Annotated in this window: 353 protein-coding genes and 5 tRNA genes (2 of these 358 only partly in view); 166 read left to right on the top strand and 192 right to left on the bottom strand. The window is 35.4% G+C overall.

What is annotated here, in order from left to right; all coding sequences use genetic code 11:
• The 5 genes in view from CLV90_RS04880 to CLV90_RS04860 are tightly spaced (at most 30 nt apart) and all read right to left on the bottom strand, a layout consistent with a single transcriptional unit that may run on beyond the window.
• Nucleotides 1-2,092: the 5' portion of an AAA domain-containing protein gene (locus CLV90_RS04880; RefSeq protein WP_133686376.1), read on the bottom strand. Its footprint begins 881 nt before the window's first position; 2,092 of the gene's 2,973 nt are visible here — the first part of the coding sequence; its start codon is at nucleotides 2,090-2,092; the stop codon falls past the left edge of the window.
• 30 nt (nucleotides 2,093-2,122) lie between these two features.
• Nucleotides 2,123-5,248, bottom strand: coding sequence for a type I restriction endonuclease subunit R (locus tag CLV90_RS04875; RefSeq protein ID WP_133686375.1), 3,126 nt, complete (start codon nucleotides 5,246-5,248; stop codon nucleotides 2,123-2,125).
• Between the two features lie 29 nt (nucleotides 5,249-5,277).
• Nucleotides 5,278-6,507 carry a restriction endonuclease subunit S gene (locus CLV90_RS04870; RefSeq protein WP_133686374.1) on the bottom strand — a complete coding sequence of 410 codons (1,230 nt, stop codon included), beginning with the start codon at nucleotides 6,505-6,507 and terminating at the stop codon, nucleotides 5,278-5,280.
• Nucleotide 6,508: 1 nt separating this feature from the next.
• Nucleotides 6,509-9,271, bottom strand: a complete 2,763-nt coding sequence (locus CLV90_RS04865) for a type I restriction-modification system subunit M (protein WP_133686373.1) — start codon at nucleotides 9,269-9,271, stop codon at nucleotides 6,509-6,511.
• 26 nt (nucleotides 9,272-9,297) lie between these two features.
• Nucleotides 9,298-10,053: a PDDEXK family nuclease gene (locus CLV90_RS04860; RefSeq protein ID WP_133686372.1), complete on the bottom strand. Its 756-nt coding sequence runs from the start codon at nucleotides 10,051-10,053 to the stop codon at nucleotides 9,298-9,300.
• Between the two features lie 232 nt (nucleotides 10,054-10,285).
• Here CLV90_RS04860 and CLV90_RS04855 point away from each other — a divergent pair, with 232 nt between their 5' ends.
• The 7 genes from CLV90_RS04855 to CLV90_RS04825 all read left to right on the top strand — a co-directional run bounded on the left by CLV90_RS04855 (nucleotide 10,286) and on the right by CLV90_RS04825 (nucleotide 16,692).
• The gene (locus tag CLV90_RS04855; RefSeq protein ID WP_133686371.1) at nucleotides 10,286-10,588 is read left to right on the top strand and encodes a helix-turn-helix domain-containing protein; all 303 of its coding nucleotides are present in this window, start codon (nucleotides 10,286-10,288) and stop codon (nucleotides 10,586-10,588) included.
• 6 nt (nucleotides 10,589-10,594) lie between these two features.
• A complete protein-coding gene (locus tag CLV90_RS04850; protein ID WP_133686370.1) occupies nucleotides 10,595-11,806 on the top strand; it encodes a primase-helicase family protein in 1,212 nt (403 codons plus the stop codon).
• Between the two features lie 195 nt (nucleotides 11,807-12,001).
• The gene (locus tag CLV90_RS04845) at nucleotides 12,002-12,859 is read left to right on the top strand and encodes a toprim domain-containing protein (protein WP_133686369.1); all 858 of its coding nucleotides are present in this window, start codon (nucleotides 12,002-12,004) and stop codon (nucleotides 12,857-12,859) included.
• Nucleotides 12,860-13,025: 166 nt separating this feature from the next.
• On the top strand, nucleotides 13,026-13,478 hold the full coding sequence (locus CLV90_RS04840; protein WP_133686368.1) for a BfmA/BtgA family mobilization protein: 453 nt from the start codon (nucleotides 13,026-13,028) through the stop codon (nucleotides 13,476-13,478).
• A 2-nt stretch (nucleotides 13,479-13,480) separates the two neighbouring features.
• The gene (locus tag CLV90_RS04835) at nucleotides 13,481-14,371 is read left to right on the top strand and encodes a DUF5712 family protein (RefSeq protein WP_133686367.1); all 891 of its coding nucleotides are present in this window, start codon (nucleotides 13,481-13,483) and stop codon (nucleotides 14,369-14,371) included.
• Between the two features lie 11 nt (nucleotides 14,372-14,382).
• Entirely contained in the window at nucleotides 14,383-16,236 is a 1,854-nt protein-coding gene (locus tag CLV90_RS04830; RefSeq protein WP_133686366.1) for a type IV secretory system conjugative DNA transfer family protein, read from the top strand.
• A gap of 210 nt (nucleotides 16,237-16,446) precedes the next feature.
• The gene (locus CLV90_RS04825; RefSeq protein WP_133686365.1) at nucleotides 16,447-16,692 is read left to right on the top strand and encodes a hypothetical protein; all 246 of its coding nucleotides are present in this window, start codon (nucleotides 16,447-16,449) and stop codon (nucleotides 16,690-16,692) included.
• 366 nt (nucleotides 16,693-17,058) lie between these two features.
• On the opposite strand, the gene CLV90_RS04820 is transcribed toward CLV90_RS04825, so the two are convergent.
• Nucleotides 17,059-17,712 (bottom strand): hypothetical protein, encoded by a 654-nt coding sequence (locus CLV90_RS04820; RefSeq protein WP_133686364.1) that lies wholly within the window; start codon nucleotides 17,710-17,712, stop codon nucleotides 17,059-17,061.
• Nucleotides 17,713-18,016: 304 nt separating this feature from the next.
• Between CLV90_RS04820 and CLV90_RS04815 the strand changes: the two genes are divergently transcribed.
• Entirely contained in the window at nucleotides 18,017-18,472 is a 456-nt protein-coding gene (locus tag CLV90_RS04815) for a JAB domain-containing protein (RefSeq protein WP_133686363.1), read from the top strand.
• A 78-nt stretch (nucleotides 18,473-18,550) separates the two neighbouring features.
• On the opposite strand, the gene CLV90_RS04810 is transcribed toward CLV90_RS04815, so the two are convergent.
• From CLV90_RS04810 to CLV90_RS04785, 6 genes are all read right to left on the bottom strand, one after another.
• On the bottom strand, nucleotides 18,551-19,783 hold the full coding sequence (locus CLV90_RS04810; RefSeq protein ID WP_133686362.1) for an enolase C-terminal domain-like protein: 1,233 nt from the start codon (nucleotides 19,781-19,783) through the stop codon (nucleotides 18,551-18,553).
• 33 nt (nucleotides 19,784-19,816) lie between these two features.
• Nucleotides 19,817-21,808 (bottom strand): beta-glucuronidase LacZ4, encoded by a 1,992-nt coding sequence (gene lacZ4 / locus CLV90_RS04805; RefSeq protein WP_208295095.1) that lies wholly within the window; start codon nucleotides 21,806-21,808, stop codon nucleotides 19,817-19,819.
• A gap of 59 nt (nucleotides 21,809-21,867) precedes the next feature.
• On the bottom strand, nucleotides 21,868-23,322 hold the full coding sequence (locus CLV90_RS04800) for a sulfatase family protein (RefSeq protein WP_133686360.1): 1,455 nt from the start codon (nucleotides 23,320-23,322) through the stop codon (nucleotides 21,868-21,870).
• A gap of 335 nt (nucleotides 23,323-23,657) precedes the next feature.
• Nucleotides 23,658-25,334: a RagB/SusD family nutrient uptake outer membrane protein gene (locus CLV90_RS04795; RefSeq protein WP_166638537.1), complete on the bottom strand. Its 1,677-nt coding sequence runs from the start codon at nucleotides 25,332-25,334 to the stop codon at nucleotides 23,658-23,660.
• A 40-nt stretch (nucleotides 25,335-25,374) separates the two neighbouring features.
• On the bottom strand, nucleotides 25,375-28,692 hold the full coding sequence (locus CLV90_RS04790) for a SusC/RagA family TonB-linked outer membrane protein (RefSeq protein WP_166638536.1): 3,318 nt from the start codon (nucleotides 28,690-28,692) through the stop codon (nucleotides 25,375-25,377).
• 218 nt (nucleotides 28,693-28,910) lie between these two features.
• Nucleotides 28,911-29,999, bottom strand: coding sequence for a FecR family protein (locus CLV90_RS04785; RefSeq protein ID WP_208295094.1), 1,089 nt, complete (start codon nucleotides 29,997-29,999; stop codon nucleotides 28,911-28,913).
• 188 nt (nucleotides 30,000-30,187) lie between these two features.
• Here CLV90_RS04785 and CLV90_RS04780 point away from each other — a divergent pair, with 188 nt between their 5' ends.
• Nucleotides 30,188-30,787 (top strand): RNA polymerase sigma factor, encoded by a 600-nt coding sequence (locus CLV90_RS04780; RefSeq protein ID WP_133686356.1) that lies wholly within the window; start codon nucleotides 30,188-30,190, stop codon nucleotides 30,785-30,787.
• 433 nt (nucleotides 30,788-31,220) lie between these two features.
• On the opposite strand, the gene CLV90_RS04775 is transcribed toward CLV90_RS04780, so the two are convergent.
• From CLV90_RS04775 to CLV90_RS04755, 5 genes are all read right to left on the bottom strand, one after another.
• The gene (locus CLV90_RS04775; RefSeq protein ID WP_133686355.1) at nucleotides 31,221-31,457 is read right to left on the bottom strand and encodes a hypothetical protein; all 237 of its coding nucleotides are present in this window, start codon (nucleotides 31,455-31,457) and stop codon (nucleotides 31,221-31,223) included.
• Nucleotides 31,458-31,533: 76 nt separating this feature from the next.
• Nucleotides 31,534-32,121: a hypothetical protein gene (locus CLV90_RS04770; RefSeq protein ID WP_133686354.1), complete on the bottom strand. Its 588-nt coding sequence runs from the start codon at nucleotides 32,119-32,121 to the stop codon at nucleotides 31,534-31,536.
• 45 nt (nucleotides 32,122-32,166) lie between these two features.
• Nucleotides 32,167-32,442 carry a hypothetical protein gene (locus tag CLV90_RS04765; RefSeq protein ID WP_133686353.1) on the bottom strand — a complete coding sequence of 92 codons (276 nt, stop codon included), beginning with the start codon at nucleotides 32,440-32,442 and terminating at the stop codon, nucleotides 32,167-32,169.
• A 69-nt stretch (nucleotides 32,443-32,511) separates the two neighbouring features.
• Nucleotides 32,512-33,639 (bottom strand): hypothetical protein, encoded by a 1,128-nt coding sequence (locus CLV90_RS04760; protein ID WP_133686352.1) that lies wholly within the window; start codon nucleotides 33,637-33,639, stop codon nucleotides 32,512-32,514.
• A 19-nt stretch (nucleotides 33,640-33,658) separates the two neighbouring features.
• Complete coding sequence (locus CLV90_RS04755) at nucleotides 33,659-34,894, bottom strand: site-specific integrase (RefSeq protein ID WP_133686351.1); 1,236 nt, start codon at nucleotides 34,892-34,894, stop codon at nucleotides 33,659-33,661.
• A gap of 280 nt (nucleotides 34,895-35,174) precedes the next feature.
• On the opposite strand from CLV90_RS04755, the gene CLV90_RS04750 reads away from it, so the two are divergent.
• Nucleotides 35,175-35,810, top strand: a complete 636-nt coding sequence (locus CLV90_RS04750) for a SanA/YdcF family protein (protein WP_133686350.1) — start codon at nucleotides 35,175-35,177, stop codon at nucleotides 35,808-35,810.
• A 64-nt stretch (nucleotides 35,811-35,874) separates the two neighbouring features.
• On the top strand, nucleotides 35,875-37,116 hold the full coding sequence (locus tag CLV90_RS04745) for an NRAMP family divalent metal transporter (RefSeq protein WP_133686349.1): 1,242 nt from the start codon (nucleotides 35,875-35,877) through the stop codon (nucleotides 37,114-37,116).
• 21 nt (nucleotides 37,117-37,137) lie between these two features.
• Here CLV90_RS04745 and CLV90_RS04740 read toward each other — a convergent pair whose 3' ends face one another.
• The 7 genes from CLV90_RS04740 to CLV90_RS04710 all read right to left on the bottom strand — a co-directional run bounded on the left by CLV90_RS04740 (nucleotide 37,138) and on the right by CLV90_RS04710 (nucleotide 49,054).
• Complete coding sequence (locus tag CLV90_RS04740; RefSeq protein ID WP_133686348.1) at nucleotides 37,138-39,048, bottom strand: OmpA family protein; 1,911 nt, start codon at nucleotides 39,046-39,048, stop codon at nucleotides 37,138-37,140.
• A gap of 11 nt (nucleotides 39,049-39,059) precedes the next feature.
• A complete protein-coding gene (locus CLV90_RS04735) occupies nucleotides 39,060-40,040 on the bottom strand; it encodes a PorP/SprF family type IX secretion system membrane protein (protein WP_133686347.1) in 981 nt (326 codons plus the stop codon).
• Between the two features lie 8 nt (nucleotides 40,041-40,048).
• A complete protein-coding gene (locus tag CLV90_RS04730) occupies nucleotides 40,049-44,407 on the bottom strand; it encodes a Calx-beta domain-containing protein (protein ID WP_166638534.1) in 4,359 nt (1,452 codons plus the stop codon).
• 230 nt (nucleotides 44,408-44,637) lie between these two features.
• Nucleotides 44,638-45,525: an ACP S-malonyltransferase gene (gene fabD / locus CLV90_RS04725; protein ID WP_133686345.1), complete on the bottom strand. Its 888-nt coding sequence runs from the start codon at nucleotides 45,523-45,525 to the stop codon at nucleotides 44,638-44,640.
• A 76-nt stretch (nucleotides 45,526-45,601) separates the two neighbouring features.
• Nucleotides 45,602-46,111, bottom strand: coding sequence for a gamma carbonic anhydrase family protein (locus tag CLV90_RS04720; RefSeq protein WP_133686344.1), 510 nt, complete (start codon nucleotides 46,109-46,111; stop codon nucleotides 45,602-45,604).
• Nucleotides 46,112-46,121: 10 nt separating this feature from the next.
• A complete protein-coding gene (locus CLV90_RS04715) occupies nucleotides 46,122-46,853 on the bottom strand; it encodes a LytR/AlgR family response regulator transcription factor (protein WP_133686343.1) in 732 nt (243 codons plus the stop codon).
• On the bottom strand, nucleotides 46,850-49,054 hold the full coding sequence (locus tag CLV90_RS04710; RefSeq protein WP_133686342.1) for a histidine kinase: 2,205 nt from the start codon (nucleotides 49,052-49,054) through the stop codon (nucleotides 46,850-46,852). Before CLV90_RS04710 ends, CLV90_RS04715 begins: the two co-directional genes overlap by 4 nt.
• A gap of 203 nt (nucleotides 49,055-49,257) precedes the next feature.
• Here CLV90_RS04710 and CLV90_RS04705 point away from each other — a divergent pair, with 203 nt between their 5' ends.
• Entirely contained in the window at nucleotides 49,258-50,442 is a 1,185-nt protein-coding gene (locus CLV90_RS04705) for a vWA domain-containing protein (protein WP_133686341.1), read from the top strand.
• 37 nt (nucleotides 50,443-50,479) lie between these two features.
• On the opposite strand, the gene CLV90_RS04700 is transcribed toward CLV90_RS04705, so the two are convergent.
• Nucleotides 50,480-51,502: a PorP/SprF family type IX secretion system membrane protein gene (locus CLV90_RS04700; RefSeq protein ID WP_133686340.1), complete on the bottom strand. Its 1,023-nt coding sequence runs from the start codon at nucleotides 51,500-51,502 to the stop codon at nucleotides 50,480-50,482.
• Between the two features lie 123 nt (nucleotides 51,503-51,625).
• On the opposite strand from CLV90_RS04700, the gene CLV90_RS04695 reads away from it, so the two are divergent.
• From CLV90_RS04695 to CLV90_RS04680, 4 genes are all read left to right on the top strand, one after another.
• The gene (locus CLV90_RS04695) at nucleotides 51,626-52,537 is read left to right on the top strand and encodes a NifU family protein (RefSeq protein WP_133686339.1); all 912 of its coding nucleotides are present in this window, start codon (nucleotides 51,626-51,628) and stop codon (nucleotides 52,535-52,537) included.
• Between the two features lie 71 nt (nucleotides 52,538-52,608).
• A complete protein-coding gene (locus tag CLV90_RS04690) occupies nucleotides 52,609-52,809 on the top strand; it encodes a dodecin family protein (protein ID WP_027064938.1) in 201 nt (66 codons plus the stop codon).
• A 66-nt stretch (nucleotides 52,810-52,875) separates the two neighbouring features.
• A complete protein-coding gene (locus CLV90_RS04685; protein ID WP_133686338.1) occupies nucleotides 52,876-54,927 on the top strand; it encodes a thioredoxin domain-containing protein in 2,052 nt (683 codons plus the stop codon).
• A 72-nt stretch (nucleotides 54,928-54,999) separates the two neighbouring features.
• The gene (locus tag CLV90_RS04680; protein ID WP_133686337.1) at nucleotides 55,000-55,827 is read left to right on the top strand and encodes a mechanosensitive ion channel family protein; all 828 of its coding nucleotides are present in this window, start codon (nucleotides 55,000-55,002) and stop codon (nucleotides 55,825-55,827) included.
• Between the two features lie 64 nt (nucleotides 55,828-55,891).
• Here the strand turns inward: CLV90_RS04680 and tsaB are convergent, their stop codons facing one another.
• From tsaB to ruvB, 31 genes are all read right to left on the bottom strand, one after another.
• Nucleotides 55,892-56,572, bottom strand: a complete 681-nt coding sequence (gene tsaB, locus CLV90_RS04675; protein WP_133686336.1) for a tRNA (adenosine(37)-N6)-threonylcarbamoyltransferase complex dimerization subunit type 1 TsaB — start codon at nucleotides 56,570-56,572, stop codon at nucleotides 55,892-55,894.
• An 81-nt stretch (nucleotides 56,573-56,653) separates the two neighbouring features.
• Entirely contained in the window at nucleotides 56,654-58,003 is a 1,350-nt protein-coding gene (locus CLV90_RS04670; protein ID WP_133686335.1) for a TolC family protein, read from the bottom strand.
• 35 nt (nucleotides 58,004-58,038) lie between these two features.
• Entirely contained in the window at nucleotides 58,039-59,187 is a 1,149-nt protein-coding gene (locus CLV90_RS04665) for an efflux RND transporter periplasmic adaptor subunit (protein WP_133686334.1), read from the bottom strand.
• A gap of 43 nt (nucleotides 59,188-59,230) precedes the next feature.
• A complete protein-coding gene (locus CLV90_RS04660) occupies nucleotides 59,231-60,493 on the bottom strand; it encodes an ABC transporter permease (RefSeq protein WP_133686333.1) in 1,263 nt (420 codons plus the stop codon).
• 1 nt (nucleotide 60,494) lies between these two features.
• Complete coding sequence (locus CLV90_RS04655; RefSeq protein ID WP_133686332.1) at nucleotides 60,495-61,724, bottom strand: ABC transporter permease; 1,230 nt, start codon at nucleotides 61,722-61,724, stop codon at nucleotides 60,495-60,497.
• Nucleotides 61,717-62,418 carry an ABC transporter ATP-binding protein gene (locus CLV90_RS04650; protein ID WP_133686331.1) on the bottom strand — a complete coding sequence of 234 codons (702 nt, stop codon included), beginning with the start codon at nucleotides 62,416-62,418 and terminating at the stop codon, nucleotides 61,717-61,719. The genes CLV90_RS04655 and CLV90_RS04650 overlap by 8 nt, the downstream gene beginning before the upstream one ends.
• A gap of 92 nt (nucleotides 62,419-62,510) precedes the next feature.
• The gene (locus CLV90_RS04645; RefSeq protein WP_133686330.1) at nucleotides 62,511-63,629 is read right to left on the bottom strand and encodes an efflux RND transporter periplasmic adaptor subunit; all 1,119 of its coding nucleotides are present in this window, start codon (nucleotides 63,627-63,629) and stop codon (nucleotides 62,511-62,513) included.
• 30 nt (nucleotides 63,630-63,659) lie between these two features.
• Nucleotides 63,660-64,916: an ABC transporter permease gene (locus CLV90_RS04640; protein ID WP_133686329.1), complete on the bottom strand. Its 1,257-nt coding sequence runs from the start codon at nucleotides 64,914-64,916 to the stop codon at nucleotides 63,660-63,662.
• Between the two features lie 38 nt (nucleotides 64,917-64,954).
• Nucleotides 64,955-66,202, bottom strand: a complete 1,248-nt coding sequence (locus CLV90_RS04635; RefSeq protein ID WP_133686328.1) for an ABC transporter permease — start codon at nucleotides 66,200-66,202, stop codon at nucleotides 64,955-64,957.
• 102 nt (nucleotides 66,203-66,304) lie between these two features.
• Nucleotides 66,305-66,523 (bottom strand): hypothetical protein, encoded by a 219-nt coding sequence (locus tag CLV90_RS04630; RefSeq protein WP_133686327.1) that lies wholly within the window; start codon nucleotides 66,521-66,523, stop codon nucleotides 66,305-66,307.
• Entirely contained in the window at nucleotides 66,513-67,046 is a 534-nt protein-coding gene (locus CLV90_RS04625) for a DUF420 domain-containing protein (protein WP_133686326.1), read from the bottom strand. The genes CLV90_RS04630 and CLV90_RS04625 overlap by 11 nt, the downstream gene beginning before the upstream one ends.
• Before the next feature lie 9 nt (nucleotides 67,047-67,055).
• On the bottom strand, nucleotides 67,056-67,787 hold the full coding sequence (locus tag CLV90_RS04620) for an SCO family protein (RefSeq protein ID WP_133686325.1): 732 nt from the start codon (nucleotides 67,785-67,787) through the stop codon (nucleotides 67,056-67,058).
• Nucleotides 67,787-68,416, bottom strand: coding sequence for a thioredoxin domain-containing protein (locus CLV90_RS04615; protein WP_133686324.1), 630 nt, complete (start codon nucleotides 68,414-68,416; stop codon nucleotides 67,787-67,789). The genes CLV90_RS04620 and CLV90_RS04615 overlap by 1 nt, the downstream gene beginning before the upstream one ends.
• Before the next feature lie 125 nt (nucleotides 68,417-68,541).
• Nucleotides 68,542-68,925, bottom strand: coding sequence for a cytochrome C oxidase subunit IV family protein (locus tag CLV90_RS04610; RefSeq protein WP_133686323.1), 384 nt, complete (start codon nucleotides 68,923-68,925; stop codon nucleotides 68,542-68,544).
• A gap of 51 nt (nucleotides 68,926-68,976) precedes the next feature.
• Nucleotides 68,977-69,951 carry a cytochrome c oxidase subunit 3 gene (locus CLV90_RS04605; protein WP_133686322.1) on the bottom strand — a complete coding sequence of 325 codons (975 nt, stop codon included), beginning with the start codon at nucleotides 69,949-69,951 and terminating at the stop codon, nucleotides 68,977-68,979.
• A gap of 96 nt (nucleotides 69,952-70,047) precedes the next feature.
• Complete coding sequence (locus CLV90_RS04600) at nucleotides 70,048-70,629, bottom strand: cytochrome c oxidase subunit 3 (RefSeq protein ID WP_133686321.1); 582 nt, start codon at nucleotides 70,627-70,629, stop codon at nucleotides 70,048-70,050.
• Between the two features lie 2 nt (nucleotides 70,630-70,631).
• Nucleotides 70,632-71,534 (bottom strand): heme o synthase, encoded by a 903-nt coding sequence (cyoE, locus tag CLV90_RS04595; RefSeq protein WP_133686320.1) that lies wholly within the window; start codon nucleotides 71,532-71,534, stop codon nucleotides 70,632-70,634.
• Nucleotides 71,535-71,815: 281 nt separating this feature from the next.
• The gene (locus CLV90_RS04590) at nucleotides 71,816-72,520 is read right to left on the bottom strand and encodes an energy transducer TonB (protein WP_133686319.1); all 705 of its coding nucleotides are present in this window, start codon (nucleotides 72,518-72,520) and stop codon (nucleotides 71,816-71,818) included.
• Nucleotides 72,521-72,582: 62 nt separating this feature from the next.
• Nucleotides 72,583-72,930, bottom strand: a complete 348-nt coding sequence (locus tag CLV90_RS04585; protein ID WP_208295093.1) for a VanZ family protein — start codon at nucleotides 72,928-72,930, stop codon at nucleotides 72,583-72,585.
• A 37-nt stretch (nucleotides 72,931-72,967) separates the two neighbouring features.
• Entirely contained in the window at nucleotides 72,968-73,348 is a 381-nt protein-coding gene (gene gcvH / locus CLV90_RS04580) for a glycine cleavage system protein GcvH (RefSeq protein WP_133686317.1), read from the bottom strand.
• Between the two features lie 132 nt (nucleotides 73,349-73,480).
• Nucleotides 73,481-80,659, bottom strand: a complete 7,179-nt coding sequence (gene sov, locus CLV90_RS04575) for a T9SS outer membrane translocon Sov/SprA (protein ID WP_407943371.1) — start codon at nucleotides 80,657-80,659, stop codon at nucleotides 73,481-73,483.
• Nucleotides 80,660-80,664: 5 nt separating this feature from the next.
• Nucleotides 80,665-81,246 (bottom strand): Holliday junction branch migration protein RuvA, encoded by a 582-nt coding sequence (gene ruvA, locus CLV90_RS04570; RefSeq protein WP_133686315.1) that lies wholly within the window; start codon nucleotides 81,244-81,246, stop codon nucleotides 80,665-80,667.
• A 73-nt stretch (nucleotides 81,247-81,319) separates the two neighbouring features.
• The gene (locus CLV90_RS04565; protein ID WP_133686314.1) at nucleotides 81,320-83,614 is read right to left on the bottom strand and encodes an NADP-dependent malic enzyme; all 2,295 of its coding nucleotides are present in this window, start codon (nucleotides 83,612-83,614) and stop codon (nucleotides 81,320-81,322) included.
• Between the two features lie 119 nt (nucleotides 83,615-83,733).
• On the bottom strand, nucleotides 83,734-85,053 hold the full coding sequence (locus tag CLV90_RS04560; protein ID WP_133686313.1) for an MFS transporter: 1,320 nt from the start codon (nucleotides 85,051-85,053) through the stop codon (nucleotides 83,734-83,736).
• A gap of 169 nt (nucleotides 85,054-85,222) precedes the next feature.
• A complete protein-coding gene (queG, locus tag CLV90_RS04555) occupies nucleotides 85,223-86,143 on the bottom strand; it encodes a tRNA epoxyqueuosine(34) reductase QueG (RefSeq protein ID WP_133687018.1) in 921 nt (306 codons plus the stop codon).
• A gap of 168 nt (nucleotides 86,144-86,311) precedes the next feature.
• Nucleotides 86,312-87,130, bottom strand: a complete 819-nt coding sequence (locus tag CLV90_RS04550) for a sulfite exporter TauE/SafE family protein (RefSeq protein ID WP_133686312.1) — start codon at nucleotides 87,128-87,130, stop codon at nucleotides 86,312-86,314.
• A gap of 21 nt (nucleotides 87,131-87,151) precedes the next feature.
• Nucleotides 87,152-87,565, bottom strand: a complete 414-nt coding sequence (locus CLV90_RS04545) for a DsrE family protein (RefSeq protein WP_133686311.1) — start codon at nucleotides 87,563-87,565, stop codon at nucleotides 87,152-87,154.
• 22 nt (nucleotides 87,566-87,587) lie between these two features.
• Complete coding sequence (locus CLV90_RS04540; protein WP_133686310.1) at nucleotides 87,588-88,268, bottom strand: Tat (twin-arginine translocation) pathway signal sequence containing protein; 681 nt, start codon at nucleotides 88,266-88,268, stop codon at nucleotides 87,588-87,590.
• 219 nt (nucleotides 88,269-88,487) lie between these two features.
• Entirely contained in the window at nucleotides 88,488-89,321 is an 834-nt protein-coding gene (locus CLV90_RS04535) for a c-type cytochrome (protein ID WP_243835260.1), read from the bottom strand.
• A 194-nt stretch (nucleotides 89,322-89,515) separates the two neighbouring features.
• Complete coding sequence (locus CLV90_RS04530) at nucleotides 89,516-93,607, bottom strand: hybrid sensor histidine kinase/response regulator transcription factor (protein ID WP_208295092.1); 4,092 nt, start codon at nucleotides 93,605-93,607, stop codon at nucleotides 89,516-89,518.
• Between the two features lie 394 nt (nucleotides 93,608-94,001).
• Nucleotides 94,002-95,024, bottom strand: coding sequence for a Holliday junction branch migration DNA helicase RuvB (gene ruvB, locus CLV90_RS04525; protein WP_133686308.1), 1,023 nt, complete (start codon nucleotides 95,022-95,024; stop codon nucleotides 94,002-94,004).
• Nucleotides 95,025-95,154: 130 nt separating this feature from the next.
• On the opposite strand from ruvB, the gene CLV90_RS04520 reads away from it, so the two are divergent.
• Nucleotides 95,155-97,419 carry an acyl-CoA dehydrogenase family protein gene (locus tag CLV90_RS04520; RefSeq protein WP_133686307.1) on the top strand — a complete coding sequence of 755 codons (2,265 nt, stop codon included), beginning with the start codon at nucleotides 95,155-95,157 and terminating at the stop codon, nucleotides 97,417-97,419.
• On the opposite strand, the gene CLV90_RS04515 is transcribed toward CLV90_RS04520, so the two are convergent.
• The 9 genes from CLV90_RS04515 to CLV90_RS04475 all read right to left on the bottom strand — a co-directional run bounded on the left by CLV90_RS04515 (nucleotide 97,416) and on the right by CLV90_RS04475 (nucleotide 110,154).
• Nucleotides 97,416-98,243, bottom strand: coding sequence for a GIN domain-containing protein (locus CLV90_RS04515; protein ID WP_133686306.1), 828 nt, complete (start codon nucleotides 98,241-98,243; stop codon nucleotides 97,416-97,418). The two genes, CLV90_RS04520 and CLV90_RS04515, sit on opposite strands and share 4 nt — an antisense overlap.
• A gap of 133 nt (nucleotides 98,244-98,376) precedes the next feature.
• Entirely contained in the window at nucleotides 98,377-100,206 is a 1,830-nt protein-coding gene (locus CLV90_RS04510; protein WP_133686305.1) for a cytochrome c oxidase subunit I, read from the bottom strand.
• Between the two features lie 59 nt (nucleotides 100,207-100,265).
• On the bottom strand, nucleotides 100,266-101,369 hold the full coding sequence (locus CLV90_RS04505; protein ID WP_133686304.1) for a cytochrome c oxidase subunit II: 1,104 nt from the start codon (nucleotides 101,367-101,369) through the stop codon (nucleotides 100,266-100,268).
• A gap of 32 nt (nucleotides 101,370-101,401) precedes the next feature.
• The gene (locus CLV90_RS04500) at nucleotides 101,402-102,736 is read right to left on the bottom strand and encodes a quinol:cytochrome C oxidoreductase (protein ID WP_133686303.1); all 1,335 of its coding nucleotides are present in this window, start codon (nucleotides 102,734-102,736) and stop codon (nucleotides 101,402-101,404) included.
• Between the two features lie 15 nt (nucleotides 102,737-102,751).
• A complete protein-coding gene (locus CLV90_RS04495; protein ID WP_133686302.1) occupies nucleotides 102,752-103,312 on the bottom strand; it encodes a c-type cytochrome in 561 nt (186 codons plus the stop codon).
• A 2-nt stretch (nucleotides 103,313-103,314) separates the two neighbouring features.
• Nucleotides 103,315-103,845, bottom strand: coding sequence for a DUF3341 domain-containing protein (locus CLV90_RS04490; protein WP_133686301.1), 531 nt, complete (start codon nucleotides 103,843-103,845; stop codon nucleotides 103,315-103,317).
• A gap of 2 nt (nucleotides 103,846-103,847) precedes the next feature.
• Nucleotides 103,848-105,593: an NrfD/PsrC family molybdoenzyme membrane anchor subunit gene (gene nrfD / locus CLV90_RS04485; protein ID WP_133686300.1), complete on the bottom strand. Its 1,746-nt coding sequence runs from the start codon at nucleotides 105,591-105,593 to the stop codon at nucleotides 103,848-103,850.
• 32 nt (nucleotides 105,594-105,625) lie between these two features.
• On the bottom strand, nucleotides 105,626-108,748 hold the full coding sequence (locus CLV90_RS04480; RefSeq protein ID WP_133686299.1) for a TAT-variant-translocated molybdopterin oxidoreductase: 3,123 nt from the start codon (nucleotides 108,746-108,748) through the stop codon (nucleotides 105,626-105,628).
• A 35-nt stretch (nucleotides 108,749-108,783) separates the two neighbouring features.
• On the bottom strand, nucleotides 108,784-110,154 hold the full coding sequence (locus CLV90_RS04475) for a c-type cytochrome (protein ID WP_133686298.1): 1,371 nt from the start codon (nucleotides 110,152-110,154) through the stop codon (nucleotides 108,784-108,786).
• A gap of 231 nt (nucleotides 110,155-110,385) precedes the next feature.
• Here CLV90_RS04475 and CLV90_RS04470 point away from each other — a divergent pair, with 231 nt between their 5' ends.
• Nucleotides 110,386-110,757, top strand: a complete 372-nt coding sequence (locus CLV90_RS04470; protein ID WP_133686297.1) for an SPOR domain-containing protein — start codon at nucleotides 110,386-110,388, stop codon at nucleotides 110,755-110,757.
• Nucleotides 110,758-110,812: 55 nt separating this feature from the next.
• Here the strand turns inward: CLV90_RS04470 and infB are convergent, their stop codons facing one another.
• From infB to rimP, 3 genes are read right to left on the bottom strand one after another with little or no spacing between them, the layout of a single operon-like run.
• The gene (infB, locus tag CLV90_RS04465) at nucleotides 110,813-113,680 is read right to left on the bottom strand and encodes a translation initiation factor IF-2 (RefSeq protein WP_133686296.1); all 2,868 of its coding nucleotides are present in this window, start codon (nucleotides 113,678-113,680) and stop codon (nucleotides 110,813-110,815) included.
• 42 nt (nucleotides 113,681-113,722) lie between these two features.
• Nucleotides 113,723-114,955, bottom strand: coding sequence for a transcription termination factor NusA (gene nusA, locus CLV90_RS04460; protein WP_133686295.1), 1,233 nt, complete (start codon nucleotides 114,953-114,955; stop codon nucleotides 113,723-113,725).
• A gap of 12 nt (nucleotides 114,956-114,967) precedes the next feature.
• Nucleotides 114,968-115,429 (bottom strand): ribosome assembly cofactor RimP, encoded by a 462-nt coding sequence (gene rimP, locus CLV90_RS04455; protein WP_133686294.1) that lies wholly within the window; start codon nucleotides 115,427-115,429, stop codon nucleotides 114,968-114,970.
• 219 nt (nucleotides 115,430-115,648) lie between these two features.
• Here rimP and CLV90_RS04450 point away from each other — a divergent pair, with 219 nt between their 5' ends.
• On the top strand, nucleotides 115,649-116,974 hold the full coding sequence (locus CLV90_RS04450; protein ID WP_133686293.1) for a cation:proton antiporter domain-containing protein: 1,326 nt from the start codon (nucleotides 115,649-115,651) through the stop codon (nucleotides 116,972-116,974).
• Nucleotides 116,975-117,017: 43 nt separating this feature from the next.
• Here CLV90_RS04450 and CLV90_RS04445 read toward each other — a convergent pair whose 3' ends face one another.
• Nucleotides 117,018-117,350: a hypothetical protein gene (locus CLV90_RS04445; RefSeq protein ID WP_133686292.1), complete on the bottom strand. Its 333-nt coding sequence runs from the start codon at nucleotides 117,348-117,350 to the stop codon at nucleotides 117,018-117,020.
• A 252-nt stretch (nucleotides 117,351-117,602) separates the two neighbouring features.
• Nucleotides 117,603-117,673: transfer RNA gene (locus CLV90_RS04440), tRNA-Gln, on the bottom strand.
• Nucleotides 117,674-117,840: 167 nt separating this feature from the next.
• Here CLV90_RS04440 and CLV90_RS04435 point away from each other — a divergent pair.
• Nucleotides 117,841-121,164 (top strand): glycosyltransferase family 117 protein, encoded by a 3,324-nt coding sequence (locus CLV90_RS04435; protein WP_133686291.1) that lies wholly within the window; start codon nucleotides 117,841-117,843, stop codon nucleotides 121,162-121,164.
• Between the two features lie 82 nt (nucleotides 121,165-121,246).
• Here CLV90_RS04435 and CLV90_RS04430 read toward each other — a convergent pair whose 3' ends face one another.
• From CLV90_RS04430 to CLV90_RS04420, 3 genes are all read right to left on the bottom strand, one after another.
• Nucleotides 121,247-121,543 carry a thioredoxin family protein gene (locus tag CLV90_RS04430; RefSeq protein WP_133686290.1) on the bottom strand — a complete coding sequence of 99 codons (297 nt, stop codon included), beginning with the start codon at nucleotides 121,541-121,543 and terminating at the stop codon, nucleotides 121,247-121,249.
• Between the two features lie 92 nt (nucleotides 121,544-121,635).
• The gene (locus tag CLV90_RS04425; RefSeq protein ID WP_133686289.1) at nucleotides 121,636-122,865 is read right to left on the bottom strand and encodes a metallophosphoesterase; all 1,230 of its coding nucleotides are present in this window, start codon (nucleotides 122,863-122,865) and stop codon (nucleotides 121,636-121,638) included.
• 57 nt (nucleotides 122,866-122,922) lie between these two features.
• A complete protein-coding gene (locus tag CLV90_RS04420; RefSeq protein ID WP_133686288.1) occupies nucleotides 122,923-123,645 on the bottom strand; it encodes a copper homeostasis protein CutC in 723 nt (240 codons plus the stop codon).
• Nucleotides 123,646-123,686: 41 nt separating this feature from the next.
• Here CLV90_RS04420 and CLV90_RS04415 point away from each other — a divergent pair, with 41 nt between their 5' ends.
• The 5 genes from CLV90_RS04415 to CLV90_RS04395 all read left to right on the top strand — a co-directional run bounded on the left by CLV90_RS04415 (nucleotide 123,687) and on the right by CLV90_RS04395 (nucleotide 134,187).
• Entirely contained in the window at nucleotides 123,687-124,673 is a 987-nt protein-coding gene (locus CLV90_RS04415) for an isoaspartyl peptidase/L-asparaginase family protein (RefSeq protein WP_133686287.1), read from the top strand.
• 102 nt (nucleotides 124,674-124,775) lie between these two features.
• Nucleotides 124,776-127,610 (top strand): DNA polymerase I, encoded by a 2,835-nt coding sequence (gene polA / locus CLV90_RS04410; RefSeq protein ID WP_133686286.1) that lies wholly within the window; start codon nucleotides 124,776-124,778, stop codon nucleotides 127,608-127,610.
• A 120-nt stretch (nucleotides 127,611-127,730) separates the two neighbouring features.
• Nucleotides 127,731-133,115: a thrombospondin type 3 repeat-containing protein gene (locus CLV90_RS04405; protein WP_133686285.1), complete on the top strand. Its 5,385-nt coding sequence runs from the start codon at nucleotides 127,731-127,733 to the stop codon at nucleotides 133,113-133,115.
• Nucleotides 133,112-133,786, top strand: a complete 675-nt coding sequence (locus tag CLV90_RS04400) for a hypothetical protein (RefSeq protein ID WP_133686284.1) — start codon at nucleotides 133,112-133,114, stop codon at nucleotides 133,784-133,786. The genes CLV90_RS04405 and CLV90_RS04400 overlap by 4 nt, the downstream gene beginning before the upstream one ends.
• An 89-nt stretch (nucleotides 133,787-133,875) precedes the next feature.
• Nucleotides 133,876-134,187: a T9SS type A sorting domain-containing protein gene (locus tag CLV90_RS04395; protein WP_133686283.1), complete on the top strand. Its 312-nt coding sequence runs from the start codon at nucleotides 133,876-133,878 to the stop codon at nucleotides 134,185-134,187.
• A gap of 54 nt (nucleotides 134,188-134,241) precedes the next feature.
• On the opposite strand, the gene CLV90_RS04390 is transcribed toward CLV90_RS04395, so the two are convergent.
• A complete protein-coding gene (locus CLV90_RS04390; RefSeq protein WP_133686282.1) occupies nucleotides 134,242-134,748 on the bottom strand; it encodes a hypothetical protein in 507 nt (168 codons plus the stop codon).
• A gap of 93 nt (nucleotides 134,749-134,841) precedes the next feature.
• On the bottom strand, nucleotides 134,842-137,472 hold the full coding sequence (locus CLV90_RS04385; protein WP_133686281.1) for a DUF5916 domain-containing protein: 2,631 nt from the start codon (nucleotides 137,470-137,472) through the stop codon (nucleotides 134,842-134,844).
• Between the two features lie 246 nt (nucleotides 137,473-137,718).
• On the opposite strand from CLV90_RS04385, the gene rplM reads away from it, so the two are divergent.
• The 4 genes from rplM (at nucleotide 137,719) to tsf (ending at nucleotide 140,821) form a co-directional block, all read left to right on the top strand.
• Nucleotides 137,719-138,174: a 50S ribosomal protein L13 gene (rplM, locus tag CLV90_RS04380; RefSeq protein ID WP_133686280.1), complete on the top strand. Its 456-nt coding sequence runs from the start codon at nucleotides 137,719-137,721 to the stop codon at nucleotides 138,172-138,174.
• 1 nt (nucleotide 138,175) lies between these two features.
• Nucleotides 138,176-138,562: a 30S ribosomal protein S9 gene (gene rpsI, locus CLV90_RS04375; RefSeq protein WP_133686279.1), complete on the top strand. Its 387-nt coding sequence runs from the start codon at nucleotides 138,176-138,178 to the stop codon at nucleotides 138,560-138,562.
• Between the two features lie 236 nt (nucleotides 138,563-138,798).
• Nucleotides 138,799-139,929, top strand: coding sequence for a 30S ribosomal protein S2 (gene rpsB / locus CLV90_RS04370; RefSeq protein ID WP_133686278.1), 1,131 nt, complete (start codon nucleotides 138,799-138,801; stop codon nucleotides 139,927-139,929).
• 67 nt (nucleotides 139,930-139,996) lie between these two features.
• Complete coding sequence (gene tsf / locus CLV90_RS04365) at nucleotides 139,997-140,821, top strand: translation elongation factor Ts (RefSeq protein ID WP_133686277.1); 825 nt, start codon at nucleotides 139,997-139,999, stop codon at nucleotides 140,819-140,821.
• An 83-nt stretch (nucleotides 140,822-140,904) separates the two neighbouring features.
• Here the strand turns inward: tsf and CLV90_RS04360 are convergent, their stop codons facing one another.
• A complete protein-coding gene (locus tag CLV90_RS04360) occupies nucleotides 140,905-142,776 on the bottom strand; it encodes a M61 family metallopeptidase (protein ID WP_133687017.1) in 1,872 nt (623 codons plus the stop codon).
• A gap of 153 nt (nucleotides 142,777-142,929) precedes the next feature.
• Here CLV90_RS04360 and pyrH point away from each other — a divergent pair, with 153 nt between their 5' ends.
• From pyrH to CLV90_RS04330, 6 genes are all read left to right on the top strand, one after another.
• Nucleotides 142,930-143,637 (top strand): UMP kinase, encoded by a 708-nt coding sequence (pyrH, locus tag CLV90_RS04355; protein WP_133686276.1) that lies wholly within the window; start codon nucleotides 142,930-142,932, stop codon nucleotides 143,635-143,637.
• Between the two features lie 45 nt (nucleotides 143,638-143,682).
• Complete coding sequence (gene frr, locus CLV90_RS04350; RefSeq protein ID WP_133686275.1) at nucleotides 143,683-144,237, top strand: ribosome recycling factor; 555 nt, start codon at nucleotides 143,683-143,685, stop codon at nucleotides 144,235-144,237.
• A gap of 131 nt (nucleotides 144,238-144,368) precedes the next feature.
• Nucleotides 144,369-146,756 carry an efflux RND transporter permease subunit gene (locus CLV90_RS04345; protein ID WP_133686274.1) on the top strand — a complete coding sequence of 796 codons (2,388 nt, stop codon included), beginning with the start codon at nucleotides 144,369-144,371 and terminating at the stop codon, nucleotides 146,754-146,756.
• A gap of 93 nt (nucleotides 146,757-146,849) precedes the next feature.
• Nucleotides 146,850-148,283: an asparagine--tRNA ligase gene (gene asnS, locus CLV90_RS04340; RefSeq protein ID WP_133686273.1), complete on the top strand. Its 1,434-nt coding sequence runs from the start codon at nucleotides 146,850-146,852 to the stop codon at nucleotides 148,281-148,283.
• A gap of 38 nt (nucleotides 148,284-148,321) precedes the next feature.
• A complete protein-coding gene (gene rpoN / locus CLV90_RS04335; RefSeq protein ID WP_133686272.1) occupies nucleotides 148,322-149,779 on the top strand; it encodes an RNA polymerase factor sigma-54 in 1,458 nt (485 codons plus the stop codon).
• Nucleotides 149,779-150,384 carry a hypothetical protein gene (locus CLV90_RS04330; RefSeq protein ID WP_133686271.1) on the top strand — a complete coding sequence of 202 codons (606 nt, stop codon included), beginning with the start codon at nucleotides 149,779-149,781 and terminating at the stop codon, nucleotides 150,382-150,384. The genes rpoN and CLV90_RS04330 overlap by 1 nt, the downstream gene beginning before the upstream one ends.
• On the opposite strand, the gene CLV90_RS04325 is transcribed toward CLV90_RS04330, so the two are convergent.
• The 8 genes from CLV90_RS04325 to CLV90_RS04290 form a co-directional block, all read right to left on the bottom strand.
• Entirely contained in the window at nucleotides 150,379-151,047 is a 669-nt protein-coding gene (locus tag CLV90_RS04325; RefSeq protein WP_133686270.1) for a porin family protein, read from the bottom strand. The genes CLV90_RS04330 and CLV90_RS04325 overlap by 6 nt on opposite strands.
• A 77-nt stretch (nucleotides 151,048-151,124) precedes the next feature.
• Entirely contained in the window at nucleotides 151,125-151,607 is a 483-nt protein-coding gene (locus tag CLV90_RS04320; RefSeq protein WP_133686269.1) for an ExbD/TolR family protein, read from the bottom strand.
• A 22-nt stretch (nucleotides 151,608-151,629) separates the two neighbouring features.
• The gene (locus CLV90_RS04315; protein WP_133686268.1) at nucleotides 151,630-152,253 is read right to left on the bottom strand and encodes an ExbD/TolR family protein; all 624 of its coding nucleotides are present in this window, start codon (nucleotides 152,251-152,253) and stop codon (nucleotides 151,630-151,632) included.
• 13 nt (nucleotides 152,254-152,266) lie between these two features.
• On the bottom strand, nucleotides 152,267-152,698 hold the full coding sequence (locus CLV90_RS04310) for a hypothetical protein (protein ID WP_133686267.1): 432 nt from the start codon (nucleotides 152,696-152,698) through the stop codon (nucleotides 152,267-152,269).
• A gap of 25 nt (nucleotides 152,699-152,723) precedes the next feature.
• Nucleotides 152,724-153,473, bottom strand: coding sequence for a MotA/TolQ/ExbB proton channel family protein (locus tag CLV90_RS04305; protein ID WP_036151807.1), 750 nt, complete (start codon nucleotides 153,471-153,473; stop codon nucleotides 152,724-152,726).
• Between the two features lie 77 nt (nucleotides 153,474-153,550).
• Nucleotides 153,551-153,638, bottom strand: a tRNA-Ser gene (locus tag CLV90_RS04300).
• 71 nt (nucleotides 153,639-153,709) lie between these two features.
• The gene (locus CLV90_RS04295; protein WP_133686266.1) at nucleotides 153,710-154,735 is read right to left on the bottom strand and encodes an asparaginase; all 1,026 of its coding nucleotides are present in this window, start codon (nucleotides 154,733-154,735) and stop codon (nucleotides 153,710-153,712) included.
• A 28-nt stretch (nucleotides 154,736-154,763) separates the two neighbouring features.
• Nucleotides 154,764-155,531: a TatD family hydrolase gene (locus CLV90_RS04290; protein ID WP_133686265.1), complete on the bottom strand. Its 768-nt coding sequence runs from the start codon at nucleotides 155,529-155,531 to the stop codon at nucleotides 154,764-154,766.
• Between the two features lie 37 nt (nucleotides 155,532-155,568).
• On the opposite strand from CLV90_RS04290, the gene CLV90_RS04285 reads away from it, so the two are divergent.
• Complete coding sequence (locus CLV90_RS04285; RefSeq protein ID WP_133686264.1) at nucleotides 155,569-156,018, top strand: retropepsin-like aspartic protease; 450 nt, start codon at nucleotides 155,569-155,571, stop codon at nucleotides 156,016-156,018.
• Nucleotides 156,019-156,059: 41 nt separating this feature from the next.
• Here the strand turns inward: CLV90_RS04285 and odhB are convergent, their stop codons facing one another.
• Nucleotides 156,060-157,289 carry a 2-oxoglutarate dehydrogenase complex dihydrolipoyllysine-residue succinyltransferase gene (gene odhB, locus CLV90_RS04280; RefSeq protein WP_133686263.1) on the bottom strand — a complete coding sequence of 410 codons (1,230 nt, stop codon included), beginning with the start codon at nucleotides 157,287-157,289 and terminating at the stop codon, nucleotides 156,060-156,062.
• 24 nt (nucleotides 157,290-157,313) lie between these two features.
• Nucleotides 157,314-160,109 carry a 2-oxoglutarate dehydrogenase E1 component gene (locus CLV90_RS04275; protein WP_133686262.1) on the bottom strand — a complete coding sequence of 932 codons (2,796 nt, stop codon included), beginning with the start codon at nucleotides 160,107-160,109 and terminating at the stop codon, nucleotides 157,314-157,316.
• Nucleotides 160,110-160,226: 117 nt separating this feature from the next.
• Here CLV90_RS04275 and CLV90_RS04270 point away from each other — a divergent pair, with 117 nt between their 5' ends.
• Together CLV90_RS04270 and CLV90_RS04265 are read left to right on the top strand one after the other, a co-directional pair.
• Entirely contained in the window at nucleotides 160,227-160,742 is a 516-nt protein-coding gene (locus CLV90_RS04270; protein ID WP_133686261.1) for an alpha-ketoglutarate decarboxylase, read from the top strand.
• 35 nt (nucleotides 160,743-160,777) lie between these two features.
• Nucleotides 160,778-161,881 (top strand): acyltransferase family protein, encoded by a 1,104-nt coding sequence (locus CLV90_RS04265; RefSeq protein ID WP_133686260.1) that lies wholly within the window; start codon nucleotides 160,778-160,780, stop codon nucleotides 161,879-161,881.
• Between the two features lie 7 nt (nucleotides 161,882-161,888).
• Here the strand turns inward: CLV90_RS04265 and CLV90_RS04260 are convergent, their stop codons facing one another.
• The 4 genes from CLV90_RS04260 to CLV90_RS04245 all read right to left on the bottom strand — a co-directional run bounded on the left by CLV90_RS04260 (nucleotide 161,889) and on the right by CLV90_RS04245 (nucleotide 165,854).
• Complete coding sequence (locus CLV90_RS04260) at nucleotides 161,889-162,242, bottom strand: hypothetical protein (RefSeq protein ID WP_133686259.1); 354 nt, start codon at nucleotides 162,240-162,242, stop codon at nucleotides 161,889-161,891.
• Nucleotides 162,243-162,290: 48 nt separating this feature from the next.
• On the bottom strand, nucleotides 162,291-163,562 hold the full coding sequence (locus tag CLV90_RS04255; RefSeq protein WP_133686258.1) for a metal-dependent hydrolase family protein: 1,272 nt from the start codon (nucleotides 163,560-163,562) through the stop codon (nucleotides 162,291-162,293).
• Nucleotides 163,563-163,638: 76 nt separating this feature from the next.
• Nucleotides 163,639-164,655, bottom strand: a complete 1,017-nt coding sequence (galE, locus tag CLV90_RS04250; protein WP_133686257.1) for a UDP-glucose 4-epimerase GalE — start codon at nucleotides 164,653-164,655, stop codon at nucleotides 163,639-163,641.
• 44 nt (nucleotides 164,656-164,699) lie between these two features.
• Complete coding sequence (locus CLV90_RS04245) at nucleotides 164,700-165,854, bottom strand: DegT/DnrJ/EryC1/StrS family aminotransferase (RefSeq protein ID WP_133686256.1); 1,155 nt, start codon at nucleotides 165,852-165,854, stop codon at nucleotides 164,700-164,702.
• Nucleotides 165,855-165,943: 89 nt separating this feature from the next.
• On the opposite strand from CLV90_RS04245, the gene CLV90_RS04240 reads away from it, so the two are divergent.
• On the top strand, nucleotides 165,944-167,182 hold the full coding sequence (locus tag CLV90_RS04240; RefSeq protein ID WP_133686255.1) for a 3-deoxy-D-manno-octulosonic acid transferase: 1,239 nt from the start codon (nucleotides 165,944-165,946) through the stop codon (nucleotides 167,180-167,182).
• Nucleotides 167,183-167,738: 556 nt separating this feature from the next.
• Nucleotides 167,739-167,861, top strand: coding sequence for a hypothetical protein (locus CLV90_RS19520; protein WP_279586542.1), 123 nt, complete (start codon nucleotides 167,739-167,741; stop codon nucleotides 167,859-167,861).
• Nucleotides 167,862-168,300: 439 nt separating this feature from the next.
• On the opposite strand, the gene CLV90_RS19415 is transcribed toward CLV90_RS19520, so the two are convergent.
• From CLV90_RS19415 to CLV90_RS04215, 5 genes are all read right to left on the bottom strand, one after another.
• On the bottom strand, nucleotides 168,301-170,394 hold the full coding sequence (locus tag CLV90_RS19415; RefSeq protein ID WP_243835258.1) for a glycoside hydrolase family 16 protein: 2,094 nt from the start codon (nucleotides 170,392-170,394) through the stop codon (nucleotides 168,301-168,303).
• A gap of 305 nt (nucleotides 170,395-170,699) precedes the next feature.
• On the bottom strand, nucleotides 170,700-173,504 hold the full coding sequence (locus tag CLV90_RS04230) for a triple tyrosine motif-containing protein (RefSeq protein ID WP_133686254.1): 2,805 nt from the start codon (nucleotides 173,502-173,504) through the stop codon (nucleotides 170,700-170,702).
• Nucleotides 173,505-173,690: 186 nt separating this feature from the next.
• Complete coding sequence (locus tag CLV90_RS04225) at nucleotides 173,691-173,972, bottom strand: DUF427 domain-containing protein (RefSeq protein ID WP_133686253.1); 282 nt, start codon at nucleotides 173,970-173,972, stop codon at nucleotides 173,691-173,693.
• Nucleotides 173,973-173,993: 21 nt separating this feature from the next.
• The gene (locus CLV90_RS04220) at nucleotides 173,994-175,202 is read right to left on the bottom strand and encodes a bifunctional alpha/beta hydrolase/OsmC family protein (RefSeq protein ID WP_133686252.1); all 1,209 of its coding nucleotides are present in this window, start codon (nucleotides 175,200-175,202) and stop codon (nucleotides 173,994-173,996) included.
• A gap of 269 nt (nucleotides 175,203-175,471) precedes the next feature.
• Nucleotides 175,472-175,553: transfer RNA gene (locus CLV90_RS04215), tRNA-Leu, on the bottom strand.
• 129 nt (nucleotides 175,554-175,682) lie between these two features.
• On the opposite strand from CLV90_RS04215, the gene CLV90_RS04210 reads away from it, so the two are divergent.
• Nucleotides 175,683-177,074, top strand: a complete 1,392-nt coding sequence (locus tag CLV90_RS04210) for a dipeptidase (RefSeq protein WP_133686251.1) — start codon at nucleotides 175,683-175,685, stop codon at nucleotides 177,072-177,074.
• Between the two features lie 178 nt (nucleotides 177,075-177,252).
• Here the strand turns inward: CLV90_RS04210 and CLV90_RS04205 are convergent, their stop codons facing one another.
• Nucleotides 177,253-177,831 (bottom strand): PhnA domain-containing protein, encoded by a 579-nt coding sequence (locus CLV90_RS04205; RefSeq protein ID WP_133686250.1) that lies wholly within the window; start codon nucleotides 177,829-177,831, stop codon nucleotides 177,253-177,255.
• Nucleotides 177,832-178,044: 213 nt separating this feature from the next.
• Here CLV90_RS04205 and CLV90_RS04200 point away from each other — a divergent pair, with 213 nt between their 5' ends.
• The 5 genes from CLV90_RS04200 to tamL all read left to right on the top strand — a co-directional run bounded on the left by CLV90_RS04200 (nucleotide 178,045) and on the right by tamL (nucleotide 190,106).
• Nucleotides 178,045-178,410 (top strand): BlaI/MecI/CopY family transcriptional regulator, encoded by a 366-nt coding sequence (locus CLV90_RS04200; protein WP_073242260.1) that lies wholly within the window; start codon nucleotides 178,045-178,047, stop codon nucleotides 178,408-178,410.
• Between the two features lie 68 nt (nucleotides 178,411-178,478).
• Nucleotides 178,479-180,935 carry a M56 family metallopeptidase gene (locus CLV90_RS04195; RefSeq protein WP_166638533.1) on the top strand — a complete coding sequence of 819 codons (2,457 nt, stop codon included), beginning with the start codon at nucleotides 178,479-178,481 and terminating at the stop codon, nucleotides 180,933-180,935.
• A 136-nt stretch (nucleotides 180,936-181,071) separates the two neighbouring features.
• Nucleotides 181,072-182,175, top strand: a complete 1,104-nt coding sequence (locus CLV90_RS04190) for a DUF4407 domain-containing protein (RefSeq protein WP_133686248.1) — start codon at nucleotides 181,072-181,074, stop codon at nucleotides 182,173-182,175.
• A 610-nt stretch (nucleotides 182,176-182,785) separates the two neighbouring features.
• Nucleotides 182,786-187,777: a translocation/assembly module TamB domain-containing protein gene (locus tag CLV90_RS04185; protein WP_133686247.1), complete on the top strand. Its 4,992-nt coding sequence runs from the start codon at nucleotides 182,786-182,788 to the stop codon at nucleotides 187,775-187,777.
• A 4-nt stretch (nucleotides 187,778-187,781) separates the two neighbouring features.
• Complete coding sequence (tamL, locus tag CLV90_RS04180) at nucleotides 187,782-190,106, top strand: translocation and assembly module lipoprotein TamL (RefSeq protein WP_133686246.1); 2,325 nt, start codon at nucleotides 187,782-187,784, stop codon at nucleotides 190,104-190,106.
• Between the two features lie 93 nt (nucleotides 190,107-190,199).
• Here tamL and CLV90_RS04175 read toward each other — a convergent pair whose 3' ends face one another.
• The 17 genes from CLV90_RS04175 to CLV90_RS04095 form a co-directional block, all read right to left on the bottom strand.
• Nucleotides 190,200-191,201: a metal-dependent hydrolase gene (locus tag CLV90_RS04175; protein ID WP_133686245.1), complete on the bottom strand. Its 1,002-nt coding sequence runs from the start codon at nucleotides 191,199-191,201 to the stop codon at nucleotides 190,200-190,202.
• 65 nt (nucleotides 191,202-191,266) lie between these two features.
• Nucleotides 191,267-193,618 carry a hypothetical protein gene (locus CLV90_RS04170; protein ID WP_208295091.1) on the bottom strand — a complete coding sequence of 784 codons (2,352 nt, stop codon included), beginning with the start codon at nucleotides 193,616-193,618 and terminating at the stop codon, nucleotides 191,267-191,269.
• Between the two features lie 97 nt (nucleotides 193,619-193,715).
• Entirely contained in the window at nucleotides 193,716-195,488 is a 1,773-nt protein-coding gene (locus CLV90_RS04165; RefSeq protein ID WP_133686243.1) for a MutS-related protein, read from the bottom strand.
• Between the two features lie 88 nt (nucleotides 195,489-195,576).
• Nucleotides 195,577-196,059, bottom strand: coding sequence for an ExbD/TolR family protein (locus CLV90_RS04160; RefSeq protein WP_133686242.1), 483 nt, complete (start codon nucleotides 196,057-196,059; stop codon nucleotides 195,577-195,579).
• A gap of 4 nt (nucleotides 196,060-196,063) precedes the next feature.
• Nucleotides 196,064-196,681, bottom strand: coding sequence for an ExbD/TolR family protein (locus CLV90_RS04155; RefSeq protein WP_133686241.1), 618 nt, complete (start codon nucleotides 196,679-196,681; stop codon nucleotides 196,064-196,066).
• Between the two features lie 463 nt (nucleotides 196,682-197,144).
• Nucleotides 197,145-197,498, bottom strand: a complete 354-nt coding sequence (locus CLV90_RS04150) for an MmcQ/YjbR family DNA-binding protein (RefSeq protein ID WP_133686240.1) — start codon at nucleotides 197,496-197,498, stop codon at nucleotides 197,145-197,147.
• Nucleotides 197,495-198,043, bottom strand: a complete 549-nt coding sequence (locus tag CLV90_RS04145; RefSeq protein ID WP_133686239.1) for a GNAT family N-acetyltransferase — start codon at nucleotides 198,041-198,043, stop codon at nucleotides 197,495-197,497. Before CLV90_RS04145 ends, CLV90_RS04150 begins: the two co-directional genes overlap by 4 nt.
• 9 nt (nucleotides 198,044-198,052) lie before the next feature.
• Complete coding sequence (locus CLV90_RS04140; RefSeq protein WP_133686238.1) at nucleotides 198,053-198,448, bottom strand: Dabb family protein; 396 nt, start codon at nucleotides 198,446-198,448, stop codon at nucleotides 198,053-198,055.
• A gap of 23 nt (nucleotides 198,449-198,471) precedes the next feature.
• Nucleotides 198,472-199,092, bottom strand: coding sequence for a DUF4230 domain-containing protein (locus CLV90_RS04135; RefSeq protein WP_133686237.1), 621 nt, complete (start codon nucleotides 199,090-199,092; stop codon nucleotides 198,472-198,474).
• On the bottom strand, nucleotides 199,085-199,444 hold the full coding sequence (locus tag CLV90_RS04130) for a DUF4260 domain-containing protein (protein WP_133686236.1): 360 nt from the start codon (nucleotides 199,442-199,444) through the stop codon (nucleotides 199,085-199,087). Before CLV90_RS04130 ends, CLV90_RS04135 begins: the two co-directional genes overlap by 8 nt.
• Nucleotides 199,441-200,193: a cyclase family protein gene (locus tag CLV90_RS04125; RefSeq protein WP_133686235.1), complete on the bottom strand. Its 753-nt coding sequence runs from the start codon at nucleotides 200,191-200,193 to the stop codon at nucleotides 199,441-199,443. Before CLV90_RS04125 ends, CLV90_RS04130 begins: the two co-directional genes overlap by 4 nt.
• A 253-nt stretch (nucleotides 200,194-200,446) precedes the next feature.
• Nucleotides 200,447-201,580, bottom strand: coding sequence for a radical SAM family heme chaperone HemW (gene hemW, locus CLV90_RS04120; RefSeq protein WP_133686234.1), 1,134 nt, complete (start codon nucleotides 201,578-201,580; stop codon nucleotides 200,447-200,449).
• Between the two features lie 93 nt (nucleotides 201,581-201,673).
• The gene (locus CLV90_RS04115) at nucleotides 201,674-201,979 is read right to left on the bottom strand and encodes a four helix bundle protein (protein ID WP_133686233.1); all 306 of its coding nucleotides are present in this window, start codon (nucleotides 201,977-201,979) and stop codon (nucleotides 201,674-201,676) included.
• Between the two features lie 48 nt (nucleotides 201,980-202,027).
• Nucleotides 202,028-202,585 (bottom strand): crossover junction endodeoxyribonuclease RuvC, encoded by a 558-nt coding sequence (gene ruvC, locus CLV90_RS04110; RefSeq protein ID WP_133686232.1) that lies wholly within the window; start codon nucleotides 202,583-202,585, stop codon nucleotides 202,028-202,030.
• A gap of 5 nt (nucleotides 202,586-202,590) precedes the next feature.
• On the bottom strand, nucleotides 202,591-203,067 hold the full coding sequence (locus CLV90_RS04105) for a hypothetical protein (RefSeq protein WP_076547151.1): 477 nt from the start codon (nucleotides 203,065-203,067) through the stop codon (nucleotides 202,591-202,593).
• A 225-nt stretch (nucleotides 203,068-203,292) separates the two neighbouring features.
• Complete coding sequence (locus CLV90_RS04100) at nucleotides 203,293-205,737, bottom strand: energy transducer TonB (protein ID WP_133686231.1); 2,445 nt, start codon at nucleotides 205,735-205,737, stop codon at nucleotides 203,293-203,295.
• Nucleotides 205,734-206,096, bottom strand: coding sequence for a BlaI/MecI/CopY family transcriptional regulator (locus CLV90_RS04095; protein WP_071341198.1), 363 nt, complete (start codon nucleotides 206,094-206,096; stop codon nucleotides 205,734-205,736). The genes CLV90_RS04100 and CLV90_RS04095 overlap by 4 nt, the downstream gene beginning before the upstream one ends.
• 144 nt (nucleotides 206,097-206,240) lie before the next feature.
• Between CLV90_RS04095 and CLV90_RS04090 the strand changes: the two genes are divergently transcribed.
• Nucleotides 206,241-206,756: a DUF456 domain-containing protein gene (locus CLV90_RS04090; protein ID WP_133686230.1), complete on the top strand. Its 516-nt coding sequence runs from the start codon at nucleotides 206,241-206,243 to the stop codon at nucleotides 206,754-206,756.
• A gap of 8 nt (nucleotides 206,757-206,764) precedes the next feature.
• On the opposite strand, the gene CLV90_RS04085 is transcribed toward CLV90_RS04090, so the two are convergent.
• The gene (locus CLV90_RS04085) at nucleotides 206,765-207,322 is read right to left on the bottom strand and encodes a nitroreductase family protein (protein WP_133686229.1); all 558 of its coding nucleotides are present in this window, start codon (nucleotides 207,320-207,322) and stop codon (nucleotides 206,765-206,767) included.
• Nucleotides 207,323-207,462: 140 nt separating this feature from the next.
• Nucleotides 207,463-208,356, bottom strand: coding sequence for a LysR family transcriptional regulator (locus CLV90_RS04080; protein WP_133686228.1), 894 nt, complete (start codon nucleotides 208,354-208,356; stop codon nucleotides 207,463-207,465).
• Between the two features lie 84 nt (nucleotides 208,357-208,440).
• On the opposite strand from CLV90_RS04080, the gene hutH reads away from it, so the two are divergent.
• The 4 genes from hutH to hutG all read left to right on the top strand — a co-directional run bounded on the left by hutH (nucleotide 208,441) and on the right by hutG (nucleotide 214,365).
• Complete coding sequence (hutH, locus tag CLV90_RS04075) at nucleotides 208,441-210,015, top strand: histidine ammonia-lyase (RefSeq protein ID WP_133686227.1); 1,575 nt, start codon at nucleotides 208,441-208,443, stop codon at nucleotides 210,013-210,015.
• 4 nt (nucleotides 210,016-210,019) lie between these two features.
• Nucleotides 210,020-211,273 carry an imidazolonepropionase gene (gene hutI, locus CLV90_RS04070; RefSeq protein WP_133686226.1) on the top strand — a complete coding sequence of 418 codons (1,254 nt, stop codon included), beginning with the start codon at nucleotides 210,020-210,022 and terminating at the stop codon, nucleotides 211,271-211,273.
• 55 nt (nucleotides 211,274-211,328) lie between these two features.
• Nucleotides 211,329-213,329 (top strand): urocanate hydratase, encoded by a 2,001-nt coding sequence (locus tag CLV90_RS04065; RefSeq protein ID WP_133686225.1) that lies wholly within the window; start codon nucleotides 211,329-211,331, stop codon nucleotides 213,327-213,329.
• A gap of 79 nt (nucleotides 213,330-213,408) precedes the next feature.
• On the top strand, nucleotides 213,409-214,365 hold the full coding sequence (gene hutG / locus CLV90_RS04060) for a formimidoylglutamase (protein WP_133686224.1): 957 nt from the start codon (nucleotides 213,409-213,411) through the stop codon (nucleotides 214,363-214,365).
• Nucleotides 214,366-214,548: 183 nt separating this feature from the next.
• Here hutG and CLV90_RS04055 read toward each other — a convergent pair whose 3' ends face one another.
• Nucleotides 214,549-214,902 carry a pyruvate kinase gene (locus CLV90_RS04055; RefSeq protein ID WP_133686223.1) on the bottom strand — a complete coding sequence of 118 codons (354 nt, stop codon included), beginning with the start codon at nucleotides 214,900-214,902 and terminating at the stop codon, nucleotides 214,549-214,551.
• A gap of 105 nt (nucleotides 214,903-215,007) precedes the next feature.
• Nucleotides 215,008-215,466 carry a COG2426 family protein gene (locus tag CLV90_RS04050; protein WP_133686222.1) on the bottom strand — a complete coding sequence of 153 codons (459 nt, stop codon included), beginning with the start codon at nucleotides 215,464-215,466 and terminating at the stop codon, nucleotides 215,008-215,010.
• 230 nt (nucleotides 215,467-215,696) lie between these two features.
• Between CLV90_RS04050 and CLV90_RS04045 the strand changes: the two genes are divergently transcribed.
• Entirely contained in the window at nucleotides 215,697-217,088 is a 1,392-nt protein-coding gene (locus tag CLV90_RS04045) for a Gfo/Idh/MocA family protein (protein WP_133686221.1), read from the top strand.
• Here the strand turns inward: CLV90_RS04045 and CLV90_RS04040 are convergent, their stop codons facing one another.
• Nucleotides 217,089-217,562: an Lrp/AsnC family transcriptional regulator gene (locus tag CLV90_RS04040; protein WP_133686220.1), complete on the bottom strand. Its 474-nt coding sequence runs from the start codon at nucleotides 217,560-217,562 to the stop codon at nucleotides 217,089-217,091.
• Between the two features lie 534 nt (nucleotides 217,563-218,096).
• On the opposite strand from CLV90_RS04040, the gene CLV90_RS04035 reads away from it, so the two are divergent.
• The 4 genes from CLV90_RS04035 to CLV90_RS04020 all read left to right on the top strand — a co-directional run bounded on the left by CLV90_RS04035 (nucleotide 218,097) and on the right by CLV90_RS04020 (nucleotide 224,117).
• Nucleotides 218,097-221,060, top strand: coding sequence for a TonB-dependent receptor (locus tag CLV90_RS04035; protein ID WP_166638532.1), 2,964 nt, complete (start codon nucleotides 218,097-218,099; stop codon nucleotides 221,058-221,060).
• A 28-nt stretch (nucleotides 221,061-221,088) separates the two neighbouring features.
• Nucleotides 221,089-221,592, top strand: coding sequence for a hypothetical protein (locus CLV90_RS04030; RefSeq protein ID WP_133686218.1), 504 nt, complete (start codon nucleotides 221,089-221,091; stop codon nucleotides 221,590-221,592).
• 28 nt (nucleotides 221,593-221,620) lie between these two features.
• Nucleotides 221,621-222,811, top strand: a complete 1,191-nt coding sequence (locus CLV90_RS04025; protein ID WP_133686217.1) for a pyridoxal phosphate-dependent aminotransferase — start codon at nucleotides 221,621-221,623, stop codon at nucleotides 222,809-222,811.
• 118 nt (nucleotides 222,812-222,929) lie between these two features.
• Nucleotides 222,930-224,117, top strand: a complete 1,188-nt coding sequence (locus CLV90_RS04020) for an AEC family transporter (RefSeq protein WP_208295090.1) — start codon at nucleotides 222,930-222,932, stop codon at nucleotides 224,115-224,117.
• 3 nt (nucleotides 224,118-224,120) lie between these two features.
• On the opposite strand, the gene CLV90_RS04015 is transcribed toward CLV90_RS04020, so the two are convergent.
• Nucleotides 224,121-225,473, bottom strand: coding sequence for a Gfo/Idh/MocA family protein (locus CLV90_RS04015; RefSeq protein ID WP_133686216.1), 1,353 nt, complete (start codon nucleotides 225,471-225,473; stop codon nucleotides 224,121-224,123).
• Nucleotides 225,474-225,616: 143 nt separating this feature from the next.
• Between CLV90_RS04015 and CLV90_RS04010 the strand changes: the two genes are divergently transcribed.
• The 6 genes from CLV90_RS04010 (at nucleotide 225,617) to CLV90_RS03985 (ending at nucleotide 232,974) form a co-directional block, all read left to right on the top strand.
• Nucleotides 225,617-226,495 (top strand): nucleotidyltransferase family protein, encoded by an 879-nt coding sequence (locus tag CLV90_RS04010; RefSeq protein WP_243835257.1) that lies wholly within the window; start codon nucleotides 225,617-225,619, stop codon nucleotides 226,493-226,495.
• Nucleotides 226,496-226,759: 264 nt separating this feature from the next.
• Complete coding sequence (locus tag CLV90_RS04005; protein ID WP_133686215.1) at nucleotides 226,760-227,125, top strand: DUF7009 family protein; 366 nt, start codon at nucleotides 226,760-226,762, stop codon at nucleotides 227,123-227,125.
• A gap of 83 nt (nucleotides 227,126-227,208) precedes the next feature.
• On the top strand, nucleotides 227,209-229,506 hold the full coding sequence (locus CLV90_RS04000; protein WP_133686214.1) for an FdhF/YdeP family oxidoreductase: 2,298 nt from the start codon (nucleotides 227,209-227,211) through the stop codon (nucleotides 229,504-229,506).
• Nucleotides 229,507-229,744: 238 nt separating this feature from the next.
• Entirely contained in the window at nucleotides 229,745-230,608 is an 864-nt protein-coding gene (locus tag CLV90_RS03995; protein WP_133686213.1) for a UDP-2,3-diacylglucosamine diphosphatase, read from the top strand.
• A complete protein-coding gene (locus tag CLV90_RS03990) occupies nucleotides 230,605-231,603 on the top strand; it encodes a glycosyltransferase family protein (RefSeq protein WP_133686212.1) in 999 nt (332 codons plus the stop codon). The genes CLV90_RS03995 and CLV90_RS03990 overlap by 4 nt, the downstream gene beginning before the upstream one ends.
• A gap of 15 nt (nucleotides 231,604-231,618) precedes the next feature.
• Nucleotides 231,619-232,974: a GH1 family beta-glucosidase gene (locus tag CLV90_RS03985; protein WP_208295089.1), complete on the top strand. Its 1,356-nt coding sequence runs from the start codon at nucleotides 231,619-231,621 to the stop codon at nucleotides 232,972-232,974.
• Nucleotides 232,975-233,112: 138 nt separating this feature from the next.
• On the opposite strand, the gene CLV90_RS03980 is transcribed toward CLV90_RS03985, so the two are convergent.
• The 4 genes from CLV90_RS03980 to CLV90_RS03965 all read right to left on the bottom strand — a co-directional run bounded on the left by CLV90_RS03980 (nucleotide 233,113) and on the right by CLV90_RS03965 (nucleotide 236,836).
• Nucleotides 233,113-234,291 carry an acyl-CoA dehydrogenase family protein gene (locus CLV90_RS03980; protein ID WP_133686211.1) on the bottom strand — a complete coding sequence of 393 codons (1,179 nt, stop codon included), beginning with the start codon at nucleotides 234,289-234,291 and terminating at the stop codon, nucleotides 233,113-233,115.
• Between the two features lie 55 nt (nucleotides 234,292-234,346).
• On the bottom strand, nucleotides 234,347-235,006 hold the full coding sequence (locus tag CLV90_RS03975) for a tRNA1(Val) (adenine(37)-N6)-methyltransferase (RefSeq protein WP_243835256.1): 660 nt from the start codon (nucleotides 235,004-235,006) through the stop codon (nucleotides 234,347-234,349).
• A gap of 64 nt (nucleotides 235,007-235,070) precedes the next feature.
• Nucleotides 235,071-235,784, bottom strand: a complete 714-nt coding sequence (locus tag CLV90_RS03970; RefSeq protein WP_133686209.1) for a LytR/AlgR family response regulator transcription factor — start codon at nucleotides 235,782-235,784, stop codon at nucleotides 235,071-235,073.
• Nucleotides 235,781-236,836: a sensor histidine kinase gene (locus tag CLV90_RS03965; protein ID WP_166638531.1), complete on the bottom strand. Its 1,056-nt coding sequence runs from the start codon at nucleotides 236,834-236,836 to the stop codon at nucleotides 235,781-235,783. The genes CLV90_RS03970 and CLV90_RS03965 overlap by 4 nt, the downstream gene beginning before the upstream one ends.
• A gap of 408 nt (nucleotides 236,837-237,244) precedes the next feature.
• Between CLV90_RS03965 and CLV90_RS03960 the strand changes: the two genes are divergently transcribed.
• From CLV90_RS03960 to CLV90_RS03940, 5 genes are all read left to right on the top strand, one after another.
• Entirely contained in the window at nucleotides 237,245-238,312 is a 1,068-nt protein-coding gene (locus CLV90_RS03960; RefSeq protein ID WP_133686207.1) for a carbohydrate-binding family 9-like protein, read from the top strand.
• The gene (locus CLV90_RS03955; RefSeq protein ID WP_133686206.1) at nucleotides 238,296-239,417 is read left to right on the top strand and encodes a family 10 glycosylhydrolase; all 1,122 of its coding nucleotides are present in this window, start codon (nucleotides 238,296-238,298) and stop codon (nucleotides 239,415-239,417) included. Before CLV90_RS03960 ends, CLV90_RS03955 begins: the two co-directional genes overlap by 17 nt.
• Before the next feature lie 146 nt (nucleotides 239,418-239,563).
• A complete protein-coding gene (locus CLV90_RS03950; RefSeq protein ID WP_133686205.1) occupies nucleotides 239,564-242,668 on the top strand; it encodes a SusC/RagA family TonB-linked outer membrane protein in 3,105 nt (1,034 codons plus the stop codon).
• A gap of 12 nt (nucleotides 242,669-242,680) precedes the next feature.
• Nucleotides 242,681-244,159, top strand: coding sequence for a SusD/RagB family nutrient-binding outer membrane lipoprotein (locus tag CLV90_RS03945; RefSeq protein WP_133686204.1), 1,479 nt, complete (start codon nucleotides 242,681-242,683; stop codon nucleotides 244,157-244,159).
• A 117-nt stretch (nucleotides 244,160-244,276) separates the two neighbouring features.
• Nucleotides 244,277-247,615, top strand: a complete 3,339-nt coding sequence (locus CLV90_RS03940) for a VCBS repeat-containing protein (protein WP_133686203.1) — start codon at nucleotides 244,277-244,279, stop codon at nucleotides 247,613-247,615.
• A gap of 48 nt (nucleotides 247,616-247,663) precedes the next feature.
• Here CLV90_RS03940 and CLV90_RS03935 read toward each other — a convergent pair whose 3' ends face one another.
• From CLV90_RS03935 to CLV90_RS03905, 7 genes are all read right to left on the bottom strand, one after another.
• Nucleotides 247,664-249,721: a chitobiase/beta-hexosaminidase C-terminal domain-containing protein gene (locus CLV90_RS03935; protein WP_133686202.1), complete on the bottom strand. Its 2,058-nt coding sequence runs from the start codon at nucleotides 249,719-249,721 to the stop codon at nucleotides 247,664-247,666.
• Between the two features lies 1 nt (nucleotide 249,722).
• On the bottom strand, nucleotides 249,723-250,517 hold the full coding sequence (locus CLV90_RS03930; RefSeq protein WP_133686201.1) for a chitobiase/beta-hexosaminidase C-terminal domain-containing protein: 795 nt from the start codon (nucleotides 250,515-250,517) through the stop codon (nucleotides 249,723-249,725).
• Nucleotides 250,514-251,548 (bottom strand): NHL repeat-containing protein, encoded by a 1,035-nt coding sequence (locus tag CLV90_RS03925; protein ID WP_133686200.1) that lies wholly within the window; start codon nucleotides 251,546-251,548, stop codon nucleotides 250,514-250,516. Before CLV90_RS03925 ends, CLV90_RS03930 begins: the two co-directional genes overlap by 4 nt.
• Nucleotides 251,548-253,041, bottom strand: coding sequence for a DUF1501 domain-containing protein (locus CLV90_RS03920; protein ID WP_133686199.1), 1,494 nt, complete (start codon nucleotides 253,039-253,041; stop codon nucleotides 251,548-251,550). Before CLV90_RS03920 ends, CLV90_RS03925 begins: the two co-directional genes overlap by 1 nt.
• A 2-nt stretch (nucleotides 253,042-253,043) precedes the next feature.
• Complete coding sequence (locus CLV90_RS03915; RefSeq protein WP_243835255.1) at nucleotides 253,044-255,374, bottom strand: PSD1 and planctomycete cytochrome C domain-containing protein; 2,331 nt, start codon at nucleotides 255,372-255,374, stop codon at nucleotides 253,044-253,046.
• 204 nt (nucleotides 255,375-255,578) lie between these two features.
• On the bottom strand, nucleotides 255,579-256,106 hold the full coding sequence (rimM, locus tag CLV90_RS03910) for a ribosome maturation factor RimM (RefSeq protein WP_133686198.1): 528 nt from the start codon (nucleotides 256,104-256,106) through the stop codon (nucleotides 255,579-255,581).
• A 13-nt stretch (nucleotides 256,107-256,119) separates the two neighbouring features.
• Nucleotides 256,120-256,695, bottom strand: a complete 576-nt coding sequence (locus CLV90_RS03905; protein WP_133686197.1) for a 30S ribosomal protein S16 — start codon at nucleotides 256,693-256,695, stop codon at nucleotides 256,120-256,122.
• Nucleotides 256,696-257,082: 387 nt separating this feature from the next.
• Between CLV90_RS03905 and dnaE the strand changes: the two genes are divergently transcribed.
• The 5 genes from dnaE to CLV90_RS03880 all read left to right on the top strand — a co-directional run bounded on the left by dnaE (nucleotide 257,083) and on the right by CLV90_RS03880 (nucleotide 263,563).
• Entirely contained in the window at nucleotides 257,083-261,519 is a 4,437-nt protein-coding gene (gene dnaE / locus CLV90_RS03900; RefSeq protein WP_133686196.1) for a DNA polymerase III subunit alpha, read from the top strand.
• A 211-nt stretch (nucleotides 261,520-261,730) separates the two neighbouring features.
• The gene (gene trxA / locus CLV90_RS03895) at nucleotides 261,731-262,048 is read left to right on the top strand and encodes a thioredoxin (protein WP_013550701.1); all 318 of its coding nucleotides are present in this window, start codon (nucleotides 261,731-261,733) and stop codon (nucleotides 262,046-262,048) included.
• Nucleotides 262,049-262,177: 129 nt separating this feature from the next.
• Complete coding sequence (locus CLV90_RS03890) at nucleotides 262,178-263,107, top strand: DUF58 domain-containing protein (protein ID WP_133686195.1); 930 nt, start codon at nucleotides 262,178-262,180, stop codon at nucleotides 263,105-263,107.
• A 73-nt stretch (nucleotides 263,108-263,180) separates the two neighbouring features.
• Nucleotides 263,181-263,254, top strand: a tRNA-Asp gene (locus tag CLV90_RS03885).
• Between the two features lie 69 nt (nucleotides 263,255-263,323).
• The gene (locus CLV90_RS03880; RefSeq protein WP_133686194.1) at nucleotides 263,324-263,563 is read left to right on the top strand and encodes a GIY-YIG nuclease family protein; all 240 of its coding nucleotides are present in this window, start codon (nucleotides 263,324-263,326) and stop codon (nucleotides 263,561-263,563) included.
• 132 nt (nucleotides 263,564-263,695) lie between these two features.
• Here the strand turns inward: CLV90_RS03880 and CLV90_RS03875 are convergent, their stop codons facing one another.
• The 3 genes from CLV90_RS03875 to CLV90_RS03865 form a co-directional block, all read right to left on the bottom strand.
• Nucleotides 263,696-264,619, bottom strand: coding sequence for a PorP/SprF family type IX secretion system membrane protein (locus CLV90_RS03875; protein ID WP_133686193.1), 924 nt, complete (start codon nucleotides 264,617-264,619; stop codon nucleotides 263,696-263,698).
• A gap of 15 nt (nucleotides 264,620-264,634) precedes the next feature.
• Entirely contained in the window at nucleotides 264,635-274,528 is a 9,894-nt protein-coding gene (locus CLV90_RS03870; protein ID WP_166638530.1) for an Ig-like domain-containing protein, read from the bottom strand.
• Between the two features lie 386 nt (nucleotides 274,529-274,914).
• Nucleotides 274,915-275,184: a hypothetical protein gene (locus CLV90_RS03865; RefSeq protein ID WP_133686191.1), complete on the bottom strand. Its 270-nt coding sequence runs from the start codon at nucleotides 275,182-275,184 to the stop codon at nucleotides 274,915-274,917.
• Nucleotides 275,185-275,425: 241 nt separating this feature from the next.
• On the opposite strand from CLV90_RS03865, the gene CLV90_RS03860 reads away from it, so the two are divergent.
• From CLV90_RS03860 to CLV90_RS03785, 16 genes are all read left to right on the top strand, one after another.
• A complete protein-coding gene (locus CLV90_RS03860) occupies nucleotides 275,426-275,905 on the top strand; it encodes a UpxY family transcription antiterminator (RefSeq protein ID WP_133686190.1) in 480 nt (159 codons plus the stop codon).
• Between the two features lie 575 nt (nucleotides 275,906-276,480).
• A complete protein-coding gene (locus tag CLV90_RS03855; protein WP_133686189.1) occupies nucleotides 276,481-277,827 on the top strand; it encodes an undecaprenyl-phosphate glucose phosphotransferase in 1,347 nt (448 codons plus the stop codon).
• A 127-nt stretch (nucleotides 277,828-277,954) separates the two neighbouring features.
• A complete protein-coding gene (locus tag CLV90_RS03850) occupies nucleotides 277,955-280,249 on the top strand; it encodes a GumC family protein (protein ID WP_133686188.1) in 2,295 nt (764 codons plus the stop codon).
• Nucleotides 280,250-280,279: 30 nt separating this feature from the next.
• Nucleotides 280,280-281,638 carry a lipopolysaccharide biosynthesis protein gene (locus CLV90_RS03845; RefSeq protein WP_133686187.1) on the top strand — a complete coding sequence of 453 codons (1,359 nt, stop codon included), beginning with the start codon at nucleotides 280,280-280,282 and terminating at the stop codon, nucleotides 281,636-281,638.
• 16 nt (nucleotides 281,639-281,654) lie between these two features.
• Nucleotides 281,655-282,692, top strand: a complete 1,038-nt coding sequence (locus CLV90_RS03840; protein ID WP_133686186.1) for a CgeB family protein — start codon at nucleotides 281,655-281,657, stop codon at nucleotides 282,690-282,692.
• Nucleotides 282,685-284,235, top strand: coding sequence for a hypothetical protein (locus CLV90_RS03835; RefSeq protein ID WP_133686185.1), 1,551 nt, complete (start codon nucleotides 282,685-282,687; stop codon nucleotides 284,233-284,235). The genes CLV90_RS03840 and CLV90_RS03835 overlap by 8 nt, the downstream gene beginning before the upstream one ends.
• Before the next feature lie 123 nt (nucleotides 284,236-284,358).
• On the top strand, nucleotides 284,359-285,303 hold the full coding sequence (locus tag CLV90_RS03830) for an acyltransferase family protein (protein ID WP_133686184.1): 945 nt from the start codon (nucleotides 284,359-284,361) through the stop codon (nucleotides 285,301-285,303).
• Between the two features lie 13 nt (nucleotides 285,304-285,316).
• Nucleotides 285,317-286,474: a glycosyltransferase family 4 protein gene (locus CLV90_RS03825; RefSeq protein WP_133686183.1), complete on the top strand. Its 1,158-nt coding sequence runs from the start codon at nucleotides 285,317-285,319 to the stop codon at nucleotides 286,472-286,474.
• Between the two features lie 114 nt (nucleotides 286,475-286,588).
• A complete protein-coding gene (locus CLV90_RS03820; RefSeq protein ID WP_133686182.1) occupies nucleotides 286,589-287,845 on the top strand; it encodes a WcaI family glycosyltransferase in 1,257 nt (418 codons plus the stop codon).
• Between the two features lie 267 nt (nucleotides 287,846-288,112).
• Entirely contained in the window at nucleotides 288,113-289,369 is a 1,257-nt protein-coding gene (locus CLV90_RS03815) for a phenylacetate--CoA ligase family protein (protein WP_208295088.1), read from the top strand.
• A 14-nt stretch (nucleotides 289,370-289,383) separates the two neighbouring features.
• A complete protein-coding gene (locus CLV90_RS03810) occupies nucleotides 289,384-290,493 on the top strand; it encodes a sugar-transfer associated ATP-grasp domain-containing protein (protein WP_133686180.1) in 1,110 nt (369 codons plus the stop codon).
• Between the two features lie 25 nt (nucleotides 290,494-290,518).
• On the top strand, nucleotides 290,519-291,508 hold the full coding sequence (locus tag CLV90_RS03805) for a glycosyltransferase family 4 protein (protein ID WP_133686179.1): 990 nt from the start codon (nucleotides 290,519-290,521) through the stop codon (nucleotides 291,506-291,508).
• Complete coding sequence (locus CLV90_RS03800) at nucleotides 291,505-292,668, top strand: glycosyltransferase (protein WP_133686178.1); 1,164 nt, start codon at nucleotides 291,505-291,507, stop codon at nucleotides 292,666-292,668. Before CLV90_RS03805 ends, CLV90_RS03800 begins: the two co-directional genes overlap by 4 nt.
• Nucleotides 292,661-293,206: an LbetaH domain-containing protein gene (locus CLV90_RS19515; protein ID WP_133686177.1), complete on the top strand. Its 546-nt coding sequence runs from the start codon at nucleotides 292,661-292,663 to the stop codon at nucleotides 293,204-293,206. Before CLV90_RS03800 ends, CLV90_RS19515 begins: the two co-directional genes overlap by 8 nt.
• A complete protein-coding gene (locus tag CLV90_RS03790; protein WP_133686176.1) occupies nucleotides 293,206-294,111 on the top strand; it encodes a glycosyltransferase family 2 protein in 906 nt (301 codons plus the stop codon). Before CLV90_RS19515 ends, CLV90_RS03790 begins: the two co-directional genes overlap by 1 nt.
• Nucleotides 294,112-294,137: 26 nt before the next feature.
• Entirely contained in the window at nucleotides 294,138-295,058 is a 921-nt protein-coding gene (locus tag CLV90_RS03785) for a hypothetical protein (protein ID WP_133686175.1), read from the top strand.
• A gap of 9 nt (nucleotides 295,059-295,067) precedes the next feature.
• On the opposite strand, the gene CLV90_RS03780 is transcribed toward CLV90_RS03785, so the two are convergent.
• The gene (locus CLV90_RS03780) at nucleotides 295,068-297,320 is read right to left on the bottom strand and encodes a hypothetical protein (protein ID WP_133686174.1); all 2,253 of its coding nucleotides are present in this window, start codon (nucleotides 297,318-297,320) and stop codon (nucleotides 295,068-295,070) included.
• Between the two features lie 301 nt (nucleotides 297,321-297,621).
• Nucleotides 297,622-298,383: a WecB/TagA/CpsF family glycosyltransferase gene (locus CLV90_RS03775; protein WP_133686173.1), complete on the bottom strand. Its 762-nt coding sequence runs from the start codon at nucleotides 298,381-298,383 to the stop codon at nucleotides 297,622-297,624.
• 491 nt (nucleotides 298,384-298,874) lie between these two features.
• Here CLV90_RS03775 and CLV90_RS03770 point away from each other — a divergent pair, with 491 nt between their 5' ends.
• A complete protein-coding gene (locus CLV90_RS03770; RefSeq protein WP_133686172.1) occupies nucleotides 298,875-300,287 on the top strand; it encodes a right-handed parallel beta-helix repeat-containing protein in 1,413 nt (470 codons plus the stop codon).
• A 41-nt stretch (nucleotides 300,288-300,328) separates the two neighbouring features.
• On the opposite strand, the gene CLV90_RS03765 is transcribed toward CLV90_RS03770, so the two are convergent.
• The 8 genes from CLV90_RS03765 to CLV90_RS03730 all read right to left on the bottom strand — a co-directional run bounded on the left by CLV90_RS03765 (nucleotide 300,329) and on the right by CLV90_RS03730 (nucleotide 316,386).
• Nucleotides 300,329-301,270, bottom strand: a complete 942-nt coding sequence (locus tag CLV90_RS03765) for a nucleotide-diphospho-sugar transferase (RefSeq protein WP_133686171.1) — start codon at nucleotides 301,268-301,270, stop codon at nucleotides 300,329-300,331.
• The gene (locus CLV90_RS03760) at nucleotides 301,267-302,151 is read right to left on the bottom strand and encodes a glycosyltransferase family 2 protein (RefSeq protein ID WP_279586545.1); all 885 of its coding nucleotides are present in this window, start codon (nucleotides 302,149-302,151) and stop codon (nucleotides 301,267-301,269) included. Before CLV90_RS03760 ends, CLV90_RS03765 begins: the two co-directional genes overlap by 4 nt.
• A gap of 23 nt (nucleotides 302,152-302,174) precedes the next feature.
• A complete protein-coding gene (locus tag CLV90_RS03755) occupies nucleotides 302,175-303,542 on the bottom strand; it encodes a lipopolysaccharide biosynthesis protein (protein ID WP_133686169.1) in 1,368 nt (455 codons plus the stop codon).
• On the bottom strand, nucleotides 303,542-304,804 hold the full coding sequence (locus CLV90_RS03750; RefSeq protein WP_133686168.1) for a hypothetical protein: 1,263 nt from the start codon (nucleotides 304,802-304,804) through the stop codon (nucleotides 303,542-303,544). The genes CLV90_RS03755 and CLV90_RS03750 overlap by 1 nt, the downstream gene beginning before the upstream one ends.
• A 43-nt stretch (nucleotides 304,805-304,847) precedes the next feature.
• The gene (locus CLV90_RS03745; RefSeq protein ID WP_133686167.1) at nucleotides 304,848-307,166 is read right to left on the bottom strand and encodes a GumC family protein; all 2,319 of its coding nucleotides are present in this window, start codon (nucleotides 307,164-307,166) and stop codon (nucleotides 304,848-304,850) included.
• Between the two features lie 111 nt (nucleotides 307,167-307,277).
• Nucleotides 307,278-308,069 carry a polysaccharide biosynthesis/export family protein gene (locus tag CLV90_RS03740; protein WP_166638528.1) on the bottom strand — a complete coding sequence of 264 codons (792 nt, stop codon included), beginning with the start codon at nucleotides 308,067-308,069 and terminating at the stop codon, nucleotides 307,278-307,280.
• Between the two features lie 202 nt (nucleotides 308,070-308,271).
• Nucleotides 308,272-308,964 (bottom strand): 4'-phosphopantetheinyl transferase family protein, encoded by a 693-nt coding sequence (locus CLV90_RS03735; protein ID WP_133686165.1) that lies wholly within the window; start codon nucleotides 308,962-308,964, stop codon nucleotides 308,272-308,274.
• Nucleotides 308,965-309,000: 36 nt separating this feature from the next.
• Nucleotides 309,001-316,386 carry a non-ribosomal peptide synthetase/type I polyketide synthase gene (locus CLV90_RS03730; RefSeq protein WP_133686164.1) on the bottom strand — a complete coding sequence of 2,462 codons (7,386 nt, stop codon included), beginning with the start codon at nucleotides 316,384-316,386 and terminating at the stop codon, nucleotides 309,001-309,003.
• A gap of 528 nt (nucleotides 316,387-316,914) precedes the next feature.
• On the opposite strand from CLV90_RS03730, the gene CLV90_RS03725 reads away from it, so the two are divergent.
• Nucleotides 316,915-317,775, top strand: a complete 861-nt coding sequence (locus CLV90_RS03725) for a class I SAM-dependent methyltransferase (RefSeq protein ID WP_133686163.1) — start codon at nucleotides 316,915-316,917, stop codon at nucleotides 317,773-317,775.
• Nucleotides 317,776-317,795: 20 nt separating this feature from the next.
• On the opposite strand, the gene CLV90_RS03720 is transcribed toward CLV90_RS03725, so the two are convergent.
• Both CLV90_RS03720 and CLV90_RS03715 read right to left on the bottom strand, forming a co-directional pair.
• A complete protein-coding gene (locus CLV90_RS03720; protein WP_133686162.1) occupies nucleotides 317,796-321,749 on the bottom strand; it encodes a non-ribosomal peptide synthetase in 3,954 nt (1,317 codons plus the stop codon).
• Between the two features lie 489 nt (nucleotides 321,750-322,238).
• Nucleotides 322,239-322,490 carry a hypothetical protein gene (locus tag CLV90_RS03715; protein WP_133686161.1) on the bottom strand — a complete coding sequence of 84 codons (252 nt, stop codon included), beginning with the start codon at nucleotides 322,488-322,490 and terminating at the stop codon, nucleotides 322,239-322,241.
• 874 nt (nucleotides 322,491-323,364) lie between these two features.
• On the opposite strand from CLV90_RS03715, the gene gmd reads away from it, so the two are divergent.
• The 3 genes from gmd to CLV90_RS03700 all read left to right on the top strand — a co-directional run bounded on the left by gmd (nucleotide 323,365) and on the right by CLV90_RS03700 (nucleotide 327,084).
• Nucleotides 323,365-324,477, top strand: a complete 1,113-nt coding sequence (gmd, locus tag CLV90_RS03710; protein WP_133686160.1) for a GDP-mannose 4,6-dehydratase — start codon at nucleotides 323,365-323,367, stop codon at nucleotides 324,475-324,477.
• Between the two features lie 47 nt (nucleotides 324,478-324,524).
• Nucleotides 324,525-325,616: a GDP-L-fucose synthase family protein gene (locus CLV90_RS03705; protein ID WP_133686159.1), complete on the top strand. Its 1,092-nt coding sequence runs from the start codon at nucleotides 324,525-324,527 to the stop codon at nucleotides 325,614-325,616.
• 121 nt (nucleotides 325,617-325,737) lie between these two features.
• Nucleotides 325,738-327,084, top strand: a complete 1,347-nt coding sequence (locus CLV90_RS03700) for an exopolysaccharide biosynthesis polyprenyl glycosylphosphotransferase (protein WP_133686158.1) — start codon at nucleotides 325,738-325,740, stop codon at nucleotides 327,082-327,084.
• Here CLV90_RS03700 and CLV90_RS03695 read toward each other — a convergent pair whose 3' ends face one another.
• Nucleotides 327,085-327,954 carry a DUF808 domain-containing protein gene (locus CLV90_RS03695; RefSeq protein ID WP_133686157.1) on the bottom strand — a complete coding sequence of 290 codons (870 nt, stop codon included), beginning with the start codon at nucleotides 327,952-327,954 and terminating at the stop codon, nucleotides 327,085-327,087.
• A 406-nt stretch (nucleotides 327,955-328,360) separates the two neighbouring features.
• The gene (locus CLV90_RS03690) at nucleotides 328,361-329,713 is read right to left on the bottom strand and encodes an exopolysaccharide biosynthesis polyprenyl glycosylphosphotransferase (protein ID WP_133686156.1); all 1,353 of its coding nucleotides are present in this window, start codon (nucleotides 329,711-329,713) and stop codon (nucleotides 328,361-328,363) included.
• 418 nt (nucleotides 329,714-330,131) lie between these two features.
• Between CLV90_RS03690 and CLV90_RS19190 the strand changes: the two genes are divergently transcribed.
• Nucleotides 330,132-330,269: a hypothetical protein gene (locus tag CLV90_RS19190; RefSeq protein WP_027065147.1), complete on the top strand. Its 138-nt coding sequence runs from the start codon at nucleotides 330,132-330,134 to the stop codon at nucleotides 330,267-330,269.
• 366 nt (nucleotides 330,270-330,635) lie between these two features.
• Here the strand turns inward: CLV90_RS19190 and CLV90_RS03685 are convergent, their stop codons facing one another.
• Both CLV90_RS03685 and dinB read right to left on the bottom strand, forming a co-directional pair.
• Nucleotides 330,636-333,656, bottom strand: coding sequence for a DNA polymerase III subunit alpha (locus CLV90_RS03685; protein WP_133687012.1), 3,021 nt, complete (start codon nucleotides 333,654-333,656; stop codon nucleotides 330,636-330,638).
• A 756-nt stretch (nucleotides 333,657-334,412) separates the two neighbouring features.
• A complete protein-coding gene (dinB, locus tag CLV90_RS03680; RefSeq protein WP_133686155.1) occupies nucleotides 334,413-335,627 on the bottom strand; it encodes a DNA polymerase IV in 1,215 nt (404 codons plus the stop codon).
• 277 nt (nucleotides 335,628-335,904) lie between these two features.
• On the opposite strand from dinB, the gene CLV90_RS03675 reads away from it, so the two are divergent.
• Entirely contained in the window at nucleotides 335,905-336,783 is an 879-nt protein-coding gene (locus tag CLV90_RS03675) for a hypothetical protein (protein WP_133686154.1), read from the top strand.
• Between the two features lies 1 nt (nucleotide 336,784).
• On the opposite strand, the gene CLV90_RS03670 is transcribed toward CLV90_RS03675, so the two are convergent.
• Nucleotides 336,785-337,738, bottom strand: a complete 954-nt coding sequence (locus CLV90_RS03670; RefSeq protein WP_133686153.1) for a hypothetical protein — start codon at nucleotides 337,736-337,738, stop codon at nucleotides 336,785-336,787.
• Nucleotides 337,739-338,009: 271 nt separating this feature from the next.
• On the opposite strand from CLV90_RS03670, the gene CLV90_RS03665 reads away from it, so the two are divergent.
• Both CLV90_RS03665 and CLV90_RS03660 read left to right on the top strand, forming a co-directional pair.
• Nucleotides 338,010-339,344, top strand: a complete 1,335-nt coding sequence (locus CLV90_RS03665) for a hypothetical protein (protein WP_133686152.1) — start codon at nucleotides 338,010-338,012, stop codon at nucleotides 339,342-339,344.
• A 152-nt stretch (nucleotides 339,345-339,496) separates the two neighbouring features.
• Nucleotides 339,497-340,537, top strand: a complete 1,041-nt coding sequence (locus tag CLV90_RS03660; protein ID WP_133686151.1) for a DNA cytosine methyltransferase — start codon at nucleotides 339,497-339,499, stop codon at nucleotides 340,535-340,537.
• A gap of 17 nt (nucleotides 340,538-340,554) precedes the next feature.
• On the opposite strand, the gene CLV90_RS03655 is transcribed toward CLV90_RS03660, so the two are convergent.
• The gene (locus CLV90_RS03655; RefSeq protein WP_133686150.1) at nucleotides 340,555-341,271 is read right to left on the bottom strand and encodes a CPBP family glutamic-type intramembrane protease; all 717 of its coding nucleotides are present in this window, start codon (nucleotides 341,269-341,271) and stop codon (nucleotides 340,555-340,557) included.
• Between the two features lie 401 nt (nucleotides 341,272-341,672).
• Here CLV90_RS03655 and CLV90_RS03650 point away from each other — a divergent pair, with 401 nt between their 5' ends.
• The 6 genes from CLV90_RS03650 (at nucleotide 341,673) to CLV90_RS03625 (ending at nucleotide 348,206) form a co-directional block, all read left to right on the top strand.
• Nucleotides 341,673-342,734, top strand: a complete 1,062-nt coding sequence (locus CLV90_RS03650; protein ID WP_133686149.1) for a site-specific integrase — start codon at nucleotides 341,673-341,675, stop codon at nucleotides 342,732-342,734.
• A gap of 540 nt (nucleotides 342,735-343,274) precedes the next feature.
• Nucleotides 343,275-344,006, top strand: a complete 732-nt coding sequence (locus tag CLV90_RS03645; RefSeq protein ID WP_133686148.1) for a DUF6088 family protein — start codon at nucleotides 343,275-343,277, stop codon at nucleotides 344,004-344,006.
• Nucleotides 344,003-344,980: a nucleotidyl transferase AbiEii/AbiGii toxin family protein gene (locus tag CLV90_RS03640; RefSeq protein ID WP_133686147.1), complete on the top strand. Its 978-nt coding sequence runs from the start codon at nucleotides 344,003-344,005 to the stop codon at nucleotides 344,978-344,980. The genes CLV90_RS03645 and CLV90_RS03640 overlap by 4 nt, the downstream gene beginning before the upstream one ends.
• A 900-nt stretch (nucleotides 344,981-345,880) precedes the next feature.
• On the top strand, nucleotides 345,881-346,480 hold the full coding sequence (locus CLV90_RS03635) for an outer membrane beta-barrel protein (RefSeq protein WP_133686146.1): 600 nt from the start codon (nucleotides 345,881-345,883) through the stop codon (nucleotides 346,478-346,480).
• Nucleotides 346,481-346,492: 12 nt separating this feature from the next.
• Nucleotides 346,493-347,002, top strand: a complete 510-nt coding sequence (locus tag CLV90_RS03630) for a hypothetical protein (protein WP_133686145.1) — start codon at nucleotides 346,493-346,495, stop codon at nucleotides 347,000-347,002.
• A complete protein-coding gene (locus CLV90_RS03625) occupies nucleotides 346,968-348,206 on the top strand; it encodes a T9SS type A sorting domain-containing protein (RefSeq protein ID WP_208295087.1) in 1,239 nt (412 codons plus the stop codon). Before CLV90_RS03630 ends, CLV90_RS03625 begins: the two co-directional genes overlap by 35 nt.
• A gap of 1,059 nt (nucleotides 348,207-349,265) precedes the next feature.
• Here the strand turns inward: CLV90_RS03625 and CLV90_RS03620 are convergent.
• The 5 genes from CLV90_RS03620 to CLV90_RS03600 form a co-directional block, all read right to left on the bottom strand.
• On the bottom strand, nucleotides 349,266-349,721 hold the full coding sequence (locus CLV90_RS03620) for a DUF6730 family protein (protein WP_133686143.1): 456 nt from the start codon (nucleotides 349,719-349,721) through the stop codon (nucleotides 349,266-349,268).
• A gap of 4 nt (nucleotides 349,722-349,725) precedes the next feature.
• On the bottom strand, nucleotides 349,726-350,586 hold the full coding sequence (locus tag CLV90_RS03615) for a relaxase/mobilization nuclease domain-containing protein (protein WP_341777677.1): 861 nt from the start codon (nucleotides 350,584-350,586) through the stop codon (nucleotides 349,726-349,728).
• 5 nt (nucleotides 350,587-350,591) lie between these two features.
• Nucleotides 350,592-350,888: a mobilization protein MbpA gene (mbpA, locus tag CLV90_RS19365; protein ID WP_133686141.1), complete on the bottom strand. Its 297-nt coding sequence runs from the start codon at nucleotides 350,886-350,888 to the stop codon at nucleotides 350,592-350,594.
• Nucleotides 350,889-351,049: 161 nt separating this feature from the next.
• Nucleotides 351,050-351,907: a toprim domain-containing protein gene (locus CLV90_RS03605; RefSeq protein WP_133686140.1), complete on the bottom strand. Its 858-nt coding sequence runs from the start codon at nucleotides 351,905-351,907 to the stop codon at nucleotides 351,050-351,052.
• Complete coding sequence (locus tag CLV90_RS03600; RefSeq protein WP_133686139.1) at nucleotides 351,904-352,191, bottom strand: helix-turn-helix domain-containing protein; 288 nt, start codon at nucleotides 352,189-352,191, stop codon at nucleotides 351,904-351,906. Before CLV90_RS03600 ends, CLV90_RS03605 begins: the two co-directional genes overlap by 4 nt.
• Before the next feature lie 543 nt (nucleotides 352,192-352,734).
• Between CLV90_RS03600 and CLV90_RS03595 the strand changes: the two genes are divergently transcribed.
• Nucleotides 352,735-355,458, top strand: coding sequence for a PGAP1-like alpha/beta domain-containing protein (locus tag CLV90_RS03595; protein WP_133686138.1), 2,724 nt, complete (start codon nucleotides 352,735-352,737; stop codon nucleotides 355,456-355,458).
• Between the two features lies 1 nt (nucleotide 355,459).
• Nucleotides 355,460-355,930, top strand: coding sequence for a hypothetical protein (locus CLV90_RS03590; RefSeq protein ID WP_133686137.1), 471 nt, complete (start codon nucleotides 355,460-355,462; stop codon nucleotides 355,928-355,930).
• Nucleotides 355,931-356,638: 708 nt separating this feature from the next.
• Here CLV90_RS03590 and CLV90_RS03585 read toward each other — a convergent pair.
• Nucleotides 356,639-356,718: transfer RNA gene (locus CLV90_RS03585), tRNA-Leu, on the bottom strand.
• A gap of 191 nt (nucleotides 356,719-356,909) precedes the next feature.
• Between CLV90_RS03585 and CLV90_RS03580 the strand changes: the two genes are divergently transcribed.
• From CLV90_RS03580 to pth, 3 genes are all read left to right on the top strand, one after another.
• The gene (locus tag CLV90_RS03580) at nucleotides 356,910-357,851 is read left to right on the top strand and encodes a ribose-phosphate pyrophosphokinase (RefSeq protein ID WP_133687011.1); all 942 of its coding nucleotides are present in this window, start codon (nucleotides 356,910-356,912) and stop codon (nucleotides 357,849-357,851) included.
• 41 nt (nucleotides 357,852-357,892) lie between these two features.
• Entirely contained in the window at nucleotides 357,893-358,516 is a 624-nt protein-coding gene (locus CLV90_RS03575; protein ID WP_133686136.1) for a 50S ribosomal protein L25/general stress protein Ctc, read from the top strand.
• A gap of 86 nt (nucleotides 358,517-358,602) precedes the next feature.
• Entirely contained in the window at nucleotides 358,603-359,232 is a 630-nt protein-coding gene (pth, locus tag CLV90_RS03570) for an aminoacyl-tRNA hydrolase (RefSeq protein ID WP_133686135.1), read from the top strand.
• On the opposite strand, the gene CLV90_RS03565 is transcribed toward pth, so the two are convergent.
• Together CLV90_RS03565 and CLV90_RS03560 are read right to left on the bottom strand one after the other, a co-directional pair.
• Nucleotides 359,229-359,915: a hypothetical protein gene (locus tag CLV90_RS03565; RefSeq protein WP_243835254.1), complete on the bottom strand. Its 687-nt coding sequence runs from the start codon at nucleotides 359,913-359,915 to the stop codon at nucleotides 359,229-359,231. The genes pth and CLV90_RS03565 overlap by 4 nt on opposite strands.
• A complete protein-coding gene (locus CLV90_RS03560; RefSeq protein WP_133686134.1) occupies nucleotides 359,912-363,676 on the bottom strand; it encodes a zinc-dependent metalloprotease in 3,765 nt (1,254 codons plus the stop codon). Before CLV90_RS03560 ends, CLV90_RS03565 begins: the two co-directional genes overlap by 4 nt.
• Nucleotides 363,677-363,729: 53 nt before the next feature.
• On the opposite strand from CLV90_RS03560, the gene CLV90_RS03555 reads away from it, so the two are divergent.
• The 16 genes from CLV90_RS03555 to CLV90_RS03480 all read left to right on the top strand — a co-directional run bounded on the left by CLV90_RS03555 (nucleotide 363,730) and on the right by CLV90_RS03480 (nucleotide 376,970).
• Nucleotides 363,730-364,656 (top strand): bifunctional riboflavin kinase/FAD synthetase, encoded by a 927-nt coding sequence (locus CLV90_RS03555; RefSeq protein WP_133686133.1) that lies wholly within the window; start codon nucleotides 363,730-363,732, stop codon nucleotides 364,654-364,656.
• Between the two features lie 2 nt (nucleotides 364,657-364,658).
• On the top strand, nucleotides 364,659-365,987 hold the full coding sequence (locus CLV90_RS03550) for an HTTM domain-containing protein (protein WP_133686132.1): 1,329 nt from the start codon (nucleotides 364,659-364,661) through the stop codon (nucleotides 365,985-365,987).
• An 80-nt stretch (nucleotides 365,988-366,067) separates the two neighbouring features.
• A complete protein-coding gene (gene serS, locus CLV90_RS03545; RefSeq protein WP_133686131.1) occupies nucleotides 366,068-367,339 on the top strand; it encodes a serine--tRNA ligase in 1,272 nt (423 codons plus the stop codon).
• 132 nt (nucleotides 367,340-367,471) lie between these two features.
• Nucleotides 367,472-367,798, top strand: a complete 327-nt coding sequence (locus CLV90_RS03540) for a DMT family transporter (protein WP_133686130.1) — start codon at nucleotides 367,472-367,474, stop codon at nucleotides 367,796-367,798.
• 25 nt (nucleotides 367,799-367,823) lie between these two features.
• Complete coding sequence (locus CLV90_RS03535; protein WP_133686129.1) at nucleotides 367,824-368,468, top strand: DUF1801 domain-containing protein; 645 nt, start codon at nucleotides 367,824-367,826, stop codon at nucleotides 368,466-368,468.
• A gap of 68 nt (nucleotides 368,469-368,536) precedes the next feature.
• On the top strand, nucleotides 368,537-370,324 hold the full coding sequence (locus CLV90_RS03530) for a tetratricopeptide repeat protein (protein ID WP_133686128.1): 1,788 nt from the start codon (nucleotides 368,537-368,539) through the stop codon (nucleotides 370,322-370,324).
• A gap of 76 nt (nucleotides 370,325-370,400) precedes the next feature.
• A complete protein-coding gene (locus CLV90_RS19575) occupies nucleotides 370,401-371,033 on the top strand; it encodes a DUF4286 family protein (RefSeq protein ID WP_133686127.1) in 633 nt (210 codons plus the stop codon).
• Between the two features lie 20 nt (nucleotides 371,034-371,053).
• On the top strand, nucleotides 371,054-371,920 hold the full coding sequence (rsmA, locus tag CLV90_RS03520; protein WP_133686126.1) for a 16S rRNA (adenine(1518)-N(6)/adenine(1519)-N(6))-dimethyltransferase RsmA: 867 nt from the start codon (nucleotides 371,054-371,056) through the stop codon (nucleotides 371,918-371,920).
• On the top strand, nucleotides 371,907-373,262 hold the full coding sequence (gene mgtE, locus CLV90_RS03515) for a magnesium transporter (RefSeq protein WP_133686125.1): 1,356 nt from the start codon (nucleotides 371,907-371,909) through the stop codon (nucleotides 373,260-373,262). The genes rsmA and mgtE overlap by 14 nt, the downstream gene beginning before the upstream one ends.
• A 116-nt stretch (nucleotides 373,263-373,378) precedes the next feature.
• Nucleotides 373,379-373,744, top strand: a complete 366-nt coding sequence (locus tag CLV90_RS03510; RefSeq protein ID WP_133686124.1) for a cupin domain-containing protein — start codon at nucleotides 373,379-373,381, stop codon at nucleotides 373,742-373,744.
• A 10-nt stretch (nucleotides 373,745-373,754) separates the two neighbouring features.
• On the top strand, nucleotides 373,755-374,699 hold the full coding sequence (locus tag CLV90_RS03505; RefSeq protein WP_133686123.1) for a 2-hydroxyacid dehydrogenase: 945 nt from the start codon (nucleotides 373,755-373,757) through the stop codon (nucleotides 374,697-374,699).
• A gap of 1 nt (nucleotide 374,700) precedes the next feature.
• The gene (locus CLV90_RS03500; protein ID WP_133686122.1) at nucleotides 374,701-375,156 is read left to right on the top strand and encodes a DUF1801 domain-containing protein; all 456 of its coding nucleotides are present in this window, start codon (nucleotides 374,701-374,703) and stop codon (nucleotides 375,154-375,156) included.
• A 6-nt stretch (nucleotides 375,157-375,162) separates the two neighbouring features.
• The gene (locus CLV90_RS03495) at nucleotides 375,163-375,549 is read left to right on the top strand and encodes a VOC family protein (RefSeq protein WP_133686121.1); all 387 of its coding nucleotides are present in this window, start codon (nucleotides 375,163-375,165) and stop codon (nucleotides 375,547-375,549) included.
• 55 nt (nucleotides 375,550-375,604) lie between these two features.
• Entirely contained in the window at nucleotides 375,605-376,054 is a 450-nt protein-coding gene (locus tag CLV90_RS03490) for an NINE protein (RefSeq protein ID WP_133686120.1), read from the top strand.
• A 79-nt stretch (nucleotides 376,055-376,133) separates the two neighbouring features.
• On the top strand, nucleotides 376,134-376,457 hold the full coding sequence (locus CLV90_RS03485; protein WP_133686119.1) for an ArsR/SmtB family transcription factor: 324 nt from the start codon (nucleotides 376,134-376,136) through the stop codon (nucleotides 376,455-376,457).
• Nucleotides 376,458-376,469: 12 nt separating this feature from the next.
• The gene (locus CLV90_RS03480; RefSeq protein ID WP_133686118.1) at nucleotides 376,470-376,970 is read left to right on the top strand and encodes a GNAT family N-acetyltransferase; all 501 of its coding nucleotides are present in this window, start codon (nucleotides 376,470-376,472) and stop codon (nucleotides 376,968-376,970) included.
• A 1-nt stretch (nucleotide 376,971) separates the two neighbouring features.
• Here CLV90_RS03480 and CLV90_RS03475 read toward each other — a convergent pair whose 3' ends face one another.
• The 3 genes from CLV90_RS03475 to CLV90_RS03465 all read right to left on the bottom strand — a co-directional run bounded on the left by CLV90_RS03475 (nucleotide 376,972) and on the right by CLV90_RS03465 (nucleotide 380,641).
• A complete protein-coding gene (locus tag CLV90_RS03475; protein ID WP_133686117.1) occupies nucleotides 376,972-378,792 on the bottom strand; it encodes a GNAT family N-acyltransferase in 1,821 nt (606 codons plus the stop codon).
• Between the two features lie 81 nt (nucleotides 378,793-378,873).
• Entirely contained in the window at nucleotides 378,874-380,121 is a 1,248-nt protein-coding gene (locus tag CLV90_RS03470; RefSeq protein ID WP_133686116.1) for an aspartate kinase, read from the bottom strand.
• A 37-nt stretch (nucleotides 380,122-380,158) separates the two neighbouring features.
• On the bottom strand, nucleotides 380,159-380,641 hold the full coding sequence (locus CLV90_RS03465; protein WP_133686115.1) for a GNAT family N-acetyltransferase: 483 nt from the start codon (nucleotides 380,639-380,641) through the stop codon (nucleotides 380,159-380,161).
• A 107-nt stretch (nucleotides 380,642-380,748) separates the two neighbouring features.
• Between CLV90_RS03465 and fbp the strand changes: the two genes are divergently transcribed.
• The gene (fbp, locus tag CLV90_RS03460; RefSeq protein WP_133686114.1) at nucleotides 380,749-381,759 is read left to right on the top strand and encodes a class 1 fructose-bisphosphatase; all 1,011 of its coding nucleotides are present in this window, start codon (nucleotides 380,749-380,751) and stop codon (nucleotides 381,757-381,759) included.
• A gap of 53 nt (nucleotides 381,760-381,812) precedes the next feature.
• Here fbp and CLV90_RS03455 read toward each other — a convergent pair whose 3' ends face one another.
• Nucleotides 381,813-382,235, bottom strand: a complete 423-nt coding sequence (locus tag CLV90_RS03455; protein ID WP_133686113.1) for a tellurite resistance TerB family protein — start codon at nucleotides 382,233-382,235, stop codon at nucleotides 381,813-381,815.
• A gap of 102 nt (nucleotides 382,236-382,337) precedes the next feature.
• Here CLV90_RS03455 and CLV90_RS03450 point away from each other — a divergent pair, with 102 nt between their 5' ends.
• The 6 genes from CLV90_RS03450 (at nucleotide 382,338) to CLV90_RS03425 (ending at nucleotide 389,547) form a co-directional block, all read left to right on the top strand.
• On the top strand, nucleotides 382,338-383,363 hold the full coding sequence (locus CLV90_RS03450) for a ligase-associated DNA damage response exonuclease (RefSeq protein WP_133686112.1): 1,026 nt from the start codon (nucleotides 382,338-382,340) through the stop codon (nucleotides 383,361-383,363).
• The gene (locus CLV90_RS03445; protein ID WP_133686111.1) at nucleotides 383,360-385,042 is read left to right on the top strand and encodes an ATP-dependent DNA ligase; all 1,683 of its coding nucleotides are present in this window, start codon (nucleotides 383,360-383,362) and stop codon (nucleotides 385,040-385,042) included. The genes CLV90_RS03450 and CLV90_RS03445 overlap by 4 nt, the downstream gene beginning before the upstream one ends.
• A gap of 48 nt (nucleotides 385,043-385,090) precedes the next feature.
• On the top strand, nucleotides 385,091-385,351 hold the full coding sequence (locus tag CLV90_RS03440; protein WP_133686110.1) for a GIY-YIG nuclease family protein: 261 nt from the start codon (nucleotides 385,091-385,093) through the stop codon (nucleotides 385,349-385,351).
• 99 nt (nucleotides 385,352-385,450) lie between these two features.
• Nucleotides 385,451-387,922 (top strand): ligase-associated DNA damage response DEXH box helicase, encoded by a 2,472-nt coding sequence (locus CLV90_RS03435; RefSeq protein ID WP_133686109.1) that lies wholly within the window; start codon nucleotides 385,451-385,453, stop codon nucleotides 387,920-387,922.
• A gap of 52 nt (nucleotides 387,923-387,974) precedes the next feature.
• A complete protein-coding gene (gene pdeM, locus CLV90_RS03430; RefSeq protein WP_341777676.1) occupies nucleotides 387,975-388,685 on the top strand; it encodes a ligase-associated DNA damage response endonuclease PdeM in 711 nt (236 codons plus the stop codon).
• 58 nt (nucleotides 388,686-388,743) lie between these two features.
• On the top strand, nucleotides 388,744-389,547 hold the full coding sequence (locus tag CLV90_RS03425) for a tryptophan-rich sensory protein (RefSeq protein ID WP_133686108.1): 804 nt from the start codon (nucleotides 388,744-388,746) through the stop codon (nucleotides 389,545-389,547).
• On the opposite strand, the gene CLV90_RS03420 is transcribed toward CLV90_RS03425, so the two are convergent.
• Complete coding sequence (locus tag CLV90_RS03420) at nucleotides 389,544-390,893, bottom strand: dihydrolipoyl dehydrogenase family protein (protein WP_133686107.1); 1,350 nt, start codon at nucleotides 390,891-390,893, stop codon at nucleotides 389,544-389,546. The genes CLV90_RS03425 and CLV90_RS03420 overlap by 4 nt on opposite strands.
• A gap of 126 nt (nucleotides 390,894-391,019) precedes the next feature.
• Between CLV90_RS03420 and mfd the strand changes: the two genes are divergently transcribed.
• The 5 genes from mfd to CLV90_RS03395 all read left to right on the top strand — a co-directional run bounded on the left by mfd (nucleotide 391,020) and on the right by CLV90_RS03395 (nucleotide 397,021).
• Nucleotides 391,020-394,388 carry a transcription-repair coupling factor gene (mfd, locus tag CLV90_RS03415; RefSeq protein WP_133686106.1) on the top strand — a complete coding sequence of 1,123 codons (3,369 nt, stop codon included), beginning with the start codon at nucleotides 391,020-391,022 and terminating at the stop codon, nucleotides 394,386-394,388.
• Nucleotide 394,389: 1 nt separating this feature from the next.
• Nucleotides 394,390-394,716, top strand: a complete 327-nt coding sequence (locus CLV90_RS03410; protein WP_133686105.1) for a TerB family tellurite resistance protein — start codon at nucleotides 394,390-394,392, stop codon at nucleotides 394,714-394,716.
• Nucleotides 394,717-394,866: 150 nt separating this feature from the next.
• On the top strand, nucleotides 394,867-395,196 hold the full coding sequence (locus CLV90_RS03405) for a hypothetical protein (RefSeq protein WP_133686104.1): 330 nt from the start codon (nucleotides 394,867-394,869) through the stop codon (nucleotides 395,194-395,196).
• Nucleotides 395,197-395,204: 8 nt separating this feature from the next.
• A complete protein-coding gene (locus tag CLV90_RS03400) occupies nucleotides 395,205-395,537 on the top strand; it encodes a tellurite resistance TerB family protein (protein ID WP_133686103.1) in 333 nt (110 codons plus the stop codon).
• A gap of 164 nt (nucleotides 395,538-395,701) precedes the next feature.
• The gene (locus CLV90_RS03395) at nucleotides 395,702-397,021 is read left to right on the top strand and encodes a TlpA family protein disulfide reductase (RefSeq protein WP_133686102.1); all 1,320 of its coding nucleotides are present in this window, start codon (nucleotides 395,702-395,704) and stop codon (nucleotides 397,019-397,021) included.
• Here the strand turns inward: CLV90_RS03395 and CLV90_RS03390 are convergent.
• The gene (locus CLV90_RS03390) at nucleotides 397,018-397,677 is read right to left on the bottom strand and encodes an aspartate kinase (protein ID WP_133686101.1); all 660 of its coding nucleotides are present in this window, start codon (nucleotides 397,675-397,677) and stop codon (nucleotides 397,018-397,020) included. The two genes, CLV90_RS03395 and CLV90_RS03390, sit on opposite strands and share 4 nt — an antisense overlap.
• An 88-nt stretch (nucleotides 397,678-397,765) precedes the next feature.
• A complete protein-coding gene (locus CLV90_RS03385; protein WP_133686100.1) occupies nucleotides 397,766-398,125 on the bottom strand; it encodes a YraN family protein in 360 nt (119 codons plus the stop codon).
• Nucleotides 398,126-398,311: 186 nt separating this feature from the next.
• On the opposite strand from CLV90_RS03385, the gene CLV90_RS03380 reads away from it, so the two are divergent.
• Complete coding sequence (locus tag CLV90_RS03380) at nucleotides 398,312-399,805, top strand: DUF1800 domain-containing protein (protein WP_133686099.1); 1,494 nt, start codon at nucleotides 398,312-398,314, stop codon at nucleotides 399,803-399,805.
• An 11-nt stretch (nucleotides 399,806-399,816) separates the two neighbouring features.
• Entirely contained in the window at nucleotides 399,817-401,520 is a 1,704-nt protein-coding gene (locus CLV90_RS03375) for a DUF1501 domain-containing protein (RefSeq protein WP_133686098.1), read from the top strand.
• A 54-nt stretch (nucleotides 401,521-401,574) separates the two neighbouring features.
• Here the strand turns inward: CLV90_RS03375 and CLV90_RS03370 are convergent, their stop codons facing one another.
• Complete coding sequence (locus CLV90_RS03370) at nucleotides 401,575-401,754, bottom strand: hypothetical protein (RefSeq protein WP_133686097.1); 180 nt, start codon at nucleotides 401,752-401,754, stop codon at nucleotides 401,575-401,577.
• Between the two features lie 211 nt (nucleotides 401,755-401,965).
• Between CLV90_RS03370 and metG the strand changes: the two genes are divergently transcribed.
• The 4 genes from metG to CLV90_RS03350 all read left to right on the top strand — a co-directional run bounded on the left by metG (nucleotide 401,966) and on the right by CLV90_RS03350 (nucleotide 408,215).
• Nucleotides 401,966-404,044 (top strand): methionine--tRNA ligase, encoded by a 2,079-nt coding sequence (metG, locus tag CLV90_RS03365; RefSeq protein WP_133686096.1) that lies wholly within the window; start codon nucleotides 401,966-401,968, stop codon nucleotides 404,042-404,044.
• A gap of 224 nt (nucleotides 404,045-404,268) precedes the next feature.
• Nucleotides 404,269-406,392, top strand: a complete 2,124-nt coding sequence (locus CLV90_RS03360; RefSeq protein ID WP_133686095.1) for a Tex family protein — start codon at nucleotides 404,269-404,271, stop codon at nucleotides 406,390-406,392.
• A gap of 8 nt (nucleotides 406,393-406,400) precedes the next feature.
• Nucleotides 406,401-407,303 (top strand): histone deacetylase family protein, encoded by a 903-nt coding sequence (locus CLV90_RS03355; RefSeq protein ID WP_133686094.1) that lies wholly within the window; start codon nucleotides 406,401-406,403, stop codon nucleotides 407,301-407,303.
• Between the two features lie 78 nt (nucleotides 407,304-407,381).
• Nucleotides 407,382-408,215, top strand: coding sequence for a phosphatase PAP2 family protein (locus tag CLV90_RS03350; protein ID WP_133686093.1), 834 nt, complete (start codon nucleotides 407,382-407,384; stop codon nucleotides 408,213-408,215).
• Nucleotides 408,216-408,236: 21 nt separating this feature from the next.
• Here CLV90_RS03350 and recQ read toward each other — a convergent pair whose 3' ends face one another.
• From recQ to CLV90_RS03330, 4 genes are all read right to left on the bottom strand, one after another.
• Nucleotides 408,237-410,321, bottom strand: coding sequence for a DNA helicase RecQ (gene recQ, locus CLV90_RS03345; RefSeq protein ID WP_133686092.1), 2,085 nt, complete (start codon nucleotides 410,319-410,321; stop codon nucleotides 408,237-408,239).
• A 489-nt stretch (nucleotides 410,322-410,810) separates the two neighbouring features.
• Nucleotides 410,811-410,906 (bottom strand): GIY-YIG nuclease family protein, encoded by a 96-nt coding sequence (locus CLV90_RS19570; protein WP_341777674.1) that lies wholly within the window; start codon nucleotides 410,904-410,906, stop codon nucleotides 410,811-410,813.
• A 211-nt stretch (nucleotides 410,907-411,117) separates the two neighbouring features.
• Nucleotides 411,118-411,450, bottom strand: coding sequence for a single-stranded DNA-binding protein (locus CLV90_RS03335; RefSeq protein ID WP_133686091.1), 333 nt, complete (start codon nucleotides 411,448-411,450; stop codon nucleotides 411,118-411,120).
• Nucleotides 411,451-411,715: 265 nt separating this feature from the next.
• On the bottom strand, nucleotides 411,716-412,402 hold the full coding sequence (locus tag CLV90_RS03330) for a GNAT family N-acetyltransferase (protein WP_133686090.1): 687 nt from the start codon (nucleotides 412,400-412,402) through the stop codon (nucleotides 411,716-411,718).
• 218 nt (nucleotides 412,403-412,620) lie between these two features.
• Here CLV90_RS03330 and CLV90_RS03325 point away from each other — a divergent pair, with 218 nt between their 5' ends.
• Complete coding sequence (locus CLV90_RS03325) at nucleotides 412,621-414,123, top strand: sensor histidine kinase (protein WP_133686089.1); 1,503 nt, start codon at nucleotides 412,621-412,623, stop codon at nucleotides 414,121-414,123.
• 26 nt (nucleotides 414,124-414,149) lie between these two features.
• Here CLV90_RS03325 and CLV90_RS03320 read toward each other — a convergent pair whose 3' ends face one another.
• A complete protein-coding gene (locus tag CLV90_RS03320) occupies nucleotides 414,150-414,785 on the bottom strand; it encodes a chloramphenicol acetyltransferase (RefSeq protein ID WP_133686088.1) in 636 nt (211 codons plus the stop codon).
• Between the two features lie 431 nt (nucleotides 414,786-415,216).
• Here CLV90_RS03320 and CLV90_RS03315 point away from each other — a divergent pair, with 431 nt between their 5' ends.
• Genes CLV90_RS03315 through CLV90_RS03305 form a run of 3 tightly spaced genes read left to right on the top strand, consistent with a single transcriptional unit; the run spans nucleotide 415,217 to nucleotide 418,566 of the window.
• Nucleotides 415,217-416,509, top strand: coding sequence for a Zn-dependent hydrolase (locus tag CLV90_RS03315; RefSeq protein ID WP_133686087.1), 1,293 nt, complete (start codon nucleotides 415,217-415,219; stop codon nucleotides 416,507-416,509).
• A gap of 5 nt (nucleotides 416,510-416,514) precedes the next feature.
• Nucleotides 416,515-416,958, top strand: a complete 444-nt coding sequence (locus tag CLV90_RS03310) for an SRPBCC family protein (protein WP_133686086.1) — start codon at nucleotides 416,515-416,517, stop codon at nucleotides 416,956-416,958.
• Nucleotides 416,959-417,015: 57 nt separating this feature from the next.
• Complete coding sequence (locus tag CLV90_RS03305; RefSeq protein WP_133686085.1) at nucleotides 417,016-418,566, top strand: M20/M25/M40 family metallo-hydrolase; 1,551 nt, start codon at nucleotides 417,016-417,018, stop codon at nucleotides 418,564-418,566.
• Nucleotides 418,567-418,570: 4 nt separating this feature from the next.
• Here CLV90_RS03305 and CLV90_RS03300 read toward each other — a convergent pair whose 3' ends face one another.
• Nucleotides 418,571-421,159 carry a cyclic nucleotide-binding domain-containing protein gene (locus CLV90_RS03300; protein ID WP_133686084.1) on the bottom strand — a complete coding sequence of 863 codons (2,589 nt, stop codon included), beginning with the start codon at nucleotides 421,157-421,159 and terminating at the stop codon, nucleotides 418,571-418,573.
• A 202-nt stretch (nucleotides 421,160-421,361) separates the two neighbouring features.
• On the opposite strand from CLV90_RS03300, the gene CLV90_RS03295 reads away from it, so the two are divergent.
• The 13 genes from CLV90_RS03295 (at nucleotide 421,362) to CLV90_RS03235 (ending at nucleotide 431,878) form a co-directional block, all read left to right on the top strand.
• The gene (locus CLV90_RS03295; protein ID WP_133686083.1) at nucleotides 421,362-424,517 is read left to right on the top strand and encodes a WD40/YVTN/BNR-like repeat-containing protein; all 3,156 of its coding nucleotides are present in this window, start codon (nucleotides 421,362-421,364) and stop codon (nucleotides 424,515-424,517) included.
• 7 nt (nucleotides 424,518-424,524) lie between these two features.
• Nucleotides 424,525-425,097: a pentapeptide repeat-containing protein gene (locus CLV90_RS03290; RefSeq protein ID WP_133686082.1), complete on the top strand. Its 573-nt coding sequence runs from the start codon at nucleotides 424,525-424,527 to the stop codon at nucleotides 425,095-425,097.
• Nucleotides 425,098-425,109: 12 nt separating this feature from the next.
• The gene (locus CLV90_RS03285) at nucleotides 425,110-425,301 is read left to right on the top strand and encodes a DUF4177 domain-containing protein (protein WP_133686081.1); all 192 of its coding nucleotides are present in this window, start codon (nucleotides 425,110-425,112) and stop codon (nucleotides 425,299-425,301) included.
• A 2-nt stretch (nucleotides 425,302-425,303) separates the two neighbouring features.
• Nucleotides 425,304-425,519, top strand: coding sequence for a DUF6500 family protein (locus tag CLV90_RS03280; protein WP_133686080.1), 216 nt, complete (start codon nucleotides 425,304-425,306; stop codon nucleotides 425,517-425,519).
• A 10-nt stretch (nucleotides 425,520-425,529) separates the two neighbouring features.
• The gene (locus CLV90_RS03275) at nucleotides 425,530-426,108 is read left to right on the top strand and encodes a hypothetical protein (RefSeq protein WP_133686079.1); all 579 of its coding nucleotides are present in this window, start codon (nucleotides 425,530-425,532) and stop codon (nucleotides 426,106-426,108) included.
• Nucleotides 426,105-426,656: a hypothetical protein gene (locus CLV90_RS03270; RefSeq protein WP_133686078.1), complete on the top strand. Its 552-nt coding sequence runs from the start codon at nucleotides 426,105-426,107 to the stop codon at nucleotides 426,654-426,656. The genes CLV90_RS03275 and CLV90_RS03270 overlap by 4 nt, the downstream gene beginning before the upstream one ends.
• A 195-nt stretch (nucleotides 426,657-426,851) precedes the next feature.
• Nucleotides 426,852-427,361: an outer membrane beta-barrel protein gene (locus CLV90_RS03265; protein ID WP_133686077.1), complete on the top strand. Its 510-nt coding sequence runs from the start codon at nucleotides 426,852-426,854 to the stop codon at nucleotides 427,359-427,361.
• A 208-nt stretch (nucleotides 427,362-427,569) separates the two neighbouring features.
• Complete coding sequence (locus CLV90_RS03260; protein ID WP_133686076.1) at nucleotides 427,570-428,142, top strand: Crp/Fnr family transcriptional regulator; 573 nt, start codon at nucleotides 427,570-427,572, stop codon at nucleotides 428,140-428,142.
• A 118-nt stretch (nucleotides 428,143-428,260) separates the two neighbouring features.
• The gene (locus tag CLV90_RS03255) at nucleotides 428,261-429,469 is read left to right on the top strand and encodes an MFS transporter (protein WP_133686075.1); all 1,209 of its coding nucleotides are present in this window, start codon (nucleotides 428,261-428,263) and stop codon (nucleotides 429,467-429,469) included.
• A 92-nt stretch (nucleotides 429,470-429,561) separates the two neighbouring features.
• A complete protein-coding gene (locus CLV90_RS03250; RefSeq protein WP_133686074.1) occupies nucleotides 429,562-430,548 on the top strand; it encodes a TIGR03571 family LLM class oxidoreductase in 987 nt (328 codons plus the stop codon).
• Between the two features lie 55 nt (nucleotides 430,549-430,603).
• The gene (gene gloA2 / locus CLV90_RS03245) at nucleotides 430,604-430,984 is read left to right on the top strand and encodes an SMU1112c/YaeR family gloxylase I-like metalloprotein (protein WP_133686073.1); all 381 of its coding nucleotides are present in this window, start codon (nucleotides 430,604-430,606) and stop codon (nucleotides 430,982-430,984) included.
• A 51-nt stretch (nucleotides 430,985-431,035) separates the two neighbouring features.
• On the top strand, nucleotides 431,036-431,527 hold the full coding sequence (locus CLV90_RS03240; RefSeq protein ID WP_133686072.1) for a DUF6265 family protein: 492 nt from the start codon (nucleotides 431,036-431,038) through the stop codon (nucleotides 431,525-431,527).
• Nucleotides 431,528-431,878, top strand: coding sequence for a hypothetical protein (locus tag CLV90_RS03235; RefSeq protein WP_073241936.1), 351 nt, complete (start codon nucleotides 431,528-431,530; stop codon nucleotides 431,876-431,878). It begins immediately after the preceding gene.
• Nucleotides 431,879-432,047: 169 nt separating this feature from the next.
• Here CLV90_RS03235 and CLV90_RS03230 read toward each other — a convergent pair whose 3' ends face one another.
• Nucleotides 432,048-432,512: a CBS domain-containing protein gene (locus tag CLV90_RS03230; RefSeq protein ID WP_036151428.1), complete on the bottom strand. Its 465-nt coding sequence runs from the start codon at nucleotides 432,510-432,512 to the stop codon at nucleotides 432,048-432,050.
• Between the two features lie 120 nt (nucleotides 432,513-432,632).
• Here CLV90_RS03230 and CLV90_RS03225 point away from each other — a divergent pair, with 120 nt between their 5' ends.
• From CLV90_RS03225 to CLV90_RS03210, 4 genes are all read left to right on the top strand, one after another.
• The gene (locus tag CLV90_RS03225) at nucleotides 432,633-434,915 is read left to right on the top strand and encodes a M28 family peptidase (protein WP_133686071.1); all 2,283 of its coding nucleotides are present in this window, start codon (nucleotides 432,633-432,635) and stop codon (nucleotides 434,913-434,915) included.
• Nucleotides 434,908-435,714, top strand: a complete 807-nt coding sequence (locus CLV90_RS03220; protein ID WP_133686070.1) for an SDR family oxidoreductase — start codon at nucleotides 434,908-434,910, stop codon at nucleotides 435,712-435,714. Before CLV90_RS03225 ends, CLV90_RS03220 begins: the two co-directional genes overlap by 8 nt.
• A 125-nt stretch (nucleotides 435,715-435,839) precedes the next feature.
• On the top strand, nucleotides 435,840-436,214 hold the full coding sequence (locus CLV90_RS03215) for a hypothetical protein (RefSeq protein ID WP_073241934.1): 375 nt from the start codon (nucleotides 435,840-435,842) through the stop codon (nucleotides 436,212-436,214).
• Nucleotides 436,215-436,348: 134 nt separating this feature from the next.
• Entirely contained in the window at nucleotides 436,349-437,053 is a 705-nt protein-coding gene (locus tag CLV90_RS03210; RefSeq protein ID WP_133686069.1) for a tetratricopeptide repeat protein, read from the top strand.
• Between the two features lie 153 nt (nucleotides 437,054-437,206).
• On the opposite strand, the gene CLV90_RS03205 is transcribed toward CLV90_RS03210, so the two are convergent.
• Nucleotides 437,207-437,707: a hypothetical protein gene (locus CLV90_RS03205; RefSeq protein ID WP_133686068.1), complete on the bottom strand. Its 501-nt coding sequence runs from the start codon at nucleotides 437,705-437,707 to the stop codon at nucleotides 437,207-437,209.
• A 63-nt stretch (nucleotides 437,708-437,770) separates the two neighbouring features.
• Here CLV90_RS03205 and CLV90_RS03200 point away from each other — a divergent pair, with 63 nt between their 5' ends.
• Nucleotides 437,771-438,718: an NAD-dependent epimerase/dehydratase family protein gene (locus tag CLV90_RS03200; RefSeq protein WP_133686067.1), complete on the top strand. Its 948-nt coding sequence runs from the start codon at nucleotides 437,771-437,773 to the stop codon at nucleotides 438,716-438,718.
• Nucleotides 438,719-438,737: 19 nt separating this feature from the next.
• On the opposite strand, the gene rimK is transcribed toward CLV90_RS03200, so the two are convergent.
• The 6 genes from rimK to CLV90_RS03170 all read right to left on the bottom strand — a co-directional run bounded on the left by rimK (nucleotide 438,738) and on the right by CLV90_RS03170 (nucleotide 445,523).
• Nucleotides 438,738-440,111 (bottom strand): 30S ribosomal protein S6--L-glutamate ligase, encoded by a 1,374-nt coding sequence (rimK, locus tag CLV90_RS03195; protein WP_133686066.1) that lies wholly within the window; start codon nucleotides 440,109-440,111, stop codon nucleotides 438,738-438,740.
• 35 nt (nucleotides 440,112-440,146) lie between these two features.
• The gene (locus tag CLV90_RS03190; protein WP_133686065.1) at nucleotides 440,147-441,673 is read right to left on the bottom strand and encodes a bifunctional GNAT family N-acetyltransferase/carbon-nitrogen hydrolase family protein; all 1,527 of its coding nucleotides are present in this window, start codon (nucleotides 441,671-441,673) and stop codon (nucleotides 440,147-440,149) included.
• 115 nt (nucleotides 441,674-441,788) lie between these two features.
• Complete coding sequence (locus tag CLV90_RS03185; RefSeq protein WP_133686064.1) at nucleotides 441,789-442,112, bottom strand: hypothetical protein; 324 nt, start codon at nucleotides 442,110-442,112, stop codon at nucleotides 441,789-441,791.
• A 2-nt stretch (nucleotides 442,113-442,114) separates the two neighbouring features.
• Entirely contained in the window at nucleotides 442,115-443,092 is a 978-nt protein-coding gene (locus CLV90_RS03180) for a deoxyhypusine synthase family protein (RefSeq protein WP_133686063.1), read from the bottom strand.
• Entirely contained in the window at nucleotides 443,079-444,017 is a 939-nt protein-coding gene (gene speB / locus CLV90_RS03175; RefSeq protein WP_133686062.1) for an agmatinase, read from the bottom strand. The genes CLV90_RS03180 and speB overlap by 14 nt, the downstream gene beginning before the upstream one ends.
• A 93-nt stretch (nucleotides 444,018-444,110) precedes the next feature.
• The gene (locus CLV90_RS03170) at nucleotides 444,111-445,523 is read right to left on the bottom strand and encodes a type III PLP-dependent enzyme domain-containing protein (protein ID WP_133686061.1); all 1,413 of its coding nucleotides are present in this window, start codon (nucleotides 445,521-445,523) and stop codon (nucleotides 444,111-444,113) included.
• 475 nt (nucleotides 445,524-445,998) lie between these two features.
• On the opposite strand from CLV90_RS03170, the gene CLV90_RS03165 reads away from it, so the two are divergent.
• Nucleotides 445,999-446,748 carry a hypothetical protein gene (locus CLV90_RS03165; protein ID WP_243835253.1) on the top strand — a complete coding sequence of 250 codons (750 nt, stop codon included), beginning with the start codon at nucleotides 445,999-446,001 and terminating at the stop codon, nucleotides 446,746-446,748.
• A gap of 481 nt (nucleotides 446,749-447,229) precedes the next feature.
• On the opposite strand, the gene CLV90_RS03160 is transcribed toward CLV90_RS03165, so the two are convergent.
• Entirely contained in the window at nucleotides 447,230-447,802 is a 573-nt protein-coding gene (locus CLV90_RS03160) for a RidA family protein (RefSeq protein WP_208295086.1), read from the bottom strand.
• Between the two features lie 239 nt (nucleotides 447,803-448,041).
• Between CLV90_RS03160 and CLV90_RS03155 the strand changes: the two genes are divergently transcribed.
• Nucleotides 448,042-449,286, top strand: a complete 1,245-nt coding sequence (locus CLV90_RS03155) for an MFS transporter (RefSeq protein ID WP_133686060.1) — start codon at nucleotides 448,042-448,044, stop codon at nucleotides 449,284-449,286.
• A 74-nt stretch (nucleotides 449,287-449,360) separates the two neighbouring features.
• On the opposite strand, the gene scpA is transcribed toward CLV90_RS03155, so the two are convergent.
• The 10 genes from scpA to CLV90_RS03105 form a co-directional block, all read right to left on the bottom strand.
• Nucleotides 449,361-451,523, bottom strand: coding sequence for a methylmalonyl-CoA mutase (gene scpA / locus CLV90_RS03150; RefSeq protein ID WP_133686059.1), 2,163 nt, complete (start codon nucleotides 451,521-451,523; stop codon nucleotides 449,361-449,363).
• Entirely contained in the window at nucleotides 451,516-452,889 is a 1,374-nt protein-coding gene (locus tag CLV90_RS03145) for a methylmalonyl-CoA mutase subunit beta (RefSeq protein ID WP_133686058.1), read from the bottom strand. Before CLV90_RS03145 ends, scpA begins: the two co-directional genes overlap by 8 nt.
• 106 nt (nucleotides 452,890-452,995) lie before the next feature.
• Nucleotides 452,996-453,802, bottom strand: coding sequence for a DUF6503 family protein (locus CLV90_RS03140; protein ID WP_133686057.1), 807 nt, complete (start codon nucleotides 453,800-453,802; stop codon nucleotides 452,996-452,998).
• Nucleotides 453,803-454,079: 277 nt separating this feature from the next.
• Nucleotides 454,080-454,235, bottom strand: coding sequence for a YqaE/Pmp3 family membrane protein (locus CLV90_RS03135; protein WP_133671524.1), 156 nt, complete (start codon nucleotides 454,233-454,235; stop codon nucleotides 454,080-454,082).
• 107 nt (nucleotides 454,236-454,342) lie between these two features.
• Nucleotides 454,343-454,759 (bottom strand): response regulator, encoded by a 417-nt coding sequence (locus CLV90_RS03130; RefSeq protein ID WP_133686056.1) that lies wholly within the window; start codon nucleotides 454,757-454,759, stop codon nucleotides 454,343-454,345.
• Between the two features lie 11 nt (nucleotides 454,760-454,770).
• Nucleotides 454,771-457,035 (bottom strand): PAS domain S-box protein, encoded by a 2,265-nt coding sequence (locus CLV90_RS03125; RefSeq protein ID WP_133686055.1) that lies wholly within the window; start codon nucleotides 457,033-457,035, stop codon nucleotides 454,771-454,773.
• Between the two features lie 350 nt (nucleotides 457,036-457,385).
• Nucleotides 457,386-458,510 carry a glycerate kinase gene (locus CLV90_RS03120; RefSeq protein ID WP_133686054.1) on the bottom strand — a complete coding sequence of 375 codons (1,125 nt, stop codon included), beginning with the start codon at nucleotides 458,508-458,510 and terminating at the stop codon, nucleotides 457,386-457,388.
• Between the two features lie 10 nt (nucleotides 458,511-458,520).
• Complete coding sequence (locus CLV90_RS03115; RefSeq protein WP_133686053.1) at nucleotides 458,521-460,125, bottom strand: sodium:solute symporter; 1,605 nt, start codon at nucleotides 460,123-460,125, stop codon at nucleotides 458,521-458,523.
• An 86-nt stretch (nucleotides 460,126-460,211) separates the two neighbouring features.
• The gene (locus tag CLV90_RS03110; RefSeq protein ID WP_133686052.1) at nucleotides 460,212-460,805 is read right to left on the bottom strand and encodes a GNAT family N-acetyltransferase; all 594 of its coding nucleotides are present in this window, start codon (nucleotides 460,803-460,805) and stop codon (nucleotides 460,212-460,214) included.
• A 17-nt stretch (nucleotides 460,806-460,822) separates the two neighbouring features.
• Nucleotides 460,823-461,373, bottom strand: the 3' end of a protein-coding gene (locus CLV90_RS03105; protein ID WP_133686051.1) for an amylo-alpha-1,6-glucosidase. It continues 763 nt past the right edge of the window; only the last 551 of its 1,314 coding nucleotides appear in the window; its start codon lies beyond the right edge, outside the window; its stop codon occupies nucleotides 460,823-460,825.

Below are 461,373 nucleotides of genomic sequence, written 5' to 3'. Positions count from 1 at the left end.
ATTCATCAACTAGTAGTAAATCCACAAAATTGAATAGAGCAGGATTGTCAAAAACAGCTTTTCCATTATTATCTTTTTGTAAAAACTTGTAATAACTAAAAAATTTCGGAGCCATATAAAAGGTACTAACAAAACATGGGGTCAGCATAGCATGTCTTTGCCATCTACTGATTACTGTAGATTTACCTTTTTTTGTGAAGTTGGGATCTCTTAAATCACTTTCTAATCGTTGAAGATATCTTCCTTCCCAGTAATGAATAGCCAATTGAAATGCTTTATGCCGTATACTAACATCTAACTCGTCATAAAAACAATTTGGAGCTACCTTATTTCTAATTTTGAGCATTTCTAAATCCCAATACTCCTCCTTATTTCTAGGTGGGTTTCCCGTTAAATCATTTCTCTCCTTAAAACTTTCCCAATCAGTAGTTAGCTTAGTAATTTTTCTAACCGTTTTAATAGTGGCATTACATTGTTCTAATAGCGAGTTTTTAGAATAATCTTTGATTCTATTTTCAAGAATAGAATCTCTCAAAATAATATTTAATTCATTCTGCCGACTTCTTAATGATGATTTAATTCCAAGAATACAGAACAACTTTCTAAATATAGATTCAGAATTGAAATAACTTAAAATAGCATGTTCTGATTTTTGCAATGACCTTGCCAAGTCTCGTAACTGATCTGCCGATAAAAAATTATCAGAAAAGAATTTCTGCTCTTCATCTACTTTTAGCGACTTAAAAAGAGATTCACCTTTTAAGTAGTTTTCCCACTTTTCCTTCGAATGAATTAAAGTGTACTTTATTTCCTTTATTTCAGATTGAAGTTTTAAAAGGGTATCTGGTATATTTAGATTTTCACCAAAATAAGTCTCACTCTTTACTAAATAGAAATCTAAAGCTCTTCCAACAAATTCCTCATTCTCAATATCACCAAACAAACCACCACCAACTAATTTCTTATAGTTAATACCTCTTAGTTGATCTTCGTTTTTACCACTAGCAGGTAAATAGGTTGCATAGCCATCAACGTCTGGAAGCCACCTTCCTCGCAAAGGACCATCTTTGGTATTTGATTTGGAGAAGCTCTCTATAATATTTGTTACCGCCTGATTGTTAGTTGAACAAGCTAAAATAACCGCAGGATTTCCGCCTTCAATAGCTGTCTCTACTATTTTATTGGCTACAATACTTTGTAACAAGGTTGTTTTTCCTGTTCCTGGTGGCCCATTAATTGCAAAAACATTATCATCAGAATTTAATAGCGTATATAAACTTTTCCTCTGCGAAATAGAAATGGGAAACTCATACCCCATTTGCCCAATGTGTAAGTGATTAGCACTGGTGAACTCTTCAACCTGAAGTGGCTTTATTGCTCGGTTGTTTTCGATATTAATAAACGCCTTTAATAGTTCAGGCTGTTCTTTATTTTTTAATATTTTATCATATAAATCTACAATACTTTGAGCTGCTCCAATTTGAATATCCGAAAGGATTACCACTGCATCATTCAGTTTCTTATGATTATAACACCGATAATCTGATATATTATAATCAGCAACTTTCTTAAAATTTGTTTTTATATAATCAATGTAACGTTGGTAAGTATCTAAATCTTCTCTTTTTACATTATTCTGCTGATTAATTTTGTCAACTGAAGAAAAAATAAACTCTGTACTTTCGTCTGCCTGAGGCTCTAAATACTTTCTTTGATAAAAGGGAGCAATTTCTTCTGGCACCCAAAGTACGCCTTGTCTATTGACATTTGCATAATACCAAAAGGGAAATTTATTTCTATTGTTCGCTCGATATTGTTCGATTTGAATAAGTTTAAAAGGAGCAATTAAAACTAGAATATTGTCTAGTTTAATCCAATTATCAATATCATCTTTTAAGACACCATTTCGTGTGTTCAATAAATACTCCTCGTAATTAATAAGCTCATTAATTCTTTCTATGTCATAAATTGACGAATTATTAATATCAAAATTTTTAATTTCAAAATGCTTCTGCTCCGTAATTTTAATATCATTTTTAAGCGAATCAATTAAGCATTTTCTCCAATATTTTAGCCATTTTTCGTTATCCATTATTAATATTTACTATTCTATTATAGAGCTCTAAATTTCAAATCCGCCTTCCAAAATAAAACTCTGCAGTAAACTATCAACACGGATATTAACTTTGAACTGAGGTAGCTTTTTACCCTCCAATGTTTCAAAATAATTTTTAGCTTTTTCTTTGTCTACAGTATCCTTTAATTCTGTGAATCTACCGTACTCGTTGATGTTTTTTGCGGTAAGACCTGCATCCATCATACCACGTAGGCGAGTTTCGTCTAAACCTAATACTGTAGCTATTTTTCGTATTTGATCATTTTTTGCATTGTACTGGTATAGTGTAATGTAGTCTTTAAGTGTTTTACCTGCTTCAAGCTTTACACTACCACGCTGTACATCGTGCAGGAATAAATTAGCATACTTCTGTTGTTCTTGGGTAAGGCTAGCAAAAGATTTGTGCAACTCGTTAAGTGTTTGTTGTACCTCTTCTTTGCTCACGTCTTCATCTTGCAGTTTTTTTAGGTATTTTGCAAAACGAGAGTTCATATAATCGGCATCAATTTTACCCGTGTCTATTTCTGTTATATGTCCTTCAATCTCATAAGGAATGCCAGAACCCATTCCTCCATCACCAGACCCTGAAAGCTCTTTATAACGTAAAACTAAGATATCATAGGTATGTTTATCTAAAGCTAGCTTAATAGTTTCTTTCTTTTTACCTTCTCCGAAAGTATATTCTAGTTTTTCCCACACAAAGCGTTGTACTTTAGCTGCTTCTAAGTACATATTGAAGGTGTTAAATAACTTGGCAAAGCGACCACGTTCCGTAAGGTCGTCTGGTAATTTTTCAAAATTAGCAACTCCCGCTAGCTCAAATAGTTGTGCAATCTCATCATACACTGCATTCATTGCTTTTAAATTGTGCGGTAAACGCTCCACAAACAAGCCGGTTACTCTATCACCAGAATATAATTTTATGGCTGCATTAATATTGCGCTCCATTGTATGTGGCTTACGGTAATAACGAATGGTGCCATGGGGTTTTTCATCACGTTTAAAAAGACGGTTGGTACGTGAAAATGCTTGTATGATGTTTTCATACTCCATTTTCTTGTCCATATACAAAGTGTTTACCCACTTACTATCAAAACCTGTAAGCATTTGGTCTACTACAATTAAAATATCCAATTGCTTCTCGGGTTCTTTCTCTATTCTTAGGTATGGTGTTTTATGAGACATTCTAGAAGCAATGTCCTTTTTCATTTTAGCGTAATTTGCTAATTTGAAATCTTGGTCATATTGCGCATTGTAGTCTTCTATAATTTCTATAAGCGCATCTTCCTTGTATTCAGAATTGCCATTATTGTCTATAGTAGGGTCAAATAGAGCTGTGGTCTTTAAATCTGGCTTAACACGCTTCAACGTTCTGTAATAACGTACTGCCATAGGAATACTACTGGTAGCAAATATGGCATGGAATTTTCCGTTCTGACTTAATATGAGCCAATTGTCCAAAATGTCTTCTACTACTTTTGAAATGTGCTGTTCACGGTCATACTGGGCATTAGACAAATGGTCTTCTATACCTGTTTCATAGATACCTGCATCGTTATAAGAACCTGCCATGGGCACATCGTTCATATACTTTAGAAATATCGTCTTCTTTTTTGTATCGCCCAATGCATCTTCAACACTAGATGCTTTAGATTTTTCTAATGCTACTGCTCTACGCAGGTCTTTATCTTTATAGGTAAGAACCTTGTATGGGTCAAAACCTAAGACGTTGCCATCCCGTATTCCGTCTGCAATACTGTAACGGTGTAACTCGTCTCCAAAAACGGTGGAGGTTGTGTTAAGCTTCTTTTGATTTTCATCTTGTATAGGCGTGCCTGTAAAGCCGAAAAATATAGCCCATGGAAAGGTCTTTTTTATAGTGATCAACATGTCGCCAAAAGTGCTACGGTGTGCTTCATCTACAATGAAGACAATTCGCTTACTATTCATTATGGCTATGTCCGCACCTTTAGTTCCTTCCTCCTCGGTAATAAGGCTCATTTTTTGGATAGAGGTAACTATCAAAGTGTTTGCGGGGTCGTCACTTTTAAGTTTCGTTACCAAAACACCAGTGTTCTCCGTTGCTTGTACATCTTCGTTATCATCACTAAAGCCACGATATTCTTTTAAAGATTGTGTGCCAAGCTCTATTCTATCCATTAAGAAGACAACTTTGTCAGCATCTTTTGAATTGGCTATAAGCTGTGCACTTTTAAAACTGGTCATTGTTTTACCAGAACCCGTAGTGTGCCATATAAAGCCGCCTAATGCCTGTCTACTCTTCCAATCATTTTTTGCTACTTTATCACTTATGGCACTTGCTGCATAGTACTGGTAACTGCGCATTACTTTAAGCACACCATCACTAGTATCTGGTACGGTGTAAAACCCTATTAGCTGATGCGCCATAGGTATAGAGAGTAATTCTCTAGCTATGTCACTCCATAAATTTATGGGTTCGTTGTTGAAATCTGCCCATTGAAAATAATAGTCTTTGTTGAATTTGCCATCTGGACCAGGGTTTGCAAAGTACCGGGTTTCGTTTGGCTCCATAGCTACAAAAACTTGAACCAATGAAAACAAGCCTGTAAAGACCCCTGCACGTGCGTATTTTTCTATTTGGTGGTATGCCTGACTTACCGGCACGTTACTTTTTTTAAGCTCTATATGTATAAGTGGCATACCGTTTATTAGCAATATCAAATCGCCACGGCGGTCTCCTAGTATGTTAGACTTACTTTTGTATTGTGGTTGTTGCGCTATTTGATACCTACTTTGCCCAGCAGCAATTTCGTGGCGGTCATAAATTTTAAGACTTACCTCTTTACCAAAATGCAAATTGTCCTTTTCATTATCTCTAGTAATTGCTACCGTTTTACCATTTATAAAACCATTAAGCTTAAGCGGTGTACGTAGCGTGTTTACCTGCTCTAGTATCTGCTGCATCTCTCCCTCTGTAAGCGGGTGGTCATTAAGACGGTCTATATCGCGGTTATTATCAAACAGAATGTTTGCCCAATTGTCTAACAGGTCTTTTTCTGTGGGATTTTTAATAACACCACCTTTCCAACTTTGGTTTAATAAATGCGTTATTAAAGCTTCTTCAAAATCACTTTCTTTATTAAAAATCATAATTATAAACGGTACTAGTTGGGTTGGTTTTAAGCTACAAACATTTTAGTAAGGCAGGCTTTTTTAATGTTGTTGAGTTTTTTGAGTTGTACTTCATGTCCAATAATAATCTTATCAAGATTTGTGAAATACTTACCTACTTTTGTTTGTTCTGTCTCTTCAGGTAGTAAAATATCTATCTCCATAACTTTAGTTTTAGATATATTAAATCTTGATATACCCTGAGCTAAAATTTTCATATTTTCCCTAAAATATTGAGAGCGCATATAATAAGCTATAAAATAATTATCTACCTTTTCTTTAAATCGATATCCGAAACAGAAACTGTTTAAATAAACGTTTTCATCTTTCTCCAACCATACGGAAGACATACCAACCTCTTCTGGTGTTTCTGAAGAAGTCGTAAATAGCACATCACCATAATGAACAGTACTCTGTGATTCATCAATTTCAATTTTTTCTAATTGATTTCTGTCAGTAACCTCATTGTTGAAAACGTTTGTGTAAGGAATATAACGTGCTTCTCCTTTTCCGAAGTCCTCTTTGGTTTTTCCTGAGAGACCTGTAAACGTGTTACCGATATTACCAAGTTGATAACTCTCCCACTCCCCATCAAAGCCTTTAAAACGTATCTCTGGGACGGTAGCGCCCTCTTGAGGAAACATTTTAACTAGCATTGCTTTTTTTAGGTTTTTGAGTTTGGTGAGTTGGGTTTGGTGGTTTTTTATCGATGAATCAAGATTGGATATTAGGCTGCTAATTTTGTTTTGTTCATTAATCTCTGGCGCATAAAAAGTATAGTTTTCTACATTTGGTTTAGAAATGTTTTGAACTTTGGTGCCAGCTCCTCGCTTTCCAAAATACTGCTGGTTTCTATTAATGACCATAGATAGAAATGAACTGTTTATCCCTGCGTTTGGTCTTATTTCTGCAACTCTTTGATTAAGTACGTATTTATTAGGTGCAGGTATTTGAGCTGTAACACCAAGTAAACCGGGTGATTGTTCGCTTAAAATCATTACTAAAGTATCTTTTGGTAATGTAGGGGCATCGATGTCAATAAATTTCTGTGAGGAGACTAAATTTCCATTTACATCAACAGATTTCAATGTAATCAATTCATATTTACCTATTTTTTTTACGTGTTCTTCAAAACTTCCGCCATTCGCATAAGTTGAAACATCTTTGAGCTGGGTTAATTGCCAATCCTCCGTATAACTATTAAACCGCACTTCTGGGCTTTTCTTTAGTTCTCCCATATTACGCATCGGTTTTTAAAAGGTTCTTAAACTCGCTCAACGCTTTAATATCGTGCTCGTTTCCTGTAAGATCATCTAATAGTCCTGCAAGTTCATTTTCGGCTTGTTTAATGTCTTTGGCAACATCACTATATGTAGTGGCGTATTTATCTGCAAGTTGCTGCAGCTTTCTCAAAAGCGTATCTATAATCGCATCTGGCATATTATCTAGTGACTTTACTAATGGTTTTACCCATTTATGTTCTAATAAGTTGTTTACCTGTGCAGCAGTTAAGTTTTCAATGGTTTCTTTGGTAAGCATATGGAGTGCAGCAGCTTCTTTTTTAATTTTTGCTTTTATGTCCTTTTGTTCTATAAGTAACTGGCTTGCCTTTACTAATTGGAACTCAAAAGTGTCTTCTTTGAACGTAAAAACGCTCTGTAATTGAGACAAGTATTTGTTTACGGTAGTTTTACTATAAGTTCCATCTTTATTGGCATCCATAGCCTTCCATTGTACAACTTTATTGGCTTTGATAAATGCTTCTTTCTCGGGCTTACGTGCTTTTTTATCTAATAAGTCTTGGCAGGCTTTAAGTGCATTAATCTCAGGAGTTTCTACATCTGCATAGGCTTCTTTTACCACCTCGTTTAATTCTTTAGCAACAAAGGCATCACTTTTGTCATTGAGCAGGCTACTATCTTTTTCTTCTTCTGGTAAGGCCTCAATAAGTTCCTCTATCTCTGTAGCAATAGCCGTAAGTCGGTTTTCTTTTATAGTGAGTGCTTCAAGTTCTTTACTTAAATACTCTTCTTGAACTAATTTAAAAGGCATAATACGACCCTTCCAACCTTCTTGTACTTCGGTATCTTTACCGTTTTTCTTTTTTATAACCATATTAGGATCTACTACACCTGTAGCAGCAAAGCCCTCGGTCTGTATAATCTCTAAGTCCACTTTTATGGTTTCCCACTTATCGTCTAACAGTTGGTAGGCTTCATACTTATCAATAAGTGGTATGGTCTCTAATCGTTTAAAAATATCGTTGCTTAGTATGGTTTTCTCTTTGTTAACCTTAACGGTTGCAGTATTACTAACTAAATGTTGGGTAAGGTATTGGTCAAAATTTTGAAATGCTAGCGTATACGCTTTCGTAAAAGCTTCAACATTAGGGTGATTTGCGATGCTTTCTTTTAAATCGTTTACTTTAAGCTTGGCATTTACGGCTGTGGTTCTTTCAAACAATGTTTCACGTAAGTCTGGGAACGCATTCCAATACTTTTGAAGTTCATCTATTTCGTTTACCGGAATGCCACCGAACATAGATGCATAGATATCCCATTTTTCAGCAGGCTCTGAAGAGTCTACATAGCGTGGTATGTTTAAGTTATATTCGTTATTACGTATTTCATCACGTTCTACAGTTCTAGAAAATTTAGGTATAGTAGCTCTGTCACGTACGGCATCTGCAATACGCCTAATATCACTAGCACGCAGCTTGTTGTTTTTGCCATCTTTTACAAAGCCTTTTGAGGCATCTATAATTAACGTATCGGTATTTGCTCGTTTTTGTTTTAAAACTATAATAATAGTGGGGATGCCTGTGCCAAAAAAGATACCTGACGGTAAACCAATAATGGCATCAATATGGTTTTTTTCAATAAGTTGTTCACGTATTCTACCTTCTTCACCACCACGAAAAAGTACGCCATGTGGTAGTACTATATTCATAATTCCATCTGGTTTCAAATGATAAAGGTCGTGTAATAGAAATGCAAAATCCGCCTTCGTTTTTGGAGCTAGACCAAAACGAGCATAACGTGGGTCTGCTTCTTTATTTGTAGGTGTCCATTTTTGAGAGTATGGCGGGTTAGACACTACTGCATCAAGATATAAAGCATTATACGTATGCACAGGGTCGTTCTCATCAAAGAACGGCCAGTCATCTTCTAAAGTATCGCCGTTTCTGGTTTGAATATTCGTTGGTAAAATACCACGCATTACCAAGTTCATTCTGGTAAGGTTATAGGTGTTCTGCTTTAGTTCTTGTGCATAGTATTTGATGTTGTTTTCATCATCCATATACTTTGCAATACTGTTACCTATGTTAATAAGCAACGAACCGGAGCCACTGCAAGAATCATAAATCTCAATTTGCTTTCGGTCTTTTAAATGGTCCGATATAATTTCTGACATCAATACAGATACCTCATGTGGTGTATAAAACTCACCTGCTTTTTTACCAGCGTTGGCTGCAAATTTTTCAATAAGGTATTCGTAGATAAATCCAAGAACATCATAGTCTTGTTTGCCATCCATAGGGATGCCCTTAATTAAATGGAGCAAGTCTGCAATTGCCTTAGTCTGCTTCGCTGCGGTATCTCCAAGTTTACTTAAACCAGTCTCCAACGTATTAAAAATACCGTCAAAAAGCTTTTTGTGCTTTGGGCTAATTAATCGGCTAAAGGCAGAGAGCGCTTCGCGTACATTGGAAACATCAAAATCTTTACCCGCACTAATCCAAGTGCTGAACAAATCATCATAAGCTATAAAGTAGCCTATGCTCTTTTTTATAAATTCTACCGTTTCTGTATCTTCTTCGTTCAGGGCTTCAATATCATCTTGGGTGAAATCTTGATTTTTAGCGAACTGTATTTGTTTCTCAGATAGGTATTTGTAAAAGATGAATCCAAGTATGTAATCCTTGTATTCATTTGCTTCAATTTTAGAACGCATTTGGTTTGCAGATTCCCATATTTTAGCAGCTAGTTGTTGTTTGTTCATTATTTTTATACGATTTAATAGAAATTTTAATTGTTTAAAAGTTCTAATCTCATTTTATAAGTTTTCAAAGTAATTAGTTGAGAAATACGTGCCGCATTTTTTAAAGAGCTATCTATTTCACCTGCTATAATACAACCTGATATTGATTTATTTGGAAATTTATCCATTAGCAACCCTAAATACATTGATATTTGCCCAAAGGCTTTAAAAGTAGCTACACCTGATTTTAATTCAATTGCAAGTAAACTACTATCTTTTTTTTCTAATAGTAAATCTATTCTTTTGCCTTCTATTAAGTACTCTATTCCCTCATTGTTTTCACCATATATTTTATACTCAGGAAATAATTCATCAACTTGAGTTACCATTGAATTTTTTAAATCTTTCTCATAACTAAAATTGGTTATATTATTTATAGGGTCATTATCGTCGTCTTCAGAAAAATCATTTTCGATATTTGACAAAGAACTAAACTCTAAAAAATCTGAACCTTTATCTTTTTTGAAAGCCATATAAAGATTGGTAGCCTGTTTTAAAGTTGCAGAGCCATTTCTAATATTTCCTTGAATTGGAATATTGTGCGTCGAAGGAGCATTATTTCTCTCATCTTCTGCCGAATAAGAAAGTTTAGCTAGTAAAGACAGACCATAATCCTTTCTAAAATGTTCATCTAAATCACCTTCATAATTTTCAACATTTCTACAATTCGATATTCTATTTTGTATAGTAACTTTTGGCTTACCATTGAATTCTAGCCATTTTTTGAAATTTTCAGCATCCATTAATCAAATAGTTAGTTTAAATTATCATATACACCATTTAGTGTAAACGACTAAGTTAATTAAATGGTCACTTAAGAAATTACGGAAAACCGTATATTTCACAATATATACAAGAATCTTATCAGATGAAAATAATATAATTCCCCCAATCCCCCACCCTCATTGAGTTGGGTTTTAATAACTCTAGATAGATTGAACCTTTGTAAAGTATAACACTAAAACAAGTTCAATTATGTCAAACTCTATTCTATTTGGTTTCAACAAAAAAGATTTAGAACGAACTGTTCGTCTCGTTATAGATGAAGTTCGTAAAACAGAAATCATTGAAAGTAATTCTAACTTACCCAAAGAAGACCGCCTATCGCAAAAAGAAGCTGCACAGTTTCTAGGTATCTCTGTAACCTCATTAATAGCCTGGAAGAAAAAAGGGCATGTACCCTACTTTCAAATAGGCAGATCAATCTTCTTTTCTAAAAGTGAATTACTTGCTTTAGCAAGAAAGAATAACAGTTTAATTAAGTCTGCAAGAAAATAGAGTGCTATGAAAAAGAAAGCACCCTATTTAAGAATTGGAACTGTTTATCACAAACACATTGAGAGACCCTTAATATCTGGTGACACCGTACCCGTCATGGTTCGATGGAACAAGGATACTATTATTGCCGATCACGGTAAGGTATTTTTATCTGATATACCCAAGCTAGATGGTTTTTGCTGTATACCCGATCATTTAAACTATCAGCAAATACTAGGTACTTTTTACAATACCTATCATGAGTTGCCACAAAAACCAAAAAAAGGTAGTGTTGAGAAATCTATAGATTTTGTGAAGCACATCTTTGGCGAGCAGCAAGAACTAGGTTTGGACTATTTGAAGCTCATTTTCATGAAGCCCACTCAAATACTACCTATACTTTGCTTAGTAAGTAAAGAACGAGGTACTGGAAAAAGCACATTTATTAAATGGCTTAAAGCTATATTCGGTGAGAACATGACCTATATAAAAGGTGATAGTTTCTCCAGTCAATTCAATGCCGATTGGGCAAGTAAAACCATAATAGCTGTTGATGAAGTCTTCTTTGATAAAAAGGAAATTACCGAAAGGCTTAAATACCTCTCTACTACAGATAAGGATAAAGTTGAAGCTAAAGGTAAGGACAGGGAAGAAATTGAATTCTTTGGCAAATTCATTTTATGCAGTAACAATGAAGACACCTTTATTCTTATAGATAGTGACGAGATACGGTTTTGGGTTCGTAAGGTTATTCCGTTTGAAACGGAAGACACAGAGTATCTAAACAAACTATACAAAGAAATACCTGCCTTTCTTCAATACTTAATCGATAGACCCTTTAGTACACCTAAAACCACCCGAATGTGGTTTACACCTAAGCAACTAAAAACAGAAGCATTACAAAAACTGGTATGGCTTAATAATAACGAAATAGAACGTGAAATGATATTCTTGTTCTACGAGCTGTTTGACTCATTTGCCGAAGATCAATTAAAAGCAACACCTAGAGAAGTTGTTTCGAATTTAGGCAAGTCACGCAAAAAGCATTTTGCGATGAATGATATTCGAAAGATTCTAAAAAAGAAATGGAACCTAATACCTTCTGATAATGCTAATTCTTATCAAGGTTTTGAATATACAAGTTATGGTGAATTTGTTCAGATAGATCGTAAAGGGAGATACTTCACAATTAAGAAAGACTATATACTTAAGATTTATGATGAAATGATGATAGAGTGATTGTAGTCATTGAAAATCAAATAACTACATCGTCATCATTTTATCATCAAACTATCATCAAAAAAATACTGATGAAGAAAAAAGGGCTTTTTGATGATTGATGAAATAATGATGAATTGAGCAAAGCCCATTCATACTGCTAATATCAACAATTATCATCAAAACCTCAATTTTAATTTTAAAACACTATTAATCATGAAAAATGAAAAACATCATAACCTAGACTGTAAAACAGCTAGAGATATATCTATTATAGATACACTACAAAGGCTTGGTTTTTATCCTAAAAAAACAAAAGAAAAAGAATGTTGGTTTCTTAGTCCGTTCAGATCTGAGAAAACGCCATCGTTTAAAGTGGACTTAAAACTTAACCGGTGGTATGATCATGGCGAAGCTGTCGGTGGAAATGTAATTGATTTAGTTATTAAAATTTCTGGTTACACTATAAAAGAAACTTTAGAATTTCTAAGCAATTCAAATAGTTTTTCTTTTCAAAAGCCGACCGTTTCCGCACAAGATTTGACACCAAATTACACTATTGAAAAGGTCATTGATTTGGAAAATGATGTCTTACTATGGTATTTGATTATGAGACGTATTACTGCGAGAGTTGCGTTGACCTATTGCCAAGAAATTCATTACACCATTAATGGCAAAACCTATTTTGCAATAGCTTTTAAAAACGATGTAGGTGGCTATGAAATACGCAATAAATATTTTAAAGGATGTCTAGGCAACAAGGGAGTAACACATTTTAATAATGGAAATCAAAAGCTACTTCTCTTCGAAGGCTTTTTAGATTTCTTATCCTACAAAGAGCTTTTTTCAAGAAATACAGATGAAGATTATTTGATTTTAAATTCCATTTCACAACTGAAAAATTGCTGGACAATTTTATCTAAATATAGCCATATAGATTGCTACTTAGATAACGATGATGCCGGTAAAAGAACAACCAATCTAGTAAAGGAAAAATATTCTTTTGCCCAAGATTGCTCTTCTAAATATGAACCCTTCAAAGATGTGAATGACTACTTAGTGGAGGTTTCTTAAAAAGAAAGCAAGTCGGACAGGGGCGATACCCCTGTCTCCGACTTGCTCTGCGAGGCTAAACAACTCATATTCAGGTATTTAATTCTACTAGTTCATATAGCCATTTATAGAATATTTATAAAATAGCATCTATACAATTGATAATAAGCACTTTAAAATATAAACCATGTCTAAAAAAAGCATCTTAGTTAATGAAATCGCCCATAAAGACCTTTCTAAATTGGTAGTTCAATTCAATTCTAATTTCGGACAATTAGTAGGTTCTATGATTCAGTTTTTTAAGAAAACTGGTATCAATCCTAATGAACCATTAAAGGATAATCCGTCCATATTGGTTAAAAAGTTAGACAATAGAATTGTCTCTTTTTTAAAGGTTCAAGAACGAGATATTTTGAAACCTATGCGTGCCGACATTTACCAATATCATAAATCTAATGATGACCGTGTACATGCAGAAAGAGATTTTTTAACCTCTAAACTCAACGAAACGAATGACAAGCTCGATAACATTCTAATGGAGATTAGAAAGCAAAGACAGGTGCATTTAGAGGTAGTTCTGTTTTTAGATTCTAAAAATAAAACTGGCTTACTGAACAGAGTACAATCGATACTTAAATAGTGATGCCAATATCTAAAGTACATAGCTCATCTGGAGGAAATAATACGGGTTCTTGTTCAAGTTTAGCCAACTATTTAGAAAAGGAAAATATGGAATTGGATAAGATGTCGGACCAGGAAAAAGACCAGGACAAGAAAATGAATATTGAATCGATGAAACAACAGTTTTTTACTCATGAAAAATCTGATGTCAGTCATACAGAAGTCATCTCAAGTATTGATAATAATAAAAAGAAGTTAGGAAAAGAAGACGCTAAATTTTTCGCTCCAACAATCAATTTCAGTGAAAAAGAACAGCAGCAAATAGCTAAGATGGTAACGGGCAGAAATATCGAGAACATCAAAGACTTGAATGTAAAAGAATTCAAAGCCTATAATAAAGCTATACAGGACTATGCAAGAAAGGTTATGGACAATTATGCGAAAAATTTTAACCGTAAGGACAAAGGCTTAGAAACAGGAAAAGATTTGGTCTACTATGGTAAGGTTGAGCACATGAGAAAATATAAGGGTACAGATAAAGAAGTACAGCAGGGTAAAGTTAAGTCTGGTGAATATAAAAAAGGTTTACAAAGCCATGTTCACCTTATAGTTTCAAGAAAAGATAAAACTCAAAAACTAAAGCTTTCGCCTATGGCTAACGAACGTAATAAGACTAGAAAAATAGGAGGCAATGAATATAAAGTTGGATTTGACAGAAAAGAATGGATTCAAGCCAATGAAAAAGCATTTGACCAACAATTTCAATATAAGCGACAGGAAATAGAAAAATTTCAAAATCAAAATATTTTGAAAAATGGCAGTCCTTCAGAAAAAGCCAAAGTCATAAAAACAATCGAGAAGGATAATGAAATAGCCAAAACAAAAAACTCACAAAACGAATTAGGAATTTAAAACAAAATAATATGTCACTTTCAGAAGCAAACAGAGAAAGCTCAGGCTTAGGTAAAACCGCGGCAGCTGTAATATTAATAATACTATTAATTGCATTATTCAATTTCATAAAAAACTCATTTCTCTATATAATTCATATGGATGTAGCATATGAATTATGCAGGCTAAATGAGTTTATTTCAACTCCATTCGGTAAAATAACGTCTTACCTAGTATTCTCTTATATCATAAGCATATTGTTAACATTCAGGCTATTTAAGAATTGGAAAACTAAATGGTTGTACAAACTATACCTTGTACTCTGTATTGCATCTATACCCTCTACTTTAGATTTAGGCTTACTATTCAACATAGATTTAGATTGGTATACGTTTTTCGCAATAACTATAAGTATCGTAAAGCTTTCATTACTTTTTTACAGACCTAAAGTATTTAGCTTTTTACGCTCTAAATTTATAAGAAGGAAGCAATCACAAGAATTATCAAATATCATTTTAGCAACTAAAAAGAGAAATGTAGAAATTAAAAATCCTTTTGCCGGAATTTATATTCAGGGTGGTGCCGGAAGCGGTAAAACAGAAAGTTTATTAAAACCCATGATGAAGCAATGTATCGAAAACAATTTTGCTTTTATCATCTATGATTTCAAAGGGGAACTTACTCCATTTGCTAATGAAGTGATGGAAACTCAAAATATAAATCAATTCAATACCTTAAATTTTAAAGAACCCTTATTAAGTGATCGGTTCAATCCATTAAACCCATCGCATATTAGAAATACTGCAGAAGTAGTTGAATTGACTAAAACCTTGTTTTATAATCTTAATCCTGCTTCAATTAAAAAAACGACTAATAATTACTTCTTAGATGAAGCTATTAACCTCTTTACTTCAATTGTAATTTTTCTGAAAAATAATAAACCTGATTATTGTACCATCCCCCATATAATAGCAGGACTTTCAAATAATAGTATAGATAAAGTAATATTAAAAATAAGTACAGAATTTGAAGCATTACCTTATATATCTTCTCTTAAAAATGTAATTGAATTAAAAGCGGAGAAACAAGTAGCAGGTGTAATAGGCTCTCTACAGGGTAGCCTTGCAAAATTCACTTCAAAGGAGTTGTTCTATATTTTATCGAAGAGTGATTTCTCACCTGAATTAAACGACCCAGAAAAACCAAATCGATTGTGTATAGTTAACGATTCAAGTCTTCCAAGCTTTTACGCACCACTTATATCAATGATAATCAACAATTGTCTTAAAAAGATGAATGTAGCAGACAAGCACAAAAGTGCCATTTTCCTTGACGAAGCACCAACCTTGTTCATTCCAGAATTTGAACAAATACCGGCAACAGCAAGGAGTAATAAAATTGCCACTGTGTTTACTACTCAAGATTACACACAAATACTTGATAAATACGGTAAAGAAAAAGCCCAAACTATCATCAGTAATCTTGGTTCTCAATTTTACGGTAGAACTACCAATGTAGAAAGTATGAAACAGATTTCAGAACTATTTGGAAAATATGATAAGGTGTTCAAAACAAAGAGTAAAGGAAAGTCTTCTGAATTATTAAATACAGGCAATATGCAAGTGAATAACGGACAATCTGAAAGTATACAACAAAGGTACACTGTAACTAGTAATGAACTGTTAAAACTTAAGCCCGGTGAATTCTATTCCATAATAGGTGATAAAAAATCTCACAATCAACATATTCAATTAAAAAAAGAAAAGGCACATAAAGAAAACTATAACGCACAGAATATTAGAAAACTATCAACTTCAATATCTCAGTTTGATTTGGATAATAATTATTTAGAAATTAACAATATAGCTAAAACATTGTTCGATTAATTTTTAATAACTTAAAGTTCAAAGACATGACTTTAAATACAGCGATAGTACGCAGAGCATTATTTATGCTTTGGATAATTTCACCATTAGTAATAAGGCTTTCATCTGAACCAAGCATCTTTTGGCTAATTTCATATTTCATAAGTCTGCCTCTTTACTGCTATTTTCAAATAACTAAAAAATAAACATTAACACCATAGAAACGAGAACATGAGCTACATAGATAAATTTGAATTTGAAGATTTTGATTACTTAGACCAACATGAAGAAGGATTTAAATGTTGGCAAACAGATTATAGATTGCTAAGAGAACGAGATGAAGAAGCAGCCAGATTAGCTTTTGAAGGTGGACTAAGAGACTTTAAAGAAAGCTGTATGCAAAGAGAGAAAGAGAAGCAACTTCCAAGACAGCAACCTTTGTTTAGTGAAGAACAATTAGCCAATTGGGGCAATTAATCATTAAGTCCTAATTCCTTATTTATCACAAAAAAGCTTATCAAAATGGAAGAAATAAAGAATGAAATTAAAGTCTTTAGAAATGAATTTACCAAGGAGTTAGATAACTTTCATAAATCCATGATAAAAAAAATGAACCAACAAGCCATTATTATATTTATAGGTTTAATCATAATAGGTATTATATCATTTTTATAAGTTACACTAAAATCTAATTAACTAGAAAATTATATCTAAATGAACAAAGAGATAAAAACATTCAAGAGTGATAATCACTCATCCACCTGTTTAATTTGTGAAACGACCTATAGCATTGACAAACAAATTAATCCTCATCCAAGTTACGATGGCGGAAATACAGCTTCATTACAAATTATTTGCTGTTAATGTAAAGTTCACATTGTAAAGACCATCACCTCCAAAAATATTAAGAAATCTTTTTCTATAATTGAAAGTGTGTCCATCGCTTGCTAAGCCAGAATCATGAAATTGATTACCTAAATCACTAAAGATGTTAACCGATGTTAGTCCAATAATATCATCTCTATCTCTAATTAACCAATGCCTTTGCAACTGATTACTGCATGATTCTCGAATTGATTGCAATACTTCTAGCTGTCTTTCAGAATAACTGTTTCCTATTTCTGTATTTATTCTAGGTATACCACCCGGTTGCTGATGAAGTGAAGTGAAAACTTCTTGTACGCTTTCACGGAAACTGTTTAAATGATTTACTCTGTGACTGCCCCGAGATTTATCGTTGTCTATTGCCATTACAATTAACCCGACAAAAGGAGCATCTATAGTAGGTGCATTTGTTGAAGTCACCATCCCTCGAACATTATCCTCATCATCCATTCCAGAACCCAGTTTATCAGTATTTATAACATCAACTTGGACATCACCAGGACCATTAACATCTAGAGTTACGAAAGCAATTAACAACCTTGGTTCATCACCTGAAAAATCTTCTGCCTCACGAACGGTTAAATTAAAGTATGCAAATATATTGGTAGCCATAATAATAGGTTATTTCTGTTTATAGATAAAAGATATCCACTACGACTATCGATTGATAATAAATTTGTGCTAATTGCATCCTAAAATGTATAATATGCAGATTTTCAATACATTAAAAACAAAATAAGAGAAGAATATCATAACAACATCTACACAAAATTAAGCACGTAAAATATTCCCATCAAAAGACTACGGCATAAACCAGGCTCATGATTCGCTCTTATTTATTCCGTTTCCTTTAGAGCTGAAATTTTACTACCACTTGTGATTGCGCAAATATTGTTCAATCTAAAAATCATTTAAAATGAAAAAAGTGACCATTTACAAGAATTTGGTAGGAGAGTTAACCGTAAACTACAAACGAACTAAACAACAAGCACAGAAAATCTCCAGTTCAGAAGACGCAGCAGATTTTATTAGACCCTATTTCGACCATGTTATGGACGACCATGAAGTTGTCAAGGTAATTCATCTGAATCACGAAAACAGAGTTATAAATGTACATCATGCAAGCTCTGGTACAGACATAGCCTGTTTAATACCAATAAAAGCCATTGTCAGAGATGCTATAATGCTACCTACTACAGGTATAATACTGGTTCATAATCACCCTAGCGGTCAAACAAAATTTTCAAAAGCAGATATTGCCGTTAGTAAAAAATTAGAAATAGCCTGTAATTACTTTGATATAAGATTTGTCGATAGCATAGTAATCACTAGAGAGAAACATAGCTCAATGAAAGATGAAGGGGTCATATGACCCCCTTTTTTTTTCGCCCCATATATGCTAATCTCTAAGATAAAATGTTTGAATTAAATAGTAAATTTCCCCCATAATCTAGACTGTAATATATTTGGCAGATACTTTCCTCAAGCCTTCTGTATCTATATTTAAACCAAAACCTGGTTCTAGCTTTAATGAATAGAAACCGTTAGCTTCTTTTTTAGTTGGAGAACTGATCAAACAATCCATATAATTTTTTGAATCTTCCTTTTTCTCGATGGCTTCTACCCACACCGCACCAGTACCAATGGCTATTTGTTGCCATGCCGAACATGCCGGTCCTGCTAAACTATCATCACCTATCATTACCTTAGCTTTTATCTCTTGAACTTTTTTAGCCAAAAGAGCTGTGTGTGTAAAACTACCCATGGTAGACGGGTGTAAGTTGACAATTCTACCCATTCCTTCTTGCAGTTTTTTTATACCTTTCCATGCCGGGCGCATTGGTGCATCAGGAATAAGGTCTAAATTTCCAATCATTTTTTGTAGTTCTATCCATTCGCCAGTAGTCAATGGTGCAGGGTCCTCAATCGCGTTTAGTCCATTATCTTTGAAGGTGTTCATAATGTCAGCCAAAGCTTCAAGTGATCCCACATTTTTATAGCCCTTATTCACATCAGAAATAATTATTGCCTCTTTACCCAAAATCTCACGTATAATGCTCAATAACCTTAGGTCAATTTCCTTGTTCCCATACATTTTAAATTTTACATGGTGACCTAAGTTCTGCTCCAAACTTTTTTGAGCTTCCTCTCGTACTTTTCCCTCATCTTTATGCAATATGCAATATAAACCCGGTACAGGCTCACGGTGATTTAAGCCTAAAAGCTCAATAGCAGGTTTTTGCTGTAATCTTCCGATTAAATCTAACAAACCCATATCCATTAATTCCATTTCTTTCAAAGAAGTTTTCGAACCCTCTACTTGCTGTTGCTGCAATAGACTTTGAGCTTGTTCAATAGTAAGTCCTTTATATTGTTTAACATAATTTACCCAAGAACTTAGGTCTTCATTTGGATTGTTTTTTGAAGCCGGTATTTCAGACCAACCATAATGTGCCCCTGAGGAAATTTTCATGAATAAGTGTTGACGATTGAGCCAAGTACCAAATGAAAAATACCTAGGAATATTGATGTCATATCGGAATAATTCAATTTTATTTATTTTTTCATTCAGATAATTAGCACCACTATTTTTGTTGATACAGGATAAAAATGTTGGGTAAAATGCAGTGGATAGTCCCAACGCCGAAATATCTTTTATAAAACCTCTTCTACATTTATTCATTTTCAAATTTCATCAAATTAATACTAAAACTATTTATTGTAGAACCCAAATACATTGATCAGAGTATTCCTTATTTTTGATTTTTGCACGGACTTCAACAGTATTTTTCCCGTGATAAAGATTTACATTGTTCCATTCAAAAATCCCGTAACTGCCATAAGCCTTTCCAAAAGTTTTTCCGTTGATAAAAAGCTCAACTTCCGGGCAATTGGAATACACCCGTACTTTTATTTTTGATTGTTCACGCACCACAAAACGACGTTCAGTGATGTAAACGAATTTATCTTCTAGATTCCAATTCGCTTTATAGAAATAGAAAGCATCTTTTTTAATCTTTCGATCAAATGTTAACAAACCTTTATCGTTCTTTCCAATGTCCTCTCCTTCTGAACGATGCGCAGCTCCAAAATCAAACATATTCCAAATGTAAGAACCCCAAATATATGGGCGGTCTTTTATTGCTTTCCAATACTCTTCATGATAATGCGATTGCCATTTTTCAGGGTGCCACCGGTCAGGCGCTTTGGGTTTTTTCAATTCATTCTCATGGTGAAATGCACTGGCGCCCGCTCCGTATTCACTTAGTCCAATTTTAAAAGATGCTTGTTCTTTATGTAATTCATCCATCCATGTACCAATATCAGACGGAGCACCACGATACCAACCAAAATACCTATTCCAAGCAATAAGATCTGTAATCTCATGTAACTGATTGTCCTCGCTGTTACTCGCAGCGGTAGTTATTCGTCCTGGATCTTCTTTATGTGCCAAAGCATGAAGCTCCTTCACGTACTCTATTGGGGAATCCCCTGTCGTTTTCAGTTCATTGTATAAGCCCCAAAAACAAATTGACGGATGATTGTATTGTTGACGAATCATTTCAATTAGCTGTTGTTTCCCGTTATCTTTAAAAGATTCTTGGTCCACAAAACCTTTATCCCTATAACCTCCAGGACCTACAAACGGTATTTCGGACCAAGTAACAAAACCTGCCTCATCGAGTATGTCATAAACATACGGATCGTTGGGGTAATGCGACAGACGTATTGAATTAGCCCCCATTTCCTGCATTATAATCAAATCCTCATCATGATGTTCCTTACGAAGGGCATTCCCGATTAAAGCTCTATCCTGGTGACGACATACTCCCTGAAGGTCCAAATGTTGTCCATTAAGAAAAAAACCATTGTTTTCATCCACATGATAATACCTTAAGCCCAGAGGTTGCGCTACTTCATCAATAACTACATTACTATCATATAAACTCACCTCTACTTGGTACATATATGGATCTACAACCCCGTTCCATAAATGTGGTTTGTTAATTGTAAAGGGAATCTTTACTTCTTCTTGGTTCGAATTCACATCCAAAATTCTCTCCAATACCGTTTTATTGCCATCTTTTACTCTTAAGGCTAGTTGAAGCCCAGATTGATTATCGAGATTTGATATTTTTACTAATGCCTCTACTTCTGCCTTTTCTTTTGTAACCTTTTTCTGACTGAGATAGACCCCGGACGAAGCATAATCTAAAGGACTGATAACAGCTTTTTCGGTTATCAGAAGTTCTACATCACGATAAATTCCGCCATAAAAATTAAAATCCCCTAAAAGTGGCATTATATCTAATTGTGGTGCATTATTTACCCGTACCAAAATAGTATTGATTTTTCCATATTGCACAAAATTCGTCAATTCAAAAATAAAGGCAGTATACCCACCTCGGTGCTCCCCAATGTGTTTTCCATTAACAAACACATTTGCAATGGAATTGACACCATAAAATTTGAGAAATAAACGTTTCCCTTTCCATGCACTATCAATTAATATATCCCTTTCATAGTTTCCCAGTCCCCGGTAATAGCTAGGATTACCAGAATTGGCATCAATTTTATTCCATGTATGTGGAATATCAATTCTTTCGTAAACATTCTTTTTAACCTCGTAACCATATGTAAAATTCCAATCTTGGTTTAAAAGCTTAATTTTTCGCTGCGCACTTAATGTAAATGTGACAAGAAGCAAGAAACTGGTAATTTTTACTTTTCTAAATAGCATTCTTATATTTATTTAAATTGATATTCTTACCAAGGATCATTCATGGATTTTAACAATGCGGCCAACTCCTCTTCCATTTTTTGATCTAATGCAGGATTTTCACCCCAGCAATTTTTTAACTGGTAAGGATCCTCTCTATCGTTAAATAGGTAGTAAAACTTATCCCCGTTATCATCTTTAAAAACACTGAACGTGTAGTTGTAATTCCTAAAACCCCTTGCGCCTTTATCGGGATTTGATGGTTTTGTTCCAAAATATAGTTGTTTGGTTGGCCGTTCGACCGGTTTATCAAAAAACACATCTGAATAATTTTTACCTTCAACATCGTCAGGTATTTTATCTCCCAATCCCAATAATCCTAATATAGTTGGCATATAATCAGGAACACTAAGCAATAAATCATCGGTTTTTGCAATAATACTCTTTGGATAATGAACAATAAGAGGAATGTCCATAGCTTCGCGGAACCAAACATTTTTATGCATTAGTCCATGACTACCTAACATTTCACCATGATCAGCAGAGAAAACGATTATCGTATTTTCATACAATCCCTCTTCTTTTAAATGCTCTATTACTCTTCCTATCTGGTCGTCAACACCATCAACACAAGCAAAATATTCGGGTGCCTGATCCAGCCTGGCAGCAACTCCTTTATCCCCTTTTTTCCAGCTATAATTATCTGTAAATTCTACATTTGGTCGATTGAGTAAAGTTTTATAATCCATTCCCTTGTACCTTTTACTATATTTCTCGGGAACTTGACCAAAAGGAGTATGCGGTGGATTTATAGACCAAAACAGGGCAAAAGGTTTATCGTTCTCTCTTTGCGTTTTAGCATTATCAATATACTTCATTATCACATCTGCCTCATGCTCTGATGACCACTGGTTCACAAATATGGTATCCTTAGCACTTCCATTTGTATCCCAATAATAAGGGGTATTATGCCGGTTGTGAGTTCCATAAGCATACCAAAATGAAAAACCATGGCGATTCTCTGGAGGGCACCAAGTATCCCAAACCCTCTTAGTGCCGGGTGGTGTTGCGGGCGGTCCGTCCAAATGCCATTTCCCCACATAACCTGCGCTATATCCACTAGATACAAGAACATCAGAGAAACAGACTTCTTCTTTACTTAGAAAGTTGCCGTAAGGAGTATTTGCCGAATTACAATTCTCTACAACCCCATTTGACAATGGATACTTTCCGGTCATCAACATTGCCCGATAAGGACTGCACAATGGATGATTGGATACCGCACGATTGAAAAACACACCTTCTTTTGCCAATTTATCAATATTAGGCGTATGAACAGGATCTTCGTTTAAAAAACCTAATGATGCTTTACGATATTGATCTGCAAAGATAAATAACAGGTTTGGTCGCTCAGGTTCTTCTATTTTCTTAGAGGCTTCACTTTTACAAGAAAGTAAACCTAAAAAGGCGATTAGCAATATGACAAATCTTTTTATTATCATAATAAGTTTAGTTTATTCATTGGTTTGGATTCTTTATTTAATGCTGATTAACGCGTGAACTCTATAATCTTCTACATTTCATTTATTAACTTCTTTATCATGACAGAGTGTTCCTGCTGATATGATTTTCCACTTATTTACCTTTCTTATATGCAAAGATTCTCTGACCCTACAGTTCTAGTAATAGAGTTGCGAGTATAAGTGAATAGGCTAAATAAATTTTGTATTAAATTCTCAATTGAATTGACGTACCCTTTTTAATACGAAGAAGTTGTTATAAACCAGGACAGAAAAAATCTGCCCCGGTTTAAACTAACACAACTATTGAAATATATCTATTGCGGGTAACCTGGATTTTGAACCAAGGCATTACTACTCTTCTGAATTTCATCTGAAGGTATAGGCCATACATAATGAACCGAAGGATTAAATATTCTTACATTGCCAATTCCATCGGGATTAAATTCAACGGTTTCATTTGCTATAACTTTTAATCCCTGAACTTGGTAACCATTATTAATCTCAATCATACCACTTCGTTTCATATCAAAGTAAGTCCATCCTTCAAAACCAAGTTCACAAATACGCTCACGATAAATATCATTCATTGTAATATTTCCTGCTGTGTATTTGGGCAATAGTTCAGAAGCTCTGCCTCTTACTTTATTAATAGTTTTGTCCAAGACCTCTTGAGAAACATTAGCAACACCATCACGCATAGCAACTGCTTCTGCATGACAAAGTAAAATATCTGCATACCTAAAAATGATATAATCTAATGGACTATCCCAGTCTACTGATTTCCCTGAACCAGGAACTACATATTTTCTCATGTGCAAACCAGTAAAAGAGTGGTTTGGCCCATTTAACTCATGTGGATAAACTATATCGTTATCATTTAAATCAATAAAATGTGACCCCGGACGCAAAATAGTATAGTCCATTCTTGGATCTCTTCCTTCAAAATATTCATAAATTTCGTTAGAAATTTTAGGTTCACCACTACTGTTTAATCCTCCTTCGTTAACATAGTCAATTCCCTCCTGAGGGTTTTGAATAATTCTTTCAAACTGATCAACAAACCAAAGGGTTGGTTGAATAAATGACCATCCACTACTCGCAGACGATGCGTTGGCATATAACTTTTCAACATAACTGCCCGGTTCTGCATCGTTCAAAAAAACATGTTGCACACTGAAGATCACCTCTTCATTATTTTCATTTTCTAAACTAATGACATCCCCATAGTCAGATACAAGGTTGTAATCACCTAGCTCCATAATAGCTTCCGAAACGATTGCCGCTGTATCCCAATCAGTTTCATATAAAGCAGTTTTTACCTGTAAAGCCATTGCAGCTCCTTTTGTCGCCCTTCCTGTTTCAGCATTGGCACGTCGAGGCAAATTAGCAACGGCAAATGCCAAATCTTCTTTAATCAAGTTTAAAACCTCAGACTTGGGCGATCTTGGAGTAGCAGCATCATCAACTGTCGGCACGTGAGTGAATAAAGGAACGTCACCAAACAATTCTACCAACCAATAATAATTCATAGCTCGAAGAAACATAGCTTCGCCTTTCATAGCATTTTTAACCTGATCTGAATTTGAACCGGAAAATTCGATGTCATCTATATGTGTAAGAAAATCGTTTGCTCTAACTACACCTCTATATCCTAAAGTCCATGCAGTAGATAGATAGATGTTCGAACCTGAGTGTACACCGTCACCTACGGGTCTAAGTCTATGTGATTGACGTTCAAAACCAATAGGTGTTATATCTGCCAATACTCCCAGAGAGGCCCATGAAGCACAACCTCGATAAGGATTCTGGTCAGTAGGTGGCTGCAATGCATCATAAACAGAGACTAAGCTTGCCTTGGCATCATTTTCATCTTTCCAAAATGTGGCTGATGAAAGTTGGTCTTCCGGATATTTATCCAAAAAGTCATCTTCACATGAGAATCCAATTACCGAAAGCATCAGAAGTGTCAGTAAATATTTTATATTTTTCATAATTATTGTTTTTATTTTTTTCAAAATCTTGACTATTAAATTAAAATGCAACATTTAAACCAAGTGTAATCGTACGAACGTTAGGAACAGATCTTACATCATCTGTTTCAGGGTCAAAGCCCCATTCTTCGTTCGTAAATGTGAACAAGTTATCAGCACTTACATAAACCCTCAACTTGGACAAGGTATCTGTAAGTAAAGCAGAATGGGTTAAGTCATATCCTAATTGTACATTTTTAACTCTCAGGTATGAAACATCCTTCACCCAAAAGTCCGATTCCTCGATAATAAAGCTCTGGGATTCATTTGCCATTCGTGGCAGAATAGCATCAGGATTACCTGGTGTCCACTCATTATCAACCCAACGTTGAGGAATTACCCCTTTGTCTACCCAGTTCATTGGTGTAATCATATAATCCCAGGTATTCCTATCTCGCTTGGCCACACCTTGAAAAAGCATGCTAAAATCTAGTCCTTTATAATTAAAACCAATATTACCACCAAAACTATATTTAGGAATTCTATTACCGATAATAACACGATCCTCTGTTCCAATTACACCATTTCCTTCATCTGGAACACCATCACCATTGGTATCTACGGTTAGTTGATCCTTAAATTCAAGATCACCCAATTTTGTAAATGGTCTATGCTCTGCCGCATTTGCGAGCTGTTCTTCTGTTCTAAAGATATCTACAACTTCATATCCGAAAAATGAATTGAAAGCGTATCCTATTTGCGTTCCTCCCGTAACTATATCAGAAAAGTAGTCGGTAACCTCATTGTGCAGTTTAGTAACATTAGCAGATACGTTGTAGCTTACCTCCCCGATTTGACCACGGTGTCCTACCGACAACTCAACACCTTTATTTTCCATTGATGCCAGATTCACGACAGGCTCTGTTTTTCCACCTAGAAACTGAGGAATCGGTAGTGCAGTCAATATGCCATCTGTTTTACGAACAAAATAATCTGCATTTACACTTAATTTACCATTAAAAAATCTCGCATCCACACCAAAATCTGTAGTTGTTGTTTCTTCCCATTTAATATCTTCGTTAGTCAATGCGGTCTGTGCAATACCCGAGTACACCTCACCATTGAAAGAATAGTTTTGATTTAAAGCATAAGTTGATTGGTATGGATAATTCCCAATACGATTGTTACCCAATTTCCCCCATGAGGCTCTTATCTTTAAATAATCTAGACCTTTAACATCTTTCATAAAATCCTCTTCGCTTATGTTCCATCCTGCGGAGAAAGAGGGGAAATATCCATAACGGTTGCCATCTTTAAAACGCGATGAGCCATCAGCCCTTATGTTTGCTTCAAATAAATACTTGTCTTTAAAATTGTAGTTTACCCTACCAAAATATGATTGCATTGACCATTCTGCTATTGTTCCACCACCGCCAATAAGTTCCAATCCAGCATTTACACCTTGTACCTCGTTATTTGGAAATTGTTGTCTAGTAACATTTATGCCATCCGCTCTATACTGAAGTGTTTCGTAACCTCCTAAAATTTTTATATTATGATCACCAATATTCTTGTTATATTCCAGCAATAGGTTAGCATTGACCTGGTAATTTTGATATTGAGCAATAGTAGCACTTCTTCCGGAATTTTGCTCTATTTGACCAATTATCTGTTCTGTTCTAAAATTCCATATATCATACCTCTTATTAAATTCACTTGATATACCTTGATTAAAATCCAATGCCACTTTTGCTGTAGCCTTAAAGTCATCAAAAATTTCCCATTCTGTAAAAACATTACCCATAATTCTTCGGTTATTTTGCTCTCTTATACGGTTGGCAATTTCCGCATAAGGAGCACTTATGCTCTGGACCGACCCACTTTGAGCTCCTCCCCATCTACCATCAGGGTGCCTTAAATTTGTAATTGATGGTGACCACTCAGTTGATGTTGTTGATAAGGTTAGAGCGTTCGGAGAAAGATTTGTCCATCTGAAAAATACATTTCCACCAAGTTTAACCCCATTAAGGACTTCAGATGAAAGGTTGGTTCTAACACCGTAGCGCTGAATGTTATTTCCTCTAGTAATACCATCTTGATCAAGGTAACTCATTGACATCCGATAAGTTGTCTTTTCATTTCCACCACTATAACCCAATGAATGGTTCATAATTGGAGCGGAACCTCCAAAAAGTTCTTCATTCCAGTTAACGTTTGGATGATATAAAGGATCGTTCGGATTATCTCTCCATTCCTGAATATCAGATTGTGAAAAATTTTGTTGATTTGGTCTGATTCTATTAGCTATTTCCATATAATCGGCAAAATCGCTAACATATTCAATCAATTTTGGAATACTTTGAATACCATAGTAAGTATTGTAAGTTAGTCGAGATTTACCCGACTTACCACGCTTTGTAGTGATAAGAACAACACCATTGGCGCCTCTAGACCCATAAATTGAAGCAGAAGCAGCATCTTTTAAAATCGATATATTTTCAATATCGTTTGGATCAATATCATTCATTATATCCGTTCCTTCAGAAGGTACACCATCAACAACAACTAAAGGATTTGAGTTATTCATTGTACCAACACCACGAATACGAATTGTAGCTCCGTCGCCACCGGCAGTACCTCCACTATTTTGCACGACACTCACTCCTGCCGCCAACCCAGATAAACCCGAACTTATGTTAGTGACAGGTCGTGTTGTAAGATCATCGGTGTCTATGGAACTTACTGACCCAGTAAGGTTAATCTTCTTTTGAGTGCCATAGCCAACTACCACAATTTCGTCTAGTGCCGCAGCACTTTCCTCTAATGATACATTAATAGATGTTTGACCATTTACCGGAACTTCTTTGGAGGCAAATCCGATATAGCTTACCACAATAATTGCATCTTTGGCAACTTCAATTGAAAAATTACCATCAAAATCTGTGGTAACACCATTAGTAGTACCTTTCTCTACAATATTTGCACCTGGCAATGGTTGCCCCGCCATATCGGTTACAACACCAGTTATAACAAACTCTTGCTTAACATCAATTTCATTTTTTTCAATCTTAGAGATACTCCTTTCTTTAAGAAAAATCTGTTTATCTACTACTTTGTGAGTAGTTCTTGTATGAGCAAACATCCTTGTTAAAATCTTTGATACAGCTTCTCTCTGAGCATTTACACTAATTTTTCTCTTTAAATCAACATCTTTGATTTGATACACGAAATGAAATTGGGTTTGACTTTCAATTTCATCTATTATTCTTTCTACTGATACGTTATTCAGTTCCAATGAGATTTTGGTACCTTGAGAATACGATGTTTTTGCCTGCATGGTAAATAATACCATAAACATAAACAATATACTGATTTTCATTTTCAAATTGAGTTTAAGAGATGGGAGCCCCCTTCTTGTTTGATCAAGATATTTTTTCATACTTTTATAATGTTTGATTGTGGTTATACAATTTGGTTAATCACTTTTACGAATCGGGAAATGGTGACACATTTTCCGATTTTTTTCACACTGGTGAAGAATAAGTAAAAGGTGAAATTTTATTTAAATCAATTCTTCATATACATTTTATTTTTAATTTATTTTACAATTACAATGTCGTTCTCAATTACATAGTCTATATCGTATTGACTTTTGAAATAATCCAATATTTTCTCAATAGGCATATCTTCAAAACTGGCATTAAAAGTTTCAGAAGACAATAGTGAATTTTGATTAACAATCTCAATATCATAATGTCGCTCCAACTTTTTAAGAATATCTTCAAAACTCATATTTCTAAATACCAATACACCTTGTACCCAAGATGTATATATACTCGTTACAACTGTTTCTTTTGAAATATCCCCAATTAAATTATCATATTTACCTTTTGTTCCAGGAGTCAACAATGTTTCTTTTCCGGATTGAAGTTCATTCGTTGTTGCGTACATACCAACCGAACCTTCAACTAAGACCACTTCCTTAATCTTATCCTCAGGATAAGCTGAAATATTAAAACGCGTACCATATACTTTTACATTCAAACCTGATGCGTGAACTATAAATGCTCTATTCTTATCCTTTGCTACATCTAAAAAAGCTTCACCTGATAAAAAGATTTTACGCTCCATTCCCTTTTGAAAATTAACAGGATATTTTAAAGATGATCCCGAATTTAAATATGCTACGGAACCATCCTCCAATTTAAGTTCAAATTGTTTACCATATGGAACATTTAGCGTGTTGTAAACGGGTAAACTTTCTTCGGAATCATTACTATGTTTATACACCAGTTGGTTACCTACTTGAGAACCAACAACATTTCCCTTTTTATCAAAAACCTGTGTCGTTCCTTCTTCTGAAATAACCTGAATATTTCCATCTTCACGTTCTAAAGTGATAAAATTTTCATTTGGTGAAAACTGGGGCTCTATCTTTTCCGAAAAAGAAAATTCTTTAACTAAATATCCTAAAGTCATAGATAAAACTATAAGAGCGGCATATTTTAAATATCTGTTTATTTTCAGCTTTCTAGGACCTTTATTATCATTTCTCATTTTAGCCAGTAATAACCGCTTTGACTTTTCCGTATCGTAAATTTTCATTTTACTGTCAATTCTGTAGTTTAATTTCACATATTCATTAAGAAGTCGATTGGTCGACGGGTGATTGAGTTCACTTTCCAATTTGTCCAGTTCGATTTTGGAAATCGAATCTGTTACAAATTTCACAATTAGTTTATGTATTCTTTTGGGCTTCATTCATTATACAATTCACATTTAAACGAACCCAAAATAAGAAACCCCTACTTTTTTCACATTTTTTTTTCATATTTGCTAAATATTGTATCCAGCACCATAACCGTTTTGATAACATGAAAGAGTATTTTTATAATCAAAATTCATTGATTGAAGATTTAAAAATTGGCAATGAAAAGGCATATGTTCATCTAGTAGAAAGGTATCATAATAAATTGTGCAATTATGCTAATAGCTTGATCAAAGATGATTTGATAGCCGAAGATATTGTTCAAAACGTATTTGTACAGATTTGGGAAAAACGTAACAAACTTAAATATGAGCTTTCCTTGGAAAACTATCTTTACAGGTCAGTTTACAACAAGTTTATTGATGAGTATAGAAAAGGAAAAGCTGTTACAGCCTTAGAAAAGAAATACATGACAGCATTAGAGCTTGCTATCGATGAAAAAGACGAGATACAAGAAGAGAAGATACTTTCTATACTTTTTGAGGCCATTCACGAGTTACCACCAAAATGCAAACAAATTTTTCTGATGAGTAAAAAAGAAGGTCTAACCAATGTTGAGATTTCAAAATACCTAAACCTTTCAAATAAAACGGTTGAAAATCAAATAACTAAAGCTTTTCGTATTCTAAGAAACAAGATGGGAGAAAAATATGAAACAATTTTATTAATAGTTTTTGGAAATGAACTTAAATCAGTTTTAAGGTAAATTTGCAGATTTTATTTATGTGTGTACAGGAAAAGTAAAAAGGTAAATTTTGAGATTTCTTTCGAGAAATAAATAATTAAAATAAAATCATTTATTGTCTACATTACATAGAACAACATACAAATAGATGTTTTCAAATAGAATTGGAAATTTATAAAATGATTATAAATATTTAATAATTAAATATTGGTTTGGCAAGATAACTAATAGCTACATAGAATCGAAAGTAATATGTTTATCCAATAGAGGTTTTACGGGTATCTTGGAAAATTAAATAGAGCAATAAGATTGAAAAAACTAGCATTCTTTCTTAATCAAAAAAACCTACCTTATCCTATGTAGTGATTTATGAATCACTTTCGGATTGCTAGAATTCGTAGAGAGCAAATTATATGTACATGACCCTAGCATTATTATATAAATAATTTATTACCTAATCTTTCGGCTTTAAAAGATTATAGTTTCCTGTAATACTAACCAAGAATTTAATTTCTGACTCATCAGTTCCAGGAACTACCAATTCGCATTTACTGCAAAGTGCAAAATCGGGATGGACATCTTCAACTGCATAACACTCACAATAATTGATATCCAAACGTGCTATATCGTCAAAAAGTTTAAGATTTTCTCTAGAAAATTTATTGCGGTTACCATTAAATTTTTCTTCCATAGCAATGTTTTAATTATTTATTTAACAACCTGAATTTACAAAATACCTGATATCGTAGCAGGTTTTTATCGTTATCTCATTTTAATTTTTTTCTAACAACACTAGGTTGCCTTCTCAACAACTCAGCAACTTTATAAATATTCTTAAACTTTACAAATGCCCTATTCATAATATCATATTCTCTTTCTGTCCACTTCTCGTAAGCTCTAGGGTAATTTTTCCTTAACTCTAATATTTGCGGCGGTAAAATAGAGGTATCAATTTTAGGTAATTTATCAATATGAGATTTTGTCTTTAAAATTAAATCATCTATTTCAGCCTCTGTTATATCTGGAACAATAGGATTGTCAACATTTACCGACTCCACATTAGATATTATCTTACTGTCAGGCACACTGTAAAATCGCCACTCATATGATTTCGACTTGTTTTTATTTGCTTTACATTGAGGTATTAGATTTAACATTCCACTTTTGTGAAGACGCTTTAAATAGTTTCTAAAATGAACACCATTATGTCTATCTTTTTGAATTAACCCTTTTCTTGCAAGAAGTGGATATACATCAGTGCTTCTAACACCATGTGAGCCAGTTTGCTCTAGATATTCTTGAATAGCTCTGCTAATTCTCCTAGCTTTTTGAAACTCCTCATGGCTTATTATCATAATTTTTGATTAAGTGGTTTCTAAAATAATCAGTTAAGAAGAATCCTATAACTTCTTACGATATAATTCCCATCCAAAAGTTGGAACCGCCCAATACCCTAAAACTGGCATTATGAACAAGGTTATTCTTGAAGGATATCTATAGTATAAATTCACATCCTTAGTATTAACCTCAAACTCTACGAAAAAACCTTTCATTACCAATGGTTTTTGAGTAATTGAACGATTAAGTAAAGCCGCTTCATAACGTTCTTTCCCAATTTCTTTCAGCAATTTTTTAATTGCTGTGATATCATAATTTCGAAAAACAATTTCGGACATTTTCCAAAAATATGGAAATAATCCATTTAATGACACAAATAATTACTCACAATTAAGATTATTTCAATTTTAAAGTAATGAATTTAAAAACTCTTCTTTTGAAGAATAACCAATTGCCTTTGCTAAATCATTAGGAGACATCGACATCCATTCAGAAATATATTTTCTTAAATCATCACTAAGCCAAACTCTAGTATTTTTCTTTTGTTTTTTAAGAGCCTTTATTAAAACTCGTTTTATAAATGATGCACCTTCGGGTTGAATATAGTTAAGCGAAGTAAGAAGTAGAATTGTTTTACAAATTACGATGGTATCCTCTTTACTTTTTAAAGCTAAAACTTCTTTAGTTATATCTTTTTGAAATGAGTATTTCTTAAAATTGAAATTAAAACTATGTGCAACAAAATTTCGAATTAAGATTGTTTTATCTCTTTTAAGAATTTGGCTAAATAATTTCACCAAAACCTCTGGATGCAAACCAATTAAAACTAGTTTCTCTTCTTCTTTATTTTCGTTGAAAGTATAGGAAATTTTATTTAGTGGTGTTTCAGCAAGTTCCTTTAAAAATGAAGTGAGATGGTTCAAATTGATAACACTTCGCTCCGGAAAAACTATCTCATCTACAATCGTAGCTCTGTTGTCCTCTAAACTTGCATCCCAAACATAATCAGATTTCAATCTATACTTAATTTCAGCGATTGCAGCCTCATATTTTTTAATTAAGTATTTTCTATCCTCTACTTCGCTTATTGCAAGCTCATGAATATAAGCAGACTCAAGACTAGATTGATCATAGAAAAATGGAGATAAAACTAAAAACTCAGGATTACCTGATAAATAATAATCTTTAGAATGGTTTTTAGTATATAAATAAGATATTTCAAAAGCAAACCTCTGTTTAAAAATAGGTATTAACAATTTAATCTCTGATAGTATAAATGATTTAATTTCTTCATCACCATAATCCTGTAAAAATCCATACCATATAGCCAGCTCGCGAATAGTTATTGTATCTAATTCAATTTCCTCCCATTTATCATCTAATTCAAAAGATTCCCACTCCATAATAGGATTCACGATATCCAACTTTCTGAAATATTCAAGATATAACTCATTAACTAAATAGAAAAATCGGTCTACCAACCCCATTTTAGGTAACTCATTTTTAATTAATTTAATTTTTGAATTGGAATCCATTTTTGTTAAATATTATTAGTTACTTCTTATCCCAGGTACTATCCATTTCACTTCGCTTTAAACTTTCAGAAATATTCACATATCTTCTAAAGCTTTGTTCTTTTTTATGCCCTGTAATAGACTTAAGGACCGGTATTTTCATCCCTAGAATCAAACTATTGGTTACAAATGTTTTTCTAGCGGTGTGGCTCGTAATTAACTTCCATTTAGGAAGGGTATGCTCAACCTTTCTACTACCTACAAACCTAGTAGTCGTAGTTGGTGTATTAATCTTCACTTTCTCACATACCTTTTTAATTTTTTTATTGAATCCCTGTGAACTAATTACAGGTAACGGTTCATAAAGTGTGTCTTTATATTTAGCCAAAATAGCTTTAGCAAAACTATTTAAAGGTATTGTGTGATCTACGGTCTTAGTTTTTTGAATATTTATTTTAATCTCATTTTCATATACATTAGAAGCCTTTAAGTTTCTTATATCAGAAAACCTTAGCCCAGTAAAACAAGCAAAGCAGTACATATCACGAATTCTACTGAAAGATTCATTGTCAAATTCAAAATTATATAGAGACATTAATTCCTCGTATGTTAAATAAATAACCTCTATTTCTTCTTCAGGAGCTTTAAATTTTAAAAATGAGATATTACTGTGATAATCTCTCTCCAAAGACCATTTCATAAATGTTTTTAGAGTTGTGACCAATCTAGCGAAATAATTATTTTTTGTGTTTTTAACAGTAAAACAATACTCTTGAAATTTTTCAAAAAATTCATTGGTGATACTTTCAAATCTTAGAGAATATCCAGTAGATTTTTCAAAATTTTCAAAGAAATTTTTGGCTGTAGTATATGACTTAACCGTTCTTTCTGCTTTTGTAAGTTTACCCAATTCTATAAATTCATTAAAAGAGGGAATGAACGAATGGGTCAATTCCATCTTCGAATCAGAATTAAGCTTATCTAAAATATATGCTTTGTCTGGAACAATTTCATTTAAAAGAATATATCTATTCAATGTTTTTAGCTTAGACTCTAAGTCATCTATAATCTTATTATACTCAATATGATTATTATAAGCCTCATTTGCCTTCGGACTTCTTAAACGCTCTTTTTTTTTATCCCAAGAGCTAACAGATGATTTAACATTCTTTACAGCTTTAAAAATTTTAAAACCATTTGATGCCACCACCATACGTATAGGCGCCAAACCTCCTTTTCCTATTTTGTCTTTCCTTAAATGAAATGTAACTTGCATTAGTAATGTACTTGATTAAAATTGATAAAATAGGGCTACAAAAGGGGCAACCAAATGATATTTTAATCGGTTAAATTTAATTGAAACTAAATTTAACTATAATATATATAACAATACCTAGGGATTTAAAAAGATTTAAGGACGTTTAAAAATAATGGTACTCCCGCCTCGAGTACCACAAACCCCTGAAATCAATTGATTTCAGGGGTTTTTTTATTTTATATACTTTTCAAATTAAAGTCTTCAGTTATTCATTAACTTTAGTTATCATTACAAATGCATGCTGAAAAAAATACTAAAAATATCGGGTTTATTAATAATAGCGTTAATTCTAATCATATTTGCCTGTAATAGTATTATTTCAGGTACTGCAGAAGACAAAACGTATTCAGACGTAGCATTAGTACCTGCTAATAGAGTCGGTCTCGTTTTAGGTACTTCTAATAGATTAACCAATGGTTCTCCTAATCCATATTACACCTATCGAATAAACGCCACCAAGGAACTTTATAATGCCGGAAAGATAAAATTTATTTTAGTTAGCGGCGATAATGGTAGTATTTATTATAATGAGCCAAATACCTTTAAAAAAGATCTTATCAAAGCCGGCATACCAGAAGAAGTTGTTTTCTTAGATTATGCAGGGTTCAGAACTTTAGATAGTATGTTCAGGGCAAAGTTTATTTTCGGACTAGATAACGTAACGGTAATTTCTCAAAAATTCCATAATGAACGGGCTATCTATATTGCAGAACAAAAAGGGTTAAAAGCCATAGGCTTTAATGCTGAAGACGTTTCTACAAGTCAAGGCCTAAAAGTTCAGACAAGAGAGTATTTAGCACGTGTAAAAGTATTCATAGATATGGTATTGAATACTCAACCAAAATTTTATGGCGCATCTATTGAAATAAAATAGGCGTATTTCAGCGCTGTATTTAAATAGAGTACATTTTAGACAATCAACCGAACCAAAACGCTGCATGAAAACAATACTAAAAAACTTAGGTCCAGGTCTTTTGTTTGCGAGTATGGCCATTGGCACATCTCATCTTGTTTTATCTACAAAAGCAGGAGCCCAATATGGATGGTTAATGGTTATTCCTATAATTTTAGCGAACGTTCTAAAGTACCCGTTCTTCGAATTTGGAGTGCGGTATACTAATGTTACAAATAAGACCTTAATAGAGGGTTATTTAAACCGTGGTAAGGGCTATTTATGGTTTTATGCTATAATTAGTTTTGTCACAACTTTCACTATACTCGCAGCTCTATACACCGTTACAGCCGGTCTATTCATTAATTTATTTGGCATCGGGCATAGTTCTATCGCAATGGTAGCACTAAGTTTATTTTTAATTATAAGTGCATTACTCATTTTCGGAAAATACAAGTTTTTGGAAATTAGTTTAAAATTCGTTGTTACCATATTATTTCTTGCATTATTAGTGACTACAATTTTAGTATTAGTAAAAGGACCAGTGAGCCATACGCCAGACTTTAAACCCTTACCCATTTTTAACGAAGTTGGAATTCTGTTTTTAATTGGATTAATTGGATGGATGCCCACCAGCGTAGAAGCATCTAGCTGGATCAGCTTATGGAGTATTGAAAAATGGAAAACTCAAGATAAGCCCAGCTTAAAAGAATCTTTACAAGAGTTTAATATTGGCTATACCATTACAGCCATATTAGCAGTCTTTTTTATGATTATAGGATGGTATACGTTATACGGAACAAACATACAACTCAGTAACAATGCGGTAAGTTTCGCTGATCAAGTAGTTCAGTTATTTACACAACATATTGGCTCATGGGCATATCTGTTTATAGCCATTTCTGCATTTGCCACAATGTTCAGTACCTGTATGACCGCACATGATGCTTTAGCAAGAGTAAGTTTAGATATCATTTCACTGTTAAAACCAAAAACTATATGGTATAGCACAAAAACAGCATACGCAGTAGGCGTATTCGTTTTGACTCTAATTAATTTTGTAGTTATAGCAGCGTTTAGTGCAAATATGGGAAATTTGGTTGCTTTGGCTACATTCGTCTCTTTCGTAGTCGCGCCGATTGTAGGCTATATGAATTTAAAAAATGTAACCAGCGATGACCTAGACCCAAAATTTCGACCAGGCAAGAAATTAAAACTACTGACCTATGCAGGAATTTTATTCTTGTCTGGTTTCGCCCTCTATTATTTCTATATCATTATTTTTTAAAACTATTGAAATAGGCGATAATTACTCTACAACAAATAAAGTACGTTCGTTTTGTTTATGAAGAAAATCTAGACAATAAGCACCATTTACGCAATTGTTTACAATGTTTTCTTCACCATAACCAATTGCTTCAATAATGTTATTTGAAGTTAACCCGTTCGTTAAAAGGTAGTTTTTAATAACGTCAGCTCTTTCTTGTGATAACTTTTTATTGCTAGAATTACTACCTCTACTATCGGTATGCGATTGAATTCTGATTCTCATTTGAGGAAAACGAACTACAGCATCTACCACCTTTTTCAATTCAGTCTCCACTTGGGCGTTCATAACAGCTTTACCTTTGTCGAAATAAAACTTTTCTAGTTTTAATACATTCTTATCTTCACGTATGGTAATTAAATCCTCCATTCGTGCCAATCCCATATTAAAAGCAGAGTTTTGAATTTCTTCCATACCTTTTTCTGAGTATGCCGTTGAAAATATAGAATACCCATCGCTCATAGCCTGTATGGTTACTTGAGACATCCATGGTATTTCAATTCTAAAGCTACCATCATCTCCAGACCTGACTTCTTTTACAACATCACCTTGCTGATTCAACAACCTAACTTGTGCTCCTTTTAAACCAGCCTTTGTTTTCAAATTAACTACTTTACCCCCTACAGCAAATGTCTTTAAGCCCGGTGCATTTTTTAGTTCGAAACCATAAAGATCATCGCCGCCTTTGCCCCCTTTTCTGTTTGAAGCAAAATAGCCAGACAAACCTTTATTCTCAGCATTCTTAATTATGAATCCGAAGTCATCTGCTGTCGAATTTATGACATCACCAAGATTTACCGGTATGGTGAAAGTATCATTAGACAACATATTAGATTTGTAAATATCCATCCCTCCAAGACCATAAAAAATATCCGAAGAAAAATATAAACTACCATCAAAAACGTATGGAGCAATCTCGTTCCCTGGTGAATTTATTCTAGGTCCTAAATTAATAGGTGCAGACATTATCTGTCCGTTATTCGTGTATACATAATACAAATCGGTACCACCATAGCTATCGTCGAAATTAGCTGCAAAATATAATCGTTCAGTTTTATCATCGAAATAAGGATAGTAAAAAGATGTACTTAAATCTTTTAATATAAATCTAAACCTGTCATTTTTAGTAAGCGTACCTATTGCCAATGCATTTTTACCATTCTTATTATACCTTAACTCACCATCTTCTTCGTTAGATAGAATATAAAAAAACGTTTCAAGTTTTTCAGAATAATATGGTGTAGATTTATGAAAGTCGGTTGCATGAATTTCTTTAAAAGTCTCTACATCAACTAAATTATTATCAGAACTTAATCTTGCAAAGTATATATCTAAATAAGATTCGCCAGTAGGTTCGTATATATTTTTAGTATTTCGACCTCTACTACTACTAAACAATATTCCGTTCTTATAAAATGCCGGCGAGAAATCGCCTTGCGCGCTATTAACACCCAAATCACGTATAACACTGTTATCCGTAATAGAAGGAATTTCCAGTAAACTATAATTAAACTCCGCATTTTCTAAAAGTTCAGGAGATAATTTATCCGCTTTTGACTTCAAGAACATTTTCACCCTATCTCTCTCGGAGTTTTTAGAAAGGCTCTGCAACATTTTATTGAATCTGTTAACAGACATTATGGTATCGTTCTTATTCACCTCTAAATAAAGCTCAGATGCCCTATCATAGCTACCCGTACTAAAATAAGAATCTGCAAGATTCAATAACTGATGATTAGTTAACGAATCTTTTTGCATTTCACTTTTATACGCTTCTATCGCCTTTTCGTATTGATAGCCATAGAAAAGGTTATCGGCTTTTGATTTTTTGTCTTGGGCCGCACCTAAGAATGGCACAAAAGCTAGTAATACTATGATTAATTTAAATCTCATTTTCGTTCACTTTAAAAGAATCTGGGCGAATCTACTTGTTTAGGTTTACCTTTTGCATTCTTATCACTACTACCTTTAGATTTTGAAGGTCCTTTTCTACCTAAGTAAAACTTAAGTATAATCTCATGTGATCCGTTATTGAATTCGCCGAGAAGGTTTGTATTGTAATCATACGAATACCCTGCAAACAATGTATTAGAAATCTGAAAACCTGCCAAACCGCTAAAAGCATTATCTAAACGATAAGAAACCCCTGCTGTAACCACATCAGAAATTAAAAAATTACTAGATAAGTTCACATTTACCGGCGAACCAGAAATCGTGTTCACTAAAAATGCTGGTTTAAATTTTAAATTATCTGAAAGTTCAAATACATAGCCCCCAATAAAGTTAAATTGAATCTTATCTTCTACTACAGAGGCTATCTCATCATTATAAATACCTTCTGTCAGAAAATTAGGAACCGAAGCACCTAAATACCAATCTTCTGAGTAAAGGAATGCACCAGCACCAACAGTTGGGTAAAATTTAGAAAGCATTTCATCACTAAGATTTTCGCCAGGATTCTCAAAAGTACCTTTAGAAAAATCAACATTTAAGAAAGAACCACCGGCATCAATACCAAAAGACAATTTCGTTTCGTCGGTGACCATTATTTGATACGAATAAGAAATATCAGCGTAAGTCTGTGTAGCAGGACCTAATTCATCATTTACGATATTAATACCTAAACCCACTTTTTCATTTTGAAAAGGTAGATTGGCACCAAAACGAAATGTTCTAGGAGCACCGGGAATATCTATCCATTGGGCTCTGTACAACCCAGAAAACTCTGGGTTCTCTACCGTACCAACATAAGCCGGGTTAAAACTACCAATATTGTACATGTACTGCGTGTACTGCGGTTCTTTCTGTGCAAATGCGTTAAAGCCTAACAGAGAAAATAGTAGCAAAGCAATAGTATAACTCGATTTATTAAAGTTATAATCCATAATTTATTTTATCTAATAAGCTGTATCCAACCTTTATCCAATACTGTAGGTTGATTATTAACACTATAGTTCATGATATAAAAATAAGTTCCTTTTGGCGATTCTTTTCCTTCATAAGTACCATCCCAAACATCACCATCATTTACCTTTTCGGTTTCAAAAACAAGATTTCCGTAACGATCGTAAATTTTTATTTTGTATTGTAAATTAACTTCTATCTGTGCACCTGTATCTGGATTAGTCATGGTTCTATTAATACGAAGAACTTCATTCTGATTATTACCGTTTGGCGAGAATTGATTAAAAAGGAATCCTGGATCAGCCGGACTTTTCTGAATCACTTCAACCTCTACAGTCGCTTCATTGTTTTCAGTATTACCATCTCTTGGTGTAGACCTTACAATATTTGCAGTATTCGTATATGTACCCATTGCAGGAACTCTAGCTCTAATTCTCAGCGTAGCCGTTTCTTCCCTATTTAGAGAGGGGATATTCCAATTACCAGAAGCTTCATCATAAGTACCACCAAAATCTGACTCCGCAGAAACAAATTCAAATCCGTTTTCAATTGATATCAAATCATTGACAACAATATCTGTAACCGAATCAGAATCAGAAATATTGGTAACACGGATAATAAATTCTACTTCATCACCTACCAATGCCTTATCTGGGCGAGCTTCTTTCTCAATTTTAAGATCGACACCTTCTGGAGCTTCTGTACTTAATTCTACAGTAGCTTCATCATTCTCAGGGTTACTATCCGAAGGAATTGATTCTAGTAATACGGCAGTATTCGTATAAGGACCTTGCTCTGCCACCACTACTGTAATAGATAGTTCCAAAGAAATACCTGCTGCAAGTTCTGCAACAGTCCAGTTACCGGATACCTCATCATAATCAGTACCCTCAGGAGCGTCTGCAGAAACAAAATCAAAACCTAATTCTAAAAGATCGCCAACAACAATTGCTCTTGCTGTTCTATCGGATAAATTGGTAACTAATATTTTAAATATAATAGTATCACCAATTAATGCATCAATATTATCTACGGATTTCAACACCTCTAAATCTATAGGGTCATCGCAATTAGGTGCAGCCACAGGATCACAAGGATCATCAGGGTCAGAACCATTTGTTTGCTCGTCTAAATCTGAAATTCCGTCACCATCGGTATCACAATTACCATTAAATCTATTAGGTATACATGGATTATTATTAGCAGAATCTTGCTGATCATTTACTCCGTCATTATCGGCATCTGCAGTATTAGAATCAAGCGCATCTATAATTCCGTCACCATCCTCATCTAAAGGGTTAGCGATATCATCACCAACCTCAACACCGTCATCAATACCATCACCATCTGTATCGGGGTTATTAGAATCTGTACCCAAAGCCACCTCTTGACCACCTAGAAGACCATCATTATCATCATCGGTTTCACAATCACTTACGTTTATAGTTACTTCTACCGTAGGGTTTTCGCATGGTGCCGTAGAATTTGTTGTCGTAAACCTAAAAATATAAGCACCAGAAGTAAAATCTTCGAATTCCACAACATTTGTAGAGCTAATAGACACATCGTTTTGCGGACCTGAAACAAAAATCCAAACTCCGGGATCTGCACCAGAAAGTCTCGAATCTAAATCAATGGTTGTAAGTCCGTTCGCGGCTACATTACAGATAGAACCGTTCGTTGCGGTACCAGTAGAGGCTTGAAAGCCTATTCTTGCCACAACAGGTTGTCTTTCTGTAGTACATTCATTTTCGGTGGCTTCTACATAATACGTAGCTGTAGCGTTTAAAGAAGGAGTGGTATATGTTTCACCCATTGCTATAGGTGTTACCGCGTCTAAAGAATCATACCAATTAATAGAAGCACCATCAGTTGGCACAACACTTAAAAGCAACGTACCGGGACCACAGCGTTCATTATCATTGATAGCAACCAATTGCGGCAGTACATTTCTAACTATTTGCACTTCTATGGTACCACTTGCGCAATTATTGGCTGCATCATAGAAAAAACCATAATATGAAGCGGGAAGACTTACATCTTGAGCTTCGGCAACTGTTAAGTGAGAATTTGTATTTAAAGGATTAGAAACCCTACTCCATGTTAAAACAGTTCCCGCAGGAGCCGTACTACTTGTAAAATCGAATAGGTTTGCAGAAAAATCATCTCCGGCTGTTTCTACACAATAAATATTTGAAACTGTTGTATCTAAGGTCGGTGCAGCAACACAATTATCATCATCTTGAATTGTTCCAGTTGCCGTACCACCACCAGCCCTTTGTACATTATTGGTTGGTAAACCCAATTGAACAGTAAAAGTTTCGGTATTTTCTAAAACAGCATCATTGATAATAGGCACAGTAATAGTCCTTGTTTCGTTAGCTGTACCATTAAAAGTCAATGAACCATTCGTACCGGTATAATCAGTACCATTTATTGCAGTATCATTGAGAAAAGAATAGGTAACTGTTGTACCACCCACAACTGCCAAATCAAGAACTACATCAAATATCATTTGACCAACCGCATCATCTTCATTCAATGATTCGCTAGAAATTGTTAATGTTGCCTGGTCATTATCATTAATTTGAACGGTTGCAGTACGTGTAGGTCCAGAACCTAAAATATAACCTGTTCCTGTAGCTAATGTGAGTATAACTGTTTCAGCACCCTCTTGAATTGCATCATTAATTGGCAGAATATCAATTTCAACTTGTTGTACGCCAACAGGAATACTAACAGCGTTAGCATTTATAGCTGTATAATCAACACCATTTCCCGCAGTTCCACTAACTTCATAGTTTACTATAATTGGACCTGTTGTATTATTTGGAGCACTTAAACTAACCGTAAATTCCCCAGGAGAAACCGCTCCATTACTTTCCGCGGCCGTACCATCAGATGCTGTAATTTGGGCAACATTGGCATCTTCACTAACAATAACTACTGTTGCACTAATTGGAGTGCCAACAGTGTAACCAGTACCTGCAGCAAGAGTGAGTATTACCGTTTCATTACTTTCTATATCAGAATCGTTAACAGGAGTTATCGTTACAAGACCAGTTCTCTGACCATTTGGAATAGAAACTGAGCCAGTTAATGCTGTAAAATCAGCTCCCGATGTTGCGGTACCAGTTCTTGTATAATTTACGACTATTGGTGAACCCGTGTTATTTGTCGCTCCCAAATCAATAGTAAATACACCATTACCAAGTGGACTTTCGTTTGCGGTAGCATCTGTTGAAGCTATGGAGGCTATAAAAACAACATCATCGTCTACAATTGTTACTGTATCTGTATTAGGACTACCTATTTCATATTGAACGCTGTTCACACTATTTAGAGTAATAACTACAGTTTCATCACCTTCAACATCAGCATCGTTCACAGGAATAATATTGATATTGGTAAAGTCTGAACCATCAGGAATAATAGCATTTCCACTAATAGTAAAATCATCCCCTTCTGTAGCACTACCAGAAAAAGTATAGCCTACTATTATATCTCCTCCAGTATCGTTTTCCTCACTTAAGTCTATTCTAAAACGCCCATTATTACCTGTGCCATTTTCATTAGTATTTGGTCTATTTGCTACAACGGTAACTTGTGCAAAATCATCATTTAATATTGTACCAATTCCTGTATCACCCGCAGTTACACTGGCATTGGTATCACTCGTTAGAGTTACAATAAAGGTTTCGTCGTCCTCAACAGTTGTATCATTACCCGTTACTACTGCCATTTGTTTGGTAACTTCTCCAGGTAAAAATGTAACCGTTCGCTGATCACCATTATAATCATCAGGGTCAACAAAACCAGAAGATCCTTTCGTTGCAGTGCCTCCTGAAAAATTAACTGTTACTTCATGTTCATATTCAACTGGTTTATCTGACCTTATATTGAATACTAAATTATTACCTTCTGTACTTTGAACATTACCTATATCTAAAAGAGCAAAATCATTATCTACAACAGTTATAGATTGTGTTCTACCTGATAAAAAAGGACTTTGTGTATAGTTATCTCCAGGCTCGATGCTTAAAAACAAAATCTCATCCCCTTCAACTAAAGAATCATCTATAATATCTAAATCTATAAAACCTGTTGTTTCTCCAGATGGAATTATCAAAGTACCAGAAATCGGTTCTCTATCAACATTTGCCAATGCAGTTGTTGTTGCTGTTTCCACAATAACATTAATGGTACGTTCCATATCTGGTACGCCAAATAAACTACTTAGTGTCACCTGAAATTGACCCGGATTCGGAACGCCGTTACTTTCAGAAGCGTCAGCATCTGAAACAGATAATGTGGCCGTCTGTGAAAACCCTAATATTGAAAAAAACATAAAGAATATCAGAATCCGATGTCTACTGAATATATATTTCAAACTCAATTCAATTTTTGTTATAATTTTCATAGCATTCTTTATCATTCCCAACAATAAGGCTGGAGGATGTTCTAAATCCGTAACCAAAAATGAGGGTCTCAATATTACAAAAAAATCAAGGTAAACCCCTCACAAACAGTTGAAAAAAGGATTTATAGGTTAAATGGTAATATTAAGGAAACAATAGTTTAGTCTGTTAACTCTGGAGACTGAGTGGTAACCGATGGCTCAATTTTTCTTACTAACCCTTGCAATACCTTACCAGGACCTATTTCAGTAAAAACCGTAGCACCATCTTTTACCATTTGCTGAACACTTTGCGTCCATTTTACTGGCGCAGTCAATTGCAGCATTAAGTTCTTTTTAATTTCATCTGCACTATTTACCGCAGTGGTAGGCACATTTTGGTATATAGGGCAACTAGGCGTAGAAAATATAGTATTAGCTATGGCCGCAGCCAATTCTTCTCTGGCAGGCTCCATTAACGGCGAGTGGAAAGCTCCACCCACAGGTAACATTAATGCTCGTTTTGCACCTGCTTCTTTCAATTTTTCACAAGCTTCTTCTACTGCAGATATTTCACCGGAAATTACTAATTGACCGGGACAGTTATAATTTGCTGCAACTACAATGCCTGAAATTTCTGAACAAACTTTTTCCACAACGGCGTCTTCCAAACCTAACACTGCTGCCATTGTAGAAGGTTTAAGTTCACAGGCTTTTTGCATTGCCAAAGCTCGTTTTGAAACTAATTTTAATCCGTCTTCAAAACTTAAGGTGTTATTCGCCACCAATGCAGAAAACTCTCCTAAAGAATGACCTGCAACCATATCTGGCTTAAACGAATCTCCCATTACTTTACTTAGAATAACAGAATGTAGGAAAATAGCAGGTTGGGTAACCTTGGTTTCTTTCAAACCTTCGGCAGTACCTCTGAACATTACCTCTGTAATCTCAAAGCCTAGTATATCGTTTGCCTTAAGAAACAACTCTTTTGCAATAGGGTATTTTTCATATAGATCTAAACCCATTCCGACAAATTGAGCACCTTGCCCAGGAAAAACATACGCGTTCATAACTTTTAGTTTTGGTGGTTCAAAAGTACATAATTTAGATAGATCGAAACAAGCTATTGGTTTTTTGAGTCAACCTTTATTCCTTAAACCAACCCGAATACATGGTATAAGCTTCTGCAATTCTATTGATTTCCCCAGAACTCAATTCGGGACTAATATCTTTTATTTTCTTTGCGGGCATACCCGCAAAAATACTTCCTGATGGCACATGCGTCCCTTTTGTTAGCACTGCTCCGGCTGCAATAATACTATTACTTTCTACAACACAATCATCCATAATAATACTACCCATACCAATTAACACATTATCATGTATGGTACACCCATGTACAAGAGCATTATGCCCAATAGAAACATTATTACCAATTGTGGTAGGAGATTTTAAATAGGTACAATGAACTACGGCACCATCTTGCACATTAACCTTATCGCCCATTTTAATGAAATGAACATCGCCACGTAATACGGCATTAAACCACACACTACATTGCTTTCCCATACTCACTTCACCTACTATAGTTGCATTTTCTGCAATAAAACAATCTTCACCTATAACGGGTTCTTTACCTCTAACAGTTTTTATCATTGTAATTCTTTTAATTAAAATAGGATAGAAAATCTTTCTTTTTTGATGCGGAAACCATCACTTCTTTTCCGTTGGACATTACCACGCTACCTCCTTTACCTTTTCTATACTTTACGACCTCATTTACATTTACCAAAAAAGATTTATGTACTCGAGCAAACGGATAGTCGGTTAATGCATCTTCAAAATACTTCAATGTTTTACTGACCAAAATCTTCTTATTTAATAAGTAGATTTCGGTATAATTATCATCTGCCTTGCAATACAATATTTCGGCAATATTTAATACTTGAAATCCGTCTTGCTGCGGCAATGTCAACTTCCCTTCTACTCCGTTCGATTTTGTGCTTAAAACCTCACCCTCTAAACTTGCCTCTTTTTCACGAACACCATCTACATATTCCACTGCATTTACCAACTCATCTATATTGATAGGTTTTGTCAAATAATATGCAGCGTGATTGTTTAAAGCATCTTTTGCATAATGATCATAGGCAGTAACAAAAACGGTTTCAAAAGTTCTGTCTGGTAATTGATCCAATAAATCAAAAGCATTACCAAAAGGCATCTCTACATCTAAAAATACCAGATCTAAGTCGTTAGCCTCAATTAAGACCAAGGCTTCTTTAATTGATGAAGCCTCACCTAACAAGTTTACACTTGGGCAATATTTAGCTATATAATTTCTAAGAATTTCTCTACTATTTGCCTCATCTTCTACTAAAATTGCGTTTAAGCTCATTTTTCTCTTTTTAAAATGAATAGGACTTTAGTTCCTGAACCATCTGACTGTAAATCTGAAATTTTGATATCAACCTTATCAGTGTACATATCGTTTAAAATAGCAACACGTTTTTTAATGATGCCCATTCCTTTCGATTTTTGTTTTCGCTGATTTTGTGTTTTAATTTCTGCAGATTTCTTTCGACCGATACCATTATCAGTAATACAGATTATAATAGAATCTGCACTATTCTCTTTAACAGTCACCAACAATTCTCCCTTTTCTTCCCTATATCGCAATCCGTGCCAAATAGCATTTTCAATATAAGGTTGCAATAGCATTGGTGGAATTTGAAACTTGTTAACCTGTACATTCTCATCAACAGCTATCTGGTAATCAAATTTATCTTCAAATCTAGAATGCTCTAGTTTTATATAAAGCTCTAACTGCTGCAATTCTTTTTCCAACGGAATAAAATCTTCCTCAGAATTTTCTAATACAGAGCGCATCAACTTTGAGAAATCGCTTAAATATCTATTAGCACTTCGTTCATCGCTTTTTGAAATAAAATTATTTACCGAATTCAACGCATTAAAAATAAAATGCGGATTCATCTGCGAACGCAACGATTTCAATGCCAATAAGTTATTTGCCAGTTTTTGTTGTTGATTGCTTCGATAAAAGAAAAAAGCCGCCAATAGGGTTAATAGGAGTCCGAATATGAGGGAATAAATTACTAATTGCTGCCGCTTATTACTTTCTTTCACCAATTCCTGCTCTGTAAGCGCAAGATCATATTTACTTTGCGAAAGTTCTCTTTCTTGCTCTAAACCAGTAAGTCGATTTTCTGCATTTGCAATTTCGCGATTAAAACGAGTAGCTCTAGAAATCTCTTGTTCTTTACGTACATATAACGAATCTACTAAAGCCACATACGTCTGATAAGTATCTAAAGCCTTGGTAAAATCACCTTTCACCTTATACACTTCAGACAATTTTCTAGTAGCATCTTTCTGAACCAATAAATCATCATCTGAATCTGCTTCAACAATACTTTTCTCTAAAAAAGGTATGGCCTCATTATACCTGTCTTGAGAAATATATGCATTAGCGATTTTGTAATTAATACGTTGTGATGTAATAGTGTCGCCTAATTCTAATTTCTTAACACCTGTGTTGGGCGAATTAAGCTTTTTTAATTCTTGAAGACTGCTTTTTCGCATAGTAATCTCTTCGTTGAACCTATTTTTTGTATTGTAGAAATCTGCAACCTTTTCTTTTTCTTGCAAAGCTCTTTTAGGTGCAGATTGAGTTGCAAGCTCTAACGAACTATCATAATAAGCCTCAGCCTCCATATTCTGATTTTCTAAAGAATAGGTATCGCCTATTTTAGAATTTAGGTCAATCATTTTTGATGTAATCTGATTCTTATCAGCAATCAACAACCCTCTATTATACAAGTCTAAAGCTTCTTGTGTTCTACCATTTCCTTTTTTAGCATCACCTAACAATTCATAAAGTACTACACTTTGGTGCGGTGGCATAGATTTAATTTCTAATAACGGATTCAATAACCCTAAGCTTTCGTCAAATCTATTCGTTAAGTTATATGCCTTAGCTAGTAACAAAGAAGTAGAAATCGTTTTATTGTTTTCTAAAGCATCTTCGTAATTATCAATAGCCAGATCTAATTGTTTATGATATTGATAGATTTCACCGAGTTTAGAAAGTGACCTTGCCAGCTCTTTCTTTCGCCCTCGTTTACCTAAAATTGAAATTGATTGTGCTACCAAGTCAATACTTCTTTCAATATCCTGAGCTTTATACTCTTCGGCCGAATCTAATAATTGCTGATGTTTGACAGCTATATCTGGCAATGATTTTGATCGACTACTAATTGGCGAAGATTCAAAATCTTCAACTAAAATTAAAACATCATCATTCTTCTGTACATCATACCGTAGGGTTTCTATATCATCATGTTCTATAACTAGCTGATCACCAATTCTAGTTCTAATCTCAAACTCCCCTAAGGCATTAGTAATCACAAAGTCTCCCATATCATTAGAAATGGAAACACCAGATATTGGTTTTCCAGTATTTCTAACTTCTACCCTACCCTCTAAAGTAAATCTTAGGGCATCGTTTGGCCTTTGAGAATGAAGTGCGCTCCATCCTAAAAGAAAACATATTACAATATAGACACTATAATTTTTCATCTGTTATTACTACGGTAAACTTAGCTGATTATTGTGGCACTAAAAAATGCGTATTACTTAAAACACCCTAATCTAAACAACCATTTCACGGGTTTACAAACTCCCAATGCCACTTTACTAAGTGAAACGGACAGTTCGCTCATTCTCGTTATTCAGAGAAATACTTTGCCTTTAGTTTAGCATTGAATTTAAAACATAAAATTATGAAAACGATTAAGCAACTTGGATCATTCGGCATAGCACTTCTTACTTTAACTACCGTATTCGCATGTAATACTAATGATAAGAAAAAACCTATTGAATTGATTGCCCAAGCTACAGAAACAATTGAACCAAATGAACCTAAGGAAACGAACACGGTTCAAATAGCCCTGTTATTAGATACTAGCAATAGTATGGACGGATTGATAAATCAAGCAAAATCTCAGCTTTGGGATATTGTAAACGAGTTTAGTTATGCCAAATGTGGTAATGACACCAGACCAAATTTACAAATTGCATTATACCAATATGGCAATGATAACCTTTCTGCTAACGAAGGATACATTCAGCAAGTATTAGGTTTTAGTAGTGATTTAGACGAGATTTCAGAAAAACTATTTTCTTTGACTACCAATGGTGGTGAAGAATACTGTGGTAAAGTACTGCAAACCTCTTTACACCAATTACCATGGAACAAGAATCCCGATTTACTGCGAATGATTTTCATAGCCGGTAACGAACCATTTACTCAAGGTAGATATAACTACAGAACTGCATTAGCAAATGCCAATGAGAAAGATGTAGTGGTAAATACTATTTTCTGCGGAAATTATGAATTGGGAATAAATACCGATTGGAAAAACGGTGCTTCATTAACAGGCGGAGAATACATGGCTATTGATCATAACAAGAAAGTTGTTCATATCAATACCCCTTATGACGATATCATTATTAAACTGAATTCAAGATTAAATACCACATATGTTTCTTACGGATCTATGGGTAAATCAAAAATTATCGCACAAGAAGTACAAGACAGTAATGCATTAGAAATGGAAGAAGCCGTTGCTGTAAAAAGAGCGGTGAGCAAAAGTTCTAGACTTTACAATAATAAAAAATGGGATTTGGTTGATGCCTACGATGATGCCGAATTCGAAATAAGTTCTGTGGAAAACGATGAGTTACCAGAAGAGCTACAAGGCAAAAATGAAAAAGAGATAAAAAAGTATGTAGATGACAAAAAGAGTGAAAGAGAAGAGATACAAAAAGAGATACAAGAATATAACAAGAAAAGATTAGCCTATATTTCTGCACATCAAAAAGATGAAAAATCAGGAGAGCTTGAAAATGCTATGATCAAAGCAATTAAAAAACAAGCTAAGACAAAAGATTACAGTTGGGAATAATAAAATGCCAGGTCTGCCCAATTACGGGCAGACCTTTTTAATTTGCTGCTGGGCAATAACAATCGTACTTACGTTCTTTTTGACCGAAATCATAACCTAAGGTAATTTGATGAAATCCCCCGTTATCAAAACGGATATCTCCCATTTGATAAGAATAATTATAAGAAACCATAAAATTATTGAAGTTCGCACCAACAATCGGCGTAACTAATTGTAAACGTTGTTCCCCGAAAGAAGCTCCATCTTGAAACTGTGCTCCGTCAAAACTTCTTCTATACGAGAGTCCGCCCCAAATACGACCAAAATCTACATCTTTATAAACCTTAGCATTAATATCTAAACTTTTCTCTTTGGTAAATTCAGTCATTTGAAATAAAACGGAAGGCTCAAACTGCCATTCACTTCTTCCAAAAACATAACCTGTAGAAACTAAAAAACGTCTAATAATATCAATAACCAACTCTTCAGGATTATCTTGTCTATCTCTGTAATATAAATTTCTTTTACTGCCTGTTAGTGCATTGGTCACGGCAAAATGCGTGTAAAATTCTTGATAGTTATATGAAATCCCGATATCAACATTAGTGTAAGAAGAACTTAATTTAATACCAGATACTGCTGGATCTGGTGTAACAGACCTAAATTCAGTTTCATCTAAACTGCTTTGTAATATGGTTGCGCTTAATCCGAAAGAAAGTTGATTTAACTGCCTAACATCATCGCCACCCATTCTTAAATGGTGGGCATATGTTAATTTTAATCCTGTTTGAGAATGGTAACCATTTGCATCATTAAATATGATTGCACCAATACCACTCGGGGAATCTCCCAATCTAAAATGAGCGTTTATCGTCTGTAAACTTGGCGCATCATCGACATCGAACCATTGTTTTCTTGCCGTAGCCCTAATCTTACCACCTTCACCGATACCGGCCATTGAAGGAAAAACTAAATAATAGTTATCAGATAAATAATCGAAATAAACAGGAATACCTTCTTGTGCAGTAGATTTTAAACCAATCATAAGCACGGTAAACAATAGAAGTATATGGTATTTCATATTGGGACTTTAAAACTAGGGTTTAGTTTCACTAATATAAAGTTTATAACGAGTTAACCTCAACATTATTATGTAGGTACAAACTAAGATTTCCTTTGTATTTTTGCTTAAAATTTTTGAGAGATGAAAGAGTATTCAATTACGGTCGTTAAGACCAATAACCCAAATATATTAAAGTTCGAAACTAATCACATTTTAGTTCAACGAAAAAATTATGAATTCAAGAATATTGACGATGCTAAAAATTCACCTTTAGCTCAGCAATTATTTCATTTGCCTTTTATAAAAACAGTCTATATTTCTGGTGATTTTATCGGATTGGAACGTTATGATATTGTTCAATGGGAAGATGTGAAAGATGAAGTAGCACAACAGTTAGTTGAGTATTTAAATGCTGGCGAACCTATTGTTATTGAAGAAGACATGGATAAACCAGTGCCGGTAACTGTTTATGCCGAGGTTACACCTAACCCATCTACGATGAAGTTTGTGGTAAGCAAGAAAATTGTAGCATCGGCATTCGAATTCAAGAATATTGATGAAGCTAGAGATTCCAAGTTGGCTATGGAGCTATTTCAGTTTCCGTTCGTAAAACAAGTATTTATAGATGAGAACTACGTTTCTGTTTCCAAATATGAAGTTGCAGAATGGGACGATATTAACATCGAACTACGCGAAGTAATTAGAAATTTCATCGCTGACGGTAAAGAAATTGTTGCTGATAACGCAAAAGCAATTGGTGCAGAAGCGCAAGTATCTGAAACTATATCGGCAGAAAGCACAATAGCGCTTGATGAAACCTCTCAAGAAATAGTTGACATCTTAGAAGAATACGTAAAACCAGCCGTAGCAAGTGATGGTGGCAATATCATGTTTCAATCATACGATGTAGAAAGCAAAACAGTTAATGTTATTTTGCAAGGAGCTTGTAGCGGTTGCCCATCATCAACTTTCACGTTGAAAAACGGTATCGAGACAATGCTAAAAAATATGATGGGAGACAAAGTAAATGAGGTAGTTGCGCTTAACGGTTAATTATCCATTGAAATGAATTAAATATTGCCTTCAATTTTTGTAACTTTAAATAAATCTAAAAATCATTATTTATGGCAGTTTTAAAAGTAATTGAAATATTAGCAAATTCTGACAACGGATGGGAAGACGCAGCGAAAAAAGCAGTTTCTGAAGCATCTAAATCAGTAAAGAATATTAAGTCGGTTTACATCAACGAGCAAAGTGCTACTGTTGAAGATGGAAAAATCAAAAATTATAGAGTAAATGTGAAAATCACTTTTGAAGTGAAATAACAATTACCTCAAAGGATTAAAAGCGCCAAATGGCGCTTTTCTTGTTTTAAAACTAAAATACACCCAATGCCTACCCCACAAAAGCATACTAACAATCTAATTAAAGAAAGTAGTCCATATTTACTGCAACACGCCCATAACCCGGTTAATTGGGAAGCGTGGAATGATGATGTTTTAAAACAAGCCAAAGAAGAACAAAAACTAATACTTATTAGCATTGGTTACGCAGCTTGTCATTGGTGCCATGTTATGGAACATGAATGTTTTGAAGATGAAGAAGTTGCCAAAACAATGAATGCCCATTTTATTAATATTAAAGTTGACAGGGAAGAAAGACCAGATATCGACCATATTTATATGGATGCATTACAAATGATGACAGGTAGTGGTGGTTGGCCTTTAAACATTCTTGCACTACCCGACGGCAGACCTTTCTGGGGCGCAACATTCGTCAAAAAAAAAGAATGGATACAAGTATTGAATCAACTTCAACAACTTTATCTTGATGATCCTAATAAGATTATTGGGTATGCCGAAAACATGGCAACAGGACTAAAAGAAATCAATGCGATAACCACAGGTGACAATCAAGATTTAATTGAAGATTCTGAAATTGATACAATGGTTAATGATTGGACCAAATATTTCGACACCTTTTTAGGAGGATACAAACGGGCACCAAAATTTATGATGCCTACCAATCTCAACTTTTTACAATACTATTCTCACGCAAAACAAGATAGCACTGTAAATGAATATGTAAACACTACCCTAACAAGAATGGCCTGGGGCGGTATATTTGACCATGTTGGCGGCGGCTTCTCTAGATATTCCGTAGACACGAAATGGCATGTACCCCATTTCGAAAAAATGCTATATGATAACGGGTTGTTAATTAGTCTTTACGCAAATGCATATGCTAATACCAAGAATGACCTCTATAAAAGTGTCGTTGAAAAAAGCATCACTTTCTTAGAAGAAGAACTATTAGATAAAAGCAACGGATTTTACTCTTCTTTAGATGCCGATAGCTTTACTGATAACAACAAATTAGTAGAAGGTGCATTTTATGTTTGGCAAGAAAATCAACTTAAAGAACTACTAAAAAACGATTACCCTATTTTTGCCGATTACTTCAGCATTAACTCTTATGGATACTGGGAAGATGATAACTATGTATTGATTAGAGATTCAGAAGCATTAGCTATTGCAATGAACCATTCTATCACCAAAGTAGAATTGCAAGAAATAATTACCAAGTCTCTTGCACTATTGAAAGTAGAAAGAGAAAAAAGAAACAAACCAAGATTAGATGATAAAATTTTAACCTCTTGGAATGGCTTGACCTTAAAAGGACTTACAGATGCTTACAGATATTTAGAAGACGATAAGTATTTAAGTCTTGCTATTAAAAATGCTAATTTTATTCTAAAACATATGACCACCGAAGATGGTGGCTTATACCGCAACTTCAAAAATGGAAAAAGTACTATTCATGGTTTTCTAGAAGACTATGCCTCCATTATAGATGCTTTCATAGGGTTATATGAAGTTTCATTTGATGACAAATGGCTTGATCATAGTTTGGAGTTAACAAAATATGTAATTAAAAATTTCTCAGATGCTGACACAGGATTATTCTTTTTTACATCTAAAAACGAACACAGTCTTATTAGAAAGACTCTGGAAGTTGCAGATAACGTAATTCCTTCTTCTAATTCAATGATGGCACATAATTTACATAAACTGTCAAAATATTTCCCTGAAGATAATTTTGATATTCGTTTGCATCAAATGATGAAAACTATGAAATCATCTATCACCGAGAATCCTCAAAATCATGCCAATTGGCTTCACTTAGCACAGCTAATGAGTGAGAATTTCTATGAATTGGTCGTTATCGGTGAAAACTTTGAACTCATATGCCAAACCCTCATGAAGAACTATCTGCCAAACGCTATATTTGCTGCTTCAAATGCTAAAAATAGCAACTTACCTTTGTTAATGAATAGGTATGTAATGAACAAGACGCTCATCTACGTTTGTAATCACGGTAGCTGTCAAATGCCGGTAGAAGAACCTAGCAGAGCTTTAAATCTCGTTTCATCTATCACTTAACAATTATTCGCCTCATATCAATTATAGGTTACAAGTTACTGGTCGATTTAGCAGTTTAAACAAATAAAAGTTATGTTAGATAAAATAATGAATCTGCAAGAACATGCGGATAATGCGATAGCTTGGCTATGGGAAGTACTACCTAGTATATTATGGGCAATATTTCTATTAATTGCAGGTACTTATGTCATACGTTTCATAAATAAAATGATACGTAAATTTTTTGCAAATAAAGATTATGATTTAGCGCTAGAAACATTCTTACAAAGCTTCATAAGCATTGCTCTAAAAATAATACTTTTCATATTAGTGATTACCCAGTTAGGGGTTCAAACAAGTTCACTAGTTGCCATTTTAGCATCTGCAGGTTTGGCTATAGGTTTAGCCTTGCAAGGTTCTTTGGCAAATTTCGCTGGCGGAGTGCTAATCTTATTATTCAAACCCTTTAAAATAGGAGATTTTATTTCTGCCCAAGGAGTTGATGGAACAGTAAAAGAGATATCGATTTTCACCACCAAGGTGAGCACATTCGGTAATCAGATAGCTATTATACCAAATGGTCAACTTTCTAACAACACCATCACCAATTTCAACGCACAAAATACAAGAAGAGATAAAATTGATGTAGGTATTGGATATACATCCAACATTAAAGAAGCCAAAGAAATTCTTTTAGCCATATGTAATGATTATGAAACCATACACAAGACTCCCGCACCAGAAGTATATGTAGGTGAACTAGGAGATAGCTCGGTAAATCTGACCTTACGTTTTTGGGCAAATAACGCAGATTTTTGGGCTGCACATTTTTATGTGTTAGAAGAAATAAAATATCGTTTTGACGCTGCAGGTATTGAAATACCATTCCCACAGAGAGTGGTTACGCAGATGAAAAGTTAATTTATAATTCACAAAAAATAAGAAAGCCCTTGATTACTCAAGGGCTTTCTTATTATATATCACTTTAAGCTTTCGCTTTTTTGGTCTGTATCATAAAATTTTTCAAATAATATGGCTCAAAATAAGCGACATCTTCAAAGTCAGCTATTTTATATTTATCAGATGAAATAGTTACCATTTCTTTTGCTGATGGCACAACTTCGCAGTGGTAGGTAATCATTTCTAAAGGAAATAATTCTTTTATCTTCTCTGCTCCACTACCTAAAAAGTGAACATGCTTTTTATTGATATAGTCTTGAAAAGAATGCTCATCGATTATTTCAGCTTTAGTTTCTCTTATTTCATTAAGCTCATTATCAAAAACTGACGAATATACTTCCATACGTCTGGCATCTAAAACCGGTATTAATACTTCATCATTCTTAATTTTAACTTGGGATGCCATACTTTTCAATGTAGAAATCGAAATCAACGGGATACCTAATGCATAACACAAGCCTTTTGCCGCCGAAACACCAATTCGCAGACCCGTATAAGAACCCGGACCTTTACTGACTGCCACAGCTTCTAAATCTTCCATTTTTAAAGAAGCCTCTTTCATTACCTCTTCTATGAAAATATGTAGTTTCTCTGCATGTGAATAATTTACAGAATTCAACTCTTTCATTGAAAGGATAACTCCGTCTTTAGCAACACACACCGAACAATTAGTTGATGAAGTCTCTAGATTTAATATTACGCCCATGTTGCAAAGGTATTACTTACTGTAAAATGAAAAAGCCTGTACACATGAAAATGTTACAGGCTTTTATAATTGTATGTTTCTTTAGTTTAAAGAAAGAGGAATACCAAAATAGAATTCCAATACCTTTATTCTAAAAATATAATCATATTTAGTCCGAATTACATCAGCTTCAGCATTATCTACTCTTGACTGTGTTTGACTAAATTCAAAAGCATTTAATAATCCTACTTCATATCTTTCTTTTGAATAATCGTATGCTAATCTTGTTGCTTCCAAATTTTTCTGTGCAGCTTCATAGGCTTTAGCAAAACTTTTTACATCAACATAAGATTGATTGATATCAGTTTCTAACTGTAACTTAGTCTGCTCTAGTTGCAATTCTGATCTTAAAATATTAATCTCAGAACGTTCAATATTATTCTTATTTGCAAAGCGATTAAAAATTGGCACATTTAATTGAACACCATATGAAATTCCGTCATTTTGCCATAACTGATTTGAGAAACTTTCTCGTTCCAAAACACCTGTAATATTATTAAACCGCTCTTGATCAGAATACCTGGTGTTGTAATTAAAAAACCCGACAAGTGTAGGTAATAAAGCTCCTTTTGAAATTTTCAAATCCTGTTCGGCTAGTTCAACATTAGTTTCAGAGAATTTAATATCATTTCTAAACGATAATGCCTTTGAGAAAATGTCTTTTGGAGTTTGAATTAAAATTTCTGATTGTGGCACATCTATATCAATTTCTGCAATATCAAAATTACTGTAATCAGTTATTTGAAGTAACTGAGCTAAGCTAATTTTAGAAATAATCACTTGATTTTCAGTTAGTACAATTTGCTGTTCTTGACCTGCAGCCGTAGCTTCAATTTCCAATAAATCTCCCCTCGGTAAAACACCCGCATCTACAAGCTCAGTAGTTCTCTTGATATCTTGTTCAGTGACCGCGTATTGCGCTTTCTGTGTAACCAATGTTTCTTTAGCAGAAATAATATTTAAATAAGCAAAGGCTACATTTAATCTAATATCATCTTTTAAATCATCTAAACGATATTGACTTGCTAACGAATTCATCTTCGCCCTTCTAAGATTATTAATATTTCTTAATCCATTGAACAAATTAACATTAGAGCTTAAACCACCATTTGCAGTTAAAATTGTAGTAGTTACTGGTTCTTGCGTTGTGGGGTCAAATGATAAACCTGTATTAGCAGATGTAGTAATTGTACCATTCGCATTAGGCAAAAAATTACCAAAAGCATCTGACTCACCAATTTTAGCTTCTTCAAAATCCAGCTCAGATAGCGCAATACTTAAATTGTTTTCTTCAGCATGTACAATACACTCCTCTAGAGTCCACTTTTTTTGCTGTGCCATGGTTATTGCCATGCCGAACAAAAACGCAAAGACGGTTATTTTAAATTTCATTTTTTGATTGTTTTGATTTGTATTTTGATTGACTTTTACTCTTCTGATTCATCTTCCTTACTGTCCTCTTCTCCTTTTTTAATAGGCTCGGTCTTATTCCATTGTTTTACCTTATCTTCTTCTGTTAATCCAGAAATAATTTCAACATTAATTCCGTCAGAAATACCTATTTCAATATCCTTGCGCTCGAATTTCTGATCTTCTACAGAACCTACTGCTACTTCAACATAAGGCTTATCGGTTTGTTTATCAAACTGCAACAAAGCTTCTGAGATAACAAGAACACTATCTTTCTTTTCTAAAACTAAAGATGCATTGGCACTATAACCTGCACGAATAAAAATATCTTCGCTATTCTCTACATCACCTTCAATTTTGAATTGAACAGCACCAGTCTCTTCAACACCTTTAGGTGCTATAAATCTTAATTTTGCATTTAATTCTTTGCCTTCAATGGCGCCTAAATTTATTTTCAAAGGTGCGCCTACTTTTAATTTTCCTACTTCGCCCTCGTCTACTTTACCTTCAAATATCATTTTACTCAAATCTGCAATAGTAGCAATTGTAGTACCATCATTAAAGGTGTTACTTTGAATTACCTGATCACCTACTTCTACAGGAATTTCAAGAATAGTTCCATCAACTGTAGCCCTAATGTTAGTATTTGCACTTGTAGAACCACCTGCAGAACCTACTCTAACAATTTGATAATCTGCTTGTGCATTTTGTAGCTCTTGCTGTGCCTGATCAAAACGTAATTTTAAATCATTAAAGTTTTGACTAGAAATAACACCTTTATCAAAAAGGGTCTTGTTTCTATCGTATTCTATTTTAACATTACTAAGAGATATATTGGCACTATTCACCCTACCTTTTGCCTGATTTAATGTTTGCTCGTTCGGAACAACTTTGATCACTGCAATTAAATCTCCAGCTTTAACTTCTACACCTTCTTCAAGATATATTTTTTCAATAATTCCTGATATTTGCGGTTTAATCTCAATTTCATCTTCTGGTATTAACTTACCAGTAGCAACAGTCTTCTTCTCAATATTAGAAATGAAAGGGTTAGATGTTTCATAGGTAATTGATGATTTGCTGTTACTTTTAATAAAAAATACTGCAGCCCACAAAGCCCCAAGAACTACTAGAGCTATTAATGCATATTTTACAAATTTGTTCATTTTAATAGTTGTTTATGGTTTAATATTTGGTTACTGTTCTTAATTATTCTTCTCTTAAAGCTTCAATAGGTCGTATACTAACTGCCCTTTGTGCAGGAATCAATCCGATTAAAGTACCCAAAACCACCATTATTACTAATGCCCCTATTACATAAGGTATTGGTACGGTAGGGTTAGTATATGGGAAGTCTATATCTTTCGTAAATGAATTTATGAGTGCTAAAACTCCTGCGCCTAATATAATACCAAGAATACCAGCAATCAGCGTCAAAAAAACTGACTCCATTACAATCTGGTTTCTAACTTCAGCCGGTGTTGCACCAAGAGCTCGTCTAACACCTAATTCTTTGGTACGTTCTTTTACTGATATAAGTAATATATTACCTATACCGATTACGCCCGCTAATATTGTAGCTATACCCACAACAAGAGACATAAATGTAAGTCCGTCGGCAAAGCCCATGGTCTTAGAAAACACTTCACCTAAATTAAATGAACCAAATGCGCGTTCATCTTCGGGATCAACTCTATGTATATTTTTAAGCAATGTTTTAATATCTTTTTCTACTTGTACTACATCTACATTATCATACGCAGCAATACACATGTACCCAATATTATCACCAGAATTATATAATTTTTGATAAGTTGTAAAGGGTATAAACATTGCCGTATCAGAATCAAAACTCACCCCTTGCGCAAGTTTATGAACACCGATCACCTGAAAATAAACACTACCAACTCTGATCCAAGTGCCCACAGGATCTTCGTCTTTCGTATACAGTTCTTGCTCCACACGTTCACCAATTACAATTACTTTTCTAGATTGCTCAATATCTTCTTGGTTAATAAACCTACCACCATCATATATTTTTTTGGTAGATATTTTGGTGTATATCGGATAATCGCCGTTCAAAACATAACTACCATATTTTTGCCCTCGAACAGTATATACAGGTTCTGAGCCAAAATTACCTTGTGTAATTCTTGGTGCTATATATTGAACTTCAGGAATTCTATTTTGTATAGTTTGTACATCCTCTAATTTTAGTTGAAGAGGTCTACCCGTTTTAAAACCATCATAAGGCATGCTCGTACTTTGAGCCCAAACAAACATACTATTAATAGCTACAGTTTTAAAAACTTTATCAAACCCATTATCTAACCCTTTGGCAGCACCAGATAGTGCTATGTATATAAATATTCCCCAAAGAACACCAATTATAGTAATGATTGTTCTAGTTCTATTCTTACTAATAGAACCAAAAATTTCTTGCCATGTATTTCTATCAAATAAAAATCCCATATTATTCGTCTCTTAGTGCTACAATAGGTTTAATACGTGCTGCTCTCTTTGCAGGAATATAACCTGCCACACCACCAAAAATTATCAGTACAACGGTTGCAAAGATTGCAACCGGCATATCTATATATGGATTGGTAATAAAAAAGTCTTCTAGAGTTTTATCTAAGGATCCCAAAATTGCGATACCAATCAACATTCCTAAAACACCAGAGATGGTAGTTATAAATATAGATTCTAAAAGTATGGTACTAATGACAGATTTTGGTGTAGCCCCAAGTGCTTTTCTAATTCCCAATTCTTTGGTTCGTTCTTTTACCACAAAAACCATAATGTTACTAATACCAATAATACCGGCTATAATAGTCCCAAATGCAACAAATGCAACTATCAATTGTAGAACCCTTGCCAATTGTTGGGTCTGCTTTAAGCCTTCAGCAACGTTTCGTATAAAAATACCGTTTTGATCATTTGGGTTTATATATTTCTTTTCTTTAAAAAACGTAGAAAGACTTTTTTCTAATGCCATTGCACCCGAATAGCCCAATTCTGGTTTAAAAGCTACAATTATCTGATCTACTTTATCATTATTTTTCTCGATCAATTGTAGTGTGGTATAGGGTACATAAATTCTTCGTTCCTCATCATCACCACCATCATCTTGATAAACCCCGACAACTTTGAACACACTACCCCCAACATCTATATAATTACCAATTGCATCTTCTTGACCAAATAAATCTTTTTCAACTAACCTACCTATTACGGCAGTTTTAGTTTTTTTTAGAATATCTAATTTGTCTAGATACCTACCTTTCATGATTATGGTTTTCTCAGCAAACTGATGAGAAGGTGCAACACCCCGTGTGGAGTAATTGTTAGATTCATTTTTAAATTTGGTAAGGTATGTTCGCCCTATTCTTGGCGTTACGTATTCCAAAAACATTGGAAAGTTTTTTTCAATATCAGCTAAATCTGATCTATCAAATTCTATCTGCCGACCAGATTTATACCCTTTATAAGGTTTAGTGGTTTGACCTGGAAAAAAGGTAATTATATTTTGTGCATCATCTTCAAAAAATAATTGAAACGTATTGATTAGACCATTTCCAAATCCAAATAAGACCACAAAAATTAAAATCCCCAGCGCTACCGTAAAACCAGATAAGAATGTTCTTAACTTATTCTTTTGAATAGTCTGAAAAATTTCTCTCCAATTATCTCTACTAAACATATTTTGAAGCTCTTACTTGTTCAATTTTCTTATCCTCTATAATAACTCCATCTTTTAAATGCACAATACGTTTACACATATCTGCAATATCAGGTTCATGAGTAACTATTAAAATAGTATTGCCTTGGTCATTGATTTTTTGAATAAGGTCCATTACCTCATAAGATGTTTTACTATCTAGTGCTCCTGTTGGTTCATCTGCTAATAACACTTTTGGTTCTGCTGCCATTGCCCTAGCGATTGCAACCCTTTGTTTTTGACCACCGGATAGTTCACTAGGCAAATGCCCTGCCCATTCTTTAAGACCTACTTGTGTTAAATATTTTAAAGCCTTTTCTTGACGTTCTTTTCTTGCTACTTTTTGATAATAAAGTGGAAGCGCTACATTCTCTGCGGCACTTTTGTAATTAATTAAATTAAATGATTGAAAAATAAATCCTAAAAACTTATTACGATACTGTGCAGCCTTAGTTTCATTTAAATTCTTGATAGCCACTCCGTCTAATGTATAAGAACCTTCATCTAACTCATCTAACATACCTAAAATATTCAGTAAGGTAGATTTACCCGAACCAGAAGAGCCCATAATGGCTACCAATTCGCCTTCTTCAACATTAAAATTTATTCCTTTAAGAACGTGAAGGGAATTTTTGCCCATTTTATAGGACTTATGAAGATCTTTAATTTCAATCATGTTGGTTGTTATTTTGAACAATTTTTACACTGTCTATCCATTAGACTAAACCGTGTATAATTTGTTACATGAATTTTATTATTTATTTTACTTTATTCGTTATCGGCAAGCTCGTCTGGTTTTACCTCGTTCCAAACCTTAATTTTTTCGCCCTCTTTTATACCAGAAGTTACTTGAACATAAATACCATCGCTAATACCTAACTCAATATCTCTTCTTTCAAATTGTTGATCGCCAGTAGCAATTTCTACAAATGGCTTTTTAGTTTTATCATCGAATTGTACCAATGCTTCTTTTACTGCCAAAACACTATCTGCACGTGCTAAAATAATGGATGCATTGGCACTTAAACCTGCTCTAATAAATACCGAATCTTGTTTTTTAAGTGTCCCTTTAATTTCAAACTGTATAGCGCCATTTTCTTCATTCCCTTTCGGAGCAATATAATCCAGAACAGCATCGAACACTTTATCTTCAATGGCACCGACGGTAATTTCTAACGGAAGATTCTCTTTAATTTTTCCTACTTCAGACTCATCTACCTTACCTTCAAAAATCATTTTATCTACATCTGCAATAGCTGCTATGGTAGTACCTTCATTAAAGTTATTACTCTCAATAACCTGATTACCCACTTCTACGGGTACTTCGAGTACCATACCACTAACCGTTGCTCTAATTTGTGTATTTGCGGCATTACCAAAACCAGAAGTAGTACCCGTTTTTACAATATCATATCTTTTATTAGCAGCTGCGTAAGATTGTTTCGATTGGTCATAACTTAACTGAGCTCGCTCTAAATCTACTTTAGAAATTACCCCTTTAGCAAACAATCCTTTTTGACGTTCTAAATTACGCAATTGATCGTCTAAGTTTATTTTTGCTTCGTTAATATTATTTCTGGCATCATTTAAGGCACTTAGATTTGGTACCACTTTTATAGTACAGAGCAGATCGCCAGACTTCACATAGTCGCCACCTTCCACGAAAATCTTCTCAATTACTCCCGATATATTAGGTTTAATAAGCACTTCTTCTAACGGAAGAATACTACCCGTAGCCATCGTTTTTTTAATAATGGTCTGCTTAGAAGGTTCTTCTGTTTCGTATACCACTGGGTCTTCTGCATTTTTTGAATACAAATAGAACATAGACCCGCCAAAGGCTAGTACTATAGTTAGCAGGATGATAATTGTTGTTGACTTTTTCATTTTTTGATTGGTTATATTTTGATGATACTATTATTCTGTTCTTAAAGCTTCAATTGGTCGTATTTTGATAGCACTTTGTGCAGGTATGAATCCCGCTAACAATCCGGAAAATATTAAAATGACCAGTGCACTGACTACCACACCCAAACTTACACTAGGGTTTACAAACATGTCTACAGGCCCAACGGAGTCTAGCACCGCATTGACGCCATATATAAAAGCTGCACCGAAAACAATGCCTATCATGCCCGATATGATCGTTAGGAAAATCGACTCCATTAAGATTTGTTTTTTAATAGACCATGGCGCTTCGCCCAAAGCCCTACGAATTCCGATTTCTTTTGTTCGTTCTTTTATGACAATCAGCATAATATTACTGACTCCAATTATACCGGATAGTAGCACCAGCACACCTACAAAATAAGCTACCCATCGTAATGCACCGAACAAACTTTCTACACGATTATACTGTTCATACAAATCAAAATACCCAACAGCGCGTTTATCATCGGGGTGAATTTTTCTATTCTCCTTAACGACATTTACAATTTTCTCTTTGAGATTAGAAATGGAACTGCCATCTAGTGCGGTAATGGCCATCCACCCAACATCATTACCCATATTAAAAGCTTGTGAGAATGCTGTAAATGGTACATAAATTTCTTTTTGACCTTCTTCCCCACCGCCACTATCTTTCTTTTGGTATGTACCTACCACCATAAAATTGACTCCCTGAATTTTAATATAGGTTCCTAGTACTTTTTCTCCTCTATCATAAAGTTCGTTTCGTACACCCACACCGATAACTGCAATTTTTCTTTTATCCTGAATATCATTATGATTTACAAACCTACCAGAAGTAATGGTCATGGGTTCTTGCCGTATGATTTCTGGATAATCTCCGTAGACATTGAAAGCTCCAGTTTTTAATCCGCGAACCACATTATTACCACCACCAAATCCGCCTAATTGATTTCGGGGAGAGATGAATCTTAAATTGGGAATATTATCTTTTATAGATTGTACATCTTCTATCTTAAAACTAAAGCGCCTTCCTTTTGGCAACCCTTTATATGGTATGGTCGTATTTCGTGACCACATGAACATGGTATTGGTAGCGATATCGCCAAAATCTGCACGAATGCCATTTTCCAAGCCTTTACCTGCAGCAAGTAGTATAATTAGAATAAAAATACCCCAGCCCACACCAAAAGAAGTAGCCAATGTTCTAAATACATTGCTAGATAATACTTCTAAGATTTCTTTCCAACGGTCTCTATTGAACATGGTACTATCTTAATTAGTTACACTTTTTCATTCGTTTACTATTCGTCTTTTAACGCCTCTATTACATGAATTTTAGCCGCTCGCCATGCCGGGAAAAATCCCGCAACAGCTCCTGCGAAAATCAATACAAACACAGTAGTTAAGGCAACATTGAAATTTACAGAGGGATTTAATACATAATCTACCTCTACATGCGGACCCACAATTTCCAACAGTCCCATGCTTAAAATGAGTCCCGTGAAACCTGCAATTGCGGTTATAAAAATTGCTTCGTGAAGAATCATACCAACTATTGACCATGACTTGGCACCAAGAGCTTTTCGTATTCCAATTTCTCTCGTGCGTTCTTTAACCACAATCAACATAATATTACTTACGCCAACTATACCTGCAATGATGGTACAAACCCCAACAAACCAAAAGAAAAATTTGATACCTCCCATTAAAGAATAGAAGCGTTTAGCCTCTTCCATGGGGTTATATACTTGTATGGCGCTAGTATCTTCTGGAGCTACCGTATGTGCTTTTTGTAAATAAGATTGAAGTTCACGTTTAAATTTGATGGATTGCGCCACGGCAGTTTCGAAGTCTTCTACTGCAGGTAATGTATAGGATAAATTATTTAAGTGATCTGCGCCATTAAAAACCTGTTGCGCTGTACTTACAGGAATATAAATACGGTCTTCTTCGCGTTCGCCGCCAATATCACCATATACACCAACAATTTTAAAGGGAATTCCAGATAGATCTAAAAACTCCCCAATGGGGCTCTCTAGTTCTGAAAATACTTCTCGATTAATCTTATTACTGATGATTGCCACTTTAGCCTTAGAAGCTACATCTTGCTGATTTAGAAAACGACCCAAGGTCATAAACTCATTTTCGATAAATTGAAATTGATTAGAAACCCCTTGAACGTTATAGGCTAAAGACTCACTACCGTAGTTTACGAATACGCCACGAACAAATAACCTTGGCGATTTATTTTCTATTTGATCCTCAAACAACACACCCGCCATGTCGTAATTCTCATTACGAAATTGAATAGGTCTACCCGGGTTCATACCTTTATATTCTATTGTAGTAACACCAGGCCAGACCCAAACACTGGTAGCAGCATCTTGTTCAAATTCTTTGGCAATACCATTTTGCATGCCCTGACCAAAACCCAATAAAATAACTAGAATGAATATACCTGAAGCAACGGAAAGTCCGGTTAGAAATGTGCGTAGCTTATTCTTGCGAATAGTATCGAAAATTTCTTGCCAACGTTCTAAGTCGAACATAAGATTGATTGATTAGTTTGATTGATTGATGAGCGCGATACAAGTATCACACAATCATAAGACTAACCAAATGACAGAATGTTACACTATTTGATAAAAAAACTAAGCCCTCATCTTTTTGTAGATAAAATAAAAGAGACCTGCAACCAATACATATGGTACTGCCATTAGGTAAACAATACCATTATTAATGCCTTCTGCGGCTTTACCAGAAGATTCACTTTCTAAAACCGCCCTACACATTGCGCATTGCGCTTCAACATCTATTGGAATCAACAGAAAGAAAACTACTACCAATAATAATATTTGTTTAGTATACATAGTACGGAGATATCATTAAATACACTACAACACCTGTAACGGCAACGTATAACCATACAGGAAAAGTATACTTTGCCAATGCTCTATGATCTTCAAATTTCTTTAAATATGCCATAGCATATGTTCTAAGCACCAAAGGAATCAATGCAATAGACAATACGATATGAGTAATTAAAATAAAATAATAGACATATCTTATTGCACCCTCACCACCATAACTCGTAGAATCTGATGTCATGTGATAGGCTATATACATGATTAGAAATAATAATGACAACGCTATGTTTGTAGTCATTACATTCTGATGCAACTTTTGATTGCCATTTTTAATAGCCCAAACAGCCACCAACAATAGCACTGCCGTAATTCCATTTATTGTAGCATAAATAGGAGGCAGAAATGAAAGAGGGGCTACATTAGGTAATTTAACCCCAAAAAGAATTGCCACTACTATTGGTATAATAATAGAAACAACCGCAATTAATTTATTAAACTTTTTCTCGTCTTTTACACTCCCCTGCATACTAATATATTATTCTTCTAACAATTTCTGAATATCAATTTTCAGAATCCCTATTTCTTCCGTTTCACCGTGGTCATTGACGCCATCCTTTTCTAAAATTTGTCCTCTATAATAGACAATAGGATTCCCAAACTCGTCTTTTCTAGACCTTAAATACCCTTGCTTATCTACCAAAGCAAATAAACCAGAATGCTCAAAACCACCAGGGACATCTGGCATTTCTGCTGCAAAAATATTGAAACCTGCATTTGCCAATTCATATACACCTGCATGATCACCTGTCATTAAATTCCAGTTTTCATCTTGAATCTCATATTTCTCTTTATAGCTTCTTAGCACTTGAGGTGTATCAAAATCTGGGGTAATACTAAAAGATGCTATGGCAAAGTCATCAGCATCTTTAAAATGCTTTTGTACGTCAACAAGGTTCGTTGTCATTACCGGACAGATACTTGGGCATCTGGTGAAAAAGAAATCTACCACATACACCTTACCTAAATAATCTTTATCAGATACAACGACACTATCTTGATTTATAAATTCAAAAGCAGGTACTTTTCTTCGCTTGCCATCTAATAAAATATACCCAAGTTTATCATCGACTTTTTTTCCTGAAACATTTAAACGGTCATTTTCAACCACTGATCCTGAAGACAATCTTTCTACTATTCTTGGCACTACAATAATGCCAAAAATTAGAACGATTAACGAAACCCAAACGTATGTATATTTTTTATTCATTATTCAGGTTGATCAATATTATTCTTTTTTAAAGCGAGCCGGTATTCTGCCAATACGATTTTTGTATCATCTATCATTTTATTATTCAAATCGGAAATAGAATTAGAATTGAAACCATATTTAGTACCATCATCTTCATCATCTGACCTACCTCTAAGTGTTCTATCTTTATCTATAATAAAAACATAGGGAGTGCTGTTATTCTCATCTAATACAAGATCAGTTTTTAAGCTATTAAAAAGGTCCTTAATTTGAGTATCGTTAGCAGACACGAAATTCCATTTATCGTTATCTGCTAGTGTAGCCAGTTCTGCTTTAAGTGCATCAACCTCACCTTCAGTATCGTTAGCAACAACCATTACAAATTGAAAGTCTTTAAACTCGTAGAAACGTTTATATATTTTTTGATTTAAATTAAACGCATTACCTTTTCTACCTGCCACATCAGAACCTAAGAAACCTAATACGGTAATATTACCTTTAAACTTCGTTTGATCAGAAAAATCTAATTCTTGAACATTTTTAGTTAGTTCAGACAACTTACCAAAATTTGTAACCCCAGAAGCAAAGAATAAATATGCCACAATAGGTAACACAAATAAAACAACAAGTACGAAGGTCTTTTTCATAAATCAGGTAGACTAGTTATTGAAGCATTTTTAAAAATCTGAACAGAAATACCAATTAAAATACAAACTATACAAAAATAAAAAAGACGGTTATAAAACCGTCTTTTAATACTGTTAATTATAACTTAGAAATTCCAGCTTATGAAGCCATCTTTATAAACGTTATAAATATAATCTGCTTCTACAAGAAGAATAAATACTAAATAGATAACCAAGAATATCGGTGTCCATACTATAGCTCTTCTCAATGCAGACTTCTCATCACGTAAATGCATAAAATCCCAAGCAATATAATACGCTTTAACCAAAGTTAAAATAATGAAAATCCAGTTGATTAATTTCATTCCCAATACATAAGTATCGGTCAAAGATGCTGGCTTAATAATACCTAAAACTACTTCTACTGCAGTTATAAGGGTTAAAAAAGCTAATACTCCCCAGATTTTCTGTGTGTTAGATTTGAACTTTACAAGTCCTCTAAAAATTTCTAATTTATGTCCGTCTGCCATTTTACTATAATCTAAAATTCTATTTTCAGTACTACTTTTTTCTTAATTGGTTTATACTAAGTAGAAGAAGGTAAATACGAATACCCAAACTAAATCTACAAAGTGCCAGTACAATCCGACTTTCTCAACCATTTCATAATGACCTCTTCTCTCATAAGTACCAATAACAACATTAAAGAAGATGATAATATTGATTACTACACCCGAGAATACGTGGAAACCGTGAAAACCTGTAATAAAGAAAAAGAAGTCAGCGAAAAGTCTGCTTCCATATTCATTATGAATCAAATTAGCACCTTCAACAACCTGTGTCGCTTCTCCTATTTTTGCCAATGAAGCTTTTCTATCTAAAAGTGTTTTCTCACCTTCTTCATTGATTTGTTCAGTTCTGATCAAAATATTAGAATCAGCTTTAAACCCTTCAACAACCTCTGTTAGTGAAACGCTAGTTAATGTCGGCTCTTGAAAAAACCAAAGTCCGTTCTTTCTTTCGTGGACAACTCTATCATCTGGTATAGAAGCCGCAAAATCTGCTAACGAAGCTCTCTCACCTGTATCAGCTTTTACGAATTGTAATATTCTACCACCTTTAGTTTCTAAAGCACCATGGTCACCTTTAATAAAAGTACCCCATTCCCAAGCTTGAGAACCAACGAAGATTATACCACCAATTACAGTAGCGAACATATACCATGCTACCGCATTCTGTTTCATTTTATGACCAGCATCAACCGCTAAAACCATAGTTACAGATGACATAATTAAAATAAAGGTCATAAGTGCAACATAAATCATGGGGTAATTACCATGAAAGAAAGGAACGTGTGTAAACACTTCGTCCGCTATTGGCCATGTTTCAATAAATTTAAATCTTGAAAAGCCGTATGCTGCTAAAAATCCAGAGAAAGTTAACGCATCCGATACAAGGAAAAACCACATCATTAATTTGCCGTAGCTTGCTCCTAGAGGCTGATTGCCACCACCCCATACGCTTGTTTCCGTTCCCGTAGTCACCGTAGAATTCATATACTAATTATCGTTTTAATAAAACTTTAGCAAATTTACATTTTTTTGAACTATTTAAAAACGCAATTTGACTCAAAACTAATTTTGATACACTTTTTATTTCACAAAGAACATAAATAACACCAAATAGACCCATAATAAATCTAAGAAATGCCAAAATGTTGCCCCTAAGGTAACACCTAAATAGTTCTCTTTACTATATTTTCCTTTGTATTGATTGTACAACACCACCAATAAAGATATCATACCCGCAACAACATGCACCACATGCACCATTGCAATCAAAAAAACATAAGATACTTTTATACTACTCGTTGGTCCAGTAAAGTAATACCCTTCGGCAACCAATTGAGAAAAACCTGAAAATTGCAGAAATATAAAAAGTACTCCTAAACCTAACGTTACCAACAGCCATTTAGTACCATTAAAATTTTCTCCTTCTCTAATTGCCTTTTTTGCCATCATGTAGCTAAGACTACTAATAATGATAACGATAGTGCTATACAAAAAGGAATTTGGTAGCGTAATGTCACTAGACCAGTCTTCTCTTGAGCTACTTACAATGTAAGCGCTTGTCCACCCTGCAAAACCCATCAATAAGCTAATAATACCAAACCAAAGCATCATCTTTTTTGCCCTGGCATTTTTCTCTTGATCCGTACCTTGTGTTAAATCCATAATTAAGCTAAAAATTTATCTATTACGTAAACTATTTGCATAAGTGTAATATAAGTAACACTTGCCAACATTAACTTTCTTGCCGAAACATTATCTCTTTTTCTATATAACTGAAAAGCAAAACCAAGCATAAAAGCCCCAATCAAAAAGATAATTACTGCAGCAACTATAGAAAGTTGTAATCTACCCGTTATACCAAAAACAGGAATTACAGATACTGCCATCATCCAAATAGTATACATTATTATCTGTAGCACGGTTGCCCCGTCTTTTTTACCAGTTGGCAGCATTTTAAACCCGCCGGCGGTATAGTCATCATCTAACATCCACCCTAGTGCCCAAAAATGTGGAAACTGCCAAAAAAATTGAATCATAAACAAGGTGCCAGGCTCAATACCAAAATCATCAGTAGCAGCGACCCATCCTAACATAAAAGGTATAGCGCCGGGTATGGCACCAACAAATACCGCTAATGGAGTAATTGTTTTTAAAGGGGTATACACACTTGTGTAAAGAAATATAGAAATTGCCCCAAACATTGCTGTTTTAGGGTTTAAAAGATATAGAGAAAATATACCGATCAATGTTAGTACAATGGCAAGAATCATTGCTGTATTTACAGACATACGACCAGTAGGAATAGGTCTATTCTTAGTCCGCTTCATTAAAGCGTCTAAATCTTTTTCTATAACCTGATTATATGCATTACTAGCACCTACCATACAGTACCCACCAAAAGCCAATAGCAATACTTGAAACCATTGTATTTCGTAAGCACCTAAAAAATAACCTGCAATGGAAGAAAAAACGACACTAATAGCCAATCTAGCTTTGGTAATCTCCTTAAAATCGGCAAATAGTAAAGCAAGAGCATTACTTTTTGTCGAACCAACAGCCGTTTTCATAATTTTTTAAATAGGTCTACAAAGATAACCCCCCTACCATATTTCTGCAACCTTAAAGCTTTATTTCTAATAGAATGAAAAAAGAATATTTTAAGTATTAACAATGCGAACTAAATGACTTGAAAGAAATAGCAGACAATCAAAAGACTGATAACTAAAACAGATATTTTCAAAGATTTAAACAAAAGATTAAGGGTCAATGAGCTTGTTGGTTTAAAGCAAAAAAAATCCCGAGCTGATGCTCAGGATTTTTTCTATATAATTTAAACAGTAAATAAATACTATTGTAATTTAAAGTTAATTGGAATACTAAAAGGAACACGTACCGCTCTACCTCTCTGCTTACCAGGGGTCATTTTCGGCAACTTATTGATAATTCTAGCAGCTTCAGCTTCTAAGTTCTTATCTGGTCCACGCATTCTAACGTTACCGATACTACCATCTTTCTGAATAACGAACATAACACTTACCCTACCTTGAACACCCATTTCCTGAGCAATTTCTGGGTAACGGAAGTTTTTACCGATATGCTTCTGAATCATTGAATTGAAACATGCTCTTTTATCGCTTTCGTTCTCACAACCTGGAAAAACCGGTACATCTTCAATAACTGCGAAAGGTACATCTACATCTTCTTCAATTTCATCAACAGCGATATCTTCAACCTCAACGATTTCTTCTTCTTGACTAGTTTCAGTAGACTCGATTACAGTTTCTTCAACCTCTTCTTCATCTTCAACAACTTCAATAATTTCAGGTGCAGCTGGTGGTGGTGGAGGTGGTGGAGTTTTTATTTGTTCGGTCATTGGAACCTCTTCATCTAAAAGATCATCCACATTCATAGAAATATCATAATCATTTGCTTCATCATACGTTTTCCACTCAAATGCTACATAAGTAAATAGCATTACTGCGAACAAACCGATAACGAAATAAAGACTGCTGTTCTTTGTTAAATCCGCCTTTGGATTCTTTTTAGGTTCCATATATATTCAATTTAGTGATTGCTAATTTAACTAATTAATCCATAAAAATGCAACTAAAATTTTCATTTTAACGAGGGCACCCGAAAAAATATAAATCTAACAGCCAACATTCCAACAATCGCTCCGGTAGAATTTGCAAGCGCATCTAGCGGATCTCCATGTCTATCAGCGGTAGCTACATGTTGTACTACTTCAATAATTATGCCGTACAGTACAGCAAATAAAACAATGTACCACAATAACTTAGACCTACCAACCACTTGCTCTTTGCTTTTAGGCATTGCCAAATAACCTAGCACTACCATTACCGAGTAAAAGGTAAAATGTACAGCCTTATCCATATGCGGAATATTGAACCTTGAGGTGCCAATTCCTGAAAAAGAAAATAAGCTGGAAAATGTTACAAACATCATCCAGCTTATGAAAAGTACTTTATAAATAGTGTTTTTAACCACCTATTATCTCTTTATATGCAGTATCACTAAGCAAATCTTCTAATTCACTAGCATCGTTAAATTTTATTTTTACCATCCAACCGTCTCCATAAGGATCAGAATTTACTTTTTCTGGCTCATCTTCTAGCGCTTCATTGAACTCAACTATTTCGCCAGATAAAGGAGAGAATAAATCAGAAACAGTTTTTACCGCCTCTACCGTACCAAAAATAGCTTCACGATCCAAAGTTTCATCTAGGGTATCTACTTCAACGTAAACAATATCACCTAATTCACCTTGTGCGAAATCTGTAATACCTACGATAGCAATATCACCGTCAATCTTAACCCATTCGTGGTCTTTTGTATATTTTAATTCAGCTGGTATATTCATTATGATCGTTTATTAATTTTTACTTCGGCAAATGTAAAGTTTTCAGCTTAGGTTATCAAAATATTTACCAATGTTATGTTTTGTTTAAATCTGTGCAGAAAGTAGCAATCTAATCCTAAGTAAATGACCTATTTAATTACCGAAATTGTAACGTATAGTAAACCCAGCATTAATAGTTGTTTGCGGAAATGCCGTAGAAACAGCAAACTGAGAGAATGAATGATCGTAAAAGAACAGCGCATTTAAGCTCTTGCTCAACGCATAATCTGCCGTAAACTTCAATGACATTAAATTCTGACCAGATGTTATTTGGTTGTTATTAATATCTAGATTTCTAATTATAGTAATATTATCTCGTAAGGTAACATCGGCTTTTAAGTTTAAATCACCTTTTAACCTTGTTTTATTACCACCTATATTGGTCACAAATTTTACATCTTTAAAACGGTACCCTAAACCAACAGTATATTCCTTACCATTAATTTCGGTCATTAAATCATTATCAAAACTTAAAGATAATGCTCTATCTGTTCTAACCTCTGCCAATACACTTACCGAATTGATCATTTCAAAATCTACACGTATAAGCGGATTGAACTGATCCGTCAACACCACATTGTTTAAAATTAAATCTGGTAAAATATCAAGATTTTCAGCATTAATAGGAGCTTGACCATCATTGATTAATTGTACCTTCTCTAAATTCGTTTGGTATGAGTTAATACTATATGATGCACGATACCCGTGACTTAAAGAAAAACGTTTGAATTTCTTTTTAAACCACTTACTCTTCATAAGACCGGTATACTTAATACTCCAGTTAGGTATTGGAATATCTCTAAACGTGTCTAAGTTTACACGTTCGGCATCTTGACCAGTATACGCTGAAAAGAACGCAGGCAACAAGACACTTTGTTGTGTTTTCCCATATCCTTCAGGAAACTCTCCATTTGCATCTACAGGTATACCTTGTTCTACCGCTATTCTATTCGCAATCGTAATTCTATTGTCTTTAAACTCTTGAAAAGTACTAGAATCGAATTCATCGCTCTTACCAAAAGCGGTACCGATCATCATAGTAGAAATACTAAAGCTACCATAATTGTTACCCAACTGTAAGTTGTACTCTTGATCAACCACATTAAAATTTTCTTGATAACTATCAGAATATTGCCTATCTGCCACCAAATCAATAGTAATATCTTTTGTAGGTTGCGCCGTAGCGGTAATATTCAATTGTTTATTTGTTCTTTGGATGAATTGTTCATTAAACTGCTCAAAACCTGTAAGCCAACCATTTCTAGCCGCTTCGAAACGCACATCTGCCTGACTACCGAACAAGAACCCGACCGTAGGTTTTGTGGTACCTATAAAACCAACAGATTGCGTATATCCTGGTAATACAGTACCATTATTCTCGCTATAGTTCAAGTTTAATCTCTTTACCATAGTAACGATATCTACAACAGTATTGAACAAGTCGCTGGTCTTCGCTTTTATTTTTTCTTCATCTTCAGTTGGCACACCTGCTTTATCCCTTCTAATTGGTCCTGAGCTTTTTGCTTTTGGCGCCTCTCTCTTTTTAAGTCCGATTAAATCATAGAACTTTTGCATGGTCAAAGACGACGTTATCGTATGCGTATTTGCGTTCTGCACGGTATTGATATATTCACCTGCTACTTCAAACAATGCATCACCACCTCTCTGCCAATCGAAATTACTAGTATACGAATACTGTGTACTAATAAAATCTAAAGCAGGTATTTTAGAAAAAGGCACTTCATAATTCAACTGCATTTGCTGTGAATGTCTATTAGGCTCACCAACATCAAAGAAGCCGTCCCACATGCCTAGTTCATTTCTTATTCTATCTATGGACTCTAAAGGCTCATCTTCGTTTAGGTAATTTCGAACAATATTATTATTAGAACCTGTAAGATTTAATCGAAGCGATTTTGTCAAATTATAGTTTACCGCATATTGCCAGTTGAATAAATAATTACGTTGCTGAAGTTCTGGCAAGTCGATTCTTTGTATGTCTTCTGTGTACACATCCCTAAAGCGCTGTGCATTAAACTGTCTATTAATATTAGAGGTAACGCCGATATTAGATGGTAATAAGTTTAAGTTAAGATCTTTTAGCCATTTCCAATACTTGCCTGTTAAGAGGGAATCTTTTTTAGCAAAAGGAGCGAACTCGACAGGGTCGAAACTATGGTTATACACAAAACCTGTATTTACACTCTGTTCTTTTAACTCTGCAATCTCAAAATCTCGATGATCGGTTTCGTTGTAGCTATAGTTAAATGTAAAGTTTTCTATATCATAAAAATTAGCATCTGCCTCTTCGCCACGATCTTTACGAACACCAATTAAGTTAATACTGGTACGTTTTGTATAATCTTCAGCTTGCTCCAAGACCTCATCTTTACCTCCCTGAGTATCTTCGGCCGCTATTCTATCCTCTAATTTTAAATCATCATATACGGGATCAAACTCGGGAGTAATCATTTGTTCTGATATACCGTAATTGACAGGCAACTGAATACCCCATTTTTTAGGAAGCAATTGACCAACATTAACATTGGTAACTACGTCGTAAGAAATAGCATCTTCACGAGCACGCTCATTTGGCATTTGATCTATAGACCCAAAACCAGATGTACTTTTGCTACCAGTTGCACTAAAATTCGCAAAATCTGCAATATTACCATCAATAGCGGCAATTGCCGCCCAGCCACCATTATTATCTAAACCTGCAAGACGAAGCTCATTGAACCATACCTCACCACGTGCCGGTAATATATCTTGGTTTTTTATACCCACCATCATAGTACGTATACTACCTAAAGAAGGGTTACCCTTAATACCAATACGTATTCTACCAGGAGAACGAACATCGAACTCACCAACCGGAATCACTTCTCCGTTATCAATTTCAAAGAAACGCACATCGCTTAAGTCGCCATCGGCGATCCATTGCGATTTAACCTTGGTCAAATCGCTAAGCGCAATATTCATCTCGTTATTTTCCGGCCATATCTCTTCTTCAGTTACAGCGGTAAAAGGTGTAAACTCTAATGGCAATTCTATTTGATAGTAGTTTTGGGTAAAATCTGTACCCATACGCAAGAAACCTACTAATGGTGTAGAGGTATCGGCATAGTCGCTATCTAAAATCTTTTCGGCATGTATGAACATTTTCAATTTCTCATACTGACGAATATCTACGTTTAAATTTTTGAATACTCCACGCGAATCTTCAGACTCCAAATTAGACACTGTTAAAGAAAGAGATTGCTCGTTTTGGCGAATGATCGTATTATTATTATTCAATTGTTCTCTTAAAACACCAGGAGGCAATACATAAGGTATTGGAGTTCTACTACTGTTTTCTTCAATGTTTACCGTATTTACATCTAAGGTAGTGCCATCATCAGAAGGGTCACTATCGATATTTTTATCTTGTAAGGTATTTGTATACGTACGCCAATCTCCCCTTACCAAATCTAACGTTGCAAAACGTAGAATAGTTGGGCTATTGAAACCTGTCATATACATTCTCATAAAGCTTATAGACCTAAAATCTGTAATACCACCAATGGCATCGGTAAAATCACTTAACGGAATTTTATATTGTATCCAACGGTAATTTACATCATCACCATTAGGAATTCTTATATCACCTGTTGCAGTACCTTCAATAATATCGGTTACATACTGATCATTAATTGTTGTATTCGGTTTAATAGAAATGCGGTACTCGTAATAGCTATTCACCGTATTCATCGTTAAATCCCTATCTACATCTTCTACATCTGGTAATGTTGTAGAACCTCTATCTGTATTGGTAACAGAAACAGGTGAGTTACCTTGAGGGTTATTAAAGTCTATATATCGCTCTAGAATACTACCTTCTCTATTTAGGTAATAACTATAGTTATCTAACGCAGGATCACTACCACCGTTATTGGTATACACATCAGCTTCACGAATATCATCTAACCCATCAAAACCAATATCTTGTAAACCCCTATTATTTTCGTCAGCATCAAAAGCATATACCAATGATTGTGTTGCGGGTACTTCTCCCCAAGAAGTTGGAGCAACGAAATCGTTACTATTTACCCCTGGCAATCCGTTTTCATATTGTTTTTTACCATCGCGCAAAATATCTTCAGATATATTACCAAGATTCAGCACCAATTCACCGGCACCATTTGCAATACCGTCAACATAAGGATCCATTACCCAAAACTGAACGAATTCAACATTACTCTGTTCAAAATCTGTACTGCTCAAAGAACGCATCATACCACCCCACTTTTCAGTAGGCGCTTGAGTTTCAAAATCAGGATTGTTGTTATACGGACCTTTAGTCGTTGGATAATACACCATGTCTAAAGTTGACTGCACCTGTGTTTGCCCTTGAGCAACATCGGTCTCAGGAAATACTTCATCAATATATACCCTACGTGTTGCATTGGTAGAAAGATCATCATCACTAACGGTAGATGGTCTTTGATTGGTATAAAAAATTGGATCAATAGTATACCAAGATAGTTTTGCTCTACCATAACCATTTAATAGATTATTCAAATCTTCTGGCGAACTACCAAAAGGCTGATTACTATTTCCAAACTCTAAAGGCATACTAGCAAGAGACCACCCTAAGGATGCTCTAATATCTATTAACGCCTGTGCTCCTTCAAAATCATCTAAATATGTCGTCGTCTCGCCTTCAAAATCAGCATTTTTAGGTGAACTAGGTATTAAAGCAGCCATTTCTGCCCTTATAGAAATATTAGAAGGTACGTCGGTATCAATATTTGGCAACTTGTTTACCATGCGAGTTAAGAAAGGTACCTCGGTAGAAAAGTTCGTATTTAACCCGAAGATCGTATTGTTCACAGATTCTACTCCGTAAGTAGATTTTTGGGTTAACGGTCTTTCGTTCAGGTTTAACAATGTACCACCTAAAACAAATTTCTCGTTAAATTGATGTTCTACATTCACCCCTGTAAAACGACGTGTTTGTTGTCCGAATACCGCATTGTTTTCTACCGATATATTGATAGGCACATTTGAAGCTTCTAAACTAGGATCTAATATTTGCACCGTACCCGACTGATAGTTTACCGTATAATCGATACCCTCTTGCAATGTTCTACCATTTGCAGTAACCGTTACAGAACCTTGGGGCACATTAAAAGCACCAATAGAAATACCATTACTACCTTCAGATTTATAAGAACCTTTTAATATAAATTTATTTTTTTCGGGATCTTGCAGTGCTGCAGTTTTGGTCAAAGAATACATATCTCTGAACACATACTGTTCTTGGTTGGCATTATAACCAGAAGGAACATTATACTGACCGCTGTTACCATTTTGTAGTTTTTCATATAAAAACTCACCAAAAGGCTCTACTTTGGTAAAGATGATACGCCCATTCTGTACATCTATTGTTTGACCACTAATAAAATCAAAAAAGCCGTCACCACCAGGTTGTATATCATTATAGACATTTAATCTATCGAGATTAAAGACATTCAGAAGAATACTTTCTTCTAAACCTTCGGGCCAACCAGACCCAGGACCTTCAACTATAGGTGTAATATAGTTTCTAGGTGTAGGATCAGAATATAGAATATTCATTTTAAAATCCTCTTGACTTAAACTATAGGCACCCGTTGCATAAATATTCTTCATCATCAGATCCCAAATAGGATCCGTAATATTGGTAATATTACTTTTAAGAAGTTTAAGAATAAGGGTGTTATTTTCGATTACGGTATTTGCAGTCTGCGTAACCGTGGTAGCCTCTATACCGCCATTGGCAAATTCACCAACTTGGTATACCTGACCTTGAAATGTATACTGGTAAGCAACACCTAAAACCTCATCATTACTTAAACGTTGGTTTAAAGAGATATACCCTAATTGTGTATTGAAATCGAAATCTCTACCCTGCTCTAATTTTCTTGCATTTTCTAAATAGGCATAATCAAAACCTTGATTAGGAGAATACCCACCTGCGAAACTACCAGCATTGAATCCGCTTTCTACAGTGGCGATTTCTCTAATATTGTCATTTAACGCACCATTATTGGTCAGTATTAATGCCGGGTCATAATCATTGGCATTGTTTCTAGGTCTTACATCTGCAGGACCATTAAAGAATCCGCCACCGCTACCATTATTTTGACCAACCCTAGTCTTCGTGATATCTGATTCACCTAAATCTTGAATAGCCACAACGTTACGTACATTCAATGTTTGTTGCGATCTGTTCGTAATCCAAACTTCTATACGTGTAATTTGTACCTGACTCTGTATATAAGGATAAGAAGAAAGTGCTGCGTCGTAGTTATCCCTAAAATATTGTGCTAAGAAAAAGTGTCTATTTTCATCATAATCCAAAGCAGTTAACGAGAACTCATTTAACGTGCCACCACCCTGTGCAACTACTGTATTATTTTGCGAGCGTTGCTCAGAAAAAACAGCCGTTACAGAAGTTTTACCAAATTGTAATTTCGTTTTAACACCGAATAAGCTCTGTGCACCTTGAATCAAAGAACTATTAAGAGGCATATTTACATTACCTACTTCAATAGATTGAATAATATCATCTTCGGTAGGTGTGTAATCTAACTTAACAATATTCTGAAAATCGAAAGTTGCTTCGGTATCATAATTGGCAGTTACCTGCAAACGCTCCCCTATTTGACCTAACATACTAAGACTAATACGTTGATCAAAATCAAAAGAAAGATTGGTTCTGTTTCTTGGTGATAAAGATGGGTTATCATTCTTCTGCCAAATAACACCAAGATCCATTGCAACAGATCCTTGCGGAATTATCTCAATAGTATTACCACCAAAAATGGTAGAAAAGAAATCATTATTGACATAGAAATTTGGAAGTAAGTTTTTACGAGCTTCTTCACTACCTTCTTTTTTACCCGAATAAGCATCAGATTTTTCTTTGAAATAAGATTTTATACCTTCTTCCCTAACCAATTTAAAATATTGGTCTGGTGTAAGAATTACAGGATAACCGATATTAAAATCGCCCACACTCTCATTATAGATATAACGATCAAGTTTAGGGTCGTAAATGTACTTTGAAACAATACTTTCCGGATTCTTAATTAGAATCCTTCCCAGATCGAAACCTGTTTTTACAGAATCAATTTCCTGCTCTTCTGTGTCTTGTGCCACAACAAAAGTTATGGAACCAAAAAACATACAGAATAGAAGTATGTGCTTTAAAAAAAAATTAAGAAATTTAGTTGCCCCGTTTTTCAAACTTATTACAAATTTTTGAGCGCGAGTTTAATTATATTCTCGACACTTAAGGAAGCCTCTTGACTAAGCACTTTATCGACAACCCTCTCTGATTGTTTACGTGCGAAGCCTAGAACTTCTAAAGCAGATAACGCTTCATCTTTATTTGTATTGTTTATACTTAGTGAAAGTTCGTCTATATCGTAAACTTTTAAGACCTTGTCTCTAAGATCCAAAATTACACGTTGTGCTGTTTTCGCCCCGATACCTTTTACGGCTTGTATTGTTGCCACATCTCCGTTAGCAATAGCATCTCTTACTTGAGACGGAGACATGGAAGAAAGCATGGTTCTGGCTATACTTGAACCAATGCCCGAAACAGATAGCAATAATCGGAATATTTCACGTTCAGATTTTTCAACAAAACCGAACAATGTGTGCGAATCTTCTTTCACTTGTAGGTGCGTAAAAACAGAAATATTTTCTTGTTCTGGCAGCTTCGAAAAAGTATTCAAAGAAATATTTACAAAATAGCCCACACCACCACATTCGATAATAACATGAGTTGGGTTTTTCTCTACTAGTTTGCCTCTTAAGTGATGTATCATGATTTTTTAAAATTAAAAAGGGAAAGAAGTATGTCTACCAATTTCCCTAATTGAGTTATTATTTAATTAAATTTTATATCGAACCTTTTGCCTTTTTACGTTTTTCACGCTCTTGGGCATCAATTACAGCTACAGCTGCCATGTTTACTATTTCGTCAACACTAGCACCCAATTGCATAATATGAACAGCCTTTCTTAACCCTACCATAATAGGACCTATAGAATCTGCTTTGTTCAGTTCTTTAAGCAATTTATAGGTAATGTTGGCAGATTCTAAATTAGGGAAAATCAATGTGTTTACCGTTTTTCCTGCAAGTTTTGAAAACGGGAATTTACTCTGATGCAATTCTTTGTTCAAAGCAAAATCTGTTTGTATTTCACCATCGACCACTAAATCGGGCTTTGTTTCATGCAAAATACGAACAGCTTCTCTTACCTTTCTTGCATTAGGATGCGTTGATGAACCAAAGTTTGCATAGCTCAACATCGCTAATACTGGATTAAACCCAAAGTTCGAAGCAACATTTGCAGTCATTTGGGCAATATCCGCCAACTCTTCTGCATTTGGCTCAATGTTTATTGAAGTATCCGCTAAAAACAAAGGACCTCTATCGGTAATCATAATATTTACGGTTGCTACTTTTTTCACGCCTGACGCTCTACCAATAACTTCTAAAATTGGTTTTACGACAGTTGGGTAAGCTCTTGAGTAACCAGAGATCATTCCGTCTGCATCACCTTCAAGAACCATCATGGCACCAAAATAATTACGCTCGCGCATTTTTATTTTTGAACTGTAAAAAGTTACGCCGCTTCTCTTACGACTTTCCCAATATTTAGTAGCGTAACGAATATGGCGTTCATCGAACTCCTCAGATATAGGATCGATGATAACAAGATCAGCATCGAATTCCAGTTCTTTTTTTAATTCAAGAATAATATCTTTTCTACCCAAAAGAATAGGAATCGCAATACCTTCTTCATGAACTATTTGTGCCGCTTTTAAAACATCTAAATGATCGGCCTCGGCAAATACTATTCTCTTTGCATTACTTCGTGCTCTACTATGTAATAATCGAACAACTTTGTTATCGTTACCTGAACGAAGCATAAGCTCTTCTCTATATTTATCCCAATCTTCAATTGGCATCTTCGCAACACCACTATCCATTGCAGCTTTAGCCACAGCAGGTGGTATTTCGTATATTAATCGCTGATCAAAAGGTTTTGGTATAATATAATCTTTACCAAAAGTCAATCTTGTTTCGCCATAAGCAATATTCACTTGCTCAGGTACAGGCTGTCTTGTTAAATCTGCCAAAGCTTTTACAGCTGCCATTTTCATAGGCTCATTAATTGCTGTAGCCCTAACATCTAAAGCACCTCTAAATATAAATGGAAAACCAAGTACATTATTTACTTGGTTAGGATGATCAGATCTTCCCGTTGCCATTATAATATCTTTTCTGGTAGCTACCGCTAAATCGTATGCTATCTCTGGATCAGGATTTGCCATTGCAAAAACAATAGGATTTTCAGCCATTGAAAGTAACATACTCGGAGTTACCACATTTGCGATAGATAAACCAACGAATACATCGGCATCGACCATAGCTTCATCTAGCGTATCGATTTTTCTATCTGTAGCAAATTCTATTTTGGAAGACGATAAGTTATCGGCATCTTTTCTAATAACACCTTTACTATCGAGCATGACTATATTTTCTGCCTTTGCCCCAAATGCTTTATACAATTTAGTACATGAAACCGCTGCAGCGCCCGCACCACTAATAACGATACGTACATCTTCCATTTTTTTGTTAGAAATCTCTAATGCATTTAACAAAGCAGCGGCAGAAATTATCGCCGTACCGTGTTGATCATCATGCATTACAGGAATGTCTAATTCCTCTTTTAATCTACGCTCGATCTCAAAAGCTTCAGGAGCCTTTATATCTTCAAGATTAATACCGCCAAATGTTGGCGCAATCATCTTTACAGTTTCAACAAACTTATCTACATCTTCCGTATCGATTTCAATATCAATACCATCAATATCGGCAAAAATCTTAAAAAGAAGGCCTTTACCTTCCATAACAGGTTTTGATGCTTCCGGACCGATGTTTCCCAAGCCTAATACTGCCGTACCATTGGAAATAATGGCCACTAAATTACCTTTAGAGGTGTATTTGTATACGTTTTCTTTATCCTTCGCTATTTCTAAACATGGCTCTGCTACACCAGGCGAGTAAGCCAAAGCAAGATCACGTTGTGTACTATATGGTTTAGTGGGTACAATTTTTATCTTACCAGGCTGTGGTTTTGCATGATAAATAAGTGCTTCTCTTCTTAGCTTTTCATTGCTCATACTGTTCTATTTTAAAAAACAAATTTAAAGGTAATCTATAAGAAAGCGTTAAGAGGAACACTATTTATATAAATAAAAAAAATTCCTCTGTTACAACCAGCTCAAAGAAGCTTATGCCCTTATAAATCAGCTACATCATCGTTATTAGAAACATTCAAGCGCATCGCAAAAAATGCGGCGATAGCAAAGAATGCACCAGCAAATAACATTGCATTAATGGCGTTACCGCCAAGCAGATATTTATAGATAGGTCCAAATGTTAGTGTTTCGATACCCATTGGAATCACAATCATCATATTCAAAATACCCATATATACACCACGTCTATCTTGCGGCACTACTTTAGACACCATTGTGTATGGAATACCCATCATTGCAGCCCACCCAATACCAAAGAGAACCATAGGTATTAAAACCATTATAGGATCAGAAATAAAAGGTATAACAAACAGTGATACTGCAGTACCCAGCAAACTTAGCGCATATATTTTTTTACCACCATACTTTAGTGATAGTGGCACCAATGCCAAAGCTACCACCATAGTAACAATATTATAGGTCAAACTCATTTGAGCAGATTGTGAAGCTGCCTCGCCGGTTGAATAACCCATTGTCAATTTAAACAAAGGCGTCGTATACTGCCAATAGATAAATAATGCATACCATTGAAACAAGTAAACCGCACCCAGCTTCCATAAAAATTTGGGCATTTTACTTATCGCTTCTGCTATTTCTTTAAATGGTAAAGCAATACGTTCTGCTAGTGGTTTGGCCTTAGCTGCATTAATACCAACAAGCTCTTGAGAACTAGGTGGTATTTCTGGTGTTTTTAATACAGACCATAGGATGGTAGTTATCGAAAGAATTGCACCAATATAAAATGAATAGTACAACCAAGTAGGTATAGTACCTGCAACTTCTACCGATTCTCCTCCAAATAAATATTGAAATAATACTATTGAACCATTCGCTAAAAGTATACCTGCACCTACGAACAAGCTTTGCATTTGGTAACCTAAACTCAATTGTTTCTCTGGAAGCTTATCACCAACAAATGCCCTATAAGGCTCCATTGCCATGTTATTACCCACATCAAGAATCCAAAGTAAACCAACTGCAAACCATAAAAACGGACTGGTTGGGAAAGCGAACAGACATAAACTGCCCAAAATCGCCCCAATTAAGAAAAAAGGTTTTCTTCTACCCCAACGTTCTGACCATGTTTTATCTGAAATAGCTCCAATTATTGGCTGAACAATTAACCCAGTTATAGGCCCAGCGATATTTAAAATAGGAAGCATATCTTCAGGTGCACCTAGATACAAAAAAATTGGGTTAATAGCGGTTTGCTGCAATCCAAAACTATATTGGATTCCTAAAAAACCAACATTCATATTAAATATCTGCCAGAAACTAAGATTAGGTTTATTGAACTTCATGTACGAGATCTGTTATTTAATTGGTGATACACTTTAATACATTCTCACAAAACACATGTTATTATTTCGAAAAACATAATATTGAGCGACTACCAATATAATATATTTAAGGCTGTTCTAAGACAATACCATTCAGAAAAAGTAAACGAAAACGATTGAGAAGATTCAATTATTTCAGAAATTTAATATTTCTTACTAGTCCGTCGAACTTAGTACGCTTTACAGCAGATTTCTTGAACACTTTTTGAAAGACATCTACCGTTATTTCTTCCCAGTCTTTTTTGGTCATGCTGAGCAAGTCTGGGTCTGGATTGAACAAGGGTTCATTATGAGGTTTCGAAAAGCGATTCCAAGGGCACACATCTTGGCAAACATCACAGCCGAACATCCAATCATCAAAAGAACCTTTCAACTCATTGGGGAGTTCATTTTTCAACTCAATTGTAAAATAAGAAATGCATTTACTACCATCAACCACGTACGGATCAACAATTGCCTGAGTTGGGCAGGCATCTATACAAGCGGTACAAGTACCACAATGATCAGTTACTGCATGGTCATATTCAAGTTCTAAATCAACTATTAACTCAGCTATAAAGTAAAAAGAGCCCACTTGTTGTGTCAGTAGATTACTGTTTTTACCAATCCATCCTAAGCCACTTTTTGCAGCCCATGCCTTATCTAAAACCGGGGCAGAATCTACAAAAGCACGACCATCGACTTCGCCAATTTCTTCGGTAATAAATTCTTGTAACTGTCTTAGTTTTGCTTTAATGATATGATGATAATCTTGTCCGTAGGCGTATTTAGAAATCTTGTAAGAATCATCTGTTTGAGTTTCCTCCGGATAATAATTTAATAGCAGAGAAATTACCGATTTTGAACCTTCGACCAATAATCTCGGGTCTAATCTTTTATCGAAATGATTCGCCATATAGCTCATTTCGCCATTCATATTATTATTCAACCACTTTTCTAAACGAGGAGCTTCTACCTCTAAAAAATCTGCTTTGGATATACCGCATGATAAAAAACCGAGGCGTTTGGCTTCGGTTTTTATAAGGTCGCTATTCTTTTGTTTTAAGTTCAGGGTCAAATAATTTAAAACTAAATTACGATTATCATTCTAATTCAATTTATCATTGTTATATTAATTATAGTAACCCACTATACCTACATAAATACGGAGAAAAACATCCTTTTACACAGTTTACAATTATTTCATCTTTCATCAAACTTAAATAAATCATAATTGATTTCAAATAAACTCTGTTTCGCCAAAAAATAATTCTTTAACCATTATACATAAAACAATACATATTAAGAACCAACCAAAATATTTCTTCAACTTTTCGCCCTTTACAAATGTTGAGAAATAGCTTCCTAAGAGAATACCTAAAACAGAAACCAACGTAAAGCCAAATAGAAAAGACCAGTTAATTTCAACATTGAGAATATCACCCAAGAAACCAATGAGGGACTTTAAAGCTATAATGAACATTGAAGTGACCACTGCATTTTTCATTGGTAGTCGCAAACAGATTACAAGTGATGGAACTATAAGAAAACCACCACCTATACCGATAACACCTGTTAAAACACCTATCAGCACCCCTGCTATTATCATTATTGGATAGTTATAATACAACTGATCAAAAGGGTTATGATAGACCTTATTATTATGTATCATAGAATAACCAGATACCAACATCAAAATAGCCAGTAAAAATAGTATCGCAAAATGTTGTGTTACAACATAACCGAAAAGACTAAATAGTTCCTCTGGAATAATAGGAATGAGAAATTTACGAACCAGAAACACTGAAATAAAAGTTGGAATACCAAAAAATATAACAATCCTAAAATTTACAAGTTTCTTCTTTAAATTACCTAAAGCCCCTATTGTAGCCGAAGTGCCAACAACAAACAAAGAGTAAGCTGTGGTCGTTACCGGACCAATGTGGAAAAAATAAGTAAATATGGGAATTGCCATTAATGAACCTCCACTACCAATCAGTCCCAAAACTACCCCTATAGCCAACGCACCAAAATATCCTAATATTTGGGTAATTTCCACTTCTGTTAATGATTTTGTTTTTTACTTACCTTCTTTTATATAGCCCCAGCCTTGCTTTTGCTTAGAAATAATTTCATATATACCATCAGGAACTGTTCCTACGCCCGGTATTAAATCTTTCTCCGTTTTTTTATTTCGCTTCATCGTGTTTTGACAAACCACGATAGACACATTATCGTTGTTAATGATTTCGCGAAGAGTTTCACCTGCAACTGACGAATTTTTATCCACCATTGAATAAGCACTACTATAAACAACCAACTCAAATTCTGAAGTTGGATATGATTCAGACATCAATCTTAAATGCCGCGCTGTAGAGCGTTGTACATCGGGACTTCCACTAGTAAGGTCAAACACAGCTTTAATAGGTTCCTTTTGGGAAAATAAGCTTAAAGACAGGAAAAAAAATGCTATAATTATTATTATATTTCTCATGTTATTATATTTTTTTTATTAATTAATTTCCGGCAAAAATATAGCCACATCCGTTCTGCTGCGCTCTACCCAAAGCCCAGACACCAGATGGAACAATCTGTATTTCTGCGTGAACCGCATCTACCCATTCTTGATATACCTTCTTAGCATCCAAACCCATTTTTTCTGCGACAGCACCACTGTAAACTGATAGTGCCAAATTACAGACACAGAACATGGCACCACGCTCTTGCATTTCTTTAATACCTTGAATTACTGGCATTGGAAAATCACCGTTTTGAGGCTCATAATAAGGATTACGCAAAGCAGCAGCATTGGTAGTATTATCATTTACCCCGAATACTTCACCTAACTTATATTTTTTCCACACTTCTGATTTCAATGCAAAAGGAATAGCATTATGGCGCAATACTGTCATGGCCGTTATATCATCATCTTTTGATCCCGTTTCATTATTACTTAGATAAAAAGCCCAATTCCAAATAATTGGAAATCCGTCATGAGGCGTAGACCCATCATAAACAATGCGATGGGTACCCTTAATCTTATTGAACCAATCATCCGCTTCCGCCATTTTTTTATCATCGTAATTTGGCATTGCTGCATATACTGGTCCGGTAATTAATGACAAGGTACTTGCAGTGGTCCCCATTAGCACCGCACCCATAAACTTTCTTCTAGAACTCTCGTTTTGTGTTTTCATACTTACTTATTTAGATTTAACTATATTGTATTCACTTTTGTAATATTCCATTATCGGTAAAAAAGGTCCTATTTGATGCTGCCGTATTGAAAATGTATCGGCATACGGGGGGTATGGAGTTGATACCGGCTTTTTTTTGAGATCGGGAAAATCTCTTTCGCGATTTTTTTTGGATGGTCTATCTTGCACATTGATATATCCGGCAACGTCATAAGCCTCTTAATCGGTCAAAATTGGATTCTCGTAGGTAGCGCCATATGGCATGTTTGCTTTAATAAATCTTGCTGCCGTAATTACTCTGGTCATACCTGCTCCATTATTATAAGAATCCTTACCCCAAAGCGGTGGGTATTGATATCCATACCCAACTTTCGCTTTTAAGCCTTGACCATTTTCAGCATGACATAAAACACATTTTACCTTAAAAACCGCTTTACCTTGTTTAATATCAACCGCCCTGTCGGGAATATCTATTTTCACAAATCCTTGTCCTGAAATTTTTCCATCTACAGGGGCATACCTGCTAAGCCAACTCATATAAGCCAATAACCCCTTCATTTCTTTACTTTCTTTAGGCATAGGTTTTCCGTTCAAACTGCGCTCCATGCATCCATTTATACGCTCTTCTATTGTACCTATTTTATTCTCCCTTCCCCTATATTGAGGAAAACGATTTATTATTCCAACTAGTGGAGCGGCGTATGATTTTGTACCCGACCAGAGATGACAATTATTACAAGACAATTTATTTCCTGCATACACACTGCCTTTACCTTTGCTACCATTTCCGATATACTTGGATGTGTTTTGAAAAAAATCATAACCAAATCGTATCAAGTCATTATCTTTTGAATCATCCAATTGAGAAATATCATAACTCATATCGTAATCTTTGCTCAATGAATTTTCAACTCTTTTTTCAATTGTTGGCTTATCTAAACAACTACAGAGAAGAAAAATAGAAATGAAGCTCAGACTGAAAAAAAGCTTCAAATAGAATGGAGTCTGTACTTGTGCCGAACCGCTAAGTTTAGAATTAACAATATCTATCATCTAGTTTTATTTAACTGCCATATTGCCCTAAGGGATAATAATTACTTCTGGATACATGCAATTTTAAAACATGAAGTAGTGAAGGGCTTTCAGTATACCAGCAAAGTCTGGTAGTATTTATGAAAAGAGAATTTAGTATAGCACTATTTGTGCATAAGAAAAGTTTAAACTAAACGTAAAGCACTTATTATCAATTATTTATTAATTGCGCTTGGTGCATAACCAAATTCATTCTTAAAAGCGCGGCTAAACCAAGAAGGATCATTGAAACCTACGCTATATGCAATTTCCGAAACAGTCATATCAGAATCGTAAAGCATTTCCTTTGCTCTATTCAAACGGACCGAGCGTATAAAGACCGCAGTAGATTTATCAGTGATAGTTTTTAGTTTTCTATACGTTTGAGATTCGCTCAATTCCAATTTAAATGCCAATTGTTTTGGACCGAAGTTAGAATTAGCCATCTCTTGTTGTATAATTTCAATAACTTTTTGAAGGAATTGAACTCTTGGGTTCTTAGTTTGAGTTTTTAAAAAAACAGCTAAACCATCGCTTTCAAACTTATTGACCATTTTCTTACGTTGTGCAATAAGTTGATCTAACCTTATAAACAACTCAGCTTTTTCAAAAGGCTTTACCAAATATGCATCAGCACCATGTGATAGACCTACAATACGGTCTTTTTGAGTAGACTTCGCCGTTAACATTATAATTGGTATATGATCTGTACGCTTATCTGATTTTAAAGTTTTACAAACTTCATAACCATCCATTACCGGCATCATGACATCGCAAATTATTATGTCTGGAATTTCACTTAGAGCTTTCTCAACACCAATCTTACCATTATCTGCACAAACTGTTTGATATTTGGTTTCAAGCGAATTCTTCAAAAAATAAACTACATCTACATTATCTTCTATAATCAATGCAATTGGCAAATTACTTTCTTTAAGATATTGTGGCTTTGCATCTTCTTTTAACCCATCGATTTCAAATACCGGCATTTCAATATCTTTAAATGCTAAGTCCTGTCTTTTAGCTGTGGTGAATATGGGCAAATAAACAGTAAATTCCGTTCCTTTACCCAATTCACTTTTCACTGTAATGTTTCCACCCATCAACTCTATAAAATTTTTGGTTAACGACAGCCCTATACCAGTGCCTTCACTCGACCTAATAATGGATGCATCTGCTTGATAAAATCTATTAAAAATATGAGGTAGGTCATCTTTTGAAATACCCATACCATTATCTTTAACTTTTATCAGAAATTGACTAGAGCCATTTTTCGCAGTACTGTTAAGATGTACAATTATTTTATCCCCGTCACCTAAAAATTTGATTGCATTTGATAACAGATTATAAATAATGGTCTGTAATTTGTTTTCATCTACATCCATTATTAAGCTGTCTACTTCTGAGTATACTACTAAATTGACTTTTTTTTCATAGGCATACGATTGAAAACTTTCACAGATGTATTTAATAAATGAGATTACATCGGTTTTCACGAGTTGCAATTCTATATTTCCGCTTTCCAACTTAGCAAGCTCTAGCATTTCATTAACTAAATGCAATAGGCTTTTGCCATTACGCGCAATTATCTCAAGAGGTTTATTTATCCTTACAAATTCTTTTTCACCAAGATTTTCCTTTATAGTTTCGGCCATACCCAATATTACTGTCAAAGGAGTTCTAAACTCATGCGTTATATTCGTATAAAGACTATTCTTTAGTTGGTCTATTTCTTTAAGCCTGTTACTTTCAGCAAATGCCAACTTTCTTGAAACCTGAAACTTATAGAAAAAATATGCTAATACTACCACTAAAATGACGTATAGCATGTAAGCCCACCAGGTTGACCACCATGGAGGAATTACATGCAACTTCATTTTAAGAGGCTCTTGATCCCATTCTACACCCCTTGAAAAACCATTTACCAGCAACGTATGATTACCCGATGGAAGATTCAAAAATTGAATCTCCGGATCTTTAAGCATATTCCATTCTTTATTATTGGGCAATAACTTATACCCATATTCAATCTGTTTGTTTAAACGGAAATCAACAGAAGAAAACTGAAGATAAAATGGGAATTGATTATTATTGAATTTTAACTCTTTAGTCTTTAACAATGATTCCTTTAGGGCACTATTCGGTGAGCTGTTTGCTTTTATTACTTGATCCTTAATCCGAAATTCAGAAAAATAAAGTGGTTGTGGTGCATCAATACTGGTTAAATCTCGAGGATGAAAATAGGTGAGACCATCAATACCGCCCAAATAAATAAATCCCTGATCATCCCTAAATCTAGCATGAATATCAAACTCGTTACTCTGAATACCGTCTTGAACCCCATATTGTTTAAACTGGTTGCTTCTTGGGTTAAAATTAACAATGCCAGCAGTAGTACCCAGCCAAAGATTTCCATCAAGGTCATCTTGTACTCCATAGATTATGGCACTTGTAAATTGATTTTGCTCTGTCCACGATTTAAATTTACCATCTTGTTGCCACAAATTTAAACCATAACGTGTTGCTACCCATTTATTGTCTTCGTCATCTACCAAAATATCGTAAACAGAATTATGGGATAACGAATTCTCTAAATCATCATTTCGTGCATAATTTGTAAAAACGGGGTTAGAATAGTTTTTTAAACTCAATTTAGTAAGACCACCCTGAGAACCTATCCAAATGTTCCCTATTTTATCAATGGTAATACATTGTGCAAAATCATTAATGAGAGAATTTGAATTACCTTTCTCATTCTTGTATCTATAAATCTTTTCATTTCCATTTGAATCCATCTTCAAACTAAAAATTCCATGACCAAATGTAGCTCCCCAAACTATACCAGATGAATCGAGTGCGATTCCTTTAAGAAAATCATTACTAATAGTGTTGGAGTTTCTCTTTACATGTCTAAATATTTTAAACTTAGGATTTTCAATGTCAAAAGTCTTTAAATCTATCATACTAAGCCCTCGAGTTGTGGCTATCCAGATTCGCTGATTCGCCTCATCCTTACAAATTTCTCGAATTACATTACCCGAAATACTGAAAGGGTCGTTTTGATTTTCTTGAAAATAATATACATTATCTTCCCGAATAAGGTTCAATCCCCCATCAGAAGTACCAACCCACAGGTCTTTTCCATCCTTTAAAATTGAAAATATCACATTATCATTTAATACTTGTGAGCCCCTCTTATTTTTGGAAATGTTTTTAAAATAAGGACTTTTAAAATCTAGGAGATTCAAATTGTTTGCTGTACCTACTAGTATTTGATTTTCTGAATTTTTCAGCAATGACTGAACAGTATTATTACTTAATCCGTCAGTTTCATTTTCTGAATATTGAATGTTTTGAACTACTTCAAGTGCATATACATCAAACAAAAATAAACCTGACCCAGTACCAACCCAAACAGTAGAATCGTCAGCTTTCAAAAAAGTTACAACATGTCTAGTAGGGCTTCCACCATATTTATTCAAATTGATCTTTTGGAGCTGTTTTGAATTAGTATCGTACAAGAACATACCGATTTCAGTACCAATAAATAATTTTTCGTTACTTCTAAAAAATGCTTGTACATCACCTTCCACACTTATATCAGATGAAATAGCTGATGAAGCACCGGTGTTTAAATCAAATTTATAAACAGTCCCATTATACCCTCCCACCCATAAATTATGTCTGTTATCGAAATAGAGTCCACTTAAAGATGTATTCTTGAGAAAATTCTCTTGGATAAAATTCTCACCATCAGAAGTAATTTTATATAGTCCTGATTTACGAGTAGTTATCCAAACATTACTTTTATGGTCTACAACCATATCCAGAATTGTCTCGTTAGGCACAAGGTTCTCTAAGTCTATTGAACGAAAAACATCTAATTCATAGTCATAAAGATTCAATCCATTACCAAGTGTCCCCACCCAAATATTACCAGATTTATCGTCCAGCAAACTAGTTACATGATTTCCAGAAATGGAAGCATCGTCAGATTCGTCGTATTTATAAGTTTTAAACTTCTTTCCATCAAATCTATTGAGTCCATCTTGAGTTCCAATCCATACAAATCCCAAACTATCTTTTAACAATTCGTTTATCGTGACTTGTGAAATACCTTCTTTTAAGGAATAATATTTTATACGTACATCATCTTGTCCAAAAAGAAAAGAAAGTTGAAATAAAAGCGTACTTATTAAAGAAATACACCTTACCGATAATGGATAAAAGAAAAAATCGAGAATTTTAAATTCAACACTCCAACCCATAATTGCTTCTTTAAAATAATGAAGAAAAAGCATCGGGGTTTGCTAGAATATGCGCAATAAACTTCGCAAATGCATAGAACAATTTACTAAAAGATAACTAGCGAAGAAAACTTATTATAAAAATTAAACTATTAACAATTTAGGAGGATATTTTTATAAAATGTATTTATAGAAACCCAAACTTTGAAAACTCTTTTATAAATTGTAAGCAGAACCATTAATATTTAATAGTTTCAAGTACTCAATTTAACATTAAAAATTCATATTAAGTCATTTTCCTATACAAGGCTCTTACCTCTTTAAATATCCGCTTTAGATATACCACATGATAAAAAACCGAGGCGTTTGGCTTCGGTTTTAATACTATTTGTCCAATTATGTTTTATATCAATACTCAAAATAAGCCAGGTTGAATTCCTCCTTTTATCCTGCCAAGGTGTTTATACGCCAATTCGGTTACTTCACGACCACGAGGAGTTCTCATAATAAACCCTTGCTGAATTAAAAAGGGTTCATACACTTCTTCAATAGTTTCTGCACTTTCAGATACAGCCGTTGCCAAAGTGGTAATACCCACAGGTCCGCCTTTAAACTTATCGATTATAGTAGTCAGAATTTTGTTATCCATTTCATCTAGCCCATGTGCATCTACGTTTAATGCCTTTAAGCTGAATTTTGAAATTTCCATATCAATTGACCCATTGCCTTTTATTTCTGCGAAATCACGTACTCTTCTCAACAACGCATTACATATTCTAGGTGTACCTCTACTTCTACCGGCAATTTCTATGGCTGCATCTTGAGAAATAGGTACACGTAAAATTTCTGCACTACGTTCAACAATAGTCGAAAGTAATTCTGTAGAATAATATTGCAACCTACTTTGAATACCAAATCGAGCACGCATAGGCGCAGTCAATAATCCAGAACGGGTGGTGGCACCAATCAAAGTAAACGGATTCAAATTAATCTGCACAGATCTGGCATTTGGTCCAGATTCTATCATAATATCAATCTTATAATCTTCCATCGCAGAATACAAGTATTCTTCTACAATTGGGCTTAATCGGTGAATTTCATCTATAAACAAAACATCACGCTCGTCTAAGTTGGTTAAGAGCCCAGCTAAATCGCCAGGTTTATCCAAAACAGGTCCAGAAGTAATCTTAATCCCTACACCCAACTCATTCGCAAGAATGTTTGCCAACGTGGTCTTACCCAAACCTGGCGGGCCATGAAACAATGTATGATCCAATGCCTCGCCTCTTCTATTTGCAGCTTCTACAAAAACCTTAAGGTTTTCAAGCACCTGTTCTTGACCCGTAAAATCGTCAAAATTTATGGGTCTTAATGCTCTTTCAATGTCTAGTTCCTCATTAGAGAAACCATCAGCTGATGGGTCTAAATACTCGTTCATACACTAACAAAGATAGACAAACACAAGATAACTTGACAGCTAACATATTAGGTAATTAAATTTATCTACCTACTAAAATGAAGCATTAAAATCTCATGAGTATTATAACTAAAATTTGTAATTTCATAGCATGGCAAAAGAAAATTACACTGCACAGGTTCTACAATATATTCCGGTCTTTTATATTATATGGTCAGATGATCTACTGTCGGCATCAGAAATAAATGTTGTTGAGAATGCCGTTTCTGACGATACCACCTTATCGAATGATGATAAAAAACAACTTAAAGGGTGGATGAATGTCAAAAATCCGCCAAAGAACGAGTTGTTTAAGTCTTGGAAACAATTGATCATTAATAGCAATGTAAAGTTGGTAGAGCATGAAACATATCCGCTTACGGCATTCAGTCAAAAAGTAGCATCGTTTTATCACAATGATATCCTATTTAATGATCAAATTAAAAAGGTTGAAATAAACTTAGGTATTCAACCCAATCATTACAATCATTTATTTGAGGTTCATATCGATTTAGAAAAAAAAATTTCACAATATTCGCCACAAGCTATAGACTCTATTTTAAAAGGTGAACATGCTAAAGTTATAGATTCTTTCAGGGCAGTTTTAAACGACCCAATTTTTTCATGGGAAGTTAGGCGTAATAAAGAAGAATTTCGCAATCATGTTTTAAAACAAGTAGAATATCTAGCGGATAAAGGTTACGGCGCAATGGCTTACCCAAACGACTATGGCGGTACTAATGACATGGAGGGTTATGCAACAATTTTCGAAAATATGATGTGGGCAGACGGGAGTTTAGCTATAAAATTTGGTGTGCAATTTGGGTTGTTCGGAGGAAGTATTCAAAAACTAGGTACAAAAAAACACCATGACCACTATTTATCCGCCACAGGAAAAGCAGAACTATTAGGATGCTTTGCCATGACAGAAACCGGACATGGTTCTAATGTTCGCGGAATAAAAACTACAGCAACCTACAACAAGCAAACTGAAACTATTGTCATACATACCCCAGGAAAAAATGACAATAAAGAATATATTGGTAATGCTATACATTCTAAAATGGCGTCTGTTTTTGCACAGCTTATTATTAATGGAAAAAACGAAGGAGTTCATGCAATTCTTGTGCCACTTAGAAATGAACAACACGAACTATTACCGGGTATAACTGTTGAAGATAACGGTTATAAACTCGGACTGAACGGAGTTGATAATGGCAAGATATGGTTTAATCAAGTTGAGGTGCCTAAAGAAAATTTACTGAATAAATATGGTACTATTTTAGGTAACGGAGAATACTATTCAGAAATTAAAAATCCAAATAAACGATTCTTTACCATGCTGGGTACTCTAGTAGGTGGTAGAATATGTGTTGCGAGAGCAGGTTTAGGCGGGGCGAAATTTGCCTTAGCAGTAGCTATCAAACATGCTTTAAAAAGAAGACAATTCAATGATAGTATTAAAATACAGGAAGACCTGTTAATGGATTATCCGTCACATCAATTACGTTTAACTCCGCTGGTTGCAAGTGCATACGTTTATCATGTAACATTAGATAAAATGATGGCGCTTTATTGCGAGGAATCTCAACCAGACAAAAGACAGATAGAAACACAAGTTGCCGGTTTAAAATCTATTATTACATGGTATGCCAACGATACTATTCAAGAATGCCGTGAAGCCTGTGGTGGGAAAGGTTACCTGTTAGAAAACAGAATAGCAGACCTAAAAGGTGATGTAGATATATTCACCACATTTGAAGGTGACAACAATGTATTATTACAACTTGCCGCTAAAGGCGTACTGTCAGATTTTAAAGCTGAATTCAATAGTGCAGGCTTTTCCACCGTACTAAAACTGTTAAGCTCTCAATTAAGCGATAAGCTTTCTGCCATAAATCCATTATACACGAATAAAACAGATAAAGACCATTTATATAACCCCAAGTTTCACGTTCATGCTTTTGAGCACAGAACGAGAAGACTTACCTATACCATCGCTATGCGAATTAGAGGGTATATTAAAAAGGGAATTCCGTCTTATCAAGCATTTTTAAAGGTGCAGACTCATTTAATGACACTTGGCAAGTCTTACAGCGCAGAGTTAGCCTATAAGTCTTTTATAGACCATACAAACACAATTACAGACCCCAGGTATAAAGCATTATTTGAAAAACTCGGTACTTTATATGCACTTCAAGAAATAAGAAAAGATGCTTCCTGGTATTTAGAGCAGGGCTACATTAATGGAACAAAGTCAAAAGCGATACGACAACGAGTAGAGCGACTATGCACAGAACTAAGACCACATTTAGATAGCCTAGTCGATGGCTTCGGTATACCCGACCACTTATTGACAGCACCTATAGCAAATTAGTTACGTTCTTTATCTAATCGCGAAGTATCTAGAAAATCTAGAATTGTAATCTGTGGCTCACCATATAGCTTAGTTCTGGTACCACCCTTAGAACTTAGTTGTAATGTATTTAACGCTCTAACTTCTACATCTGGCGTATCTTCGGTAACTAACAAAACATCGTTAGCTTGAAGATCAGATGCCTTTAGAGAACTATTACCATATAGTTTTGCCATTAAAAAATCGGCTGTACCTTCCATTTTAGCAGATGCATTTTTATACATATAAATACTATTGCTAGCTCCCGTGGAATATAATTTTACATCTATTCTATCTTTCAACGTAATATTTAAAGAGTCACTCGCTAAATTGAAATCACCTGAACTTATTTCTTCCATAGTAATATCCATAATGTCAGCAGTAGCGTTTAATTCTAATCTAGATGTACCTAAAGTTTGCACACTTAGCCGATCAGTAGAAATGACGTCTTTCATACTAATTTTACCATTAAGCATTTTAATACTACTTAGTTCTTGAAAGAAAATGGTGATTTCTAGTTTTTTCTTCGATGTGATATTATAAAATGAAGAAATTTTTAAAACACCATCATCAACTTTAAATTTTAGAACATCTATTAGATTATCATCCAACTCTAAGGCATAGCCATCGGTAGTTGATTTTTGAATTATAATATCTAGGTCATCAACCAGTTCAATTGCACTAAAAGGCTCTAAATCTTCGCGCACTTCAACTACGTTTTTATTACCCTTAATTTTGGGTTTACGTTGAGAATATGCACTAGATGATATGGTTAGTACAATAATGAGTAGGACGAACTTTTTCATAATCTAAACTTCTATTTAAAATTGAAGGTATTTAAATTTATGTAATAATAAAAAAACTTAGCAATATCTTAAGAAGATTACAAAAGAAAAGCCCAACTATTACTAGTTGGGCTGTTATATAAGATTTGACCTCTTAATGGCTCATTTCTTCTTCATTTTCCTGTAAGGGTATATGTTGAGGAATATAATCTTGACCTGGAATGTAATACTCTCCATTCTCATCAACTTTACTATAGTCATAAGACCATCTATGAACTTCAGGAATAGCACCTGCCCAGTTACCATGTATATGCTTTTGTTCAGCTGTCCATTCTAAGGTATTAGATTTCCAAGGGTTAACAGGACCTACCTTACCATAGAATACACTATAGATAAAGTTTGCAACGAAGATTAATTGCGCAGCACCTGCTATAATTGCAAATACGGTCATTAATACTTGTATATCGGTAAGCTCGTCAAACATTGGAAAAGCAGTATTTTCATAATATCTTCTTGGTACACCTGCCATACCAACAAAATGCATAGGGAAGAATACACCATAAGCACAAACCGCAGTTACCCAAAAGTGGACATAACCTAAGTTCTTATTCAATAACTTTCCTTCGAACATTACAGGAAACCAGTGATAGACACCTGCAAATAAACCATATAATGCCGAGATACCCATTACTAAATGGAAGTGAGCAATTACAAAATAGGTATCATGCACGTTTATATCTAAAGTACTATCACCTAATATAATTCCTGTTAAACCACCTGTAATAAAAGTGGAAACAAAACCAATAGAAAAAAGCATCGCAGGATTTAACTGAAGATTACCTTTCCAGAGGGTTGTTATCCAGTTAAAAGCCTTTACCGCTGAAGGTATCGCAATTAACAAGGTTGTAAATGTAAATACAGAACCTAAAAATGGATTCATCCCTGAAATAAACATGTGGTGACCCCAAACAATCGTTGAAAGAAAAGCAATTGCGAGTATGGAAGCAATCATAGCACGGTAACCAAAAATTGGTTTACGTGCACTAGTAGCCATAATCTCAGATACTAATCCCATGGCTGGTAAAATCACGATATAAACTTCAGGATGTCCTAAGAACCAAAACAAATGTTCATATAAAACCGGAGAACCACCTTGATAATGTAATACCTCACCTTGAATAAATATATCAGAAAGGAAGAAAGAAGTACCAAAACTTCTATCCATGATCAATAATAATGCTGCAGATAATAAAACCGGGAACGATATAACACCAATGATAGCCGTTACAAAGAAAGCCCATATTGTTAATGGCAATCTTGTCATAGACATTCCTTTAGTTCTTAAGTTAATAACAGTTACGATATAGTTCAGAGACCCCAAAAGAGATGAAGCAATAAATATTGCCATTGAACTTAACCATAAAGTCATACCTAAACCAGAACCTGGTTGTGCCATTGGAAGTGCACTTAATGGAGGATAAATCGTCCAACCAGCTGCTGCCGGACCTGCTTCTACGAATAATGATGTAATCATAATTAAAGAAGCTAACGCAAATAACCAAAAGGAAACCATGTTCAAGAATCCTGATGCCATATCACGAGCACCAATCTGTAATGGAATCAATAAATTACTAAACGTACCACTTAAACCAGCAGTAAGAACAAAGAATACCATAATGGTACCGTGCATAGTTACTAATGCCAAATAAACATCGGCATCCATAACCCCACCTGGTGCCCATTTTCCCAAAAGAGTTTCAAATATTGGAAAAGCCTCACCTGGCCAAGCCAATTGCATTCTAAACAATAAAGACATTGCAATACCGATGAATCCCATAACCAAAACACCTAAAATAAAGTATTGTTTTCCGATCATTTTATGATCTTGGCTAAAGATGTACTTCGTTACAAAAGTTTCTTTATGATGATGTCCATGATCGTCGTGTGCATGATCATCTACATGTGCATGTGCTGTTGCTGACATAATCGTAATCTGTTTTTATTAATTTTCCTATTATAGCTTTGTCTAATTGAGAATAAAAATTATTCTCCTATCGAAACCGCATCTACAGTATTAAATGCAGGGCTAGTCTCATCTTTCATTACCGTTTCGGCAAATGTAGATTGGCCTTTCATCCATTCATTATACTCTTCTTCAGTTTCAACAATAATCTTCATTTGCATATTGTAATGAGATTTACCACAAATCTTATTGCAAAGTAAGACATAATCAAATTCCCAAGGGTCAATAGCCTCTCCAGTACGTACAGCTTTTTCTGCTCGTATCTTATTCGTTCTTTTTACCTTGTCTACTACATCTTCATTCATTCTCATTTCCTCAGTTGTGTATATAGGAGTAAATGAAAACTCAGTAATCATACCTGGCACACAGTTCATCTGTGCTCTAAAGTGTGGCATATAAGCCGAGTGCAATACATCTTGAGAACGCATTTTAAAGTTTACTTTTCTACCAACCGGCAAATGTAATTCTTTAACAATAACATCATCATGTGCATATGTATCAGCTTCGTCTAAACCTAATACATTTGCTTTATCAATATCAATCATTCTAACGTTAGCACCTCCTAAAACATTATCTCCACCACCGTATCTAGCAGTCCAGTTAAATTGTTGTGCATAAAGTTCTACAATTAAAGGATCATCTTCATCATTGACATCCATAATTGTTGTCCATGTATATAAGCCCCATAAAATTAATCCAGCTAAAACAATTACAGGAATGATAGTCCAAATAAACTCTAAACGGTCATTATCAGCATAAAACAAAGCTTTCTGACCTTTTTTACCGGAATACTTATAACCAAAGTAGTGTAATAAAGCCTGTGTCAAGGTCTGTACAATAAATATGATAACCATTGATACCAACATCAAACTATCATACTCCTCACCATGTGCAGATCCAGCTTCAGGTAATAAAAATTTACCGTACTTCCAGAAACTGAAAATTGTAATTGCGTATATGAATACCAAGAAAGCGAATAACATGTATCCGTTATTCTTATTATCGCTATCCGATGCTATTTGGTGCTGTTCAGTTTTAAGCTGAGATAATTCAAATATTTTAGTCAATTGCCAAATGGCAATGGCTACAAGAACAAGTACAGCTAAAGTTAATAATGTCGTCATTGTATATATAAATGTTATACTTTACTTAATTACTAGTAATGAAAGTGTCTACTTTCTTCAATAAAAGGATTTCTTTTTGGTTGTAGCGGTTGTGTTGAAATCGCTCTGAAAATCCAAAATATAAATAAGCCTGCAAAAAACAATACAGCACCTATTTCAGGAATACCAATAAACCAATTCTCACCAACCGTAGAAGGCATAATTGCATTAAAGATATCCATATAGTGACCTGCAAGAATTACAATACCTGTTAAAATTACGAACCAGTTGATTCTCTTGTAGTCACTATTCATTAATAATAGAACTGGAAACAAGAAGTTCATAGCCACCATACCAAAGAAAGGCAATCTATAATCTGCAATTCTAGTTACGTAATACGTTACCTCTTCTGGTATATTAGAATACCAAATTAACATAAACTGAGAGAACCATAGGTATGTCCAAAAGATACTGATACCGAACATGAATTTAGCTAAATCATGAATATGGCTATTGTTAACATCTGGCAAATGACCTTTAGATTTCAAATAGATAGTTACCATTGCAATAACAGTAATACCCGAAACGAACATACTAGCAAAAATATACCATCCAAACAATGTACTAAACCAGTGTGGCTCTACACTCATAATCCAATCCCAAGACATGATAGATTCAGAAATCAAATAGAATACTAAGAAGCCTGCAGAAACTCTAAAGTTAAGTTTAAAATTAGAGTCATCATCAGAAGCATCTTGAGCTATGGATAATTTTCTAGAATACTCTCTATATCCAATCCATCCTGCTAAAAATATAGCCGCTCTTATTAAAAAGAACGTAGGGTTTAAATATCCCGCTTTACCTTGAAGTAATGCATCATGTGCCACCACTGTTTCATCCATCCAAATGAACAAGTGATTCATATGAAGTACCGAAAGAAGTAATATTACAAATACTATAATTCCACCAGGAACCAAGTAAGCCGTAATCCCCTCCATTACTCTGAACAACAATGGAGACCAACCTGCCTGTGCAGCACGTTGTATAGCGTAAAACGCTAATACCCCTAATGATATCATAAAAAAGAAGAAGGCCGCAACGTACAATGCCGCCCAAGGTCTATTCTTTAATTGATCTAACAAATGCTGATCATGAGAAGAATCGTGTTCTTCTCCATGTGCTTCAGCAACAGCATGATTATTTTCTTTAGTTGCATGTTCAGCTTCAGCTGCATGGGCATCACCATGACCTCCGTCATGACTTGCTACCATTTCTTTTGCCTCTGCTATAGTTCCAGGAGCCATAACAAATCCACCAATAATTCCTAATAATCCAACAATCATTAGAACAATGGAAGCTATTTTAAGTCTATTTGAAAACGTATACATAGTATTGTTTACCTATTATTTGGTTAAATCTTGTTTCAGTTTCATTACATATTCAGATACTTGCCACATCTCTTCTGTATTCATTTGAGATGCATAAGACCCCATGGAATTCAAGCCGTAATGGATAGTATAATATGTAGAGCCTACAGTCACGTTTCTTACTGGGTCAGCGTAACTAGGAACTCCTAATATCTTTTCCCTTTTTACAAGTGTACCCTGACCATCACCTTTATCACCGTGACAGATTGCACAATAGATAGTATATAACTGTCCACCTTGTGCCATGTTCTTTTCAACATTAATTGAATCTAAAGGACTGAATTGTAATCTTGACAATTCTTTACCCTCTGGTGAATTCTCGATTTCATAAGGTAACCATCCTCTATTAATAGTATTCGCTGGTGGTAACATAGCCTCTGATTGATTTGGCAAAAAGTCTGCCTCACCATAAGTTTCATAACCAACAGACTCATACATATTAGGCATGTACTGATAGTTACGAGAACCTTTACTCTGACATGAAGTCACTACGATTGCTAAACCGAATAGTATTGCTAATTTCTTAAAACTGTTCATATTTAATGACTGTTTTTTTCTGAAACATTAATTTCCACTGCACCAGTATCGATTAATAAATCTCTTAATTCTTGCTCGTTGTCATGGATTTCGATCTCCATTAAAAAATGATCATCCGTGGTTCTTACATCTGGATTCTCTGCTTCTTTAAATGGCCACAATCTACTTCTAAGGTAAAAAGTAATAACCATTAAGTGAGCTGCGAAGAAAACCGTTAATTCGAACATAATTGGCACAAATGCAGGCATGTTCTCTAGGTAACTAAAGCTTGGCTTACCACCAATATCTTGCGGCCAATCTTCTATCATGATATAATTCATCATAAGAGTTGCCACAGTAATACCTACACAACCATATAAAAATGCTGTTATAGCTAATCTTGTTGGAGCTAACCCCATTGCTTTGTCTAACCCGTGTACAGGAAAAGGACAAAATACCTCTTCAATATGAAACTTTGCTGCTCTGACCCTTTTAACGGCAAGCATTAGCACATCATCATCATCGTAAAAAGCGTGTATAACTTTAGATGCCATATTTATCTTTTGTTATTTAATAAAATTGCTGCTTGTCCTGCCCAGTCATCACGTTGTGCTCTTCCTGGAAAAGAACCGGTAATAGAATCTAACAAGTTGTATTCACTCTCCGTCATTCTAGCAACTTGAGCAAAAGTGTAAATCCCTATTTCATTTAAAGTAGCTTCCATCTGAGGACCGATACCTTTTACTTTCTTCAAATTATCTGCTGCTTGTGTAGTTGAATCAAAAGTACCCACTGCACTTAACAAATCTGACACTCCTACTTTATCTCCTACTGTAGGAACTACTTCACCCATTAAAACATCATCGGTAATCGGTTCTCTAACTTCTGCCTTTAGCTTTGTTATTTGATACATAGGTTTACCAGAATCTCTTAATGTCTTATACTTCTCACCTGAGGACTTCAAGATAGACTTTACTTCTGCCTGAGCAATTACAGGAAATGTTCTAGCATATAGTAAGAACAACACAAAGAAGAAACCTATAGTACCAATAAAGATACCGATATCTACAAATGTTGGCGAGAACATTGTCCAAGATGATGGAAGGTAATCTCTATGTAAAGAGGTTACGATAATCACGAATCTTTCGAACCACATTCCTATGTTTACAACGATAGAAATAAAGAAAGAGAACATGATACTAGTTCTTAATTTTTTAAACCACATAAACTGTGGAGAGAATACATTACAAGTCATCATTGACCAATATGCCCACCAGTAAGGTCCAGTTGCTCTGTTCAAGAATGCATATTGCTCATATTCAACACCAGAATACCAAGCCATGAACAATTCTGTTATATAAGCACAACCTACAATAGAACCTGTAAGCATGATTACGATGTTCATTAACTCAATATGCTGTACAGTGATATAGTTCTCTAAATGACACACCTTTCTCATTATAATCAATAATGTGTTCACCATCGCGAAACCAGAGAAGATAGCCCCTGCTACGAAATAAGGTGGAAAGATAGTTGTATGCCAACCTGGAATTACGGAAGTAGCAAAGTCAAAAGATACAATGGTGTGTACAGATAATACCAATGGTGTTGCAAGACCTGCAAGTACCAAAGACACCTCTTCAAATCGTTGCCAATCTTTAGCACGACCACTCCAACCAAAACTTAATAAACTATATATTTTCTTTTGAAAAGGCAACACAGCTCTATCACGAATCATTGCAAAATCGGGAAGCAAACCTGTCCACCAGAATACTAATGAAACGGATAAATATGTTGATATCGCAAATACATCCCATAGAAGCGGAGAGTTAAAATTTACCCACAAAGAACCGAATTGATTTGGAATTGGAAGTACCCAGTAGGCTAGCCAAGGACGACCCATGTGAATAATCGGGAACAAACCTGCTTGAACTACAGAGAAAATTGTCATTGCCTCTGCAGAACGGTTAATTGCCATTCTCCATTTTTGACGGAACAATAATAATACCGCCGAAATCAATGTACCGGCGTGACCGATACCTACCCACCAAACAAAGTTGGTAATATCCCAAGCCCAGTTAACAGTTTTGTTAAGACCCCAAGTACCGATACCGGTTGAGACCGTATAAATAATACAACCTACTCCCCAAAGAAATGCCACTAAGGCAATGGAAAAAACTATCCACCAGTGCTTGTTTGCTCTGCCTTCTACTGGAGCGGCAATATCCACAGTTACATCGTGGTAGCCTTTATTTCCAATAACTAGGGGTTTACGTATAGGTGCTTCGTAATGCGACGCCATAGACTTTTGTTATAATTACTTTCTTCTATTGTTTATGCTTCGTTGGTGTTTCTAACCTTAACGTGATAGAAAACATTTGGTTGAGTACCTACATGCTCCAATAAATGGTACATACGGTCACTCGATTTTAATTCTGCTACTTTACTCTTCTCATCATTAATATCCCCAAATACAATGGCTCCATTACTACATGCAGAAGAACAAGCTGTTTGGAATTCTCCATCAACAATAACACGCCCATCTCTTTTAGCATCAAGAATAGTTTTTTGTGTTTTTTGAATACACATAGAACATTTCTCGATAACACCTCTAGAACGAACATTTACATCTGGGTTCAATACCATTTTACCCAAATCGTTATTCATATGGAAATCGAACTCATCATTGTTATTATACAAGAACCAGTTAAATCTACGTACTTTATACGGACAGTTGTTTGCACAATATCTTGTACCTACACATCTGTTGTAAGCCATTTGATTCTGACCTTGTCTACCGTGTGATGTTGCCGCTACAGGACAAACAGTTTCACATGGTGCATGGTTACAGTGTTGACACATTACAGGTTGAAAAGCAACTTGAGGATTTGCTGAAGGATCTTCTAACTCCCCAAAACCGCCTAGTGAACCAGCATCACCAAATAAGCCATCAAAACCATCTTTCTTCTCGTTGTCACCTTCAAAAGTTTCTTCCGAAGAATAGTATCTATCGATACGCAACCAATGCATATCTCTTGATTTTCTTACTTCGGCCTTACCAACAACTGGTACGTTATTTTCAGCATGACAAGCGATAACACATGAACCACAACCGGTACAAGCATTTAAGTCGATTGACATATTAAAGTGATGCCCAATGGTACGATCAAAGCTATCCCATAAATCAACGGATGTTGCAGGAACCTCTTGGTGATCTAAAGAAACCACAGGAACCTCGTTCCACTCAGCATGATTTTTAGTATTGAATATCTCTAAGGTAGTTTCCTTAATGATATCTCCTCTACCCATTAGGGTTTTATGTAATTGAATACAAGCAAACTCATGGTTACCTGCAACTTTTTCTATACTTACAGATTGATTAGCATTAAAACCATCATACAACGTAAAGGCGTTAACCCCAGTTTGCATATCTTCTTTCAATCCAACTTTCTTACCGTAACCAAAAGAAAGACCTACAGTACCTTTTGCCTGACCTGGCTGAACAACAACCGGAACTTGCTCAATACTTACTCCATTTACCGTAAGCTTCACATAGTTACCGTCCATACCGCCATTTGCGACATTTACATTTTCCACACCTAGCTCAACAGCATCGGCCTTAGAAATAGTAACATAGTTATCCCAAGATACTCTTGTAATTGGATCAGGGAATTCTTGCAACCAAGGGTTACTTGCTTGCTGACCATCACCCATACCAACTTTTGAATACAAAGTAAGTTCCATTCCATCACTAGTGGTATTTGCCAAACTACGAACAGCCGAAGCCATTGAAGTATTTGATACAACTTCAGTAGGCTCCACTACTGATGCCACTATATTCTGTGCAGCACCCTCGGCGTCAACCACCATAGTGTCAGCACTGAAAACACCGTCTTGTAATGCTTGGTTCCAACTAGCTCCATTTAAAACAGAGTTTGACCAAGTATCTTTAATATAATCATAATACGTTTGCTCGCTTCCTAGTAATTCCAAAACTACTGTTTGAAACTGCTTTGTATCAAATAATTCTTTAATAGTAGGTTGCATCAAACTATAATGACCCTTTTTAATATGAATATCTCCCCATGATTCCAAATAGTGGTTTGTTGCACCCACATACTGCACAACCTCGGTAGTTTCATTCCAGTTTGTAGAGAAAGCTACCGAAAGGTCAACTTTTTCCAAACCTTCTTTGAAGTCCGCAGCATTCGGCAAAGAATAAACAGGATTTACACCGTCCATCAACAAAGCACCAACTCTACCAGCCTTCATATCGGCAATAAGAGCATTAACCGCCTTTACATTACCTTTTCTAATATACTTAGGAGCCGCAACATCGTAAGCCTTACTAGACAGCATTTCATTAATTGCCAAAACAACTGTTTGAGCATTAACATCGTCCAAACCAGTCACAACGACTGCACTTGAACCTGCCTTCTTTATTTCTGTAGCTATGGCATCAACCAAAGCATCATACTCAGAAGTGTTACCACCTACTGAAGTACCGTTTAGTTTTCCATATAATTTAGCCAAAACAACCTTTTGAGCACTTGGCTTCATAGCCACACGCTTATCTGCATTTGCACCGGTTAAAGACATATTCGCCTCTAATTGTACGTGTCTAGACATTTTACCATTCTTAGGCACACGACCTCTAGAATATCCTGCATCATAACCACCACCTTGCCAGTCGGCAATAAAATCAGCACCAAAAGATACTATCAGACCTGCTTTCTCAAAATCGTAATCAGCAAAAGCACGTTCACCATATTTATTTTCAAATGCAGTTAAAGCAGCATCTTCAGAAATAGCATCATAAGTTACATGAACGACATTCTCGTTGGCAGCAACAAGGTCAGCCATTAAACGATCTGTTGACGGACTAGCATATGTTTGCGTAAGAATAGCTATTTTTTTAGCCGAACCCTTCAGTGCGCCCATTTTAGCTTTTACCGCTGCATTCAACACATCCCACTCTACAGGCTCACCATTAGCCAATGGTCCCTGCAATCTTGTACTATCATATAACGAAAGAACAGAACCTTGCACTCTTGCATTTGCCGAACCACCAGTTTTAGCCAAGGTATTATTCTCAACTTTAATAGGACGACCTTCACGTGTTTTGATCAAGATACTTGCAAAATCAAATCCGTTAGCAATAGTTGTTGCGTAATAATTTGCAACACCAGGCACTATATTTTCTGGCAATACCACATAAGGAATCGATTTTACAACCGGACCTTCACATGCTGCCAATGAAGCTGCTGCGGTACTAAACCCTACATACTTCAAGAAATCTCTACGATTTGTACTTGTATTAGACAAAGTTTCCTTGTCACCCAAGAAATCATCCACAGGAATCTGCTCTACAAATTCGTTCTGCTTTAGCGTCTCAACAATGGAATCGTTAGGATTTAACTCCGCCTCGTTCTTCCAATATTTTTTGTTTGATGCCATACGTATTATCTGTAATTAGCTTCTTTAAATTATTATTAATAGTGACATTTACCACATTCCAGTCCACCCAATTGAGCAGCTGTTAAATTCTCTACACCGTACTTCTTAGATAGCTCAGCATGAATTTTTTCGTAATACTCATTACCCTCAACTTTCACGTTTGTTTCTCTATGACAGTCAATACACCACCCCATTGTTAATGGAGAGTACTGATACATAATTTCCATTTCCTCAACAGGACCATGACAAGTTTGACATTCAACACCCGCAACAGAAACGTGTTGAGAGTGATTGAAATAAGCAAAATCAGGTAGGTTATGAATTCTAACCCATTCTACAGGCTGACTTTCGCCAGTATATTTCTGACCTTCTTCATCCCAACCAACTGCTTTATATAATTTCTTAATCTCACCAGTGTAGAACTCATTTGTATAACCATTTTCTAAATCTTCTTGCGAAGGACCTTCTGGATTACCAGTATACTCATAAATTGATTTATGACAATTCATACATACGTTTAAAGACGGAATACCCGAATGCTTAGATACTCTTGCCGAAGAGTGACAGTACTTACACTCAATCTTATTATCACCGGCATGAATTTTATGCGAGTAATGTATTGGCTGAATAGGCGCGTAACCTTGATCAACACCAACTTGCATCATCCAACCATAAGCAAAATAAGCACTACCCAGCAATAAAACAATCGCGGTAACCAAAACCAAAAATTGATTTTGCGCAAAAGCTTTCCAAATTGGAGTTCTTTTCGCTGCTTTATCTTTCTCAACAATAATACCGTTTGCCTGAGCTATACGCTGTAGAGTTTTATTCACCAACAACAACATAACTACCAACAAACCAAATACAAGCACCAAAGCACCTAAAATAATCTCGTTAGAAACACCGGCAGAACCACCAGTTGCAGCAGCAGTCTGAACATCACCTGCAACAGCGGCAGGTGCAGCAGCTGGAGCAGCAGCGGTATACGCTAATATATCGTCAATATCACTATTAGTTAACGTTGGAAAAGCTGTCATTGCAGCCTGATTGTACTCTGCATAAATTTTGTTAGCATAAGCATCTCCTGATTTAATAACACCAGGACTATTCTTAATCCAAGCATACAACCATTCTTTACCTAAGCCTTCATCTTCACTTAGTCTACTTTCTACATTTTCCAATGCAGGCCCGGTCATCTTACGATTTAACGCATGACAGGCAGCACAGTTCTGATTGAACAAAGCTTTACCATTTTTAGCGTCTCCCGCATCAGCCGCTACCTCGGTAGTTGCAGCTTCGGAAGCAGGTTCATCCTGCGCTATTAACGGACTTACAAAAAGCAAAAATGCTATTAGGGATAAACCTAAAATTTTAGAAAACTGATTTCGGTTTGGAACCTTTTTCATATATCGAATATTTCTATCGGAATCTTGGCATGATTTTGGTCATAGATGAAACCAATTATAATCCACCAAATGCCTAAATCGAATACAAAAATACGACATAGACTTTATTCGCAAAATGTTAATGTATCTATAATTTACAATTTAGAAATATTCTAAATAGATCCTGATTTATTTGTTTGATCCTTAATAAATTACTTTTGTCAGTAACGGAAATAAAATTAAAAATAGGTTATGAAAATTCTAAGTACCATCGTAGTTTTTGCTTGTTTTGCTCACTTTAGCTATGCGCAAGGTGCAAATGTTAACATTGAACAAAACCCGAAAATTGACCAATTGCTAGAAATCTATAAATCTTCTCTAAGCAATAATGAATATTATAGAATACAGGTTGGTTTTGGAAACTACGCCAAAGCACAAACAATAAAAGCAAATGTAGAAGAGGATTTTCCTGATTTGTCTTCAAAAATAGATTTTGACTCACCAACATACCGAGTTAGAGTAGGTAGATTTACTTCGAAATTAGATGCCGAACGAAAGTTTAATGAAGTAAGAATAAAGTACCCGGATGCTATGTTATTAAAACCAAAAAAATCGACCAAATAGGTCGATTTTTTTTGCTTATTTTCAAAGTAATATAAAATATCAACTTTTTTAGAATCTATTTAGATTTCAACTTCTTTTTTACCGCAACTTCTTGGAAAGCTTCTACGATGTCACCTTCAACGATATCATTGTAATTCTTAATTTGAAGTCCACAGTCATATCCTTTTGCAACTTCCCTAACATCATCTTTGAATCGTTTCAACGAAGATAATGTACCAGTGTATATTACTACACCATCACGTATTAATCGAATATTAGAATTTCTAAAGATTTTACCACTAGTAACCATACAACCTGCAATGGTACCAATTTTAGAAATCTTGAATGTTTCTCTTATCTCAGCTGTACCAGAAATCTCTTCTTTCATTTCAGGAGACAACATTCCTTCCATCGCATCTTTAAGATCATTGATTGCAGCATATATAATAGAATACATACGGATATCAATTTCCTCTTTTTCAGCAATAGCTTTAGCATTACCCATTGGTCTTACATTAAAACCAATAATAACTGCGTCTGAAGCAGAAGCTAATAGCACATCTGATTCTGTAATAGGACCAACTGCTTTATGAATAATATTTACCTGAATTTCATCGGTAGATAATTTCTGGAAAGAATCTGTAAGCGCTTCAACCGAACCATCAACATCACCTTTAAGAATAATGTTAAGCTCTTTGAAATCACCCAAGGCAATTCTACGTCCGATTTCATCAAGTGTAATATGACGTTGTGTTCTTACAGATTGCTCACGCTGTAATTGAGATCTTCTTGAAGCAATTTGTTTTGCCTCACGTTCATCTTCTAATACATAGAACTTATCACCTGCTTGAGAAGCACCATCAAGACCTAATATTGATATCGGTGTAGACGGCCCGGCTTCTTTTACGATATTACCTCTTTCATCTTGCATTGCCTTAATCTTACCACTAGTGGTACCAGCCAATACATAATCTCCAATTTTAAGTGTTCCAGACTGTACTAAAACAGTAGAAACATATCCTTTACCTTTATCTAAGAAAGCTTCTACAACAGTACCTGTAGCTTTTTTATTAGGATTTGCTTTTAACTCTAACAATTCAGCTTCAAGCAATACTTTTTCTAATAACTCTTTTACACCCAAACCAGTTTTGGCAGAAATATCGTGCGATTGTATTTTACCTCCCCAATCTTCTACTAACAAGTTCATTTGAGCTAAACCTTCTTTAATCTTATCAGGGTTAGCAGTAGACTTATCAATTTTATTTATCGCAAATATAATTGGCACACCAGCAGCTTGTGCGTGGCTAATTGCCTCTTTCGTTTGCGGCATGATATCATCATCGGCAGCAACTACAATAATTGCAATATCGGTAACTTGAGCACCCCTAGCACGCATCGCGGTAAACGCCTCGTGACCTGGTGTATCTAAGAAAGCTATTCGCTCTCCTTTTTCTAAGGTAACCCCATATGCACCAATGTGTTGTGTAATACCACCACTTTCACCGGCAATAACGTTTTCTTTACGAATGTAATCCAATAAAGATGTTTTACCGTGATCCACGTGACCCATTACCGTTACAATAGGAGCTCTATGTTTTAAATCTTCAGGAGCATCTTTCTCTTCAACGATGCTTTCTTCGATATCTGCATTAACAAAATCCACCTCATACCCAAATTCTTCAGCAACGATTGACAATGTTTCTGCATCTAAACGCTGATTCATAGTTACCATGATACCTAAAGACATACATGCAGAAATAATCTCTGTAGTAGAAACACCCATCATAGTTGCAACTTCAGTTGCAGTAACAAACTCGGTAACTTTAAGAACCTTGTTCTCTAATTCCTGTTGCTCAAGATCTTTTTCCGTTTGCTCACGGTGCTGATCTCTTTTGCTTCTTCTATACTTAGCACCCTTCCCCTTCTTAGTCTTACCTTGAAGTTTCTCTAGGGTTTCACGTACCTGCTTTTGTACATCTTCTTCTGTAGGCTCAACCTTTGCAACTGGCGTAAATCTTCCTCTACCTTTATTTCTATCTCCCGCATTTCCAGAACGAGGAGCTGAACCAGAACCCGGACCTCTAGTTTGACCAGGACCTGAAGGATTCTTAGTTACAATTCTTCTACGTCTCTTTTTACGATCAATACCAGCTTTATCAGCCGGTTTCTTCTCTTCTTTCTTTTTCTTAGGCTTCTCAAACTTGCTAAGATCGATTTTCTCACCAGCAATTTTAGGACCAGTCAACTTCTGGTATTGGGTTTCTATAGTTTTCGGTGCTTCTGGTTCAGGAGCAACTTCTTCTACAGGCTCCTTAGGTTTTTCAGCATTAACCTCTACCTTTTTAACCTCTTCTGCCTTTGGCGCCTCTACTTTCGGAGTCTCAACTTTTGGTTGCTCTTTAGATACCTCAGGTTTCTTAACCCCTTGAGATATTATTTTTGGACCAGGCAAAACAACCTTTCGGGTTTCCTTAATCTCTACTGTAGGAGCTGTTTTTTCTTCAACCTTAGGCGTTGGCTTGACCTCTACTTTCGGATTTTCCTTAACAGGAGCTTCTTCAACCTTCTTCTTAGGATTCAGGTCAATTTTACCTACCATTTTAGGACCGGCAAGTTCAACTTTACCTACCAAAGTTTTGTCGTCAGTTTCAGGGTTTCTTCGCTCACGGGACAAGCGACGATCTTCTTGTTCTTTTTCTAATCGAACTCGAATTGCCTCTTTTTCCTTACGTTTCTCCTCACCAACTTCCTTTGATGCCACTTTTTTACTCTTATCCGTCTGGAATTCGTCAAGCAAAACCTGATAAACATCATCGGAAATTTTTGTGGTAGGCCTCGCTTCCACATCATGTCCTTTTCCGTTAAGAAAGTCCACTGCCCTATCCAAGGAAATATTAAGTTCACGAAGAACTTTATTAAGCCTTATTTTCGCATTGTCTGCCATAAATACTGATTCCCGTTCTTTTATTTAAGTGCTAATATATAGCTAATCTTCTAATTCTTCTTTTAGGATACGCACAACTTCTAAAATTGTTTCCTCTTCCAAATCTGTACGTTTCACCAAATCGGCAACATCTTGTTCTAAGACGCTACGAGCGGTATCAAAACCGATCTTCTTAAATTCTTCAATAATCCAAGCATCGATTTCATCTGAGAATTCTGTTAATTCAACATCTTCCTCTACTCCTTCGCGGAATACATCTATCTCATAACCAGTCAATTGACCGGCTAATCTAATATTATGTCCACCTCTACCAATTGCCTTAGATACCTCCTCAGGCTTTAAGTAAACTTGCGCCGTTTTCTTCTCTTCGTTTAACTTAACAGAAGAAACTCTTGCCGGACTCAATGCTCTGGTCACTAACAATTGTGGGTTAGCAGTCCAATTTATAACATCGATATTTTCATTACCTAATTCACGAACAATACCGTGAATTCTTGAACCTTTCATACCCACACAGGCACCAACAGGATCAATACGATCATCATAAGAGTCTACAGCAACCTTAGCCTTTTCACCTGGTATTCTTACTACTTTCTTAACAGTAATTAAACCATCGAACACCTCTGGAATTTCTTGAAAGAATAATTGCTCCAAAAATTTAGGTGAACTTCTAGACATTATAATGGTAGGTTTTGCACCTTTCAATTCTACACTTTCAATAATACCTCTTACATTATCTCCTTTTCTGAAAAAATCAGAAGGTATTTGTCTGTCTTTTGGTAAAATAATCTCATTACCCTCGTCATCTAACAAAATAATCGCCTTATGACGAATATGATGCACCTCTGCCGTATAAATCTCGCCCTCTAAATCTTTAAAGTGCTTATATATAGTTGTATTATCATGCTCATGAATCTTAGAAATAAGATTTTGACGTAAAGCTAAAATAGCCCTTCTTCCAAGATCGATCAATTTAACCTCTTCAGACACATCTTCACCAACTTCAAAATCTGGCTCAATTTTACGAGCTGCAGACAATGAAATTTCTTCATTTGGCTCTTCGACCTCACCATCGTTAACAACAATTCGGTTTCTCCAAATTTCTAAATCCCCTTTATCCGGGTTGATAATTATATCGAAGTTATCATCTGAACCAAACTTCTTTTTCAGCGCATTTCTAAAAACATCTTCTAAAATGGCCATCAATGTTACCCTGTCTATGAACTTATCGTCCTTAAACTCTGAGAAAGATTCAATTAACGCAATATTCTCCATTGGTAATTACAATTAAAATTTTAATACAACTTTCGCTTTAATAATATCTGAAAAATTTACTTCTTCTTTTTTCTGAACAGTCACCTTACCTTTTCCTATAGGTTTGGGCTCTCTAGCCTTCCACTCTAAAACAATAGAGTTATCTTTTATTTCTTTCAATACTCCCTCAAACTTATTATCGTTCGTACGAACTTCAAGCTTTCTGCCAATATTTTTTAAATATTGACGCGGCATAACCAATGGTGCTGCTGCACCAGCGGAGGCTACCTCAAGAGAAAAATCGTGTTCTTCACGATCTATATTATTTTCAATAGCCCTACTTATTTTTATACAATCGTTAACCGTAACCCCCTGGTCACCGTCTATAACAACATGAATGCTATTATCAGCACCCATTGTGAATTCGATTAAAAATAGGGAGGGATCTTCTTGAAGACCTTGTTCCAATAATTCTTTTACTTTTTCCTTTAGCATAAATAATAAGTAATAAAAGAGGGGACTAATTGTCCCCTCATGAATACTTTTATATCCTTTCAGCTTTGCAAATATACAACAATTTTAATTTCCTACAATAGCCTATTTACACCTAATTCATTCACTATTAAAAGAATCAAATAAAATAGCAGTAAAAGAAAAATCTACCTCTTTTAAAAATTATCTTATTTTTATCTAAACACCGACCAAAAAAAATTAATGGAAATTCTTTCACCTTACAACCTTATCATAGGAGCATCTTTAATTGTTGTACTTTCTTTTTTCTTTAACGGCATCTCTAAAAAAACTAATATACCAGCTGTACTCATGCTTATCGTCTTGGGTATTCTTATTAAAATAGGACTTGAATTTTTTATCCCAGACATACCAGATTTTAAAGGTTCATTAGAAATTCTTGGCACCGTAGGTTTAATAATGATTGTTTTAGAAGCCGCATTAGAATTGGAATTGAAGAAAGAAAAACTTTGGCCAATTTTAAAATCTATGGCAATTGCACTAATTGGTCTAGTTGGCTCTGCTTATGTCGCCGCTTTAATTCTAAATCAATTTATACCCAACATGACCATGCAATCTGCATGGCTATATGCCACCCCGCTTTCTATTCTATCTAGTGCTATAATTATACCTAGTGTAGGCGGACTAAGCGAAGAGAAAAAAGAATTCCATATTTACGAGAGTACCTTTTCTGACATTATGGGCATAATGATGTTTTACTTTTTGACAGGCAAATTGAACCCTGCAGAAGACACTGGTGCAGCTGGTTTCGGAATCAATATAATTATAACCATTGTAATCGCCTTGGTCGCCAGTTACGCTATCATACTCGTTTTTCAACGTATTAAAAGCCAAGCCAAGCTATTCTTACTTATCTCTGTATTACTACTTCTTTATGCAATTGGAAAGAAAATGCACTTATCCTCTTTAATCATCATTCTAGTTTTTGGTTTAATTGTAAAAAATGTAAATCTATTCTTCCCCGGAAAAACTAAAATATTTTTAGAGAAAGAACGGATGCAACAAATCTATCATGAACTACATATTGTTACCCTAGAAACAGCATTTGTAGTACGCACTTTCTTCTTTGTTATTTTTGGAATTACTATAGTATTGTCATCATTACTTAGCATAAACGTAGCAATTGTCAGCCTACTGATTATAGCCTCTATCTACATTATACGCTTTTTAATACTTATTGCTTTTGTTGGCAAGGATATACTTCCGCAATTATTTATAGCACCAAGAGGATTAATAACGGTATTATTATTCTACGCAATACCAATGGAAGCACAAATTAAAGGGTTTGACTCAGGCATTTTATTATTTGTAATTATTGCCACAAGCTTAGTTATGACATGGGCAATGATTCGCGATAAAGGTAAAATGGGCACTATGCTAGATGAAATTGACGAAGAGATTGCAGAAAGAAATTTAGCTGAAGATGCAATTAGACATTTGGAAAGCGAAGAACTTATCGAACCTAAAAATGACGCACCTGAGCAAATAAGCCCTGAAGACACTTACTAAATCGGATTAAAAATCTTACTTAATCGCAGTAACACAAAAAGGATTATTGAGGCAAAAATGAAGCATGCACTTCAACTTGTTCGCTGTACGCCTGTGGCTCTAAATCACCTAAACTATCTACTTCTTTACGAAAACGAAGTATCATAAGAGTATCTAACTGTTGATCAATACTATCTTTTAGTATTCTCCAGTTAGTAGAATTCATTTTGTTATTGTACTCCATAATCTTATTAAAACGATCTAAATTATAGCGATTTGCCTTATAGGCATGGGCAGTACTTTCTTCGTGTTTTAAATCCTGCATATAGAATCCGATTCCAAATCCAAGCAAAACAACGATTAATAAAATCTTTAAAACTTTTGGAGAGAGTTTCATAGGGTTAAGTTATTTAGGGTACCAAAGTAAATAATAACATAATCGAAATGGTTTCTTTTCCGATGAATTTGTAACGTTATCGGTTTAAATGTACAAAAATACTTACACACAATTAACCATTTCTTCACATTAAGTCTTTGAGTGTGTACGAATGGTAAAGAACTACCATTAAAAAGTCTTTTAAATTGATATAGGTCATAAAAACAAAAATCCCGATATCAAATGATATCAGGATTTTCTTTGTTCTCTTAGTTGGCCCACAAGGACTCGAACCTTGAATGACGGTACCAAAAACCGAAGTGTTACCATTACACCATGGGCCAATACCTTTTTAAGAGGCTGCAAATTTAAAACAAAGTTTTGTTTCACCAAACATTTTTTAAGGTAAAATGAAAAAAATCTTCTTCACCCATGTTAAAGGTTTATAAAAATAGTTCATTCCTTTCTATATTAATTAGTAAATTCGCCACTTAGGTTTAACCCAAGCTTCATGTTTTCAAAGAACTACCACAAGTGGGACACTATATTAGGATGGTCCGTATTTTTCATAGCACTTATTACATATTATATTACCGTTGAACCCACCAATAGTTTTTGGGATGCAGGCGAGTATATAGCAACAGCTGCCAAGCTTCAAGTGGGTCACCCACCAGGGGCACCTTTACTACAAATGATAGGCGCATTCTTTGCAATGTTCGCTTTAGAACCTAGTCAGGTTGCCAAAATGGTCAATCTTGTGTCTGGCGTTTCAAGTGCATTTACAATATTATTTATGTTCTGGACGATTACCAACATCACCAGAAAATTAATTGATAAAGATGGTCCGTTTACCAACAGTAAGGCAATCGCCGTATTTGGTAGCGCATTAGTTGGATCATTAGCTTTTACATTCTCAGATAGTTTTTGGTTCAATGCCGTAGAGACAGAAGTATATGCCACGGCAAGTTTAATAATGGCTTTATTACTTTGGATGGGCTTAAAATGGACCGATAATCTAGATGATCCTCGAGGTAACAAATGGATTGTATTAATCTCTTTTGTTGTAGGTCTTACTTTCGGTATCCAATTTATGGGCTTTTTGGCTATACCATCAATCGGATTACTTTACTACTTTAAAACTTATAAAAAGACAACAGTAAAGAACTTTTTACTAGCGAATATTACTGTTATTGCAATTTTAATGTTGGTCTATAAATTCTCACTTACCTATATTCTTCAACTTTTCGGTTGGGGAGAGGTATTCTTCATTAATAGTATTGGACTACCATTTAACTCTGGATCTATTATAATTGGACTATTATTCATAGCTACTTTTTACTTCGCTTTAAACTATACACGAAAAAACGATTACAGAACCGGTAATACCATTGTTTTATGTTTGATGTTTTTATTCTTAGGTTTTTCGTCTTGGTTAATGCTACCGATTAGGGCAAATGCCAAGGTTGTTATCAATGAGAACAATCCAGAAGATGCACGTGCACTTTTAGCTTATTATAATAGAGAGCAATACCCGGGTGTTGACAGCCCAGTATACGGCACATATTATTCAGACATGTTTGCCGAAGCAGGTGAAAATCAAGACGGTAAGCCAAAGTATGAGAAAGATTACACACTCGGCAAATATATTATTGTAAACAAATATGTTGATGCCGTTCAAGGACCTAACCCTAAACACCAAGGTTTATTACCTAGAATGTGGAGTTCGCAAAATGCGGAGAACTACATGCGCTATTTTGGTGCTTTAGATTTTAAAATTACCCAGCCTAACCAAGAATTGAGACAAGCTGCAGAACAAGTAAAAATAGGTTTTGCAAATGGAGAAATAGGTGCAGATCAATACATAAGCTTTTTAAAACGTTTTGATGAATATATAGAAGTACAGCCACCAACTTTATGGGACAACGTAAAATATATGGTAGAGTTTCAATTCAACTATATGTACATGCGTTACTTTATGTGGAATTTTGTTGGTAAGCAAAATGATGTTCAAGGTCGCTATAATAAAAATGGAAACTGGCTAAGCGGCATAAATGCTATTGACAGTATGAGATTAGGTAGCCAGGACAACTTACCAAGCGACATACAAAACAACCCAGGCAGAAATACCTATTTTTTCTTACCCTTAATATTAGGTGTCATCGGTATTGTTTTTCAAATATCAAAAGACAAAAAGCAATTTTGGGTATTGTTGATATTCTTCTTATTTACAGGACTTGCAATTCAGTTTTACACCAACCCGGGTATTTTTCAACCTCGCGAGCGTGATTATTCATTAGTGGGATCGTTCTACATATTTGCTCTTTGGATAGGTATAGGAGTTTACGGACTTTACGATAGTTTTAAAGATTGGATTACCCCTAAAATATTGGCTCCGGCAGTAGTTGCTATTACCCTATTAGCTGTACCCACGGTAATGGCGGTTCAAAACTGGGACGACCATGATCGATCTGGCAGATTCACTGCAAATTCATCTGCAAAAGCATATTTAGACTCTTGCCAAGAAGATGCAGGCGCTATCTTATTTACCATTGGTGATAATGATACTTTCCCTATTTGGTACGCACAAGAAATTGAAAACTACAGAACAGATGTAAGAATAGTATGTACCAGTCTTTTTGAAACAGATTGGTATGTAGATCAAATGAAGGTTGCGGCATATGAAAGTGCGCCGATACCTTCACAAATTTCGCATGTAAAATATAGATGGGGTTCCAGAGACGTACTGTATCACCAAGGTATTACTGAAAACAGATGGCCAATTAAAGATTTTATTAACTGGATCGATAGTGACAAACCTAGAACAAAATACAAATATCTGCTTGAGCAGAATGGTGCCGATTTAAGTCAGTATCCAGAAGAGATTCAAAATATGGTCTACTACCCTACCAATAAAATTAGGGTGCCTGTAAACAAACAAAATGTTTTAAGCAGCGGATTGGTGAAAGAAAAAGACGCCGACCTAATAGTAGAGTACATAGATATTGAGCTACCAGGCGCAATTACGAAAAAGAGTATGATGATGCTTGACATTCTTGCGAACAACGACTGGAAACGTCCTCTATACTTCTCAGGTGGTAGTTTTGATGATGCTGAATATCTTTGGATGAAAGATTACCTTCAACTAGATGGTTTAGCCTATAAATTAGTGCCTATTCGTACAGAAAGACCAAACGCTTTTGAACTTGGCCGTATAGATACCGATTTAATGTACGACATCGTAAAAGGATGGGATTGGGGTAACGCTGGCGGCGATATTTACCACGATACACAAACACGTATACAGAGCGTGTCTTTCAGAGGCAACTTGGCTCGTTTAACAGAACAATTAATCAAAGAAAATAAAATCGACAAGGCTAAAGATATTATTGAAATATCATTAACCAATATGCCGGTAGATAAATTCGGATACTACACTTTAATAGAACCATTTATAGATGGTTATTACAAGGTTGGTGAAAGTCAAAAAGCACGTGCATTGTTCGAAAAACTTAAAGAGAAGTATCAAGAACGATTAGAATATTATGCTTCTACAAGTTTAGATGAACAATACAGCAATATTGATGATATTATTGCCGACATGGAAGCTTACAGACGTAACATAGATATCATTATTACAAATGATAGCGAAGATATGGCAGAGAAAGAAACCTTGATTTTCAATGAGTACATCGATAAATTTCAACACTTCTATAAAGACGAAGATGATATGGGTTTGCCACAAGATGCATTAGAGGCTGATCCAGACATGATGGACACTATGCCGATATCTGATTCTATTTTACCTGATAATACCAAAACAGACATCATAGAATAAAAGTCGTAATTTAAAATAAGGCACAAGAAAAAGCTTTGAGTTTGCACTCAAAGCTTTTTTTATTTTAAATGAAAACTGAAATTTAGATGTATTCTTTAAGAATACCAATAAGTGTATTGGCGTCTTGTTCGCCACTTTGGCGCCATACCATTTCACCTTTTTTGTAAATTATAAGCGTAGGCAGACCTTTAACTCTCAAAGCTTGAGAAAGCTCTTTATTCTTGTCCACATCAATCTTAATCACCTTACCTCTATCACCCAAAGCTGCAGCCACATCTCTTAGTACTGGATGCATTGCAGTCGACTGTTCGTTCCACTCTGCATAAAAATCCAGAAGAACGGGTACCTTTAAATCTATTAGCTCACCAAATTTGGACATATAAAATGCTTTTCTATGTTAGCCAAATGTAATAAAAATTGTTAAAATACTAGTCTTAGCATTCCAATTGTAACCCTCTTAAAGGGTTAAAATCATGTTAACCCCTTTTTCTTGAGTGTTATTACGGTGATTTCAGGCCAAATCCCTACTCTACCTGGGTATCCTAAAAATCCGAAACCTCTGTTTACATTAATGAATTGACCCATCTCTTTATAGATACCTGCCCAATAGGGATATCTCCATTTTACAGGGCTCCATTTAATCCATCCAGGTATTTCAATACCAAATTGCATACCGTGGGTATGGCCGCTCAAGGTTAAATGATAATGATAAGCATCTTGAATCACCTCCATTTCCCAGTGCGATGGATCATGGCTCATTAATATTTTAAAATCATCGGCATTAATTTGAGAAGCTGCTTTTTTAAGATCACCCGCTTTTTTGAATCCGCCTTTACCCCAATTCTCCACTCCTACCAATGCAATTTTATCATCACCTTTTTGAAGGTATCTATGCTCATTGAGCAAAAGATCAAATCCCATTTTCTTTTGCAGTGTTTTTAAGTCTTCTAAATTCTGATGTTTTAGTTCTTCCGTATCCCAAGGGATATAATCACCGTAATCATGATTACCCAAAACTGAAAATTTACCATCTTTAGCGTGAAGGGTGCTAAACAGGTCTGCCCACGGTTCCATTTCAGAAGTCATATTATTTACCATATCACCCGTAAACAAAAGCACATCACTTTCTTGCTTATTAATAAGATCTACCGCGTATTCTATCTTTTTTCGATCATCGAAACTACCACTATGTATGTCAGATATTTGTGTAATCTGATATCCATCAAAACCATCGGGCAAATCATCGAACTCTAAATCATAGCGTAATACTTTAAAATTATATTTCCCTTTGTACATACCATATAACAACGCACAAAAAGGAACAGCTGCAATACCAAGGGCAAGTAAGCTTAAAAATCGTCTTCGCGTAGGTAATCCGAATTGTTTTTGTTCTCCATATAATTTCTGATACAACCCTGAGATAAGACGATACATATCTTCAGAAAACAAGAATATAATAGTGATAATATTAAAAGTCAGCATGGTCAATAAAAACCCGAAAGCATAACTTTTAGAGATACTTAAAACACGCCCTGTTTCTTCACCAATAGAGAATTGATATATAAAATTGATCATGACAACCAGAGAGATTGCAATATAGATCCAAGACCACCACGGTTGCTTGGTAATTGTTTTTAATGCTTGCAGCACATAAAAGCTTAAAGCAACATAAGCTATAACGAAAATAAACCAACGGATCATGAAATAATTTTTTACAAAGATATCTGTATAACAGCGGTATGCGTGCTCATTTGCATTTTATTTAACCTTAGCAACAACCGCTTTAATATTTTCTAATTGCGTGACTGCAATATGATCATTACTTAAAAAATTCTCTGAATTCATAGAGATGCCAGGCTTTTGAGTTAACGTTTGAATCATAGCTGTGCCAGATAAATGAACCGCACTAAAACCCATTTCTTTAAAACTGGCAACATTGCTGGCATTTACACCTGACCCAGGCATAATTTGAATAGACTTGGTTTTACTTTTTAATTCCGATAAAAAATCAATACCTAGCGGAGCAGATTTCTGTTGACCAGATGATAATATATAATCTACTTGCATTGCTTCAAGTTGATCTAATGCTTCCGACGGATTTTTGATCCAATCAAACGCTCTATGAAAAGTGAATTTTAAATTGCCAGCCGCAGTCTTCAGCTTTTGTGTCTGTGCAACATCCAACGAAAAATCATTTAAAAGAACTCCCGATACAATTCCGTCAAAACCTAATTCGACGCATAATTTAATATCAGCAAGCATAATATTCAATTCATCAGCCGTATAAGTGAAATCTCCGCTACGTGGTCTAATTAACACATGAACCGGAATAGCTACTTGTTCTTTCACAGCTTTTAACAATCCGTAAGAAGGTGTCAATCCCCCAACTGCCAGTTCTGAACATAACTCAATACGGTCTGCTCCAGCCAGTTCCGCAACCAAGGCAGATTCTAAAGAATTAGCACAAACTTCTACTATCATATTCCTATATTTAAGGTCATTAAAAGTAAAGAACCAAACCCATGAAAAGAAGAAAGTTTCTAAGAAATTCTAGTACTGCGGCTGCAGGAATAGTATCGGCAACATTATTAGCTTCATTTAAAAATGAAACTACAGATAAAGTAAGCAACAAAGCTGGAATTATACCGATAGCAATTTGCACATGGGATTTTGGAAATGCAACGGCTAAAGCATGGGAAGTTTTAGAAAAAGGTGGCAATGCGCTAGATGCAGTTCACCAAGGTGTTATGGTCGAAGAAAACGACTTAAACAACAGCACAGTTGGTAATGGAGGCAGACCAGACAGAGATGGAAATATCACATTAGACGCCTGTATTATGGACAAAGATGGCAATTGTGGCGCTGTACTTGCCATGCAAAATATAGCAAACCCAATTTCGGTTGCCAGAAAAGTGATGGAAGAGACTCCCCATGTAATGCTTGCTGGCAAAGGAGCAGAACAATTTGCATATGAGCAAGGTTTTGAAAAGACAAATCTGTCAACTGAAGAATCGAAACAAGCTTGGGAAGAGTGGAAAAAAACATCGCAGTATAAGCCTATTATAAATATTGAAAATCATGATACTATTGGTATGTTAGCAATTGATGCAGATGGCGATATTGCAGGTGCATGTACTACTAGCGGAATGGCTTATAAAATGGCAGGTCGAGTTGGTGATTCGCCTATTATCGGTGCCGGACTTTTCGTTGATAACGAAGTTGGCGGAGCTACCGCAACTGGTGTTGGAGAAGAAGTGGTCAGAACCGTTGGTAGTTTCTTGATCGTAGAATTAATGCGCCAAGGAAAATCACCACAAGAGGCATGCGAAGAAGGTGTAAAACGCATTATCGCAAAAAATAAGGATAAGCAAGATTTTCAAATCGGTTTTATCGCTATTAATAAAAAAGGAGAAACTGGCGGCTACTGTATTCACCCAGGCTTTACCTATAGAACGTATACTAAAGAAGGTCATGTAAACAATCCTTCAGATAGTTATTTGAACAAATAACTTATCAACACAGCTCTATAAATTGACGAAGCAATAGGGCAATCTCCCTTAATGTTTCCGTATCAATTTGTACTTTTAACCTTTTACAATCAATACTCAAAAATGGCAGATCAAAAAAGACTCTTTTTGCTAGATGCATACGCACTAATATTTCGTGGTTACTACGCACTTATAAAAAACCCTAGAATAAATTCTCAAGGCATGGATACCTCAGCGATTATGGGGTTCATGAATTCTTTATTCGATGTTATTCGTCGTGAAAAACCCGACCATTTAGCCGTTTGTTTTGATAAAGGAGGTAGTGCAGAACGTACTGATCTCTTCCCAGAATATAAAGCCAACAGATCCGAAACTCCCGATGCCATTCGTATAGCGATACCTTATATACAAGAAATTCTTAAGGCGATGCATATTCCCGTAGTTGTAAAAGAAGGGTGGGAGGCAGATGATATCATTGGTACGTTAGCTAAACAAGCAGAAAAAGAAGAATACAAAGTCTTTATGGTTACGCCAGATAAGGATTTTGGACAGTTAGTTTCTGAAAACATATTTATGTATCGCCCAGCAAGAATGGGTAACGGCATTGAAATATGGGGAATTCCTGAAATTCAAAAACGTTTTGGAGTACAAAGACCAGAACAGGTTATTGATTACCTAGGTATGATGGGTGATGCCAGTGATAACATCCCTGGCTTGCCAGGCGTTGGTGACAAAACTGCTAAGAAATTCATTGAGCAGTTTGATTCTATGGAAGGACTTTTGGCTAATACCGATAAGCTAAAAGGTAAAATGAAAGAGAAAGTAGAAGCCAATGGTGAACTTGGTTTACTTTCTAAAAAATTAGCGACAATTTGTTTAGATGTTGACGTTACTTTTAATGCCAGCGATTATGAAATGTCTGAACCAAATGCAGAAGAGGTTCAGAAAATTTTCGAAGAGCTTGAGTTTAGAAGATTAAAAGACCAGTTTATAAAATTATTTTCTGCGGAAGTTGAAGAATCCTCAGCACAAACCCAAAGTGCACCTGTGGCAAAAAAAGAAATTCAAGATGCAGGATCAGGGCAATTTTCATTATTTGGAAGTCCCGCAGATTCTGGCGCAACTGTAAAAGATTTTTCAAGCAGAAAGACGATTGCAGATGTTGCGCATTCCTACCAAAGTGTTGCTCCTGGTATGGCAATGAAGTTATTCTTAAAAAGTTTAATGCAGCAAACTTCGGTTTGTTTTGATACAGAAACCACAGGTTTAGATCCATTAACAGCAGAATTAGTTGGTATTGCTTTCTCTTGGGAAGCAACAAAAGGATATTACATTCCCTTTACGGACAATAAAGAAGAAGTACAGGCACTTTTAGAAGAATTACGCCCTTTCTTTGAAGCTGAAGTAATCGAAAAAATAGGTCAAAACCTTAAGTACGATATTAAGGTATTGGATAAGTACAATATTGATGTAAAAGGACCTTTGTTCGATACCATGCTGGCACATTATCTAATTAATCCGGATATGCGTCATAATATGGATGTATTAGCGGAGACGTACTTAAACTACACTCCCGTTTCAATCACAGAACTTATTGGTAAAAAAGGAAAGAATCAATTAAGCATGCGCGATGTTCCGTTAGAAAAACAAACGGAATATGCGGTTGAAGATGCTGACATTACCTATCAACTTGCGCAACATTTTAGACCAGAATTAAAAGAAGCCAATACAGAAAAATTATTTCAAGAAATTGAAATTCCATTATTACGTGTATTGGCAGACATGGAGCTAGAAGGTATCAATTTAGACAAAGAATTCTTGAATTCACTTTCAGAAGATTTAAACAATGATATCGCCAATCTAGAAAAGAAAATATACGAAGTTGCCGGTGAGGAATTTAATATAGGCTCCCCTAAACAATTAGGCGAAATTCTATTTGACAAACTTAAATTAGTTGACAAGCCTAAAAAGACAAAAACAGGTCAGTACTCCACCGCAGAAGATGTGTTATCGTATTTGGCAAAAGACCATGAAATTATTCAGAATGTATTAGACTATAGAGGTCTTGCTAAATTAAAGAGCACGTATGTAGATGCATTACCTGAACAGGTAGAACCATCTACAGGCAGAGTTCATACAGATTATATGCAAACTGTAGCTGCAACAGGTCGGTTAAGTAGTAATAATCCGAATTTACAGAACATACCCATTAGAACAGAACGCGGTAGACAAGTAAGAAAAGCGTTTGTACCAAGAGATGAGAACTACACTTTATTAGCAGCAGATTACTCTCAAATAGAGCTACGTATTATTGCTGCGTTAAGTGAAGAAACCACCATGATAGAAGCTTTTAAAAATGGTGAGGATATTCACGCCTCTACGGCTTCAAAAGTATTTAATGTGCCTTTGGAAGAAGTAACTAGAGAGCAGCGTAGCAATGCGAAAACTGTAAACTTCGGTATCATCTATGGTGTATCTGCATTTGGATTAAGTAACCAAACGGACTTATCAAGAAAAGAAGCAAAAGAACTGATAGACACCTATTACAAGACCTACCCGAAGCTAAGGAATTACATGAGCGAGCAAGTAGATTTTGCACGTGACAATGGCTATGTATCTACCGTTTTAGGAAGAAGAAGATATCTAAAAGACATTAACGGTAGTAATGCCATAGTTCGTGGAGCTGCAGAGCGGAATGCCGTAAACGCACCTATACAAGGTAGCGCTGCAGATATCATAAAAATCGCCATGATAAATATTCACAACAAACTAGAAAAAGGTAATTACAAATCTAAAATGTTATTACAAGTTCATGATGAATTGGTATTCGATATTTACAAGCCAGAATTAGAAGAATTACAAACCCTCATTAAATCTGAAATGGAAAATGCGTATAAAATTGCAGTTCCTTTAGATGTTGAGGTTGGCTTGGGTGAGAATTGGCTGGTTGCGCATTAATTCTCATTATTGTACTATTTAAACCACACTTTGTAAGAAACAATTGTAGTATTTCGACGAAAATATTCTGTTAACAAAACGCTAATATTTATATTAGTGTTTTGCTAACCACATTTTACTATGATTAAAAACTACACTAAGCTGCTATTGGCAGTTTTCTTTTTGTCTTCAATACAACTTTATTCTCAAGGAAGCGCAGCTTCTGATCGTGAAGCTTTAATCGCTTTGTACAATTCCACTGATGGGGATAATTGGACTAATTCATGGGACCTTAGTGCTGATATGAATACATGGTACGGTATTACAGTAAACGGAAGTGGAAGGGTTATATCGATTAACATGTATCAAAATAATCTCACAGGCACTGTACCACCAGAAATAAGCAATCTAACAGAACTAACAGGACTATCGCTGAGAGCACAAAATCTTACAGGAACAGTATTAGACAAGGTTACAGGTCTAACTAAACTAAGTTATTTAGATTTTGCTTTTAACAATTTAGAAGGAACAATACCAGAAAGCATATCAAACCTTACTTCTTTAAAAAATTTTTTCCTGGACTACAATGAATTTTCAGGTGAGATTCCTATTTCACTAGCGACACTAACAAATCTCGAAAGATTAAATCTAGGCGGTAATAACCTAACAGGAAGTGTACCAAATGAAATTTTTGAAAATCTTTCAGATTTAATTGAACTTGAGATATTTAATAATGATTTAACAGGATTGATAAATCCAACGGTGGTTAATTTGCCTTTACTAAAGAGTTTAAACATTAGCGCCAATGGATTTACTGGGACTTTCCCATCTTTTATTACTCAACTTACGACTCTCGAGACTGTCTCTTTGTCAACGAATTTTTTTTCAGGACCTATTCCACAGAATATTAGCAACTTAACTGAACTAAAAAACTTATACCTAAGTAAAAACAATTTCACAGGAACTATCCCTATTGAAATAACGACATTACAATTACTTGAGAGGTTAAATTTAAGCTCAAATCAATTCACAGGAACATTACCTACCCAAATAGAAAATCTCGAAAACCTTTTACAACTACAACTATATTCAAATCAATTTTCTGGACCGTTACCAACTTCGGTATGCAACTTAGCTAACTTAAGCATGTTGTTATTGAACGACAATGATTTCACTGGGAGCATTCCTGAATGTTACGGTAATTTCAGCTCTATACAAAGATTAGAATTACAAAAAAATAACCTTACAGGGATTTTACCAGAAAGTTTAGAAAATTCAACCACATTGTCTTCTTTTAACATTCAAGAAAATAATTTTGTTTTTGAGGATTTAGAGAATCTAGTTTTAAACATCGGACAATTCCGCTATTATCCTCAACAAGATATAGAAGTAAGTGAAAATGTAACACTTAACGAAAACACAACTTTCACAGCTAGTATTCAAGCCACAAATAGCTCAAACAATACGTATCAATGGCGTAAGAATGGAAACAATATTATTAACGAAACCAACTCAACCCTTACAATATCAAATATAACACCTGAAGATGGCGGATACTATGATTGTTTAATAGAAAATACAAATGTCCCTAATTTAACATTAAAGAGAAATGTTGTTTCATTGACAGTTACCCCATCCCTAAATAATGATTCGGATGATGACGGAATAACAAATGAAAACGACAATTGCCCAAATACCCCTACAGGTCAAACTGTAGACGAAAATGGCTGCTCTCAAGATCAATTAGATGACGACAATGACGGAGTAAACAACACTAATGACAATTGCCCAAACACACCAACTGGCGAAACCGTTGACACCAATGGTTGTTCACAAAGCGAATTAGATGATGATAATGATGGCGTAACAAATAACAATGACAATTGCCCCAACACTCCTTCTGGAAGCACAGTTGATGCACAAGGTTGTATTATAAGTACAACTCAAATTAATTCACTTGATAATTTTAGTTTTGAAGACTGGTCAGGAAATCCTGAAACACCAGATAGCTGGGACGTACTTAGAGCCAACAGTTTTTCAAAGTCAACTGATGCTACCGAGGGAGATTATTCCATTGAACTAAACTTAAATGATGAATTCTTACCATTCGATGCTACTGAATTAGAAGCTTATACAACACTTCGGGTAGAAACCAATTCCACAATTACATTTGACTACAAAATAGAACAGGGGTCTAATATTACTGGCTTCCTATATGTTTATAGTGATTACCTAGGAAACTTCAACGTGTTTGTAGATTCAGAAGCTATCAATTTAAATAATGATGGAAATTGGCATACTACCTTGTTTGATTTCACAACCAATAATGAAGATGTAGAATACCTTATCTCCTTATCCTTTAGAGCAGATACTTCGCCAACTAATATTATAAAAATAGACAACTTCAAGGTGCTTACAGACCCTGTCCCAGATGCTGATAACGATGGAGTTGCAGATAGCGATGATTTGTGCCCTAACACATCTTCAACCGCAATAGCAGTAGATAAAAATGGCTGCGAAGCAGTAATTACCGCTGCAAACCTCTTAGAAAATCCAAGCTTTGAATTCTGGACAGATAATGGATTTGGAAATATAATAGATTGGGGGCGTATACTAACTGGACCTTTCGGACGACAAGCAGACTCAAGTGACGATCTTGAATATAGTATTCAACTTACTACTGGCAATTCAGACAATATTTGTGGTGTTTTTCAAGATGAAATTTCTTTATATGAAGGTATAACATATCAGTTTTCCATAGACTACAAAGTAATTTCAGGCACATTCAATAAAATTGAGTTTGATTTAACAGATGGTATATTTAATACTATCGAGTCCTTATCTACAACAACTGTTGGAACAGGCTGGTCAACTTTTACAGTCAATTATACACCAGAAGATTTTTTTGATTTAACCCTGTACATACAAGCTTATTCTGATTTAACCGATGCGGAAATTATATTTGACAATTCATCTATAAAGGCAATCAGTAAGGATAACCAAATATTAGACTCCGATAATGATGGGGTAAATAATATTGATGATAAATGTCCAAATACTCCACCAGGTGGAACAGTAGATTTAAATGGCTGTGCGACTACTTCTGGCAATGATGCTGATAATGACGGTATTGATGATTTGAACGACACCTGCTCAAATACACCTGATGGAGAAACCGTAAATTCATCAGGGTGTTCAGCTAGCCAATTGGATGATGACAGTGATGGAGTATCCAATAACATAGATCAATGCCCAAACACGCCAATCGGCAACAATGTGGATGCTCAAGGCTGCCCAATAACAATTCCAGGACAAATCAATTTTCTACAAAACTTCAGTTTTGAAGACTGGTCAGATAATCCGCTAGCACCAGATAACTGGACCATAAATAATGCGAACAGTATTAATAGAAATACAGAAGCTACTGATGGCAGTTATTCACTTGAATTAGATTTGAATAATTCATTACAATTCAAGACAGAACTTCTTAATCAAAGTACAGTTCAATTAGCTCCAAACACTACATACACTTATGCTTTTGATTATAAAGTAGAAAGAGGAACCAATGTAAGCGCTAATATTGAAGTGACTAAAGATGGTAGTTCTTTTAGTCCTCGAATAGCTCAAGATTTTGTGCCATTTAATGATGATGGCAATTGGCATACTGCGTCATTCGAATTCGAAACAAATGATATCGATGAAGAACATTTTTTCAAATTACTATTTAGAGCGAATACCACTATAACTGGTATTGTCTCTATAGATAACATGCGAGTTTTAGGAGATGCATTACCTGATGCTGACAATGATGGTGTACTAGATAGTAATGATCAATGCCCTAACACCTCACCAAATGCACTAGTAGTTGATGAAGCTGGCTGTGAAGTTACAATAGATGGTTCAAATCTAATAGAAGACCCTAGTTTTGAAGATTGGTCTTATGGAGGCGGCGCTAATTTGGCAAAATGGGGTATTTATATCCAATTAGGGAGCTGGGTAAAAAACACAGACATTAGTGACAATCTACAATATAGTGTGGAGTTAATTACAGGTGGTACTTCATCAAATTCAATATTCCAAAACGAGTTGCAATTCTACAAAGGTGTAGAATATATAATTTCAATCGACTATAAAGTTCTAGAAGGCACTTTCACCACTTTACAACTTGAGTTGACAGATGCCGGTGTATTTGGTGAGATTGTTGCAGAATTCACTACTACACCAAGTCAATCAGGTTGGCAAACGTTTTCAACAACTTTTACACCAACATCCAACGAAATGTTAGATTTAGGTATTAGAGTTGAATCTGGTCAAACCGGAGACAGAATTTTATTAGACAATACCGTAATTAGAGCAAATGTTACTGCCGTTGGAGATGATGATAATGACGGAATACCCAACACTAATGACGATTGTCCGAATACTCCAGCAGGAGACACCGTTGATGAAAATGGATGTACAGTGACCACAGTAACAGATTCAGACAATGATGGTGTTGCAGATGCTGATGACGATTGCCCGAATACTCCAACAGGAGATATAGTTGATGAAAATGGCTGTACAGTAACCACAATATCAGATTCAGACAACGACGGTGTAGCAGATGCAGATGACGATTGCCCAAACACTCCAAACGGAGATACAGTTGACGCAAATGGCTGCACAGTAACCACAGTAACAGATTCAGACAACGACGGAGTAGCAGATACAAATGATGATTGCCCTAACACCCCAGCAGGTGAGACGGTAGGCACTAACGGATGTACGATTTTTGAAAATACACTCCCAGATATTTCAAACGACGGCATAAAAGTAAAAGTAACAAGCACCAGTTGTCCAGCAACTGCAAACGGTGAAATCTCTGTTTCCTTTAATGAAGATTACAACTACACAGTTCAAATTACAGGACTCTTATTGGACAATACTTTTGATAATATTAACGCTACAAATGGTATAGTAAGATCTGATCTTTCTTCTGGTTCGTATACGGTATGCATAACCATACCTGAATACCCAAGTTATGAGCAATGCTTTAATGTAACAATAGAAACACCCGAAGAATTTATTTCTGGTAAAACAGTAATAGACTATACCGCTAAAAAAGCAAGTGTTGTGGTTTCCGGAAGTAAGAATTATCAAGTTTTAGTGAATGATAAGGTATATTCCTTTGAAGTGGACAATATAGCGAATCAGCAATTATCATTTCCGCTTGATAAAGGAGCTAATGTTATTTCTATAGAAACCGATAAAATTTGCCAAGGTGTTTTTACTGATAATGTGGTTATCAGTAATGCTATTTTAACCCCAAACCCAGTGGCTGATATGTTACAAGTTGAAGGTTTAAATATGATCACTAGCGCTCAAATTATAATATCTAATGTAAGTGGAGTAACAACATTACAAGAGAGCCGACAGATAAGTAACGGCACGTTAGAAATGAATATTTCTAACCTTTCTCCTGGAATCTATATGTTAACAATTGTAGGTGGAGATAAAGAAATCAATTTAAAATTTGTAAAAAAATGAGATTAGCTATAAGATTAATTTTAATGGGATTACTTGTTACCGCTTGCGGCGGCAAGGATGACAACAATAATAATCCGCCAGAGGAAACAGAAAAAGAACTGGGCGCATTCAATCTTGAATTTCCTGAGAATAATTTAATATGCACTGAAGGAGAAGACAATGGTACCGACGGGGTAAGTATAGAATTTCAATGGACGGGGTCTACGAATGCTACATCATATGAAATAAAAATCACCAATCAAGAAACCAATTCTACAGACACAAGAACCGTAACCACAACATCCCTTGCCGTAGGTTTGCCTAAAGGCACCCAGTTTTCATGGGTAGTAACCGCTATTTTGGGTTCAAAAACTCTGGTGAGTGATTCTTGGAACTTTTATTCAGAAGGTACGAGTACAGAGAACTTTGCCCCTTTCCCTGCAGAAATTAGTGTTTCAGATAATGGTAACGGTACCGTAAGCGTTTCTTGGATAGGTGAAGATTTAGATGACAATTTAGAAAATTATGATGTATATATTGGATCGGGCGAAACTTTAGAATTGATATTAGAAAATACAACATTGCTAAACACCACCTATAATATTACAGCTGGTCAACAGTATGCAATTAAAGTTATTTCAAAAGACAGTAATAACAATTCATCTACCAGCGAAACATCTTTTTCTTTTTAGAAAGTTAAAGTTTATTTAAAGAAAGACGAAAAGGTATTTTATAAACGTTAGCATATAGCGTACTTCTACTATGAGGTACACTATATTTTATGAAACGCATTTTTCTCATCTTACTTTTCATCATTTGTAGCGCAACAACTTTGTGCGCCCAAAATGCAGAAAGTACTATAAAAGTGTTTCCTAACCCTGCAACGAATGTTATTAATGTCTTAGGACTCAAAAATGATTCGAATGCGGCTATAAGCATCAGAGATAGCTACGGAACCCAAATTATCTTTCACCAATGGGACATTAAAAGAAACTCCCTTAACATTCCCGTTTTCAATCTTGAGAAGGGTATATACATGATTTCGATACAATCTGAACATCAAAATGTAAAAGCTAAATTCATCAAGGAATAAAAAACCCTCACAATAAACGCAAGGGTCAATTCTTTAAATATCATTTCAGCTCTTTTATCGCTTCACAAAAATTAATTGTCCGTCTTCCGAAAAATTAGGAATATCAAGATCACTTGCGTCAACTGTCATTACATTACCTTCTATAGTGACACCAATAGCTAACTCTTCACCATCCTCATCTATGGTTGTTACGGTTTCACCATCAAAAGTATAGACACTAGCGTTCGTATCAAATTCTGTTGGGCAAGGAACATCCAATCCAGTAGCAGTTGCGTTAACCTCTATATAATTTGCAGAATTAGAAGCACTAGCTGTTAAGTCTTCATTAAACTGTAAAGTAATAATGAAGCAATTTTCTTCTGTTAGAAAATCTAGAATCTGTTTTAAAAATTTAGCATCGTCACTTGCTGTTTCATTATCTATTATAAGTTCAGTGGCATCCCAGGTGCCAATAATTGCCGTGCTTTTAACTTCAGCTTCATCTTGGGTTTCATCCTTGTCAGAACTACAGGACATAAGTGTTAACACTACCCATGCAATAAGTAAAATATGCTTATACATTTTTTTAGTTTTTTGGTTGTACACCCATAAAAACGAAAAAATCAACTAATTATTTCATACCAATACAAACAGCTACCTAATAAAAACAAGTGCTTAAAGTATAAACCGATAGGTTGCTTTCAGCAAAAACGTATTATCTTTCTTCTGTCCTAAAATTTGTTGATCTAAATTTCCACCTAATGTTTCACTTGGGTTCCCTGCCCCTACTACACCTTGCGACCAAACCAAAAAGATTTCTGAACCAGGCACATATTCCCATCTAAGCACCAAATTTGATCTAAACTGAACATATGAAAAATCTGGATTCTCAATCTGATAATCTGTAGTTCCGTCAAAATCTTCATCTATTAAATAATTATCGTCAACCGTAGATTTTGTAATTTGATTTTCTGAATACATACTTACGCGATCAGCCAAACGCTCAGCAATAGGATTATTCACGAAATTAAAATCGGTATACGTACCTCTAGAAATAAATGGCTCACCGTAATACTGAATAGATAAATTCGGGTTTATACTATAATTAAAACGGATGGAAGTACTAAACGTCTTTTGATCAATATTACCGGTAATATATCTCGCATCGCCATTAAAACTAGTTTCGGTAACATACTGCGTCTTATTCGGATTCTCTTCAAATTCAGACGAAATAGACAAGTTGAAAGCATCGAAAGGTTGATAGTACAGCCTAAAAACATAACGCGCTAACGAGAAGTTACTTTCGGCTGCCTGGCTATTTACATAACCTAAGGTAAAACTCAATTTCTTTCTACTATCAGAACCGAAGAATATATATGCAAAATTCTCGTCTGACCAGCGCCATCGTGGTCCGCCACGAAGTACGGTATTAGAAAATATACGAGGCTTGTGGGCTGCACCAACTTCTGTCCACCAATTATTTTTATAATTTATAAAGCCTTCAAACTGATATTGTATTCTATTGTAATTACCTTCAAAATCATATGTAGAATACTGACTTAATTGCATATTAGCCCTTCTATAGAAATTAGTAGGTTTTATAAATAATCTACTTACAGATGCTGTTTGTTTGATTTCATCTGCCTGTCTTAAAAATCCGATATCGTTCAGTTCCAATTCTGGTGAGCGCCAAATGACCCCACCATCATACCTCCAATTTCCACCGCCAGCTTTACCTACTTCTAACTTTCCGCCTGTACCCGTAAGTGATGTTCTACTTTCATCAACAGAAACATGACCCGCATCTACTCTTTGAAATAAGTGAGTAATACTATTTTGTGTTCGTGCTATTGCTTCTTCGCTACCCATAACATGACTACCCACTATATTACCTTCAACATAATAATTTCTATTCTTCCAATTATGTTTAAAATCTAAACCACCAGTATATGCCCCACTTCTTAAAAAGTCAAGGTGATCAGGCAAATTTCTATTAGTGGCTGTGAATATTCCGCCTAAATAAGAATTTCTTTCATTGAAATCTTTTTGCACTCTACCCACAATATAGTTGGTTAAAGGCTCAACCAGTTCTAATCTTTTATTACCAGTTACATCTTCAATATCTGCAAACATTTTACCAGTAACACTTTCTAACAAACCTAAAGACCAGCCGTTTTTTGTCTTACCAGAAAATTTTGCGGCACCCAATATGGTAGAATTGGTAGGTTGATCCACAAACTCGTCTTGCGTAACATCCGCAAACCCTTGCGGACTGCGACCTATTCTTCTGCTATAAAAAACATTGTCGTTACCATCTGCAAACTCATAGTCGAATATATTTTTGTTCTCAATAAAGAAAGGTCTTCGTTCTTCGAAAAATATTTGAAATCCGTCTAATGCAATTGCACCTGGATCAGCATCTACTTGTCCGAAATCTGGATTGACCGTTAAATCTAGGGTCAAGTCATTCGTTAATCCTATTTTAGCATCTAACCCTGCATTGAGAATATAATCTTTACCATCTCTAAAAGGGTTGCCATCTTCAGAAGGATACTTATCGAACTGATTCACTAAAAACGGTTGAATCTCCAATTGTTTTTGCGGTTCAATATTCTTTAAACCGTTCAACCTACCAAATTCACTAACCCAACCAGGTGCTTCTAAAGAAATTGGTTGCCAAATAGAGCGTTCTTCTCCCCTAAAATATCTTCTGTGAATTTGGAGTCCCCATACCTGTTCTTTAGCAGCGCCAAACTTCAGTTGACTAAACGGAATTTTCATTTCCGCGGTCCATCCTTCTTCATCAATATTTGAAGCGGTATACCAAATTGGGTTCCAGCTGGCATCCCAAAAATCACCATTTTGAGAAACAAACTCATCACCCTTTACCCCTGCTGCCGAAACATTAAATGAAAAAGCCGTCCGTTTATCATTATAACTATCAATATTAATCTCTATCCAATCACCAGAAAAATTATCTCTACGAGCAAGTCTCTTTTCTATTTTATTAGGAATACTATCATAACAACGAATACCAACATAAAGAAACTTAGCGTCATAGGTGATTTTAAATTTTGTTCGTTGACTTGCTTTTTTACCATTATCTGGCTCAAAAACCGTAAAATCATCTTGCCAAGCCACGTTATCCCAACTAATCTCGGACAGAAGACCATCAATGGTAATTTCTTCCTCTAACGGAAGTTGCACGGTATTATATTCCCTTTGTACCTTTACAGAATCGTTTTGAGCAACTACTGCAGTCGTTATTAAAATAAATAAGATACTCTTGAATAAGCATTTACACATAATTGCAAGTTCTTTGGTTGATTGTTTTGATATTAGAAGAGACACTAAAGAATTGTAAATGTTACAGAAATAGTAATAAAACCGATAAGTTTAACAGTATCTCAATACCAGTAAAGTAGTTAGATTTCGCATTTATTGAAAAAATGTGAAAAAATAAGAAACAAGTATTTGCAATTCAACTTAATAATTGTAGATTTGCAGCCCCTTTCTAGGGATTGATTAAAATAATAGTTAAAAATAGCAGTAGTGGATACATTAAGTTATAAGACCGTTTCGGCCAACAGAACAACTGTCAACAAAGAGTGGTTATTGGTAGATGCCGAAGGAGAAACATTAGGACGCATGGCTTCTAAAGTCGCCTATTTGTTAAGAGGAAAGCACAAACCAAGTTTCACCCCTCACGTAGATTGTGGTGATAATGTTGTTATTATCAACGCAGAGAAAATTGTTCTTTCAGGAAACAAGTGGTCTGATAAAACCTACTTGAGATATACTGGCTACCCAGGTGGTCAACGTTATACTACCGTAAAACAATTATTAGATAAAAACCCAGAAGGAATTCTTGAAAAAGCAATCAAAGGTATGTTACCTAAGAACAGATTAGGTGCCGAGCTTTTCAGAAACCTAAAAGTTTACGCAGGTACAGCCCACGGTCAGGAAGCTCAAAAGCCTACTGTAGTTAATTTAAAAGATATTAAATAAGATGGAAGTAATTCATAAAATTGGTCGTAGAAAGACCGCTGTAGCGAGAGTTTATCTTTCTGATGGTAATGGTGACATCACTATTAACAATAAAGATTTAAGTGTATACTTTCCAACTGCAACACTTCAATACAAAGTAAAACAACCTTTCACATTAACTGAAAGCTTAGATACTTATGACGTAAAAGTAAATGTTTACGGTGGTGGTATTACTGGTCAAGCAGAAGCTATTCGTCTTGCTTTATCTAGAGCAATGTGTGAAATTGATGCTGAGAACAGAATTATCTTGAAGCCAGAAGGTCTTTTAACTAGAGATCCAAGAATGGTTGAACGTAAGAAATTCGGTCAGAAGAAAGCACGTAAAAAATTCCAATTCTCGAAACGTTAATTCGAGTTACAAGATTATCAGGCACCCTTTTTGGGTGCCTATTTTTATATTTTATCAAACTGGAAAATCCAGAGTATTAACAAGTTCATTGAAAGTCCTCTTGGGGACAATTAAAAATCCTTTAATCCCTTAAAATTAAAGGTAAGATTAGTTTAGCATCTAAATGGTGAAGGCTTTTGCACATGCAAATACCACTTTATCATTGCTAATTCATAAGAACGTAAACTAAATTTAAAATGGCGAGAGTCGAAGTAAAACAATTATTAGAAGCAGGTGTACATTTTGGTCACCTAACAAGAAAGTGGAATCCGAACATGGCTCCTTACATCTACATGGAGCGTAATGGTATTCACGTAATCAACCTTTACAAAACAGTTGCAAAATTAGACGAGACCAATGAGGCTCTTAGCAAAATTGCAGCATCAGGTAGAAAGATACTTTTCGTAGCTACCAAAAAACAAGCAAAAGATATCGTTGCTGAAAAAGCGGCAGCAGTAAACATGCCTTACATCACAGAAAGATGGCCAGGTGGTATGTTAACAAACTTCGTTACTATTCGTAAAGCTGTTAAGAAAATGGCTTCTATTGATCGTATGAAGAAAGATGGTACTTTCCTTACACTATCTAAAAAAGAAAGATTGCAAGTTGACCGTTTACGTGCAAAATTAGAAAAGAACTTAGGTTCTATCTCTGAAATGACTCGTTTACCAGGTGCATTGTTCATCGTTGATACAATGAGAGAGCACATTGCAGTAAAAGAAGCTCAAAAATTAAACATTCCTATTTTCGCAATGGTTGATACCAACTGTGACCCTAGAGATGTAGATTACCTTATACCTTCTAACGATGATGCTTCTAAGTCAATTGACATCATTATGACAGAAGTTACAAATGCAGTTGCTGAAGGTCTTGCTGAACGTAAGGCTGAAAAAGGAGATGCATCTGAAGGTAAATCTGAGAAAAAAGACAAAGCTCCGAAGAAAAAAGTTACTGCTGATAAGCCAGAACCTACTCCAGCAAAGGTTGATACAAAACCAGCACCAATGGTTGCTAATGTACCAAACGTTGAGGTAAATGTTGAAGCTACAAAAGAAGCTGTTGCTAAAGATGCAAAAGCTGACGATTTAACTAAGGTTGAGGGTATTGGTCCAAAAGCTGCTGAAGCATTAGTTGCTGCAGGTATTGCTACATTCGCTGACCTTTCTAAAGGAGATACTGATAAGATTAAAGAAATCTTAACTGAAGCAAGTTCTAGAATGTCACATTTAGATCCAACATCATGGCCAAAGCAAGCTAAAATGGCTGCAGATGGTAAATGGGACGAGCTTAAAGAGTGGCAAGACAACACCAAAGGTGGTGTAGAATAAGGTACTACAGTTTTAAAATAAATCTAAGAACAACCTCGTAAAACAGGTATACTAAAAGTAAAAAAAAATGGCAAAGATTACAGCCGCAGAAGTTAACAGATTAAGAAAGACTACTGGTGCAGGAATGATGGATTGCAAAAACGCATTAGTTGAGGCTGATGGCGATTTTGAAATCGCAATCGAAGTTCTTCGTAAAAAAGGTCAGAAAGTTGCAGCAAAAAGAGCCGACAGAGATTCTTCTGAAGGTGCAGCAATCGCAAAAGTAAATAGCGATAACACTAAAGGTGTTATTATTTCTTTGAACTGTGAAACAGATTTCGTTGCTAAAAACGAAACTTTTGTAACACTAGCTACAGAATTAGCCGACCTAGCAATCAACTTTGATTCTAAAGATGCATTCTTAGCTTCTGAATACAAAGGAATGACAGTTCAAGAAAAACTTACTGAACAAACTGGTGTTATTGGCGAGAAAATCGAAATAGGTGGTTATGAAACATTAAGCGCTCCTTTCGTTGGATCATACATTCACGCTGGAAATAAAATAGCTGTTCTAACAGGACTTTCAGCTGCCGTAGCCGGTGCTGATGAAGCTGCTAAAGATGTTTCTATGCAAGCTGCCGCAATGAACCCTGTAGCTTTAAACGAAGCTGGTGTAGACCAATCAATTATTGACAAAGAGATCGAAATTGCAAAAGATGTATTACGTCAAGAAGGTAAGCCAGAAGCAATGCTTGATAATATTGCTAAAGGTAAATTAAATCGTTTCTTTAAAGATAACACCTTGGTTAACCAAGATTTCATTAAAGACAGCAAACAAAGTGTTGCTCAATACGTAAAGTCAGTAGACTCTAGTTTAGAGGTTGTTGGTTTCAAAAGAGTTGCATTAGGTTAATTACAATTCAACTAACTCAATAAAAAACCGTCTTACTGTTAAAAGTAGACGGTTTTTTTATTGTTATAAATTAAAGAACAACTCTAATTCTTCAACCAGGCATTGCGCAAGGCTACCGCTTCTTCAGTAACACCTTCTAAAGTTACAATCTTCTTAACCTGCTTTACCGGTTGACCAACAGGTCCTGAAACAGAGATCATTTCACCATCTCTTTCAATAGTCATACTAATAACAGTTTCTGGAGTCCACCCAAAACTCTCTCCTATTATTGGACGAAGTGTTTCTAAATTAATTTGTTGTTCATTTATAGTTCTAAAAATATCACCTCTCTTTAATTTTAAATCATTAAAGAAAGAATTCAATTCAATATTCTCACGAATAAAAACGACACTATCATTTTGTACATCAACATCCATATATGGCACTTGACCATCAAAGAAGTAACCCGTAGGCTCCTCAACATCATTAATAACTAAACCCACCTTAACAAGAAAGGCATCATAATCAATAGGCGTAGTACCAATTACATGTTCCTTAAAAAACACATCAACTTCTGGATAGGTCATAGAAACGATTTCAGGTAACAAAGCTTCATCTTCAAAAGGAATATCAGTACCGTATTTTTTGGACAATTCTTTCATTAACCAAAGCATCCCTTTTTCACCATTACTTTTTTCTCTTAAAATGATATCAAGACACATATTAATCAAAGCGCCCTTCTCATAGACATTGGCATAATTAGGCTCATAAGGCTCTTCTAATATATTTTTGCTCATTACAGTAAAAGACATACTATCATCATAAAACTTAGAATTAGTGATTTTACCCAGCATACGCTCATAAAAATCTTTCTCAGAAATTAGACCTTGCTGAATCTGGAATAGGTTGGCGAAATATTCTGTAGTTCCCTCATACATCCATAAATGTTCAGACATTTTTGGATCGTTAAAATCAAAATATTGTATCTCTTTTGAATGCACCGAAAGCGGTGTTACAATATGAAAAAATTCGTGCGATACCACATCAACCATAGCTTGTTCAAGACGACCTACATCCATTGCTTCCGGCAACACAACAACAGTAGAAGTATGGTGCTCTAATGCACCGAAACCCTGAGCATCTGGTATATTAACATCAGATAGATACAATAATATGTTGTATTCTTTTGTACTATCAACATCACCCAAAAACTTTTTTTGCGCACCCATCATAGAAACCATTTTTTCCTTTAAATCAGCAGCCTTGTACACATTATTCGGAGAAAAAAGACTTAACGTAACCGTTATTCCATTAATCTCAAAAGTCTCTGTATTCGGCTTCGCATACATAATAGGGTTATCAATAACCTCAAAATAACGTTTAGCTACAAATCCATCCCATAGAGGATCTGCTTTTCTATTTGGTTCTTTAGAAAGTGTGGTTGTCGCAATTAGATCTGCAGGTTTTTTTATCAGAATTGAATAAGGCACTTCTTTAAATCCATCAAAATAACCAACGAAACCGTGTAGGTTAAGCATGAAATTACTACCAGCAGCAATATTTGTACCTGCAGGAGAAAATACTGCATCATCAATTTCATTCTCGGTATCATAAGTATCATTTACCCAATATAGAACTTTATTAAGTTGAGTACCATTGGAAATACTCCAAGAATTCTCATCAATTTTTGTAAACGGTAGTGGATTTCCGTTATAATCAAGAGCCTTAAAATCTTGAATATACTGTCCGTAATTATCAGAACTATAGGTTCCGGGCACTGTCTTCGGAATACTGAAAATAACAGTAGATGTGGCAAAAGCCCCAGGGTTCAAATCGACCTGAACTCTATCATCTATCACATTCACCAAATCTATAGCCGCAACAATCGGCGCATTCTCAACTGAAACTATAGCCTTACCTGCACCACAGGCACTTAAAATTAAAGCGATAGCTATAACTAATACATTTTTTTTTATAAAAAACTTCATATGAACGAATTTAAAAATAATGGTTACCAAAGATAGATAATATGTAACCACCCAAACTTAAAGAATTATATTTTGCTTGTTTAAAATTTGACCACGCCCATCAAATATTTTCATTATTTTTGGTGGCAAATTAATATTTAGATGCACTACAAAAGAATTCTTCTTAAATTAAGCGGTGAAGCCTTAATGGGCGAAAAGCAATACGGTATAGATTCTAACCGTCTAAACGAATATGCCGAAGAGATAAAAGAAGTAGTAGAGAAAGGAATTGAGGTTGCCATAGTAATTGGCGGCGGAAACATCTTTAGAGGATTATCCGGTGCAGCAACAGGTATGGACCGAGTACAAGGCGACCACATGGGTATGCTGGCTACCGTTATAAACGGATTAGCATTACAAAGTGCATTAGAAATGAACGGTGTACAAACAAGATTGCAATCTGCAATCAAAATAAACGAAGTTGCAGAGCCTTTTATTCGAAGACGTGCAATGAGGCATTTAGAAAAAGGTAGAGTAGTAATTTTTGGCGGTGGTACAGGCAACCCTTATTTCACTACAGATTCTGCAGCGGTTTTAAGAGCTATTGAGATTGAAGCTGATGTAATTCTGAAAGGTACTCGCGTTGATGGTATTTATACCGCAGACCCAGAAAAAGACAAAAGTGCAACGAAATTTGACACGATATCTTTTAAAGAAGTACTTACAAAAGGGCTAAAAGTTATGGATACTACGGCTTTTACTTTAAGTCAAGAAAACGAACTACCTATTGTAGTTTTTGATATGAACAAAAAAGGAAACTTACTGAAAATTGTTGACGGCCAAACTATTGGTACGACCGTAAACGTATAACTTTCGGTATAGTTTATGATATTGAGATAGCTATATACTTATTATATGAACGAAGAAGTACAATTTGTTTTAGACGCTACAAAAGAAGGCATGGATGCCGCTATAGCGCATTTAGAACGTGAATTTTTAAAAATTAGAGCCGGTAAAGCGAGCCCTGCAATGTTGTCATCTGTTATGGTTGACTATTATGGGTCACAAACACCATTATCTCAGGTCGCCAATGTGAATACCCCAGACGGTAGAACGATTTCTGTTCAACCATGGGAAAAGAACATGCTTCAAGAAATTGAAAAAGCGATTATGAATGCCAATCTAGGTTTCAACCCTATGAACAACGGCGATATGATCATCATCAACGTGCCACCACTGACAGAAGAACGCAGAATTCAACTTACAAAACAGGCAAAGGCAGAATCTGAACATGCAAAAGTTGGTGTGCGTAGTGCAAGACAAGATGCAAATAAAGAAATAAAAGATTTGGATATCTCTGAAGACCTTCAAAAGAATGCCACTGCAGATGTACAAGTTCTAACAGATGCTTTTACCAAAAAAATCGATGACTTTTTGATGAAAAAAGAAGCAGAGATTATGAAAATATAAGTATCTAAAGTCAAAAATACGTAAGTAAAGCTACCCTATTCGGTAGCTTTATTTTATTGTATAAAATTTAAACTTTTCAATTTAGGAACAGATGTAGCTAATAGTTACCTTTGAGTCCTGCAAAAACAGTTATGGTAGCTAAACTTACGAAAGGATTTTGGCCTAAAACGGCAAACATAATTCTCCGCAATAGAATCTTAATTTTACTATTGATTGCCGGTTTCACCATTTTCATGGGCTGGCAATGGCAATACATGCGATTTTCGAGCTCACAAACAAACTTACTACCAGACGACCACCCCGTAAATCAGCAATACCAAGATTTTCTTAGCAAATTTGGCGAAGAAGGTAACGCTGTAGTATTTGCCATACGTGATAGTGCCTTATTTACACCTGCAAATTTTAATCGTTGGAATAAGCTGAGCAAGCAACTTGCGGCTTTTCCTGAAGTAGAATTCGTTATTTCGACCGATAATCTTAAAGAATTGGTCAAGGACAATGAGTTACAACAGTTTAAAATGCGCCCCTTAATTAATGGAGAGCTAAAGTCTAAAAAAGAAATAGACAGCATTACCAACCATCTATTTAATGATATTCCATTTTACGATAATTTACTTTACAATAAGGAAAGTAAAACGATTAGAACCATAGTCAATTTAGACAAGGATATTGTTAACACCTCGGTTAGAAAAGATTTTATTCTACAGGACATAAATACATTAGTCAAAAAATTTGAAGAAGAGACCAATTTAGATGTTCACATATCTGGAATGCCTTATGTCAGAACCATGAACTCTCAAAATATTATTGATGAAATTGGTAAATTTATTCTTGCAGCACTTGGCGTGACCTCATTAATTTTCTTCTTTTTCTTTAGAAGTGTACGGGCAACATTCATTTCTATGTGTGTTGTGATTATTGGAGTAATGTGGGCTTTTGGTTTTCTTGGATTACTACAATACGAGATTACCGTACTCACTGCACTTATCCCACCGTTAATTATTGTTATCGGTATACCCAACTGTATATTTTTAATTAATAAATATCAGCAAGAAGTTAAAAAACATGGTAATCAAGCACTTTCATTACAACGTGTAATTTCTAAAATTGGGAATGCCACATTGATGACAAACATCACTACGGCTTCAGGTTTTGCTACATTTATTATTACCGATAGTACCCTTTTAAAAGAATTTGGTATTGTAGCCTCCATAAATATAATAGGCATTTTTGTGTTGTCGCTATTAATTATCCCAATTGTGTATAGCTTTATGCCGCTACCAAAAACAAAGCATTTAAAACATTTAAATAAAAAATGGATTGATGCCTTTGTACAGTGGATGGAGCGTATTGTTAGACATAGAAGAATTACGGTCTATATTGTTTCTATCTCATTATTAGTTATCAGTATTATTGGAATTTATCAAATAAGAATATCAGGCAGCCCTATTGAAGATATGCCGAAGAATGCTGAATTTTTTCATGACATACGTTTTTTTGAAAAAGAGTTCAAAGGGATTATGCCAGTAGAGATTGTAGTAGATACGAAATCTCCTAAAGGTGTTTTAAAGCCTGTAACCCTAAAGCGCATGAATCAACTTGGGGAAGTTATCGAAGAAATTCCTGAACTTTCAACTCCGGTATCTGTAGTGAATTTGGTAAAATACTCTAAACAGGCATTCTATAATGGAATTCCAAAATATTACCAACTACCTACCAGTCAAGAAAACACCTTTATTATGGATGTTGCCCGTAAATCGGGTGATAATGGAGATTTACTAAAAGCTTTTGTTGATAGCACTGGTCAAACTGCTAGAATGACCACCTTTATGCGAGATGTCAACACTAGCCGAATGGAAGAAATCGAACAGCGATTACTAGAGAATATTACGAAAATATTCCCTGCTGAACGATATAACGTTTATATGACCGGTAGCGCATTGTTATTCTTAAAAGGAACAAAGTATCTAGTTAAAAATCTGATTATGTCTCTTGCTTTAGCAATCGGACTAATTGCACTTTTTATGGCCTACTTGTTTCGATCGTTTAGAATGATTGTTATTTCTTTGATACCCAATTTATTGCCATTGGTCATTACTGCGGGTATTATGGGCTTTGTTGGCGTACCCATAAAACCATCTACCATATTAGTATTTAGTATCGCATTTGGCATTTCGGTCGATGACACCATACACTTTCTCGCAAAGTATAGGCAAGAACTCACCGCAAATAACTGGCGCATAGAAAAATCAGTATATAATGCCCTAAGAGAAACAGGGGTTAGTATGTTCTACACCTCTATCGTTTTATTTTTCGGTTTCTCTGTCTTTGTAATATCTAATTTTGGTGGTACGGTAGCTTTAGGCTCACTAGTTTCTGCAACACTGTTACTTGCGATGTTGGCCAACTTAATTTTATTACCATCATTACTTTTATCATTAGAAAAAAGTATTGCAAACAAGCAAACACTAAAAAAGCCGCAAATAGACATTTTACCACAAGATGAAAATAACAACTAATTAAAATCATTTTGCTTTGTTTATATAGCTTTATAAACTCATTATTTTTTAACAAAATCCTATCTTTGGGTCTTTAATTTTCAATTCAACATCATGCGTTTAGTTACAATAAAAGAATTACTAGCTAGTAAAAACTTACTACAAGAAATAACTATTAAAGGTTGGGTACGTACTTTTAGAAGCAACAGATTTATTGCTCTTAATGATGGTTCAACTTTAGGCACTATTCAATGTGTGGTTGATTTTGAAAATTTCGATGAAGAATTATTAAAGAAGGTAAACACAGGTGCCGCTCTAAAAGTTACGGGTACACTTGTTGAAAGTCAAGGACACGGACAATCTGTAGAAATTCAAGTTAGCGCCTTAGAAGTATTGGGTGTTGCAGATCCAGAAGAATATCCTATACAACCAAAAAAACACTCTTTAGAGTTCTTGAGAGAAAAGGCACATTTAAGAATTAGAACGAACACTTTCGCTGCAATTATGCGTGTTAGGTCTACCCTATCTTTTGCCATTCACAACTATTTCAGAGAAAACGGATTCAACTATTTTCATGCACCAATTATAACTGGATCTGATGCTGAAGGGGCCGGCGAAATGTTTCGCGTAACTACGTTAGATGAAAAAAATCCGCCATTGACAGAAGATGGTCATGTAAATTTTAAAGAAGATTTTTTCGGAAAAGAAACCAACTTAACGGTATCTGGTCAATTAGAAGCCGAAGCTTATGCAATGGCATTAGGTAAAGTTTATACATTTGGACCAACATTTAGAGCCGAAAACTCGAATACTTCTAGACATTTGGCTGAATTTTGGATGATTGAGCCAGAAATGGCATTCTTCGATTTAGATGCAAATATGGACCTTGCAGAAGACTTTATTAAAAACGTTATTTCATATACATTGACCCATTGTCAAGAAGATTTAGAGTTTTTAGAAAATAGATTATTGGACGAAGAGAAAAGTAAGCCACAGGCACAACGTAGCGATATGGCGTTGATTGAAAAATTAAAGTTCGTAGTAGACAACAACTTTAAAAGGGTAAGCTATACAGAGGCCATTGAAATTCTTAAAAATTGCAAGCCTAATAAAAAGAAGCAATTCACCTATCCTATTGAAGAATGGGGTACCGATTTACAAAGTGAGCATGAGCGCTACCTAGTAGAAAAACATTTTAAGTGTCCGGTAATCTTATTTGATTATCCAGCGAAAATTAAGGCTTTCTACATGCGTTTAAATGAAGATGGCAAAACCGTTAGAGCTATGGATATTTTATTTCCTGGTATTGGGGAAATCGTTGGTGGTTCTCAAAGAGAAGAACGCTTAGATGTTTTAAAAGAGAAAATCAAAGAATTGGGTATCGACGAAAAAGAATTATGGTGGTACTTAGATTTAAGAAAGTTCGGTACTGCAGAACATAGCGGGTTTGGACTAGGTTTTGAACGTTTGGTTCTTTTTGCAACTGGCATGGGTAATATTAGAGATGTAATTCCGTTTCCAAGAACACCACAGAATGCCGAATTCTAAGCGGATTTAGTTACTTTTACAAGTACTAGAATAAACTAATGCTAAAACAACACCTATCATTTAAATTATCTCAAAAGTTATCTCCACAGCAAATTCAATTGATGAAGCTGATTCAATTGCCTACGCAGGCATTTGAGCAACGTCTGAAACAAGAATTAGAGGAGAATCCGGCTTTAGAGACCGGTAAAGAGGACGTAGAAACTACTTCAGACGACTATGATGATGTTTACGATGATGCATCAGATAATGAAACCATCAATACCGAAGACATCAATATTGATGATTATTTAAGTGATGACGAAATTCCTGATTACCGCACCAAGGCAAACAACTACAGTTCAGATGATGAAGAAAAAAGCGTGCCTTATGCAGCAGGTATTTCTTTTAATCAGTATTTAATAAATCAACTGAACACGTTTTATCTTACCGATGATGAGTGGAATATAGCGGAGTTTCTTGTTGGCAGTGTAGACGAAAGTGGCTACATCCGTAGACCCATCACAGATATTATGGACGATTTGGCATTTACCCAAAACGTCTATACCGATGAAGCTACTATTACCAAAATACTATCTATCGTACAAGATTTGGATCCACCTGGGGTCGGAGCTAGAACTTTAGAAGAGTGTCTAATTATTCAATTAGAGCGCAAAGATATTACACCAAGTATAGAACTTGCAACCGAAATACTTAAGAAGTCTTTTGAACATTTTACCAAAAAACATTATCAAAAGTTAATTCAAAAACACAACATTACCGAAGCAGAATTAAAAAATGCCATCAGTGAAATAGAGAGACTGAATCCGAAACCAGGTGGCTCTTATTCTGGAAATAATAGAATGGTAGAACATGTTGTGCCCGATTTCGCAATAAGAATTACCGACGGTGAGCTAGAATTAACCTTGAATGGTAGAAATGCGCCAGAGCTACACGTGTCTAGAGAATATAGCAATATGCTTAAAGGCTACAAAGAAGCCAAAGACAAGTCTAAATCTCAAAAAGACACTGTAATGTTCATTAAGCAAAAGCTAGATGCTGCAAAGTGGTTTATAGATGCCATAAGACAACGCCAGCAAACGTTGTTCATTACAATGAACTCTATTATGCAATATCAAAAAGAATATTTTTTAACTGGTGATGAGCGTAATTTACGCCCAATGATCCTAAAAGATATAGCTGACGAAATAGGCATGGATGTTTCAACTGTTTCTAGGGTGGCAAATAGTAAATATGTAGATACACCTTACGGCACAAAGCTGATAAAAGAATATTTTTCCGAATCGATGAAAAACGAACAAGGTGAAGATGTCTCCACAAAAGAAATCAAGAAGATTTTAGAGACTGTTATCCAGAATGAGACAAAAAAGAAGCCACTTACCGATGATAAACTTGCAGCTATTTTAAAAGAAAAAGGATACCCTATTGCAAGAAGGACCGTAGCAAAGTATAGAGAGCAGTTAAATATACCGGTTGCACGTATGAGAAAAGAAATCTAATGAAGGTTTTCTCTAATTTCATATCTTATTTATTACATCCACTTTTTATGCCAATTGGCGGTACAGTGGCCTACTTTCTAATTACGCCAAAATATACGCCATTAGAAATACAAAGTGCCAGTATTTTACCCATCTTTATATTAACTGTTATTATACCCATTGTAACATTTTTAATATTAAAAAACTTGGGACTGGTACATTCCATCTCGTTAGAGACCGTTAAAGAAAGAAAATACCCTTTATATATACATGCTTCTATACTTCTACTGATCTTATATAAGGTTATTCCGAACAATTATGTAAGTGAGCTCTATTTTTACTTTACAGGGCTCTTAGGCGCCACTATTGCATGTATTTTACTTGTACTGTTAAATTTTAAAACTAGCTTACATGCAGTAGGGGTAAGCGGGCTACTTATGTACCTAATTAACCTAAGTATTCATTTTGAAATAAACCTTATAATTGCGATAAGCGTATTTATACTATTTACGGGAGGCATTATAAGTGCAAGATTGAACCTGAAGGCTCACACCCCAATAGAACTTGTTGTAGGGCTTTTTATTGGCATATTATCCCAGTTATTAACAGTTAGATTCTGGCTATAAGATGTAAAAAATGAGACCTATTCGTAAAGGTCTATATTGTAGAACTTCACCATTGACAGAAGCATTACCATTAAAGAGTTCGGTTAGTGCATAATAAGCATGTAAATTAAATGTATTATAACCAAAATTTAATGTAAGCCCATACTGAAACTTTGTAATATCAGTATTAGTAAAACCCTCGCTTATGGAATCTAAATCAAACTTTGATCTAGCACCTAATACATAAGCAGCTTTAATACCACCATATATTCTCCAAAATTTATATTCTTCAGCTGTAGAATTACGCCATCTAAATTCTAATGGAAACTCTAATAAATGCGTTTCTAACTTACTTCTCGTAATATCATTATTAATACTGTATGTAATTATGTCATTAGATATGTTCGAGACCAAATTCGAATAATAACTATTTAAAGCTAAACCAGCACCAATACCAATAGCATTAGTTCCGGTATTATTTAATGGGATATCTTTAATAACCCCAGCTTGTAGACCGTAAGATAAATTACGTTGATTAGCACCCTCGGGGTGATTCAGTATAAAGTTATAGGAAAGACCTAAGTAGAACTGATCTTCAAAATAACGGTCATCACTAATACTGTCATTTTCTACTTGAGCTTGAGACTGAAATACAATTAAAAAAAATAGAATTACAAAACGCATAAAGTAAAGTTAATGAAATAAAAAACGCTTCAAATAAATTTGAAGCGTTTTGAAAATGTAATATTCTACTTAACTAACTATTGTAGATTATTGAAAGCATCACCTTCATAGGTAGTATAATTTACCTTTAAAGCGTTTACTTTTCTTAACTCTTGTTTAATATCGGATATTAATCCCATATTAGCGTTCTTATCAACCTTAAGCGCTGTGGTCAATACATTTTGAATTTCTTGAGGCTTTTTAGCTCTTTCCATTAAAATATAATCACCGACTTCTGACGGACTAGCAAATTTATCGTTCAATTGAATCTTTGGTTCTGTACCAAATGTTTTCTCATATTCTTTAGTTGGCTTACCAACATAGATATAGATTACACGATCTTTCTTTTCCAATTTCTTTACTTCACTAGCGTTCGGAAGTACGTTTTCAACTTTCAAGGAACTATCTTTCATAACGGTTACCGTCATAAAGAAAAACAAAAGCATAAATACAATGTCAGGTAAGGAAGCTGTTGATACCGCTGGTACCTCTCCATCTTTTTTCTTTGCAAATTTTGACATAGTGTTACTTTTAATTTATTAATTATTCGCTTGAAGTTTCAGCTTCAGATAATTTTTGTGGAAACAACCCTTGTATTCTTGTCACTTTTTCTTTTAATTCTTCTTTTACAGAATCATCAGTTTCAGGATTTAAATACTCAGCTTCCATAGCAACGTAATCTTTACCGAATAAACGTTTTGCTTCTCTATTTCTAAGATCATTGTATGCACCTACCAATTCATTTTGAACTGTAATGTATGTACTATACTTTGTTTCACGATCATTCTTCAAAGAGATAATTGCTTTCGTCGGATTATCCGAAGATTCAGCATTACGTTTTCCTTTACAGTAATTACAGTAATCCGGACTTCCTGATGGTGCTCCACCGTTGTCTAAAAACGCCATTGCTTTTTCACGCAATTTATCTATTGAAAGAATCTCATCTTCCACCAACAATTGACCATTTCGGTTAATATTAACCGTAAAAATGTTTTTTTGTTTAATAATTGGTGGTGCTTCCGTTGGTGGCTCCATTGGCGGTAACATACGATCCAATCCTGCATCTGTTTCAATAGTAGTAGTTACCAAGAAAAAGATAAGTAAAAGGAAAGCTATGTCTGCCATTGAACCCGCACTAACTTCTGGTGCTCCTGCTCTTCTAGCCATAGTTTTCTATTTTTTATTTACTAAACATATTTTTAACAGATGGTATAACTAAAGATAACACAGCGATTATAGTAAGAATGAAAAATACATTCAATCCCATACCTATATTCTTTATTGTACCCTCATCTGACATAGCTGCAAACTCTGGATCAACATCCGTTCCACTAGCTAATACATAAGAAACTCCTACTACCAATAAAAAACCACCTACAACAAACAAAGTCTTCTTAAGTCCTTGTGGATTTGAAAAAAGGTTTTTTAGAGTAAACACCAAACTAACCACAACAGCTATACCTAATAAAAGATATGTAATGATAAACATAGTGTTCATAGCTCCACTCTGAGCAGCTTCTGCTGCCGGCATATCTGAACTTGGTAACAAGTACCAAAGTACTGCACTTAATACACCTATAGCAATTAATGCTATTTTAATAATTTTTTGCATAATTTTTAGGTATTAAAAGTGAAACTTATTTTTTGTGATCAACCAACATATCGATTAAAGTAATCGAAGAGTCTTCCATATCATTAACAATGCTATCAATTTTAGCGATAATGTAGTTATAGAAAATTTGAAGGATAATAGCCGTAATAAGACCAAATACAGTTGTTAATAATGCAACCTGAATATCACCTGCAATAAGAGATGCACTTAAGTTACCAACAGCTGCAATCTTCTGGAAGGCTTGAATCATACCGATTACCGTACCCATGAAACCAAGCATTGGTGCAATTGCGATAAATAAAGACAACCAAGAAACGTTTTTCTCTAATTGACCCATTTGAACACCACCGTAAGAAACAACCGCTTTTTCAGCAGATTCAATGCTCTCACCAGCTCTATCCAAACCTTGATAGTATATAGAAGCAACAGGACCTTTTGTATTTCTACAAACCTCTTTAGCAGCTTCAACACCACCAGATGCCAATGCGTCTTCAACTTGTTGTTTCAACTTGGCAGAATTAGTACTAGCCATGTTCAAATAAATAATTCTTTCAATAGCAACTGCCAAACCAAGGATCAAACATAAAAGAACGATACCCATGAAACCGGCACCACCTGTAATAAACATTTCTTTTAAAACTTGAGTAAAGCCTTTTTCAGCTTCTGCTCCTCCTTCTTGAACTAGCAAAGCTACTGCTGCTACTTTTGCACTTACAATATTTGTACCTGCTACAAATGCCCCAGCGACTGCTAGGCTTGGGAATAATTTTTTCATTTTTTCAAACTTAAATTAGTTAGTTAATAGGGTTAAAGATAAAAAAAAAACAATATAAAAAAAGTAAAATTTACTTGCAGAGAGGAAGGGATTCGAACCCTCGATACCCTTTTGGGGTATACACACTTTCCAGGCGTGCGCCTTCGACCACTCGGCCACCTCTCTAAGATACCTTTTTTAAGGGTGGGCAAATAACAAAAAAAATATTGGTTTAAGAAATTAAAGCACTGTTAAATTTAAAGCATCTCTCCGCGCAAAGATGTTTCAAAAACAGTTTTAAACAAGTCATGAGAGACACCACTGCCCAATAAGTACATTGCCTTTGTAATGGCAGCCTCAGTTGTAATATCCTTACCATTAATCACTTGCATTTTCTTAAGTCTTGAACTTGTTTCATAGTGCCCCATCATAACGGCACCACCAGAACACTGAGTTACATTAATAATATGCAAACCTTTATTTATGGCATTATTTAATTTCTCTAAAAACCATTCTTCCATCGGCGCATTTCCTGAACCATACGTCTCCAAAACGAGCGCTTTTAAATTTTCAGCTTGCAAAATTGCATCAATAACATTTTTGTTAATTCCCGGAAATATTTTCAAAATAGCCACATTATCATCCATATTACGATGAGATTTTAACGTTAATTTTCTTTTTTGAGGCAATAAATACTCCTTAAAAATTGTCAAATGCACTCCAGATTCAATCAAATGAGGGTAATTTAAAGAGGCAAAAGCTTGAAAATGCTCTGCATTTATCTTCGTAGTTCTATTACCACGATACAATTTATATTCAAAATAAAGTCCGACTTCTTGTATAACCGGCTTACCTTTTTTATGCAAAGCAGCAATTTGTATGGCAGTTATTAAATTTTCTTTGGCATCGGTTCTTAAATCTCCAATCGGCAATTGTGAACCTGTCAGTATAACAGGTTTTGAAAGGTTTTCAAGTAAAAAACTTAATGCAGAAGCGGTATAACTCATAGTATCACTACCATGTAATACTACAAAACCATCATACTCGTTATATTTCTCTGCAATAATATCAGCTATTGTCACCCAATGCGTAGGGTTCATATTCGATGAATCAATAGGGTGATCAAAAGAAAAACTAGAAATGGTACAGTCTAACTGATTAAGTTCTGGAATATTCTTCACCAATTGCGAAAAATCAAAGGCTTTTAGAGCACCAGAGGTATAATCTTTCATCATACCTATAGTACCACCTGTATAAATCAATAAAATATTTCTTTTCTCCATAACCAAAACTCTGCCTTTTAGTTGATTATTAAATTCCGAAAACTTCTTTAGAGTTCTTCGTAGTTTCTAAAGCTATTTGTGCATTGGGTACACCGTGAATGTCCGCCAGTTTCTCAAGCACATTAACTATATAAGCACTTTCGTTTCTCTTACCTCTATAGGGCGTAGGCGCTAAATAAGGAGAATCGGTCTCTAACACAATATGTTTTAGATCAATTTCTTTTAAAAAAGTATCTATTTTACCGTTTTTAAATGTCACTACACCACCTATACCCAACTTCATATTATATGATATTGCCTTTTTGGCCTGTTCATATGTACCGGTAAAGCAATGAAAAATTCCTCTTAAATCATCTCCTTTCTCCTCCTCTAGTATTTCAAAAACCTCATCAAAAGCATCTCGACAATGAATAACGATAGGCAATTTATGCTCCTTCGCTATTTGTATTTGCTTTCTAAAAGCAATTTGCTGCTCTTTTAAGTACTTCTTTTCCCAATACAGATCAATTCCTATCTCCCCAATCGCATAATAGGTATGCTTACCCAACATTTCTTCAACATGCGCTATCTCTTCCTCAAAATTTTCTTTCACATGCGTGGGATGCAAGCCTGCCATTAAGAACATATGACCCGGAAATTCTTTTTCTAAAGCCAACATACGTTCTGTATAGGTAGCATCTATAGCAGGAATAAAAAATCGTTCTACTCCCAAATCAATGGCATTTTGTATTGCTTCTTTTCGGTCATCATCAAAAGCTTCACTATATAAATGTGTATGCGTATCGGTTATTATCATGCCGCAAAAATAGGCTTATCTTTGAAAAAAATGAATTATGAGTACCCTCAAAAAATATTTGAAGGATAAAGATTACGTGCGCATACCTTTAGTTTTGACTGCTACCGACCATTTTGAAATATATGCAGAGATAAATTCTGTACCTGGCCGATTTATTTTGGACACCGGAGCCTCTAACACCTGTATTGGCATGGACCGCATTGACCAATTTAAACTAATTTCTGAAGAATCTATCATTAAAGCTGCAGGTGCAGGCGCTACCAACATGGAAACGTTGGTTTCTAAAAAGAATACTATTGATTTAAACTCTTGGAGATATAAGAAACTAGAGATTGTGCTTTTCGACTTAAAGCACGTTAATGAAGCGCTAACCGCGCATAATGCAGAACCGGTAGACGGAATTATAGGAGCTGATATTCTTAAAAAATCGAAGGCAATTATAGATTACAATAAAAAGTGTATCTATTTAAAAAAGAAAAAGCGTTGAGATTACCCAACGCTTTTTACTTATATCAAATTTTAGAAAATTTACATTTCTAAAGCTTTCTTTACGTTATTATCCATCAACAATTCTTCTGGATTTTCTAAAGCTTCTTTGATTGCTACTAAGAAACCAACAGATTCTTTACCATCAATAATTCGGTGATCATAGGAAACTGCAACATACATTATAGGTGCGATTGCAATAGCTCCATCGCGAGCAATTGGTCTTTCAACAATATTATGCATACCTAAAATAGCACTCTGAGGCGGATTGATAATTGGTGTAGACAACATAGAACCGAATACACCACCATTGGTAATAGTAAAAGTACCACCTGTCATTTCATCAACAGTAATTTCACCTTCACGTGCTCTGATCGCCAATCTTTTCACCTCAGCTTCAACACCTCTAAATGTCAAATTTTCAGCGTTACGAATAACGGGTACCATTAATCCTTTTGGTCCAGAAACCGCGATACTAATATCACAGAAATCATAAGAAACCATTTCTTTACCGTCAATCATAGAATTAACAGCAGGGTACATCTCTAAAGCTCTAACCACTGCCTTTGTAAAGAAGGACATAAAGCCAAGACCTACACCGTGCTTATTCTTGAAATCATCTTTGTACTTATTTCTAAGTGCGAAAATGGCACTCATATCAACCTCGTTAAAAGTGGTCAACATTGCCGTTTCGTTCTTTGCAGAAACTAATCTTTCAGCAACTTTTCTGCGCAACATCGATAATTTTGAGCGAGACTCACCACGATTACCACCGGTTGGGGACCCCATTGAAGGCACAGCACTTACCGCATCTTCTTTGGTAATTCTACCGTCACGACCAGAACCAGAAACAGATTTACTATCTACTCCTTTTTCATCCAATATTTTCTTTGCAGCTGGCGAAGGTACACCAGACGCATACGTTTCTTTCGCTTTTTCAGGCTGTGGCGCTTTTTCCGCAACAACTTCCTTTTTGGCGCTTGCAGCTTCTTCTTTAGCAGCAGCTGGCGCATCATCAGACCCACCTGGTTTAGCTGCACTAGTATCAATTAAACACACTACGGCACCTACCGCGACGGCATCGCCTACTTCTGCTTTCAATGTTATAATACCACTAGCTTCCGCAGGTAATTCTAAAGTAGCTTTATCTGAATCTACTTCGGCAATTGCCTGATCTTTTTCTACATAATCCCCATCTTCAACTAACCATTCCGCTATCTCTACCTCTGTGATAGACTCTCCCGGCGATGGGACCTTCATTTCTAGAATCATTCTTTCTATAATTTGATATGTTATTTAATTTTTTGGTTTGGACATATTGTCCTTTGTTTTATCAAAGACGTAATCGATAACTTGTTGATGACGTGCCTTAGATCGCACAGAACTACCAGCTGCTGGTGCCGCATAAAAACGTCTAGATGCAACCCTGAATTTTTGAATTTCACTAAAATGCATCAACATATGACTCCAAGCACCCATATTTCTAGGTTCTTCCTGTGCCCATACAATATCATCTGCATTTTTATATTTCGCCATTGCGGCCTTCATTTTCTCTTCAGGCACCGGAAATAATTGTTCTACTCTAACAAGGGCAACATCATCTCTTTTTTCCTCTTCTTGAACGGCTAAAAGATCATAATAGAATTTACCTGTACAGAATACTAAACTTTTTACTTTTTTAGGATCTGCAGTTTCATCATCTATCACTTCTTGAAAACTACCATTAGTTAAATCTGATATTTTAGATACAGCCTTTGGGTGTCTTAATAAACTCTTCGGTGTAAAAATGATTAATGGCTTTCTAAAATTAGCCTTCATTTGTCTACGAAGAATATGAAACATTTGTGAAGGTGTGGTTACATCTGCGATGTACATATTATCTTTTGCACATAATTGTAAGTAACGCTCCATTCTAGCAGAAGAGTGCTCAGCACCTTGACCTTCATAACCATGTGGCAATAACATTACCAATCCGTTTTGAAGCTTCCATTTATCTTCGGCTGCTGAAATATATTGGTCGATCATAATTTGTGCTCCATTACTGAAATCGCCAAATTGTGCTTCCCAAATAGTTAAGGTATTAGGGCTCGCCATAGCATAACCATAATCGAAACCAACAACACCATATTCTGATAAAAGTGAGTTGTAGATTTGAAATTTTGCTTGTTTTTCAGATAACTGATTCAACAAAATAACCTCTTCTTCACTTTCTTCAACTTTCATTACTGCATGACGGTGAGAGAAAGTACCACGTTCCACATCTTGTCCAGACATACGAACTGCAAAACCTTCTTCCAATAAGGTACCATATGCCAAAAGCTCTCCCATTGCCCAGTCAAGATTATCGGCTTCAAAATACATATTGTAGCGATCATTGACCAGTTTTTCAACTTTGCGTAAAAACTTTTTACCCTTAGGCAAGGCAGTTATTACTTTGGCAATTTTATCTAATTTGGCTTTAGTAAATGTGGTATTTACTGGCTCCATCATTTCCCACTCACGAACATTGTCAAAACCTTTCCATTCATCTGCCATGAATGGGGTAATTACGGTTTTATCTTCTTTTCGCGAATCTTCTAATTTCTCTTCAAGCGAGTCTTTATACTGTTTTTCTAGTAGCGCAACATACGTGTCATCAATAACACCTTCTTTGATCAACCTTTCAGCATAAATATCTCTTGGGTTCTTGTGCTTGGCGATAGCCTTGTACAATTTAGGCTGCGTAAATCTAGGCTCATCGCCTTCATTATGACCATATTTTCTATAACCTAACAAGTCAATAAATACATCGCTAGAAAAACGCATTCTATATTCTAAAGCAAAAAGTGATGCATGCACTACTGCCTCCGCATCATCTGCATTTACATGTAATACCGGACTCAACGTCACCTTGGCAACATCTGTACAATAGGTAGATGTTCTTGCATCTAAATAGTTTGTCGTAAAGCCTATTTGATTGTTTACCACTATATGTATGGTACCGCCAGTTCTATAACCATCAAGACCAGCCATCTGTACAAGTTCATATACCAAGCCTTGACCAGCAATAGCTGCATCTCCATGTACTACTATAGGTAATACTTTTGAAAAATCATCTTGATAATGAGCATCTTGCTTTGCTCTTGCAATACCTTCAACCACTGCACCTACCGTCTCTAAATGAGAAGGATTGGGAGCGATATTCATTTTAATCTTATTACCGTTATCAGACTTTCTATCTGAGGTCCAACCTAAGTGATATTTAACGTCACCGTCAAAAATCTCTTGTTCGTAATCTTTACCGTCGAACTCACTAAATATGTCTTTCGCAGATTTACCGAATATATTCGTAAGTACATTTAATCTACCACGGTGAGCCATACCCATAACAAATTGCTTAACGCCCATTTCTGCTGCGCGTTCAACAATTACGTCTAAAGCCGGAATCAACGACTCGTTACCTTCCAAAGAAAACCTTTTTTGACCCACATACTTAGTATGTAGAAAAGATTCAAAAGAGATCGCATGATTTAACTTCTTAAGAATATGTTTTTTTCTGTCAGCCTCAAAGTTCGGATGATTATCGTTGACATTGATCCAATCTTGAATCCATTTAACACGTTCTGGCTTTCGAATAAACATATATTCTACACCAATAGCATCGCAATAGATACTTTGTAAATGTCTAACAATTTCCTTAAGAGAACTTGGTCCTATACCAATTATATCACCAGCATTAAATACTGTTTCAAGATCAGACATTAAAAGTCCGAAATTTTCAATTTCTAATGAAGGCTCATAATGTCTTCGCTCACGTACCGGATTTGTTTTCGTAAATAAGTGTCCTCGGCTTCTATACCCGTCAATTAAACGAATTACCTGAAACTCTTTCTGCAGAGATTCTGGCATTTCACTTTTATTGCCGTTTACTAAAACTGTAGTTCGATTCTCATCAATTTCAAGTTCATCTAATGAACTTTCCATACCAAAATCGAATCCTTGAAAAAAGGCTCTCCAACTTGGCTCTACACTATCCGGATTCACTAAATACTTATCGTATAACTCTGAAAAAAAAGAGGTATGAGCGGTATTTAAAAAGGAATATTTATCCATGAATTACTTTCTGTATCTTTAGAATAAATTTCTAGCAAAAATACAACATTTACAATATCTAACGATAGAATGCCATGTATTATTGAAAAAAATGAAACTTTAAAACAAAATTATCATATGAGCTTAAAAAAACTAATACTAACAGGGATAGCAACACTTACCGCTACACTTTTATTCGCTCAATCTTCAACTAATGCTTCTGATTTTTGGAATAACGTAAGATTTGGCGGAAGTATTGGCTTAGGTTTCACAAATAATGGATTCAATGGCTCTATTTCGCCTAGCGCTATCTATCAATTTAATGAGAAATTTGCTACAGGCGCAAGTTTAAGTCTGAATTATGCAAAATTTGATGATGATAAATTTTTAGCATACGGTGGCAGTGTACTTTCCCTTTATAACCCCATAACACAAATTCAATTATCAGCCGAATTTGAACAACTTAGAATTAATAGAACTCTTGCCACCCAGACTATTAATATCGAAGACAATTATTGGTTACCTGCATTTTTTATAGGGGCGGGTTATAGCACTAGAAATTTAACCGTTGGTCTACGGTACGACCTACTGTATAATGACAACAAAAGTATTTATGGTAATTCAATAATGCCATTTGTACGTGTCTATTTCTAAATTTTATTACCTTTCTCTACACCAAACCAACCACCATGAGTAAATTAAAAAATAGATATCTTTCATTAGATGTCTTTAGAGGGATGGATGTCGCCCTAATGATTATTGTGAATTCCCCCGGAAATGGAGATACTAGTTTTGGAATTTTAAAACATGCCATTTGGAACGGCTTCACACTAACTGATTTAGTCTTCCCTACTTTTTTATTTGTCGTTGGTAATGCCATGAGTTTTAGTATGAAAAAATATGAAGCAGAAGGTAGTGGTGCTTTTTTGAAAAAGGTCTTTAAACGTTTTTCTATCATTTTCTTACTTGGCTTTTTAATGTATTGGTTTCCATTTTTTGAAGATGGCGGATTAAAACCAATTGCTGAAACCAGAATTTTCGGAGTATTACAGCGAATTGCATTATGCTACTTATTTGCATCAATTCTACTTCATTATTTCAAAACAAAATCTGTTCTAATTTTCAGCGCCCTAGCTTTAGTGGGGTATCATATTATATTATTGGTATTCGGTGACTTGTCATTGACCGGTAATGCAGTATTAAAACTCGACGAATTTCTTATTGGCGCAGACCATATGTACCACGGTAATGGCGGTGTTGCCTTTGACCCTGAAGGATTACTAAGCACCTTACCTGCCATAGTAAATGTTATTGCCGGATACTTTACAGGTAAATTCATTCAAAAGAGTGGTCAGAATTTTGAAACAATAGCCAAACTTATTATGGCTGCCGGTCTTTTAATTATTGTAGGATTTGCTTGGGATTTAATATTCCCATTCAATAAAAAACTATGGTCTAGCTCATTCGTATTGTTAACTAGTGGAATCGACATATTTGTTATAGCTGTTTTAATCTATCTATTAGATATGTCCAAACCCGGAAAATGGACTTATTTCTTCGAAGTATTTGGTAGAAATACGCTCTTCATTTATTTATTATCAGAACTGTTCATTATCAGTTTGGCAGAAATAAACATGAAAGGCACAACAGCTTATAATTGGATTGCCGACAATATATTCATCTCCGCAGTAGGAGACTATTTCGGCTCATTTTTATTTGCCTTATGGATTATGTTTACCTGCTGGCTTGTTGGTTATATTATGGATAAAAAAGAAGTATACATAAAAGTATAGCACAGCATTATTGATATCGATTACGGTACCACACCTTTTTATACTCCCGCTTTAAAATTAATAATGTAATCTGATCCGCTACATCAACAGTATCAGTAATTTCAATATTATGAAATGCACTTTCTGGAATATCTATGATGTACATTAAGTTTAGATATTCAGCAAAATGCTCCATCATTAAGTAATATACCTTCTCGCGAATAAGCGCTATAAAATCAGAATGGTCTAATATTTCAGGTATTTGCAACGGAATATTGGCTAGAACAAAATCTTTCTCCACCTGATGCTTCAATTTATCAAAAAGAGAATCACCAATAGCAACTTGCATTAATTGCTCACTATTATCAACATTTAACTTCATGCCACACCTACATTCTTTAATCCATCAAACAGCAAGTTATCTAAAAGGTTATTGCTTATACACAACACCCTCTTTCATAACAAAAACTACATCTGTCAATGTTTCTACATTATCTAAAGGGTTTTCATTTACAGCAACAATATCTGCTATGTAACCCTCTTTTATCTGACCTAATTCATTTTCACCTAAAAGTATTGCATTAGTAATCGTAGCCGAACGCAAAGCCTCAATTACAGGCATACCTGCTTTGTGCATATAAATGAACTCTTTCGCATTATCTCCATGAGGCGATACACCCGAGTCCGTCCCAAAAGCGATACTCACCCCTTTTTTATATGCCTTAGCGAATGTTGCATTTAATTTAGGTCCGATCTCCAAAGCTTTCTTAGCTACTACAGGTGGCAAATAGTTAGGTATTTTTGCCAATCTAGCTGCTTCTTGACCTGCAGATATTGTAGGTACCATAAAGGTATTATGCTTAATCATTAATTCCATCGTTTCCTCTGACATCAATGTACCATGCTCAATAGTTTTAATTCCCCCTAAAATTGCTCTTTGCATACCTTCATCACCATGCGCATGGGCTGCCGTAAGCATACCGTAATCTTTGGCTGTATCTGTAATCGCTTTTATTTCTTCAATCGTAAACTGAGGATTCTGGCCATTTTTAGCAACACTTAAAACACCACCAGTAGCAGTTATCTTAATAACATCTGCACCTTCTTTATAACGTTGACGAACTGCCTTTCTACCATCTTCAGGAGAATTCACCACTCCGTCTTTTGGTCCTGGATCACCCATTAATTCATTACTGCTACCGTTAGTTGGATCAGCATGACCACCTGTAGTAGCAAGTGCTTTACCAGCTGTAAAAATACGCGGACCAACCACTGTACCTTTATTAATTGCTTTCTTTAAGGCAATATTTACACCCGACCCACCTAAATCACGTACGGTTGTAAAACCAGCCATTAATGTTCTTTTGGCATATACCGTAGATTCAAATGCAATATCAGCTTCATTCATGGTAAAAGCCTCTAAATATCTTGACGGACTCGATTCACTTTCAATATGAACATGCATATCTATAAAGCCCGGCAAAACAGTCTTAGACTTTAAATCTACCACTTGATCTTCAGCTCCACCAGACACATAACCATTCTTAATCTCTGTAATCATATTACCTGAAATGACAATCGTTTTCTCAGACATAGTTTTACCTGATTCCACATCAACAATTTTACCGCATTGAAGATATGTGTCTTGTGCGGCTGCGCCTGCAAATACAAGTAAAACTGAAAGGAATAATAATTTTTTCATAAGAGGTGGTCTTTAAAATGAATAAGGGGAAATATAGCTATATTTCCCCTTATTTATATTGTTAAACCTGAAAAAATCAATCACGTATTTTCTGTTCCCAGATCCACGCGTAATTCATAGCTTGTTCTAAAGTATATTCTGCTTTCCAACCTAACACTTTATTGGCTTTAGTAGTATCGGCATAAGCAGTTGTAATATCACCAGGTCTTCTATCAACTATTTTATAATTCAATTTTCTACCAGAAACTTTTTCAAAACTTTTTATAGCCTCTAGCACAGAACTACCTGTACCCGTACCTACATTAAAAACTTCAAAATTAGATTCGTTTTTTCCGTTCAGCAAACGCTCTAAAGCAACTACATGGGCTTTAGCCAAATCTACTACATAAATATAATCTCTAATACAAGTACCATCTGGAGTGGGATAATCATCCCCAAAAACAGACAATTGATCTCTTAATCCGATACCTGTTTGCGTAATAAATGGCACCAAGTTTTGCGGAACACCAATTGGCAATTCACCAATCTCTCCACTTGGGTGCGCACCCATTGGGTTGAAATAACGTAATGCAATTGCATTTAAACTAGGCGTTACTTTACAGGTATCTGCAATAATCTCTTCGCCCATTTGCTTGGTATTACCATATGGCGATTCTGCAACCTTAACCGGTGCATCTTCTGTAATTGGCATTTTATCTGCCTGACCATAAACCGTACAAGAAGAACTAAAAATAAAACTAGCCTTGTTCTTTTTACAAAGCTCTTTTAATACATAGACTAAAGTACCAATATTGTTCTCATAGTATAACAATGGCTTCTCAACACTTTCACCTACAGCCTTAGATGCAGCAAAATGTATAACACCAGCAACATCTTGATAGCGTTGAAAAAAGTCTTCAACCTTATGTTTTTCTTTTAAATCTAACTTTTCATAAAGCGGCTTTTTACCTGTAATAGCTTTAATACCATCAAGTACATTTTCATCAGAGTTAGAGCAGTCATCTATAATGACCACTTCGAACCCTTTATTTTGAAGCTCCACTACTGTATGAGATCCTATAAAACCTAATCCGCCTGTTACTAATACTTTCATTTATAATGCCGTTTGAACGTTATCAAATTTAAAAAACTACACCACTATCCGTTAACAAACCCGATAATTAACTCCGTTATATAGTTAATCTGTTCTTCATCTAATTCTGTGTGCATCGGTAAAGACAGTACTTCTGTCACAAATTGGTTCGTTACCGGAAAATCTTCTTCCTTATAACGATCATCTAGATAAGCTTTCTGTTTGTGTAAGGGTATTGGATAGTAGACACCAAAAGGAACTTCATTTTTAGCTAAAAATTGCCCTAATTCGTCTCTTTTACCATTTGTAATCCTCAAAGTATATTGATGAAAAACATGACAATCGCACACATCGCAAATACCTTGGCAATTATTGACCGTAACCGGAGTAATAATATGTTCCTGCCCCTCAAATGCTTTTGAATATGCCCTTGCAGCATTTCTTCTTGCCTCACAATAACCATCTAACTTAGGCAGTTTTGCACGAAGAACTGCAGCCTGTATAGAATCTAGTCTAGAATTTACACCAACCACATCATGGTGGTAACGTTCGTACATACCATGATTAACAATACCACGTAAAGTATGCGCTAGCTCATCATCATTGGTGAAAATTGCACCACCATCTCCATAACACCCTAAATTTTTAGAAGGAAAAAAAGATGTAGCACCTACATGTCCCATACTACCGGCCATATGTTTTGTACCATCTTTTGAAAGGTATTTTGCTCCAATCGCCTGGGCGTTATCTTCTATAACAAACAAATCGTGTTTTTTAGCCAATTCAAGTATAGCATCCATATTAGCACATTGTCCAAAAAGATGAACAGGAACTATAGCTTTCGTTTTTGGTGTTATCGCTTTTTCTATAGCCTCTATATCAATATTGAAGGTATCTGGATAAACATCTACCAAAACCGGAGTCAGTTGCAACAATGCAATAACTTCTACAGTGGCAGCAAAAGTGAAATCTGCCGTAATAACCTCATCGCCTGGCTTCAACCCTAAACCCATCATTGCAATCTGTAAAGCATCGGTACCATTGGCACATGGTATTACATGCTTAACCTGAAGGTAGTCCTCTAACTCCTTCTGAAAAGCATGAACCTCTGGTCCGTTGATAAATGCCGACGTTTCTAAAATTTGAGTTATAGAAGTATTTACTTGATCCTTAATTTCTTGGTATTGACCACCTAGGTCTACCATTTGTATTTTTTTCATCTGTTGTAATTACATGAAGTGATACAAAAATACGAAACAGACGACACTAATTTTATGGAAGAAACGTAATTTAGCCCAAAAGCATCAGTTTGTACTTTCTTTATAACCTTATCGTCATATGCGCATCTGCCATTTTAAAGGTACTGGCATTGGTAAATTCTAAGCTCGCACTATTTGTAAATGGTAGAAAAAAGACAATTTCACTAATTAAAAAATCCATTTCAAAAGAAGATAAAGTTATTTGGATTCATGCAGCATCGTTAGGTGAATACGAACAAGGCTTGCCTATTATTGAACAATTAAAAATTTATCACCCTTCACATAAAATAATACTCACCTTTTTCTCCCCCTCAGGATACGAAGTAAAAAAGAATAGCAAAATAGCTGATGTTATTTGCTACCTACCTATGGATACGAAGAGGAATGTCAATGCCTTTTTTAGTGCAGCACACCCCGATATCGCCATTTTTATCAAGTACGAAATATGGCCCAACTATTTATCTGCCTTAAAAAAAGCTAGTACCCCAACCTTTTTAATTTCAGCATTATTTAAAGAAGACCAAATTTACTTTAAGTGGTATGGTGGTTTTATGCGCAAAGCATTAAATAACTTCTCACATTTTTTTGTGCAGAATGAAAAATCAAAAACATTATTAGGTTCCATGGGACATACCAATGTTACCATTGCCGGAGACACCCGTTTTGATAGGGTAAATGAAATTGTAGAACGTAACAATGAATTAGAGTTCATGACACGTTTTAAAGATGGTAAGTTTTGTCTTGTTGCAGGTAGCACTTGGCCTGAAGATGAGAAGTTGATCATAGAATATATTAATAAGACCACCTACTCTATTAAATTTGTAATCGCACCGCACACTATTAAAGACAATCATATTCAAGAAATAATTCAATCTATAAATAAAAAAGTAATTCGTTATACAGATTTAGAGCATAACAATCTAGAAGATTGCGAAGTTCTAATCATTGACACCATTGGGCTTTTAACCAAAATTTACAGCTATGCGGATATGGCTTATGTTGGCGGCGGCTTTGCTACAGGTCTGCATAATACTTTAGAGCCTGCTGTTTTTGGCATACCGGTAATCATAGGTCCGAAATATGACGGATTTGCAGAAGTGGAAGAACTAATTGATCTAAAAGGTGTTATTTCTATTGAAAACACAAATGAGTTTACAGAAGTCACTAATCATAGTTTTACCAATGATGATTTGAGAGTAAAAACCGGACACGTAAATACCGCGTATATCAAAAATAAATCTGGTGCCACTGACCGAATAATGTCCGTACTTAATTCAGTTATTGGTTAAACTTTATACTTAGTTATTTATTTAACACGCTCTATTTCGCATAATTCTCAACTACATTTTATACCAATTAACATTCGTTAATTATACTGTACAAAGGAGTTTTACTTACGTTAATCGATTTTATAAGCCTATACAACAGTACTTTATACTAGATAAACCTATATTGAGTGCAGAACAATAGAACAAAGATTATGGAAAGAGAATTAACACCCGGAGTTAAAATACTCAACGGATTTCTTAAATTAATGATTACCTGTTTAGTCGTAATACTTTTAGCGGTACCACTTGCTGGAATAGCAGATTGGCTTGGGGTTTTGATATAATTTGAATCCATAACATACCTTAAAAACAACATTACATTCGTTAATTAGTAGATTTTACAACAAATCGAAATCGACGAGTTGCCATTTTAATGGGTGAATTACATTTCGGTACTACCTCAAACCACAAATTTGTAAGGTTTTACATCGTATTTGTCAATTTATACAACATTTTGTATTGAAATGTTGCTCAATTCAACTAACTTTAGTAGTGTAACTTTAAAGTAGGTAATGTTATGAACGATTTATCATTTAAAACCGGAGTAGAAACTTATCTATCCGTGCTTGTTATTGCAATGCATGCCTTTTTAGCAGTAGTTGTAGTAGGAGCTTTTTTAGCCCTAATAGGGATTGTCTAACCTTTTAATACAAAACCTTATTGAAAAAAATTACTTCAAAAAAATGCCCCTTTTAAAAGGGGCATTTTTCATTTTATAAAGTTATATGATTACATCATTAAATATTTTCACTTGATTAATCTTGATTTTGCCTTTTTCCTTCTTTTCCAAATATCCAGAACATCAAGTGAAAACGGCATTGTTTGCCATATGGTTGGATAAACCTTACTATTTTTCATTCTTTAGGTAATTAACAATTTTATATTGCAAAGGTTAACTAAAGTAGATCAATGCAAAACATGGATATTATCAAGTTTCTATGCTGAATTAACTTAAGTCTTCTCTTACATCATAATTAACTCTAGTTCAGTATATTATTTTACTTATAACGCTATAAAATATAAACAAAAGAAGCCGTCAAAAATAAATTTGACGGCTTCTTTTTTAATCTATACTTGTTTTATTGGTAAACCCTTACATAATCCACTTCCATGGTATCTTCTGTAAAAGCTGGATCGATAGCACCGCCTAGTGTGCCGCCCATTGCCACATTCATGATCAAGAAGAAATCACTATTAAAAGGAGTTGTCGCATTGTTCACAAAACTATTATGAATTAGTTGGTCATCAACAACAAACTTGATGCTGTCAGGTGTCCATTCAACAGTATAGTTATGAAACTCAGAAGTAGCAGTTTCAACTGGTGTTGTACCTACAACCGCATTACCACCAGAATTACCAGGGTAATGCAAAGCACTACTTACCGTATTGTTATTATTACCAACGTGCTCCATTATATCAATTTCACCAGTTGCAGGCCAACCAACTTCATCGAAGTTAGCTCCTAATGCCCATAATGCAGGCCATGTACCACCTGCTGACGGCAGTTTAGCTCTAATTTCAACCCTACCGTATGCAAATTCAAATAGATTCTCAGATTTGATTCTAGCAGACGTATAGGCCGCACCTCCTGTAGGGCTAACTCCGAAATCAAAGAATAGCACTACTCTATCATAATTAAATGCCGGAGCTCCACTAAGGTCAAAAGATAATGTTTCCCAAGACTCTGCTGCCGATGTAGTTGCATCTACTTCAAAAAATTCTTCTGAATTTGCTTGATTTTCGATTTTCAATCTAACCACTGCACCTGTTGCAGGGGACCAAGTGTTAATATTCATACTTGAATATGTTGCTAAGTCTAAAGGAGCGGCAATATCAAAGAACGAACCTGCCCAAACTTCGGCTCCACTATTCTTTGTCGATTCTGCTACTGTACCAGAAGTATTTACACCCGATGCATCAGGATTGTCAATTACAGCAGTTGAAGCTCCACCAAAATCTGTAAATACCGGTGCGCTACTTTCAAAATCCTGTACAGATAAAGTTTCACCACCAGTAGCGATCAAAGTAATATCATCATAATAATGAACAGCTCCACCAACTGCACCAGAACCTCTAGCAGTAATTTTCAATACACCATCTTCTACGATAACATTATCAGCAGCATCGGTATACTCTTGTGCTTCACCGTTACCCCAGCCACCAGCGCCAAGATCATAACCCCAATTAGCAGGGTTTGGAGCACCGTCTACATCAAACTCATCTGACCAAACTAAGTTGGTATAAATGGTCTCTAAACTTTCATCGCCACCCTCAACAGCTGCTGTAGCGGTAAATTTATGATACCATGCCAAATCAGCATTTTCTGTATCATAAGTTCTAACATATAATTCGGTATCGCTAATAGAAAGTATTTCATACGTAGATGATCCTACATAGTATCCCATAAATCCACCATCTGAAAAACTCATTTGAATTCCCGTAGTTTGATCTTCAGGCACATTTCCTGTAACTTCTGAAAGAACTACAGACTTTGACCCAGTAGTATCAAAATCATAACAGAAATCCATATCTGCAGCACCACCTACGACCGCTTTATGTCCCACATTAAAATAAGTTTGCCCCTTATTATCCAAGGTATAAGATAACACACCGGTAGCATCTACAGAAAATGTAAGTTCATCATCACATAAACAATCAGAATCATCAGAACCACATTTTTCAAATGCTGAAGCTGAATACCACTTTGGGTACCACCAATCACCATCAATACCCTCTCTTGCAGGACCTAATCCTAAATGACCAGGTTGTGCCGCCGCCAAAAACCAAGTTTTAGAACTATCGTTGGTTAAAAAAGCTACCGTTTCAGGGTCAGAAAAAGCAATAGAAACAGATACATCTAAAGTTTCTGAAATTTTCTTTCCCTCGGTAGAACCAGCTGTAACAATAACAGTATACGTATTGTCACCAATCATGTCATAAGTTTTTGATGCTTCACCAGAAGTATCTAATGCAGAACTACCATCACCAAAATCAAAATGATAATAATTGGCATTTGTAGCAGATGCCGTAAAGTTTACAACTCCTCCACCCATATTTTGAGCACTAACCGTAAGATTAGAAGGTAGTACTGATGCAGGAATATCGATATCATCTCCGTCACAGCTCATTAAAACTGCAAATAGGGATACCATGATGTACTTTAATTTTTTCATAGTTTAATTTTTTTGTTAGAGTTAATTATTTGATTTAGAAACTACCTCAACCTCACACCTTCTCTTTGTTGTGTTCAGATAAGAATAATCATTATTGCAATATAAATCAGAACATTATGAATTTCTAAATTATTACCCCTACAAAAAACATACAATTCAAAAAAATCGTGTAATAAAAGAGATTATCGTAATAAAATATAGGGGTTACCTAAATTTATAAATAGCAGGATGAATTTTGTAAACTAGTAATGAAATTTAAGAATGTTGTGGTAATGTTGTAGTAAATGAAATAGATGTAGGGGAACTTAAAGGTTAATGATATAGTCGGTTAAACCAGCTTCACGAGAAAGATTCATTTTTTTACGTAGACGATATCTTTTCACTTCTACACTTCTTACAGAAATATTTAAAAGTGGAGCTATTTCTTTTGAAGACAAATTCAATCTTAAGTAAGCACATAATCGTAAATCATTAGATGACAATTCTGGGTGCTTATCTTTTATCTTTTTTAAAAAATCTTTATCTGCATTATTAAATGCATTCTCAAAAAACTTCCAATCATCAACGTTATTAATATTTCTATCGATTGTTTTGATAACTGCTTTAATTTCTGGAATACCACCACTAGACTTCAACTTGTCTTTAATAGCATTCAAAAATTCATTCTTCTTAATAATACTCATCGTAGAGATTGCTAATTCTCTGTTTTTACTATCTATAAGCTCTTGTAATTGATTATTTTTTATCTGAACTATCTTTCTTTGATTTTTAAGTTTTTTACGTTTTAAACGTTTATTATTTTCTTTTATAAGTTGAGCCTGCTGTTTTTTATAATAGCCCCTATATACCCTATGAATAAGAATAGAAAGCAAAACCCCTAGAATGAAATAGCATACCATGGCTAAATATGAAAAATACCAAGGTCGTTGAATTATAAAACTATAAGTTTCTACATTACTTGTAAGTTCATTACCGACTTTGCCCCTTACCTGAAAATTATAATTACCATATGGTAAATTATCAAAAGAAATCTCAGCAGAGGTAGACCAATTACTCCAATCCCCATAAAGACCATCTAACCTATATTGATAATAAACCTCTGTATACTTATCATATTCAGTAACGTTATAATCAAAGCCTAAACTATTTTGAGAATATTTAAACTCATCATCATTTTGCAGAATAACAGATACTTTGGGTGTATCGTATGATTTTATTGAAACCTCGTTTAAACTGATCTGATATTCTCTTTGTGTGATTTTACCCAAGTCTAAAGTGATATAACCATTTGATATCCCAATTAAAAAAAGTTCATCTTCTAAATGAACAACAGATTCAAAACCTAGAACGCCCATACTACGTCTGAAAAATTTCGGAATTGAAACCTCTGTTTTTAAAGGTTTTTCACTTAAAAACCCTGTAGATTGGCTTATAATATTATCATTTGTAAAGCCCCATAGCCTTTCTCCATTATTGGTAGATTGAAGTATACCAACGATGCTATCATTAGCGGTGAAAAAATTAGTGGTGAGTAATGAATCTTTATTAAAAGTGCGTTCTTTAGGCAAGTACTTAAACACTCCATTAATAGTGGCATAAACAATATCGTCATGATACTTTAATAAGCTCGAACCGATACCTTTTGATTCAATTTGATTCATATTCAAAACCTTAGTGTAGGCACTATCTAAGGTAAGATCAAAAATTCCTTTGAAATCGTGATTTATTAGCACTTGGTGTTCATCTACAAATTCAAAAAACCTACTAGAGCTGTCGAATCCTTCAATATTATTTCTATAATCCCAAGTACCATATTTGCGTTCTAGCACACTTAATCCCTCGTAATTACCCTGTATCAAAAGTGCACTGTTTGATTTTAAGGGTTGAATATCCCATGTGCCCGGGTATTTTGAAATATTGGTTGCTCTATCATCTTCGATAATGTAAGTGCCATTATGATGACCACAGAATAAAGTACCGTCAATTTCTTTCAACATCCACACCTGTCCCTCTGTACCTGCTACTAATTTAAAACCTATATCATCAGTATCGTTTTTAAGAAACAATCCTTGATTTGTTCCTAAATATAATTTACCAGCCATTTTTTTCGCAGTATAGACTACACCTAAAGTACCCAAATGATCAGTGTACTCATTAAATGGAGATTCTAAATTCAATACGCTTAAGCCATTATCCAAACCAAGCCAAAGATTATGGTCAAAATCTTGATATATCGACAATACTGTATTATTATTTAGCCCCTTTTCTTGATTAATATGCCTTATTAATTCCCCATTTTTGTTAAAATGATAAACACCTTTTGAAATTGACCCCAAGACAAATGAACCATCATCTAAAAGTAAGCTACTGTATATTTTTGTTGAAGATAAATTAATATCAGCGGCGATATTCCATTTTTCAACATTGCTCTCATTAAGATAAAAGAACTCCCCTTGATCCGTTATTACTAAAATTTTACCGCCCAAAGAAAATGCATCAACTATACCGGTATTAAGAAAAATAACGTCATCTGATACTAAAACCGGTTTACCATTTTCGAGAGTGAAAAAGCCTTTATTTTTTATTTGAAAAAATATTTTACCCCGTACTTCAAATATTTTTGCGCTTGTAGTTTTTGCTTCTATAATCTCAAAAGAACCGGAGTTGGAATTATAAATATATATTCTATCTAAAGATTGGAACAGTACCCAATCTTTATATGGAGTAATATTCCAAAAATCTTCATCTTCAATAAGAGGTGTTAGCAATTTTGATGAGAGAGATAAATAATTTAAAACACCAAGTTGATTTCTACTCCAGTAACCGAATTCCATATAACTACCGGTATATACCTTATCGTTTATAGAAACTACAGATTTAACAGGTGTCCCGAACGGAGCTTGATACAACCGCCAAGATGTACCATTAAATTCTAGTAGACCACTATTATTAGCAATATATAATGTTTGATTATCAGATTGGCCTATTCCCCAATTCTGATTACCTGCATTATATTCTATCGGGGTAAAATTTTGAATAGGCGGTAGCTCTTGCGCCAAAAGACTAAGGGTAAAAAGAAAAATTAAAGTATATAAAGATTTTAATATCATTTAAAGGAACATCAAAATTTGTTGAATTTAAATATAAGGTATTTAATGTGAGTAATAGTTTTGTTACAGGTATAGATAAACTTGGATTGAACTATCAAAGAATATTAGATGGATTATCATATCATTAATAAACACAAAAAAAGGGTCAGCTTTTGGCTGACCCTTTTTTAATCTAAAACTAATATCCTATTTCACTTCAACACCTTTCCAGAATGCAACATAACCTTTAATACCTTTTGCTAATTCTGAAACTTCTGGGTAATACCATGCAGCATCTTTATTGAATTTACCATTAACTTCCACATCGTAATATGAAGCAACTCCTTTCCACGGGCACATACTATGAGTTTCTGTACTTTTAAAAAACTCTTTTTTAATATCGTTAGGCGGAAAATAATGATTTCCTTCAATTACAACAGTTGCATCACTTTCTGCAATTACTTCATTATTCCAAATTGCTTGTTTCATAGTTTTAATTTTTAAATCGTCTTATTTTAATGCTGTCCTAATTAAAGCACCTTCTGAAAGCGTTTTATGTACAGGACATTTATTGGCTATCTCCAACAACCTTTGCCGTTGCTTATCATCTAAGTTTCCGAATATTTCTATTTCTCTTTTAAAAGTATCAATTTTTTTTCCGTCAGATGATACATTTTTCGAATCTGGCGCATGGTCCTTGCCGTGGTCTACATGCACGATTACTTTTTGTAAATCCCATTTTTTACGTGTCGCATACATTCTTAAGGTCATTGCCGTACAAGCACCTAAACCAGAAGCCAAATAATCATAAGGTGATGGTCCGAAATCATTACCACCAAAATCTATTGGCTCATCAGCAATTAACAAATAATTACCCGAAACAATTTCAGAAGTAAAACCTTCATTACCGATACTCACTGCCACTTGATGAGAAGTTTTCAAAACCACTTTCTTCGGAATATCTAAATAACGTTCTGCCCAACCAGATATTACATTACCCACATAAGTAGAATCTGCACTATTCATTAATAAATGATCTGCCCTATCTATGGATACAAAGCTTTTAGGGTGATGCGCATAGCTGTATAATTCTTTCGCATTTTCGATACCGACTATGGCGTCTTGTGGCGAATGAATAACTAAGAAAGGTTTTCTCAAGTTCTTAAGTACAGACTCCATAGGTTTAGACTCAATATCATCTATAAAATCTTTATTAATGGTAAAATCTCTACCGCCTATATTCACCTTTGCTTTTCCGTTCGCATTAATTTCTTCAACACTAGATTTAAATAAATGCTGCACATGAGCAGGAGAAGATGGCGCACCAACAGTTGCAACAGCAAATACCGATTCTAATTGCGAAGCGGCAAAAATAACTGCAGCACCACCTAACGAATGCCCCACCAATAATTTAGGTGCCTTATAATTATCTTCTAAAAATTTAGCTGCTTGTATAAGATCGGAAACATTAGATGAAAAATTGGTTTCTTCAAAATCACCTTCACTATCACCTAAACCCGTAAAATCGAACCGAAGTACGGCGATACCTTTATTTACTAATGCCCTTGAAATATTACGAACAGCAGAAAAGTTTTTATTACAAGTAAAGCAATGTGCAAAAATCGCATAACTGTGCGCTTCTTGATTAGTAGGCAGCTCTAGCCGAGCAGCCAATTGTTTACCTTGAGAATTTGTGAACGATACTTTTTCGAAGCCCATATATTATCTTTTCAGTTCTATTTCTTAATATATGCTATTAGAAGTAAACAAAGAGAAAAACTTACAACGAGGTTAAAAAGCAATGAGTAGAAAGGTTACATAACCCCATAAAAAAAGCCCCTAGATTTCTCAAGAGGCTTCTCGTTGTACAGGCGGAGAGACTCCCTTCGGCTGCGCTCAGGATAAACTTCTCATCTCTCCGTAAAATAACACCCAATAAAAATTCTCCAAAAAAAAAGCCCCTTGATTTCTCAAGAGGCTTCTCGTTGTACAGGCGGAGAGACTCGAACTCTCACACCTTGCGGCACTAGATCCTAAGTCTAGCGTGTCTACCAATTCCACCACGCCTGCATACTTTCCTAAATCATCAAATAGTGATTATCGGGGTGCAAATATAACGCAAAAAATCAATTCTCTAAATTTTAGCTATTTAAAAATTACGCTTTTTGTACTTTTATCGAAAGTCACATAAAAAAGTACATGAAAAACGTAAAGAATTATCTATCGGAAAATAAGGACCGATTTTTAAATGAGCTTATCGAACTACTTAAGATTCCGTCTGTTAGCGCAGATTCTGCCTTTTCTCAAGATGTATTAGATACAGCCGAAACGGTTAAAACTCGATTAGAGGAAGCAGGTTGCGATGTTGTTGAAATTCATGAAACTGCAGGTTACCCAATCGTATATGGTGAAAAAATCATAAATACTGATCTACCTACAGTTCTTGTTTATGGTCATTATGACGTTCAACCGGCAGATCCTATTGATCTTTGGCATTCACCACCATTTGAACCTGTTATTAAAAAAACGGAAAAACACCCAGAAGGTGCCATATTCGCCCGTGGAGCTTGCGATGATAAAGGTCAAATGTACATGCATGTAAAAGCATTGGAGCTGATGGTGAAAACCGATCAACTACCATGTAATGTAAAATTCATGATTGAAGGTGAAGAAGAAGTTGGCAGTAATAACCTCGCCATCTACGTCGCGGAAAACAGAGAGAAACTGGCAAACGATGTTATTTTAATATCAGATACAGGTATGATCGCCAATGATGTACCGTCGATAACTACTGGTTTACGCGGACTAAGTTATGTTGAAGTAGAAGTTACGGGACCTAATCGTGATCTGCATTCCGGATTATATGGTGGTGCTGTTGCCAACCCTATCAACATTTTAACTAAAATGATTGCCAGTCTGCATGACGAGAACAATCATATTACCATACCTGGTTTTTATGATAAGGTAGAAGAACTTTCTGCTGAAGAACGTGCAGAAATGGCTAAAGCACCTTTTAGTATTGAAAAATACCAAGAGGCTTTGGATATTGAATCTGTTTACGGTGAAAAAGGATATTCTACCAACGAACGTAACTCTATTAGACCAACATTAGATGTTAATGGTATTTGTGGCGGATATACTGGCGAAGGTGCAAAAACGGTTATTGCAAGTAAGGCTTTTGCAAAAATATCTATGCGATTGGTTCCGAACCAAGATTGGAAAAAAATTACAGATTTATTCAAAACACATTTTGAAGCTATAGCACCAAAAGGTGTAAAAGTGGTCGTAAAACCACATCATGGCGGACAAGGATATGTAACGCCTATAGATACCATTGCTTACCAAGCAGCTTCAAAAGCTTATGAAACTACCTTTGGCAAAAAACCGATTCCGCAACGTAGTGGTGGTAGTATCCCAATTGTTTCTTTATTTGAGCAAGAGCTAAAAAGCAAAACCATACTTATGGGCTTTGGGTTGGATAGTGATGCCATACACTCCCCTAATGAACATTTCGGAGTGTGGAACTACTTTAAAGGAATTGAGACTATCCCTTACTTCTACGAGTATTTTACAGAAATGAACAAGAAGTAGTTGACAGTTGACAGTTGACAGTTGACAGTTGACAGTTGACAGTTGACAGTTGACAGTTGACAGTTGACAGTGAATTAAAAATAAAACGTCTTTGCGAGCAAAGACGTTTGTTTTATTATATAAGGAAAAATTGTTGATGATAAATTGATTCCAAGAACCAACAACCAAAAACCAACAACTATAATTTCTTTACGTACTTGGTAATTATAACCGTCATTGTTGGTCCTACTTTACCTTCAATATATTCTGCATTTTCACGATCTAATGAAATTCTTCTTACTGCAGTACCTTGTTTAGCTACTTGGCTAGACCCTTTTATTTTCAAATCTTTTACCAAAACAACACTATCGCCGTTTTCTAAAATTACGCCGTTTACATCGCGGTGAATTATCTTGTCAGCTTCTGCTAAACCTTCGCCTGTTGCTTTTGCCCAAACTAAAGCCTCTGGCTCTAAATAAATCATATCTAGTAAATCTTTAGGCCAACCTTCAGATTTTAATCTAGATAGCATTCTCCAAGCAACAACTTTCACAGAATCATACTCACTCCACATGCTATCATTTAAACAACGCCAGTGGTTTGCATCCATTTGTTCTTTATCTTCAATTTGAGTTCGGCATGTTTCACATGCTAAAATACTAGAATCGACTCCGCTAATAGAAACCGGCTCTACTTCAAAAACTTCTAAATTATTGGTTCCCGTACATAATTCGCAAGTGGAGCCACTACGTGCTTCCAAATCATCTTTTACACTCATTCTAGGTTGTTTTTATAATACGAATTTACATCTTTTAAGTGTGTCAATTGGACCTTTCCCCAAAGAATTGGGGTCGGGCTATACATTACAAGTACGCTTTGCTAAAAAGCAAATGCGGGCTTTTCATTACTATCCCTAAGGCAAAACAACTCTACACTTGTAGAATTAAAATATTTATTCTATGTTTGTAGAACATACTCTAAACTTGTAGAAATGCAACTATCCAAATCGGAAGAAGAATTAATGAATATTCTATGGAAGCAAAAAAAGGCTTTCATGAAAGATCTACTCGATGCCTACCCAGAGCCAAAACCTGCTACTACAACTGTGGCCACATTATTAAAAAGAATGGCCGACAAAAAATTTATTGATTACAAAAGCTTTGGTAGAAGTAGAGAATACTTTCCGTTGGTAAAAAAGAAAGACTATTTCTCTAAACACGTAAACGGACTCATTAAAAACTTTTTTAATGATAGTGCTAGTCAATTCGCATCGTTTTTTACGCAAGAAACCAACTTAAGTAAAGCGGAGTTAGAAGAACTGAAAAAACTAATAGACGTAGAAATCGAAAAGAAGTAATTATGGTAATCTACCTTTTAAAATCTGCCGCATGTATGGGCATATTTTTGCTCTTCTATAAACTCCTTTTGGAGAAAGAAAGCGTGCACCATTTTAAAAGATACTTTCTATTAACCGCCGTAATCGCTTCTTTTATAATCCCTCAAACTGTATTTACGGAATATGTTGAAATAGAACCCACTACTGCAGTCACTCAAGTTATCACTATAAATGAACCCCAAGAAATACAACCAGTTATTCAGGCTGTAGAAACATCGCCCATGAATTGGTCTTTAATACTATGGACTCTCTACGGATTAGGAGCTGCCGGATTCGGATTCCGCTTTATGTATAATCTATTTAAAATATGGAAACGTATTCGTAACAACCCAAAAACGAAACATAGTGCTATCTATAGAATACTATTAAAAGAACAACTGCCACCGCATACTTTTTTACGATATATTTTTCTAAACAAGCAAAAGTTTGAAACTAAAAGCATACCTAATTCTGTGCTGCTACATGAAGAAACCCATGCTATACAAAGGCATAGTTTAGATGTCCTTTTTCTTGAAGTATTGCAATTGGTATTCTGGTTCAATCCGTTAATTTATGCATTCAAAAAAACAATTAAACTAAACCATGAATTTTTAGCAGATAGTGCTGTACTTAAAGGTCAAGAAGACCATTTAAACTATCAAAATACATTACTGTCGTACTTATCAAACGACAGCTTTAACACCCATCAATCAGTTGGTATCGCAAATGCCATAAATTATTCATCAACTCGCCTGACCGTATTTGGAAAAACCTTCAATTTTGGCAATCCATACGGGCAGGTCAAAAAACGATTCATCATCATGAAAAAACAAACATCAAAAAAGAGTATCCTGTTACGAAGCTTATTGCTACTGCCAGTATTAGCTTTAATGCTCTACGGATTTAGTCAAAAAAATGTGGTATCGCAAAACACGATTAAAGACATCAATATCGAAATCACAAAAAGTGGAGATTTATTAATCAATGATGAGCCAGTAACTTTAGAAAAACTATCTGAAAAAGCACTTAATGTAAATCAAAACATTGACACATATATCTTTAAGAATTACATAACAGCACATATTTTATATGATGAAAATCAATATAAAATGATAGACCAAGTACAATCAGAACTTCAGTCTGTGGGAATATTTAATATTGAACATTTTAGTGAAAGAACAACTAGCATTTTTAATCAAAATGGATTTGCTTCAAGTGATTATGATGGAAAAACGATAGATGAAGCTAAAGAAATTCGTAGAAATAATGTATTTAACACTCATAAAACAAATGCTAATAATGAACCACTTTTAGAGATAGCATGGATAGAAATTAAAAATGAAAATGAAATTTGGTTTAATGATCAGCAGATTCAACTATCACAGCTAAATGAGAAGGTAAAATCAGAATATCCTTTGGCTGTTAAAAACAACAAATTATCAGCACAAATTTATGCTACAGAACTTCTTAATTCAGCCTTTACGGATGCCATATCACAAGAATTAAGAAAGTTAAAAACAAAAAGTATTACTGTTTTTTCAAACAGCTATATAATGCCTGAAGATGAGTACAAAGAACATATCGAAATCAAACCTAATACTATTATTTTAAATACTAATAATATCATTTTACAATCAAATAAAATCTCGGATTACAATTCCTTAGCCAAAAAATACAACACTATACCCATTGAAAAAAGGAGCATTCCACAGAGTGATTTAAAAATATTAGAATCTACTTATAAAAAAATGACTGCTGAAGAAAGAAATGCTGCCCAACCTTTTCCTGAGTGTCTTCCTAAGCAAAACCAAGATGGTGCAACACGAGCACAATTAGCTGAATACAACGAAGTAGCTACTAAATACAACATCATGCTATCTAAAGGTGGTAATATTCGCATCCTAAAAGCTGATCTTGATAATTTAAATTATATCTACGGATTGATGTCTGCTAAACAAAAAGAGAATGCAGCCCCATTCCCTGATTTCCCGGAGCCACCACCTGCTCCAATGGCACCTAAAGTGGCAAAAGGAGAAAAAAGTAACATTCCACCTCCACCAGCTCAAAAAGAACCAGAAACACTAATAGAATCATCCTTAAATTTCCCTGCACCGCCTCGCTCACCCCATGAGCCAAAAACACTAAACACGACTAATTATGCCAGTAAACAATTAAAAGAAATAATTAAAAATCAGGATCCTTATGACCACTTAACTCTTGATACTAAAGCTATAAATGGTATTCCATCAACAACACATACCTCGCATACATTAGAAAAACCATCAAATGCAATTGCCCCACCATCACCTCCTACTCCACCTTCCCCATTAGATTATGCAATTGATATAGCAAAAAAAGGAGCGACATTCTTATATGAAGGATATGAAATCTCTTCTGATAGCGCCATTGATTTATTAAAGAAAAACAAAGAATTGAACATAGAATCTAGAAAGAAAAATGGGAAGACAGAAGTAAGAATTACTAAAGAACCTGTAACAATAGAATAAGTAATACGTCAAACATATGTTAAAGCCCTCTTTACTAGGGCTTTTTGCGTACCAAAAGTGAAAAAGTTACGTTCACCCAGTATACATCATCATCAACTTGCCAGCCGTATGGATGGTCAAGAAAAAATCAATCATCATGATACAAGACTTCTTTATTCTCTGCTCAGGAGCAGACTCTGAACTTTTAAAAACCTGCTCTAAAGGGGAGCAAAACAAGTATGCTGGCATAGGTGCTACCATATTTTTTACTGCAGTTATGGCATTTATAGCTAGTAGCTATGCATTATTCACCGTTTTTGATAATGTCTACGCAGCGGTATTCTTCGGCTTTATTTGGGGTTTGCTCATTTTTAATTTAGACCGTTTTATTGTTGCTACCATTAAAAAGAGAAACAATTTTGGTCAAGAATTTTTACAGGCTACTCCGCGTATTATTCTTGCGGTTATTATTGCCATTGTGATTTCAAAACCTTTGGAAATGAAAATTTTCGAGAAAGAAATTAATCAGGTGTTATTGGAGCAAAAGAATGAACTGACCTTAGCCAACAAAGATCAACTTGCACTACAGTACACTCCAAAAGTAGAACAATTAAACAACGACATTGTTGCATTAAAAAATGAAGTTTCAATAAAGGAAACAGAGACCAATGCACTGTATGATATTTACATCAATGAAGCAGAAGGTACTGCCGGCACAAAACTGCTCGGAAAAGGTCCGGTTTATGCTGAAAAACGAGATAAGCATGATGCTGCACTTGATGAATTACAAGCGCTAAAAACTACTAATAATGAAAAGGTATCTGCGATAGAATCTCAAATTGCAGTATTAAATACTGAATATGCTGAAGTGGTTAAAAGTTCGCAACCAATAATTGATGGTTTCGACGGATTAATGGCAAGAATTACGGCCTTAGACGAATTACCATGGCTACCATCGTTCTTTATATTTCTATTATTTTTAGCTATTGAGACTTCACCTATAATTGCCAAATTATTAGCTCCCAAAGGGGAATATGATATTAAATTAGAAGAGGAAGAAAGCGTGCTTTCTACTTGGGTCGAACAAAAACTGGCGCAACGAAAACTAATTGCGTCAACTGATGGTGAAATCAATCAGAAAATATATGAAGACCTAAAAGGAGAAGAAGAACTTTACGGCTATAAAAAGAAAAAGGCAGAAGAACTACTACGATTGCAAGCCGATAGTTTTCATAGAATTCAGACCAAAGGTTTAAAATAGAAAAAGACCAATATTTCTATTGGTCTTTGGTGATTTGGGGGAACTACCTGAACAACTATTATTTTGCCATAGCTTCGAGTATCGATTCTGAATGTGTACTACTAAAATTGTCGATTTTAAAAATTTCATCTTTGATCGCTGATTCAAAATAACCTAAACATATTTTAAATTTGAAACAGTGTTCATAAGATTCAGTTTAATTGATAGTGTTCGTTAATCGTTAATTACACTTCAAAGATATTCCGTTAAGACCGTTCAAATTTCCCTTAACTGACTAAGAGAGCATAAGTGTAGATAGAATGACAATCTCTATCGACGAACTGTTTTAATCATTTAAATTCTAAGTTAAAGCGCTAAATAAAACATCTACCATATGTTGTATATCGATAATCTTCGTAGCAAATAAGCTAATTTTATATATTGGTAATCTTAACTTTGCATTTAAATGGCATCACTTAAAGAAACCAAGAAGAAGAAAAGAAGGTTTTATAACCTTGTTATCATAATAGTATTGTTAATTATAATTGCTACAGGTTTTATGGCACAACTGGGATGGTAATGTCTCCGTTGAAAATTGAATGGTAGAGTTCAATCCTTTAGTGTTAACCATATGACCGATAAAAATCTGAACATTAGAAAATTTGCAAAGCTCCTCGGTAAAATTATCCTTGGTGTGTTATTGCTATTTTTTATTTTGGTTTTGGTAGTTCGAACTCCCTGGGCTCAAAACTTCATTGTAACCAAGGTTACTAATTATATATCAGACAAAACGAATACTAAGGTAGCAGTTGGCAAATTGTATCTTACATTCTCAGGAGACATTCAAGTAGAAAATGTATTTCTAGAAGACAAAAAGGGCGATACTTTATTCTACTCGAAATCGCTTCAGGCAGATATTCCTATTTACCCTATTGTTTTTAAAAATTCATTATCGATAGATGATGTAACCGCTAACGGTGTGGTTGCCAATATCAGTAGAGACGATAATCCCGACGAATTTAATTTTACTTTTCTTATTGATGCATTAACAACACCCACAGATACAACATCGGCTACTTCTGAACCTATGGAGATTTCTATAGGAAGTTTAGACTTGACCGATTGGAAGCTGAACTATATCGATGCCTATTTAGGAACGGACATAAACCTCATACTTGGCAACTTAGACATAGACGTTTCTGAATTTGATTTAGAGAAAATGAAGTTTTCTTTGGATGAATTAAATCTAAAAAATACCCAATTCAGCTATAACCAAACACACCCGTTCCCTATTACAGAAGATACTACAAGTACTGTTCTACCCTTTATACAATTAGAAGATTTTAAAATAGAAAATGTAGCTATCACCTACAACAGCCAGCCAGATGGCTTACAAACTCAATTAAAATTAGGCACTATTGAGCTAACAGAAATACTTGCAGATGTTTCTAAAAACAGATATGAAACAGATGACCTTATATTTCAAGATTCGCAGATAGCAATACAGCTAACAAGTGAAGAAGCTGTACAAGACAACGCAACCGAAAATACCGCTTTTGAATGGCCAGAATTTATCATTGCGGCGAACGATATTAACATTGCGAAAAACACGTTTAGTTACTCCCTAAACAAAAATGTCAGTAATTCAGACACTTTCAACCCCAATGCATTTAAAATCCAAAACGTTCAACTGTTAGCTAAAAATCTAGCATACCAACCAGAGAGATTTAATGTCGTTGTTTCTAAGTTTTCTTTTTCAGAACCGAGTGGCATCCGCTTAAATCAATTGGCTTTTAAGGCAGGTTTATCAGATACCGAAGCATCTATTCAGGATCTTGTTTTTCAAATGAACCAAAGCTCAGCGAATGCCAACTTAGCCATTCAATTTAACTCCTTAAAAGGAGCAATAAGAAACCCCGAAAAAACTAACTTATCAGCAGATATATCTAATCTTAATTTAGAGTTAGAAGATGCATTAAAGTTACTCCCAGAACTTGCAAAAAATCAGTATTTAGATTCTTTGTCTGCACAACGTATTACCGGTAACCTAAAAGCTATCGGTAGCCTAGAAAAAGTCAATAATTTCAACACAAATCTACAATGGGGAGAAGACACCAAACTGACTGCAAAGGGTAGCATCAGCAATCTCACCAATATAGATTCGCTAACCTATAATTTGAACAATATTAGCTTTAATAGTTCCAAATCGGCTATTGATAAAATAATATCGTCTAAAGAGTTAGGAATTTCCATCCCAGAAACTATACTCGCAGAAGGAAGTTTATCTGGCGGAACCACATGGGTAAAACCTGATGTAAAAATTAAAATACCTGAAGGTTCTGCTACTATTAATGCGCTGGTAAATTTTGGCGAAACCATGAAGTTCGATGGTCAAGTTTCTGTAGATAGTCTGCAATTAGGTAAACTTTTACAAAACGAACAACTGGGTAAAATATCAGTTAAAATTGAAGGTGAAGGCACAGGTTCTAAACTCAGTAATTTTGACAGTACCATTGATGGTTACATAACCCAGTTTCAATTTGACGGATATGATTATAACAAAATAGAAATTCAGGGAAATCTAAAGAACGGAAACGGTACAGTTACCGCCAACATCGATGACCCAAATTTGAACATGAACGTCAATTCAACGATGGCACTTTCATCACAAGAAAACGACATTGTTTTTACTTCAACTATTATTGGGGCAGATTTACAAGAACTAGGTCTCACGAAAAATAACATTAAAATTGCCGCAAATATTAAAGGAAATTATACTGGTACACCATCAAATTACAGAATTAACACCACTATTGAAGACGGTATTGCGATTGCCGATAATGAACAATATCAAGTTTCTACTATCGCTTTAAAAGCGCATATTGAAGATTCGATTACAGATGTATCTATACAAAGTAATTTTTTAAACGGGCAATTGGCTTCTAATGCATCACCAAATCGTATTACCAATGCCCTTAAAAAACAAATAGAACATTATTTCTCAACCGACGGTACCAAATTCGAACCTGAAGATACTATAGAGGCTAAACTGGCTTTTGCCATAGTGCCTACACCCGTATTGTCAAAGGTATTTTTTGACGGTGTAAAAGATTTAGATTCTTTAAATATAGATGCTAGCTTTAATTCAAAAATGCAAAAGATTTCTGCCGAAGTCAAGGTTCCACATATTTCATATGCCGGCAGTTCTGTCGACAGTTTAAACGCTTATATAAAAGGTGATTCATTAGACCTGAAATTCTCTGCTGGTTTGGCAGATTTAATTTATAACCCCATCCACTTAAAACAGACCTATATAGAAGGTAGCTTAAAGAACAAAGAACTGTTGCTCGACTTTACTTCTAAAAATGACACCACACAGGTAATGCATATAGGATCGGCATTGTCATTTCAAAAAGATACTTTAAAACTTCACATCTCTCCGAAAGATCTGATATTAAATAGAAAAAAGTGGGACATTCCCGAAGATAATAATATTGTAATAGCCACGTCTTATTCCAATTTTCAAAATGTAATCTTGAGCCGAAATTCCCAAAAAATGGAAATTTCAAACAAGGTTCCTAAAATGGAATCGGATCATATCGGTATCCTTTTCGAGAATTTTCAAGTACAAACATTTTTAAGCTTTTTTAATCCTGATGAAGCATTGGCAAAAGGTAAAGTCGAGGGGAATTTCGTAATTCTCAATCCGTATGCCGCTTCTGGGTTGGTCGCAGATATTGATATTAAAGATTTTCAGGTGATGCAAAATCCGCTAGGAACATTAACCTTAGATGCATCTTCTAAATCATTGTCTGAATATGATTTTGATCTGGCATTGAAAGATGGCGGCGCCAACCTCACATTAACCGGAGATTATACTGCTAAGGAAAATACGGCAGATCTGAATATGGAGCTTGATATTCAAAAATTGGAAGCAAGCATTATACAAGGGTTCGCAAAAGACCAATTAACAGGTGCCAAAGGGTATTTAGATGGTAGTGTATTGGTAAAAGGTACACTGACCGAGCCTAAATATTCTGGAAGAATTAATTTCAATGATTTCAGCTTAAGCCTCAAAGCGTACAAATCAACTTTGGCAATAGATAATGAATCTATCGATATCGATCAAGATGAAATTACATTAAAAGCCTTCACCATAAACGATATTAATGAGGGTGTATTAACCATCAATGGTAAGGTTATCACTAAAAACTTCGCAAATCCTGGTTTTGACCTATCTGTTAAAACAAATCAATTTAGAGTGTTAGATTCTAAAAAGGGTGATGACGAACTAGTGTATGGTATTGCCAGTATTCAAGCAGATTTGACCGTAAAAGGGAATTTAGAATTACCAGTAATTGACGGAAAATTGCGCGTTCGCGACATTACAGACCTTACCTACATAGTACCACAAGATCAGTTAGATATTCAAGAAAGAGACGGCGTGGTAATTTTTGTAAATAGAGAAAACCCCGAAGCTATACTAACCCGTAACGATGGCGAAAAGTCAAATTCATTTTTTGCCGGCATGGATATTAATACCCTTTTAGAAATCGGTAACGAGGCAAAGTTCACCATTGTTATTGATGAAAAAACACAAGATAAATTACAGGCATCAGGTGCTGCAACCTTAAATCTAAATATTGACCCAAACCAAGACATACGCTTATCGGGTAGATTAGAATTAAACTCCGGCTTCTACAGAACCAGCTTATATAATTTGGTGAGCCGCGAATTCAAACTACAAAAAGGGAGTAGTATTGTTTGGACCGGTGACCCATATGATGCAAAGATGGATGTAACCGCTATTTATGAAATTGAGACATCGGCATCATCTCTAATGTCTTCTATAAGTTACGGCACAGACAGTAATGTATCTGGCTCATATCAACAATCTACACCATTCTTGGTATATTTAAATATAGATGGTCAACTTTTACAACCTGAGCTGTCGTTTGCCTTAGATATGCCAGAAAGTGCCCAAGGTAATTTTGGTGGAGCCGTATATGGCCGCATTCAACAATTAAATGAACAGGAATCTGAATTGAACAAACAGGTTTTTTCTTTATTGGCACTAAACCGTTTTTACCCAACAACTGGAAGTGACGGTAGTAGTGGCGGGGCAGTTTCTATTGCTAGAAATAACGTGAATAAGGTACTATCAAATGAACTTACATCAATTTCTAACAAATTATTGGGCAATAAAGGTTTTGAGCTTGGTTTTGATTTAGATAGTTTTGATGATTATGGTACTGGAACCGCAAAGAGCCGAACGCAACTAAATATCAACGCCAGTAAAAAACTTTTTAACGACAGATTGATCGTTACTGCCGGTAGTGCCGTAGATGTTGAAGGTAGTGCGTCATCAAGCGATACCGAAACTCCTTTGATCGGTAATGTAACCTTAGAATATCTACTGAGTGAAGAAGGTATATATAGACTAAAGGGCTTTAGAAGACAGGAGTATCAAAATATTATTGATGGGCAGTTAATCGTTACCGGTGTGGCTTTTATTTTTAATCGAGAATTCAATAAATTCAGTCAATTATTTAATCCGCTGAAAAAAGAAAAATCTGAAGAGAAACCTTCAAAAAAAGACGCAAAAACCAAAGAAGAACAATAGAATATTGAAAAATAAAATCTTTACATATCGTACCTTATGCTGGTTGGCATTTTTAATTACCTATTCGTGCGGTATAGAAAAATATATACCTGAAGGGGAGCAATTATATACCGGGGCAGAACTTGAAATAATTTCAGAAAGCGAGCTAAAAGACCTAAAGGAAGTTAAATCAGAATTATTTGGATTAATAGAACCGTACCCCAATACTAGATTCTTAGGAATGAAACCCGCCTTGTTTTTTCATTATAAGGCACAGCGAGAAAAACCTGGATTTCTTTATAAATTTTTAAATAAATCTTTTGGCGAAGAACCGGTTTATTTTTCTAATGTAAATACAGAAAGGGTAGAAGAATTAATCTTAAACAGACTAGATAATAACGGATTCTTCTATAGCCGATCAACTTCTAAAACCGTTGTTGACAGTAATTTTGTCTCGGTAAAGTACTCCGCTACCCTACCAGAACCGTATGTGTTAGAAAATTACAAACTAGAATCTGACTCCCTCCCTATTTACAAAGAAATTGAAAAAATGTTATCGGAAACAGCTCTAGTAAAAGGTGACCGATTTGATTTAGATTTATTGAAGGCAGAACGAGCACGATTAAATAACGGACTCAAGCAAAAAGGATTTTACAATAGCCAAGAAGATTTATTAATTTTTGAGGCAGATACCAACCAATATAACAATAAAAAATTCGATCTATTTCTTAGATTGAAAAGAGATGTTCCCGCCCGTGCATCCATCCCCTACACCATAGATTCTATTACGGTGTACCCTAATTATTCAATTGAAGGCGATACATTGCCTTTAACCAAGAATAATGTCACCCAAGTCAACAACATAGATTTTATACAGAACGAACTATATTTTAAGCCAGACTTATTAGAATCATATTTATTATTCAATGAAGGCGATTTGTACGATGCCAATATCTCAAAACAAACGAGTAACAGGTTGTCGGCACTTGGTAGTTATAAGTACGTAAACATACAATACACAGAGCTAGATACAACTGCTGTTGACGGTGACGGCGGTTCTTTGGCTGCAAGCATCTATTTGGCACCTTTAACAAAACGATCAATTAGAGCAGAATTACAGGCGGTTTCAAAATCGAACGGATTCACCGGCCCTGGTATATTACTGAGTCATACCAATAGAAACATTTTTAATGGGGGAGAAACCTTTAGTATATCTGCCAATTTCAGCTATGAATCGCAATTATCTAGTGGTAGTAATTCTAGCTTAAGCAGTATCGCCGGTGGTCTTAATGCAGACCTCGTAATACCAAGGTCAATACCCTTTTCACCAAGAAGATTTAAATACGCCGTACCAAAAACTAAGATTTCTTTGGGCGTAGATTTTCTGCAGCGCAGTCAGTTGTTCACATTAAGCTCTGTAAACGGTTCTTTTGGGTATACATGGAAAGAAAACCAGTATGTATACCACACATTAGACCCTATTAGTATTAACTATTCAAAGCTCTCTAATGTAACAGATGAGTTTCAGACTATACTAGATGATAATCCGTTTTTAAGTCAAAGTTTCGAGCAACGTTTTATTGCCGGACTTTTATATAGTTTCACGTATGATGAAGTCACTAACCTAGGAAAAGAAACTCCCATCTATTTTAATGCAAATTTTGATTTAGCGGGAAACATGCTTAATCTAGTCAGTGGCGGATCGGGAACAATTTTCGGCTCTGAATACGCACAATATGCAAAAGCAGATGCCGATGTACGGTTGTATTTACGTTGGAAAAAAGAGCGCACTTTAGTATCTCGATTATATGCAGGTTGGGGAGTACCATACGGTAATAGCTCAACTTTACCCTTTGTTAAGCAATTTTATTCTGGCGGACCCTACAGTGTGCGAGCTTTTAATATTCGTTCATTAGGACCAGGTAATTTTAATGCAGAAACAGAAAATGCAACCACAGATTATTTTGACCAATCTGGTAACTTAAAGCTGGAAGCAAATGTGGAATATCGTTTTCCGTTATTCTCGTATTTAAAAGGCGCCTTCTTTGTTGATGCAGGTAATGTTTGGCTAACTGGAAATTATTCTGATATTGAAGATGACCAACTAACCAGTAGTTTTTCGCAAACCCTTTTTACAGATGGAAAATTTGAAAAAGACTGGCTAAGTGAAGTCGCTGCTGGTGTAGGTTTTGGTGTGCGATTAGATATTCAAAGCTTCGTAATTCGTTTAGATCTAGCTTCACCCATACGTATACCTTACCTGGATGAAAAGGAACGGTGGAACGTACCTTTCTTTGGTAATGCAGATAACAATATGACTTTAAACTTTGCTATCGGTTATCCATTTTAAGTAACTAAGCTTGCCTTTTGCAGCTAATTACATAGACTTTAATAATAATTGAATGTCTGGACGCTAGTAGTCGAAACCTTCTATCTTCTTTTATTAATTACCCCACATACGTTGCCACAGTGCCGCCATTAAGCGTTTGGCATCTCTTTTAAACTTTGGTCTTTCTTCGACAAATAAATCATCACCATCAGGTACTAATTTATAACTGAATGCAAATTCAGTTTCATTTTTGTTTAAACTAATGAGTCCGAACCTTAGGTCGTTAAAATACAGTTGCCCCTCTTTTTCGGTAATGGTATACCAGCCTTCCGTTATTTTTATCAGGCGTATTATTTTATCATTATCTGTCCATTTACCTAGCAACTTATGATTTTTGGGGTATGATGCAAATGAAATTGGTTGACTGTCAAAAAAAGAATAATCACCCATCAAATAAGCATCTTCAGTATCAATGTTTGCCATCCACAGTACCGTATTCAATGGTGCCGGACGCGTATTCATTTCACTGTACACAATACCTTGTTCATCGAGCGCATTCTCAAAATTCTTAAAAGCGATACCTTTCAAAACTAAGGTCAACAGTAAATAAGCACTACTAATGACCAGACCCAAGTTTACATATTTTCTACGTTTTACAGCAGTGCGTTTTTGAAACATAGCCAGTATCAAGAAGACAATAAACGGAACCGTATACAAAGGATCAATTACGAAAACACTTTGGAAAGCCAATCGAATTTTGAAAGGCCAAAACAATTGTGTACCCCACGTTGTAAATGCATCTAATAACGGATGCGTAAAAAATCCCCAAAACATTAACCAAGACCACTCTTTCCAAGTAGCTGATTCTTTCTTATTAATCTTCCAAACTAACCACCCGAATAAAGGCGCGAAGAGTACAGAAAAGAAAATGGAGTGACTAAAACCTCTATGCCATTCCGTTGCTGAAACTGTATCTAAAAAGAAGCGGGTTATAACATCTAAATCCGGTATAGTACCTGCAATAGCCCCATAAAGCATTGCTTTGTTCCCAACTTTTCTACCAAGAACGGCTTCACCGACTGCTGCTCCAAGTACTATTTGTGTTAGTGAATCCATATGCCCATCCCCCTAGCCCCCAAAGGGGGAATTAATAAGTGTTATATTATTTTAATAAATTAAAATCAATCAATTACAAGATTTTGTTCAGCAGAAATCAAACTACCATCAGCTCCCATACCTTCAATATAAAAATTGATATTATTCTGTAATGTGTTTAGAATTTTAAAAGTAGCGATACCATTTTCATCAGTCTTTAATTCAGGAACCCAATGTATGGTTCCAAAATTTTCAAATTCATTAGAAAGATATGAAGTGTATTTAGGGGTATAAAATTTCTTAACAGGTTCAAATCCTTCCTTTAATATATACTTAAAAACATTTTCATCTCTACCATACTGGTCATTGTAATCTCTTGGTAACCTTCTGGTGTAAATACGAATTACACCACCAGCGCCTCTTGCTCCTTCACCTGCCCCTGTTTTATCTATTAAAAAACTTTCTATTTCGTTTGTGGGCATTTTATATAGAACGTCAAAGTTTGGTAAACGGGCATTATTTAAATATATAATTGGAACAGGATACATATTAGCCCCAGAAAAGGAAGATGGCGTAATTGAATTAATAAAAACACGACTTATACTACCAAATTGTAGACCCTCCATCACATTATAACCCCTTGATCTAATAATATCGGTAACGAACGGCAAGCTAAATTCTAACCTTTCAGTAACTTCTGTCATTCTACTAGCCAAGTATTTTGGAATTAAAGAGTTCTTGACGACAGTAGTTTTAACCTTATCTTCAACTACAGTTACCTCATTTAGATTTATTGTATTATCAGAAAAAATTAAATCTGGTACTTTTATTTCTTTAGAACTATTTTCGTTTTCAAATGCTATTTTTTCTTTCCAAATAGTATCCATTTCATCGGGGATTGTCCCTAACTTCATATTCAAACCAATATTTGGTTTAGCCAATTTTCCATTCTTAACAATGAGTGTAAAATCTAAGCCCTCACCCTTTATTGGAAAATTCTTCTGAATCAAAAATCTATTCTCTAAAATATCTAAATACCTACTACGACCATCTGGAAAACTAACTAAGAGTTTATCTTCAGATGTAACCCCTTTACTGTAAATGGTTCCTTCTAAATCTATTCCGTTTTCAAATTCATAAAATTGACCTGGAGGTCCTTTAAAAATATCGTTCCAATCATATTTAGACCAACCTTGGGTCATTAACAATAAATCTAATTCATCCTCTTTTTTCTCGGTAACATCTCTAAAATAATATCTAGGGTTTTCAATGAATCCTCTTATATAAGGTTTTAAATATAAAGCGCTATAAATAGAATTTTGATTATTGTTCGAAATTGTTTTTTCTGGCAAAACAGATACACTTAAGTTTTGCATCCCTTTACTGGCATCAAGAAGTTTCACTTGAATACTCAACGAATCTTCTTCAGTAGATAACTTACTAACTTCTAATTGTGAATCTAAAAGATCTGAATTATTAAATACTAATCTCTCTGCTATCGGCTTACCATCTGGATTAAACAGCGTTAAAATATTCATCCCTTTATTAAGTACTTCTTTATTTAAAACCTTCGATACAAATAGTTTGTTCTTGGGGAAAGTAATGGGTATTCTATTTGCATGACCATCTTTATGGATCAACAAATAAAACTGTTGTTCTTTAATTACCGCTTTTGTCGCTGCATTGGTAGTTAAGCTAATAATGAAACGGTCATCATCAACGTTCTTTACACTAAAAGAAATACCTATTGCCGAAGGTTTTTGTATGGTGGTTGTTTGCACACTACCATCGCTAAATTCGATTTTAGCAACATAAGTCGTACCCGCTTTCGGATTAAAATTGAATTTGCCTAAGCCAAAAATTGAAGTGTAGAATCTTGCTACCTGAGTATTATCAGTATCAAATATAGACCCCTCTACGATTCTTACGCCATAACCGTTAATATCTGTTACTTTCACACCCATCACCCCAGGCGCATCTTCAACTAAATTACCGCCTTCTGGTAGAAATTGAATATCATATTCTTTTACAGATTTAGCCTTTTCAATTGACTTCTCATTTAAAATGGTGATTTTCTGAACAAAGGAATCATCTTCTTTAAAATTCTTCATCCAATTTGTGCTTGTACGAAGATAGTATTCACCACTTGCAAGCATTGAATCTACAGCGATACTCCCTTTAAAATAACCATCTCTAGCTTTAAAATGATAGTCATTAAATTTCTTACCATCAACATTATACAACCCCACATGAACCGTAGTAGTTTGACTAAATGGTTTACTATTATGCCTATTATACACATAGCCCTTTAACCATACTTCTTCATTGGCTATATAAGTTGTTTTATTAGTATGAAGAAATACAGACTCTCGTGGTAATTCAAAATATTTTAAGAATTTATCCTTAACGAAATTGTCGCCAATTTCAGTTTGAGCCAAAAGAATATTAGAAAACAGTATGAGGAATAAAAGCGAAATTCTATGCATAAAAAAGACGGAAAATGATTACAACCTTAAATCTAAGAATAAAAAAGTTTTATTCAATAATCCCCATCTTTTTTAAGAGAAAAGAAGCGTTCATATTCTGACAAATTCCGTTTTTAAAGGTATAATCGAAATGCAATTCGTTGTCTATAATTTCTGCGTCGAAATAATGGTTTTTAACTGCATCGTATTCATCGGCAACCTCGCAAAGACTAAGATCATGCGTAGCGATAATTCCGGTAGATTTACTTTTTACCAAACGCTCTACAAACTTTCTTGACCCCAAAGCCTTATCGGTACTATTCGTTCCTTTCAAGATTTCATCTAAAACAATAAAATAGCGATCAGTCTGAATTTCATCTACGATATACCTAAGTCGTTTTAATTCTGAAAAGAAGTACGATTCATCATCTGTCAATGAATCTGTGGTACGCATACTGGTTATTAATTTTATAGGCGAATAACTAACCGATTCTGCGCAAACCGGTAAACCAACATTTGCCATCATTATTTGCAGCGATACCGTTCTTAAAAAAGTACTCTTACCGGCCATATTTGCACCGGTGATTATAAAAAACTGTCCGCCCTCTATGGTAATATCATTCAATATACTTTTTGCAGGGTCTAATAACGGGTGACCAGCATTTTTAGATTTCAATACCACTCCGTCATTTGTAATCGTCGGATATGTAAAATTCGGATGGTTGAAAGCAAAATTTCCTAAACTACTATAAGCGTCAAAAAATGCGATGGTATTAAACCAAACCTCTACACTCTTACCATGAGCCTCAATCCATTTTTCAATGGCCAAGCAGTCCGTTAATGAACGAAGGAAAAATCCGTTCGCAAAAATTAAATACAGTAGATTATTATTGCGATCCAGGTTGCTTAAAAGTGATGCAAATTTCTTTAGAACTTTAGAATTATGCTCGCCATTACTTAAAATGTTTGCCTTTTGTTTTTTTAATAGATCTGATGTAAAATCAGTCGTTTCTATCATTGCCAATAACTGATTGTACTGATCAAAAGTCGATTTCATTTTGGTAGCACTCTGCCCTAAATTGGTCACTTTTTTAGTGAATAACCCGACAATAATCATCCCTAAAACCAACCATGTAATTAACACAGATTCTGGCAGATAATCTAGAAAGTAAGCCACAAAAATAGCCACAGAAATAATTGAAAACACAAGAGGTATAAACTTCATTGCCTTTGGCACAAAAGACTTGTAATTCTTTAACCATTTGGCAATGGTATGTGTAGAAGTTTCTGTCTTAGTCAGTGCCGCCATCGCAGAAAACTCTTGTCGCCAATCAACCTTTTCTCCTATCTCGGTAATAGCTTCTTGTTTTTCTTTAATGCCGCTTATGGAATTCTCTTTATAAATATCAGCTAATAAAAGGCTACCCTCGGCAAGTTTTGTTCTGTTTGAAATTTGATAAAAAGACCCTTCACCAAATAGGTCTATATCTTGACTAAAAAAATGAATGTCATCGGCAAATTCTTTTCCGTTGGGTAGTTTTGAAAAGTCTCTGTTTAATACTTGAAGCTCCACCGCATTGATATCTTTTAAAGCTGCTATTTTGGCTTTTTGGTGTTTAAGATTTGTATATCTGCTTACCAAAAACAAGAATAACGGAATACCCACACACAATACCCCAATAACATATTTTGCACTTACCGATGCAAAATACACAGCTGCGATAGTCCCTAAAAATATAAGTAAGCGAAGTATACTGGAGGTAAACAACTTCTTATTTAGGGCTTCGATTTGCGTTTCAAAACCCTTTACTTTTTGGGCGTAAAATTCTTCTAAATTATTCATGGAAACCAACCTATTATAGAAAAGGTAAAGATAACCTTAGAAAATGATTTCTATAAATGGAAAGCAGATTTAAAACATTCATTTCATTCTATATATTATCTACAACAGCCCCTTCATAAGTGGTATAATTTATTTTCAACAAATTCACCATACGAAGTTCGCTTTTAAGGTCTTCTATAATTCCCATTTTCACTCCCACATCTGCTTTAATAGAAACTGTTGCAACACTTCTTAAATGCTGCGGTATTGACGACAAAGCTTGCAAGGCATAATCGCCGACTTCATCTACGGTAATAAATTTATTATCCATTTGAATTCTGGGCTCATCTCCTAAAGTTAAATTGCCGTCAGCAGTTGGTTTACCTACATAAATTATAATGACTCGGTCTTTCTTGTCCAATTTTTCAGTTTCAGTTGCTGTTGGCAAGGTATTCTCTACTAATAAGTTTTGATTCTTCATAACCGTAACCGTCATAAAGAAAAAGAGAAGTATAAAAACAATATCAGGTAATGATGCTGTTGATACTGGCGGCAAGCTTTTACTAGATCTGTATTTGTTGAATTTTATCATGGTCTTAGTTATTTACGGTTTCTGGTTCTAGAATTTTCTGCGGATAAAGCGCTCTTATAATTTCAAGACGCTCTTTTAATTGCCCTTTTTGGTCTTCACTAATCTCTTCATTGTAATAGTCAGAATAAATGGTTTCATAATGGGTATTGAACAATCGTAAGCTTTCTCTATTACGCAAGTCGTTATAAGCAGCAATTACTTCATTTTGCACAGCCACATAAACCGGATAACCAGAATTTCGTTGTGCCTTTATAGATATGATAGCTTTATCAGGGTTTTCAGAGGAATCTGCCATCCGATCTCCTTTACAATAATTACAATACCCTTCTTCTTGCATTGGTAATCCGCCGTTATCGATAAAGGCGATTACTTTCTCTCTAAGATTTTTAGGATTTATAATATCACCTTCTGCCATTATTAAGTCAGCGTCATTTATGCTGACTTCAAAAAGGTTTCTTTCTTTAATATCAACAATGGCATCATTAACTTCAGGAGGCATTGAGCGGTTAATTCCCGCATCATTTTCTATGGATGTGGTGACCAAGAAAAAGATGAGTAATAAAAAAGCAATATCTGCCATTGACCCGGCATTTACTTCTTGTGGTAATCTGTGGTTTTTCATGAATAGTGGTTTTAAGCACTATTAAGTACTAAAAATTGACCGCTAAAGAAAAGTTAGAATGAGGGAATGGTGGTTTTGAGTGAGGGAATGGGATTATAATCTCAATTAGTTATCGCAATAATAAGAATATTGAAAAACCAAAAACTGTAATAACTGAAAAAACTAGATAGCCATTAAAAGCATATTTCGGATATTTAAGTTTGCTTTCAAATTTCCAATTCCTACGACCAATTAGTTCAACAATCCACCCAATTGTATAAATAATATTTAAAACAAGTCCAATTACTAAGTATACAAGAGGTATAGTAACAAAACAAATATAGAAGCTTAAAAGACCAATAAAATACATTATTATATTATAGGCAATCCTTCTTAATTCCCACCACAATATAATTTCCCACCACTTTCTATCAATACTATTTATTTTCAGAAGGTTCATTTAATCCTCTAAGGTTTTTACCAATCACAAAGCTTCCAACTCCGCCTTCACCTTCTTGGTCAATTTAGAAACCACCAAATCATAAGAATGGTCAATGAGTTCTTTTGTGAGATCTTTAGAAATTTTGTCTAGGTATACGGTGTTCCAATGCTTTTTACTCATGTGCCAGCCCTCTATAATACCATCATGTTCTTCACGTAGTTCTATGGCTTTTTCTGGATCGCATTTTAGGTTAACACGTAAAGGCACTTTTTCTAATCCGCATAAAGCGAACATTTTGCCCATCACTTTAAATACAAGGGTATCCTCATCAAAAGGAAAGGATTCTGTTACTCCTTTTTTTGAAATGCAGTATTCCCTGTATTCTTCGACATTCATGTATTATGAATTTTAGCTTTTGTATTTTCTAAAAATAGAGAAGCATCTTCCCAGTAATATCTAATCTTTAAAAAGGTCTTATCGCCTATATCGTTAGATTCAACCGTTTCCTTAGCTACGCCTCCTATCTTTTCATAATATTTAATTGCAGCTATGTTGGTATTCAACACCCATAGGTAAAAATCATTAGTACTATCTCTTTGCACTATCTCTTTTGCCAATGCAGCCATCAACTTTGTACCAATTCCTTTTCCTTGGGTATTAAGAGCTACATGTAAATTATCTAGTAATGTCCCATATTGGTCATCATAATTAAAATATGCACACATAAAACCCAGAAAATTCCCATCCTCTTCCGCAATTAAAACATATTGATTTAGTGATGGATTCTGAAAGCGATTCTTCCATTCATTCAACCTATTATCAAATGCCAAATTATCCAGAAATTCTGCACTAAAAGACGCGCGATAGTTCTGTTGCCAGCTTACCGAATGTAATTTGGCAATTTTCTCAACATCTGCCTTAGTAGCCTCTCTAAGTCTCATGCTAAAAGATTAGATACCTATAGAATCGTAAACAATGACCTTAGACCATAAGCTTTCCGATTCGGCAATAAACACTTTATGTGGTGCCTCATCTTGGTAAGCTTGTTGAGATTCAGCTGAATCGAAACTTACGATTAATGAGTATGTAAATGAACCATCTACTACATCTCTACTTGCTTTTGGCGGTTTGCCAATAAATTGCGTTTTGGCATATGCCGAGTTATCTAAAAACTTACGTAGAGAAGTTTCAAAAGCAGTTCGGTCTGCTTGATTATCTGGGTTTTTCAACCAGAAAAATACAGTATGGGAAAAGTTAGCATCGAATTCTGTCATTTCGTTATCATTTTGACCAAAAGTTACTGTGGTCATTAGTGTTATTACAAGGATACAAATTACGTTTTTCATTTTTAAATAGTTGTTGTTTGTTGTTATTCTTCTAGTAAGTCAATTTGTTTTTGCGGTATTTTAAGTGCAGAATAGTCTAGTTTCCAGCCGATGGTTTCTACTATTTTTTCCATAATAAGAACTGTCTGCAAGGCTTCTTTTCTTGCTGTCTCCATCAATCCGCTTTCAGGGATTTTTTCTCGAATGTGCGTTTTCGCTTCAGAATTTAATTTGGTAAGATCATCTGGAGCAAAAAAGTTGAAAAATCCGCTTTTAATATCATAGAATTCCAATTCTGGTTCAATACTCAATACTTCTGGCTGCGGAAAATTATCAAGCACAATGATTTTTTTTCCTTCATCGGCATGCATCAAAAGTTTGCTTAGATCATAGCCAATATGGGCTTTTGCTTTTATTACTACTAAAGCCTTCTTTTTACTACTTACCAGACTAAGAAAATCTTTTACATTTTCATATTTGTAGATTTCGGCAAACTCGCCTTCTACAGAGATTAACTTGCAAACACTTTTCATTTTTTCTAACAACACGGTAGACTGGTGCGTTGTTATCTCTTTACTTTTCATGCCTTTAAAAAAGTTAAAAAGCCAGTACATACCAATTGCACCTAAAACCAAACCAAGAATGGTATCAAAAATATTATCCATTATTATTTCCTATTTCTCCTAAATGAGTAAACTTAAACCCTTTATCATATTTAAGTCCGTAGCCAAAGATACGGTCCATGGCTATATGTATAAAAAGAATTGTACCTATTAATTGCATTATGGGCAACATAAAATAGATACCTACAAAGTATAAAAGTATGGCTATACCTCTGTGATGAAAAACGTTATAGCAAACTGCACCTATTTTAGAACCAAGTAAATAACCCAACATTGATATATCTGGGGTCAGTATTAAAACTGGCAACCACCACCATTGATACCCTAATAAGCCAAACATAAAAATACCGAGAACCATTAAGGTCAGTTCCTCTAATTTGAGTAGATTCTTCATAGCTGTTCTATTTTATAAAGTACAGGTCTGCTTGGGCTAGCGTCATTTTCAAAAGGTGCTACCTGCAGGTTTAAAAAATACGAACCATCAACAATTGCATCTGACACATAAATAAACTCTGTGATAGTTGCATCAAGTCGAACATCGCCGTTGAAATTCCAAAATGCTTTGTGTGCCAAAAGCTTACCATCATCTTTTTCTTTGTCGACAGATGGTAGGTCTATCAATAAATGCTCCACACCCAATTCCCTTATAAACACCATAGCATCTTCTAATATATATGGCGGATTGGTGTGTGAATACTGTCTATTCACTTTCGACGTAGTATTAGGTAACGTTCGTATAACTAATGCGGACGGAGTGTGATTACCTATGACATTTTGAAGTTGTTTTTTGGTAATAATTAAATCTCCATTTTCCTCGGATGGAGTAACAGTAATCACCTCAGCCAAAAAGAAAAACTGCTGTAGATTTTGGTTTACAGATTGATGCTCAGCAGATATATGCCCTACACACTCGGTATGCGTACCATGCGAATGCGGGTTGAATGAAATATCATAAAAATTAGTACTTGACCCCGCAGCAATACTCCCTGTAAAATTAGCTTCTCTATGAGGCTCTATAGTTGGGGCCTTAACATACCAAGCGTTTACATTATCGTCTTTATTGGTAATGGGTATAGAAATATCTAAGGGTTTAGATAGGTCAATTTGATACTGGTTAGTATTGTGGGTTATGGTAGTTTTCATTGTATTTAACCTCAATTTACATAGTAGCTTTGAGATAAGAAAATTACAACTTTTTGGGCGGTTATTATTAAAGATTGTAGAGGAGGTGAGTATTCGTGTTTCAAACCTGTTTTTGACACCTAATCAGGAATTAGTAAAATTGAGAAGCTTTCGTGTTTCGAAACTGTTCTCGATACAATTTTTCATTTCCGTTTCTCTTCAATGAAAAATCACTCGAACTGACAGCACGTTTTAATCTAACTCTGACAGTTCTCTATTTCAAATTCAACATAAACAAATCTGCCGCAATACCATCGGCTAAAAACATACCTTTTTTGGTGGTCTTGAGAATGTCTCCATCAACGAAAAGCAAATGTTCTTCTATAAATTTATCGGCTTGCATTAGTGCATATTCTTTGTATTTAGGTCCGAATTCATCAGAAATTCTAGTTAATGAAACTCCCCAAATAGTCCGCAAGCCAGTCATCACGTATTCGTTGTATTTATCGGTCGAAGAAAGTACTTCAACCTCCATAGGTAAAATGTTTTGCTCTATGGATTTAATATACTTCGGATTGTTATTGATATTCCACCCTCGTTGCACACCATCAAATGAATGCGCAGACGGACCAATACCAATATATTTTTTCTGCTGCCAGTAGGCGGAATTATTTTTAGAGTAATACCCAGGCTTCCCAAAATTGGAAATCTCATAGCAATCAAAACCTGCTGCCAATAAAGTCTCGTTCAACAGATTGAAATGCTCCTGTGTTTCTTCATCGGATGCGGGAGTAATCAATCCATCTTCCACAAACTTCGCAAGTGCAGTTTTGGGTTCTACGGTAAGAGCATAACTAGAAATATGCGGAATATTATAACCGAGTGCTTTATCTATATTCTGTTTCCAGCGATCTAAGGTCATATTTGGCATTCCGTAAATCAAGTCAATCGAAATATTATCGAAATGCTGACTCGCCAATTGCAAACACTTTTCTGCTTCCAGAGCATTATGCGCTCTGTTCATCAGCTTTAAATCCTCCTCAAAAAAAGATTGAATACCAATACTTAATCGGTTTATCGGACTAGCTGCCAGTTGCAGAATTTTCTCTTCGGATAAATCATCAGGATTCGCCTCTAAGGTAATTTCCGGAAGGTCTACAACATCATAATGTTCACGAACCTTACTTATCAACTGCTCAATTTCCCCAGTTTTTAAAACAGAAGGTGTACCACCTCCAAAATAAATCGTAGCAACTGTTTCCCCAGAAAACTCCGCCTTGCGCAACTCCAGTTCTTTACACAATGCTTTCAACATCGCCTCTTTCTTCCCCATCGTAGTAGAAAAGTGAAAATCGCAATAGTGGCAAGCCTGCTTACAAAATGGGATGTGGATGTAGATTCCGCTCATGTGTTCAATTAACAGTTAGCAATAATCAGTAAACAATTATTCTTGTTTTTTAATTCTTGTAGATTTAAATATGGCGAACATAATTTTAGAAAGCTAATCAGCTTTTTCAATTAACCCATTCGCAATTGACAATTCAATATATTCTGAATCCTTTAAAAGGTTTAACCAATATTTAGTCTCTAAGCTTTCTTTATAAGCTATTGAAATCTTAGCAGAAAAATCTGCTTTTGATATCGCGCCATTAGCTTCTGCTATATTCGCACCTACAGAAGTTCCTGCTCTCAATAGTTGTTTCGATAGCACATACTCTCTTTTATTCTTCGTTAGTTCTTGATATAATTTAACAATTTGCAAAGCAAAATCATAAGATTTACTCAAAAGAGGATTTTCATTATTCATTGCTAATTAATTATTGTTAATTGGTAATTGTTTAATGTTTATTGAACATTACTTTTTCACTCGTTTCTCATTCTGCTTCACGAAGGCATCCCAACCCGAGTAGCTTTTACCAACTACGTCAATTCTACCTTGGTTATAAAAATGGCATACGGCAGCAGCTAGTCCGTCAGTGCTATCTAAGTTTTTCGGTAGTGTTTTTAGGCCTAACACGCTTTGTAGCATTCTAGCGACTTGTTCTTTACTGGCATTTCCGTTTCCGGTGACCGCCATTTTAATTTTTTTGGGTAAGTATTCCGTAATAGGAATTTGTCGCGATAGTCCCGCTGCCATAGCAACACCTTGTGCACGACCCAACTTTAGCATAGATTGAACGTTCTTACCAAAGAAAGGAGCTTCAATAGCAATTTCGTCTGGATGATAGGTGTCTATAAGTTCTATAGTACGCTCAAAAATGATTTTTAGTTTGGTGTAAGGGTCGCTGTATTTTTGAAGAAGCAATTCGTTCATTTGAATAAACTCCATCTTTTTGCCCACTACTTTTATGAGTCCGAAACCCATAATAGTAGTACCAGGGTCAATACCCAAAATTATTTTCTCGTTCGCCAAAATGCTTAATTTGTATTTAATTGAACCGGAATTCGATATTTGGTATTCACCGGAATTCCTCTTTTTAAAGCGGGTGCAAGTTTAGGAAGATTCTTTAAGCTTTGTGTAATAACACCATCAAATTCTGGCATCTGATTTAATACTAGCTCATTTTTATAAATATCGGCAACTCGTATTTTACCTAGGGTATCAATAACAAAAATCACCTCAACGGTTTCACTTTCTTTATCGGTCAAGGTAAATTCAAAATCATTTAAGGTTTCTTGAAAATGGGAGATTAAGGTTTCTTCAAAGCAAATTTTCTGCTGTTCTTTAGTAACCGCTTCATCACAAGTGTAAAAGAACGGATAAGAATCTACACTGTTCCAATCCATATGGCGCAATTCCTCATCTATAAGCTCTTGCGTTCGTTTTTGTTTCGACTCAAAGAACGAACATGAACTTATAAGTATCATTAAAAGAAAAAACACAACTTGTTTCATTACACCTGTTCTACAAGTGAAATTACGATTTTTTTAAGGAGTTTAATATTTGGCAAAATGGATTTCTTCCTTTAACTCAGAAATACGTTTTTTGGCAGTTTCATAATAGTACGGATGATCATTAGGATAATAGTTTAATTTCTTCTATAGAATTCATACAAAATAGTAAAGCCGAGGAATAAACCTCAGCTTTACAAGCTAAAAACATTTTTATAAATAGAATGCTTACTTTTTAATTTTTATTTCAACTACTCCATTTCTACCTTCTTCACCATATTTATCTATTGCTTTTTGGTCTTTAAGAATAAAAATACTTTCTATAGTATTTGGATCAATAGCTTCCATTTCTAGTTTAGTGATTTTTCTATCATTAACATAGTACATGGGTTCCACTTCACTTTCTTTCGAAATTTCAGAAACCATGTTGACTGTACTACCTTCTTGTAATTTAAAATTAACAGGAATAGAAAAAGGAACATTTACTACTTTACCAGATTGCTTACCAGGAATCATCTTTGGCAACCTTTTAATTATGCGTTCCACCTCATCTTCTAACAACTTATCTGGACCACGCATTTTAATATTTTCAATAGCGCCTTCTGAAGTAATTAAAAACATAGCACTAACTCTACCCTCTATATTCGCATCTCTAGCTGCTTTTGGATAATTAAAATGTTTACCAATATGTTGTTGCATTTTTTCATTAAAGCAAGCACGTTTATCATCTGCATCTTCACAACCAGGAAAAATCGGAACCTCATCAACTACAGCGAAAGGAACATCATCTTCATTCATGTATGTTTTTTCATCTATTATAGAACTATCACTATCATCTAATTTGAATTGAATAGGAATAGAAAAAGGAACATTTACAGCTTTACCAGATTGTTTACCAGAAATCATCTTTGGTAAACTTTTTATGATACGAGCCACTTCATCTTCTAATAGCTTATCCGGACCACGCATTTTAATATTTTCAATAGTACCTTCTGAAGAAATGATGAACATAGTATTTACTCGCCCTTCTATATTAGCATCTTGGGCAGCTTGTGGATAATTAAAATGCATACCAATATGCTGCTGCATTTTTTCATTGAAACAAGCACGTTTATCGGCAGCATCTTCACAGCCGGGAAAAATTGGGACTTCCTCTACTATTGCAAAAGCAACATTGACATTATCCATATCTTCAAATTCTTCTTCGCTTACAATCTCAACACTACGAGACTCAATACTACCCCTTAAATCTTTAATATCGGTCTTTATTAAAAAAACATTTGTGTCATCAGAAAGAATAATATTCGTTAAATAATCAGGTTCATTTTCTAAACTAACTAACAATTCATTGAATTTTTGTAATTCATTTGAACTAAGCTTCGATGTATTATTTACTTTATATTTTAGAAAATCTGATGGATAAGCCCCTAAACTGTTATCATAAAAAGTAATATCCTTTCCGAATGCTTTAACCGATGATTTTAGGTCATTATCTATTAAATTATAAGCTTTTCTTTGACCTATAAAACTATTATATCCATCAGTAGAAGGTGGCTGTAACGTTGCTAACTCAATGTTTTCACCCGGGTTTTCTTTAATATAACCTTTAAATACCTTTTCCATGACTTCATTTTGCAAGACTTTATATAGAAAAAATTCTTGTTTGTTAATTTCTTGGTCAATATCCTCATATTTTTCCGCTAATCCAGAAGTATATAAGTAATTAATATCCAAATTATTCACTTTAATTTCATCCTTTATTTCTGAAATTAAAAGCTCATCATTTTCATTGATTACTTGACTATCAGTTGTGGTCTTATTCATTTTACAACTAGTATATAGCAGCATTCCCAATACCATTGGCACAAGAAGCAAATACTTCAACTGCCAAATTTTTCTTGATTTTGATTTTTGTAACATGATTATTCGTTTTTTGATTAATGATTGTGTAAAAAATTGATTGATGAATGATATATGTTCGGTCTGAAAAACCTGAGCCAATAACTGCTCATAATGATCCGTTTTATGCTCTTTTGATACTTGAGCATCGGCAATAAATTCATGTAATTCTGAAATACGATTTTGATATACGTACACTAACGGATTAAACCAACCTACAATTCTCATAAACTCAAAGAATAACAAGTCGTACGTATGCCTTTGTTTTATATGTACCAATTCATGAGCTATTATGGTATCATGTTTCATCGTCAATACTTTATCTCCAATAAAAATGGATTTAAAGAATGAAAAAGCAATATTGCTATTTGTTATAACAATTTGGGTAAACAAAGGGTAAGAAATCTTTTCGCCACTCTTTCTTAATAGATATAATTGTCTAATTTTTAATACGAATAGCACCATTGCAACAAGCATTCCACCATACAGCACTCCTTCTTGCCAAGTAACATTCCAGCCCGATGACTCTTGAACCTGTACTACTACATCTGTATTTTGTAATCCCCATAAATACTCTGGGTATTGCGCAAAGGTCTGTGGTACTTGCTGTTTAAAAGCTTCTATTTTTACCCAAGGTAAAATCAAAGACAATCCAAAGGTTCCAATTAAATACACCCTATTCCATTGAAAAAAAGTTTCCTTCTTTAGAAAAAAGTCATAAATAACCAAGAATAGAAGTTGAAAGGCGATGCACTCCAAAATATATTGTATCATGGTTTTTCCTTTTTAATTTCATTTAATACCGATTCCAATTCCGACAGGCTCATATCATTCTTCTTCATAAAAAATGACACCATACTTTTAAATGAACCTTGAAAATAGCCGTCTACCAATTTGTTGATGGACTGATTACTGTAATCTGATTTCTTCACCAAAGGGAAATACAAATATCCTTTCCCCAATTGCTCATGATCTACAAAACCCTTGCTTTCTAAAATTCTAACAATAGTAGAAACGGTGTTATAAGCCGGTTTTGGTTCAGGTAATTTTTCAATGATCGATGCTACGTTACATTTCTGTAATTCCCATAACACAATCATTACTTCTTCCTCTGCTTTTGTCAACTGTTTCATTCAACTAATCTTTTAGTTCTACGCTCAAATATAACTAAATATTTAGTTTAAACTAATTTTATAGTTGAAAAAATTACATTTGATAAGTGATCATGTAACAAATGCAACCTATATTAGTCTTATAAGCAACACTTACTATTTACAATGGATATATTTTTATTAGTTCTAGGCTTTATTTTAATGCTTGTGGGCATTTTAGGGAGTTTCTTACCCGTTTTACCCGGACCACCAATTAGTTGGGTCGGTCTTCTTTTACTGTATTCTACAAGCGCCATTACTATGAATTGGACGTTTCTAGGTATTACACTAGCTATAGCTTTAATAGTTTTCGGGTTAGATTACGTCATACCTGCCATAGGCACAAAGAAGTTTGGAGGTACGAAAGCCGGAGTTATCGGAACCACCGTAGGATTGTTGGTTGCCTTAATATTCCCTGTTCTTGGACCATTCGGAATTATTATATGGCCTTTTGTGGGTGCTTTAGTAGGAGAATTGCTCAATAAGGCGGACAAAAAAACCGCTACGAAAGCGGCTTTTGGTTCTTTTTTAGGATTCTTAACAGGCACATTCTTGAAATTTATGGTCGCTATTGTTTATCTAGGACTCTTTATTTCAAAAGCTTGGGAGCATAGTAATGCCCTATTTCCATTTTTCAATTAAAGGAGTAATTACTCCGATATCCATTCGGTTTTAGTTGCAATAGGCTCGCGTTTACCGTCGGTCAATTCGCCATCAAAATTACCCATGTAGAAAAATCCTAAACATTTTTCACCATCGGCTAAGCTTAAAAACTCACCCATGTGTTTTATGAGTCCCGGTGAAGACCAGTACGATCCTATACCCATATCCGTACACTGCAACCACATATTCTGAACTGCCATAGCTACTGCAGCTACTTCTTCCCATTCCGGAATCGATTCATTAGGATCTCTTTGCATGCAAATTGCAATAATTGCGCCCGCCATTTTAGGGTTCTCTTGCAGTTTCTTAATCTTCATTGCCTTTGGCTTAGGGTCAAGCTCTTCATATTTTTTAGATAAGAAAGCTCCTAGCCTACCTTTTGCTTCCCCCTGAATCACCTTAAATCGCCATGGTTCTGTACACTTATGGTTAGGTGCCCAATTCGCAGCTTCTAATACTTTCTCTATATCTGCCTTCGCAATTGGTGTATCATTATATTGCACCGGAAACACCGAGCGTCTCTTTTTAATTATATCTAATATCATAAATTTCGTTGTTCGTTGTTCGCTGCGCGCATAGCGCAATTCGCAGCAAGCTCTATTCTCTATTCTCTCTTTTCTCTTCTCTCTTTTCTAAATCAAAGTAAAATTAAGATTTGAAAAGCGCATTCTATGTTAGATAAGTATTAAAACTTATCCTCTAACAGCAACTCCATACAATTCTTAAGAACAGGGTTGGTATGTTCCTTTTTCCAAATAACCGATAATTCGGCTCTTTGGGGAATATCCTTTAGCTCCACAAACTTCACCCGCATTTGAAATCCGTTTTGCAATGATGTAGGCACAATGGCAATACCCATATGATTTTCTACTAACTTAAAAATGGTATGTGCATGCACAGATTTATGTGAGATTTTGGGTGCAAAACCAGCATCTTGACAAATACTCATGATCGTTTCATAATACAGCGGACTATATGCCTGACTGAATAAAATAAAATCTTCTTTAGCAAATCGCTCCATTCCGTCAAACTCCCTTGTCAGCATCGGGTATCTTTCTGGTAACACCAATGAGAAAGTATCGGTAAAGACCGTTTTCATTTCTAAGGTACTCGGCACTCTAGATACCCGAACGAATCCCATATCCAACTGATCATTTAATACCGCATCTACTTGGGCAAAATTTGATAGTTCTTCTAAAGATGTTTTTACCTTCGGATATTTCTCTTTTATTCCCAATAACAATTCCGGAATCACCTGCTGCATAGCCGAACCTAAAAATCCGATTCGCAATTCGCCGCTACTACCATCGCCCACCAACTTTAATTGTCGTTCTACTTTTTCAAGATGATTAAAAATGTATTCAACCTCTGTTTTTAAATAGTGACCTGCAGGTGTTAAGGCAACTTTTTTCTTGTTTCTTTCAAATAATTGGGTCCCTAGAATCTCTTCCATTTGCTTCACCTGCCTACTGAGTCCCGGTTGGGAAATAAACAATTTTTCCGCAGCTTTTCTAAAGTGTAGTTCTTGCGCTACCGCTAGGAAATAGGTAAGGTGACGCAATTCTATTTGATTACTCATAATTATCGATTAATGACAAAATTGATATTACCAAGTATCAAAAATAGGTATTAATTTTAATAAAAATATTGAATAAGCAAGGCTATGGGCAAACAGACGTTTAAATTGGGTGAAGATTGGCTTACCGCCGGGAAAGCAATGCAAATTGTTCATGGTGAATATTCTACCATACTCTCTGAAGCTACAGAACATAAAATAACCGCAAGCTGGAAAATTGTACAGAACATTGTAGATAAAGGTCACCCAGTATATGGCATAAATACAGGTTTTGGACCATTATGTACCACCAAGATTTCTAAGTCAGAAACCAATATTTTACAGACCAACATACTTCAAAGTCACAGTGTGGGTGTTGGGGAACCTATAGTAAAAGACATTGCAAAGTTGATGCTGATTCTGAAAGCGCAATCGCTGGCAAAAGGCTATTCGGGCATTGCCTTGAATACGTTAAATAGAATTATTTGGCATATAGAAAACGATGCAATTCCTGTAGTTCCCTCACAAGGTTCTGTTGGTGCATCTGGAGATTTGGCGCCGCTTTCACATTTATTCCTACCACTTATTGGTTTAGGCAAGGTAGAATACAAGAATGAAACCATAACTACTGAAACCCTTTTCAAAAAAACAGGATTAGCACCAATCGCTTTAGGTCCGAAAGAAGGGCTGGCATTGATAAACGGCACGCAATTTATAGCGGCACATGCTGTAAAAGTGGTAGCTCAATTACATTCTATTTTAGCTCAGGCAGATGTAATTGGCGCTATGATGATAGAAGGTCTGCAAGGTTCTGTAAAACCCTTTTACAATGAACTTCATGCACTGCGCCCATTTAAAGGAAACGTGCATGTGGCAAAACGAGTTAAAAAATTATTGAAGGGTTCTGAAATTATGGAAGCCCACGTAGATTGCGAAAAAGTACAAGACCCCTACTCCATTCGTTGTATTCCACAAGTTCATGGAGCTTCAAGAACTGCATGGTTACATTTAAAAGAATTATTAGAAGTCGAGTTAAATTCGGTTACCGATAATCCGGTAATTATAAATGAAGAACTGACTATAAGTGGTGGTAATTTTCACGGTCAACCTTTGGCAATGGCACTAGATTATGCTTGTTTAGCGGCATCTGAAATAGGAAATATATCTGACCGTCGCATTTATTTATCCTTAGAAGGTAATAGTCCCGGTGTACCAAAACTACTCATGAACGATACGGGAATTAATTCCGGGTACATGATTTTACAATACACTACCGCAGCATTGGCAAGTGAGAATAAGGGACTTTGCTTTCCGTCTAGCGCAGATAGTATTCCTACATCCTTGGGTCAAGAAGACCATGTAAGTATGGGGTCTATTGGTGGTAGAAAAGCATTACAGGTAATTGGTAATGTTGAGAAGATATTGGCAATTGAATTACTGACCGCTGCCCAAGCTTTTGAATTTAGAAAGCCGTTGAAATCGGGCATTTATTTAGACGAGGTACATAATGCCGTACGCGAGCAAGTGCCTTTTGCTAGTAAAGACCGTGTATTCTCTGATGACATTGAAAAGGGCATTACCATGATTAAAGATCAGACCATACTAAAAGTTATAGACCGCGTACAAGCAGAACATAACATATCTTTAAAGACAAAACACTCAGAAGAGTTCGAAAACTACTAATCTAATGACAAAAAGAACACTTATAGGTCCGTTTGTACAGATCATACCCATGACGGGAATAAAGCTTAAAGGTGCAATTTCTGATAATGAGCTAGCTATTATTGCTGAAGGCGGAATTGTTATAGAAAACAAGGCAATAGTTGCCACAGGCGATTTTGAAGATTTAAAATTAAAATATCCAGAAGCAGAGATTCATGTATTGAAAGGAAATCATATTTGTCTTCCTGGCTTTATAGATGCTCATACCCATATATGTTTTGGTGGCTCTCGCGCCCAAGATTACGCCATGAGAAATGCGGGCAAATCATACTTAGAAATCGCAAATGCAGGAGGTGGTATTTGGGATACGGTTACCCAAACCAGAAAATCGTCTATAGAAGAATTGACCAAAAGCACTATTAAAAGAGCTAATCGTCATCTTAAAAACGGAACAACTACCCTAGAGGTTAAAAGTGGCTACGGATTAACAGTAGATGAAGAATTAAAAATGCTTCGCGCAGTTAAAGAGGCTAATGCAAAGGCATTGCCAGAATTGATTTCTACGTGCCTTGCAGCGCATATGTTACCAAAAGATTTTGAAGGAACAGAAAAGGAGTATTTAAAAATGATAAGTGAGGAACTGTTCCCGATTCTTAAGGAAGAAAATCTAACGCATCGGGTTGATGCCTTTATTGAGCAAAGCGCTTTTTCAGCGGATGAGATTCAGGCATATTTTTCAAAAGCCAGCGAAATTAATTTTGATATTACCGTGCACGCAGACCAATTTTCTGCAGGTGGCAGTAAAGTAGCAGTTGATTTTAATGCGATTAGTGCAGACCATTTAGAGGCAAGCGGAGATACAGAAATAGCATTATTAGCACAAAGTGATACCATTTCTGTTGCACTACCCGGAGCTTCAATAGGTTTAGGATGCGATTTTACTCCAGCACGTAAATTATTGGATGCAGGTGCGGCACTTGCAATCGCAAGTGATCACAACCCTGGATCTGCACCAATGGGAGATTTACTGACCCAAGCCAGTATTCTGGGAACATTTGAAAAATTGACTAATGCCGAGGTTCTAGCAGGAATTACCTTCAGAGCAGCAGCAGCTTTGAAATTGGAGGACCGTGGAAAATTGGAAGCCGGACTTTTAGCTGACCTGGCCGTATTTCACTCCGATAATTATCAAGATATATTATACAATCAAGGGAATTTAAAACCTTGTATGATTTGGAAAAATGGGGAGTTGGTTTTTGATAGGCATAAAGCTCCCTAGCCCCCAAAGGGGGAACTCCTAAAAAGTACTAATTCTATAGTTCAAAACATAAAAGATGGATTTTAAAGCACAAATACAGATTGGTATACCGACAGAACTTCCTCCAAAAAAGGAGCGTTCTTCAGCGGTTAGTCACGCACCAAACCGAAAGCAAATACTTTCTAGAGAAGAGAAGCAATTGGCGATTAGAAATGCGTTGCGTTATTTTCCGGCGGACTGGCATGCGGTATTGGCTACTGAATTTGCTGAAGAGTTACAGACCTACGGCAGAATCTACATGTATCGCTTTCAACCCACTTATGATATGCATGCTCGTGCTATTTCAGCTTACCCGGCACAAACGAGTCACGCTGCGGCAATCATGCTAATGATTCAGAATAATCTGGATCCTGCCGTTGCACAGCATCCACAAGAACTCATTACCTACGGTGGTATCGGTGCTGTATTTCAGAATTGGGCACAGTACCTATTGACCATGCAGTATCTGTCAGAAATGACCAACGAGCAGACCTTACATATCTATTCTGGTCACCCTATGGGATTATTTCCGTCATCAAAAGAAGCACCTAGAGTTGTGGTTACTAACGGAATGATGATTCCGAACTATTCCAAACAAGACGATTGGGAAAAATACAATGCGCTTGGCGTAACCCAATATGGACAAATGACTGCGGGTTCTTATATGTACATTGGTCCGCAAGGCATTGTTCATGGCACAGCGATTACAGTTATGAATGCTTTTAGAAAGGTGTTGAAGGCGGATGAAAATCCCAATGGAAAAATATTCTTAACTGCCGGATTAGGCGGAATGAGCGGTGCACAACCAAAAGCCGGTAACATTGCCGGATGCATTACCATTTGCGCAGAAGTGAATCCACTTGCAGCAAAGAAAAGACATGAGCAAGGTTGGGTAGATGAACTTATTGATGATTTAGATATTTTAGTTTCAAGAACAAAGGAAGCAAAATCTAAAAACGAAGTCGTATCTCTTGCTTTTATTGGCAATGTGGTCGATGTATGGGAACGCTTCTTTAAGGAGGCTATATTCATTCACCTCGGTTCTGACCAAACCTCATTACACAACCCGTGGGCCGGTGGTTATTATCCTGCCGGATCAACTTTTGAGGAATCCAACAAAATGATGAATCAAAATCCTGACGCCTTTAAAACGAAAGTTCAAGAATCGCTTCGTAGACATGCAGAAGCAATTAATCAGCATACAAAAAAAGGAACCTATTTCTTTGATTATGGCAATGCCTTTTTATTGGAAGCCTCAAGAGCAGGTGCCGATGTAATGGCAGAAAACAAAATAGACTTTAAGTATCCGTCGTATGTGCAAGACATTTTAGGTCCCATGTGTTTCGATTACGGATTTGGACCATTTCGTTGGGTATGCTCCTCTGGTAAAATAGAAGATTTAAGAAAGACCGATGCTATTGCATTTCGTGTACTAGAAGAAATTAAAAAAGATGCTCCGTCAGAAATTCAGCAGCAACTATCAGATAATATCAAATGGATAGCTGAAGCTGAACAAAATAAATTGGTCGTAGGTTCAAAGGCCAGAATTTTATATGCCGATGCAGAGGGTAGGGCAAAAATAGCACTAGCTTTCAACGAAGCCATTGAAAATGGAGAATTAAGCGCACCAATAATTCTGGGTCGTGATCACCATGATGTAAGTGGTACTGATTCGCCTTACCGAGAAACAAGTAACATTTATGACGGTAGTAAATTTACTGCAGACATGGCCATACATAATGTCATTGGCGACAGTTTTAGAGGTGCTACTTGGGTTTCAATACACAACGGTGGCGGAGTTGGCTGGGGAGAGGTCACCAATGGCGGATTCGGAATGGTTCTAGACGGATCGAAAGATGCAGAGCGAAAGCTAAGAAATATGCTCTTTTATGATGTAAACAACGGAATTGCAAGACGTAGCTGGGCTAGAAATAAAGAGGCAATGTTTGCCTTACAACGTGAAATGGACAGAACAAAAACATTAAAAGTTACCATGCCATCTTTAGTCGAAGAAAAACATTTAAAAGATTTATTCTAAAAATGTAAGATTAAGACTACTTTATCGTTTTAATAAAACGACGGATTCAAAATCGTAATATTTATTTGAATTAAATGATATGTCAAATTACAAATTAGCGAATAGGGATAATTGGAAAGGACGTGCTTCTAACCAACAGCTCTATCTGCACGAAAAAATATCATTTTCTAGTATTCAAGACCCTTTACCTGTTACGAACAATAAAACAATAGCTTTATTGGGCTATAGTAGTGACGAAGGTGTTAGACGAAATTTTGGCAGAGTTGGTGCAGCATTAGGACCAGACGAAATTCGTAAGCAATTAGCGAAAATGCCAAATCATTTAAAAGATAATACCCGATTAATAGATTTTGGAAATTTAGAATGTAAAAATCAAGATTTAGAAGAGCAACAAATCGAATTTACAAAGGCTGTAAGCCATTTAATTAAAAATAGGGCAACACCAATACTAATTGGAGGTAGTCATGATTTGGCATACGCTCACTACAATGGTTTACTAGAACATGTAAAAACTAAAGAAAAAATAGGAATTATTAATTTTGATGCCCATTTTGATTTAAGGGCAAATACGAAAGAAAACAATTCTGGCACACCGTTTTACCAAATTGCCACAGATCATCAAGACAAAGGTCAGGTCATTAAATATATGGCTTTAGGCATACGAAAAGATGCAAATACAAAGGATTTATTCGAATTTGCCGAGGCGCATCAAGTCAACTACCTTTTTCAGAAGTATTTTAATATGAACTACCTTGAACATGTTCAGTTAAGGCTCATTCAATTTCTAGAAGATGTAGATTATGTGTATACTACAATAGACTTAGACGGTTTTTCATCCGCTTTTGCACCAGGTGTAAGTGCCCCTTCGCCCATGGGCTTTTCTCCAGATATTGTATTAGAAAGTCTAAAACTAATCATCGATTCTGGAAAATTAGTAGGATTTGATGTAGTAGAACTAAACCCCAAGTATGATATTGATGACCAAACAGCAAAATTAGCCGCATCATTGGTTCATTACGTTATTCATAACCTATAGGATAAAAACAAAAAAAGCCTCCCTTAATGGAAAGCCTTTCATTGGGTTCTATCGATTAAATTCGATAAACACAATTGCCTCAAATCTCTTTGAGACACAACACAACGCCGTAAAGGTAGTAAGAGTTTTTTAATTAAAAAACGGTCTGTTCATTTCTTGTAACAAGTATAGCCTTTTTGAATATTACTGCGACTCTTGAGCTTTAAACATCTTATAGATATGTTGCTTTTCTTTTAGCGTAAATTGCTTCTCTTCAAACCAGTCATGAATTCTTATTTTTTCATTTTCTATTTGGGCATTTCTAATTGCTTTTAAAGAAACAATATGCCAATGCGACCCCTTATTTCTATTCACAGAATAGCCAACATCTTCTATAATGTAAGATTGTTTGGGTCTGTTAATAAGTCGTACTCCATTTTTTAAAACTGCAAGAGTTTCGGTAAGTCGAACAACTTCAGAAAAAGAATATCTAGCAAAATCGTTGAAACCGTTCTGCTCTACATTATATAATTTGTCTCCAATTTTAAGGGTATCCATAGCTTGAAAAAGCTACAAATTTAAAAGGCCGAGTCAGTAAATGAAATTAAAATTGGGTATAGTTATTCACAAAATAAATGGATAAAAAATCTTGGGAAATACATATTATGCCATTCCCTTCATGGTCAACAAAGTAGTTGCCCAAACAATTAAAGAAGATAAAAATATACCAATGGTATTTGCCAAAAAGGCTTTCTTTCTTTCTATCTTAAAAAGGTAACTGGCAATACTACCAGCGTAAACACCAGTACCTGGCACAGGTAACATTACGAAAAATATGAGTCCGAAAAAGCCATACTTCTTGATCTGGTCTCCAGAGCCTGACTTTGCTCTTCTGGCCACAAACAATGCATTCCTTTTATAAAAATGCCATCTCAGCAAATACCTATTGACTGTATTTAAGAAAAACATCATGATAGGAAATACCATAACATTAGCTAAAAAACAAACTACAAATACAACGTAAATATTTACCCCTTGAAGAAGACCATAGGGTATACCAACTTTAGCCTCTCCTAGTGGGGAGATACTCCAAAGTGCAGCAATAAGAATATCTTTCAACAATGCCGTTTTTTTAAGGGAATGCAAAACTACGTTGATCTCGAAAAATTTTATGCCATTTAAATCATAAATGTTGCCAATTAGTCAATTATACAGGTGAATGTCAGTAAAACACAGCGCATACGCTTTTAGAATAATAATATTAGAAGATTCTGCAGCATTCGCATACCCCCAAGACCATTATTATTTGGTATTTTTAATAGCATCAACACCAAATTTCAACGCTTACCATCATGACAAAAAATAATTCTAGAAGGTCGTTTATAAAACAAGCTTCACTTACCTCAGCAGCTTTAAGCACTACGCCGTTTCTACTTGCGGCACCAAAACACCAAACTGAACTACTACAAAGAGCTTATTCCTTTCAAAAGTTCGGGGTTAATGACCAAATTAATATAGCCCTCATAGGCACGGGTATTCAAGGCATTTATGATACACAGGCAGCTTTACAAGTTGACGGTATAAAAATAGTAGCGGCATGTGACTTGTATACGGGCAGACTTGATAGAGCTAAAGAGCTTTGGGGACAAAATATTTTTGTAACAAGAGATTACCGAGAAATTTTAAATAGAAAAGATATTGATGCCGTACTAATTGCGACACCGGATCATTGGCACCAAACGATAACCGTAGCCGCATTAAAAGCTGGCAAGCATGTGTATTGCGAAAAACCTATGGTTCAAAATTTCAATGAAGGTCAAGAGATTATTAAAGCCCAAAAAGATTCTGGGAAAATTTGTCAAATAGGAAGTCAAGGTATGTCATCGTTAGGTAATGAAAAAGCAAAAGAGCTGTATGAAGATGGTGCTATTGGTGATATTGTAATGTTAGATATGTATAATGATCGGTATTCTGCGGAAGGAGCTTGGCAATATCCAATACCTACCGACGCCAATTTTAAAACCATTGATTTTGAAACCTTTTTGGGGAGTGCACCAAAAGTCCCATTTGATAACAATCGATTTTTTAGATGGCGAAACTACCAAGATTATGGCACCGGTGTTGCCGGCGATTTATTCGTTCATGCATTCTCAACCTTAAACTATGTAATAAATTCAGACGGACCGAACAGAGCTTTAGCAACTGGCGGACTCCGTTATTGGAAAGATGGTAGAGATGTACCCGATGTTTCCATTTCATTGTACGATTACCCAAAAACGGAAACACACGCACCGTTTAATGCCGCTTTTCGCATCAACTTCATCGCAGGTAGTGGCGGTGGTGGCGGATTTAAATTGATTGGTACAGAAGGCGAAATGGAAATAGGTCAGAATTCGGTAACCATAAATCGTTCTAAACTTGGCATGGAACCAAGCGGATATTCTATGATATCTTTTACAGAAGATATGCAAGCTAAAATTAGAAAAGAATATGCTGCTAAAGAATTAAATACTAGAGCAAGTAGCTTAGCTACAGGTACAACTACTTGGAAAGCGCAACGAAATTATAAAGGAGCCCATTATGATCATTTCTTTAATTTCTTTACGAGTATAAGAACTAACGGAAAGATAATACAAGACCCAAAATTCGGGTTAAGAGCGGCAGGTGCGGCATTATTAGCAAATGAAAGTTATTCAAGAAAACAACCGGTAGACTGGGATCCGACCGAAATGAAATTACTATAATTAATCTTCTTCTACTTCTACGAATTGAATATGACGTTCCAAATTCTCTTCAATTGATATAAAAGATTCTATACCACGTATACCTGAAATACTCAGAATTTCATCTTGATACACTTGTTTGTAATGAAAGCTATCTCTAGCATGCATTTTTATGAAGACATCGTATTTTCCGGTTACGTGGTGTATTTTTACTACCTCTTCAATTTCGTTCAACCTCGACATAACTTTTTTAAAAAGACTTATTTCACTTAAGAAGATTCCTAAGAAAATGGTCATTTTCCAGCCCATTTTAGCATAATCTAAACTTAGGGTCGCTCCAGTAATTAAACCCATTTCTCTCATTTTTCGCATTCGCATGTGTACGGTACCAGGGGAAACAATCAGTTTCTTGGCTACATCTGTATAGGGGGTCTGCGCATTTTCTGCTAAAATGTTTAAAATACTGAAATCAACTTGGTCTAATTTGTTCCTCATCTGTCCTGTTGGTTTAAATGACTATTTCAATAAATTTTGAATTATTATTGAACAATTGTAGGGATTTAACCCTTTTTAACAAATTTAATTTATACTTATCTAATATTTAGTATTAATATAGCAATAAAACAGCCAATAATTGAGGTATTGTTTATTTTCCTCTGATCAAATTATCAATAGCATAAAAAGCACATTTCTGGGCAATAATATCAGATTACTACATTTTTAATTTCAAATAACTAAAAAATTGAATTATTGATAAATTATATTAAAAAAACTGCCAATAATTCAGAATATACCTCTTCAACACCTTCATAATCAACACCTCAGAAATAAGAGCTGTTTTTAATTTACTTGAACAATGTATAATATTGTATAAGTCAATTAATCACCTAATAACATGATTTTTGACTCGTAAAGTATCCGGAACTTTTCTTTTACGCATAATGTATTTCCCCCAGTAGTTTTCCTGCTAACCCCAGGATTGCTTATTAGGTAGATACACCATTGAGCAACAACTAAACTCACATGATTATGAAGAAAATTCTAACATTATCCTTCTTGCTACTATGTACCGTATTCGTAGCACAAGCACAGGAAATTACAATTAACGGTAAAGTGTCTGACACACAAGGACCCTTGCCCGGCGTTAACGTTATGGTCAAAGGAACAACTAAAGGTGTCATTACAGATTTTGATGGACTTTACTCCATTACGGCATCAAGTGATGCCATACTTGTGTATTCTTTTATAGGTTATGCCAAAATAGAAATACCCGTAAATAGTAAAACAACGATTAATGCTATTCTTGAAGAATCCGCACAACAATTGACAGAGACCGTGGTAGTGGGATCAAGAGGGCAAGCAAGAACAAAATTACAGACTGCATCTCCGGTAGATGTTATAAGCGTAAGTAAAGAGGCCATTAACATGCCACAATTGGATGTTGGTCAATTACTTGTTGCTTCTGCACCATCGTTTACGGCTGTTAGATCGCAGGGGGGTGACCTTAGTGCTTCGGTTACACCGCCTTCTTTAAGAGGTTTGGGTCCCAATCAGTTATTGGTTCTAGTAAATGGCAAAAGACGCCATAGTGGAGCACAATTAATAAGTTCGGCAACAGGTGGATCTGCAAATTCAGTTGATATGGATTTCATTTCTTTAGATGCTATAGAGCGTGTGGAAGTTTTACGGGACGGTGCCTCAGCACAATATGGTTCTGACGCTATTGCAGGGGTAATCAATATAGTTACCAGAAAAGGTACGGACAAATTCACTGCAAACTACACTGCCGGGTTTTATACCAATTCCAATCCAGATATTAGTGATTCCAATATTAGCCAATCTGACCAAGATTTGCTTAACGATACAGACGGAGCAGATGGTATAACACATCAACTTGGAATCAATTACGGAACCTCTTTTGAAAACGGAGGATATCTAAACGTTGCAGGAACTTATCGTCAAAATGAAGCAGCAATTCGCCCAAACATTAGCGGCGCTACACCTTATGGAGACTCTTATCTAAATAATGAAAGAACAGATGCACAGGGTAACCCTATAATAACCAATCCTGAATTATTGGCCGCACAAACTGCCGGAGATGCTGCTCTTGCCGCAGAATTACAGACAGATGCAGGACTACTTGCTGCACGTGGCCTTACTGCGAGAGACATATCAACCTTTGCAGGTTTATCACCAAGTGTACTGGGCGTAGTTTCTTATGATCTAGAAATACCACTTTCTGAAATGTCTGAAAGCAGCTTTTATTCCTTTGGTGATTTTGGGTATAAAGCAGGTCAGCTATTTGGATGTTTTTATAGAAGATCAGCACAAACCGATCGTTTCAATTATGACCTGTATCCTAACGGTTTTAGACCACAAATGACCAATGATCAAACCAATTTGGCTTTTACAGGTGGTATTAAAGGAAAAGTAGGTGAATGGGATTTTGATTTTAGCAACACCTTTGGCACCAACACTCAAAGACTTGGACAATTTAATACGTTTAACGCAAGTTTACAATCTGCTTCACCAACAGAAATAGATTTGGGTACGCACAAATTTACACAGAATACAACCAACTTTGACCTTTCTAGATACTACCCAGATTTCTTATCTGGTCTTAACATAGCTATTGGAGGAGAATTTAGAATTGAGAACTATATTATAGAAAGAGGACAAGAAGAAAGTTACGCTGCAGGCGATGCAGGTGTTATCACCGCAACAGAAGACAATCAACAACTTATTGGACCAGATGGTTTTCCTTTAGAAGGTTTGGACGGCAGTCCGATTGTTGATGCTAATGGAGATGCACTTGTACTACCTTATGGTGGTGTCAGCTCCTACCCTGTTCTACAATACAGTCCTAATTGTCAATGTTTTAGAGGTTTTGCACCTGAGAACGAGGCAAATGAGTTTCGCTCGGTTACAGGACTTTATCTAGACCTGGAATTGGATGTTACAGACAAATGGTTTGTAAGTGGTGCGTTACGTACAGAACAATACTCAGATTTTGGCGGAGTTTTTACCGGCAAATTTGCTACTCGTTATTCTATTACAGATAATTTATCAGTTAGAGGATCAATCAGTAATGGCTTTAGAGCACCATCATTACAAGAATTGAATTACTCACATACGTTTACCTTTTTTGTTGATCTAGAACCGTTTGACGGAACACTATATCCAAATAGTAGTCAGGTCGCAAAAACTATTGGTATTCAACAGTTACAGGAAGAAAGATCCACTAACATAGGTTTAGGAATCACTGCAAAACTTTTTAACAAGTTAGACCTTAGTATCGATGCCTTTCAAATCGATATTAAAGACCGCTTGTTCAGTACTGGTAACTTCAGTGCAGGTGACGCCCCAGCTTTAGAACCACTTATAGGTGCTGGTTTGGCAAGTTTTAGAATTAACGGTGGTGATATCAGCACAAAAGGTATAGAAATAGTAGCTAACTATAGTGAAAGAGTTGGCGAAGGAATGTTGAATTTAAACGTATCCGGATTGCTATCAAACAGAACTTTTGAAGGTGCAAACGTTCCTGATTTGAATACGGTTTTGACGGATCAAGAACTTGAAGACCTTTATATTGACCGTGCTGTAATAGGTGCCTATGAGCAAGGTGTTCCAAACACACAATTTATTGCTTCTGCAACATATAGCATAGGAAAATGGTCTGGAATGCTTAGAGGTAACTATTTTGGGGAAATCGCCAGAATAGATGATGGTATTGGCACCTTGACCGATGCTAACTTTCCAAATGTTGGGGAACAGGGTTTTTCCGATCAAACATTTTCGGCTCAGGTTACCTCTGATTTAGGGATTACATATAAGGCTTCTGAGAACCTGGCCTTTACCCTAACCGGACAAAATATTTTCAATAATTATCCCGATTTATATCGATCAGAAGAAAGAGGTTTTTACCTATACGGTAATGCACAACAAGGATCTCTAGGGGCTTTTTATTCAGTAAGGGCTACACTAAGCTTCTAATTGATGTTTAACATTAAAAATTAAGAAAATGATAAAGACATATATAAAAAAGTTAAGTGTATTAACTGTAATCTTAATAACATTCGGGTCGTGCGATTTAGAACGGCTAGATTCAGCTCAAGAGGCAGCCGAAGGTGGTGGAACCTTAGACACTTTTACCGCCTATACCATAGATTCTACAGACCCAATGGGATCCAATGTTTTTGGAAGAATCGTATTCTGGAAGACCGATTTAGAGCAAACATTGGTACAAATTTCAATGTACAATACCATAGAGGACACCTTTCACCCAGCAGTGATTATTGATGGAGCCGTTGGCGTTGGCACTTCGGTTTTAACAACGTTAGATGATGTAGACGGAACTACTGGAGAACTTTCTGAAAACAAGTTCTTTCTAATTACGGACACATCGTTCTACGACAGTTTAGAAACACTTGACGCACATGTTAGCATTGCATTGAGCACAGTCGATGACACTGTTGTTGCCGAAGGAAATATAGGTGCCAATGCTACGCCGGTAGATTCAAACTAGAAATTTTTTAACTTAAATATAGCACAGTATGAAAACAAATGTAAACAGAAGAGATTGGCTTAAAAAAGGCGTTCTTACCGCAGCTGGTGTAATGGCAGCACCGTATTTGACCTATGGCGCTTTCCCGTCGCAACCAATATCGGTAGATGCAAAAGGAAACATCCCTTACACTCCGTTTTTTAAAGAGTATTTACCACATGCGCCTCAGGCACCGGTAGAACTTTTGGCAAAACTGAATGCCAACGAAAATCCGATTGGACCATCGCCTATGGCAATAGCTGCAATGCAAAAGTATGCTGTTGGAGGAAATCGTTACGCTTGGAAAGAACTATACGCATTAATGGATAAAATAGCTGCATATGAAGGTGTAAAACCCGAATCAATAATGATGGGTCCTGGCTCATCTGATTTATTGGAAAAAACAGCTATGGTTTTTTTCAAAGAAGGTGGCAATATCATCTCAGCAGATCCAGCGTATATGTCTCTGATCAAAGTTGCAGAGGCAACTGGGGCAACTTGGAAACCAATTAAACTAAAAGACGATTGGTCTCACGATTTGGCTGGTATGGAAGCAGCTATTGATTCTGATACGAAATTAATTTATATCTGTAACCCGAACAATCCAACCGGTAGCATAACCGAACATAATGAACTTTTAGATTTCTGTTCACGAGTTTCTGAAAAAGTACCTGTATTTATTGATGAGGCCTATTTAGGGTTTTTAGGCGAAGGCTTGAAAAAAAGTATGGTTTCGTTAATCAACGAAGGTAAGAATGTAATGATCGCACGTACGTTCTCAAAAATACAGGGAATGGCCGGTCTACGCGTAGGTTATGTAGTCGCCCAACCTGAAACTCTAGAAATTATTCAGAGTGTAACACGAGGTGGTATGGGCATAACCCTACCATCGGTTCATGCAGCAATGGCGAGTATGGACGACACTGCTTTTTCTGAAAAAACTATTATTTTAAACAAGGAGTGTAGAGAGTACGTATATAAGAACTTGAAAAGAATGGGGTATGATTATGTTCCATCTTCTACAAGTTTTATCATTTTCCCGATTGAAATGGACGGTAAACCTTTCTTAGAAAAAATGACCGCAGAAGGTGTTGGCGTAAGAGCTTTTGAAATTTATGGTAAAAACTGGTGCCGAGTAAGCATGGGTACTATGGATGAGATGAAGTTGTTTACAGCTGCCCTTGAAAAAGTGCTAGTTTAAGTTTGAATTAGTCCGGGAGTTGGAAGATTGGATAATTGCCTTGACACAAAAATCCTGAATTCAACTCCTACGGACTATTCATAATTCAACTAACTACTCAAACCAAAACACTCAAAAAATGAATTTTGCATTACAAAAAACCCTCGAATTAATACTAATTATAGGTCTTGGTGTACTGCTACAAAAGAAGGTAGCTAAGCAAGATTTAAAAGGTGTTAAAGTCCTTATATTAAGTGTGGCGTTACCAGCGACCATATTCGTGGCACTTTTAAAAATAGAACTTAACGGAACCTTATTGGTTTTTCCGTTAGCTGCCTTAACTTTTAATCTTTTGATGTTATTAGCTACCAAATACTTTTTGGCAGCCTCTTTACATAAAGAAGAAAAAAGTAAAAAACGGACCTTGATGATGCTTTTACCATCTACTGCACCTGGTCTTTCTTGCTTTCCATTTATTGTAGCTTACTTAGGTGATGATACCTTAGCATTGGCTGCACTTGCAGATATTGGAAATAAAATATTTGTTCTGATACTTCTATACATGCTCGCCATGCATTGGTATCGAAAAAACGCTGTTGTAGAAAAACAAGAATCTTCTTCAGCCAAATTAAAAGGACTGTTCATTTCTTTAATAAATGAGCCTATAAACATCGTTATCGTAGTAGGCTTACTAATGTTAGGCTTCGGTTTGGACCTTTCATCTTTACCTACATTCTTTCAAAACACCGCTTTAAGCATTAAAGATTTAATGACACCGTTAGTACTATTATTTATTGGCATGGCGGTTAGAATAAATAAAGGAGAGTTTAAACTGATAATTTCTATGCTGTTTCGTAGAATGGGACTTGCATTTTTATTGAGCGGTCTTTTTGCATATACCATACCCGCGTTAACTCCGGCTATGATTTTACTATTAGTGGTATTCCCACAAAGTGCATGTAGCTTTTGGCCATTTGCCCACATGAGTGCCATACAATCAATGGAAGAGAAAGATAAACAACCAAACCCAACTTTTGATGTTAACTTCGGATTAAACATATTAGCATGTTCACTACCATTCTCAACGCTACTAATTATAGGAATATTTTCATTTAGCGATTACTTTATTAATCCGATAACGTTGCTTGGCTTAGGTACCATTATTTTAGCGATATCCTTTGCTCCGGACATTTTTAAAACAACCAGTTTCAGAGCAGATAGAGAGCGCAAAATTGCACGAAAAAAATTAAAAAAGAAATCTAAAATGACCATTGCGAAAGGTAATTATGAAGACGAAAAAACTTTGAACGAAGCCAAAGCCAGCTAAGACTTAATAGGTTTCTTTCATCCAATTATAAGGAGTTCTTTTCATCCAAAGGCCTCGAGTAAAATCAGGAAAATCTTGAGGCTCACCGTTATTCGCAATAGAAAGTTCAGAAAGTGGTGTTACCGCACTCCACGCCGCAGCATCATAAGCATCTAAAGGCGGTGCAATATTCTGCTTTGCTGATTCTACAAATGAATTCAATACAAAAAAGTCCATTCCGCCATGACCGGCATTTAAGGCATATTCTCCGTACTTTTTCCAAAGTGGATGATCATATTTATCTAACCAAGGCTGAGCTTCATCCCATTGATGTGGTTCAGATTTTCCTTCCACATATATTCGACTACCGTCTACTTCCCAGAGTCCGTTAGCACCTTGCGTACGAAACCCTAAAGAATAAGGTCTTGGCAAATTACAATCGTGTGTAATGATAATAGTTTCTCCGTTTGCAGTATCAATCGTAGAGGTAATAACATCACCCTGTTTAAACTTTACTTTTGCATTCGGGTGTTGCTCACCACCTTCCTTCACTATATAATTATGCAACCCAATACCTTTTGATGCATGCGAAGTCATTGACATAAAACGATTACCACGGTTAACATCTGCCATTACTGCAATAGGTCCCAGTCCATGAGTTGGGTATACATCTGCATTACGTTTTACCGAATGCTCGGTACGCCATTTAGACTCTGATATTCCTTTCTCACCAAACTCCACCCCTTTTCCATAAGCCGTTTTACCATCATTGAATTTTACATGTCGCAAATCATGCTGATAGCCACATCTGTAATGTACCATTTCGCCAAATATATTTTGCTTTACCATATTCAGCACCGCCAAAACATCTCTACGATAATTCACATTTTCTAAAATCATCATATGCGTACCTGTACGCTCATGGGTATTTACCAAATCCCAACATTCTTCTAAAGTATTAGAAGCAGATACTTCTACGCCGGCATATTTACCGGCTTCCATAGCATCGACAGTCATACGGGTATGCCATAACCAAGGTGTAGCAATAATTACAGCATCAACATCTGGCAACGCTAAAAGGTTCTTATAATCTAATTCATTTGCTCCAAATACTTTTGGGGTTTTACACTTAGCATCGGCAATGTGCTTTTTAGCAATAGTTATTCTATCAGCATCAACATCACAAATAGCGGTAACATTCACATCTTTTCTAAGCAACAAATTCTGTAAGTGGTTGGTACCTCTCAGGCCTACACCTATTAAACCGACATTAAGTTTATCGGCAGCACTAAAACTATTATGGGCAAAACCAGGTACTGCAAATAATCCCATACTAGCTATTGATGTATTCTTTATAAAATTTCTTCTTGATGCCATGCGATGTGAATTTTATGAACTCTGAATTTATAAAAACTTACCGACCCATATTAACTTATCATCAATTATAATGAGGTTACCACCGATAATTTGTACGAATTTTAATCACATTCGCTACTTTTGCGCTGTAAATACAGAAAATTATGACATTACTTTTAATGGCTGCCGGTAGCGGTAGTAGATATGGAAAGCTTAAACAATTTGATGATTTAGGTCCTAATGGCGAGTTTTTAATGGAGTTTGCCATTTACGACGCCATCCAGAATAATTTTGAGCAAATTGTAGTTATTACCAAAAAAGAGAACGTTTCTTTTTTAGAAGAGCACCTTTCTAAAAGAATACCTAGTACTATAAAATTAAACGTTCTTGCCCAAGAACTTACAGATTTACCTGACGGAGTTACATTCACTGGTGAGCGCAAAAAACCATGGGGTACGGCACATGCAGTTTGGACCGCAAGAAACGTAATCGACGGACCATTTGTGGTTCTTAACGCTGATGATTTTTACGGACAATCTGCGTATAAGAAAGCAGCTGATTTTATGAAATCTAATGATGAAGCTTATGCTCTTTTAGGATACACTTTAAAAGACACTTTATCTGAACACGGTTCTGTTTCTAGAGGTGTTTGTGAAGTAAACGGAGATAATTTAGTTTCTGTTCAAGAACGTTTAAAATTGGTTCAAAAAGAGAACAACATTATTGATGAAGATACCAACCTAGAATTTACTGGTAATGAACAAGCTAGTATGAATTTTTGGGTATGTAGACCTTCTATCTTTGATAAAATAGAATCTGAATTCAGAATTTTCTTGAAAGACGACGACCGTATTGCTAACAGCGAATTATACATTCCTTTAATGATACAGGAAATGCTTCAAGCAAAAGAGATTGAAGTAAAATGTATACCTTCTGGTGGAGACTGGTTTGGTGTTACGTATGCAAGTGATAAAGAAAAAGCAATGAACAGTTTAAAAGAAAAGTCTGAATCAGGTAAATACCCTGCTCCCATTTGGAAATAAACTTTTCAATATTATTTTAAAACCCATTAGATATCTATTTAATGGGTTTTTTTATGTTCAAAAATGACCTAAACTAAAAAGAGTCCGATCTTAACAGACCGGACTCTTTTACGAGAACACTATATGAAAATGAAAAAATTTTAATTCGTTTTTGATTACACTGTAAATGTACAGGTAAGGTTAAATATTAGAAACAAATTGATGTCAACTACTCATTTTTTGTTGTCAGATGGTCTATTTTTGTTGTGAACTCAATTTATAGCTATGAAAATTAGAATAAAAGGTGATTCCGTTAGGTTTCGACTAACCCAATCAGAAGTTAAATCGCTTTCTACAAACGGCGAGATTTACGACAGTACCAATTTTGGAAGTCAAGTATTCAGTTACGGAGTTATTCTAAAAAGTAATGCCGATCAATTACATATTAGCTTTGAGAATAATCGAGTTATTTTAGAAATGCCAGAAGCTGTAGGTAAAGTATGGTTTGAAAATGAAATTATTACCTATGACCATACCATGAAGACAGCGTACGGAAACGTACTTTACTTACTTTTAGAAAAAGATTTCACTTGCCTAGATAACACAATTGAAGACCAGTCTGACAATTACCCAAACCCAAAGTTGAGTTAAAATCAAGTATATTTTATAAATTTCAGGACAGTTTTAATGAATTTGAGTACACTCGTTACTATAACAATTACTAAGTTTATAGTATGGATGCAAAAACCGAACGCAACGTTTCATTTAGAGGCTCAGAAGAATTTTTAGATATTGAATTAAAAGACCCCATTACGCATGCCGCAGGGTATCTCGGTGTTCGTGAAGCTTTAAAACATACTTTTAAAGAAATGGGCGTTCTTAGATCCATGCGAACGTTGCTTAGCATGAATCAGAAAGACGGTTTCGATTGCCCTAGTTGCGCATGGCCTGATCCAGAACATCCTTCACCCGTAGCCGAATATTGCGAAAATGGCGCAAAAGCTCTAGGCGATGAAGCTACCACAGAAAAAATCGGAGCCAGTTTCTTTCAAAAGAACTCGGTTGAAGAATTGTCTCAATTAACCGACTACGAACTAAACAAATTTGGTCGTTTAGTAGAACCATTGATTTTAAAACCTGGCAGTGTTCATTATGAACCTATCTCTTGGCAAGCTGCTTTTGATTTAATTGCATCAGAATTAAAAAAATTAAATAATCCAGACGAGGCTATTTTCTACACCTCTGGTAGGTCTAGTAACGAGGCAGCCTTTTTATACGGAATGTTTGCACGTGCTTTAGGCACTAATAATTTACCCGACTGCTCTAATATGTGCCATGAAAGTAGTGGTGTTGCATTAGGCGAAACTCTAGGTATTGGTAAAGGATCTACCACTTTAGAAGATCTTTATGAAGCTGAGGTGATTTTAATTGCCGGTCAAAATCCAGGTACCAACCATCCAAGAATGTTATCTGCATTAGAAAAATGCAAACAGAATGGCGGTAAGGTGATTAGTATTAATCCGCTTGAAGAATCTGGATTGGTAAATTTTAAAAATCCGCAACATCTTGGCGGATGGATCGGTGGCGGTGAAGATATGGCAGATATTCATTTGCCGGTCAATATCAACCAAGACATCCCGTTGGTAAAATTAATTCTTAAGAAATTAGTTGCTTTAGATGAACAATCAAAAGATGTATTTGACCACGCCTTTATCGAAAAATATACTGAGGGATTTGAGTCTTTAATTGCTGATCTTAAGAATTATTCATCCGAAGAACTATTAGCACAAACTGGCGTATCCGAAGAAAAAATTAATGAAACTGTAGCGTTATTAGCGAGCAAATCTAAAATTATAGTGTGTTGGGCTATGGGGCTTACACAACATAAAAACGGCGTAGAGAATATAAGGGAATTTATAAACCTTCTTTTATTAAAAGGTGCCATAGGCAAACCTAATGCCGGTACATGCCCGGTACGCGGGCATAGTAATGTACAAGGTGACCGTAGTGTTGGTATTCAGCATTTTGTTGATAAGGCAATGAACGAACGTATTAAAGAATATTTAGGTTTTACCCCACCAGAGCATGAAGGTGTAGATGTGGTAGGTACGTTGAAAGCTATGTATGAAGGCAAGGCTAAAGTATTTATGTCTTTAGGCGGTAACTTTTTAATGGCTGCTTCTGACACTGAATATACAGCTAAGGGTATTCAAAATTGTAATCTTACGGTTCAAGTTAGTACGAAACTAAATCGCACACATTTAATTACTGGCAAAACAGCACTTATTCTCCCTACTATTGGCAGATCCGAAAAAGATATGAAAAATGGCAAGCCCCGCCATTTTACGGTAGAAAACAGTATGGGACGCGTAAAACGTTCTAAAGGAATTTTAAAACCTGCTGCGGACACCATAATGAGCGAACCAGAGATTATCGCAAATATGGGACATGCATATTTTGGAGACAGCCATTCTATGAACTGGAAATTGTTGGGTAATGATTATGAATTGATCAGAACACAAATAGATCAAGTAGCCAAGGGTTTCAGCAAAACAGAAGAACGTTCTGTAGGCGCAGGTTACTATTTACCAAACAATGTACGTGAGTTAGATTTTAGCATGCTACCAAACGGAAAAGCACAGTTTTCAGTCAATAAATTACCCGAGCACAAATTGGCAAAAGATGAGTACATGTTAATGACCATACGCTCGCATGATCAATTCAATACCACCATTTATGGTCTTGATGATCGTTATAGAGGTGTCTATAATGCAAGACGTGTTATTTTCATGAATATTAATGATATGAAAGCCATCGGACTCAAAAAACTAGATGTAGTCGATATCACCAGTACTTATGATGAAACTATTCGAGTTGCCCATAACTTTAAGGTAGTACCTTACAATATTCCATCAGGCAATTTGGCATCTTATTTTCCAGAAACCAATGTATTAGTGCCTTACAACCATTTTGCAGACAGAAGCAAAACACCAATAAGCAAATCTGTTAAGGTGAGATTGGTAAAGAAATAGTTAACCAATATCGCATTAAAATTCAAATACTTAACAATGTGGTAACTCAAAAATAAGTTAGCAGTAACGCATCTATTCTCATATTTTTTGAAACTTTACGGTCATATGTTTCAGTACATGAAATCTATTGAATTGACCGTTTTCTCAAATGCCCTTCTTGCAAATAATACCAAGTTGGAGGTCAATCTACCCCTAATTAATATTTCAAAATCTTCAGGTAAAAACCTCCAATCATTTTATGAAAAAAAGACCAGTTGACATTGTGGTCATTTCTGATGTTCATTTAGGAACATATGGCTGCCACGCTAAAGAGCTTTTAAAATACATGAAATCTATAAAGCCAAAAGAAGTCATTCTTAATGGTGATATTATAGATATTTGGCAATTTAGCAAGCGTTATTTTCCAAAATCTCACATGAAGGTAATTAAGCTTTTATTAGAGTGGGTAGCCAAAGGTGTACCTGTACATTATATTACAGGTAACCATGATGAATTGTTGCGTAAATTTTCCGGCAATAGTATGGGGTCATTAAGTATTGTCAATAAAATGGTGATTCCGCTTGAAGATAAAAAAGCATGGATTTTTCATGGTGATGTTTTTGATGTCACCATGCAACATAGTAAATGGGTTGCCAAGCTTGGTGCAAAGGGGTACGACTCTTTAATTCTACTAAATAGAGGTATTAACTTCGCTAGCAAGAAAATAGGCAGAGGTCCCATTTCTATGTCGAAAAAGATAAAGAACAGTGTAAAATCTGCCGTTAAGTTTATAAATGATTTTGAGCAGATTGCTGCCGATATCGCTATTGAAAATGGATATGACTATGTGATATGCGGACATATTCACCAACCAGAAATTCGTAAAATAAAAACGGATAAAGGCGAGGTTACCTATTTAAATTCAGGAGACTGGATCGAGAATTTAACCGCACTAGAATACCATAAGGGCAAGTGGAAATTGTATTCATATTTAGAAGACCAACTTACTATAGACCATCAAGAAGATAGTAAAGAAGAAACCTTTGTCCTAGAAAAGGCAGAACTTTTCGAAAGCCTATTACAAGAGTTTAGAATTTGTGGAATGACCCAACAAACCAAATGAAAGTATTATACGCAATACAAGGTACTGGCAACGGACATTTAAGTAGAGCACGAGATGTTATCCCTGCGCTTTTAAAACACAACATTTCGTTAGATATTTTGGTAAGCGGCATACAAGCCGATATTAAGTTGCCCTACCCTATTAAATATCAATTAAAAGGGCTAAGTTTCATCTTCGGAAAAAAAGGAGGTGTGGATGTCTGGAAAACCTATTACAAAGCCAACTCCATTCGTTTACAGAAAGAAATTAAAAGCATACCTGTAGAAGAATACGACCTCATCATAAATGATTTTGAACCGGTAACAGCATGGGCATGTAAGTTAAAAAACAAGCCTTGTTATAGTTTTAGTCACCAAGCGGCAGTTTTATCCAATTTGGCTCCTAAGCCTAAGAAGAAAGACAGAATGGGCAAATGGATTTTGAATAACTACGCACCTACAAGCCATCAATTCGGACTTCATTTTAAACCGTACGAAGCAAACGTATATACACCTATAATTAGAAGCGATATTCGTACTGGTACAGTTTCAAAAGGTGAACATTATACGGTGTATTTACCCTCGTATAGTGATGAAAAATTATTGCGCTTTTTAAGCAAGATGAAAAGCACAAAATGGGAGGTGTTTTCGAAACACAATACCTATGAATATTTTAGCAATAACATTCATATAAAACCCATTACCAATGAAGCCTTTGTAAAAAGTATGGCATCAAGTAAAGGTGTCTTATGTGGAGCCGGTTTTGAAACTCCTGCAGAAAGTCTTTTCATGCAAAAAAAATTACTGGTCATACCCATGAAAGGGCAATACGAGCAGCAATGTAATGCCGCTGCACTTTCAGAAATGGGAGTTCCGGTAATTAAATCGCTCAAAAAAAAGCACTTAGCTAAACTGAAACATTGGTTAGATACGGATACTATTGTACCCGTAAATTACCCAGATATTACAGATGAAATCGTTTCAAAACTTCTGGAAGCATCTCTAGTCATTCGCTAAAAAAGCCCAATTCAATTGAAAGAACAAAAAGAGCCCTTTTTGAATGCATCAGACTTTGGTGACGATTTTACATGGGGCGTATCGACTGCAGCATATCAAATTGAAGGTGGTCATGACGCAGACGGGAAAGGTCGCTCCATTTGGGACAAATTTACCGACAACCCGAAAATGATTCATAACGGAGATCAAGCAAATGTCACTTGCGACTTTTATAATAAGTACAAAGAAGATATTCTTTTAATGAAGTCCATGAATATTGATAATTACCGCTTCTCAATATCATGGACCAGAATTTTACCTTATGGCGTCGGAACCATAAATGCCGCGGGTGTAGATTTCTATAATAAGGTAATAGACTTTTGTCTAGAAAACGAAATTACCCCTTGGGTGACATTATATCATTGGGATCTACCTCAGATACTAGAAAATAAAGGAGGATGGACAAATAGGGAAATCACAACCTGGTTTTCAGAATTTACACAAGTGTGTGCTGATGCTTTTGGCGACCGAGTTAAACATTGGATGGTCTTGAACGAGCCCATGGTATTTACAGGAGCTGGATATTTTTTAGGTGTGCATGCACCAGGTAAAAAAGGACTAAAGAATTTTCTACCTGCCGCACACCACGCAGTTCTATGTCAGGCAGCAGGCGGTCGAATACTTAGAAAATTAGTGCCCGATGCTCAAATAGGCACTACATTTTCATGCTCACAAATTACCCCGTATAGACAGAATAGGCGAGATCAAAAAACTGCGATAATGGTCGATGCTTTGCTTAATCGTTTATTTATAGAACCAGCTCTTGGGTTGGGCTACCCTACAAAAGAAGCCCCAGTATTAAAAAAATTGCAGCCTTACATTCAACCGACCGATATGGAAAATTGCATATTCGATTTTGATTTTATCGGAATACAAAACTATACTCGAGAAAAAGTAAAGTACAGTCTTTTGGTACCCTACATAAGAGCTAAGATTGTAAAAGCTAGCAAACGAAATGTAGAAACTACGTTGATGGATTGGGAGGTGTACCCACCTAGCATATACAATATGATCAAGAAATTCGGAGCGTATACTCAGATAAAAAAAATAATCATTACCGAAAATGGCGCTGCTTTTGAAGACACTATTGAAGGAGAGATTATATCTGACAAAGACCGATTAAATTTTCTACAACGCTATTTGAGTGAAGTGCTAAAAGCGAAACAAGAAGGCTTAAATATACACGGATATTTCGTTTGGACCTTTACAGATAACTTTGAATGGGCAGAAGGTTATCATCCAAGATTCGGATTGGTACATATCGATTTTAAAACACTAAAAAGAACAGTCAAAGAATCTGGAAAATGGTTTTCTAAATTCCTGTCGAGCTAAAATAAAGGCATAAAAAAGCCGATGCTCCCATCGGCTTAAGCTTTTATCCAAAAAACATGCACACATCTTACACGCACTGTTCAAAGGTATAAGTACGTTCTTTATTCTATGTTAAGGCAATTATACCAAACCGTTACATTATTGAAAAGCTGGCATTCCTGTAATATCTGCACCAGTAATTAGCAAATGAATATCATGAGTGCCTTCATATGTAATAACACTTTCTAAGTTCATCATGTGGCGCATAATGCTATATTCACCAGTAATACCCATACCGCCTAATACCTGTCTTGCTTCACGAGCTATCTTTATAGCCATCTCAACATTGTTTCTTTTCGCCATTGATATTTGAGCAGTAGTCGCTTTACCTTGATTTTTCAATTGTCCCAACCTGAATGCCAATAATTGCGCCTTGGTGATTTCGGTAATCATTTCTGCTAATTTCTTTTGTTGCAATTGTGTTGCTGCAATAGGCTTACCGAATTGCACACGTTCTTTTGCATATCTTAATGCGGTATCATAACAATCCATCGCTGCACCGATTGCACCCCAAGCAATACCGAATCTTGCAGAATCTAAACATCCTAGTGGTGCTCCTAATCCAGATTTATTTGGCAAAAGATTTTCTTTCGGAACTTTTACGTTATCAAAAATCAATTCTCCTGTTGCCGATGCTCTTAAAGACCATTTGTTATGTGTTTCTGGTGTGGTAAAACCTTCCATTCCACGTTCCACGATTAAACCGTGAATACGACCTTGTTCATTCTTTGCCCATACTACGGCAATATCACAGAAAGGTGAATTTGATATCCAAAGTTTAGCACCGTTCAAAAGATAATGATCACCCATATCTTTATACTTGCTCTCCATACCACTAGGGTTAGAACCATGGTTAGGCTCGGTTAACCCGAAAGAACCCATCCATTCACCAGATGCTAATTTTGGTAAGTATTTTTTACGTTGCTCTTCAGTACCGTATGTAAAAATAGGATACATCACCAAAGAAGATTGTACCGATGCTGTAGAACGGACACCACTATCTCCCCTCTCAATTTCTTGCATGATGAGTCCGTAACTGATCTGATCAAGACCAGCACCACCGTATTCCTCAGGAATATATGGACCAAAAGCACCTATTTCGGCAAGACCTTTTATGATTTGCTTTGGAAATTCTGCCTTTTGAGCATATTCTTCAATTATTGGAGATACATCTCGCTTCACCCATTGGCGTGCGGCATCACGAACTAATAAATGTTCTTCAGAAAGTAAATCATCTAAATTGTAGTAATCTGGTGCTTCAAATAAATCTGGTCTCATAACAATGCTTTTATCAAAGATAAATAAAGGAATATAACATTATGCAAGACTAAAGTTACATTTTTAAATAAAACGCTTTAGTCAGGTCCACATAATCAGCAGTATAGACATGCCTATCTGTTTCAATGACCAACTCGGTAGTATTACATTCTTGCTCTACTCTAGCGAACGCCAATAACACACGTTTTATTTCTGCGCTCGGGTTCCCTTTCACATGAAGACATTCTTTTGGAAACAGACCTAAGTCTGCCGCCATATGCACAAATGCCTCTTTTTCCTTAAAAGGAATAATGGTAGCGAACTGTCCGTTTTCTGTTAACAATTTCGAAACTCCATCGAGAAGCTCGTTAAAAGGGAGAAACTCATTTTGTCGTGCTTGATCCCGCTGCAGATTACCTGAAGTTACGGTTTCAGCATAAAAAGGTGGGTTACACACAATCAGTTCATATTGATCTTCAATTTCATCGACGAATTCATCTAAACCGGCATGATAGCAATATAATCGATCTCCCCATGGCGATAATTCAAAATTCTCAACACATTGCTCATAGGTATCTGCATCAATTTCTATGGCATCCATGACTTCGGCAAAGCATCTTTGCGCTAACATTAAAGAAACAACACCTGTACCAGCGCCGATATCAAGAATAGATTCTGGCTTATTTTCGACATTTGCCCAAGCACCTAAAAGAACTCCGTCCGTACCAATTTTCATGGCACAGCGATCTTGGTTGACACTGAACTGTTTAAATTTAAAAGGTTCGCTCACAGTAAAAATCCTAATCCGTTAAATCATTTAATATTCTACTTTTTGCATCTGACAAATAGCTTCTACCAATAGTATATCTAATACCGCCAATTTCAACACTATTACCTTCAACAACACTAACCTTATCTACCGCAATGGTGTACGATCTATGAATTCTAAGAAAATTATCACCAGGTAGTTCATCTGTAAAACTACTCAGCGTACTATGAATGATATATTTTGCGGTCGGGGTAATGATTCTGATATAATCTTTTAGACTTTCTATCACCATAATCTCTTCAAGATATATTTTCTGAAGTTTCTTTTTATCGACCTTAACGAAAATTGATGGTTTCTCATCTTTATCTGAAGAACCATTGCCTAATCCTCTCTTTAAACCAATTACACGATCTACAGATTTAAAAAAGCGAGGTAATGAAATAGGCTTTACCAAATAATCTATGGCCTCAAGTTCAAAGCTCTTCAATGCATGCTCTTCATGTGCCGTTGTCATAATAACAAATGGTTTTTTATGTAGGGTACTCAAAAATTCCAATCCGTCAAGAAAGGGCATATTAATATCCAAGAACATAATATCAACTTGGTTGTCCCTTAAAAAAGTAGATGCATCCAGTGCGTTTGAAAAGGTGCCTTCTAATTGCAATTCTTTAACTCTCTCTATATAATTTTTAAGCACATTTACTGCTAACGGTTCATCATCTACAACTATCACTTTCAAAATCATATCACCTTAAGCTTTAAAAAAACATTGAACATTTTATTCTCTTCGAATATCCGCAAATCATAATCACTTTTACCATAGCCTAACTCTAAACGCTTTTTTACATTAGATAGACCTATACCACCTCTTTTTACCGGATAAACATACTCTTTATTGACATTAGGTATAGAATTCGACACTTTAAAATCCATAAAACCATCTTCAACCTTTACATCAATTTTTATTTTCATTTCCCCAATATTCTTACTTGCCCCATGCTTAAAGCAATTTTCTATAAGAGGAATAAGTAACATGGGCGGTATTTTACAATTAACAAGGTCACCAGAAATATTCATATCGATCTTCAAAGAGTCATCGAACCTAATGCGTTCCAAATCTATGTAATTTCTAATACAATTAATTTCGCTGGTTAAATCTTGTCGTTGCTTTTTTGTTGCATATAATAAATAACGCATCAGCTCAGACAATTTTAAAATAACTTCTGGTGCCTGGTCAGATTTTTCTAGCGTTAAAGAATAGATGTTATTTAAAGTATTAAAAAAGAAATGCGGAGAAACCTGAGAACGTAAAAAACGAAGTTCAGTTTTTAATTGTCTCTTTTCTAAATCGTGTAGTTTAGTACTTTCTCTAAGCCAATCGACAGTTAACTTAATAGCGGTAAAAAATGATATTACATATACTTCACCAATCATAGTTTGTACTGCATAGCCAACTGTAAGTGTGTCTATAACTTCATTTGCTTCTGGCATAACATCTGTACTCACCAAATAATAAGTAAGGTTGTACTTAAATAAAAGCATAACTACCAAAGCCAAAAATATATACACGGTATACTGCACGTATTTTTTGGTATATATGAACTTTGGCATTAAATAATAGGCATTTAAATACGCCAAAAACATATGTATAGGAAAGCCTATTAAATTGGTACGTAAAGAAAGTAGAAAATCGTTGTGAATAAAACTCCACCGAAAAGTATTAAAAACGAAGTAGACCGACCAAAACAAAACATGGTGCCAGAGTTTAATTTCACTGGTACCAAAGAATTTAGGCATACTTAAAAACTTCCGTAATCTAATATCCATAGGCTAAATACACTTCTGTTTTATAACTTAATTTGACGTTGAGCATCAATCTTTAGTTGTTAGGCTAAAATTATTCAGATTAACCAATATTTTAAAAATATTTCACGTGACTGTTTAGATTACGTAAATAGTAATCATTGCTAAAAATACTGAAAAACAACAATAGCATAATCCCATTTATTAAAATGAGATTAGTAGCCAAATCGTATCGACTTGTAATATTAAATTCAACCAAAGGGTAGAACAAATTAAAGTAAAAGGATTGACTTACCTAACATCATTCAACTCTAAGTGTTGTATTAACTGGAGAAATGGATATTAGCAAAAAATAATCCCCACATTAAAAATAACGTTATGGCAATCATCAATAAAAATTCAATGAAGTCAAAAAAAGCAGTTGCCCTGCTATTGTTTTTACTGTACCTAGGTGCCATATCAATGGCAGCTCAAAAAACACCGCGTACTTACGAAGCGCAGAATACCGAAGAAAATATTACGATAGATGGCAAAATGGATGAACATTCATGGCAAAAAACATCTTGGTCTAGCTCATTTATAGATATTGAAGGCGTTAAAAAACCAACTTATGAAACAAAGTTTAAAATGCTATGGGACGATACGAACATCTACTTTTTTGCTGAATTGAAGGAACCACATGTTTGGGGAACTTTAAAAGAAAAGGACACTATAATATTTTACAATAATGATTTTGAAATCTTTCTTGACCCAGACGGTGACACGCATAATTACTACGAATTTGAAATGAATGCCTTAAATACAATTTGGGATCTTTACCTATCTAAACCCTATAGAAACAACGGTCATATAACTGATGGATGGGATTTTAAAGGAATACAAACAGCAGTACAGGTAAACGGCACCTTAAACAATGCTTCTGATATTGATGAAGGTTGGTCTATAGAAATCGCAATACCATGGTCGTTCAACACTGCACCCGGCGGAAAACCTCATGTACCAGGAAATGAGTATTGGAGAATAAATTTTTCGAGAGTGAATTGGGATTACGATTTGCAAAATGGCAAGTATTCTCGAAAAAAAGACAGTGCAGGTAAATATCTACCAGAATACAACTGGGTATGGTCAACACAAGAAGTCATAAATATGCACGAACCAGAACGATGGGGTTATGTTTATTTTAATAAAGACTCAAATAAAGCTGAATTTACAATACCGGAAGATGACCATATTAAGTGGTATATGTATGAGCTTTACAGAGGTATTTTTAGCGGAAACGAAAAAGCATGGACTTCCAAAAATGAAGTACTACAAACAGCACCCAAACTAATAAAAGGTAAACCGGTTATCGCTCAATTGGAAAAAAATAATTTCGGCTTTGACCTTTGGGTAAAAAGTCCCTTCACAAATAACAAACTAATCATACATACCGACGGAAAATTTGAAACCCACCATGATAAAAACAACTAAATTTTTACCTTTTCTGGCCCTATTTATATTCACTCTGAATATTTCATGTGAAACAAAAAAAGAAACAGGATTTACAACCACCAGCGAAAACGCTGAAGTTGAAAAGGAGCCTTTTAAATTTTGGACATGGATTACTGCTGAAAAAACCAGAACCGATGCCTCATTTGACGAGGAATTTAAAAAGTATGGCGATAACGGATTAGATGCAATTTTAATTAACACGTACGGAGACCCAGAACTATTAGCTAGACTAGTACCAATAGCCAAAAAACACAATTTAGAAGTTCATGCGTGGATGTTTACCATGAATCGCCCTGGTGATAAAGTCGCAGAACAACACCCAGAATGGTATGCGGTAAGTAGAGATGGCAAATCTTGCTTTGACGAACCACCATATGTAGGTTATTACAAATGGCTTTGCCCTACCAGAAAAGAATCTCGCGAACATATTCTAGGCTTAATAGAAGGGTTGGCAAAAGTAGAAGGTGTAGCTAGTTTTCATTTAGATTATATAAGATACTCAGACATCTTTTTACCTATTGGGTTGCTACCTAAATATGACTTAAAGCAAGAAACTGAACTACCAGAATATGACTTTTGCTATTGCGATGTATGTACGGCTGAGTTCGAAAAAGAACATCACAAAAATCCGAATGACTTCACAAACCCAGCGATTGATATGGAATGGAAAAATTTCAGATTAAATAAGGTAAAGGCTATTGTAGACGAAGCCTATAAAATTACACACGAAAACGGAAAAATATTGACTGCAGCAGTATTTCCTTATCCAGAAATGGCAGACCATATGGTACGTCAAAGATGGGATAAATGGAAAGTAGATGCTGTATTACCAATGATTTATAATGTCTTCTACAATGAAGAAATTGATTGGATCGGGTACGCCACCAAACAAGGGGTTGAAGATTTAAAAGGTAGAAATACGGAATTACATACTGGTATTTATGTGCCAGAAATGACTGTTAATCAGTTAAAAGAAGCTATAAATCAAGCAAAAAGCAACGGTGCAAACGGAGTATCTTTCTTTGATGGACCTGCAATTACTGAAGAACAATGGCAGGTAATAAAGGCTTCACAAAAACCTTGATTTTTGTTTAATTTTTTAAATTTTACTTTTTGTTAACACGTTGTTAAGCTTTTCACAATAGTTATTTGTCGAAATTTTTCATCATTCAACAAATTATAGCTCACCTTAATCCCTTATTAAATACAACTAACTTAACTCAATCATTTATGAACAAAAAATTCTTAAGTTTTTTGACTGTTATTTTACTGCTTTTTTTCCAAGGAGTAACAGGTCAGACTAAAAGCGTATCAGGTATTGTCACAGACGATACAGGATCACCTTTGCCAGGTGTAAACGTTGTTGAAAAAGGCACATCTAACGGTACTTCTACCGATTTTGATGGAAATTACGTTATTAGCGTTGATGCAAATGCAACATTGGTATTCTCTTCTTTAGGGTATAAGTCTAAAGAAGTTAGCGTCAATGGTAAATCTACCATAAATACTTCTATTTCCGAAGATGCAAGCGAACTAGATGAAGTAGTGGTAACTGCTTTAGGTATTCGTAAAGAAACTAAAGCATTAGGCTATTCTTTAACCGAGGTTGGTGGAGAAGAAATTGCAACTATTAAAACACCAAACGCTATTAACTCTTTACAGGGTAAGATTGCCGGTGTTAACATCTCACAGAATTCTACGGGAGCCGCAGGTTCTAGTAGAGTTATTATTCGTGGATCAAGTTCACTTTCTGGAGAAAACCAACCTTTATATGTTGTAGATGGTATCCCTATTAACAATGCCAATAATGGTGCTGCTAGTATGTGGGGTGGATCTGATGGTGGTGATGGTATTTCTAGCTTAAACCCAGACGACATTGAATCTATTTCTGTTCTTAAAGGTGGTGCCGCATCTGCGCTTTACGGTTCCCGTGCTGCAGGTGGTGTTATTATTGTTACTACCAAATCTGGTAAAGACCAACAAGGTTTTGGTGTAGAAGTAAGTAGCCAAGTAACTTTTGACCAAGTAAACACTTCATTACAAGATTACCAAACCGATTACGGACAAGGAATTAGAGGAGAAACACCTGCAAATCAAGCAGGAGCTCTTGAAGCAGGTTTCAGCTCTTGGGGACCAAAATTTGACGGTAGCCTTGTACCTCAATTTGACGGAGTTTCAAGACCATATTCTTATACAGGTAATAATATCGATAAGTTCTACAGAACAGGATCAACCTTTATAAATACTGTTGCTTTAACGAATGCTTCAGAAAATCTTACGTATAGACTTTCTGCTTCAGACCTTAACAACGAAGATATTTTACCAAACGCCGGTTTAAATAGAAAATCTTTTTCTTTAAACGCAAGCTCTGTAATGTCTGAAAAATTAACTAGTAGTGTTAATGTGAAATACATTATTGAAAAAGTACAGAATAGAGCTAGATTATCTGATAGTCCAGGTAATGCTAACTTCTCCGCAGGTCTATTACCTGGTAATTTAGATGTTACCACCCTTTTACCGGCAACAGATGAGAACGGTTTAGAACGTCAGTTTACTGATAATACCTTTGTTACCAACCCATACTTTTCGGCTTATAATTTTAGAAGAAAAGATCAAAGAAATAGAATCATAGCTTCTACATCTTTACGATATGAATTTACCGATTGGTTGTCTTTAACAGGTAGAATAGGTATTGATAATGATATCATTAGAAGAACTGAAGTTGAACCTTTTGGAACTGGTTTTAAGCCAAGAGGTGGCATCAGTGATTCTGAAAGAAGAACAAACCAAGTAGATGCTGATATTATTTTAGCTGCTGACAAAGATATAACAGATAAATTTGCAATATCTGCATTGGTAGGTGCAAACACCAATCATCTAAAAAGTGAAAATTTATTTCTTGGAGGTAATGATTTTATTGTACCAGGGTTAGAAGATATTGGCAATACGGTGTCTCAATCAAGAAGCAGAGAATATTCTGAAAGAAAAATTGGTTCATTATACGGATCTATAGAATTATCATACGACCGTTGGGCCTATGTAACGTTTACAGGAAGAAATGACTGGTTCTCAACGTTATCTTTCCCAGGCAAAACAACTCCAAATGATGATTTTTATCCTTCAATTAATGGAAGTTTAATCATTTCAGACGCATTAGAACTACCTAATTTCATTAGCTTTCTTAAATTAAGAGGTGGTTACTCTGAAGTTGCCGGTGGAGCTCAAAATCCATATGCATTAGGATTGACATATGGAATTTTCGGAGTTCCTCTACAAGGTCAGCCTACAGGTGCTATAAACGGCGGTACTGTGCCAAATGCAAACTTAGTGGCATTTAGTAAAAATGAAACAGAAATAGGTTTAGACCTACGCATGTTCAATAACAGACTATCGTTTGACCTTGCTTACTACAAGAACAACACTACCAATGATATTGTAGATGTTGCAACATCTCCATATTCAGGTTATGGCGGTGCTAGTGCAAACCTTGGTGAAGTCTCTAACAAAGGTTTTGAATTTTTGGTAAGCGGTACCCCAATAAGAACAGACAATTTCAGCTGGAATGTTTCTATCAATGGGGCATACAATGAAAGTTTAGTAGTAGCTACCGATGACGTTGATTCAGACGTAAACTTAGATGAGCCACGTACGCAGAATGTTAGAATAACGCACAGAGTTGGTGAAAGATACGGTACCATAATAGGTGTATCTTACGAGAGAGATGCCAATGGTGTTATAAAATATGATATAGATGCCGATGGTGTACCAAGAGCTGTAGAAGGTGAACGTAAAATATTAGGTGAAGGTGTTGCTCCATTAACAATGGGTTTCACAAACACTTTTACTTACAAGAACCTTAGCCTTAACATTTTAATCGATGGTAAATTCGGCGGACAGATATTCTCAGGTACCAATACTATTCTTTATGGTAACGGTCTTCATAAAATCACAACAGAAGGTAGAGAAACAGGCTTGACAGTATCAGGTATTGACAATGCTACAGATCAACCATTTACAACAACTGTTGCACCAGAAAATCTATCTACCTATTGGGGAGAGGTCAATGATATTGCCGAAGAATTTGTAGAAGATTCAGATTACATTAAATTCAGACAACTTAGTTTAGGTTATTCATTACCTAAAAGAGCTTTAGAAAATGTATTCTTAACTAACGTAAATGTATCATTCATTGCTTCTAACTTATTTTACATTTCTAGAAGCATAGATAATATTGACCCTGAAAGTGCATACACTGTAGGAAACTCTCAAGGATTGGAATATTTTGGTGTTCCAGCTTCAAGAAATTATGGTATGAGCATCAACCTAAAATTTTAAAAAAAAAGCGAAATGAAAAAAGTATTTCTTTTATTAATAATGGCGCTTATAGTAGGCGCTTGCGATGACGGGTTTGAAGAACTAAACGTAAATCCAACGAAATCTGCACAAATAGCATCAGCTAATAAACTTACTGCATTAGAAAAATATATATCTAGTGAGCGATATGATAACTGGCGTGCAGGTATGATTTACCAGTCAACAATGATGCAACACATTGCAACAACAGCAGGATATTGGTCTGGAGATAAGTATACTTGGAACAGAGGTTACGCATCATCTCTTTTAGATAGATATTATGGTAATGCCATAAAAACCGCTCAAGATTTAATTGTTCAGTTAGATGAAGAAGAATCTCCTGAAGAAATGAAAGCAATTGCTCGTATTTTAAGGGTATTCGCTTTTTCTAGAATAACTGACTTGCATGGTGATGTTCCTTATTCTGAAGCAGGTAAAGCTGTAATCGACGGTATTTTTCTTCCTAAATATGACAAGCAAAGTGATATTTATGCAGATATGCTAAAAGAATTGGAAGAATCTGCTGCTGCATTATCTAGTGGTACTTCAGAATTTGGTGCTGCAGATGTTATTTATGGTGGTGATCAAGCTAAATGGAAAAGATTGGCAAATTCTTTAATGTTGCGCTTAGGCTTACGTTTAATAAAAGTAGATGCCGCTGCTTCTCAAGCTTGGGCAACTAAAGCTATTGCAGGCGGTGTTATGACTTCAAACGAAGATATTTTCTTCTTAAAGCATGACCAAGATAATAGAAATGGTATATCTGAAGTATTTGATGCCGACGGTAATCCAAGAATGAGTGATACTTTTATCAATTTTCTAAAAGATGGTAATGATCCAAGACTTCCAATTCTTGCGGCAAGAAGATCTGATGGTAGTACTGAAGTTGCTGATTTAATAGGTTTTCCAAATGGATTAGATAGTGCTTTATTATTAGAATTAACTGGTGAAGAAAACACAGATAATTATGCAGAACCTAACAGAGCTATTCTCGCTGGTTTTGATGCACCAATGATTTTTCAAACCTATGCTGAAGTAGAATTCATGCTAGCTGAAGCTAATGTACGTTGGGGCTTAGCTGGCGATGCAGAAACACATTACAATAATGGTGTTACTGCAGCAATGAAGCAACTAGCCCTATTTAGCGATGCTGCAATAATAGAAGATGACGCAATTGCAACATACTTAACAGATAATCCGTACGATGCAGCAAATGCTATCGAGCAGATCAGCACACAGTATTGGGCAGCTACATTTTTAAATGAATATGAAACTTTTTCTAACTGGAGAAGAACAGGTTTCCCTGTATTAACTCCTGTAAATTACCCAGGTAATGAAACAGGTGGTACAATTCCAAGAAGACTTACGTATTCTGAAAGCGAAGCAAGTGTAAATGCAGAAAATTATGCAGCTGCAGTAGCTGCACAAGGTCCAGATGTACTTACCACAAGAGTATGGTGGGATGTGCAATAACAGTAATTAAGTTTGGTTTTTGAGTGAAACCTCTCATAATCGTTGAGTTAATTTTTATTGAGTTTGAAAAGGGGAGGAAACTCTCCTTTTTTTTGTTTAAAATAGTATCTTGTAATTATGAAAATCAGGCATTTATTCTACCTCTGCTCCTCACTGTTTTTATGTTGCGAACAAGCGCCTAAAAAGATAGAGAACAACAGTACACTATTTACGTTACTTAAATCAGATGTAACTGGTATTGATTTCAACAATATTATTAAAGACGACAAGGACAAAAATATATTCGCGTATGCCAATTTTTACGGTGGGGCAGGTGTTGGTGTGGGCGATTTTAATAATGACGGACTAGAAGATATTTTTTTTGCAGGAAATATGGTTCCTGATAAATTGTACTTAAACAAAGGAAATTTAGTTTTTGAGGATATTACGGCAAAAGCAGGTATTAAAAATTTCGATGGATGGTCTACTGGCGTAACTGTTGCAGATATTAACAATGACGGACACTTAGATATCTATGTCAGCAGAGAATTGTACGATGAAAACCCAGCATGGCGAAGAAACCTACTCTACATTAACAAGGGCGATGGAACTTTTGAAGAAAAGGCTGAAGAATTTCTAATAGCAAATACCGAAAGAACAAGACATGCTACATTTTTAGATTATGACAAAGATGGACTACTAGATTTATTTCTACTAACACAACCACCGAACCCAGGTAGTTTGTCTAAATATCATGATGCCAACAATCTTCTAATACCTGAATATTCTTTAAAATTATACAAAAATAATGGAGCTACTTTTCAAGATGTCTCGGGACATGCAGGAATAAACAAAACCGGTTTCCCGAATGCAGTTTCAGCAAGTGATATAAATAATGATGGATGGACAGACCTTTATGTTGCAAATGATTTTTATGCTCCAGATTTTCTATTTCTAAACAACCAAGATGGAACATTTTCAAGCATTGAAAAGAGTGCATTAAAACAAACCTCATATTATAGCATGGGCGTTGATGTTGCCGATATAAATAATGATCAAAACTTAGACATATTTGTTTTAGATATGGTTTCTGAAGACAACTTTAGACTAAAATCTAACATGAGCGGAATGAACATTAGCTCTTTCTGGAAAGTAGTTGAAGATGGTGGTGGTTATCAATATATGTACAACACCTTACAACTAAACAATGGCAATGAAACTTTTAGCAATATTGCTCAATTTACAGGTATGGCAGCAACCGATTGGAGCTGGTCAAACCTTATTGCCGATTTTGACAATGATGGCCTTAAAGATACGTACGTCACAAACGGACTCCTAAGAGATATAAGAAATACAGATGCCGATAAAAATGTGACGAACTACATAAATACGACCAGAGCTCAATGGCTTCAAAAGAATCCGAACGCTCAAAATGTAAAAAGCATTTGGGATATCGTCGATCTTGAAAAAGCGGTTAACATGGTTCCTTCCCAACCATTAAAAAATTATGCTTATAAAAATAAAGGAGACTTAGAATTTGCAAACAGTTCCAATGAATGGGGCTTAGATGATGAGTCTTTTTCTAACGGTTCTGCCTATGCTGATTTTGATAATGATGGTGATTTAGACTTAGTTACCAATAACATTAACAACGAAGCTTTCTTATATAGAAACAATTCAGAGACACAATCTGACAAAAACTATATAAGAATAACCCTGAAAGACCAAGCTAACAAACCAGTTTTTGGGTCTAGAGTAAACATTTACACTAAACAAGGTGTTCAAACTTTAGAATCTACAAACGTACGTGGCATTTATTCCACAAGTGAGTCTACCCTTCATTTTGGTCTAAATTCTTTGACTAAAATTGATAGTCTTAGTATTCTTTGGCCTAATGGAAATACCACTATAAAAAGGGATATAAAAGCCAATCAGTTATTACAAATTTTTTCTAATGATTCGGAAACTACCCCTCAAAAACCTGAAGAATCAAATAAATACCTTTTTGCAGATAGAACAACGACTTTCTCTGCTCAATTTCAACATCAAGAAAACAAATTCGATGACTTTGAGAAGCAAGTACTACTTCCGCATAAACTATCGCAATTCGGACCGGCATTAACTGCAGGTGATATTAATAACGACGGACTAGATGATTTCTACATTGGTGGTGCGGCAAATCAAGCTCCTATCCTATTCGTTCAACAAAAAGATGGCAACTTTAAAGAAAGTCAGACTGCATTCTGGCAAAAAGAAGCAGGCTATGAAGATGTTGATGCCTTATTTGTTGACATCAATAACGACGGATTAAAAGATTTATATGTAGTAAGTGGCGGCAACGAATACCCGAAAAATGATTTCCATTATACTGACAGACTCTATTTAAACGAAGGTAATGGAACGTTCAAAAAAGGAGCCATACTTAATGCGAGTAGAATTAGTGGGTCTGTAGTGAAATCTGCCGACTATGATGGTGATGGAGATATTGATCTTTTTGTTGGTGGTAGACATACACCACAGCAATACCCAAATCCGTCTTCTAGTATGTTGCTCATAAATGATAACGGTCAACTATCAAATAATACTGAGCAATTATCTCCAGAATTATTAAATATTGGTATGATTTCAGATGCTATTTGGAGCGATTATGATAATGACAAAGATCTAGATTTAATGGTCGTAGGCGAATGGATGCCAATAACCATTTTCGAAAATAATAATGGAAAACTTACTATAACTGATGTTGAAAATTTCAATGCAACAAAGGGCTGGTGGTTTAGTATTGAACAAGGCGATTTTGATAATGATGGTGATATGGATTATATCGCAGGTAATTTAGGTTTGAACTACAAGTACAAAACGAGCACAGACAAACCTTTTGACGTGTACTATAATGATTTTGATGCCAACGGTAACAGCGATATCGTTCTGGGGTATTACAACAAAGAAAAACATTATCCACTACGAGGTTTCTCTTGTTCTTCGGAACAAGTACCAGACTTAAAGAAAAAAATTGTTAAGTACGATGCTTTTGCGTCTATGGAGTTGAAAGATGTATACGGAGAAGAAAAATTAAAGAACTCCTTGCATTATAGTGCCGACACCTTTGCTTCGGTCTACATCGAGAATTTAGGGAATGGTCAATTCAAAATGTTAGATTTGCCAAATATGGCGCAGCTATCTAACCTAAACGACATGCTTGTAAAGGATTTTAATGGCGATGGAGCATTAGATGTTCTTGCTGTTGGTAATTTATACGTATCAGAGATAGAAACGCCGAGAAACGATGCTGGAACAGGTATTCTTTTGCTCGGAGATGGAAAAGGTTCTTTTACCGGCAAGCGAGGTGCGGAAATAGGATTCTTTGCTGATAAAGATGCCAAAAAGCTAGTATGGATAAACAATGGTCAAAAAGAGTACTTTTTAGTAGGAAACAATAATGATGCGCTGCAGTTTTTTGAAGTACAGAAAAATTAATTAGTCAACAGACCATTCTAACGGATTCCTCCTCGTTCGGTGCTGAATTTAATTCAGCACTACTTCATCAATAAATATCCAACTTTTACCACCTGGATCTGTATGCCAAGCAGGGTTCTTCAACGGACTTTGTATTTGCAATTTTACATATTTAGCGTCGGTCGGTGTAACATCTAAATCGAAAAAAGTAAGTTTAACTTCTGCATTCGGGTTTTCTTCACCCATTTCTTTTCTTCCAATTTCTTTAAAATTAACTCCGTCTTTAGAAGCCGAAACGACAAATGCCTTAGGGTAGAATATCCAACTTGCGGGTGCCGATAAAGCACCAATAGATACTTTAGATATTTTATTCTGTTCTTTTAACTCAACAATTGCATTTAAGTGCTTGCCTTCAAAACCCAGCCAATTGCCGTCAACAAAATTTATAGACCCACGTTTCTGGTCCATTAAAGTCTTGCCCTTTTGACCAGCATACTTCTCATTTGGTACGGTCAATAAATCTACATTATTGTAAGCGATGTTATTCTTAATGAATGTACGCTCGGCTATCACACTTGGCTTCCACTCTTTTTTTACGGCAATTGCTTTTACATTAGCAGTGGTTTGCAAAGTAATTTCAGTATCATATTTTAAAGAAGCTTCTGTTGGCGTAGAGCCATCAATGGTGTAGTATATTTCGGTGCCCTCAAAAAGGCTTTCAATTGAAATAGTGAGATGATCACTAAAAAAACTAACATCACTTATTATCGTAGGTGGATCTAAAATAGTTGCTTCAAAGACATCAGCACCAATTTGCTGTATGGTCAACCCAGGGTTATTTGTTTGAAGTTGCGCTAAACCATCTGTAGAAACACCTGTGTTCCATAAATAAATACTTTGGAGTTTTTTGTTCTTTTTAAGTTCAATTACCAACTTATCGGTTACTGCAGTACCATAAAGATTCAGTGATTCTAGTAATTCAAAATCAGCCAAATCATCAGCAATAGCATCAGTAACCTGTGTATGCTGTAGCTTTAATTTTAGTAAATTCTTAAACGGTTTTAATTGCGACATTAGCTCATCATTGAAATTACTAAAACCGAAATCCATCTCTATAATATTAGGGGCATATTCTTCTAACACCTCTAACTTGTCTTCAGTAATAGCATCCATACTCGCCATGTTCACTGCTAATAAGTGATTTTTCCCGGAAAGTTTTTGTACAGGTATACCTGCAGCTCTAACATTCTGCAACCACTCTTTAGGTATCTCAACAGCCTCTTTGGCTAAAACAGCCAATGCAGAAGTATCTTGCTCAAGAGAAGTTAGTATTGCGGCTAATTTTCCTTCTGTTGGCAGCTCGTTCACTTTGCATTCAAAGCAATTTTTATTGGCTATCCACCATTCTAACAAAACCTTCTCATTGTCTGTTAATTGAACCTTACCTTTTGGCGGCATATGATCATCATTTTCTAGAGGCAAATGCACACGCTCTAAAAACAATGTTTGCTCATGACCAGAGATAGTATCCAAAAGACTACCCGAATCACCACCTTTAAGAATTTCATTAGGGGTACTCATAAGCAATCCGCCTTTGGCTTTATTTGCATTATGGCAGCTTACACATTTATTATCTAAAATAGGCTGAATTACCTGTGCATATACCTGAGCCTCTTGTATGTTTGTAATGACTAGTTCTTCCTTTTCTTCTACGAACAAATAGTCTTCGCCATGAGTCATGTTCCCTCCAAAATGCCCAGTTAAACTTATTAAGCCCAAAACAATAAGAAATAGAGGAACATAAGATTTACTAACCCAGGTAATCTTGCTACGCTTTACAAAATAGAGTAACATGGTAGTTACCGTAAAAGATACTGCCATCCAACGGTGAAGAAAAAGAGAATCTTCATCATACCCACTTTCTTCACCTAGCAGCCAACCCGTGCCTAATGACAATATTGCGGTAGCCCCAGCAATTAGCAATGTAAACTCAATGACTTCATCGATTGATTTTTTTGCTATAAATCGACTATATACTTCAAGCAAAAACGCCATCATTATAATACCGATGGGTAAATGAACAAAAAGTGGATGTAGGTGTCCTATTTGTATTCCTAATTGAATCATGCTATTGAATTATAATTTCGTCTATAAACAACCATGGCGTCGTGCCTTTACCTTGATGCCATTCTGGTATTTCGCTAAGCGAATAAATGACTACATCTAGAGTTTTATATGCACCTTTTACTACTGGTACAGTTAAAAAAGTAGCACTATTTGAAGCTTCTATTTTACTATTAGAATATGTTTCGGTTCCAATTATTTCTCCATCATAAAAAACTTCAATTTTACCGGGAGCGAATATCCAGTTAGACTGATTGGTCAATGCGCTAAGCACCACCTTTGATACCTCACTATTCTTTTCTAATTGCAACGTTGCCAAAACACTATCAGTTTGATACCCCAACCATTGTTTGTCTCCGCCAAATTGCGCACTACCTTTCTTTAAATCCATTAACCCTGTAGCTCCCAAACCGGAATACTTTTCACTAGGCTGCGGATTTAAAACAAGTGATTTAATCGCACTTTCTTTTACAGTTTTTACCACTTCTAATTGCACCTCGTCACTTTCCAAATAATCAGGATGGTACACAATTGCTCTTATTACGGCGCTTTCTGCAATTTTTAATGGCTCATTATAAACTTTAGAGTCTTGATTTACTTCGCTGCCATCCAACGAATATTTTATAACCGAATTAGGTAAGTCTTTAGTAATTTCGAGTGTCGTAAATGAATCGAAAAAAACAGCGGAAACATTCATCTTCGGTGAAGCTAATTGAAACATTTCTGTTGCTGCATTTTGAGATATTCCAACTTTGCAGAACAACATTACTACAAGAGAAAAAATAATTCGCTTCATCATATTCTATTCAATTTTATAGGATATGTTTTTCCTGAATTCCACTGCGCTACATATAAATTATCATCATCGTCTACACACACATCATGCGGATGGGTAAATATTTTGATAGATTGACACATTGGCTTCAACACATTATTCTCATATACAGGAGTGCATCCGCCTGGAGCAGAAATCAACTTATTGTCTTTATCTAAAATGGAAATAAAGCCAGTACCATCAGATCCGTCACCAGACCAAATGGTTGCCAAATACACATTATCACCCTTTATTACAGGTCTACATATAAACGCTCCGGGTAAATCTATGCTTTCTATAAATTTACCATCCATAGTAAAACGTTTCAACTTATTCTGTTGTCTGGCAGTAATTAAAAGCTCAGGAGATTTTCCTCCTCTAGTATCAATACAAATTCCATGTGCATTATTAAATAGGTGATCTGCATCGCCCCTACCACCAAAAGTTTGTAGCAACTCCCCTTTAGCATTATACCGCATAATATATTGTGCCCCATAACCATCGGCAATATATACATCTCCGTTTTCAGCAATGGTAGTTTCGGTAGGTATATATTCGTCTTTAGAAGTATATTTTCCTGATTCCTTCGGATAAGTAAAAAACTGTACTACCCTACCATCTATAGTTGTTTTAATAACTTCATGACGCGTATTATCTGATATATAAAGGAAATCTTCACCGTTTTCAACATTCAATGTCAACCCGTGAGCACCTGGATAATCGGTACCCCAAGTTTCTAATAACTTGCCTGAACGGTCATAAACGATGATGTTGTTTTTGGTGTGGTTGGTTAATAGTAAAATTCGCCCTTTAGAATCTTGCACCATTTCATGGCAATCGTTCACCGGATAGTAATTCGGATTCAATGCACCCCAATTTAAATCAATCTTATATTGATGACTACCGTGACCTATAATAGCATCTTTATACGCTAATAAATTTGCACCCACAGATGAACAAGTCAATAAGCCGGCTGACGCAGCAGCAGTATTTTTTATAAAAGTTCTTCTCTCCATTAAGATAAAATATCTTTAATCACATGACCCTCAACATCAGTTAACCTAAAGCGTCTACCTTGATATTTATAGGTGAATTTCTCGTGATCAATTCCTAATTGATGTAACATAGTCGCTTGAAAATCATGCACGTGTACTGGGTTTTGAGTAATATTATATCCAAATTCATCAGTTTCGCCGTATACAATACCAGGTTTAATACCACCACCTGCCATCCACATGGTAAAGCATCTTGGGTGGTGATCCCTACCATAAGTAGTATCTGTTAGCAAACCTTGAGAGTAGTTTGTTCTACCAAACTCCCCACCCCAAACAACCAAGGTATCTTCTAGCATTCCACGTTGTTTTAAATCGGCAATTAAAGCTGCAGACGCTTGATCTACATCTTTAGCCTGTTTTTGAATGGCACCGGGCAAATTATCATGCTGATCCCAACCCATATGGTACAATTGTATAAAACGGACATCTTTTTCTGCCAAACGTCTTGCTAACAAACAGTTTGCTGCGAATGTACCAGGAATCTTAGCATCTGACCCGTACATTTTATAGATATAATCTGGTTCACCTTCAGTATTCATAACATCAGGAACAGAAGTTTGCATTCTATATGCCATTTCGTATTGGGCAATTCTACTTTGTATTTCTGGGTCGTTAGATTCTTGATAATGCTGATCGTTCAGCTCAGCCAATTTATCGAGCATAGATCTTTTGACATCTGCTGTAGTCCCCTTTGGGTCATTTAAATATAAAACAGGATCTTTTGCCGCTCTAAACTGCACACCTTGGTGAAGGGAATGTAAAAATCCGTTACCCCAAAGTCTGGTATATAATGGCTGTCCGTTTGGTCTACCCGAACCTCTTGAAAGTAACACCGTAAATGCCGGTAAGTTTTCATTCTCACTACCAAGTCCATAACTTAACCACGACCCAATACTAGGTCTGCCCGGTTGCTGAGAACCTGTTTGAAAGAAGGTAACTGCGGGATCATGATTTATCGCCTCGGTATACATGGACTTTACGATACAAATATCATCAACCATTTTAGCCGTATAAGGCAATAAGTCACTTATATAAGTTCCGTTTTTACCATGCCTTTGAAATTCAAAATTAGAGCCTACAAGCGGGAATTTATCTTGACCAGAGGTCATACCCGTTAAACGTTGTCCGTTACGAATAGACTCCGGTAAATCTTCACCTCTACGCTGATTCAATAGCGGTTTATAATCGAACAATTCTAATTGTGATGGTCCACCACTTTGAAAAAGATAAATAACTCTTTTTATTTTTGATGGATGATGCAATGAATCTAATACTCCTTTTACTCCAGCTGGTCCGCTATCGGCTGTATACAATCCGTTTTCACCCTTTCTAAATAAGTTGGTACCTAATAAAGATGCTAATCCTATTCCGCCAACACCCATTGCTGCCTTTCCTAAAAAAGATCGTCTATTTAAAATTAGAGACCGTTCTTCTACTATTTTCTTCTCGCTCATAATTAGCCTCTATTTATGGTTTCGTCTAAATTTAAAATCGTGTGTGCAGTTAGAGTCATTGCCACTAGTTTCTCTTTATTCAGTTCTGTAGGTACTTCACTTCTACCAATACTTAAATACTCGCTTACCGAAACTTCACCACTCTCTACTTTACCCAACATTTCAGTATAATAATCAACCAGCGACTGTACTTCAATTTCATTTGGTAATCGAGAAGTAGCTTTATAAAACAAAGTCTTTATCTGCTCATTCTCAGAATTGGGATGCGCAGTCATTTCACCCACAGCAGCTACTCTCGCAGCTTCAACTATCTGTGGATCATTTAGTAATACCAAAGCTTGCAATGGAGTATTGGTTTCTTGTCTTTTTACAGAACAATAATCTCTAGAGCTACTATCAAAAGTCATCATACTAGGTGGTGGCACGGTACGTTTCCAAAATGTATATATACTTTTTCTATAGACATCCTTGCCTTCACTTAAAGTATATGATGCAGTACTTCCGCCACCGCCGCCGGTAGTTTCTTCCCAAATACCTTCAGGCTGATAGGGTTTTACACTTGGTCCACCAACTTCTTTATTCAACAATCCGCTAAAAGCTAGCGCTTGATCACGAATTGCTTCAGACGATAAACGTAATCGCGATGCTCGTGCCAAATATTTATTTTCAGGATCTTGTTCTAATTTCTCGGGACTAGCTTTTGTGTCTTGTTGATAGGCTTCAGACATAGCAATGTACTTCAGCATCTCCCTAGTATTCCACCCTTCATTTTTATATTTGATAGCCAAATAATCTAACAATTCTGGATGCGTAGGTAACGACCCTTGATTACCAAAATCAAACGAAGAAGCCACAATTCCGCTACCAAACATTCGCTGCCACAACCTATTGACCGCAACCCTTGCCGTAAGTGGATGCTTATCTTCAAAAAGCCATTGTGCCAATCCTAATCTATTCTTCGGATAATCGTCGAAAGGAAGAATAGAAGAAGGAGTATCAGGAAAAACTTCATCCCCATACTGGTCATAAATACCTCTTTTCAATATAAAGGTAGGCCTAGGCTGGTCCATTTCTTTCATCACCATTACCGGCACCTCTTTCATGTCACTTTTATTAAGATTAATGAATCCGAGGATGTCATTTACCTCTTTCGGAGTAACCTTTATATAAGGTTCTGGTAGTTCTGCAGCATTTGCTAACAAACCTTTCTCAGGAATATTATTAAAAAAACTATAGAATTGAAAGTGCTCTTTTTGACTGATGGGATCATACTTATGATCATGACAACGCGCACATTCTAGGGTCAATCCTAAAAATGCAGTACCTAGCGTGGTATTTCTATCTTCAACATATTCAACCCGGTATTCTTCAGGAATCACGCCGCCTTCAGCAGTAATTTTGTGATTCCTGTTAAAACCGGTAGCTAATATTTGTTCTAGATTGGCATTTGGCAATAGATCTCCGGCTAACTGATAGGTAACAAATTGATCATACGGCATATTTTCTTTGAACGCATGAATTACCCAATCTCGCCAAGGCCACATAGTGCGCTCAAAATCATCTTGATAACCATGAGTATCTGCATATCGTGCAATATCCATCCATTCAGCTGCCATATTCTCCGCATAATCAACAGATAACAATAGTGAATCTATTATTTCTTCGTACTTCTCTTTAGAAGGATCAGCCGCAAATTTTTCTAATTGCTTTAAAGTTGGCGGAAGTCCTGTTAAATCGAATGTAATTCTACGCAGCAATTTCTCGCTACTCGCCCGATCACTCGGGCTCATATTTTTTTCTGTCAACTTACTCAACACAAAAGCATCAATTTCATTATTCCCCCATTCCTTATCATTATCAGGTACTTCTTGTTGTGTTGGCGGAATAAATGCCCAATGTGTTTTATATTCAGCACCTTGTTCTATCCATTTTTCTAGAATCTTCTTTTCATATTCTTCTAAAACTAAATTAGATTCTGGTGGAGGCATAATTAAATTCGAATCATCACTAAAAATACGCTCGACCAAACTACTTTTAGTAGCATCTCCAGGAACAATGGCAGCGTGATCTTTTAACTCGCCCAAAGCTCTGTAAGCTTCTTCTGCGGAATGAAGCGAAAGGTCACCTTCTACAGCGTTCTTATCAGGACCATGACATATAAAGCAACGATCAGATAATATGGGTTTTACATGAAAAGTAAAATCAATTTTTTCGGGAATACTGTTTTGACCAGTACTATCATTTAAGGCAATTGTTTTTTCTGATTTTGACGAACAACTCAACAATACACAGCAAGCAAGTGCCATATTAATAAAACCGAGGGAGCTACTCATAAAGTTTTTGGACATTGGTGCAGGTTTTTTAATACTGCATTGAACTTACAAACTTTACAATATAATAACAGTTAAAATTCGACCAATAACGAAGTACAGAAGCTAGATACTACTAGAATTCTAAAAAATGAGGATAAAATTTATTACTATAACAATATCTAATGGTCGAACCTAAGATAATAACAATGTAAAATTGAGGTTAATTTACGAAAGATATAAATCTACAAGTCCTTCGGGTGTAGTGACGAAAATACTTTTGTTATCGCGGTCTATTTTTGTAATGATATCATCACTAACAGGTATAAGCAGTTGCTTATCTTCTTTCTCCACTTCGAACAAAGCTTGTGCCGTAGTATCGTTGACACTTTGTATAATACCAATATCACCATGAACGGAGTCTATCATGGTAAAGCCTATAATTTCGTGGTAATAAAACTTGTTACCCGTAAGTTTAGGCAACATGGTAAGTGGTAAATAGAGTCCAGATTTCATAATGCGGTCTGCATCAGATTCTGATTTCACTTCTTCAAAATCTATACGTAGTAAGTTCGATTTATGAAGTCGGCATTTTTTAATAAAAAATGGAACCAGATTGTTTCCTAAAGAAACGAATACTGATTCCATGTTTTCGTATATCTCGGGGTCATCGGTATCTAGTTTTACTAACACCTCACCTTTGAAACTATATTTTGAAACGATATTACCTAGGTAGAAACAATCTTCCTTTCGCATCGTTTCTTAAAAATTATGCTTTATCTTCTTCAGCAGCCGGAGCTTCTGGAGTTTCAACAACTTGCTCTGGCTCGCCAGCAGCTTCAACAGCTTCTACCTCAGCTTCAGCGTTTTCACCTTCAGCAACTTCTGGTAAAGCAGCAGCGGCAGCATCTGCAGCACGCTTATCGTTTACTTCTTTTTCCGCTTTTAACGCAGCAGCTCTAGCATCAGCTTTTACTTTATCTAAACCACCAACTTTATCAGCAATAGCTTGTTCTTTTTCAGAAACCCAAGTATTGAATTTTTCTTCAGCCTGCTCTTCAGTTAATGCACCTTTACGAACACCACCTAATAAGTGATGCTTTAAAAGAACACCTCTATAAGAGAGAATAGCTTTAGCTGTATCTGTAGGTTGTGCACCGTTTTGTAACCACTTTACTGAACTATCAACATCAAGTTCAATAGTTGCAGGGTTTGTATTAGGATTGTAGATACCTAATTTTTCTAAGAATTTACCATCTCTTTTAGCTCTTGCATCTGCAGCAACTACCCAATAGAATGGTTTTCCTTTTTTACCGTGTCTTTGTAATCTAATTTTTACTGGCATATCACATTAATTTGTAGGGTGCCCGACCCTTGATTATTAATTCTAGTTTTTCGCTTACTCTTAAGCGGGTGCAAATATAATTCAAAATACCGAAATGGCAACTACTAATAATAGTTATTTAAATAACCATAGAAAAATTTCAATATGATTCAGGTGCAAAAAACGAGAAAACATTACACAAACCACATTAACACTGATATATAACAACAATCATCAATTTATATTACAGATTAAAATTTAGTGAATCATCTATTATTATGTATCTACAATTTCGTTCGTTAATAACTCTTAGCAACTCTACTTTTCCGAACAGCTCCTTTTTTGTAATTTTATAGGCACTTTTTAGGTCAAGTAACTGACCCTTTTTGAACACTCAGAATATTCTATATGTACCTTATCTTTGATACCGAAACCACCGGTCTTCCAAAAAATTGGAACGCCCCTATTACCGACACAGACAACTGGCCTCGTTGTATACAAATAGCATGGCAGTTGCATGACGAAATGGGTAATTGTATTGAACACCAAGATTATTTGGTACGCCCTGACGGTTTCAATATTCCCTATGACGCCGAACAAATTCACGGTATTTCTACTGAGCTGGCAGAGCAAAAAGGTATTTCTCTATCTGAAGTATTAGAGAAATTCAACATTGCCATGTCTAAAACAAAATTTGTTGTAGGACAGAATGTTGGGTTCGATTTAAATATTATGGGTGCTGAATTTCACCGAATGGGAGTTGAAAATCCGCTACAAGAACTTCCTATTTTAGATACCTGTACAGAACATACGGCACAATTGTGTCAAATACCCGGTGGTCGTGGCGGTAAGTTCAAGCTTCCGACATTAACAGAATTACATCAGTATTTATTCGGCGAACCTTTTGGCGAAGCACATAATGCAACTGCCGATGTTGAAGCCACCACACGTTGCTTTTTAGAGCTTATTCGTAAGCAACAGTACACCAAAGAACAGTTGGATGTTCAACCTGATTATTTCAAGAATTTCTCTGAGGCGAACCCAAAAGAAATCGAACTTATCGGTCTTAAACATATCAACCTAAAAAAAGCATCGAAAAAAATAGCCGATGCACTTTGGGCAAAAGATACGGGCGGTGTAACCGAAGAAGAAATCGAAGAGAACTTGGCTACATTAGAAAATGCCAGTTTTGCACATCTACATAACCATACCCAGTTCTCGATATTACAATCTACCACCAGTATCTCCGATCTAATTGCCAATACCGCCAAAGCAAAAATGCCTGCGGTCGCAATGACGGATCATGCGAACATGATGGGTGCTTTCCATTTCGTAAACGGGGTACTGAACCATAATAAAGGTGTAGTAGCTAGAAATGAAGCAAACCAAAAAAGATATGAAGCTACCCAAAACGGTACGTTAGAAGAAGGGCAAGAACCTTTACATGAGTTACCGGAACCTGAACAAGAAATTACACCAATAATAGGTTGCGAATTTCAAGTTTGTGAAGATCACACCAACAAATCGCAAAAAGATAACGGATACCAAATAGTAATGCTTGCCAAGACCAAACAAGGGTATTTGAACCTTGCAAAAATGTCTTCTATTGCATTCGTATCAGGTAAATATTATGTGCCGCGTATAGATAAGAAAGTTATTGAGCAGTACAAAGAAGATGTTATAGTATTGACAGGTAACCTGTATGGTGAAGTGCCGAGTAAAGTATTGAACATTGGTGAAAATCAGGCAGAAGAAGCTTTAATTTGGTGGAAAGAGACTTTTGGCGATGATTTATATATTGAAATCATGCGTCACGGTCAGGAAGATGAAGATCGCGTAAATCAAGTATTGATTCAGTTTGCAAAAAAGCACAATGTAAAACTGGTTGCCACCAATAACACCTACTACGCAGAGAAAGAAAATGCACATGCGCATGATATTCTATTATGTGTTAAGGATGGCGAAAAACAAGCTACACCAATAGGTCGTGGTCGTGGCTATCGCTATGGGCTACCCAACCAAGAATACTATTTCAAGTCATCTGATGAGATGAAAGAGCTTTTTAAGGATATTCCTGAAGCTATCATCAATATTCAAGAAATCGTAGACAAAGTAGACACCTTTACCTTGGCACGTGATGTACTGTTACCTGCTTTTGATATTCCAGAAGAATTTCAATTTAAAGAAGACAAACTAGATGGTGGTAAACGAGGTGAAAACAAATTTCTACGGCATATTACCTACGAGGGCGCCAAGAAAAGATACGGCGAAATAACCCCGGCAATTGATGAACGATTAGACTTTGAGCTAAAAGTTATTGAGAAAACCGGTTACCCTGGTTATTTCTTGATTGTAGAAGATTTTATAAGGGCCGCAAGAGCTATGGATGTATCTGTAGGTCCTGGTCGTGGATCAGCCGCAGGTTCTGCCGTTGCTTATTGCTTATGGATTACGAATTTGGATCCTATTAAGTACGATCTGCTTTTTGAGCGTTTCTTAAATCCGGATCGTGTGTCTATGCCCGATATTGATATTGACTTTGATGATGAGGGGCGTGGTCGAGTTATGGATTATGTAATCGACAAATACGGTTCTAATCAAGTAGCACAGATTATCACGTACGGTACCATGGCGGCCAAATCTGCCATAAGAGATACGGCACGTGCGTTAGATTTGCCTTTGCAAGATTCCGACCGCATGGCGAAGTTGATACCCGACATGTCTAAGCTGAAGAAGATTATTGGGGTCGATGAAAAAATTTTAAGAGAGAAATTCAGGTCTGAAGATTTAGAAAAAATAAATGAGCTTTTAGCGATTTCTGAGGGCGATGGACTTGAAGCAGAAACCTTGAATCAAGCTTATATTCTTGAAGGATCTGTTCGTAACACTGGTATTCATGCCTGTGGTGTAATCATTACTCCCGATGATATTACCAAATTCGTTCCCGTAGCACTAGCTAAAGATTCTGAGATGTACTGTACGCAATTCGATAACTCTGTTGTGGAAGATGCAGGATTGTTGAAGATGGATTTCTTGGGATTAAAAACGCTAACCTTAATTAAGGACACCGTAAAAATCGTAAAAGCGAAACACGGTATTGAATTAGATCCAGAAAATTTTCCGTTAGACGATGTAAAAACATACGAACTCTTTCAAAGAGGGGAAACCGTAGGGGTGTTCCAATATGAATCTCCTGGAATGCAGAAACACATGAGGGCGTTAAAACCAACAGTTTTTGCAGATTTAATTGCCATGAACGCCTTATATCGTCCTGGTCCTATGGAATATATACCAAGCTTCATTGCCCGTAAACATGGTACCGAAGAAATTATATATGACCTTGATGCCAATGAAGAATACTTAGCAGAAACCTATGGTATTACGGTATACCAAGAGCAAGTGATGTTGTTATCGCAAAAATTGGCAGATTTTACAAAAGGTGAAGCCGATGTCTTGCGTAAGGCAATGGGTAAGAAGCAAAAGTATGTACTAGATAAAATGAAGCCAAAGTTCATTGAACAAGCTTCGGCAAAAGGACATGCAGTCGATAAATTAGAGAAAATTTGGAAAGATTGGGAAGCTTTCGCTGCCTATGCCTTCAACAAATCTCACTCTACCTGCTACGCTTGGATCGCATACCAGACCGCATATTGTAAAGCCCACTACCCTGCTGAATATATGGCTGCGGTATTGAGTAATAATATGAACGATATCAAGCAGGTTACTTTCTTTATGGAAGAATGTAAGCGAATGGGCTTAGAAGTATTAGGTCCAGACGTAAATGAATCATACTATAAATTTGCCGTTAACGATGCCGGCGCTGTACGTTTCGGAATGGGTGCCGTAAAAGGTGTTGGTCGTGGTGCTGTTGAAACCATCGTAGAAAAAAGAAAAGAAGAAGGAAGCTATAAATCTGTCTTCGATTTTGCCAAACGAATAGACCTTCGTGCCGCTAATAAAAAAGCTTTTGAAAGTTTAGCAGTTGCTGGCGGATTTGATTCTTTCGGGGATACCCATAGGGCACAGTATTTTCATGATGAAGGAGACGGAGTTACATTTTTAGAGAAGACAATAAAATATGGCGCTAAGTTTCAAGAAAGTGAAAACTCTAGTCAAGTAAGTCTTTTTGGTGATGCCAGCGAAGTACAAATACCAGAACCTGTTGTACCACCATGTGAAGAATGGGGAACAATGGAGAAGCTTCGAAGAGAAAAAGAAGTGGTCGGTATTTATATTTCCGGACACCCATTAGATGATTTCAAAACCGAGGTGAAGGCATTTTGCAATGCAAACATAGCTTGCGTAAATGATTTACCTACCTATGTAAATAGAGAACTTACGTTTGCAGCTGTAATTACAGACGTACAACACAGGGTTTCTAAAAATGGAAAAGGTTGGGCGGCTTTCACTATGGAAGATTATACGGACTCCTATGAATTCAGGATTTTTGGTGAGGAGTATTTAAAATTCAGACATTTCTTAATGATCAATTCATTTGCATACGTAAAGTTATTTGTTCGTGATGGATGGATGAATAAGGATACGGGAAAAAAAGGAGACCCAAGAATGCAATTCAATAGCTTTATGCTATTACAAGAAGTAATGGAAACTTATGCCAAAAAGCTTACCATAAAACTGAACATCGCCGAACTGAAAGAAGAGAACGTACGCACTTTAAAAGATACCTTCAACAATCATAAAGGAGAACATAATGTCAACTTTATCGTTTATGAAATGAAAGAAAAAATAAAGGTGACTTTAAATAGCCGGAAACAAAAAGTACAGATTTCGAGTGAGTTATTACAACTTTTAGAAAAACAAGACGTTCATTTTAAACTGAATTAATGAGGCAAGTATTTGGTTAGAAATTTAAAATTAGAATATTTTGCAAACCAAAACCAATAATCATAACCTTAATTTAGCACTTGGTTGCAATAAAAGAACCTTATAAATAGATAAATTAGCTTGATACCTTAATAGACAAAAGGAATTATTGACCCGTAAGGAAAGCGAAGAATAATTGACTAAATTTGCATAATCAATAAAAGATATTAAAATGGCATTAGAAATAACAGATGCTACTTTTGACGAGGTAGTTTTAAAAAGCGATAAACCAGTAGTAGTTGATTTTTGGGCAGCATGGTGCGGTCCTTGTCGTATGGTAGGTCCTATCATCGATGAAGTTAGTACTGAATATGACGGTAAAGCTGTTGTAGGTAAAGTTGATGTAGATGCAAATCAAGAATTTGCAGCTAAGTACGGGGTACGTAATATACCTACTGTATTAGTATTTAAAAACGGTGAAATAGTAAGCAGACAGGTAGGTGTATCACCTAAGAAAGTTTACACAGATGCAATTGACGCAGCTTTGTAAAATCTCCCTACCCCTATTAAAAGGGAATATAAAATTTAAAAAATCCTGCTAAAAGCAGGATTTTTTATTTGGGATAATTTTAATTCCTTGCCTCCTTAAAGTTTAACCGTCTTTAGTATCTTTAGAAGTGTGAATCTACAATCAGAATTAAATAAATCATCTTTATTCTCTAATCTAGAGCTGCTTGCCAACCAAGTAGTAGAAGGCTTTATTAGCGGAATACACAGGAGTCCGTTTCATGGGTTCTCTGCGGAGTTTGCCGAGCATAAAATCTATAACAATGGCGAAAGCACCAAACATATAGACTGGAAGCTGTTTGCAAAGACAGATAAATTGTACACAAAACGGTATGAAGAGGAGACGAATTTAAGGTGTCACATGATTCTGGATAACTCTGCCTCCATGTATTATCCGCAGATAGATAATCTAAGCATTGATTCTTTAAACAAAATAGGATTTAGCGTCTTAGCCATAGCTGCATTAATGAACGTACTTAAACGACAGCGCGATGCAGTCGGGTTAAGCATCTACTCTGATACCTATAATTATTACGCTCCAGAAAAAGGAAGCGAACGTCATTTTCAAATGCTGTTGGCGCAATTAAGTGCGGTTGGTATGGCTAAAAATCCGCCAAAGGAAACAAATACTTATACCTATTTACATCAAATCGCAGAAAATATTAAACGTAGAAGTCTCATTTTTCTGTTTACAGACATGTTTCAAACCGAAAAAAACGATGATGAATTGTTTGAAGCGCTACGTCATTTGAAATATAATAAGCACGATGTCGTACTTTTTCACCCGATGGATAAACAGCGAGAATTATTCTTTAATTTTGAAAATACACCCAAGAGATTTGTCGACGTAGAAACCGGCGAACATTTAGATTTATATGCCGATAATATTAAGGAAGCTTATAATGAACGTATTACCGCATATTTATCTGACATAAAAATGAAATGTGCGCAATATAAAATCAAATATGTGGACATAGATATACACCGAGATTTCTCCACGGTGCTCAATACTTTTCTCGTAGAAAGAAATAAATTTCTCTAGAGTGAAAAAAAAAGTAAAAAAAATGTTTGTGCAATTAAATAAACCACATATATTTGCACTCGCTAAACGCCACGGTCTGGTAGTTCAGTTGGTTAGAATACCTGCCTGTCACGCAGGGGGTCGCGGGTTCGAGTCCCGTCCAGACCGCTAAAAGCTCTCAAGAAATTGAGAGCTTTTTTCGTTTATAATCTTTTTTCTTTTTTATGACCTATTATTATGTATTCTTCTTCAAATGACGTCTATTACAAAGGATATTCTACAGATTATATAATGCGTCTGGAACATCATAATCAAGGCAAGACAACATACACCAAAAACAAAGGACCATGGGGACTGGTATATGCAGAACAATTAGATACCAAAAAAGAAGCGCTCATAAAGGAGAAAATTCTAAAAAGGCAACATCGGCAATATTTGCTTTGGCTTTTCAATCAAAAAACAAACCCTATAAAATAGCGTAGAATACCTGTCTCGGTTCAGCCAAGAGGGTCGCCGGTTCGAGTTCCTGTCTGTCCCGGCTCAGCCGAGAGACAGACCGCAAAAAGCTCTCAAGAAATTGAGAGCTTTTATTAGTTTACATTGTTTAGTTTAAAAGAATCTTGGTGACTTAATTATTCTGTCTCTAGATTTCAGCATAAATCTTAAAAAGATTTCGTGCGTACCGGAATTATATGCAGTTAATTGGGTGGTAGAAAAATCATAGGCATAACCCATATTTAACTGTGGTGTAATTTGCAATCCGAAAAGTGCACTTACACTATCATCCCATCTATAGTTTACACCAAGGGTTAATTTTTCGTTCATTAAGAAGTTTGCCGATACATCTGCAGAAAGAGGCGCACCTACAACATGTTTTACAAAAAATGATGGTTTGAACTTCAAAAACGGATTTAAATCAAATACGTAACCACCAATTAAGAATATATGAATACGCTCTACAGATTCTGCTTCTTGTATTTCATCATAATGGGTATTGGTCAAAATATTTGGCGTAGATAATCCTATATATGCATTTCTAGTGTAATAAAAAGCCCCTGCACCAATAGATGGTAACAGCTTTCCGTTTATATTTTCGTTTAAAAATACATCACCCTCATCCCTATACAATCCTTTGCTCCAATCTATACTTAAAAACCGAACACCGGCTTTTAATCCGAAAGCAAGTTTATCTCCCTTTCTGTTAACAACTATTTGATGCGCATAATTACCATCAATGTAAGTTTCAGAAGAAGGTCCAATTTCATCTTGTACGATTGAAAGTCCCGCTCCATCATATTTTCCTATTGGAGAATCTATACCAAAAGTGATAGTTTTAGGCGCTCCCTCAACTCCTACCCATTGATTTCTATATAAGGAGATGATCGCTAGGTTTCCTCTAGACCCTGTATATGCCGAATTAACGGTCATTGTATTATAGTTATAATGGGTATACTGCGGATCCTGTTGAGCGAACCCTTCCGTAGTACCTATTAAAGCCACTATAAGTATCGTTATGTATAAGCTAAGCTTCATACCTATTTTATAATTTTATCTTGTTATGTATAACCAACCTGTTTTTGGCTCTGAACCATCACCGAAATCTATTAGATAGAAATATGTACCTACTGGCAGTTTCTCTGGTGCGCTTATCGTAGCTCTTCCCATAGAGGTTCCATCCCATGTATTATCATAATTATCCATTTCAAATACTTGATTACCCCATCTATTAAACACCTTTACATTGTTATTAGGATAATTCTCAATACACTCTATAAAGAACACATCATTTAAACCATCGTTATTCGGTGTAAACTTGTTAAATACTGTAAAGCATTGTGCCTGGGTTACTACCGGCGTTGCCTCTGCTCTATCATTATCCATATTGAGATCTACTTGATCCACATAGATTAATTCCGCCACATTGGTATAGTCATCAACATCTGTAACATTGACCGTCATTTCTAAAGATGCCGTTGCACCAATTGCTATGCTAGGAATATCCCAAGTTGAAGATGTTTCACTATAATCACCATCTGTAGCTGTCGCGGAAACAAATTCATAACCTGACGGAAGCACATCTTCCACGCCAACATTTGTTGCTTCATAAGTACTATTATTGGTAACAGTTACTGTAAACACAATAGTATCTTCAAAGAAAGTTTCTTCTTTGTCTACAAATTTTGAAATTTCCAAGTCAACCGTTGGCGCATTTATCATATGACTAATTTCATCATCTTCACTCTGATCTCCGTCATCATTATTAGGAGATGAGTTTGGATCAAATTGATCAGATGATATTACTTGTGCGATATTGGTATACTCATCTGCAACATTGTTTGGCGCATTTAAAGTCACCTCATAGCTTACGACTTGTGTACCTACAGGCACATTGGCAAAGCTCCAAGTAATCAAATTTCCAGAAACGCTACCACCGTTATTTACTGTACCTAAAGTATAACCACTAGGTAAAGTATCTTCAATACTCACATTTGTAGCAATACCAGGTCCGTTATTTGTTAAAGTCAATTCAAAAGTTACCGTATCTCCTGCATTTGGTGCTGGGTTCGATGCCGCACTTAATGCTTTACCTAAACTTAAATCCGCCGGAATTAAAACGATTTCAGCATTATCCTCATCATCTTCACTTTGATCGCCATCGTCATTGTTAGGCGTAGAATCTGGATCTAACTGATCTACATTTACAATCTGCACCGTATTTAAATATTCATCTGCAGTATTTGTTGGTACATTAATAGATGCTTCAAATGTCAATGTACTTGATGTACCATTAGGAACATTCAACACTGTCCATAGAATTTCATTACCCGTTTGCACTCCGCCATCATTTACATTTACTACTGTAAATCCGGAAGGAATAATATTAGATATCTCAACATTTGTGGCATCATCAGTTCCATTATTGACAACCTCAACAGTAAACGTTAATACATCACCCGGATTACCTGTACCTGGTGTAACGGTATTTATAATTTCTAAATCTGTTGATTGTAATCGCAGTTCTACATTATCCTCATCATCTTCACTTTGATCGCCATCATCATTATTTGGAGTAGAATCAGTATCAAACTGATCCACTGCAACAACCTGAACCGTATTTAAGTACTCATCAACAGTATTTACAGGATTATTTACATCAACATTAAAGGTCATTGTAGCGGTTGTTCCATTTGGTATTGATAATCCAGACCAGGTAATAGTATTACCGCCTTGCGTACCACCGTCATTTATTCCTGTAACTGTAAAGCCTACCGGAACAACATTTTCTATACTAACATTGGTAACATCATCAGGACCATTATTAAGAACATCAACAGTAATTATCAATGCATCACCAGGATTTGCACTTGGTTGTGAAATTGTATTTGTCACTTCTAAATCTGCCACCTGAGGCACAATAGATGCCGATGCTTCATCATCCTCACTTTGATCTCCGTCATCATTATTAGGTACAGAATCAGAATCGTAATTTGTTGCCGAAGTTACCTGTGCAATATTCAAATATTCGTTTGCAGCACCTGTAGGGGCATTAACTATAGTCGCTATTTCTACCGATACACTTGCACCGTTAGCCAAACTAGGTAAAATCCAGTTTCCAGTTACGGAATCATACATACCATTAGCAGCACTACCTGTATCGCTAACATAAGTATATCCTGCGGGAAGTAAGTTGCTAACTATTGTACCGCCCGTATCATCACTAGGTCCGTTATTGGTCGCAGTTAGGGTGAACGTAACCATATCTCCAACATTAGGGTTTGCAACATCTACTGAATGCGCTATTTCAATATCTGAAGTAGCATTCACAGTTATGGTTACACTATCTGTATTTTCGCAGGTATTGCCATCTGTACCGATAACCGTGTATGTTGTAGTCACTAAAGGATAAACAGTGTCACCATCGGTAACGCCATTATCCCAAACGTATGATGTAGCACCAGAACCAGTTAAGGTCACCGGCTCACCAGCATTTATTGTGGTTACGGATGCATTAGCTATTACATTAGGCAGTGCGTTAATAGTTAAGTTCACAGGAGTTCTAGTAAAACTTGTACAAGAACTAGCATCATCTACTTTTTCAGCATAATAGGTTACTGAACCAACAGCATCTAAAATCGGACTAGCTACTACATTACCACCAGTTGCAGCATCGTACCATACAATACTATAACCAGATGGCGCAGAAGCAGTTGCCGTAAGCGTTTGCATCGGACTCTGTTCACATTCCGTTTGGTCACCTCCGCTAATTGGTGCAGGCGGTGTAGCTTGAATGGTCAAGATCACTTCAGTTCTTGTACTACTTAAACAGTTGGTCACATTCTGTACACTTTCAGCAAAATATGATATTATACCTACTGTATTCAGAGATGGATCAGCAATTATATTTCCTCCAGTTGCTGCATCATACCAAACTACAGTTGCATCTGCGGGAGGTGTTGCCGTAGCGGTTAATGTTTGAATAGGAATCTGTTCACATTCCGTTTGATCACCTCCACTTATTGGAGCATCGACTACAGGACAAGCACAATCTGGTGCTGTAACTGCCAAAGTTTGCGTACAAGCATTTGGTGCTGTAACCGTCAATGTTATATTATTTCCTGATGTAATATTTGATATCGTCCAATTATTTCCGCCATTGTCAACTACAGTACCTTCACTAGAAGTTACAATACCTTCGCTAACATCTACAGAAACTGAATAGGTCAATAAATCTGGAGCACATGTTGCTGCCGTAGCGGTTGTAATATCCGGAGTATCTTGAATCGTCAGATGTACCGCGGTTCTTGAAAGACTTGTACAAGAGCTCGTAGTATTTTCACTTTCCGCATAATAGGTCACTGAACCTACAGTATTTAAAATCGGACTAGCGACTACACTTCCACCAGTAGCGGCATCGTACCAAACTACGCTTGAACCTGCAGGAGCAGTCGCTGTTGCCGTTAACGTTTGAATAGGTGATGTTTCACATTCCGTAATATCTCCACCACTTACTGGAGCAGTCGGTGCTGCCTCAATAGTTAAGGATACTGCTGTTCTAGATAAACTAGTACATGATGAAGTTGTATTTTCACTTTGTGCATAATAAATGGTTGTACCCACAGTATTTTGTGTAGGACTTGCAACAACATTTCCGCCAGTAGCGGCATCGTACCAAACTACATTTGAACCTGCAGGAGCTGTCGCTGTTGCAGTTAATGTCTGAATAGGATTCTGCTCACATTCTACTTGATCACCTCCACTAGTTGGAGCTGTCGGAGCAGCTTCAATAGTTAAAACAACTGCCGTTCTTGTACTACTTAAACAATTAGTTACATTATCACGGCTTTCGGCATAATAGGTTGCTGTACCTGTTGTGCTTAAAGATGGATCGGCTACTACATTTCCGCCAGTTGAAGCATCATACCATATTACAGTAGCACCCGCTGGTGGGGTTGCCGTAGCGGTTAATGTCTGAATAGGATTCTCTTCACATTCCGTTTGATCACCTCCGCTGATTGGGGCATCCACTAAAGGACAAGCACAATCAGGTGCTGTAACCGACATGGTTTGTGTACATGCATTTGGCGCCGTAACCGTCAATGTTATATTATTTCCTGATGTAATATCTGATATCGTCCAGTTATTTCCTCCGTTATCCACTACAGTTCCTTCGGATGAAGTTACCGTGCCTTCGCTAACATCTACAGAGACAGAATAGGTCAATAGATCTGCCGAACAAGTTGCAGCTGTTGCGATTGTAATATCCGGTGTATCTTGAATAGTCAAGTGTACAGGTGTTCTTGTAAAACTTGGACAAGCACTGGTGTTATCTTCACTTTCTGCATAATAGGTTACCGAACCTACGGCATCTAAAATCGGACTAGCTACTACATTTCCACCAGTAGCAGCATCGTACCAAATAATACTTGAACCTGCAGGGGCTGTTGCCGTTGCTGTCAAAGTTTGTACTGGTGATGTTTCACATTCCGTTATATCTCCCCCACTAATTGGAGCTGTCGGTGTAGCATTTATAGTCAACATCACTGCTGTTCTAGTTCCGCTTACACAGTTCGTCACATTATCACGACTTTCAGCATAATAAGTTGCTGTACCTGTTGTACTTAAAGATGGGTCCGCTACTACATTTCCGCCCGTTGAAGCATCGTACCATACTACCGTAGCACCCGCTGGTGGGGTTGCCGTAACGGTTAATGTCTGAATAGGATTCTCTTCACATTCCGTTTGATTACCACCACTGATCGGAGCATCCACTACAGGACAAGCACAATCAGGAGCAGTAACATCTAAAGTTTGGGTACATGCATTCGGTGCCGTAACCGTCAATGTAATATCATTACCAGAAGTAATATCTGAAATCGTCCAGTTATTCCCTCCATTATCCACTACAGTTCCTTCGGTCGAAGTTACCGTACCTTCGCTAACATCCACAGAAACCGAATAGGTCAATAAATCTGCCGAACACGTTGCCGCTGTTGCGATTGTAATATCCGGTGTATCTTGAATCGTTAAACTTACCGGTGTTCTTGTAAAACTTGGACAAGCACTGGTGTTATTTTCACTTTCTGCATAATAAGTTATAGAACCAACAGTATCTCTTGTCGGACTTGCTACTACATTTCCACCAGTTGCCGCATCGTACCAAACTACATTTGAACCTGCAGGGGCTGTTGCCGTTGCTGTCAATGTTTGTACTGGTGATGTTTCACATTCCGTTTGATCACCTCCACTAATTGGAGCTGTCGGTGTCGCATGTATAGTCAACATCACTGATGTTCTAGTTCCGCTTACACAATTCGTTACATTATCACGACTCTCGGCGTAATAGGTTGCTATACCTGTTGCACTTAAAGATGGGTCGGCTACTACATTTCCGCCCGTTGCGGCATCGTACCATACTACCGTAGCACCCGCTGGTGGGGTTGCCGTAGCAGTCAATGTCTGAATAGGATTCTCTTCACATTCCGTTTGATCACCTCCGCTGATTGGGGCATCCACTATAGGACAGGCACAATCAGGTGCTGTAATATCTAATGTTTGTGTACATGTATTCGGTGCCGTAACCGTCAATGTAATATCGTTACCCGAAGTTATATCTGAAATCGTCCAGTTATTTCCTCCGTTATCCACTACAGTTCCTTCGGTTGAAGTTACCGTGCCTTCGCTAACATCTACAGAAACGGAATAGGTCAATAGATCTGCCGAACAAGTTGCTGCTGTTGCAGTTGTAATATCCGGAGTATCTTGTATGGTAAGCACAACAGCAGTTCTGCTAGTACTAACACATGATGTCGTCGTGTTTTCACTCTCGGCATAATAAGTTATAGAACCAACAGTATCTCTTGTCGGACTTGCTATTACATTCCCACCAGTTGCCGCATCGTACCAAACTACATTTGAACCTGCAGGGGCTGTTGCCGTTGCTGTCAATGTTTGTACTGGTGATGTTTCACATTCCGTTTGATCACCTCCACTTACTGGAGCGGTTGGAATTGGCTCAATCGTTAAACTTACAGCAGTACGTGAATGGCTAACACAACTTGTAACATCATTTTGACTTTCGGCATAATAAATTTCTGTCCCTACAGTGCTCCATTCTGGACTAGCAACAACATTACCACCAATTGCCGCATCGTACCAAACTATACTTATACCTGCAGGAGCTGTCGCTGTTGCCGTTAAAGTTTGAATAGGCATTGTTTCACATTCCGTTTGATCACCTCCACTTATTGGAGCGTCAGGAGCTGCTTGTATAGTAAGGTTAACAGCTGTTCTTGTAGTACTCGTACATCCGTTAACATCGTCAACACTTTCTGCGTAATACGTAATTGAACCGACCGTGTTCCATGTAGGGCTTGCGACCATATTTCCACCCGAAGCTGCATCATACCACACAACACTTGCACCCGTAGGTGGTGTTGCCATAGCAGTAAATGCCTGAATAGGATCTTGCTCACATTCAGTAATGTCACCGCCACTTGTTGGTGCATTTACTGTTGGGCAGGAACAATTTGGTGCATTTATAATAATACTTTCCGTACATGAATTTACATCGGTTACCGTAACGGTTATATTATTACCTGAAGTAACTCCTGATATTGTCCAGTTATTTCCTCCATTATCAGTTACCGTTCCTTCGGTTGAAGTCACCGTACCTCTATCCACATCAACAGAAACCGAATACGTTGCTAAATCTAAAGAACATGTTTGTGAGCTCGGCGTAATAGCAATAGTAGCATTTGAATTCATGGTCAGCGTTACCGCCGTTCTTGTCTCACTTATACAACCACTACTCGTAGTTCTACTTTCCGCATAATAAGTTACCGTACCCACTGCATTTAAAGTAGGGCTACCAACTATACTACCGCCAGTTGCCGCCGTATACCAATCAACAGTTGAACCTGCCGGTGCAGTTGCCGTTGCAGTCATAGTTTGTGTCGGATTACCTTCACATTCTACTTGATCACCTCCACTAATTGGAGCATCAGGTATCGCATCAATGGTTAATGTTATCGGGGTTCTTGAAAGCGAAATACATGCTGAAGTATTGTTTTGACTTTCTGCATAATAGGTTACCGAACCAACAGCACTCCACTCCGGACTAGCAACTACATTTCCACCAGTAGCGGCATCATACCAAGTCATTGTAAAACCTGAAGGTACCGTAGCTGTTGCAGTTAATGTTTGAATAGAATTTTGTTCACATTCAGTGATATCCCCGCCACTAATTGGAGCAGCTGGTGCAGGTTGAATCGTTAGCGAAACTGCTGTTCTTGTTACACTAGGACAACCGGTAACATCATCTTGACTTTCTGCATAATAAATTTCTGTTCCTACACTACTCCATTCCGGGCTAGCAACTACATTTCCGCCAGAAGCAGCATCGTACCAAACCAAGGTTGAACCTGTTGGTGCCGTTGCCGTTGCAGTTAATGTTTGAATAGGATCTTGTTCACATTCCGTGATATCTCCACCACTTGTTGGTGCTACCGGTGCAGGTTGAATGGTTAAGGTCACCGCTGTTCTCCCCACACTTGGACAGCCATTTACGGTATCATTACTTTCTGCATAATACGTTACTGTTCCAACAGCATTTAATGTTGGACTCGCCACTACATTACCTCCCGTAAGGGCATCGTACCAAATAATACTTGCTCCAGATGGTGGTGTTGCCGTAGCAGTTAATGTCTGTAATGGATCTTGCTCACATTCCGTGATGTCGCCGCCACTTGTTGGTACAGGTGGTGCGGTATTGACCGTTAGCTCAGCCTCGTCCGATGTAGCATCGGAACAACTTGCTGCGGGACTGCTAGCTATTGCACGATATCTGTTACCGCTCATTGCAAGGGTTACATTAGCTACCGTAAGTGTATTTGTCGTTACTCCGCTATGTGGAGCCGTATTCGTTAAATCGTTCCAACTAGACCCATCAAAAAGTTGCCATTGTATCGTTCCTGAACCAGAAGCGACTACATCAAAAGAAACCGTACCGCCTTCACAGACCGCTTCATTAGCTGGTTGTGTAGTTATTACTGGGGCATCATAAACGTTTACACGTAATCTTCTTCTTGGTCCTTCACAATTAGCACTTCCGTTCACGGTTGATTGGGTTACCCAAAAAGATTGTTGACCTACAGTTGAAGTATCTGGAGTAGTAGTACCCGGAATTTCATTTCCACCCGTTGCAGCATCGTACCATCTTAAATTAGTACCCGTAGCATGAGAATCTAGCTGTGCCGCAGTATCACCAATACAATAGTCAACTGGAGAATTCACTACAGGAGCCGTTGGAATAGCATAAACAATAACATCTATCTGAGTACGATCACTTTCGCAAGTGGTAGAATCATCTGTTTGACTCACATAGTATGAAGTTGTACCAGCACTAGTAGTAGTTGGTGTAGGTGCCGTAGCTGCAGCAGTACCACCGGTTGCAACCGTATACCAGTTTAAGGTATGACTGGATAATGCCGTAGCCGTAAGAGGTGTTGCCGTTTCGCCAACACAATATTCTACCGGACTATCGGCAGTTGGTGTAGGTGGTTTAGGAATTTGATATAAATCTATCGATAGGAAATTTTCACTCGTACACCCATTGGCATTTTGTGAATACACTAAATAATTTCTATAAAATTCACCTGTAGCAGGAGCCGTGTATGAAGTAACACCTGTAGCCACCAAAGTACCATATTCATCATACCAGTTAGCTGTTTCGCCACCAGCAACATCAACTGTTACAGACATTTCAGGAGGTGTATCTCCCTCACAGTACATATATTCAGTAGTACCTGAAGGTGGGTTTACATCATTCTCTACAGTGATATTAAAAGATCTTTCCACGAAGTTTCCAGAAGCATCCCTAACCGTATAACGTATGGTAGTTGTACCAATATCAAACTGATCACCACTATTTAATCCCGTACCATCAGTTCTAAAAACTACATAATCTGCAATTTCACAACTCGTATTGTTAATATTGGTCACGATAGTTCCTGGAATCAACAAATCATCTAAATAAGCTTCCATTCCAGAATTAAATAAAGAAGCAGAAGAGTATCGAATTTTGATCTGATAATTACCTACCAGATTAAACGGAATAATTTCTTGCTGAACACCCGTTGTGGTATATGTTTTAGAAAAGTAACTCGTAGTAATCGTGTTTCCATCTTCATCTAACACATCTAAGTGAATAGATGGCGCGTTTGTTACTGCAGATATGCTATGAGAAAAAGTTATTTCTCCAAAGCCGTTAAAGTAAAAAACAGGGGTAGTCATTGAACTAGCAAAAAAAGTTCCGCTAGAAATACCTGTCGAAACTAAATTTCGTGTTCCGTTAATTGCACCGCCTCCTTCAATTGAAGAACGAGTAAAAGTGTAACATTGGTTAATGGCACTTTCAAAATCTTGTAATACTGGAGCTTCCCCTTCACCAGCAGGACAGTTATCTGAAGCCGTAGGCTCTGCCCATGTATGAGCGGCAGTACAGGTATTTGGATCAGCAGTTAAGGTTACATTTGTTGGAAAAGTATCAAATATAGGATCTTGATCATCTTCAACAGTAACATTAAAAGTACATACCGTAACATTACCAGCGGAATCCTCTGCTCTATATATAACTGCTGTTGTACCAGGCAGAAAAGAATCACCCGGACTATAATTACTAGTTACGCTTACTGCATCTGCAGACGCAGTTGGGGGTGTCCAAGTAACCACGGCACCACATTCATCTACAGTATAGGAAACGACCACATCTGAAGGAGGACAATTTGAAAAAGTAGGAGGTACCTCTAAAGCATCATCATAGGTTTCACCTAAAACCGTATTCGTTAAAATGCTATTGGTATATATATTACTACTAGTTGAAAAGCTAGTTAAGCCCATCAACAGGAATAATGAAAAAAGTAGTTTAGTAAGTTTGGACATCATTAAGTTATACTTTGCTCTAATGATTTCATTTATTCTTAAATAATAAAAAAGCATTCGTAAATAAGTTGAATCACTATCTAGCAAAATTTAACTTTTAATGGCTCATATCAATATAATTGTTGTGAGATGCAGGGTATTGTGTTGTTATATGCGATATTTTGTGGTTATTCATCGATTAAATTTGCCTATTTGACACATTTAATTATACATTTTGCAAAAAATATTTAAAAATCCGTAAAATTTTGACCTTAATAACTGGCAGCCGATAATACCAATATTTACTGGTATTAGTAATGGAAGTCTTAAAATAAAAGATGAACAAGAATTGTTTTTAGGTATATGCTAATTCCTTTGAAAGACAAAAAATGGATGTTTGCACGCAAAGCTTAAATCAGCTTTCTCTTCGTTCTCATCATACGCTCTTGCATAATTTTTGCGTATAATATTTGATTCGCCTCTATTTGACTTTCTAAAGAAGTAACTACCGATGACGCTTTTTCTTTAATAGAGGTATCTACTTTAGCAACTTTGCGATTCTTCGTACTATCGATCGTTAAATCATTCAATAAAGAATTCAATTCGTTAGTAACGGAATGTTTGGTCAGCGATTTTGTATTCTTCTGCTTAGAACTAGAATTAAATAGGTTTAAAAACATAAGATGGGGGTTTAAGATTTTCTATATAACGGTCCAAATCTACCAATAGTATAATCTACGTAATCTTTTTCTTACAGAAAAATAGTTCAAGTAGAATAAAAGCATAAGCAAAAAGGTATTGAGCACTATTTAAAGTTTTTCAAACATCAATTATCTTTATGATATTCCTAATTTTCCATCGTTTTAAATACTAGAAAAGTAAAAAGACAGTTACCATATTACCAAAACGCTTTAAAAACCTATGACTAAGAATTGGTACGTACTTTATGTAAAACCTAAAAATGAGAAGAAGGTCGCCGAAAGGTTGTCTGCTAATCATATTGAGGTGTATTCACCGATGATAAAAGAGGTAAAACAATGGAGCGATAGAAAAAAGACCATTGAAGTCCCCCTTTTTAAGTCTTACGTATTTGTAAATATTACTGAAGCCGACAGACAACAGGTGTTCGGTATTCCCGGGGTTGTACGCTATCTGTACTGGCTAGGCAAACCCGCCGTAGTACGCGATATTGAGATGGAAACCTTAAAAAAGTGGTTATCTAATGACGATGTTGAAGACTATACCCTCACTAAATTATCGCCTGGTGATCGGGTAGCTATTAAAAATGGTGCTTTAAAAGACAGTCAAGCAATTATTAAAGAGGTCGGAAAATCTCGGGTAAAATTGATTTTAGAAGGCATGGGAGTGGTACTGAATATGAAAATTAGAGACCTCGTGTAATCCCTAATTTCATTCTTTTCAAAACACAACTATAATTTTTGACTATTACCTCACTACAAATTCTGGTCATAAGCTCTTTTTTCACTAATACTGTTGAACTTCACATTGCTTAGTTCCATACCCATCATTACTATTAATAAGTTATCGCAGCATTTTAGCAAAAACGGATTTAAAAATGATAATTAGAGGTATAAATTTATGCCAATACCCACACTAATTTAAGTCTTAAAAAAGGATTCCATAATTTATTAATTAGTTAACACTAAATTTTGGATTGTAGGATAAAGCTGCCTAAGTTTGCTCTTCGTTAATTTATTCCCCCGGTAATTTTTTAAAGGTCTTTAGGTTGACTTTGATGTTCTTTAAACACCTATGGTTAGTCCGTTTATAATGGGGCTGACAGCGCGGAGCGCTATATCAAATTTAAATTCGGTCGACACCAATACAACTCTTAAGCTTCCATTTTTCTATAGAAAAACCTTACAGCTTTTGTAACAACTAATCGGTGCCGCCATAAAAAATACAGTTTCATTTTTCAATTTACTTTAACCCCAATGCTTTAACCTAAAAATGAAATGAACAAATCATTTTTTGTCATACCATTATCGTTTATAGCGCACCTATTAATTATTAATAGTACGCTGTATGTGCTAACACCTGATACCTATTTAAATATATACAGCATACTATATTATAACCTTTCTTGGTTTTTTATAACCTATGCCCTAGATTTTTATCCAACGGCAAGACGGGAGCATTTTAATATTAATCTCAAGAATTTTTTCACCTTGTTTTTACTATTTGGCTTAATATATTTCAGCTCTTTTGTATTCCTTGCTCCCTACCCCTATTCTGCACACTATTTAGTACAGGTTTTTTTGACCATCTGTTTATTATTGACCGTTTTTAGAATCTTATTTTACTGGTCTAGAAATATCATACGGCGTAAACAATATGTATCTACAAGGACTGTCGTTATTGGCAGAGACAAAAACCTGAAGAAAATAAGACGCATTTTTGACATTCCCGAGTATGGCTATAGATATATGGGTTATTTTGATAATTCTTCTTCTAGTAGCCCTACATATTTGGGCACAATAGAAAATAGCTATAATTACATTTTTGAGAATAATGTGGAAGAAGTGTATTGCCTGGCCTCTCGTTTAAGTAAAGATGAGATACGGCATCTCATGAATATTGCAGATAACAGCCTAAAGAAAATAAAAATTATACCTGATAATAAAGAATTGTTCTCAAGGGCCATGTCTATTGAGTTATATGATTCGGTTCCTGTATTAAACTTAAGGGCATCACCATTAGATCTGGAATATGCAAATCTCATCAAGCGCATTTTTGATATCTTCTTCTCACTAGCGGTTATCGTATTTGTATTGTCTTGGTTAATTCCTGTGGTATTTATTTTAATGAAGCTAGATTCAAAAGGTCCTTTGTTCTTTAAGCAAAAAAGACACGGGGTAAACAAGAATACATTTTGGTGCTACAAGTTTCGATCCATGGCAAAAAATGAAGATAGCGATACTAAAATGGCTACAAAGGGCGACATGCGTATTACCAAACTAGGTAGCATTTTAAGAAAAACCAGTATAGATGAGCTTCCTCAGTTCTTTAATGTTTTAATAGGTGATATGAGCATTGTAGGCCCCAGACCCCATATGGAAGTTCATACAAAGCAGTACGAAACATCGGTAGATAAATACTTGGTACGTCATTTCTTAAAGCCCGGTATTACCGGTCTGGCACAAGTAAAAGGGTATAGAGGAGAAATCATACACAAATCTGATATTGTCAATAGAGTACGGTACGACATCTTTTATATGGAGAAATGGTCTATTCTATTTGATATTCAAATAATAGTACGTACCGTTACCAATATCTTTGTTGCTGATAAAAAGGCGTATTAAAATTATTTAAAACTTCAGTACATTTAGTATCAACAAAATAATTTATGCATAACATATAGTTTCTGCATTATATCAACAACAAATTAAAGTTTGCCTAAATAGCAACTAAATAAGACATATCTATAAAATGAATGATATTAATTTTGATTTAAAAACTGCTGATAACAAAAATTTAGGTCAAGTTTTTAAGTCCTATTCCAAATATTGGCTTCTAATAACTATTTCAGTTATCACCTGCTTGGCACTTGTTTTTCTATACTTAAGATATAAGGCTGTAAATCAATATGAAATTAACAGTACAATTTTCTTAAAAAATACCAGTGCTGGTAAGAACTCAGGCGACATCGAGAATTTTAGAGATTTAGGATTAATTAAAACCTCGCAAAGTTTAGAAGATGAAATTGGCATTATCACTTCTTCTGGCATTATGGAGGAGGTTATAACTGATAATTTTTTCAATATTAATTTTTATCATAAAGGGAGCGTCAAAGACGTAGAAATATATGGTGAAGATGTACCTGTTCAGATTTTAGTCGATGAAAATGCTGAAATAGTACCTTATGGCCTATTCATTGATTTAAATTTCATTGACGATACAACCTATGAGTTAAGTACAGAATATGAGAAAAAAGAAATTAGTAGCACACATGCTTATGGTGAAACCGTTACTACCGATTACGGTACATTGACAGTTTTAAAAAAACCTGAAGTTAGAAGCATCGAAGATTTCAATACCTTAAGATTTGTATTGTTAGATACAGAAGAGTTGGTAAATTTATTCTTAAAAAATTTAAGTGTTTATCCAGATAATGATACGGGTAGTTTACTTCGAATGACTTTTGTTTCTTCGCATAAAAGAAAAGGCGAAGACATTCTCTCCAAATTAATTGATACCTATATAAAAAGAACCATAAAATATGAGAATGAATTAGCTGAAAATACTATCCAAATTATTGACAACAGGTTAAAACTATTATCAGGTGAAATTGAAAATGTAGAAAAATCAGTCGTTGATTTTAAAACTAAAAATGTAGTTACCGATGTCGCCAGTAATGCCGATACTTATATACAGCAAGCAAACGATTATAAAGAAAAAGCTTCTAACTACCAAAGCCAAATAAACATTTTAAGTCAAATTGAACAAACCTTACTTAATGGCACCATTGAAAATTCTATAGGTGGAGGGTTTGCCATTAACGATAGAACACTTACCGACCAAGTAAATAGATATAACGAAACTTTATTAGAACGTCAAAATCTTTCACAATCAGCAGTTACTTCTAATCCAATGATTGTAAAACTAGACGCAAATCTTTCAAACCTTCGGCAGTCAATATTACAAAATGTGCAAAGTTCTAAAAACGGCCTTGCCCTAGCCAAACGTAATCTACAAGATAATGCGAATAAATACGACGCTCAATTAGCCAGAGTACCTGGTATGGAAAAACAATTGTTAGATATAAGTAGAGACAAAAGCACAAAAGAAGGGCTCTATTTATATCTACTTCAAAAAAGAGAGGAAGAAGTTTTGTCACTGGCTGCACCTGCATCTTCCACAAGGGTAGTTAATCGCCCAAAATCTGGTATCTACCCCATAAGTCCAAATAAAAAATTAACCTATTTGGCAGGCTTATTACTTGGCTTATTTTTACCTATTTCTACTATTTATTTTAAAAATGCGTTCAACACGAAAATTACTTCCATTGAAGAAATTAACAATCTAACGGTAACACCTGTAGTTGGAGAAATTTCTAAACACACAGGTTCTAATTTAATTGTAGCCAAACAAGAAGAACAAGAAAAACAATCGCACACTTTAGAATTGTTCAGGCTACTACGGTTTAACCTAGAATATCTGAAAAAAGACCAAAAAAATCAGACTATATTGATTACATCATCAATAAAAGGAGAGGGTAAAACTTTTATAGCATCGAATTTAGCGTTGTCACTGGCTTCTATAGGCGAGAAAGTAGCCTTACTTTCATTCGATTTAAGAAAACCCTCTTTAATGAGTTGTTTTAATTTGGATGAAAAAATTGGAGTTACCGATTTCATCATTAAAAAAGGCATTAATAAAGATTCATTATTTCAAAACTATAACGGTATTGAAAATTTAAAATTAATGGGATCTGGCATTGTTATAGGTCAAATCAGTACAATTGTATTACATGAACGGGTAGGTGAATTAATTAATGAGTTAAAGACTGAATTTGACAGAATCATAATAGATACCGCACCAATTGGTCTAGTATCAGATGCTTTTGCCTTAAATCCTTTTATAGACAGCACTATTTATGTTGTTCGAAAAGATTTTACTAAAAAAGAGCATATCGGTATTATAGATAATATTTATAAAAACAATAAGCTTAACAATTGTATGATTTTATTCAATGATACCGAGCCCAAAGAAACTTATAACTAAAAATAATTTACGCACTTTTAAAAGTTATAAATGTCTTTAAAGAAAAGGATTTTAAATAATGGTTTGGCCTCTATTTTACAGAAGGGTATACGGGTTTTAGAACAGCTATTTTTAGTGCCGTTTTTTATTTCAGCATGGGGTGCCGCTTATTATGGAGAATGGTTAACTCTTACAATAATACCAACCATGATTGGTTTTTCAGATTTAGGCTTTGGCACAGCTGCCGGGAATAGCTTTATTTTAAGTTTTGCATCTGGGAACATGAAAAAGACCGCAGATATAAATAAAAATGGTATTTATCTTATTTCTCTTATGATAGGTGTTGCAATGATACTAAGTATTATAGTACTTTTTATTCTAGATTACTCTGCTGTTTTTGAAAAATCTTTGATCAATAGAGTTGACGCCCTTTATGCTGTTTCATTTTTAATTTTAGCAAGGCTATTAACATTTTACTCACAAATGATTCAAGCTTACTATCGTGCTGCACAACGCGCAGCTCTAAGCATGAATTTACAAACTATTTTTTCTAGCTCAAATTTAGTCGCGGGACTTGTTATTCTATTATCTGGTTATGGGGTAATAGCATTTGCACTTTCCCAATTATTAGTTGTTGTGGTATTTACTCTATTCTATTATTTTAAAGGTAGAAAAACATTGAATTTTAATCAGGAGTATAAAGGAGAAATAAATCGAAATATTATAAAATCTATTGCAAATAAAGGATTGGGTTATCTGATGTCACCTGTATGGCAAGCACTCTATTTCCAAGGGTCTACTTTTATAGTTCGGATAATTTTGGGAGCTGAAGCAGTTGCAGTCTATAATACTGTAAGAACTCTTAGCCGTTCTTTAAACCAAGTATTTTACATGATTAAATCTACTGTATTTCCAGAATTACAATTCGAGATTGGCAAGCAAAATTATAAAACAGCACAACGATTGTTTCGTTTAGCGATATTAAGTGTGTTTGCTATGTCATTTATGGGCCTTATATTCCTTGTGTTTTTTGGATTACCATTTTATAATTTATGGACTCAAAACCAATTAGAAGTATCACGGACAATGTGGTATATTTTTACTTCAAGTATGTTGTTCAATGCAATTTGGTGGACTACTGAAATGGCTTTTGGCGCAGTTAACCAACCAAAAAAAATGGCAATCTTCGGAATTACAGGCGCCTTAATCTCATTGGTTTTCACTTATTTAGGTTCTAAATATTTCAATTTGGAAGGAGCTGCTTTTGGGGCAATAATATTAGACATAATTTTAGTCATTTTAGTTGTTCCTTATGGTTGTAAATTAATGCGAATGAAACCTTCAGACTTAGTTAATCATATAATACCAGACTTTAAATACATTTTTTCACTTATTAAAAATAAAATATAATATTTAGAATTTATATATGAAAATTTTATCTGTCGGTTGGTTCAGGTCAACGAGTAGTACTTCGTTACATCGTAATAAAGCATTACAAAAAGTAGCTAAAGAAATTGATACGGTTGAATTGGGCACAAAAAAATCAAATTTTTGGTTTAAGATGGCATATCATCTTTTTCAAAAAAGCATACCCGTGTCTCTACCAGACTCAACACATGCAAACGAAAACATATTGAACTATGTTCGAAAAAAATACTATGATATTGTATGGATTGATAAAGGAATAGTTATCAATAAAAAAACATTACAAGCTATAAAAAAAATTTCTGCAAACACAAAGATTGTTAGTTTCTCTCCTGACAATATGGTAATGAGACATAATCAGAGTCAAAATTATCTAGACTCTTTACCTTATTATGACATTAATTTTACAACGAAATCATATATCATAGATGACCTAAAAAAAATAGGAGCTAAAAATATTCATTTCATCCATAAAACATATGGAGAGGATTTTCATTTTCCGAGGGAATTGAGTGAAAATGAAATAAAAAATTTCGGTAGCGATATTGGATTTGTAGGTATGTGGGAAAAGGAGAGGTGCGATAGCATACTCTATTTAGTCAAAAAAGGACTTTATGTCACTGTGTATGGTGACGGCAAATGGAATGATTTTAAAGATAAATATCCTAATTTAATTATAAAGCCTGGTGTTTTTTCAGATAATTATCCAAAAGTCCTACAAGCTCTTACCATTTGTCTATGCTTTTTAAGAAAAATTAATTTAGATCAACAAACTGCAAGAACTATGGAAATCCCAGCGTGTGGAGGATTCATGCTCGCTGAACGTACAAAAGAACATCAAGAATTATTTGAGGAAGGGGTTGAAGCCGAATTTTTTTCTTCTGATGAAGAATTATTTAAAAAGTGCACATATTACTTGAATCATTTGGATGAGCGTAATAAGATTGCCAAAAATGGGAGATTAAAATGTGAAAAAGCTGGCTATTCTAATGAAGCTACTATAAAGAGAATGATAGAAATTGTACAAACAAATGGTTAGTAAGAATTCTCCAATCATCCAGTTTTTAAGAGATAGTCTCGGTATTGCCCTTATACTAGCGATTATCATTGAAATAATATTGTTCCCTAGTCTAGAAAATTTTTTTGGTTGCGCTATGGCTTTGATTAGCTATAGTATATTCCGTTTTTTTTTAAAGGATTTTTATGTAATAAATTATCCATTTACATTTTTCCTTTACCTATCTATGTTCTTGTATCGCTATCTTCCATTAATAGCAACCATACTTGAAATGAAACCAATCACTTTTGGATTTGAGCGACCCTATATCACATTTATAGGAGAAACCGCATGGTTCCTAATGGCATCCCTAGCATTTTATTTAAGTTGTAATCATACCAATGCTATTTCCAAAAACAACATCCTCCAAACTACATTGTACAAATATAAATTTTATCATAGCAACGCTGTCATATTTTGGAGTATGGGAATAATCGGTATTCTAGTAAAGTTATATACTTTAGCGGCAGGTGAAATTGAACTTGGAGATGTTACTGGAAAATTTTTCAAGGCATTAGAATATTTTCAATACGCCCCCTTAATCCTTGCATTTCCAAAATTGTCAAAAATTGAATACTCTAAAAGAAATCTAGTTTTCATCTATACAATATTCGTTATCATTTTAAGCATTGCTTCTAATAGTAGAAGACAGATGCTCATTCCTATTGGTACCATTGTTCTCCTGTACTTTTTATATTTAGTTGTCAGCAAAAAAAAAATATCAGAATTATTATGGACAAAGAAATTCTTAGCAATCATTGTTTGTGGGTATCTCATTTTTAATATCATAACAAATTTATCCGTAGCGATGTTATATAATAGAACTTTAAGAAATAATATTACGAGAAAGGAGCTATTTTCAAAAACTATAGAAACTATACAGAACCAAGAATTGATGGCACGCCTCAAGGTCACTAATAATAATAAACAAAATCAATTGGAGGGCTATCATTCTGGTTGGACAGAAAATTATTTAGATAATTTCATGATGAATCGTTATGCCAATATGCGTATTTCAGATGAAACTATTTATTATGCCGAAATAAGGGGATATGCTAGTAATGTAATGCAATTAGATTTTTTTAAAAAAAACATAGCTGTATTACCAACACCTATTTTAAATTTTTTTAATATAAATGTGAACAAATTAGACTTAATTCATTCTAGAGGTGATATTTTATATGGCAAAGGATTTGGTGGTTACCGTGTCACAAGTCATTTAGGTGATGGTTTAGCAACCTTTGGCTACTGGTACTTTCCTTTACAATTTGTTATTTTACTTTTTGTATTTAAATTAACAAACATCTTTACTTTAATCAGTGGTAATAAAATTTTTTATGCCCCCTTTGCACTTCTTACCGTTTTCTCATTTTTAGGAAGGTATCGTAATGCAGGAGGAATTATTGGAGATTTCGGATACTTAACAAGAGGATTTATTCAAGATTTATTTACCTATTTATTAGTATTTCATCTAATTTATTATATCATATATTTTTTAAAACCATCTTTACTTTTCCACAAATAACTAAATTAAGACAAGAGCTTATCAGAATCCTATTTCAACTTTCAATACAAAACGTACCAACTATATTGCTATCAATCAAAACAATCATCTAAATATAATTCCACCTTAAAATATTTCGGCATAATGAACACCCGTTTAAAACCAAGATTCACTTGGATAGATAATACAAGAGGTTTGATGATAATTTTGGTAGCCATGGGTCATATTATTATTGATGGCAGCATAGATAACACTTTTAATACCATAATCAGAATGCCTACCTTTTTTATGATTAGCGGATTTCTCTTTAAATTTAAACCAAAAAAAGTATACTTAAAACACAAATCAATTCACCTCCTACTCCCCTATTTTGTGTATTTGATTCCCATCTTAGCAGTACAGATGTATTTTGAAGACAAAACTGTAATGGAATACTTTGGTAGATTATTATTAGGTGGCCCATTTTTATATGCATGGACTGGAGTTTTCTGGTTTATAACTTGCCTCTTCTTTACCCAACAAATTTTTAATCTCTTAAATTCTCTCAAAGTGAGAATATTGAATCTAGTAATGATATTAATGTTAATTTTAGCCTATTTGGACGACTTTATATTCAATTTCAACATACCCTGGAGTCTTAATATATGTTTATATACATGCCCTCTATTTTTCATAGGGTTTTTATTTAAGACTTTGATAAAAAATAAAACATTACCCGCATTAGTTTCTATATTAATTTTATGTATTCTTTATTTTATCACAACCAACATAATACCCGAATCTTATACTAATCTTAAAGAAGCTAATTATGGTATTCCATTATTAGGTATAGCTATTAGCACCTTATCTGCTTTTTGCTTAATAAGCTTTTTTAAATCAATTCCAGAATTCAAATTACTCGCTGTAATTGGTAAAGCCTCAATGATAATTATGTATTTACATTTACCTATCAGGTATCTAATTTTACATTTTCAACCCAATACAAATCAATGGTTCATATTATTTATCTCTTTATTAATACCAACCGCATTGTATTATCTTTTAAACAGAAATAAAACAAGCAGACTTGTATTATTAGGAGAATCTTAAACTCTAATAAATATTGAAAATTATTCTCCTAACCCATCATGAACATTTTAGAGGATATAGCATGAAACGCTATTGCTCATTTTTAAGTGATGGTCTTCAATTAAAAGGTCATGAAACTCAAATAATAAGTCCAAAAGCTATCCTTAGCAAAGATGGTATGCCAAAACAATTAAAAAAGTGGCTGCGTTATATTGATTCTTTTATACTTTTTCCAATATGGTTATTCTTGGAAAATAAAAGGTTACCCAAAAATACATTATATGTCATCACCGATCAGGCATTAGGTATGTGGATGCCGGTCTTAAAAAACAAAAACCATGTAGTGCACTGTCATGATTTTACTGCTTTGAAATCTTCATTAGGCTTAATGATTGAAAACCCTACAAGCTGGTCAGGTAAAATATACCAAAACTTAATATTTAAGGGATTTTCAAAAGCTGATAATTTTATCTGTATATCAAAAAATACCCAACAAGAACTTATTCATTTTTTACATAAAACACCAAGAAAAATTGAGCAAGTATACAATGCTCTAGACCCCATGTTTAAAACTGGAAACATAGTAGAAGCTAGAAATTATATAAGTCAATTTTTAGATGTTGATTTTAGTAATGGATATTTAATGCATGTTGGGGGTAATGATTTTTACAAAAACAGAACTGGTGTTGTCGCTTTATATGATGCATGGCGAAGACAAACAAATACAGTTTTGCCACTTTTAATGATTGGCTATGAACCCTCTGAAATCATACGAAGAAGTTATGATCGATCACCGTATAAAGAAGACATACACTTTTTAATTAGAGTTGAAAATGAATTGCTTTTAAAAGCTTATCAAGGTTGTAGTTTATTCCTATTTCCCTCTCTAACAGAGGGCTTTGGTTGGCCTGTTGCAGAAGCCATGGCCTCTGGTTGTCCCGTAATTACCACTAATGAAGCCCCTATGAATGAAGTTGGTGGTGAGGCTGCTGTTTATATTGAACGTTGCCCAGCACCAGATAAGGTTTTAGTATGGGCCAGCGAATCTGCCAAGATTTTAGAAACAACTTTACAGTTATCCGAAAAAGAGAAGGATATTCTAATACAAAAAGGATTGCGACAGGCAGAATTATTTGGAGAAGAAAGAATTTTAAATCAAATAGCATCTTTTTACAACGAAATTATAAAATAATAGCAGAAGCGTACCCTATCTACATCAACCTCAACTACGCGCATTAAAATTCTGAGCAAATACTAATTTGCCCTAATCTAGTTCCCATTGTACCCATCTTTTAAAAAACCTATCATGAAAGAAACAAATACAAAACGTATTTTATTCGTCGGTTATAATTTTACGCCAGAACTAACCGGAATCGGAAAATACTCTGGAGAAATGATGCATTGGTTAGCTGAAAAAGGGCATGAATGTACCGTTTTGACATCGTACCCCTATTATCCCTATTGGAAAGTACAAGAGCCCTATCGAAAAAATCGTTTTTGGTATAAAAAGGAGGTAACAAATTTTGAATCTGGCGGCAGGCTAAAAATAATACGTTGCCCCATGTATGTACCCAACAAGCCGAGTGGAGCTAAAAGGATGCTTTTAGACACCTCATTCTCCATATCAGCCTTCTTAGCCGGTATTCCGCTTTTATTTACCAAAAAATATAGTAAAATCATTACAGTTGCCCCTTCTTTTCAATTTGGTCTATTGGGTGTTTTCTATAAAAAAATTAAAGGCGCCATGCACATACATCATATTCAAGATATGCAAATTGAAGCTGCACAAGATTTGGGCATGATCAAGTCTCCAAAACTTTTAAAAACTTTGTACGGCATCGAAAAATATATTTACCGAAATACTGATGTGATCAGCAGCATCTCTGATGGTATGATCGAAAGAATAGAACGTAAAGCACAAAAACCAATTTCATTTTTTCCAAACTGGACCGAAACCAAAAACTTTTACCCGATTGAGGATACCACTAAACTAAAAGAAGAATTCGGATTTAAACCTACAGACTATATTGTGTTATATTCTGGAGGCATAGGAGAAAAACAAGGTTTAGATGCCATATTAACATCTGCTAAAAATTTAGCAGCTCATCAAAAATTACAATTTATAATTTGTGGAACAGGCCCCTATAAACAAATTTTAAAAGAAAAAGCAGAACACATGAACTTAAACAATGTTCATTTTACACCTCTGCAACCCAAAGAATGCTTTAATAAATTTTTGAATATTGCCGATTTACATTTAGTCATTCAGAAAGAAAAAGCTAGTGATTTGGTTATGCCCTCAAAGTTAACAACCATACTTGCCGTAGGTGGTTTGTCTTTAATTACAGCAAACCCCAACTCTAGTTTATACCGCGTAGTTAGTAAACATGGGATGGGTATTTTAGTTGCTCCAGAAAATCAAGAAGCATTAGATAAAGGTATTTTAATAGGGCTTGGCGAGTTAGATAATCAAGATATTAAAAAAGCAGCACGTGCATATGCAGAACGGTTTTTAGCCATTGATACTGTTATGCATAAATTCAATGAAAAAATTACTGCTTAACTCGTTTCTTGATTGCGTATTTCGTCGATAAAGGCTGTTAAACAACCATTTATATTACATTGTTTCGCAATACTGATTATATTTAAAATTAATCATATCAACATTTATTTCAGTTGCATCATGTTATTGAAGGCATTCAATACCCCTTACATTCTACATCTATAAAAAAAGATACAAAGAGCCCTATTCCATTTTACTATGCAAAATAAGTTTTCAAAATTGCTTTTTTCAATTAAGACAAAAATATTGAGTCCCAAAATTGTAGGCTTGTACCAAAAGTCAAATGAAAATTTAATACAAAGAGATTTAGATGGACTAAATTTTAAAAAGCGTCAAGAACTATTTAAACATGCTATAAAATATTCTGATTTTTACAAAAAAAAATATGCCCACCTAGATTTTTCTAATATAGAATTAGCTACAAATGACGATTTTCTAAAGATTCCTCCTCTAACTAGAGATGAATTACGTTTAAATTTTGAAGATATTAAGTCTAGCAATGTTAATCTTAATAAATGCAGAAAGGCTAGTACCTCAGGTAGCACCGGACCATCAGTTTCTGTTTTACACGACAAAAGACACCCTGAAACTCCTATAAGATGGCGTATATTAAATTGGTGGGGAATTGAGCCATGGGAAAATCAAGCCTTTATCTATCGTTTTAAAAAACCACTTTGGGAACGTATCGCAAATAGTATAATGTGGTGGCCTACCAAAAGAGTTTTTTTAGCGGCTGCAAATCCAAGTAGTAAACAATTAGCCACATTTGTTAAAACCTTTAATAAGATAAAGCCTACACTTTTACAAGGCTATGTAGATGTTGTCTTTGAGTTTGCTCTTTACTTGCTAGACAATAAAATAAAAATTCATCCACCTAAAATGGTTTGGGTTACTTCTGCCCCACTATTTGAAGAGCAAAGGCAATTAATGGAAAAAGCTTTTGGGGCCCCGGTTTGCGATCAATACGGAAATACTGAAATTATGTTAATCGCTGCTGAATGCCCAGAGCAAAATGGTTTACATATTATGCAAGATACCGTTCATATTGAATTTGTAGATGCTAATAATCAACCAGTACCGGCTAATACATCTGGTAAAGTTCTTTTAACAGATCTAACCAACTTTGCCTTTCCTTTAATACGATATGAAATTGGTGATGAAGGCAAATATCTTGACCGTAAATGTGCATGTGGGCGGTCGTTACCACTTATGGATAATATAAAAGGTCGACAATCTAAACAGATCGTAACTCCATCAGGGCTTCAAATAAAAGGGGAACATCTAATGGCCATGTTCGATGGGCATATGAAACTATTTAGAGAGATTCAATTACAACAACAGCAAGATTACTCGGTCTGTATCTTTTACGTTCCTAGAAAAGCTGAAAAGACTGGAGTTGAAATAGATGCAATGGTTCACTTACTCAAACAAAGAGCTAGATTTGAAATAACTGTACGACATGAAAAAGTTGAACACGTTACACGTGTAGGAAAAAAATCTCCATTTATTATAAGTGATCTTTAAATAACATTTAGAGTATGAATTCATCTGAACAGTTAAAGATAAAAGCCAAAGAACTATTTGAAAAGTCTTTAGGTATTAAATACCACTATTCATCTAATAAGACTGCAAACAAACTTTTAAAAAATATCGAATTAGAAAAGGGAAAACTTGATTTAACTTCAAAAAAGTTAGCAAAAGAATACGCTCAAGATATTTTAGGATGGAAAGGATTCGCGCCTTGGTTATACGTATACACCCACATGTATGGAGAATTTAAAGAAGGTTGGTTGCCCGATAATTATTTTGGAAAATTGGTTATACCTGAAATACAAGGCGACTATGGGAAAATTTCATTTTTAAAACCTTTTGCGAATAAATTATTTAACAGCCAGGTTTGTCCAGATTTGGCACATTATATTAATGGACAATGGTTCTCTTCTAACTATGAGATTAGAACAGAAAAAGAAATTAACGAACTCATAAAAAGAAATCGCACGTACAATAATACTAAAGTTATCAGCAAATTAGATTACAGTTATCAAGGTCTTGGAATACATATTTATGACAAGAATAATTTTAATGCACAACAAGTCGCTAAAAATGGAAATGGAGTCATACAGCCTTTTATAATTCAACATGAGTTCTTCAATCAGTTTTGTAAAGATGCGGTCGCTACCTTGCGCCTTACAACGGTAATTGACACATTAGGCAAAGCCTCCTTAAGAGCTTCTTTGCTTAGATTAGGAAGAACAAAACAAACACATGTGCAATCTAGCGACCAAGTATTAGTAGCTATAGATGTTACAACTGGTAGCTTGTCAGAAATTGGGTATAGTAGTTCTTTTAAATCCATGGATGCTCACCCAGATAGTAACACTGCTTTTAAAGATAAGACTATCCCCTATTATGATAATTGCGTAGCTAAGGTTTTAGAATTACAAAATAAAATGCCCATGATCAAGCTAATTGGCTGGGATGTCGTTATTGATGATAAAAATGAAGTAGTTATTATGGAATGGAATGGTTACGGGGCTGGTATTGCTTTTTCTGAAGCCACACAAGGACCGAGTTTTAATGATTTGGGTTGGAACGATTTTTTCAAAAATAAAAATATTAAAAAGCGCCATAATCTCAAGCCCGCTTAAATAAAATTTGAATCGAATTTTTAAAATGAAAATCATTTATTTTTTTAGGCATCCTAAAATAGGTCATTCTATACATCGTGTTTTTCGAACATTGGTAAATGAATTAGAAAAGACCTCAGAAATCAACATTTATGAAATGCCGTATTTAGGGTCAATGCCTAACGACCTTTTAAATAATAACATATATACCTTTAAAAAACGTGATACGAAAGCAATACACCATGTAACAGGTCATATTCATGATGTATTATTAGCGCTTTTTGGTGTAAAAACCGTACTAACTATACATGACTTGGTCTTTTTAGATAATGTTAAAAATCCAATTAAACGTTGCTATAAATGGCTTTTTTGGTTGTATCTACCTGTGAAAATTGCAGACAAAGTTGTATGTATTTCAAACGAAACAAAACAAAATATATTAAATAAGATAAAGGCAGATAACCTAACGGTTATTCATAATGCCGTAGATCCAATTTTTACCTATTCCCCAAAGAACTTTAACGAAGAGAAGCCAATCATTTTACATATTGGCACCGGATGGAATAAAAATTTAAATATGACCATTGAGGCCTTAGCGGATATAAACTGTCATCTAAGAATCATTGGAAAATTAAATGAAATACAGTTAAACCTTTTAGAAAAATTTAAAGTAGAATACTCCTGTATTTTGAATTTAACAGACGAAGAAATTAGGCAGGAATATATTAATTGCGATATAGTAAACTTCCCTTCTATTTACGAGGGTTTTGGAATGCCTGTTATAGAGGGACAACAAACCGGTAGAGTCGTCGTGACTTCAAAAATTGAACCTATAGTTGAAGTTGCCGGTAATGCAGCTGCTTTTGTAACTCCAAATAACATAATTTCATTAAAAGAAGCATACATTGAAATAATAAAAAATCCTATATATAGAGAAAACCTTGTAAAAGATGGTCTCAAAAATGCTAAAAGATTTTCAATTAAAAACATTTCAAAGCAATATGTAGAGTTGTATCAAAATTTAATCAAAGAATGAAAATACTAAGAATTATACCTAGTATGAAGCCAGAGAAAGGTGGTCCTTGTCAAGGTATTCGTAATGCAATACCTGAATTAATAAATTTAGGAATAACGAATGAAGTCGTTTGCTTGGATGCCGCTACATCAAGCTATTTAGGGCAAGATTCTTTTGTTATTCATGCCCTCGGAGAAGCAAAGACACCATGGCAATACAATAAAAATCTATTACCTTGGCTTATAAAAAATCATACTAAATATGACGCTATAATAATTCATGGTCTTTGGTTATATCATAGTCATGCTGCCATAAAAGCCTTCAATACTATACATAAGAATTCACCAAAGATTTTTGTAATGCCACATGGTATGTTGGACCCATATTTTCAAAAAGCAGGGTCCCGTAAATTAAAAGCCTTACGAAATGATATCTATTGGAAACTAATAGAGAACAATGTAGTAAATAAGGCAGACGGTATATTATTCACCTGTGAGGAAGAATTACTATTAGCAAGAACTACATTTCCTAATTACAAACCTAAAAAAGAGATAAATGTAGGTTACGGCATACAACCACCACCAGCGTATAAATCAGAAATGCGTGAGGCATTTGCAAAAAAAGTATCGCGTTGGAACGGCAAACGACACCTACTATTTTTAAGCAGAATACACCTTAAAAAAGGAGTAGACCTCTTAATTAAAGCGTATTTAAAATTAGAACAAGAACTTGATAATTTGCCTCAACTTGTTATAGCAGGACCAGGTTTAGAAGATGGCTATGGTACCGTAATGCAAGAATTAGCATCTTCGTCTAAAAATATACTATTTCCAGGTATGCTAAAGGGTAATGCCAAATGGGGTGCATTTTACGAGAGTGAGGTTTTTATATTACCTAGTCATCAAGAAAACTTTGGTATTGCTGTTGTAGAAGCATTAGCTTGTACAAAACCGGTACTTATTAGCAATAAAGTAAATATTTGGCGAGAAATAGAAACAGAAAATGGCGGCATAGTCAAACAAGATACCGAGAATGACACGTATAATTTACTTAAAGAATGGATAACTTTTAGTGATACTCAAAAATTAGAAATGTCTAAGAATGCTTTTAAGGTATATGAAAACTATTTTACAGTAGCCAAAGCTGCTCAACAATTTCTAAGTGGTATAAACTATGCATAATGTAGATACCTATACTGGTTCCTCTTTTTCGTTAAAAAACAAATTTGCAAGACTTATTTGGAACTTCACATATCTAATTGCATTTAAATATTCACCCAAACCCTTTCATGAATGGCGTTCAGTCATACTTAGGCTTTTTGGTGCTAAAATTGGTAAGGGTGTTCACATCTACCCAAAAGTGAAAATTTGGGCACCATGGAATTTAGAAATCCATGATCAAGTAGGCGTAGCAAATGGTGTAGATTTATATTCACAGGGGAAAATTACCCTAGGGTATCGATCGATTATATCCCAACGTTCCTATATATGTACTGGAACTCATGATTTTAATCTTAAAGGCCACCCCCTATACACTTTACCAATTACTGTTTCAAAATTTGCATGGGTGGCAGCTGAAGCTTTTATAGCCCCTGGTGTAACCATTGGCGAGGGTGCTGTTGTAGGTGCAAGAGGGGTAGTTTTTAAAGATGTAGAACCTTGGACAGTTGTGGGTGGCAATCCTGCAAAATTCATTAAGAAAAGAAATTTCAAAGACTAATGCATACAATATCTACTATTATTCTTACCTATAATGAAGAAAAGCACATTGAACGCTGTATTAAAAATGCTTTGAAATTTTCAGAATCTGTTTATCTGGTTGATTCTTTTTCTACAGATAGAACTGTAGAAATAGCAGAATCATTGGGTGCAAAGGTGTATCAAAATAAATGGGAAAATAACCATGCTATTCAATTTAATTGGGGTTTAGAAAATTTACCTATTACAACTGAATGGGTTTTTAGATTAGATGCTGACGAATATTTGACAGAAAGTCTTATTGATGAAATTAATTCTAAAATTCTATTCTTAGAAAATGAAATTACTGGAATTGTCTTTGAACGTAAAATGTATTTTCTAGATAAATTAATGACCAAAGGCATGATTCAAATGAAGATGTTACGTTTATTTAGAAACAAACATGGCATTTGCGAGAATCGATGGATGGATGAGCACATTGTTCTTATTAAAGGTAAAAGTATATTATTCGACGGATACTTTGTAGACCATAATCTAAACCCATTAGGATGGTGGATTGATAAACATAATAATTACGCAACACGTGAAGCTGTAGAGCTTCTTAATATCCAATATAATTTTATATCAAGAGATGAAGATTTAGAAAAAGTACATTTAATGTCTGCAGATGCCCAATCTAAGAGAGATAAAAAGAAAAAATATGCCGAAATGCCTCTATTTTGGCGATCATTAATTTATTTCATCTACAGATATATTTTTAAAATGGGTTTTCTTCAAGGAAAAGAAGGCTTTTTATGGCATTTTTTACAAGGTTGGTGGTATAGAACCTTGGTAGATGCAAAAGTGTACGAAATAAAAAAAAATTGTGGGTCAGATATAATTAAAATTAAAAATTATATAAAGAAATCATACAATATTGACCTATAATTATAACCAGAACTTAGTCTTTTTACATGAAAAAAAAATATAATATTGTAATTTTAATAATCTTTCTCTCTATAACCATAGAGTTTAGCCTGCGTTTTTTCTTGGGTTTTTGTGATGCTCCCCTTTATATCTCTGATGAATCTTATGAATATATTGCGGCACCAAATCAAAATGGAAAAAGATTTGGTAATACATATAGCTTTAATTCTTTTTCGCAACGTAGCAAAGAAGTAAATCCTAATAAAACAAAGATTTTAGGTTTAGGTGATTCTGTTATTTATGGAGGCGTACAGTCTGACCAAGATAGTATTGCCACCTCTATAGTGAACAAAAAGCTACCAAACCTACAAATGTTAAATATTTCATCAGGAAGTTGGGGACCAGACAATTGTTCGGCATATCTGAAAAAATATGGCACTTTTAACGCAAAAGCGATGCTTTTAGTAGTTAGCAGCCATGATGCATTTGACGTTATGGATTTTCAACCAGTAGTTGGCAATCACATCTCTTACCCAAAACAACAGTATCAATTAGCGTGGTGGGAACTTTTAGACCGTTATGTAAATCCTAGAATTACAAAAGTTTTTTCTAAAAAAACAAAATTAGACCCTGATGAGAAAGCAAATCAAGGCATTGAAAAAAATGGGATTAATTTTAATCCTGGCTTCGACGAGTTAAAATTAATTTCAAGAAATTTTGACTTGCCGTTAATCATATACTTACATCCTGAAAAATCAGAATTACAAAAGAAAAAATATAATGCTCAAGGTGGTTTAATTTTGAATTGGGCTACTAAAAATGAGATAAAAATATTAAAAGGACTCGATTATAATTTTACAAACATAGATTATAGAGATGTTATACATTTAAGTAATAGTGGTCAGAAAAAGCTAGCTGAAATAATGATAAATGAATTAAAAACTACTATAAAGTATACGTCTAACTAAAATAATAAATCAATATTCCGCTGAACGAACCAAGTTAATTGTAACTTGAATTTTACCTGTATTATTAAAATCTTGATTAGCAAATAAATAAATATTACTAATACCTTCAATTAAATTAGCATCATCTAAATCTTTTGAAACAACACCTACTTTTTCAGAAATTGTAGATATTAAATTTTGTTTTTCAGAATTTTTTGTCCCCAAAGATATCTTAGTTCCTTCAGACAAATCTTCCAAAGTATGAACAATTAATTTATCCAAAACATAACCATTTGGTATTGTCATATTTAATTTTATGCTATTTCCAGAACCTAGAGTTACTGTTTCATCACGAGACCAAAAATCCTTTCTTAAAGAATTGGTTTGTTCGATAATATAATTGTTACTATTGTCAGTAACTTTAGCATAATTATTACTGTTGTCACTATTGGCAAGTATTATTCGTATACATCTTTCTATGGGATTAATATCCAATAACCTCCAACCGTTTACTTGAATATCATAAAAATTATTATCACCTGTCTTTAATGCAGTTTCATTTTGGTATATAATTGGACTATATTCCAGAGTTGAGATATGCTCTTCAATACTTAGGCTAGAATTCGTGATTTTATTATTCGAGCCACTTATTCCAAAGGGTCCTGCACCCGTATTGTTTAATATATTAACTTCTACGTTTACATTATCCATAGACACATTGTCTCCTAAAGCATAATCCATTGGATATATTTCAATAGATTCTGAATTATCTTTTATAGTCATATTATTAATTGAAATGTTATTCAATGGACCCAAAAATCTTAAAGAATTAAACTTGAAATTAGGATTAAAAATATCAATCTTACTTTCTGCATATATATTACTAAAAACACCATTAGTAATACCACCCCAATCACCCAAACCATCTCTTCTATAAGATGCATAATTGTCGACAACAACATTCTCAATAAAATCTACCAATTTTAAAGAGTTACTATAACCACTTATTTCTTCTCTAACATTTGAAGTGCCAACGTAATTTCCATAGTCAATGGTATTTAATATCGTAATATTTTTACATATATAATTTTCAGAATTACCACTGTTCAAATAAATTAAATGTGGTGGTGGCATCCAATAATCTAGCCCCCCTACCATACCGCCATTTATTGTTTGTACATCTGAATATCTATATCCCCTTAAACCATCTATAGTTAAATTATCAACAATACCCTGTATACCCATTATTGCTCCATCAATTTCCAAATTTTTAAAAATGATATGATTACAAATTGATGTAGGAGCTGAATTATTTGAAATAATTTGGTTAGCACTATATTCTTCTTTCAATTTTATTGCACCGACCATAAAAGTATTTGCAGTAGTTCCTTTTGATACCATTTTTACATTTTCAAACAAAACATTTCGTGCTGCTTCAAGTAAAATTGTATATCTAAAACTCACTTGACCTTTCCAAACGGGATTTTGATTATTAAATACCAAACCACGATTCTCCACTAGATAATTTTTAAGTTGTGTAGTATTGGCTATGGACATTTGATTATCATACCCGAAATTAGCGTCATAGCTTTGATCATAAAAAATTGTGATATTTTTAATAGAAATATTTTCAGCTAAAGCAATTATGAATGCCGGTGAAAGTAAATTATTAACAATAATACGAGCATCATTTGCCCCTTCAATCCAGGTATTATCTTCTAGAAATATAGATTTTTTACCAGTTTCTTCTACATCTAAAAAAATATCTTTATCTACTAAGACCTTTAACCCTAATGAATCTGCATAGGCTAATGTTTCTATGAATGCCGCTCTATCATCAGTAACACCATCCATTTTCGCCCCGTACCAATATGGCATTACGTATTCATTTTCGTACGTGCCGGTAAAAGTTACCTCTTCTACAATAGGCTCTCTTGAATCTGTAGAAATGAGTGTATTATCACCTTCTATAGATCCATTTTCAAGTTGCCCTTCATTAAAAAACAACGTAACATTTGAGGGTAATACTATATGCTGATTATGTAAATTGAAAGAGTCATTAATTTCTAGCACTGAATTACTGTATTCATCAGGTATAGTACTCCAGTCAAAATCTGCAGGTAATTTTATAGTGTCTTTTAATATTTGATTCTCTGAAGTTTCGCCTACATCATTGATAACGTACTCCGACAACAAATCAGCATCTTTTGCACATGACACTTGAAATAATATGCCACAAGTAAATATATACGTAAGTAAAAATCTATTCTGACTAAATTTCATTGAAATAAGATATATGTGAATCGTATCATTTGATAATCAAAGTACAATTCATTATTTAAACAGCTTTATAATCAGGGAGAATTTTCTAATAAAACGTTTAAATTAACCTAATTAATACGTTGTTTAAAGTCTTTTAGACCTTCCACATACACTTTTCTTGAAACCTTTATTTTTTAGTTAAAAAATTAAAAAATATTTAAAACAAGCTAAGCTTACTGAATATAATGTAAGAATATTCAGTACTAAAATTATCTACTAAAAACTTAATGAAGATTATTTTACAAAAAAGGAATTTAGAATACTAACTTATAGTGGCTTCCAAATTTTTACTAGAAGAGAATTTCGCCTTCACAAGACACTTCGCATATACAAAGCCATAATAAACATATCTTTTACCCATACGCTTAGGTTCTTTCACTAAACGACCTAACCACTCTAACCCTAAATCTTGCCAAATTTTATTGGGTCTTTCTATAGTACCTGCATAGAAATCAAATACAGCACCTATAGAGCAGATAATTTTAGTGTCTAGGTCTTCTTTATGGGCATGACTCCATTTTTCTTGTTTTGGCGCTGTCATACCTACAAACAAGACATCTGGCTTAAAACTGTTTACAGCATTAATCATTGCCGCATTATCTTCTTCTGTAAAGCTTGGTTTAAAGGGTGGAGCGTAGCACGCAAAAGTAACGTTAGGATATTCTTTTTTTAATCGTTTCCCAATTTTTGAAAGTGTTTGGTCTGACGCTCCTAAATAGAAACAAGAGCCATGTATTTCATTTAATCTTTTCAATTGATATTCATGAAAATCTGCACCAGCTATTTTTTTTATGGAGACCCCGTTAAGCCATTTAGCGGCAGCAACAATACCGACACCATCTGGCAATATAACATCACTAGCTAACAACGCATTTTTGAAGACCGCATCTTCTTCTGATATACAATACGAGTATTGATTGATGGTACTTACCAATAATTTAGATTTTATTGGCAGATCGCTAAGTGGAGCATTATAAATTGGGTAACCAAGGCATAAGACTTTTGAATCAACTTCAGTATTCATCGTAAAATTCTAAAAAGCCGAAATTGTAATTCTTCAAGTTGAATATTTATAAAATATTTTATCCTATTTTCAACAATTATTACAATAATATCGGGGGTTAATGGTTGATGATACAAATATATTTATTTCACCTTCAACCCTTAATTTCTTCTGTTGACATGCAGAAAAATTTAGGTATAACGCAGGTAGCGTTAGATTAGATTACAAGAAGTAAAATAACTTTACATTTACCTGTATTATTAATCTTACAAAAATTGATATGCGTTACATCATATACATATTTAACTTATCTTAAAGATTTGAAAACCTGTGCATTAATAATATAAAATTATCTTAGCAACCCCATTTAATTAAAAATTAAAAGCTTTAAAATGCTTGTTCTAGTCATTTTCCCCAAAATAATTGTAGAACAACGATATACTAACTAAATACCCTTACAGAATTTATCATGAATTTTATACTATAAATTCATTACCGAATACTTAAGCACTATGATAAGACCTACAACTTTATACGCTACACTCCTATTTTATATTTCTGTAACAATGCCCATGCTACAATTAAGTTCTTGTGCTTCTGAAACGGAACTGTTGAAAGAATTAAATGAGTCTACTGAAGAATCTGATCCTATACCAAATGCAAAAATCACGAATTTTAGTTTTCTTTCTGTTGATAATGATGGTTTAACCACAGATATTATTGGCACTCTCGATGAAAATACAAAGACCGTTTATATTGAACTAGATCCCCTAGTAATACCTATTGAGCAATTGGTACCTACTATAGCCATTTCACCAGGATCTACGGTAAGCCCTACATCTAAAACAACACAAGATTTTAGTCATGAATTATCTTATACCGTGACTTCAGATAATGGAACAAAAACCACGTACAAAATTATACCAAGCATTATCGGTAATATTTGTACAGCTAATTTACAAGATTCTGGCCCTATAAAAGTTACTGCCAATAATCAACGGATAGAGAACCTTTACATCAGAACCACTAACCAACACGGTATTGAAATCAATAATTATACGGGAGTAATAATCTCTAATTGCATTATTGAATATACCGGCGCATTTATGGGTATTAAATTTACAAGTGCAGATAATTTAACCATAAAAAACTGTTCTATAAAGTACGTAAATGCACCTGCAAAAGGGCCGTTAGAGGATGCTGAAAGAAACTGTATTGAAGGAATAGGTTCTAAAAATATTGTAATTACCAATGTTAGAGTTGAAGATGGTTCTACCGGTATTCGCTTAAACCAGTGCGATGATTCGGTTTTAAAGTATATTGAAGGGCATAATATGCGCGGACCTTTTCCTAGAGGTCAATTAGTACAATATGATAAATGCGTAGGCGGGCTTTTAGAAAACTTCTCTGTAATTAACGACCGCGATATTGCTTGGACCGAAGATAATATCAGTATTTATAAAAGTGGCGGACAACAAATTAAAAAAGGACTAATTGTAGGAAATAATAGTCCTACCGGTGTTGGCGTATTATTTGAAGATCAAAATACCGAAGGTGCCCGAGGTGGTTATGGCGGTATTGTTGAAGATGTCGATTTTTTAGAAATGGGCAATGGTGTGGCATCTTCAGTAGAAGGGTCTAAAAACGTAACTTTTACGAGAATTCGCGCTAAACAAATTATTTGTGGAGACTTAGGGCAGAACAGAGGAAAATCTACCTCAAATTCATTGATTTTTGCTGCTTTTGGAACCACTGCAAATACTGGTGGCAACAAAATAATAGATTGTATAATTTACAATTCATGCAATCCTACAAATATAGTTTGGCCTGAACATAATTTTGATTTGATAGACTATAAAGACGATATCGATTTTGAACCTAGAAAGCCTATCGTACTAAATTTTACTTGTCCGTCAGATAACTAATAAACCGTATAATCTTACATATTCAACCGATTCACTTATAATTAGCCTTCCGCGGAATACCCTGGTATTCTTAAGAATCCTAGTATTTTTCTACGTAGAATAGTGCTCTTAAAAAAACGGTTAAAATATTTTCTATCTGCCTTTGTGTCTCTAATTATAAAATTAGGGTGATGCAATGGGAAGCTGATTTCGTGTGCCTCGTTCTTTTGTCGCTCATCGTTGGCACTGAGGGTATGCGTGGCATCTTCACCAAAACCAAGGTTTTTGATCATGTTTTGATGCGGAATAATGGATAATCCTGAATTGATCAGTTTGGTATAATCCCACTGATAATCCCACCAAGTGACTTCTTTGGCGTTGATGGTTTTTTCAATCTTGCTAAGTCGGTATTTTTTCTCAATGAAATTTGAAAAGTACGTATCAAAATATCCTTTCTTTTTTAACTCCGGATAGGTAGACACCTCATAATCATAATGTTTCCAAGCTCTTCGCCAGCTAGCCCAACCCCACTCATGACTGAAATAAGAGAAGTAATACGAATACTCTGAATCGGACACATATCCGTTCTGAAAATTAGAACCACCAATATGCATAATCTGGCTATTATCTCGATACTTTTCCAAAAGCTCTGAACAGAACTTAAAAAAACTTTCCGATGGCAAACAGTCATCTTCTAAAATGATACCTTCTTCTTCATTTTCAAAAAACCAATCTATTGCCGTTTTTGGACCTAGCCCACAACCGATGTTTTCATCTCTAAATAGCGTTTTTACCTCACAATCCCAATCTACCAAATCTATGATAGCTCTAGTTTCTTTACAGCGCTCATCGTCTTTACCGTTATTTCGTGGTCCATCGGCCGCAACATAGAGTTTTTTAGGTTGCGCCTTTCGTATCATTTCAAATACCTTTTTTGTTTGTTCAGGCCTATTGAATATGATGAAAAGAACAGGTGCTTGTGGTGTGGTTGTCGTTGTTCTCATTTTAAGTAGTCTTCATTTTTAAATAATTGCCAAATAATAGGGAACAAGGTTTTACCCCACAACAGTATAAATGCTTGTGGTAGGTGTAATGGAAAATGTGTTTTAATAAATTGTAAATATTCTTTATAGGATAAACCTGTAGGTCTATACAAATACGCAATACGTTCTTTTAAGTTACTTTCTTGAGGAAGCCAATTTACCCCGTGGTCATTTGTGCAAGAACCACAATATGCACTTGAGATATATGTTTTAATGCCTTTTTTCAAAGCTTTCAACGTATAATCAAAATCTGCAATACCATGGGTATAGCTTTCTGTTAAGGACCCAATTTCTTCATATACCGTATTTGGCACCAGCATAATATTGGCATTGCCCAACTCACATTTTTGAGGAAACTCATTATTAGGCACGACCATTTTACTTTTAAAAGTCAGCTTGTTCAAAAGTTGATGTCCGCCATAGGATATCTTCTTAGAATCTGGATCCAAAGTTGGCCCAACGATAATGCTGTTCGGTTCATTTACATATTCCAAATCACTAAACAATCTCGTAAGGGTATCTTCAAAAACGATAGTGTCATCATTTAATAGTAAATAGTAATCTGTATTTTTTTCGTGTTCATTGGCATATTTCCAGGCAGCACGCATACCGCCAGCCCAGAATAAACTCCCTGATCCTTGTATAATCTGTAGGTTATTGAACTTACCCTGTAAATACTCCGTAGTACCATCTGTACTACCATCATCTACCAAGAATATATTCAACTCGAAACCATCATCTAAAGTACATTTAGATAGCGCCTGCAAGCAGCTATATGTTTTCATTTTACGGTTGTGACACGTAAGTAAAACAGTTATTAATTTTTTTTCTTTAGTTGACATCATCTCTACTTTATTTCAACTTTTTAAGCTGGTAACTTTCGATTTTTTCTCATCTCTACATACACTTGGTACGGCGCGACTATTAATCCGTTGACATTGGTAATCACAATGGCCATACAAATTCCAAAAATTCCGTACTCTAATGTTACCGATAAGAAATAGGCTATAGGCACAAAGAATATGATGACCAAAATGGACATGTAAAATTGCAAATTCACTTTACCCATACCGTTTAGGACGCTAATGAATATTTCTGAAAAGCAATTAGACAGAACAATTAGCAACACCCCTAATGAAGTAATGAATGGTATGGTAATAATGTCACCGATCCATAAATTATAAATAGTTGGTGCTATTAATAATACGATGATACTACCAACGGCAATAACGGCCCAAATGAGTAGTAGCTTGTTTATTAGTTTCCGTATCCACCTGTAATCATTATTTACTTGTGCGTTAGTAACCGAACTCCACACCGGGCTCAGTATGATGCCAAATATTAAAGCGGCCACACTAAACAGCTTGAATGCGATATTAAATTCGGCCACCTTTTCTGGCGTAAAATATTTACTTATTAAAAAGTTACTGGTTTGAAACTGTACCATATAGGCAATGTTCAAAAAGAAAAACTTGATACCGAGAGAAAAAATACCCCTTAAGGTTTCTAGTGTCGGTCTTTCTATTTTTTGGATTAAATCTCGTCTTTGAACGATAAAGAAATATGCTGTAAATAAGAATATAGACAACACATTACTACCCATAACCACAAAACCCAAATTAAATAATGAAGGCTCTGAAAATTCTCTTAAATACAGTATACCAATTAACCCCAGCGCATTACCTACCAAAATTGTTCTCGCAATCATTGCCGGTTTCTGTAATGCGTACTGTATAGGGTTATAAATTTGAAAAATGAACTGTAGACTAAAGAAGGATATCAACAAGAAAACCAACTGCTGCAATTCTGTTCTGTACGAAGCATCTACTCCCAAAAATTCATCCCATTTTAACTGATCTGTAAATACCACATTGAGTATAAATATGACCGCTGAAATACATATTAAAACAGCAGCCGTAGTATGTATTAATTTCCGCTGTTCTTTAATATCATCTAGTGCTACGGCTTCAGAAAACTTATTTCTTAATCCGTTACCAAAACCGATATCTAGCAACGTAAACCATGTCAATACAGAGCTCAAGGTCAACCAGATACCGTATCGTTCAGCATTAACAAAATTAATTACCAAAGGAACGAACAAGAAATTTATTGCCGTACCCAAGCCTCTTAAAATCAACGAAGAAAAAACATTTTTAACCAACAGGTTAGTCCTAGAATTTCCTTGGAAATAAGATTGAATAAGTACCCTTATGGAATTGAACCTTTTTATCATTATAAATTATTAGGTTTTTGCAATGCTAAATATTTTGTTCTGTACTTAAAGGATAACATTGAAAAATCTTGATTCTTAAATGCGGGCAAAAATATAAAGATGACACAAATAGGCAACATTAATATGGGTTCTCCAAAACTCAGAATCAATAAAATCAGGACAGCATAAATAACATATTCGGTTTTACGTAGATACATCTTGCATAACGCACCATAACGATACAATAACACCAAAAGCCCTACGACCCCGAATTTGGTTATAAAATCCATTATACCATTTGATATATTGACATTAAATTCATTCTTATAATACTCGTCATACTGGTTACTTACTCCTAAAAACAACTTCCAATCGAATTGCTCATAAAGAAAAATTACACTTGCAAACCTGTTTAGCGGAATTTGTCTTTGCACATCATCATAATAGGTAGATAATTCCTCAATTCTCTTTAAATCCCTTATATCTTGCTCGTATATTTCAACAATTTTCTCCCCTAAAAAAGGGACATTAGGTATTGCTAAAGCTAAAACAATAGCAAAAGCTATAATGGTCACTTTACTACCTTTATTTAATACTCGGTATCTTAAGAAAAATAATAGAAATACGCCTAAATATGCAGTGGTCGATACTGTAGTTAAAATTGCCAGCGTAATTATGAAAGCCTCTTTATTCAGCTTAAAATCATTTATTAAAAAATTAAATAATAGCGCTAAAGTCAAAAATGAACCGAAAGCACCAGGTTCCCAACAGAAGCCAGAATTTCTATAATAATGAATGTCATCAAAAGTGAAGAAGACAAAATTAGTATACCTAAATGACCCATCATTTACTGTAATACTTTCAAAGGCAGTACCGATTGCTTTAACAATAGCGCCGTTCTGAATTAATTGTAGCGCATAAAATACAAGAGATATAATTGCTAAATGCGTAATCACTTTCACCAAGTAATAAAGTGCCTTTTCTTTTAAAATTAAACAGAACAAATACGCAGTTAATACAAATTTGAAGAAATAAAAGACATCACTAGTAAAATAATCTGATGGTAATTTGTTCAACTTAAACCGGAATAAAATATAAACAAAAAAGATACCAGCACTGACTAGAAAAAATTGAACATCTCTTTTCTTGACTTTATTCAGTTTAAAAGCTACAATAATCATAAATACCTCTAAACCAAACCACGCCAAATTAGATTCCACTAAAAAATTAGCTTTAGAAGAAAATAATAGAAATAGTAAAACTACGAGGTAGTATATATTCATTTTAGCTTTTTACGTTCGCTGAATGCTACAGGTTAACTAGTTACTATTTAGTAGTAGAAACATCGTTCATTACCACCAATGGGTTCTTAAACTTTTTATGCACTCTAACCTCTTCTATAACATTTAGATCTTCTAAGTTTGAATGGTTGGAGCGTACCATATAAAGACAGCAATCTGTATACTTTGAAAGCGCGAGGGTATCTGCCAACTTACCTATGGGAGCAGAATCAATTATAATATAATCGAACTCATTTCTTAATTGATTCATTAAAATATTCATTCTGTTAGAATTGAAAGACTCTAGACCATCAATATTTTCTGACCCCAAACCAATGGCAAATAGATTAGGATTATTACTAACCGGTATCAACAGATCATTGACCGTTATGGTATTATGGCTTTGATTTAGATAATTAGAAATGCCATATTCTTTTCTTGTCTCACCAAGTGCTTCAATTAATTCAGGGTTATGCTTATCCAATTCAAGTATTAGAACCTTAGCACTTGATGATGCCAAGGCAACACCCATATTTGAAGAGAAAAATGTTTTTCCTTCTCCCTTAATTGCCGAAGTTACTAGAACAGTTTGTACCTTCTTTTTAGAAAGCATGAAATCTAAATTCATTCGCATCATTCTAAAACTTTGCGCCAAGGCACTTACTTCTTCGCCTTTTTCAATTAAATTTTTATCCGATGTATTATGGGCAATTTCACCAATTACAGGTACACCTGTTTTTTTCTCGATATCGTTCTTGTCTTTCACCTTCGTATTCAACATATCTCTTAAGTGAATTACACCTATAGGTAGGGCAAGCCCCATTAAAAAGGCAACTAAAAGAAATAGTTTTTTACTTGGCGAGCCAGATTCAAAGTCGGTTATAGCACTATCGATAATGGTGAAATTATCATTTCTAACACCAACCATTAAAGCTGCTTCTTCTCTTTTCTGTAATAGATATAGAAACAAATTTTCTTTAATACCTTGTTCTCTACTAATTTCAAGTAGTTGTCTTTGCATTGTTGGTATTCTCTGCTTCTTTTCTGCAAACTGATCAGATCTACCCTTAATACTGCTAATAATAGTTCGTAAGCTTTGCTTAGATGTTGAAAGACTACCCAATACATTTCGCCTAAGCTGCTCTAATTGATCTTTAATATCAATCATTCTAGGATTGTTTTCCGGTACGGTTCTTTGTAGACTTTTCTTGTCTATCAATAGTTTGTTATAACTATCAATTAGGTAGATTAAATTTGGACTCGTAACACTTAAAGAATTGATGGTAGATTCACTATCACCGCTTTTTAAATTACGTTCTATAGCGCTTAGCACCTTTAATTCAATTTCGGAATCGGCTAATTTTCTCCCGTAATCTATTTCTTGTTCAGCAAAAGAATTTGCATCGAACTCAACACTTGCCAGTTCATTATCTGTTTTAAATTGTGCCACATTCAATTCTACCTCACTAAGTTCTCTAGAAAGCGTATTTAAACGATCATCAATAAATTGTACATTATTCAACGCCAAGGCATTCGTAGCCAAATATGATTTCAGGCCATATATTTCAACCAGGGTATTAATAATATCTTCCCCTTTTTCCGATATTTTTTCTTTTAAAACAATATTGATTACCGAAGCATCTTTATTGATCACATATACGCTTAAGGCTTTCTTTACATAGTCTTGCGCCATTTCATCAATATCCCTAAAATCTACAATGAACTGGGAAGCTTTAGATGTATTATTTTCATTTGGAACTAATGTAAAAACTCCATATGGCTTTTCAATTTTATATCCGTAATTATAGGTATTATAACCATAATCAGAACTAGCCGTATTATTTTCTTCTAATGAATCTTCAAATTCCTCTGAAATACTAAAACTTTCTTTACCCTCTAATTTTATGGTCAATGTAGTTTCGTAAGCTAAAGGAAATAAGGTGTCAACTACCATTTTAAAAGGTAATTCAGATCCATAAATTTCTTTGGGAGGAAAAGCATCTGGAACGGTAAATCTACTTTGCAATGACAACGTATCTAACACCGAACGCATTAAGTTTACCGAGGTTAGTACCTCAATTGCATTGTTCACCCTTTCTGAGTTACTAAATGGATTATTGTTCCCTAAGTTATTGCCCGATGCATCTATATTAGAAGTTTCGTTCTTTAATAATAATTTGCTAGATACATTATATGATGTATTTATAAATTGTAAAGCAAGTATGGCTAAACCTAAAAATATTACTAAAGAAATCAAGAAGAATTTCCACGATTTAAGGTACTTGGCAAACAATGCTTTCAAATCAAAATTTTCTCCGTTTTCTTTGGAAGACAGTTGTGAATCGAAATATTCCTTTTCAGTCATTACATTCAATTTTATAGGGTAATAAGGCTTCAGTATACATAACCGATATAGGTTGGTTATATCACCTTAAGATTTAAGTAAACAGTTTTTAAAAAAGATATCTTGTTCAGCTTACTTGAAAGTAGAGATGGAAATTACCGCTAATGACAAAGATCCTAGTATTACTGAAAACCATTGGGCAGCATTAGACGTATTTCTAACCTTTCTATCGTTAGGTTGCACATATACAATATCATTAGGTCTTAAATAATAATTAGGAGAGGTAAACAATTCGTCTGATGTTAAATCAATTCTTTTGGTACTCTTAATACCATCTTCTTCACTAATCAACAACACATTATTCCGCTGTGCGTAAATGGTCATGTCACCGGCCATACCCAATGCCTCTAATAAAGTTACTTTCTCATTAGGAATGGTAAATACAGCAGGCTGATTTACTTCACCTAATACAGAAACCTTAAAATTCATAAATCGAATATCTACAATCGGCTCCATTAATAATTTTTTCGAGATCAATTCTTCTCTAATATATTCTCTTAGCTCTTTTTTGGTCAACCCAGAAACTTCTATTTTACCTAACACCGGGAAACGTATAAAGCCATCTTGATCAATTAAATACCCTGTAGGTTGCGCACCACCAGCATTATTGGCGAGATTGAACATCTCTGTAACCTCAGCATTTAAACTGGTTATGTTTATGCTTAACAAATCGTTCTTTTGTAAAATCGGTTCTAATGGTTCAAAATAAGTAGCAAACGAATTGTTACCTACTTCATTGAAGTAAGAAGATTTTTTAGCACTGCCACAAGATGAAATTTGTACTGCAACGAATAGTAGTAAAGCATATTTAAATACGTTGACTCTTGTCTTTTGTAGGTTAAATGGGGAAATAATAGCTTTCATAAGTAAAATAATTTGACGCTTATAGTTAGTAAACATGGTAAGGTTCAAAATTACTTTAAACAAAAAACTGTTTCACTTAAATTCCGATATCCTAGTTTATAAAATCGTCGTAATTAAGAAAAACGGCAATTCAACCTTTTTATAAAAGCAGTTGCTATATTTAAGTAGACACTTTAACGGCCACAAACGATGTTTACCGCAATTATCGAAAAGTTTTTAAGCTATTTACCGACCCAAAATCTGTAAGTAATGCGGGTTTTAGACCAATAATCGTTAAATCTTCGTCATGAATTAAGCTTTGTGTCGCCATATGACATTTGTAGTCAACATCTATACTGATTTCATTTAGATAATAGGACTGGTCAGCGATGACTGTAGATCGATTGCTGATTTCAAATGATTGTAAAGGTATATGCAAGCCAGACCCGTTAGATTTGACGACGGCTTCTTTTTGGGTCCAATAGGTATAGAACTGCTCTAATACCTTTGGTGCCTTAAGTATAGTTTCATATTCTAATGGTAAGAATTGATCTTTGAAATCTTCAATAGGGATAGCACTGATTTTCTCTATATCAACACCAATGGCACCCACCGATGTAATTGCGCAAACAATTACATCATTAGAGTGCGAAATGTTGAATTGAATAGATGAGTTTTCTAAAAAGGGTTTTTTATCCTTAGAGAAATTCATCTTGAGGTTATCTATATCTACTTGATATAAATTTTTTAATCCGTAAGCTAAAAGCAACCTACCTAATATGGTCGATTTCGCATCTTGCCAACGCTTATATTTTGAGTATTTACGTACAAACTCTTCCGAAAACATATGCTCTGCATCCGCAAAGAAAGCATCATTGTCGCAATTGGTTAAATACGTAAATAATAAATGTGTCATTTAAAAAGGCAATCTCAGCTTCAAATTTTTCTTGTTTTAAATATCAATTTTCATGTAACCACTTTCTTGGTTGGCATCTGCCACATACCAAGCTGGTTGCCCTTTTTCATCTCTACCTAAACGCGCACCAACTACTGGCGGAGTGTTCAATTTATCAAAAGATGATTGGGAGCTAACCACATGATTACCGTTTACGCCTTCTTTGGTAAGTATACCTACTTGTACCAAATCATCAATTGAAGACAACAAGGTTTTCATTAAGAAATCTACATCATTACTCGTATATGCTGTGGTCAAAAAACATGGGAAACCGTCCCAAATATGGATTCCTTTTTCACGCATACTAACAAATAGCAATTCTGAATACGGAATATCTTTCTTGAATTTCAATCTCCATAGAGAACCGAAATAAGTGATTTCTATCGGGAGTCCGTCTTTTGCAAAAGTAGCATTCAAGCTTTTTGCCATACGTTCTGTCATAGCAGACACATTTGCCTGCAGACTTGGACCTTGTTCTTTCATATGAAGCAAGGCTGCCTTTGAAGAAGCCAAAGCTAAAGGATGACGAACAAAAGTACCTGCAAAATAGGTAACACCTACCTCAGGGTACGAGTCATCACCATATTGCCAAAATCCGCCATCAAGCGCATCCATATACTCCTTCTTACCTACAATAGCACCTATGGAAACTCCGCCGCCCATAACTTTACCGTAAGTTGCCAGATCAGCTTTTACATCGAATAATGCCTGTGCACCACCCGGATGCATTCTGAAACCAGTAATAACCTCATCGAAAATAAAAGCAATCTCTTCTTTAGTAGTTAGTTCTCTTACGTTCTTTATAAATTCTACGGGTTGAAACTCTGGTCTACGACTTTGAACAGGTTCTATAAGTACCCCGGCAATTTCATGGGCTCTATCTTTTATGATCTGCAAACTTTCGTCCGTTCCATAATCAAGAATCAACATATTTTGAACTGCTTCTGGAAGTATACCCGCAGCAGCCGGGAACGTTTTCTTTTTCTGTGAACCTCTTACGATACCTTCATCATTAATACCATGATAAGCACCAGTAAATGCAACGATAAGCGAACGCCCAGTAACCGTACGTGCAATACGCATAGCGCCAAGAACAGCTTCTGACCCTGTGTTACATAAAGCAGCTCTATCATGACCTGTAAATTCACATAGCAGTTCACAAACTTCACCTGCTAAAGGATGTTGTGGACCTACTTCATAACCCAATTCAATTTGGTCATGCATCGCTTTTTTAATGAAATCTGGTTGATATCCAAAAAAGCAAGATCCAAATCCGTTTAAGGCATCTATGTATTCATTACCATCTACATCCCACAAACGGTTACCCGCAGATTTACCGATTACTACCGGATACACTAATTCTTTAGTTAATGGCTTAAAGCCAGATACTACTCTTGGATCTGCCATTTTAGCTCTATTATCTTGAGCGTAGTTTTTACTACCAATAGTTTTGGTATTGTACTTTACCGTAAGATCTTTTAGATATTGTGATTGTGCCTGATCTAAACCAGTTGATTGCTTTTCGATTCTTGGTGAAGCACCGAACGGTTTTTTATGCTCAAGCTTTTCCTCTTCTGATCTTGAATCTAAACTAGAAGACCCATTCACCACTTTTGCCGGAGCAGGATTTGATACAGCAATAGGTTGTGGAGCTTGAGCTACAACATTACCTTGTAATAACTGAAGTTGTCTACTTAATAGGTTAAGCTGCTCACCTATTAAGCCAATAGCCGTTTGGTTGGTAGCCGAAGTAGTGTAATCAGCAGGAGCAACTTGTTGCACTTGATTAAAAGCTGCAATGGGTTGAGGAGCTGCTTCTGCAACCGGTTGTGGCGCCATAAACTCGGCAGGCAAATTCTGATCTAAGTAATTCGCTAAAAGCTCAGGCGTATTGATATCTTCATTTAGCTGCCTAAATGTAATCGGAATTTTAAACTCTTTTTTACAGGTAATCGCCATTTGTGTTAGAATTAAAGAATCTAATCCTAACTCTAAAAAGCTACTGTTTTTGTCGGCAACTTCAAGCTCAATTCCGTATGAATTTGAAATCAGTTCTGAAATTTTATTTAAAATAGAGACGTTTCTCATTGGTGCGGCACTTTTTGGTTTTTCTATTATTCTAGTTATTGGCTGATCGGAATTTAAATGGGTTCTTTCTTTTGGTATAGAAACGACGGGATCGATCCAGCATGGTTTGCGGTCAAAAACATAGGTTGGTAATCTAAGTCTTTGTCTTTCTTGGTTTTTATAAAAGGCGTTCCAATCTACGGTAAGACCAGTTAGCCACAATTGACCTAAAGCTTTCAATATTCCGTGATAAGAATTTTCATCTTTTTTCGGGATAGATAATGAAGCTAAGGATTTTATATTTTTTGCGCCTTTGTTCTGGCGACTTAAAGTGGTAAGCGTATTACCGGGACCCACTTCTACCAACACCACATCTTCTAACTTCACCATGGTATCCATAGCATCTGAAAAACGAACAGTATCTCGTAAATGGTTTGTCCAGTATACATGATCTACAGCTTCTTCATTCGTAAGCCAAGTACCTGTAACGGTAGATACTATTGGTAATTCGGGTATATTTAAGTTGATATTCTTAACCACATCACCAAATTCTTCTAAAATAGGATCCATCATAGAAGAATGGAAGGCATGACTGGTAGCAATTAAACGGTATGGCAAACTCTGCTCTTTTAAAAGCTCACTGAATTTCGTAATCTCATCATCTTCGCCAGATACTACACATAGGGTTGCTGAGTTTACAGCTGCGATTGATAAAGTCTTCGGAAGAATTTTTTCTAACGATTCTTGATCTATTCTAACGGTAAGCATACTCCCTTTTGGAAGTCTGCTTACCAAAATACCCCTCATAGAAACCAATTTCAAGGCATCTTCTAAACTGAAAACTCCCGCTAAATGTGCACCTACGAATTCGCCAAGACTATGTCCGCATAAAACGGTAGGCTGAATTCCCCAGCTCATCCACAATTGTGAAAGGGCATATTCTATCGTAAATAATGCAGGTTGTGTATAACGGGTATCTCGTAACTTGTTTTCTGCCTCTTCAGAATTCACATCCTGAAAAATGATTTCTCTGATATCTACTTTTATAGTATCCAACAAGACATCGGCACAAGTATCAACAGCCTCTCTAAAAACGCTTTCCCCATCATAAAAATCTTTACCCATATTTAAATACTGGGAACCCTGACCAGGCAGTAAAAATACAATCTCACTCGGAACATTTTTCACCACTGATGACTGAGTCGCTTTTAGATCGTTATCCATCAAAAACTCAGAAGCGTCTTTTATATCGCTCGCTAAAATAAATCTACGATGGCTAAAACTAGCTTTAGTCGTACTTAAGGTAGCCGCAACATCGGCTAAATTCAAATCTGGTTTAGCATCGATATGATTTTTTAATACTGTTTCGAATCCGGCTAAACTAGTTTGTGTTTTTGCAGAAATAGGCAATAATTGTAATGGGCGTTGAAATTTAGAAGTCTTCGCCTCCATTTCATATTCCTCAACCACAACGTGTACATTGGTACCACCTACACCGAATGAACTGATACCTGCTCTTCGCGGGCCTTCAACTTCCCACGGAGTTAATGTATTGGTGACGTAAAACGGACTATTTACAAAATCAATAACAGGATTAGGTTTCTCAAAACCTAAAGAAGGCGGAATTACTTTATGATTAAATGCTAAGATTGTTTTTATGAGACCGGCAACACCTGCTGCTGCAGTCATATGCCCCATATTACTTTTTACGGAACCAAGACCACAAAAATTCTTTTTTGATTGCGCACCAAAAGCCAGATGAAGACCTTCTATTTCTATAGGATCACCTAATGGAGTCGCCGTACCATGTGCCTCTACATAGCTAATGGTATCAGGTGAAATATTGGCATCGTCGATAGCACTTTTTATCGCATTTGCCTGACCTTCTGCACTTGGTGCCGTAAAACTACCTTTTTCTCCTCCGTCGTTATTAATACCTACACCTTTAACAACCCCATAAATAATATCTCCGTCTTTCTTAGCTTCCTCTAAATTCTTTAAAACGATAACACCGGCGCCATCACTAAAAACAGTACCCTTTGCTTGAGCATCAAACGGTCTGCAATGACCATCTGTACTTAACATAGAACCTTCTTGATAAAGGTGTCCGCTATTTATTGGAGCGGTAATACTAGAACCACCCGCTAGGGCAACTTCGCAGTGACCGTTTCGTATAGATTCTACGGCTTCGGCAATCGCCAATAATGATGTAGAACATGCCGAATGCACACTTACTGCAGGACCTTTTAGATTTAATTGATACGCAGTTCTTGAAGCCACATAATCTTTCTCGTTCACCGTATCTAACTGCAGTTGACCAATGCTTTCTACGACCTCACTATTTGGTAGTACATTCTTTTTATAATAGGTGTTTGTACCTGTACCAGCGTAAACCCCTACTCTACCTGTATAATGTTCTGGCAAATGACCAGATTCTTCAAGAGCCTCCCAAGCCAGTTCTAAAAATAGACGTTGTTGGGGATCCATAGCTTCTGCCAATTTAGGCGTTAAACCAAAGAAACGGGCGTCGAACATTTTTGCAGAAGGCACTACACCCCTTGCAGCAACATATAAGTGATCATTTCGTAAGGATGCCGGAATACTTTGATCCAATTCTTCTTTCGTGAAAAATGAAATCGTTTCTTTTCCATTCTTTAAAACATCCCAAAATTCATCAATGCTATTGACACCAGGAAACCGACCTGCCATACCGATTATGGCAACATCGTTAGACTTATTGTTAACTTTTCGCTTACTAGAAAACAATACTGTTTTCTTTTCACCGCCCATAAATTCTGAAAGCGTAGAAATCGTAGTATGCTGATATAATTTGGTGACCGGAATTCTTATTTGAAGCGTTTTCATAATGGCGTTGACCACTTTTTGCGCTACAATAGAAGTACCGCCCATTTCAAAGAAGTTATCGTCTAAACCTATACCCGATACTTTTAATTCTTTTTCCCAAATACTGGCAAGTCCTTTTTCAGTCTTAGTACGAGGTTTTCTAAAAATTACATCAGATGTTGCCCTTAGATACTCCGGTTCCGGTAATTTATCTTTATCGATTTTACCGTTAGAATTTGTTGGAAACTCATCTACCCACATAAAAAATGTAGGCATCATAAATTCTGGTAAAGTATCAAAAAGCTCTTTCCTAATACTACTTATTTCAGGTTTTTCACCGTCAGCCAATAGGTAGGCAACCAACCTGGCTTCACCTTCTGCATTTGTATTAGGCAATACCACCGTACGTTTTATCCCGGCAATGGCATCTATAGAAGATTCAATTTCCCCTAATTCTACTCTGTGCCCACGGATCTTAACTTGGTGGTCTATTCTACCTATATATTCTAAAGTACCATCAGAAAGTCTTTTTACTAAATCACCCGAACGGTACATTTTTTCTCCCTGCTCAAAAGGATTATCAATAAACTTCTGATCGGTCAGTTCTGGTCTGTTCAAATAACCTCTTGCCAAACCATGACCGGAAATACATAATTCACCAATAACACCTATAGGTTGCAATTGGTTATTGGTATTTACCACATGAGAAGATAATGTTGATATACAGTTACCAATATTAGAAATATTGGTTTTGATATCTTCATCATCAATGATATTAAAAGTGGTAAATATGGTCGTTTCTGTAATACCATACCCATTTACAAATTGAATACCTGGGAATTTGCGATACCATTTTTCTAGATACTTAGGAAATAGTGCTTCACCGCCAAAAATGACATATCGTAAATTTAAATCGATATCACCCGTAGGTAGACTGCCCATAATATTTAAAAAGGAAGATGGTGTTTGATTTAAAATCGTCACCTTTTCCTTAATTACCAAGGACATGAATTCATAAGGATCTTTAATTACCTCTTTCGAAGGAATGATTAGCTTGCCCCCAAATAACAATGCCCCGTACATTTCCCAAACCGAGAAATCAAAACAATAGGAATGGAACATGGTCCACACATCGTTCTCTGTAAAATCATAGAACTGATCATCATTAACAAACAGACTTACAATATTTCTATGCTCTAATTGCACACCTTTAGGTTTACCCGTAGTACCAGAAGTATAAATAATATATATTAAATCGGTTGGCTCAAGTTTGATGTCTTTAATGTCTTCAGTAGAGTACGAATCACGAGTTGCGTTAAATTCTTCTATTTCCGAAGCATCAACCGTAAAATCGCAATTACTATCTTCTTTTATATAATCGATTCGCTCCTCTGGATAATTTGGATCTACAGGTACATATACAGCACCTGCCTTCATAATACCCATCATGCTTACAATCAACCATTCGCTACGCTCCAATATCAAGCATGCAAAATCACCTTTTGCAGCGCCATGTTTTTTGATAAGGTAGTTGGCAAATTGATTCGATAGTTTATGAAGCTCATCATAGGTTAACGAATTTTCTTCGTAAACAACCGCTATGTTATTCGGAGTTTCAACTGCTTGCTCATTTAATAGATCAACAATAGTTTTCTCTCTTGGGTATGCTGCATAAGGGGTATTGAATTCTTTCAATAACTTAAATCGCTCTTTTTCTGAAAGTATATTAATACTACCAACTGCTGTTGATGGTTGTTCAATTAAAAGCGGGACAATTTGCTTGTAATGTTGCATGAACTGCACTATCAACTCTTTATCAAAAATAGTCTCATTGAAAACGAGGTCGAATTTGATATGCTCATCAGCAGTATTCAATACAAGCTTAATATTAGAATCGGTTTCAACCAAACCTATAAATTTAATGGACTCTTTAGCGTCGTTGTCATTTGAAATAACAGCCGCGTCTATTACAGAATTTATCGCTAGTACAACATCTAAAACAGCATTCTCACCATTGTCCTTTACCAGATTAAAATCTTTTAAAAATTTATCTGTCGGGTATGGATTCGCTTTATGTAACGCAAGTATCTCTTTTGTTTGATTATGTAACGTAGTAAAGTCTTCAGTAGGGTCTATATTATTTCTAAATAGCGCTAAATTATTATGAGCATTGTCGTTATCATCGACCGTAAAACCAAAAGCAATATCAATTTGATTGGTGTATCGCTGTAAAAGCACACTCAACGCTGAAATTAAAAAAGCTTCGATGTAAGTATCGCCAGCTACGTAGGTTTTTACTTTACTGGTGACATCAGCAGAAAATCGGGTACGTAATAATGATCCTTTACCTACGCTATTTTTTACAGATAGCTTTCTACTCGGTAAGTCTAGTAATTTAACATCATCTAATAAAATATTCTTCCAATATGCTATTGTAGAATCGGTTATTAAATTCACTTTTTTGGCTTCCATTATAAAACAATCATTAGGTAATATACTTGTGGGGTTGAGATTTACTTATTTTTATTGGAAAATGGTGAACCTTTTAAAACACTAGATGAATAACTTCATAATTTCATAAAAAATTAATCCAACAGCTATTTGTTCAATTCATATTCAATAGACATTTCTGCCTCAAATAGTGCAAATAATCAATCACGTAAAATTACTAAATATCAAACACAGTTCAATTTCAAACAAGTTATGCAAAAGTAGTATTTCGATGAAAAAAAATTATTCAATTAATTGATTATCAGTACTTTATTTGAATTATTAATATTAATTAAACCCTTCATTATTTTTTTATTCCCTAAAATTTCATCGAGAAAAAATGACGTTCTTCGAAATTGAATTACGATTAAGAAAATGAGGGTAAATAACCATAGTTTATATGCAGATTTCATCGGTAAACGATTTTAAATATCTGTTAAGAATCTTCCATTTAAAAAAATCAATCAACTTTTTCTCTAATATTGCATATCAATTGTTTTTTACCTTGTGATGAAAAGTAAAATTGTACTTCTTATAGGTGATTTACTTGTCTTTCTAATGCCGAAAAAAGCAAAAGAACTTGCTGAAACCGGTATGACTATTACCGATGGAAATAAGGTTACTTTAACTGAACGTTTTATTCGAAAATCTCTTTTGAGAAAGGTCGAAATAAATTCGGATCACGAAACCCTGTCTAGATTTCATAAAGCTTATTGGGAAAATCAGGGTAACCACTTTTTTGCTGCAACATCAGACTCTTTTGAAAAAAACTTTTTACCGGAATGCTCTTTTATTTTTGAATTATTGAAGGAGAAATTATCAACTAAAAATGAGCGTTTCAATACTATAGTTGAGATAGGAACAGGTAATGGAAAGGTCTTGAATTATTTAAGCGAACAACTCCCTCAAATCGAAAGATTTATCGGTATCGATTTAAATCAAAATCAGATTTCACAGAACAGAATAACTTACAAAAAGAACACTCAGCTTGAATTCGTAGCTAGCGATGCTTTTGATTGGGTGAATACCTATGCAAACAAAAACATGATCTTTGTAACTTCCAGAGGAGTACTAGAGTACTTTACTGAAAGTAGACTACAAGATTTTCTTCAACAGGTAAATCGTTTAGGAAATACCGTTTTCATCGCTATTGAACCCAACGGCGTTGATCATAATTTAAAACTTAATAAACATTCAGAGCCCTATGGTTATGAGCGTTCATTTTCTCACAATTACGAACTACTGTTCAAAAATGCAGGCTTTAATTTGTGGCATCACTCTAAAAAAGAAAGCAGTACAGAGCACTACTTAACTTATATGGGTGCTGACAATTATAGCGAAAAAGAAATTTTAGCCGCTACTACTGTTTAACTGTTAGTAAAATCTAAGCTTTAGTTATTATCAAGCACTCTTTGCAGCGATGCAGATAAAACCTTATCATTTGGCGGATAAAACATACTCAGGTGATCCCCTGGCACATAATGCAGCTCAATTCCGTTTTCCGCAAAAGATTTCCAGCCAAGATGTACACTATCGTGCGTATAATCAATTACATCTTCGATTCTAAATAAGTCGACCTTTATAGGCAATGGTTTTAGATGATAGCTATCAACGACCTTATTGTGCTCAATAATTCGGCTTTCATACTCCCAATCATAATCTGTTTTGGCTACTGTAGTTTTATCTTTTTTTACTCTTAAATACAATTTCTTTAAGTTGGCTTTAGTGACTCCTATTCTATATTTAAATCCTTCTACACTTGATAATTGCTTTAAAACATGCAAAGTCTTATTCGCTAAATAATTAAAATAAGCCATCTTTTTGCCTAAACTGGTACTCTTACCATAATGGGCATATGCATAGGTATCTAAAAGCGCCAAGGCAGAAATCTCTTCTCCTTTTGCCATTAATTGTTTTGCCATTTCATAGGCTATAATACCACCAGAAGAATAACCCGCCAACTTATAGGGTCCTTTTGGCTGTGTTGCCAAAAGCGCTTCATTATAATGCGCCGCTATTTCTTCTACAGAAGTCAATAATGCTTCTTTACCGTTTAGTCCTTTCGCCTGAAAAGCATATATAGGCTGATCAGGATCCATATGATCCTTTAAGGTTTTAAAAGAAAGTATATTTAAACCTGCTCCGTGAACTATAAATAGCGGTGTTTTAGATCCATTAGGCTGAATTGGGACCATAGAATCCCAGGTTATGGTTTGCTCCTCAATTTTTAATAAACTAGCCAGACTTTTAAGCGTAGAATATTCGAACAAAGAAGATAACGGCAAGCGCTGACCAGATTTTTCTTCTAGCCTAGTCATTACTTTAGCCGCAATTAACGAATGCCCACCTAGTTCAAAGAAATCATCGTTTAGATTCACATGATCTAAAAACAAACACTCTTTCCAAACCTCTGAAACTAATTTTTCAGCTTTACTGAAAGGTTGAATAACCTCCTCATTAGTAGTGATATTATGCGTATCATCCGGTAGACCTTTTCTATCTAATTTACCGTTAATAGTTACGGGCAGTTTATCTAATTTAATATAGTCATGGGGTAACATAAAAACGGGTAACTCCGCCGCTAATTGCTTCTTCCAAAGTGCAACATCAGAATCCCATTCGTTACCATCATAGACTACATATGCTTTTAAAGCATTATTTCTAACATCGGTGGCTGCTGATTGAATTCCTTTCAGCTTACTTAAAGAATGCTCAATTTCTCCGAGTTCAATTCTATGTCCGCGAACTTTAACTTGTTCGTCTTTACGACCTAAACATTCAATTTGACCATTAGGCAAAAGCTTACCTAAATCTCCAGATAAATACATTTTAGTGTTCGTTTCAGCTTGAAAAGTATTGTTGACGAAACGTTCATTTGTAAGTTCCTCTTGTCCTAAATAGCCTTTGGTCAATCCGTCGCCACCAATTACGATTTCTCCGACTTCTCCTATTCTCACTGGTTTCCCATTAGCATCTAGAATATAAATATCGGTATTTGCGATAGGCTTCCCTATGGTAATCGGATTATCTTGATCGGTAATTTTTGTAAGTATGCAGCATACCGTGGTTTCCGTAGGTCCGTAAATATTCCAAACTTCATCAACCTTTTCTAGCAATTTTAATGAAAGTGCTTTAGAAACGGGTTCACCACCAATAAGCGCTTTAATGTGCAATGGTTTTTTCCAACCAGAATCCAATAAAATTTGCCAGATGGTGGGTGTACCCCAAATTACAGTTATTTCATCTTCTATTGCTTTTTGTAATAAAAGATGTCCATCTTTTCGTGTTTCTTCATCGACCAATACAACACTTGCACCATGAACCAATGGTAAAAAAATCTCCATCACCATGGCATCAAAAGAGATCGTGGTAGTTGCGAATATTTTATCGTTTTGTGTAATCCCTGGCTCTTTGCCCATTGAAAACAACAGGTTTATCACATTATTATGCGTTACCTGAACTCCCTTTGGCTTTCCTGTAGATCCAGAAGTATAAATGATGTACGCTCCTGCATCAGAAGGTACATTTACATCAATTATGGTTTCACTAGTTTCGTTTGCTTTGATTCTTAATTCTTCAACGAAAATCGTTTTGACACCATGCTCAAGTGCCTGTTTTGATTTGTCACAAATAAAAAACTTCGATTTAGCATCTGAAATCATCAATAAGGTACGATTATCAGGGTAGCCGGTATCTATAGGCACATATTTAGCTCCGCATTGAAGAATTGCGAATAACGTAGCAATTAACTCAGGTAATCTTTCCAATGAAATAGCCACTGTATCTCCTGGTCTTATGCCTTCCTCCCACAGGTAAACAGCAGTACTATTTATTTTTCGCTGCAACTCTGCATAAGTAACCTTCTCGTTTTTAAATTCTAAGGCAATTGCCGTTGGTGTGCTTGTAGCTTGTTTATATAACAGCTCATGAAGGGTAGTATTTGGGTAGCCTAATGACCCCCCTTTTACAATACTATCTTCGTTCGATCTGTTAAGTATTTCAGATAATTTAGCATTAGGCTGTTCAATCAATGTATTTAAAATAGCATTGAACATTTCGCCCATAGCCTGTATGGTATTTTCTTTGAATAAGTTGGTATTATACGACCATTCCAACACTATATTATCTTTTGACCCAGTTGCATTCAAGAATAACTCGAAAGTCTCATATTCTCGTTCATTACTATGGTATTGATACGAAAGTCCCTCAAAAGTAACACCATCGTCCAAATCCATATCCACATTAAAAACTACCGGCACCAATGGCACTCTACCAGGAGTTCTAGGAATATTAAGTTTCTTCAATAAACTACCAAATGACAATTCTTGATTTTCAAAAGCATCAAAATTGGCAGATTTTCTTTTCTTTAAATAATCTATAAAACTGTCGTCGATATCTAGATTACTTTTCATCGGCAACAACTTCACGCAATGCCCAACAAGATGTTTTGCCCCCATTGAAGATTGCCCTGCAACAGGTAACCCAAGCACAATACCTTCTTGTTCGGTAATCTTATATAGCAAAATTTCAAAAGCCGCCATTAAGGTCAATACCAAACTAGAGTTACCTTTAATTCCGGTTTGTTTAATACCTTTTACTACATTTTTATCTAATAACTGGTTAATTCGTGCACCGTTATAGGTTCTCTTCGTTATCTGTTTAAAATCTGTCGGAAGATTAGTTGTCGGAATATCGTTTCTAAAGACATTCAACCAATATTGTTCGGTTTGATTGAATTCGGGACTAACTTTTATTTCATTTTGATGCGCCACATATTCCGTATACGGTACAGCATCAGGAAGATTGTGAGATACATTTTTAACCTTTGCAGAATACAAGGCTCCCAATTCTTGCATGATGATACCTAAAGACCAACCATCACATACAATATGATGCGTGGTGATTATAAACTGAAATTTATCCGGTTCAGTTCTAATAACGGCGAATCGAATTAAGGGTTCTTTGGTTAGATCAAACGCTTTACCAGTATCGTTCTTGGTATAGTTTTTTATGGCAGCTTTCTTTTCCTCGACCGACAGACTTGAATAATCTTGTAAATCTAAGTTTGCGATTATGGAAGCAAATACATTGATAAATTTTCCATCGGGACTAAATACAGAACGTAAAGCTTCATGCCTACTAATTAACATATCAACAGACCATTGTAATGCGGTAATATCTAAATCACCTTCAAATTCAATGGTTAATGAGAGGTTATATGCCTTATTCGCATCGTCACCACCAAAATAACAAGAATACCAAATTTCTTCTTGCGCATCTGTAGTATGCAGAATATGTTTTATCTCTGGACCTTCAAAAGGGTTAAAATGTGTTAGTACTTCCAAGCTTCTTTAATAATATAGGTTATGCAATTTAAAATTTTGGGGAACCAACAGTCACAAAGATCTTATAATTTAAAGTCCTTTATTTCTTTTAATCAAGTATGTACTACTTATTTAAAAACAAATTAAAGATGTCGAATTCATTAAACGAACATCATCATGACCGTGATTAAAATTTACAATGATACCATTGTGCGATAAATATATTATTAATAGGTAGAATAGAAATTTAGTTTCGCTGATGTGTAGTGAATATTAGATGTGCGTTTACATATGAAGAAAAAGTCGAAATATTATAGTTGTTTTTCAAACTTTTAGAGGTGTCATAACTTCCAGAAAACGAACAACTCTTTAAGCCATTACGTTCAATTTTAAAACACAAAAAAGTGTAGTAATGAATTCATCACTACACTAGTATAATTATCAATTGAGCGCTATATATTTAATATAGAAAACACTTTCATAAAGAACACATTCTCTTTATCTAATCGCTTAAATTTTCAACAACCTTTCGGTCATAATTTTGGCGTACAAAATTTGATTTTGCTCAATAGAGTTGACAGCATTTTGAACTTTTGCACTCTTTGATTTTTCTTGAACCGATATAGGATTGGTTCTAGTGTTCTTCACACTTTTCTTTAACCTAAAATAAGGCTTAAGGTGCGTATAGCAATCTTCAAGAGAAACTAACTTTTTCTTTTGATAAGAAGGTGTTAGCTTCCCGCTTAAAATGTTAGATATCATCGTATGGTGGTTTAAGTTGATAAAATAACGGGGAAAAACAGTAAAAATTATAAATTAAAGCTCAAATCACATTTCTAAAACACTAGAAAAGTATATTAAACTTTCATGAAATAAACTTAAGCTAAATATTAATAACCGCACCACTTTTGTGCGAAATTTATTAAAATTTAACAAAATTTATGGCAATTTGACAACTTCAAAATTGCTGCTTAAGTACATAAAGACCTCTTTAAGTATGTACTGTATTATACAAGCTTTCCGCACATAAATACCTTTAACTTTTCATCCCTTCTACCATAAGAAATCCATTGATTCTAGAACCAAAGCTATATTCAACAATTACCACAACGTCAAGTAGGGCAATAGCTACAAGGTGATTTCTTAGCAACTGATATAAATTATTTTGAATGACGAAATAGATGTAGGATATGTTTATAGTTTCGCTCAATCATAATATATAAGAATGATATTGTAACTCCCTAATCATTAAGATTACCACACTAGAAAGTAACATTACTAATATGAAATAAATCAAAAAAACAGTTTAACGATTATATCATTAATTGGTCTAAGGTTTGTTTGAATTGATCTGAATGCTCAAATAATATACTAAATTTGCGACACAACCATTAACTTCAGTTGTAAGATGAAGAAAATATATACTTCATTTTAAAAGACTTCTGATTTTTTCATAATTATCTAGTTAATGGTAAAATTGAACTTTTGCCTAATTAATATCATTATACGAATTAATAAACAAGCGTTTAATTTAGGTAAACTATTACGTTATTAATCATATTATAGCCGAATACTAACCTGATTAATAGTTGACATTTAAATAAAAAAAACATTTATAAATCCATTTTACAATAGTATGAAAGTAGCATTAATCACTGGAGTCACAGGTCAAGACGGAGCTTATTTAAGCGAGTTTTTATTAAAGAAGGGGTATCAAGTACACGGTATTAAAAGAAGAGCGTCATTGTTTAATACTGACAGAATTGATCATCTTTATCAAGACCCACATATTGAGAACAGAAATTTTGTACTTCATTATGGTGATATGACCGATAGTACCAATCTAATTAGATTAATACAAGAAATTCAACCAGATGAGATTTATAACTTAGCGGCAATGAGCCACGTTCAGGTTTCATTCGAAGTTCCAGAATATACTGGTAATGCAGATGGTTTGGGTACACTTAGAATTTTAGATGCCGTACGTTTGTTAGGTCTAGAGAAGAAAACACGTATTTACCAAGCATCAACTTCAGAATTATACGGAAAAGTACAAGAAGTTCCGCAATCAGAGACTACTCCTTTTTACCCGCGTAGCCCTTATGCTGTTGCAAAAATGTATGCATTTTGGATCACCGTAAACTACAGAGAGGCTTACGGCATGTTCGCTTGTAATGGTATTTTGTTTAACCATGAATCGCCGATTAGAGGAGAAACTTTTGTAACTAGAAAAATAACTAGAGCTGCTGCAAGAATTGGTTTAGGCTTACAAGATAAAATTTACCTAGGTAATTTAGATGCGCAACGAGATTGGGGTCATGCTAAAGATTATGTTCGTATGATGTGGATGATTCTTCAAGCTGATGAAGCAGAAGATTGGGTAATTGCAACTGGTAAAACTACTCCTGTTCGTGAATTCGTAAGAATGGCGTTTGCAGAAATGGGTATTGAAATAGAGTTTAAAGGCGAAGGTGTTGATGAAAAAGGATATATAAAATCATGTTCTAATCCTGATATACAAGTTGAAATCGGAAAAGAAGTTCTTGCTGTTGATCCTAAATATTTTAGACCAACAGAGGTTGAGTTATTAATTGGTGATGCTACAAAAGCAAATACGAAGTTAGGCTGGATCCCAGAATATGACCTACAAGGTTTGGTGAAAGACATGATGACACATGATTTAAAATTGATGCAAAAAGATCAATATTTGAAAAAAGGTGGTTATGTAACTTATAATTATTTTGAATAAATAATTATAAACCGTCAATTCTTCTAATAGTAGGTAAATAGTACCAAATGTTAAATAAAGAAGCAAAAATATATATCGCAGGGCACCGTGGTCTTGTGGGCAGTGCAATAGTTAAGAATCTTGAAAGTAGAGGGTATTCAAATTTAGTTTACCGAACACATAAAGAATTAGATTTAACTAATGCCACGGAGGTTGCGACCTTTTTTGAGGTTGAAAAACCCTCTTATGTTATTCTTGCAGCCGCCAAAGTTGGTGGTATCGTTGCGAATAACACTTATAGGGCAGATTTCATTTATGAGAATCTAATGATTCAGAATAATGTAATCCATCAAAGTTATCTTCATGGTGTAAAAAAATTACTCTTTTTAGGTAGTACGTGTATTTACCCTAAAAATTGTCCACAACCCATGAAAGAGGACTATTTACTGACAGATACACTAGAGTACACAAACGAACCTTATGCTATTGCCAAAATAGCGGGTATTAAAATGTGTGAAAGTTACAATTTACAGTACGGTACAAACTTTATTTCTGTAATGCCCACTAATCTGTACGGACCTAATGATAATTTCGATTTAGAAAAATCGCATGTATTACCGGCATTAATTAGAAAAATGTATTTAGGTAAGGCTTTGGAAAATAATGACTGGAATACAATTGCTCAAGATTTAAATGCGCTGCCTATTGAAGGAGTCAATGGAAATTCATCTGAAAAAGAAATACTTGCCGTGTTAGACAAGTATGGCATTAAAAGAGAAGATGACACCATTTACCTAGAAATATGGGGTTCAGGTAAACCGATGCGAGAGTTTCTTTGGAGCGAAGATATGGCAGATGCCTGTGTCTTTTTGATGGAGCAGCGAGATTTTAAAGATTGTTATTCAAAAGATACTAAAGAAGTGCGCAATACGCACATCAACATTGGTACTGGCGTAGATATCACTATTAAAGATTTAGCTGAACTTATACAGCAAACAATCAGTTTTAAAGGTGAATTATACTTTAATACCGAAAAACCAGATGGAACATTAAAGAAACTGACAGATCCCTCAAAATTACATGACCTTGGATGGAAACACACCGTTTCATTATCACAAGGAATTGAACAAGTATATTCTTGGTATACCGCTAAGAATTAATTGTTTTTACCTACAGATTTCTATCATACTCAAATTTAACGTTGACCGGCAGCCGTAAAGCTTTCGGTCAACATTAATATACTATCATTAGCTCTTATACCAACCATTACTAAAAGCTTAAATGAAGAAATCGAATTTTATTATACCATTATCATTTGTGGTGCATATACTGTTAATTAACCTAACACTATATGCCTATTTACCCGATACATATTTTAATGGTTATAGCATACTTTATTACAATCTTACATGGATTATAACCACGTATAGCTTAAACTTCTACCCTACGGCCAGAAGAGATGGTTTTATGACCAATCTCAAAACTTTCGTTGTATTGTTTGTTATTTATGGTTTGGTGTATTTTACCTCTTTCGTATTCTTAGGCATGAACTCGTACGCACCTATATATCTATCATTAGTATATGTGCAAATTTGTGTTCTATTAACTTTGTTTAGAATACTATTCTATTGGTCTAAAAAATTATACAGAGCCAAAGGATATAATACTACCAGAGTAGTTGTAATTGGTAAAGACAAAAACCTACAAAAGTTAAAACGCATTTTCGATAATCCAGAATACGGGTATCGGTATATGGGCTATTTTGATAATGTAAAATCAGATCACCCAACCTGTTTGGGCGACATTGAAAGTTCTTTTAATTATATTTTTGAAAATAATGTTGAAGAAGTGTACTGCATGGCTTCAAAATTATCTAAAGCTGAAATACAGTATGTCATGAAAATTGCAGATAATAGTCTTAAACGAATAAAGATCATTCCAGATAATAAAGAATTATTCTCTAGTGCCATGTCTATAGAATTATATGGTGCCGTTCCTATTTTAAACTTAAGGGCCTCACCATTAGATTTAGATTATTCGAATTTCATTAAACGTATTTTCGACGTTCTAATATCAAGCTTTGCTATTGTATTTTTGCTTTCGTGGTTAACACCACTATTATACATTTTAATGAAAATGGATTCTAAAGGACCCTTATTTTTTAAACAGCAACGCCACGGGGTCAATAGAGAAGTATTTTGGTGCTATAAATTTAGATCCATGGGCAAGAGTATTACTAGCAATACACAAATGGCGACCAAAAACGATTTTAGGGTAACAAGTCTAGGTAAAATCTTAAGAAAGACCAGCATAGACGAACTACCTCAATTTTTCAATGTATTAATAGGCGACATGAGTGTTGTTGGCCCTAGACCACATATGGTGGTTCATACCCAAGAATATGAAAATTCGGTAGATAGATATTTGGTACGACACTTTATAAAACCAGGTATTACAGGCTTAGCTCAAGTACAAGGCTGTAGAGGAGAAATTATTGATCGATCCGATATTATTAATAGGGTGCGGTATGATATTTTTTATATGGAAAAATGGTCCCTTGCTTTAGATGCAAAAATTGTTTTCTTAACGATTTACAATGCAATAAAAGGAGAGTCAAGAGCGTATTAACTACTTCTTTTTAAATAGCATTTTAATACCATTGAAGAGAAACAGCGCAACAAAGCCCACTATTAGACCCACTACAAACTCTACCAACATACTGGGTACGTTAGGAAGAAAGTGATGGAAGAAGTCAATATTATGGACAAATATTCCACCCGAAACTAGTAATAGTGCTATCGTACCGATAACCGATAATGCTTTAATCACCTTTGGCAAAGCGTTGACGAAGAAACGACCAATTTTGTCAGAGATACTATTCTCTTCTTCGTTCAGGTTAATCAGCCTGGTACCAAATTCATCCATACGAACAATTAGGGCAACAATGCCGTAAACACCTATTGTAGCAATTAACGCTACTACAGATACTACTGCAATTTGGGTTACTAAAGGTTCCTTTATGACCGCACCTAAAGCGATGATTACTATTTCAATGGAAAGTATAAAATCGGTAACTATAGCAGATTTGACCTTGGTTTTTTCTAGTTCTAAAATTTCTTCCTTGGTCATTGGCTGCATTTCAGCAGCAATATGTGCATGTTCGTGTGGAACAAAGAATTCATGAATTTTTTCAGCACCTTCATAGGCAAGGTAAATGCCACCTAGCACTAAAACTACGGTTACTGCCCAAGGTAAAAAGGCACTCAACAAAAAGGCAATAGGTAAAATAATAATTTTATTGAGCAATGACCCTTTGGTAATCGCCCATAATACCGGTAATTCGCGTTGAGAGACGAAACCTGATGCTTTTTCGGCATTTACTGCTAAATCGTCACCTAAAATACCAGCCGTCTTCTTAGTGGCTATTTTACTCATCGCAGCAACATCATCCAAAAGTGCCGCTACATCATCTAAAATCGCAAAAAAACCTGAAGCCATGTATTTCTAATTTTGCTCAAAAATAATTTAACAATTTCATTTATGTGAATTCTATTCGTAAAAAAGATAACCTATTTCTTTTTTCTAGATTGAAGTTGAAATAATTATTCTATTTATTTAAAAAAAGAAAGAAGAGCAATAAATATTAGCAACGTAACTGTTGTGAAGATTAAAACGTTTTGCCTATAAATTTCCTAAATTAGTTACCCACAAAATTCTAAAAGCCAAGGATTATTTAGGTATTAAAAATACTTCAATAAATATTTATTACAGATGCAAATAATACAAAAAATTTTTTGATGGCTTTCATAGCTCCCATAACTTTTTACATATTTGAGAATATTGTATACTCATACATAATTCTAAATTCTTATAATACATCATTATTACTAAAACAATATATGATTCAATAAGCTTTTTCTTCCCCCTTAATTACATTGTATATAGTGTAAAAAAGAATATGCAAATCTAACCCTACAGACCATCTTTCTACATAAAAAATATCTAAACGCGTTCGGTTCTTAATATCTGAAGAGTTAATGATTTCGCCTCGATAGCCCTTTATTTGTGCCAAACCAGTTATTCCAGGTTTTACAAAATGGCGTACTAAATATTTATCGACTGATTTTTCGTAATCAGAAGTATGTAACACCATATGAGGTCTTGGACCTACAATACTCATATCACCTTTAAATACATTGATGAATTGTGGCAATTCATCAATACTAGTTTTACGTATAAACTTACCAATTCTTGTAACCCTCATATCCCCTTTCTTAGCCATTTGAGAATCAGATTCTTTATTCACGGTCATAGAACGATACTTATAACACCAAAATGTTTGTCTTTTGTACCCGTGTCGTAATTGTTTAAAATAAAAATCTCCTGGAGAATCTAATTTTATTAAAATATATAAAATAGGGGTTAACCATGATAACAATAATAGTATTACTAGACTTGAAAAAACAATATCAAAAGCACGTTTAATAATACGGGCATATTCTGTGTCTAGTGGAACATTTCTTAAATTAAGTACCGGAATATTATTGTATGTTTCAACAGACATAGCGCGATTAAATACATCCATGTCATCTAAAATGACTTTAAAACGAATTAAATTATTATCAGCAAAATTTACAAAGTTCTTTAGCTCTTCTTCGCTAAAATTTGACGCTACACAATAAATAATATCAATATCATAATTTAGAATATAACCGAAGGATTCATTTATTTGACCTAAATATGTTAGACTCTTTGAGTCTCTGTCTGAAAAATAACCTGCATAATGATACCCGAAAGTAGGGTTGTCAAAAACTTTTCTGATTTTCTTTAAATTTCTATCTCTACCAAGAACAATTACTTTAACGCTATTACGACCTATAACCCTAAACTTACCTCTTACCCAAAAGAATAGTACCCTGTAGCAAATAAGACAAATAGCTAAAATTGCATAAACTAAATATTGATACTGAACAGATGGTACGCTCTCATCTAATATAGCAAACAATGCAAAATAAGCAAGAAAGTAAACAAAGAGAATTTGAATGATTTTATGAAACCTTGTAAAAAAGAGCTCCTTTCTTTCTGTTGTGTAATAGTTTAAAATAAATGCGATAAATAACCAGCTGAAATTATAATAGGCGATATTAAATACATTCAGATAGGTCTCTGGAGTTAAAATAAACAACACTCCATTTATGATACATAAATGTAAGAATATAGAGATTGGCACTATAAAGTCGGAATTGCGGTATTTCATTTATTAAATAAGGAAACCAAATAATATGATTAACATGAATTTTTAATTGTAGTAAACAAAATTGACTTAAATTAACTATACCTCCAATAACTATCGACGAATGAGTTCATTTACCTGATGACATCTTATATTTTTTAATTTAAATTTAGTTTGATAGAAAATCATAATTTTTAAATATTTTCTAGAACTATTTTTATTAATAAGACAACTGTCATACTATTGCAGAAATTACGCGATTTATTCTTCAGAAATATTTTTTACTTTCTCTATTAGTGAAGATATTTTTCATTCATAAAATTTCTTATATATTGAAAACCTTTTAACCACTCAACATTCGGCAAAAATCTAAAAATTAATTACTACTTTTCAAGCTAATTTTTAAATCAATTGCAACCAAGTAATCTTGTAAATTGCCATCATGAAAAAACTAATTCAAATTATTGGTGCGTGGTACGGCGCAAAGAAAATAGGCGGAGGTAAATGTGGATGTATTGGAACCGTTTTTGTGTTTTTGATACTATACTGGATATTTGGTTATGTGTTAGAGGCTTTTTGATTTTAGTTGTTGGTTGATGGTTGTCGGTTGATGGTTTTTTATGCGCTGTTCGCTAAACGCTGGACGCTGTACGCTTTTTGGTTGTTCTTTGATGGTTACTTCGGCTACGCTCAGCACAAGTGTTGGTTTCTGCGCTGTGCGCTGGACGCTTTTTGGTTGTTCGTTGATGGTTTTGCGCTGTTCGCTAAACGCTGGACGCTTTTTTGGTTGTTAGTTACTTCGGCTACGCTCAGCAAAAGTGTTGGTTGTCGGAGTCAAACACTATACGCCTCACGCAATACGCGTAATCTGCGTTAAGCGCTAAGCGCATTGCGAATAGCGGTTTCTCTCTTCTCTATTTTCTATACTCTATTTTCTATTGTTCCTCTAATCTATTTTCTCTTCACCAATCTTCTTTTGGTCAAAAACTTTGGCGCTTGTTTTCATATCGGCATACCTTGGGTCTTGAATGAAATCTTGTTTTATTAGTTTAATGACTTCTATACTTAAGAAACCGAATTCACTAACTACTTTGCCGTAGAACCGATAAATTCCTCTTCCTCTAAACATATATTTTGCGGCTACCGGAGGGAATAATACTGTATCAAAAACTTGTCCTTGTTGGTCTAATAAAGTTGCAAAAAACATTGCTTTTCCATTGTGGGTTTTTGCTCGCTTTATAGTAATCAGATATCCGTAGATATCGATATTACTATTTAAATACTTCTCGAAATCTTTGCAGCCCGTAGTATTTAATGGCGCCTCTTCTAAAAGTTCAAACGGACTACATAAACTAAACCCTAACAACTCTAACTGCGTAAAAGCAACTTCTAGATTAGTACTATATAAAGACGGAATTTCAAAATGTTGCTGTTTTGGCGCAAACAGTTTTGGGTGGTCTATTTTCTTGGTCTTGTTCAAAAACAAATGTGCTTTCCAGAGGAGTTCGTGTTTATTGGTATCCGTAAACCGGAAGGCATCAATCCGTATTAAAATACTGACTTGTTCTATAGAGATGATCAGTCTGTCCAAAAAATCTTCCAACGATATAAAATTACCCTTCACGAAGCGTTCTTTTAAAATACGCTCCATTACCCGTTGTTCCAATTCCCGCAAATAACCTAATCCTAAATACAATTCCTTACCATAGATACGATTGCCCGCATTACTTTTATTGACGCAAGGCGGATGTATCGTTGCTCCTAACATACGAGCTTCATGCACGTAGAACTCAGGCTTATAAAACCCACCACCATTATTAAGAACTGCCACCATGTATTCTAACGGATAGTAGGCACGTAAAAACAAACTCTGGTAACTTTCTACCGCATACGATGCGGAATGCCCTTTAGCGAAAGCATAGCCTGCAAAACTTGCTACTTGATCCCAAATTTCTTGAATGAGTTTTTCTGCATATCCTTTTTTACGGCAGTTGTCTATAAACTTATCTTTTACTTTCTGGAACTCCTCCCGAGAACGGAATTTACCACTCATACCGCGTCGTAATACATCGGCTTCTCCTAAATCTAGATCTGCAAAATGGTGGACTACTTTTATCACATCTTCTTGATAGACCATAACTCCGTATGTCTCTGGCATAATTTCTAACATCACCGGATGCGCCAATTCTTCAGCCCTGCCCTTGTTGCGATGGCGAAGAATATACTCGCGCATCATTCCGCTTTTAGACACGCCAGGGCGAATAATAGAACTTGCAGCTACCAGACCTAAATAAGTATCCACTTCAAGCTTTTTCAACAGCATCCGCATGGCGGGAGATTCCACATAAAAACACCCCATGCACTGCGCCGTTTTTATCAAATTATTGATCTTAGGGTCTCTCTTAAATGCCTTGATATCATGAATATTAAATTTGGCAAACTCCTCTGGTCGGTCGCGTTCTAGAATATCAAGCGTCTCCTTTATTTTCGAGAGTCCGCGTTGGGCAAGAATATCGAACTTAAAAATACCGACATCTTCGGCGATAATCATATCGAACTGTGTGGTTGGGAATCCCTTTGGAGGCATATTCGTTGCCGAAAACCAATGGATAGGTTTCTCGGTAATTAGAATTCCGCCAGCATGTATACTCAGGTAATTAGGCATGCCATGAAGTAGCTGTGTGTATTTCAATACTAAAGTTGAAATAGTATCTAACCTGCTTGCCTGTATATTACCATCACACAACAAATCTATTTCATCTTTTGGCAGACCGAAAACCTTACCAAGCTCACGAATAACTCCACGAGATTGAAAAGTAACGTAGGTACCCAACAGTGCCACATTTTCGAAACGATTGAAAATATATTCCGTCATTATAGGTCTGTCTCGATGTGAAAAATCAATATCAAAATCGGGCGGATTCACACGATACAGATTAATAAACCGTTCAAAATACAAATCGAGCTCCATAGGATCCACATCGGTAATAAAAAGCAGGTACGCCACAATACTATTGGCACCACTACCCCGACCTACGTAAAAGAAATTCTGCTTTCGGGCATAGGTGACAATATCCCAATTGATAAGAAAATACGAGACGAATCCCATTTTTTTAATGAGGTAAAGCTCTTTTTCTAAACGGTCTAAAACAGGCTGCTCAATTTCTGGGTATCGCTTTGGCAAACCCTCTTGACATAACCGTTCTAGAAAAACCTCATCTTCTTCTTTACTACCTAAGTACTTGCTTAAATTCTGAGGTTCTCTCCCTACCGAAAAATCAAAATGAATAGAACAAGCATCCATCAACCGCTGGGTATTTTCTAGGATAAAACTATGCTCGGAAAAGTACACAGCCAAGTTTGGTATCGCATACATATGTTCATCATCACGAGCCTGTTCCGTAACCGACAACATACTCAACAAAGTGTTGTTATCTATGGCACGCAGCAATCGGTGGGCATTAAAATCGCGCTTATTTCTAAACGTGACCGGCTGCAGCAGTACGATTTTATCTCTCTGCTCTAATAACTTTGAAAACCGGAGCCGTTTCAGCTCATTTACAGAAATCCCTATAAACTCATGGTCAGCAAAGACTTTCTTTTCACTCTCTAGAATTTTCTCAAAAGGATAAATAACAAACACCTCTTTAAAATCTGGAGCGGCTTCGGGAATCTTCTTGTCTTGATGTATGTGATGAGACAGAAAATTATTGAGTTCTAAAAACCCTTCATTATTCTTAGCTACACCTACAAAGCAAGGCTCTACTCCGTTTCTAAAATCGATTCCCAAAATGGGTCGCACATCATATTCGGGTGCTTTACGAACAAAGTTTAAACAAGCCGATGTATTATTAATATCCGTCAATACCAATTGCGTCACTCCATGGGATTTCGCTAATTGCAAAAGCTCGATCTCGGAGAATGTCCCGTAGCGAAGGCTGTAGTATGTGTGGCAGTTTAGGTACAAATTCGTTGTTGGTTGTCCGTTGTTGGTTGTTCGTGTTTTGTGCTTCGCTTTTTGGTTGATGGTTATCGGTTGCTGCGCTACGCTTTTGGTTGATGGTTGTCGGTTGTCGGTTGATGGTTTTTTTTGCTTCGCTTGTGGCGTTGGGTGCGACATGCTGTTCGCTATGCGCAATGCGTTTTTCTCTTCTCTATTTTCTATATTCTCTTTTCTAACTTCAACTTTCTCACTCAAAATCTCACTTCGGCTACACTCAGTGAACGGATTTCGTCTTTGCGAGGTTTTTCACCGAAGCAATCTGCCGAAAGTAGGTACATCCGATTATCATTGTTACCCAAATTCAACAGATCACTTCGTCGTGCCTCCTCTTTTTGGTTGTTGGTTGATGGTTTTCGGTTGTTCGTTTTTTTGCGCTTCACTTTTTGGTTATCGGCTGTCAGTTGACGGTTGACGGTCTTTTTTTCGCTTCGCTTGTGGCGTTGGCCGCGATACGCTGTTCACTATGCGCAGTGCACTTTTTTATTGTTCGTTTTTTTACGCTTCGCGTGTGGAGCTCGGCGCAGTGCGCTTTCTCTCTTCTCTATTTTCTATATTCTTTTCTCTCCTCAACAAACAAATAGGTCTCGAATGCGCTCGACCGGACAAACACTCCAACAACGAACAACGAACAACCATCAACGGACAACGGACAACCGAAAACCAACAACCAACAACGAGTAACAACCAAACATTTCATTCCCCCTTTGGGGGCTAGGGGGCTTATAATTTCCTATGCGCCAACACAACAGGTGGCAATCCGTTGAAAGGGTTATGCATTCTCCCTATTGTTTTTGCTCCCATGCCCGATGCTCGTAATACACTTTTGTCTCCGTAGCGTTTTCGAATGTAATCTAAGGCATTGTAGAGGCTTAGTATTTCTTCGGTATCATCAAAAAGGTTGATTTGATAATTACCAGATACCAGATGACTGAAACGTATACCAATCAACCGTACTAATAACCTACGGTTATACAAATTCTTGAACAGGTCTAGAATTTTAGGTATTAGAATATGGTCTCCGCTGGTATAGGGAATTCGCATTTGCTTTGAGTAGGTATTAAAATCCGAATATCGAATCTTAACTGAAATACAAGCTGTTAACTTATCTCCACGACGTAATTGATATGCCAGGTTCTCGGTCATGGCGATTAGAATACCACGTAGTCGGTTTACATCAATCGTGTCTTTATCAAAAGTCCGCTCCGTAGAGATTGATTTTCGTTCGCAAAACGGAATCACAGGTGTATTATCTATACCATTGGCACGTTTCCATATTACTCCGCCATTAACACCCAAAACACGCTGCATTACTTCCATGGGCATTTCTTGTACGGTACGTACTTGTCTCAGACCAAGATTCCGTAAGGTCTGATAGGTTTTATCGCCTACCATCGGTATTTTTTTTATGGATAACGGAGCTAAAAAAGGTTTCTCCAGTCCCTCATCTATCTTTAACTGATTATTCGGTTTCGCCTCGTTCGTTGCTACTTTAGATACTATTTTATTGGCAGATAATCCAAAGGAAATGGGGAGTCCCGTTTCTTTAATAATCTTCTTTCGCATTTCAGAAGCATACTGGTAGCAACCAAAAAAGCGATCCATACCGGTGAGGTCTGCATAGAATTCATCGATGCTTGATTTTTCGAATGTGGGTACATACTCTTTTATGATTTCTGTCACCACATCTGAGTGTTTACTGTAGTCACCGGCATTACCTCTAATTACAACAGCATCAGGACACAGTTCGCGTGCCATTTTCATGGGCATACCCGAATGCACACCGAATCCGCGGGTTTCATAACTACATGCCGCTACTACACCGCGGTCTCCCGTACCACCGACCAGTAAAGGCTTATTATGCAACTCCCGATTATTGAGTCGCTCTACAGATACATAAAAAGTATCTAAATCTATATGAAGTATGGTCTTGCTCATAACTATCCCTCTAAAAATTGGGGATAGCTAAATTATGGATTATTTCCAATTATTAGGATTATTTCCATTAATTAACATTAAAAAATAAAGACTGTAGAACCTTACAATTTGCAAAAAAAGCTTACAAAAAGAGATTGATTAAACATCACTACATTAAAAAAGACCTACTATTATATTAAACTGGCACAAATTTTCGTTTACTAACATATATCTTGTAGATTTTAAAGGTGTTAAACCAATACAGGTTTCATACTATCTTTGAGATAATATATTACATATGCGTCAAATTCATTTCATATTATTATCTGTCCTATTACTAGTATCTACTATTAGTTTTGCGCAAGATATCGCTACCATAAATATCGTTTCACCAAATGCAAATACGACCTGGAATATTCCAGATAAAATTGCTTTGGAGTGGAATACAGTTAAAATCGATACTAGCAAGTCCATTCGTTTTTTTCTGGTACGTAATGAAATGGTCGTACAAGAGCTGGGTTCTTTTAAGAATGATGGTTTTGAAGACGGTATAGAATTGGCGAAAAATATTGGCTCTGGCAATAGATATCAAGTCGTTGCCATAGAACTATTCCCCGATGACAAATTCAATATTGCTAAAAAGGTAACTCCGTTCTTCTCGATTACGAATGCAGCATCTGACGAAAGAAAGAAAAAACAGCAGCTGGCAAATATGAACACCGTTGTTGCTAAAAAGAAATCTAAAAGCAAAACTAAAAAACAAGCTACACCGAAACAGACTGAAGTGGTTCACATAGAAAATAAAGCCGAAAGTAAACCTGAAGTTAGAGATAGCTTTGATGGTAGAAAAATTTCATATACCAAAGAGTTCGAATTTGAATCTGAGAATCTTATTGTAAAAATTTGGGACCATGGCAGACAAGATGGTGATATTGTATCTATCTATCTGAACGGTGTACAAGTAGTTAAAAGGTACTATTTGACCTATTGGAAAAAGGAGTTCAAAATAAAGCTAGACCCTAAAAAATCTAACGATTTATTCCTTTATGCCCATAATCTAGGCGATTCGCCACCAAATACGGTTTCGGTAGAAATATCTGACGGTAAAAAATCTGAAAATATTGTATTGAACTCCGACCTTCAAAGTTGCGAGGCGGTATTGATCAGTGTAAAATAAGTTACTCTTTCATAAATTGAATTAAGTAAGCAATTAAAATACTTACAAAAAGACCCATGTTTACTTTGGCAAAATCATTGACCAACATTTTATAGGTTTTTTTCAATTCTCCTTTCTTTAGGCGGTAGCTTATTGCAATTTCCCTACCTGCCAAAATTCCGATAAATGCCCATGTAGTACTCATAGGTATGGTATTTACTGTCGTAAAAAAGAATAACAAAAGACCATAACAAGCATCGATTAATGTTGCCGAACGTATATGCTGAGTATTCGATTTTTGATTCACTATACCTTGGATCTTACCACCTTTCGAATTAAATATATACGCCATAATAAGTAAAATGAGCGCTAATGAAAATATGAGTTCATACAATGACAATTGCCTTGGAAGAAATACAAAAATATTGGCAAAATCTTGTATTAACCACTGCGACCAAAGAAAGCCTGTTGAAAACCATTGCGCCACTAGCCAATAGGGACGCTGCTTTTTTTTATCCATTAATCGAATAGAAGCCGGGGATTCAAATTTTTTCGTCAAAAATAGATACAACACAAATGCAGCAACGAAGGCAAGTGAATAACCGAATACAGATTTAAGTATCATTTTTTCTATCAGTTGGCTCGATGAAAAAACACTTAAAATCATAAACGTCGTACTTGCAGGTATACCAAAACGGGTAATTACCAGTAAAGAGATCGGTGCCAATAAATACCACCAGGGCATTGGATCAGGTAGCGGAATATTCGACAACCTGCCATAAGAAACATCACCACCGTTTATATACCAGCCATAAACCAAAGTAACGGTCAAAATAGAGCCCGCAAAGCCCCATAAAAGCCACCATTTCACATTCGAATTAGAAGTGATGAACGTACCTAATGTTTGTATTACATCATTAGCAATCACAGCATAAGCTGCCACAATAAAACCTAAATAAATAATATATTGATCCATTTATAATTTTAATCTATAGCCTTTTTTATCACTAATAATCAATGCATTAACTTTTGAAAATAAAGGCCGAAAGTAGTATTAAAATTGATGCGCCCATTTATTTTATTAAAAAATTATCAATCACTTTTTGTTCTCTAAAAGAAGATTTCATAATACAACTTTAACCATTTCAATTATTCTTAAATATACCGCATAAAACAAACAGATGCCTATCTTTAAGCACAGTCAAAAAACTAACTCTATTTAGGTAGCCTAATTATTAGCAGCATAAATGCCATTTAAAACTTTCTTTGATGAACCTGATAATTATAAAAATCGATTTGATTTTTATGAGCAAGGCGGCTCACCACTATTGCTTGAAAAATTTATAGAAACAATAGAAGAGCAAAAAAATGACATTGAAGAAATCAACGTTTCCTGGTATCTATATAACAATAAACATTTACATAATTATCTTAAAGAAATATCGCAGGCTGGCATTATTGTAAATGTCATTACCATACCCTTAGAAGGGTATGACAGCTTAAAACCACAATACCTAAAACATCTTTACACTAAAGAACAAAGCACTAAAAAATTCACTAAATATGCTTTGGCAAGAGAAATTTTAGGTGAGATGTACAGATCAGAGAAATATCCATATTTCAATTTGTATTTCTTCTCCCACCTTTATGTACGCAGTGCCTTTGTAAATAAATTTTCTAGAGGGTCGCTCCCCTATTCGTTACACATAAAATCTGCCTATCTAAAAAAGAAAAACGGGTATACTTTAGTTTTAAGCTCTTCTAATATGGCTGTTAGAGATTTGGTAAAATATGAATCTATGGTCTGTATTGAAAACGAGCCACATTACGAAGCAAATGCCAGAGCATTCTTCAGCGACCTTATCCGCAACGCCATACCGATTAAAGCATTTAAAGGAGCATTGAACACTACGTGCAATACCTATAAAAAGATAGAATTCAACAACTCTGAACAAATACAAATTACGGCTCCCTTTTATCATAATTCTGCTAACCAATTAGAAACTACCCTCTCTAAATACATTTTAGCTGCTAAAAATAGAATTGTCATTTGCGCACAACATTTAGCCGCTTTCGACTATACCTTTAATGCTAAATATCATTCTACAATTCAAAAAAACGAAACAAGAGGTGGTATTTTAGGTGCTGTGCTAGACATGGCGAGCAAGGGTATATCCGTTACTTGTTTGTCACAAACATTTGCACCAACCACTGAAGATGAGAAAAAATATGAAACGGTAAAATTTAGAAGACCGGCAAACATCGGCAATTTTCAAAAATTTTATACTGAGCTCATGCTTACTAAGAACACATCGTATTTCGTCAATGAACATCTGCATTCCAAATTTATTATTATAGACAACATGCTCATTTATTGTTCTTATAATTTTACACCCACACAGTTCATCTTTTTAGATAATGTCAACATTTCTAAATTTAAAAATATGCCCGATGTAAGTTATGAGGGAATTCATTGCGAAGTGGGCATGCACCTTACCATTAAAGACCTAAATACAGTAAATGCATTCGAAAAAAATGTACAGGAAATAATTAAAAAGAAGGAAACCATAAAGGTGAAATAATTAGAAGTAGACTTACATCTATAGAAAATCGATTCATAAGTTTACTATGCTATAAAAGCAATTTGAAATTCTAAAATGTATTTTTGTGATTATGTGATGTTTTCTAAAAACCCATTTAGAGCATCTAATAAATTAAAGAATAGCATAAGAAAATGAATGTAGTATCCTTTTTTGCTGGAGCAGGCGGACTTGATCTTGGTTTTGAACAAGCCGGATTCAATGTGATATGGGCAAACGAATATGATAAGGATATTTGGGAAACGTATAAAAAGAATCACCCCAATACCACATTCGACAATAGAAGTATTGTAGATATACCTGCAGATGATGTACCCGATTGTGACGGAATCATTGGTGGACCGCCATGTCAAAGCTGGAGTGCAGCCGGTGCAGCAAGAGGTATTCAAGATAAAAGAGGACAGTTATTCTATGATTTTATTAGAATACTGGAAGCCAAACAACCTAAATTCTTCTTAGCCGAAAACGTAAGCGGAATGCTTATTGGTAAACATAGCGAGGCACTTGATGGTATAAAGAATCTTTTAAAAAATGCCGGTATAGGTTATGACCTTTCGTTTAAGATGCTGAATGCGTCTGACTATAATGTACCCCAAGACAGAAAACGAGTGTTCTTTATAGGCATTAGAAAAGACCTGAATTTCAAATATGAATTCCCGACCGAGACTTTTCCTAAAATAACGCTTGAAACAGCTATTTCAGACTTAAAGGATACGGCAATACCTGCGCTAGAATTCAATAATACGAACGGCAAAAAGTGTTCTATTCCCAATCACGAGTATATGATTGGTGGTTTTTCTACCATGTATATGTCAAGAAATCGTGTTCGTAATTGGGACGAACAATCATTTACCATACAAGCAGGTGGTAGACATGCGCCGATACATCCGCAAGCACCAAGGATGAAGCTTATTGAAAAAGATGTTCGAGTATTCGTACCAGGAAAGGAGAATCTTTACAGAAGATTAAGCGTTCGAGAATGTGCCAGAATACAAACATTCCCCAATGATTTCACCTTCCACTACAAAAAAGTAGCGGCAGGCTATAAAATGATCGGTAATGCAGTACCCGTAAATTTGGCTAAATTTTTAGCTAGTAGTATCATGCATCAATTAAAGGCTAACGAAACTAGAAAAACTACAGTAAAAACAAGTGCTTATAATGCTGTAGAATAGTTTAAAACCTATTTTAATTAGTACACACTTTTTAGTTCTTTACTTGCCTCATTTATTTTTGGCGGCATAAAGTACATAAAAATCAACATGATCAGAAAATAAAGAACCGCAAAAATAGGATAGGTATTGTCACCTGCATCTGGTGAAATCGGTAGCATTACCAGCGACATATTTAGCATAGACTGTATGACCAAAACACAAAGTCCGCTTTTCGTTTTTGCATACACTATAGTACACATACCTGCAGCCCCCATCATATTTAAAAATAATGGCCATACCGGCAAATTTTCTATTACTCCTACATTTATAAAAACCGAAGGTAGCCACCATAACGACCATACGAAACCAATAATTAAGCTGGCATAAAATGGTTTAATAATTTTTGATAGTTCACGCACAGCATAGCCGATCCATACCACTTCACCTAGAAATGCCCAAGAGAGTAAGAACAATGTGAATTTTAATGTAGGTATATAGATCTCAAAATCAAGAATAGACATATCTCCATTATAGAAAGCTACAATTGATAAGGTTAGTAAACCTATTGAAAATGCAAATAGTAGCCCAAATAGATACCATTTTGGGTGCACTTTCCAAATTAGCATAGGTCTAAATAAATTCTTTATTCCATCAGTACCTTTTGTGATTTTTACAATAAAAAGCAATAAGAACATCAGTGCATAAAAGCGACCATTGGTATAAGGAAAGAAATCTATCAGTCCTCTACTTTTCAAGTAAGTAATTACAAAATTAAGTAAAGGCGCGAGTGCTAAAAAAATCCATATTTCGTACTTTTTTAAAAAATTTATCATTCTTATTGCAAACATTAAATCTCCAGTTATAAATCTAAAACTAAGGGTAGGTGATTTTTTTTGCGAAAATAGCTTAAACATAACTTATTACATAAAATGTTTACTTATTAATATCCATATATAATACAAAAAGCCCTAACAATCTAATTAGTAAGATTATTAGGGCTTTTGTCGTACTCGAGGCGGGAATATTCATTTCATATCAAATGAAACCATATAAGACCAAATGACTGTAAATCAGATATTTAAAATGTTAAAAATTTGCTTCGTTTTCCTTTTATTTCCTATTTTTAGATGAAAACCGTCACTCAACCGTCACTTTTATGTCTGTACAATTAAGAAGTAGAAAACTAAAATCAGGAGAAAAAAGTTTGTATTTGGATATACACCATAATGGAGAACGATGGCGAGAATTTCTCAAAATCAGATTGTCGCCAAAAGACGCTGACCGAAATGAAAAGAAAAGGTTGGCTGACAGATTAAGGGCAAATCGTGAATTGGAAATACTATCCGATGAAACAGGTCACATACCACAGCATTTAAAAAATCAAAACTTCTTTTTGTTTGCTGAGCACTTCATCAATACGTATAAGTTTAAGGATGTTCGTATTGTGGCCAATGCGGTCGCAAAATTCAAATTGGCTATTGACAACCCTAGATTGAAAATTTCTCAGATAACTCCTTCCATAATGGAAACCTATAAAGATTATCTGATCCATAGTTCAGGACTTGCAGGAGAAACGGCTCATAACTACTTTACAAGATTCAAGAAAGTTTTAAAGTCAGCTAAAATACAAGGGTACATAAAAGTGATGCCTACGGAAGATATTCGGTTCTCAAATCCTCACAAAGACGATACGTTGAGGAAGCAAGTGCTCGATGGTGAGGAATTACAGAAAATGGCCAATACACGTTGTGGCAATAAAGAAGTAAAGAAAGCCTTCTTGTTCGCTTGTTATACTTCGTTAGGTTTTGCCGAAACTAGAGAGTTAACTTGGGGGAATATCAATAAAAGTCGCCTAATTACTCATAGGAAAAAGACTGGAGAACTGATAAACAATCGATTGAACCAAACGGCTCTTGCCATAATCGGAATGCCCGGAAGGAAGAACGATTTTATTTTTAATGTTCAACATATTAGTATAAATGGCCTGAATAAAACGATCGGTTATTGGGTTCAACGAGCGGAAATCAATAAACATATTACTTTCTATTGCGCCAGACATACCTTTGCTTGTTTGCTGCTTATGAATGGCGCAAACCTAAAAACGGTTGCCGATGCCATGGGACATAGCTCTACCAAAAGCACCTTAAAATATTTGAACTTCATCAACAAGCTACAAGATGAGGCCATTGATAATCTTCCAGCTTTAGAGATTGTTTAATTATGAGCAGTAATCGAGCGCTGGCAAGATAAGGGCATGGAGCGTTTTTTTTACGCTCCATGCTGTTATGCGCGGTGCCGAGGCTGTTGGAAAACCTCAGGTTTTTCAACTTACGCAGGAACATGGGGTTATATGACGGATGCCCTCTACAAACTGATAATTATATTCATTATCAAATAACGGTCAAATAAGTTAGTACGCATATATATGTTGACTTTAGCGGATAGCCAACAATAATAATAGTAGAGCTGTCAAATAAGGTTAAGAATTATAATTTAGTTTTAAATGTCAAGTTTTTTGCGCAAAAAACTTGTCTTGTTGGTCTTTTAAACTTTGTATAAGAAGGTAAATAATTGAATAGGTAGATTGATACTTTTAGAACAACGTTAGGTCACTGTACCTTGCGAGAGACTTTACTTCTCGCAAGGTACAGTGACCTATGAAACAATGCAAATAAAGTTATTAGAGCTTATTAAAAAATGTCCAGTTTTTTAATAAATAAACTGGACATTTTAAATATCTTTGTAGAAACAATTTCCAATGAAAACCTCTGAATACATTGAAGATAAGATTAATAAGTTGCCCAAGGGGTATGTATTCACCTATATAGATTTTATGAATGAGGTGGCCAAAAGGGAAGCCGTAATCAAACATCTTAATCGAATGGCCACTTCGGGGAAGATTAATAAATTATCCAAAGGCAAATACTATAAACCCCAAGAAACAGTATTCGGTACTTTGTTACCTGACCAGAATCAAATTGTAAAAGATTTATTGGAAGAAGACGGCAAACTTGTGGGGTACATTACGGGGTATAGCGTTTATAATTCCCTAGGGCTTACCACACAAGTAAGCAATACAATACAAATTGGTAAGCGGGAAATAAGACCATCCTTTAAAAGAGGTCGTTTTAGAATTTCGTTCATTAAACAAAAGAATACGATCAATAAAGAAAACATTCCGCTATTGCGATTATTGGATGCCATGCGTTACGTAAAGAAAATACCCGATACCAATATTGCTAAAAGCTGCATCCGATTTATGGCATTGTTGCGCGAACTGAATAGTAGCGAACAAAAAAGAATCATAAAATTGGCTTTTAAATATTCCCCAGCAACAAGAGCATTATTAGGTGCGCTGCTAAGGGAAATTGATTGTAAGACAGCGGCTGAAATAAGAAACCTTCAAGATTCCTTAAACCCCATAACGGTTTATAATCTTGGTATTTCTGAAAAGGTGTTGTCAAATGCTAAATACTGGAATATAAAATGAAGTTGCACGAAAACGAAGAACTTTTCAGACAAGCGGTACAAGCAACCGCACAGCGGATGGATATTTCAGATATCTACATCGAAAAGGACTATTGGGTATGTTATGCTCTAAAACTCATTTATGAAAGTGCCATTAAAAATGAAGTTATATTCAAGGGAGGTACGGTCTTATCAAAGTGTTACACGTACATCGACCGTTTTTCTGAGGATATTGACTTGGTCGTTTTGCGAAGAGAAGAAGAAACAGGGAATCAATTAAAAAACAAACTCAAAAAAATAACAAGGGAAATAACCGCACCGTTTACCGAAGTAGCTATGGAAGGAATTACCAATAAATTGGGGATGATTCGGAAAATAGCGTATAACTATCCCAAGATTTTCAAAGGTACTTATGGACAAGTAAGGGATGTAATTATCATAGAGGCGACATGGCTCGGCTACTTTGAACCTTATTCTAAGAGAGTCCTGAATACCTATATCTTTGATATGATGATGGCTACCAACCAAACAAGCATCGCTGAAGAATATGCACTATTGCCTTTTGAGGCTCTTGTGTTGGATTCCAGAAGAACATTTTGTGAAAAAATAATGAGTTTGGTTCGGTTTTCACACACCAAAACCCCTATTGTAGACTTGAATGCAAAAATCAGGCATATATATGATATTCATCAGCTACTAAAAGATGATACGATTCAGGCGTTTTTCTCTTCGGATGTTTTTGATAGTATGCTGCTAAAAGTAGCACATGACGATGTGCAAAGTTTTAAGAACAATAATGACTGGTTACAATACCATCCCAAAGAAGCCCTAATTTTTAAAAAACCTGAAGAAACGTGGAATAAGCTTAAAGATACCTATCAGAATGACTTTAAGTTTTTGGTTTATGGGGAGTTGCCAAATGAGGAGGATATTTTGATGACGATTATGAAAGTGGGAGAACGATTGCGAACGATTACTTGGATTGTTACTTTTTAGTATTGAGTTATTAAGAATTTATAATGCTAACGCACAATTTATACTAATTCCGATACATGGAAATTAATGAAAACCAACAGAATATATGTATATAGCGGTTTAAAAAGTATTGGAGAAAAGATATCATCCCTTTATATGAATGCATTGAGCATTCTTCATAACAAATCCTTCAAATTCAAATCACAACTACAGGCACATGTTTTGCGTGAAATAGTTGGAGGATTAAGGGTTATTCTTGCCGCAACAATTGAAAAGATAAAAATACTCAAGGACTTTTAACTAACAGATCGTGGACATGTAGTTTCAATATTGGTTGCTTTAGATTTGCCTATTAATGCAATTGATTATAACCAGTAATATGGGAATTATAGCAAATATTTTACGTTATAGAAATTTCCTACAAAATTACTGGAATAAAGACAATTGCTTGACTATAAATTACAAGTACCGTTTAATTTTAAATCATTATATAACTATTAAATAGCTGAAAATCAATAATATAAATAATAAAATAATAATAAAAATTTTGTTTTTTCAATTCTTTTTTATCCTACATTTAACTTACCTAATTTAACCTATGTAAGACGGTATCTCTTTTTTGAACGCGTAAGCCAGCTTTTGGGAAAAGCAGTGCTTACTACTTTTTTTCAACCTAAAAATAATTTAAATGAAAACAAGATTACTATCAATGAAGCTCAACTAATTCTCCATATGTTGGTTTTCTACTAAGAAATTAAATGCTCGTTAGTTTTTGATAGAAAACGCATTGATTATAACTCTTTTGTGTAAAATAAAAAACGTACATAAATGAGATTACATCATATAGAGAATGCGGGTTCAGGCATTTGCCCTTTATTGGATAGAAAACTTGCCTTCACAAATTTAAAATGCACCAACTAAATGAATATAAAAAATTTAAAATCACTAGCGAATACCCTTATCAAACTGCTTCCTATTTATATTTTATTTTTTACTATAACAGCTAATTCTCAAATAACCAAAGGCAATTGGATGTTTGGCGGTGACGCCTCCTTTTCTAACAAAGAAAGATTTAACAATAACTTTAAAAATGATAAACTTAAAACATCTGAATTTGATATTAAAGCTAATGCAGGTTATTTTTTTATAGACAAGCTACAGGCAGGGATTCGAGTTGGTTATTCTGACTACAAAAGAACCAATACAAGTTCTGATGTTAACAGATATTTGCTGAATTATGGAGCTTATTCGAGGTATTATTTTTTAAACCCTGAAAAGTTAGTAAATATATATCTTGATGGTGGCTATTTTTTTGGTAGTTCTGCTTTTGAAAATGGAGAATTGAAAGATAATACACATGGGTATTCGATTAGTGCTGGACCCACTATTTTTTTTAATAGTTCTGTGGCTATGGAACTGGGCCTAAATTATTCTTCCGAAAAATTTAAAGGGGTGAATGATAGTACCGAAAACAATCTCCAATTAAGTCTAGGGTTTCAAATATTTTTAACAAAAAAATAAAATCAAAAAATCATGAACCACGTAAAATTACTTTTCTTTTTGTTTATTTTAACAATAACAACATCTAATGCTCAACTGGTTACATTAGATTATTCAACGTTTACATCAAATCAATGCGATGTATTTAGTCCGCTGATATCTGTTCAAAACTTTTTCCATGAAACTAAAGTAGGTGATGTAAAAAAAAATTCAACTCAAGGTGGTCTTGAGCTTAAATATGATTATAATAATGGTGGAACTAATCAGAAAGGAACAGAATTTGCGATAACTGGTACTTTTAAAAAAGATTACAAGTACTCTGTAAAAATAACTGCCAAAAACAACAACAATTACAGTGAACCTATTGGTCTAAAATGTAATTTCGCGCCTATTGGAACTGATCCAAACTGTAATGGAATTAATTTTACAAACGAAGATAATGGCACATTTTCTTCAAATAGCAATTGGTTTCAAGTAGTTAATGGGACAACATTCGTTGAATACACCTTTGATTCTGACTATTTTGAGTTCTGCACAATCTAGCTTAGGTATTGGTACTTTTAGTTTATCTAATATAGCTTCAGGTTCACAATATATTCAAACAATTTATATAAAGAAAATTCAAATTTTTGAAGTGCCACCACCACCAACATTTACGTTAACATCGAATGTTAATAGTATAGCCTGTGGTGTAACAACACCAGTTGTGTTTACCGTGAATAATGTATACAATTCACCAGGCACTATGACCTATCAATGGGGTTACCCCGGTTGGTCGGGTACGGTTAATTCGACGATGAGTACTGTTACCCTAACACCCACTTCTTCAACTACCTTACCTGGCACCGTTACTGTGACTCCTTATTTAAACGGAGTAGCACAACCCACCAAAACTTTAACAGTAACCAGAAGCGCTTTTACAAGTAATGCCTCGATATCGGGCAGCAGTGCAGTATGTTCTAGTTCAACATATACCATGAGCGGTTTGCTGGCCGGGCAATCCGTAACCTCTTGGGTTGTATCTATCCCATCAAAAGCAACTTTGAGTACCACTTCCGGTAATTCAACGACCGTAACCAAAATTGGAAGCGGCCCCATTACGCTAACCGCCACAATTACGAATTCGTGCAATCAGACCATAACTAAATCTATAGATCTTCAGTTAGGTATTGTCAATGTTCCAGGTTCCATTTCCGGTCCAGCTTCAGTTTTGACCGGTGCGCTAGTAAACTATAGTGTTGCGAGTGTTCAAGGCGCTACATCCTACATTTGGTATCTGCCCTACCCTTATGATACCTACACCAATTTTAATTACTCGGGACAGAATTGGCAAAAACGTACGAATTACAGCTCTGCGAGATCTATTCAGGTCTTTAGTGGTCTAGGAGGCAATCCGGGTCAAATTCAGGTAATGGCCGTAAATGCTTGTGGTACAAGTGGGGCAAGGAAGTTAAGTGTTACGCACGGTGGTGGCGGTGGAGGAATTCCAAGACCGGCCGGATCGGGCACTCAGATTTATCCGAATCCCGCCAAGGATTTTATCAATATAGAACTGAGCAACCAAGAAATCACAACCAATTCTGATATAAGGGCCATAATCTACGATACGAACGGTAAGGAACTGAAAAGCATAAAAATAATTAGTTCAAGCACTACGATCGGTATTGAAGATATTCCTTCTGGCATGTATATTATTGAAGTAAACATAGATGGACACAAGGAGAGCCACAAAATATATATGAATTAAAATAACCTTTTGCACCATAGCTAAAGCGGTTCTATATTTTATAGAACCGCTTTTTATTTTGTAATGAGCCTGCAGGGGTTTTGAAGATTTAAATGGTAATGTTCAACTTTGTGACATAGCTACAACTATTGTCTAACATGTACTACTACCCATAAGATTGCGGAATTTTAATAATAATCGGATGATGAAAACGCTGAACATTTTAAAAAACAGATTTATTAACCGCATAATGGTCGCCACCAGTGAAGAATTGTTAGCTGCTATCGAGAACATACTCAATTAGACCGAAACGGATGACCAATTAATACTAGATTCTCATCAAATTGAAATACTTATATCAAGCGAAACTGATATTGCAAACGGTAATTTGATATCCGAAAGTGACCTTAGAAAAGAGGACTCTGAATGGATGGACTACTAATATTTTGAACACAATTGGCGAAAAAACAAAGAAATTACATTTTCAATTAGTGGAATAAGTGAAATAAAGGCAATCAATACGCTCAGATATTGAACGTAGCGATTAGAGAGCGAACAGTATTGTTTAAACAACTTCCTGAAATAGGAAAGCTTACAGACTTCAAAGATCTTAGAGCTTTAATAATGGACCATTATAGCATTCTCTGCCAAATTCAACAACCCCAAATAATAATAACAGATTTTGGAACAACAGGCAAGAGCTTTATGGACTTTTAAAATTTTTAAAGATAAAATAAAGAGGAGCAACATTTGATTTCCTATGAAAAGCATATGTCTCCAACGCGATGGTTTAAATAAACGGCTCTTTAATCACATTGCTTACCCAATTATTAAAAGAGATACATACTTCTTAGAAAAAGTATTACTACCCTGCCCATAATGTTTAAATAACCATGATTCCATTCAATTAAAATTAAAGTGTTCATGCCCAGCATTAATTAGACTTTTAAATAAATTCCAAATATTCATAATTGGTAGAAGCCCCCAAATCTTACCAAAACTTACCTGCGCGTGGATCCTGTCCGGTTTTTGTAGTGTTCCGGCAGATAAGCGTTAAGCAAAAACCGGATAGGGCGCATGCTACTTTTTGCTTTTGGGTTCTCGCCATTCCTGATAGAGTTCGCTTGCCTCTGGGCTGGCCTCGAGGAACGCCCTGAAATGCCCGACCGCCTTTTCTTCTCCCTGTCCATAGGCTTCCTGTTTTATATCGGAGATCCGTGAAACCTTGTAAACGGAGTAGCCCAATACCAAAATAATGCAGGCGAACAGTCCACAAAACAGCTTTATGGCCCATTTTGGTATCGTTATGGATTTTTTAATGTAGGAGACCACGTTCGCCATCAGTGTATGTTGGTCGTCAATGGCTCTCTTTTGATTGTCATTGTATCGCCTCAAAATAAAGTCGATATCCGAAGTGTCGGGCTTGATCTTGTAGTTCATCAGAAAAGCTTGCAGCTCTTCCATGCGACTGACCGAGTTTTCAAATTCTTTGATTTCCTCCGTTAATAATTCTGCTATTTCTTCTAGTTTTGCCATAGTTTTAGATTTCCATTCCTAATCCGATTGTTTTTTTGATGGCCAATTTAATCGCCTTTTGTGCAATGTTCGCTGCCAAGTTGGGGGAAACTCCGACTGTTTTGCCCAATAACGGCATGGTGTTTCCGTTACCTATCATTTGAGCAGCGTTTTTATCAAATCCGATTCGCTCCGCTATTCGCCCCATCGACATCGTACGATGTACATCACTTCCTTTTAGGTTCTGACCTTGGTATCCAAAACGGAAACCCCGTAGCTGATTCGATTTACCGATGCTTGGAATTACGTTCACTTCGTTTTGTTTCATGAACTTGATATACTGGTCAAAATCTTTGGGCCTCATTTCGGTAATCACCTTTTCATGGATCTGCTTTATTTCCTCACGTACAATTTTCACTTCGTTCAATTTCTCCTGTTGTACTTCCCGTACCGTGGTCATGCCCATTTGCTGTGCTACTCTCTCGGCGGCCTGTTGGCTCCGTTTGCCGATATAGCTGTCCTTGTAGGCCTTACCGTCAAAATCGATGCGGTTTACGTATAAATGGATATGCCGATGGCTTGTATTCTGATGCACAAAAGCAATGGCCTGTCGTTCCTGTAGTTTCATTTCTTTAATGAACCGTTCCGTAATTTCCTTCAGTTCCTTTTCTTTCAATTCCTGTCCATCCTCTATCGTAGGACTAAGGACGAAACTCAAGGTGTTCTTTTCACATCGGTGGTTCTGTGATTGTATGATCTTGAATTCCCGAGTGATCTCCTTAGGGTCGTCCCCTGCCAGATATTCGCGATAGACCACCTTTGCATCTTTCTCCTCGTTCCAACCGTACCCCATGGAAGCTCCCGTATGCGATATGGATTTTCCCATGCCAATCATTTCTTGAAATTGTAAAGATGTTCCCGTATCTCGTTTGCCAACTGTACCACTTCATCTGCCAGTTTAGGATTTCGTTTTCGGTACATATTCCCGATACGTTTAAAGTTGACCTGATATTGAACCAGTAATTTGTACACTTCGATCTGTTCCTCGGAAAACCGTTCGACGATCAGAAGGTCGAAGGCAGCACGACGACAATATTCACTTATGGAAAGTCCGCTCTTTTTGGCCTTGATCTTGAGCAGCTTTTTCTCATAAATGGAACATCGAAATTGTACAAATTCTTTTTTCACTTTGTTCTTTTTTATTCTTTTTCAATCGAAGTAGTCTATGCTAAATCATATATCAAAAACCCGATTAATAGTTACTTTTCTTTTGCGACCAACGGGAGAAAAAGCAAGATTTGTCATGACAATGACACATCTTGAATTCTTACTCAGATAGGATTTTACCGTTACATTCCTTTTTCTCTTTTTCTTGCGCTATACATCTCATTTATATCTTTGTACTCTTTATATAAATAGGATCTATCGATGCAGTATTCATGATTTTGCAATAACCACTTCGTAGCTTCTTTTCCTGCCGCATCATTGTCCAGATACAGTTCGACATCCTTAAAAAATTCTATATACCGCATGGCATTTTTAATAAAGGACAGGGAATTTAAAATGAGAAAGGATTTGTTATCATGACAAAAATTCGTGACCGACAGGAAATCGAACATTCCTTCGATCACTACCAATTGCCTACATCCATTGAATAGAAATGTAATATCCTTTGGGGAGGATGCACTTTTGAAATATTTATTACGAAGTTCCCATCCACCGGAATCGTTCTGTAGTCCGATGCCGAAATAGTGGTTTCCCTTGCACGAATAATGTACTTCCTTACAATATTTATTGGCTGTTTCCAGCGAGATGTCCCGCTCCTTTAGGTAAACTTTCAGCCCGTAATGCCAAATGGGATTAACACTTTTGACGACCAAGCTCGTATTCGATGGTGGAACAAAAGGTTGCGGGTGAAAAGAAAAAGAGGTCGGTATGTCGGAAAGGAAGTCGAGCGCATCCAGAATGCGGCAGTCGTAAAACCGGAAGACCAAATCCAGAACGTTTCCTCCGTACCCTGCCCCGTGGTCGAACCATAGGTTTTTGAGTTTAGACACCTTAAAGGAGGCATGGATTTCTTGGCGGAAAGGACTTCGAAACCAAGCCTCTTTATTGGTTTCCCTGCTCGGAAAGTGTCCAGCCTTTGCCATCGTTGTTACGATACAAACAGCACGGACTCTTTTCCAGTCAATTTCTTCCCGTTTCATCTGCGCCTATTTTTAAAGATATGGTTGAGGGCCTCGGTCTCGATTTCCGATGTAGACTTTCTATCGTTACGTAAAAGCCAAGCATTGAGTCTGGCCTTTTCGAAGAACAGCATCTTGCCATTGGGTTTTGAGTGCGGGATATTTCCAGAGGCCGTAAGTTTGTACAGATAGCTTCTCGATATTCCGGTATAGTCACAGGTTTCCTCAAAGGTGAGTACTTCCTTGTTGGCTGTTAATAGCCGTTCCAAACGATCAAGTCGTTCAAGGATTAAAAAATTGTCCATTGTTTTCCTTTTTTAGGGTTGTTAAATGAACAAAAGCGCTTTTGTTTTCTTTTGAAGAATTTCTTGGATAAAGGTAAAATAAAGGAAGGGTCGGAGCTTGATATGTTGCTTTTAGTTATTCACAAAAAACTGATATACAATTACTTACATTAAATAGAGCCATATGAAACCATCTGCGATTTCACAAATTTAATTTAGTCTCAAATGGATTCAAATGGTACTATTTGAATTTTGTCGAAATTGGTAGAATTTGGAGTTATTAACAATTTAAAATTGCTAAACCTAAAAATATAAGTTTGAAAAAGGTTGATTATATTGTTTTAGGAGCAATCAATTACATAATTGTTATTTTAAGAAACTTGATATTCTTATGATGAATACTGTCTTTTTAAATGTTCCCTTTAGAAAACGCACAAAATTGTCTAATGAGCTTTTCTATTACAGTTGATAGAAAATTTCACCTTTTATTAACAATTAATTTCCTACCTGATAATTTTCTTTCGTACATTTAATTTTAAACATCAACCTCATTAACCATAAATCATGAAAAGAAAACTACTCTTAATCTTATTTACCTTCGTTGTGTTTATCACCCGTTCGCAAGAGGATGCTGCCATTGAAATCGAAAAGTATGAACAAAAACTTGATGCCATTGATAAGCAGTCCATCAAAACAAACTATTTGTTGAACAAGGGCTTTATGATGTCCGGTTTTTTGGATGATTTTTTCGCTTATGAAAACCATGATGAAGATGTATTTACAGAGATCAATCCTCAAAAGTTCAAGCTGCTCTATAAGGGAATGAGAAAATCAGATTTGAATAACAGAAAAAGACTACCCCAATTTAGTTTTAAGAACCTAAAGGCTCAATATGCCGATAGGCCGAACGTAGTGCCTATTGGGGTTATACAGACAAGGGGGGAGTATCTGGATTCATTGCAGATTGAGGACAACATCCAGAAGACAAGAAATAATATTGCAATCGATGCCGATTATGCAAAGTACTTCGTTTTCAATGCAGGTGTACTTTCGAAAAAAGTTTACTCTGGCAATATCACTTTCGAAGTGGTCCCCGAACTTTTTCAGATTCAAAACCCTAAAAGTATCAAATCAACGAGTATCGACTTTTCCGACGGAAATGGCTTTAGGCCCTTGGATAGTCTAAGCAATTTCAAAGTGCGTTATGAAAGCATCGGGGAAAAGGTTGTAGCCGTGCAGTTCAAACAGGGCAAAAAAACCTTTACCAGCTACAGTAGAATAATGGTGGTCACATTGGATGACGAAGAACCAGACATGGTCCTGTTCCCCGAGACCGGAGAGGTACAAAGCAGTAAAGCCGCCATCTCAAGTGGTAAGACGGGGACCATTGGCCAAAGCGCACGATCTTCCTCTTCCACAGATGGCAGTGCAACGGTACACTTGGGCTGTGATGTGGTTTTTGACCAACCGGTAATCGTTATCGAAGGCTTTGACCCCATTAACGAGAACAGCAGCGCAAACTTACGTGCCAATTATACCACCAGCGGTGTAGAACGTATCTTTAGGGCCAATGGGTATGATATGGTCTATTTTAATTTTCAAAATGGAGGTGCAGATATCATACAAAATGCTACTGTCATAAGGAACTTGATCGAACAGGTCAATCGAGAAAAGGTGGGTAATGAAAAAATAATAGTCATTGGAGAAAGTATGGGCGGAATAATCGCCCGACTGGCCATACGTAGCCTAGAAAGTTCAAACATAACACACAACATTAGCCACTATATCAGCTTTGATGCCCCGCACAAGGGCGCGAACCTGCCTGTAGGCTTTCAAAGCCTCGTGCGCCAAATAGATGATGTGAACATTCTGCCAGCAGATATCAAAGAGGACTTGGACGACGCACTCGAACGACTGGATGCGAAGGCCGCCCGGCAATTGTTGATCAGGTTCAACGGCCCAAATCCACACCCCGATTTTACATCACTTCAAAATGAATTGAACAGGGTCGGCTTCCCCCAAAGGGAAGGCATTCGTAATATCGCTATGGTAAACGGCGCCGTGGATGGTAGCCTTGGTGATACAGGATTTTTTAATGTCCCCGGCAGTGAGATAATAGAAGCTCAAGGGGCTTTTGCCGGCCTTTTTACGGTTGGTGCGGAAGTAGTCAGCAATAATTTGGGAGGTACTACTAGAGTTTCTACATTAGTTATAAGAACGGGTGGAATTCCCACTACGGATAAACGGGCCTTTTTCAATTTTAACAGTATTAACTATGATATCGCAAGCGGCGGTGGCGTGGACATTGAGCGGGAGGTAGATGCCCTAAATGGTTTTGATGTGGACATTCCCAACAGGTTCGTCACTTTTGTTCCGCTGTTCAGTAGTTTGGCGTCCACAAGAAGTACAACGAGCCAAACCGAACTGAACCGATCCGAAGCATATTTAAGGGCCAGGGGGCAGGTCCCATTTAACCGCGTTTTTGGAAACATTGTAAATTCGGAACATATTGATGCTGCCAGACTTTTCACACCTTGGAATTCGCTCTTATCAAGTGAACTTGGACTAAACACGACCACTACCTGCACTCAGACCCCAAGTGCTACCATTAGACCGCCAAGCCCCAGAATTAACGGGACTTATTTTTATACCTGCCAAAATAGTGGTGGGGATGTTACCTTGCGAGTTGACAATAACCCTGACTTTCTGGGTAACCTATACTCCCATAGTTGGAGCGTAAGCGGCCCAAGGTCGATGAGCGGTACAGGGGATACCTTTAGGATGTCCTCTACCTTACCGGCAGGAGTATATACCGTTGCGGTAACACGTAGTTTTTCCTCGGCCACGATCAATGATTTACCAACCGCATCACGCAATAGGGTTGGTACTTCAAGTAGTTCCAGGGCTTTTTCCGTCTTGACCACAAGCAGCAGTATTTGTGCTAACGGTGGTGGTCCCGGACCCGGACCAGGGGGTGGAATACCGTTGACAGCCAATCTTGGGGATTTTGAAATCGAAGATGTGAGCGAGGTCGGTATTTGGCCAAACCCATCTAGCGATATCATAAACGTTTCCTATATAATTGACAAAAAAAGTGAGGTTTCGGTATCTTTAATTGCAATAAATAACGTTTATAATAATGTCATTTCCTTAGGTACTGAATCTCGTGAACCCGGGGAGTATGTGGATGGATTTGATGTTGGCCATGTTGCGGAGGGGGTATACGTACTAGTGGTAGACATTAATGGCGTTCAGACTAGAAAAAAGATAATAATAAAAAAGAATTAAGATGAAGCATTCAATGTTTTTGGCCGTTTTTCCACTATTTTTAGTTGTAATTGCCTGTAGTTCTGATGATAATGAGGGCAAGCGCGAGCCTGTACCGACCGTGACCTCCTTTTCGGGTGTGGTCCTATATGAAACGAATATGGAGCCGGTAACCAATGGGGAACTGTTCATCAGCGGTACCGATACCGAACCATTGAGATCACCTCAAGTACGTGCAGAGGCCATTTTGAAAATAGAGGACGGTACCTTTGAGGTTTCATTCGAGACTATTGAAGAAGTTGATAGGTTTAGTTTAGCAATTGTGATTTTACAAGGGGACTTTATTATCAATTCTTTTGTAGGTAGTGGTGCAGATGGCCTTCAGTGTTTGCCGGGAGAATGTGGGGCCTTTGCACCTGGCAAAGACTATGAACTCACTATATTGGTTCCGTGTGATCCGGATGATTGTGTTCAATTTCATCCGCCCAATTGATAGCATTTAATGGTTTTATAAAAGAGGCATTTCCTTTGGTTTTCCCCCATTGTTTAAACTTATTCACCTAAAAATAAAGTTGGCGTAAAGTTGCTTCAAATTCCAATAATTTAAGAATCAATGGCATTAAGATTATTTTAATTTAGGCCATTACTGAGAAGCCAAGACCCTAATTTCCGTCAATATGAGCCATAGAGTTTTGTTAGAATCTGTACTGTTATTATATTTTTTTGGGCTATATCAAAATTTGAATTTAAGTTCCGTAAAACGGCCATTTAAGGGGCCAGTTTTTGCGAATCAGTCAGCTTTCTGGCAGAGTGTCCTATTCTTGGTCTCCTTTAGTAGTTTCGTTAATTAACTTTTTAAGGGACATTTGGTGATTCGAAATAACCTGAAGACAATTCCACTAAATATCAAGATTTAACTTAGGAATTAAATTTGCAGCTTCCTTCATTTTTCATTAATAAACTTGATTTAGATTTCGATTGTTCCCATTTAGCGATGCCTAAGCTGTTTGATATTGTATAGATATCGGCACTATTTTCGAATTGGATTAAACAGAATGACTATAATTAGCCCTAATTTTCCTATCTTCCATTAAAGAAAACAAAAGGTGAAAATAGGTTCAATGTTCATAAAATCGTCACTTAACCGTCACTTTAAAAAACACAAAACCCTGTTAATCAATTTATTAACAGGGTTAAAAAGTACTCGAGGCGGGAATCGAACCCGCACTCCGAAGAACTGGATTTTGAATCCAGCGCGTCTACCAGTTCCGCCACTCGAGCAAATTTGTCGTTTAAAAACAACATCCTGTGAAAACAAGACTGCAAAACTAAATAATTATTTTCTTTCTATCACCAAAAATATCAAGATTTATACGTTAGCAACCAAATTTAATTTTTAAATTTGCACCTCTTTAAAAACAAGGGTTTCAATATTTTATAGAAGCAACTGTTTGGAAAACAATAAGAAAGACATGCCATACCAAGTTCCACAACCGAAAATATTTGCTTGCACACAAAGTAAAATCTTAGGCGAGAAAATCGCAAAAGCATATGGTATGGAACTGGGCAAGATATCTTTTTCACGTTATAGTGATGGGGAGTTTCAGCCATCGTTCGAAGAATCTATTCGTGGAACACGAATATTTATTATCGGTTCTACGCACCCTGGTCCTGAGAACTTGATGGAAATGTTATTGATGATCGATGCTGCAAAAAGAGCATCTGCACGTCATATAACAGCGGTTATGCCTTATTTCGGTTGGGCAAGACAAGATAGAAAAGATAAACCTAGAGTGCCGATAGCAGCTAAGCTAGTTGCCAAAATGTTGGAAACAGCAGGTGCAACCAGAATAATAACGATGGATCTGCATGCCGATCAAATTCAAGGATTTTTTGAAAAACCTGTTGATCATCTTTTTGCATCTACTTTATTTTTACCATACTTAAAAAACTTAGGCTTAAAAGACCTTACCATTGCATCGCCAGATATGGGCGGTTCAAAAAGAGCTTATGCCTATTCAAAAGCATTAGACTGCGACGTTGTTGTATGTTATAAGCAAAGAGCAAAAGCGAACATCATATCTCATATGGAGCTTATTGGTGATGTACAAGGTAAAAATGTTGTACTAGTTGATGATATGGTAGATACAGCCGGCACATTAACAAAAGCTGCCGATTTAATGATGGAGCGTGGTGCACTTAGCGTCAGGGCAATAACTACACACGGTCTTTTATCGGGAGATGCATACGAGAAAATCGAGAAGTCGAAATTAACAGAATTGATTATTACCGATTCTATTCCTATAGAAATCAAGAGTGAAAAAGTAAGAGTTTTAAGTTGTGCCAATCTATTTGCAGATGTAATGGATAAGGTGCATAACAATAACTCTATTTCTTCTAAGTTCTTGATGTAAGTTAGAATCGAAAACAAGAATATTAATTTTTAATACATATAATGAAGTCAATTACAATTAAAGGATCAGAAAGAGAAAGCGTGGGCAAAAAGGCAACGAAGGCCCTACGTAATGCTGGAAAGGTTCCTTGCGTAGTATACGGAGGGGATAAACCATTTCACTTTTCAGCAGATGAACTTGCGTTCAGAGACTTGGTTTACACTGCAAATGCACACACAGTTGCAATTGAATTAGATGGTGGAACCTCTCTTAAAGCAGTTATGCAAGATATTCAGTTTCACCCGGTAACCGACAAAATCATTCACATTGATTTCTATCAATTGTTTGATGATAAAATGGTAACTATGGATATTCCTGTTAGACTAGAAGGAAATTCTCCAGGTGTTCGTAACGGTGGTCGTTTACTATTTAGAAAACGTAAACTTTCGATTAAAGCATTACCTGCAAAATTACCAGATTTCTTTGATGTCGATATTTCAAAATTGAAAATCGGTCAACTTATTTCTGTAGGATCATTGCTTAGTGATGATTTCACGATCTTACATCCAGAAAGTCAGGTTGTTGTTCAGGTTAAAACTGCTCGTACAGCTGTTGTTACTGATGACGAAGATGAAGAAGGAGAAGAAGGAGCTGAAGGTGGTTCTGAAGAAGCTACTGAAGAATAGTCTTTACAGTTTAAATTTTACAATAGAGCATCCTGGTACTTGTATCAGGATGCTTTTGTATTTTTACACCATAAATTCAATTACAAATGTTCGGTTTTTTTAAATCCCTTTTTACAGAGCAGAACATAATTACAGAAGAGAAAGACCCCATGAAGAAATTTTTAATCGTAGGCTTAGGTAACATAGGTGATGAATATGCAGAAACTCGCCATAATATTGGCTTCAAAATATTAGATGAGATAGCCAAAGCAAACGACTTTACATTCGAAACCGTTAAACTTGGCGATATAGGTTCTTATAAAGTAAAAGGAAGAACGGTAATTTGCTTAAAACCTTCAACCTATATGAACCGAAGTGGAAAGGCTTTGAAATATTGGATGGATAAAGAAAATATACCACAAAGCAATATTCTCGTAATTACCGACGATATTAATATACCCTTTGGCACTATTCGTATTAAAACAAAAGGAAGTAACGGCGGACATAACGGCTTAAAAGATATAGAGCTTTTTCTACAAACCATTTTATATAACAGATATCGTTTTGGAGTTGGTGCAGATTTTGGACAAGGTAGACAGGTAGAATATGTTTTGGGCCAGTGGAACGATGAGGAAAAAACGTTACTACCTGAACGATTAAAAAAATCGACCGAAATAATTAACTCATTTGTACTAGCTGGTATTGCCAGAACCATGAATCAATTCAACAATTCTTAAAGTACCTTGAAATTATAAACACCGGTATCTGACTTGTTACCTTCTTCATCGATAACAACGACTCTCCAGTAGTAAACCGTATCTGAAGTTACTGAAACCTTTACATTCGTTACTGTAGAGGATAGTTCTCTGATTAAATCGACTGGCGGTGTTTCGACAGAAAAATAAACCTCATACCTATCGATATCATCATCTAAATCAGATGCTGACCACGATAGCTCTACCTCGTTATTAATATCTTTAAAAACGTTGTCTGATGATGCAGGACTTTCTATGGTTGCAGGAAAGGGTGCAAAAGTAGTCCTGGATCCCGAATTATAAAAATACCACTCTTCGCTAGACACAGTTTGCTCTACTTCACTATTTCTAGAACGCACCAACCATGAAAATTGAGTTCCCTTGGCTATTGGTAATTTTGCAGACCCTGATGCCGAAACAATAGTTTGAACGGTACCAGTGTTCACATTTGTAACACGTAACTCATAAGTTTCGGTATTATCTGCCAAACCCCATCTAAACTCTACTTGACTAATCTCTTCACCTAAACTTACCCCAGTGGTACATTCAGAGTTTTCTTCTGGAAAAGTCAATTGCACAGCTTCTGGTGGATTTGCGGCACTTTTCTTTTTACAGCTGGTAACCGCCATAAACAAACATGCAATAAGTACTAAAAAGCGCATCATTCTTTAATAACTTTAGAAGTTCCTTTTATTGTTCCACCCTCGTATTTTAAATAGTACATACCTGTGGCCAGAGAGCTTAAATCTAATGAGATGGTCCCATCTACTGGCAAGGTGGTTATTCTTGAAATATTTCTGCCATCGGCACTAAAAATGCTTACAACAACCGCTTCTCGTTCTGCACCTAAATATACCCTCACCATGTCTTGCACCGGATTTGGATATACTACTGGTTGAACGTAAAAGCCGACCTGTTCTTCATAAACGCCTTGGCAAGGTATATCGGTATACACCTTTAAAGTATTTAATCCTTTTTCTAAATCTATAGATATGGTTGACTTATCTGTCTGCACCGCTACGCCGTTCAATTCTATAGTATAAAATGAAGACCCGCTCATTTCTAGTGTTATCTGAGAACCGTCTAAAGCTATTTTAGAAGTAACGCTTAATGGCAAAGGTTCTGTAATCTGTACCTCAACGCAATACTCTTGATAAGTAATGGTACCGTCTGTACCTGTGATACATAAAGTATACGTTCCTGAACCTAAATTAGCCAAGTTAAATGCATTAGAGAAATTCTGACTTAGGTTGACCCCATTACCAGAAACAGCTACTTGATAATCTAAAGCCAATTTAGGAACTATGGATAATGACCCGTCATTATTCTCTCGGCAAGTTTCACTCTTTAAACTAACAATAAAATTCTCTGGCGGAAAACGATACACTGCACAACCAGAAGCATCGACTTCTTGACCCGCTGGTGTGCCCAAACAAAGATCATCACCATCATCGAACACGCCGTCATTATCGTCGTCAGGCCTAAATTCACCTTCAACACAAAGTTCAAGGGCAAAAGATTTTAAACTACCTCCATCAGATGGTGCATTATCTTTAACCTCTAATGTCCATTCACCAAGAATAGACTCCCCGTTAAATGAGCTTAAACTACCTAAAGGCCTGACCGAACCGCTGATGCCAGGTTCTACAGAACAGGAAAAAGCCGGACTATCATCATCAAAAGTTGCATTTATGTTTCTTGAGTCGCCACAAGAATTTGACACCAAAGTAACTGTAGTACCAGTTGGTGATGTTAACGTTACCACAAGGTCTGCCAAAAAGGTGTGTTCAATATTCAATTGTACATTTACATCTGCTACCGGTAGGTCTTCGAAAAAAACAATTTTAGAAGTAATTACCGGTGTACCACTGCTAGATATTGCTATTGGCACACCTGTTGCAGTCTTAGTAGCACAATTAAACTGTACTGTAGAGAAACTAAAAGGAGTTGCAAAATTACCTTCACCGCAGTCATTTTTTGGCTTTACACGCCAAAAATATAATCCGTTATTTTCTAAAAGTGTTGGCGAATATGAACTACCGTTTACGGTAGTCGACTCTATAATATTTATAAAAGCGCTATCATCAGAAATCTCAATTTCATACTCCGTATTGCCAACTGAAGTTCCCCATTCGAGCAGCACATCTGTTGATGCGTTTTCAAAACCGTCAACCGGCGACACTAAAATAACATCTTCAAAACTATCATCGTAAACTCTTAATTGTAGTGTAATTTCTTTGGTTACGGTTGCCGCAGTTGCCCGCACTGTTATCGGATACACACCAACATCTAATGTTGCTATACCTACAAAATCAATAGTTACCGGAGTATTTGTAGTATCTGCCGAAATAGGAGTAAATGTTGCTGTCAAACCCGTTGGCAGATTTACGATATCAAAAGTACTTTCTTCATCAAAACCAAGATCAGTTTCATAGGTAAATGGAACACTTAGGTCATCGGGCTTACAAACATCAAAAACTACCTCATCAAAATTCAATACAATTTCTGACGGTGTAATAGAAAAATTAACTTCATTAACGGCAAAGTAAATATTGTTATCTGCCTGTATCATTATTCTACCGGTACTGGTAGCAATATTCGGAATAATAATATTCTGGCTGCCATCATTCAATGTATTTTCTACCAATGGAATGGAAAATGTAACTCCCCCATCTGTCGATAGAAATATAGAAACTGTAGTAGTATTGATAGGTGATATGTTGGTATTTGCAACATCCCAAGTAATAGTTTGCACAGAGCCAGCTTCAAAAGATTCTTCTATGGTTTGAGAACTTATTAAAAAAGGCCCGGCTTCATTAATAACCGAAACGGTCATTTCATCAGAATCAGACTGCCCACCATTTAACGCATTGTCTCGCACTGTCAATGAAAAGTTCATCTCACGACCAACATTAGAAAGTGTTTCCCAAGCAGAACCGGAAGTTGGCACTGTCTGAGTCAGTTCTCCGCTTAGAATTCTATTCAAATTAGGAAAATAGCGCTCTGGTGTCAATTTAGGCGGCAATGACCTAAAGTTTGCTCCAGCGGGATTATTAGGTCCAAATGTAGTCTGTGTAACAATGCCGTTATCAATCTGTTCCCAAGTATAACTCAGTACATTTGCTGCATCAGCATCTGTAGCCTCGCCAGTAAGTACAAAGGGAGTGCCTTTTGGTATACTATAATTTATTAAAGGAGTAATCGTTGGCGGATTATTGGTAAGCACTTCTGTTACACCACATGAAACCGTTTCTAGATAATCTCGTATTTGGAGTATACTCACATAATGAAAGTAATCATCGCTATTAGAAGCAACATTATTGAAACCTGTTATACCGGCATAACCCATTATGGTAGTACCACTAGCTGGCTCGACCTGTACAGTAGTACCTTCAGAAATATGAGAAAAAGAATGATTGGCACCGAACTGGTGTCCCATTTCATGAGCGACCAAATCAATATCAAAAGCATCACCCACTGGCGATGACAACGTTGTATAACCGCTACCCTTTCTACTATCGGTACAAACTGCACCGATAAAGCCCGAATTACCATCTAACGTATTATCCTGTTGATTGAACAAATGCCCAATATCATAATTTGCTTCACCGATTACACTGGTCAATGTATTTTGAACCTGAGAACTTAAACTGCCAGTATAAGGATCTGTTTCAGAATTTGTATAAATTACAAGGTCTGTATTTGCTATTAACTCTAAAGTAATTGCCAAGTCTCGTTCAAATACTGCATTAATTCTAGTTAAAGTGGCATTTATGGCTGCAAGTGCATCTGCCTTAGTACCACCATGAAATTCGGTATATTCTCCAGAAGCAGAAATGGCCACCCTAAACTTTCTAAGCGTTTGATCATTGACTAATTTAGCAGTTAGATTTTGTGAATATTCTTTAACCTCAGGCATCGTTTTACATACAAAATCGATATCTCGCTCATCTTGTTCGGTTCTACGATACAAAATATAGGTATTGTCAGCTGATTTTTGCATAAAAACTGCTCCGTTATCGCCCGAAGTACTCATGGTACTTTGAATACCTTTTGGTGAAACGCTAAAACGAATTTGCATTTTTGGATCGTGCAGGGCAATACCCTTATATGATTTAATTGAGGGATATTTTTCAGCAAGTCCTTCAGAAAAAAGATGTGCATCTTCTACCGAAAAAGGAATTAAAGAACCGTCTTCATTGGGGAAATAGATAATATTAGTAGCTGTATTACTAGTAAGTGCTGAGAGAAATGCTTCCTGGTTTAGTGTGAAAGCCATGCCTTTATTCACCAATAAGCGCTGCTTTGAAAACTGTTTAGCCGTAGCATTTAATTCAGTATTTTTCCAATAGGTAATCTGAGCCAGACCGGAAAAGGAAAGAAATACTATGGTAATTGAGAAAACTAGGCGTAATTTTGCAATCATTAAGAGGCTTTTAACTCAAAATCAAATATAAGTCTTTTTATTTTCTATCATAGGTGATTACAGTCCGCAACATTTCTAAATACAAAGAAGAATATCCTACGGTCATTACCATAGGTACCTTTGACGGTGTACATATAGGTCACCTTAAAATACTTAGCAAAATCATAAATCATGCCAAGAGTACAGAATTAAATTCTTCTGTGCTTACCTTTTTTCCGCATCCGAGAATGGTTTTACAGAAAGATGCCAATATAAAACTGTTGAATACGATAGAAGAAAAGATTACTATTTTAGAAAATCTTGGTCTTGACGTACTCATCATCCATCCTTTCACCAAAGAATTCTCTCGTCTTACGGCTGTTGAGTTTGTGCGTGATATGCTTGTAAACACCCTACATATAAAAAAGGTCATTATTGGATATGACCACAGGTTCGGTAGAAATAGAAATGCGAATATTACCGATTTAATCACATTCGGAAATACCTATGATTTTTCGGTTGAAGAAATTCCCGCTCAAGAAATCGACGATGTATCTGTGAGTTCTACAAAAATTAGAAAAGCATTAGAAGATGGCGATATTGAAACCGCCAATAGCTACTTAGGCTATGAATACATGCTTACAGGAACAATTATAAAAGGAAAAGGAATCGGTAAACAATTGGGCTACCCAACAGCTAACCTATCTATAGCCGAAGATTATAAATTGATACCTAAAAATGGTGCTTACGTAGTAAACAGCATTTTAAATGGAGTGGTTGTATACGGAATGATGAATATTGGTTATAACCCAACCGTTAATGGTACCGAGAAATCGATCGAGATCAATTTTTTCGATTTTAATACCGATTTATATAATCAAAAAATTCAAGTTAATATTTTGGTTCGCTTAAGAGATGAGCATAAATTTGAATCTGTTGAGGCTTTAAAGAATCAATTAGCCAAGGATAAAGAAAAATCGCTACATTTTATTAAAAAATAATTATGCTCAATAGGTTGTTATTTCAACGCATAGATAATAGCCAGTTAATCATCTTCCGTATTTTTTTTGGTATTCTAGTTGCCCTAGAATGTTTTGGGGCTATCGCTACAGGGTGGGTAAAGCGCAATCTCATTGCACCACAATACACTTTTCCTTTCATAGATTTTGAGTTTCTACAACCATTACCTGGTTTTGGCATGTATTTATACTTCTGCACCATGGGCTTGCTGGGTCTATTTATAGCTGTAGGTTTTAAATATAGAGCAAGTATCATTTCATTTACCATCTTATGGACGGCAACATATTTGATGCAAAAAACAGCGTATAACAACCATTACTACCTGCTTATCTTAATATCATTATTGATGTGTTTTTTTCCTGCGGAAAGAAGTCGGTCGTACGATGTTAAAATGAATTCCGAATTAGAAACCAATTCAATGTATGCCTATGTAAAATGGGTGGTAGTATTACAATTATTTATTGTTTATGTATACGCTTCTATAGCTAAAATGTATGGCGATTGGCTTGATTTTAGTACCATTGCTACATTAATGAATTCAAAAAAAGCCTATTGGCTAATTGGCGATATATTGCAACAACCATGGGTACATGTAATTATTGGTTGGGCAGGTATTGTATTCGACCTATTAATAGTACCGGCACTACTTTGGAAACCAACAAGAAAAATCGCCTTCTTTCTTTCATTATTTTTTCATCTGTTCAATTCCATTATTTTTCAAATCGGAATTTTCCCCTATTTATCGATTGCTTTCAGTGTTTTCTTTTTTGAACCAGAAACCATTCGCAGTATCTTTTTTAAATCTAAGAGTCCATATACGGCTTCAAAACTCATTATTCCAACATTTAAAAACACCCTTCTATTAGGCTTTTCTGTATACTTTATAATACAATTATTACTCCCTATTCGACATTACGCAATTGATGGGGATGTACTTTGGACGGAAGAAGGTCACCGAATGAGCTGGAGAATGATGTTACGAAGTAGACAAGGCAAGGGTACCTTTAAAGTAGTCGACAAAAAGACCGAAGAGGTGACCTATATAAATCCGAAAGATTACGTCACCGCAAGTCAACAGCGTAAAATTTTCGCTTACCCAGATTTTGCTTGGCAGTTCGCACAGTACCTGAAGAAAGATTTTGAAGGGAAAAATATGGAAGTTGAAGTCTATTTAGAGAATTCTTTAATAAGTATTAACAGAAAAACTTACACTCCCTTTATTGACCCCGAAATAGATTTAGCGGCAGAACCGTGGTACCAAACTAAACACCATACTTGGATTCTACCTTCTAACCATAAAATTAAAAATTAGTTAATTACAATTTAGTATTTATAAGTATCGTTTGTAAACAATAAGATTAACGTAAATTTACAGCCAAATACAATTCAATAATGTTACAATTACAGACCATAAGAGATAATAAGGAAGAAATTATCCTTGCCCTTGAAAAAAGAAATATTGACGCACAACCTTTAGTTGAAAAAGTGCTTCAATTAGATGAAAATAGACGCGCTGCCCAAACTAGTTTGGACAACCTTTTAGCCGAATCGAACAAGCTTTCTAAAGAAATTGGTGAATTGTACAAAACTGGTAAGGCACAAGAGGCAAATGAACTTAAAGAGCAAACAGTAAAACTAAAAGAAAAATCGAAGCATTTTAGTGAAGGTCTTGCTACTGCAGAAGAAGAGCTGCAAACCCTTTTATATCAATTACCGAATGCTCCGCATATTTCTGTAAAGAAAGGTTCTACAGAAGAGGACAATGAAGAGATATTAAATGAAGGTGAAATACCTAAATTAGTTGAAGGCGCCTTACCGCATTGGGAGTTGGCGAAGAAATATGATATTATAGATTTTGAATTAGGCGTAAAAATAGCCGGTGCTGGTTTTCCCGTTTATAAAGGAAAAGGAGCTCGTTTACAACGTGCTTTAATTGCTTATTTCTTAGATAAAAATACCGCAGCAGGCTATACCGAAATTCAAGTTCCGCATTTAGTAAACGAACTCTCAGGTTACGGCACAGGTCAACTACCAGACAAAGAAGGTCAAATGTACCATGTAACGGCAGACGATCTTTATTTGATTCCAACGGCAGAAGTTCCTGTAACCAACATTTTTAGAGATGTTATTGTAAACGAAAGTGATTTTCCTATTACATATACCGGCTACACACCTTGCTTTAGAAGAGAAGCAGGTAGTTATGGTGCACATGTACGTGGTCTAAACCGTTTACATCAATTCGATAAAGTTGAAATTGTACGTGTAGAGCATCCTTCAAAATCATACGATGCATTAGATGGTATGGTTGAGCATGTAAAGGATATTTTAAGAGAATTAAAATTACCATACCGTATTCTAAGACTGTGTGGTGGTGATTTAGGGTTTACCTCGGCACTTACCTTTGACTTTGAGGTATTCTCAACTGCTCAAGACAGATGGCTAGAAATTAGCTCTGTTTCTAACTTTGAAACCTACCAAGCTAATAGATTAAAATTGCGCTTTAAAGATGAAAATGGTAAAAACCAACTAGCACATACTTTGAACGGAAGTTCTTTGGCACTACCACGTGTATTAGCCGGAATTTTAGAAAATTACCAAACTGCAGACGGAATTAAAATTCCTGAGGTATTAGTACCTTATTGTGGTTTTGATATGATTGATTAATAATAAAATACTTCAAAGTATTAAACATCTATAATAGAAATGCCATATGAAATAGTTTATATGGCATTTCTATTTTTTCAAATTTTACTTATATTAAAATAGCGAACGTTACTCTAAACAAATTCTAAGATTATGAATTGGGTACTATTAATAATCGCCGGTCTTTTTGAGGTAGCCTTCGCCTTTTGTCTAGGCAAAGCAAAAGAAACCACAGGCAACGAAATGTACTTATGGTATATTGGCTTTTTAGTCGCACTTGCCATAAGCATGATACTTTTAGTGAAAGCAACTCAAACATTACCAATCGGCACCGCTTATGCTGTCTGGACAGGTATTGGTGCAGTGGGTACCGTACTAGTAGGGATATTTGTATTTAAAGAACCAGCGACTTTTTTACGCATTCTTTTTATTACAACATTAATAGGTTCGATCATTGGTCTTAAAGTAGTTTCACATTAGAAACACTTAAAAACAACGCACTCTTATGAATAAAAAAGTGGATACTTTTTTAACCGAAGTTTCACAGTGGCAAGTAGAACTTATTCGCCTTCGTGAGCTAATATTAGAATGTGATGTTGTAGAAGATTTTAAATGGAAACACCCTTGCTACACCAACAATGGTAAAAATATTGTCTTAATACACGGCTTTAAAGAATATTGTGCGGTACTTTTTTACAAAGGAGCTTTACTAAAAGACCCCAAAAACATATTAATTCAGCAAACCGAGAATGTACAGGCTGGTCGGCAAATTAGATTTCAGAATACCCAAGAAATAAATGAACTGTCGGTGGTGATTAAAGATTACATTCAGGAAGCAATCGCTCATGAAAAATCGGGAAAACAAATTCAGATGAAAAAGGTAACCGATATTGCCGTTCCTGTTGAATTAGAACAAATGTTCACAGATGATTCGGAGTTTAAAGCAGCATTCACAAATTTAACTCCCGGTCGCCAAAAAGGATATTTGCTTCATTTTAACCAGGCGAAACAAACAGGTACACGATCAGCAAGAATAAAAAAGTATACCAAAAGAATTTTCAATGGCAAAGGTTTAAACGACTGTGTTTGTGGTTTATCTAAAAGAATGCCGAACTGCGATGGTTCTCATAAACAGTTACAGAATACTTAATACATAATTTCGAGCGCTTGTTACCATCTCCTTAACAACAACTTACCGCATTCTATGTATCTTTGATTATGCGCTTTATCTTTTTTATAATAACATATACAGCCCTGTCTACATTTAGCTTTGCGCAAGATGATTTCTTGGCAAAGCAATATTTTGCTGATGGCGATTTTGAAAAAGCTGTTGTTTTTTATGAAAAATTAGTAGAAAAAAATCCGAGAAGAACGGAGTATGTTCAAGATTTAGTCGCCTGCTATCAGCAACTAGAACGATATGTGGAGGCTGAAGATTTTTTGAACGAACGCTTAAAAGACCGCAACCCCTACCCTACACTCTTAATAGATTTAGGTTATAACTATGCCCTTCAAGAAAAAGAAGATATGGCACAGATTAATTATGACAAGGCTTTAGACATCATTTCAAAAAATCCGAATTACGGCTATGCCCTAGGTCTTCAGTTTCAAAAATATAGCCTTTTAGATTTAGCCATTAAGGCTTTTCAACAATCAATGGATCTAAACCCTGCTTTAGACTTCAACTTTCAAATGGCAAGAATTTATGGTGAACAGGGCAATGTTGAGGCAATGTACAATTCGTACCTAAACCTCGTAATCGATGGTAAAACATCTAAATCTAATATTTTACGAAGCATCGATGATTTTGTTTCTGAAGATGCGGAAGATAAAAACAATATCCTGTTGAAAAAAGTATTGTTAGAACGGGCACAAAAAAATCCTGATGTACTTTGGAACGAGCTTTTAAGCTGGCTTTTCGTACAGCAAAAACAATATGGCAGTGCATTTAGACAAGAGAAAGCTATCTATAAACGCATGGACGGTAGTTCTACAACGCGTTTAGAAAATTTAGGAAAAGATGCTCTAGAGAATGAAGAAAATGAAGTTGCAAAAGATATTTTCAGCTACATCATTGAAAACACTAGCAATAACCTTATAAAATTAGATTCAGAATTATACCTCATCGACATTGAATTACTGAACCCATCTGCTAGTCAACTAGAAGCAATTCAAAAAAAATATGATGCGCTAATAGATGAATACGGCTATAAAACACAATCGCTGCAACTTCAAGTTGCCTATGCCAATTTTCTAACCTTTAAAAAAAATGACCCGGCACCTGCAGAGAAGTTACTTAAAAATAGTCTTGACCTTCCTTTAAGCGATAGAGGTACCGCATACTTAAAGTTAGCCTTAGGCGATATTTTGGTCTATGATAAAAAATTTAATGAAGCCCTTATCTACTTCTCACAGATTCAACAAAAATTAAAGAACGATGTGCTTGGGCAAGATGCACGTTATAAAGTAGCACAAACAAGTTTTTATAAAGGAGATTTCGATTGGGCATTGACCCAACTAAAGGTTTTGCGTAGTTCTACGTCTCAACTTATTGCGAACGATGCCATGCAATTAAGCTTATTGATATCAGATAATTCACTCGAAGATTCTACACAAACCGCACTTAAAAAATATGCAAGAGCCGATTTTTTAGCCTACCAAAATAAAACCGATGAAGCAATTACTGCATTGGGCGATATTTTAGAAAATCACAAGGGAGAAAAAATTGAAGATGAGGCGCTATTGAAGCAAGCACAGTTGTTCGAAAAAAAGAAGAAATATGAAGATGCCGAACTAAACTATCAAAAAATCATCACATTTTATGGTAATGGCATTCTTGCCGATGATGCTTATTATGCCTTGGGCGAAATATATAGAAAAATATTGAACGACCCTATCAAAGCCAAAGAACAGTACGAGAAGATTATCTACAATTATCAAGATAGTTACTATTTTCCTGAAGCACGAAAAAACTTTAGAATTTTAAGGGGAGATTCCATAAATTAAAATCAGGCGTCATCTAATTCGTTTTAAGCGTTAGTTAAACTAACTTTGCATATCAATTTTGAACTTGAACTAACGCATGTATATATATAACGTTACCACAAATGTAGAAGAAACTGCTCATGATACTTGGGTACAATGGATGAAAGAAATCCATATTCCACAAGTACTTTCAACAGGGAAATTCTTAAGCGCAAAATTCTCAAAAGTATTGGTTGAAGAAGACATGGGCGGCTTCACCTATTCGGTACAATACACAGTACAAGACAAAGCTACCTTAGAACGATATTATGAAGAAAACGCTCCTGCGTTAGTAGAAAGTATTCAGCGTAAATTTGCGGGGCAATTGGTTTCTTTTAAAACAGAATTAGAAATAGTAGATGAGTACTTTGTACAAAGGGCTGCGGCTACACACTATTTATTTACCTATGGCACCCTGCAAGATAGAGATGTACAATTAGGTGTTTTCTCTAGACCATTAAACGGGTTTGAAGATGAATTGCCCTTATATATTATATCTGAGGAGAAGGTAGCCGACCTTTACCCTACCTTACAACATACGGGCGTTAAAGAAGATGTTATTAAAGGACAAGTATATACGCTGTCTCATCAAGAATTAGAAAAAGCAGATAGTTACGAGGGTGAAGCATACGAAAGAATTCAGATACAGCTAGCTTCTGGAAAAAACGCCTGGACTTATATCGCTAAATAAGATAGTGCAAAATAGTAGTTATGGGAACGAAAAGGAAGAAGAACAAAGACGATAAATATGCTCATAAAAAGCATAACGAAAAAAGTCCTGTAAAAGCGAAAAAGTACTTAGGTCAGCATTTCTTAAAAGATGAAGGTATTGCAAAGCAAATAGCCGAAACCTTACTACAGAAAGATTATAAGAACGTAATAGAAATAGGTCCGGGTACGGGAGTGCTAACTAAATACCTTCTTTTACGAGATAGTAATTTAGTGGCTATGGATTTGGATAGCGAATCAATTACCTACCTAAATGAAAAATTTCCGTTAGAACACCCTAAGGCATTCGAGGGCGATGGTACTTTTAAGGTTATTGAGGCAGATTTTTTGAATTACGATATTTTCACATTATTCGGCGACGAACAATTTGGCATAACTGGTAACTTCCCTTATAATATCTCTACCCAGATTGTTTTTAAAATGCTAGAACTTAGAAACCATGTTCCTGAGTTTTCAGGGATGTTTCAAAAAGAGGTCGCGCAACGTATTTGCTCATCAGAAGGTAGTAAGGCATATGGTATTCTTTCTGTTTTAGTTCAGGTATTTTATGATGCCGAATATCTATTTACGGTAGATCCAATTGTTTTTGACCCACCTCCAAAAGTACAATCGGGGGTATTGCGATTAACAAGAAAAACAAAATTTGAGCTTTCTTGCGATGAACAACTTTTATACCGGGTAGTAAAAGCAGCATTTAATCAACGTAGAAAGACATTACGTAACAGTTTAAAAACATTTACATTGTCAGATAATTTACGAGAAGATACTATATTTGACCTTAGACCAGAACAATTGGCGGTTGACGATTTTGTTGCATTGACGAAGAAAATAGCAGATGACACCCTTTAAACTAACAGAAGAATTTGTAGAAGAAATAGAACAGCTCATTGAACAAAACAATGATGCTGAACTAAATTCTATGTTAGATGCCGTGCATTATGCCGATGTTGCTGAAATCATTAATGAATTAGATGAGACCAAGGCAACCTATTTAATTAAGTTACTTGGTAGTGATAAAACCTCTGATGTACTAACCGAGTTGGATGAAGATATTCGCGAGGCTATTTTAGGTAATTTATCATCTCAAGAAATTGCCAGTGAGCTAGATGAACTAGACACCGATGATGCCGCAGATATTATTGGCGAACTTCCAAAAGAGCAGATACAAGACGTTATCTCTAAAATCGAAGATAGAGAACACGCTAAAGATATCGTTGATCTTTTAAGATATGCCGAAGATTCCGCCGGCGGCCTTATGGCAAAAGAACTTGTAAAAGTCAATGAAAATTGGAACGTACTTACTTGTGTAAAAGAAATGCGTGCACAAGCAGAGAACGTTACTCGCGTACATTCTATATATGTGGTAGATGATGAAGATAAATTAAAAGGGCGACTATCGTTGAAAGATTTATTGACCACTTCTACTAAAACACACATAAAAGACGTGTTTATTAAGAACGTAGATTCGGTAAACGTTAATGAAGACCCAGAAGAAGTGGCTAGGATCATGACTAAGTATGACTTAGAAGCCATACCTGTAGTTGATGAAATAGGCAGATTGGTAGGGCGTATTACCATTGATGATATCGTAGATGTAATAAAAGAAGAAGCCGAGCGCGACTACCAAATGGCCGCAGGTATTTCTAGGGGTGTAGAAGCAGATGATAGCATTTGGGAACTTACCAAAGCACGTTTGCCATGGTTAATTATAGGTATGTTCGGCGGTATTGGTGCAGCTAGTATTATAAGTAGTTTTCAAGAAGTAATGAATACATTTCCAATACTGCTCATTTTTGTGCCTTTAATACAGGCAACAGCAGGTAATGTTGGCGTACAATCTTCAGCTATTATGGTTCAAGGTCTTGCCAACAATACTGTTAAAGGAGAGATTTTAAATAGGTTATTAAAAGAATTTACCTTAGCCCTAATAAATGGTATCGCCATAGCCGCAATTGTATTGGTCATAAGTCACTTTTTCTTTCGTACCAGTTACTTAATATCCCTTACACTTTGTGTAGCTTTAATTTCCGTAATCATAATAGCCGCACTTATAGGCACATTTATACCTGTGTTTTTAGATAAAAGAGGTGTTGATCCAGCGGTAGCTACGGGTCCGTTTATCACCACTGGTAATGATATTTTCGGTATTTTGATTTACTTCTCTATTGCAAAGATGATTTTAGGTATTTAATAAACAGCCAATCTTCTTTTTAGAATACTGCCGCTTTGCGTATATTACTGTATTGAAATGCTCATAAAATTAATCAAGCCTCATTTATCCTGAACAGGATAGAATGAACAGCACTCATGAACAGTATTACCTTAAAAGAAAAATTGAATCAAGTAACTGCTTATTGGCATCCGCACCAAATAGGTGTTGTTGATGATATGCAGGTTTTACTGGCGAAAGTAAAAGGTGAATTTGTATGGCATTCGCATGATAAAGAAGATGAACTTTTTCAAGTTATAAAAGGCACGCTTTATATGCAATTTAGAGATCGAACCGAGATAGTAGAGCAAGGAGAGATTATGATTGTGCCTAAAGGTATTGAACATTGCCCTATGACCAAAAATGATGAAGAAGTGCACATTATGTTGTTTGAAAAATTAAGCACTGCTCATACAGGTACAACCCAAGACAAAAAAACACAAACAGAATACCCCAAAATATAATTTAGATTACATGAAAGTATTACACGTAGACATCAATCACCCTTTAATAATTGAGCAATTTTCTGAATTAGGTTTTCAGAACGATGAAGACTACACCTCTACCAAAAAACAGATTGAAGCCAAAATCGCTGATTATGACGGACTCATAATTCGCAGTAGATTCTCAATTGACACTGATTTTTTAGATAAGGCAAAAAACTTAAAATTCATAGGCAGGTTGGGTGCCGGACTAGAAAATATTGACACAAGATATGCCAAGTCTCTTGGTATTTTTCTTGCTGCAGCCCCAGAAGGCAATCGTAATGCTGTAGGCGAACATGCGTTAGGTATGCTTTTATCCCTTTTTAATAAACTTAACTCAGCAGATAAAGAAGTTAGAAGCGGCAAATGGGACCGAGAAGGTAATAGAGGCGTAGAATTAGAAGGTAAAGTGGTTGGCATTATCGGTTATGGCAATATGGGAAAAGCCTTTGCCAAAAAATTAAAAGGTTTCGATGTAGAAGAAGTGATCTGCTATGATATTCAAGGTGGCGTAGAAGATGAAAACGCCCGTCAAGTAGGTATTATGGAATTTCAAAATAGGGTCGATGTAATAAGCTTACATGTACCTCAAACAGAATTGACCATAGGCATGGTCAACAAAGAGTTTCTTGAAAAATTTGAAAACCCTATTTGGATTATTAATACTGCGAGAGGCAAATGTGTTATTACCACAGATTTAGTAGAAGCTTTAAAATCGGGTAAAGTACTTGGCGCAGGTTTAGATGTTTTAGAATATGAAAAGGCATCTTTCGAAAACATGTTCACCGATGGTAATTTACCAGAGGCATTTCAATATCTAATTAGCTCTGATCAAGTAATACTATCACCCCATGTGGCAGGTTGGACCGTAGAAAGTAAAATTAAATTAGCACAGACTGTGGTAGACAAGATTAAAGCTAAATTTTTAAAGTAGCATGAAATACGAAGCCAACACTCCAGACGAGTTTATTGCCCAATTACCACCAGAACGCAAAGTGGTAATTGAAAAGCTAAGAGGTATTATTTTAAAGAATTTACCCGTTGGTTTTGAGGAGCGATTAAGTTATGGCATGCTGGGCTACGTAGTACCACATTCTATATATGCGGCAGGTTATCATGTTAAGCCAGAACAACCGTTACCCTTTATCAATTTAGCTTCACAAAAGAATTTTATTGCACTATACCATTCAGGCATTTACGCAGATATTGCGCTAATGAATTGGTTTAAAAGCGAATACCCCATACACTGCAAACGCAAGCTAGATATGGGCAAAAGTTGTGTTCGGTTTAAAAGTATGGATGATATCCCTTATGAGCTTATCGCCGAACTATGCAGTAAAATGACTCTGACAGAATGGATTAATTTATACGAGGAGAATATCAAAAAATAAATCGATATGAAAAAAAGAGTAACAGGTTTAGGCGGATTCTTTTTCAAAACTAAAGATCCTGATCAATCTAAAAATTGGTATAACAAACATTTGAAACTTAACACTGACCAATATGGCTGTACATTTTGGTGGAAAGATAAAGAAGGCAACGATTGCTCAACACAGTGGAGCCCAATGAATGCCGATACCGATTATTTCAACCCCAGCCAATCTAGCTTTATGATGAATTTTAGGGTTGAAAATCTTGTAGAATTATTAGAAATTTTAAAGGAAGAAGGCGTTACCATAGTTGGTGAAATTCAAGAATTTGAATATGGAAAATTTGGTTGGATACTTGACCCTGACGGAAATAAGCTAGAGCTTTGGGAACCAATTGATAAAGCATTTCTATGATGTTGAAATAATTACTACATTTATCACTTATAATAACCACCAAACAACATACAAAATGTCAGACGAGAATAAAGATTTTGGAGACAAGGCAGAAGACGCCTTTGACAAAGCAAAAGAATCAGCTAAGGAATTTTCAGAGGATGCAAAAGAATCTGCAAAAGAATTTAGTGATAATGCGAAAAAAACAGCCGATGAGTTTAGTGCTGGAGCCAGAGAAGCTTTTAGTAGTGCAGGCGGTGAAAACAAAAAAGTATTGGCTGGAATTCTAGCAATTATTTTTGGTTCATTAGGAGTTCATAAATTTATATTAGGATATCAAAAAGAAGGTATAATATTATTAGGTATAACAATAGCATCTTATGTACTAATGTGTGCATTTGGACTTGGGTTATTAATAGTATGGATTCCTGGAGTAATAGGATTAATTGAAGGTATCATCTATCTAACAAAATCAGACGAAGAGTTTTACAACACCTACCAAGTAGGTAGAAAGCCTTGGTTCTAAAAATCTTAAGCCAGATAAAATAGCATCTGGCTTTTTTTGAAATTTTTATTATCGTAATATTCAAATATATAAATACAAAGTGGGCGTTACTAAAACACAAATATTTAATACAGAACAGAATAAGTTGGCGGTCATTTTCAAGGTACTGTCCAACCCTGCACGTATTGCCATTTTACAATATATAAGTCAGCAAGATGCGTGTATTTGTAATGACATCGTTGATGAAATTGGTTTAGCTCAACCAACTATTTCGCAACATTTAAAAGAGCTCAAGAGTATAGATTTAATTAAAGGTGAAATTGAAGGTAAAAAAGTATGCTATTGTATAAATCTACCAAAATGGACCGAAATACAAACAGTACTGAATTCTTTCTTCGACACCACTAAAAGTAATTGTTGCTAAAAAAAATTCGATATGAATGCTATAACTATTAGAACCATGTTACCGACAGATTGGGAGTTCGTTGCTAACATTTATAAAGAAGGCATTGACACTGGCATGGCAACATTTGAAACCAAGGTACCCACTTATGAAGCTTGGGACAAAGCACATATGAGCACCTGCCGTTTTGTTGCCGAAAGCAATACTGAAATTATGGGCTGGGTTGCCCTCTCCCCCGTTTCTAATAGATGTGTATATGGTGGCGTCGCAGAAATAAGTGTCTATATTTCTAAAAAAAGCCGTGGCAAAGGGTTAGGGAGATCTTTATTAGAACATGTTATATCGGCAAGCGAACAAGAAGGCATCTGGACGTTGCAATCTGGCATCTTCCCTACAAATTATAGTAGCATTAAAGTTCATGAAGCTACAGGCTTTAGAATGATCGGTAAACGTGAGCGTGTTGGCAAACTACACGGTAAATGGATAGATAATGTGCTTTTTGAAAAACGTAGCAGTGTTGTTGGTATAGACTAAATTACGCTTCTGCTTCGGGATTTTGAGACTCCAATAACTTTCGCTCCAATTCTGCTTGAAATTCCTCCATAACTGGTTTTACGGTACTCTCAGGTAAATCGGCAATTTTGATATACATTAATCCGTCAACCGAATTATTGAACAATGGATCCACGTTAAACGCTACCACTCTTGCGTTTTGTTTAATATACTTTTTTATCAATACCGGCAAACGTAAGTTACCTGGCTCAACCTCATCTATTAAACGATCGAACTTATTTAAATCGGCTTGGGTTTCATCAAAAACAAATTCCTTGTCGGCATCCTTCAATTTTACCTTGAATTCCTTTTTAGGTCTTATGTATTGCGCTACATAAGGATCCCAATAATTCGACTTCATAAATTCGATCATCAACGATTTAGAGAAGTTTGAAAATTGGTTACTGATACTTACCCCACCTATTAAATACTTATGTTCTGGAAATCTTAAAGTAGTATGCACAATGCCCTTCCAAAGTAAAAACAATGGCATTGGTTTTTGCTGGTATTCTTTAGTGATATAGGCACGACCCATTTCAATCGAGTGCCCCATCATATCATATAATTCTGGTTCAACCCTAAAAAGATCTTGCAAATAAAAGCCATCAATCCCATGCTCAGGAAAAATCTCTGACCCCATACCCATTCTATAGGCGCCAACAATACATTTCGCCTCATCGTCCCATAGAAAAAGGTGGTGATAATAGCTATCGAAACTATCGAGATCAATGGCTTTATTCGTACCCTCACCAATGGCTCTAAAGGTAACTTCTCGTTGTCTTCCTATTTCCTTTAAAATAAAAGGCATATCTTTTTCCTTAGCCAAAAAGACTTCATAATTCTTACTTTGCAGTAAGCGACAATCTTTCTCTCTAAGTTTTTCAATTTCACCCTCCATAACCTCTTTACGAACTGCATCTGCAATTTTTTTAGGTTGCTTTGGTATTTTAAGGCTTGTTGGTATTTGATCTATTAAACGCTCTTTTTCATAAGCGTTGGACAGCATATAGGTTTTGCGACGTAACAAATCTGTGTATTCTTCTAAACTTGCCTGCTCTTTTTGGGTAGCTACAGAAATCGGCTGCCCTATTCTAACTTTAATAGGTCTATTTCTTTGAGAAAATACTTGTGAGGGAATCATAGCCGTCCGTAGCGAATCTCCCAATTTAGAAATACGGTAAAACAACGAACTATTTTTGGCATGAAAATAAATAGGAACAACAGGCACATCTGCTTTTCTAATCAGTTTTATGGCAGCTTCTTCCCAAGGTTTATCTACAATGAGCTTACCATCTTTATGGGTCGAAACTTCACCAGCAGGAAAAACCCCTAATACGTGACCATTTTTTAAATGCTCTAAAGTTTTCTTGAATCCGGCTAAATTACTTCTGGCATCTTTATGCTCGCTAAACGGATTTACCGGTAAAACAAAAGGCTCTAGCGGCACCATTCTTTGTAATAAGAAATTAGCCATTATTTTATAATCTGGTCGTTGCTTCACCATTAATTTAAACAACAAAATACCATCAATAGCACCCAACGGGTGATTACTAATAGTCACATACGGACCATCTTTAGGCAAGCGTCTAAAATCTTCCTCTGGAATTTCATAGTCAATTTCAAAATGCTCTAGAATTGCATTTGCGTAATCTTCACCCTCTAAATGAGCAATAGTATCATAATAACGATTAATGCCAGATAATCTAGTCACCTTCAACAACACCCAACCAATAAAAGTACCAAACACTCCGTATTTGGAGAGCTTGATAGCATTGGCAATTTCCTTAGCGGTAACTAAACCCATAAATCATCATCGATTAGACTGTAAATATAGGAAAATAGCCTTTGCAGCTACCTATTAAAAATTATTGAAATGACATTAGAATTACTTCACCACCAACTGTACTGTTTCTGTACCACGTTGTTCTAATAATAACTCATGACCGTTCTGCAACGATTCTAGCGCTTTAGTATTAAAATGTCTGATAGTGTATAACGAAACATTCTCATGATGCGCCACTTTAAACTTGCTTTTCAGTTGTTGTAATAGTGCATCTAAACCTCCAAATTTATTATCAACACAAACAGAAAAACTAATGGCAGAATTTTGAATTAGATCTACCTTTATTTTATGCTGATGAAATAATTTAAATAACTCGCTGATACTGTCTTCAACAATAAAGGAGAAATCAAGTGAAGACAATTTCATTAAAACCTGATTTTTCTTCACTATAAAACAAGGTACTTTTGGTTCAATACCAACACCTTTGCCAACCGTAGTTCCTTTACCTGTAGGATTAACAAATGATTTTACGTGCAACGGAATTTCTTTACGCTGCAAAGGTTGTAAAGTCTTTGGGTGAATTACAGAAGCACCATAGAACGCTAATTCGATAGCCTCTCTATATGATATATTATTCAGTAATTGTGTTTCTTTAAAATATCTAGGATCTGCGTTTAACACTCCCGGTACATCTTTCCAGATAGTCACAGAATCGGCATTTAGACAATAGGCTAATATGGCAGCAGAATAATCAGACCCTTCTCTACCTAAAGTTGTGGTAAAATTATTATCATCGCTACCCAAGAAACCCTGTGTAATATTTAACACCTTTTTATCTATTGTGGTTACGTTCTTTTGAGTACGTTCCCAGTCTACCGTAGTGTCTCTGTAATTACTATCTGTTTTAATGAAATTCCGAACATCTAACCAATTATTGGCAATACCTATTTCTTTAAAATAAGCGCTGATAATCGTAGTAGAAATCAATTCTCCGTAACCAACTATTTGATCGTAAACGAAGTTATAATTAGGTGATTTATTCCATACTAAAAAGCCGTTGATTTCATCAATAAGCACCTTTATTTCCTTATAAATAGCATGTTGTGCATTAGGGAATAGTTCAGATACGATATCTAAATGATAATCAACCATTTCGGCTACCTTAGAAGGTATTTCTTTTTTATCATTGAAATAAGCATTTATAATATCTTCCATAGCATTGGTGGTCTTACCCATTGCCGATACTACCAATAGTGTATTTTCATACCCTACTTCTTTCAAAACCTTAACTACATTTTTAACCGCATTTGCATCTTTAACCGATGCTCCACCAAATTTAAAAACTCTCATATGCTATTGCTCTCTAAATTTTATTTTCATTTTTTAATTAAGCTATTTCGCTTAAATACTTTTTTATTCCTGTTTCATCTAACTGCACCACATCCCAATCTCTCATTACATTGGCGCCCTTACTCTCGTAAAAACCTATTGCAGGTTCATTCCAATCGATAACTTCCCAACTTATTCTCTTTACACCTAATGCATCGCCATATTTAACGACTTCATTCAAAAGTGCAGTACCTAAGCCGCTACCACGCATTTCTTCTGTAACAATTAAATCTTCTAAATGAATAACGGGTCCTTTCCAAGTAGAATACCTAGGGTACACCAAAGCCATACCCACAATTTTATCATTCTTTTCTGCAACAAAACAGTGAAATAATTTCTGTTTACCAAATCCATCTTCCTCTAAATTCTGCACACTCACTTCTACGGCATCATCTTCCTTTTCAAAAGAGGCGAGTTCTTGAATTAAGTGAAGCACTTGCTTCATATCTTCTCTTTGGGCAACCCTAATTGTATACTCCATAATTGTTACAAATAAAACACAAAGTTATAAATTTAAAAAATGTAATTAAAACGAAAATTGAACGTTTAACAAAATACACGATATTTGTATAAACCATAAACTAAAAGATGTCTCCAAAAAGAAATCAGACCCTAGGGGAGTTTATTATTGAAAATCAAGATTCATTTCAATATTCCTCAGGTGAATTATCAAAGCTTATCAATGCCATTAGATTAGCTGCTAAAGTTGTTAACCACGAGGTGAGCAAAGCAGGCCTAATCGATATTTTAGGCGGAGTTGGCGAAACAAACATTCAAGGTGAAGATCAGCAAAAACTTGACCTTTTCGCCAATGATAAATTTATTCAGACCTTAAAAAACAGAGAAATTGTATGCGGTATTGCTTCTGAAGAAGAAGATAGTTTCATTAGTATAAATAGTAATGATGACAATCACCAAAATAAATATGTAGTGCTGATAGATCCATTAGACGGATCTTCTAACATTGATGTAAATGTTTCGGTAGGTACTATTTTCTCTATTTACAGACGTATAACTCCCGTAGGTACACCCGTAACTATGGAAGATTTTTTACAACCAGGTAATCAGCAAGTTGCAGCAGGCTATGTAGTATACGGTACGTCTACCATGTTAGTATATACAACCGGTGATGGTGTAAATGGTTTTACATTGAACCCAGCACTAGGTACTTTTTACCTATCTCACCCAAATATGAAGTTTCCTGAAAATGGCAGAATTTACTCTGTAAACGAAGGAAACTATGTGCATTTTCACCAAGGGGTAAAAGATTACATTAAGTATTGCCAAATGGAAGAAGATGATAGACCCTATACTTCTAGGTACATAGGATCTTTAGTTTCTGACTTTCATAGAAACATGATCAAAGGTGGTATATACATGTACCCAAAAAGTAGCGTAAGTGAAAGTGGTAAACTAAGATTGTTATACGAATGTAACCCTATGGCTTTCTTAGCCGAGCAAGCAAACGGAATAGCAATAGGTGGTAAAACTCGTATTATGGACATTGTGCCAACAGAACTACATCAACGTGTTCCGTTCTTCTGTGGAAGCAGAAACATGGTCGAAAAACTACAAGAATTTCTAAATAAATATCATTAATAAAAAAAGGGAGCAAATTGCTCCCTTTTTTATTTTTGCCTTTTTTTAAAAGCTTAATGTTTTACTAAATATAAATAGTCATCAAAATCTAATCTACCACCAAAGATAGCTATAGAACGTTCGATGATAGCATCAGCTTTTTCACCGGTAAAGCCAAGACCAATGGCATATTTCTTTATTAACACTCGCTCTTCGTCGTCAATTTCATGATCAGAATATACAATTCTGAATAAATCATATAAACGCTCTAATCTTTTTTCAGAATCTGGTGTAGAATCAATCGGGTATTTATTTTCTTTCTTAAAAACCTCTAAATATTCAGACTCAGTGATATCTAATTTAGTAGCGAAACGATCTAATAATTTTTTTTCTTCAGTACTAATTTCACCGTCAATAGACGCTAAAGTTGCCAAAGCTGCGAAATGAGCTAAGTTTCTTCTGTGCTCACCGCTACTATATAAATCTGCAAAAGACATATCTTATTTTTTAATTATTGAGCAAATATAAATTTTTTAGAGGTCATAGTTTAGTTTGTCATCAACTTTGTTTGCATGCGAAATTTGTAACTTGTTGTCGCTATGAAAACTCCTTTATTACAATTTACTGCTAATGGCATTTATTGCGAAAAAGCCAAGGTCTATCTTGACCCGTGGAAACCAGTAGACCATGCCATTATTTCGCATGGGCATGCCGACCATAGTAGATATGGCCATAAAAAGTATATTACCCACCACAGAAACGTGCCAATTATACTGCATCGATTAGGTGAAATTAATGTTGAAGGAAAAGAGTGGGGCGAAACTTTTGTAATCAATAATGTGAAATTCAGTCTTCACCCAGCAGGTCATATTATTGGTTCATCACAAATACGTGTTGAACATAAAGGCGAGGTTTGGGTATTTACGGGGGATTATAAAACTGAAGATGACGGCATCTCTACTCCGTATGAACCTATAAAATGCAACACCTTTATTACAGAATGTACTTTTGGACTACCAGCTTTTAAATGGACGCCACAAGCAGAAGTATTGGAAAATATTAATAATTGGTGGGCAGAGAATAAAGCTGAGGGCAAAACCTCTATTCTATTCGGCTATAGTTTAGGAAAAGCACAGCGTTTATTAAAATACTTGAATACAGATATTGGAGAAATCTATACTCACGGAGCCATTGAAAACATGACCGAAGTGTTACGGCCATTAGTAGATTTCCCAAAAACTACATTGATTACGAGAGAAACAAAGAAAGAGCAATTACTGGGCAATATAGTGTTGGCTCCACCAAGTGCACATGGCAGTACCTGGATTAGGAAAATGGTACCTTATGTTACAGCTTCCGCCAGCGGATGGATGACTTTTAGAGGAGCCCGAAGAAGACGCGCTATTGACAAAGGTTTTGTGTTAAGTGATCATTGCGATTGGCCAGGACTTCTAGAAAGTATTGAAGCTACAGGTGCTGAAAAAATCATTTGCACCCATGGATATACAGATATCTTCTCAAAATACCTAAGAGAACAAGGCTATGATGCCCGTACCGAAGCTACACAATATGGTGAAGAGGAAACAGAAACTGCTTTGGCATCAAAATCGACCGCAGCTGTATGAAAAATTTTGCTTCACTCATAAAAACATTAGACAGTACCAATAAAACTACGGTTAAGGTACAGGCATTGACAAACTACTTTTTAAAAGCTAACGATGCAGATAAAGTATGGACCATTGCTATTTTATCTCATCGAAGACCGCCAAGACCTGTTAACACTACGCTTCTAAGAACTTGGGCGTCTGAATTGGCGAATATTCCGCTATGGTTATTTGAAGAAAGCTATCATATTGTCGGTGATTTAGCAGAGACCATTGCGTTGGTCATACCTGCAGCAAATCAGTCATCAGATAAAAGTCTGACCGTCTTTCTAGAGGAAATGATTGCTTTGAAAAAGAAGACCGACCAAAACAAAAAAGCATATTTATACGAAAACTGGAAAGTACTTAACTACTACGAACGTTTTGTATTTACAAAATTGATTACCGGCGGCTTCAGAATCGGAGTAAGTCAAAAACTAATGACCCGTGCATTGGCAAAAGCCACTGAAATAGATGAAGACATTTTAGCCTATAAATTGATGGGTAATTGGGATCCGAACACAATTTCATTTCAGCAACTGGTACTTGAAGAAAATGAGAGCGACTACCTTTCAAAACCATACCCGTTCTACTTGGCTTATGCTATTGAAGGCGAAGCTTCAGATTTAGGAGATATAAAAGAATGGTCGGCAGAGCATAAATGGGATGGTATTCGTTCGCAGGTTATTCTAAGAAATAATGAACTATTTGTGTGGAGCCGCGGCGAAGAATTAGTAACCGATAAGTATCCCGAATTTGAGAAATTCGTTGGCATTATACCTAATGGAACAGTCATAGATGGTGAAATTCTTCCATTTCCCAATGGAACTATTGGTACTTTCAATGACCTACAAACTCGAATTGGTCGTAAAAATATATCTGCTGCACTTTTGAAGAAAGTCCCTGTAATTTTAAAAGCTTATGATATTTTAGAGTGGGAAGGAAAAGACATTCGTCAAACACCTTTTATAGAACGCAGACAACTTTTAGAAAAACTATTTAAAGGTGTCACTGAGCGAAGCCAAAACGAGGTCGCTGAGCAAAGCGGAAGTGCGGTCACTGAGCGTAGCCGAAGTGATATCCCTCTTTACCTATCCGAAACAATGCATTTTAATTCTTGGGATGAATTATCGCAAGAAAGAGACCGTTCTCGCGAAATGCATAGTGAGGGACTCATGCTGAAAAGAAAAGATTCTCCCTATTTAGTAGGAAGAAAAAAAGGAGACTGGTGGAAGTGGAAAGTAGACCCATTAACTATAGATGCGGTACTGACTTATGCAATGCGTGGACATGGTAGGCGAAGTAATCTTTTTACAGATTATACCTTTGCCCTTTGGAAAGATAATGAAGAAGGAGAAAAAGAACTGGTTACGTTTGCAAAAGCATATTCCGGATTAACAGATGCTGAATTCAGAAAATTAGATGCCTGGATAAAGAAAAACACCTTAGAAAGATTCGGACCAGTACGAAGTGTTACTCCGCATCATGTATTTGAAATTGCCTTTGAAGGTATTGCATTATCTAAGCGACATAAAAGCGGAATCGCCACTCGTTTTCCAAGAATGTTACGATGGCGAAAAGACAAGAATATTCATGAAGCGAATACCTTGGATGATTTAAAAAACTTAATTCCGAGCGAAGCGAAGGAATCTGTTGAATAAAGAACTAATAGTTAATTTAAATCTGTTGATTTCACTAGCCTAAATAAAATGAAAGGATATGTCTACATAACAACCAATAAAAATAAAACAGTTCTTTATGTTGGAGCTACAGATGACATTAAAAGAAGAATGAATGAACATAAAAACAAAATATATCCAAATGCTTTCACCAAGAAATACAATTGCGATATTCTAGTTTATTTTGAAGAATTTGAAAATGTGGAAGATGCATTTAAAAAAGAATTGAGATTAAAAGCTGGCAATCGGAAAAAAAAGGAAGAGTTAATAAACTCAATCAATCCTGAATGAGGTGATCTTTCCATTAATTGGATAGACGATAATTTTCAGCTTCGGAACAAAAAATAAAATTCAAGAATAAATTAAACAGATTGCTTCGCTTCGCTCGCAATGACAACAAGACAAGAACTTTACGATATCGCCGAAAATTGGTTTCAAGAACAAGATTGGAAACCATTTAAATTCCAAAAAGATACTTGGAAGGCTTTTTTGAAAGGTAAAAACGGACTCCTAAATGCACCTACAGGCAGTGGGAAAACCTATGCATTGTGGTTTCCTATTGTGTTGAATTACATAAAAAACAATCCTGATTATAAGGCCAAACACAAAAAGGGATTAAAAGCTATTTGGATTACTCCCCTACGTGCTTTATCCCAAGAAATTAAACAATCTGCAGAACGTATTACCTTAGATTTAGGCACACAAATGACCGTTGGTATTCGCTCTGGCGACACTTCCACCAAAGAACGGGCACAGCAAAAAAAGAATATGCCCGATTTGTTGATTACCACTCCCGAAAGCTTGCAACTATTACTAGCCACCAAAGGCTATGAGAAAATTTTTAAAGATTGTTCTGCCATTGTGGTTGATGAATGGCATGAGATTTTAGGCACCAAGCGTGGAGTTCAAATGGAACTTGCATTATCTCGCTTAAAAAATGTATCGCCGCAATTACGCATTTGGGGAATTTCTGCCACCATAGGTAATTTAGAGCAAGCACGAGATGTTCTATTGGGCATAGAGTCACAAGCACTTGACAATTCCACCCTCATTAAAGCGAATATCAATAAGAAGATTACGGTAAAAAGTATCATTCCTAAAAAGATGGAAACCTTCCCATGGCGTGGTCATTTGGGGCTTCATTTATTGGAAGAAGTAGTACCAATTATTAATAACAGTAAAACTACTTTACTATTTACGAATACCAGAAGTCAGTGCGAAATATGGTTTCAGAAAATTCTAGAGAAGCACCCTGAATATGCCGGTGAAATGGCAATGCACCATGGTAGTATAAATAAAGAAACACGGGTTTGGGTTGAAAATGCCATTCGTAATGAACAACTAAAGGCGGTGGTTTGCACCTCAAGTTTAGATTTGGGTGTTGATTTTGCTCCCGTTGAAACTGTTGTTCAAATTGGCGGACCAAAAGGTGTTGCCCGTTTTTTACAACGTGCAGGGCGTAGCGGTCACCGACCAGGTAAAGAAAGTGTTATTTATTTTCTACCAACACACGCCATTGAACTTATTGAGGCTTCTGCATTACAAAAAGCAGTAAAGCAGCATACAGTCGAAGATCGCTTGCCCTACCTTAACAGTTACGATGTGCTATTACAATACCTGACCACATTGGCAATTTCAGACGGATTCTACCCCAAAGAAATATATCAAGAAATAAAACAGACTTTTTGCTATCAAGCGCTTACCGAAGAAAAATGGCAATGGCTACTGAACTTTTTGGTTATGGGCAGTCAGAGTTTACAGAGCTATGACGAGTACAAAAAAGTAGAGATAGAAGAAGATGGCAAATTTAAGGTAAATAACAGAGGCGTGGCAATGCGACACCGTTTTCAAATAGGCACCATAGTTGGCGATGTCAATTTAGCCGTCAAGTATCAAAAAGGCGGATATATAGGTTCTATTGAAGAGTTCTTTATTTCAAAATTGAACAGAGGTGATGTGTTTACGTTTGCTGGTAGAAATCTAGAATTTATTCGGATAAAAGAAATGACGGTTCAAGTGAAGAACTCGAATAAAAAAACCAACAAAATTTCTAGCTGGATGGGAAGTCGACTCACCCTATCCGCCCAAATGTCTGAGTTATTAAGAAATGAACTGTATAGTTCTAGCGAGCCAATTAAAAATCAATCTGCAGAAATACGAGCTTTGAAACCTCTTTTTGACCGACAACGAAGAGATAGCATTGTACCCAAACCATCAGAATTTCTAATTGAAACCTTTAAAACTCGCGACGGGTACCATCAACTCTTTTATCCTTTTGAAGGTCGTTTTGTACATGAGGCAATGGGCAGCTTGCTAGGGTATCGCATTAGCTTGCTCTCCCCTATTACTTTTTCATTGGCGTTTAACGATTACGGTTTTGAGCTACTATCAGATCAACCCATAGATATTCAACAAGTGCTGGATAACGATTTGTTCACCACCAATTTTATGTTGGATGATTTACAGAAAAGCTTAAATGCAACCGAAATGGCACGTCGCCGTTTTAGGGATGTTGCTATTATCAGCGGCATGGTATTTACCGGATACCCTAAAAAAGGTATTAAAATGAAGCATCTACAAAGCAGTTCTCAGTTATTATTCGATGTTTTTAGAGATTACGAACCAGATAACTTATTATTTCAGCAAGCATTTACCGAGACTTTTGAACACCAGTTAGAAGAAGGTCGTCTACGACTTTCATTAGAGCGTATTGCCACACAAGAAATTGTTTGGAAAGCGTGCGAGCAACCCACACCATTTTCTTTCCCTTTGATTACAGAACGTGTGGGACGCGAAAAACTATCTAGTGAAAAATTAGCTGACCGAATTAAAAAAATGGCTGCATTGTTGATGAAGAAATAAAAAACCTTGCCCCCTAACCCCCAAATGGGGAATTTTTATTCTTGATGTCTAAATGATTTTTAAATTGGGACTTTCTCGTAATTTTGCATCAATGACCCATTCCATTACCCTTCGTGATCAAACTTTTGAAATGCACTTTTCTGGAGCCTTATTTTGGGTAGAGAAATCAATGCTATTAATTAGTGATGTGCATTTGGGCAAGGTATCGCATTTTAGAAAATATGGTGCTGCCGTACCACAACAAGCCGTTCAGCAAAATTTTGATGCATTGACTGCAGTAGTGAATCATTTTAAGCCAGAATCGGTAGTTTTTTTAGGCGATTTATTTCACTCCGCCTTAAACACAGAATGGCTTCTTTTTGAAAAATGGGTGCAAGCTACTACGCATGAAATCATTTTAGTAAGCGGTAACCACGATATCATTTCTCCGCTGAAATATGAAGAATTGAATATTAAAGTCATTCCTGAATTAATTTTAGAATCCTTCCTTTTAACCCATCACCCAGAAGAACGAGATGGTTTATTTAATTTTTCAGGACATATACATCCTGCAATTAAGCTTAGCGGACTAGGGAGACAATCTGTTCGACTACCTTGTTTTTACAAAACAGAACATCAAATGATAGTACCGGCATTTGGTGAGTTTACTGGCACTTATACTTTAGAACCTTGTGATGGTTGTGAGATTTATGCCCTTTTAGGCGATGCAGTACTTCCTGTTCCTATAAAAGAGGTAAAAAAGAGGCGTAATTACCGAAAATAGTTCGTTTAATGTGCTAAAGAGCATAACTTTATAAGATATCAATTATAGTTTTACCATTATGAAAAAGAAACTATCCGTCCTCAATTTAGCATCTGTGCTTCTGGTCATTTTGGTCAATTATATTTCACAAGCCTTCTCACTTAACGATACTACTATTGGTGAGATGAGTGCACAGTATGCAAATTTGTTTACTCCCGCAGCATATGCTTTTGCAATTTGGGGTATAATCTTTTTAGGATTACTCGCATATGGTATTTTTCAAGTAAAAAGAGCATTTTTTAGTGATAAGCCAAGTATATTTATTGAACAAACTGGGTATTGGTTTGCCTTAGCAAATGTTTTAAACTGTTGCTGGGTAATTGCTTTTATGTACAATTACACCGGACTTTCAGTGGTTATCATGTTCGGAATATTGCTTTCATTGATAAAAATCATTCTAAATACCAATATGGAGCGTTGGGATGCACCAATATCGGTCATCGCATTTGTTTGGTGGCCCATTTGCTTTTACAGCGGATGGATATCTGTTGCTACTATCGCAAACATATCTGCTTTTTTAAGTAAACTAGATTGGAACGGCGGAGTATTATCAGAACAAGCCTGGACGATAAATATGATTGTAGCAGCTACTATCATTAATTTACTAATGATTTGGAAAAGGAATATGCGCGAATTCGCCCTTGTAGGCATTTGGGCATTATTTGCTATTTATGTACGACATAATGAATCAAATATTTACATTGCATACGCAGCAATGACCGGCACAATTATCCTTTTTATTGCCATTGCCTTTCATGCATTCAAAAACCGAGAAACTAGTCCGTTTAAAAAGCTACAAGAATATTTGCAAGAAAAGTCTTAAACCATACTTTTTATATCATTACCCCAAGACGGATAAGAAAATATAGTAGATTTTATTTCGCAATCAGTCATTTTATTATTGATTGCCATTGTTAATATATTAATGGTTTCACCAGCATCAGGCCCTAGTAGATGCGCACCAACAATCTCTCCGGTTCTATCGTTCATAATTATTTTGTACGCATACAACGGTGCATTTATTCGCTTTGCATTAAACCAGTTGGTTGCAACCTCAAAATTCACTCTTATATTTTTATAACGGCTACGCGCTTCTTCTTCAGAATACCCGACCGTAGCCAAGTTAGGAGAAGTAAATACTACAGATGGTATTACAGGAACCTCTAATACTTTATCATTTCCATTTATAATATTTTCTGCAACAACATAACCTTGTCTACCAGAAAGCGGAGTCAGTGGTAAGTTCTTATCTGATACATCGCCACAAGCATAAACATTTGGGTTGCTAATACTCTGCAAATAAGTATTGGTCTCTACACCTTTCTCGTTAAAGTCAACTTTTCCCTTTTCTAAATCTAAACCTACCAACGAGGGTACACGACCAGCGGTATTAAAAAATGCTCCAGCTTCAATAGTGTGCTCCTTCCCTTTTATCTCGTAGGTTAGGATGAGTTTTTTTCGTTTCTTTTTCAATGCCTTTGGTGTAGCCTCAAAAATGAAATTTATCCCTAAAGACTTAGAGTACTTTCTAAGTTCGTTTACCAAATCGGCATCAAAAGCATGCAAAGGTCTTTTACCTGTATCTATTACCGTTACTTCGGCACCAGCTCTTGCTGCCATATGCGCAAACTCCATCCCAATATATCCTCCACCAACAAAAACAATTTTCTTTGGCAGCTTTTTTAGATTTAAAAAATCATCACTCTCCTTAAAATGTTTTGCTCCAGGCATTGTTAAAGTTCGTGGCACTAAACCTGTGGCAATTACAATTTTCTTGGCAACGACCTTCTTTCCTTCCACCAATAAGGTATTCTCGTCTAAAAACGCGGGAGATTGATGGAATAACGTAATTCCCAGTTCCGCCAAATTATGTTCTGTAGATGCGGGTATATTTGCGGTGAAATTTCGTTTGAACTTTTGTAATTGCTTCCAATCGATTTTCGCAGCCTTGCTAATACCTTTTCCTTTCAAGTTAGTACTCAACTCGTATGCTTCTATTGCACTAAGTAATATTTTCTTAGGATCACAACCTCTATTTGCACAAGTACCCCCGAATTCACGATTATCGGTAATGGCAACTTTCAACCCCTTTTCAGCACAGGCTTTAGCGACCGTTTGTCCGGCAATTCCACTTCCTATTACAAAAACATCAAACTCATGATCTTCCATATCTCTTTACTTTTTCTACAATACTCCAAGGTGCAACTTTTTAGAAGCAAACTGTAACCCATATTCGATAATAATGAGTCGTATCCATTTCTTAGGTATGCTTATATTTGTAAAAATTTTAAACTGTTGAGTCATTCTTCTATCCAACAACGGTATAATCAGTCTCCCCAGATAGGGAAACTGCAAAATACTATTGCCGATTCTGAAAAATCAGGATCCCAAAACATTCAATTAAAAGGTCTTGTAGGGTCATCACTTTCATTTGTGCTTACCAGTATATTCAATGCAGAAGACCGACCATTCTTGGCGATTTTTAATGACAAGGAAGAAGCTGCCTATTATTTAAATGACCTAGAACGCCTTATTGGCGAAGACAAGGTACTTTTCTACCCAGGCAGTTACAGAAGACCTTATCAAATAGAAGAAACAGATAATGCCAACGTACTTCTACGTGCCGAGGTTTTAAACAGAATCAACTCTAGAAAAAAACCAGCGGTAATAGTCACTTACCCCGATGCACTTTTCGAAAAAGTAGTCACCAGAAAAGAGTTAGACAAGAATACCCTAAAAATGAAATTAGGGGACACACTTTCTTTAGATTTTTTAAATGAAGTTTTATTCGAATACAAATTCAAACGAGTAGATTTCATTACCGAACCAGGCGAGTTTTCGGTTCGTGGTGGTATTGTAGATGTATATTCTTTCTCACATGACGAGCCTTACAGAATAGAGTTTTTTGGCGATGAAATAGACAGCATTAGAACCTTTGATGTAGAAACACAACTATCGAAAGAAAAGGTGAAATCAATTACCATTGTGCCAAACATGGCCGATAAGTTTCTGATTGATAAAAGGCAGAGTTTTTTGACCTACGTGGCATCAAATACACTGGTTTTTGCTAAAAATACCGACTATTTATACGATAGATTAGATGATTTTTTTGAAAAGGCAAAAGAAGCTTTTACAAAATTATCAAAAGACATTAAGCATGCCGAACCCGAAGAGTTATTTATGGGCGGCGAAGAATTTAGACAACAACTATCTGGCTTTACACTTTTAACCCAAGATGCAAAAAGAGATGCTATCGACTTAGTCGAATTCCACTCTAAACCACAACCTTCTTTTAATAAGAAGTTCGATTTATTAATTGAGAATTTAAATAGTTATAAAGACAAGGGCTACACCAATTATATCTTTTGTGCCAGTGAACAGCAAGCCAAGCGTTTTCATGATATTTTCGAAGAGGTTAACGAACATGTACATTATCAAATTATTGTTTCTCCGCTATTTCAAGGCTTTATAGACGATGACCAAAAATTGGTTTGTTATACCGATCATCAAATTTTTGAACGTTACCACAAATTCCATTTAAAGAACGGTTATGCAAAAAAGCAGGCAATTACTTTAAAGGAATTAAATAAACTTGAAATTGGTGATTACGTTACCCATATTGATCATGGTATAGGTAAATTCGGCGGATTACAAAAAATTGATGTTGAAGGCAAAAAGCAAGAAGCCATAAAATTAATGTATGGTGAGCGTGATATTTTATACGTTAGCATACACTCTCTTCACAAAATTTCAAAGTTCAATGGTAAGGATGGTGCACCACCAAAAATTTACAAATTGGGTTCTGGTGCTTGGAAAAAAATCAAGGAAAAGACCAAATCGCGCGTTAAGAAAATCGCGTTTAACCTTATTAAAATATATGCAAAGCGAAGGTTAGAAAAGGGATTTCAGTATAACCCAGATAGTTATTTGCAGAATGAATTAGAGGCTTCGTTTATATACGAAGATACGCCCGATCAAAGTACCGCTACCGAAGATGTAAAAAGAGACATGGAAAGTGAGCGACCTATGGATCGTTTAATCTGTGGTGATGTAGGATTCGGAAAAACAGAAATTGCAATTCGTGCAGCATTCAAAGCCGTTGATAATGGCAAACAAGTAGCCGTTTTAGTGCCTACCACTATATTGGCATTTCAACACCATCGTACTTTTGCAGAACGATTAAAAGATATGCCGGTAACGGTAGATTACTTGAATAGGTTTAGAACAGCGAAAGAGAAAAAAGAAACCATTCAGCGATTAGGCGAAGGCAAGGTCGATATCATTATTGGCACCCACCAATTGGTGAACAAAAAAGTTCAATTTAAAGATCTAGGGTTATTAATTGTTGATGAGGAGCAAAAATTTGGAGTAGCGGTAAAAGACAAATTAAAATCTATCAAAGAAAATGTAGATGTACTTACATTAACAGCAACGCCAATACCGCGAACACTCCAATTTAGTTTGATGGCTGCCCGAGATTTATCAACCATTACAACTGCACCACCAAATAGATATCCTATTGAAAGTCAGGTTGTACGCTTTAATGAAGAAATTATACGAGATGCCGTTAGTTATGAAATAGAGCGTGGCGGACAGGTATTCTTTATTCACAATCGTATTGAAAACATTAAGGAAGTTGCCGGTATGATCCAAAGATTAGTGCCCGATGCAAAAGTAGCAGTGGGTCACGGTCAAATGGATGGCAAGAAACTAGAAGCTTTAATGCTTGGTTTCATGAATAGTGAATTTGATGTTTTGGTATCAACAACTATTGTTGAGAGTGGCTTAGATGTTACCAATGCCAACACCATTTTCATTAATAACGCCAATAATTTTGGTTTGAGCGATCTGCACCAAATGCGTGGTCGTGTAGGTCGTGGTAATAAAAAGGCATTCTGTTATTTTATTACTCCCCCTTACGAATCAATGACCAATGACGCACGTAAACGTATAGAAGCTTTGGCACAGTTTACGGAATTAGGTAGCGGGTTCAATATTGCGATGAAAGATTTAGAGATTCGTGGTGCTGGCGATTTACTAGGTGGTGAACAAAGCGGCTTCATTAATGAAATCGGTTTTGAAACCTATCAGAAAATATTAGCTGAAGCAATCGATGAATTAAAAGAAAACGAATTTAAAGACCTTTATGAAGAGGTTGAAGGCAAGCATGAGAAGGTGTTCGTTAAGGAAACACAGATAGATGCTGACTTTGAATTACTTTTTCCTGACGATTATATTAATAATATTACCGAAAGGTTAACGTTATATACAGAGCTGAATCAGGTAAGAGACGAAGCTGCGCTTCAAAAATTTGAAGCACAATTAGTAGATCGTTTCGGCGAACTACCAGATCAGGCGGCAGATTTACTCAACTCGGTACGTATAAAATGGATTGCAAATAGCATCGGTTTAGAGAAAATTGTAATGAAGCAAGGTAAAATGATCGGATACTTTATAAGTGATCAACAATCTGCATTTTATCAAACTTCAACATTTACTAGAGTTTTACAATATGTACAATCTCATGCCCAGCAGTGTAAAATAAAAGAAAAAAAGACCCGAAACGGATTACGGTTATTACTGGTTTTCGAAAACATAAGATCTACCGACAGGGCCTATTTGGCATTAAAGCCATTTGAAACAAAAGAAAAAACAATTGCATAATATGGAGTTTGATATTTCAGAAAAGTTGGCCATGGTACATTTAATCGATTCGGTCATTGTAGCCGATGGAGAAGTACATAATGGCGAAATCAATGCTTTGGCGAAATTAATGGACATCATCGATTTTGATAGTAATTTTTTAATTCAGGCACGTAACATCGATTTAGAACAAAGTGTACATATCTTAAAAGAAATGCCTGAGAATAAGAAAAGTAAACTGGCCCAAATATTAAAAGATGTAGCCATATCTGATGGTTATATTCATGAAAAAGAAAGTGATGTTATACAACATGTCTTCACTGAAATAGGGCTCTCTAAAAAAGCATAATAAATATAAAATTCACAATAGCAATTATCTTAGCCTGGCACATGTAAACTGCTATTACTCGTAACTTTTGATAATGTTGTAAAACTCCTTACACAACTATATTAAAAAGTATAACCGTTTTTCTTATCTTTCAACTCCAAAATAAAGATAATGGAGTTTGAAGAGTTTGTAAAAGCAGCCTTTGTAAAAATGATTTATGAAGTAATAGAGGCAGACGGTAAAATACACCCGGCCGAACTAGAAACTTTGAACAAACTAAAAAGCGTCATTGGTTTTGACGATGCATTTTTAGAGCGTGCAAATTTGTTAGATTATGACAATGCAATTGTTACACTTTACAATTTACCACACGATCAAAAGAAAGCCCTTGCCGATATTCTTGAAGAAGTTGCTATTGCCGATGGCGCTATTCATAAAAAAGAAATGGACCTAATTATTGACACTTTTATTAATATTGGATTAGGAGAAGAAACAGAGTAATGGCTAGTATGATAGAATTTACAAAAGAAGAAAAATTAGCCGTTGTAAAAATGGTTGACTATGTTATTCTAGCTGATAGCAAAGTGGATCCTGCCGAGATGCGATACCTGACAGAATTAATGGATCGCTTTTCTTTTGATAGTTTCTTTGTTGGTCAAGCTCGTAACCTAGACAAAGCAAAAGCCTACAAAATTCTAAACTTGATGTCCTTAGAAAAAAAGAAAGTATTATCCAATGTTTTAGAAGAAGTAGCAATTTCTGATGGTTTTGTTCATGAAAAGGAACTGCAAAAAATTGCTGAAGCCCTTGGTCACATGAAAATTGAAAAGGAGTTTTCATAAGCTTTTCAAAATTACAGCTCACAATTGCCGCTTGATTATTACTTTTATTCCTTAAAAAGTATTCTTCATACATTAATAATCAATAAAGGATTCTCAAAAATAGAATATTTACTTTCTTAGTATGTTACTATCAATAATGGTCCGATAATTGTCTTTACAAAATCATGAAAGTTCTCATTAGTTTTTTTCTTCTTTTTACTTGCTTAAGTATACAGGCACAAGGTTCTATTTCTGGTAATTTTTCACCTCCAAAAGATTTCAAATGGTTAATCGCCTACCAATTGACACCAAATGGTGAACGTTATATTGCCGATACCGCTGTAAAAGATGGTTCCTTTACATTAGAAATGCCAGCTACTGCCCAAGCAGGTATGTACCGCTTAGTTTATGCAGTACCGCAAGATGAATTTTATATCGATGTTATTTATGATAAAAAAGAAGATGTAAAATTCAATTTCGATCTTGAAAACGGATTAACAATTACCAATTCTGACGAAAATAAATGGTACCATGAATATTTTTCTAAAATTACCGCCGCGCAAGACAAGCTGATAGAATTTTATGAAACCCAAAATGAACCAAATAAAGCTTACACTGGTATTATTAAAGAGATAACTACAATACAAGCCTCTTTTGAAGAAAAACATGCTGCCACTATTGCCCATAGATTCATTAAAGCGAACAGAAGCTATATTCCTGAGAAGTTCGAAAATCTAGAAACTTTTTTAAAACATAAAAAGCAGCATCATTTCGACAACTTAAATAGTACTGATCCTATTTTACAAGGTTCTAATTTTTTGACTGACAAATTCGCTGCCTATGTTTTCTCAGCACTTCCTGCTGATATTTCTACTAAAGACATATTAGAAAGTGAAGTAGCTAAAAACGTTAAGACTACTGCTGAATTTATTACTAAAACACCAATTGGCTTTCAAGAAAAGGCAATGCACCAATTATGGAAAATTGCAGAAGCTAATGATATGGGCACGGTCCAAGATTATATATTTAAAAATTATTTAAAAAAATTGGCGCAGACCAATAATAATCAAAAACTGGTCGATGAAATTGAATTGGCATCTCGCCTAAGAATTGGAGCAATTTCTCCTGATATTACTTGGGTAGCAAAAGGAAAAAAACACTCGCTATTAACCATGGAAAAAGCCGAGAATTACTTGCTTGTTTTTTGGAGCAGCACATGTTCTCACTGTTTAAAAGAACTACCGGCTTTACATAAAGAATTAAAAGATTTCGATAACCTTAAAATTATTGCTATCGGTTTAGAAGATGATGACGTAAACTGGAAAGAAGTTTCTTCAACATTACCAAATTTTAATCATGCAATAGCATTAGGTAGATGGGAAAGTGACTACGCAAATACCTTTGGCATACAAAGTACACCTACCTATTTTATTTTGGATAGTGAGAAACGTTTTCTAGCTAAACCAGAGTCTGATAAAGAAGTTGTAGAATTTTTAGAAAACTAAAGCGCTTTTAAATCCTTTATTGTTTTAAAGGCAATATCTACCTGATCATCGTTTACTAGAATTGTAAATTCATTGGTCGTTGAGATGACTTCGTAAAGAACAATGCCTTCCCAAGCGAGTCTTTGAAAGATAAAGTAGTATATACCAGGTACAGAAACATTTTCTGCAGGTAATTTTACAGTAATCGATGAAAGTTCCTCCGCTTTTTGAGTACATTTTTCATCTTTAAACAGTCGCTCTACGGTTTTATCCATCACATTGCTAATTACAATGTTGATTTCATTTACACCACGGCTAGAGGTATAAAAAACATCTTGGTTATTATTGATCTCTTCAAGCAACTTAGCTTGGTGTACCAATATTTTATCTGAAGCTAAAAAAGTATAATCTGTAAGTGAAGATCTAACGGTTATCTCACCAATATTCTTCAACACCTTCAGAATTTTATGGGTAGCTCTAAATTCTAAATCATCAGATAGACGCTTTAAAGCCATTACAATAGCACCGTTACGAATATCTTTACCTAATTCATGTTCGATCTCAGGTTTTACGATCCTAGATAACGATGTTAAGTTGATGATACCCTGTGCCAGAGCACTTTGTAAAAAAGGTTTTTTCTTAATATACTCTTCAACTACTGATGATATTGTTTTCATTTTACTGCTTGGTTGTTGTGCAAATATAACAACTTGTTACAAATAAAACAAAATGTTTTTAAATAAATCTACCAAAACAGTAGATTGTTCAGAAGTGATAAAAGGCAGATTCTAAATGTTCTAGCTCGAATTGGCTCTTATTTTTAAGAATGGTTATGATATCAAAACGTACCTCAACATCGAGGTTGTTATCGGTAACATAATGGTCGGCAGCAATTACTAACAGCTTAATTTTTTTAGGTGTAACGGTTTCTGCAATATTCTCTATGAAATTTGAGCTTCGAGATCTAACCTCAACAATGGCCAACGTATCACCTTTTCTGGCAATAATATCTATCTCAGCTTTTAGGTATCTATAGTTTTTATACTTTATGACATACCCATTTTTTTTAAGATAATTAACGGCTATCTCTTCACCTTCTTTACCAAATTCATTGTGTTTTCCCATGATATAGTTCGCAGATTGTGTAATTCATCGAAAATATTGGGATTTCGACGCCGTTTTATCAATAAATCTCGTTATTTGAAAACTGATTATCGAAAATAGATAGTTTTAAATACTATACCAAATTTCGAAACGTTTATCATAGAAGCCCCAACTCTACGAACGTAATACAAATGCCTATTTAAGAATATGGAATATTTCATTAATTGTAATACTTCTACTCTTGCTCCGTATACAGCTAATTTAGATCAGCTCAGAGCATCTCATCTATACCGCCGATTAGGTTTTAGCGCCTCAGTAGAAACTATTAATCAAGCAACCGGTCAATCTGCCGGTGCATTGGTAGATAGTTTGGTAGATGAAGCTTTAAGCATGCCACAAATAGCCACACCTGTATGGGCAAATTGGAACAACGACAACTACCCAGCAGATAGCGACGCAAGCGACCAACTAAAGCGAGAACAAAAAAATGCATTTCAACTCGAATATGCGAATAGTCTTTTAAATAATAATTTAAGAGAAAGACTGAGTTTTTTCTGGAGTAATCATTTTGTCACTGAATTAGAGGTATATAACTGTAATTCGTTTTTATACCAATATATAGACTGCCTTCAACGCAACTCTTTAGGTAATTTTAAAACCTTTACTAGTGAAATTGGTTTAACCAATGCCATGTTATACTACTTAGATGGTGTGTACAATAATGGTAACAACCCTAATGAAAATTATGCTCGTGAACTCTATGAGCTATTTACTTTAGGTGAAGGTAACGGGTATACTGAAGAAGATATCATTGAAACAGCAAAAGCCTTAAGTGGTTATGTAGAACGTGGCGAAGTAGGTTGTTCTGCTGTAGCCTTTGATGCTACAAAACATGACGCTGGATCAAAAACCATATTGGGCCAAACCGGTAATTGGGGATATGACGATGTTATCAACATTCTTTTTGAACAAAGAGCACCCGAAATTGCAGAATACATTTGCCGTAAATTATATGAGTTTTTCGTGCACCCAGATTCTAAAGACGATGCGAACAATGCTCAAATGATCATCGATGGTTTAGCAGCGACATTCGTTACCAATAACTTTGAAATAGCACCAGTGTTAAGACTTTTATTTAAGAGTCAGCACTTTTTCGACGACGAAGCTATTGGGGTAATTATAAAGAGTCCGGTTGATTTCTATTTCAATACCTTAAACGAATCTGGCTTTATTTATACCGACACTAATGTTGCCGAAATGGTTAATTATAGTGCGTTATTAAGCCAAGAAATATTCGACCCTTTTGATGTTGCCGGTTGGCAACGAGACAGATCTTGGATCAATACAAATTTTATGATCGGGCGATGGCTTACCATTGAAAGCATATTAGAAGAATTCTATATGGCCGATAATGAACAGTTTAGAACCTTCGGACTAGAAATATCGGGTAATGCAGGTTTAACAAGTTCAAACCCCGACGAGGTTGCTAGACTTATAATCGATTTCGTTTTAACTAAGGGACTTCTAAATGAAGAAGAATATGCAAAGGCATTTGCGATTTTTAGAAGTGACGTAGAAGATGTTTACTACCAAGGTGGTAATCAAGAATCATGGACGTTGGCCACATGGCAACAGGGTCCGTTTCAAGTATATCTTCTGTATCAATATTTAGCTAGACAACCTGAGTTTCAATTAAAATAACACCTACTCTTATGTGCAATACACACCACTCCCCATTTAAAGGCCTACAACATGAAGGTCATGATGAAGAACATAAAACATGGAGCAGACGCTCTTTTTTACAAGCAATGGGCATTGCGGGCTCGGGCTCAATGATGCTAGGTGCAAATATGTTATCTGCTTCTGCCCCATCGCCATTATCGGCGGGCATTTCAGCTGCCGAAACAGATAATATTTTAATACTTATTCGCCTTTCGGGCGGTAATGACGGGTTAAGTACGGTTATACCACTTCAACAATATGACAGTTATGCCAATGCTAGACCTAATATCTATGTACCAGAAAGTAAAGTTTTAAAATTGACCGATGAATTTGGCGTACCATCTTATATGAACTCTTTGGCTCCAATGTGGGATCAAGGGCAGTTTAAGGCCGTACATGGAGTAGGTTATGAAGGTCAAAGTTTATCTCATTTTACAGGTTCAGATATTTTTGCAAATACAGATATAGAAACTACAGGATTCAGCGGTTTAAATACCGGATGGATGGGTAGACACTTTGAAAACATATATCCAGATTACTTGGTAAATCCCCCAGCCGCACCAGCTGCCATACAAATAGGTCAGTTTGGTAGTTTAGTTTTTCAAGGTGATGAAACAAATTATGCATTCGTAACTTCTAACATAGATCAATTAGAAGAAATCGCCGAATCTGGAGTTGTTTATGGTTTGGATGACACCTTATTTAATAATTGTATGTACGGTGACCAATTGAAATTTTTAAGAGGTGTTGCCAATACAACATATGAATATTCTGGCATTATACACGATGCCTACACACTTGGGCAAAATCAAGTAGAATATCAAGACAATGGCTTTGCTCGTCAATTGGCGCTTATCGCAAGGCTGATAAAAGGAAACTTAGGCACTAAAGTATACATGATTTCAATGGGTGGTTTTGATACCCATGGTAATCAACCACAGGCACATGCTAGGTTAATGACGAATTTATCTGTAGCCGTGAACAACTTCTATGAAGATATTGCCTTTACACAACAAGATGACAAGGTTTTGAGTATGACCTTTTCTGAATTCGGTAGACGAATTTTTGAAAATGGATCAAATGGTACTGATCATGGTAAAGCAACACCGACCTTATTCTTTGGATCAGGTTTAAATGGTAGTGCTTTTGTAGGTGATCACCCAACTTTGGACGATCCAGATGGACGAGGAAATCTAGAATATACGATGGATTTTAGAGATCTATACGCCACTGTTCTTGCAGAATGGCTTTGTGTAGACGTACCATTGGTAGAAGCTCATTTATTGAACTACAAACCGTATGTACCGGTAGATTTAGGTTTTAGCTGTAGTGGAGAAGCTTTCCCTGACATTGTATATAGCGATGGTGAAGTAACACCACCTGTATACCCTGATGAACAAGCAGAGACTCCCTTTAACCCAGATTTATTGAATGCCGTTGTTCACAAACCTTTTTATCCAACGGATAGTACACCACATATCTACTTAGAGATGCCATTTTCGGCACATGTAGATATTGAACTTTTTAATATTCTAGGTCAGAAAGTCGGCACCGTTTTTAATGAAATGATGTTTGAAGGTTCTGCAGAAATAAATATACGAGAGCGCATGCCCGAACAGCTATCAACAGGTAAATACATTTATCGTATTAATGTACAAAACCAAAAAATGAGTAAATCAGTGATGGTAGCTTAATCTGTTTCCCAAATGTAAAAAGCCCTATTCAATTATTTGAATAGGGCTTTTTAATTATACTAATTTAGAACTGTTCATTTTAGACTCAAATCTTAGTTCTTTTTTCACTCTATGGTTCTTGTCTTTATAAAGCCGCACAACATCTTCTTTACTTGTTTGTGTATCTTTTAATCCTTCATTAAATTTCTCAAGGCTTTCATCAAGCTTTAGCTTTTTTGAATTACCAACACCCATATCTTTATATGATTTAGTTAATAAATAGGTTTTTTCTTACAATATAACAGATTTTAAACCGTTTTAGTATATTTTTCACTCGCGTAAACCGGTTTTGCATTAAATTTCATTAAAATATTGACCCAAATTACAATTTAGAACAAGCTACAATTGCGAAGTAATTAGTTATTCTCCCTTCAAATTCAGTATTTTTGTAGCTTAATTTATTTTGATGTCCGATATTAAAACACCCTCTAGATATACGATTACTGCTGCTTTACCATACACAAATGGTCCAATACATATTGGTCATTTAGCAGGCGTTTACGTACCAGCAGATATTTATGCTCGTTACCTAAGATTAACAGGTAAAGACGTTGCCTTTGTTTGTGGTAGCGATGAACATGGCGTAGCCATTTCAATGAAAGCAAAAAAAGAGGGCGTTACCCCGAAAGATATTATTGATAAGTACCATGCAATAATTAAGCAGTCTTTTGTCGATTTCGGTATAACCTTCGACAATTATTCGAGAACCTCTGCACAGGTTCATCATGAAACGGCATCAGAATTCTTTATAAATCTTTATGACAAAGGAGATTTTATTGAGGAAACTACTGCCCAGTTGTATGATGAAGAAGCACAGCAATTTTTAGCTGATCGTTTTGTAATTGGCACCTGCCCAAAATGTGGTAATGAAGAGGCGTACGGAGATCAATGTGAAAATTGCGGGTCAAGTTTAAATGCTACGGATTTAATAAATCCGAAATCGACTATCACAGGTACTGTACCTACCACCAAAGAAACCAAACACTGGTTTTTACCTTTGGATAGATATGAGGATTTTTTAAAAGATTGGATTTTAAAAGGACATAAAGACGATTGGAAGCCTAATGTATACGGACAATGTAAATCATGGATCGATGGTGGCTTGGAACCAAGAGCGGTAACCAGAGATTTAGATTGGGGAATTCCGGTACCCGTTGAAGGCGGAGAAGGAAAAGTTCTTTATGTTTGGTTTGATGCACCTATCGGATATATCTCATCTACCAAAGAATGGGCTGCCCGTGAAGGAAAAGATTGGGAACCGTATTGGAAAGATGAAAACACCAAACTAGTACACTTCATAGGGAAGGATAATATTGTATTTCACTGTATCATTTTCCCATCTATGTTAAAGGCAGAAGGAAGCTATATTTTACCTGAAAATGTACCGGCAAACGAATTCTTGAATTTAGAAGGAAACAAACTGTCTACTTCTAAAAACTGGGCAGTTTGGTTGCATGAATACTTAGTAGATTTTCCTGAAATGCAAGATTCTCTGCGTTACACATTAACGGCAAATGCACCAGAAACAAAGGATAATGATTTCACTTGGAAAGATTTCCAAGCACGAAACAATAATGAACTAGTAGCTATTTTAGGTAATTTCATTAACAGAGTCGTGGTATTGACCAATAAATATTACGATGGTAAAGTACCCGCTACAGTAAGCTTAACCGAAGTAGATACAGAGACACTTGAACAACTTAGCAAATTTCCAGAGATTGTATCAAGCTCTATAGAACGCTACCGTTTTAGAGAAGCTGGTCAAGAATTAATGAATCTTGCTCGTTTAGGTAATAAATACCTAGCCGATGCAGAACCTTGGAAGGTGATTAAGGTTGATGAAGAACGTGTGAAAACTATTATGAACGTTGCCTTACAAATAGCAGCAGGTTTAGCTGTTTTAAGCGAACCATTTTTACCGTTTACATCTAACAAGCTTAAGAATATACTAAATATCGATTCAAGCGCAGGTGATGGTCTAAATTGGAATGATGTTTCAACAAAAGAAGCTTTATTACAATCTGAACATCAAATAAACCAAGCCGAGCTATTATTTAGAAAAATTGAGGACACTGAGATTCAAGCTCAACTTGATAAATTAGAAGCTACCAAAAAAGCGAACCAAAACGAAAACAAAAAACTAATGCCACAAAAAGATACCATAACATTCGATGATTTTTCAAAACTAGATATGCGTGTTGGCACTATTATCGAAGCTGAAAAAATGGCAAAAGCTAAAAAGCTTTTAGTTCTAAAAGTAGATACTGGCTTAGATGTTAGAACCATAGTTTCTGGTATAGCAGAAAGCTTTTCTCCTGAAGAAATTGTAGGTAAGAAAGTAACAGTATTGGTCAACCTAGCACCACGAGCTTTACGTGGTGTAGATAGTGAAGGTATGATTCTAATGACTGAAAATGCCAATGGAAAATTGGTGTTTGTAAACCCAGATGAGGATAGTGTTGGTAATGGCGAAGGAATCAACTAGAAAATAATTTTAATTAATTAGAGAAGCCTTGGTGAATATTCACCAAGGCTTTTTACTTTTAAGTAGACCTTGTTATATTCGTAATTATGCTATTCGGTTTTACAAGGTCATCGGTATACCGTGAAAAAATTAAAGAAAGAATATTAAAATCTACACAAATACCTTCCACTGCTTGATTTCAATACCTAATAATGGGTATTTTTAAAAGTTCTAAACGATTTTACATGCAATTACTGCCCTACATACTTAAATATACCCAGCTACCTGAGAAGGGAATTCAAAATACTATTGAGCTTTTAAATGCTGATTGCACCATACCTTTTATATCAAGATATCGTAAAGAAAGAACGGGTAATTTAGATGAAGTACAAGTTGGTGCAATCGTTCAGTTTAAAGAACAATTTGAAACATTAGAAAAGCGTAAAAAAGCTATTATAAAAGCTGTTGATGAACAAGGCGTATTAACAGCTGAGCTAAAACAAAAGTTTGAGAATTCTGAAGACCTTACCCAGTTAGAAGATTTATACCTGCCATTCAAAAAAAGTAAAAAAACAAAAGCTGAAGTTGCGCGTAAAAACGGATTAGAGCCATTGGCAAAAATCATTATGGCGCAACGTAATGATGATATCGAGTTTACAGCCTCTAAATACCTTAGCAAGGAGGTAGAAAATGAAGTTGATGCCTTAGAAGGCGCGCGCCATATTATTTCTGAGTGGATTAATGAACGTACAGATATAAGAAGTTCCATCAGATCTCAATTAGCGCGATTTGCCATTATTAGCACCAAAGTAATAGCCACTAAAAAGGATGATGAAAAGGCGCAGAAATTCCGAGATTATTTTGATTGGAGCGAGCCGTTGAACAAATGTCCGTCACACCGATTATTAGCCATTTTACGTGCAGAATCCGAAAAATTCATCCGTGTAAAAATTGAGCTGGATGACGAACGCTTGTTAGACCGAATTGAAAACAGAATTATAAAAACGAACAATTTATGCGGACAACAAATTGAATTGGCAATTGCAGATGCTTACAAAAGATTATTGTTTCCATCTTTATCCAACGAATTACTAAAAGCTGCAAAAGAAAAAGCAGATGATGATGCCATTGGTGTGTTTTCTAATAATCTTAGACAATTATTATTGGGAGCTCCTTTAGGTGAGAAAAGAATTCTCGCCATAGATCCAGGTTTTAGAACGGGTTGCAAAGTGGTGTGCCTAGATGCACAAGGTAATTTGGTACATAACGAAACTATTTATCCGCATGCACCACAAAATGATATTGGCGGAGCAATTAAAAAATTATCCTCTTTGGCAAATGCCTATAAGATAGAAGCTATAGCCATTGGTAACGGTACGGCATCTAGAGAAACAGAGCAGGTTGTAAAGAAGGTGATTTTCAATAATCCTGTTGAAGTGTTTGTAGTCAGTGAAGCCGGAGCATCTATTTACTCCGCCTCTAAAATTGCGCGAGATGAATTCCCAAATTACGATGTTACGGTACGTGGTGCCGTTTCTATCGGCAGACGTTTGGCTGATCCACTTGCCGAACTGGTAAAAATTGACCCAAAGTCTATTGGTGTTGGACAATACCAACATGATGTTGATCAGAGCAAGTTAAAAAACTCTCTTGATACGGTTGTTGAAAGTTGTGTGAACTCTGTAGGCGTGAACATCAATACTGCTAGCGTACCATTGTTAAGTTATGTTTCTGGTATTGGTCCTAAATTGGCAGAAAATATCGTTGCTCAGAGAAAAGAGAAAGGTGCTTTTAAAAGCCGAAAAGATATTATGGATGTGCCGCGTTTAGGTGGTAAAGCATTTGAGCAAGGTGCAGCTTTCTTACGTATTAAAGATGCTAAAAATCCGCTTGACGATTCTGCCGTACACCCAGAAAGTTATGGTATAGTCAAGCAGATGGCGAAAGATAAAGGGACAGAAATTTTATCGCTGATTGGGAACAAAACAGTACTTAAAGAAATTGATCTTCAAAAGTATTGTACCAATGAAGTTGGGCTACCTACCTTAGAAGATATTCGCTCAGAGCTTGAAAAACCAGGTCTTGATCGTCGAGAAAAAGCCAAAGTATTTACCTTTGACCAAACCATTAAATCGATTACAGATTTACATAGCGGGCAATTATTACCTGGCATTGTAAATAATATAACCAACTTCGGTTGTTTTGTAGATGTAGGAATTAAAGAAAGTGGACTAATTCATGTTTCTAACCTATCTGATTCATTCGTAAAAGATGTAAACGAACATGTGCATTTACATCAACAGATTATTGTAAAAGTTTTAGACGTCGATGTTCAAAGAAAACGTATTCAACTGAAGCTGCATAAATAATTGAACAGATGCTAAAAATAGCGAATCACCCTATATACAAACATCCATTGCCAGAGGGTCATCGTTTTCCTATGGAAAAATATGAGTTATTACCGCAGCAATTAATTTATGAAGGTACTTGCACCGAAGAAAACTTCTTTGAACCAGAAATACCAAATGATAAACATATTGTAGCAGTTCACGACCCTGAATATTTTTACGATCTGTTGAATATGATGATTTCTCCTAAAATGACACGTAAAATAGGTTTTCCCCTTTCGGAAGATTTAGTAGGGCGCGAACGTATAATTGCCGACGGAACCATAAAAGGATGCGATTTTGCCTTAGAATTCGGAATTGCCATGAACATTGCCGGCGGAACACATCATGCATACAGCGACCATGGCGAAGCATTTTGCATGTTGAATGACCAAGCAATTGGCGCTATGTACTTATTGAATAAAGGTCTTGCAAAAAAGATTCTAATTGTCGATTTAGATGTGCATCAAGGAAACGGAACGGCAGAAATATTTCAAAATGAAGATGCCGTCTTTACATTTTCCATGCATGGTGAAGGTAATTATCCTTTTAAGAAAGAACATTCAGACTTAGATATTCCACTGCCAAAAGGAACAACTGATGAAACATATCTTTCTATACTAAAGGATAATTTACCCAAATTAATAGCTAAAGTTAAGCCAGATTTTATCTTTTACCTCTGTGGTGTTGACATTCTAGAGAGCGACAAATTGGGCACACTTAGTATGACATTAGAAGGGTGTAAAAAACGAGATGAGTTTGTCTTAACTACTTGTCACAACTTAAATATACCAGTACAATGTAGTATGGGCGGTGGGTACTCGCCAGACATTAAAATCATTGTTGAAGCACATGCGAATACATTTCGATTGGCACAGAAACTGTATTTTTAGCATATCCTAAGACTTATGGAGCAAAACAAAATACCTATTTGATTCTATTTTAATCTGGTATAACTTTAAATTTGTAATATGAAAAATCTAATAATCCTCTTAGGCATAACCTTTTGTACTTCATTAAACGCTCAAGACTCCGTTAAAGATTCTATAGAAACACGTTGGAATATGTTCACCTACGATGTTAGTAGCATGTTTAGAGGTGTAGGTCATTCTTATGCGAGTCCGTTTCATTGGCAAGGTAACCAATGGGCACAATTCGGTGCTGTAGTTGGGGGTACAGGTTTGGTTTATCTAGTGGACGACGATACATCAAGGTTCATCAGAAACAATAGAGAAGGTGTACCACAATTTATACGTGATTATGGGGAACTTTATGGGAGTCCTGAAAATAATTACATTGCCACTTCAGGTGTATATGCTGTGGGTTTAATTACCAAAAACGAAAAATTACGAAGAACAGGAGTATTATTGATATCATCAGCCACTTCTGCCGGACTTCTACAACAAGTTTTAAAATCTGTAGTAGGTAGAGCAAGGCCTTTGGCTAATTTAGGTAAAGACACATTCGACCCTTTCAATTCAAGCAGAAACTTTCATTCGTTCCCATCTGGGCATGCCTTGCTTGCCTTTACCAATGCTTACGCAATTGGAAAACAATTTAAAAATCCGTGGGTAAAAGCAGGTATTTATACCTTAGGTGCAATTCCTGGTATTTCTCGTGTTTGGGATGGCCAACATTATTTAAGCGATATGGTATTCGCTTTTGCCATTAGTATTGCAACTGTAGAATCTATTGATAAATATCTAGACAGAAGGTATGATGAAAAATACAACAACCAAAAGAAAATGGTTAGTTGGAATTTAAATTTCGGTCCAAGACAAATGGGAGTAACGGTTAATTTTTAACGTTGCCAACTTATTCAATTTTTAAGAATCTAACATATACAGCGCAAACTTAATTTTCCAATACGGCATTTTCTCTTCAAAAAATTCAAAATAGTCTTTTAGACCTGTGGCTTCTGTAAGTTCAGATTTTGCCTTTTCTATCTCAGCTATTTCTTTTGAATCAACAAACTGATTTAAATCAAGATCTTCACCCTCGGCATGCTTTTTCATTAGATGTCCGTATATCGTATTTTCGGACAAATTTCTTGACGTAGCAATTTCAGAAACTGTAGAACCTTTTTTGAATAATTCAAAAGTTTGGTCGTGTGTGGCTTTTTTTGATTTTTTAGCAGGAGCGTTTTTAGTTATTTCAGCAATAAATACATCTGCGTATTTTTCTAACTTCGCCTGCCCTACTCCAGAGACTTGCATAAACTCCTCTCTATTTTTAGGGAGTTTAGCCTCCATATCTTTTAAACTCGCGTCACCAAAAACAACATAAGCGGGTACATTCTGTTCCGTTGCAATTTGTTGTCTAAGTAAACGAAGCTTTTCGAATAAATTTGTTTTCGTAGTTCGTGATTTTGCCGCAGCCTTTTTCTTTTCCGCTTCCTTTTGCAAGACTGCTAGCTGAACTTTTTTTCCCGAAAACAAGACCTCTTTTGCCTGTTCAGTTAATCCGAGTCTTGCACCTTCCCTGAAGTTAATTTCTAGAACACCTTGGTTCAATAGCTGAATAACATATTGCTGCAAGTCTAACCAAGAAACATCTTTTATAGCACCATAAGTTTTTATATTCTGATAGCCTTTTTCTAAAACATGTGCATTCTGCGCACCTCTTAAAACATCGATAACCATACCCATGGGTTCACTCTCTTTTAAACGAGCAACAGCAGAGCAAACTTTTTGCGCCAGTAACGTTGCATCAAAATATGCAGGTGGAGAGTTACAGATATCACAGTTTCCACAACCTTCTGATATTTGTTCTCCGAAGTAATTTAACAAAGCAATTCTACGACAACTCAATGCCTCAGCAAATTGCTGCATACGCTCTAATTTCGCATATTCAACATCGGAATTTTCACTTTGTGTTATAAACCTACGCAACTGAGCCACATCGGCAAAACTGTAAAATAGTAAGGCATGAGCTGGGAGTCCGTCACGACCGCCACGACCAATTTCTTGGTAGTACCCTTCTATATTCTTTGGCAGGTTATAATGAATAACCCAACGTACGTTACTCTTATCTATACCCATACCAAAAGCAATGGTTGCTGCAATAATAGGAACCTTGTCAGTTATAAATTCTTCTTGAACAGAAGAGCGTTCATCAGAGGACATACCTGCATGATAGGCTTTGGCTTTAAAACCAGCATTACGTAATTTCTCGGCAATAGACTCCGTACTCTTACGACTAAGGCAGTAAATAATTCCGCTTTCGTTCGGTCTATCATCCAAGAAATCGAGAATATGTTTTATTCGATCTTGAGCAGGTTTTACATCTAAATATAAATTAGGTCTATTGAAAGATGCCAAATGACGCTCTGCATTCGGAATCTGTAATTGATCAGCGATATCGTCTTGAGTAGTCTTATCGGCAGTTGCCGTAAGCGCCATGACCGGAATATTTGGGAATCTTCTTTTTAATCCGCCAAGTTGAGTATATGCAGGTCTAAAATCGTGTCCCCATGAAGAGATACAATGCGCCTCATCTACTGCAAAAAGACTAATCTTTAAGTTACCAAGAATGTTATTAAAAAAGCCTAAACTCTCTGGAGCCACATAGAAGAGTTTCAACTCCCCTCGCTCTAATTTACCAAGAATCTCTTGTTGTGTTTCTTGGGTCTGAGAGCTATTATAATATTCAGCAGCAATTCCGTTAGCTTTTAAAACATCTACCTGATCCTTCATTAAAGCAATTAGCGGAGAAATCACAATTGCAGTACCTTCTAAAGCCAATGCCGTCAACTGATAACACAAGGACTTACCACCACCAGTAGGCATAATCGCCAACACATCTTTTTTACTAAGTGCATCTTCAATAATTGATAATTGATTCGGCTTAAATGAATCGTAACCAAAGTGCTTTTTTAATAATGGTATTAAGTCTTTTTCTGTTGTAATCATGTTTTGCAAAAATAGGAAGATTCTAGTCTAAATTAGTTTTCAATTGTAATGAGATTCATTAAATCTTAAGGCTGAAGATATAGCGTTTATAAAAACAAACATTTTAACTAAATCAAGGTCTTCGACTGCGCTCAGACTGACACTCGTTTTCATAAATGAATATATCGTTGCAAAATCCATATAGTAGTTTACTAAATGCATACTACCAACTAAAATTAATTTAATATAGTTAGTATGTCATCCTGAGCGCAGTCGAAGGGCTTAGGAACACGAATCTTCCTTATACTTTGAATGTGTGAAATTTCTACATTCAGCTAATATTTGAATCATATCAAAATCATCATTTATCAAAGCCATTTTCTTTACCCTTGTCCACCCCTTAATTCTTTTTTCAAATAATATCGCCTGAATGACATCGGTAAACTCTAAAATATACTCAAGTTCAATAGGTCTTCGATAAAATGTATAACAACTTCGAAAATAACCGATTTAATGTTGCATCAAACGCTTTTCCATATTGCCCGATATTCCGATATAATAAGAATCATCTACACACTTCAAAATATAAACTACATATGAATTCATAAGCTAAATGATTTATATTATCATATATAAGTTGAGACTTCACTGCATTCAGACTGACATTCATTTTTATAATTTAAAGAGCGATGCAAAAACTTATAATTGAAGTAATATTTCTTTACTAAAATTCAAACCCTAGCTGCTATAATTATTAACGAATAAATGATCTTAGAATATCATTCTGAATACAATAGAAGGTCTCTTTTTCTAAAACCTACTTCCCCAACATCAACAACTCATTACACCTTACTTCTGTAATGTATCTTTTTTCACCTTCCTTAGTTTCATAAGAACGGTGGGTAAGTTTACCTTCTATGGCTACTTGTTTTCCTTTGGCTAAATAGTTCTCTACAATCTCAGCTGTTTTTCCCCAGGCAACTATATTATGCCATTGGGTATCATCAACTTTTTCACCTTTCGCGTTTTTATAACTATCTGTAGTAGCGATAGAAAATTTAGCCAATTTGGTACCACCTTCTAAGTTTACTATTTCTGGGTCTTGCCCTAAATTACCAATCAACTGTACTTTGTTTTTTAATGCGTTCATCTCTCTAAATTTATGGTTTAACAGTTCATACTATCAAGCCATTGTGACTCGACACTGCAAACCTAGAACAGCATTGAAAGATTAATCGGTTTGCAAACGCTTACTTTCGTTTGTTATCGTTTACAGTCGTTTATAAACTTTTATAACACTGTAATACAGTTATTTAAAAATATATCAAAATGAAATAAGAAATAGAATAATCTATTAAATAGTTGGAAAATGTAGAAAAAAAATCCGAGGTGTTAATCTTAGAAAATGAGATTAATCAAATTTTACGATACAACCACCAGTTCATATCTCTGGTTAATTCGTATCCTAATTTCTGATAAAGGGGTATAGCCAAGTTTCCTTTATTGGTATGCAGAATAGGTGTTTTATTTACTTTTAAAATCTCTTTTGTAGTATGCGCGATAAGTTGTTTTGCCAATCCTTTTCTGGTATAATCTGGGTGAGTTACCACCGCACTTACTTCTATAAAAAGATTGGTTTGCATTCGCTGACCGGTTATTGAAACCAATTTCCCGTCTTTAAAAATTCCGTAATAGTTACCCATTTCAAATGTTCTTCTACGATAATAACCAGGCATTACCAACCAGATTAAGTCATACACTTCATCAATATATTCATCGGTCAATAAGACAATATCTTCTGTTATTGAAACTTCTGGCAGTTGATTTAATACCATTTGGCAACCATCAATTTTCTTCTCTAAAACAATATTAGTTTCATCTATTAACGGAGTCTGATTCTCTGAAACGAAGAAAAAACTATCTGTCGTTTTTATATATTCATCAGAAGATTTTTCTGTCTTTAATTCATCAAAGAAAGACCCAAAAGTACACACCTCTTGATCATAAAACTGAACACCGTCATAAGCAACAACAAACTTTTTATTTGTTTCATTCAAGGAATACCAAACTGGATTTTTAAGCTGCTCTTCTAACTTTACCATTCTATTGTGAATCAAATCTTGCGCAAATTATTAATTCCTAAACCAATAGCGCAGCTTATGAATTAGAAATTTACAAAATGAATTAAAGTATGATTTCAAAAAGATGCTATCAAAATAATGGGCCATTCTAAATAAAAATTTCTAAATTCAGGGAGCAGAGATAATAAATGATATTTCAGATTCATATCTCCCCCACATAACAAATTCATTGTTTATATATGGATATCATTAATTTTAGGTATTTAACAACAATTGTATTTACGTCCATTTTTGGCGTTTTTGGCATATACCACCTACTATCTTTTCTTGTTTTAAGACATAAAATTACACTGTACTATTTTATATTAATATTTGGTCTGACTTTACACTGGAGTCTATCTCTTATTATCAAAGGTTCTTACAGTGATCAGGTTATATTAACCGCTGATAAAGCAACACTGAGTACAGCAATGATTTCAACTTTTGGGCTATTAATGTTTACCAAAAGCTACCTGAACATTTCTCAAAACAATCACCCAACATTAGCTACAATTTATAAAGTATTTGTAATAATCATGATTTGTTTGCCTGGTTTGCACATTCTAAATAACATAATAACTAAAATTGATTGGTTAAACAGTTCTATAGTGTTATTAGCTGCCATCATGGCATTATCAACAGCACTTCTCAGCTTATTTTCAGGATTGCGTTTATACCATGCAGAAAAGTTCAATAAGTATTATTTGTATTCTTATACACCTTACCTATTAGGATCATTTCTTTATATAGGAGCATGGTTTACTCAGAAATATTATAATGTCGACGGAGACCTGATAATACTACTTACTTCAATTCTTGTGACTTTTCAATTAGTTCTTTTCTCCATTTTGGTTAGCTACAAATATAAATCTATTGAAGACAATACTATAAAAATTCAGATTGAAGCTAATAGCAAACTTACTACTGAAGTTGAAAAACAAACCCAACATTTACAAATAGCAAAGCAAGATTTAGAGCACCAAAATGAAGAACTTGCAAAAGTAAATAAGCTTAAAAACAAATTATTTTCGCTACTAACCCATGATGTAAGAGGACCGCTTAATAATGTTGGCACAATTGTAGAAATGATTGAAAGTCAGTTAGAGGAAAGTGAACTAAAGGAGATTACAAAAAAATTAAAAAATGAAGTAACCGATAGAATTTCTATGGTTAACGTTCTGCTGGATTGGTCGTATAATCAACTAGAAGGTGTGACCTTAGATAAAAAGATATGCAATTTAGATACGGTATTTAATTCCATAAAAAAGGAATTTAAAAGAATGGCAAATGATAAGGAGATAGACATAGAAATGGCAATTTGTTGTCGAGAACTCTACATTGACGAAAATATGTTAAAAGTCATTCTACGCAATCTGACCTCTAATGCTATCAAGTTTAGTGAGAAAGGTCAAAAAATAATATTGTCTTCTAAATGCACATCTGATATCGTTGAAATAGGAGTAAAAGATTTTGGATTGGGAATGAATACCAACTGGCAAAACACAACTGAAAGCAATGGTGCTCCAGAAGTAAGGCAAGGCACAGTTGGCGAAAAAGGAACTGGTTTCGGTTTAATGATTACTAAAGATTTCGTAGAAATGAACGGTGGTACAATCAGCTGTAAAAGCGAGATAAATAAAGGCACAGAGTTCATTTTAAGTTTCAAAACCGCAACAAATGAGCAAATAGTACCTCAAATATAATTAACACATATTATTTAATTCACCTTTTAAACTTCTCCTTCTAGTGACATTAGTCGCTGAAACTCTTCAGCGAACAAACCAACTTCATAGCCATCCATTAACGCATGATGAACGTGTATTGAAACAGGCATGGTTCTTTCCTCACCTTCTCCGGTCATTTTACCAAATGATATTTTAGGGCAACTATCGGCAAATTCAAAATGTCGTGCATGAGAGACAGAAGTAAAATCTAGCCACGGCATACTAGAACAATGTAATACGTTGATACCGCAATCAGGCAATTCTAGTCCCGTTGATTTTTTAACAACTTCAATCACCTTATTGGCAGCATCTCTAAATTCAGTAAACGAATCTTTATATTCAACATAAGAGAAACCAAAGGTGCCATTATCCCTACCAATGGTTGGCGATGCATGCACATGATCATACTCGAATACCTTGCCTTCTTCAATTCGATATTTAAACGCGGTTATGGCATTGGCAGCCTTTAAAGTTCTATGTAAATAAACTAGAAAGAAAGAGTTGCCAGACTGTTTTGCATAATCATAGGCTTTAGAACAATTCACTTTGACGGTTACTCCATGAAAAGGCTCGCTAAACTGTGAAAAAAACTTAAAATGACCAGCCCTGTTCCATTCTTCAATATTTAACTCCCTCTTCATTGTTGTATATTGTTTCAAATTTGAATTTTCGCCATTGACTATGGCAATAAATATACAACCAGCGATTCGTATTATAAAATTGGATTTATAAACTGCCATGCAAAAAATCAAACTACTGATATAACAATTCGTTTGAGTTATAACTCCAAAAAAGGCATTTTTTGATTACCTTAAACCCATTGAAATATGTAGACTCAATTACCATCAAGCGAAATTGTCACAAAAGAAGGAACTACTGGTTTTTATCGTTACAGAGTTTCGGAAAATAAGCCATTTTGCGATGCATTTCATAGAAAAATAGAATTTATCAAAAAAAAACTATTTAGGTGTATGCCCAGTCTCAAAAGTATACACCTAAATATTTAATATTTTTAGCAAACCTATTTTTGGAATACTAACCTAGTAATACAACCACTTTACCATAGAGGAACATGAAAAAATATAAGAATATAATTACCATACTTTTAATTGTTAGTCCTTTATATTGTATTGCTCAAATCTCGGTGAGTCAAGACCGATTAGAGAAGCGAATTAAAGATCTTGCACAATTTGGCATTCAAGAAAATGGCGAAACAGAACGTGTTGCTTTTAGTGATGCCGATGTTGCAGCCCAGCAATGGGTTATTGAGCAATTAAAAGCTATGGATATTGAAACCCATATCGATTTTGCCGGCAATGTTATTGGTATACGAAAAGGGACAAAACCAAATTTGAAACCGATTTCATTTGGCTCACATATAGACCGCGTTCCGCATGGTGGTAATTATGATGGCTGTGTTGGCAGTATGGCTTCAATAGAAGTGCTAAAGGTACTTGATGAAAACAACGTTAAAACAAAACATCCATTAGAAATCATAATCTTCTCTAACGAAGAAGGTGGTGTTGTAGGTAGTAGGGCAATCGCCGGTCATTTGAAAGAAAGTGCTTTTTCGGTTAAAAATTCTACAGGATATACCATTGGCGAAGGTATGATGAGATTAGGTGGAGATACCACCAGACTAGCAGAAGTAGCTCGTAAAAAAGGAGATGTCGCTGCCTTTATAGAACTACATATTGAACAAGGGGGCACTCTTGAAAAAGAAAATTTAGAAATTGGTATTGTAAAAGGTATTGTAGGATTAAAATGGTGGGATGTTGAATTTAACGGATTCGCTAATCATGCCGGCACAACACCTATGAATGCAAGAAAAGATGCACTATTAGCAGCATCAAAATTCATTATAGCAGTCAACGAAGTTGCCACTAGTTTCGACGGATCACAAGTTGCTACGGTAGGTAGAATAAAATCAGAACCAGGCGCACCCAATGTAATTCCCGGTCATGTGGTTACGAGTCTTGAAATTAGAGATTTATCTTCTGAGGTTATTGAAAAAGTATATACCGCTATCGAAAAAAGAGCGGAAGAAATTAGTGCTGAATCCGGAGTTGAAATTTCCTTTAAAAAACTAGACACTACAGCAGACCCAGCTATTATGGACTCATTGATTCAATCTGAAATTGAAAAAAGTGTTCAATCCCTTAGCTTGAGTTACAAATCAATGCCAAGTGGTGCTGGTCATGATGCTCAAGACATGGCACTTATTGCACCAACAGGAATGATATTCGTTCCTAGTAAAAATGGCATTAGTCATTCACCAAAAGAATTTACCTCAGCAGTTGATATGGCAAATGGTGCCAATGTACTTTTGCAAACCATATTGGCATTAGATAAGAAACTGAAATAACGATTATGAAAGACAATGAACCCATAATTATTGAGCAGCTTTTTAATGCTTCCATAGAACAGGTATGGAAAGCATTAACTAATTTAGAACAAATGCGACAATGGTATTTTGATGTGATTCCTGATTTTAAGCCAAAAGTATCTTTTCAAACCAGCTTTTTAATTACTAACGAAGGGCGAAATTTTACGCATAACTGGATAGTTACAGAAGTTATTCCTCAATCAAAAATTAGTTATCAATGGAAGTTTGACGAATACCCTGGCGAGAGCATTTCTACATTTAATCTTTCAAAAGAAGAACATCAAACACTACTTACAGTTACAAGTGAAGTTTTAAAAGAATTTCCAACAGACATCCCCGAATTCAAAAGAGAAAGTGGTGTAGCGGGTTGGGAGTATTTGATACAGGAAAGTCTTTCTGAATTTTTGGAGAAATCCGATAAATTTTAACACACCCCTTCCGCCCTTAAATGAGTACCTTAGTTCAACTAACAAACTCTCTTGAACATGAAAAAAGGAATACTCTTTGGTGCATACTTATTATGCGCCACTTTCGGATTTTCTCAATCCACAGAAGACATCGTTAATGCCATTGAAAAAGAAGGCGTTGAAAATTCTCAATTAGAGCAATTGGCTTACGAATTAATGGACCTCAACGGACCTCGTTTAGTGGGTACACCTGAAATGAAAACAGCACATGATTGGGCAATAAACACCTATAAAAAATGGGGTATTTCTGCCGAAAATCAGCAATGGGGAACCTGGAAGGGTTGGCAAAGAGGCATTACCCATGTAGATATGGTGTCGCCACGAGTAGCATCACTTCACGCTACACAATTAGCATGGAACCCAGGTACAAGTGCTAAAGGTGTTACCGCATCATTAATTACATTACCTAGTTTCAAAGACTCATTATCATTTGTAAAATGGCTTCCTAATGTAAAAGGAAAAATAGTAATGATTAGTATGTTGCAACCTACAGGTAGACCAGATGAAAACTGGGAAGAATACGCAACAAAGGCATCCTTCGAGAAAATGAAAACGGAGCGTGATTCCATAGAAAAAATATGGAGACAGAATATTAACAATACAGGCTACACGAGTAGAAATATCAATTCTGCATTTGAAAGAGCAGGTGCAGTAGGTATTGCACAGTCAAGATGGTCTGAAGGTTTTGGCGCTAACAAAATATTTAGTGCAGGTACCGATAAAATTCCCGCAGTAGATATTTCTTTAGAAGACTACGGAATGTTATACAGAATGGTAGAACATGGCGCTGATACTAAAATTAAAATAGTGGCCGAATCTAAAGATTTAGGCGTAGTACCAACATTTAATACTATAGCAACCATACAAGGTACTGAATTCCCAGATGAATATGTAATTCTTTCTGCCCATTTCGATTCTTGGGATGGTGGAACAGGAGCAACAGATAACGGCACAGGAACCATAACCATGTTAGAAGCTGCACGAATTCTTAAAAAGGTGTATCCGAATCCGAAGCGAACTATTTTAATCGGACTTTGGGGAAGTGAAGAGCAAGGCTTAAATGGTTCTAGTTCTTTTGTAGCAGATCACCCAGAAATTGTAGCTGGTGTACAAGCTGTTTTTAATCAAGATAATGGCACTGGTCGTGTTATTCGTTTATCAGGACAAGGTTTTCTACATGCCTATGATTATTTAGGGCGTTGGTTAGAAGCCGTACCAGAAACGTATAAAAATGAGATTGAAACTACCTTCCCCGGTTCACCTAGTCGTGGTGGATCTGATTATGCTTCTTTTGTAGCTGCTGGTGCACCTGCGTTTTCTTTAAGCTCTCTTAGTTGGGATTATTGGAACTACACATGGCATACCAATTTAGATACGTATGACAAAATAGTATTCGATGATGTTCGTAACAACGCCATACTAACTGCCATACTAACTTATATGGCTTGTGAAGATCCAGAGAAAACATCGCGCGAAAAAGCCGTGCTAGGTATTAACCCAAGATCTGGTAAAAAAGGAGAATGGCCAACACCAAGAACACCACAACGCAAAGGTGGTCAAGACGAATAACAAATTACAATTGATTTTCAAGCTCAAGGCTATCCGCTGCCTGTAGTGCTTTCTTTATGGCAGTACTCCACAGTGCATAGCCTTGCTTGTTTAAATGCAATCCGTCAGAAAGGTATAATTCTGGTATCGGTCTATTATCGGTAGTAATCATTTGCGCGAATACATTGATGTATTGTGCATTTAATTCGGTAATAAAATACTTGGACAACATTAAATTAGTTTCCATAATTAGCGGAATCAAAGCTTCGCGCTCTACACTTGGTTTTAAGCTGATCAATGCCAATTCTGCATCCGGATATTTGTTAGTAATCAAGCCCACCAACTCCATACAACCAGAAAGTACTTCTTGCGGAGTTTTACCACTATTCAAATCATTCTCTCCAGCGTACAACACAATTTTAGAAGGATTAGCTTCCGTAAAAATCTCATCGAAATAATGAATACACCAAGCAAATGTAGATCCGCCAAAACCAAGGTTCACTACATTAAACGGACTCAAATCACGCTTCATATTCACCCATAATCGTACAGACGAGCTTCCATAAAACGCAATTAAATTCTCTTGTGTTGGCAGTTTGGCTATTCGTCTTTTCAAACGCTTGATCTCATTACACCAAATAGCAGGCGGCTCTTCTAAATTATCTGCCCCGGAAGACGATACGTTTAATTCTTCTGCCCTTTCAATTGCCTCTTGTACATAGCCTGCATACTCTTTTTGGTACTCTTCCATAAACGCATATAAATCTTTATTGCTTTTAGAAGGCACTTTTTCACTCAGTAAAAAAGGTTCTTTGATGGCACAGTAGTATAAAGATTTGCCAATTCTATGATCAAAATTTACCATGACTACTGGTATTATATACGGTTCTGGCTCGGTATGTAATGCCAATTTAAAAGCGCCCATTTTAAAAGGACCTGGAGATTCGTCTGTTCTATACGAAGTCCCTTCCGGACTAATAATTAAATTATAACCTTGTTTAAGATGTTTTGACGCTTCGTTATAGAAGATGCTTCTCGCCTCTTCTTTTCTATTGCTAGAAGTTTCATCAGATTCTTTGGTATACACATTTATATAGCCAAGGTTATCATAGTAATTTTGATGACCATATTCTTGCCCCTGCCCTATTCTAACTGTTCTTATACCGGGTTCTTCATACTTTTTATGCAAGACCATGGCACTTAGAAAATGTGAATCTAGCGTAATCTGAAAATTATTATTTAAGGTATAATGTGGGTCATTGATTAAGTGGTTATAGATAAAAATATTACCAGTATCTTCAGGTAAATTCTCCCAGCCTTCAATAATATAGGGCACATTTTTAAACACCTTCATAGTCAGCTCTGCACAGACCTTTCTGTTTTGCTTGGCATCTTCACTGTAATTTTCTGCAACATTCTCATAAATCTGCTGTAATCCGCTTATAAACCCATGCTCCTTTTGATCTTCTCCTAATAACTCTAAACTCAATGATGCAATATGGCGTTCTAAAGCTGTCCCCTTTTTTACCAAACTAGTTAATGCATCATAAGCGAACTGCTTTGTGGTATTGCTTTTTAAAAGATGTGGCACTTGATGTAATGGCGATGACAACAACAACCGCGATTTATTATTCTTGATTAATTGGTAGACTGCCTGTAAATTGTGCTTACCTAATAAACCTACATAACGCACAAAAGCAGCATTTAACTGGTTGCCCATGAGCCAAAGTAAGCGTTGAAAGAATTGACCTTCAAATGCATCATCTTCTTGAAACAATTTCATTAAATCTCCTTCAGGTATGAAATAAGCAGAGGTCTTTGTATTGGTTATGGCCGAGCAAATATCTTTTTCCTTAAGCAAACAAGACCATCCGAAGACAAATCCTGAATTCTTAATAGAACGTTGTTTAATCTCAATCGTATTCTCTATTCGCTTAACGGTTACTTCTCCATGTATCAGAATAAATAATCCGTTACTTGAACCGTCTTGCACATACAAAACTTCATCTGGCTCATACTCCCGTCGTTCTGCCAAAGCAGCCAATGCCATTAGGTTTTTTTCTTCAAAAAAATCTAAGAAAGGAGAACGTCGCATTAATGAAACAATCTCTTCTTGTTCGGCAACGGGCGATATAAAAAACTGTCGATCTTCAACGAATGGCTGAAACCGTACGGGACTCAATAATTCTGTTTGTTTGGTTAATGCCGTATGCAAAACACGATATAATTTTGCTCCAATATTTTTGAGTAAGATATTCTGATGCCCTTTTTTCAAATACGCATCTAGCTCATGAAATGGAATCTCAAAAAAAGATGCTTTTGGTGAGGCTACGGTTGCTTTATAAGTAAATCTTTTGGGGGTATTGAATCCGTTTAAACCAATCGTAGAAAAAGGCTCTGAGTTTTGGCAAACGAGAATATCGCTTTCAGGATTATCGAGTGAAATATAATAGTTGACACTACCTTCTAACAACCATCTAAAGGTTCTAACTTTTTTATGAATATAACTGATAGCATACCCTTTTTGGTATGTTTTCAATGCTCCGTTCGGAAAGTAATCTTTTAATTTTTCAACAGTTATTTCTTGCTTTAAATCTCTAGTTTGGTGTGTCATACTCCTTCTAACTTAACCAGATAAAAGCGAAAAAAAAAGCGGCACCAACATTAAAACCAATTTGACATTTTAGCAAATTGATATTAGTTAATACGATAATAATTAAGCCCTTAAACTTAGAATAAGCAAATTCATTTTATAGACTACCGATTTACAAAGGCTTTTATTATCTTCCCTATTCAACAACAAATCAGACCACACCATGAAAACTATTAGACTTCTGCTCGTGCTTATTATTTTGGCACCTTTAGCTTTGCAAGCTCAGCGCAGAAAAAATAAAAATACCGAACCAACTATTCAATTAGAAGACTCACTTTTCACCGGATTAAAATGGAGAAATATTGGTCCGTTCAGGGGAGGAAGAAGCGTAGCATCGACCGGAGTTCTAAGTCAACCAATGGTATACTACATGGGTACTGTAGGCGGAGGAATTTGGAAAACTACCGATGACGGAATCACTTGGGAAAATATTTCTGACGGATTTTTAAAAACAGCTACTGTTGGAGCGATCTCCGTATCTGAAAGCAACCCGAATATTGTAATTGCCGGTATGGGCGAACATGCTGCCCGTGGTGTAATGACCTCAATGGGCGACGGCGTATACAAATCTACCGATGCTGGAAAAACCTGGAAGCATATGGGACTTGATGAAACCAGGCATATTTCTGATATTATCATAGATCCAACCAATCCGGATATCGTTTTCGTATCGGCACAAGGAGCGCAATACGGACCTTCATCGCAACGCGGTATTTATAAATCTACCGATGGTGGCGATACTTGGAAAAATGTTCTGTTTGTAGATAACATTACCGGAGCATCTGCCTTATCGATGGATATGACCAACCCGACCATTTTATATGCAGCAATGTGGCAACACAGACGTTTTCCATGGACGATGGAATCTGGAGGCAAAAATTCAGGAATTTACAAATCGACAGATAGTGGTGAAACTTGGGAACAATTAAAAGAAGGACTACCTAAAGAAATGGGTAAAGCAGGTATTTCTGTTTCTCGTGCCAACCCAGAACGTGTATTTGCCGTAATTGAAGCAGAAGGAGAAAAAGGGGGCGTATACCGTTCTGACGATGCTGGTAAAAAATGGACATTAATCAATAAAGACCGTATCAACATTACACGTTCTTGGTACTACATGGAGATTTTTGCAGATACTCAAAATGAAGACATTGTGTATGTTTTAAATGCACCTGTAACAAAATCAATAGATGGCGGTAAATCATTTTCTACGCTATCTACTCCGCACGGCGATAATCACGATTTATGGATAGATCCATTGAACAATCAACGCATGATAAATTCAAACGATGGTGGATCAAATGTTTCTAATAACGGCGGAAAAAGCTGGAGCACGCAAGAAAATCAAAATACAGCTCAATTCTATCGAGTAATTACCGATAATCTAGTGCCATATAATGTATATGGTGGTCAGCAAGATAATTCTACCGTTGCTATTGCTTCGCGAACAAATGATGGTGGGATCGATTGGAAAGATTGGTATGCTGTTGCCGGTGGCGAAAGTGCCTTTTTAGCATTCGACCCAGATAATCCGGAATTGATATATGGCGGAACTTACCAGGGTAATATTGATAAATGGGATGCAAATACTAAAGAATCCAAGCCTATTAAGGAATATCCGGAACTAGGATTAAGCATCTCTCCAGAAAATGCAAAATACCGTTACAACTGGAATGCTCCAATAATTACCTCTCCACACAACAGAAAAACCATTTACCATGGTGGTAACGTTGTTTTTAGATCTACAGATGAAGGTCAAAGCTGGACAGTTATTAGTCCCGATTTAACCAAAGACGAAAAGGACAAACATGGTCTTGGTGGCGGTCCGTTTACCAATGAAGCTGCCGGTGGCGAGATATACAATACACTAACCTACTTAACTGAATCTCCGCATGAAGAAGGTATTATTTGGTCTGGTAGCGACGATGGTTTGGTGCATATAACCAAAGATGGCGGAGCCAATTGGGCAAATGTTACTCCCGCTGGTGCCAAAGAAGGTATTATCAATAGTATTGAAGTCTCTCCACATGATCCAGCAACAGCTTACATAGTGTTAATGCGTTATAAGTCGATGGATTTTACCAACTACATCTACAAAACAACGGATTACGGAAACACATGGACAAAAATCACTAATGGCATCACAGGCGACAATACATTTACGAGAGTAGTCCGCGCAGATAAAAAGGTAAAAGGATTGTTATACGCAGGTACAGAAACTGGCCTATACATTTCTTTAGATGATGGTTTACACTGGCAGCCATTGCAATTGAACTTGCCCTTGACACCGATTAATGACCTTGTTATTCAAGACAATGATTTGGTAGCGGCAACCGCAGGTCGTGCCTTCTGGATTTTAGATGATTTAGCAGCTTTACAAAATGCTAAGACACCGAAAAAAAGCTTAAACATTTTTAAACCAAAAGACACCTATTTGTTTATTGGTGGATACAACGAAAAACCAGTTTCTGGATTAGGAAGCAATCCTAAAAGTGGAGTAACTTTCGATTATTATTTGAGCGAAGCACAAGACAGTACAGAGTTGAAATTAGAAGTTTTAAAGGATAGAAAAGTAATTAGGTCTGTTACCAACCAAAAAGATAAGAAGTTTAAATCGTGGCCAGGCGGACCATCAAAACCAGCACTTTTAGCTTCAAAAAAAGGGTATAATCGTTTTACATGGGATTTTAAAAGAGAGCCTCTACCTGCAGTGGATAAGGTTTTTGTTCTTGGCGGATTAAACGGGTCTACTGTTGGTCCGGGAGATTATGTATTAAGGCTGACTTTAGGCGACCAAATTGCAGAAACCACGGCAACAATTTTACCACACCCAAAGGTGAAAGCAAGCATGGCAGATTATGCCGAACAGCAAACCATGATGACAACCATAGAAACGACCGTTGTAGAAATACATAACGCAGTAAACGATATGCAATCGGCTAAATCGCAATTAAAACAGTATGGTAAATTACTTGCAGATAATGAAAAAACAGAAGCGCTATTAACACAAGGCGATTCTCTCACCAAACGTATTACTGCATGGGAAGAAAACCTGATTCAGCCTAACCAAAAAACCTTTCAAGATGTTATCAATTTTGAAAATAAACTGAATTCGCAATTATTGAATTTGAGAGGCTATATAGATGCTGCAGAACCAAAAGTTACTGCTGGCGCGAAGGAGCGATTAAAAGATCTATTAGCAATGTGGAATACCTTTAAAATAGAGCATAACGCGATTATCAATACCGAAATGAAAGCGTATAACACTATATTTCAGAGCTTAGAAATACCAGCAATCATTTTACCAAAGGCACAAAACTAAAATAGAGTTGGAAAAATTAATACTAGATCAAACTTTCAAAGGTCAAAACTATACAACCACCAGACTACCCAGAGCGGAGTATGAGAATTGTATTTTTGAAGGATGCGATTTTTCGAAAGGATATCTTGACAACCAAACCTTTTTAGAGTGCGAGTTTATAGATTGTAATTTGAGCAATGCGAATATTGTAAATACGACTTTTAAAGAAGTGAAATTTTCGCATTGCAAGCTTATGGGCTTAGCGTTCCAAACCTGTAATAGTTTCTTGATGGATTTTTCCTTTTTTGATTGCAATTTGAACTTTTCCATTTTTACAGATTTGAAATTAATCGGTCAACTTTTTAACGCTTGTAAAATTGAAGAAGCAGATTTTAGTGATTGTGATTTAAGTAGCGCCAAGTTTATAAACTGTAATTTACAACGCACCATCTTTTCAAGAACAAACTTGCAAAAGGCAGATTTCAGCACTGCAACCAACTTCAATATAGACCCAGAAAATAACACAATTAAAAGCGCTATCTTCTCTAGAGATACGTTGGAAGGATTATTACATAAATACAATTTGAAAATTTTAAACTAATATTTAAAAACTATGTACGAATATCAATATGTAAAATTAGCCTTAGGAGGAGTATTTACCTCTAAACCAAAATCAAACTATAAAGAAATTATAGCAGCTAAAGCCAAAGAAGGATGGCGATTTGTTCAAATTTTTGCACCTGCAACCTCAGGCTATGGCTCAGCATCTTATTTTGAATTGATTTTTGAGAAGAAAGTAGAATAAAAATGAACAAAGAAATAAAAGCAAAAATTATACAAGTTTGTGATGCTAAGATTACTGCAAAGGGAGAAAACGTTGGGCTATCTTTCTATGCATTTTTCAAGAACAAAAACGACAATCCTGAGCTTTTAATGGAAGTAGCGCAATGGTGGATTTTAGAACATAAGCTAGACCATTTTGAAAAAGCCGTAAAAATTAAAGAAATGATAAAATCTTTATAAACGTTATCCAATGAAAAACATCATTTTAATTCTATTTATAATTGGAGCATTGAATAGCTGTGACAATAAAAAAATAAGTCACAAAGAGGCTGTTTCTACATATTACAAAGCTCTTGATTCTGGCGAATTCAACAAAATCAAAGAAGTGATTCATGATAGTATTACCCTAATTTCCGGTGATTTTGTTATGCCATTTGACAAGAATACATTCTATGAATTCTATACATGGGATTCCATATTTAAACCATCATATGAAGTAATTGAATTGGTTGAAGAGAACGATGACGTCATTGCAACTATCTCTCAAAAGAATATCCGTAATGCCTTTTTAAAAAACAATCCGCTAAAGTTGAATGTCAAAATATCGTTTGTATCAGGTAAAATCACAAAAATTGAAGAATTAGATTATATAGATGTGAATTGGGATACATGGTCTCAACGTAGAGATTCCTTAGTTAGTTTGGTAATAGTAAAACACCCAAAATTAGATGGTTTCGTAAACGACATGACTATGAAAGGAGCTGTTAATTATTTAAAAGCGATGGAGTTGTATAAAACACAAGAGGATAGAGAGTTAATCAAACAATGAGAAAACTTATAAATTTATTTCTATTTATAGTCTTATCTATTCTTCTATCCGGCTTTTACGGCGTTATACATAATCAAATTACATATAGCATATCTTCTGAATATTTCAGGCTATTTCTGTTTGTTCAGCATCAACTACCTGAATACTTTACACAGCCAGCAAGATTAGGTGTCAGCATTATAGGTTGGTCCTCTACTTGGTGGATGGGTCTAATCAATGGAATTACCCTAGGTACACTTTGGATATGGAATGATTCTCTCACAACTAAAGATAGATTTAAAGCATTAGGAACAGTTTGCATCACTGCTTTTACATTTAGCATAATAACATATTTTATAGCTTATATTCAATGGCAACCAAAAAGAAATTATGAAGTCTTTAGTTTTCCTAGTTATGGAGAAATTATAGATGATTCACTTCAAGCAATGACAAACCCTTATGCATTTTTAAGAGCTGAAACCATTCATAATTCCAGCTACCTTGGAGGTATAATTGGCTTATTAATTGGTGTCTTTCAACTTTGGAAAAAGAAAATAACTAACTCTTAATAATAGACCTCACGTATGATATACCTTAATTTAAAAGATGCACATCAATACGGTAAACACAACTTACTTTTTTCTTACTTCTTTTGTTTAATAATTCGTATTAACACTTATTATATTTAATTATCTTTCGCAGATAATTTAAACTTAAATATCAAAACAACATTAATTAACTAATTGTTAATCAAAACATTAACCATGAAAAAAATCACTTTATTACTGGCCATATTTACTATCGGCTTTACGTACGCACAATCACCATTAGAAGAAGGAGCATTGCAAGCAAATGCAGGATTTGGCTTTTCAGGATGGGGAACTCCCATTTACGCAGGATTAGAATATGGCGTAGCACCAAATATCTCTGTTGGAGGAGAATTATCTTATCAAACATACAAATACGGTAGCGGTTTTGGTAGCGATTACAAAAGTTCAATATTTGGTATTACAGGTAATGGTAATTACCATTTTAATGAGGTTTTTGAGATTCCAAGTCAGTGGGATTTATATGCAGGAGCAAATTTAACTTACTACAGCTGGTCTACTAAAATCAATGGAAGTACGGTTACTGATGTTGACGTTGATAATTTCGGTATTGGTCTACAAGTTGGTGGTCGCTATTTCTTCGATGATAACTTTGCAATAAACCTTCAAGTTGGCGGAGGAAACGTTGTAAGTGGAGGTAGAATCGGTATCACTTATAAATTATAAAAACAATTATTATATCAACAAGGGATGATTTATCGGTTTGTAAATCATCCCTTGTTTTATTTAAATACAATTGATGTCCTTTTTTGTATTCAATTAAACAATATAAAATCATTAACAATATCTTCCAGCATTTTTCTTAATAATACTATATAAGAACACTTTATAAATTTACTATCACTTTTATAGCTTAGGAGCTTATTTTTACCATATGGAAGACAAGTTTCAATTATTAAAACAACATTTTGAAGAAATCGTTCCTTTAACTGATGAGGAGTGGAACTTTGTACAATCGCACTTTGAAGTTAAAAGGCTTAAAAAACACCAGTTTTTAATACAAGTTGGGCAACCTGTAGACTTTGAATATTGGATTATTAAAGGCTTGGTAAAAGCGTATTCCATAGACGAAAAGGGCAAAGAACATATTCTTCAATTTGCAATGGAAGACTATTGGGTGAGCGACCATTATGCTTTTCAACATCAAGAACCAGGGACTATTTTTGTGGATTGTCTTGAAGATTCCGAATTTTTCTGTTTATCTCTAGAGAACAGGGAAAAAATTTGCTTTGAAGTCCCTGCCGTTGCCAACTTCTTCAGAATTAAATCCAACTACGGTTACATCAATCTGCAACAAAGAATCTTGTCATTACTTACGATGACCGCAGAAAATAGGTATGATTATTTAATAAATAAGCTTCCGAAATTAATACAACGCGTTCCTAAAAAATTAATCGCCTCCTATTTAGGCGTATCCAGAGAGACTTTAAGTCGTTTTAACAGCTAAAAGTGACTTAAATCACTTTTCAAGATTGATATACATCACAAAAAATCCGTGATGTATGTCCTCGCACACTTCTTGGTTTTCATAGAATTTTGTATCGAACAATTAAATACAATGTACTATGAAAACTACAACAATACAGGGCTCCCAAACGGTAGCTAAAAGGAAGAGTCTACCAGCAGCATTATGGGCATTGACCATAAGTGCATTTGCTATAGGAACAACGGAATTTGTAATTGTAGGTCTACTATCTACCGTTGCAAATGATTTAGGCACATCATTAACATCAGCAGGACTATTAGTAAGTCTGTACGCCATTGGTGTTGCTATTGGCGCACCCATTTTAACTGCCTTAACAGGTAAAATTCCTAGAAAACAGTTATTAATGGGCATTATGTTACTATTTATAATTGGTAACGGTTTAGCAGCTATTTCACCAAGTTTTGAGTTGTTGCTATTATCTAGAGTCGTAACAGGTTTTGCACATGGGGTATTTTTCTCTATCGGGTCTACCATTGCAGCTAGTTTAGTTCCAAAAGATAAAAGAGCAACTGCCATTTCCATAATGTTTGCAGGTCTTACTGTAGCTATTGTAACTGGTGTCCCTTTAGGAACTTATATTGGTCAAAATTTTGGATGGAGAGCAACCTTTATTGGTGTTGCCCTTTTAGGATTAGTAGGTGCAATAGCTAGTTTAGCTTTGGTGCCTAAAAACATCAAACAATCAGCTCCATTACGTCTCATAGACCAATTAAAAGTGATTAAGAATCCTTCTATTTTATTGGTGTTAGCCATTACTGCATTTGGTTATGGTGGTACGTTTGTCACTTTTACCTACTTAACTCCTTTGTTGGAAGAAGTAACTGGTTTCTCTTCGGATATGACCAGTGTATTCCTTTTAATTTATGGTATTGCCATCGCGATTGGAAATATCATAGGTGGTAAAGTCTCTAACAATAAACCAGGAAAAGCCTTATTGGTAATGTTTGCTTTACAAGCCATAGTGTTGTTTGTGTTATACTTCACCGCTTCTAGTCAGATTTTTGCCATCATAACCTTGTTTTTTATGGGAATACTAGCATTTTCAAACGTGCCCGCATTGCAATTATACGTAGTAAAAATGGCTGAAAAATACTTGCCAGGAACAGAAGACGTAGCATCTGCATTAAACATCGCAGCTTTTAACGTCGGTATTGCAATTGGGGCTTACATAGGCGGAATGGTTGTAGAATCTGATTTGGGAATAGAAGCCACACCTTGGGTAGGTGGTATTCTAGTAGTCTTAGGGTTCTTGTTGACTTTGGTTTTATTCAGAAAGGAAAAAATATAATAGGTAGATACATAATCAAAGACTTTTCTTAATGCTAAATAATTCATCAGGTGTCTTAACGGATACCTGATGAATTTAATAAAAAACACACTATGAATCCATTTGATAAACTATACAAACCAGGTAAAATGACACTTGGTATAGAGTTTCCTTTAGATAATGATTGGTCAACCGATGGAAATCGTAAACGTTTGGAAGACAACAGACCTTTTGGAGTTCCAGATATCTCCAATCATTTAGCCTTAGCACAACAAATTGACGAAGGAGGATTCGCCGCGTTATGGATGCGAGATGTTCCTGTGTACGACCCTAACTTTGGTGATGGTGCGCAATTGTTCGATACGCTTCCATATTTGGGTTATTTAGCTGCCGCTACTAAAAACATTTTGTTGGGTACAGCTGCCATAGTATTGCCATTACAACAACCTATAAAATTAGCGAAAGCTGCTGCTACCATAGAAAATTTAAGTGACAGCAGACTATTGCTAGGCTTAGGTTTGGGAGACAGGCCTATAGAGTTCCCAATGTATAATATCGATTATAAAAAAAGACCAGAAATCTTTAGAAAAAATCTTGATATTATTAAAGAAGCTTGGAAAACAAATAGTGATCTAAAATCTAAATACGATTTTTTAACCAGTGGCATTGAAGTCTATCCTAAACCAAAAAAAGACATTCCGCTTGTAATAGCTGGTCATTCCGGACAAAGTATTAATTGGATTGCCAAAAACGCGCAAGCTTGGTTTAATTACCCAAGACCTGTTGCCGAAACTTTAGAAAATAGAAAATACTGGTGTAACGCCTTGTATGATGAAGACCAAGCAGCCAAACCTTATATTTCGGCTATACATTTAAACCTGTCTAAAAACGACAATGCTACTTTTGAACCACAACGTTTTGGTGGTACAGTAGGTATCAACCATCTTACCGAATATTTAAAGTCCTATGAAAACGTTGGTGTCAATCATATGGCAATAAACCTTAGAAAATCTGAAACTCCGGTTAGTGAAGCTATTGCTAAAATTGAGGAAGTAGTTTTGCCGCAATTCTTAAATAATTATATTGTTAATGAATTATAATTTTCGATAGAAGGTAAACAACAAGGCTATTTGAAAAAAATAAAATAAACACTTCATGAACAAAGTACACCACACCGCCATAATCTGCTCTAATTATGAGGTTTCTAAACAATTTTATACTGAGGTTTTAAACTTAGAGATTATTCGAGAGGTTTATCGAGAAGAGCGACAATCTTACAAATTAGATTTGGCATTAAAAGGTGACTATATAATTGAATTGTTCTCTTTCCCTTATCCGCCTAAAAGACCGTCCAGACCAGAGTCTTGCGGATTGAGACATATTGCATTTGAAGTAGACGATTTAGAAAAGATAATTGCCCATTGTAAAAAACACGATGTAATTGCAGAACCTATTCGTATCGATGAATTTACAAACAAGCGCTTTACTTTCATTGCCGATCCAGATGACTTACCAATAGAGTTTTATGAAAAGTAAGCAAAGCCGTTTGTAAACGTTTAATTTGTATCTTGTTAAAAATACTAGAACATGAAATTTTTACTGCTTTTCTTACTTTCCTCAACGTGTTTACTACAGGCACAAAATACCGTTTCTTTTGAAGAAGGAATGATGAGTCCCGCCGCAACATTAAACAATATAGAATGGCTTGCAGGACATTGGAAAGGAGAAGCCTTTGGCGGAATTGCGGAGGAAATATGGAGTCCGCCTGCAGATGGTTCAATGATGTTCTCTTTTCGATTACTCGATAAAGGTGAAGTAAGTTTTTATGAATTCGGACATTTGATTGAAATCGATGGCACGCTAATGCTACAACTCAAACATTTCGATGCTAATTTAAGTGGTTGGGAAGAACGAGATGAAAATATAGAATTTAGATTAGTTAAAATAGAAGAGAACAAATTTTACTTTGATGACTTAACTATTGAGCGTATCTCTGACAAAGAAATAAACATGTATGTTGAGGTTGGTGAAGAAGACGGAACATCGAACGAAGTCACCTTTAATTACCACAGGCAATAGATGAAGAAGGAATGTTTAGAATGCGGAAAAGAGGTTATGGGCAGAGTCGACAAAAAGTTCTGCAATGATTACTGTCGCAATACCTATAACAATAAAGTCAATCCAGACAGCAAAAATCTTATTCGAAATATCAATAATAAGCTTCGCAAAAACTACCGTATTCTTGATAGCTACAAATTAAAAGACGGCAAAACGAAAACCACCCGTATGCGTTTAATAGACAAAGGTTTCGATTTCGACTTTATCACCAATCTATACACCACAAAAAAAGGGACTACCTATTACTTTCTATATGATTTAGGGTATTTACCTCTAGACAATGATTTCTATATGATTGTAAAGAGAGAATAGTTGGCTGTTGGCTGTTGGCTGTTGGCTGTTGGCTGTTGGCTGTTGGCTGTTGGCTGTTGGCTGTTGGCTGTTGGCTGTGAATATTATATAAAATAAGTCTCCTAAAAGGAGACTTATTTTATGAGTTAACTTCTTACTTAATACTTCTTACTTTGTACTTAATAAAAATCTATTTCCAATTATGACCACTTAATTTAAGTGCGGCCACAACGATATCTTTTCTACTTATTTGCCCTACCAATATTCCGTTTTTCATTACTGGAAGTCTTCTTCTATTATGTTGTGCAAAAATACCTGCTGCATCAAAAATTGAAATATCATGAGGTATTGTTTCTACTGACTTTGTCATAAAATTCTCTACACTCTTATCTAATATAGGCTGATTGAAGTACCGACTTTCAGAAATTTGCTTCATACAATCGGCTTCAGAAATGATACCGACCAGAAATCCGTTATTATCTAAAACCGGTCCACCAGATATATGATGTTTGGCAAATTTCTCCATTACGGCTAAAATTGAATCATCTGGCGAAAAAGTGATTAACTTAGTGGTCATATAATCAGCGACCAGTATTGGGGCTTCAAATTCCTTTTTAAATACTTTTCGAACACCTTGAAAGCTTTTGATTCCCATGATAGTTTATTTAGAGGTTGATTACTAAAGATAACAAATAAAACGAATTTTACTAATATTTTTCGATGTATACCTATTTATACTCAGTATTTTAGGACTTTTTAAAAGAATATCATAATCATGAGAAAAACACCAACCGTATTAACTTTACTTCTTATTATTCTTGCCACATATTGGAGTTTTAGAGTGTTACTACCACAATATAATGAGGGCGAAACGGTCGCAGAAACTGAGTTTTCTACAGATAGAGCCTTGCAACATGTAAAAGAAATATCGAAAGAACCGCATGGCGTTGGGTTTCCTGCACACACTACCGTTCGCAATTATATTACCGAAGAACTTCAAAAATTAGGTTTAGAAACTTCTTTACAAGAAGGCTACACCGCTGGCGATTGGGGTAATTTGAGTAAAGCCGAAAATGTCTTGGCACGTATTAAAGGTAGCGAATCGGGCAAGGCGTTATTATTATTAAGTCATTATGATAGTAATCCGCATTCTTCATTAGGTGCTAGTGATGCAGGTAGTGGTGTCGCTACAATTCTAGAGGGCGTAAGAGCTTTTTTGAAAACCAATGTCACACCTAAAAATGATATTATCATTCTTATATCTGATGCTGAAGAGTTAGGTTTAAATGGTGCCGATGTATTTGTTGATAAACATGAGTGGCTAAAAGATGTTGGCTTAGTCTTAAACTTTGAAGCCCGTGGCAGCGGCGGACCAAGTTATATGTTGATGGAGACCAATAGAGGGAACAGCAAATTAATTTCTGAATTTATAGCTGCAAATCCTGAGTATCCTGTAGCGAATTCACTTGCCTATAGTATTTACAAAATGCTGCCTAATGATACCGATCTAACCGTATTTAGAGAAGATGGTGATGTAGAAGGCTTCAACTTCGCATTTATAGATGACCATTACGATTACCATACGCAAATAGATAATTATGAAAGATTAGACCGAAATACATTGGCGCACCAAGGCAGCTATTTAATGCCATTATTAAGCTATTTCAGTAATGCGGATATCACCAACTTAAAAAGCCTTGACGACAACGTATATTTTAACATACCCTTCTTTAAAATGGTTTCTTATCCGTTTACTTGGATTATGCCAATGCTGGGTATTGCCATTCTCTTTTTCATCATCCTATTAATCTCAGGATTCAGAAAAAAAGTGCTTAATGGAAAAGATATTTTAAAAGGATTTATTCCCGTAATCTTCACCTTGGTTATTAACGGAGTGGTAGGGTTCTTCAGTTGGCAATTTTTAAAATGGCTTTACCCAGGTTATAGTGATATACTACACGGTTTCACCTATAATGGTCACGCCTATATATTTGCATTCACCCTATTTTCATTAGGTACTTGTTTTTATGCCTACTATAAATTTAAAGTGATTAAAACAGCGAATTTATTGGTCGCTCCTTTTATAATTTGGATTATTATTTGCGGGTTAGTAGCCGTGTACTTACAAGGTGCTGCATTTTTTATTATACCAGTATATAGTTTTTTGGTTGCCTTTTATGTGCATATCAACCAAAAGAATCCGAATGCATTTTTGCTTGTATTTCTTGGTATTCCCGCCTTATTCATATTCGCACCTTTCGTAAAAATGTTTCCGGTTGGTTTAGGTCTTAAAATGTTGGTAGCTACTACCCTATTGACGACATTAATCTTCTTTTTATTACTACCGTTGATTACCAAATACAGAAAAAAAGGTGCTTTGGCATTTCTAAGTTTCTTATTATTTGCCGGCTTTATGGCATCTGCACATATGGATTCTGGTTTTACAAACGACAGACCAAAACCTACTAGTTTGTTATATCTTTTAGATACCGATGAGAATAAAGCAAAGTGGGCAACTTACGAGCATCGACCGTCTGACTGGACTTCACAATACATCACCAAAAAAGTAGCGGACACGCTTCTTTCTAAAAAGACCATTAGCAGCAAATACGGTTCTAATTTTACGTTTACAAATGAAGCTCCGTTGAAGAATGTACCAAAACCAACTATTGAGGTGCAACAAGATACTATTGTAAATAACATTCGCACAGTTCGTTTATGCATTACTCCGAATCGACCTATAAACCGTTTAGAGGTTTTCACCAATGCTGTTGATATTCAAAAGGCTGATGTAAACGGTATTGAGTTGTCTGAACATTTTCTTAAAAACAGAAATAGCGGCAGGTTGATTACCCATTACATAAGCGATAAAAATTATACGGATATTACCCTAGAAATTCCGCAAGATCAAGATTTGGAACTTACAGTTTATGAAGCTTCTAATGATCTACTTGAAAATGGGTTATTCTCGATACCAAAGCGAAAAGAAAATCAAATACCCATGCCATTTGTATTAAACGATGCAATATTAACCATACAAAAAGTAAAGTTTGACTAAAAAAATAGGTGTAATTGGTTGTGGATGGCTGGGCTTACCATTAGCAGAAAGTTTAATAGCTAGCGGTTATACCGTTAACGGAACTTCAACTTCTGATGAGAAAATATCGCTATTAAAAAAGAAAGGCATCATTCCGTTCAAAATAGCTTTATCTGAAAATAAAATTAATGGTGATATCGATGAATTTCTTAATTCGGTTTCGGTGCTTGTCATAAATATTCCGCCGAAACTAAGAGGAAAAGGACCGAAAGAAAGTTACATCGCAAAGATTACATTACTGCACGATGCTATTAAAAAGTCGGCAGTAAAAAACATCATTTTTGCAAGTAGCACTGCTGTTTATGGTGATGCAGAAGGTACCGTAACCGAAAAAACGGCACCTCAACCCACCACTGAATCTGGCATACAATTAGTACAATGCGAAGACCTTTTGAAAAACGATAAAGAATTAAATACAACGATTATTCGATTTGGCGGATTAATTGGACCCAACAGGCACCCAGTAACGATGTTATCGGGTAGAGAAAACCTTAGTGGTGGAGACGCACCAGTCAACTTAATTCATTTAGATGATTGCATTGGCATTATAAAACGGATTATTGAAAGCGACCATTATAATGATGTGTTGAATGCAGTGTATCCTGAGCATCCAACGAAAAAAGAATATTATACATTACAAGCAGCTAAAAGAGGCATACCAGCTCCACAATACGCTGCAACAGGGCAAAATCAAAAATTAATTTCAATTTGTAGTATTTTTCTTATTAATAACTATAACTTTCTTACATCCATAAACTAACCCTTCACAACACTTAGCTTCCCTTTCACAACAAATACCCAAAAACAGCGTTAATATATTGTTGGTTTTCAACTACTTATCGACGTATGACATACCTTTGTTTAACAATATAAAGCCATAATATTATGAAGAAAGATAAATTACGGGAGAGGGTTTTAGTTGAATTAGAGAAGCTCATCTCCCTAAGTTGTAAGAACCCAAACGGTTCTAAAAAGTACGAAGAACTACATATTGCATTATTGAAAAAATACTATAATGCAACAAATGTAACTATAGACTATCATCGCCATAGAATTAAAATGGAGGTTATAGAAGACGATAGCCTGTATGACCCTAAAACGGTAAATACTTATTTACCAACATTTTACACAAACCTATTATTTAATAACTTGTGTAAGTTTCTAATTTCATGTGTTGAAAAAGACAATAAAAGTATTGGCTTTTACACACAGCTTTTAAATTCTTTTAAAAAATCTAATAACAGGTTAGAAATAGCTTAAGAAGTTAAAAGCTATTGAAGTTAAAAAAGGCGCCTTGTAGGGCGCCTTTTTCATTTCTAACATTTAAACCTTTCCTTAACAGCATCATACAGATTATTTTAATAGTTTAGCGCACTTTAAAAAGAACAAGAAAGATGAAAAAATCAGTTTTAATAGTTGTAGCTGCCGTATTATTATCAGGTAGTTATGGATATTCACAAACCAAATCAGAATTACTAAAGCATTACGAAGCATTTTATGATCAAATGCGTTTACAAGGCGATGTTGATGGTGTAATCAATGCATTGACACACTTAAATATTTTATCTCCATCTGAACAACGTAATGACACCCTTGCATATATCTATGCAAATGACAATCAACATTTACAGGCATTGAACATTATCGGAATCGAGAAATTAGATTCTGATTCTAATTTAGCTATTCAAGTAAAAGCGGTTTCTTTAAAAGCTATGAACCAGCCAAAAAGAGCTTTAGAGCAGTTTGAAGCTTTATACTTAAGGGATCCAAATGCATACCTTGCCTATGAATTGGCAGATTTAAAAGTACAGACCGGCGATAACGCAGGGGCAATGAAGCATGTTGAATATGGTATTTTAAATGCTACAGATGATATGAAATATGCATTCTATGAGCGTCAACAACCATATGAAGTTCCATTAAAAGCTGCATTTATTCATGTAAAAGCGCTTATTCAATACAATATGGATAAAAGTAATATTGACCAAGCAATAGCAACTTTAGACGAGGCTTTGGCAATTGACCCTAATTTCAACTTGGCTAGTTTAAGCAAGCAAGCTCTGACCTCTAGAAAAGAGTCGCCAGAAGAGAAGAAATAAGACCACATTGTTATTGACCAAAAAAGGCGAATCTAAATGATTCGCCTTTTTTGGTCCATTTTTTTAAAGCTCTTTTAAGATCAAATAACCTTCTTCTTTTTTGGCTCCACTAATTTATCTGCCAAATTGATGGGTACGCCAACCAGTAATTGGTTAGTTATCTTCATTAGCTCGTAATTCTTCTGGCAAGGTATTATTTACCTCAACATTAAATTGATTTCTTAAATCATTATATGCCTTAATCATTTGTATGATGGATTCCTTCGGATTCTGTCTGTACTCCAAATCTCCCTTTGTTTTTAAAACAAAGGTTTTAAAAAGCTTTTGGCGTCCTTTTATTTGTGGAATATTAAATTTTTCAGGATACTCGGCAAGCTCCATTTTATTCTGATTCTCTATCAACTCCTCAACTACAAGGGTAAAATCTTCAATATTTTCAGAAGTATTGATTTTATCAAAACTCTTGTCTAGCGCACTATATTCGCGCCAATCATTTAAGATTAGCTGTGCCTTTGGGTCTACGCGTATTTTAGTCGGTAAACTATCTGTTGTCTCTTCCCAACGAGATTCGTGAAGAGTAGCGATTTCTGATGGGGCTTCTTTACAAGAAGCGACCAGTGTAACAATGAATAAAAAATAGATAATTTTGGACATAAGCGAATGTACAAATTTTAAGAAAAGGTATCTTTATCTCAAATTCATTTAACGAAATTTTTAATGCCAAAATACATATTGATTATCGGGGCCTGTGGTCAAATAGGAACAGAACTTACCTTAACGCTTAGAGAAAAATACGGAAGTGACCATGTTATCGCCAGCGATATTAGAGAAGGTAACGATGAGCTTATGCAATCTGGACCGTTTGAAATTTTAGACGCCACTAACTACGATGCACTTGAAGAAATTATAGCCTATCATGATATCTCCGAGGTATATTTAATGGCGGCCATGTTGAGTGCAACTGCAGAGAAATTCCCCATGCGTGCATGGAACCTTAATATGAACACCCTTTTCAATGTATTGAATTTAGCAAAGGAGAAAAAGATAAACAAGATTTTCTGGCCTTCTAGTATTGCTGTTTTTGGTCCAAACACTCCCAAAGAAGATACTCCGCAGAATACCATAATGGAACCTAGTACGGTTTATGGCATAAGCAAGCAAAGTGGAGAACGTTGGTGCGAGTATTACTTTAACAAGTTTAATGTGGATGTAAGAAGCATACGTTACCCAGGACTTATCAGCTGGAAAACAATGCCAGGTGGCGGAACTACAGATTACGCCGTAGAAATCTATCATAAAGCACTTTCTGATGGCTCATATACCTGTTTTCTTGAAGAGGATACTAAATTACCTATGATGTTCATGGACGATGCCATACGTGCCACTTTACAGATAATGGAAGCACCAGAAGAGCATATTAAAGAACGTTCTGCATACAATTTGGCGGCAATGAGTTTTACACCCAAAGAAATGGCCGAAAATATAAAGACTGTACTACCAAAATTTAAAATAGCCTACGAACCCGATTTTAGACAACAGATTGCAAATTCATGGCCAAGTAGCATCGACGATACCACTGCACAGAAAGATTGGGGTTGGAAGGCCGAATTTGACCTTCAAAAAACTACAGAAGTAATGTTAGAAAATTTGAAGAACAGGGTTTAACCTGTTCTTCAAATTTATATTAGTTAGCAAATTTCAATCGTTTTTCAATTGCCATGATCATTGCATTGGCAATATCTTTACCTGTAGCATTTTCTATACCTTCTAAACCTGGTGAAGAGTTTACCTCTAACAACAATGGTCCTTTATTAGAACGAATAATATCTACACCGGCAACAGCAAGGTTCAATACCTTGGCAGCCTTTAAAGCTAATTTCTTTTCATCGGGAGTAATCTTAATAATAGAGGCAATTCCACCTTGATGAATATTAGCCCTAAACTCCCCTTTTTGAGCTTGTCTTTGCATACTTGCCACTACTCTACCGTTTACCACGAAACAACGAATATCTTGCCCGTTCGCTTCTTTAATAAACTCTTGTACCAGAATATTGGTATTAACACTTTTAAACGCGTTAATAACACTTTCTGCAGCCTTATTGGTTTCTGCCAAAACAACACCTTTACCTTGTGTGCTTTCTAAAAGCTTAATAATTAACGGCGCACCATTAACCATTTTAATCAAGTCTTTGGTATCCATCGGTGATTTTGCAAACCCTGTAATAGGAATATGAATATCGTTCTTTGAGAATAACTGCGACGCAAATAACTTATCTCTAGATTGCGTAATGGCCTCCGCAGAATTTTGACAATACACGCCCAAGTTATTGAATTGCCGTATTAATGCACAACCATAAAAAGTTACCGACGGTTTAATACGTGGTATAACGGCATCGTAATCTTTTAAAATGATCCCACCACGATATCTAATTTCTGGAGAATGCGCATCAAGTTTCATGTAGGCCTGCTCTACATTTAAGAAATCAATTTCATGACCTCTAGCTTCAGCAGCTTCCACAATTCTTTTATTACTATATAAGCTTGGGTTACTAGCTAATAAAGCAATTTTTAATCCGGTTTTTTCTTTAAAGTAAGGCGCGTACATTTTATTGACCTCTGCATCTTCAAAGTTTTGCAATTGATAATTTAAAGCAGGGTTTACTATAAAACGATCATTCAATGCCTCTCTACCTAACAACATACGAAACTCCATCGTATCTCTATTGGCAAGCGTAAGCTCTATTTCAAAAGTAGAATCGCCAATAGTTACAGGTGTTTTTATAACTAAACGTTCTTCAGAAATACCTGATGAGCTTTTTACCATACGACGGTCTACCAATCTTGCTTGGCATTCGATGCCAATACTGCGGTTTTCTTGTAATGGGCTCACTTCAAATTTTACCCATTCATGACCCCCTTTTGATACTATTTTTAAATTGGTAGCTTGTATAGAAGATGTTTTAGCTCCAGAATCTACCCTTGCTTTTATGGCAGGGATACCCAAATCATTAAAAACACACCACTCTTCACTACCTATTATCTGTAAATTATCCAACATTGTTTATTTTTGACTCCGAACTAACGGAGTTATCATTATTTCTTTTTTAACTCGAATAAATCTGTTCTTCTGTCCTTTAAATTACGAACAGCGCCAAATTGATTAAGCTCTCGCAGTAGGTCAATATCCACATCTGCGATTAAGATCATTTCTGTATTTGGGGTAGCTTCCGCTTTGATACCATTGGTCGGAAAAGAAAAATCGCACGGGGTAAATACCATAGATTGAGCGAACTGTATGTCCATATTCTCAACATTTGGCAAGTTACCAACACTACCGGCAATAGCTACGTAGCATTCGTTTTCGATTGCTCTTGCCTGAGCGCAATGGCGAACACGAGAATATCCATTTTGGGTATCGGTCAAAAACGGAACAAATAAAATATCCATACCATCATCTGCCAGCAACCTACTTAACTCAGGAAATTCAGAATCATAACAAATTAAAACCCCTATTTTTCCACAGTCGGTATCAAAAGTCTTTAACTGAGTACCACCTTGCATTCCCCAAACTTTTGCTTCATCTGGGGTAACGTGAAGCTTTTCATAACGCTCCATACTACCATCGCGTCTACATAAATAACCAACATTATAAAGTCGACCGTCAATCATTTCAGGCATACTACCAGAAATAATGTTGATATTATAAGAAATAGAAAATTCAGAAAATCTCTGAACTATGGCTTGGGTATGTTTGGCTAGCTCTCTAATAGCATCGGCTGTAGACATATGATTGTTTCCTGCCATTAAGGGTGCATTAAAAAACTCTGGAAATAGTGCAAAATCGGACCTATAACCTGAAACAGAGTCTATGAAAAATTCCGCTTGTTGTAAAAGTTCCTCTAAATCTTTATAAGGGCGCATTTGCCATTGTATCAACCCTAAACGAACAATTGATTTTTTGGTAGCCGCCTTTTTATTTGGTTTTTGATAATAGATATTATCCCACTCCATCAAAATAGCAAAGTCTTGAGAAGCTTTATCACCATCTAAATACCCTTTCATTACTTTAGCAGGATGAAAGTCGTTACTGATTTGAAAATTCAGTACGGGATCATGAATTTCTTTACGACGAACCTTGGCAATATATTCTTTTGGCGAAAGTTCTGATGCATAAGAATGGTAGTTAGGCATACGACCACCAAATACAATACTCTTTAAGTTTAACTTCTCACATAGTTCTTTTCTATAATCATACAAACGACGCCCCAAACGTAAGCCCCTAAAACTAGGTTTTATAAAAACCTCTATTCCATAGAGCACATCACCTTCATTATCATGGGTATCGAAAGTATATTTACCAGTAATCTGTTCGTAAGTATGGTTATCGTCAAACGCATTATAATCAACAATAATAGACAGCGCTACGCCAGCTATTTGTCCATTGATTTTTATAACTACTTGCCCTTCTGGAAATTTATCGATTAAAGATTTTATATGTTCCTCTTTCCAGTATGAACCAGGCATATTGGTATAAGCAGAAATCATAGCAGCTTTCAATTCTTGATAATCATCAAGGTCCAAAAACTTTAATTCGATATTTTCAATTTCGTCAATCTTCATTTATCTGTTGTATGCACAACGATATTTAGTTTAAATTATATGTAGAAAAAATTTTCCGGCTTACTAAAAGCAAACCGGAATTTTAATAAGTATTCTTAATGGTGTATCAAAAAAATTAATCTTCGTCTGCACCATCTACCATATCCTCTGGATCTGGTTCAACTACTGCTGTTGGATCATCATCATCGAAATCTTCGTAATCATCCTCATCATAATTTTCCATCGTGTACTCTAGCTTGGCACTGATTTTTACTAAATACTTAGTGTCTTCAGTTAAAACCTCAACTGCCTCTATACGTTCACCTTGTCCGTTTCTAAAGGAAATAATATTACGATCATCATACCCATCCGGGTATCTTTCTACCAAAAGTTTAAGAACTTCCGGGGTCAATTTTTTAAAGTCGACAATGACTCTATTTAAATGTGCGTTCTTGTCCATAATTACATATCTAATAGGTAAGCAAAAATCAAGGGAGCAACAATTGTCGCATCACTTTCTATAATAAATTTAGGAGTATTAATATCTAATTTACCCCACGTTATCTTTTCATTAGGTACGGCACCAGAATAAGATCCGTAACTAGTTGTACTATCACTTATTTGACAGAAATAGCTCCAGAAAGGAGTGTCTGTACGCTCCATATCTTGATATAACATCGGTACTACACAAATTGGGAAATCACCAGCGATACCACCACCAATTTGAAAGAATCCGATTCCGTTTTCAGAGTTGGCAGTATACCAATCTGCTAAAAAGGTCATGTATTCAATACCTGATTTCATGGTACTTGCTTTCAACTCACCTTTCATTACATAAGACGCAAAAATGTTACCCATAGTACTATCTTCCCATCCTGGGCAAATAATAGGTAAATTCTTTTCTGCTGCAGCATACATCCACGAGTCTTTAAGGTCTATTTCGTAATATTCCTCTAAAACGCCTGAAAGTAGCATTTTGTACATGAATTCATGTGGTAAAAAACGCTCGCCTTTATCATCGGCATCTTTCCAGATTTTGAAAATATGCTCTTGTAATCTTCTAAAAGCCTCTTCTTCTGGTATACACGTATCTGTAACACGGTTCAAACCTTTTTCTAACAGATCCCACTCGTCTTGCGGAGTCAAATCTCTGTAGTTAGGTACTCGTTTATAATGAGAATGTGCTACCAGGTTCATGATATCCTCTTCAAGATTCGCACCCGTACAAGAAATGATTTGCACCTTATCTTGCCGAATTACTTCAGCAAAAATTTTACCGATTTCTGCAGTAGACATAGCACCAGCTAACGAAACCAACATTTTGGCACCATTCTCTAATTGCTCTTCATAGCCTTTTGCAGCATCGACCAATGCAGCGGCATTAAAATGTAAATAGTATTTTTCAATAAAATTGGTGATTGCACCTTTATTCTTCGTCATCTTCAAATTTTGAATTTGTATTTGCTTTGTAATCTACATCAAAAGTATTGTCATACTCTTGATCTATATCTTGCCCAGCAAATTTATAGCTAAGCATTTTATAATATAGTTTTGCCGCCAAGAAATCTGACGATTTATCATTTTTATTAGGGCATAGTTCTACAATATCAAAACCTACCACGTTCTTATCTTCAAAAACCTGCTTTAAGAATTCCAAAGTTTCGTACCAAAGTAATCCGCCTGGCTCTGGGGTTCCTGTAGAAGGCATAATAGAAGGATCAAAAGCATCTAGATCAAATGTAATAAATACATTCTCGGTCATTGCTTCAATCACTTTATCTGTCCAATATTCATCATTGACCATATCATGGGCGAAGAAAGTTTTATCATCGTCCATTAAGGTTTTTTCAATAATATCCATAGAACGAATACCAACCTGTACCAAATTTGTAGTTTGGTTAGCTTCATATACGGCACAGGCGTGGTTATACTTTGTACCGCCATATGATTCTCTTAAATCAGCATGTGCATCTATATGTAATACCGTTAAATTATCGAAACATTCATTAAATGCACGTATAGAACCTATGGAAATTGAATGTTCGCCGCCGAACAAGGTTACAAACTTATTACGCTTAATAAAGTCTTTTGTAATGCTATGTACTTCGTTAACCATCGCCTCAGGAGAGCTATTCTCTGTAATTGGTGCTGTTAAATGTATACCTTGTCTGTATACTTCAGAATCGGTTTCAATATCATACATTTCCATGTTTTCAGAAGCTTCTAAAAAAGCATCTGGACCTTTGTCCGCTCCTTTACCCCAAGTACTGGTTCCGTCATAAGGAACAGGTATCAAGATAATTTTCGATTTTTCTAGTTGTGCGAATTCATCGGAAATACCGGCATAATTCTTAGATGTACTCATGATATTTTAGCTATTGTTAAGTGGTTTTTTAGTACTATTTTCAATTCTATATACGAATTTTTATAAATATCGGTCTTTGTAATTATACTATTTTTATTCATCTTCAGCAGTAACATCATACCCTAAAATATCTAAAAGATCTTCTGCCTTTTGTTGGGCTCTGAACTGTTTGTAAGTGAAGTTACCGTTTTCATCCTTATCTATCAAAATATGTTTAGGCTGCGGTATTAGACAATGCTGTAACCCGCCATAACCACCAATAGATTCTTGATAGGCACCTGTATTGAAAAAGCCTATATATAATGGCTTCTCTCTTTTATATCTAGGTAAATATATAGCGTTCATATTTTGCTCGCTATTATAATAATCGTCACTATCACAGGTTAGACCACCAAGCAAAACACGCTCATATTCATCGTTCCAACGATTAATAGGCAACATTATAAATCTTTTATTGATTGCCCAAGTATCTGGTAATGTTGTAATGAAAGATGAATCGATCATATTCCATTTCTCGCGATCGTTCTGTTGCTTCTGATATAATATTTCATAAATAGCGCCACCACTTTCACCTACTGTAAAGCTACCGAATTCTGTAAAAATATGAGGTACAGGAACATCAGCCTCTGAACATGTAATATTGATCTGATTTAAAATCTCATTGATCATGTACTGGTAATCGTACTCGAAAGCCAATGAGTTTTTAATGGGAAAACCTCCACCAATATTTAAGCTATCTAATGACGGGCATATTTTCTTTAAACGAACATATACTTTTAAACATTTTACAAGCTCGTTCCAATAATACGCATTGTCACGAATACCTGTATTAATAAAAAAGTGAAGCATTTTAAGCTCAACCTTGTCATTATCTTTTATTTGATTTTCGTAAAAAGGAACAATGTTTTTGTACCCGATACCTAAACGCGAAGTATAGAATTCGAATTTTGGTTCTTCTTCTGATGCAATACGAATACCTACTTTAAAGGTGTCATTAATAGCATCTGACAATAAATCTATTTCTTCATAATTATCAATAATAGGTACACAATTTTGATGCCCACTATTGATTAATCGTGCTATATTGTCAATATATTTTTCACGTTTAAAGCCGTTACAGATAACATATGTTTGATCGGTTAATTTACCATCTTTCTTAAGCTTCTCGATAATATTAATATCAAAGGCAGATGAGGTTTCCATATGGATCTCATTCTTTAAAGCTTCATGCATTACATGTTGAAAATGCGAGCTTTTAGTACAATAGCAATAATGGTATTTACCCTTATAATTATTCTTCTCTATAGCATTTGCGAACCAATTTTTAGCTCTAAGTATATTATCAGAAATTTTTGGTAGGTAAGTGAATTTTAATGGGCTACCATATTTTTGAACCAATTCATTTAAGGGTATGCCGTGAAATTGTAGGTACTCACCATCTAAATTAAACTCTTCTTGTGGAAAATAATAAGTTTGATCGATAAGATCAATGTATTTGGTATTCATGAAATTAAGTTATAATGAAATTTGATAAAGTATAAATATAACAACTAGACTTATAGTCGAAAGTTAAGAAAATGTAATCATCTTAACTCGGTATCACACCAAGATTTGTTTCTGTGTGGTAGGAATAAAGAAATAATCATGCTGACTTTGCATGATTGCAGTATATAAATTGGAAGTTTGCTTTACTAATCGGCAACCTATCTTATAAGCCATTTGTGGGAAAAACTTCCAATTTCCCTCAAACCCGAACATAGAATTACGATACATAATGTTCAGCTAAAAGCTTGAAATATCGAACACACAAAGTAGCGCGTAAGAACAGGACAAATGAAATCAAAAAAATTGAAAAAACAAGGGTTTTCAGTTTTTTTACGACCATCAACATTTTTTTTAATAATTCTATTGAAATTGTTTTAATTTAACATATAACTAATTTATTTTTAGATAATTAACAAACGAAAATTAAATTATTCGAATGAAAAATACACCTGTATCAGCTCCTTTTCTAATCTGTATACTATTTTTAATTGGCGATTTAGTAGGTTATAGTCAAATTCCAACTGGTATTTACACCGATACCATTGAAAGTAATGGCAAAAAAAGTGTACACCAGGTTAAAGTAAATGACGATTATTTTATCTATAACGAGTATGAAATAGCCCCGAATAATTTTATAAAAACCGTAGGAGGATTTATTCAGATTGATAACTCCGCATCGAATAGTCTTTTAGTGGTTCTCTTAGAATTTAATTCTGATTATGAAAAAGATAGCGTTAGACAACTCTCCATCCCTTTTAGTATGGAAGGTGAAAAGCTTAAAATGAGTTGGTTTCAAGAATTGACCTTAACACCAAATAATCCTTCAACACAAGACCTCGATGGCGGGTGGCTTTTTGCAACCAGAGGACCAGATACCGGTCAAGATAGAAGAGGCGAAGAAAACACTAGAAAAACCTTAAAACTTTTGATGGACAATACATTTCAGTGGATTGCCTATGACACGGAATCTTTCCGCTTTTCTGGAACAGGCGGAGGATCATACAGTGCAGAAAATGGTATTTACAAAGAGTATATAGAATTTTTCTCTAAAGACAACTCTAGAGTTGGTGCACAATTAGAATTCAATTATAAACTCGAGGGTGATGATTGGCAACATACAGGAAAAAACAGTAAAGATGAGCCAATGTATGAAATTTGGAGCAAAAGGGATATGATAGGAATGTAAAGTGACATCAGTTTATCACTAGTGAAAATATCATAATCTAGTTTACGCTTATTAGAAAATGATTGTAATTCTATTAAATTACTGCGGTTCATCGAAAATAACAACGGTTGAACGTTACCCTGCCATACTTTTTATAGTTTAGCTGAAAATTCCTACTTATGTCCAACTACATTAATCTTTTCGGATTTTTCGCAATTTGTCTAATTGTTGCCTTTTTGGTGGTATTTATTTTTAGTGAGAACAAGAATTAGATGAGCAAGATCTATTCTATTTAAATACATTAGTCATTGCTATATGGCAAAAGAAAAGCCGATTAAATTAATCGGCTTTATAGAACTAACTCAAATTATGAACATATCCTACTAAAAGGTACCACAAAATTATGGCTCTTAACTTGCTATAATGTGACGTAAACATCAACCATCTGTTATTAAATTGATTTAACTCTACTTTGCAATCATTTTCATTCACCTGAAAATTCCTACTCATAAACCTCCACAACCATCTCGACCTCAACAGCCATATTACCTGGCAATGAACCCATACCTACGGCAGCGCGTGAGTGTTTTCCTTTATCTCCAAAAACGGCAACCATTAAATCAGAATAACCATTAATTACTTTTGAGTGGTCCTTAAAATCTGGGGAGGCATTTACCATACCATGTACACTAACAATTCTTTTCACTTTATTTAAATCACCAAGTTCAGCTTTTAAAACTGATAATTGATTAATACCTACCTCTCGAGCAGCTTGGTAACCTTGTTCGATAGTTAAACTATCTCCCAACTTACCAACTATATTTTCACCATTAGCCTGTTTTGGACCTTTACCTGCTAAAAACATAAGATTACCTGTTCGTACCGCATGCACATAATTTGCAACTGGTGTACCTTGATCACGTAATACAATCTCTAAACTATCTAAAACAGCTTCTGGGTTATAATTAATGTCTGCTTTAGCACTTGTAGTTCCATTTTCTACCATAGTTGGCTTGTTTACATCGCCACAACTCAGAACAAAAGTGGCTAGAAGAATTAAAACACAGTATTTCATAGTATTTAAATTAAAGGTGGTTATTTAAGACTACAAGGTACCTAATACTTCATTATCAACACAATACCCCTAAATTTGAGATATAATGTATTGCATAAAAGCCAGTAAAAAATGTGTAAATACTATTTTTTGTGCTTTCTGTCGTACTTAAGGTATCATTTTACTAAAAAAGCACTGATATTATTTCATTTTTATTAGTTTAGCAAATTAACCAAAACAACAACTAAATCAATTCAAATATGGACAGTTCTAACTCAACTTCTAAAGTAAATGCGAATAGGCTCTTTTATGCCAGCTGTTTCGCTTTAATTACCACAGCATTCTCTTTTGCCATTGCGGCAGGTATTTTGGATCAATTAAAAACTGAATTAGAATTAAGCGCTAGTCAAGCCGGTTTAATTACATCTATGTGGTTTTTAGGTTTCCCAATTGCAATGGTAATCGGTGGTTTAATTTATCATAAAGTAGGTGGCAAAGTAATTATGCAGTTTGCATTTTTTGCACATGCCATTGGTATTTTACTATTAATTTTTTCAGGAAGTTATATGGGACTTTTAGTAGCTAATCTATTAATAGGTCTTGGTAATGGGTGTACCGAAGCTGCTTGTAACCCCATGATTGCAGATGCTTATAAAGGTAATAGAATGAGTACGATGCTAAATAGGTTTCACATGTGGTTTCCTGGTGGTATCGCTGTAGGTAGCTTGCTATCTGGCTTTATGACAGATTTCGGTATCATTGGTCAAAACCAAGTATGGTTATTATTAATACCAGCTGTTATTTATGCATTTTTATTTTATGGTCAAACTTGGCCTAAAGCAAAAGTGGAAGAAGCTGCTACCATTAGCGGAAACTTAAAAGGAATGTTTACTCCCCTATTCTTGTTTATCGGAATATGTATGGCACTGACCGCAATTTCTGAATTCGGACCAAATCAATGGGTAGGTCTTATTCTATCTAAAAGTGGTGCTGAACCAACATTAATTTTAGCACTGACTGCAGGTTTAATGGCTGTAGCACGTTATTTTGGTGGTAGCATGGTTGCAAAATTTAACCAAACGGGAGTTCTTTTAGGATCTGCTGTTTTAGCAACTTTAGGTATCTATTTATTTAGCACACAAACCGGAGCTATGGCTTATGTTGCTGCTGTAATATTTGCACTTGGTGTTGCTTACTTCTGGCCAAACATGATTGGTTTGGCTGCAACAAAAACTCCAAAAACAGGCGCTTTGGGTATGTCTATCATCGGAGCAATAGGTATGTTTTCGTCTTCTATCTTTCAACCCATCATTGGTAGTTGGATCGACGCTGACAGAGCTGCTGCTGAAGCACAAGGTTTTACAGGTGATGAATTAGAGTTAGTATCTGGTCAAGACACCTTAGGTACTATGGTATTATTCCCTGCTATTTTAATAGTTCTATTTACCATTCTATACTTCTGGCTAAAGAATAAAGAAAGTAACGTAGAGGTTGCCGCTGCGTAACAACTACAATTGACATAAAAAAATGCCGAGCAATTGAATTGTTCGGCATTTTTTATTTGATTTAATGTCAGTTTTTACTTTAGAAGCAATTCTAACAATTGTATGGCCGCATCACTAATTTTGGTACCTGGCCCAAATACTGCAGTAGCACTAGCCTCCTTTAGAAAATCATAATCTTGTTTCGGTATTACCCCGCCAACAATAACTATTATATCTTCGCGACCATAGCTTTTTAGTTCTTTAACCACTTCTGGCACCAAAGTCTTATGTCCGCCAGCGAGCGATGAAATTCCTAATATATGCACGTCGTTCTCTACTGCTTGTTTAGCAGTTTCTTTCGGAGTTTGAAAAAGCGGACCTATATCTACATCAAACCCTAAATCGGCGTAACCAGTTGCCACAACTTTTGCTCCACGATCATGACCATCTTGCCCCATTTTGGCAACCATAATACGTGGTCTACGACCATCTTTTTCTGCAAATTGATCAGCTAGCTCTTGAGCCTTCTTAAAACTTGAATCATCTTTTATTTCTCTTGAATACACACCTGTAAATGAATTTATAATTGCCTTATGTCTGCCAAATGCCTCTTCTAAAGCACTACTTATTTCACCTAAAGTGGCTCTTTCTCTTGCGGCAGCTACTGCTAAAGCTAATAAATTTTCTTGCGAATCGCCATCTTCAAGTTTACTTTTAGCCGCCATGGTCAGCGCCTTCAACTTTTCATGAACTACAGCTGTATTTCTACTTTTCTTTATTTCATCTAATCGCTGTAGTTGCTGTCTACGAACCTCTTTATTATCAACCTCTAAAATCTGAAGCTCATCTTCTTCGGTCAATTGATATTTATTGACCCCTACAATCACATCTTGCTGACTATCAATACGTGCCTGCTTTCTAGCCGCAGCTTCTTCAATTCTAGTTTTTGGTATTCCGGTTTCAATCGCCTTGGTCATACCACCAAGGTTCTCAACTTCTTCCATTAGCTCCCAAGCCTTATGCACCAACTCATGTGTAAGTTTTTCAACATAATAACTACCGGCCCACGGATCTACGATCTTGGTAATATTCGTTTCTTGTTGCAGATATATCTGAGTTTCTCTAGCAATACGCGCAGAGAAATCTGTAGGCAGCGCTATGGCCTCATCTAACGCATTTGTGTGTAAGCTTTGCGTACCGCCAAAAACGGCTGCAGAAGCTTCTATAGTCGTTCTTGCTACATTATTAAATGGATCTTGCTCGGTAAGGCTCCATCCGCTAGTTTGGCAATGCGTTCTTAGCATTAACGATTTTTCGCTCTTCGGATTGAATTCTTTCACCACTTTTGCCCAAAGCATTCTTGCTGCCCGCATTTTGGCAATCTCCATAAAGTGATTCATCCCTATTCCCCAGAAAAAGGAAAGACGTGGCGCAAAATCATCAATCTGTAATCCCGCTTTTATTCCAGTTCTTATATATTCTAATCCGTCAGAAAGCGTATACGCCAACTCTAAATGAGCCGGGGCACCCGCTTCGTGCATGTGATATCCAGAAATACTGATACTATTGAATTTTGGCATGTGCTTACTGGTATATTCAAATATGTCTGCCACCAATTGCATAGATGGTTTTGGCGGATAGATATAGGTGTTACGCACCATAAATTCTTTAAGAATATCGTTTTGTATGGTACCCGCTAACTTATCTAACGAAACGCCCTGCTCTTCAGCAGCCACGATATAAAATGCCATAATTGGAAGAACCGCCCCATTCATGGTCATAGAAACCGACATTTCATTTAACGGAATACCATCGAAGAGCACTTTCATATCTTCAACGCTATCTATGGCAACACCTGCTTTACCAACATCGCCCACTACTCTTTCATGATCACTATCATAACCTCTGTGGGTAGGTAAATCAAACGCGACCGATAACCCCTTCTGACCTGCTTTTAAATTCTTTCTGTAAAATTCATTACTCTCTTTAGCCGTTGAAAATCCGGCATATTGTCTAATCGTCCATGGGCGTAAAACATACATGGTCGAATAGGGTCCGCGCAAAAATGGCGGTATACCTGCACCAAAATTTAAATGCTCGATATCGGCTATATCTTCTTTAGCATATTTCTTTTTTAATGAAATTGTTTCTGCCGTAGTAAACATTGATTCTTGGGTTTCTGAGGTACTATTCTTCTGAGTATTACCTAGTTCTCGAGAATCATTCAATTGAATATGTTGCAAGTCTTTTCTACTCATGTGACAAACGGTTTTGCTCTAGTTCTTCTGCCAATCGTTTTTCGATAATCGGAGTAATCAATGTTTTTCTAGGATTCTTTTTTACGAACGGATAGAGTTCTATTTCTTGTGCCATTTTATCATTCTCATTTTGGTAGGCATTAGAACCTACCAAAACAGTTTTCTTCGTATTAAATTTCTCTTGTTGCTTTTGAGCACTATCAGCAATTCTATTCTGAATGGTATGATTTTTTAGCTGTTTTAAGAATCCGCCTTCCTTTTCAATTGCCTTAAACAAAATCAAGGCTTTCTCAGCTAATTGCGTACTTATTGTTTCAATATAGTAACTGCCTTCAGCTGGGTTTTCTACCTTATCAAAATAGCTTTCTTCTTTTAATAGAATAAGCTGATTAAAAGCTATACGTTCTGCAAAATCATTATCCTTTTTATATTCAGAATTGTAATTTAAATTAAATACAGCATCAGACCCACCTAGTACCGCAGACATACATTCGGTTGTAGTTCTAAGCAAGTTTACATTATAATCGTAAATGGTTTTATTTCGTCTAGAAGGCTGTGTAATAATGTGACATGGAATAGCAATTTCATATGCCTGTGCAAGAACACTCCAAAGATTGCGCAACGCTTTTATCTTAGCGATTTCGAAGAAATAATTACCACCTACAGCTACCTTAAAATCTACACTTTTAAGTTTAGCGAGATTATCACGTTCTTGTAAAATATTTAAATATTCATTGGCATGAGATAAGGCATTTGCCAATTGTTGCACCATATCTGAACCGGCATTTTGGTAAAGTGAAACATCTACACTCAATAAATTATCAATATTAAGTGTTGTTAAATCATTGACTAGATTAATATCTGAAGGCATAGATTCATACCAATTTCCAGATTTTGCCAGATGACCAATAGGGTCTATTTGAAAATGTATTTTATTAGCGTTAGAAACCTTATCTAGTGTTCGGGTTATATAGTCTTTAGACAAAAATTGCATATCAAAATAGACATTGATTGCATTTAAATCAATATTGTTCAAAATAACTGAAGTATCTACTGCATCGGTCGGTATAACAAATTTAATAGCTTCAGCCCCTTTTGCTATATATTTCAGTGCTTTTTCATTAGCCATTATGGCATTACCTGCGTAGATAACCTGACCAATATTCCAAGAAGTAATATGAGAAGAAGTAACTGTTATATGCTCTAAATCTTCTGCATGGTAAAAAGGTTTTACTTTAATACCTTCAGGAGAATTCCATACCACTTCTTCATTATAATCTTTCCCCTTTAAATCATATTGAATTTTCTGTTTCCATTCTTTTTCAGAAATGGGATTAAAATTTTCAAATAAGGTCTTACCCTTCATACAAGACGGAATTTAATTAAAAAACAAGTTCGTTTAATGTGCATTGAAAATGTATCAAACACAGTCTTTCAAAGATACGATAAGTAAATTGTGTTCTAAAAAGGCCCTACTCTATACCTTCCGCATTAAGATTACGAACATCTTCCGTTTCTATTCTAGACAATTCTTTCAACTCTTCTTTTTCTAAAAGAGCTGGAAGCTCTTTTAGCGGAGTGCCAATAGGAGCTTCCCAATTGATATAATCTTGAAAACGAATACCGTCTATAGTTCTTGGGTTATATGCACTTCTAAAACGTACACCGCCATTATTGGTACTGTAGCTATATGCCAAATAATTTATGTAGTGCGATTTTTTATTTATCCAATACATAAAAACATCATCGTGATCGGTACCACCACCTTCTTTACCAAATGTTACCCTAATAACATCGTAATCTTCACCTTTGATTACGGTTTCACCAACATCCTCTTTCTGTACCGCTTTATCATTTAGTTTATGTGGCAACGTGGCAAAATAAATAACTGAATTTAAGGCATTACTATATTTTGCTATGTCTTTCTCAGATAGATCTACCAATTTATCATTGACCTTTCTAGAAAAAGAACCGTTTTGTAATACATCTTCGATATTATTTTGCAAACTATCCTTAAAATTAACACGATATAGGTATCCATCATTATTATTAAAAGTGTACATTTTATTTCTAAATACGAACTCATAATTAGCGGTATCGTAAAAGCTACCGCCATGTGATTTTATAGTATTTTGCACAATAGCCGATGTTTTCTCTTCCTTCAATTCTTGAGCAACTTTTTTACTATGTGCTTCACCAGTAGTGCGCTTATCAACATCTTTACAACTAATACTTAATAAAAATATAATACCAAAAACTATTCTTAAAAATTTACTCATGTCTTCAAAATTAAATGGAACAGTAGGTGAATTCTATCGCTAAAAAAATAATAGTCGTAAGAGCTATTTACACCTAACGAGTCAAAGTTATTATATAAAAGAACGGTTTAACAGATTGATTATCATAATTAATGTTAATAGGAAACTGATTCTCAAATACAGACAAAAGAATAAGCTAAAAAAAGAAACCGCACTAACCAACAATTGATATTGGAGATTAGTGCGGTTTACTTGTCTTTGCCAACAAATATATAGGCAAAACTATAAAGTATGTAAGTTATTCTTGATTGACAACAAAAGCATGAATTACACCGGGCAACCAAGCTAGCATAGTCAATAAAATACTGATCAACAATGTTGTACCTATACCATGTTTTAGAAAAACAGCTAATGGAGGTAATAAAATATTTAGAATTATTGTTAAAAGCGACATAGAATTATTTTTTGGTTCGTTCAAAAATACCCAGTTCAAGCTTTTAAGCTTAACTCGATTCATTCAAATGATAACCTGAAACGCGATTATAACAATCTCTTGGTTTGTTAGCTTCTACGGTCCTCCAATAATTCTTCAATAATATTTTTTAATCTATTTAACCCAATTGGTTTTACGATATAATCTGAAATTGCACTAATTTTATTTGCCCTTTCTATATCTACAGGATCTAATGAAGACGAAACCATATAGATAGTGATTTTTTTACCTACTCTAGGTTTAATTTTCACATATTCTTCCATGAACTGAAATCCGTCCATGATTGGCATATCAATGTCCAAGAAAATAACATCAGGAAATACAGAATCTTTTTCAAGATTATCAAGCATAAAATTTATAGCCTCTTCACCATCAGAAAAAGCCATTATTTCCATAGGGAATTTCGTTGATTCTAATGCTTTTACCATTGTAAAACGGTAAATCGAATCATCATCAACAATACATGTTTTTAAAACGTCATTCATAGTAAGCCTAATTAAAAAATTATTGTGAAAGTTGTTCCCACATTTACTTCACTGGTCGCTGTAATATTGCCTCCCATTGCTTCAACCTGTGTTTTTGTAAGGAACAAACCAACACCTTTTGCATCTGGGTGTCTGTGAAATACCTTATTTAGTCCGAATAATTTGTGACCATGTTTATCAAGATCAATTCCCAATCCGTTGTCTCTAAATGTAATAATATTTCTACCATTCTTAACCTTAGACCGTACTATTATTTCTGGAGCCCTGTCTTTTGCTTTGTACTTTATGGCATTGCCAATCAAATTAAGGAAAATACTTTCCATATATATTTTATTATAAGTGATATTCGACACTTCTGTAAAATCTCCTTTTACAACTGCTCCTGAAGTTAAAATTACACCACTTAATGTTTGCGTCGTATTTTCTAAAATTTCATTCAAGTCTATATTTTCCAATTCTTCTTGGGCATCGCTAATTTTCGTTTTTAACGCTTCTATTAATGTATTCAATGTTAAAGTAAGGCGGTCGATTACCATATCAAACTTACCGAATATATCTCTGCGTTCTTCATCATTTTCTGAAAGCTTATAAATCTCCATCAATGAATTTAAGTTCGCAACCGGTGCTCTTAAATTATGCGAGGTAATGTGTGTAAAATCTGCAAGTTGTTTATTCTGATATGATAGTTTTTGAGCAACAACTTCTAATTCTTCTTTAGCATCAATTAATCGCTGTTCAGCTTTTTTAGATTCGGTTACATCTTGGCAAGTACCTATCATTTCAACAGTTTCCCCTTTGTCATTTGAGATAACATTCGCCAATATTTGAATGGTTTTAACATTACCTGCAAAAGTTATAATTCTATGTGTAAGGTTTCCAAATACCTGCACCTCTTTAGCTTTTTCAAAATGTTGCAATACAAGCTCCTTATCATCATCATGCACCATGTTAAAATAAGTTTCAAAATCGATTGTATAGGGTTCTCCAACATGATCCAAAAGAGCATAAAGATTTTCAGACCAAATAGCGATATCTTCAACGATATTCCAATGCCAATGCCCCATTAAACTAATTTTCTCGGCTAAATTTAACAGGTCATTTTTTCTATGCAGTTCGTCCTTTACTTTTTTAATTTTTGAAATATCTGTAGCTACGGCAATAAAACCTTCATTTATACCCTTCTCATTATTAACAGCTGTTATTGTTGACAATACCGGAAAGGTAGTGCCGTCCTTTCTTTTATAAGTCCATTGTCTAGTATCGTTAATATTTTCGTTTCTATAGTTATAATTTATATCTGTAGCATCTTTACCAAACTCTATTATAATATCTTTTTTGAACTGATCTAATTCTTCTGCACTGAGATAAATTTCCGGTTTTTGTAAACCAATCATTTCTGCAGCGGTATACCCTAGCAATTTCTCTGCACCATTATTAAAACGATTAATGATTCCGTCTTTATCAGTAGTTATTACTACAATAGATGATGAATTGAATATAGCTTCTAATTCCTTATCTGCTTTATTAAGAAGTTGCTCGGTAAGCCTAATTTTACTTACATCTTGTAAAATTCCATAAAATCTTATTGGCACTCCAGATATACTTTCTACTTTACCTAAAATTTTCGCCCAGACAGTATTCCCTTTTGCAGTAAGCATTTCTACATCCATATCTACAGCAGAACCATAATCAATTGCATTTTGAATTGCAATTTTAGCAGCTTGTCTATCCTCATCATATTTAAAAAATTCTAATGCACCATCTACTGTTGGTCTAAAATCATCTGCAACTTCATAGATTTTATAGGCCATTTTATTCCATAAAAGCTCTTGAGTAGAAAGGTTTATTTCCCATGTTGAAATACGTGCAATTTCGCTCGTATCATTTAAAATGGATTCAACACGTTTTTTCTCAAGTTCCTTTTCTTTTTGGTCTGTAATATCACCAGTATGCATAAGTAAGCCACCTATTTCACCATCCAAATTATACCATGGTCGTACATCCCAATAAATCCATTGAATAGAACCATCAGCACGAGGAAATGGTGCCTCCTCACATATGTTAACCGCTCCTTTTAGACATTCCTGGTGGTCTTTTTTCCAATCATCACCAATCTCTGGAAAAATGTCGTAATGACAATGCCCAACTACATCTTCATACGTTAATTTATAATCTTTTAACCACCGTTTAGACACTGCTAAATACACCATATTGGTATCTAACATAGCTATAGCCGTTGGCGTTTGTTCAATAAATATTTGGTGATGCTTTTCCAAAAGCTGGGGATTATTACGATAATGACTCAATTTATTAATTTTAACAAGTATATATGTTAAAAATAGTAATAAAATACTGATAAGTAATGAAATGGGGATATGACCTCCCTTAAAAAAGGTTTTTGGTAATGAATGGATATGACTTAAAAATAAGGCAAAAAGGTAAAAGGGAAACTGTCTAGATATTAAGGACAGCTCTTATAGTTTTGAGTTTTTTACTTCTGACTTAGAAGGAACTTATGAGGTTATCTTAAATGGTTTTAAGAATTACCAGAAGGAAAATACGATGTACAGTTTCCACTTGAATTAGTAAGATGAATTTAAGCTATATTAAGGTCTATTAGTAATCTTTACTTCAATAAACTTGCAAAATTATACGAGGCATTTACAAGATTTTCCCTGCTATTATTCATCGCTTCTTTTAATGTAGAAATACCTCTTACTATGGAAGAAACATAGGCTAGTCCGAATTTTTTCTGTTGTGCTACGGTTATACTTACCGAGCCACACAAGGCTGCAACAGGTATATTTCTAGAAGCTGCCGAAGTAACTACGCCGTCAATAGTCTTACCAGAAAGTGTTTGTTCGTCTAGCTGACCTTCACCAGTTATAATCCAGTCGGCTCCTTTAATGACGTTATCAAAATCTGCTAGTTCCTTTATTAAGTTATTACCAGATATTAATTCGCCATTTAGAAAAACAAGGGCGCCACCGCCAACACCACCAGCTGCACCAGCGCCACTTATTTTCTGTAAATCGATTTTATAACGACTTTTAATTATTTCTGCAAAATTGCACAAACCCTGATTTAGAAATATAATCTCATTTTCAGAAGCGCCTTTCTGTGCCCCATAAACATAAGCGGCGCCTTGTAAACCGTAAAACGGATTGGTAACATCGCAAGCCACTTTAACCTTTACTGAATTAAGTCTTTTGTGCTTATTGGAATCGTCTATTGATTTCACCTTTGACAGATTTTTACCGATAGTACTCAATTCTTGTCCATCTTCATCTAAAAAACGATATCCCAAAGCATTTGCCATACCCATACCGCCATCATTTGTTGCACTACCGCCGATACCCAAAATTATTTCTGTAGCTCCTTTCTCTAATGCATCATAAATTAATTCACCTGTACCAGATGTGGTGGTTTCCATACAATTAAACTCCTCAACGTTCAGCAGTTTTAATCCCGATGCTTCAGCCATTTCTATGTAGGCTATTTTAGTAACGTCAGAATATAAATAAGAAGCATTAATAGGTCTAAAAAGAGGATCGTTTACAGTTACCGTAACGGTATCTCCTTTTATATAATGCTTAGCGACTTCCATAGTACCATCGCCGCCATCTGCCAAAGGTCTTTTTATAATCTCGGCATCTTTAAAAACCATTTTAATACCTTCCTCTACGGCATCGCAAAATTCGAATCCGGTCAAGGAACCTTTAAACTTGTCGGGAGCTATTACAAATTTCATCGGCATATTTTTAATTCAAAATATTAGGTAATGAAATACTGAACAATACAATTAGTAAAAAGTAACCTAGCAATATAGCTACCTCTTTTTTACCGGAGTAATAGGTAACCTCTAGACCTTCGTTCACTTTACTTTTTACGGTATAACTCAGAGCAAGAGCAACTAAAATTGTCACCAAGCAACCTAAAGCATTCCACCAGAACCAAAATATTTGTGGCACGTATAGCCATAAGTAAATATTGAACAACACCCCTACTACGATACCGATATTGGCACCAAGGGCATGTGTTCTTTTAGTAAGAATTGCCAAAATAAAAGCTGCTAAAATAGGACCGTAGAAGACGGAACTTATCTTATTAATAACTTCTATTACAGTACCTTCTATATTACCCGCAAAAAATGCAAAGAACAGACATACCAGACCCCAAAAAATTGATAGTAATTTTGAGTAGGTCATGTATTTTTTATCAGGCATATTAGGGTTGAATCTTTTCACAAAATCCTCCATAGTTACAGCAGATAAAGAATTCACTGTAGAACTCAATGTAGACATTGCTGCAGACATTATAGCCACAATCAAAATACCTATCACTCCATTAGGAAGATATTTTATGATAAAAACCGGCACCATTAAATCTGCCTTTTTACCTGCTAGAGAACCAATATTCGCTTGATACACCGTTTCCATCTGCTCTTGAAAAGTTACATCTTGCAATAATAATGTACCCAACACAAGACCCATGATACAGTAAGTCAACGTAAACGGAAAACGAAGGAGTCCGTTCGCCATCATCAATTTTTTAAGGTTAGACATGCTACTAGATGACAACAATCGTTGTGATTGCGTTTGATCAGTACCATAGTAAGAAGCATATAGAAAGAATCCTCCAATTACCATGGGCCAAAATCCGAATTCATCATTACCATCGGCATTATTGAAGCCCCATTTGCTGAAATCTACTGCAGTAATTCTATCGGTATCAACATGGGTTAGAAAATTATCTACTCCGCCGAGTTCACTAAATCCGAAATACAAACAAATGATAATACCAATAAATAGGATACTCATTTGAATGACATCTCCCCATATCACTGCCTTCATTCCGCCCTGAAAAGAATAAACCATGGTTATAAGACCAATAATTAGAATAGAAATCCAAAACTCTAAGCCGATAGTAGCTTGTAAAATTAACGCCATGGTATAGACCATAACCCCTGTAGCTACCGATCTACTAATTTGAAAAACAAAGCTTATCAATAATCGAGAAGAAGCGTCGAATCGTGTTTCTAAGTATTCATAAACACTAACAATACCCGACTTATATAACGTTGGTAGCACTGCAATTAATAAAAATGCCATTGCCAATGGTACACCTAATTCATAGGTAAGCCATTGCATACCACCACCTTCTTTTAGACCAACAAAAGCAGGTGCAGAAATAAAGCTAATAGCAGATAATTGGGTAGCCATTGCCGATAAACTTAAAGGCAACCATGATGTTTTACGACCACCTAAAAAGTAATCTCCACCCGTATTATTATCCTTGAACATAAAGCCCAATCCTAAAAAACCCACTAGGTAAACGACAATAATTATATAATCAACGTAATTCATATCCTAGTTTTTATTTTTTTTAATTAATATGCCGACACTAACGATACCTAGCACATAAAAAGCGACTATAATGTAGTCAATGTAATTCATAATTTGTTATTTAAAACTCCTTTAATATTGCTATGCCATTCATTGGATAAGATTCCAAACAGCTCGGCATCAGCTCTTCCTTGATAATCAATAGAAGGAAAAAGGTTACGAACGCTACCTTCATGTACACAACCAATACTTTTCATCGCTGCAATACTTAACTTATTTTCCGCGTGCGCACCTAAACCGATTCTCTCTACCAAGAGTTGCTCAAAAGCGAACTGCATCATTAGATATTTACAATTCTTATTTACACCTGTGCCCCTAAAATTTTTACCATACCAAGTATATCCAATCCTAATTCCTTTCAGGTCTTTTGAATAACTAAAAAACCGAGTACAACCAGCAAATTCATTTTTAGCTTTATCCAACACTGCAAAGGGATATTCCAATTTATCGATACGATTGGCAATGGCTTCATCAATATAATCTTCAAACCTATTTAGCCCATTTGAAGGACCAAGAAAGTATGTCCAAAGATTTTTTTCTTTTGATATATTGAGCAAAGGAGCGTAATGCTTCTTTTGTAATGGAACCAGTTTTACGACATCATTCTCTAAAACGTAATTTGTCTCAAAATCCAGTTGCATAAACTCAGGTATAAAATTTAATCGGTATTCACCATATCAATAAACAAAGCGGCACTCCAAGAAAAGTTATTTCCACCATAACCAGGGGTATTATCTTCACCAGTGTTTTTTCTACAATCAAAATACTCGTAAAAACCATATTTCTCTATAAGCTCAATACTATCATGCTTCATACGTGCCGCAACATCTGCAAATCCATAATTTTTAAGTCCTAGAAAAAGCATCCAGTTCATGTTGATCCAAACAGGACCTCTCCAGTATTTTTTAGGATTAAATCGATCGTTTGTAGGGTCGAAAGAGGCACATAAATATTTATCGTCTCCACCAAACTTATCCATCATAGTTTTCACCAAAACCTTAGCTCTTTCTGGTGAAGGAATATTTGCAAATAATGGAGAAAAAGATGAAGAGGTTATGTGTCTTATAGGTTTTTCATTTCTTAAATCGTAGTGGACATAAGCACCTAATTCAGCATCAAATAACTTTTCATTAAAGCTTTTAATACTTTTAGCTTGCCACTTTAGAATGGTCTTAATTTTCTCTTCGTTACCACCAATTAGTTCATATA

This window comes from Maribacter spongiicola (assembly GCF_004364165.1).
GTDB classification, from domain to species: domain Bacteria; phylum Bacteroidota; class Bacteroidia; order Flavobacteriales; family Flavobacteriaceae; genus Maribacter; species Maribacter spongiicola.
The sequence above is the reverse complement of the archived record's forward strand: the minus strand, read 5'-3'. Positions and strand labels throughout refer to the sequence as shown.

Coding starts and splice junctions, on each gene's coding strand:
- CLV90_RS04875 (WP_133686375.1), bottom strand. CDS start 5,248: ATGATTTTTAATAAAGAAAGTGATTTTGAAGAAGCTTTAATAACGCAT.
- CLV90_RS04870 (WP_133686374.1), bottom strand. CDS start 6,507: ATGGGAGAACTAAAGAAAAGCCCAGAAGTGCGGTTTAATAGTTATACG.
- CLV90_RS04865 (WP_133686373.1), bottom strand. CDS start 9,271: ATGAACAAACAACAACTAGCTGCTAAAATATGGGAATCTGCAAACCAA.
- CLV90_RS04860 (WP_133686372.1), bottom strand. CDS start 10,053: ATGGATGCTGAAAATTTCAAAAAATGGCTAGAATTCAATGGTAAGCCA.
- CLV90_RS04855 (WP_133686371.1), top strand. CDS start 10,286: ATGTCAAACTCTATTCTATTTGGTTTCAACAAAAAAGATTTAGAACGA.
- CLV90_RS04850 (WP_133686370.1), top strand. CDS start 10,595: ATGAAAAAGAAAGCACCCTATTTAAGAATTGGAACTGTTTATCACAAA.
- CLV90_RS04845 (WP_133686369.1), top strand. CDS start 12,002: ATGAAAAATGAAAAACATCATAACCTAGACTGTAAAACAGCTAGAGAT.
- CLV90_RS04840 (WP_133686368.1), top strand. CDS start 13,026: ATGTCTAAAAAAAGCATCTTAGTTAATGAAATCGCCCATAAAGACCTT.
- CLV90_RS04835 (WP_133686367.1), top strand. CDS start 13,481: ATGCCAATATCTAAAGTACATAGCTCATCTGGAGGAAATAATACGGGT.
- CLV90_RS04830 (WP_133686366.1), top strand. CDS start 14,383: ATGTCACTTTCAGAAGCAAACAGAGAAAGCTCAGGCTTAGGTAAAACC.
- CLV90_RS04825 (WP_133686365.1), top strand. CDS start 16,447: ATGAGCTACATAGATAAATTTGAATTTGAAGATTTTGATTACTTAGAC.
- CLV90_RS04820 (WP_133686364.1), bottom strand. CDS start 17,712: ATGGCTACCAATATATTTGCATACTTTAATTTAACCGTTCGTGAGGCA.
- CLV90_RS04815 (WP_133686363.1), top strand. CDS start 18,017: ATGAAAAAAGTGACCATTTACAAGAATTTGGTAGGAGAGTTAACCGTA.
- CLV90_RS04810 (WP_133686362.1), bottom strand. CDS start 19,783: ATGAATAAATGTAGAAGAGGTTTTATAAAAGATATTTCGGCGTTGGGA.
- CLV90_RS04800 (WP_133686360.1), bottom strand. CDS start 23,322: ATGATAATAAAAAGATTTGTCATATTGCTAATCGCCTTTTTAGGTTTA.
- CLV90_RS04795 (WP_166638537.1), bottom strand. CDS start 25,334: ATGAAAAATATAAAATATTTACTGACACTTCTGATGCTTTCGGTAATT.
- CLV90_RS04790 (WP_166638536.1), bottom strand. CDS start 28,692: ATGAAAATCAGTATATTGTTTATGTTTATGGTATTATTTACCATGCAG.
- CLV90_RS04780 (WP_133686356.1), top strand. CDS start 30,188: ATGAAAGAGTATTTTTATAATCAAAATTCATTGATTGAAGATTTAAAA.
- CLV90_RS04775 (WP_133686355.1), bottom strand. CDS start 31,457: ATGGAAGAAAAATTTAATGGTAACCGCAATAAATTTTCTAGAGAAAAT.
- CLV90_RS04770 (WP_133686354.1), bottom strand. CDS start 32,121: ATGATAATAAGCCATGAGGAGTTTCAAAAAGCTAGGAGAATTAGCAGA.
- CLV90_RS04765 (WP_133686353.1), bottom strand. CDS start 32,442: ATGTCCGAAATTGTTTTTCGAAATTATGATATCACAGCAATTAAAAAA.
- CLV90_RS04760 (WP_133686352.1), bottom strand. CDS start 33,639: ATGGATTCCAATTCAAAAATTAAATTAATTAAAAATGAGTTACCTAAA.
- CLV90_RS04755 (WP_133686351.1), bottom strand. CDS start 34,894: ATGCAAGTTACATTTCATTTAAGGAAAGACAAAATAGGAAAAGGAGGT.
- CLV90_RS04750 (WP_133686350.1), top strand. CDS start 35,175: ATGCTGAAAAAAATACTAAAAATATCGGGTTTATTAATAATAGCGTTA.
- CLV90_RS04745 (WP_133686349.1), top strand. CDS start 35,875: ATGAAAACAATACTAAAAAACTTAGGTCCAGGTCTTTTGTTTGCGAGT.
- CLV90_RS04740 (WP_133686348.1), bottom strand. CDS start 39,048: ATGAGATTTAAATTAATCATAGTATTACTAGCTTTTGTGCCATTCTTA.
- CLV90_RS04735 (WP_133686347.1), bottom strand. CDS start 40,040: ATGGATTATAACTTTAATAAATCGAGTTATACTATTGCTTTGCTACTA.
- CLV90_RS04730 (WP_166638534.1), bottom strand. CDS start 44,407: ATGTTTTTTTCAATATTAGGGTTTTCACAGACGGCCACATTATCTGTT.
- fabD (WP_133686345.1), bottom strand. CDS start 45,525: ATGAACGCGTATGTTTTTCCTGGGCAAGGTGCTCAATTTGTCGGAATG.
- CLV90_RS04720 (WP_133686344.1), bottom strand. CDS start 46,111: ATGATAAAAACTGTTAGAGGTAAAGAACCCGTTATAGGTGAAGATTGT.
- CLV90_RS04715 (WP_133686343.1), bottom strand. CDS start 46,853: ATGAGCTTAAACGCAATTTTAGTAGAAGATGAGGCAAATAGTAGAGAA.
- CLV90_RS04710 (WP_133686342.1), bottom strand. CDS start 49,054: ATGAAAAATTATAGTGTCTATATTGTAATATGTTTTCTTTTAGGATGG.
- CLV90_RS04705 (WP_133686341.1), top strand. CDS start 49,258: ATGAAAACGATTAAGCAACTTGGATCATTCGGCATAGCACTTCTTACT.
- CLV90_RS04700 (WP_133686340.1), bottom strand. CDS start 51,502: ATGAAATACCATATACTTCTATTGTTTACCGTGCTTATGATTGGTTTA.
- CLV90_RS04695 (WP_133686339.1), top strand. CDS start 51,626: ATGAAAGAGTATTCAATTACGGTCGTTAAGACCAATAACCCAAATATA.
- CLV90_RS04690 (WP_027064938.1), top strand. CDS start 52,609: ATGGCAGTTTTAAAAGTAATTGAAATATTAGCAAATTCTGACAACGGA.
- CLV90_RS04685 (WP_133686338.1), top strand. CDS start 52,876: ATGCCTACCCCACAAAAGCATACTAACAATCTAATTAAAGAAAGTAGT.
- CLV90_RS04680 (WP_133686337.1), top strand. CDS start 55,000: ATGTTAGATAAAATAATGAATCTGCAAGAACATGCGGATAATGCGATA.
- tsaB (WP_133686336.1), bottom strand. CDS start 56,572: ATGGGCGTAATATTAAATCTAGAGACTTCATCAACTAATTGTTCGGTG.
- CLV90_RS04670 (WP_133686335.1), bottom strand. CDS start 58,003: ATGAAATTTAAAATAACCGTCTTTGCGTTTTTGTTCGGCATGGCAATA.
- CLV90_RS04665 (WP_133686334.1), bottom strand. CDS start 59,187: ATGAACAAATTTGTAAAATATGCATTAATAGCTCTAGTAGTTCTTGGG.
- CLV90_RS04660 (WP_133686333.1), bottom strand. CDS start 60,493: ATGGGATTTTTATTTGATAGAAATACATGGCAAGAAATTTTTGGTTCT.
- CLV90_RS04655 (WP_133686332.1), bottom strand. CDS start 61,724: ATGTTTAGTAGAGATAATTGGAGAGAAATTTTTCAGACTATTCAAAAG.
- CLV90_RS04650 (WP_133686331.1), bottom strand. CDS start 62,418: ATGATTGAAATTAAAGATCTTCATAAGTCCTATAAAATGGGCAAAAAT.
- CLV90_RS04645 (WP_133686330.1), bottom strand. CDS start 63,629: ATGAAAAAGTCAACAACAATTATCATCCTGCTAACTATAGTACTAGCC.
- CLV90_RS04640 (WP_133686329.1), bottom strand. CDS start 64,916: ATGTTCAATAGAGACCGTTGGAAAGAAATCTTAGAAGTATTATCTAGC.
- CLV90_RS04635 (WP_133686328.1), bottom strand. CDS start 66,202: ATGTTCGACTTAGAACGTTGGCAAGAAATTTTCGATACTATTCGCAAG.
- CLV90_RS04630 (WP_133686327.1), bottom strand. CDS start 66,523: ATGTATACTAAACAAATATTATTATTGGTAGTAGTTTTCTTTCTGTTG.
- CLV90_RS04625 (WP_133686326.1), bottom strand. CDS start 67,046: ATGCAGGGGAGTGTAAAAGACGAGAAAAAGTTTAATAAATTAATTGCG.
- CLV90_RS04620 (WP_133686325.1), bottom strand. CDS start 67,787: ATGAATAAAAAATATACATACGTTTGGGTTTCGTTAATCGTTCTAATT.
- CLV90_RS04615 (WP_133686324.1), bottom strand. CDS start 68,416: ATGAAAAAGACCTTCGTACTTGTTGTTTTATTTGTGTTACCTATTGTG.
- CLV90_RS04610 (WP_133686323.1), bottom strand. CDS start 68,925: ATGGCAGACGGACATAAATTAGAAATTTTTAGAGGACTTGTAAAGTTC.
- CLV90_RS04605 (WP_133686322.1), bottom strand. CDS start 69,951: ATGAATTCTACGGTGACTACGGGAACGGAAACAAGCGTATGGGGTGGT.
- CLV90_RS04600 (WP_133686321.1), bottom strand. CDS start 70,629: ATGGATTTAACACAAGGTACGGATCAAGAGAAAAATGCCAGGGCAAAA.
- cyoE (WP_133686320.1), bottom strand. CDS start 71,534: ATGAAAACGGCTGTTGGTTCGACAAAAAGTAATGCTCTTGCTTTACTA.
- CLV90_RS04590 (WP_133686319.1), bottom strand. CDS start 72,520: ATGGAACCTAAAAAGAATCCAAAGGCGGATTTAACAAAGAACAGCAGT.
- CLV90_RS04585 (WP_208295093.1), bottom strand. CDS start 72,930: ATGTTTGTAACATTTTCCAGCTTATTTTCTTTTTCAGGAATTGGCACC.
- gcvH (WP_133686317.1), bottom strand. CDS start 73,348: ATGAATATACCAGCTGAATTAAAATATACAAAAGACCACGAATGGGTT.
- ruvA (WP_133686315.1), bottom strand. CDS start 81,246: ATGATACATCACTTAAGAGGCAAACTAGTAGAGAAAAACCCAACTCAT.
- CLV90_RS04565 (WP_133686314.1), bottom strand. CDS start 83,614: ATGAGCAATGAAAAGCTAAGAAGAGAAGCACTTATTTATCATGCAAAA.
- CLV90_RS04560 (WP_133686313.1), bottom strand. CDS start 85,053: ATGAAGTTCAATAAACCTAATCTTAGTTTCTGGCAGATATTTAATATG.
- CLV90_RS04545 (WP_133686311.1), bottom strand. CDS start 87,565: ATGAGAAATATAATAATAATTATAGCATTTTTTTTCCTGTCTTTAAGC.
- CLV90_RS04540 (WP_133686310.1), bottom strand. CDS start 88,268: ATGAAAACACAAAACGAGAGTTCTAGAAGAAAGTTTATGGGTGCGGTG.
- CLV90_RS04535 (WP_243835260.1), bottom strand. CDS start 89,321: ATGATAGATATTGTTAATTCTAAACTTAGCGGTTCGGCACAAGTACAG.
- CLV90_RS04530 (WP_208295092.1), bottom strand. CDS start 93,607: ATGGGTTGGAGTGTTGAATTTAAAATTCTCGATTTTTTCTTTTATCCA.
- ruvB (WP_133686308.1), bottom strand. CDS start 95,024: ATGAACGAGTATTTAGACCCATCAGCTGATGGTTTCTCTAATGAGGAA.
- CLV90_RS04520 (WP_133686307.1), top strand. CDS start 95,155: ATGGCAAAAGAAAATTACACTGCACAGGTTCTACAATATATTCCGGTC.
- CLV90_RS04515 (WP_133686306.1), bottom strand. CDS start 98,243: ATGAAAAAGTTCGTCCTACTCATTATTGTACTAACCATATCATCTAGT.
- CLV90_RS04510 (WP_133686305.1), bottom strand. CDS start 100,206: ATGTCAGCAACAGCACATGCACATGTAGATGATCATGCACACGACGAT.
- CLV90_RS04505 (WP_133686304.1), bottom strand. CDS start 101,369: ATGACGACATTATTAACTTTAGCTGTACTTGTTCTTGTAGCCATTGCC.
- CLV90_RS04500 (WP_133686303.1), bottom strand. CDS start 102,736: ATGTATACGTTTTCAAATAGACTTAAAATAGCTTCCATTGTTCTAATG.
- CLV90_RS04495 (WP_133686302.1), bottom strand. CDS start 103,312: ATGAACAGTTTTAAGAAATTAGCAATACTATTCGGTTTAGCAATCGTA.
- CLV90_RS04490 (WP_133686301.1), bottom strand. CDS start 103,845: ATGGCATCTAAAGTTATACACGCTTTTTACGATGATGATGATGTGCTA.
- nrfD (WP_133686300.1), bottom strand. CDS start 105,593: ATGGCGTCGCATTACGAAGCACCTATACGTAAACCCCTAGTTATTGGA.
- CLV90_RS04480 (WP_133686299.1), bottom strand. CDS start 108,748: ATGGCATCAAACAAAAAATATTGGAAGAACGAGGCGGAGTTAAATCCT.
- CLV90_RS04475 (WP_133686298.1), bottom strand. CDS start 110,154: ATGAAAAAGGTTCCAAACCGAAATCAGTTTTCTAAAATTTTAGGTTTA.
- CLV90_RS04470 (WP_133686297.1), top strand. CDS start 110,386: ATGAAAATTCTAAGTACCATCGTAGTTTTTGCTTGTTTTGCTCACTTT.
- infB (WP_133686296.1), bottom strand. CDS start 113,680: ATGGCAGACAATGCGAAAATAAGGCTTAATAAAGTTCTTCGTGAACTT.
- nusA (WP_133686295.1), bottom strand. CDS start 114,955: ATGGAGAATATTGCGTTAATTGAATCTTTCTCAGAGTTTAAGGACGAT.
- rimP (WP_133686294.1), bottom strand. CDS start 115,429: ATGCTAAAGGAAAAAGTAAAAGAATTATTGGAACAAGGTCTTCAAGAA.
- CLV90_RS04450 (WP_133686293.1), top strand. CDS start 115,649: ATGGAAATTCTTTCACCTTACAACCTTATCATAGGAGCATCTTTAATT.
- CLV90_RS04445 (WP_133686292.1), bottom strand. CDS start 117,350: ATGAAACTCTCTCCAAAAGTTTTAAAGATTTTATTAATCGTTGTTTTG.
- CLV90_RS04435 (WP_133686291.1), top strand. CDS start 117,841: ATGTTTTCAAAGAACTACCACAAGTGGGACACTATATTAGGATGGTCC.
- CLV90_RS04430 (WP_133686290.1), bottom strand. CDS start 121,543: ATGTCCAAATTTGGTGAGCTAATAGATTTAAAGGTACCCGTTCTTCTG.
- CLV90_RS04425 (WP_133686289.1), bottom strand. CDS start 122,865: ATGATCCGTTGGTTTATTTTCGTTATAGCTTATGTTGCTTTAAGCTTT.
- CLV90_RS04420 (WP_133686288.1), bottom strand. CDS start 123,645: ATGATAGTAGAAGTTTGTGCTAATTCTTTAGAATCTGCCTTGGTTGCG.
- CLV90_RS04415 (WP_133686287.1), top strand. CDS start 123,687: ATGAAAAGAAGAAAGTTTCTAAGAAATTCTAGTACTGCGGCTGCAGGA.
- polA (WP_133686286.1), top strand. CDS start 124,776: ATGGCAGATCAAAAAAGACTCTTTTTGCTAGATGCATACGCACTAATA.
- CLV90_RS04405 (WP_133686285.1), top strand. CDS start 127,731: ATGATTAAAAACTACACTAAGCTGCTATTGGCAGTTTTCTTTTTGTCT.
- CLV90_RS04400 (WP_133686284.1), top strand. CDS start 133,112: ATGAGATTAGCTATAAGATTAATTTTAATGGGATTACTTGTTACCGCT.
- CLV90_RS04395 (WP_133686283.1), top strand. CDS start 133,876: ATGAAACGCATTTTTCTCATCTTACTTTTCATCATTTGTAGCGCAACA.
- CLV90_RS04390 (WP_133686282.1), bottom strand. CDS start 134,748: ATGTATAAGCATATTTTACTTATTGCATGGGTAGTGTTAACACTTATG.
- CLV90_RS04385 (WP_133686281.1), bottom strand. CDS start 137,472: ATGTGTAAATGCTTATTCAAGAGTATCTTATTTATTTTAATAACGACT.
- rpsI (WP_133686279.1), top strand. CDS start 138,176: ATGGAAGTAATTCATAAAATTGGTCGTAGAAAGACCGCTGTAGCGAGA.
- rpsB (WP_133686278.1), top strand. CDS start 138,799: ATGGCGAGAGTCGAAGTAAAACAATTATTAGAAGCAGGTGTACATTTT.
- tsf (WP_133686277.1), top strand. CDS start 139,997: ATGGCAAAGATTACAGCCGCAGAAGTTAACAGATTAAGAAAGACTACT.
- pyrH (WP_133686276.1), top strand. CDS start 142,930: ATGCACTACAAAAGAATTCTTCTTAAATTAAGCGGTGAAGCCTTAATG.
- frr (WP_133686275.1), top strand. CDS start 143,683: ATGAACGAAGAAGTACAATTTGTTTTAGACGCTACAAAAGAAGGCATG.
- CLV90_RS04345 (WP_133686274.1), top strand. CDS start 144,369: ATGGTAGCTAAACTTACGAAAGGATTTTGGCCTAAAACGGCAAACATA.
- asnS (WP_133686273.1), top strand. CDS start 146,850: ATGCGTTTAGTTACAATAAAAGAATTACTAGCTAGTAAAAACTTACTA.
- rpoN (WP_133686272.1), top strand. CDS start 148,322: ATGCTAAAACAACACCTATCATTTAAATTATCTCAAAAGTTATCTCCA.
- CLV90_RS04330 (WP_133686271.1), top strand. CDS start 149,779: ATGAAGGTTTTCTCTAATTTCATATCTTATTTATTACATCCACTTTTT.
- CLV90_RS04325 (WP_133686270.1), bottom strand. CDS start 151,047: ATGCGTTTTGTAATTCTATTTTTTTTAATTGTATTTCAGTCTCAAGCT.
- CLV90_RS04320 (WP_133686269.1), bottom strand. CDS start 151,607: ATGTCAAAATTTGCAAAGAAAAAAGATGGAGAGGTACCAGCGGTATCA.
- CLV90_RS04315 (WP_133686268.1), bottom strand. CDS start 152,253: ATGGCTAGAAGAGCAGGAGCACCAGAAGTTAGTGCGGGTTCAATGGCA.
- CLV90_RS04310 (WP_133686267.1), bottom strand. CDS start 152,698: ATGCAAAAAATTATTAAAATAGCATTAATTGCTATAGGTGTATTAAGT.
- CLV90_RS04305 (WP_036151807.1), bottom strand. CDS start 153,473: ATGAAAAAATTATTCCCAAGCCTAGCAGTCGCTGGGGCATTTGTAGCA.
- CLV90_RS04295 (WP_133686266.1), bottom strand. CDS start 154,735: ATGGAGAAAAGAAATATTTTATTGATTTATACAGGTGGTACTATAGGT.
- CLV90_RS04290 (WP_133686265.1), bottom strand. CDS start 155,531: ATGATAATAACCGATACGCATACACATTTATATAGTGAAGCTTTTGAT.
- CLV90_RS04285 (WP_133686264.1), top strand. CDS start 155,569: ATGAGTACCCTCAAAAAATATTTGAAGGATAAAGATTACGTGCGCATA.
- odhB (WP_133686263.1), bottom strand. CDS start 157,289: ATGATTCTAGAAATGAAGGTCCCATCGCCGGGAGAGTCTATCACAGAG.
- CLV90_RS04275 (WP_133686262.1), bottom strand. CDS start 160,109: ATGGATAAATATTCCTTTTTAAATACCGCTCATACCTCTTTTTTTTCA.
- CLV90_RS04270 (WP_133686261.1), top strand. CDS start 160,227: ATGAGCTTAAAAAAACTAATACTAACAGGGATAGCAACACTTACCGCT.
- CLV90_RS04265 (WP_133686260.1), top strand. CDS start 160,778: ATGAGTAAATTAAAAAATAGATATCTTTCATTAGATGTCTTTAGAGGG.
- CLV90_RS04260 (WP_133686259.1), bottom strand. CDS start 162,242: ATGAAGTTAAATGTTGATAATAGTGAGCAATTAATGCAAGTTGCTATT.
- CLV90_RS04255 (WP_133686258.1), bottom strand. CDS start 163,562: ATGAAAAAATTATTATTCCTTTCAGTTTTACTTGTATTTGCAGGCGCA.
- galE (WP_133686257.1), bottom strand. CDS start 164,655: ATGAAAGTATTAGTAACAGGCGGATTAGGTTTTATAGGATCTCATACA.
- CLV90_RS04245 (WP_133686256.1), bottom strand. CDS start 165,854: ATGAAAAAAATACAAATGGTAGACCTAGGTGGTCAATACCAAGAAATT.
- CLV90_RS19520 (WP_279586542.1), top strand. CDS start 167,739: ATGAACGATTTATCATTTAAAACCGGAGTAGAAACTTATCTATCCGTG.
- CLV90_RS19415 (WP_243835258.1), bottom strand. CDS start 170,394: ATGAAAAAATTAAAGTACATCATGGTATCCCTATTTGCAGTTTTAATG.
- CLV90_RS04230 (WP_133686254.1), bottom strand. CDS start 173,504: ATGATATTAAAATCTTTATATACTTTAATTTTTCTTTTTACCCTTAGT.
- CLV90_RS04225 (WP_133686253.1), bottom strand. CDS start 173,972: ATGAAACAAGCAATTTGGAATAATGAAGTAATTGCAGAAAGTGATGCA.
- CLV90_RS04220 (WP_133686252.1), bottom strand. CDS start 175,202: ATGGGCTTCGAAAAAGTATCGTTCACAAATTCTCAAGGTAAACAATTG.
- CLV90_RS04210 (WP_133686251.1), top strand. CDS start 175,683: ATGAAAAACGTAAAGAATTATCTATCGGAAAATAAGGACCGATTTTTA.
- CLV90_RS04205 (WP_133686250.1), bottom strand. CDS start 177,831: ATGAGTGTAAAAGATGATTTGGAAGCACGTAGTGGCTCCACTTGCGAA.
- CLV90_RS04200 (WP_073242260.1), top strand. CDS start 178,045: ATGCAACTATCCAAATCGGAAGAAGAATTAATGAATATTCTATGGAAG.
- CLV90_RS04190 (WP_133686248.1), top strand. CDS start 181,072: ATGATACAAGACTTCTTTATTCTCTGCTCAGGAGCAGACTCTGAACTT.
- CLV90_RS04185 (WP_133686247.1), top strand. CDS start 182,786: ATGACCGATAAAAATCTGAACATTAGAAAATTTGCAAAGCTCCTCGGT.
- CLV90_RS04175 (WP_133686245.1), bottom strand. CDS start 191,201: ATGGATTCACTAACACAAATAGTACTTGGAGCAGCAGTCGGTGAAGCC.
- CLV90_RS04165 (WP_133686243.1), bottom strand. CDS start 195,488: ATGAATAATTTAGAAGAATTTTACGCCCAAAAAGTAAAGGGTTTTGAA.
- CLV90_RS04160 (WP_133686242.1), bottom strand. CDS start 196,059: ATGATAAAATTCAACAAATACAGATCTAGTAAAAGCTTGCCGCCAGTA.
- CLV90_RS04155 (WP_133686241.1), bottom strand. CDS start 196,681: ATGAAAAACCACAGATTACCACAAGAAGTAAATGCCGGGTCAATGGCA.
- CLV90_RS04150 (WP_133686240.1), bottom strand. CDS start 197,498: ATGAATGTCGAAGAATACAGGGAATACTGCATTTCAAAAAAAGGAGTA.
- CLV90_RS04145 (WP_133686239.1), bottom strand. CDS start 198,043: ATGAGACTTAGAGAGGCTACTAAGGCAGATGTTGAGAAAATTGCCAAA.
- CLV90_RS04140 (WP_133686238.1), bottom strand. CDS start 198,448: ATGAAAAACGTAATTTGTATCCTTGTAATAACACTAATGACCACAGTA.
- CLV90_RS04135 (WP_133686237.1), bottom strand. CDS start 199,092: ATGGATAATATTTTTGATACCATTCTTGGTTTGGTTTTAGGTGCAATT.
- CLV90_RS04130 (WP_133686236.1), bottom strand. CDS start 199,444: ATGAAGAATCTACTCAAATTAGAGGAACTGACCTTAATGGTTCTCGGT.
- CLV90_RS04125 (WP_133686235.1), bottom strand. CDS start 200,193: ATGAAAACTACCATAACCCACAATACTAACCAGTATCAAATTGACCTA.
- hemW (WP_133686234.1), bottom strand. CDS start 201,580: ATGAGCGGAATCTACATCCACATCCCATTTTGTAAGCAGGCTTGCCAC.
- CLV90_RS04115 (WP_133686233.1), bottom strand. CDS start 201,979: ATGAATAATGAAAATCCTCTTTTGAGTAAATCTTATGATTTTGCTTTG.
- CLV90_RS04105 (WP_076547151.1), bottom strand. CDS start 203,067: ATGAAACAAGTTGTGTTTTTTCTTTTAATGATACTTATAAGTTCATGT.
- CLV90_RS04100 (WP_133686231.1), bottom strand. CDS start 205,737: ATGATACAATATATTTTGGAGTGCATCGCCTTTCAACTTCTATTCTTG.
- CLV90_RS04095 (WP_071341198.1), bottom strand. CDS start 206,096: ATGAAACAGTTGACAAAAGCAGAGGAAGAAGTAATGATTGTGTTATGG.
- CLV90_RS04090 (WP_133686230.1), top strand. CDS start 206,241: ATGGATATATTTTTATTAGTTCTAGGCTTTATTTTAATGCTTGTGGGC.
- CLV90_RS04085 (WP_133686229.1), bottom strand. CDS start 207,322: ATGATATTAGATATAATTAAAAAGAGACGCTCGGTGTTTCCGGTGCAA.
- CLV90_RS04080 (WP_133686228.1), bottom strand. CDS start 208,356: ATGAGTAATCAAATAGAATTGCGTCACCTTACCTATTTCCTAGCGGTA.
- hutH (WP_133686227.1), top strand. CDS start 208,441: ATGGGCAAACAGACGTTTAAATTGGGTGAAGATTGGCTTACCGCCGGG.
- hutI (WP_133686226.1), top strand. CDS start 210,020: ATGACAAAAAGAACACTTATAGGTCCGTTTGTACAGATCATACCCATG.
- CLV90_RS04065 (WP_133686225.1), top strand. CDS start 211,329: ATGGATTTTAAAGCACAAATACAGATTGGTATACCGACAGAACTTCCT.
- hutG (WP_133686224.1), top strand. CDS start 213,409: ATGTCAAATTACAAATTAGCGAATAGGGATAATTGGAAAGGACGTGCT.
- CLV90_RS04055 (WP_133686223.1), bottom strand. CDS start 214,902: ATGGATACCCTTAAAATTGGAGACAAATTATATAATGTAGAGCAGAAC.
- CLV90_RS04045 (WP_133686221.1), top strand. CDS start 215,697: ATGACAAAAAATAATTCTAGAAGGTCGTTTATAAAACAAGCTTCACTT.
- CLV90_RS04040 (WP_133686220.1), bottom strand. CDS start 217,562: ATGAGGAACAAATTAGACCAAGTTGATTTCAGTATTTTAAACATTTTA.
- CLV90_RS04035 (WP_166638532.1), top strand. CDS start 218,097: ATGAAGAAAATTCTAACATTATCCTTCTTGCTACTATGTACCGTATTC.
- CLV90_RS04030 (WP_133686218.1), top strand. CDS start 221,089: ATGATAAAGACATATATAAAAAAGTTAAGTGTATTAACTGTAATCTTA.
- CLV90_RS04025 (WP_133686217.1), top strand. CDS start 221,621: ATGAAAACAAATGTAAACAGAAGAGATTGGCTTAAAAAAGGCGTTCTT.
- CLV90_RS04020 (WP_208295090.1), top strand. CDS start 222,930: ATGAATTTTGCATTACAAAAAACCCTCGAATTAATACTAATTATAGGT.
- CLV90_RS04015 (WP_133686216.1), bottom strand. CDS start 225,473: ATGGCATCAAGAAGAAATTTTATAAAGAATACATCAATAGCTAGTATG.
- CLV90_RS04010 (WP_243835257.1), top strand. CDS start 225,617: ATGACATTACTTTTAATGGCTGCCGGTAGCGGTAGTAGATATGGAAAG.
- CLV90_RS04005 (WP_133686215.1), top strand. CDS start 226,760: ATGAAAATTAGAATAAAAGGTGATTCCGTTAGGTTTCGACTAACCCAA.
- CLV90_RS04000 (WP_133686214.1), top strand. CDS start 227,209: ATGGATGCAAAAACCGAACGCAACGTTTCATTTAGAGGCTCAGAAGAA.
- CLV90_RS03995 (WP_133686213.1), top strand. CDS start 229,745: ATGAAAAAAAGACCAGTTGACATTGTGGTCATTTCTGATGTTCATTTA.
- CLV90_RS03990 (WP_133686212.1), top strand. CDS start 230,605: ATGAAAGTATTATACGCAATACAAGGTACTGGCAACGGACATTTAAGT.
- CLV90_RS03980 (WP_133686211.1), bottom strand. CDS start 234,291: ATGAGACCAGATTTATTTGAAGCACCAGATTACTACAATTTAGATGAT.
- CLV90_RS03975 (WP_243835256.1), bottom strand. CDS start 235,006: ATGAAAATTGGTACGGACGGAGTTCTTTTAGGTGCTTGGGCAAATGTC.
- CLV90_RS03970 (WP_133686209.1), bottom strand. CDS start 235,784: ATGATTTTGAAAGTGATAGTTGTAGATGATGAACCGTTAGCAGTAAAT.
- CLV90_RS03965 (WP_166638531.1), bottom strand. CDS start 236,836: ATGCCTAAATTCTTTGGTACCAGTGAAATTAAACTCTGGCACCATGTT.
- CLV90_RS03960 (WP_133686207.1), top strand. CDS start 237,245: ATGAAGTCAAAAAAAGCAGTTGCCCTGCTATTGTTTTTACTGTACCTA.
- CLV90_RS03955 (WP_133686206.1), top strand. CDS start 238,296: ATGATAAAAACAACTAAATTTTTACCTTTTCTGGCCCTATTTATATTC.
- CLV90_RS03950 (WP_133686205.1), top strand. CDS start 239,564: ATGAACAAAAAATTCTTAAGTTTTTTGACTGTTATTTTACTGCTTTTT.
- CLV90_RS03945 (WP_133686204.1), top strand. CDS start 242,681: ATGAAAAAAGTATTTCTTTTATTAATAATGGCGCTTATAGTAGGCGCT.
- CLV90_RS03940 (WP_133686203.1), top strand. CDS start 244,277: ATGAAAATCAGGCATTTATTCTACCTCTGCTCCTCACTGTTTTTATGT.
- CLV90_RS03935 (WP_133686202.1), bottom strand. CDS start 249,721: ATGATTCAATTAGGAATACAAATAGGACACCTACATCCACTTTTTGTT.
- CLV90_RS03930 (WP_133686201.1), bottom strand. CDS start 250,517: ATGATGAAGCGAATTATTTTTTCTCTTGTAGTAATGTTGTTCTGCAAA.
- CLV90_RS03925 (WP_133686200.1), bottom strand. CDS start 251,548: ATGGAGAGAAGAACTTTTATAAAAAATACTGCTGCTGCGTCAGCCGGC.
- CLV90_RS03920 (WP_133686199.1), bottom strand. CDS start 253,041: ATGAGCGAGAAGAAAATAGTAGAAGAACGGTCTCTAATTTTAAATAGA.
- CLV90_RS03915 (WP_243835255.1), bottom strand. CDS start 255,374: ATGAGTAGCTCCCTCGGTTTTATTAATATGGCACTTGCTTGCTGTGTA.
- rimM (WP_133686198.1), bottom strand. CDS start 256,106: ATGCGAAAGGAAGATTGTTTCTACCTAGGTAATATCGTTTCAAAATAT.
- CLV90_RS03905 (WP_133686197.1), bottom strand. CDS start 256,695: ATGCCAGTAAAAATTAGATTACAAAGACACGGTAAAAAAGGAAAACCA.
- dnaE (WP_133686196.1), top strand. CDS start 257,083: ATGTACCTTATCTTTGATACCGAAACCACCGGTCTTCCAAAAAATTGG.
- trxA (WP_013550701.1), top strand. CDS start 261,731: ATGGCATTAGAAATAACAGATGCTACTTTTGACGAGGTAGTTTTAAAA.
- CLV90_RS03880 (WP_133686194.1), top strand. CDS start 263,324: ATGTATTCTTCTTCAAATGACGTCTATTACAAAGGATATTCTACAGAT.
- CLV90_RS03875 (WP_133686193.1), bottom strand. CDS start 264,619: ATGAAGCTTAGCTTATACATAACGATACTTATAGTGGCTTTAATAGGT.
- CLV90_RS03870 (WP_166638530.1), bottom strand. CDS start 274,528: ATGATGTCCAAACTTACTAAACTACTTTTTTCATTATTCCTGTTGATG.
- CLV90_RS03865 (WP_133686191.1), bottom strand. CDS start 275,184: ATGTTTTTAAACCTATTTAATTCTAGTTCTAAGCAGAAGAATACAAAA.
- CLV90_RS03860 (WP_133686190.1), top strand. CDS start 275,426: ATGACTAAGAATTGGTACGTACTTTATGTAAAACCTAAAAATGAGAAG.
- CLV90_RS03855 (WP_133686189.1), top strand. CDS start 276,481: ATGAACAAATCATTTTTTGTCATACCATTATCGTTTATAGCGCACCTA.
- CLV90_RS03850 (WP_133686188.1), top strand. CDS start 277,955: ATGAATGATATTAATTTTGATTTAAAAACTGCTGATAACAAAAATTTA.
- CLV90_RS03845 (WP_133686187.1), top strand. CDS start 280,280: ATGTCTTTAAAGAAAAGGATTTTAAATAATGGTTTGGCCTCTATTTTA.
- CLV90_RS03840 (WP_133686186.1), top strand. CDS start 281,655: ATGAAAATTTTATCTGTCGGTTGGTTCAGGTCAACGAGTAGTACTTCG.
- CLV90_RS03835 (WP_133686185.1), top strand. CDS start 282,685: ATGGTTAGTAAGAATTCTCCAATCATCCAGTTTTTAAGAGATAGTCTC.
- CLV90_RS03830 (WP_133686184.1), top strand. CDS start 284,359: ATGAACACCCGTTTAAAACCAAGATTCACTTGGATAGATAATACAAGA.
- CLV90_RS03820 (WP_133686182.1), top strand. CDS start 286,589: ATGAAAGAAACAAATACAAAACGTATTTTATTCGTCGGTTATAATTTT.
- CLV90_RS03810 (WP_133686180.1), top strand. CDS start 289,384: ATGAATTCATCTGAACAGTTAAAGATAAAAGCCAAAGAACTATTTGAA.
- CLV90_RS03805 (WP_133686179.1), top strand. CDS start 290,519: ATGAAAATCATTTATTTTTTTAGGCATCCTAAAATAGGTCATTCTATA.
- CLV90_RS03800 (WP_133686178.1), top strand. CDS start 291,505: ATGAAAATACTAAGAATTATACCTAGTATGAAGCCAGAGAAAGGTGGT.
- CLV90_RS19515 (WP_133686177.1), top strand. CDS start 292,661: ATGCATAATGTAGATACCTATACTGGTTCCTCTTTTTCGTTAAAAAAC.
- CLV90_RS03790 (WP_133686176.1), top strand. CDS start 293,206: ATGCATACAATATCTACTATTATTCTTACCTATAATGAAGAAAAGCAC.
- CLV90_RS03785 (WP_133686175.1), top strand. CDS start 294,138: ATGAAAAAAAAATATAATATTGTAATTTTAATAATCTTTCTCTCTATA.
- CLV90_RS03780 (WP_133686174.1), bottom strand. CDS start 297,320: ATGAAATTTAGTCAGAATAGATTTTTACTTACGTATATATTTACTTGT.
- CLV90_RS03775 (WP_133686173.1), bottom strand. CDS start 298,383: ATGAATACTGAAGTTGATTCAAAAGTCTTATGCCTTGGTTACCCAATT.
- CLV90_RS03770 (WP_133686172.1), top strand. CDS start 298,875: ATGATAAGACCTACAACTTTATACGCTACACTCCTATTTTATATTTCT.
- CLV90_RS03765 (WP_133686171.1), bottom strand. CDS start 301,270: ATGAGAACAACGACAACCACACCACAAGCACCTGTTCTTTTCATCATA.
- CLV90_RS03760 (WP_279586545.1), bottom strand. CDS start 302,151: ATGTCAACTAAAGAAAAAAAATTAATAACTGTTTTACTTACGTGTCAC.
- CLV90_RS03755 (WP_133686169.1), bottom strand. CDS start 303,542: ATGATAAAAAGGTTCAATTCCATAAGGGTACTTATTCAATCTTATTTC.
- CLV90_RS03750 (WP_133686168.1), bottom strand. CDS start 304,804: ATGAATATATACTACCTCGTAGTTTTACTATTTCTATTATTTTCTTCT.
- CLV90_RS03745 (WP_133686167.1), bottom strand. CDS start 307,166: ATGACTGAAAAGGAATATTTCGATTCACAACTGTCTTCCAAAGAAAAC.
- CLV90_RS03740 (WP_166638528.1), bottom strand. CDS start 308,069: ATGAAAGCTATTATTTCCCCATTTAACCTACAAAAGACAAGAGTCAAC.
- CLV90_RS03735 (WP_133686165.1), bottom strand. CDS start 308,964: ATGACACATTTATTATTTACGTATTTAACCAATTGCGACAATGATGCT.
- CLV90_RS03730 (WP_133686164.1), bottom strand. CDS start 316,386: ATGGAAGCCAAAAAAGTGAATTTAATAACCGATTCTACAATAGCATAT.
- CLV90_RS03725 (WP_133686163.1), top strand. CDS start 316,915: ATGAAAAGTAAAATTGTACTTCTTATAGGTGATTTACTTGTCTTTCTA.
- CLV90_RS03715 (WP_133686161.1), bottom strand. CDS start 322,490: ATGATATCTAACATTTTAAGCGGGAAGCTAACACCTTCTTATCAAAAG.
- gmd (WP_133686160.1), top strand. CDS start 323,365: ATGAAAGTAGCATTAATCACTGGAGTCACAGGTCAAGACGGAGCTTAT.
- CLV90_RS03705 (WP_133686159.1), top strand. CDS start 324,525: ATGTTAAATAAAGAAGCAAAAATATATATCGCAGGGCACCGTGGTCTT.
- CLV90_RS03700 (WP_133686158.1), top strand. CDS start 325,738: ATGAAGAAATCGAATTTTATTATACCATTATCATTTGTGGTGCATATA.
- CLV90_RS03695 (WP_133686157.1), bottom strand. CDS start 327,954: ATGGCTTCAGGTTTTTTTGCGATTTTAGATGATGTAGCGGCACTTTTG.
- CLV90_RS03690 (WP_133686156.1), bottom strand. CDS start 329,713: ATGAAATACCGCAATTCCGACTTTATAGTGCCAATCTCTATATTCTTA.
- CLV90_RS19190 (WP_027065147.1), top strand. CDS start 330,132: ATGAAAAAACTAATTCAAATTATTGGTGCGTGGTACGGCGCAAAGAAA.
- dinB (WP_133686155.1), bottom strand. CDS start 335,627: ATGAGCAAGACCATACTTCATATAGATTTAGATACTTTTTATGTATCT.
- CLV90_RS03675 (WP_133686154.1), top strand. CDS start 335,905: ATGCGTCAAATTCATTTCATATTATTATCTGTCCTATTACTAGTATCT.
- CLV90_RS03670 (WP_133686153.1), bottom strand. CDS start 337,738: ATGGATCAATATATTATTTATTTAGGTTTTATTGTGGCAGCTTATGCT.
- CLV90_RS03665 (WP_133686152.1), top strand. CDS start 338,010: ATGCCATTTAAAACTTTCTTTGATGAACCTGATAATTATAAAAATCGA.
- CLV90_RS03660 (WP_133686151.1), top strand. CDS start 339,497: ATGAATGTAGTATCCTTTTTTGCTGGAGCAGGCGGACTTGATCTTGGT.
- CLV90_RS03650 (WP_133686149.1), top strand. CDS start 341,673: ATGTCTGTACAATTAAGAAGTAGAAAACTAAAATCAGGAGAAAAAAGT.
- CLV90_RS03645 (WP_133686148.1), top strand. CDS start 343,275: ATGAAAACCTCTGAATACATTGAAGATAAGATTAATAAGTTGCCCAAG.
- CLV90_RS03640 (WP_133686147.1), top strand. CDS start 344,003: ATGAAGTTGCACGAAAACGAAGAACTTTTCAGACAAGCGGTACAAGCA.
- CLV90_RS03635 (WP_133686146.1), top strand. CDS start 345,881: ATGAATATAAAAAATTTAAAATCACTAGCGAATACCCTTATCAAACTG.
- CLV90_RS03630 (WP_133686145.1), top strand. CDS start 346,493: ATGAACCACGTAAAATTACTTTTCTTTTTGTTTATTTTAACAATAACA.
- CLV90_RS03620 (WP_133686143.1), bottom strand. CDS start 349,721: ATGGCAAAACTAGAAGAAATAGCAGAATTATTAACGGAGGAAATCAAA.
- CLV90_RS03615 (WP_341777677.1), bottom strand. CDS start 350,586: ATGGGAAAATCCATATCGCATACGGGAGCTTCCATGGGGTACGGTTGG.
- CLV90_RS03605 (WP_133686140.1), bottom strand. CDS start 351,907: ATGAAACGGGAAGAAATTGACTGGAAAAGAGTCCGTGCTGTTTGTATC.
- CLV90_RS03600 (WP_133686139.1), bottom strand. CDS start 352,191: ATGGACAATTTTTTAATCCTTGAACGACTTGATCGTTTGGAACGGCTA.
- CLV90_RS03595 (WP_133686138.1), top strand. CDS start 352,735: ATGAAAAGAAAACTACTCTTAATCTTATTTACCTTCGTTGTGTTTATC.
- CLV90_RS03590 (WP_133686137.1), top strand. CDS start 355,460: ATGAAGCATTCAATGTTTTTGGCCGTTTTTCCACTATTTTTAGTTGTA.
- CLV90_RS03580 (WP_133687011.1), top strand. CDS start 356,910: ATGCCATACCAAGTTCCACAACCGAAAATATTTGCTTGCACACAAAGT.
- CLV90_RS03575 (WP_133686136.1), top strand. CDS start 357,893: ATGAAGTCAATTACAATTAAAGGATCAGAAAGAGAAAGCGTGGGCAAA.
- pth (WP_133686135.1), top strand. CDS start 358,603: ATGTTCGGTTTTTTTAAATCCCTTTTTACAGAGCAGAACATAATTACA.
- CLV90_RS03565 (WP_243835254.1), bottom strand. CDS start 359,915: ATGATGCGCTTTTTAGTACTTATTGCATGTTTGTTTATGGCGGTTACC.
- CLV90_RS03560 (WP_133686134.1), bottom strand. CDS start 363,676: ATGATTGCAAAATTACGCCTAGTTTTCTCAATTACCATAGTATTTCTT.
- CLV90_RS03550 (WP_133686132.1), top strand. CDS start 364,659: ATGCTCAATAGGTTGTTATTTCAACGCATAGATAATAGCCAGTTAATC.
- serS (WP_133686131.1), top strand. CDS start 366,068: ATGTTACAATTACAGACCATAAGAGATAATAAGGAAGAAATTATCCTT.
- CLV90_RS03540 (WP_133686130.1), top strand. CDS start 367,472: ATGAATTGGGTACTATTAATAATCGCCGGTCTTTTTGAGGTAGCCTTC.
- CLV90_RS03535 (WP_133686129.1), top strand. CDS start 367,824: ATGAATAAAAAAGTGGATACTTTTTTAACCGAAGTTTCACAGTGGCAA.
- CLV90_RS03530 (WP_133686128.1), top strand. CDS start 368,537: ATGCGCTTTATCTTTTTTATAATAACATATACAGCCCTGTCTACATTT.
- CLV90_RS19575 (WP_133686127.1), top strand. CDS start 370,401: ATGTATATATATAACGTTACCACAAATGTAGAAGAAACTGCTCATGAT.
- rsmA (WP_133686126.1), top strand. CDS start 371,054: ATGGGAACGAAAAGGAAGAAGAACAAAGACGATAAATATGCTCATAAA.
- mgtE (WP_133686125.1), top strand. CDS start 371,907: ATGACACCCTTTAAACTAACAGAAGAATTTGTAGAAGAAATAGAACAG.
- CLV90_RS03510 (WP_133686124.1), top strand. CDS start 373,379: ATGAACAGTATTACCTTAAAAGAAAAATTGAATCAAGTAACTGCTTAT.
- CLV90_RS03505 (WP_133686123.1), top strand. CDS start 373,755: ATGAAAGTATTACACGTAGACATCAATCACCCTTTAATAATTGAGCAA.
- CLV90_RS03500 (WP_133686122.1), top strand. CDS start 374,701: ATGAAATACGAAGCCAACACTCCAGACGAGTTTATTGCCCAATTACCA.
- CLV90_RS03495 (WP_133686121.1), top strand. CDS start 375,163: ATGAAAAAAAGAGTAACAGGTTTAGGCGGATTCTTTTTCAAAACTAAA.
- CLV90_RS03490 (WP_133686120.1), top strand. CDS start 375,605: ATGTCAGACGAGAATAAAGATTTTGGAGACAAGGCAGAAGACGCCTTT.
- CLV90_RS03480 (WP_133686118.1), top strand. CDS start 376,470: ATGAATGCTATAACTATTAGAACCATGTTACCGACAGATTGGGAGTTC.
- CLV90_RS03475 (WP_133686117.1), bottom strand. CDS start 378,792: ATGGGTTTAGTTACCGCTAAGGAAATTGCCAATGCTATCAAGCTCTCC.
- CLV90_RS03470 (WP_133686116.1), bottom strand. CDS start 380,121: ATGAGAGTTTTTAAATTTGGTGGAGCATCGGTTAAAGATGCAAATGCG.
- CLV90_RS03465 (WP_133686115.1), bottom strand. CDS start 380,641: ATGGAGTATACAATTAGGGTTGCCCAAAGAGAAGATATGAAGCAAGTG.
- fbp (WP_133686114.1), top strand. CDS start 380,749: ATGTCTCCAAAAAGAAATCAGACCCTAGGGGAGTTTATTATTGAAAAT.
- CLV90_RS03455 (WP_133686113.1), bottom strand. CDS start 382,235: ATGTCTTTTGCAGATTTATATAGTAGCGGTGAGCACAGAAGAAACTTA.
- CLV90_RS03450 (WP_133686112.1), top strand. CDS start 382,338: ATGAAAACTCCTTTATTACAATTTACTGCTAATGGCATTTATTGCGAA.
- CLV90_RS03445 (WP_133686111.1), top strand. CDS start 383,360: ATGAAAAATTTTGCTTCACTCATAAAAACATTAGACAGTACCAATAAA.
- CLV90_RS03440 (WP_133686110.1), top strand. CDS start 385,091: ATGAAAGGATATGTCTACATAACAACCAATAAAAATAAAACAGTTCTT.
- CLV90_RS03435 (WP_133686109.1), top strand. CDS start 385,451: ATGACAACAAGACAAGAACTTTACGATATCGCCGAAAATTGGTTTCAA.
- pdeM (WP_341777676.1), top strand. CDS start 387,975: ATGATTTTTAAATTGGGACTTTCTCGTAATTTTGCATCAATGACCCAT.
- CLV90_RS03425 (WP_133686108.1), top strand. CDS start 388,744: ATGAAAAAGAAACTATCCGTCCTCAATTTAGCATCTGTGCTTCTGGTC.
- CLV90_RS03420 (WP_133686107.1), bottom strand. CDS start 390,893: ATGGAAGATCATGAGTTTGATGTTTTTGTAATAGGAAGTGGAATTGCC.
- CLV90_RS03410 (WP_133686105.1), top strand. CDS start 394,390: ATGGAGTTTGATATTTCAGAAAAGTTGGCCATGGTACATTTAATCGAT.
- CLV90_RS03405 (WP_133686104.1), top strand. CDS start 394,867: ATGGAGTTTGAAGAGTTTGTAAAAGCAGCCTTTGTAAAAATGATTTAT.
- CLV90_RS03400 (WP_133686103.1), top strand. CDS start 395,205: ATGATAGAATTTACAAAAGAAGAAAAATTAGCCGTTGTAAAAATGGTT.
- CLV90_RS03395 (WP_133686102.1), top strand. CDS start 395,702: ATGAAAGTTCTCATTAGTTTTTTTCTTCTTTTTACTTGCTTAAGTATA.
- CLV90_RS03390 (WP_133686101.1), bottom strand. CDS start 397,677: ATGAAAACAATATCATCAGTAGTTGAAGAGTATATTAAGAAAAAACCT.
- CLV90_RS03385 (WP_133686100.1), bottom strand. CDS start 398,125: ATGGGAAAACACAATGAATTTGGTAAAGAAGGTGAAGAGATAGCCGTT.
- CLV90_RS03380 (WP_133686099.1), top strand. CDS start 398,312: ATGGAATATTTCATTAATTGTAATACTTCTACTCTTGCTCCGTATACA.
- CLV90_RS03375 (WP_133686098.1), top strand. CDS start 399,817: ATGTGCAATACACACCACTCCCCATTTAAAGGCCTACAACATGAAGGT.
- CLV90_RS03370 (WP_133686097.1), bottom strand. CDS start 401,754: ATGGGTGTTGGTAATTCAAAAAAGCTAAAGCTTGATGAAAGCCTTGAG.
- metG (WP_133686096.1), top strand. CDS start 401,966: ATGTCCGATATTAAAACACCCTCTAGATATACGATTACTGCTGCTTTA.
- CLV90_RS03360 (WP_133686095.1), top strand. CDS start 404,269: ATGCAATTACTGCCCTACATACTTAAATATACCCAGCTACCTGAGAAG.
- CLV90_RS03355 (WP_133686094.1), top strand. CDS start 406,401: ATGCTAAAAATAGCGAATCACCCTATATACAAACATCCATTGCCAGAG.
- CLV90_RS03350 (WP_133686093.1), top strand. CDS start 407,382: ATGAAAAATCTAATAATCCTCTTAGGCATAACCTTTTGTACTTCATTA.
- recQ (WP_133686092.1), bottom strand. CDS start 410,321: ATGATTACAACAGAAAAAGACTTAATACCATTATTAAAAAAGCACTTT.
- CLV90_RS19570 (WP_341777674.1), bottom strand. CDS start 410,906: ATGAATTCATATGTAGTTTATATTTTGAAGTGTGTAGATGATTCTTAT.
- CLV90_RS03335 (WP_133686091.1), bottom strand. CDS start 411,450: ATGAACGCATTAAAAAACAAAGTACAGTTGATTGGTAATTTAGGGCAA.
- CLV90_RS03330 (WP_133686090.1), bottom strand. CDS start 412,402: ATGGTAAAGTTAGAAGAGCAGCTTAAAAATCCAGTTTGGTATTCCTTG.
- CLV90_RS03325 (WP_133686089.1), top strand. CDS start 412,621: ATGGATATCATTAATTTTAGGTATTTAACAACAATTGTATTTACGTCC.
- CLV90_RS03320 (WP_133686088.1), bottom strand. CDS start 414,785: ATGAAGAGGGAGTTAAATATTGAAGAATGGAACAGGGCTGGTCATTTT.
- CLV90_RS03315 (WP_133686087.1), top strand. CDS start 415,217: ATGAAAAAATATAAGAATATAATTACCATACTTTTAATTGTTAGTCCT.
- CLV90_RS03310 (WP_133686086.1), top strand. CDS start 416,515: ATGAAAGACAATGAACCCATAATTATTGAGCAGCTTTTTAATGCTTCC.
- CLV90_RS03305 (WP_133686085.1), top strand. CDS start 417,016: ATGAAAAAAGGAATACTCTTTGGTGCATACTTATTATGCGCCACTTTC.
- CLV90_RS03300 (WP_133686084.1), bottom strand. CDS start 421,159: ATGACACACCAAACTAGAGATTTAAAGCAAGAAATAACTGTTGAAAAA.
- CLV90_RS03295 (WP_133686083.1), top strand. CDS start 421,362: ATGAAAACTATTAGACTTCTGCTCGTGCTTATTATTTTGGCACCTTTA.
- CLV90_RS03285 (WP_133686081.1), top strand. CDS start 425,110: ATGTACGAATATCAATATGTAAAATTAGCCTTAGGAGGAGTATTTACC.
- CLV90_RS03280 (WP_133686080.1), top strand. CDS start 425,304: ATGAACAAAGAAATAAAAGCAAAAATTATACAAGTTTGTGATGCTAAG.
- CLV90_RS03275 (WP_133686079.1), top strand. CDS start 425,530: ATGAAAAACATCATTTTAATTCTATTTATAATTGGAGCATTGAATAGC.
- CLV90_RS03270 (WP_133686078.1), top strand. CDS start 426,105: ATGAGAAAACTTATAAATTTATTTCTATTTATAGTCTTATCTATTCTT.
- CLV90_RS03265 (WP_133686077.1), top strand. CDS start 426,852: ATGAAAAAAATCACTTTATTACTGGCCATATTTACTATCGGCTTTACG.
- CLV90_RS03260 (WP_133686076.1), top strand. CDS start 427,570: ATGGAAGACAAGTTTCAATTATTAAAACAACATTTTGAAGAAATCGTT.
- CLV90_RS03255 (WP_133686075.1), top strand. CDS start 428,261: ATGAAAACTACAACAATACAGGGCTCCCAAACGGTAGCTAAAAGGAAG.
- CLV90_RS03250 (WP_133686074.1), top strand. CDS start 429,562: ATGAATCCATTTGATAAACTATACAAACCAGGTAAAATGACACTTGGT.
- gloA2 (WP_133686073.1), top strand. CDS start 430,604: ATGAACAAAGTACACCACACCGCCATAATCTGCTCTAATTATGAGGTT.
- CLV90_RS03240 (WP_133686072.1), top strand. CDS start 431,036: ATGAAATTTTTACTGCTTTTCTTACTTTCCTCAACGTGTTTACTACAG.
- CLV90_RS03235 (WP_073241936.1), top strand. CDS start 431,528: ATGAAGAAGGAATGTTTAGAATGCGGAAAAGAGGTTATGGGCAGAGTC.
- CLV90_RS03230 (WP_036151428.1), bottom strand. CDS start 432,512: ATGGGAATCAAAAGCTTTCAAGGTGTTCGAAAAGTATTTAAAAAGGAA.
- CLV90_RS03225 (WP_133686071.1), top strand. CDS start 432,633: ATGAGAAAAACACCAACCGTATTAACTTTACTTCTTATTATTCTTGCC.
- CLV90_RS03215 (WP_073241934.1), top strand. CDS start 435,840: ATGAAGAAAGATAAATTACGGGAGAGGGTTTTAGTTGAATTAGAGAAG.
- CLV90_RS03210 (WP_133686069.1), top strand. CDS start 436,349: ATGAAAAAATCAGTTTTAATAGTTGTAGCTGCCGTATTATTATCAGGT.
- CLV90_RS03205 (WP_133686068.1), bottom strand. CDS start 437,707: ATGTCCAAAATTATCTATTTTTTATTCATTGTTACACTGGTCGCTTCT.
- CLV90_RS03200 (WP_133686067.1), top strand. CDS start 437,771: ATGCCAAAATACATATTGATTATCGGGGCCTGTGGTCAAATAGGAACA.
- rimK (WP_133686066.1), bottom strand. CDS start 440,111: ATGTTGGATAATTTACAGATAATAGGTAGTGAAGAGTGGTGTGTTTTT.
- CLV90_RS03190 (WP_133686065.1), bottom strand. CDS start 441,673: ATGAAGATTGACGAAATTGAAAATATCGAATTAAAGTTTTTGGACCTT.
- CLV90_RS03185 (WP_133686064.1), bottom strand. CDS start 442,112: ATGGACAAGAACGCACATTTAAATAGAGTCATTGTCGACTTTAAAAAA.
- CLV90_RS03180 (WP_133686063.1), bottom strand. CDS start 443,092: ATGACGAAGAATAAAGGTGCAATCACCAATTTTATTGAAAAATACTAT.
- speB (WP_133686062.1), bottom strand. CDS start 444,017: ATGAGTACATCTAAGAATTATGCCGGTATTTCCGATGAATTCGCACAA.
- CLV90_RS03170 (WP_133686061.1), bottom strand. CDS start 445,523: ATGAATACCAAATACATTGATCTTATCGATCAAACTTATTATTTTCCA.
- CLV90_RS03165 (WP_243835253.1), top strand. CDS start 445,999: ATGAAAAATACACCTGTATCAGCTCCTTTTCTAATCTGTATACTATTT.
- CLV90_RS03160 (WP_208295086.1), bottom strand. CDS start 447,802: ATGAAATACTGTGTTTTAATTCTTCTAGCCACTTTTGTTCTGAGTTGT.
- CLV90_RS03155 (WP_133686060.1), top strand. CDS start 448,042: ATGGACAGTTCTAACTCAACTTCTAAAGTAAATGCGAATAGGCTCTTT.
- scpA (WP_133686059.1), bottom strand. CDS start 451,523: ATGAGTAGAAAAGACTTGCAACATATTCAATTGAATGATTCTCGAGAA.
- CLV90_RS03145 (WP_133686058.1), bottom strand. CDS start 452,889: ATGAAGGGTAAGACCTTATTTGAAAATTTTAATCCCATTTCTGAAAAA.
- CLV90_RS03140 (WP_133686057.1), bottom strand. CDS start 453,802: ATGAGTAAATTTTTAAGAATAGTTTTTGGTATTATATTTTTATTAAGT.
- CLV90_RS03135 (WP_133671524.1), bottom strand. CDS start 454,235: ATGTCGCTTTTAACAATAATTCTAAATATTTTATTACCTCCATTAGCT.
- CLV90_RS03130 (WP_133686056.1), bottom strand. CDS start 454,759: ATGAATGACGTTTTAAAAACATGTATTGTTGATGATGATTCGATTTAC.
- CLV90_RS03120 (WP_133686054.1), bottom strand. CDS start 458,510: ATGAAATTTGTAATAGCTCCCGACAAGTTTAAAGGTTCCTTGACCGGA.
- CLV90_RS03115 (WP_133686053.1), bottom strand. CDS start 460,125: ATGAATTACGTTGATTATATAATTATTGTCGTTTACCTAGTGGGTTTT.
- CLV90_RS03110 (WP_133686052.1), bottom strand. CDS start 460,805: ATGCAACTGGATTTTGAGACAAATTACGTTTTAGAGAATGATGTCGTA.